Below are 461,373 nucleotides of genomic sequence, written 5' to 3'. Positions count from 1 at the left end.
ACATTCACTCAAACGCTCTGCTCACAAAGTGACTTTTGGCGTCGCCATACAAAAGGATGCTTGGGGCTATCACATTGGCAAAGAGCTTTTAGCCGCTTCTATTGACTGGGCTGATCAGCAAGGCATCCAGAAGATGTCACTTCAAGTGCTGGAAACGAACCAAAAAGCCATTCGGTTATATGAGCACCATGGCTTTCTGATTGAAGGGGTATTAAAAAAGGATAAACGTCTGGCAGATGGACTTTATTACAATACTGTTGTGATGGGCAGGCAGCGGCCAAGCTTCTGACTACTTACATCACATAGCCCCATACCATTGAAATCGCACTGTATATTAGAAGCAGCCCCATGACATACTGGAACGGTCTTTCATAAGCAGTCAAAAAGCGCTTATACAAAGAACCAAATAAGCTCCAGCTAAATGTACCGAGAAATCCAATAAGTGCGAGAATCAGCGTCCATATGACATACTGCATATTCGATTGTCCATATGGCAAAACAAATGTTGAAATCACAGTCAATCCATACAAGATCGCTTTTGGGTTGATAAATTGCAGCATCATACCAGGGATAAAATGATTGTAGCGATCAAGTGTTTCGTCATCCCCGCCTTTACTTTTCATGATTTTGACCGCTAAATAAATCATGTATGCAGCTCCGATGAACGCCATGACCCAGCCTATTTTCGGCATCACTTGATAGAGAATGATATTAAAGAAGCAACTCAAACACAAAATAACGAGAAATCCGATACCCACACCTAAACAAAATCGAAATGTTTGCTTGACCCCATATTTATTCGTAAAAACCATGGCCATGATGTTGTTTGGCCCTGGGGTAAAGCTGCTCACAAAAGCATAGATCAACATAGAAAGAATCATAGTTGCCGCCTCCCTTGTACGTTATTAAGACTTTAATTACTTTATTGCGTATGTTACGCTTTATTGTAACGTTTGGTCTTTATAAAGTAAATAGAGAAAGGAGTTTTTTTCATGGAAGATGTACAATCGATTATTTCTAAAAATGTGAGGCTTCTTAGAGACCAAAAGAAATTAAGCCTCGAAAAGATGGCAGAATTAACTGGTGTCAGCAAAACCATGATTGGACAAATTGAAAGAGGAGAATCAACCCCTACCATCACGACTTTATGGAAAATCGCCAACGGATTAAAGGTATCTTTTAGTGAGCTCATTCACGCACCACAGCCTGAAATCAAAGTAGTACGCAATGAAGATGCACAGATTTTAACGGAAGATGATGGGCGATATCGCGTATATACGACTTTTCCTTTTGATGACCGGGGGAAATTTGAAGTGTACAGAGTAGAAATTGATCCTGGCGGGTCGCTGCATGCAAATGAACACATTGGCGGGACAGAGGAATTGATCACTGTTTTTGAGGGGACGCTTAATGTATCCATTGGTGATGAGCAATACAGCTTAAAAGTCGGCGACTCCATTCGTTTTAAAGCGGACCGTACGCATGCATATAAACAAACCGGAGAACAAATGGTCCGGCTGCAAATGATTCTTTATTATCCTCATGAAAAAAGCTGACAGGCTTGTCCACCTGTCAGCTTTGCATTTTATTTAATTAAATCCTGGATCGCGTACCACTGTTCCAGTAAATGTGACACTATATTTTCCTAATCCTAATTCTTTAATAGAGGTTTGTTTTAAAATACCGACCCAGCCATCCTCTGCATATACAATACTTTCTGGGATGTTTGATGTCGTATATGTTCTTGTTACTGAAACAGTTCGACTGGCCTGAGCCGTTATTTCACTGTTTGTTTGCTCCTTTGCTTCCACTGGAGTAGTTGTGACCCCAGCACCCGTTAAGACAATTGCTCCAACCAAAACAGAAGACATGACCTTTTTCATAAAAAAATCCCTCCCTTTTTTTGTAGAACATAATAACCATACCATAATTCAGTACTTATATAAGATATTTTTTCATTTTTTTGAAAATTATGATATGATTGTCTTATGTTGGATAGAGAGTGTTTTATACTTCTGTGCTTTTATCCTCATCTCATTCCGTCAAACAATTGTGAACGGAGGTGATTTCATGAAAAAATGGCTCATCTGTTTTCAACTTGTTTTCCTCTTCACCTTGACGACCACACCACTTGCTTCTGCTGCTTCATGCCCTACAGTGAAACCTTGTGTCATTGATCCTTAAGCATCAAAAAGGTCGATCAAGCCTATTCACTTGATCGACCTTTTTCGTTATGCTTGCTCTGCTTCCCAGCGGGCAACCTCTTCTCTTACTTTAGGAGCGACTTCTTTTCCAAATAACTCAATGGCTTTTAATACTTGATCATGCGGCATTGAACCAACCGGTACATGAAGCATAAAACGCGTGATTCCTACATTTTTTCTAAGGTGAATCACTTTCTCTGCCACGGTATCTGGATCTCCTACATACAGCGCACCTTCTAACGTTCTCGCTGCATCAAATGTAGAACGAGTATATGGTCCCCAGCCTCGCTCTCTTGCTAATGTGTTCATCACATGCTGTGTGGAAGGGAAGAATTGGTCTGCTGCCAGTTCTGTTTCTGCCGCAACAAATCCATGCGAATGTGATGCCACGGTTAATTTCTCTGGGTCATGTCCTGCGTGCACTGCCGCTTGCTTGTACAGCTGTACAAGCGGTGCGAATTGTCTAGGACTTCCGCCAATGATAGCAAGTACTAAAGGCAGTCCCAATAATCCAGCACGTACGACAGATTCACGGTTTCCTCCACTGCCGATCCAGATTGGAAGCGGATCTTGAACAGGTCTTGGGTATACCCCAACATCCTGGATAGCTGGGCGATGCTTTCCGCTCCATGTAACACGCTCAGACTGCTGTAATTTGAGCAACAAATCGAGCTTTTCTTCAAATAATTCTTCATAGTCATCAAGGTCATAGCCAAAGAGCGGGAATGATTCAATAAATGAACCACGACCTGCCATAATTTCTGCACGCCCGTTTGATAGTCCATCTAGCGTTGCAAAATCCTGAAAGACACGAACAGGATCTGCTGATGAAAGGACTGTCACTGCACTTGTCAGGCGGATATTCTTTGTCTGTGTTGCTGCAGCCGCTAAGACAACAGCGGGATTCGATGCAGCGAAATCTTGTCGATGATGCTCACCTACGCCAAATACATCGAGACCGACTTGATCTGCTAAAATAATTTCTTCTACTACTTCTCGAATACGCTGTGCGTGACTGACTGTTTTTCCTGTTTGAAAATCAGGTGTTGTTTCTACAAATGTACTAATTCCTAGTTCCATGAATGGAACCCCCTATCTTATAAATATGTCACAAATTCAGAGACAGGCTTTCGGTAGCCTCTCGGTTGTCTGCTCTCTACTTTTTCTTTTCCTAGTGTGATCATTAACACAGGAACTAAATCCGAATCGATGTTGAGCACCTTTTTCATTGCTTCAGGGTCAAAGCCGATCATTGGGCACGTGTCCCAGCCCTTGTTTTTGGCGGCGAGCATAAACAGCATCGCAGATAATGAAGCATTGCGGATTGCCTCTTCTTTCTGAAAATCTGCTCCTCTCTGTTCATAAAAGCTCATCGTCTCTCTGACCATTTCTTCGTATTGCTGCGTGTTTAAAATGCCAAGCATTTTCAGACCTTCATAAATGTTCGCCGCTTGCTGATAAGCCTTTGGGTCTCCCAGTACAATGATCGCTGCTGAGGCGGAATGCACTTTATATTGTCCAAATGCGGCTTCTCTTACTTGTTCTTTGAGACCTTCTGTTTGGACGACGACATATTGTGTGTGCTGTAAGTTAAAAGCAGATGGTGCCATTTTGACCTCTTCAAAAATGCTGTTAAGCTCTTCTCTTGAAATCGAGATATTTGGCAAAAAATTTGATGCGGATCGTCTTTCACGAACCAATGTATCAAAGCTGAGAGTCATCTTGTTTCCCCTTTTCGTGAAGTTGTTCTGCACCTAAACCAATTTTTTTTAGTAATTCAATGAGCTGTTCTTTTTCTTCTTTTTCAATAAAGGATAGGTTTTGTGAAATGACATCAGTGTGTTTAGGAAAAATGTCGTCAAACAATTGTTTTCCTTTTTCCGTCAGTAATACATGAAATACACGTTTATCAGAGGGCGCACATTGCCTTTTCACGAGCTCTTGTTTTTCTAGTTTGTTCACGACATATGTCATGCTTCCACTTGGGATTGACAGGATGTCGCTGATCTTTTGGACGGGATGCGGCCCCTTACTATAGAGCAATTCAAGGATCTGAAAGTTTTCAAATCCGATATCATAACGTTCAATGTCTGTTTGGATATTTGTAAAAAGGGCTTGATAGGCTTTCATCCACACGCGGAATAGCCTTAAGTCTAATTCATGTTCATGCTGCACCATGGCAACTACTCCTTTTTCAATAAATCCTAAAACTAGGATAGATTTATCCTAACACTAGGATATATGATTGTCAACGAGTTTGTTTCATAAAAAAAAGACCACCTCAGGTCAGTGATCCTCTTCTTTTAAGACAAAATGCAATTCAGCTATCTGCTTGTATTGTTTGACTTCTTTTAATGAAAACTTGGATTCTATATCCGCTGGGGAAAACAGAGGAATGCCTCTTCCAATCATGACAGGAGCGATTTGAAGGTAAAGCTCATCAACCAATCCTGCTTTGATAAAAAACTGAAGCAGTTCCCCGCCGCCGACAATCCAGATATGCTGACCTGTTTCATTTTTTAATTTTTCCACAAATGATAAGATATCTTCACGAATGATGTGAGTTCCTTTCAGACTGTCTTGTAAAGTACGTGACATGATATAACATGTCTTTCCTTCATAAGGAAACTCATCTGGTGACAGCTGTAGAACCTGCTCATATGTATTTCGCCCCATGATCAGCGTATCAACTGACGCATAAAAGTCATCATAGTTCGTATCTTCTTCGCCCTCTGTTCCTATTAACCAATCGAGCCTGTGATCCTCTCTCGCTAAATAGCCATCGATACTCATTGCCCCATAAAAAAGCAGCTTCCTTTTCTGACTCAATCTCATCACTCCTTAGCCTATATAAGAACATACATTCTATTTTAATTGTATCAGAAAGGAAAGACAAAGTATACATGGATTTTTCATCATCCGTTTTCATGTCTTCAACACCGTGATTCAATAAGGTATCCTCTTCAGGTAATGATATAATAAAATCAGTTCAATCAATGATCATACTTGGAGGAGAGACTGATGATACGACGACTTGATCATATCGTGTTGACTGTACAACATATGGAGGACACCATTCGCTTTTATACAAACGTATTAGGAATGAAGGAAGAAACCTTTGGAGAAGGCCGTAAAGCGCTTCGTTTTGGTTTACAGAAGATCAATCTTCATGAAGCTGGTCATGAAGATGAGCGGGCAGCGGCTCACCCACTTCCAGGCTCTAGTGATTTGTGCTTTATCACCGATTTAGATATGGACAGTTTGCTGCTACACCTTCGCAAGCAAGTCGTTCCTATTGAAGAGGGACCAGTCAGGCGCACAGGCACATTAGGTCCGGTTGAATCTGTTTATATCCGTGATCCTGATCTGAATTTAATTGAAATATCTCGATATATAGAGGAGGGTGATCCGTCATGACCCGCTTATTTTTGAGACCGATTGAAGAACAGGATTATCCGGGGATTCAAAAAGGATGCCAGCATGCAGAAACACTTTACATGACTGGCACACGCAAAACGTTCACACTAGAAGAAATTCGTTCAGCCTACACCCGATTTTTACAAGATGACAGCAGACGAGATTTCGCCATTTGTCTGTTAGACACGAAAGAAATGATTGGGGATGCAGCGATAGTGGATATTGATTTAATCAATCATACAGCAAGCTTCCGCATTGCGCTTCATGGACCAGAACATTTCCAAAAAGGCTATGGCACTGAAGCTGTCCGAATGGTTCAAGCATTCGCCTTTGAGACGTTAGAACTCAATCGCCTTGAGCTCGAAGTCTTTTCCCACAATCCGAGAGCCTTCAGAAGCTATGAGAAAGCCGGATTTCAATATGAAGGAAAAAGGCGTCAAGCGCTTTATTTCAATGGTACCTACTCAGATGTGATCATCATGGGCATCCTTCGTGAAGAATACAATCAGATGAACAGTGGAGATGCCCCTGCTTAAGAAGGGACATCTTTTTTTAAAAATTGAATCGCTGTGACGATGATCAAACAAATCATGGAAGAGAGAACGATAGAGACGCTTGATATACTAAGTGCCAAGCCTTCCCATCTGCCAATGAAGAAACTGGCTATCAATAAAACCAATCCAAATAGAATGAAGCATATAGGGAGGATCAGCCCCGCATGACGGTTTCTGCCTCTTTTCCCTGCCCACCATGAGAGACACAATACAACAATTGTAAAAATAGCGGTTTGCAGCCAAAACATGTTGTTTCAACTCACTTTCTCTTTTTTTATTTTATGACGATGGAGGTACTTCCAATGAACATGAGACCCATTGAGCAAAAAGACAACCCGTATATCGCAGCGATTATCCGCCAGTCACTAGAATCGGCGAATCTGGCGATTGAAGGAACCGCCTACACTGATCCCCACCTTGACCAGCTGTTCGAATACTATCAATCATTGACTCATGCAGCCTATTGGATTGCTGAAGAGAATGGCGATATTATGGGCGGCGTTGGCATTGCTCCATTTACTAACGAAATATGTGAATTACAAAAGCTTTATCTGAGTCCAAAGGCACAAGGAAAAGGTGCGGGCAAAAAACTGATGGATACGGCGCTGCAATATGCCTCTACATACTATGCAGCATGTTATTTAGAAACTCGCCGAGAATTAACTGCGGCTACTGGCCTTTATCAGCGATATGGCTTTTCTCTTCTTTCAGAGCCGCTTGAAGGCTCTGAGCATTCTGCAATGGATGCTTGGTATCTCAAAACCTTTTCATCATGAACAATAAAACAATCGATAGGTTTTTGTCCGCTGAAAGCCTAACTTTTCTGCCAGTTTGATCGAAGTTAGGTGATGGACATCGCAATCCCAATGCGGTGTCCTCTTATTTTCAAGACAACTCTTGATCATCTGCTGACCTGCCAGCTGCGCTAAACCTTTCCCCCGGCAGGCTTCCTCTGTCCAAATATCTATCTCCACACGATCTTCACTTGAAAAAATGGAGACACATTCACTCACCACGTTCTCACCATCTAAGATAGCAACTCCGATTCCTTTTGATAGGAAGCGCGCCGCTCTCCCCCAATAGGCTTCGTAATAGCTAGGAGGAAAAGCCCTGCTTGCCTTGATCACCTGTTCATTTGTCCGCTCTACTCTGTAGCCTGAATGAGTCGCAAGAACATAAGATTTTGCTTGCGAAAAAACGTACGCATGTCTTTCCATCTCATTCAGATGTGACCCAAGACATTTTTTCATCATCACATCTGTTGATTGATTCGCTGAAAATACGGTAAACCGGCCATTTTGTCTTCTCAGCCTTTCGTAAACATCCACAATGAACGCCGAGCAGTGTGACAACTCCTCCTCTCTCTTCCCTGCAACATAATAAATGCCGCATGCTGTTTCGAGAAAATAAATACGAGGGTGCACTGCATCATCTACATAAAGATCCCCTTGTATGAAACCATCCATGACCGCATCTACAAACACTGGATATGCCGGATCGATCTGGCGAATTCCTTCTTTTATCGATGCTGTCCTTTGCTTTTCCAAAAGATGCATGGCGCCCCCTTTTCCAAACATGTTCTTTTTTTCCATTATATATAAAAAAATGCGCGAATGCAGTGACTCTTTGCAACAAGAATTGTTATGCATCAAAATCAAAAAATGGCACAGGCATTGAATCGTCTGAAGCCACAGTCATAAAAAAAAGAGACCTCACTCAAGGTCTCTTTTCTGTTATTCTGCCGCAGGCTCTTCTGCCTTCCCCTTCCAAATAAGGGTTAAGCCTAATCCGAGAAATAAGACGACACCTGCGAATAGAAATGGGAAATGTATATTTTGATCGAATAAAATCCCGCCAAGGGCTGGGCCGAAAATCGTACCTAGGCTTGTGTAGGTAGAGTTCATCCCTGCGACAAATCCTTGTTGATTGCCAGCGATTTTTGATAAGAAGGTCGTTAATGCTGGACGCAATAAATCAAACGCTAAGAAAATCACACATGTGACAATGAGGACTACCATAAAGCCTGAGACGACAGTTGAAACAAAAGCGAGCACCGCTCCGACAATCAAGCATAGCTGAATGACTCTTTTTTCCCCAAGGGTATTTACGAGTTTCCCAAACACCAGCACTTGGATGATGACCGCCACAATCGAGCTGACCGTAATAATCACCGCAATATCTTTTGGACCAAATCCAAACTTATGATTTGTAAACAGGCTGAAGACCGTTTCATACGCAGACAGTCCAAACGCGAGGACAAACACAATGATAAAAGCGATGAGATAGCTTGGATGGATCGATTTTTTCAAATCCTTAAAGAAGGTGGATTCCTTCACTTGATCCATCTGCTTCGCTCGCTCTTCTTTTGTTAATGGCTCCTTTAGTAAAAGCATAGACGAAATGACAGCTATAAAGGCAATCCCTGCTGCAAAGAAGAATGGCAGGCGTACGCCGTATTCTGCGATAAAGCCACCAATTCCCGGACCAATAATAAAACCGGTACTAATGGCCGCTGACACATATCCCATTGCCTTTGATCTTTCTTGAACGGTCGTGATATCTGCGACATAAGCAGTGACAGCAGGCATGATAAATGCCGCACTAATACCGCCTAGCAGCCTTGCAAAATACAGCACATACACGTGTGTCCCAAGACCAAAGACAAGTTCTGATAACGCAAATAGAAATAGTCCTGACACAATCATAATCTTTCTTCCATAACGGTCTACCCATCTCCCTGCAATAGGTGATGCAATGAGCTGAGCCACAGCAAACGCCGCCACAAGGTATCCCATCGTACTCCCTGTTAGATGCATCACATTCATGAATAGCGGCATGACAGGAATAATAAGACCAATGCCTAAAAACGCAATAAATATGTTACTTAATAAAATAACGAGTACAGCTTTTTGCTCACGAATCGGTTTTTGCATGATGTTTGTTTCCCCTTTATTGATTCAATTGTTACTCATGATGGTTGATTCCGTGAATAATCAATGAGATCGCTTGTTTTTGTAATTCTTTTTTCTCTTCGATTGGATCATTTTTATACAACACGTCTAATCCGTAAAAAACGGATAATAATATTTTCACCGTTGACTCGACATGCTGGATCGACCAGCTGCCATCTTTGTTACCTTTAAGTATGATGTCTCTCATCACATCATCAAAGTCGACATCAATCTTGTTCAGCCGTTCCATGACCTCGTCTGATGTAAAGGCACTTGCACAAAATTCCTCACTTGCTCTCATTAATGGGTAGTTAATGCCCATTTGACTGAGCAGCTCTGCAAATCCTGCGAGCTGATCAATGGCCTGGTGCATCGTTTGTTTTTCCTGATGCCACGTCTCCATCATCAAGAGGTGATCCTCTTCCATGATATGAAGGAACAAAAACTCTTTTCCTTTAAAATGGTGATAAAGATTGCCTTTACTAACTTCAGCCGCCTCTAGAATATCTCGCACAGATGTTTCTGAATATCCCTTTTTTGCAAATAAATCACGTGAAGCGGTGACGATTTTTTGCTTCGTCTTCTCGCTCTTTTCAGCCCCGCTTTGTGTACTTGTCATCTTTCACAATCCCTTCTATCTTGCTTTTCTTCATCAGGACAATTCAAAACCGACCAGTTGGTTTATTTTTTTATTATAAATGGATCTTATTCAAAATACAATGAAAAAGTCATCGAAACAATCACTTATGCCATCTCTTCATTTAAATCATCTTAATATTTAACTTCACTTAACTATAAATATTGCCTATAATGGAATAGAGGTGATGTCATTGGATGCAGAAATCATTCATTACAGTAAAAAAATCATTGAATACTCGAATGCACTAGGCTCCATCTATGTAGAAGAGTATCAACGATTTTTAAAACATGAATATGCAGATTTATCAGCCAAACAAGAGCTGACACTTGAATTATTACGGACAAAAACAAGAACAATCAACGAACTAGCTGATTACTTTTCAATTTCGGCAAGTGCCGCTAGCCAGCTTGTATCAAAGCTTGAACAACTTGGCTATGTCAAACGAGAAATTAATCCACATAACCGACGGGAAATCATTGTTGATTTTGCTCAAAAGGGTCATGACTTTCACAAGAATACAGAAGAAATTCAATTGCACCTCATTCAAAAATATTATGCAAAGCTTCCAAAAGAAGATTTAAAAACATTATTGTCTCTATACGAAAAAATCTATCAGATTGCGAAAGAAGCGCCTTAATACGGTGTTTCTTTCTCCAACATTTAAGTTAGATAAACTATTAAGGAGATGAAAATATGGATAGCATTCTTTTAAAAGATGGTCGTCATATTGGTTTGTGTGAATACGGGGATCTTGAAGGGTTTCCAGTATTCTTTTTTCATGGAACTCCTGGATCAAGAGTGATGTTTTTAGATGATGACCCCATTTCTAAAGAGCTCGGTGTTCGTCTCATCTGTTTAGACAGACCAGGATTTGGTTTATCTACCCCTCAACCTGACCGTACGATTTTAGATTGGGCAAAAGATGTGTTGGAAGTAGCAGATCATCTCGGCGTTCACCATTTTTCAGTGATGGGTGTATCTGGAGGCGGCGCATTCGCTGCTGGCTGTGCTTATCAATTGCCGAATCGAGTCCTTTCAGCCGCTCTGATTTCAAGTACAACGCCATTTCAAAACGGAAAACCGCCTAAAAGTATGCTCAAAGAAAACAAATTGGCTTTTTTCCTCAGTAAGAAGTTTCCTTGGCTATTAAGAGCAAGCTATCGTTCCCAGAAGAAAATGATTGAGAACAAACCAGAGAAATTTAAGAAGCTGGCTAAAAACGGGAACAAGCATTTACATCCGTGGGACCGTCAATTCCTTCAAACCGATGAGCAGTTAGAGATGATGATGACACATTTACACGAAGCCACTCGTCAATCGGTGGATGAATGTATTCATGAACCAGATTTACTCTCGCGTCCGTGGGCATTCGATATGAAAGATATTCAAATCCCAGTTGATGTATGGCATGGAAAAGAAGATTCCATGGCTCCGTTTGTCGAAATAGAAAAAATGGCTCCTAACATTCCAAACGTCAAAACCTATTATATCGATGAAGCGGGACATTTTCTTACGGATGTAGACGATATTTGGCGAGATATTTTACTCTCTTTAAAAACACGTGCAGAAGAGCATCATCAGGAGCACGTATAAAAAAAGACCCGAAGCTTCGGGTCCCTTTCTTCATTAATACTTTTCATAATATGCCTGCACTTTACTTGGATCTTTTGTCTTCGTTAGAGCGAGCATAAGCAGAATGCGTGCTTTTTGTGGATTCAATGAATCCGATGAGACAAAGTGATGTTCATCATCCATTTTTTCATGGGTCACAATCCCATTTCCTGCACGGCTTGATCTCACGAGGACCACGTCTTTCTTCACGGCATCTGTTGCCCCTTTGATGGCTTCTGTTGACATCGTTCCATTTCCGGCTGCGGCAACGACAATGCCTTTCGCTCCTGCTTTTACTGCTGCATCATACATGTATTTTTGATCATTTTGATAGCCGTATAAAATATCGACTTGTGGTAATTCTTTTATGTTTGATACATCAAATTCACTTTCAGACGTATGTTTTCTTGTTGGTTCGTTATAAAAGGAAACCACTTCACCAGCAATTTCTCCAATGTAGCCTTGCTCAAGAGACTTGAAGGAATCGGTTGTGGTCGTGTTTGTCTTTGTAATAAATCGAGCTGATGCAATTCGGTCATTTAATGTGACCATGACCCCTTTGCCTTTGGCTTCTTTTGTGGATGCAATTTTCACAGCATGATACAAGTTCAGCGGGCCATCCGCACTGATAGCAGACGCTGGTCTCATTGAGCCAACGACCACAACTGGCTTATCACTTTTGACAACCAAATGTAAAAAGTAAGCGGTTTCTTCAAGTGTATCTGTTCCATGTGTGATGACAATCCCATCGACTTGATCATCGTTTAAGAGTTTATTGACTCGTTTGGCTAATTTTAAAAGAAGAGCATCATCCACATTTTCACTGCCTACGTTCGCCACCTGCTCACCTGTTACGTTTGCAATATCCTTGAGCTGAGGAACTGAAGCAATGACTTTATCGATGCCAAGTGAACCAGATTTATACCCTGTCGTATCTGTATCACTGTCTGAACTGCCAGCAATCGTCCCGCCTGTCGCTAATACCTTAATATTAGACAAGGACTTATTACCTGTTTCTACGGCTGTCGTTTTGTCTTTTGATTCCTTAGATGCTGTTTCGTTTTCGCTTTGATTTTTCTCTTGGGTACTTGTATTGGCACAAGCTGCTGTCGACATTAATAAAACAGAAAGAAGGACAGCACCTAACCATTTTGTTACGTTCATTCGATCATCTCTTTTCTTAAATGTGATGGATTCAAAGCTATATCTCTTTCTATAGGGTTTACTTTATACCAATCCTTCATTCATCAGCATGAGGCGAAAGTTACAGAACCAAATAAAGGCAAAAAGGTCATTATCACAATCATTTCTTTACATCTAAATACCTAACTTTTTTTAAAAAAGATAATATTGAGGTTGTTCAATTATTAACAGTAAACGATGCTAGATCATCAATTTATGATAAAATATAGTAAATTTTACAAAAAGGAGTATACATATTGCAAAAGCTTCAATCATTTCACAAAATCCTAATAACACTATTCCTTAGTTCGATTTTACTCAGTCTGTTCGTATGCTTCTATCCACCGATTCAGGGTGAGCCTACGTTTATGGTATTTTACGTTCCCATCTTTTTTGTTTATTATTTCGTCTTTGCGGTTCCTTTGCAGTTGTTGTTTTCTTTGCAACCAAAGGCTTTCCATCCACTTTATCTAGCTGCTTATTTACTGATTGCAATGGTTGTCATGCTTTTTGTGATTGATGGAATTGGGAGTTCAGTATCTATACCTATCGTCATCATGAGCAGTCTCATCTACTGGATCTTTGATTCTTTGCTTTATCAAAGAACATATGAAAAAAACACCTAATGTGAAGGTGTTTTTAGCTGCTCGAGTATATGCTCACAATGATCCAAGTACGCTTGGCTCAGTAGGAAATCTTTCGGTGCGGCGATCGATGCTAATGTGATCAGGGCATTGGAATGATGAATGAGCGGATTCAGCATTGAATGCTCTACGTCTCTTATTGTTTGAATATGCAACCATTGAGGTGCTACTTCTTTCTCGTAGATCCTTTTTGTTTCAGCGGAATCTACGTTTCGGTCATTTTGTGCCAAAACCAAATAGATCGGTGATTGGATGCGCTTGATATCTGAAGTGGCATCGGCTTTCATGTTCTTTTGAATGAATTCATAACGATCTTTTGTCATCTCTTGATCGTCCGTTTTCTTTTGATATGTGCGAAATGCCGCGCCTTCTTCTAATAATTTGTTTTGCTCATCTTCTTTTTCGATTGTTTTTTGAATTTGTTCTTGAGATGCATTCGTTTCTTTTAATGTTTGAAGTGTATTGTACCTTCCCTGTCTCATCCAATTGATAGCAGGACCGACAAGGATGGAGGCTGTGATATCGGTTCGATCTGTCATTACTTTTGGGATCACCCAGCCCGCTTGGCTTGCTCCCCATAAGATGATTTGTTTTGATTGAAGATTATGCTCTTTCTTCGCCCATTTGATCACATACTCTACTTCCTTTGCACGATCATCCATGGATTGATGCAGCCAGTTTCCTTCTGATTGACCCACCCCGGGCTTATCCCATGATATAGACGCATAGCCTTGCTTTGCAAAGCGTTCCATTAAAGGTCTGTATCCTCCGTCATATGTGGCATTTTGTGGACCATCTCCGTGTACAAAAAGGACAATTCCTTTTATTGACTCCTCCTTCTTAGGTGTTGTGACGATACCTGATAATGTCCCATCCGCAGTCTCCATGACAACTTCCTTTTCATTCATAGCAAAGCTGTTTTCATAAAATACAAATGCTGTGATAAAAATGAATGCCGATGCAGCGATGATCAGCCAAATCCTTTTTTTCAAGTTCTATTCCCCGCTCTCTGTTCAACTGTATACACCATGGAATCTTGGTACGTGACAGAGACTGGTACATTCTCATATAAGATCATATAAGAAGGCTGGTCAAACGGAGCTTCGTGTAGAAAAGCCTCAATTTCTTCAATGACTTTCTCTTCATCTTCGGCTAAAAAACTTTTAACCGCGTAAGAACCTGCATCCAGTCTCACATCGTAATCCTGTTCATTTGATACATAATAAGAAATGGTTGAGTCATCTTGCAGATTGATCACATAATATCTCTCCTCAAAAAGAGACAGATCCAGATCCTTTTGTTGAACGATTTGTTTAAAATCGAGCTCTGTTTCAGTCTTTAGAAGATGATCTGGGATCTGTTTTAAATAACGAATTGGCCGATCTTGAGTGGTTGTTTGATGAAGCTGAAGGTTGTTTTGAATCGACAGCATATGCTCCAGACGCTGTTTCACTTCGCTCAATTCCTGTAATTGCTTCTCGACCTGATCCAGCATACCTTGATAGGACAGAGTCATACCGGGTTCTTTCGAAAAGCTCTCGCTGATATCTTTTAAAGAAAACCCCGCCTTTTTTAAGAAGAGGATTTGATAAAGGGTGTAAATTTCTTTTTCATCAAATAATTGGTACCCATTTTGAGCGACCTTCGCAGGGCGGACGAGATCCTGTTCTATATAATGACGAAGCGTATACTTTGTGATGTTTAATAGCTTACATACTTCTCCACTTGTTACATACGTCACTAGATTCCCTCCTTGTGTACACATTCTAAACCATGTGGTTACCACACAGTCAATCATGCCATAAAAAAATCACCGAGGACATCTTCCCTCAGTGATGTATCATTTCTATTTCATACTTGGACCAGCATGTGAAAAAATCGGATCTTTCAATTCAAAATCAAATGTCTTGCCGTCAACAATACCGACTGTTTTATCATGGTCATAAAGCTCAAGCAGACAAGCTGCCATTTCTTTTGATGTATGATATTTCTTGATATTGCCTTCATATTCGAATTGATCTACATCTAATGAACGCTTTGCAAATTCTGATTCTGTTGCAGAAGGTGCTAATATTTTGGCCTGTAACTTAGCTCCCTTTTCTTTCAACTCTAGTGCCAATCCTTCTGTAAAGGCGCTCACGTAAAACTTCGTGGCCGAATAGGTGACGGCATTGCCGACGACTGTATAGCCCGCTCTTGAAGAAATGTTGATCAGCTGAGCCCCTTCTACTTGCTCATAATCACGAACAAATAAAGTGGATAAAATCGTTAAGGCTTCGATATTCAGATGAAGCATATCTCCAATTTTACTTACATCCTGTTCTCCTATCGAGCCGAAATGGCCGAATCCTGCATTATTAATGAAGGTGTCGAGCTCATATTCAGCCAATGATTCATAAAATGAATACACTTGCTCCATGTCGGTTAAATCGACAGACTGTATATTTACTTTGATATCGGGATATTGATCAAGAATCTCCTTCTTCAGTTCTTGGAGTTTCTCGAGCCGGCGTGCAGCTAAAATAAGGTTTTTGCCTCGTGCTGCAAAGGCCAGTGCCGCCTCATATCCAATACCTGAACTTGCTCCTGTAATGACTGTATAGTTCATTTTATATCCCCCTATGAACGTCTTCTAACTAGTTAAATTATAACGACAGCACTTTGCTCTAGTCAATTTTGAAGAGAATCACAGGGGTGACTTGTCTAGCTTCATTCATCATGTTGGAGGATGTCATGTTGAGATTTTTTTGTTAATTTGTGAAAAACCAATTGGTAGGAATGTTCGATTAACTCCTCTACAAATGAAGCTGGAATGTCTGCATCAAGGTAAATGGAATTCCAATGAGTCTTATTCATATAATAGCCCGGAATAATCCCCTCATGCATCTCTCTTAGTTCTTCAGCACGTTGAGGGTCACATTTTAAAGTGATAACAGGCTTTCGATTCGCATCTCCGCCCATCATAGCAAACATCTTTCCACCAATATGATATCGATCTGCCTGCCATTCTGGCTGATAATCATGGGTGACTCCTTTTAAAGAAAGACAAAATGCCTGTAGATTCTCTTTTTCCATTAGATTCGCTCCTTTTTTAAGTCTACTATTCTTTCTATTATATCGACTATAAAGGCATATATCTGATCTTTTTCATTCACTTCACAACAATAAAGCACAGGCCCGCTAGGTTCTGTGCTTTTCTATCAATGCTTCTTTCTTATTCAAACGCCTTCTTCAATTGATCACTCATGAGATGCCAAGCCTCTTCAGCTATTTCTAAATCTCCGGCATGCGTGAAGGCGTGGGGAACTCCTTTAAACTGTCTGTACGTGACGTCTATCCCTGCTTCTTTTAACTTCTCCGCATATTGTTCGGCTTCTTGAGCTAGCGAATCTCTTTCAGCTGTGATAACGAGAGCTGGTGGCATTTGTGCCAAGGATGAACGATCGGCAAAGATTGGAGAAACGAGCGGATTGCGCGGATCTTGGCCTTGCAGATAGAAGGCATTAAAGAGCCTCGCCATTTCAACTGGGATCGCTTCTTCAAACGCTGGCTTTTGTGCTGGATCAGTGGCTAAATCAAGTGGCGGATAATCAAGCACTTGATAGACAATCGGGAGTTGGTTCCCTTTTTGAATATTTAAGAGACAAGCAGCCGTTGCCAAGTTTCCTCCTGCGCTATGTCCGCCAATGGCTATTGCTTTGGGATCTATTTGAAGCTCATCAGGGTGTTCATACAGCCACTTCAGCACATCATAGCATTCATGAAGAGCGGCTGGGAAAGGGTGCTCTGGAGCAAGCTGATACTCGACATTGACGACGATACATTGGGCTCGGTCTGCAATGACCGGACACCAGTGGTTATCCATTTCAGCACTGCCTAGAATAAATCCTCCGCCATGTAAATTCACAAAAACAGGAAGCGGCTGCTTTGATGTGTTGACCGGCTTAAATACCCATACCTTTGTTTCGCCAGCACTTGTTGGAATGTCATATTCCATTTTGTTCACTTCAGGTGGATGGACTGGTTTTAGTTCCGATTGACTCGGTAATGAACCTTCAGATGGTTGACGTAATGACTCAGCGATTTTGATTTGTTCTTGTAAGTTCATGATCTCAGTCTCCTATCTTATTCATTTCTTCTTAACTCATTCGTTCCTTTTTCCTCTTTTCCTTCTACTGAATCAGCACCACCTTACTGAATTCATCAAAATAAAAAAGATAATCCCGCTTTTTTAGTTGGTTTCGAAGGAATTGACGAAGAAGACATTGAAGATGGTATACGTTTATTAGCTAAACTAATCAATAAAGCTAAGTAACACACTGAATATAACACACGATACTAAGAAAATAAAAAATTAGAAAACGAGTTTTCCATGTTTATTGTAAACGTGAAAAACTCGTTTTTATATTACTCTATATCACAGCAGAAAACCTATAAAAATAAATAATGTTTAAGAAAAAACGATCAATCTGTAACTGCAAACCAAGTGTCTTTGAGCAATTCAGAGAAAGATTGAACGGTTGGTCCTTCTGAACGACTTTTTAAAAATACTACAGATGTTTCAATTGGTTTTTCACAGTAATGCAAAGGGAGAAGAATACCCTCTGCTAATTCTTCTTTAATCATATTTTCTCCAAGCAAGGCGATTCCGGTTTTATTTAAAACTGCCCGTCTAATCGTTTCATCGCTTCCCCCGCATTCAATGATAGAAGATGGACGGGTGTTAATTTCAGAAAAACACTGCTCTGTAATTGAGCTAAAACCGCAATGTTCATGATATGCGAGAAACGGAAAGGATTCTATAACCTCTTCTTTAGAACGGTTTTTGGCAAGGTCGGCGGAGACAACCAACACCGCCTTTTCCCTTTCTAAAACAAACTTTTCTAATTCTGAGGAATCAACTTCCCCTGCAACAATCCCAATATCTGCTTCATTATTTAAAATTTTATCGACAGCTATAAGGCTGTTCGCTGGCATAAGGCGTAGCTTCACTTTTTTATGCAATTTTGTATAAGAACTAAGTAGTAAGGATAGGTGATTCGTACAATAATATTCTGAAGCTGTAACAGTTAGACTTCCGGAAGGACCATTTAACTCTTCCATGTCTCTTTCCATATATTCCATTAATTCAAATAATCTATCTGTATGTTGCTTTAATTTTTTTCCAGCAGGTGTCAAAAACGTTTTTTTCCCAATACGGGTGAATAGAGAATGATTTATTTCCCTTTCTAATACTTGAATTTGTAAAGTAATAGTGGGTTGAGTATATTTTAAGATCTTTGCAGCTTTGGTCATATTCAATTCATTGGCTACTACTTGAAAAGTTTTTAGATTTCTGAGTTCCATTTAACCTTCATCTCACTATCTATATTTTTTATAGCCTACAAAAACTACTAACCAAAAGTATAAAAAAATCATCTGATATAAGGTGAACCATATAACCCCATAGACAAGATGCACTGAAAAGAATAGCATTCAAAACATTATATCAAAAATGTTAACGATGTAGGAAAGCAGTTTATCGAATGTATATAAAACAAAAATGGATTAGCTTCTATAAAATACCAATAAAAATCAAATCTTCTCCTTACTCTTAAAGTTATAATATATCGCTAAAGTTTTCTAATACATACTATTAAATTAATTAATTTTTAGCTTTTTTCATCCTGTGATAGATTGGATAAAGAGCAGAACGAGGTAAGGGAAAGGAAGGTTATTATGTATCCATTTAAAGTATTAAATCATGAAGATATCAAAGTTATTCTTGATATGCAAAATGTAATTGATATCGTAGAAAAAGCTTACGTGTTAAAAGAAAATAAAGAAGCTTCTTTATTCCCAATGGTATTTCACGAGTTCGAACCTGGTAAAGCGGACATGGATATTAAATCAGGAGAATTGTCAGGAGTAGGCATTTTCGGTTTAAAGCTTGTTTCCTGGTTCGGGGATAACCCTTCTAAAGATCTTCCTGCTGTTGTTGGTACTGTCTTAGTTCTTGACAGCCATACAGGTCTTCCGATCGGCATCTTGAGCGGTGAGTATATGACCATGATGCGCACCGGAGCAGCTGGTGGAATTGGAGCTAAATATTTAGCAAGAAAAGATTCAGAAGAATTGCTGATGGTAGGATCAGGTCATGTTGCGGCTTATCAAATCTTAGCTGTTTTAATGACAATGAATCATATCAAAAGAGTTCGAGTGTATAATGCCCATTCATTTGACAAGGCTGGTCAGTTTTGTGCAGACATCAAAGGCAAGTTAAAAGAGCTGTTAGCTCAAACTAAAGAGCAAAACCCGGAAGTTTATGAAGAAATGCTTCAAAAGATAGAGATTGAGTATACGCCAGTTAATGATATTGAAACAGCTACGAGAAATGCAGATATTATTATTACGGCTACTCCAGCACGCCAACCAATTATTCAAAAAGAATGGGTAATGCCGGGTACTCACTTTTCATGTGTGGGTGCAGACATGGCAGGAAAACAGGAAATTGATGAAAATATTTTAACTGATTCTCGCATATTCGTTGATGACCTTGAACAGTCTGTTACGGTAGGAGAATTTGAAACTGCATTCAAAAAAGGCATCATTACAAAAAATAGCATCGTTTCGGAAATTGGAGGGGTGATTACAAATCAAGCACCAGGACGCATTTCTCCAGAAGACATCACTGTTTTTGACAGTACAGGCATTTCTCTTCAAGATCTATTGACAGCGAACTATGTTCTAGAACAAGCAGAAGAAAAACAAATTGGGATGTCGACAAAGCTGTAATGAATCGATAACTTTTTAAATAAGCAGATTTAGAAAGTATTCTTTACAAAGGAGTTAATAGGATGAATATTAAAACATTTGCTGTAGAACATTGGATGAATTTATACGAGCAAGAGGCCGTTTATAATATCGCGGAAACATGTGTTGAATCTTTCACTGTAAATGAGTTGATTGGAATGGATGGCACAAATCCAGCTGACTTTTTCAATGAAGTCGGAAAGAAAAAATTAACATACGGACATATTGAAGGATCTCCAGAGTTTAAAAGCTTAGTATCTGGCCTGTATGAGACAGTTGAAGCTGATAATGTGCTTGTCATGAATGGAGCAATCGGTGCAAACTTCTTAGTGCTCTATTCTCTTATTGAGCCAGGAGATCATGTAATTGCTGTACACCCAACATACCAGCAATTATATGATGTGCCGGCTTCATTTGGCGCGGATGTAGATCTGCTGCCATTGAGACCAGAAAATAACTTCCTGCCGGATCTAAACGAATTAAAGTCTCTGATTAACGAAAAAACAAAATTGATTATTATCAACAATCCGAATAATCCTTCAGGTGCTATTATTGAGAGAGAAATGCTTGAAGAGATTGTAGACATTGCACGCTCATGTGATGCTTACTTGCTGAGCGATGAAGTATACAGAAACCTATTACAGGAAGATAACCTTGTAGTGCCATCTGTTGCTGATTTATATGAAAAAGGAATCAGTACATCAAGTATGTCAAAAGTATTTTCATTAGCCGGCTTGCGCCTTGGCTGGATTGCAGGTCCAAGTGATGTGATCGCTGAATGCATAAAACACCGTGATTACACAACCATCAGTTGTGGTGTGCTTGACGATATGTTAGCCGTTCATGCTCTTAAAAATTATGACAAAGTCCTGGGGAGAAGCCGCAAAATTATCAAAGATAACCTGGCTATTTTAGATGAGTGGGTTCAAAACGAACCTTCAATCTCCTACGTAAAGCCACGCGCAGGCACAACATCTATGCTGAAATACGATTACCCTGTTTCATCAGAAGAATTTTGCGTTGACCTATTTAAAACGAATGGCACATTCTTAACGCCCGGTTCTTGCTTTGATATGGAAGGATATGTTCGTATCGGTTACGCATGTTCAACAGATGTATTAAAAGCAGGTCTTGAAAAATTCTCTGAATATCTGCGTACCCTTAAAGTAAACAGCTGATGAACAACCATTAAGATAGATATTTGGAAAATCTAATCGTACAAAAAACCGAACTGCCAAATGGTTAGTTCGTTTTTTTGTAAAGTTAATCAGGATATTTAACCCCCTAAAGACATTGCAATATCTTGTCGGATTATCTTACATCATTCATTTCAATAGTTACCATAAAGAAGTTCAAATTTTGAGTTCATTATTTTCGTGTTATTCTACATCTGCAACAGATGAAAGAGGAAAGGTAGAGGTGGAATGTAACAAGCTTAAACAATACTCAAGAAGATGGGAGAGGTAAGATTTTATGAGTAACAGCTGGAGTTCCTTAGTTGAGAACATGGGTGATTATTTAGCACCTAGCATGGCAAAAGATCATCCAAACTTACCTGTAGTAAAAGCAGAAGGTTGTTATTACTACGGGCTAGATGGGAAAACCTATTTAGACTTTACTTCCGGGATTGCAGTAGCTAATACAGGACATCGCCATCCTAAAATTGTACAAAGTATCAAGGATGCAGCAGATCAATTAATGCATGGCCCTTCGGGAGTCATTATGTATGAATCCATTTTAAAACTGGCCAAATCTCTAGGTGAAATTCTGCCAGGAGATTTAAATTGTTTTTTCTTTGCCAATAGCGGCGCTGAAGCAATTGAAGGAGCTTTAAAATTGGCTAAATATGCTACAAAGAGACCTTATGCTATTTCTTTTACGGGGTGCTTTCATGGTCGTTCTTTAGGTGCTTTAAGCGTATCGACATCAAAAAGTAAATATAGAAAATATGTAAATCCTTCTCACCTGACTTATCATCTGCCTTACGCTAATATGCAGGCGTGCCCCGAAGGTAAAGACCCAGAAACTTTCTGCATCAACGAATTAGAAAAACATTTTGAAGAATTATTTAAACACCAAGTGACACCTGAAGAAGTAGCCTGCGTCATATTAGAACCTGTATTGGGAGAAGGCGGCTACATCATCCCTCCTAAAGGGTGGCTGAAAAAGATCCGCGACATATGCGATCAGCATGGTATACTGCTTATTTTTGATGAAGTACAAACTGGCTTTGGACGCACAGGAGAGTGGTTTGCTACTCAGACATTTGAAGTCACTCCAGACATTATGGCGATTGCTAAAGGAATAGCTTCTGGTCTACCTTTAAGTGCCACAGTAGCTTCAAAAGAACTGATGAGCAAATGGCCTGCTGGAAGTCATGGAACAACGTTCGGTGGAAATCCAATTGCCTGTTCGGTAGCGTTAACCACTCTCGAAATCATGAAAGAAGAAAGGTTACTAGATAATGCAAAAGTGGTTGGTCAATATGCTACTGAAAAACTAAAAAAAATGAAAAAAAATCACCCGATCATTGGAGAGATACGCTCAGTAGGCTTAATGATTGGAATTGAAATGTTAAACCCAAAAACAAAAAAACCGGACGGGAACGCTGTCATGAAGATTTTAGATTATGCCCTTGAGCAGGGAGTTCTCTTTTACTTATGCGGTAACGAAGGAGAAGTGATTAGAATGATCCCTCCTCTGACAGTCACAAAAGAACAGATTGACGATGGACTTTCAAAATTAGAAAAGGCACTACACCAATTTGAGAAAGAATTTAAAATAGAAGCCGTTTCGAATATTTAAGAATATATCATCTTGTGTTTTGCTCCAAGAGGATAGGCACCGTGTTCTTTTGTTTTGTTTTAAAATGCAGATTCATAGATCTTTAAAAAACTAATAAAGTAGATCAACTTGAGCTGGTATCCCATTTAATTTGATCTACTTTATTGAAAAAAGCACTGCGGCGCTAAGTCCTCAGTGCTTTTCATCTGTTTTATGAAACTTGCTGTTCTACCTTCACTCGTTTAATAAAGAAAGCGATGATCAAACCAATGACGGTCACGATCACAGCAAAGATAAATGCATGCTGGACGCCATTTGTAAAGGCGAGCAGCTTGTTCATCGGATTTGCAGGATCAGCCACATTTTCCATAAAGCTGCGGGTTCCTGATGAAAGGATCGAAATACCAACCGCAGTACCAATGGCTCCTGACACCTGCTGCAATGTATTCATAATCGCTGTACCATGCGGATATAGCTCTGGCGGCAGCTGATTTAATCCATTTGTTTGTGCAGGCATCATGATCATCGCGATGCCGACCATTAATGTAATATGAAGGGTCACAATGTATCCAATCGATGTATTCACACTTAGATTGGTAAAACCTAACATCGTCACTACGACGATCGCAAGCCCTGGAATCACAAGCCATTTCGGTCCAAACTTATCAAATAAACCACCCATGATTGGAGACAGCAGACCGTTGATAATTCCACCTGGCAATAGCATTAAACCTGCTGTAAAGGTCGTTAGTGCCAAGGATGTTTGCAGATACAATGGCAAAATCATCATAGCAGACAGCATGACCATCATACAAACTAAGATCAGCAGTAACCCAATGACAAACATCGGATATTTAAACGGGCTTAAGTTCAGCATCGGTTCCTTCATATTCAACTGTCTGAGAGAGAATACAAGAATCCCAATGACACCTACTACAATTGCCACGATCACATGCATACTGCTCCAGCCGCCGCCTTCACCGGCACTACTAAAGCCATACACAATTCCTCCGAAACCAATGGTTGAAAGCACAATGGATAAGATGTCGATTTTTGGTCTTGTTGGTTCTGTAATATTTTGCATAAAGATAAAACCAAAGACGAGTGCAGCTATTAATAGCGGAAGTGAAATCCAGAAAATCCAATGCCACGTCAGCGATTTCAAAATAAGACCAGAGACTGTTGGACCAACAGCTGGTGCAAACATGATCACAAGACCTATAATCCCCATAGATCTGCCTCGTTTATGAGGCGGGATGATTACCAAAATCGTATTGAACATCAATGGAAGAAGCAATGCTGTCCCGACTGCCTGTACGACACGTGCCACCATTAAAATACTAAAGACTGGTGCAACTGCTGCGATAAAAGTTCCAATGATCGAAAAGACGAGCGACGTCATGAAAAGCTGTCTTGTTGTAAACCATTGAAGAATGAGTCCTGAAATTGGTACGAGAATACCAAGTGTTAATAAATATCCTGTTGTCAGCCACTGAGCTGTCGTCGCTTCAATTCCAAAGTCTAACGTTAAGCTTCTCAGCGCCATATTTAGTGCCGTTTCACTGAACAAGCCAATAAAACCAGCTGTAATAAATGAGATAATAATGGGCAGCGTTCGAATATGAGAAGCTACTGCTTGCTGTTTGTTCATAGTAGGTTGGCTCCTTTTCTTTTTCAATTTAAATCAATCATAGGAAGTGAGGACGGTCAGAAATGAGCCACTTCAATGTCTATTGAAAACAGATAAAATCTGTTTTTCTGCAGCGAATTGAGCGATTTTTTCGATTGTATAACCAGATTCATGAATATAAAACATCATTTCAGGCGTCATCGGAGAGGACATACAAAGTGTCGTCAGTTCAATATCCTGTATATTCGCTTCACCTTTTTCATCTGCTTCTTCTAGCAAATCACGAATCATTTGCCTAAGCGATTGACTGTAATGACAGTCATACACTTTGCTTGTCTGCTCTAAATTCCCAGATATCGTAAGCATCCGAATCCAGTCTAAATGATGACCGACAATGAGATGAATTTCTTCGAGCACATAACGCAAACGTTCACGAACCGGCTGGTCACTGATTTTGCTCAAGTAAAGATGCAAAGCAGGGATCAGCTGTTCAAATTTTTCTCCAAGGATCGAAAGGCACAAATCACTTTTATTGGCATAACGGCGATAAAGAGTACCCTGCCCAACACCAGCTGTTTTGGCAATTTTATGCATGCTGACATTTTCCACGCCAAATTCCTGAAACAAAGTAAAAGCGACCTCTTCAATTTCCTTCCCAATATCCTTTTCCATGATGCTTCACCTTCTTTACCTTCATCCATATTGCACTTCTCTCTATGTGTTCAATCAAAACTTTTTGGTTTTCATTAGGACAATTGTACCGGTATTATCTTACGGACAACTGTCCGCTTTGTCAATCATTCTTTAGTAAATAGCCTGAAAAAGATCATTTTCTTTCGTAACTTCCTATGAAATAAGAGAAAAATCTAGTAAAAAATCCTCTTTAATATCATATATTAGACCGATTTTCCATTTCGAGAGAATCATGTATGATCAATTAAGAAAGCGCTTTCAAAACAAGAGAGGGGAATGCCTACATGTCTTACCGTGTGAAACGAATGTTGATGCTGCTTGTCACTGGAATAGTATTGAGTTTATCCACATTTACTGCGGGTGCCTCGGCCCAAACAGGCGGATCGTTTTATGAGCCTTTTAACAACTATAATACGGGGTTATGGCAAAAAGCCAATGGGTACTCGAATGGAAACATGTTTAACTGTACGTGGCGTGCAAACAATGTCTCCATGACGTCGTTAGGGGAAATGCGATTATCGCTCACAAGTCCTTCCTATAATAAGTTTGACTGCGGAGAAAACCGTTCCACTCAAACATATGGCTACGGGCTTTATGAAGTCAGTATGAAACCAGCCAAAAATGTTGGGATCGTGTCTTCGTTCTTTACTTATACAGGACCGACTGATGGTACGCCTTGGGATGAAATTGACATCGAATTTCTTGGAAAAGATACGACAAAGGTTCAGTTTAACTACTATACCAATGGTGTAGGAAATCATGAAAAGATCGTCAACCTTGGTTTTGATGCAGCAAACTCTTATCACACGTATGCATTTGACTGGCAGCCCAACTCGATCAAATGGTATGTGGACGGACAATTAAAACATACTGCCACTACTCAAATCCCTCAAACTCCAGGAAAGATTATGATGAACCTCTGGAATGGTGCAGGTGTCGATGAATGGCTCGGCTCCTATAACGGTGTTACACCACTCCACGCGCATTATAACTGGGTGCGTTACACAAAAAGATAACCACACCACAAAACCTGTGACAAGTCACAGGTTTTTCTTCATTTAAATAGAGCTGGTTTTTAGTTGATGAACTAGCTTTTGTTCATAACTGTGGATAATATCTTCATAACTTTCTATCTTGTAATCTAATCGCTTAATCGTCTCTTCGATTTCCTTTTGCTTTTCTACAAGTCTTTCTCTCTCATTCACCAAAATACTTTTTCGCGAGGACAGGGTATGATCCTCGCCCTCGATAAATAAAGCAGTATATTCTCGAAGTGCATCAATTGAGAGACCCGCATTTCTCATACATTTGATAAATTCAATCCACTGAATATCCTCTTCTGCATAATCACGAACACCGTTTTCATCACGACGGATCGGTCGAATTAAACCAATATTCTCGTAGTATCTGAGCGTAGCAGTAGATAAATTGAGCTGCTTGGCGGCTTGTGCTATTTTCATTGTTTTCACCCTTCTCTTCTTCTTCTCTCACCTTATGAAAAATGAAATTCCTTCTTCTCATCATCTCCAATTTGATAGAGAACGCAAGATGCTTTTGGCTCAATTCTTTATTTAAGGATGTTGAAAAGCCTGAAGAGGGTTCTCTATTGACTTAGAGTTCACTTTAAGACGTACAGTATAGAAGTAGAACAGAATCTTACTTTTGAAAGGATGATTTAGAATGTGTCAGACGCACCAATCAAACGTTTTAAGTGTTTCACATGCAAAAGCGAACTTTGAACGGACAACCATTGAACGAAGAGCGCTTCGTCCACATGATATTTTAATTGATATTCAATTTAGCGGGATCTGTCATTCAGATATCCACAGCGCCTTTGATGAATGGGGCGGCGGTATTTTCCCAATGGTTCCGGGTCATGAGATTACTGGAGTCGTGGCCGATACCGGCGATGATGTGACGAAGTTTCAGATCGGAGACCGCGTAGGTGTTGGCTGTTTTGTTGATTCCTGCGGCACCTGTGAATATTGCCAAAATGGAGACGAGCAATATTGCAAGAAAGGAGTCGTCCAAACCTATAATAACCTCGATTATGACGGGGAACCAACTTACGGCGGCTATAGTCAGAAGATTGTCGTGACAGAGCGCTTTGTCGTCAGCATTCCAGATCAACTATCCCTTGATGTCGCAAGTCCTCTTCTCTGCGCTGGCATTACCACTTATTCTCCGTTAAAGCACTGGAAGGCAGGTCCTGGCAAAAAAGTCGCCATCGTCGGGATGGGCGGACTCGGTCATGTGGCCATTCAATTCGCACGTGCACTTGGCGCTGAAGTCACAGTATTGAGCCGCTCTATGAATAAAAAAGAAGAAGCACTGTCATTTGGTGCAAAAGACTATTTTGCTACAAGTGATCCTAATACCTTTCAGACACTAGCCGGACAATATGACCTCATTCTCAATACGGTCTCTGCTAATATCAATGTAGACGCCTATTTGTCCTTACTTCGAGTGGACGGAACCTTGGTGAATGTCGGTGCACCACCTGAGCCAGATCAATTCCATGTCTTTTCATTAATCACCGGGCGCCGCAGCATTGCTGGTTCACTCGTTGGCGGCATCCAAGAAACACAAGAAATGCTCGATTTCGCAGCTGCTCACCATATCGCACCACAAATTGAAGTGATCAACGCAAGTCAAGTTGATGAAGCGTATGAACGTGTGCTGAAAAGTGATGTGCGTTATCGGTTTGTCATTGATATTTCGACATTATGATCGGATTCTATCTGGAAAGACCAGCTCAATGGCTGGTCTTTTTTAATGGTGGATATCCTGTTTTTCTTGTAATGAGATTCTAGAGGATATATTCAAAAATCATCCAACATTTTCATGAAATAATCTCTTTTTTTTAGAACTAAATTTATTGACAAAAAATAAATAAACATGTTATTATTAAAAATTTGATTATTTTACCCCTAAGTGTGGTACCCTTAAAGTAGATACATGATATGGAGGCGGATGATATGTTTCAAATTGGTGATAACATTGTTTATCCAATGCACGGAGCAGGTATAATTGAAGCCATAGAAGAAAAAGAATTTTCTGATGAAAAACAACAGTATTATGTGATTAATATGTCAATCAGTCATATGAAAGTGATGATTCCAACACGGAAAATATCGGGTTCACGCATTAGACCTGTTACAGATATACTGGCATTAAACAATGTGATGGACATTTTCCAGCATGGCGAATCAGTTCAAATACCGACATGGAAAGAACGGCATACAATTAATACAAACAAAATAAAAACGGGTAGCATCCAAGACGGTGCTGAAGTTGTACGTGACCTGATGCGTATGAAAAAAGAGAAAGCACTAAATGCAAGTGAAAAGAAAATGCTAGATGATGCCCATGAATTTTTGCTAAGTGAATTAGAGGTCATCGAAGGGATTACAGAAAAACAAATCAAAAGTTTCTGTTAAGAACTCTGCCGCTCTTTTGGGCATCCCTCACCATTTTTGAATTCAAGTTCTCTGATCCACCCTTCAATTAATGAAAGAAAAAAGAATTTATTTAGGCAAATTCCGCATATTGTAAATCCAATATGCTATACTGTTGATAAACCTTTGAAGCATGAATTTTTTTACGATTACCTTGTAACATCTCCCTACTTGTACGCTGAGTAGGGTTTTTTATTGAAGAAATAAATGAAAGCACAAAAAAAAACAGGCTCTCTACAGAGAACCTGTTTTATAAAAATGAAGATTAAGCAGTTTTTTGAACGTTAGCAGCTTGAGCTCCACGAGAACCTTGCTCTACGTCAAAAGTTACTTTTTGACCTTCGTCTAAAGATTTGAATCCGTCACCTTGGATAGCTGAGAAATGTACGAATACATCGTCGCCTTCTTCACGTTCGATAAATCCAAAACCTTTTTCTGCGTTAAACCATTTTACTGTACCTTGTTCCATGTTTGTTGCCTCCTAGTGCGTTATCACACAATGTATTATACTATCCTTGCCCAAAGTATCCTCAAGACGAAAAGTCTTTCTTCATGCTATCCTTTACGCCGAACAAAAATAATTAATCTTATTGTAACATGATTCGGAAATAATTGCAATTTAGATTTAAAAGAGCACAAAATGTGCTATGGTAACACAAATAAGACAGGGATTTAATGATGAAACGTTCATTTAGCTATGTTCAATCATTTGCGCATAAAATATGTTATTTTCAGCACGAAAAGCAACCTTTATCTAAATTCTCTCTAAAATCGACTGAACAAAGTTAGTTTTTCCCTCGGCATATTTGTGTTTGTCTTTTTTATTTAAACTTGATAGGTTCAGTTTGAGCTGCTCGTACTCATTTCTCACTAATTCGTTACTTCTTAAATAATCCCTGAAATTTAACTGTTCAAGTAAATACCTATTGCCTGTTTGATACATATGGATTTGGTGTGTACGTGGTTCTCCTTTGTTGAAATAGTGTCTTTCAGGTAATACATTGATTCCTCTATATGAATAACCAAGCTCTTGCAAAGCTGTTACACACTGTTTCCCGTCAAGAAAACAATCTATTTCAATCGCAATATCTATAATGGGTTTCGCACTCAAACCATTTACTGCTGTACTTCCAATATGATGCACATTCACCGTGTACTGCCCAATGACCTCTACTATTCGTTTCTTTTCCCTTTCAAATTCTTTGCCCCATTCAGCAGACCAAGGAACTAAAAAAACTTCCCCTCTTGGTAATCCAAGCATAAGCTCCACCCCTCCTTATTATTTCGTTGTTTAGTTGGAAATTTCAGCACAACCTAATTGAAGCCTTTCGATCCATTAGAACGACTTATTATAAGATAACTCAAACAAAAAGCCCACTTACTTAAGTTGAGTGGACTTTTTCGTTTAGAAACTATAAAAATCATTAATACAGCCATGAACCCGAATCAAGAAAACTTCTATTTATACAAAGGTGTACAACTACACATTTTCTGACTCAAGTCTGATTAACCAGTTATGAACTAATGAGTTAAATACATCGGGTTGTTCGATTTGCAAGTTGTGGCCAGCCATATCAAGCACTCCAAAGGTTGCCCTTGGATAGTCTTCGATCAGCCGCCACGCATCGTGATATCCAACTACATTGTCTTGACGCCCTGTGATAATGAGCGTGGGATACTGAAATTCAGATGAAATGTCGAAGGTATAGCCATATCCATTTTGAAGAATGTTATTGATGAATTCATGATTTGTTTGTTTTGAAGGAAGGTAAATTTCATCTCGAAACCTCTCCCATTCCGGTTTTCCTTGCACAACTGCCATGGAGCAAAATTCATCCGTCTCCTCTGGAGAGAGTTGTGATATCAAGCTGCTGTCACTTTTTAGAACGGTCTTCTCTGGCACGACTCTTTGATCGAATACAGGTATAGTCATTGGGGCCACAAGTAGTAATCCACGAACGGTTTCTAGGCGTGAATGAACAATACCTCTAGCTATGTACCCTCCATACGAATAACCACAAACAATAAACTGTTCATCAGGGATCATTTCGTCCAAAAGACGCAATACCGCTTCTAACATATCATCAGAATTCTGAATAGATGGATGCGGCTCGGAACGTCCCATACCCGGTAAGTCTATGTATATTCTCTTCCAACCGCTTTGTTTTTCAAATACCGGTTCAAATGCATATAACATCACTTGATGGTCAAGTGTCCAACCATGTAATATAACGATCGGATATCCTTCTCCAATGACTTTATGGTAAATTGACATGTATTTGCATCCCCTTTTCTAGCGCTTCCCTAGTAATCTCAAGATTTTTTGTTGTTTTTCTTCATCATAGCTTAAAGTGAATAAAATCTTTGTTAGGAAGCTATGCTATGATTCCCCAACGAACTTCTCACGTAGATGGATTTTATTATGACTTTGATTTTTCTAATTGGTTTTCGCCCCATAAAAGAAGTTGTTCAAATATAGGGATCAGCTCTAGTCCTGCCCCAGTCAATGAATATTCTACTCTTGATGGAACTTCATTATACTGAACTCGTTGAACAATTCCGTTTTCAATCAGGTCCTTTAATGATTGATTGAGCATTGTTCCTGTAATTCCATACACTTTACGCTTTAACTCATTATATCGAATCTCCTTGTAACTACATAGTACAGCTAAGATTTTCAAATTCCATTTTCCCGCTAATATATTTAATGCATAACTCGCTGGAGCTATCGCTTTATTCAGCTCACTTTCAGTCATATTTTATCCACCCCTTAGTCAGTTTTTCCTTCCTTAAGCAGTTTATATTGCGTACTTGTTAAATCAATTCCATTTATTATAATCAAATATGTAAACCGTGTCATCCATGTAATAGAGAGCAAAATTGATTATAATACCCTTCAAGTTAATACTTTTTCAAGGAGATGGAGTGAGTAAATGAAAAATGAACAGATGCGTGCTGCACAATATTCTAAATATGGATCACCGAATGTTCTTTTTGAAGATTCTATATCAAAACCTGTTATAGAATCTGGAGAAGTACTCATTCGTGTACATGGGTCTAGTGTAAACTCTATGGATACACTGTTTCGATCAGGTAAGTTAAAACTATTAACGGGTAATCAATTCCCTAAAGGGACAGGAGCAGATTTTTCTGGAGAGGTTGTTGAAGTAGGATCGAACGTAAAAAGTTATCAATTAGGTGATAAAGTGTGGGGGGTTCTTCCTATGAATCTCAGGAGCCAAAATGGTAGTGCCGCTGAATATGTAGCTATATCACCTGAGAAAATATCTAAAACTCCTACAAAGATTGATCTCATACAAGCCGCGGCATTGCCTGGCGTAGGTGCTACTGCAATTATTGCCTTAAAATATCAAGCTAAACTTAGAAGAGGCGAAAATTTACTTGTACGTGGTGCAAGTGGAGGAGTCGGAAGCATTGCGATTCAAATTGGAAAAATGTTAGGTGCTCATGTAACTGCTCTTGCAAACGAAAAACATCTCACTTTTCTTCAAGAGCTAGGTGCAGACGAAGTACTTGATTATAAAAAGACGTATCCTACTGATCTTAAAAAGTTTGATGTAGTCATGGACACAGTTGGAACTGACCTCAAACATTATAGGCGCCTGCTTACAAAGAACGGAAGAATGGTTACTATTGGATTTCCTAGTTTTTCGTCTTTCATATATATATTAGCTTCAACTACTTTCGGTTCTCGTAGAGTTCGCACATTCAGCGCAAACCCCAAAAATGAACTTTTAAAAGAATTAGCATCTTATGTAGATTCCAACAAGGTCAGACCAGTTGTTGATAGCATTTATCTTTTATCTGATGTTGCCAAAGCTCATCATTCCTTAGAAACTGGAGGTGGACGAGGAAAACGTATCATAAATTTACTTGATAACAAATAAACCATCAAATGACATGACATTATTCAATTTTTCTGTTGTAAGAGGTACATGCTTGGTAGCCATTTCAAATCTTCCAGCTCTTCTAAAGTATTCAGCTGCTTCTAATGCAAAGTCTTCAATATCACTATACATTTTCCTACTTTTTAAGAACCCAAAACATCGGTCTAACAAATGCTTATCTTCTTTTAAATACAGACCTTGAAGAATGTTAAATTTCGAAATATACTCGACATCCATACAATTCAAATATTTTACATGTTATGATGAATTTGTAATAAAACCAAACTGAGGGGGAAGTATTATGAATAAACTTTACAAGGGATTAATTGTTTCAGTATTATCAATTTCTTCATTAGCTCTTCCAGCTTTAACAAATCAAGCTTCTGCGCAAGAACCTGCAAAAATTCACAATATAGCAAAGCCTACAAATGAAATTGGAACGGTCGATTTCCATATGCTAAGAAACTCAAACGTTGGATTGCTGTATGGCTATTCAAGATGGGAAATCATCTCTGGCAGTCACCTTATTAGCATTAGTTCTAGTGGTGTCGTATCTTCTTACTCATCACTGGGCACGGCGTTGGTTTATGCCTATGATATAAACGATAATTACGTCATTTTTAAGATTACAGTTGAACCTCGATAATTAAAAAAGTCCACTTACTTAAGGTAAATGGACAAATTCATTTAAAAGTGATAAAAAATTAAAAAAACCAAAGGTCTACCACCTTTGGTTTTTTAGATGCGGCCGAGAGGACTTGAACCTCCACGGGTTATTCACCCACTAGGCCCTCAACCTAGCGCGTCTGCCATTCCGCCACGACCGCGTGTATGATGTGCTCATATATTCATAAGTGCACTGTTTGAAAAAACAATGCGGGTGAAGGGACTTGAACCCCCACGTCATAAAGACACTAGATCCTAAGTCTAGCGCGTCTGCCAATTCCGCCACACCCGCGTGACAATGGTGAGCCATGAAGGACTCGAACCTTCGACCCTCTGATTAAAAGTCAGATGCTCTACCAACTGAGCTAATGGCTCATCTGCTATGCAGAAAAACATATAAAAAAATGGCTGGGCTAGCTGGATTCGAACCAACGCATGACGGAGTCAAAGTCCGTTGCCTTACCGCTTGGCTATAGCCCAACGAATCAAAAAACAAAACATGACCCGTACGGGATTCGAACCCGTGTTACCGCCGTGAAAGGGCGGTGTCTTAACCGCTTGACCAACGGGCCATAAAATAATGGCGGAGAAGGAGGGATTTGAACCCTCGCGCCGCTCGCGCGACCTACACCCTTAGCAGGGGCGCCTCTTCAGCCACTTGAGTACTTCTCCATTATGGCTCCGCAGGTAGGACTCGAACCTACGACCGATCGGTTAACAGCCGATAGCTCTACCACTGAGCTACTGCGGAATAATAAGACATGTTTCATTATATATATGCCAGAAAAATGTGTCAAGAATTTTTAAGCGTTTCATCCCTGCTTCATTTGCGACGGCTTTTATAATTTAACATATACTAATATAACAGTCAAGCCTTTTTCCATGCCATTTGTTTACTTGGCATAAAGCCCCCGACCTCTTCACGTAGACCAAGGGCCTTGATGCAGCCTTCCATGAGATTAAGACAGATGAAACTTTCTCATCCATTTATAAAAAGTACTTCTTGGCACTCCTGCTAACCTCGCTGCTTCTGACACATGACCTTTTGTTTTATGCAGTGCTTCTATCACTGTTTGCTTTTGAATGCGTTCCCTGAATGTGAGTTCTTTTGGAGTTTCAGTACACTCTGCTGGATGCAGCTTCTGCTTTTTCTGATCAATCGCCTCTAATACTGAAGCATATTGCGATTCACCAATCCATCCGCCTTGCGGAAAGAGGACCCTTAGATGTTCAAATAGGTTAAAAAGCTCTCGTATGTTTCCTGGCCAATGATACTCCTGTAATTTCTGGAAAAATGATTCAGGAAACGCCGCATGCCAGTGGTGCTTCTTTTGATAATAGCGATATAAATCATGAATGTCTTCTTTTCTTTCTCTAAGCGGCGGGATATTGATCGGATAGACATGAAGACGGTAATATAAGTCTTCTCGTATTTTTCCTTCCTTCAGCAGTTCGTTCATATTACGGTGAGTCGCTGTAATGATTCGAATATCCAAAGGGATTTCGTGTGTCCCGCCAAGCGGTACGACTACCCTTTCTTCTATCACCCTAAGAAGCGCTACTTGCATCGCATATGGGATTTCGCCAATTTCGTCTAAAAAGAGTGTTCCTTTATGAGCTTGTTCAAATTTCCCTTTAGCTCCGTGACGTTTTGCCCCTGTAAAAGCCCCTTCAGCATAGCCAAATAATTCGCTTTCTAAAAGGCTTTCAGGAATGGCTCCGCAATTAACAGCAATAAACGGCCCTCTATGCCTTTCACTGGCTGAGTGAATAGCTCTAGCGGCCAGTTCCTTTCCTGTACCTGTTTCTCCCCAAATATATACATTTGCATCTGTTTGTGCCGCTCGTTTCACTTCGCTGAGCGTCTGTTGAAATACCTTACTTGTTCCGGATTCCCCGGGAAATTGAGCAAAAGAAACGGTTATGCTGCTTTTCGCTGCTTCTTCAAGGGAAAGGGATATGCCTAGCATCTTTCCATCTTGCTCTGATTGAATGATCTGCTTTCCTCTGATAACAAATGGATGATCCTTAAGCCGCTCGACATCCATTCCATACCAGTCTGAAAATCGTTCTCTAATCGACCTGCTGGCAGAAACAATTTGCTTTTTTTCATTACAGACCACATACGGTTCGTCTGCTTCCACCTGCTGGAGACAGTGAGTGATTAGCTCCATCTCCCTCCTTTTTTGCTGGACTTGAATTTCTCTCTCGATGGCATAAGCAACCGTTGAAGCCATTCCAAGCATAAAAGGGTGCTTGTTATCCGTCATACAGGAGATGTCAATCACCCCTATGATTGTACCGTCTGCATCGCGAATAGGAGCGGCTGAACAACTCCAATGGTGAGAGGCGATAGAAAAATGCTCAGTTCCATTGATCGTCACCGCTTCTCCGATGACGAGTGCCGTTCCGATCGCGTTTGTCCCTACATCTGTTTCGGTCCAGCGCGAACCCTCCATAAAATTAATTCTTCTTGCTTCCACCATCGTTCTTTCGCTTCCTGTCAGACTTAGCACATAACCGTCTGCATCGATGAGTAAGGCCAGCATGTCAGATTCTTTTAATTGCTGACTGATTTTATTTAAGTAAGGGAGAGCCGCATTTAGGAATAATGAATATTTCTTTTTTTGGGCACTGAATCTTTCCTTTTCTAACAACGACTGTCCTTTATCTAAATACGGATTCACATTTGCCTGTTTACACCTGTGCCATGATTCCACCACTCTCTTATTCAGACGAGACTGATCAAGCAAACCTTCACGAACAAAACGTTTCCACGTATTTAAATAACAAGGCGTCGGATTCATTCCATCCTCTCCTCTAGGGGCTTTTTATTCATTATAGATAATTATAAAAGCGCTTTCAATTATCAGTAGCTAACCCAAGAAGTCAATCGGATAGAAAAGGTGCCTTTTTCAGCAGTGCACCGCTCGTCCAATGGTTTGCAGCAAGGCTTCGTGTATCGCCTCTGAAAGTGTCGGATGTGCCGCAATAAACTGCTCTAAAGTATCAGCGGTCAGCTCTGTATGCATCATCACCGCCGCTTGTCCAATCAGTTCTGTTGCATGAGCAAGCTGGACCCCACCTGTTACATCACCGCACGCATAGATATGCGGGTGATTGGTTTGCATATGTTCATTGACGTAGATGCCGTTTCTATCAAAATCAATACCAACCTGATCAAGATTCAATTCTCCAAGCTGCGGATTTCTGCCAATGGCCACTAAGCAAAGATCCGACTGGATTTCACACCGCTCTCCTTGATTATTCTCCACCACTACTTTTCTTGAAGAGGAATCAAGCTGTTTGACTGCGGCGGACGTCAAAATGTCTACACCCGTTTCTTCGAGCTCATCGTGAAGACATTGTGCTGTATCACGATCTTCTTCAGGTAAAATGTGCACTGCCCGTTCAACCATGACAACCTTTGATCCCATTCTGCTAAAGATGCTCGCAAACTCACAGCCGATCACCCCGCCCCCAATGATGCAAAGCGAATCTGGTATCGAAGAAAGTGACATGGCATCCTTGCTGTGAATGATCCATTCGCCATCAAAAGGTGCAAAAGGTAAAGCAGCAGGCGCTGCCCCTGATGCAATAATGATTTGTTTTGCTTGAATGATGTCAGACTTCCCTTCACTTTCTATCAATAGCTCATGTGCTGATAGAAATGAAGCCTTCCCATTCACCACGGTAACTTTGTTTTTATTCATCAAGTAGCGAACACCATCAGTGAGCTGCTTGACGACAGATTGCTTCCGTTTTTGGACAGCATTCCATTGGATGATAGGCTCATGTTCTGGAAGCTCAATTCCAAAATGTCCAGCCGATTTCACATGCTCATACATATCGGCGCTTTGCAAAAGTGCTTTGGTCGGAATACAGCCTTCATTGAGGCAGGTCCCCCCCAGCTGACCTTGATCAATTAACACAACCTCCCTGCCGAAACGGGCGGCTGTTATGGCCGCCACATAACCTGCTGGTCCGCCTCCTATAATGACCAGTGTCATGGTACGTTCACCTCCTTCCTATAAAAGAGTGGATATTGGTTCTTCTAAATGTGCTTTGACCGTTGATAAAAATGCGGACGCCGGCGCTCCGTCCAGCACGCGGTGATCAAACGTAAGACTGAGAGGCAGGATGGTCCCTTTGCACAATTCATCATCTCGATAAACCGGGGTGTCATACATTGTTCCGACGCCCAGGATACCCGCTTCCGGCGGATTCAAAATTGGTGTGAAATGCTCTACACCATAGGCTCCAAGATTGGTCAATGTAAAGGTCGAACCTTGGATTTCATCATGGAGAAGCTTTCCTTCACGTGCTTTTTGGCCATAAAATTTAATGCTCTTCGCTAGCTCTATCAGCGTTAACCGCTCCGCATGCTGAATGACCGGTACAGCCAATCCGTTATCTAACGCAGCAGCAATCCCAAGATGAACATTCTCAAAGGTTTCCACAACTCCGTTATGATATTGACTGTTCATCGCAGGATGTTCTAACAACGAAAGGATCGCTGCTTTGGCTACAAAATCGGTGATGGTCAACTTTGTATCGTAACGTGCTATGGCTGTTCCATTTAGCTGTTGTTGTAAGTTTGTAAGTTGTGTCACGTCCGCTTTCATCGTAATGGTTAATTGTGCACTTGTTTGCAGGCTCTCCATCATTCTTGAGGCAATTGTTTTCCGCATCATGTTAATAGGCTGATGCTCTGTCTCATTTTGTTTTTTCTCTTCTTGTTTTTTCTCTTCCCGTTCAGGAAGCGCATGAAGCACATCCTCTTTCGTAATTCTTCCACCTGGTCCTGTCCCCACGAGCGTATCAATGTCTAGGTTTGCGCTATTCGCCATTTTACGGGCAACAGGTGAGATTTTCTTTCTCTCTTTCTTTGGTTTTGACTGGTTGTCTCTAGCTTTCTTTTCCTCCACTTGTTCATTTCCTTCACCGATATAGCAGATGACCGTGCCAGGCGGTACACCTTCTCCCTCTGACACTTTTATATCCAATATGGTTCCTTCAGCAGGTGATTCGATCTCCATTTCAATTTTTTCGGAGTTGATGCTTGCAATGCTTTCTCCTTTATTTACGGTCTCACCAACCTCCTTATTCCAGACAGATACCGTTCCTTCTTTCATCGACATGCCCAATTTAGGCATCACAACTTCGACAGCCATCTCCCTCTCTCCTTTCTTTAGTTCAAGATCTTCTCATGACTCTTGCCAATCATCTCTAATACAGTGTTCACAACTTTATCAGGTGTTGGCAGATATATATCTTCAAGAGGTGGTGAAAATGGTACCGGTGTATGAGGAGCCGTCACTTTTTTGATTGGAGCATCAAGTAAATCAAATCCTTTATCTGCAATCAAAGAAGAGATATCTGCGGCAATTCCGCACCTTGGATTTGCTTCATCGACAATGACAAGTCGATTTGTTTTTTCTACTGAAGTCAGAAGGGCCTCTTCATCGAGCGGCGACAAGCTTCTTGGATCAATCACTTCCGCTTCAATACCTTGAGCAGCTAACTCTTCTGCTGCTTCGAGTGCTGTATGCACTTGTTTGCCTACTGCAAAGATTGTTACATCAGATCCTTCTCTCTTCACATCTGCTTTACCAAGCGGCAGTGTGTAATACCTCTCCGGCACATCTCCTGTGATATTGTAAAGCGTCTTGTCTTCAAAAAAGATGACAGGGTCCTGATCCTCGATGGCTGCCAGCAGCAGCCCTTTGGCATCATATGGTGAAGAAGGCACAACTACTTTCAAACCAGGGATGCTTGTAAATAGTGCATACAAACTTTGCGAATGCTGGGCCGCTGCTCTAAAACCCGCCCCATGTGTCGTTCTAATTGTGATTGGCACCTCTGCTTTTCCGCCAAACATGTATCGAAATTTTGCGCCTTGATTCAGGACTTGGTCCAGACAAGTACCGATAAAATCATTAAACATAAGCTCCGCAATTGGTCTTAGCCCTGTTGACGCAGCTGCCATAGCCGCACCAACATATCCAGCTTCACTAATCGGTGTGTCAAGGACACGCTCACGTCCAAATTCCTGTACGATTCCTTTCGTTACACCAAGAACACCGCCCCATGCTTCATCATCCTGTAAGTGATCTACATGAGCGCCTCCCGCAACATCTTCTCCCATTAAAATGACATCTTCGTCTCTTCTCATCGCCAGTTTAATCGCTTCATTCAAAGCACTAGACATGCTGATTTCTCTTGTCATTTCCCTCTCCCCTTTCTGATTTATTGATACGAAACATACACGTCGGTCAATAATTCGGATTGATCTGGATATTCACTTTCTTCACTGAATCTAACCGCTTCATCTATCGCTTCTGCTACAGCCGCTTCAATACTTGATATCTCTTGATCCGTCAGCAGCTGCTCCTTTAATAATTCATTTTTAAAAAGCGTGATGGCATCTTTCTCTTCTTGGTGTTCTGTTTTTTCTTGGTTTGTTTTGTAGCGCTGGGCGTCTCCTTCAAAATGACCATAATTCCGATATGTCATGCATTCAATCAATGTCGGACCTTCTCCATTTTTTGCTCGTTCTATCGCTTGTTCTGCTGCTTGATAAACGGCTGTCACATCTTTTCCATCTACTTGAATACCCGGAATACCATAACTGGCGGCTCGATCCACAATCGATTTGCAGCTTGAAGCATAGGAAAATGGCGTCGCTTCCCCGTAACCATTGTTTTCTGCGATGAAAATGACTGGCAGTTTCCAGATAGCGGCGAGGTTGATTCCTTCGTGAAAAGTCCCTTGATTGTTTGCACCATCCCCAAAAAAGCAAACGCTTACATTATCTGTCTTTTTATATTTAGCTGTGAGGGCTGCCCCGCACGCAAGTGGAAAGCCGCCTCCAACAATTCCGTTGGCACCGAGCATTCCTTTATCAAAATCTGCAATGTGCATAGATCCACCTTTTCCTTTACAAAGGCCTGTGGCTTTTCCATAGATTTCTGCCATCATTCCTTTTAGATCACAGCCCTTAGCGATACAATGACCGTGGCCACGGTGAGTACTTGTAATACTGTCTTGTTCATTCAGATGAGCGCAGACTCCGACAGCAACAGCTTCTTCACCAGCATAAAGATGGACAAAACCTGGCAAGATCCCTTTTGTAAAAAGCGTGTGTACTTGATCTTCAAATTGGCGGATTTCCTGCATTTTTTGATACATCCAAACGTCTTTTTCTTTTGTGAGTGCCATTTCCATGATAAAACCTCCTATCTTTTTTGCTTGCACTTCTATACAAGCAAAAAGCGTGCCAACATCATGGCGCTTGAAAGCCTAGGCTTTGAGCGATTCACATCGATCAAAAAAGAGACAAAATGAGACTTGCGTCTCTATTTGTCTCAATGTGTCTACTTCATCTCACAAAAAAAGCATCCCTAAAGGAATGCTTATCACTCTGAACCGATTGTACGCTTCCATTTTAATTTTCCTTTGCAGACGCCGCACACATAACGAGAGGTATCAAACCGTCTTTTCCTGATAAAATACTGACCGCATCCTGTGCAGACATATTCATGCCGTTTCTGTACACGCCGTTTATTTTGTACGGTCTTTAGCGGTGTACAAAAACGCGGGGCTCCTACTTGTTTTAATAACTCTTTAAAGGAACGGTCACGATGCTGATAGCCTTTCCCCTCAAGATGCAGATGATAATGACACAGCTCATGCTTAATGATCCCGATTAATTCTTCTCGTCCATGTTCCTCTAGGTATCGGCGGTTCAGTTCGATATTGTGTGTACCAAGTAAATATCGCCCGCCTGTCGTTTTGAGACGGTCATTAAAAACAGCCTGATGGCGGAATGCCTTACCAAAGAAATGCTCAGAAATATGCTCTGTTAACTGCTGTAACTCGCTCTCCTTCAATCAAGATCGTTCCTTTCTATAAAAACATCGAACAGGACAATTTCCCCTTTGCATACATTGAAGGTACACCCACTGTTTTGATCAAAGGAGGAATGGGCGATGCCCAACTGGCTGAAAAATCAGATGCAGAAGGCTTTTTTCGAAAAAAATCATTACCAAATCAAGTTGCTGAATCAATGCTGGTACTTCTACAGAAAAAAAAATTCAGTCACATCAAGGCACACCCCATCCTAAGGTGCGCCTCGTTTTTTGTTTACTCTGGTTTCAGCATGGAGAGGGCAACGCGGCCTTTTACCTGATCAACGGAGTCCACCCATACAGTCACAATGTCACCAACTGATACAACGTCAAGCGGATGCTTCACAAAACGGCTGCTGAGCTTAGAAATATGGACAAGCCCGTCCTGTTTTACACCAATATCAACGAATGCGCCGAAGTCTACGACGTTTCTTACCGTTCCTTGCAGCTCCATTCCTTGCTTCAAGTCCTCCAATTTCAACACATCTGTTTTTAAAAGAGGTTTTGGTACTTCATCGCGCGGATCACGCTCGGGTCTTGTCAGCTGATCGATGATGTCCTGAAGTGTAATGATACCAATATCAAGCTGCTCTGCTGCTTCATCCAGTTTGACCTCTGCGATTTTCTCCTTTAATTGCTCTGTGCCAAGATCATTTGGTGTCATCTTGATCATGCGTAAGAACTGTTTTGTTTCTTTATAGCTCTCTGGGTGAATACCTGTCCGATCAAGTGGATCTTGTCCATCTGCGATGCGCAGGAAACCGATACACTGCTCATAAGTCTTTGCCCCAAGTCTTGGAATGTCCTTTAGCTCTTTTCTGCTTGTGAATCTCCCAATCTCTTCGCGGCGCTTGATGATATTCCCTGCGACGGCTTTTGAAAGACCTGACACATATTGCAGCAGCGCCTGTGAGGCCGTATTGACGTTCACACCGACTTGGTTGACGACCGTCTCTACCACGAAGGTTAACGAGCTGTTTAATTGCTTTTGGCTCACGTCATGCTGGTATTGGCCCACTCCGACAGACTTCGGATCAATTTTCACGAGCTCTGCTAAAGGATCTTGTAATCTTCGAGCAATGGATATGGCGCTTCGTTCTTCGACTTGCAGGTCTGGAAACTCTTCTCGCGCCAGTGCAGACGCAGAGTATACGCTTGCTCCTGCTTCATTCACGATCAAATAGGAGACCGGCTGATCCAACTCTTGAATGAGGTCTGCAATGAATTGTTCAGTCTCTCTTGAGGCTGTTCCGTTTCCAATCGCAATGACTTCAATATTTGACGATTGAATGATCTCTTTCACTTTTTGTTTGGCTTCCGCTTTTTTCTGCACAGGCGGATGCGGGTAAATGACGCCGATATGATGGACTTTGCCCGTATCATCCACGACAGCTAATTTACAGCCTGTACGAAACGCAGGGTCCACTCCAAGTACACGTTTCCCTTTCATCGGCGGCTGAAGTAGTAGTTTTCTTAAGTTTTCAGCAAAAATATGAATCGCTTGTTCTTCTGCTTTTTCTGTCAGCTCTTTGCGTATTTCTCGTTCGATGGAAGGCTGAATGAGGCGTTTATACGCATCGTCAATTGCCGCTTCGATAAACGGTCTCGCCGTCGTCTGTTTGCCTTTTATGACTTGTTTGTCGAGATAGAAACGAATATTTTCAGCAGGTGGCTCGATGGCTGCCTTTAAGATGCCTTCTTTCTCTCCACGATTAACCGCTAGTACACGGTGAGGCACTATCTTTTTGATGGGCTCTTGATAATCGTAATACATTTCATAGACATTTTTTTCATCGCTTTCGATGTCTTTTCCTGATGTGACTAGACTGCCCTTTTGGTACGTTTCGCTGCGAATCCATTTCCGCATATCAGGATCATCTGCCAGCTGTTCAGCAATGATGTGCTGCGCGCCTTCCAGTGCCTCTTCTACACTTGTTACTTCCTTTTCTTCGTTGATAAAAGAAGCGGCCTTCTTCTCGATCTCATCGTTTGGTAGCGTGAGTACATATTCAGCCAGCGGCTCGAGCCCTTTTGCTTTGGCTACATTTGCTTTTGTTTTACGTTTTTGTTTGAATGGCCGGTATAAATCTTCGACCTCTTGCAGTTTATGAGCCTGCTCAATTTTTTGTTTTAATTCATCCGTCAGTTTGTCTTGTTCTGCGATTAATCGGATGACTTCTTCTTTTCGGTTCATGACATTTTGGATATATGTATAGCGCTCTGAAATGGTTTGAATTTGCACCTCATCCAGTGAGCCTGTCTGCTCTTTCCGGTAACGGGCAATAAACGGGACGGTGTTGCCATCCTCTAAGAGCTTGATGACACTTTCAATTTGTTTTGTTGAAAGCTTTAATTCTGTTGCAATTTGTTTCAATAAAAAGTCAGATGTCTTCATACTTTGCATCCCCTCACTGTGTCTTCTCTTTTAGTGTATCAAAAAAACCGGCAAAACAGAAAAAAGGTCAGCTATTTTACGTGAGCTGACCAAGTACATAGGTGAGATCGTCCTTCTTGTCTTGTGTGTATGTTTCAAGTTGTTTGGCAATGTCTGCAACTGAATGACTATGCTTTAAACACATTCTCATGTTTGGCACATTCAATCCGTCTGAATACATAATGAATGTTGATCCTTTTTCGTAGGAATAGGTGTATGTTTTATATTTTCTAGGTTTCCCTGATAAGTATCCTGATGTCGGAAGTGGATAAATATAGTCGCCAGAAGGGGCATTCAAGATGAACCGAATATTACCAACCGAACAATAGGTAAATTGCTGCTGGGAAAAATTCACCTTTAAGATCGCAACTGTGGCTCCGCGTTTATTTTTCATCGCCTGATTGCATCTTTCGATGAGGGTCGTCATATCCTCATGTCCATATTCTTCGACAATTTCGCTGACTAAAGAAGATGATTCATTGGCGAACTGACCGCTGCCTAATCCGTCTGCCACAGCACAAATTAGTTCTTCATCATCTGCTTTAATAAAAAAACTGTCCCCGCAGCATGATTTCCCTTCTTTATTCGATTGATAGATAATGGCATTCACATGCTCGTGCTGTTCAATCTGCTTCATTACCCTAGCTCCATAGACGCATCTTCTGATAATGCATCTCGTAGCTTTTTAACTGCCTTCCGTTGCAGTCTCGATACATGCATTTGGGATATCCCTAGTAAATCGCCTGTTTCTTTTTGACTCTTATTTTGCAAATAAGTCAGGTTGATAATCTCTTTTTCTCGATCTGTCAGAACATGAAGCACACTCTCAAGCATCATTTTTTGGTTTACACGTTCGTAGCCCTCTTCTTGTGAGCCGACAACGTCTAAAATGGTGACTGTACTTCCTTCAGAATCAGCCTCTACGCCTTGGTCAACAGACAGTGCTTGATAGCTTTTGCCCATCTCCATGGTTTCCAGTACTTCTTCCTCTGTAACATCTAGATATTCTGCAATGTCTTGAACTTTAGGTGACTTTTGCGTCTCCGTTGTCAGATGATCAACTGCCATCTTGATTCTTGGTCCAAGCTCTTTGATTCGCCTTGGTACATGGACACTCCATGTTTTATCTCGTAAAAAGCGTTTGATTTCCCCGATAATAGTTGGAATAGCAAAGGCTTCAAATGATTTACCGACGAGTGGGTCATATCGCTTAATAGCGCCAAGTAAACCAATCATTCCAACTTGTCTGAGATCCTCATGAAAGCTTTTTCCTTTTGAATATTTTTTTGCCAACATATCGACCAAGTTTGTATAGCATTCGACCAGCGTGAGCTGCGCCTGCTCATCTTGATTGGATTGATAGCTTTGGATAAGGCGATCCACTTCATCTTTAGTTAGTTTCATAGTTTTGGATGGTTGTGTCATGGTCAACTCGCTCCCTGTTTAAAAACTTTGTCATCGCAACGGTAACTCCGGAGTTTGCTTGCACCTCGACTTCATCCATCAATGTTTGCATTAAGTATAAACCAAGACCTCCTTCTGCCAATTGATCCACCGTATGAGCAGATGTGTAAGGCCCTAATCCTTCCTGCTTTTGCTTAAAGTCAAAGCTACCGCCTTTGTCCGCGACAATGATTTCTAGACGATCCTCGTAGACAAGAAAGCGAACAGCTACCTCTCCATCTTCGCCGTGTTCACCTTTGTAGGCATGCTGAACTGCATTTGTACAGGCCTCACTGACGGCAATTTTTAAGTCTTCAATCTCTTCGTAAACATAGCCCATTCGGCTTGCTACGCCTGAAAGAGTCAGGCGGATGATGCCTACGTATTCTGGTTTCGCTGGGATTTTCATCTCGATTAGATCTACTGATTCGTTCATTGTACCCCACCCTCTGTCTTTGCAGAAATGTCAATGATGTCCTTTAGTCCAGTAATTTCAAACAACCTTACAAGCCGTTCTGACAAGTTCTCAAGCTTTAGTGTTCCACCTGCTTTTTGAGCCGCTTTAAACAGCCCAACAAATACACCTAATCCTGTACTATCCATATACGTAACATCCTTCAAACAAATTTCAAGATGCTCTCCCGCCTCGGCTTTAGGCATGAGTGTTTCTCTTAGCTGAGGAGCTGAGTACACATCGATTTCTCCGCTGACACTAATTTTCGTTTTTTGATCTATTTGATGCTCTTTCACTGTCATATTCATTATGCATTCACCTCGAAATTCTTGTTTCCTAGAATTTTATATACCCGCATCTTCACTTTCTAAACCTTTCTTTTGAGCACAAGTAAAGTGAAGTCATCGTGAAGCTGAAAATCTTGTAGCTTGAGTAAGCTGGCATAGATAGCATCGACCATTTCCTGAGCTGAGTAGGATAGGTGCTCTGCTATAAGCGCTTTGATATCCTCCCGCTCTAAAAAGCCGTCCTCCGACTTAGATTCTGTGACACCATCAGAGAATAAGATCACCATATCTCCTACGTCCAAATGCTTCTCATACTGCTTATAATCAAAATCTGGTGCGATTCCAAGTACAAGCCCTTTTGCATCTAAATCGTAAAATTGGTTCTCTTTATTGCAATAGAAAAAGCCCGGCTCATGACCAGCCGATGCATATTTAAATTCATGCGTTTCTTTATTATAACTGCCATAAAACATGGTGATAAACATACTTGGGTCTACGTTTTGCTCGACAACACGATTAAGGGTTTTCAGCACTTTAGTTGGGCCGCTCCCTGACTCAGGCAAGGAATCCATCGCATATTTAATCATCGACATACAAAGCGCAGCTGGGATTCCCTTTCCAATGACATCTGCGATCGCAATATTAATCGTATCGTGATCCGTCACAAAATGGTAATAATCTCCACTCATCTGTTTTGCCGGTACACTGATCGCCCCAATATCGAACGTATCTCCTTCTGGAATTTTCGTTTCCAGAAGGGTTTGCTGAACATTTGCAGCAATTTCAATTTCAGATTTAATTTCTTGCTGGATGCCTCTAAGTGTTAAATGTTCCTGATAGGCAAGTCCGTACCCAATCATGACTTCAATTAAGAAGTCTAGTGAATGAAAAACATCTTCCGGCAAATCAGGGTAAAGCTCCTGAATCACTTTTCGGTGAACACTCACTATTTCTTCAGGAGGTATTTGATGCTCAATGGTTTTACGGCTAAATTTTTGAGCTTGATAAAGCGATGTTTCAGTTAAATCACTGATATAACGACTGAGCAGCTGATGGTACCGCTGCTCCATTACCTCCTTAAAATCCATGGTTTCCCTCCTAGCGAAGCCACTTAACAGCTTGTATCTCCGTTCCTTGTTCTGGTGCAGAATCTAATTTAAATTCATCCATCAGTCTTCTGACGCCCGGCAAGCCTGCTCCGAGTCCGCCTGATGTAGAAAATCCGTCTTCCATCACTTTACGTATATCCATGATGCCAGGCCCCTCATCGGCTGCGATGACCTTGAGTCCACGCTTTCCGCGCTCCATCACTTCTTCTATACAAATCTGACCTTTACCAGCGTATAAATAGATGTTTCGAGCTAATTCTGAAATGGCCGTCGTAATTCTTGCTTGGTCAACTGTTCCAAAACCAAGTTCTTTTGCAACATTGCGCCCCAATTGTCTTGCTGCGACTATATCCCATTCCGTCAATATTTTCACACAGGATTGGTCTTTCATATCTATTCCCCCAATTCCCGCTTCAGTGTCTCAAGCCCTTGTTCAAGATCTAGTGCTGTCTGAATTTCTTCCAGTGATATACCAAGTTCAATAAGCGTCACAGCGACTGCCGGCTGTATTCCTGTTAATACAACTTTTGCCCCCATGAGCTTGGACATGGTGATCACATCACCTAATACCTTTGCGATAAATGAATCAATCATATCGACAGATGTTAAATCAATGACAACACCGTTTGCTCCTGTTTCATGAATTTTATTCAGTAAGTCTTCTTGAAAGTGAAGAGCTGTTTGATCATCAAGCTCCCACTGTATTGAAATCAGAAGACAGTTATATAGTTTTAAGATTGGAATCTTCGGGTGATTTCTCAATTGGTTATCCCTCCAATGAAACAATTTTTCGATTTGTCATTTCCAAAGCAGTTTGAATTCCTTTTTGAAGGGTATTCTTTGTTGTAACCTGTGATAAATCAATTCCAAGGTTAACGATCGTTTGGGCTATTTCTGGGCGAATACCGACAAGTAAACACTTCGCTCCTACTAATCTCACAGCCTCTGACGCTTGAATGATATGGTGGGCCACCATTGTGTCCACGACAGGTACACCCGTGATATCAATTAAGACGACCTGTGAGCGATGTTTGACAACACCATTGAGCAGGTTCTCCATAATTTTTTTCGCACGATCTGTATCAATTGTTCCAACAAGTGGCATGACGGTGATGTGCTCAAATACAGGAATTAGCGGGGCAGAAAGTTCCTGCAGCGCCATTTTTTGAAGGCTGACGGTTTTTTCCCATGAGATGGAGTACTGGTTTAAGATCTCGTTATGGATGGGTGTGATGAATCGATCGATTTGCCAAATGAGGTCATGACTTTCTTGTGTTGTATCTTTGTCATCGTTCATTTTTTCATATAAATGTGTACGGATTTCCGTTAGACCGTTTGCCAGTAACTTAAGTGATATACCCATTTGAACAATTTTTAAAGCAAAATTTTGCACTTTTTCTTCAAAATCCTCACTATCCCCCTCTGAAAGAGATGTAATGATTAGTTGAACATATTCCGAACAGATGGTTTCATACATTTTGTCGTTCAGCATCATGTCCGTTTCTTTTTCTCCGAGTCGTTTTAAAATGTCCGTCCACTCTTTTTCTAATTCCTTTTGATGCTTTCTTGCAAAAGCTAACACGATATGATTCGACATGTTTTACCCCCTACTTACATTTAAAGCTCTTCTTTAGTCTTTCTTCATTATAACGTTAATAAAAATTGAACACAAAAAAAAGTTGCTCCAGTAGAGCAACCATATCTCACCATATTAAAAATCAATAAGAGCCAAACTAACTTGTAAGGCTTCATCAACCTTCTCCATCATCTCATCATCAAGATGTGTGATTTTATCTGTCAATCTTTGTTTATCGATTGTACGAATCTGTTCCAAAAGAATGACAGAATCTCGTTCAAAGCCGTAGCGCTTTGCATTAATTTCGACGTGAGTCGGTAATTTCGCTTTTTGTATTTGGGCTGTTATGGCTGCAACGATAGCAGTCGGGCTAAAGCGATTTCCAATGTCATTTTGAATCACCAATACCGGGCGAACCCCGCCCTGCTCGGAGCCAACAACAGGAGATAAATCAGCAAAGTAAACATCACCGCGTTTAACAATCAAATGTTTAACCCCCGCTGACTAATCGCTCAACTGTATTCTCAGCCTCAAACTCTGCGTATTGTGCCTCTGAAGAGATATTCAGATTAATTTTCGCCATCTCCATGTAGCCGCGTCTCATCGATTCACGATTTTGTCGAATATTACGTTCACGAATATACGTTTTTGTCGCTCGGTAGATCAATTCATTTCTTGTTACCTTATCCTGCTCTGCTACTCGTTCGATCTCAGACATTAAAGCCTCCGGCAGTCGAATCTTCATTTCATTTGTTGCGCTGGATTCAGACAAAAAACATACACCTCCACAAAACTTACGGATACCGTATCGATCCATTCCAAGACTAATCATACCATTATTCAATGCACAAGCAAAGCTGTTTCATGATTTCTTTTTTAGATGATGATATTGCGTTCGGCCACCCGTAAATCAAGATGATAATGGAGTTCCTCTTTCCCATTATACGCTTTTTTCCGAAAATCATACGGTATTTCCAAAATCTCTAAAAAAGGGAGAATGTTTACCCTACTTTTGTCGAATAAAAAAGAACGAAGTCAGTTTGACTATCGTTCTTTTGAATGTTGTTTATAAAAAACTTGGCCCGCCTTGAAGGAGCGGATTCCGCACATGCACTCTTTCGCCGTCCTCTATATATACTCTTGGGACGCGGTGGCCAATCGAGCAAGTGACTTCATAGTTAATGGTTTCAAGCCTTTTGGCGATTTCATCGACTGATACCATGTCTTCTCCTTGCTGACCAATCAAAACGACCGGCTCCCCTACTGGAAGCTTGTCTTTCAGTTCAATCATGAATTGATCCATACAAACCCTTCCTGCGATCTTCCGGCGCTTTCCGCCAACAAGTACTTCCGTTCCTGCCAGCTTCCTGATCCATCCATCTGCATAGCCGACTGGAACCGTGCCGATCCACGTATCTTGATTGGCTGTATACGTCGCCCCATAGCTGACACTCTCACCCTTTTGAATATGCTTTACATGGGCAAGCTTTGTATGAAGAGACATGGCTTCTTCGAGCTTGAAAGGCAATTCATCTTTGATTTCTTCAGACGGTGACAGCCCGTACATACTGATGCCGAAGCGAACCATATTAAACAAAACGTCTTTAAACCTTAAAGCTGCAGCACTGTTGGCGCAATGAACGAGCAGCTTGTCCGTATGAAGCGGCTCAAGCAGTGTTTGAAAGGTGTCGACCTGCCGATCAAAGTAGGCTTCATCCTTTTCATCTGCTGTCGCAAAGTGAGTAAATACGCCTTCCAGCTGTAAATAAGAGTGCTCGCTGACAAGCTTTTTCACTTCGTTCACTTGCTCGATCGTTTTCACACCTAATCGGTTCATTCCGCTGTCTATTTTCAAATGAAAACGTATCGGTTGTCCCATCTGCCCTTTCACCATTTTGGTGACGTCTCTCAGCCAATCGATGGAGTAAGCGGTCATGATGACATTGTATCGAACGGCTGCTTTGACATATTCCGGCGGTACAGCGCCGAGTACAAGTATTTTTGCTGTGATGCCTTTATTTCTTAAAGAAACGGCCTCATCTAAAAAGGCGACGGCTAATACGTCTGCTCCTGCTTTGAGAGCAGCTCTTGCCACTTCTATATCTCCATGTCCATATGCATTGGCTTTCACCACAGCCATCAGTTGAACACTTTGACCGATATGATCTTTCATATGTGAAACATTATGCTTGATTGCTGATAAATTAATTTCTGCCCATGTGTCTCTATAAAAGGCATTTGTGTCCATCCGTCACACTTCCCTATTGAATGATTCAATCCTCTCATATGATACTAAAAATCAAGAATAAAGTGAAACAAATCAAAGAAAATCAGCCCTTGCATAGGGCTGATTTTTCATTTCTAAGGCTTTCGCCTGAGGTATTTATTTAGCTGACTGACCTTCTACACTCTTTGCAACCATCAACAGCTCTTCATTCGATAGATCACTTGAAGAAATCAAGTAGTCCACTCCGTCAGATGTCCATGAAAGGGATTGATCTGTAAGAACCCCAACTGTCATGCCAAGGTCGACTGGCTCGCCGTTCATTGTCACAGGCGTAGACGCTTCAGCGACTCTCGCTTTTTCCTGAATAAGTGTGAAGGATTTCTTTCCGCCATACGTCATGACATAACGCTTCCCGGCATCTGTCATCATTTCTTTCTCTTCCATCTTCTTCACACCCTCTGGCATGTCAACTGGCGTTTTCACCGCAAAGCTGTCAGATGGGTCTGCACTTGTGGCAACATCCATTTGAGAGAGTGTCATGTTTTTCTTCTCATCAAATGCATCTTTGCCAAAGGATTTATTGAATTCAAAGTGAGAGAATTCCACTTTCACCATTGGCTTTTTGTCACTATCCAGCACTTTCACACTGGCAGGCGCCATCGTTTTTTTATGAAAGGTAATCTCTTGGGTAGGCAGCATTTGGTTATGCTGATAATTGGTTTTGGTTTCAAACACATACTTTGAATCTTTCGCTTTGAACTGAGCGGCACTGTCATTTTTAATGTCCTTCACGAGTGACTCAAATAAGTAGACCTGACTGCTATTATTCGGCCAATCACTGTGGAAACGGAAGCTCTTGTTCAATGAAGGTGTCAGCACAAACACACCATTGCCATTTCTTAAAATGACTTGACTCTGATCCTTTTTCGGATTTTCTAAATAGACACGGTAAAGTTCCGGCTTCTTGTACCAAATTTCTACTTGATACTCCTGCGGGTCATTTCCTGTCTCAATGGTCATTTTTGCTTTGGCTTTGTATGATGTCATTTCCTCTGCCTTTTTGTTTAAATCTCCAACGATATCCTGCTGAGATTTTTGACCGCATGCGGAGAGAATCAGTACAAAAAGGATTCCCGTTACAAGCAAAACAAAGCTTTTTCTCACCCTTTTCAACCCCTTCGTTAATTGTGTTAAAAGGAAGAAACCGCTTGTTTGACTTTAACAGTACGCCTCAAGAGTTAACTGCGTACCGCGAACCATCAAAGCCTGTTAGCAACACGCCCTTCCTTATCGCACTACCCAATATATGAAGGAGGGACAAACAATATGCAGACTAGCTTGACAACCTTTCAATTAAAACTTGTGCAGCAGCATATTCGTTCGTGTGAGTGATGGACACATGAACCTGGTCACCCTTCGTCTTTTCGCTTTTGATGAAGGGTTTTCCAAGTTCGTCTTTATGGATTTCCATATCATGAAAGCTTAAATGCCGGCCGATTCCCGTTCCGTATGCTTTAGCGAAAGCTTCCTTTGCTGCAAAACGTCCTGCCAAAAATTCCAGCTGCCTCTTTTCACTGAGTGTGTGAAAGATGTCTTGTTCACTTATCGTTAAAATTCGTTCTGGTAAACGAGGCTGTCTGCTAAGCACTCGCGCGAGCCGGTTGATCTCTACTATATCAATACCTATTCCTTTGATCATGAGGTACCTCCTATGATACTCGTACTAATTTGGATGTTCTCTTCATAAACGTGTTACTATAAACTTACCATTATCTAGTCAAAAGGGGTTTGTTATGTTTATTCGAACGGAGAGCTTTCAACAATTTATTAGATCGTATCCAATCGTCACAACGATCCTTGCTTTGCAATTTGGTCTATGGCTTATATTTGCGCTTCCTATCCCTCTTATACAGCTTGGTCACGACCATCTCGTCGGTTTCAATTATGGTGTAGCTACTGGAGAATGGTGGCGGCTCGTCACACCTGTTTTCCTTCACGGAAGTCTGACCCATATTTTGTTCAATTCTATGTCTTTGTTCTTATTCGCTCCACCGCTTGAGCATTTGCTTGGGAAGGTTCGATTTCTCATTATCTATCTTGGTGCAGGATTCATTGGCAATCTCGGAACCTATTGGGTGGAGCCTTTAGAGTATGTACATGTCGGAGCGTCCGGTGCGATCTTCGGTTTGTTTGGCGTTTATTTATACCTTGTTCTATTTAAACCGCATATGATGGACCGCGGCAATTCTCAGGTGATCTTAACGATTCTTGCAGTCTCTGTCATCATGACGTTCGTCAACTCAAACATTAATATCATGGCTCACTTATTTGGATTAATCGGCGGCATGCTCCTAGCACCTCTTACGCTATTTTTCCATTCAAAAAAAAGACGCTATTAACCTCATAAAAAATGTCGATCACTCCTATGAACAGGAAGCAGATCGACATTTTTTGTTTAAGAAGATTTATTTTTTTCATACGAATACCAATCCATTACACGTGTTGCATCTTCTTCCTCAAGGTGATGCACACCAAAGGAATCAAGCAGTGCAGAGGATTTCACAAAGGTGTGAATACTCGCCACTCGGCCTTTCTTTTGGAAGAAAGATTGCGTCATCGTATAGTTTTGCATTCGTTTTCTCAAGACAATGCCGGTGGTTTTGCCAATGCCTCTTGATGTCAGTTGAATCAATGGATCTTTGATCGTATAGCCTGATTGTTTATAAGCTAAATAGCCAAAAACCAAAGCAATAGGAAGCGGAATGAGTGCCAAATACCCCCATGGCGGGAAACGGACAGATAGGATCACGCCGACAAGTAATGGTACAAAGCCGAAAGAGATCAGATAGCGCTTGAGTGAACGCTTTGGCACCTTTTTCAGTTCAGCTTCTGGCTCCAAATGATAATCATCTGTGAATTGAGAGAGCAGTTCGTTGATTTTTTTCTTCCGAATCAGTGGAAATAAGACGGAAGAGGTTTCTTTTTCTGCAATAGAACCTCCTGCACTCACAAGCATCACCGTCGCAAAGCCAAAGGGTTCACGGAGAATATTTTCTTTGATTTTCACTGCTTGAATTCTCGCAAGTGGAATGGTCATTTGATGCCTCTCAATGAGCCCTCTTGTGATGATGATGTCTTTCCCTTTTCGTTTTGCGGTAAAATTTGCATATTGAAGGGCTGTTACCCCAACACTAAGAATCCACGCAATCAATACGGCAATAAATATGAGAATCGCATAAATCTCAACACTCGCATGACTTAAAAAAGAAAACCGCTTGAAGAATCCGTCCAAAGGAAGAATTTCATCTATTTGTGTGTAAATGGCGAGACACCCAGAAATAATGACTCCGATCCCGCTTGAAGTGGTCGCAGCCAAAAGCAGCTCTGGTATACCCATTCGGTAGGAAACATTGATTTCTTTTTCTACAGGTTGCTGCGCTGTCAGAGGATCATGCGGGACATCCCCATTTTCATCCACCATTTCTTCTTGCTGCAAGCTTTTCTTCCGGTTGAAAATCGATTGCTTTAATTGTTCCGCTTCTGCTTTTGTAATTGCCGTCAGACTCACTTCCGGTCCGTCTGTTCCGCCAGCTGTTTCGATTTGAACCCGCACCAAACCAAAAATCCGCTGGAAGATACCTTCACTTGTATTCACCGTTTGAATTCGTTCTAACGAAATATATTTTTTCTTTTTTGTGATGACGCCCGATTCCACGCGAAATTCATCCTCTTCCATTCGGTAGGTAAATCGTCTCCATGCTAAAACGGTTGAAACAGCTTTCCATAAAAGAAGCACACCAAGAATGATAAATGCATAAAAACGAATGCTCGAGTTCGAGTTCACAAAAATAAGCACGAAAAAAGGGATAATGAAGTTTTTGACCATGGATACGGCATCTGATATAAAATCAATGAACATCGAGATTGGATGTACACGTTTTGGTTCAGACATCATCTTCCGTCACCCTTGCTAAACGAGATATGTAATCACGAAGCTCATCTGCTTCTTCTAATTCTAGCGCCGGTATATCATGAACTGTGGCAGCAGTCGATATTTGAACAGATGCCAAACGGTAGCGCCTTAAAAGCGGCCCTTGTGATGTATCGACATGCTGGACACGAACCATGGGTACAATCACACGTGTAACGCGAATGAGTCCATGCTGAATTTCAATTTCATTTTCGAATACTTCGTAGCGCCAGATGCGATGACGGATTTTCGGTATAAGCCAAATGCCAAAAATGACCTGTAAGACCCATAAACCGGTGAGGATGGCGCCAATCCAATATGGCCATTGAAGATAATAACTAGCAACAAATACCCCAATGATGATGAGTAAGAAAATCAATGAGATAATTCCATTTTGAAGACGCCATACCTTTAAACCATTTAAACTAATTTGACGTTGCGGCTGTTTTCTCACATTCTTCCCCCATTCTCTTACTTTTCTATCAATATATTACGAAACAAATCCTAAAAAGTTTCAGCAAACCTGTTAAAAAAAGCGAACCCTGCAAAGGATTCGCTTTAGATTGTTGACAAAGTGCTAAAATGATGTTTATTTTAGCACTTTGTCTTCTTTTCAGCGTGATAGAAAACCTTTGCAGTCTAGGAAGGGCGAGCACTGGCGCGGAGCGAATTGAACATTCGTGAGCACCAGCGCGCAGACCTGACAACGAATGCGAGGGTTTGTCTACACGCTGAAGCGAATCCTGCAAAGGATTCGCTTTTGAATTAGCTATTATAAGATTTCTTTTGACGACGATCGCTAGAAGAACGATTGCGGTCATTTGAAGAGCGCTTTTTATCACCGTAAGATGAGCGGCTTTTCCCGCGATAGCCGCCGCCACCGTCTCTACGTTTAGAAGAGCTGCGGTTGTTACGATTGTGTTTTGAAATCATTGGTGCTTCATCTGTCAAACGAACAGGAGTTGCATCTGGCTCTTTTGTCATCATTTTGATGGCAGCCGCAACCACTGTGACAGAATCATGATCTTCTAGCAATTCAGCAGCAGCTGTCATGTAGAAGTTTAAGTTGTTTTCACTGATGATTGTGCGCAGACGATCAATGGTTACTTGCTGTTGACCTTCAATTGCTTCATCTAGAGTTGGTTCTTTCATACGTTCCATTTTACGGTTAGTCGTTTTCTCAATCGCACGAAGCATATCTTTTTCACGCGGTGTGATGAATGTCACCGCCATACCTGTACGTCCAGCACGGCCTGTACGTCCAATACGGTGGACGTAGCTCTCTGGATCTTGTGGTACGTCAAAGTTATACACGTGTGTTACGCCTGAGATATCAAGTCCACGTGCTGCAACGTCTGTTGCTACAAGCACATCGATTGAACCTTCTTTGAATTTGCGAAGCGCAACCATACGTTTCGCTTGAGTTAGGTCACCATGAATCCCTTCAGCTGTATAACCTCTAAGGTTAAGCGCTTCTGACAATTCGTCAACACGGCGTTTCGTACGACCGAAGACAATTGAAAGCTCAGGTGATTGAATGTCAAGAAGACGTGTCAATGTATCAAACTTCTTACGTTCGTGAATATCCAAGTAGAACTGTTGGATGTTAGAGACAGTCATTTCTTTCGCTTTTACTTTTACGTGTTCTGGGTTGGTCATGAAACGTTCCGCAATGCGCTTAATTGGTGCAGGCATTGTCGCAGAGAATAAAAGGGTTTGGTGTTCACTTGGTACATTTGAAAGGATCGATTCAATGTCTTCGATAAAACCCATGTTTAGCATTTCGTCTGCTTCATCAAGCACAACAGTCTCAACATTTTGAAGACGCATTGTACGACGGTTAATGTGATCGAGTAAACGTCCTGGAGTCCCTACGATGATATGAGGATTTTTCTTGAGCGAACGGATTTGGCGGCTGATATCTTGTCCACCGTAAATCGGAAGTACGCGCGCACGCTTGTCTTGGCCAATTTTGTATAGCTCTTCAGATACTTGAATCGCTAATTCTCTTGTTGGCGCAATGATAATCGCTTGGATATTTGGAGACGCTGGGTCGATTTTTTCTACAAGAGGAATACCAAATGCTGCAGTTTTTCCTGTTCCTGTTTGTGCTTGTCCAATGACATCTTTATTCTGAAGACCGAGAGGAATTGTTTCCGCTTGAATCGGTGTCGCTTCTTCAAATCCCATGCGGTTAATAGCTTTCATGAGACTTTCGCTTAATTGAAAATCTTGAAACGTTATAGTCAAATTATTCAAACTCCTTCTAATTGCTGTTTCAGTAATCTCGTGAATGATCATTAAAAACTGCCCTTACCCGAAAGGACAGGTCCATTATATACAAAGCCCGAATTACCCTACCTTATATCTTACCATTACATTATTTGTTTTTCAACAAGACAGAAATGGATATATCTACTGTTCCACAATGACAGATTCACCATCACTTTGATCTCCATCCATCCATTTCCACTTTTCGAACAGTTGAATTTTTCCGTTATCCAACTGCTTAGGTGTAGAATTGCAAGACCCGCTTCTCATGCTACCGTCTTTGCTGACATGGTGGTACCTAAAATGAAGTGTTCCATCCTCATTTACAGTTCCTACAAGTACACCAGATACAATACTGCCGCCTTGATATGTGCCCGTTAATATATTCCCGTCCTGACGATATTGAAATATGGTGCCTGCCGATACTTCTCCGTTACTCGAATTAGACTGCGGGACAAAGGTTTTTCCGTCATATTGAAACAACCGAATCAGCCACCTTTTCTTTCCTATTGTACCATAGGCTTGTCACTCATTCGACAAAAATGATGCAATTTTTAACAAGTGGGATTCAATTTATATTAGTTTAGCCACATTTTCGCTTTTCTATAGATTAAATTGTTTTTTTTAGAAATTGCTCTACTTTTTCAAACAATTGCTGTGCACACGGCTCGTGACAAACATGGTGTTTACAGTCAGGTAAATAAAATATTTCTTTCTGTCGAGACGGGATTTTATGATCAATAAATTGTGCACTTGAAGCTGGCACAATCCCATCGCTTTCCCCTTGAACAATTAACACAGGGAGGTGAAGCTTCTCAAGGGAGCTCTTCGTTTGCTTCACCAGCTTCATAAATTCTACAGCAGCTGACAGCGGTGTGCTCGTTAGCTTATGACGGTATCTATCATACAAAGGATTCGTATCAATCAATCCAGACAATGATTGCTTCACCATCTGCCTTGTGTCTTGAATCATTTGTTTTGGATTCACATATTTCGCCGCAGCACTTAAAAGGACGAGACGAGCAACTGGATACTTCGCTGCAAGATAAGAAGCAATCATTCCTCCCATAGAAAACCCAATCAAAAAAATGGTATCACATGTTCGGTAAAGAGAAAGAAGTTCTAATTCAGCTGTCGCAATCCATTCTTGATAGAGAATGCCTTTTAGTTGAAGTTCATCTCCATGCCCCGGAAGCGTGACAGACTGAACGTTCCAATCTGTCTTCTGCTTTAAATATTGCGCTAGCGGTTCCACTTCATAGGGGGCGCCAGTGAATCCATGTATACATAGACAGCCAATCATTCTGTCACCTTCTTTGCCGCTCTCTTTTTATAGTGCAGTAATGACTTCTTCTAATCTCATGCCGCGAGAGGCTTTGACGAGAACAACATCGTCAGGACCTGCTACGTCAGCAAGTTTTTTTTTCAGTTCCTCTTTGTCCATAAATGAGAACACGCGCGCGTCACCGAATGATTTCTTTGCTCCTTCAGCGATGAATTCACCTAGGCGGCCATACGTCATCACATGATCAATAAATTCAGGCTTGATATAGCGGCCTAGTTCATAATGATACGTTTCTTCTTCGCTGCCCATCTCAAGCATGTCTCCAAGGACAAGAATGCGATTTGCGAAGCCGTCCATATCTCCTACAAGATCAATGGCAGCCTTCATGGAAGTAGGGCTTGCATTATACGCATCATTGATAACAGTGATTCCTTTTTCTGTTTTAAACAGTTCAAGACGCATTCCTGTTAACTTTGTTTGCATGAGTCCTTGGGCGATTTGTCTTTCATTCAGTCCGAAATGCTGGCCTATGGCAATGGCAGCAAGGGCATTCTTTACATTATGTTTCCCTAATACAGGAATGAGAAACCCCTGGGCATACCCTTCGACCTGAAATTCAGTTCCTTCTGCAAGCTGGTTGATATGCGTTACCTTGATATCACAGTCCTCTGCTTCTCCAAAGGTTTTCACTTGCTGCGAAAGTAGAGTCGCTCTCTCGCGGATCAAAGGTTCATCTCCTAAATAATAAAAGGTGCCATCCTCTTTTAGCCCTTTTGTGATCTCACATTTTGCATCAGCAATGGCTTCTCTTGATCCTAAATCTTGCATATGAGATTCTCCGATATTAGTGATGACTGCTGCATCAGGCTCAGCTAGGTTTGACAAGAACTCGATCTCGCCTTTTGCACTCATGCCCATCTCCAATACAGCTATCTCTGTACCTTCTGGCATCGCAAGAATGGTGAGCGGAAGACCGATATGATTATTAAAGTTACCGTCTGTTTTATGAACTTGATACGTTGTTTGTAAGACGGAATGAATCATATCTTTCGTTGTCGTTTTCCCATTACTTCCTGTAATACCGACAACACGAGGGTTTTCTTCTTTTAAATATGATTTTGCCAATTGCTGAAGTGCTGCCAGAGTATCGTCGACAAGAATGACAGGTACACCGAACGGTGGATTGGCTTCTTTTTGATTCCAAAGAACGGCTGCGGCTCCAAGCTCCACTGCTTTAGAAGCAAATGTGTGACCGTTAAAATGTTCTCCAATTAAGGGGATAAACAATGCACCTTTTGATACTTTTCGTGTATCTGTCGTCACTCCGTAAATTTGCTCTTCGCCAAAAGCTTGATTAGATAGTGTCCCACCAGCCATTTGGGCGATTTGATTCACTGTACGTTTGATCATGATTTTTTCGCCTCTCTTTCTCATTTCACGTTTGAAGGAAAAGAGACACTACCTAAGGATAGTGTCTGCTTGTTGCTCACATTAAAAAGTCGTTTTAATGGTTTGTTTTTCTTGATGGCGTTCAATTGCGAGTGACACTAGCTTTTCAATTAGCTCTGGATACTCTACACCAGTGTGCTTCCAAAGCAGCGGGAACATACTGAATGGTGTGAATCCAGGCATTGTATTCACTTCATTGATCAACACTTCGCCTTTTTCTGTGAGGAAGAAGTCTGCACGTACAAGACCAGAACCGTCTAGGGATTTAAATGCCTTAATCGCCATATCATGAATCGTCTTGTATTCATCTTCTGACACACTCGCAGGAATGATCAAATCTGTATCGCCATCTTCATATTTTGCTTTGTAGTCATAAAAATCTGTTTTAGGTGCAATTTCACCAACGACAGAGCATTTCGGCTCGTCATTTCCTAATACACCAATCTCGATTTCTCTTCCTACAACGCCTTCTTCTACGACCACACGACGATCATATTGGAAAGCCAAGTCGAATGCGGTTTGCAGCTCTTCTTTGCTGCGGCATTTGCTTATTCCAACACTTGATCCCATGTTGGCAGGTTTCACAAAGCATGGATAGCCAAGTACTTGTTCCACCTGTTCTAAGCTGTCTGCCGTGGCTTTCTCATAGTCTTTTTTATTGAAGGAAAGGTGCTTTGCTTGTGCAAGTCCTGCTTGAGCAAAAACATCTTTCATCATGACTTTATCCATACCCGCGGCAGAAGCAAGAACGCCGTTGCCGACATACGGGATATTTAGCAGTTCAAGTAATCCTTGCATCGTTCCATCTTCACCATTTGGCCCGTGCAATAATGGGAAGACAACATCAATCTTCTCATCAGCGGATGCAGGCTGTGGAAACATGCTCTCATTTAAAGAAGTTGGTAAAAACGTCTTTGCGCTCTGTTCAAATTGAAGCATTCTGACGTTTGATACTGGTTCAGTGAGTTTTTCTCCTCTTAGCCATTCGCCCTCTTCTGTAATATAAATTGGATGTATATCGAACTTCTCAGTGTTAAGTGCTTTTGTAACTGCAAGGGCTGTTTGCAGTGATACATTATGTTCGGCTGACTTTCCGCCGTAAATCAATCCTAAACTTATTTTCAATGGATACTCCCCCCACTAAAATTCATCTTTACTATCTTATCACTTTCAAGCAAAAATGCTCTAATTAATTTTTGTTGTTACGGAATTGAAATGATTTGTAAAGTTGTAAGCGCCTCCCGAGCATTTGTATGTCATTCGCCTTTATTTTATATTAAAATGACATTGAAAAGGAGTTGTGACAAATTGAAAAAAATCACAAGTACTGAACAATTCAATGAAATCATTCAATCTGACAAAGAAGTCATCGTTAAATTCTTTGCAACATGGTGTCCTGACTGTACAAGAATGGACATGTTCATTCCAGACATCTTAGAGGCGTATGCTCACCATGAATGGTTTGAAATAAACAAAGATGATTTCCCTGAATTAGCAGAAACGTATCAGGTCATGGGTATTCCAAGCCTGTTAATTTTCAAAAATGGCGAAAAAACAGGTCATTTACACAGTGCAAACGCAAAATCACCTGAAGAAGTGACAGAGTTTCTTCAAGGGCACGTTTCTTAAATCGTGAAACGAAGGACATCAGCAAACACTTGCTGGTGTCTTTTTTTCTCCATCTCTTACATCAAATCTCTTGATAAGACGAATTGTTCAGTCAAAACGTTTCAATGAGCGAAAGAATGTTTTATATAGATGCTTCTCTTACGACATGAAATGACAGGAATTATTTCCTGGGAAAGAATGAGCGTCGACTAGGCTTCGAATTTGTCGATTACGTGAATTTTCTGAATATAATCTTTACTTCAGGCATCGCGCTTTGTATAATAGAGGTGCTAATTGAAAATGATTATCAATTTCATTTATGTGGAATCCTATAGACGTTTATTCTTATAAAGGAGCGATGAGTCACATGTCTAAGAAGAAAATCAAAACGTATCAGCAATTGATTGAAGAAAACAAGAAAGCCATCATGCGCGATCCTAAAATGATGGAAAGTATATACGAAACCATCGACAAAAAGCATCAGAAGCAGCTTGCAGTTGCTGGACGTGAATCATAAACATAAGGGGGAGCAGTCAAAGCTGGCTGCCCCTCTCTTTTGTCTTTTTCAACAAAAAAAGCCGATAAAATCTATGCTGTGATTTTATCGGCTTTTGTTTTAATGTGATTTCGCTACACGGTCCTGCTTCATTCCTAAATAAATGAGCATATATGTGAGATAACCCATGGTCATTGTTAAACCACCGAAGAAGAACTGAGAAAAGACAGGCTCCTCAAATGTTGTGACAGCAGCAAGAATGATCCAGCTCGCATATAAATAAACCATGAACCATTTCATGTTTCTTTTAAGTGTATACAGAAAGAAAAGACCCGCTAACGAAAAGATTCCCAGCGCTAGTCTGAAATAAATAAGATGATCAAACTGGAAGGCAAAAGACACAAACGAAAACGACAGCAGCAACAAAATGGGTAAAGCCGTAATGAAATTTTTCACGATAGTGCCACCTCCAAGACTCCCTCTTATTATAAGACAAAATCAGCCGGTTATCGTGAAATGCAGATTCGTTTTCACAAAGATGTCACGAATTTTTCTTGTTATTTGACACAATTTTTACACATTTACATCACGCTTCCAAAAAAGAACCCAAGCCGTGCCAACAAAGAAAACAAAATGCGCCCCTACCATAAATAGAGAAAACAAAGGGCTCATGCCTTGGAAGGGCGGCGGTCCTTGAAAGCTGTACTGAGTAAAGTCCGTATTAGCAAAAAGCAGAATTTTCCCCCACTGATTTTCTAAAAGAGACATAATAGGCACAAGTGATTTAGCCGCATATAAAACAAAAAACGAGGTCACAAGCGCAACGAGGCTGTTCCTAAACAAGCTGGAACACATAATAGCGAAACTTGCCATCATGATCACTTCCACCCATTGAGATCCGATCACAGCAAATGTATGCTGAAATAATCGTCCCGTACTTTCATCAAATGCAGTACCAAAGAAAATAAGGCCAAATAGGAAAGCAACTACATAATAAAAAACAAACAAATATATGACCGTCAGCACAAGGGTGATGTATTTTGACAGGAAAATTTGCAGCCTTGTTTTGGGCCGTATCAATAAAAACTTGATCGTCCTTTTTTGAAATTCTGTTGAGATCAAGGTCGCGCCAATGACAACTGCGAGCACCTGTAAAATAAACACGACATTCGTGGAATAAGCAAAATAGTTGGCGACAGTGTCTTGTCCACCAAAGCTGGAAATGACTCGTTTCAACGCTAAAGCCATCGCCAATTGAAACACAACGATCAATCCAAGTGCAATGAACGTGATCTTTTTCCTCATCATTTTCTTATGCTCATTCTGGATGAGTTGAAGCATCTGCCGTCCCGCCTTCCGTCCATTTCATAAATGCCTCTTCAATTGATGGCTTTTGAGGCGTCATTTCAAGTACATCAAATCCAGCCAGAACAAGCTGTTTGTTCAGCTCAGGCACTTGGTCTTTGTTCAATTGAAGTAATACATGCGCTCCGTTTCGTTCATATGTATAGGCATGTGTATCGAGCCACGAAACCGCCTTTTCCACTGGCTGAATATTCATGAGCATCTGTTCTTTCCCCTCTATGTCTCGAAGCATGGCACTAGCTTTGATCTGTCCTTTTTGAATGATGATCATGCGGTCACATAACTCTTCAACCTCATGCAATAAATGTGTGGCGAATAATACGGACGTTCCTTCTTCTCTTACTAGTGTTTGCAAGTGCTCCCTGAATTCCTTCATACCTGCAGGATCAAGTCCATTTGTCGGTTCGTCTAAAATGAGCAGGTTCGGCTGATGTAATATGGCTTGTGCAATCCCAAGCCTTTGTTTCATCCCCAGTGAATATGTCTTCACCTTTTGATGAATGGCGTGCTCCAGACGAACTCTTTTCACCACTTCCTGCATTCGTTCCTCCGTCACTCCATCGTGCATCGCCGCATACAGTTCAAGGTTTTCAAAGCCTGTTAAATAAGAATAAAATTCGGGATTTTCTATGATTGCACCAACAGATGACATCGCATGTAGGAAATCCTCATCCTGTGAATATCCATTGATCATGATTCGGCCATTGTTTTTTTTCATCAAGCCAACGATCAAACGAATCAAGGTTGTTTTTCCAGACCCATTTGGTCCTAGTAAGCCGACAATTTCCCCCTTCCCTATTTCTATAGATATATCTTGTAAGATCATTTTCCGGCCAATTCGTTTATCGACTTTCTCTACTTTTAGAACAGCAGACTCCAACGTGGCTCCTCCTTCTGATGTAAAACCTTTGGCGGCAAATAAGACCGCTCATTCTGTTAAAAGTATATCACGCAAGACAAGGGACTCCATGAAAAAAAGGCTGATCGAGTCAGCCCTTCTTTTACATTACATGGATAGGTTCGGTGATGCTGCGTCTTTCTCGTGTTTTTTTTCCGTTTCTGTCACAATCACCGCACATGCGGCGTCACCTGTAATATTGACAACGGTTCTTGCCATATCTAATAAGCGGTCTATGCCAAGGATGAGCGCAATGCCTTCAACCGGCAGATTCACAGAGTTCAGTACCATAGCGAGCATGATGAGCCCAACTCCTGGCACACCCGCTGTACCGATACTTGCTAAGACAGCCGTTAAGACAACCGTCAGCATTTGGACAAGCGTCAGTTCAACTCCATACACTTGCGCGATAAAAATAGTCGCGACCCCTTGCATAATCGCTGTACCATCCATATTAATGGTTGCACCAAGCGGCTGTACAAAGCTTGAAATCGGCTCTGGTACCTTCAAGCGTTTCTGGGCTGTTTCCATCGAGACTGGGAGGACTGCGTTACTGCTTGACGTACTAAATGCGACAACCATTGCTGGAGAAAAACCTTTGAAAAATGCCATCGGATTTCGTTTCGCTAAGATGGCGACAGTTGACCCATAAGTCAGGAAGAAATGCAGCACGAGCGCAACTAACACGACCGAGAAATAGAGGCCCATCGCTTTCATCGCATCAAATCCCTGGCTGCCAATGGCAGTTGCGATCAAACCGAATGTTCCGTACGGTGCGAACTTCATCACTATGCCGACAAGGTACATCATTAATTCATTTCCTTGTTCAAACAGCTTCAGCAAACCTTCCGTCTTCTTTCCAAGCATGGCAATGCCAAGACCTAAAAATACACAAAAGACGATGATTTGAAGCATGTTTCCTTCAACTAAAGATTGGACTGGATTGGTTGGAATGATGTTGAGTAGTGTTTCTGCCATTGATGGGGCTTCCTCTGCGGAATAATCAGCCGCTTTCGTATCAAAATGACCGATTGCTCCCGGCTTGATTAATAAGGCTAATGAAATGCCAATGATGATGGCAAAAGTAGTAGTAAGCAGGAAATAAGTAATGGTTTTTGTGCCGATTCTGCCAAGCTTTTTCGGATCACCTAGACCTGCTACACCTAGTGTGATGGAAAAGAATACGATCGGCACCACTAACATTTTGATCAGATTTAAGAAGATTTGACCTAGAGGCGTAAATAGATAAGGGTCTAACACTTTGAATACATTTGGAGCAAAAATGTTAAGCAATAGTCCTGTGATTGCACCTACAAACAAGGCAATAATAATTTTCGTCGCTAGCTTCAATAAACTCTCCCCTTCCTCATCAAAAAAGACCCACAAGAGAGTTTTCTCGTGGGTCTTTGTTTCCATACACGTACCACTGTTTACTCTCTTCACGCCGATGAGGTTAGCTGACGGGTTAGGACGAAGAGATGTCCTTTTTTCTCACAGAGAAAAATTCACCCCAAAAACATGGGTCCACCATTCCTTTAGAAGGATTAAGCGTGTGGTAATATGATATTTTCATACTATTTATACCTTATTTTCAGAAAATTGTAAACAGGTTCATATGAACTTTTTAATTACTTTCTTCCTTATTCGTGACCTCCAAAATATCTAAAATGAACACAAAGATCGGGATACCAATAATCAGTCCCCAAATGCCGATGTAGTGTTCAGAGAAGATCAGCACAATAAATGTGAAGAAAATAGGGAGTTCTGTTTTTGCTGACATGAGCTTTGGGTTTAAGAAGTAGGCTTCAATCGCATGGATGATGACGATCACAAGCACGATATACAGGACATACATGCCGCCTCCAAGCGTATACGCAATGATGCTAAGTGGAATAAGTGAGATGACCACACCTGCCACTGGGATTAAGCCTAGCAAAAAGACCATGACCGCTAATCCAAATAATTGCGGGAATCCCATAATGCCTAGCGCAATGGTTGTTAAGACACAGTTAACAGTTGCAATAATAAACTGTGCTTCGAGTACCTTTCCAAACGTTCTGGAGAATTTACGTCCAAAGAAGGCGATTTCATGGTAGAACACAGAGATTTTACTCGTTTTGAACTTGTTCATGAATTGAATAAGGCGTTCCTTTTCGAACAGGAAGAACATGCTTAATATTAAGGACATAATGACCTGGATACTGAACGTACTGAAATCAGTTAAGTATGTATAGAGGAAATTAAACCCTTTCTCAAAGTAAGCTGATATTTTAAAATCTCCGAATACGTTCGTGATGACATCAAAGAAGGGTAAATCTTGTGGATGATCTGCAATTTTCTTTCCTAAATGAAATAGCTGTTCCACCTGCTTGGCGATGATTGGCACAAACACGAATCCACCAAACGTCAATCCACCAGCCAAAAGAATATACAAAAGGGTAATAACCGATTTCTGCCCTATTTTCAGGAAGCGACTTAAAAAGCCTCTAATGACCTCTTCTAACCGATTCATCAAAAAGGTCAATATGAAGGTCAAGAGAATTAAATTCATCATTCCTCTTAATAGATATAAGGCTGTCGCTAATACTACAAATACAGAAAACCGCTTAACACCGGGTTTTTCGAACAATTTTAAAAATGCCGCCATTACGTTACACACCTGCCAGGACTAAAGTCTATTTTTATCGGATCTGATATACATTATATCGGATCTTTCTGTAAATTATATAATAAAAGGTCAATGAGGTCTTACGATTCGCCCTAAATTTATCAAGCTTTAATGTTTTTTCTTTTCAGCACAAGAAAAAACCGAACCCCATGTAGACATAAGGTTTCGGTTTTTGGTTGTTTTTATACTATACAGCTTGCTTCATATTTCGCATTTCTTGAAGGGCTGTTTTGCTCTTCGCTTCGTCAAATTCCCCTTCACTTTTCGCCACAACAATTGTCGCGATTCCATTTCCAATGAGATTTGTGATAGCTCTTCCTTCGCTCATGAATCGATCTACTCCAAGCAGAAGTGCAAGCCCCTCTAGCGGAATGACCTGTAGTGCAGCGAGTGTAGAAGCCAGCACGATAAATCCGCTTCCTGTCACCCCAGCCGCTCCCTTTGATGTGAGCATTAGAACAAGGATAATGGTGATCTGCTGACCGATAGACAAGTCTACACCAAACACTTGCGCTAAGAAGACCACAGCCATCGATAAGTAGATCGAGGTTCCATCTAAGTTAAAGGAATACCCTGTTGGGATGACAAGACCCACAACAGACTTAGAGCACCCGTAGCGTTCCATTTTATCCATCATTCTTGGCAGTACGGATTCTGATGAGCTTGTGCCAAGAACAATTAATATTTCATCCTTGATAAATCGCAAGTAACCAAACAGGCTGAAGCCATACATTTTACAAATGATATTCAGCACAACGAAGATGAACAGGAACATGGTCATATAAACGGAGAGCATCAGACTTGCGAGCGGTTTAATCGATGCCAAACCAAAGTGTCCGATTGTATAGGCCATTGCCCCAAATGCACCGAGCGGCGCAGCACGCATAATATATCCAATGATTTTAAAGAAAACAAGTGACAGCTTATCAAGCCACTCAATGATTCCTTTCCCCTTCTCGCCAAGTGCAGCCAGCGCAACACCGAATAAAATAGAGAAGAATAAGACCTGTAAAATATCACCCTTTGCAAAAGCATCTACCATGTTAGATGGCACGATGTGTGTGACAAATTCCATCCAGTCGATACCCTGTCCTCCATTTTGGGTATACTGTGAAACATCCCCTTTTTCAAGCTTGCTATAGTCCAGACCTGCACCTGGCTTCATAATATTTACGACAAAAAGTCCGATGACCAAAGCAAGCGTCGTGACGACTTCAAAATAAATAAATGCTTTTCCCCCAACTTTTCCAACCTTTTTCATATCCCCCATCTTGGCAATACCAAGAACAATGGTTAAGAAAATAATTGGTGCGATGACCATTTTAACGGCATTGATGAAGGTGTCACCAAGCGGCTTCATTTCTTTTCCGACGTTTGGCCAAACCATCCCGACAATGATTCCGATAATGACAGCTGCAATCACCTGAAATGTCAGGTTCTTCAAAAGCCTCTTCATAAAAAATCAACTCCCTCACCCTTTGATGTAAACGCTTAACTATTATCTGTAGCTAAATGATAGCGGTTTCACCAAAGGCTGTGAAGCTTATGAACATATCGTACATTTTGGTCTTTTTGGTCTCTTAGTCAGAATGTACGATATATTTATTGACAGGCCGGCCTACCCCGCCATATTGCATATCTAATTTCAGCTCGCCTTCTTTCACTAAGAAGTCTAAATACCGGCGTGCCGTGACACGGGCAATGCCGAGTGCATTGGCAACTTCTTCTGCAGACTGCGGGCCTTCCTGCAAGCCCATATAGGCTTTAATTTCATTCATCGTATGCACATTCAGCCCCTTAGGGAGCCAAGTATCCTCCAGCTTAACAGCAGGCTTTCGTATGATATCATCCAGCATCTCTTGAGAAAATTCTGCTGCTGTACGAATTTTAGATTTAAACGCTTTATAGCTTTCAAGTGATTCTTTCATACGTTCGAATTTAAACGGCTTGATGATATAATCTCGTGCGCCATTTTGAAGCATGATGCCAATGGTCTCTTTGTCCTTTGCCGCAGAAATAACGATCACATCCACCTGTATCTTTTGCTTTCTAATGTCTTGAAGCGTCTTCACGCCATCTTTTTTTGGCATATACACATCGAGGACAACAAGGTCTGGATGAATTTCTTTGATGAGCTGGATGCCCTGCTCCCCATTACCTGCGACTGCCGCCACTTGAAAGCCAGGAACACTCTTAATGAACTCTTTATTCACTTCTTGCACCATCGGATCATCTTCAATTAATAGCACCTTAATCTGAGTCATCTGTCTCTCTCCTCTATGATCATTGGGAATTCGATTGAGAAGGTGGTACCAATGCCGATGCTTGATGTAACTTCTACATTTCCCATCCCTTTGTCGATAATCGTTTTTACAATATACAGGCCATAGCCTGTTCCGCCTTCTTTGCCATGTGTGAAGCCTTTATCGAAAATATAAGGAATCATTTCCTCTTCAATCCCGGAGCCGTTGTCTTCAATTAAAATCGCGAGGACATCCTCGGTTTGATCAATACTAATAGAAATGCGTTTTGTGTCTCTTTCTACAGTATCATAGGAGGCAAAGGCATTCTCGATCAGGTTGCCAAGCAGCTTCGTCATATCATGTTGATCTAGACGCTCAGGGAAATCACGTAGACAGCTATGTTCGTCTACTTCGACCTTTATGCCTAGCTCCTTGCCCCTTCTGATTTTACTCATCAATAATCCCGCAACGGCATCATGCTGAATGACGCGGTGAAGAAAGTCCATCACATGTTCTTGCTCTTCCGTCGTTTGAAAGGCTAGATCGAGTGCCTGATCGGGTTTACCAAGCTGAATCAGCCCGGCAATCGTATGAAGCTTATTCATATGCTCATGATTTTGCACCCGCAGACCGTCTACAAAGTTCTTAACACCGGTTAGCTCCTCTGCTAATTTTGCCGCTTCTGTCCGGTCCTGAAAAATGGCGACCGCTCCAATAATTTTCTTTTTCATGACAATCGGAATCCGGCTGCTCATAATCCGCTTTCCGCTCATATGAATTTCTTCATTGTAGACGGGTTCTGCGCGATCAATGATCTCTGGAAGTCTTGTGTCAGACAGCACATCCCAAATATTCCGGCCTACGACATCCCCTATCACGCCAAAGATTTGCTTCGCCTTTTCATTAAAAATGGTGATCATGTGCTGATTATCAATGGCGATGACCCCTTCATTAATAGAGTGAAAGGTTGCGGTGCGCTCCTCTAGCATTCTGACAATCTCATGCGGCTCCAGCTTAAACATTTGCTGTTTAATATGACGAGCAAGCAAAAATGAACCTACAAGCCCAAAGCTGAGCGTTAGCAAAAGGATCATGAGGATATCCCGCTTCATTTCTCCTAATATATCGATCATACTTGGCAGTGTTCTCCCTACAAGGACGACCCCTGTTTGATTAAATTGATCATCCTTCACTGGATAAAAGGCTCTGATGGCGGTCCCAAGCTCTCCCTCTGCTTCTGAGAAATAAATATGCTCGGCAAAAGCAGGCTCTTCATCTGTCCCCTCCGAGCGCTGGCCAATCCTTGCTTTCACTGGATGCGTTAATCTCAAATGATCCATATCCATGACGACAATGTAGTCAGCGTCTTGAATAATCCGAATCTCTTCGATGGCATGCTGTAATCGGTCACGTTCCTTTGTTTGATCAGCTAACGCCTGCTTTACCTCATTCATCTCGGCAACTGTTCTCGCCGTGTTCATGAGCCTTTTTCGAAGCTCTCGTTCCTCTGTTTGCTGGATTCCCCCAACAAGGACAATTCCTCCGATTAAAAGGGCGAAAATGACAACGAAATATGTGAGGATGGTGAGCTTCCATCTAATAGATAATTGTTGTAATTTCAATCGATTTCTCATCATTTTTTTCACCTGTATCTTTACGAATTCTTCCTCGGTCAAGTATGCTTGATTTAAGGGGGATCGGACGCATGAAGAATTTACTCGCCTATACACTATTGCTCTTGATCGGTTTTGTAACCGCTTTATACTTTGGTTTTTATCATATGATGCCAAAAGCAGCGACGACCTTTGACGATGAACAGACAGAGCTGAAGGATCAACTTGTGTTCAAATTTAGCCATGTCGTGGCAGATAATACACCAAAAGGACTTGCCGCAAAGAAATTTGCTGAGCTTGTGCACGAAAAATCCGATGGGAAGATCACCATTCAAACTTTCTCCAACGGAAGTCTTTATTCTGATATAGAAGAAATTAATGCACTCAAAGAGAATCAAGTTCAATTTATCGCACCATCTACCTCGAAGCTCGGCATGCTATCCTCTGAGTGGCTGGCACTTGACCTTCCCTTTGCTTTTTCTAATTATGATGCGGTTCAAGAAGGCTTGCACGGTGCAATTGGACAAAGATTATTTGGCACCCTGCAAAAAGACGGGCTAAAGGGAATGGCGTATTGGACAAATGGCTTTAAGCAAATCACCTCTAATAAAGGTCCGATCAAACAGCCTAGTGATTTAAAAAACCAATCTCTCCGCATTATGCAAAGCGACATGATTGAAAAACAATTCAAACTCCTTGGCGCAAAGCCCTATCAGGAATCGTTTAATTCGACGTTTCAGCTATTAGAAACAAAAAAAGTAGATGGTGAAGAAAATACCATTTCAAATATTTATTCAAAAAAATTCTATCATATACAAGACTATATGACGATTAGTAATCACGGGTATTTGGGCTATGTGGTCTTAACAGATCAATCCTTCTTTGATCGCCAGACACCTGAAACGAAACGAATTTTACTTGAAGCTATGGAAGAAACAACAGCTTGGAATGAAAAACATGCAGAACAGATGAACAAAGATCAACTGGAGGACATTAAACGGGAATCGCCAATTGCCATTCATGAATTGACGCCAGCAGAAAGACAAAAATGGATGAAAGCCCTCGATCCTTTGTATGAGGAAGCCGAAAAAACCATTGGTTCCACCCTAATCAAACAGATTCGTGAGTTGCGTGCGCGTTATGAACATTCTCCAATCCATGCTTTTCAAGAAGAGGATAAGACCAAATAAAAAATCCCTTTGAGTAAGGGGATTTCAGATTGTTGACAAAGGGCTAAAATGATCTTGATTTTAGCCCTTTGTCTTCTTTTCAGCGTGATAGAAAACCTTTGCAGCCCTAGGAAGGACGGCTACTTTTGCGGAGCGAATTTGACATTCGTGAGCACCAGCGCGCAGGACTGACAACGAATGCGAGGGTTTGTCTACACGCTGTTTTATGCACCAGATTCACTCTGTTCTTGCTGCGTGAGCTCTTCTAGTCTTGAGACAATTCTTCGCTTTCGGTATTGCATCATGCCTGTTTCGGCAATACTTTTTAGTTGTGAGCGGTTGGAAACTGCGCCAAATAAAATCCCTGCTACGGGAACAAGCTGAAATAGTTTCTTCCAGCCAAATGAATCTCGGTAATTATAGACTACCTCACGCCATCCTTGGATTTGTGAGAACATGTTTTCGTGTTTCCCTTCGGAAGCATGATAGCTCCTGAGTTCTTTTAATATCGATTTCTTCCCAACCACATCAGCAGAGGTCAGCTGCAAGCATTTTATGATGAAGACCCGCTCTTCTTTGTTTTTAGGATCATAGCCATAGGTGACAGCAATATCCTGTAATGTTTTAAGGGAGAGACCAAGTACCGCAGGAATATCTGCAGCCAGTGTAAACATACCACCGACACCCGTTGTCGCCCCTTGTACCGTGGCGAGATTCGTCCTATTTTTCCCCATATGTTCACTAATGGCATCCATGATTTCAATTGGAGCTTTTTCTATATCTTCTATACGCTGAATCGATTCGTCGGCACATTTCTTTTGAAATTGATGGATGATGCCTTTTTCTGATGTCAAATAGGCACCGCCTGATTGAATGTAATGCCCCATTTCATCTAGCAGCACACCGATTTTTTTTTGGATAAAGGCAGGCGTCAGCTTGTCCAGCATTTGAAATGGCAGGCGGCTGAGTTTCTCCCAAAACCATACCTTTTGCTGATCTTTCTCCCACTGTTCAATCTGCTTTAATTGTGCTTTTAGCCACTCTCTTTCCTCCATGCCTTTTTCCTCCTTAGATGCTGCTGAAGTATTTGTTTGTTATTATACACAATCCTTTTCCATCATACGTATAGAACATTGAATCGGTTTCGAAAGGTTTGAAACTTTTTCAAAACGGTTATTGCTTAATACACAAACAAAAAGAGGAGTGATCAACATGTTAGGATTTCTGATTTCATTAGTTGTGGCGATTGTCATCGGCCTTATTGGCAGTGCACTCGCTGGAGGTAGTGTACCAGGAGGATGGATCGGTTCAATGATTGCAGGACTTGCAGGTGCTTGGATTGGTCATGGATTACTTGGAACGTGGGGTCCTAGTTTGGCAGGCTTTGCGATCATTCCAGCAATCTTAGGTGCAGCGATCTTTGTCATCATCTTAAGCCTGATCTTCCGTAGTGTGGGATCAAGGGTATCTTAAAAAAACAAATAACAGAGGAAGCAGTAGGGACACCGTCTATAAAGGCGGTGTTTTTATGTGTTGGATTGACAAGGTATCTATTTTTTTCACTTACATATGATAAACAAACCTATTAGTTCAGATAGTTGACTTTTCATGAAGATGGGCATATGATGATTAAAAATTGCATCAAGGAAACATTTTGTGCCCAAGCAAAACTTTGTAGAATCTAGGTGATGACATATGACAAACAAATACATCGAGGCACAGGCACACATGTCAGAGGCAGCTGAGCGTGCACTTGAAGGAAAAGTCAAGGGATTTAGAAGACTCCTTCCTTTTCTCGGTCCTGCTTTTATCGCAGCCATTGCTTATATTGATCCAGGAAATTTCGCCACCAACATTGCGGCTGGCTCCAAATATGGATATCTCCTTTTATGGGTCATTCTCATATCAAATCTCATGGCTTTGCTCATCCAGTCTTTATCCGCAAAGCTTGGAATTGCGACAGGCAAAAACTTACCTGAAATCGCACGTGAAGAGTTTCCAAAGCCCGTTTCGATCGGTTTATGGATTCAGGGAGAGCTCGTCATTATTGCCACGGATTTAGCTGAGTTTATCGGGGCGGCACTTGGTTTATACTTGCTCTTTCGAATCCCGCTGCTTGAAGCATCCATTATCGCGGCTATCGGTTCATTTGCGATATTGGAGCTGCAAAGACGAGGGTATCGAGCATTAGAAGCAGGTATTACAGGCATGTTGTTCGTTGTCGTGATCGCTTTCGCTGTACAAACCTTTGTCGCCAAACCAGATATCGCAAGTGTCGCTGGCGGACTGTTCATTCCAAAATTTGATGGCGCAGACAGCGTGCTGCTTGCAGCTGGAATTTTAGGTGCTACTGTAATGCCTCACGCAATCTACTTACATTCAGCTTTAACCCAAAGAAGAGTCGTCGGCAGAACGGAAAAGGAGAAAAAGCAAATTTTTCGCTTTGAGTTTTTAGATATCCTCATTGCGATGATCGTCGCCGGGGCCATCAATGCCAGCATGTTGATTGTGGCAGCCGCTTTATTTTATAAAAATGGCCTCTTTGTTGAAGATTTAGATGTTGCGTTTCAGCATTTTGGTACACTCGCAGGGTCTGTATCAGCCATCTTATTTGGTGTAGGTCTGCTTGTAGCCGGACTATCCAGCTCTTCTGTCGGTACATTGTCAGGCGATATCATTATGCAGGGCTTTATTCAATACCGGATCCCGCTGTATGTTCGCCGGCTGATTACCATCATTCCTCCTATTGCGATTATTGCATCTGGAGTGAATCCGACCTCTGCGCTTGTGATGAGTCAGGTCGTCTTATCGTTTGGGATTGCTTTTGCTTTAATTCCGCTCATTTTATTTACAAGTAAAAAACGAATTATGGGTGAATTAACGAATGCCCGCTGGGTGACAGGAATATCTTGGGTGATAGCAGCTCTTGTTGTAGCACTTAATCTCTTCTTAATTGTAGATACGTTTATGTAAAAGACAGTGTTGAGCTGTCTTTTTCTTTCCATTTGGTTATGGTAGAATTCCCCTGAGAGGATGTGGGTACATGTTTGTTTATCAGGATCAAGAGATATCCATGCGGCTGCTTGAGCCACGAGACGCAAGAAGTCTGTATTTGCTCATCCAGCGGTCGAGAGAGCATTTACGTGAATGGATGCTTTGGGTGGATTCAACGCAGACAGAGGAAGACAGTATGGCGTTTATCCAAGGTGCGATGCAGCAAGCGATGCAGAACAACGGTTTTCAAGCGGGCATTTGGTCACATGGAGAGCTCGTCGGCATCATTGGCACCCATCAAATTCATTGGATCAATAGAACCGTTTCAATCGGCTATTGGCTCGGAGAAGGCTATCAAGGAAAAGGCATCATGACAAAAGCATGCCAAGCGGTCATTCACTATTTATTTGAAGAGTGCGGGCTGCACCGTATTGAGATTAGGGCTGCTGTCGATAACCAGAAAAGCAGACGCATCCCAGAGCGATTATCCTTTTCGCTTGAGGGAATTTTAAGACAATGTGAATGGCTGGGCAATCGCTTTACCGATCATTGTGTGTACGCCCTTTTACAGCCTGAATATATGAAACAAAAAACGCATTCGATGAATCAGCCCACTTAATTGTGTCGATTGCATGAATTATTTTACAAAGTGAAGCTTTGTAGTATCCGTTGTGATCGGCATCTGATAAAATAGAAGGAAAAATCGAGGTATGATGTATGTCTCTTATTATTTTATTTTACTTATGGATTGTCCCTTTAGTATTTGGTATTTTCTTCTCATTCCTAACAAAGAAAGCCACCTACAAACGCCGCTTTGTCCCATCCTATAGCATGATAGGACTCAGCATCGTTTTTCTCATTTTGGCACTCGTCTTTTCAGCCAGCCATTTTCTATTTATTTGCGGTATGTTCCTATTTGCCACCACCCTTGTTGGCACAGGCATCCCCTTATTCTTAGCCTTTGGAAAAACACCATCCTAAACAAAAACCACCTTTTCGCGATGGAAAGGTGGTTTCTTTTTTATTGAAGCGGCATTCGGTATGTCATTGTGGCATTTGGATGTTCTTCAATCGTCTTCATCATGTCTTGAAGGATCTCGGCTGCGCGATCATTTGAGTCATACTTGCCGAGCATCTTTGCCCAAGAAGTACTCCCCAAGATCATCCCTTCAATTTTTTTGCCGCTTACTGAGACTTCTTGGACATGAATGATAGTTTGTTGGTTTTGTGTGAGGATCAGTAGCATGGGTTTTTCTCCTTTTTCAATTTGTAATGATTTCTATTCATTTTAAGCTTTTTTAACTGATAATTCATTTGACCATTGATCAGTCATTGAATTTTTCAGCATATATTAAATCTGATTCATTAGGTTCTTCCTTAAACTCTTTCACATTACCCTCTTTATCATATTTTATGTAAGTCATCTCTCGGCCAGCAATACATTCACATTCATACTTTTTATTTCCATTCTCAAAAAACTCCACCTGATATCCCTCTGTAGTGTTCTTCCTCATATATCCTATTTTTTTCACACTGCCATTTGGATAAAATTCCACATACTTTCCCTGTTTAATACCTTTCTCTACATAGAAGTAATTTTCAAGATGTCCGTTTTCGTACATATCATAGGCTAGTCCCGTAAATAGTTTTTCTTTCCCTCCTTGAGTATATTCTACAATCGCTAGTTCATAGGGCCCCCCATACTCTAGAGATTTTTCAAACTCAACACCACTTTCTACAACTAACTTCTTTGTCAATATATCATTCAATATTTAAAAACCCTTTCCGTTTCTAAGTTTGAAAAACAAAAAACAGTTGCAAATAATTATATAATCCGTTTTCATTTGGTGAATTGGCTTCTAGCTCTTTCTTGATAATTAAAAATTCCTTCACCATATTCATCAGTATCAAATAATTTTCTAAACTCCGATCAAGACAAGAAACCTTAAAAGACATTTAGCCATCAAGGTTTTTATTTCATAATACTCTAGTTCAATGCATCTTCTAATGTTTTCTTTTCATGTTCTAACATACCACTTATGAAAATACCACATACTACTTTTTCTTTATCCAAAGCAAATCCTACTGTATCATTTTGCAAAATAGATACTGCATCATTTTCTGAGAATGAAATGAATACCTTATCCCTCCCAATATACACGTTTAATTTACCTTTTTCGTCTATATAGGTATTATCATTAGATTCTTCTATCTGAAAACTCGGTACACCTTTAACCATATTTAATTCTTCCATATCTAATTTCAAACTGTCCATTTTATGTACATTTTCACTTAACGTTAGTGTAATTGAACGAATATTACCTGTATATTTCCCTAAACCTATTTCAATTAAAGATTTTTTGAAATCTCCAGTTCTCCAATATATCGTTGACTCTTTTGATATATTCCAACTACCAAATTCTATATTAATCGGTGTATAAAGATCATACTCAATGTTTATAGGTTGACTGTCTTTATATTCTATTACTTTTAACATCATCATTTCTCCTTTTAAGGCATATACACAGCATGCTTTATTACTGGTAGTAATCCGTCTCCGCGAGGTTTACTAAATATTAATTCCCAATTACCTACCTTCATAATTTCTTCATATTTAATTCCTTGCTTAGCAGCATTGTTAACAGAGCTTTGGAAACTCGACAATAAAGTTTGACTATTTATCGGCATACCATGTGTAGTTGCATCTCTAGTTATATACTCAACCATATGTTTTGTTCCGTTAGGGTGCACCCAGAACTTTCCATCAACTGTTGCTAATTCAAAAGATTTTGGGATTTTAGTACCTTCATAAAGTGGTTGAGTAACTTTTATATCCTTCCACACTGTACCATTGGCTACATTCTTAACAGTACCACCTTTAACCCCCATTTTCCCATGAAACCCCTTCGCCCCAAACGGCAAAAGCATTCCCAGCGCCGCATTCATACTCGCTTCCTGCTGTTCTTTCGAGATCTTATTTCCAAACATATCTCGCCCCGTAATCGCTTCGCTGAAGCCGTTTGTGGCGGTGAGGCCATATAAGCCTTTTTGAGATGATTTTAAGGCGTCAAAGGATTTTTGCGAGGTCTTGTAGATGTCGACTGCTCGTACTGCGGCTGAGGTGGCTTGGGTGGTTTTGTAGACGGCTTTTCCACCTTTGAAAATGCGTCCTGCCCATCCGACGATTGGGATATAACCCGCTGCTGCCATGCCGCCTGCGGCGACGCGCTGTCCTGCGGTAAGTTCTTCCCCTGTGATTGGGTCAAAACCTGTAGCGGCGCGTTTTGCATCGTTCACGCCTGTCAATTCATTGACGATATTTCCGCCATAATCGAGTGCTTTTTCATACCAAGGACGGTTGGCGAGTGCTTCTTGTTCCTTTGCGATCTCGCGGGCTTCCTGTTGTTCTTTTTTAATGTTGAGATATTCGGAAGTTTGCTTCTCAATATCGCTTTTTGCCTTGTAGATTTCGCTATTTTGATACGCTTTCTTGTCAAAATTCATCGGAGAAATCGCTTTTCCGTCATTTGTGGCATTCATCATTTCTGCGTACAATGCCATTGTAGCTTGCTGCTCCGTTTCTGACAAAGCATATTCATCTTTTAAATTTTGATCAAGCTCTCTTAGGTCTTTCACTGTCTTTTTTCGCTCGTCTTCCGCATCTGCAATTTTTTCATCAAAGGTTTGACTATCAAATACCTCTAGAGAAATGAGGTCGTCGATGTCTTGAAAAATCGTTTTAAGCGCCTTTTTTTGATCCTTCACAATGCTTTTGGCATTTTTGACGCCCATATGTACAGCGTTGTCTAAAAAGTGTTCTTCTACAAAGGTGTCGCCGCCAAAGTTTGTATCATCTAGTGTCCCAGAAACACCTTCATGAAAGGCTTTTTGCTTATCAATGAAGCTGATAAACATATCTACATTTCCAGCCAGTTCTTTATAAAAGCTTTTAATGTTATCGGCACCTTTTCCAGTGAAATCATCACCAAGATTAGAAACACCTTGTAATGCTTTTTTTAAATCTACCAATTGTTCGCGGAGTTCCTGGTAGTGTTTTGCCCTTGCATCCATGGCACTTGTTAGTGCTTTTGCATCAAGTATCTTACCCAGAAGAAGTCACTCCCTCCATTATTGATCATAAAGTCTATTTTACCTTTCTCAGCGAATTGGAAAAATAGGCTTTAAGTTACAAAAATAATTTCCAAATATTTTAATAGAGACGAAGGCAAGTGACAATTGAAATGATTTCCCTAATCATCACAAAAAAAAGTCAGCCTTCTTTTCAGAAGACCGACTACTTTGTGTTTAGAAAAAGCGTTTGAGGCTTTTCTTGAGTGGAGGGATATCCAGCTCACCTTTTTCAAAGAATTTTTTCAATAAATATTTACTGAAGCCTGCTGCTTGGGTGTAAGTGATTTTCCCAGGTAACGGAGGTTCATTGTCTACAGCGACATCAATAATGACTGGTTTATCGGATTGAAGGGCTGTATCAAAGGCTGGAGCTAATTCTTCATGTGATGACACGGAGATTCCTTTTCCACCACATGCTTCTGCAAACTTAGCAAAATCAATATCCTCCAGCTCTATACCATAATTCATGTTTCCTTTTACCTGTTGTTCATATTCAATCATTCCTAAATTGTTGTTGTTTAAGATAACGACAACGATCGGCAGCTTATATTTTACAGCTGTCACAAAGTCTTGCATGACCATTGTGAAGCCTCCATCACCACAGACGGCAATGGCTTGTCGGTTCGGTTCATTCAATTTAGCTGAAATCGCACCAGGTAAACCGCAACCCATTGTGGCAAGCCAGCTGGAGATAATGAAATCCTGCTGTTTCATTTCAAAATGACGCGCCATCCATACCGTCACATTACCAACATCAACTGAAAGAATGGCGTCGTCCTCGACTGCTTCTTCTAGTCTAGCAATGACTTGCTGTGGTTTAATCGGTGAAGTAGCAACAGATTTTTCTTTATCCATTTCTTCTCGCCACTTCATCATATGCTCTGTACAAGCTTCAAGAAAGCCACGCTGCTCTTTATATTCAATGTAGGAAGTCAGTTCATGCAAACCACTCTTGCTGTCGCTCACAATTCCCACATCTACCGGATACCTTTTACCGATTTGATCTGGTTTAATATCTAGTTGAATGGCTGGCGTGTCCTCTGGTAAGTAGTCTCTATATGGAAAGGAGGTGCCAAGCATAATTAAGAGATCACATTCTTCCATCGCTTCATATGCCGGCTTCGTTCCAATTTGACCTAAGTTACCTAAAAAGTATGGATGCCTGTCTGGCACAACCCCTTTTGCGGGGAGCGTGATGACGATAGGAGCAGCTGCCTTTTCTGCAAATGAAAGAAGCTCTTCTTTTGCATGTCTTAATCCTTTACCTGCTAAGATGACTGGCTTCTTCGCATTGTTAATCAGCTGAGCTGCCTTTAGCAATTGATCTTTCTTTGGCCGTACTTCTCCCTCAACATAAAGAGGAGATGTATAGACGGGTTTACGCTTTATTTTTTGAGAAAATAAGTCATCCGATACAGTGAGAACTGCCACACCTTTATGGGTATAAGCTGCTTTGATGGCTTGATTCAATAAGTCAGGCAGTGCCTCTGCTGTCTGTACCTGCTGATTAAAGACAGCGACATCGTCAAACATCCGCTCCAATTTGATTTCTTGGAATGCGTCTCTGCCTACTTCAGCCGAAGCAACCTGGCCTGCAATTGCTAAAACTGGTGCACCATCTGCTTTTGCATCATACAGTCCATTTAATAAGTGGACAGCACCCGGCCCAGCGATTGATAAGCAGACACCCAGTTTACCCGTTAGTTTGGCATCAGCCGCCGCTGAAAGTGCTGCCACTTCTTCATGTCTCGTTTGGATAAATTTTATTTGGCTTGATTCATGCCTAAGTTCTTCAATCAATTCGTTTATGCTGTCGCCGGGCATTCCATAAATATGTTTCACGCCCCACTCTTCCAGTAGCGCTGTTACTTCTTTTCCTGCGGTTCTTTGCGGCATGTGAGAAAACTCCTTTTTTCTTACTCCATACCACCGCATCCTTTTGATCAAACGTTTCAACTTGCTTCTGCTACTTTTTAAAATGATAGGGCAGGGTTGCCACCACAATATCCCGCTTCCATAATAGGCGGAATCTTAATAAAAAGGCAGATTGATTATGCAAAATGGTGTGCCATCTTTTTTTCGGTATAAATTGTGGCACAAGCACCATCACTTTAAATTGATGAGCATTTGCTTTTGTCTCAACTGTCTCAAGAAATTTATCTAGCGGGTGAATGAGGCTTCGATAGGACGAATGCAGCATCACAAGCCGTACACCGCTATTGAGTTTTTCCCAATCTTCTTCAATTTTCTTATCCTTTTCTTTATCAAAGGATACATGAACCGCTATGACTTGATCTGACAAAGACTTTGCATATTGAACAGATTGTTCGACAACACGTGTGACTCCTGCTATCGGTACGATGACCACATTTCCTTTAATCTCAACAGGCTCTGTTTCATTCAATAAACGCAGTTGTTCTCCAACAGACAAATAATGCTTTTTAATGGAATGAAAGATAAATAAAACAATAGGCAGGAAAACAAATATTGGCCATACGAGATGGAACTTGGTCAAAATGAGAATCATAAAAACTGTAAAAGAAATCAGTGCTCCGACGATATTGATTGGCATTTTCGTTTTCCAGCCCTGCGGTTTTTCACGAATCCACTTCACACACATGCCGGTCTGCGACAGGGTAAATGGAATGAACACACCGACAGCATATAGCGGGATGAGGTGTTCTGTCTTCCCATCAAACAACCAGATGAGCAGCATAGAAGCTACGCCTAAAAAGATAATGCCATTAGAGTAACCAAGCCGGTCTCCTCTTACCGTAAACATACGCGGCATATATTTATCCTTTGCTAAATTGACAGCCAATAACGGAAAGGCTGAAAAGCCGGTATTTGCCGCTAATATTAGGATTAGCGCTGTGACTGCCTGAATCACGTAATAGAAAAACGTACGTCCAAAAGTGTCTGATGCAATTTGTGATACAACCGTTTCTTCTGGCTTTGGCGAGATGCCGAAACCAAATGCAAGCAATGTGACTCCCACAAATAAAACAGCTAGCAATCCACCCATCATCAACAATGTTCTCGCTGCGTTTTGTGCAGCTGGTTTTTTAAAGGATGGAATCGTATTTGAAATGGCTTCTACTCCAGTCAGAGCAGAACAGCCAGATGAAAAAGCTTTTAATAACAAAAATAATGTAATGCCTTGTACGTGTGTGCCTACCGCTGTATGTTCAGGTGCTGGCGGTACGCCGCCTGTTAATAATTTGAAACCGCCTACTCCAATTAATATCAGGAGTGAAAATACAAACAAGTATACAGGATAAGCCAGAATAGATGCCGATTCTGTTAATCCACGGAGGTTGAGCACCATAATCACGATGACCAATGCAATTGAGATCAAGACATGATATGGATATAGTGTTGGAAAAGCCGATGTGACGGCATCGGTCCCCGCTGAAATGCTCACTGCTACAGTCAAAATATAGTCTACAAGCAATGATCCGCCAGCGATCAATCCCGGTTTTTCACCTAGGTTTCTGCTAGAGACGACATATGCCCCGCCGCCTTCTGGATAAGCATAAATGATCTGGCGGTAAGATAGAATTAACGCCATTAAAAGAATTAATACACAACCTGCAATCGGGAGTGAGTACCAAAATGCTGCTGCACTAACGACAGAAAGAACAATTAAGATTTGTTCTGTACCATATGCAACTGATGACAATGCGTCTGATGACAATAATGCCAACGCTTTGATTTTTGATAGTTTTTGTTCTCCTGCTGCCTGTGATTTTAATGGTTTACCAATTAAAATACGCTTCATCAAACTGTACATGTGATGCCCGCTCCTTTAGTGTCAAACGATTTAAGTTGCAAAAGATGGATCGCCAAAAAGACACAGAGGCAATAGAATGCCCCTGTGCCTATTGTTTAGATCACAGGTTGGTCTTTGCTCTCTTTAACGCTTACGAGGTTAGCTGACGGATTCGGGCGCATGAGACTTTGCCCTACCTTAAAAGGATTCACCCCACATGGTGTTTTATACCACCAAAATTGGTTCCCCCGCTCATCGAAATGATTCAGCGATTGGTCTTTTATAAAAGAGATCATACTCCCGTTTGACACCAAAGTAAAGAGATTTTTTCGAGGTCTTTTGACCGTTTATTAATCAGTCTTTTTGCGGTTTTTTCGTACGAAATAAACAATCATCACAACGACAAAAATGATCAGTACAGCGATACAAGCAAAGTAAATCCAAGAATCACCGACGCCTTGCTTTTCACCTTTTTTAAGATCATTTTTTGCATTGCTGACTGTTTGGTGATTAGAGAATACATCTTTGTTTTTACTTTCTATTGCAACTGTTGCGGTCTCCGTATTTGTTTGAAGGAAACGTATCACTTCATTTGATATATCAGCGTCAGCTGCCGTCATTCCTGAAAAAACGGTCAGGGCTTGGTCTTTATTCCATACAGATGGCTGCGTCCATACAATACGAGCTGTTGTCTCGTTGATCATGCCAAATGAGGATACATCATATTGACCCTTTTTCGCTGGAACGATGAGATCGTCTGCTTTTTCTTTTAAAAGAGAGAATGTCTGGATACCCCCGATGAAAATGAGAGAGTTCTTTTTCAATTGTTCATCTGTCACATTCGATGCTTTGATCAAATGATAGTGAGCAGCTTCCGGTTGACTAAATGATTCGGTCAGCATAGCCATTTGATTGATTGAGGCTTGATTGATTTGATCTGGCATAATGATCAATGTGTTTCCTTGCTCCGTTTCTGAAGTGTAAGGAAGCGGCCATGCGGCTAAGTCCGGTGTATCATTAGTTGTTCCTTCTGGTATTTGAAGAGAGCTGTTCTTATCAATGTAAATCCAGCCTTCTTCATCTGTATGTCTACAAGATTCCATGTTTTTAAAACCTGTTGTGACAAACTGTAAGTCCACATATTCGTTCTTTTGAAGCACTTGTGAATCTACTGGAATCGACACATGGTAGAACCCATTCTCATCTTTGTTTCCTAGTTTTGTTAACGGTACGTCGTGCGGTTCGTTATTGATCATCACTGTTAGACGCTCTGCTTTGTTCGCTGGATCTGATTTTTTAAATGATAGATTTAGTTTTGCACCTGATTTTTGTTGAGCCATTAATGCTTTCGGATAATAGTAATGATCAGATGCTGTCTTTTTGGTTCCAACTTTGACATCATCTGCGCCAAAATCTATTAAACGAATATGATGAGATGGCTTAGAATCATTAGCTGTCACCTTTTGCAACAGCAAGTCGGTTCCAGTGAGCTGACCTGTCAGTTCTGGCTGAGTCAAGACATTGATTTTTTCAGCAATTGTCTTTGGCTGCTTCGCAGTGACAAATAAAATGGGCTGTTCTTTTTTCTTTGCTGTCAGGGTTCTCACCGCTAACGTAAGTTGATCACCTTCTGTTTTAATTCCAGCCGCTTGCTCGAGCGATTTCATTCGTCCATTCCAGCTTCCTTTTGCTCCAACAGCAATAGTTGGGTGCGCAATTTGCTCGACGTCCTTTTCTTGAACGAGTTTGAGGTCTGCTAGACGGTCTTTGTTTTTCAACGTACGATATACTTTCATAGCCGCTTCTAATTCAGCCGCTTCTGGTTTATTTGGAATCACAATATCTGTTTGTTCTTCCTGATCACCTGATGGAATAAATGGCGAAGGGAAGCTGTCTAACGTCACGTCTTTCGTTTGAACTCCTTTGAACGCCAGCTCACTTTCAGGATATACTTTCAGCCAATTGGCAGGCGTCTCTTGGTTGATACACACACCTTCTTTTAACACACCATAAAATGCGAGCTGAATTTGATGAGATCCTTTTTTCAATTGCGCTTTGTTCAATTTGATTTGAATCGATTTTTTTGAGTTTTTTCCTGATACAGGGATCGTCTTTTCAATCTCTCCATCGATCATCACTGTGAAAGACGATGGCGATATTAGTAATGGTGAAGCCTCTATATTTAATGTAAGAGTGCTAGACTCTACTTTTTCTTTCTCCATTTGATAGGAAAGATCAATGCGGTCTTCTTGACCATACAAGGTCACCACATCTTCTGATAAATGCTGCGTTTCTGTTTGATTTCCTTTTGATGAGTGAACCCAATCGTCTTTCACTTGTACTCGATTGGATTGCGCCATTGCTTGACTTGCCATGAAAAAAGGCTGAATGGCAAGGGATAGCGCTAATATTAAAAACATCCATTTGACCGATTTCAATTTGTCACCCGCTTTTCTTTTGTTGTTGATCGTAACGCTCTGTTTTGTACCATTTCACTTCTTGTTTCAATAATCGGCTCTTCACCTCTACACATAAGGAGTACACGACAAGCGCAATCCATACTTGAGAATAGGTGAAGTACATGAGAACCACAATGAGAATATTTTGTTTGGTGAGCTCTGTTTTCTCAATACTTAATGTAATCATCACTTCTGTTAGAAAGAGGAAGAAGGCTAATCCCCACAGGATCAGTGCGACAGCCCCTACAGATAAGTGAAGGTCAACAAATAGGTTTACAATAAAGATGCCATTTGAGAGCAGAACACCGAAGAAGAATAAGAAATACGTAAAGAAGAAATAAAACAAATCGAAAATCATTCGTTTTCGTTTCAGCTTCATAAACTGCCTTAAAAATTTAAGGACAACATATTGATTTCCTCTAGCCCAGCGCGTTCTTTGCCGCCACCAGACCTTCCATGTCTCAGGCTCTTGTTCCCATGTGATTGCAGCTGGGAAAAATCGAATCACATATCCTAGGTTATACACACGGATCGTTAATTCGGTGTCCTCAGCCAAAGCTTGGGCATCCCAGCCGCCGAGCTCTTCTAAAATGTGCCGGCGGATGGCGAAGTTGGTACCTGGTATTGTCGCAATACCAAACCATTTCCATCTCCCGCCCTGCGCCATCCATTGGAAACAGATGGTCTCAATATTAATAAATTTGGTCAGCAAATTTTTGGCTGCATTGATCACCCTGAATTTCCCGACAACAGCGCCTGCTTTTGGGTCATTTAATAACCCAAGAACCAAATAATAGACAGCCTTTGGTTCAGGCATGTTATCTGCATCGTATACGCAAATCACTTCTCCTGTTGAAGCCTTCAAACCTTCATTCAGTGCAGTGGATTTTCCCTTCCCTGCAAATGGCGGCTTCGTTTCAATCATATGGACATGATCATATTGCTCACTGAATGATTGCACAATCTCTCCTGTGCGATCAGAGGAATTGTCATTAATCACAATGATTTCAAGGAGGTGTTTAGGATATGATAACTGAACCATCGCTTTTAACGTCTGCCGAATGACGACCTCTTCATTATGAGCAGGAATCAGAATACTGACGGTCGGCAGCTCTTTCCCTTGTTTTGTCCATTTAGGCAGCACTTTTTCATAGGTGAGGTAATGTTGAAAGCCGCCCTGCATGAGAAACATGTGGTATAGGAGCATGATCCAAATGAGCATTAATGAAAGATAAAATAAGACATCAGCCACCTAATTTTCTCTCCTTAAAAATTCGTTTTTTCATTGTCAGTCTTAAATACAATGTGTATAAAGCAAATGCCGCAATAAACAGCATGACCACAACTGTGAGAATTCGCAGCATATTTTCCATGCCACTTCGTTTGACTTTTTTTGTTTCGGAAATGTTGGATTGCTCTACTTGAATATGTCCATTCCCTGATGTTTGGATTTTTACATGTGCAGTTTGGACCGTCTGTTTTGTTTTCTTTACATCCAGCCATTCGCTAGAAGGAATTGCCTCCATCTGTGTGATTAACTCCTGTAACCCTGCAATCCCTAACTCCACGTCATAGGACAGCCCAATTGCGGCTGATTGCAAATGCTGCACGGATTGAATCGTCTGTTCAGTTAAAACATTTGAACCTTCTTTGTCAGACACTTGCTCAACTTGCTGCTGAGGATATAAGGTCATGCCGTGTAACATGGCAGGAGACGTCACGAGCGGCGATGCACCGGCTGTTTTCCAAGTGCGGTCTGATAACTGCACCTGTCCAAATAGGCTGGATACATGCTTTGAAATTACTTCATAACCTTTTTGTGATATCGCATCATGCGGCACCTCGAACGCAAGAGGATATAAGCCTTGCCTAGCAAGAAGCTCAATGCCCTTTGTCAGTTTTTCTTCTGTATAGGCGACTTCTTGCTGCTGATACGATTTGGTATACGTATGAAAGTCTTTTTCATTTGGGAATTGGCTTTTACTTCGTTTCTTCTCTGCATTTTTTGGATCATTTGTCGTGATGGGCTGATCATATTTTGCATCCCAGAACTCAAATCCCTGACCAGATTCCGCCGTTCGATACGTACGGTTAAAGCCATGAAGAATGATACTCGCTCCATTGCCTTGCAATTGTTTTAACACACTCACAAGTTTCGGGCGGTCACTCAGTGTGACTTCATCACCTGTTGCTCGATCTATCCAAACAGGGGTCACTGCAATTTGATAAGGAATATGCTGTGCGGATACGTATTGTCCAAGTTCAAGCAGCTTCTTCTCGTCACTTGCTGGACTGATGTTCCCGAGCATTACGTATTTTGTCTTCATTTGCACAGAAGATGGCATGTATTTTTCTAGCACTTCTGCAAGAAGCTTGTTGTGCTGCACGACATCTAAGATACCGATATATGCCGCACCTTCTTTTGTTTGAGTCACAAATGGCAGATCAGATTGACGTTTCTTCACTAGAAATTCATTTTCCAAGTCTGCCCCTCGAACCGTTAACACATTGATCCTTCTCTCTAGCTGACGGTATGTTTGATCATGTGTATGTTTCAATTGACTGATATGATCTTGTTTGTGAAAAGTAAGCTTGGAGAATGAGCGAAGCTGTTCCGCATTGTATCCAATGGCGATGAATTGCTGTGATTCGTTCATCGCACGAATGGTTTGTTTTGACAAGGTTCTCTTTATTTCACCAAGATAAATGACTTGCTGAAATTCATTGATCCTCTTTTCAGCCAAATGTTCATCAGATACAATCGTCGTCTGTTTGGAAAAATGACCGGCGAGTAGATCCAGCATATGAACAGCTGGAGTCACTTCCCCCGATGGTGTGGAATAAATGATCAGTGTATTTGGCTGCGTGACAAGCGCCTCGGCTGAAGCAATGTGTTTAAACGAAAGAATCGAAAAAAGCGTGATCATCAAACAACATTTCATCAAAGAATTAAAGTTCATTCATCATCATCTCTTTTTCTAGTTCTTCTAAAAACTGCTCTGGCGTACGATAATCCGAGCTGCTTGTTAAATGACAGACATGAAATGTCAAGGTCACTTCACGACCGTTTAATAGGACATGCGTTTGCAGTTTATCCTTTAGTTTATCAAGGACAACTGACACATTTTCTTCTGGTGTATGGGTTAGCAGCAAGCCCATTCGTTCTTCAGATAACCGAAATTTCTTATCGGTTTCTCTTATGCTTTCGCGTATCTTGAGACTTAATTGCTGAAATAGGTGCTGCATTTCTTTTTCTCCATATAACGATTTGAATTCCGCTGCGTAATTCATATGAAGAAGGATAAAGACAAATGGCTGTTTGTACCGTTCTGCCCGTTTCATTTCCTCGGACAATTCGAGCTTCATCCGCTCAGCATTGTCAAACCCTGTTGTCGAGTCAATCGCCACAAATTGTTTGATGGCCTGCTTTTGTTGTTCAATGGTGTGACGCAGCGTATTGATCCGTTCATGCAAGCTTCCCGCTGAAATAGCGAAAAAAAGAAGTGCTACGCCCCAAATTACTACATCTTGTAATGTTTGATTTGAAAAAAGGGGATTTTCATGGCCAAGCTCTGTAAAGAACATGACACTTCCTATAAAGAACAAAATCAGTAAGGTGAAAATTAATGCTGGTAGGATACCAAATAAAATACCACAGCCTAACACGACAAATGTCAGTGCGATGATCATAAAGCTCTCCGCATCTTGTACGTTAAGGTAGCCCATAAACAAAATAAGGCCTGCAAACGTGAGGAGCAGAGAATAGTACAAGCGATACGTGTTACTGAACAACCGATTCATTTAGAAGCTCCCTTTCTGCAATTAGAGGCAATAAGTTATCAAATGAGTGTGTCTCTTTTTCGTTCATGTATCCTCCGTAATAAGGCTTGAGAGGATCTTGGGTTTGTAATTCTTTCATGCGGTGATAGACAGCCTTTGCAAATTTCAGCTCGTTTTGTTTAAGGGCATACAAAATGACGAGCGCATATACCGAAGGCGATTCATATGTGACAGATGGCTGCAGTGTACTCAGTTTGTATCTTCCGTACAGTTTTCCTTCTTGTTTAAACGACGTTTTAAGCCATTTCATGATCGCGGACGTATTCACTTTTGCATGATGTGCATGTAAAGCTGTATAAAGTTGATCGATCATATTGATTTCTTGATCGAATGAATAGGTTTTTTTCTTTATGTCATAGGATTTAGGAAAGAATCCTTTTTTTCTCGGTGCTTGTTTTAGAATGGCTAATTGGTTACTGGTCATTTGTTTCGTGAATATTTGGAGGGATTCCAATTCTTTGATTGCTTTTGGGTCTATATAAGAGAGTGTGATTGTATGTGAAGTTCGATTGGTTGATGCATCATAATAATCGGACAATATGCCTTTGAACATGTTTTTTTCTTTTAACGCTTGAGCGATTTCTTTTGCTGTCGTTTGATACGCTGACTTCTTCCACAAACGATTTGCCTTTTGAAGTGCCGCCACTACACGTAAATCATCAACTAAAGCATTGGCCTTACTTTTTTGATCAGATTCAATTTGCCAGCTGAGAAGATGGTGGTCTATTAAAAATTGATCTTGCAGAACATCAAATTGTTGGTCAAATGAATTTTGATCTTTTTTTCGAACAAGATAATCCATCCAAAGTCCAAGTGATTCAGATAAGTAGATGTGCTGCTCTGCAAAAGAGGTGCGAATTAAGCCTTGATCTGTCATTAAGTGGTGAGTGATAAAATATTCTCCAGGTAAAACGGGCTGAGGTGATACTGGATCAGCTGATTCTTTCTGCTGTTCCCAGGTACATCCGCCTAGTAGAATGACAATGAGTAAAACAATTGCTGTACGATATATGCGTGTATGCATTCGTGTCCCCTTTCAATTCCGCGTTCTCTAAGCATCTAACGATTTATTATAGAGCGTTTTTGTTTAAATTTAAATGAATATTTTATGCCAATTTACGAGCCTTTTCGCATATTTATTCCCATTTTCAGAAAAACAATATGTCGATATACTTGATAACACTGAAAAACCCATGCGTTTCCGCACGGGTTTTTATAGAACTATTGATCTAATTTTAATTTCTTTAATTGTTCAGCTAGTGCATTATTAATTGGTTCTTCCACTTTCTTTTGTTTCTTCATATATTTAGACACATCGTGCTTACTGGCTTTCTTTTGATTGGATTGAGATTTGCGTTTTTCGAAGACAGACAGCTTTTCTCTATGGCCGCATACACAAGCAAAGATTTTGCCATCACCTTCTCCGCGCAGCTCGAGCTTTTTATGACAGTTCGGGCAGCGTGCGTTTGTTTTCTTCGCCACATTTTTACGATGGCCGCATTCCCGGTCCTGACAGACGAGCATCGTGCCATGTTTTCCATTCACTTTCAGCATGAGTTTACCGCAGTCTGGACAATGGGTGCCAGTGACATTGTCATGCTTAAAGGTTTGGTCCGTCTGTTTGATTTCAGATACGGCTTGTTTGGCATACGATTTCATTTCACTCATGAATTGAGAAGCTTTCAATTGCCCTTTGGCGATTTTAGAAAGTTTTTGTTCCCATTCCGCTGTTAATGCAGGAGACTTTAAGTCTTCAGGCACTAACGAGAGCAGCTGCTTCCCTTTCGATGTGATGAAAATGTCTTTGCCCTTTTTCTCGATTAAGAAGCTATTGAACAGCTTTTCAATAATATCCGCTCTTGTTGCTACAGTTCCTAGACCACCTGTTTCACCAATGGTTTTCACTAAGTCCTTTTCCTCGTTCTGCATAAATGCCGCTGGGTTTTCCATAGCAGATAATAGGGTCGCTTCATTAAAACGTGCAGGAGGTTTCGTTTCTCCTCTTGTCTCTTTCAGCTGTCGTACATCTAGTGACTGTCCTTCTGAAAGCAGCGGCAAATGTTGATCTGCCTCGGCTGATTCCTCTTCTTCATATGAGTCATCGTACACGGCTTTCCAGCCAGCTGCTTGCACGGTTTTCCCTTTTGCTGTGAACGTTTCACTGCCTATTTTGGTGATGACCGTTGTTTCCTCATACTCGAAAGGATTCATAAGTACAGCAAGGAATCGTTTGGCAATGAGGTCATATAATTTACGCTCTTTATCGCTTAATACTCCTGGGTACAGCTCTTCCTCGGTTGGAATAATCGCATGGTGATCTGACACCTTGGCATCATTGACGAAGCCTTTGTGCGCTTTCACACCTGATTGTAAAATCCGGTTCACATGCTGCGCGTACGGTCTGACATTCATTCCTTTTAAACGATCTTTTAATGTAGGAACGATATCCGCTGAAATAAATCGTGAATCTGTACGTGGATATGTGACGAGCTTATGCTGCTCATACAATCGCTGAAGCGTAGATAATGTTTCTTTGGCTGAAAAACCATAGCGTTTATGTGCATCACGCTGCAATTCAGTCAGATCGTACAGTCCCGGCGCAAAAGCTTTTTTCGCTGTTTTTTTCAACGCATCAACCACTGCTGGTTTTCCTTCGCAGGCTGCCAAGCGATCTTTGATCACATTCTCTTGGAATGTCCGGTTTTGCTTTGTTTTGGCATCCTGCCAGGTCAAAGTCAGTCCATCTACTTGTGCAGTCAATCCATAGAACGGCTTCGGCTGAAATTGCTGAATGTCTTCTTCTCGTTTTGCGATCATGGCGATCGTTGGTGTTTGCACCCGTCCGCAGGAAAGCTGTGCATTGAACTTTGTTGTCAGCGCTCTTGTTGCATTGATGCCGACAATCCAATCTGCCTCTGCACGCGCAACGGCTGAGCGATACAGGTTATCGTATTCTTTGCCGTCTTTTAATCGTTTGAAGCCTTCTTGAATGGCTTTGTCCGTGACAGATGAGATCCATAGTCGTTTCAAAGGCTTTTTCACATGCGCTTTTTCAAGAATCCATCGAGCAACAAGCTCCCCTTCACGTCCTGCATCTGTTGCGATGACAATGTCTTTGACATCTTTTCTCGCAAGCTGCGCTTTCACTGCTTGGAATTGTTTGCCTGTCTTTTTCATCACCACAAGCTTAAGCGGTTCGGGAATGATTGGTAAATCCTCTAAACGCCAGGATTGAAACTCTTTTCCGTAGCCTTCAGGATCAGCCAGTGTGACCAAATGGCCAAGCGCCCACGTCACAATGTATTGATCTCCTTCTAAAAAGCCATTTCCTTTTTTATGACACTTCAGCACACGTGCAAGATCACGTCCGACTGAAGGTTTCTCTGCTAATACAACTGTTTTTGACACTAGATTTCACATCTCTTTCTTCTATCCATTCTTTTATTATAGCAGACGTAGAGATGCGGTTCTAATGACGGATTATTTCTTCAATCGTGTGATGATTTCGTTTGTGACTTCTTGAGTTTGATAAACGCCGCCGATGTCTGCCGTTAAAAAGCCATCTGCTGTGACTGATTCGATGGTTTCGAGCAGATGTGTGCCCAGTTCTTCCTCTCCGAAATGATCAAGCATGAGTTTAGCGGTCCAGATTTGACCGATTGGGTTGGCGATTCCTTTTCCCGCAATGTCTGGAGCTGATCCGTGTACAGGCTCAAACATGGATGGGTATTTGCCATTTACATTGATGTTGGCGGCAGGCGCTATGCCAATACTTCCCATAATGGCTGCCCCAAGGTCTGTCAAAATATCACCAAACAAATTACTGGCAACAATCACATCGAATTTTTCTGGTCTTGTTACAAAGAAGGCTGAGAGCGCGTCAATGTGCTGTGAGTCTGCTGTCACCTCTGGATAATCCTTTGCTACGTCTTGAAACACTTCATCCCAAAAAGGCATGGTATGAACGATCCCATTCGATTTGGTTGCACTCGTCACATGCTTTCGCCTTTTTTCTGCTAATTGAAAGGCAAAACGCATCGCACGCTCTGTCCCTTTTCTTGAGAATACCGCATTTTGAACAGCAAGCTGATCTTCCCCTTGATAAATACGGCCTCCAATTTCACTATATTCACCTTCACCGTTTTCTCTGACAACTAGAAGATCGAAATCCTTTGGCTGAGCAAGCGATGAGCGAATGCCGCTCAGCTGTTTTGCAGGTCTGACGTTTATCACCTGTTCAAATTCCCGCCTAATCTTAATAAGCAGTCCCCAAAGTGATATGTGATCCGGCACTAAATTGGCATCTCCGACTGCTCCTAAGAAAATGCTGTCAAAGGCTTTCAATTGATGTAATCCATCCTTTGGCATCATCTCACCATGCTCTAAATAATATTCACAGCTCCACGGAAAATCCCGAAAGGTAAAGGACAGACCGCCATGCACTTCTGATACCGCTTTCAATACTCGTATGGCTTCAGGTACAACTTCCTTCCCAACCCCGTCACCTGGTATCGCCGCAATTGAAACATGCTTCATTTATTTCTCCCCCTTTATTATCAGTCGACCGTCGACCGTTTAAATTTGAGTTTACTAGAGAGTACATGTTCTTTCAATGGATAAAGGCACTTTTTTGATCAAAGCGCCTTTTTATTCTGCAAAAGCATCGAGGGTTTCTCCTTCTTCCTCCCCGTACCTTTTTTATCTGAAAGGAGCAGTCCGCCTAAGGTCAGTGCCGTTCCGAGTATCGACATGAGGGTCAATCTCTCATGAAGAACGATCATTGAAATGACCATCGTAATAATAGGAACGCCATAAATATACACACTCGCTTTCACCACACCGAGCGTTTTCACTGAAAAGCTCCATGTTAGAAAACAAATGGCAGATGCGAACAGGCCTAAAAACAATAAGTGAAAGGCAAACGACGGGTTCGACAATCGCTCCCAGTCTATACGAATTTTAAAATGCCAGATCAGGGGAAGCATCCAGAGTAAGCCGTAAAAAAAGACACGTCTCGTCACTTGAATGATATGGTATCCATATTGGTTGATGATTTTCGATAAAATAGAATAGAAGGCCCAGACAATGGTCGCCGTTAATGCTAGCGCATCACCGATTGGATTCAATTGGAACGTCGTCATTCCATTAAAGCTAATCAGTACAATTCCTGTCATCGCGATGAAAAAGCCTATGAAAAACCGGCGATGCAAAGGCTCATCTTTCAATAAAAAATAAGCCAATAAAAATGAGAAGAATGGCACAACCGAGCTGATGACTCCTGCATTCGAAGCGAACGTATAGGTGAGAGCGACATTTTCTGAAAAATAGTATAAGACCACACCACATAACCCTGCGAGCGCAAACATCGCTTCATGCTTTTTACGGTGCACCTTCATAGTGACTGGGTATATCAACATCAGAGCGAGATATCCAAGAAAAAAGCGGAAAAATAATATTTCTGTTGGAGAAAAAGCCGTTAACAATATTTTGGTTGAGATAAAGGTCGATCCCCATAGAAAAATGGTGAATATGGCCGCTAGATGACCAAGAAGCTGGTTATTTTTCATCTACTGTTACCTGCTTTGCAAAAATGTGCTGATATTGCCCTGGTGTGAGCCCAATAAATTCTGAAAAGAAATGACTTAAATGACTTTGATCTGAAAAACCGGCGGAGACTGCCGCATCTACAGGCTTTACTCCTCGTGAGAGAAGCTCCTTCGCATAATTCACTCTCACTGTCTGTAAATAACGATACGGCGTGATCCCTCTGTACTTTGTAAAAGCACGCAGAAGTGAGTATTTGTTCATGGAGACAAGCTCTCCTAAGTCGTCTAACGATATATTTTCCGTAAGGTGTGTTTCAATATATTGCTGTGCGTCTTGAACTTTCTGTTCGGCAGCATGCGCTGCTGATGCTTTTTCCTCTGATGTATCAGCATAGGCTTCAATCAGCTGCTTCATAAAGAAATAAAACGTTTCCTGTTTATTCAAAGCTGGGGCTTCTTCTGTCATCATTTGATGAAGATCATATAATGGCTTTGTCAGTTCACTTTGTGAAAACACAGGGGCTTTAAAGTGTGGCTTGTGCTGAAACATCTTCTCTATCACATCTGCTTCTATATTTAAACAACGATAATCTAGTGTCCTGTGATCAATCTGCTCGCATGCGTGATTGTCATATGGATTGAAAAGAAGAATGTCTCCCTTTTCAATGATGTATTCTTTATTTTGGCAGATCAAACGTCTTTGACCATCCTCAATAAATCCAATTACATAGTATGTATGAAAATGATTCAGGAACTTTTGCATGATGCCATGAAAGCGATACGCCTCTATTTGCAAGTCCTGATCAAAATGTACCGTTCGTTCTTCTTGTGTTTTCATGTCGATCCCCTCTTTCACTGAACTGATCATTAGTGTAGCACACCCTTTTTCTCTTGAATTGTACGATATTGACTTTTCCGATGTAGGCTTGCCTAGAGGGAAAAACTTGGATAACATGAGACAAAAGATGATGTGTAAATGAGGGAATGACAGGATGAATTCATTCGAGATGGAAAGACCAGCACCATACCATATGCAATTTTATGAACAGCTGAAGCAAATGATATTTGATGGACAGTTTCAGCCGGGGGAACGTATCAATGAGACACAGCTTGCCAAACAATTTGGTGTAAGCCGATCACCAGTGAGAGAGGCGATGAGGCTTTTAGAAAAAGATGAGCTCTTGATCGCTGATCATCGGTCAGGCTACTCTGTCTATACGTTAACGGAAAAAGATGTCGAGGAGCTTTATCAAATTCGGATCGCCCTAGAAACGCTTGCTGTTGAGCTTGCATGCAAGGAAGCCGCGCAAAGAGAGCTGGAGGAAATTGGGCATGTTCTCACGCAGGCAGACGAAGCAATCAAGCAGCAGCTGGCATCTAAAGACATCGTCCAGTTACATGAAGCCTTTCATCAAAAAATCATTCTAGCTAGTCACAATCACCGCTTATGTAAACAATTGAATCATGTGAATGCACTCATTCATTTTTGCCGCATCTTTCATTTTAGCGGCGGGGCGCGTGCTGAGACGATTCAAACAGAGCATGCTGCCATTTATTCTGAAATGAAAGAGCGCCGCTCCACAGAAGCCGTTCAAGCGATGACGAATCATTTGTTACATGATGTGATGCACTTAAAGCAAGTACTCTCTGAAACAAACACGGATTAAGTGATTTTTCTTTTTTCCCATTTTTTAAGCATTACATGAACATATTTTGAATTTTTCGTAGATTTTAGCATGTCCGGACAATCTTTCGTTTATATTAGAAGATGAGAAACTAGGTTTTATACAGGAGGATTTGTCTATGCATACAAGTATTAGCCGTCTTCGTAAGGCGGGTTTTATTGAGGGTATGTCTCTTTTAACCCTACTTTTAATTGCCATGCCTCTGAAATATTTTGCGGATATTCCGATGGCAGTCACCATTGTAGGCTCTCTTCATGGCGCATTGTTTGTCATCTATATGCTTATTTTGGCATATGTGACCTTTAAAGTTCGCTGGCATTTGAAATGGTCGATCGCTGGTTTTTTTGCGGCGTTCATTCCTTTCGGCAACTTCGCCTATGATAAGGTGCTCCGCCAGTATGATACAAAAGCTTAATCAAAAAGGGCTAAAACGAAATTCGTTTTAGCCCTTTTTCTCCTTTTCAGCGTGATAGAAAACCTTTGCAGCCCTAGGAAGGGCGGTTACTTTTGCGGAGCGAATTTGACATTCGTGAGCACCAGCACGCAGGACTGACACCGAATGCGAGGGTTTGTCTACACGCTGAAGTATTTTTTAAATCGATGCATATTTCACAATGGCTGCTTGACGCGTCATTTCGTGATATGCCACCCATAATTCATCACCCGGCAGTACGCTAGTGATTGGATCGATTGGCTGTTTCACTTCATACATCATGCCATCTCGCTCAATCTGAATGATCGCTAGCGGCTGGTTGCCGATGACACCAGCAAATGCGACATGGGTCACTTTTGCACTTCCTTGTTTCTCTTGCATGAGACTGATTTCTTTATCCAGCTCTTCTTTTTTTGTCTGCATCGTGATTTGAGTTCCTGGCGCGACCTCCATATGATCAGGGATGAATTGACTGACCGTTTTTGTGATGGACTGATCTCCGCTAGAAACTGTCACATCTAGCATGATAGGTTTCTGACCATGAATCGTGACTGGATATTGCTTCACCCGCTGGATGGTTCCTGTTAATGTCACGTCTTTCCCCGACCGATTCCGCACTTCATGGCCATAGGCTGCCATTTTCAACTGACCGCTGATGTCGACGAGGTCGGCTTTTTCTCCTGTTCTAAATTCAAAACTAGCGGCTTGAATCATCGGAATGGTATAACTTTTCTGATCTGCTTCAAATGTAAGCGATAAGACAGTGCCTCGTCCTACGGTTCCATATGATTCTATATTTCTTAAAACAGCGCCTTTGATGAACTTTGGTTCACTTGTCTGTGAGAAGTCCCCCTCTTTTAAGAGCATCGCCTTTTTCTTCTTCGGATTGTAGAGAATGGCGATACGCTGACCCGGCTGTGGTATCTGGGTATAGGATACAACCGTTTTAACTGTCTTCTCGATGTTTTCCCCATCATATTGAAATTGCAGCTGCATTTTGACAAGCGGCTGTTCGTTGATGTAGGTACCCGTTTCTTTGACAGATACTATATTGGCTTCTAATGTGACACTGTCCTTGATCTTGTTCTTTCTCACCAGTCTCAAAATCGGCGGCAGGAAGATGGCTAGCACAAATAACAGCAGTGGAATAAACAGCCATATCGCCCAGTTGAGAATGAGCGGTCCGCCTTTCATGACATATTGCATAAAGGTGTCAACAGACGTTTGGTGAGCAGGACTGGCGTTTTCGATTGAGATCATTTTTTTCAAAGGAAATTCCTTTAGCTCTTTGCTCTTCGTCTCAAATGCACCCGTTAATTGATTGTCGATTGAATAATAGATCCAATCGCTTTTCACATTTTTATTGAAAGAGAGTCCTTCTCTTTGTAACGTTTCATATGAAAACGACTGCAAAAGCTTGCTGACAGACGTCGTCTTATTCGTGCGGTGGTTATAAATATAACCAGTCAGCTTGCCTTTTGCTTCGTCCTTTGCTGTAGAGCCTGCAAGAAGAACTTCTTCCTCATTAAGCTGGTAGATAAGGGTTTGATAAATCGGTTTTGGTGTTGGGACGACTTCCCCAAGCCTTCCCTCTGCATTCACTTTCCTTGGTCTTTTTGGATAGTTAGATTCGACAGCGACTGCAACATTTTGGGATGTTCCTATCGTTTTTTCCAGCTGCTGCTCCACTTTATCTTCAATGAGGCTAAACGGTTCAGCGTTTTTGGAGACATAGACCCCGAGCTGATGCTTATCGTTTGAGACTCCGCTGACATACGCCTTCTGGTCATTTTTCAAAGTCAATTCAAATATAGGAATAGGCGTCTGTCCTCTAAAGGAATTCATGACGACATCCATAGAAACTGGCCTTGCTGGCAGCTTTAGCTCGTTGAGATTGTGCACATGAAACTGACCATCCTTTAGCTCACCGAGGACCGCAGCGGCGCCTTCCATTTCTCCCGTAAACACAAGCCGTCCATTCCATTGATATGTATTCGTTTTTAAAAACGAGGGTATCTGTAGATTTTGCTTAACGAGCTCTTTCTTTTCTCCGCTTGGCGTTAGTTTCTCGATCAACAGCTGCCCGTCTTTATTTTTTAAAGCAAGTAAGAGATTGTTATCTTGAAAGGATGGCAGCATTTCATTAAACGAATCGCTTGCTGTGGTCCATTCACTGATTCTTTTTCCTGCTTGAGGATCATACATGGCAAAATGGAGCTGCTGGTTTTTTGATACAGCACTCACCACTCGTTTTCCTTCATCAAATGTAAACATTCGTTTGACGTCATATTCCGTCACTTTCCCTGCTGACAAATCCTCTTGGTAATGGTTCCACACCAAGACACTAAGAATGATCGTTGGAATAAAGAAGACAATATATCGTAAAAAAATCACTGGTATTCTTTTCACTTGATCGCTTCCTTTCATGAGGTTCCTTTATCTTATACGTCAGTGCAGCGAGAATGTTTCAAGCGCTAGAAGAATACCATTCTAACCCCTAAAATCCATATTTTACAAACTTGGTTATTTGCGATAAAATCCAATCATATTCAAAAAAGGAGTTATCTCATTGGATAAGCTATCATCTATCATTCTAACAGCTTGGCTGCGTGTTCCCCGTTGGCTCAAACAATGGGTGCTCGTATCCATTACCATTTTCTTTTTTTATATGTGCTTTGTAAAGGGGCTGACTAGCTGGCATACCTTGCCGCCCATCACTTTACTATCATGTATCATCGGTTCCTTCTTCATTTGGCTGTTATGGCTAAAAGGTCAAAAAAATAAGTGAAATGGGGAAAATCATGAAAGAATCCATCAGTTATTTTGCTATCTCTTTTGTTCTGCAATTGGTTTGGTTTGGCATTGTGCACCCAAATAGAGGCGTGACACTCTTGGACATGTTCATTTTTTCTATTTTGTTTGCGGTGATGTTCTTTTTTATTCAGAAGATTTGGCGGTATCAGAAGAAAGGTCGAAGTGAGTGATCATGAAATGAACTCAATGAAAAAGGCTGCCAAATAGATGGCAGCCTTTTCCTTGCTTTTTTCATGCAAATAAATAATCAATGTGTGATCTCCGTTAAGGAGTGTATGAATTAAGATTCGATCATATCAGTGTGTCATATGTGTTCCGAGTGAACCTACGTTTGAAAGTAAACGCCATGGAAGTTCTGGATAACAAGACAACGAAAGCCCTACCTCTCATTCGTCCTTACGGCTCCGAAGCCGTGCCAGTGTGAATTGTAAATCAAAACGTCTTTTTTCCACTCTTCCGCTTTTATAGGGGGCGGGTGCAGAAGGAAAAGAATAAGTTTGTTCGCTTTAACAGCGTCTCGTTCTTATCAAGTAGAAGCTCTATTGCTTCTCATTATGTCATAGAAAAAAGAAAGTTTACTTTCTTTATTTATTTGCTTATTTCAACACTTAATATAAAACTATAACACACCCCCCCATCTTACGCAAGTGTTAAAGTGATAATTCAGCTGGAGTACGGTTTCCTTCATTCATGTAACGAATGGAGGTTGGATCAATCTTCAGAATCACTAGGTTCGGATCATCTTTTCCTTTAAACCATTTCTCCATCTCCTCAGACCAAAGGCGGTCGATCAGTTCTGGATCATCGGTTAATGTAGCGGTACCTGCGATTTCTGCATACGTGTCACCGAATCCTTCACCTGAATAACCAATGAGAATATGGACATTCGGGTTTTTTTCAATTTCGTCTGCTTTATGTGTTTCTTTGCTCGTTGGTGTATATAATGTCAGCCCTTCATGGAAAAAAGTCATGTAGCGGGTATGCGGCTTATCCTGTTCAACGGTCGCCAGTGTTCCGACCTTTTGTTCATCTAATAGGTTGAGTACCTTTTGTTTTAATTCTTCTTGTGACATATCGTTTCACTCCTTCAAATTTCATCCGTACTCTTAGGTTTCCACGACAATCCATTCATTAAACAAAGAAATGTGTTTTTCATAAAAAGAGATCTTCTGGCTGATGCTATAGAAAACAGGCTCAATGAAGGGAGAAGTTGAACATGCATCATGAAACGATGTTCCATTTAAGTTCACTTGTCATTGCGGCAGTTGTTGTGGGCATTATCGTATGGTCTGTCTCATCTGTGCAGAAGAATCGCAAGAAATACTAAACACACCGCCCAATCAGGTGGGCGGTGCGCTATTGATCATGTATTCATAAAGGAACCGCCGTTGACGTGAAGTGTTTGTCCTGTCATATAAGACGATTCGTCAGAAGCAAGCAGCACATAGCAACCGACATGCTCTACAGGCTGTCCTGGTCTTCCCATTGGGGTTTCTGCCCCGAAGCTTTCCACACTATCCTCATCAAATGTAGATGGAATGAGCGGCGTCCAAATTGGACCTGGCGCTACACCGTTCACCCGAATCCCATCCTTCACAAGCGACTGTGCCATAGAACGCGTAAAGCCATTGATGGCGCCTTTTGTCGCCGTATAATCAATCAGCACTTTGTTGCCTCGATATGGGTTAATGGATGTTGTATTAATAATTGTACTTCCCGGTTTTAAGTAATCCAGTGCTTTCTTCGTAAAATAAAAATAGGAATAGAAGTTGGTTCTAAAGGTTTGGTGAAGCTGTTCACTAGATATATCCTGAATCCGTTCTTTCGGATGCTGTTCAGCCGCATTATTCACTAAAATATCTAATTGCCCAAAGGCTTCAACTGTTTTTTCTACCGCTTTCTCGCAAAAGGCTTCGTCACCGACATCTCCTGCAATCGTTAAACATTTGACGCCTTCCTGTTCTACGCGCTTTTGCGTATCCTTTGCATCCTCATGTTCATTTAAGTACACAATGGCGACGTGTGCCCCTTCTTTTGCATAGGCAACAGATACAGCACGTCCAATTCCACTATCTCCGCCTGTAATCAGTGCGACTTTCCCTTTGAGCTTGCCAGACCCTTGATATGATTCATCCTCAAAGATCGGCGCAGGATTCATTTCCCTTTCACTGCCTGGCTGCTGATCTTGTGTTTGGCGCGGAATGCCATTTGTTAAATATTCACGTAAATCCATGTGTAAGCTCCTCCTTGATTTATTGATGTATCCTTTCATTACCACCTCATTTTTCCACTCAAACATCCCTGTGCGGCACAGATGCGTTTTGAAAATCAGTATGTTTCAATATGGATAAAATCGGTTACTTGATCATTAAAAAGGAGCGTTCTCACATGCTGTCAACCATTTCGAAAACCTTTAGCAAACCAAAAGGCTGGCTCGGAAGCATCGCAGGCTTCATTATGGCAAAAGAAAATAAAGCATTGAATCAGTGGGCCATCCAGCACTTAGATCTGACAGATGGTGAAAACATTTTGGAAATCGGCTATGGACCTGGCTACAGCATCAAACATATGCTTAAGCATTATGAAGATCTTCACATTGATGGGCTGGATGCCTCCTCCACCATGCAGGAGCAAGCACAGTCCCGCGTCAGCAAACGGTCAAAAGACAAACAGGTCCGGCTGTATGTAGGAAAAATCGAGAAAACACGTTTGCCGGGAGAGCAGTATGACAAAGTACTGTCTGTGAACAACTTTACGATTTGGGATGATCCAAAGACTGGTCTACTCAACCTTTATCACACGTTGAAACCCGGTGGAAAACTCGTCATTGTGATGCAGCCAAGAGAAAAAGGTGCTGATGCGAGCCGGACAAAAGAGATGGGTGAAAACATATTGAATGATTTACAGTTTGCGGGGTTTGACCATTTTTCTGTTGAGTATGAGGAAATTCGTCCAACGCTTGCTGTCTGTGTCACAGCCAAAAAGCCGAGAAGCGAATAAGCTCTAGGCCCAGCGTGTAGACAAACCCTCGCATTCTTTGTCAAATCTGCGCTTCGGTGCTCACGAATGTCAAATTCGCTCCGCTCCGGTGCTCGCCCTTCCTAAACTGCAAAGGTTTTCTACTACGCTGAAAAGAAGACAAAGGGCTAAAATAAAAATCATTTTAGCCCTTTGTCTACAATCTGAACCGAGAAGCGAATAAGCTCTCGGCTTTTTTTCTTACCACTTTGCCTCTTTGACAAATTGATAGAACAACTGATGTAATTTCTGTTCAATGTCTCCCTCTGATCCATGACCATAAAGCGTCATGCTTTCCTCACTTTCAATGATGGATGAACTGATCAGACTAAACATTTCAGACCCTTCCTTGCCAAGCTCTTGCGGCGCCAGCATCATGAGCATTCGTGACATTTGCTGCTGCCCGCCGTCCATGCTTTTGACCTCGTATGCCTGATCAAGATCATAAATATGAAAGATTGGTTCCTTGATGAATGTATGCTTTAAATGAAAAAGAGCAAATTCTGTACTAGGAATCCCTAAACCACCTTGCTGTTCACGTTCTAGTAAACCATTTGCTACCTCATCCGCATGTATGATAAATCTTTCCTCTTCAAGCTGACGAAGCAGCTGCCTGATTGTTGCCTCATGCTGCGGCATCGCCTTTCTATTTTCAATGGTGAAATGGGACAAGATACTGCGAATCACAGACATGTAATTCGTCACCCGCTCTGCAACCACCATCATATTAACGGATTCTTGTACCGATTCTTTGGCAGCTTCTTTCATCCTTTTTTTCTCAATCATATAAGGGATCTTTCGTTTAATATGAGCCTTCACACGCATAGCATCATCCTCGTTTAAGAGCGGACTGACCATGATGTAATCGATATGCTCATATGGGATAGGAACGGTCGAGACAATCATGTCATAGCTTGATGCATCGATTTCTTTTAGTTCCATCAAGGAAGACAGATCGAATTCGGCGATCTCTGGCAATTCTTTTTTTAACCGAGATGCGAGCATTTTAGAGGAACCGATCCCGCTTGAGCACACGACCAATGCATGAATGTTTGTTTCTTCTTTTTTGATTTCAAGCACTGAGCCAAAGTGAAGCACAATAAAGGCGATTTCATCCTCTGGAAATTCGATCTCTGGAAAGAAACGCTCGACTCCTTCTTCAATTGCCATGAAAAGCAAAAAGTAGTCCTTTTTAATTTGTTGTGTAAGTGGATTATAGATTCTCATCTTTTCCTTTAAACGGTTCATGGCAGGTTCGAGATGAGACACGAGTCCCTCATACAATGAATCATTCTCATTTAAATAATAGCCGGTTTTATTAGAAATAAAATCAATGAGCTTCTTCGTTCTGATCGCGATATCCAGCTCGATTTCATCAAGACGGTATTCTTTCTGAAAGCTACGATTGGCACTGCGCAGATGGATCGTCATATATCCGACCTCTGCTTCAGGAATCTCCACATTAAACATGCGTTCAAGCGCTCTTGCAATTCGCAGTGATGATTCAAATTCTTTCGTCCGCTTTAGTTCAAGCAGCTCTTCCTCTTCCATTCGAATGGTTTCGCCAAGCTGAATCCGTTCGATAGCATAGGTTAAGTGAACGACAAGCGCAATATAGGCACTATCCGATAAAGAGAGTGACAGGCGATTTTTCAAATGAAAGAGAAGTCTTTCTACCTTGAGCAGCTGCCCTCTGCTGACAACGCCAAACACTTTTTCCGTCGCTTTCGTTCGATGCTTGATATTCATTTCAATCGTTTCTAAAAATAATTGAATATCGAGCCGGTCTACAATGAGGTTGCCGACAATCTTTCGTTTTGCTTCCTCCGGTCCTTTTAATTCAATGCCATACCCACGTTTTCGGATCAGCTGCAAACCGTATGGCGCGATCCACTCCGTCAGTTCATCTAAGTCATAGCTGATGGTCGCATTTGTAACCTGCAAATCGGAAGCGAGTGTATATAATTTCACCGGTTCCTTTGCTTCAAGCAGCGCACATAGGATTAAGAGCTTCCGTTCGTCAGAGCTATATTCAATTTGATCCTCATTTGATATATGAGCAAGAAGCCGCTGTTTATCCTCCTGTTCACCGACTGCCTTCAAGCCTTTCCCCGGCTGTTTATCTAGTGAAAGATCATAATTCTTTAATATGGGTTTAATCGATTTTAGTTCTCTATGAATCGTCCTTGTACTCACCTGAACAGAATCGGCTATCTCACGAATGGTGACATAACGATTTTGCTGAATGATGTATTTGATGATCTTCTGTTCTCGTGCCGTTATGTACATGAAATGCCTCCTTCTGCAAAAATAGGTCTATTGTCGCACCTTAATATAAAACGCTTTCAACAATGATGCAATCTTAAGTTGATCTGACTTTGGCACATAGGCTGTGACAAAATTAAATACAACGTCTGATCATACATTTCTCCAAAATGACGGTCCATAATCCTTTTGATGAAATTGAACCTTTTGTTCATGAAAAGGCAGTGAACCCCCAGCTTTTAAAGAATACGTCGGATTGTATATTGGAGAGCCAAAGCAATAATCCATCGTTCCTTCTTCCGGGCGGAAGATGACGGTTCGCATTGTTCCAAACAGCTCCTCATAATTGTGTACAGCCAGACCATCAGGATATTCTGTCTGAAACAGCTTAACAAGAGAATCACTTGTTTGTTGTTCTTTTAAAGCCTCTATTAGCATGTCATACCTGACAACAGAATGATGTTTCGTCACCCCTTTTGCTGTTTGATCAGCAATCGGATGATTTGTGGCTGCAATATAACCTTCCTCCGGTCTTCTCACCATTTTGCGGCCATCAATGATTTCAATCACAGCCGCTTCTCCTTTTCGATCGGCAAGCATGAGGTGAACATTTGAGGCAACGGGCATTTCCTGAATAGAGCGAATGGCTTCCTCAACCGTTCTACAGTTTTCCAGAACAGATCGAATCACATGATACACTTGCAAGCCGGCAACTGCTGGAGGCTTTAAACCGGGTTCATTTCCAACCGGCGGACCACAAGCAGAGAATGTGACAGAAAGACCATGCTCATTCATCCCATCAGATCTGCCAAACAAGAGCAGCGACGAGCCTGTATGATATGCCAAGCCCTTCACATGTGTCGTCACAAGACGCATATCATCAAATATCGGGGAGAAATCATAGTTACGCAGCATGACCGTTTGTTGACCTGCCGCCTTATTTCCCTGCCTCACACAGTGGGAACAGCCTGGCTGTAGATGAGATGAATAGAAAAAGGTCAAATAGCGCTCATCTAATTGCAGTTCATCACAAAATCCAGCAATCTCTTCTTCTAATTGGGGAAGATATGGGCGCATCAGCTGCTTCGTTTCTTTCACAGCCTCTTTTGCAAGCGGTTCTGTTCGAATGTATTGTGTCTGTAGCCATTGCTTCTTCTTCATCCAGACAGCCTGCTGTTTTCCCACTTCATAAGCGGTTCCTGTCATTTCTTGAAAATATGCACTGATTTCCTCCATGCCTGCACACCTCTTTCGCTTTCGTTTCTTTTATCATATCGAAACCCTCCTTCATTTAAAAGGACGAAAAAAACTGCAATCCCAATGGATTACAGCTGGTTACAGGATTGTTGAAGCAATGTTTTTGCCATTGTTTCATATCCTTTATAGTTCGGATGAAATTGATCAATCGATAAGTACTCATTTTCATGTCCTTCAAACGCCCGATACACATCCACAACCTCTACATGCGGATTTGCAGCAAGCGAGCGAAGCTGATGATTGTATTGCTGAAGCCACCGCCCGGCTATTGGTATTTGCGGAAAAGGATTATATAAATTCATGAGATACACGCAATAGGGCTGCTTTTGCCCTCTTTTGATCTGAGCGATTTCTTGAATCATTTTGCTGAAATTTGCTTGGCAATGCAGCGTCGCTTGCAGCAGTTTCTTTTCATCTTCACCCTTTTCATACTGCTGAATCGCTTGAACAAGGTCATTCCCACAGCCTGTAATGGTGATGATGTCAGCTGCTGCAATAGCACGCCTCACATCAGATCGTTTGAACAGCTGAAAAATCTGATCCGTCGTTAACCCTGACTTTGCAAATACAGACAGCTCGACTGACGCATGTGCCTTTTTTTCAAGCATCCACTGATACCGCTCAGCAAATCCCCCGCCAAATAAACGTGCCCCCACCCCAACTGTTAAGGAATCTCCAATCGCAACATAGGATCGTCCCACTCTTATCCCTCACTCTCTCCTGCCTTCTCTTATATATACGAAATCGGAGAACAGATGCTTGTAGCAGATGACTTAGAGGCATTCATCTTTTTTTCATGAGACGTCTTTACAAACTCTTTACTTGCGAGATCGACTGATTTTTTGTTCAATAAGAATAGGGTTTTTATGGTGAAATCCGTATCTCCAGCGTTTCAGAAAAGTTGACAAACTTTTTATCTCGATTTCAAGACTTTATACCTTGACTTCAAACTACATTGTGATTACAATAAAAATATCAGTTTTTATGTAACTGTGCTTGTTACATCTTTAATCATAGCATTCCACTATGATTAAAGATGCCACATATTCAGTGTATCTTTGGGATACGCTAAAAAAACCACTGAAACAGAAAGGATTGAATAAACATGGCAAAAGTTTTATACATCACTGCACATCCGCATGATGAAACAGTTTCTTACAGTATGGCTACTGCTAAAGCATTTATCGAATCTTATAAGGAAGCAAATCCAAGTGACGAGGTTGTACATATCGATTTGTACAAAGAAAACATCCCTCACATTGATGCAGATGTATTCGCTGGCTGGGGCAAGCTGCAATCAGGTGCTGGTTTCGATACACTTTCAGCTGAAGAGCAAGCGAAAGTTGCTCGCCTAAACGAATTAAGCGATCAATTCGTTTCTGCTGACAAATATGTATTTGTTTCACCACTTTGGAACTTCTCATTCCCACCAGTTCTTAAAGCATACATCGACTCTGTTGCTGTAGCTGGTAAAACATTCAAATACACGGAGCAAGGTCCTGTTGGATTATTAACAGACAAAAAAGCTCTACACATCCAAGCACGTGGCGGATATTACACTGAAGGTCCTGCTGCTGAACTTGAAGCAGGTCACCGTTACCTTGGTACAATCGCGAGCTTCTTCGGAATTCCTTCTTTCGAAGGTCTTATCGTTGAAGGTCACAATGCTGAACCTGCGAAAGCAGAGCAAATTAAAGCAGATGCGATCGAACGTGCAAAAGCTTTAGGTAAAACTTTCTAATAAACTGAACGCGAAAAGCCAATGATCTTAACGGTCATTGGCTTTTTATTTATCTAGATGAAAGCCTAATTCTCTGGAGATACCGCTCGCGGCTTTTTTGACTTGTTCAATTAAGTATGGAAGACGTTCCTTTTGATAACCTGCTTCAAACCCTGCAATGCTAATACCTGCTGTGACTTCTCCAAGGTGATTGAATATAGGAGCTCCAACCGCAGCTGTATAGTTTTCAAGCTCCGAATAACTTAACGTATAGCCCCGCTCATTTGATTCTTCCAGTATGTTTCGAAGAACCTCTTTATCTGTAATGGTTCCGATTCCGATTTTCCCTAGCTCAATCGAATCGATATAGGCGATTCTCTCGTTCTCTGGTAAAAAGGAGAGAATACTTCTCGCGCAGGCTCCTGCATACAGGGGAGAGCGCCTGCCGACGGCGGTGTAGAGACGAACAGGCTGCGTCCCTTCAATTTTATCCACGTAAATGGCTTCGTCTCCTTCACGAACGATGAGCTGTACAGCTTCTCCCACTTCATCCCGCAAGCCTTCCATAAATGGTCTTGCAAGTCTCCGAATATCAAGACGATCCGCCACAAGCTGACCGTATTCTAGAAACATCAGTCCTAACCGATAAGCACCTGAATCTTTCTTTTCTAATAATCCCATATCGCTTAACGAGCTCGCCATCCGGTGCACAGACGTTTTCGGCATGCCGGAAAGCTCAATCATTTCATTCAATGTTAATTGGTCACGTGTGATAAACAGCCGCAAAATCTCCATTGATTTCACGACGGTTTTATTTGTGTTCTGCATGTCCATCCCCTTTTTCTAAACGAAGGCTTCCAGCTTGATTCTGGCACCCAGCTCCTTCAGTTCTGCTTCTTGCTTAAATAGCGCCTGCTCTGCGTCCTGATGATCGATTCGCTTAAAATACAAATTCGCCCCAGGCATCGCTTGTGCAATGAGCGGCAGATCGACCGTCGCAACTTCTCCAATCCGCGGGTATCCGCCTGTTGTTTGCCGATCTGCCAGCAGAATAATCGGCTGACCGTCAGGAGGAATTTGAATAGAACCAAAGGCAACCGCCTCAGAAATCAATTCAAGCTTTTCTTTTAAATGAACCGGCTCCCCCTTCAAACGGCAGCCCATGCGATCTGATTGAGGTGTGACCTGAAAAGGCTGTTCGAAAAAGGTGCTTTGAGATGATTCTTGAAAAAAAGAAAGGTGTCTCCCTGGCAGCACCCGAATCACGGGCGATTTCCGCAGCGGTAAAAAATGCGTATAACTTACAGTCCAATCGGGTGCGCTGTACGCCGCCTGTTTCAGATTGCTTTTGAGTCTATCAGACAATCGATTTGCTACGAGTGATGGCTTTCCAATGGACAGGACGTCTCCTTTTTCAAGCGGACGTCCGTTCAGTCCACCGATTCCTGCTCTCACATAGGTGCTTTTGCTCTCCATGACCGGCTCCACATCGAATCCACCCGCCACAGCAAGATAAGAGCGGCAGCCCCTCTTACAAGGACCAAAGGTGAGCGTGCTTCCTGATCGAACAAAGAGCGGTTTCCATAAAGGGGCTGGCTCTCCATCGATGTCGATCTCTACATCAGCGCCAGTCACTGCAATAAGCGCATCCTTTTGACACGTCAACACAGGACCCGGCCCCATTAATGTGATTTCCAGTACGGCTTCGCTTTCCTCGTTGCCTGTGAGAATGTTGGCAATTCTAAGCGAGAGCGCATCCATGCCGCCGCTCGTTAAGACGCCATACTTTTGATAGCCTTTCCGCCCTTTATCTTGAATGGTTGTGAACATTCCTGGCTTGATGACATGAATACTCAACGTTCTGCCTCCTTCATGCTGAAAAATTCCTTTTCAGACATTTGGACAAATCTGACCTCGTTCCCTGCTCTCAATAGACTTGGGACTTTCTCGTCTGGTCGAAAGAGTGGCAGCGGTGTTTGTCCAATGAGCTGCCAGCCGCCAGGTGTGGAAATGGGGTAAACGCCGGTCTGCTTTCCCGCAATGCCGACAGATCCTTTTGGAATGGACATTCTCGGTGTTTCCCTGCGCGGGGCTGCGATCTTTTCAGAAAGCCCGCCTAAAAACGGAAACCCTGGTGCAAATCCAATCATATAGACAAGATACGTCCCTGCGGTGTGAATACGCACGACTTCTTCTGGTGTTAAATGATTGATCCGGGCGACTTCTTCTAAATCAGGACCCAGCTCTCCCCCGTAGCAGACCGGTATGTCGATGGTGCGGCGCTTAGCCTGAACCCCCTCCTGCCATTTCTCTTCAAGGAGTGTTTCAATATAGCTTTTCACCCATTCATAGGGGGACAAATCTTGTTGTTGAAGATGGGCAGATTGATAAACGGTGTACGGCTCGTAAAAAACAGTCACGTTTGTAAAGGCTTGAACAGCTTCCACATATCCGGCAAATGGATGCTGTTCAATACACGAAAACAAATGCACAACACGCTCATGAATTTCTTCACATATGTCTGTTCCTGCTTGAATCACGATCGCTGCATCTCCTAGCGGGTGGAAGGTGATAGAATTTTTTATCGTTGAAAATGCCACTTGAAGACCCCTCTCTTTCTAAAGCACACCGAGCTGTTGATCTCGTTGATCTGTGATGAACATATGCCCAGGTGCATGGGTAATCGCAATGTCTGGTTTTGTATGCATGACAATGGCTTGCGGCGTCACACCACATGCCCAAAACACCGGGACCTCTCCTTCTTTGATCACGGATGGTTCTCCAAAGTCCGGCTGATCCACATTGGCAATTCCGATCATCGCTGGGTCACCTATATGAATGGGGCCACCATGAACTGACGGGAACCTAGACGTCACTTGTACACTTCTTGTGATCTGATGCGCCGGAATGGGTCTCATGCTGACGACCATCGGGCCATGAAATACCCCTGCCCTTTCACAAGTGATATTCGTTTGATACATCGGAACGTTATGACCGTTTTCAATATGGCGAACAGGGATATCATTCAGCATGAGCGCATGCTCAAACGTAAAACTGCAGCCGATGAGAAAGGCAACCATATCATCCTCCCAATAAGCAGAGATATCTGACACCTCTTCTTGAAGAATCCCTTTTCTGTAAATACGGTATTTAGGAAAGTCCGTACGAATATCCGCTTGGGGTGCTGACCGTCTCGGCACTGGATCACCCGGCTCCAGTACATCAAGCAAGGGGCATGCAGCGGGATTGCGCTGACAAAACAACAGAAAATCAAAGGCAAGTTCTTTTTTGACGATCATTAAATTGGCTTGAGCATATCCCTCTGCTAGACCAGCCGTTGGTCCTGTGATTTCTTTTTTACGAATCAACTCTCTGATCTGTGAAGGCTCATATGTTTGATAGATATTCATTCGATTCAGCTCCATAGTTTTGGAATTTCATTGATGATGGTATACCCGCCCATCATTGCCATGATGACAACTACAAATGCGCCTGATACTGTCAAAAAGAATGGATGTCGATAATCCCCGACAATGTCTTTCTTATAAGCCGCTACCAGCAAGGTGCCAAGCGCGAGCGGTAAGATCAATGCATTGATTGCCCCAACTAATATCAATATGTTCACAGGTCTTCCGATCGTAATAAAACAAATGGTCGAGAGGGCAATAAAGCCGATGATAATGCCGCGTTGATTTTGCTCAATTTTTGGTGAGAAGGTTTTAAAGAAGGAAACTGATGTATATGCTGCTCCAATGACGGACGTAATCGCCGCAGCCCACATAATAATCCCGAACATTTTATATCCGATATTTCCTGAAGCTAGTTGAAATACAGAGGCAGGCGGGTTGGATGGATCAATCTGCAAGCCTTTTGCGACAACTCCTAATGTAGCAAGAAAGAGTGCTACACGCATGATGGACGTAATGAGGACACCGAAAATAGAGCTTTTCGTCACTTGGGGCAATGCTTCCTTCCCCTTAATACCTGCATCCAGCAAGCGGTGTCCGCCGGCAAAGACGATATAGCCGCCTACTGTTCCGCCTACAAGTGTCACAATGGATAAAATATCAATTTTCTCTGGGACAAATGTTCTCACTGCCGCTTCTCCAACTGGCGGTGCTGTTGAAATCGCCACATACAGCATCAGGCCAATCATGACAAAGCCCGCTATCTGCGTGAAACGGTCCATCGCTTTTCCAGCCTCTTTGATCACAAAGATCAGAATAGCAATAACAGCACTGACCCCTGCACCGATTCGTGGATCGACTCCGAAGATGACCTGAAAACCGAGACCAGCACCAGCGATATTTCCGATGTTAAAGGCAAGTCCCCCAATGACAATCAAAACGGCCAGGACATACCCAAGACCCGGCAGAACCATATTTGCAATATCCTGTCCTCGTTTTTCTGACACGGCGATGATGCGCCATACATTGGTTTGCGCAAAAATATCTAACAAAATAGAGATGAGAATGACAAACCCAAAGCTAGCCGCAAGCTGCTGTGTAAAGACAGTCGTTTGTGTTAAAAATCCCGGTCCGATGGCGGACGTCGCCATTAAAAAGGCTGCGCCCATCAGCATAGACCGGTTCCCCTTTGGTGCCTTCGTGTGCTTGACTTCCTCTTTTTTCATGCTGTTTCCCCCTTTGATGACGATTTTTATTGAAAGGCTTTGAGATGAATGCTCGCTTCTTTTAGCTTTGATGTAATGGTTTTGGCAAATTGGAGCGCATGGATGCCATCTCCGTGAATACAGACCGTATCTGCTTTAAGCGAAATGTCTTCTCCTTGAACGGTACGAACCTTCCCTTCTCTCACCATACGAACGACCTGCTGAACGGCCAGTTCATCGTCTTCGATGAGTGCATGCGGTTCGCGGCGGGATGTCAGCGTCCCGTCTGCTTGATAGGTCCGATCAGAAAATACTTCATGCGCCACTTGAAGACCCATTCTCTCACCTGCTAACGCAAGTTCACTGCCTGAAAGCCCGTATAATACAAGACTTGGATCGACATGATACACAGCTTTCGCAATTGATTCAGATAATTCAGTATTCTTAGCCGCCATGTTGTACAGGGCGCCGTGTGGCTTGACATGCTGCATGGTGCCGCCTTCTGCCTTGAGGAAGGCTGAGAGAGCGCCAATTTGATAGATAACGAGATCATAGGCTTCCTCTGCTGAAATCGCCATTGGACGTCTGCCAAATCCGACTAAATCTTGCAGACCCGGATGCGCACCAATTTGTACCCCTTTATCTAGTGCCATTCTAACGGTTTTTCTCATCACCGTTGGATCTCCTGCATGAAAACCGCAAGCGATGTTGGCTGAGGTGACATATTCTAAAATTTGTTCATCTGAACCGATTGTATATTGACCGAAGCTTTCTCCCAAATCACAGTTGATATCTACTTGATACATAGGATCCCTCCTTGTTGTTCCGAATAACGGAATCTAAAGTCCGAATATTCGAATTTATATTGATTATATCAATTTTGGATAGATTGCACATGACATTGTCAGAAAACATAACAATAGAACTAGGAGACATAAAAAAGCGAGAGGATATCGCCTCTCGCTTTTTCATCATGTTCTTTATTTAGACAGCACCCAATGCTGGATCGCTTTTGCTACCCCGTGTTCTGTGTTAGGAGCTGTAATCCAATCAGCGGCTTCTTTTACCACTTCTTGCGCATTTCCCATCGCAATGCCTAATCCGGCTTCTTGGATCATGGCCATATCATTTAGGCTGTCGCCAAGCGACATGACATTGTCCATCGTACAGCCAATGCGTTCTGCTACCTTTGCAAGAGCTGCCGCTTTGTTAATGCCAGCTGCATTGACTTCGATATTGGTTGGACTTGAATTTGTAATCTCTAGATGACCATTTGTTTTCAGTGTATTGAGCACTTCCTCACGAACGTCATCGTCATGAATTTCAAAGCCGAATTTCAGCCATTCGTGGTCATGAATTCGTTCTGGGAATTCACCTCTCCACACCTTCTCCACAGTGGAAGCCCAGTAATCGGTTTCGTACCTATTTTTTAGATCCCACATCATTTGGACATGATCAGGATGCAATAGATCTCGTTCGATCAGCTGGAAGTTTGAATCCCAGATTTCACTTCCGTTTGCTGTCACAAGGTAAGAAGACAGCTTAAGCGGCTCAACCAGCTCTCGGCATGTCATCAGCGTCCGCCCTGTGCTAATCACCACATGGACCCCTTTTGCTTCAGCATCTTTAATGGCTTGTTTATTTTCCTCTGGAATGACATGTTCACTGTTTAACAGCGTGCCATCCATATCAATAGCAATCAATCGGATGTCTTTCTTATCAGCTTGTATGGACAAATTGAGTACCCCACTTTGTATCATTTTTTGTAACTATCTTTATTTTAATATAAAGAGGGAGATGGCACAAAGGGACGAGTTTGATCCCATAGAAAAAAGACCTTGTTACAGGTCTCTTCGCATTGACTTAGCGTTCACATGCAATCCCGTCTTTATCACGGTCAAGTCGCTTATTTTTTTGGTAAAGTGCTTTTGACACATACGGCTTGTACTTTGTTTTGCCGCCTTTGTTTTTCGTGTTTTTGCTTTTCGCTACGCCGCCTTTATAGACTTTGTTCAGCGCTTTGCAGTTTTTGTAGGACTTGACTGTTTTTGCATCTGCAGTGTGGGTGTCGACTTGTGTAACGCTTAGTAAAAGACCTAAGGACAAGACAGCCACCATGATTTTTTTCAACATGTAGAATCCCCCTATTTTTTCTATTTTTACATTTTTATCATATGTCACCACTTTTTGTTTTTCAAGACTATTGAGCTAAATATATTGATTTTTTTGGAATAAAACATGCTTTATATCCTATGTGGTACACTGAGTGGGAAACCTTTCCGGTTTTGACACGTATATGAAGAGAGGAGTTTTTCACATGAAAATGAAATATACCATTCTATATGTAAACGATGTTGAGGCAAGTATTCATTTCTATCAACATGTACTTGGCTTTCCTATGAAACTTAGGGTTGAATCCTATGTTGAGTTTGATACTGGAGATGTGACCTTATCAATTAACTCACGTCAGGATGTCAAAGATGCACTTGGATTGCCTGTCCCTGAAGCAAATCAATCCTCTCAAACGTTTGAGATTGGGTTTGTTGTGGATGATGTGGAACAAACCATTGCATCAATGAAGGAAAAAGGGGTTTCGATCATCAAAGAACCTGCAAAAAAACCATGGGGTCAAACCGTCGCTTATGTCGCTGATCCTGATGGTCATTTCATTGAAATATGTGATGCCGTCTCCTAATCCTCTTTAAAGGAGTGAACCAGTATGAGAAAAAAACATGCCTTTATCGCCGGTGTTTGTTCGATGATTGTGATTTGCAGTGCAGCTATTATTTTGCAGCACCATGAGTGGATAGGATGGGTCAGTGGTGGAATCTCTATTATTGGCGTCATGATGTCTGGACTTCTAATGGGGGCTTGGACAAGCGGAGAAGAGACGCGAGCAACCTATCATTCTGAAACAAAAGAGCATCGCATGTGGCGTCTTGATACGGCCTTTCTCATGATGATCTTTGCACTTCCGCACATGGCAGTGTCGATCTTTTATGTTTTGATGTAAACACTTGCTAAAAGGAGTTAGTCATATGGCTGTTTTTATCTTATTCGTTGTATTTGGCTTCCCTATTATTTCTGTGCTGATTGGCATTTTTGGCACAATGCTTTTGAAGAATGTTTGGATGCCGACTTTGATTGTCCTGTTAGCCAGCGTCATTCTCATGTACTCATACATTGGCGGGGATGAATCCTTTTTCATTTGGGTCATCATCTACACCGTCTTTACGTTGATCGCTGCATGGATGACAAAGCGGTTTCGGTTCAAGTAAAAAAGAACAGTTTGCACTGTTCTTTTTTTGATCAAATATCGGCGCACCATAGCTCAATTTCAATTTTCAGCTCAGGCCATCCTAAAGCTGATACATAAGCAACCGTCATTGATGGGTAAGCTGTTTTGAAGATTGTATCCCACTGAGGATATAGATGATCCCAGTCGATTTCTTCTGTTGCCCATATATTGACCTTGATGACATGCTCTTCATTCAATCCTTCTGATTCAAGGATTTTTTTGATATTTTCAAACGTATTGGTTACCTGGTCGTTTAAACTTGATGGTACCTGTCCATCGATATCTGTTCCGACTTGACCGGATGTAACAAATAATCCCGCGCCCTTTGGTACTCTTGTGATATGACTATAGCTGCCAACGGGCTTCGGCATACTTTCTGGGTTTTTTCTCGTGATTTTTTCCATATGATGTCCCTCACTCACTTTGATTTTTCTGCTAGATTTCTCTTCATGTAGACAGACTTCACCAATTTCTATCTATCCTAAAAGAAAACAGCAGTGGAGTATCCATAGCCACAAGGTAAGAACATCAATATTTTCTTTTTCATGACCGGAACACTCCTTTTGATTGCGTGAGCAAGGTTTTGATTAACTATATAGTACCTGAAAAGAGACGTTCAGTCAAAATGGTTTATAGACGATAACGCGCAATGTCTTGATTCAATCGTATGCTTAGTTCATTGAGCCTTTCTGCTGCTTTTGCCACATTGGATATGGCTGTCACTTGTTCGTCTGTGGATGCGGTGATCTCTTCAATCGCAGCGGCATTTTCTTGAGAAATATGGGCTGCGCCTTGCATAGCTTTTGTGATGAGGTCGTTTTGCTCTAGTAATGCATTCAGCTCTTTTGCCATTGCGTCTGTTTCAACGATGGTTTGTGCAATCGACGTAGAGATGGCATTGAATTCATGTTCTGTTGCATGTACCGCGTCATCTAACTCAGCGAAACGATCCATTGTGTTTGACATCATGCCGGCTGTTGCCGTCGTTTCTTCTTTAATGCCTTGTACCATTTGCTGAATTTGCACTGCTGATTGTTTTGTCTGCTCAGCTAAATTCCGCACTTCACTCGCCACAACCGAGAAGCCCTTGCCGTGCTCTCCTGCGCGTGCTGCTTCAATGCTGGCATTCAACGCAAGTAAATTCGTCTCATTTGAAATATTTTCAATCGTATCTGTAATTTTAGAGATATCCTGTACTTTTGTACTTAATTGCTCAATGCCTGCTCTAATGCCTTGAGACGCTTGAATGGATTGTTCATTTGATTGTTTTAATTGCTGAACAATTTGCTGGCCCTGCTGAGAAGATTGATTCGATTGGTCAGAGATTCGTTTAATTTGGTCACTTTGTTCTTTGACGTTCTCAATCGATTGATTGAACTGGGTCATTTGTTGATTGGCTACATCAAGGTCAGATGCCTGATGAAGCGTTCCAGTCGAAATGTCACCAATCGCTCGGCCAATCTCTTCACTGCTAGCTGAGGTTTCTTCAGATATTGCTGATAAATCTGTGGCTGATTCGACGAGTTGACTGCTCGTTTCCTGTAGACCGCTTACAAGTGTCCGGAGTTCTCCTGACATATGATTAAAGCCTTTTGCCAGCTGTCCAATCTCATCTGTTGTTTCTTTTAAACTCGTGCGTTCAAGATTCCCCGCCGCAATTTCTTTTGAAGCAGCAGTGACTTGCTTGAGCAGTCTGACCTTTCCTCGAGCAGCTAAATAAAAGACGCCAAGACTGAGAAGAGCGACACCTGCTGTAATGAGCATGATATAGAGCTTCATCTGCTCTAATTCTTTATAAAATTCATCCTGGAAGACGGCGATGCCGATACTCCAATTCCAGGGCGTGAACTGGCTCATATAGGCAAGCTTTTGCTTTTCTTCCCCAGTGGCATCGTCCTTATCTAAATAGGTCACATAGTGTGCATCCTCGCCTTCTGATTTGGCTCCAGCGACCATTTTTTCACGATTGGTCGTGTTATCTGGAATGACGCCAATGTCATTGACAGGATGGACTTGAGAGGAATAATCTGCTCCATATGCGACAAGATAGCCTTTATTTTTATAGATAAAATCTGATTTTTGAAATTGGTACCCTTTCCCGTTGTCATTTTTTGGCCCGCTCAAGTAAATACGGGCTTGTTCCTGTGCCTGTTCAAGCGTCAGTTCTTTTTTCTCTACACGATCATTCAACTGTTCAAGTGTAGCCATTGCTCCGCTGACGATGTGCTTTAAATCTGCTTTCCCCGCATCAATTAAGACATGTTTCGCTAACAAATACCCCGTTGTCCCAACAAGTCCGCCGGTTAAGATCGTGATGACGATAATGGCAGACATTAATTGAAAAAAGACACTTCTTGACGCAAACATTTTCCTTTTCATATACAAATTCCCCCTTACTTCATATATCGACAAACGGGGTAAAGTATTAAAAAGTCATCAAAAAATCCCTTTCACTCGTTGGAAAGGGATTTTCTAATTATCGAGCTGTTTCTTTAAGAATGGCTTGATAGAGATCATCTGTTGGCGTGAGGCCACATACTTCTTCCAGCACACCTTCAATGCCTTTTTCTTTTCTTAATTCCTGCAAACGAACCGCTTCTTCGTCTTCGGCAAAGTCATAAGCGAGAGCTGCAGCAATGCCTTTGATTAAGTACACTGGCTGCTTGATCTTTTTCGCCGGACCGATTAAACGGTCATCTGCTCCTAGCTTTCTAAGAGGAGAGCGTGCGACACGAGTGACTTCGTCGGAGATAAAAACATTTTCGAATCGTTTGATGATTTTTTGAATATACGCATCATGTTCTTCTTTTTCAAAGCCATATGTGTCAATTAAATAACTGCCCGTTTCGTGCAGTGCCCCTTCAACCACCTGGCGAATCTCTGGTGTATCGACGGCTTCTTTAATCGTTTGAACGCCTTGCTGATACCCGACATAAGCCGCTAGTGCATGTCCTGTATTGACAGTAAAGAGCTTGCGTTCAATATACGGCGTCAAATCTTGTACAAAGGTCGCTCCGTCAATCTGAGGAACATCTCCAATAAAGCCAGTCTTATCAATGACCCACTCGAAAAAAGGCTCGACTGATACTTTTAGAATGTCCTCATGGTGCTGAATCGGCACAATGCGGTCCACAGCAGCGTTTGGAAAACCAACTGTTTTTGATAACGCTTCTTGTTCCTCTTCTGTTAGATGAGAGAAAACAGCTTCTTTTAAATGAGAGCTGCCTCCAATCATATTTTCACATGCCACGATATTGATGATATGGTCAGGCTTTTTCTGTTTCAATCCTTCAGCAATGGATGAAGCAATGATCTTCAAAACGGTTGGTCCAACAGCTGTTGTAATCAAATCAGCTGATGCCACTGCCTCTGTTAATGCCACTGGGTTTTGTGCAGAATTGATCGCTGTCACTGGGCCTACTACTTCTTGCTTCTGACCTGGTGCTGCGAGTTCAACCGTGTATTCTCCTCTTTCATTCAGCTCGTTGATGACCGCTTCATTTACATCAGTGAAGACAAGCTCAAAGCCTGATGTTTTTAACAAAGAACCGATAAACCCTCTGCCAATATTCCCTGCTCCAAAATGAAGTGCCTTCATGTTAGTTCACCTCGTTAAAGATGGCGATCAATTCATCCTGATCCTTTGCATGAATGATGCGCTCTACATTTTCCTCTTCTGAACAGACAATCGCAATTTGAGAAAGAATATCGAGGTGTTCATTGTTTTTACCTGCGATGCCAAAGACGACTTTGGCGATATTTCCTTCGCCGTATTCAACGCCATCTGGAATTTGAATGATGGAAATCCCAGAATGAAGGACAGCTGCTTTCGCATCTTCTGTTCCATGAGGAATCGCAATCCCGTTGCCCATAAATGTAGACGAAATATTTTCTCTTTCAAACATTTTGTCAACATAATCACTTGTGACATAGCCATTTGCCACTAGGACTTCGCCTGCTTTTTTAATGGCTTCTTCTTTCGAGCCTGCTTGTTCGTTTAGAAAAATATTGTCTTTTGATAGTACTTGTTTCATGAATGATCACACCTTTTCTTAGAATGGAAAATCAGGAAAACAACCAAAACGGGGAGTTCAATGAAGAAAAATTGAACTCAACCCGTTTCGCCATGCTATTTTTTCAATTTCTCAATCAGCTCATCGTATTTCGGGCTGTTTAAGAAATTATCAACTGAGATATGCACAGCGCCTGGCAGTTTTGCCTTGGCTCTGTCTGTTAAATCTTTATGAGTGAAGACCACATCGGCATCATTTGGAATGTTGCTGATGGATGTGTTTGTCACATCAATATCAAGCTCTGCCTTTTTGACTTTATTCTTTAAGATGGATGCGCCCATCGCACTTGAGCCCATTCCTGCATCACAGGCAAAGATGATTTTGTTCACATCATCTGGATTGACATCACTTGGAGAAGCTGCTTGTTCATTTGCTTCAGCACCTTCCTTTTGTGCTGTAAGAGCAGAGGCGGCTGCGCTTTTCTTCCCTTTCATGTCTTGCATTTTTTCTGTTGCTGCTGTTAAGTCTTCGTCAACTGCTTTTGATGCTTTTAAAATCACAGAAGCGACAAGGAATGATACGACGGTTGCCACGACAACACCTGCTAGAACAGCAAGATGTCCGCCTTTTGGTGACATCAGCATGAGAGCGATAATACTTCCTGGTGACGGCACAGCCTTTAAGCCTGCATTTAACAAGGTAAAGGTCAGAACGCCGCTCGCTCCCCCTGCAATAACCGCCAAAATGAGCTTTGGTTTCATTAAGATGTACGGGAAGTAAATCTCATGAATTCCTCCTAAAAATTGAATGACAATCGCACCCGGTGCAGACTGCTTTGCATTCCCTCTTCCGAAGAACATGTATGCAAGTAGAACACCTAAACCTGGCCCTGGGTTTGTTTCAAGTAAGAACAGAACGGACTGTCCTGTCTTCGCCGCTTGCTCTACCCCTAAAGGACCTAAGATCCCTTGGTTAATCGCATTGTTTAAGAACAAAACTTTCGCTGGTTCAATGAAAATACTTGCCAGCGGAAGCAGATGTGCATTCACAATGATATCTACACCTGCCGCAAGGGCTTTATTTAGACCAAGTACCACTGGTCCGATGGCGTAGAAGGCAATCGCGACAAGAATGGCACCTAGAATTCCTGCCGTAAAGTTATTCACAAGCATTTCAAAGCCCGATTTGATTCGATCTTTGAAGAGCTGATCAATTTTCTTAATCAAGTAACCGCCAAGTGGTCCCATGATCATGGCACCTAAAAACATTGGAATGTCCGAACCGACTATGACCCCAATCGTCGCGGTTGCACCGAGTACCCCGCCTCGATGGTCGTATACGAGTTTACCGCCTGTGTAACCGATTAAGAGCGGCAGTAAGTAGTTGATCATTGGGCCAACAAGTGAAGCTAACTGTTCATTTGGCAAATAGCCACTCGGAATGAATAATGCCGTAATGAGTCCCCAAGCGATAAATGCTCCAATATTAGGCATAATCATACCGCTTAAATAGCTTCCAAAGCGCTGTACTTTTACGCGGAATCCGCTTTTTTCCTGCATCTATGAAAACTCCTTTCTTCTTTCCCTTTATTTAGGGCTTTATAGGTCAAAAGATATAAGAACAAGTGTCAGTGAAGCCCTTAACCTTATCGTAAAACGCTTTCACTTTCCCTTCAATTGAAACTAAAAGTCACTTTGTCACTTAGTGTGTGACAAAATTGAAATATGATGTGAATTCTCTGTCAGAGCAAAGGACAAATGGGTTAAAAAGATTGACGTGCCGTGGTTTTGACGCAAAATTCATTGGAATTTCACAACTTTCAAATCGTCACTTCTTGTTTCCTCTTCTTAAATCGAATAGGCTTATACATGATCAAACCTATTCAATCAAGAAATGTCTGCGCAGACATGACACAGAAAAAGTGAACCATTTTGCTGTTTGTTTCGTTTACCTTTTAGAGTGAGCGGCACAATAGGAGGAGCGGTTTTTTCTGTGACTCACAGTTTACTGCCGCTTTCTTTCTGATACATGAGACATTTTCATAGGTAGAAAGGCGGTTATTCACTTGTTGAAACATAGTAAGTGGCTTCTGCTCCTTATCGTCACGTTCGCTTTTTTCATTCCAAAGGAAGCATTTGCTCATGCATACGTCGTCAGCTCGAATCCAGCGGCAAATGAAGAGCTGGAGAAGCAGCCTCCTTCGGTCTCTATCACATTTAGTGAAGGAATCGAAAGTGGATTTCATGCCATTAAGGTGCTAAATGCAAAAGGTGATCGTGTGGATCAAGGAGATACGGTCATTAAAGATCAAAAAATCATGGAAGCTGCTTTAAAAAAGGATTTACCAAAAGGAATTTATACCATTCAATGGAATGCGGTATCAGCAGACGGGCACTCTGTCTCTGGCATGATCCCGTTTAGTATTGGCAAAGCGGATGGCGGTTTTGACCAATTAGATCAAGGTCAAACGAATGAATCTATTGATGTTGCCTCGACCATTGACAAAGCCTTTCTTTATACGTCGTTTAGCTTATTTCTCGGGACCATTTTGTTTGGACTGTTTTGGTTTAAAACAGCCATTTCACCTGTATTAGCGAAACGAATGAAATGGCTTTTGACATTGTCACTGGTCATGATGGGCGGAGCACTCGTGTTCCAGCTGCCGATTCAAACAAAATCAGCAGCAGACGTGTCCTTTTTGGGAGCATTTCAGCCATCGCTTTTACAAGAAACCATTGCGTCGACTTCTGGCGGTAGTTTGTGGATGATGCTCATGGTGTCATTTGTTCTTCTGACCATTTGGAGCATTGTTGCGATGAAAAAAGGGGATTTTACTTCTTTTCGGGTATGGTTGTTTCCACTTCTCCTATTCGCAGTGCTTCTCTGGCTGAAGGCGCAAATCGGACATCCAGCAGCAACCGATAATAAAATACTGACAACGTCACTTGATTTCATCCATCTCGTTTCTGCATCGATCTGGGTCGGTGGTTTAACAGCCATTGTGCTTTTATTGTTGAAGAAGCTGCCAAATGAAGATCAACCGCTCATACGAAATACGTTAACGGCGTTTCATCCTTGGGCACTGCTCTCTGTTGGACTCATTGTGTTTTCAGGATTTGTAAATGCGATCTTTATTTTGCAATCGTTTGATGCTCTTTTCGAATCAGCATACGGACGAACCTTTTTAATCAAGCTTGGTTTATTTATCTTGATGGGCCTTCTTGGGCTTGTCCATTACTTGATGCTAAGATGGGAAAAGAAACAGAAACAAAACGTTTCGTTACGAGCTGAGTGGATCATCGGAATCGCTATATTGTTATTAACAGCTGTATTCACCAACATTCCGAGCCCTCCTCCGCCTGCACCTGAGCCGTTCTTCGGTGCAAACCAAGTCGAGCATCGTGACATTGTGTCCATGAGCATTACCCCGAATGCCCCGGGCAAAAACACATTCGAGGTCGCATTTACGAAGAAGGATGGACAAACGATTACTGATATTCAATCTGTGTCAGCCAAGATCCATAAAGTCGCCTTATTCGGTGAAGAGAAACCGAGTGAATTTCAGCTGAAACGATTAAAAAATGGTCATTACTCTGCTGAAAACCTCTTGTTAAATGAAAAAGGTACTTGGAAAATTGAAATCCATGCGTTAACTGGTTCTTTTGAAAATATCGATACCACATTTATTAGAAGAAACTAAAAGGAGTTCATACCATATGAAAAAATACGTTAAAGCTTTATTACCAATGCTTCTCGCTTCATTTTTATTGGCGATTCCTGTGAGTGCTCACGTCACAGTCAAACCTGATACGTCTGCGACAAATGCGTGGGAAACCTATACGTTAAAAGTTCCTTCTGAGAGTGACAGTCCAACGACTAAGGTTGTCGTGACAATACCTAAAGGCGTAGAATTCCAACAATACGAGCCTGTCCCTGGATGGAAAACATCAACTGAAGAAAAAGATGGCAAGGTGACAAGAGTGACTTGGGAAGCAACTGGTAAAGGCGTGCTTGCCGGACAGTTCCAGCAATTCGTTTTTGTAGCGAAAAACCCTGAAAAAGCAGGGGAAGCTGCATGGGATGCGTATCAATATTATAAGGATGGAACGGTCGTTGAATGGACTGGCGATAAAGATGCTGATAAGCCGCATTCGATCACAAACATTGTGGCATCTAATACGGTAACGGATTCCCATGGTCAAGAAAAACCAAAGGAAGAAAAGGCATCTGAAACAGCCTCCAATTCTCCTTCACCACTTGTGCTAGGGTTGTCCATTGCTGCTCTAGTCGTAGCACTGATTGCGCTTGTGCTTGTTTTTAGAAAGAAATAATTGATTCGTAAGCGATCGTTTTCACGGGAACGATCGCTTTCATTTCTTTCCACCTTATTTGAACACGAGATGCAAGGCTTTGCCTGCAAGCTAGGAAGATCAACCCCCATTTTCCCAACCTATTATTACCAATATAGGATTGAATAGGATGATGACGCATGCCATAATGAGACACATGACCACCTAGGAGGCTATAAGATGAACCATCTAATTATATTTGCTCATCCCCAGCAAAGCTTAAATCAAACCTTATTAGATCTTGTTGTCAGCACTCTTTTGAACAATGGTCATAAAGTGACTGTTCGTGATGTTTATGCTCTTGGTTTTTCGCCAGAACTAAGCATCTTGGAAAAGGCTGCGATCAAACGGGGTGATCTCCCAATTGCCATTCAAACTGAGCAGAAGCTGATTCAGCAAGCAGATGTCCTAACGTTTATTTTCCCCATTTGGTGGACAGGCTTACCCGCTATGCTAAAGGGCTATGTAGAACGCGTTTTTTCTGAGGGCTTCGCTTATCAAATCAATGAGTATGGGGCTATTGAAAACCTGCTTCGGCACAAAAAAGGTGTCATTATCAACACGCACGATGCTCCAAGGACCTTTCTTGACTCTAACCGGATCGTTTCCGCTTCCCACCGCATGACAGCAGATACAGAAGTCTTCAATTTTATTGGGGTTGAGCCTGTTGAACGGCTTTTGTTCAGCAGCATGGAGCAGGCATCAGCAGATTACATCCACGAAATTCTGAAAGAAACAAAAGAAACGGTGGAGCAGCTTTTCCCGCCGGCTGTTTAACATAAAAAAGACTGCCGAGATTCCTTATTCGGACAGTCTTTTTCACGTTTATTCGTCTAAACCAATGGATACATATTTGGTTTCTAAATAGGGTTCGATCCCTTCGATGCCGCCTTCACGGCCAATTCCGCTCTCTTTCATTCCTCCAAATGGTGCTTGAACAGCCGATGGTCCGCCATCATTCCAGCCAATAATTCCGTAATCAAGATTCTCTGAGATGTAGAGGCCGTTTCGATAATTCTCTGTAAAGAAATAAGCTGCAAGACCAAAAGGTGTATCGTTGGCTAATTCAATCGCTTCATCTAGCGTTTTAAATGTCGTAATCGGTGCCACTGGTCCAAAGGTTTCTTCATGCATGATGTTCATGGAAGGGTCCACATGTGTGAGAACCGTTGGCTGGACAAAATAATACGACTTTTCATCATCGAAATGCGTATCGCCGCCGACAAGAATTTTCGCCCCTTTATCGACTGCATCTTGAATTTGGCTGACAATTTTATCAAAGCCGCGCTTGTTGATAATTGGGCCGATGGATGTGCCTTCTTCAAAGCCATTTCCCACTTTCAGCTTTTCTACCTCTTTGCTAAAGCCATGAGCAAATGCTTCATGAATGTCTTCATGCACAATTAAGCGGTTGGCACAGACACAGGTTTGTCCTGCATTACGGAACTTAGATGCCACTGCTTGTTTGACAGCTAGTTCAAGATTGGCATCTTTGTCTACGATGAGCGGGGCATGACCGCCAAGCTCCATGGATACGTGCTTGACTGTGCTGGCACTGTTTTTGATCAGATGCTTTCCGACTGGCGTTGAGCCTGTAAACGTGATTTTGCGAATCAATGGACTATCTGTGAAAATTTCACCGACTTCTTTTCCATCTCCAACCACCCATTGCAGGGCATCCTCAGGTATTCCGGCTTCGTGGCCTAATTTTACAAGTTCAATAGCCGTCAGCGGCGTGTCTTCAGCAGGCTTCACAATAAAGGTACAGCCCGCCGCAAGTGCTGGTGCTGCCTTTCTCGTGATCATGGCTGCTGGGAAATTCCACGGTGTAATGGCCGCAACAGGACCAACTGGCTGCTTTGTGACGAAAAGGCGTTTGTTCGTCGTATGTGACGGAATGGTTCTGCCGTAGATTCGTTTAGCTTCCTCTGCGTACCATTCAATATATCCAGCCGCATAAACGATTTCGCCTAATGCTTCTTGATACGGCTTCCCGTTTTCTTCCGTGATGATTTTTGCGAGCCTTTCTTTCTGTTCAATCATGAGATCAAACCACTTGCGAATGATATTGGCACGTTCATGCGCTGACGTTTTTGCCCATACTTTGAATGCTTTATGTGAGCGCGAAATGGCGTCTTCGATCTGTTCTTTTGTATGCTGAGCAACTGAAGCAATTGCTTCTCCTGTTGCAGGATTATACACTTTGAGTTCGTTTGTCATGCTCTACCGTCTCCTTCGTTCTTGGATTCATTACATATAGTATATACCCAATGAGTGCCCAACCTAAAAGCAATATCCATTCAGCTGGCCATGATAAGGAAGCCGGCATCCCTGGAAAATAAAATGAAAGAAAAAGGAGACTTAGCCCGATGGCTAAAACGCCTGTCGTCCGCCAATATTTAATGCGGTATGGACGCTCAAGCTCTGGTTCCACTTTGCGAAGTCTCATAAAGGCAATGGACACAATTAAGTACCCGACGATGATCCCGACACCACCTGCATTGACAATCCATACGAGGGCAGGGCGCCCTAATAATGGAGCGAAAAAAGCCAAAGCACCAAGAAATAAAATGGCATTTGTCGGCGTTTTATACTTTGGATGAATATACGCAAACCATTTGGAAATCATGCCTCTTTCCGCCATCGCGTATAGAATACGGCTGGCACCGATAATAAAAGCATTCCAGCTCGTCACAATCCCTGCTACACCGCCAATGACAAGCACTGTCCCAAATGCTTGATGACCGAGAAGCTGCACCATGGCATCTGCTGTCGCCAATGAAGAGGTTTCAAGCTGTCCTTTTGATAGCCCCGCAGCTACCCCAAAGACAATAAGCAGATAAAATACGACCGCACTCACGATGGAAATAATTAAAATTCTCCCAATGATTTTCTTTGGCGCATTAATCTCTGCTGCTACTTGCGGAATCACATCAAACCCAACGAATAAAAAAGGAATCATGACTAATACGGCCATAAGACCGCCAACCCCGCCTTGAAACATTGGCTCAAGGTTTGCAAAATCCCCATTAAATGTCGCGCCGCCTAAAAGGAGAAAACCTGTCAGAATAATCGCTACTGTGAACACAGACTGAAAAATGGCCGCAGGCTTTGCCCCAATGTAATTCAGTGCTGTTAAAAACAATGCACCGCCCGATCCAATCAATACCCATGTGAAATAAACGTCCCATCCCCCTATATTCCATAGGAAGCCAACATGCTGTGTTGGAATCACATAATCAATAACTGTTGGCAAGGCAACAGCCTCAAACGTAATGACGGACACATAACCAAACAATACGCCCCATGCTGAGATGAACGCTGATTTCATCCCAAATGCCCGCTGGACAAAGACGAGCCCTCCGCCTGTCTCTGGAATCGCAGACGAAAGCTCAGCATACGTCAGTCCAATAAAGATGACGAGAATACCTCCTATAACGAAGGCAATCACGCTGCCTAAAAATCCAGCTGTTAAAATCCAATCTCCCGAAAGTACAACCCAGCCCCATCCAAGCATTGCACCAATGGATAAAAACAGTACGTCAGACTGCGACATGGTTTTTGCCATTTGTTGTTTTTGCATACAACCATCCCCCTTTGTTGTTTAGCGTGCTTTGAAGGCGTCCTCGATGATCCCTAGTCCTTCGTGAAGCAGCTCATCTGTGATGACAAGTGGTGTTAAGAAGCGAATAATATTCCCATTAATCCCCGCCGTTAATAAGAGCAGCCCATGCTCATTTGCATATGCTGCAATCGCTGCGGCTGTTTTCTTATCTGGTGTACGCGTAGTTTGATCTTCCACAATTTCAATTGCCGCCATTGCCCCTAACCGGCGGACTTCCCCAATGAATGGATACGTAGTTCTCCAATCATTTGCTTTCTCCTCAATGACTTGTCCGATGTGCTCAGATCGTTGATTCAGTTGTTCTGTTTCAATAATATCAAGAACCGCTAGTGCTGCCACACAGCCTAATGGACTTCCTGCATACGTTCCCCCTAATTCCCCTGGATCTGCCGCATCAAGCAGTTCTTTTCTGCCGACGACACCGCTTAGCGGCAACCCAGCAGCAAGAGATTTTGACACCGTGATTAAGTCAGGCACCACATCAAAGTGCTCAATCGCAAAATATTTTCCTGTTCTTGCAAAACCTGTTTGGATTTCATCTGCTACAAAGACAATCCCGTGCTGCTGACAGAATGAAGCGACATGCTGAACAAAACGTTTCGATGGTACAATGAACCCGCCCTCCCCTTGGACTGGCTCCATGACCACACACGCAACGGTTTCTGGTGCAACGGTAGCGACGAAGAATTGGTTGAATTGATCAATGATGTACTCATCGTAGGCTGCATCGCTTAATCCTTCTGGCTTCTGATAGTAATACGGGTATGGCGCTTGATACACCTCTGACGCAAATGGTCCGAACCCAAATTTATATGGCTTGACCTTGCTCGTCATGCTCATCGTCATATTCGTTCTGCCGTGGAAGCCTCTTGTAAACGAGACAACGGCCTGTCTTTTCGTATATTTACGTGCAATTTTCACCGCATTTTCAACAGCTTCTGCACCTGAATTAAGGAAAATGGCTTTCTTGTCATGGTCGCCTGGTGTGAGGCGGCATAGCTTCTCTGCCAATTCGATATACGATTCGTACATCATCACGTTGAATCCTGGGTGGATCAGACTGTCTGCCTGTGCTTTGACGGCTTCCACAACCTTTGGATGTGAATGCCCTACATTTAACGTACCAATTGCGCCAGCAAAATCGATAAAACGTTTCCCATCGATATCGAACAGCTCGGCCCCCTTCCCCTTTGCTGCAATATGACGGTTGCCATTACTCACGCCTCTTGCGACGTATTGATCTCTTTTCCCCTGCCATTCCTCTGTTGAAAAACGGTTTGTTGTCGTTTGACTCATTGTCATCCATCCCCTTTATGTCTTTTTTATTATTCTGAATATTTTTTGGTATGATAGAAAGTACCAATATCATTTTTTTCATGGTACCAGAGAGGAAGGAATGACGAGATGCTGACAATTCAACTAGATCAAACAGGGGCAAACGGATATATTTATCATCAAATTTATACGAAAATTAAAGGTGAAATTTTAAATCGAAACCTTCAGCCGCACGATCAATTACCATCCAAACGAGAATTAGCCGATGCATTAAACGTCAGCGTGAATTCAGTGAATGGCGCGTATCAGCAGCTGCTTGCCGAGGGATATTTATATTCGGTTGAACGGAAAGGATTTTTTGTGGAGTCACTAGAAACGTTTCATGAATCAGGTCAGCTGAAACCCTCTTCCCTTCCAGCAGATTTAAAGGAAGAGCCGATTGCACGAGACGATTGGTATTCCTTTTCACATATCTCAGTCGATACCACTCATTTTCCCTTTAAAAGCTGGTTGAAAAGTGAACAAAAGGCGATCAGCCTCCACCAAGAAGCGTTTGGCGAGCTTCCGCATCCACAAGGTGTGTACGAGCTTCGGGAAACGATTGCCCGGTTAATCGGGCTGGCAAGAGGCGTCAAATGCTATCCAGAACAGCTCATTTTAAGTGCAGGCACGCAGTCACTTATCCATTCGTTATCAAGCATTCTTCCAGCCGATCAAGTATACGGGTTAGAAAACCCTGGCTATCGCCGGCTCTATCAAATGCTAAAAAACAATCATCACCGAATTGAAACGATTGGCATTGATCAAAAAGGAGTGCGGATGAGTGACATTCAGAAGAAAGAGCCGAATGTGTTGATCATTACCCCTTCACATCAATTCCCAACAGGGGTGATTATGCCAATTTCCCGGCGAATTCAGCTCTTAAACTGGGCAGCCGATGAGCATGACCGTTATATCATTGAGGATGATTATGACAGTGAATTCAAGTATGGGACTGACAGCATTCCAGCGCTGCAAAGTTTGGATCGATATGACAAAGTCATTTATATGGGGACCTTTTCAAAATCATTGCTGCCAGGCTTAAGGCTAAGCTACATGGTGCTCCCGCAGCATTTATTGAGACGCTATAAGGAAGAACAGCACTTCTTCATTCAAACGGCCAACCTTTTTACACAATACACCCTTCTTCATTTTATAAAGGATGGGGCGTATCAGCGGCATATTAAAAGAATGAATGGTTTATATGAGGAAAAGCGGAAGCAGCTCATTGAAGAGCTCGACACGGTTTTTGCTGACAATGTACGGATTATTGGGGAAAATGCTGGACTTCATTTTATCGCAGAGTTCCGCTCAAACCGCACGCAGCATGAGATTTTACAGCGTGCCAAAGAAAAAAAGCTGAAAATGTATGGGATGGACCGTTTTACCCTTGATGAGCAATTACCGGGGCATCAGGAAGGCTTTGTTCCGCTCGTCCTCGGCTTCTCTCATATGCGGCCAGAGGATATTGAGCCGACGGTAAAACGACTGTATGAGTCGATTTATGGAAAATAAAACAGCCAGCTGCTTTACTAGACAGCTGGCTTACCACCGCTCTTTATCTACGGCTAAAATGGATGACACGAGTCCAGGAAAAGCGGTTTCGATGTCTTCTGTTCTTAAAGAATAGTAGCGGTGTTTTCCGTCAATTCTCACTTTCACGATGCCTGCCTCCCTCAGCACTTTGAAGTGATGAGAAAGCGTGGATTTGGCAATATTCATTTCATACGTGCCACATGTCCTCTCGCCTGCTTCTGCTAAGCAGCGGACAATTTCTAACCGGATTGGATCGGCCAATGCGTGCATCACAGAAATCAGTCTCATGTCTTCTTGGGTTGGATGGATTGGATTATTCATACGATAAATGTATCGTATTTTGTGCCAACATACAATCTCCTTACTCGCCTCAAAAAGTAACGATACATCCTTCGGAAACGACTATGACCATATAATAGCTTTCTTGAAGGGAAGGACCTCATTTGACACGAAAGATCTGGACTTACTTATGTATGATGTTACTCGCCATTTGCTTATGTGGATGCCAATCCGTTCGGTATGCCGATTCTAAACCACCTAGTGCAGAAGAGTTATTAGCTCTCGATGAACAGGCAGATTTATTTCAATGGGAAGAAACTGTCTATGAAGCAAATGTAGATTGGACCTATCAACTAACCGTCACTAAAGATCAGCAATTAGGTGTGATTCAGAAAACAGCTGCCGAACATTTTAATCACGGCACAGCTTCCCAGCTGAAAAAAGGGACAGCGATTTACTCTGTAAAGGAGCGAAAAGACCTTTTGATCGCCGAACTTAACGGTCAAATCATCATATATGCCGCACATGCGGAAGGATAAAACACCTGTCATAAGATAGGTGTTTTTTAAGTTTCTTTTCTTGTCATAGGTCATTGGTTTTGTTATCATTGCAAAAGTGACCACTCGGTTTCCATTGTGACCATATGGTTTTGCCGAATCGGAAAGGACTTATGAAGATGAACGAAAAGCAAGAAGAGATTTTGCGAGTTTCAAAGAAATTATTCTCTCAAAAAGGCTATATGAGTGTCTCCATGCAGTCAATTGCCGATGCCTGTAAAATATCAAAAGCGTCTATTTATAAACTGTTTGATTCAAAGGAAGCTCTTCTATTAGAACTGATTAAATACAATCAGTGCAAAATGAGAGAGATTTCTCAAATCATTCATTCAGAAACAACGCTGTCCAAAAAGGAAAAATTCACAAAGAAGATCAAGCTTGAGCTTGAAGAGTTTAAAGAGAATCATAAATTTTTGAATATGCTGTCCTTTGAAGCTTTTTCACAGCATTCACCCATTGTGATTAAGCATTTACGTGAGACACGCTCCATTATCATGCAGCGGCACAGAGACATTATTTTAAGCACATATGGTGAATCTGTTGCGCCTTACGTCTGGGATCTTGTGATTGTTCTCAACGGATTAATGAGAGAATTCATCTTAATGCTGGCCATCGAGCGCAAGAACATCCAATTAGAAAATGCCGCAGAAATGATTATCGGCGTGATGGACCGTGTGTCGAAAAAGCCTTGCTCTATTGAGCCTGTGCTAACAGATCAGCTGATGGACTCTTATTTGCTTTCCACACAGGACGAATATGATGAAGAAAAGCTTGTCATCTCGTACTTAACAAAGATCAAACAAGAGCTTCACACACTGTCAAACGGGGAAGAAAAGGACGATCTCCTCTCTGCGTTTGAACTGCTAAGTGAAGAATTATCAAAGGACCAACCGAGAACCTTTTTAATCAGTTCACTACTCGATTATTTAGGCAAAAGCAGCGTTTTATCACAAAACGTGTCACAGCTGAAAAGCATCATCTTATAGATAAAGAAGGGATAACATGAACCAATCTACAACATCGTATAATCGATCTGTGATTGTGGGGATTTTCCTCGTTGGGGCATTCGTCGCGATTTTAAACCAAACGCTACTCATTCCAGCGATCCCACATATCATGGAGGAATTCAATATTGATGTCAGCAAAGGACAGTGGCTCACAACTGCCTTTATGCTGACAAACGGGATTCTCATCCCGATCACGGCTTTCTTAATTGAGAAATTTTCAAGCCGTTCTTTAGTTTTAACAGCGCTTAGTATCTTTACAGCCGGTACCATTCTTGCTTCATTCGCAACGAATTTCCCTGTATTACTTGCAGCGCGTATTGTGCAGGCAGCTGGCGCAGGGATTTTAATGCCGCTGATGCAAACGATCTTTTTAACCATTTTCCCGAAAGAAAAACGGGGTCAGGCAATGGGCATGGTCGGACTTGTCATATCTTTCGCACCAGCTCTTGGACCGACACTTGGCGGCTGGATTGTTGATTCCTTCAGCTGGAAGTTCTTGTTCTATATTGTTCTGCCAATCGGTATCATTGATCTTATTCTTGCTTTCTTCTTAATGAAAAATGTAACGCAACAAAGAGAGGCACGTATTGATGTTTTATCTGTCATCTTGTCGTCCTTCGGTTTCGGCGGGCTGCTTTACGGATTTTCTAGTGTTGGCACATATGGCTGGACGAGTGCCACCGTCCTCATATCACTGATTGTCGGCGCTGTGAGCTTGTTCTTCTTTATTCTACGCCAGTCGAATTTGACAAGACCGATGCTTGAATTTGGTGTCTTTAAGTTTGCGATCTTTAGCTTAACGACCTTCCTTGGGATGCTTGTCTTTGCTTTATTGATTGGGACAGAGACGATTCTGCCGCTCTATACGCAGAATGTTAGAGGATTGTCTGCTCTTGATACAGGGCTTATCTTACTGCCAGGTGCTCTCTTTATGGGACTCCTCTCACCAATTATTGGACGGATTTTTGATAAAGTCGGCGGAAAAGGGCTGGCATTAGGCGGGTTTACGATACTTACCGTGACAACCTTGCCATTTATGCTGCTCACCCTTGATTCATCCATCGCCCTCATTACGGTCGCTTACACACTGCGCTTAATTGGGGTTGGGATGATCATGATGCCGCTGACAACAGCAGGTATTAACTCTTTACCGCCTCATTTGATCCCGCATGGGACAGCGATGAATAACACGATGAGACAAGTGGGTGGTTCCATTGGGACGGCAGTGCTTGTCTCCATCATGAGCAGCTCTGCTGCAAATGCAGATTTGGCCAGTCCATTAAAATCAGCCGTTCACGGCATGAACACATCATTTATCGTGTCTGGTTTGATTGCGGTCCTTGGGCTTGTCCTCTCCTTTTTCTTAAAGGAAAAACGCGAGAATAAAGTGATGAAACAGGAGCTATCTTCCTCCTCATCTTCTTCATAAGAATAAGAGTCGGCATATGGCCGGCTCTTTTTTCATATACTCGCGCTATATCGTCCTCCCCTAAAATACATTTGTATTTCTAGTGAAGAAAAACCTTGATAATTTGAAGAAAAGAGTTGATAATAGGAACTATTCAATTTGTGAGAAAATTTTCACTATAGGAGATGTATGCTTTGAAGGTCGTTAAATTTGGTGGCAGTTCACTTGCATCTGGCAAGCAGCTGCAAAAGGTATTTGACATTGTAACAGCAGATCCAGCTCGAAAAGCAGTCGTTGTTTCCGCACCAGGAAAACGGCATTCAACGGATACGAAGGTCACCGATCTATTAATTAGCTGTGGTGAGCAATATTTACGTTTAGGCGAAGCACACGATTTACAGGAAGCCGTCATTGAACGGTATGCCTCTATTGCGGATGAACTTGGATTAAGTCATGACGTGATTGACACCATCCGGCAAGATCTAGATGCCCTCTTACAGGCTGATACGTCTCATCCTGAGCGATATCTTGATGCCATCAAGGCAAGCGGTGAAGACAATAACGCAAAGCTCATTGCCGCCTATTTCCGCTATCAAGGTGTCGAAGCCCACTATGTAAACCCAAAAGAAGCCGGTTTATTTGTGAGCGATGAGCCTGGTCAAGCGCAAGTCCTTCCGGAGTCATACGATCATTTGTATAAATTAAGAGAGCGCTCTGGCATCATCATCTTCCCTGGCTTTTTTGGCTTTAATCTATCGGGAGATATCGTCACCTTTTCTCGCAGCGGCTCCGATATTACCGGCTCGATTTTGGCAAATGGTTTGAAGGCAGATGTGTATGAAAACTTTACAGATGTGGATGCTGTCTATGCTGTCAATCCAACGATCGTTCATGAGCCGAAGGAGATTACAGAGCTAACGTACCGGGAAATGCGCGAGCTATCCTATGCTGGTTTTTCCGTGTTCCATGATGAAGCACTCATTCCGGCCTTCCGTGCAGGCATTCCAGTACAGATTAAGAACACCAATAATCCCTCGGCAAAAGGCACAAAAATTGTGAACCAGCGGGATCATACAAATGGACCCGTTGTCGGAATCGCTTCAGATAGCGGATTTTGCAGCATTTATATTAGCAAATATTTGATGAACCGAGAAGTCGGTTTTGGGCGTAAGGTGCTGCAAACGCTAGAGGAATATGGGCTTACGTATGAGCACGTCCCTTCTGGCATTGATGATATGAACATTATTTTAAGGCAGGATCAACTGGAGGAGCAGCATATTGAACAAGAGCTACTCGATCGCTTAAAGCTTGTGCTTGATGCAGATGAGGTCGTATTAGAGCCGAATCTCTCCCTCATTATGGTTGTAGGAGAAGCGATGCGTCACAATGTTGGCACCACAGCAAGAGCAGCAAAGGCGCTGTCAAAAGCGAAGGTCAATATTGAAATGATCAATCAAGGTTCTTCCGAGGTCAGCATGATGTTTGGCGTCAAAGCGGCTCAAGAAAAAGAAGCCGTTCAAGCGTTGTATGAGGAATTTTTCTCTATGTCTACTGTCCCTGTCTCTCTTTAATCAGCAGGCTGCCAGATCTCAGGATCGGCAGTCTTTTTTGTTCTCACCCGATTCACATATTAAAGTATATCTATTTCTCGTTTGATTTTGTATGATAGAGACAAACCAACTATTGTTCCGGCCTATGATCGGAGCTACAAGGAGTCCTAAAACAATGCCTCGTCAACAACTATTAAAACAGTTTCGCAATTTTCATGATGCTTCTACGAGTATTTTAAATATGATGAGTCAATTCACTGATGTAAATACACTGTTTATTGCTAAAAACGATCAAACCACCAATCAGATTGTCAAGGTGCTAAATCATAATGAGCAGCTTCTTGAAGAAGGAGAAGAAATTCCTTACGAGAAGACATTTTGCAAACTGGCGGTCGATCATCAGGATACGCTTGTGATTCCTGATATATCATTGGATGATCGTTCTAAATACTTAGAAGTCACGAAACGTCTTCAAGGCGGATCATTCATCGGAGTGCCGATTAATTTTACAGATGGCACAAACTACGGAACGATTTGCGGGCTTGATCTAAGACCACAGCAATTCACAGAAGAGCATGTGCATATGTTTGAAACGATGGCTTCTCTATTAAGCTACGTCCTGGAACTAGACCGTGCCAACCGGCAGATTCAGCAATTATCTGTACCGATCGTCCCAGTTGTTGACGGTGTTGCCGTGCTTCCTCTCCTAGGTGATATCGAAGAGACACGTGCTCAGCATATATTAGAAACCATTTTACAGGAAAGCTATAGGCTGTCGCTCTCTCATTTGGTCATTGATGTATCGGGAACAAAACGCCTGAATGAACAGAGCATTCAATATTTGGTCAGCTATGCACAAACGCTGAGACTTTTAGGGATTTCAGCTGTTCTAACAGGGATTAAGCAAGACCTTGCTTTAAGTGCGATTCAATCGAATATTTCATTTAAAGACATCACCATTCGGAAGGACTTGCCGCAGGCACTTGCTCATATTGGCTTGACGTTTACCAAAATGGAATAAGAAATGATACTCAAAAAGGGCTAAATAAATTTTAGCCCTTTTTCTTCTTTTTAAATCATGCCAACTGCTGCAAATAAGAAGAATCGTTCCCGTCTTCAATAACTTGTGAAACCTTCTGTGCATGTGATGCGTCTGTGACACTGTTTAATTTTTGCATGATGTCTTCTTTCGATAGTGCATGGCCTGGTGCTCCGCGCGGAATATCGACTCGTTTGCTGATGATGGTGCCATCAGATAAGGTAAGCTTCACAATCGTAAAGCGACCTTTCGGGACAGCGTCTGGATGGGGTTCTATCGTTTGATCATATTCTCTAATCACCCGCTTCATCCATGTGCGCATGTGTGATGGAATGGTTTTTTTCGTAAAGTGATCCAGCGTTAGCGTCTGTCCATACACGGCAAGTGCGATCACATATTCAACACTGAATCGTCCTTCTTCTCCAGTCGAAGGTGCCCGCTCAATAAGCGCTGCATCTCCGCCAGGCGGGAATAGGACATCTACTTGTTTCACCTGCTCCGGTAAGAAAGTACGCTCTTTCATTAATGCTAGGATCGCATCGGCTGCATGATGCGCAGCTGAACAGAACGGGTATACTTTGAACCATAGCCCTGGCGAGACAATACGCCACGTTGTACCATACCCCTCTAGTAAACGACTTTCCGCACGCTCCTGATCTCCATAGAGAGAAAAGAAACCGAGCGCACCATCAAGAACCGATTCATTCCCGCCAAAACCTGAACAAGCTAAGTCCATAGACCAGACGGCTGTTCTAGCCGCTAAGCCGGCTTGTAATGGTTTCATATCAGAGCCGAATTGCTTTCGCATTCCAGCAGATTGCGCTCCAGCAAAGCCGATTGCCTTCATCAGCTCTTCCTGCGAAACCTTTTTTAAATACCCAATGGCACATACTGCCGCAATGGCTCCGAGGGTTCCGGTATTATGCCAGCCCCGTTCATAATGCGCCTTGCCGATGGATTCGCCAAGCCTTGCCATCACTTCAACGCCTGTGATGTAGGCTGCTAAAAATCGATCGCCATACCCTTGACCGTCTGTCAGCTGTGAAAGCAATGCTGGGATGATCACCGCACTCGGATGCCCTCTCACATCTGAATGCACATCATCATAATCAAGGGCGTGGATCAGGTAGCCGTTCAGCATGGCTGCGGATTGACGGCTGACCTTCTTCCCTTGTCCAATGACAGGAATTTGAGCTGCTCCGCCTTCTTGTTCCACCAGTGCCATGAGCTTTTGAATTCCTTCATCCTCTTTCGCAGCAAGCGCTGCTGCCGCAGCATCTAACAGACCATTTCTAGCCATTTCTACCGCCCGCTGATCTTGAAGTGGATGAGCAGACAGTACAGCCTCTGCCAGTTGTTTTGTTAGTTCCATGATCGTGACTCCAATGCCCGAACAGCAAGCTCGGCAAAGAAGGCAGCGGCAACAGGGAGTGCGCCTTCATTTAACGTAAAGGCAGGGTGATGCCATTCCTCCGTACCGCTTGTCCCCATCCATACGAAAAAGCCTGGAATGTGTTCTTGATAAAGGGCAAAATCTTCTCCGCCCGGTGACTGCTCTGCCTGAACTACTGTGAGATCCAGCGCACCTGCCGCTTCTTCGACCACCTTTGTCAAACGATCGTCATTTAACACAGAAGGCAAATACGGATGCCATCTCACATCACCTTTCGCCCCAAATCCCTCGGCAATCCCACTCACGATTTGTTTCATGAGATCGGGAATCATCGCTCTCACTTCAGGCTCAAACGTCCGAACGGTTCCTTCCATCTCAACACGATCAGGAATCACATTCCATGATGTACCGCCTTGAATGCGTGTGATACTGACGACTGCATGATGCAATGAGCTGATGCGGCGGCTGACAATTTGCTGAAGAGCACTTGTGATCTGCCCGCTGATGGCAATCGGGTCCACCGTATGATTCGGAATACCTGCATGACCACCCGTTCCTTTAATATTGATTTCAAACCGGTCTACACTTGCCATCAACGCTTTTTCTCTAATGCCTATAGTGCCAACTGGCAGGTCAGGTTTGTTGTGCATACCAAAAATCGCATCCACTCCATCTAAAACGCCTGCCTCTATGACATGTTTCGCTCCTTGCGCGACTTCCTCAGCCGGCTGGAACAAAATGCGGACCGTTCCTTTGATCTCGTGTTTCCGTTCTTTTAATAAAAGAGCCGCTCCAAAGATAGAAGCTGTATGAAAATCATGACCGCAAGCATGCATTTTCCCCGGTACCTTTGAGGAAAATGGTTCGCCAGATGCTTCTTCAATCGGAAGTGCATCAATATCAGCCCTCAGGGCAATCGTTGGCCCCTCTTGTTCTCCTTTGATTTCACAGACAACACCTGTTTGAAGAGCTGGAAAATCGAGTACGGTAATTCCTTCTTCTTCTAACCAGCCGCGCAGTTTTTTAGTCGTTTCATGTTCTTCAAATGCCAGCTCTGGATGCTCATGAAGCGCTCGGCGAATGTTAATTAAACGTTTGTTTAAAGCATCATTTCCTAATGATTTCACTGATACTCACCCCTCTAAAGAGTAAAAAGCAGCTTATGCTTCTTCAGCCGCTGCTTCTTTTTGAATAAATCGTTTTGTCCGTTCATTCTTCGTTTCATCAAATAGCTCAGTTGGTGTGCCCTGTTCAATAATATGACCATCCGCCATGAAAATCACATGGTCTGCCACTTCTCTAGCAAACGTCATTTCGTGTGTGACGATGATCATCGTTGTTTCTTGAATCGCAATGGACTTAATGACTTGAAGCACACCTGAGACAAGCTCTGGATCAAGCGCTGACGTTGGTTCATCGAGTAAAATCGCATGTGGATCAACCGCTAATGCGCGGGCAATCCCGATTCGCTGCTGCTGTCCGCCAGATAACGTGACTGGATAGCTGTCAGCCTTTTGCTCTAATCCTACCTGCTTCAGCAGCTTCATTCCTATCTCATTTGCCTGCTGCTTCGTCATTTTTTTCGTCACAAGCAGTGATTCTGTGATATTTTGCAGTGCTGTCTTGTTTTTAAATAAATTATAGTTTTGAAACACCATGGCCGTTTGTTGACGCAGGTGATGGGCTTCTTTTCGTGTATATTTAGACGCATCGAGCTTCGCATCGCCAATTTCAATCGTGCCTTCATCTGGTATTTCTAATAAATTTAAGCAGCGCAGCAAGGTGGATTTACCGGAGCCAGAAGGTCCGATAATGGCCACAACCTGCCCTTTTTGCACATCGAGATTGATTCCGTCTAAGACGACAAGGTCGCCGAATGATTTCTTCAAATTGGTGAGCTTGATCATGTCCACACCTCCTTAATTCCGGTAAGGTTTGCTAATTTTTCGTTCAAATAGGTCTTGAAGGAAGCTATAAATGATGGTCATCACCCAATACACAATCCCTACAGCTAAATAGGTTTCAAAGTATTTATAGTTCGCCGACGCAATCATCTTCCCTTGTGCAAACATTTCTGCCACACCAATCGTAAAGGCAAGAGATGTTTCTTTTAAAAGACCGATAAAGGTATTTCCCGTTGCTGGAATGGCATTTCTAATTGCCTGCGGGAAAATAATTCTCACGTAAGACTGCCATCTTGTCATGCCGACAGATAGACAAGCTTCCAGTTGCCCTTCATCTACAGAATTAAGGGCCGCTCTGAAAATTTCTGCTAAGTATGCTGAGTTTTTAATACTTAATCCGATAATGACCGCTGTTAGGGCATCCATTGAGGTCATCGCAGGGAATAGCTGCGGAAGACCAAAATAAATGAGAAAGAGCTGAACCAAGGTTGGAACCGCTCTGAAAAAAGAAATATACAGCTTGGCAAATTGGTATAAAACAGGTATCCGGTTTTTCGTAATGAGAGCGAATACCACACCAATGATAATGGCAAATACCATGGAGACAATCGCCATGAAGATCGTTATCGGCAAGTATTGGATCAATGTCGGAAAAACCGTCACCATATACTGCCAATCAATTTTGTTCATGTCTGCTCTTCACCGCCGCTGTCGTTATTTTTTAATTGGCACTGTGACATCGTCTTTGAAATACTTCTCAGACAATTTCTTAAGTGTCCCGTCTTCTCTTAATTCTTTGATCGCTTTGTTAAATTCTTCTCTTAGCTTGTCATGCTTTTTATCTTTGGCAAATGGGTAGCCTACTTCTTCATACACAATTGGGTTGCCAACGATTTTGAGAGGCAGACCTGTTTTTTCAATTTGAGCAAGTAATACACTGCGTCCGTTGACATAAGCATCTACACGGCCATTTGCCACTTCATTTAAGACACCGTCTTGCGTTTCATATGTTTTAATATTGATTTTTTTGTCCGGATCTTTGCTCTCTAAGTTTTTGGCGTGGTTAGAGCCAAGAACCGCGGCCACTGTTTTTCCTTTTAAATCATCAAGACCTTTGATGTCGTTGTTGTCCTTTTTCACGATGATTTGTGTTCCTGCGTAAGCGTACGTATCAGTAAAGTTAAACGTTTGTTTACGCTCATCTGTGACTGCGACTTGGTTTGACACTGTATCCAGCTTACCAGATGTCAGCTGCCCCATGAGTCCGCTGAATTCACTCAGCTGCCAGTCTAGTTTGTAGCCTAGTTTTTTTGCGATGGCTTCAGTTACTTCGACATCGAAGCCAACAAGCTTGCCATTGTCTTTATAAGCAAACGGATAGCTTTGCCCTGTGGCACCTACTTTCAACACTTTTTCGTCTTTGCCTTCACTCTGATTGTTACCGCCGCAAGCTGCTAAAACTGCCAACATTGCTGCAAATAGAACGACTAGCCACTTTTTGTTTTTCATGATCGTATACCCTTCTTTCCTCTTATGGTTGTGTGATATCTGACCTTAGTTGTTTTTTAAAATAAACCGTGATGTGACCCTTGCCTAAATCCTTTTCTCCTGCTCTGACGTAGCCTTTGCGCTCATACATGTCTATGAGCCACGGATGCTTATCAGCTGTACCAAGAGATACGTATGGCACCTTCAAGGTATCTCTTAACACTTCGGTTTCCACCCATTCCAGCAAGACAGAGCCTGTCCCTTTTTTGGCGGATGGTTCTGAGGCAAACCACCAAATATGAGGGACGCCGAACGGGCCTGGCTGTTCTCCCCAAGGCATACGGAGCGTCAAGGTAGATAGAAGCTCTCCGTTTTCTTCCATCACATAGCAAAGATTCTTTTGTACATTTTTTTGAACGAGAGCGAAATCAGCATGTGCTGCTTGGAACTGGATGCCGAGCTCACGAATTGGCTCATAGGCTCTTGTTGTCAGTTCAAGCAGCGCCTCTATATCTGCCTCTGTTGCCAGACGAAACGTGTATCCCAACGTTAGTCACCTCACCCTTATGTCGTGTAGCGATTTTTTGGCTGTGTTAATCCTAGATTTTCTCGTAAGGTTTGTCCTGTGTATTCTGTTTTGAATAAGCCTCTTTCCTGAAGGATTGGGACGACGCGGTCTACGAACATGTCCAGCCCTTCTGGCAATAGCGGCGGCATGACGTTAAAGCCGTCTGCTGCTTCTTCATTGATCCATGTTTCCATCACATCTGCGAGCTGCTGAGGTGTACCAATGAAAATATTATGACCACGAGAGCCGGCAACCGATTGATAGAGCTGGCGAATGGTCAGGTGATCCTTTCTCGCCATATTCATCACGAGATCAAAACGGCTTTTCACCGCATTTGACGTGCTTGGATCAATCTCTGGAAGCGGTCCGTCTAAAGGATACTGAGACAGATCAATCCCACCTAAGTAGTTTTGCAGAATGCTCAGCCCAATCTCAGGAACAATCAGCTCCTGTAATTCTTCATATTTCGCTTTGGCTTCTTCCTCTGTATCAGCAATAATCGGGAAGATCCCCGGCATGATGCTGACGTCCTCTCTAGCACGACCAGCAGCCTCTACTTTCTCCTTTAAGCTTTGATAAAATTCCTTCGCTTTTTCGAGATCGTTTTGTGCAGTGAAAATGAGTTCAGCTGTTTTCGCTGCAAGCTTTTGACCATCTTCGGATGATCCTGCTTGAATGATCACTGGCTGCCCTTGAGGCGTGCGTGATACGTTGAGAGGACCCCTTACTGAGAAGAACTCCCCTTTATGCTGGAGCTCATGAAGCTTACTAGATTCAAAGAATTCTCCCGTTTCCTTGTTTCTGACAAGGGAGTCTTCCTCCCAAGAATCCCAAAGACCTTTGACGACTTCAACGAACTCTTCTGCTCGCTCGTATCGTTTATGGTGTGCTAAATGCTCTTCGCCGCTAAAGTTTTTCGCTGTTTCTTCAATAGAAGATGTGACCACATTCCATGCCGCTCTTCCGCCTGATAAATGATCAAGGGAGGCAAACTGTCTTGCAATATGGAAAGGTTCACTGTATGTAGTGGATGCTGTTGCTGCTAAACCAATTGATGAAGTAGACTCAGCAATGGATGAAAGCAGGGTGAGCGGTTCAAATCTCGTGAGTACATTCGGATGAGAGGTTTGGTTAATGGATAAGCTGTCAGCTAAAAAGAGTAAATCCAGCTTTCCTTCCTCTGCTTTTTTCGCTAATTGTTTAAAATAATCAAGGTTCATGGCTGCATCTGATACGGCGTTCGGATGTCTCCAAGAGGCAACATGATGTCCAGTTCCTGCAATGAATACGCCTAGCTTGAGCTTCCTTTTCGGCTGTGACACTTGTTCTTCATCCTTTCTATATCCTGCTGTATCAAACTGAAGTCCTCAGAAGATACATTTTTCTGATTGAATTAATCGGTTTTATCAATAAAAAAAGGGCAAATGTTGCGAAAAATGAAAAATAATTATTACTATATGCCCTTTTTACAGGATTGTCAACCGCCTTCTGAACCTCCAAAATCAGAAATTTAACTCGTTCATCACGGTGTATCGATTTCAATATTTCCGATGAGCCGGTCTGTGGTATGTGTCACCAATTGACTGCGTTCAAGCATGTTATGGGCGATCACGGAATGAGTGGAAGAAATGGTGCGGACGGCAATCGCTTTTTGAGGAGACAAATTAATGATGTTATTCCGCAGCACACGGGCTGAGGCGGCTTGATCAATAAAGATCGCCGTCGGCTGTCCGAACGAACGATTTAAATAAAAGCGGTTATCTCCGATTTGTGGTGAACCGTTTTTAATATACATCACGACATATAAAGATGATTCTTCAAAGGAATTGTCTTTGATTTCTAATGGCCCCGTCGTGCTACTGTATACGGCGTAGTTTTGGTAGTGCTTAAAGCGATTATGCCAAATGAAAGCCTTTGCATTTCCAGTGACACTGATCGTATACGAAGACGCAAGCTCTGGGTGTCCCTCTTGAATAAAGTGATTGCCGTTGATTCCAGCTTCTCCATCCTGCACCCAGATCCCTCTGCTGAAATCTTTGAATTGATTGTGCTGGATCAGGATATTCGTTCCTCTCACCATCGCCCCATCGATCACCGAATAGATGGTATTGTTTGAAAAGACGACGCTATCCGATTGATAGATACGCAGTGCTGCGCTTCTTTGCCCTGTATTCGTCCCCGATTCAATATGATTTCCTTCTATTAGAATACGATTCGCCATATAAACGGACAAAGCCGCATCTTCAAATAGACTGATCTTATTCCCTGTAATGTGAACACTGTCGCCCCTCACATCAATCCCTTTTTCAAACCCTTCAATCATATTACCGATAATTATCACATTGTTTTCCGATTGATCAAGAGAGACACCTAAGCTCGTAATTCCTGCTTTTGTTACGCCTCCTCCTACTGCACGGATCAAATTGTTTGCAATGATTGTTTCGGTGGCAAAGCCATAGGAGATGCTACTGTCTGTATGATTGCCTTCGATGATGACACCATAGCCATTGAAGTTATAAATGGAGCTTGCGGCACCACCTCTTACAATGTTATTTCGAATTTGAATATTCAGTGGTTCCTCCATATTAACCGCGTTTTCTCCGTAGCCTTCAATATCAATGCCCATTCTTGGCTCGACTCCGTTTACTCCTGCTCTCTCCAGCAGACAGTCCTCCACAATGACCCCGTCACAGCCTGTAATCGAGATATTGTTTCGTCTTGAATCTGTGATGTGGCAGCCGGAAATATGAATAGATGAAGCAGGCGAGTATGATTCAGCTTGTGATAATAAACCGTGGGGACTGACAATAATGCCGTCTCCCGTACAATTCTTGATTTGCACACGGTTCACTTCCACATTAGAGGCCCCTTCAATACATATCCCAAAACCCCACTCATGGGTTTTTCGTTCAGGGGGAAGCAAGTTGTACACATGCTCATGGCGATCTCCTTCGATTCGCCCGCCCCGGATGGTCACATGCTGAACCTTTCCTATATAAAAGGCCGCATACCCCCATGAATTATTTGGTTTTACCTTAATCACGGCATCCGGCGCCATCTCAATGGTCATATGACTTGGCACACGTATACCCGCACCTCGGAAAGGAAAAAATCGATCCCCTCTGTACACTGCATCGATGACATACGTTCCGCTCGGCAGCCAGACGTGAGAATACCCCTGTGCTTTCGTCCATTGTAAGCATTCATTGAGCTTCGCTGTACAGTCCGTTTTCCCATCCGCCAGCACACCAAAATCTTGTACATTGACAACAGGCTTTTTTAGATCAGATTCATTCAATTCCCCCAACCTAAACCCCTCCTATTCACACATGTCCTCTTGTCATCCTATGCATGTGTAAAAGGTTTGCTTGTACAATCCTTCAAATTTTAAATAAATTCTTCCAATATAACTTTCTGACCATTCTTACTTGAAAGAATTTTTCGTTTTTTGAGTCTTTACGCCTATTTAACTAACATTTTCCTGTTTTAGAATAGTTTTATATTGACACAAGAACTATACAAGAATATCATTTTTCTCATATCTCTTTTTTTAAGAAAGGATCTATGCCATGTCTACAATTGACCACGATAAAATTGTTAAAAGTGTTCCTCAAAAAGGGTTTTTTGGACATCCTAAAGGACTTTACACACTGTTTTTCACTGAATTTTGGGAGCGTTTCTCTTATTACGGCATGCGTGCACTGCTTATTTACTATATGTACACAGAGGTGACAAAGGGCGGTCTTGGTTTTGATCAGACGACAGCCAATTCGATCATGTCTGTCTACGGTGCGCTTGTCTATATGTCAGGCATTATTGGCGGATGGCTCGCCGACCGGGTATTCGGTTCGTCCAGTACGGTCTTTTATGGCGGGGTGTTCATTATGCTTGGACATGTCATTTTGGCTTTGCCAAGCGGAGCAACAGCGCTCTTTATTAGTATGGGACTGATTATTATTGGGACAGGTCTTCTGAAGCCGAACGTTTCAAACATTGTTGGCGACCTGTATTCCAAAACAGACCCACGCAGGGATTCTGGCTTTAGTATTTTCTACATGGGGATCAACATGGGCGGTTTTATTGCCCCATTAATTGTCGGAACACTCGGTCAAAAAGTGAACTTCCACCTCGGATTCTCACTTGCTGCCGTTGGGATGCTTGTTGGACTGATTACATTTGTGATCACGAAAAAACCGAATCTTGGTCTTGCCGGTACTTTTGTAACAAATCCGTTATCAGCTACTGAACGCAAGAACTTCAAAATTTTCGGAACATTAATTGCCATTGTGCTCGCTGTTTTTGTCGTCATTGGCATTCAAACTGGCGCTCTTACGATTAATCTATTCACTTGGTTTGTCAGTGTTCTTGGGGTGCTTATTCCGATTGTGTATTTCATCGTCATGTATTTCAGTAAAAAGACGAGCCCAGTGGAGCAATCCAGGGTTCTCGCTTATATTCCATTGTTCCTTGCTGCGGTGATGTTCTGGGCGATTCAAGAACAAGGCTCAAACATTCTAGCCACATATGCAGATCAACGAACAAACTTGAATTTCCTTGGGATGACACTTGCCTCTTCATGGTTCCAATCATTGAACCCAATTTTCATTGTGCTCTTGTCTCCTGTGTTTGCTTGGTTGTGGATTAGACTAGGGAAAAAACAGCCATCTACCCCGATTAAGTTCTCACTTGGCCTTCTGTTTGCAGGATTATCCTTCATCATCATGATCATTCCTGCCTACATGTCTGGCCCGAATACACTTGTAAGTCCATTATGGCTCGTTCTGAGCTTCTTCCTTGTCGTGATCGGAGAGCTCTGCCTATCACCAGTTGGGCTGTCAGCGACAACAAAGCTTGCACCTGCTGCCTTCTCAGCGCAAACGATGAGCCTTTGGTTCCTTTCAAATGCGATGGCACAGGCGATCAATGCGCAAGTGGTCAAACTGTTTGATAAAGTGCCAGAAACCGTCTATTTCGGTATCATCGGATTGCTTGCCATCGTTTTATGCGGTGTGATGCTATTACTTACACCAGTGATTAAGAAAGCGATGAAAGGCGTTCATTAATAAAAAACTGGACATGAGTACATCATGTCCAGTTTTTTACTTTATTTATGATCAGTCTTCATTTAACCTAAAAAAATGTATTGCGTTTCTAAGTCATTGAATAATATCAATGACTATTTAACAAAAGAACTTAAATCAATCTGTTAATAAAAGTAATATCTTACTGTATTATTAATTCGTTTTCATTGGTACTGTCTCTCATTTATTTCAATGTTAAAATAATTCACGGCATTGTTATAACAAATATCTTTGACTATTTTTCCTATAAATTCGTAATCCCTTGGAAGCTCACCATTTTCTATCCAAGTCCCAAATAAATTACATAAAATTCTTCTGAAATATTCATGGCGAGGGAACGATAAAAAGCTTCTTGAGTCTGTAAGCATACCTACGAAAGTGCTAAGCAAACCTATATTAGATAATGTTTTCATTTGATCTAGCATGCCGTCTTTTTGATCATTAAACCACCACCCGGATCCAAATTGAATTTTTGCTCTGGTATCAGAAGACTGAAAATTCCCTATAGTAGAGGCCACAATAGCATTATGAACGGGATTTAAATTATAGATAATGGTTTTAGGTAAAAGGTTATCTTTGTCTAAGTCATTCAAAAAACCATTTAAATGTCTTGCTAGGTGGAAGTCAGACATAGAGTCGTACCCACTATCTTTTCCCGTTAACTTGAACATTCGTGTGTTATTATTCCTTAAAGCACCTATGTGTAATTGCATGGTCCAATGAAGAGAATGATATTTTTTACTCAGGTGAATAAGAGTGTTTGTTTTAAATTTATTTATATCCTCTTGGGATAGTGTTTTTCCTTGCAGCGCACGTACAAATATAGAAGACACTTCTTGTTCAGTAGCTGGTGAAAATGGAAATATTTCAAAACCATGATCAGAAATTCTGCATCCATTCGCGTGAAAATAATCAATTCGTGAATGTAATGAAGCGATAAAGTTTTCATATGTTAAAACAACGCCGTTGATTGACTCACCTAATTTTTCTATATAATTCACAAAATTTGATTGTTCAATATTTAAAGCATGATCCGGTCTAAATGTAGGTAGGACCCTAGTTGTAATTCCTACATCTTTACGTATGATTTGATGAATTTCTAAAGTATCGATTGGATCATCAGTAGTACATACAACTTTCACATTAAATTTTTCTAAAATTCCATTTGTGGACATGTTACTTTCATTTAATCTCTCATTACAGATATCCCAAACTTTATGTGCATTTTTTTCTGAGAACAACTCATTTATATTGAAATAACGACTTAATTCTAAATGTGACCAATGATAAAGAGGGTTTCCTATTGTATATGGAACAGTTTGGGCCCAAGCTAAGAATTTTTCCTTGTCACTTGCATTCCCCGTGATAAATCTTTCTTCTACGCCTAACCATCGCATAGCCCTCCATTTATAGTGATCTCCATTAAGCCAAATATCAGTCATATTTTCATATTTTTTGTTAATAGCAATGTCATCAGCCATTAAATGCGTATGAAAATCATAGATTGGCATATTTTTCGCGTAATCATGATAAAGAACTTTTGAACTTTCGTGATTAAGCATCATATCTTCGCTTAGGAATGTAGACAATATAGTCACCTCTATACTTATGTTTAGAAAATCTCAATTAAATGAAATAAGGTGTTATTAACAAAAATAACACCTCACTTTTTTAGATCTTACTTAATTCAAACTCCGTATTTACGTAGATTGCGTCTCGTTGTGCAATTAAGCATAGTTCTGCGGCTTTAAAAGTATGTTCTTGAGTCATAGCATTTTCAGTATCGTTTAAACAATCTAAAATAAGTTCACTAAAGTAAGGGAATCCTACTTCTCCATTTAGAGAAAAATGTTGCTCTGTATGTTGATTTACTAAGTATAAATGGTCTCCTATTTTATCCCTTGCTATGTCTACGTATTTGCGAATTTCAATATACCCATCTGTTCCAAGAATGAATGTGCGCCCATCCCCCCAAGTGCTAAGGCCATCAGGAGTCAGCCAGTCTACTCTAAAGTAGTTTGTAGCCCCATTATCAGCAATCAAAGTAGCATCGCCGAAGTCTTCCAATTCTGGATATTGATGATGTTTGTAATTGCCCACTTTACTATGTACAACTTTTGCATCTTTTGCGCCAGAATAGTAAAGGAATTGTTCAATTTGGTGACTACCAATATCACATAGAATACCTCCGTAATACTCCTTTTCAAAAAACCAGCTTGGTCTGCTTTCTACATTACTACGATGTGGGCCAGTTCCAAGAACTTGTACCACTTTTCCAATTGCTCCTTGTTCAATCAATTGACCAGCAAATACGGCACTCTCCACGTGCAAACGTTCACTATAATAAACAGCCCATTTAAGCCCCGTTTCAGCTGTTTTTTTGCGAGCAAGCTCCAATTGTTCTAACGTTGTAAATGGTGATTTATCCGTAAAGTAATGCTTACCACGATCTAAAACACGCAGTCCTAAATCACAGCGTTTAGATGTAATGGCTGCGCCTGCCACGAGCCTTACATCTGGATCTTCGAGAATTTCTTTCTCACTTTTGGCTACCTGTACCTCCGGATATGCTTTACAAAATTCTTGTACTTTTTTCTGATCATTATCATAAACCCATTTTAATGTAGCCCCAGCCTCGGTTAATCCATTGCACATTGCATAGATGTGTCCATGATCAAGACCTATAGCTGCTATTACGAATTGTCCTTCTGTAACGACAGGGGCACTTTTTCCCTTAGGAGCATAATTCATTCCATCACTTTTCTGCATGATTGTTCCTCCTCTAGCTAGCTTCCAGTTTATTTTTAATAATTTAATAACGTTAGACTCATAGTTTCTCGTAATTTCCTCCAACGGTTATCGTATCGTCTGAAAAATTTTCTACACTGCTTTGTTTTTCATAAAAATGCTTAACGTTCGCGAGCATGCCTTCACGTGTGTAAAAAGGATCGTCTGCTAAAAGTGGAAGCTTCACATTAACACCTAGGTTTTCAGATTTATAGATGGCTGTAATAAGTTCTAGTGTATTTCTTCCTTCTGTTCCATCAATCAGAAGCTTCTGGTTACCCTTGATAGCCATTAAAAAATTATTTATTTGTCCTTTATGCCCTTCAAATAGTAATTCCGGATATTGATTAAAAGCTTCCTGAATACGATTTTCTAAATCCTCATCATTTTTCTCTTGAGGAAACCCATTTTCTTTAGCTATTTGAGCATTTACTTTCCACGGGACAGATACTCTAGCTTTTTCACCTTGAAAAATCAGTTGTTGTTCTTCTCCATGATGGACAACAGAACTGGTTACTTGTGCTAAGCTACCATTTCCATAGCGAAGTACAGCAATAGAAAGGTCTTCAACCTCTGCATTATCATGCAGGGTATTACTAGTTGCTGCAAAAATGTCAGTCGGCAATCCTAACATCCATTGCAACATATCAATATGATGGACAGCATGATTAAGTGTACAACCTCCACCTTCTTTTTCCCATGTACCGCGCCACCATAAATCATAATAACTATGACCACGCCACCAAAAAGAATCCACTTGAGTATGAGCGATTTTTCCAATTAGGTTTTGATCAAGGACATGTTTTAATCTCATAATGGGAGTCATAAACCTGTTTTGAGCAACAACGGATAAAAGCTTCTGGCTTTCAATAGATGCTTTTATCATTTCGTCACATTCTTTTAGAGAAGAAGCCATAGGTTTTTCTACTAAGACATGTTTGCCTGCTTTAAGAAAATCGATAGCAATGGTTGCGTGCATATAAGGAGGTGTACAAATGGAAACGGCATCAATAGTAGGATCATTCAATAACTCTTGGTAGTTAGCGACAACTCGTGCTTCTAGGTTATATTTTGTTGCTGCAGACATTGCTTTTTCAGGATAAATATCAGCTAAAGCTACAATTTTACTGACTTCATGCATTGCAAGATAAGCCTCAATATGGGCAGTTGCAATAGATCCAGTTCCTATAATTGCGATGTTGGACATATCAATCTTTCCCTTCTGCAAGAAGATAAATTTTCACTTCTAATAATGAGATAGCGCTTTCAAAAAACTTAATGATTCACCTAACTGATAGATCAGAGTACCGTTCGTTTTATTAATATTCTAGTTATACTAGTATGGTAGATCAAAAACATTATAACTCAATCTTTTTGAATTTTGTATAGTTTTTTGAATTTTCTTTTTAATCTCCCACACTTTTATTATTGATCATGGCTTACATAGTTGGAATCATCAAGAGTTATAAATACTCACAGGACAAATAATCAGAAAAATTAAATTAGTGTCTACCATTCTAATGCACTTGTATGGTAGTATGTTAGAGAAAGGAGATTAGAATAATGAATATCGATTTTAAAAACCAAAACCTCTCTACGAGGGAACAAGTTTACAATATGCTAAAAGATCAAATATTAAGCCTGAAGCTTCCACCTGGGACAAATATTTCTGAAAAAGAAATATCCGTTCAATTTAATGTTAGTCGAACTCCTGTAAGAGAAAGCTTTTTAAAATTATCTCAAGAAGGATTATTAAGTATCTATCCTCAACGAGGTACATTTGTTTCTTTAATTGATTTGAACCTTGTGGAGGAAGCACGGTTTATGCGAGAACATCTCGAGAAGGCAGTGATTAGACTAGCCTGCCAGGAACCTTCTGAAGAGTTGATTATTGATTTAGATATGAATTTAAGTATGCAAAAAATTTGCGTTAAGAAAAAAGACTATAAAAAAATGTTTGAATTAGATGAGGAGTTTCATAGAACTATTTTCAAACGGTGTAAAAAAGAAAAAACATGGTTAGTTATTCAACAGATGAATGTACACTTTAATAGGAGTCGCATGTTAAGACTAGTAACAGATTATAATTGGGATAATATTTTTTCTCAACATGTAAATATCTTCAAAGCTATACAAGATCAAGATGCTGATAAAGCTGAAAAAATCATGGAAGAGCATTTGAAAATTGCACTTGTTGATAAAGAATTATTGAAGAAAGAATATCCAAATTATTTTAAATAAAAATAGGTTGTTACTTATATTTTTAGGGGTGATGGTAGATGAGGATGACATTTAGATGGTTTGGAGAAGGAAACGACACTATAACACTGGAACAAATAAACCAGATTCCAGGAGTGGAAGGAATTGTTTGGGCACTGCATGATGTGCCCGCAGGAGAAGAGTGGCCAATAGAAAGAATTGTAGAAATGAAAAAATTAGCTGATAAACATAACCTTCATATTGAAGTGGTTGAAAGCGTGAATGTTCATGAAGACATTAAGCTCGGACTTCCAACTAGAGATCGATACATAGAAAATTATAAGAAAACAATTCAGAAGCTAGCAAAGGTGGGTGTTAAAGTCATATGTTATAACTTTATGCCTGTATTTGATTGGATCCGTACAGACTTAAATAAAACACTTCCTGATGGCTCTACAGCTCTATTTTATGAACATAGTCGAATTAAAGATATTGATCCGAAAGACTTAGTAAATAAAATTAGTGAGAACTCCAGTTTAACCATGCCAGGTTGGGAACCAGAGCGGTTAAATCACCTCCACCAACTTTTTGAAGCCTACAAAAATATAACAGAAGATGATTTATGGGCCAACTTGAAATATTTTTTAGATCAGGTTATTCCAATTGCAGAACTTCATGATATTAAAATGGCTATTCATCCTGACGATCCACCTTGGCCTGTCTTTGGTCTACCGCGAATAGTAACTAACCAAAAAAACATCAGAAAAATTTTACAACTAAATAGTAGCCAATATCATTGTATAACGCTCTGTACAGGATCTTTAGGAGCAAACTTAGAAAATGATTTAGTTTCTATGATTCACGAATTTATTGATAGGATACCATTTACTCATATAAGAAATGTACGTGTATATGATAACGGGGACTTTGTTGAAACATCGCATCGATCAAAAGATGGATCAGTAGATGTTTCAGCCATTATACATGCTTATTATGAAAGCGGATTCAAAGGTTATTGTAGACCCGATCATGGAAGACACATTTGGGGTGAACAATGTAGGCCTGGATATGGTCTTTATGATAGAGCACTTGGAATTATGTATTTGTGGGGAGCTTGGGATGCATTAAAAAATAAACATTCTGTACTAAAAGAAGCAAAGGAGGAAGCTACATGGTAAACATACAAGAAAATAAAAATTTAGCTGGTAAAGTAGCTGCCATAACAGGAGGAAGTGGAGTACTTTGCAGCGCCATGGCAAAGGAACTTGCTAGACATGGCGTGTCTGTGGCTATTTTAAATAGAACAGTCGAAAAGGGTGAAAAGGTAGCCGAAGAAATTAACCTTATGGGCGGGAAAGCGATTGCGATTAAATGTGATGTTCTGAATAAAGATAGTGTTGAACAAGCCGAGAAGATTGTAACAGAGGAATTAGGCATGTGTACAATATTGATAAATGGAGCTGGTGGTAACCACTCCAGTGCAAATACAACCAACGAAATATTTCAAACAGAAGACCTTACTAATCCTAAGATAAATACTTTTTTTCATTTAAGTACAGATAGTGTGCAAAATGTATTTGATTTAAATTTTATGGGGACTTTCATTCCTACACAAATTTTCACTAAAAATATGGTTCATCAAAAGGGAGCAGTTGTCATCAACATGTCATCTATGAGTGCCCCTTCTCCAATGACCAAAGTGCCTGCTTATAGCGCGGCAAAAGCAGCAATTGAAAATTTCACCAAATGGTTAGCTGTTCATATGGCTGAGGCAGGAATTAGAGTAAATGCTATTGCACCGGGCTTCTTTTTAACCTCACAAAATAAAAACCTTCTCTTAAATGAAGAAGGAGATTATACAGAGAGGTCTCATAAGATTATTTCGAACACACCAATGAGAAGGTTTGGTACGCCAGAAGATCTTCTTGGTACCCTATTATGGCTTGTTGATGATCATATGTCAGCATTTGTTACCGGAGTGACAATTCCTGTTGATGGAGGTTTTATGGCGTATTCAGGTGTTTAATATTTTTATTTTTTTCCTTGTCATACATCTTTATTTTATATATTTTTTTAAATTTATAAGTAGGCTTGGAAAGGAGAAATAAGAATGCAGACTGAGAACAGGAAACTAACACTCAAAAATTATATTGGTTATGGAACAATGGATTTATTTGGAGGGGGAGCATTCGCTATAATAGGCGCATGGATGTTATATTTTTTCATTACATACTGTGGTCTTACCCCTGTTGAAGCAGGATCTATTATTGCAATTGCTCGTATTATTGATGCTATAGCAAGCCCAATTATGGGCCATATCACTGACAATTTTGGTCGTACAAAACTTGGGAAGAAATTTGGAAGACGCAGGTTCTTTTTACTAGTTGGAAGCCCTTTGATGGTTATTTATTCCCTTCTTTGGATTTCTGATATGAATTACTGGTACTATTTAACGGTTTATATTTTGTTAGAATTCCTTGCAGCAATGGTATTAATTCCATTTGAAACACTTGGAGCTGAAATGACTAATGATTTTAATGCACGGACCAAGCTCTCAACAATAAGATTAATCTATTCAGGACTAGGAACATTTTTAGCTACCTTTATTCCAGGCAGATTATTCGAAATATTCGGAAAAGATTCACCTCAAGTTTTTCTTTACAATGGGATTATCTTCACCTTTATTTTTATGGCTGCATTATTAATTACACATAGAACAACATGGGAACGTAAAATAGAAGAAGACATGATAGAACCTTATGGTGTAGAAAAAGTACCTGCTATAGAATCCATAAAAAAATTCATCATTGACTTAACATCTACTTTTAGAATTAGAAGTTTCCGTCAGCACATCACTATGTATATTTGTTCGTTTACTGCCATGGATATTTTAAACGCTGTCTTTGTCTACTTTATTGTGTTTTCTTTAAATAAAGATGCAGTGTTGGCATCAGATTTGTTATCTATTGGTTCATTACTTCAAATGTTATGTACATTATTGTTTGGTTGGCTCGTGATTAAAATAGGTCCTGCGCCATCTTTGAAAATATCTTATATTGCTATTATTACATGTATAAGCGGTTATATATTTTTATACTTCACACAACCAACTTATATGATTATAGCGCTATATGCTTTCTCTGTTATCTTAGGCATCGGAAAGAGTGGATTATATTATATACCATGGAATATTTACACTTTCATTCCTGATGTAGATGAAATGGTAACTCGTAAAAGAAGAGAAGGTATATTTGCAGGTATTATGACTTTTACACGCAAGAGTACTACAGCTTTAGCCACATTCTTGGTAGGAGTTATTTTACAGGAAAGTGGATTCGTTGCAAGCGCGACGACACAGTCTACTACAGCAATAAATGGGATTGTAGGTATTCTGTTTTTCGGAACTGTAGGGCTAGTCGGTATTAGTTTAGTTATTTCATTTAAATTTAAACTATCTAAGAAAACTCATTCCATTATGATTAATGAAATTAATAGGTTAAAGAATAATGGTTCAATGGAACAGGCTGATGATGAAACAAGAAGTGTTTTGAAAGCGCTAACAGGATGGGATTACGAGAACCTTTGGGGTAATAATAACGTAGGATATCAGAATAAGCTCCAAAATTTTGAACAACAAGATTTTAAACAGCAGGATATGAACTAACTTTTGTTGTTAGTTGAGAACTGCAGCTCAGTTAAATAGTACTTCTATTGATATGAGCAGTTCCAGAATCACTTCAAGAAAAAAACACCTTCAGATTTATATCAGAGGTGTTTTTAAATATCTTAAATTTAGTGTTTTTTGATTTTAAAACCGGATCTCATCATCTCCATGAATTTGCAGCTTAAGCGGTTCACTTTTCGCTTGATGCTTTTTCACATAGCGGTGATAGACGACATACCCAATGATCATGAGAGGGACGCCGACATATAACCCGATGCGCTGCTCCTGATCAAAGGCAAGGCTGATCAACACAATGGTGTTGAGAGTAATCGCAATAATCGGCAGCACCGGATAGAGAGGGGTTTTAAATTTTAAGTTTTCCAACTTTCCGCCTGCTTTAAGATATCTTCTGCGGAAAAGCATCTGTGATAATGTAATGGTGATCCAGCCAGTCTGGGCACTCATGCCGGCAATGGACACGATCCAGGCAAAAACTGTTTTCTCTGCAAAGAAACCGGATAATAGCGAAATCCCTGTAAACAGGAATGTGAGCAGTAAGGCATTCATCGGAATACCGCGCTGATTCACGCGTCTAAATGCTTTTCCTGCCATTCCTTCTTTCGATAAGGAATAGAGCATTCTCGTCGATGCATACAAGCCAGAGTTGGCAACAGATAATAAAGCGATGATAATGACAAAGTTCATGATATCTGCCGCAAAAGGAATGCCCGTTCTCTCAAATACAGTAACAAACGGACTTTGCAGCACACTCGCTTCCTTCCAAGGCACCATACCTGCTAAGACAAAGATAGATAATACGAAAAAGACGAGTGTACGCCAAACAGTTTGATGAATGGAGCGAGGAACGGTTTTCTCAGGGTTTTCACTTTCTCCTGCCGCAATCCCGATCAGCTCTGTTCCTTGGAATGAAAAGTTCACGGTAATCATCGTGACCACAACGGCGAGCAATCCATTTGGAAACAGCCCATCACTCACAAAATGACTGAAGTAAGGGGCAGGTTCACCGCTCGTTGTTTCAATAAAACCAAACATCGCCGCTCCGCCTACACCTATAAAGAGTAAAATCGCAATGATCTTAATGGTTGAAAAGAAAAACTCCGACTCCCCGAACGCTTTCGCCGACCGGGCATTTAATAAGAAAAGACACAGTCCAAATATGAGACACCAAATCCACACATCCACTTGCGGGAGCCAGCGCCTCATCAGCTGTCCTGCTGATAAAAATTCAAGGGCGACCGTTGCTGCCCAGCCAAGCCAATAAATCCAGCCGACCGCAAAACCCGATGCAGGGCTGACAAATTTCGTCGCATACGTATGAAACGACCCGGACACAGGAAGTGCAACCGACAGCTCTCCAAGACACAGCATGGTTAAATACATAATCAATCCGCCCACAATATAAGAAAGAACGGCTCCAACTGGCCCTGCTTGTCCAATCGTATAGCCCGTTCCCAAGAAAAAGCCTGTCCCAATGACACCGCCAAGTGAAATCATAAATAAATGACGGGAGGTCATCGCCCTTTTCAATTGCTCGGGCTGATTTTGTCCAACATCCACAATGATGCCCTCCTTCTTCTAAGATGATAACTTATCAAAACATGTCTCCATGTGATTCATTCCATTTTCAAAACAACCTACTAATTATACATCTTTTATAATAAATATGCTTCCTTCTATGGTCACTGTCTCAAAGTCTTTATTTTAATAATGTTCGCACAAATAAAAGATGAAAGGCTTTGTAGACGTGAGAGGTTTGAAAGAAACGGGTTGCGGGCATAAAGTTGGTGAGATTCGCTCAAGCTAGTTTCAAATGCTTTACTTTTAGGTTGCTTCTCTGTAAGATCATATGTTGTAAATACCAACAAGAAAAGTGGGGAATAAAATGAAAAAAATGTTCTTTGCCATTATGTTAGGCGCTTGTGTTGCATTGATCACGGCATGTGGATCTGGTGCAAGCGACAACGCGAATAAACAATCTGGGTCTAAGGAATCAGGTGACCTTTGGAAATCCATTCAGGATAAAGGTGTTCTGACGATCGGAACAGAGGGTACTTATGCTCCTTTCACATTCCATGACAAAAAGACAGATAAATTAACTGGCTACGATGTCGAAGTCATCACAGAAGTAGCAAAACGTCTTGACTTAAAACCCGAATTCAAAGAAACACAATGGGACAGCATGTTTGCTGGACTGAATTCAAAACGTTTTGACGTGGTAGCGAACCAAGTTGGTAAAACTGGACGTGAAAATCAATACGAGTTCTCTGATAAATACACAACGTCTCAAGCCATTGTTGTGACAAAATCAGATAACAACGACATCAAGAAACTATCTGATGTAAAAGGCAAAAAAGCAGCACAATCATTAACAAGTAACTACAATAAACTAGCTACAGATGCTGGCGCTAAAATTGAAGGCGTTGAAGGTCTTGCACAATCGATTCAATTGATTCAGCAAGGACGTGCTGATCTGACGTTCAATGACAAGCTGGCTGTATTGAATTACTTGAAAACAAGCGGGAACAAAAACCTAAAAGTTGCATTTGAAACAGGAGATCCTCAAGAAACTTACTTTGCATTCAGAAAAGGCAGCGGCGAAGTCGTTGACAAAGTGAATGGCGCATTAAAAGAAATGAAAAAAGACGGTACACTTGCTAAGATTTCTAAGAAATGGTTTGGTGAAGATGTTACAAAGTAGTACCCTAGGAGTCGTCATTCCTTGGGATCTTCTTCAGCAATCTTTTTGGCCAATGGTGATGCAGGGGATTTATTATACAATCCCCCTCGCCATCATTGCCTTTATTATTGGTATTTTTATCGCGCTTGTGACAGCTCTTGCTAGAATGTCTAAAATCAAAGCCCTCAGATGGATTTTTTCCATCTATGTGTCGGCCGTTCGTGGAACGCCGCTTTTTGTGCAATTGTTTATTATTTTCTATTTCTTTCCGACATTTAATATCACACTGGATCCATATCCAAGTGCCATTATCGCTTTTTCATTAAACGTAGGTGCGTATGCGTCTGAAATTATCCGTGCATCCGTCCTATCTGTTCCTAAAGGACAATGGGAAGCTGGTTATTCAATTGGGATGACGCATCGTAAAACGCTTGTCCGCGTGATTTTACCGCAGGCAGTACGTGTTTCGATTCCGCCGCTATCTAATTCATTCATTAGTTTGGTGAAGGATACATCTCTTGCCTCCCAAATCCTCGTAGCAGAGCTTTTCCGTAAGTCTCAGGAAATTGCTGCGGCGAACTTAGATCAGATCTTGTTCATTTATATGGAAGCAGCCCTAATCTATTGGGTATTCTGCTTCATTCTATCGCTCGTTCAGCACCAAATTGAAAAACGACTTGATCGATATGTCGCAAGGTAAGGAGGGAACGACATGCTAACAGTCAAAGGTCTTAAGAAATCCTTCGGTGAAAATGAGATTTTAAAGTCAATAGATTTTACGATCAACAAAGGGCAGGTTATCGCCATCCTTGGCCCATCAGGTTCAGGAAAAACAACGATGCTTCGCTGTTTAAATGCACTTGAAACACCAAATGGCGGCTCCTTAACCTTCGATGATTTCTCGATTGATTTTTCGAAAAAGAATAAATCAGCTGATCTGCTAAAGCTACGCCGGAAATCGGGAATGGTGTTTCAAGATTATCACCTGTTTCCACACCGCACTGTGCTTGAAAATGTGATGGAAGGTCCTGTCCAAGTGCAGCGCCGTCCAAAGGAAACAGTTCGAAAAGAAGCCATCCAGCTCTTGCAAAAGGTCGGTCTGGAAGATAAAAAGGATCTGTATCCATTCCAGCTTTCAGGCGGCCAAAAGCAGCGTGTCGGGATTGCCCGTGCACTTGCCATTCAGCCAGAGCTCATGCTTTTTGATGAGCCCACCTCTGCACTTGACCCTGAGCTTGTCGGGGAAGTCTTAAAGGTCATGAAGGATTTAGCGAAAGAAGGCTGGACGATGGCAGTTGTCACACATGAAATCAAGTTTGCCCAAGAAGTGGCGGACGAAGTGATTTTTATTGATGGCGGCGTCATCGTCGAACAAGGTCCTCCCGAAGAAATCTTCAAACGACCGAAGGAAGAACGAACAAAACAATTCTTAAACCGGATTTTGAATCCAGTATGATGAAAAAAGGCTGTTCTCACGTGATGAGAACAGCCTTTTTTCATATTTCTTTTTGCAGGCGAAGCGCCAGTAAATCTTGCAAGAGCAATCTCGCTCCCTCTGGACTGATAACGACTCCACCCGATAGCACTTTGTTGGAGCCTGTTACTTCCCCTGTAACGATACAAGGTTTATCCTGCCAATACGGCTTCATGACAATTTGGTCTTCTTCTCGATAAATCTCCATAAAATCGCGAGGATGAATTTTCAACCGTTTTCTTATATCTGTCGGAAGAACAATTCTTCCAAAGTTATCTATATATCTTACATAGTCTTGATTTAACAAATTGACCCCCTCCTGCATCTCTATAGATATAGGCGATTCCCTTTTTATCAAGGAATGAAGCGCTCTAATCGGTTAGTGAAAGGATAAGTTGCAGGCTGATCCAGTGGCTAAACACGCTTCCCATATATGATATATCTGTTTGGTGCAGGACCAATGAAAGAAAAAGGATAACATGTGGTGAGGATAAGTTCTTCCTTTCCCTGTTGCAATGTAATAATACTTTGATCATCTTTTTTCACAATCTTTGTTTTCTCAATTTCATAGGTAAATCGTCCATATGAAAGTTCAATGACGAGTTGATCCCCTTTCACCAGTTCTCCTGTTCGTCTAAACACAGTATCACGATGCCCAGATAAAACGATTTGTCCTTGTTCATTAGGTAAATAGCTTTCGTGATAATGACCAACGCCCTTTGCTAAATCCTCCGCTTCTGTTCCTTCTACAATTGGTAACTCAGCATTTAGCTTTGGAATGTGCAAGAGCCCAATGGTTTCACCAGCCTTCGGGACAAGAGGGGAATCTGTTTGCCCCTTTTGCTGGATGGCTGCTTGGGCAGACTGGAAAGATTGATCTACTTGCCTTTGCCCATCAACAATCCTCATATATCCTATAATCACAAGACAAATACCTGCTGAAATCAATAGCGTTGAGATGATTTTTTGAAACATGGACAATTATTCGTTTCTTTTTCTTCTTTTCCATACAATAAGGGATGCACCTATTAGCACAAGTGCAAATCCTGCTAGTAAAAGGTTGTACATCGCTGTTGCTGTATTCGGCAGGTGATGTCCGGGTGTGTCCGGGTTTGACCCAGAAGGCTGCTCTGGATGTTCAGGCACCTCTGGCACATGCGGCGGTTCTACCGTTGTGGAGTTTTCGGGTTTGTCTGGTTCGTCAACATTCTCACCCTTCACAACTGCGATATTTTGAATGGTTTTACCTTCATATCCTTTAGCGACCTTCGCTTCAAAAGTAATCGTATGCCAGTCCGTATCTTTGATATCGCCAAATTGACCGGTTACTGTGCCTTTTGTGTAGTCTCCGTTGTCGTCATCTTTTGCATCTGTGACGGCTTGCCCATCTACTTTTAATGACCCTTCGACATACTCAAGACCTTCTGGCAATTGATCTGCGATGACTAAATCTTTGATAACACTGTCTTCTACACTATTTTTTGTTTTGATGGTGTAAAGAAGGGTGTCGCCTACCTGAACTTGTTTTTCATCTTTATTTCCTTCTGCTTTTTGAGAGATCTCAGATGTTTTTTCCGATTCAAGCTTTGGATCTCTTGGATCAATTTTTGTTTCGGTTGTCGGCTCATCTGGTGGTGTGTTTTCGCCTGTTACTTTCGCTGTATTTTGAATACTTTTATCCGCTTGGCCTTTAGCGACCTTCGCTTCAAAAGTAATCGTATGCCAGTCCGTGTCTTTGATATCGCCAAATTGACCGGTTACTGTGCCTTTTGTGTAGTCTCCGTTGTCGTCATCTTTTGCATCTGTGACGGCTTGGTCATCTACTTTTAATGATCCTTCGACATATTCAAGACCTTCTGGCAGTTGATCTGCGATCACTAAATCTTTAATAACACTGTCTTCTACACTATTTTTTGCTTTGATCGTGTAAAGAAGGGTGTCGCCTACTTGAACTAGTTTTTCATCTTTATTGCCTTCTGCTTTTTGAGAGATTTCAGATGTTTTTTCCGATTCAAGCTTTGGATCTCTTGGATCAATTTTTGTTTCGGTTGTCGGCTCATCTGGCGGTGTGTTTTCGCCTGTTACTTTCGCTGTATTTTGAATACTTTTATCCGCTTGTCCTTTAGCGACCTTCGCTTCAAAAGTAATCGTATGCCAGTCCGTGTCTTTGATATCGCCAAATTGACCGGTTACTGTGCCTTTTGTGTAGTCTCCGTTGTCGTCATCTTTTGCATCTGTGACAGCTTGTCCATCTACTTTTAATGATCCTTCGACATATTCAAGACCTTCTGGCAGTTGATCTGCGATGACTAAATTTTTGACGATGCTGTCTTCTTCAAGATTCTTTGTTTTGATCGTATAAAGAAGGGTATCTCCTACCTGTGGTGTCTTTTCATCTGTGTTTCCTTCTGCTTTTTTCTGAATGCTCGCTGCCTTTTCTGATGATAGTTTTGGTTCACGTGGGTAAATTTCTGTTTTCGTAGTTGGATCATCTGGCGGCGTGTTTTCACCTGTTACTTCGGCAGTGTTTTGAATGTCTTGACCAGACTGTCCCTTTTCAACTGTGACTTCAAACGTCACGGTATGCCAGTCCGTGTCCTTCACATCACCAAAATAACCCGTGACCTTTCCATCTGTGTAGTCACCGCTATCGTCGTCTTTCACATCTGTGACGGATTCTCCATCAATTTCAAGAGACCCAGCAACATACTCCAGCCCTTTTGGCAATTGATCTGAGATGACTAGATTTTCAATAAGGCTGTCTTCTATCGTGTTTTTTGTTTTAATCGTATAAAGCAGGGTATCGCCTACTTCTGGATGCTTCTCATCTTTGTTACCTTCTGCTTTTTTCTGCAAGACGGCTGATTTTTCTGATTCAAGCTTTGGATCACGCGGATAAATTTCTGTCTTCGTTGTCGGTTCATTTGGTGGGGTGTTGCCGCCTGTGACGTTGGCTGTATTTTGAATGTCTTTACCTGATTGTCCTTTTTCAACCGTCACTTCAAACGTCACTGTATGCCAATCTGTATCCTGAATGTCACCGAATTGTCCTGAGATGGTTCTATTTGTGACATCACCATTGTCTTGATCTTGCTCATCTGTCACCGCTTGTCCGTCTACCTCAAGTGAATTGGGCACATATGCTAATCCTTCTGGCAGTTCATCTGAGATCACTAAGTTTTTAACGAGACTGTCTTCTATCGTATTCTTTGTTTTAATCGTATAAAGAAGTGTATCACCGACCTCTGGATGCTTCTCATCTGTATTACCATCTGCTTTTTTCTGCAAGACGGCTGATTTTTCAGAAGTCAGCTTCGGGTCACGAGGATAGATTTCTACATTCGTTGTCGGCTCGTCTGGCGGTGTGTTGCCGCTTGTGACATTGGCTGTATTTTGAATGTCTTTGCCTGCCTGACCTTTTTCAACTGTGACTTCAAATGTCACGGTATGCCATTTCGCATCTTTCACGTCACCGAACGTTCCAGTGACAGTTCCACCTGTCATATCACCGTTATCATCATCTTTTGCATCTGTGACTGGATTTCCATCTACCTGAAGTGAATTTGGTAAATATGATAACCCTTGAGGTAACTTGTCAGAAATCACAAGATCTTCAATGAAGCTGTCTTCAACAGTGTTACGGGTTTGAATGGTATACAGCAATGTGTCGCCTACTTCTGGGTGCTTCTCATCTGTATTACCATCTGCTTTTTTCTGTAAGACCGCTGATTTTTCTGATTCAAGCTTTGGATCACGAGGATAAATTTCTATGTTTGTTGTTGGTTTGTCTGGCGGTGTGTTTTCCCCTTTGACATTGGCTGTATTTTGAATATCTTTGCCAGCTTGACCTTTTGCTACTTTCGCTTCAAATGTCACGGTGTGCCATTCGGTGTCTTTCACATCACCTATTTGACCTGTAACAGTGCCGTTTGTATAATCACCTTTGTCTTGATCCTTTGCATCTGTTACGCCTGCGCCATCCACCTTAAGTGAGCCTGGAATATAGGCTAAGCTGCTCGGAAGGTTATCTGATATGATCAGATTTTTAAGAATGCCGAATTGCACCGTATTTTTGGCTCTAATTGTATAAAGCAACGTGTCTCCTACTTCTGGATGCTTCTCATCAGTGTTTCCTTCTGCTTTTTTCTGTAAAGTAACAGACTTTTCTGATTCAAGGTTAGGTGGGAATGGATCAAATTCTGGCTTTACCCGTGATGCTAAGTCGTAAGATAATGAATTACCTGCAATGCCAATATATTTTGTACTTAATGATTTTGCATCAAGTGTAAAAAGAGTAGAATGGCCTATAGATGCATCTTTACCTGATTGTAATAGCATTTGTCCATTTGGCAAAAAGCTAATTCCTCGTACGCCTCCCTCAATAGGTTTACCATCTGCATTTGTGATTGGAATCACTCGAATTACTTCAGCTGTATCAGGATTCATTTGTGCAATGGCGCCACTTCCATTTGATGCGAACCAAAGATAGCCATCCTTATCGACTACAAGGTCTCCGCCAACGCCAGAGCCGATGTCATAGCCGACAATTTTTTTAGACGTTTTTTGACCGGTCGTTAAATCGTATGATCCAAGGAAGTATTCACCACCCGAAGCATAAGAATGCAAATATTTACCTTTGTAGATGACAGCATTCGACGCAGCATACGAACCTCCAGCTAATACGCCTACACTCTGAGCTTGTCCTGTCGTCGGATCTATTTTATAAAGAACAGGTTCTCCAGTTGCTGTCGTCGTTGCATACACAAAATTTTGCTGATCATTAACTGCAACACCGTTGACTAAAGTGCTCGGAATCCCCTTCACCGGCACACTAGCCTTTACGCTGGTTGGATTATTCCCATCAAGTTGATAAAGGGTCATTGGAAGACCTTGGCCACTTTGGCCAATCATGTAGGAATCTGTGTTATTGACAACCACCGTCCCAGCGGCTTTTGTAACAGCTGGTGAGACTGTTAATAAATTTCCAGAAATCAGCACCAATATAAGAAATAATTGACTCGTTCTTTTTAATATGTTCATTCTTTGACATCCCCTTTCCATGCTTCAGATCATAATGGTATGTACCAGTTCACCTCCCACACTTTGGTAAAGAATATCAATAATATTTCAAAAGCCTCAACATGACTAAATGACTATTTTCGACAAAAATAGACATTTAGAACTATATACCTCTCAACGATTGATTCGCTTATGTCTTTCCAATAAATTAACCTTTTTCCATCTCAAATTTCATCATCTATCTATCTTTACAAACAGGTCTTATGATGCGAATCACATACAATCCTTTCTATTTAAAGATAAATATTCTTTTATTGGGTGACGATTAATTTTTTGTTAATATATATTGAATTTTTTTCTTTTTTTATTAAAAAAAGGGAATGATTGGTTCACTTTGTTAAAAAAAACAAGCCGAAAGTCTTGCTGCTTGTTTTGATGTTTTGACTTTTACGATGCGAAAAAATTCTTTTTATAAGTAAGCGATTACAATTGAGCAAAGCCATTTAAAGGGGCGTGGGAGTATGTTACGATTGAATTCGAGTGTTTAAGAAAGAAGGGAAAGCTTTTGAAGCGGGAACATCTTTTACGTTGGTTTTTTTATTTTGTTGGATTAATCGTATTAGCTTTTGGACTATCGCTTACAGTGAAAGGAAAGATTCTTGGGATTGGTCCTTGGGACGCTTTCCACTACGGACTGTTTCAGCACTTTGGACTTACGATTGGACAATGGTCCATCATTATTGGTGCACTGATTGTGACACTAACATCTGTTTTTACGAAATCATTTCCAAAGATCGGCGCATTACTGAACATGGTGCTGATTGGTATGTTTATAGATTTCTTTAATGCGGTATTGCCTGCACCACATGGGTATTTACCCGCTTTATATGTGTTTATTACGGGCGTTGTGGTTTCAGGGTATGGTGTAGGCATTTATGTCTCAGCAAATCTTGGCGCTGGGCCAAGGGATTCACTAATGCTGCTCATCTCAGCGAAAACAGGGTTGAACGTGCAGTGGGTGCGAAATGGCATTGAGTTAACAGTGCTTTTATTTGCATGGATGCTCGGCGGACCGATTGGCGTTGGCACGATTCTGACGGCTATTTTCACAGGCCTCGTCCTTCGATTCTCCTTGCCACAATCAACACGGCTCCTGCAACTGCTTATTACAAAAACAGCAGAGAAACCTGTTCAGACGCTTATCCGATAAGAACAAGCCATTCTATAAAAAGAATGGCTTTTCTTGTGTTAAAAAGAATAAACGGAATATTCTATTATTGGAGATGAGACCTCATGCAGCTTTTCAACTATCATTACTGGACACCATTTGTTGAAGAGCCCGAGCAGACGTATCGCTTGTTAGGCTTTGAAGTAAAGGCGCGTTTCACAAAGGATGGCTCCTTTCATCCGCCGCTCACATGGGATGATGTTAGAGAAGAGCAGCCGACCTTTCGAATCGTCGAAATGAGAAAGGGACAAATGAATATCACATTCGGTTAAAGTAAAAAAGTCCTTTCTGATCATACAGGCTTAGAATGCAGCGTGGCTTGCTGTCACTTTGTGCTTTGATTGTATAGGATTTCCCTTTTGTACGGCGCTCTCCAATGGTACAATCAATGTAAAAAATTAGAGGTTCATTATGAAGATTTTCGCTATCCAATTACAACATTTAGATGACATCCATGCACGAGAACAAATCGATCAATTGAAACCCTTTGTTTCAGCTGAAAAGCGTGCTGCGGCTGAGCGTTTTCGCTTTTTGGTCGATGCAAGAAGGACTTTGTTAGGTGAGGTGCTGGTTCGTCAAATGATCCATAGTATGTACGATCTGCCTATTGATCAGATCGTTTTTCAAACAGAGGGCAATGGCAAGCCTGTCGTCCGGCACATTCCTTCTTTTCATTTTAATCTTTCTCACTCTGGTGATTGGGTCGTATGCGCAATAGATGATGCACCCGTTGGTATTGATATTGAGGAGATCAAACCGATTGATCTAGCGATTGCTAAACGATTTTTTTCAGCAGATGAGTATGAAGATTTACTTTCACAACCGGCAGAACGGCAGGAAGCCTACTTCTTTCATTTATGGTCAATGAAGGAGGCCTTTATCAAGCTGACTGGAAAGGGATTATCTTATGGTCTTTCGTCCTTTACAGCCCACCTGTCAGAGGATGGACAGGCGACGCTTGCATTACCTGATCATGAAGCGCCCTGCTTTGTTCAAACATACTCACTCGATCCTGCCTACCAAATGGCGGTGTGTACACGAAAGCCTTCTGCGGCTGAACGTGTAGAGATACTCTCTTGCCGTGATGTGCTGTCTCGTCTTTAATATCGCCCAATTTGCTGAAATGCTGTCTTTAACAAATCGACTCCACGTGTGATTTGTTCTTCTTTCACATGCCAAATGTTCAACTGAAGAATAGAGTCTTTTTGAAAGGTCGACAGATAATGGCGGTCGATTGACTGAATGGAAACAGATGCCTTTTTCAGCTGCTGAATGAGCTGGTTCGTCGGAATTGACCGATCGAGACGTACATGTGTATGAGTAGCTGGCTCCTCTTCTCCTAGTTGATAAGCGATTTGATCGCTTTTCAGGCATGTCACTAGTTGTTTGGATCGGTGGCGATAGGTTGTCTGCATTCTGTCTCGATGCCGTTCAAACATCCCGCTTTTTAAATATATTTCTAAGGCTGCCTGTGACAGCATGGAGCTGTCGATGTCAATGAGCCGTTTGTGTTCGCTAAAAGGTCTAATCAGTTCCTCAGGTAAGACGACCGCTCCTGTTCGAAGTCCTGGAAAGATGATCTTGGAGAAGCTTTTTAAATAAATGACCTTACCCGCCTGATCGTACGAATAGATCGGGTCTCTTTTTGCATCGAATTCTAAATCGGCTATATAATCATCTTCAACGATATAGACATCATATTTCTCGGCAAGAGCTGCAATCGCTCTTTTCTCCAGTTTTGACAAGCTCGTTCCAAGCGGGTTTTGAAATCTTGGCATCGTATAGAAAAAACGAATCTCCTCTTCTCGAAAGATACGCTCCAATTCCTGAAGGTCAATTCCCTTTTCCGTCCGCTGAATCCCCATCACAGGCAGTTGATTTTTTTCTAAATATTGAAGGTATAGGTGATAGCCTGGCTGTTCGACTAGTATGGTCTGTTTGCCATTCGGAAAAGGGATGGTGCTTAAAATAGATAACGCCAGTTGAATACCAGAAGTCATAACGATCTGTTCTGGATTTGCAAACACTTGATAATCCATTAATCGCTGAGAAATGACTGGTAGCAGCGAGGGTAATCCGTTGGCTGTGCCGTATATAAACAAGTCATTTTGATACAAATCGATCGCTTGGTTAATGCAGTGCTGGAAATCAACATATGGAAACACGACGGGATCAGGTGCAGATGAAGCAAAATCAATCCATGTGCTATCCTGTTTCCCCGCTGACTGCTTCGTTTTCACGACATAATAGCCGCTTCTTTCTACAGAATAAAGCAGATGTTCATGTTCCAATGTGTCTAGTGCTTTGATGACAGTGCTTTTACTCACTACATATTGAGCCGCCAAACGGCGAATGGAAGGGATCTTCATGCCAGCATTGTATTCACCAGACGTCATCTTCTCTTTTAAGCTGAGAACAAGCTGATCATATTTCCTCACACCACTTCCTCCTTGTACCGGTACAGATATCATGTTCTCTTATTGTACACCTTAGATGATCCGATTACGATAGAAGAACAGAACCGGTCAATTCATCCGAAGCATGCATGCTCGTATAAGGAGTCAAATTGTGGACATTTCAAAACAGAAAGCGTATGCTGCCGCGATAGGCTACGCCACGATCATTGGTTTTTCATTTTTGTTTGTCAAAATTGCATTAGAATCAGCAAACCCGATCGATTTATTGGCACACCGCTTTACAGTTTCTTTTGCAGCCGCACTATTGCTGTATCCATTTTTACGAAAGAAAATCCGCCTCTCCATTCAATGGCGAGATCTTCTCTACATCGTACCGTTTTCCTTGCTTTATCCTGTGTTGTTTTTTGCTTTTCAAGTATGGGGGCTGATGTATACCTCTTCGTCAGAGGCTGGTATTATTCAGGCAACGATTCCTATTCTGACAATGGTGCTTGCCGCGTGGTTTTTAAAGGAACGCGCGACATGGATACAAGTGCTGTTTACCATTCTTTCTGTGTGCGGGGTGATGCTTCTCTTTGTCATGAAGGGAATTGATGTGAAGCATTCACACATGATCGGCTATGGACTGATATTGCTTTCTGCCTTATCATCCAGTGCATACAGTGTATTTGCCCGGGTGATTACACGGCGCTTCCATGTGATTGAACTCACCTTCGTGATGACATTCTTTGGATTTGTCTTCTTCAATGCCACTGCGCTCATCCGGCATTCAGTAAACGGGACAATGCCGCAATTTTTCAGCCCATTTACACAACCATCCTTTGTATGGTCAATGCTCTTTTTAGGCATTCTTTCTTCACTTCTCACGGCATATTTATCAAACTATGCCCTCTCTCAGCTTGAAGCGGCAAAGGTCAGCATCTTTAACAATTTATCTGCTTTTATTACAGTCGCCGCTGGGGTCCTCATTTTACATGAAACAATCGATTGGTATCATCTCATCGGAGGTGTACTGGTCATTGGCGGAGTGATTGGCGGGAATGTGGTGAAAAAGCGGAATTCATAAGAAAAAGCGGTCCCTTTAAGGAGGACCGCTTTCTTTTAAAGTTTCATTAATTGTTGTTTAGCTGCAAGGTCGATCACATGTCTCATCTGTTCTGCGAAGGGCTCGAGGTGTGTGTTGATATACATGTGCCCTCCTTCGAAATTGGTGCGTTCGATGGTTTTTGCCCATGGCAGCCAGCCGTTTGCATCTTGCATGCATTTTTCATCTTGTGTTCCATTGAATAAATAAACAGGTGTTTCGATGATGGATTGATCTTTGTGTTGGAAGGTTTCCAGCGCCTGATAGTCTGCACGTAAGGACGGCGTAAAGTAATCCATCATTGGTTTGTTCTCTAATAATTCCTTTGGAATCCCGCCCATTTCGGCAATATGCTGAACAAATGCTTCATTCGATAAATGGGTCAGGATCTGTCGTTTTGTTTGCGGCGGCTGAATGGCTGAGATCACGACTGCTGCAGGATCAATTCCTTCCTTTTCTAACAGCTGCGTCAGTCTATACACAACAAGTCCTCCCATAGAATGTCCGAACAGGATAAACGGGCGGTTCAAGTTGCCCGAGAGCCCTTCTTTGTATAGCTCAGCCAATCGGTCAATGCTCGTTTCGAGCGGCATGAGATTGGTTCCATGCCCTGGGGGCTCTGCTGCTGTTACTTCGGCAGTGCCTTTTAGCTGTTCAAAAAGCGGGCGGTACGAGGCGGAATAACCGCCTGCAAAAGGAAAACAAATAAGTTGAATAAGATCTGATTTTTTTTCAAAGGTTTTAAATAAATGATTCATACGTTCTTACCCCTTTATCATCGTTTGAAGAATTCGTGCCAGTTCATCCGCCTGCGGCCTTTTCATCATGGTGACATGGTCTCCTTTGATGTGATAATACGAGCACGATCCTTTCGTATAAGCCTCCCAGTCTGAGAACTTCTTCTGGAAATCAATGGCGTGATCACTGCTTTGTACAATATAAAACGGCACACCGAATGGTTCTTTTTCTAATTCAATGGCTTGTGACATGATTGTATTGTGCGTTTGCATTTGCAAATATTTATCTAAATACTGATCATTCATAAATTGATGAACCACTTCATCCTTTTCTGCCTCTTTGAGTATTTTTTGCTTCACTTCTTGGAAGCTCAGCCCTTGTAATGCTTCTGGCTGAATGCCGACGAGATTCCCCATTCCAAGGACAAGCGCAAGCATTTTCACTTCTTCTTCGTTCATATCCGCATGGAGCGCCTGATCTGCCTCATCTCTTAACACCGGGACCGTATCTAAAATGATGAGTCCTTTCGGCGCTTTTCCTGCATGGCAGAGCCGCTGATTCATTCCGTAGGCAAGGTGCCCGCCCATTGAATGCCCTGCTAGATAGTCAACACCAGGTCGATAGAAGGTCTCAATGGCTTCAACAAATATGGACACAAGCTCTGTGTAATGGAGGAATTGCGGTTCTTCATCCTCATATAAGCCAGGAGACTGCAAGGCGTACACAGCGCCTTGATGTGTCATCAGCTTAGCCACATCGATATAGCCCATTACCGTTCCACCGGCAGGCGGTGCAAAGAAAATCCTCGGCTCGGCTGGATCGCCTTTTTTCAGCTCAATCACGTAGTCCTTTGGAGACCTTTCGACGTGCTCCCCGGCCTCTGGCATTGCATCCACATGTGCGGCTAGCTGAGCCGGTGCTGGATGCATGAAAATCCATTTCGGATCCACACGAATCCCCTGTTCTTTTAATTTGGCAACGGCTTGGATACTCATAATTGAATCACCGCCTAAATCAAAAAATGAGTCATGTATGCCTACTTGTTTGACACCAAGCACGTCCTTGAAAGCTGTGACAATCAACTGCTGTGTTTCGGTGACTGGTTTGTCATCTCCTTGAGAAAGAGAGATCGTTTCTGCCGGGTCTGGCAGTGCTTTTTGATCAACCTTTCCGTTTGTTGTAACTGGCATTTCGTCCAGAACGATAAAGTAACTTGGAATCATGTAGCCTGGCAGGCTTTCCTGTAAAAATGCTTTCCAGCCTGGAACAGGATTCGCTCCGTCTGTGACAAGGTAGGCCGCCAGCCGTTTTGAGCTGCCATACGTTTTGGCGATGACTGTACATTCTTTTACTTGTGGATGCTTGAGGAGAGCTGTCTCTATTTCTCCACATTCAATCCGGTAGCCTCTAATTTTCACGAGGTTGTCTTTTCGGCCGAGATATTCAATGGTGCCATCTGAACGCCATGTACCAAGATCACCTGAACGATACAGCCTGTCTCCCCCTAGTTCAGGGAATGGATTGTCTATAAACCGTTCATGCGTCCGCTCTGGATCATGAAGGTAGCCTTTTGCGAGCCCTGTGCCGCCGATATAAATTTCTCCTTTGACGCCTGCTGGCACTGGGTTGAGCGCATCATCTAGTATGACGACAGTTGAATTCGATACTGGGACACCAATCGGAACTGACCTTGCTCCCTCTGGCATGTGCGTGACTTGATGTGTTGTGGCTAAGGTCGTGTTTTCTGTTGGGCCGTAAGCATTGATGAGTACACCCTCCATATGCGGCAATGCCTTTCGTGCATGCTCACTAGACATCGCTTCTCCGCCAACGAGTAATGTGCGGTAGCCTGCTACACTTTTTGGATCGTGCTCCACCAGCCGATTGAATAAAGCGGTTGGCAGACAGTTGGCTGTCACTTGATGCACTTTGATCAGCCGTGATAATTCATCCATATTCAGTGCGGCATATTTCGGAATCAGAATGAGCTGACCGCCATTCAGCAGCATGCCCCACAACTCAAATGTAAAGGCATCAAAAGCATAGTTTGAGAGCTGAAGCATCTTATCATCTGGACCTAGTTTCATATAGTTTGTTTCTCGAACCAGACGGACGACTCCTGCATGGGGGAGCATGACGCCTTTTGGTGTACCTGTTGAGCCTGATGTATAGTTGACATAGGCTAACTGTTCTTCTCCAATGATTGATTGTTCTCTTTGATACACTGCATCTGTTACTGGTAATGGCTTGTCCATCTCAATCTTTGTACCTGTAAAGTCTACTAGACGCTCTATTAAATGAGACTGAGTGATGATCACATCACTTTGCGTATCGCGAACAATGAGGCGGATTCGCGCATCTGGATATTCTGGTGACATTGGAACATATGCAGCACCAGATTTGATGACGCCAAGCACTGAGACAATCATGTCAAAGGAACGATCAAAAAGCATCGGTACAAGTGAACCTAGTCCAACTCCTTTTGACTGCAAGTAAGCAGCAAGCTGTGTTGCCTTCTCATCCAACTCTTGATACGTCATGTGCTCTTCCAAATAAGACAAGGCAATGCGGTGCGGATCACGCTGTACCTGTTCTTCAAACAGCTCTTGAATGGTCCGTTTTGGATATGGCGTAACCGTTTGGTTTTTCCCTATGATCATCGCAGCCTGTTCCGCTTTGTCCATTAAGCAATAATTAGAAAATGTACGTTCAGGCTGAGCCGTCATACCATCTAGCAGATGAAGATAATAATTCATATAACGATGAATGGTCTCTTGATCAAATAAATCTGTATTGTATTCCACATGGATCGACAGCTGATCCCCCTGTTCAAATACATGCAGGGTGAGATCAAATTTAGACACTGTATGATGGACCATCACATGTTCACTTGTCAGCCCTTTGAGATTGACATGGAGTGAATCTGTTACATAACCCATCGCCACTTGGAAAATAGGCGATCGACTTAAATCTCTATCTAACGAAAGATCATTGACAAGCTTGTCAAATGGATAACGCTGATGCTCGAAGGCTTTTAACGTCATCTCTTTCACGTTTTCCATGACATCAGCAAACGTATCTGCTGTGGAGATATCCTGTCTCAGCGCGAGTGTATTCACAAACATTCCAACAAGCTTCTCTGATTGCTTGGCACCTCGCCCTGCGATCGGCGAACCAATGATGATATCTGTCTGTCCTGACAGCTTGTGAAGCAGGACGTAGTACGCCGACAGCATCGTCATGAACAGCGTTGTGCCCTGCTGCTTGGACAAAGCCTGCAAACGGCGGATAAGCGTATCTTCCAAGACAATTTGCTCTGTAGCGCCGTTAAATGTTTGAACTGGCGGACGAGGACGGTCAAACGGCAGCTCTAACACCGGAAGATCACCTTGTAAATGATCGAACCAATAGGCTTGGTCTACTTGATGATGCATTACTTGCTCATTTTCCCAATGAACATAATCTGTCCACTCAATTTCCAGCGCTGGGAGCTGCGGCGCTTCATCTGCAAGCAGCCCGTCATATGCCACTTCTAACTCCTGAATGAGCAGACTGAGCGACCATGCATCTGAAATGATATGGTGCTGCGCGCAAAGAAGATAAAATTCTTCATTGCCCATATCCACAATCGTCCACTGCGCAAGAGGCCCTCTTTCTAAATCATAAATGCGGTTCGCTTCTTGCTGAATAAGCTGATTGAGTCTTCTCGTTCTTGTTTTTTCATTAAATAATGAGAAGTTCGCAACTGTGACGGATGGCGGTAGGTCTTCACGTATCAGTTGAACCGGCTTGCCGCCAAGCGATTGAAAAGTTGCACGCAGTGCTTCATGACGTTTCGTTAAGAGACCAATCGCTTTTGTTAACGCTTGAATGTGCAGTTGTCCTGTCAGCTTCCAAGCACCTAATATATTGTAATGATGGCTCTTTTCTAATGTGGATAAGAACCAAATACGCTTCTGAGCATGTGACAGCTCATAGCTTGTTCGCTTTTCCAGCTTTGGAATATTGGCTTCCTGAACAGCCGGTGCCTCTTTGATGTCATCCACCATTTGCGCCAAATGTGCCAGATGCTTGCTTTCAAATAATATTTTTAAAGGCGCCTTGATTGAAAACTCATGATTGATCCGAGAAATGGTTTGAGTCGCCTTTAATGAATGTCCGCCAAGGTCAAAGAATTGATCCTCTTTGTACACACGATCAACGTCTAAAATGTCCTCCCATATGGAAGCAAGCATTTGCTCTGTTTTCGTTTCAGGCAATTGTTTTTCAAGAGGTTTTCCATTTTTGTGATGATTCAGCTTAAGGGCTTCATGATCAATAGAGCCATCTAGTTTTTTCGGTATTTCCTGTACTTGCTGAATATCCCAATCACCTTTTGTTCCACCTGCAATATCTTCAACATGCACTTCTTTGCCAGACCGAACCGTGTAAAAAAGCTTTTTCTCAAAAGTCGGTATTGGCGCTGGCTGAAGATACGCTGCGATTTCTGGATTGGCTCCGTCTAGGCCGATAAATAGATGCGCTTCATTCAGCCTAGCACCTAGACAGAATGAATGGAGACCTTGCTTCTTTCCAATCAATTGAAATCCCTTGCGAACGGTAAGGGCTGCGCCGGTATGTCCCTTAGACAAACCAAGATTATCCCACATGCTAAAGTTTAAAGAAATCGCCCGTCTTCCTTCTTGAAAGGTGAGCGTGTGCGCAAGCCCATCTAAAAAGCTGTTGGCCGCAGAGTAAGCTCCGAATGTTGTACCGCCAAAAAAGCCATTTACTGATCCAAAAAAGACGAGTGGTACTGCCGGGTCATGCTTGAAGGCTTCCTGCAGGACAAACGCTCCATCTGCTTTCCCTGACAGTTCCTTTGTAAAATCCTCTTCTGACGTATGCGCCAATGAATACTTATCTGTATGCTGAAAATGCTCAGACACATTGCCAGCACCGGCTAAATGCAGCACACCCCGGATGGTTTGACCAAAATGTTTTTCTGCTTTGTAAATCGCCTGCTCTACATCAGCTAAATCGGTCACATCCGCTTGTACATAGATGACGTCACCAAGGTCTTTTAGCTGTGAGAACGCTTCTTTCTTTTCCAAACTGTCTTCCAAAGAAGTCCTTCCAATCAATACAAGCTTTAGGCCAAATTGAAGCATCTGCTTAGATAGTTCAAATCCAATACCGCCGAGTCCTCCGGTCAGCAAATAAAGACCTTCATATTCTAAAAACCCTTCTGTTTGAGGTGCTTTCATCATATCGACTTTTTCCAGCTTTGGTACGAGCCTGTGCCCTTTTCGGTATGCCACCTCTGCTTTTATATGAATCGCCGACAGCTCATTAGCAATGTGCTTTGCATCCTGTTCCACTTGCTCCGCTTCAATATCAATATGGGACACCTCTGCTCCTTCCCATTCTTGCGGGATTGTTTTTAATAAGCCAACGAGCGACGTTTTCTCCACATGAAGATCGTCTTCAGCATTCACAAATTGACCACCCTTTGTCACCACAACAAGCCGGACTGGCTCTTTGTTTTCTTGCCTCCATGCTTGATACAAGTACAAAATCGATTGATTGGACCTCGCGTGCATTTCTGTGAACTGCGCAGGCTCAACAATGGCTTCTTTGTCTGTCACATTCCACAAATGGAGTATGCACCCTGTCTTTAATTCATCTGCTTCAAGTGCTGCAGCGAGCCTGACATAATCCCCCTTGATTCTCGGGTTCATCTGGTACATCCCTTTGGACAGACGCAAAAATTCATGTCCTTTTTTCACAGAAACATAGGGCTGATTTCTTTGTTCCAATTGGGCGTAAAGTGATTGGTAAAGCCCTTTTTCATCCTCGAAAACGAGTACATGATCAGCAGCAGGCTGAGACAGACCAATATGTTCCTTTGCCCAAGTGCGTTTGAAAAACCAATCTGGTAGTGTTTGTTCATTTTCAGAAGCAAGATCCAGTGCCCTTTCAATGTCACGGAATACCCCTTCTTTTAGCGCCGCGCCTAACTGAGCACGTTGGATCTTTCCACTTTCTGTTTTCGGAAATTGGTCTTTTTTCACTGGAATGATGTGATCGGGCTCTATGCCAATTTTACGAATAATGGCCTCTCTAATCTGCTGAATCATCGTGATTTGTTCTTCTAGCGATTCCTTTTGTGTGACAAAGAAGACGGCAAGCGTGTCGTTGCTTGATTCGGGATTGTAGATGCCGTACGCAGCGGCAAAGGTGACTTCCACCCCGTATACCTCTTCCACAACTGCTTCAATTTCGTAATTCAAATAGTTGGCTCCGTTGATGACGATGATGTCCTTTTCCCGGCCCGTCAGAACAAGACGCCCTTCGTGGATAAATCCTAAATCCCCCGTGTGAAACCAGCCATTTTCCGCAAATACCTCTTGATTGGCTTCCTCATTTTGATGATACCCCATCATAATCGTCGGACTCTTCACCTGTAAGCGGCCGACCTGATCTTCTGGCAGCACATGATGATGCTCGTCTACAATCCGAATCCATACAGACGGAATCGGTGCGCCGACTTCTGTAAACGTCATTTTGTGCGGATGATCTTGCGCCACGTATTGAATGTCACCTGTTAACGAGGTCTGATCAATCGTCAGTTGTCCATCCTGATCACCATGCCGCATGAATTTCTTTGATTGAACAATGGCTGAGGATGTTTCAGACATGCCGTACGCCGGCACCATCGCATGATGGCTTAATCCGTGCTGACCCATCATATGCATGAAGCGCTGCGTCACTTTTGGCACAACCGCTTCGGCTGCATTCATGATATAAGTCAGTGTGGAGAGATCCCAGCTCCCCTTGCGAATGTCGTCCTCATATTCATTCATCATCGCAAAAGCAAAATTCGGTGCCCATGTCCTTGTGACGCCGTATGTTTCAACCCAATCCAGCCACACCATCGGCCGCTCGATAAATTGATCGATGGATGGACTAATCTGCTGGCAGCCAAGGTAGACATCATGCACATGAAACATGACAATGCCTCCTACATGATCAAGCGGCATCCAGTTAAGCGACACATCCTCATGCGTAAAGCCATTTGTCTGCTCAAAGGAGATGATTCGAGATAAAATACTTTGATGGTTGTGACGAATACACTTTGGCACACCCGTACTTCCTGAAGAGAGCAGCTGAAGCACAGGCTCATCTGGCTCTGGCTCATAATGCTGTTCATCCGGTTCACACGCAAGCAATGTTTCTACTGTTAAAATAGGTATTTCTTTTGCCTCAAATGTCTCACGCAGCCCAGCAATGTCCTCAGCACTTGCTTCATTCGTAATAATGAACGGTTCATTTTGCAGCTGAAACACGCCCTTGAGCTTGTTCACTCCTTGATTCATCTCATCATAAACAGGCGGCACAGAGACTGGGGTCGGAATGATGCCACCGAGAATACAGCCCCAAAACACAGTGATGAAATCGTGATGATCTTTCAATTGAAGTAACACTTGATCGCCGTTTGTCAGCCCTGCTTTCCTTAAACCAGACAGAACCCGTTCTGCGTTTGTGAGTAACTCAGGATAGGTTTGGGTCAACGTGCGCCCGCCTTCTTTGATATAGATCACCCCGCGGTCAGGTGACATAAAGGCTGATCGAATCAACACCTCTGTCAGTGTGACAGGTGTGCCTGTTTTTTTGATGACATCCCCGCCATACACAAGTGCAGGCGTCTTTTCATGAGCGGATGCTTGCTTTGTTTCGCCCTCTTCATCCTTCGAGATCGATACGTTCCCTTGCGCACGCTGCCGATTAGGAAACAGATCATCTAGGTGATAAGGCGTTTGTTTTTCTGTCTGACTTTCAATGAGAGCAGCCACTTCCTCTACTCCATCTATAGCTTTCGTACGATCTTCTATCTTTCTCAAACTCTCTTCATCAATGATGTCAATCGAAAGCAGTGCTTCTGTATCGACCGCTCCACTTTCTGCCCTTGGCAAGGAAGGCAATAAGACGAGAGCGGCTGGCACTTCATCAGGGTGAAGCGCGCCTGTCATCAGATCCTCTCTTGTTAGCGAAGGGACCTTCGCCTGTGCAAATAGCACAAGCGAGAGGCTTCCTTCTTCATTTTTCTTCGGGATGAGTGCACATTCCTTTAGCGGAAAATGAAGCATCATGACCTGTTCTAATGCTTTGAGATCGATTCGTTTTCCGTTGATTCTGACGATATGATTTGCTGCATGTCCTTTTTTTCTACTCATTAACATCGTTCTTCTCCTCCTACACCCAATCCAAAATTTGAATCTTGTTTTTTTCAGTCCAAACGCCGACATCACCTGTCGGATAGAGGTATTCGCCTGTTTGATGTTTGAATGGATGCGGAATTTTATGCGTCTCCATCCAATCGGCAAGCTCTCCGCAAAGTGCCTTGATATCCTCTGCACCGATAAAAATATCTCCAGGAAACTCTACCGGCATGAGCTGATGCTCTTCGCTCAGGACATAGATTTCTGTCTCACACGAAGGATCATGCACACCTGAGTAGACCTCTTCTTGATCTGGGTACAGCACGCTGACTTGTGCGTTTTTCGCCCAATCGGTGATCATCCACTCTTTTTCTTTATTTGTCACGATCGTGAAGGAAGAGAGTGGTGTCTCCACTTGTTCTGTCATGGCTTCAAGTGTGTGGACCAGCTGCTGCATCAGCGATTGTATTTGTTTTTCTTTATATTGATTGAAGCGGTATGTGACCCGAAGCTCCAGCGTATCTCCCGGGACAGCCACAAGGGTCAGGTCATAGTTTGTTTCTTCATGACTGGCTATGTCTAAGATCCGTACACCATACGGCTCTACAGATTCAATCGGGTAGTTTTCAAACACGACAATGCTGTTAAACAATGATTCTCCATTCGGAATTTGGGTCATCTGCTGAATATCTGGCAGTACGGTATACTCGAATTCTCGCATGTGAAAAACCGTTTCCTGCGTCTGCGTAAGCAGCTCGGCAATGGTCCTGTCTGGTGTGATCGGCAAACGGAGCGGCAAGGTGTTAATAAAGAGACCTGTCATGCTTTCAACCTCTGGTAAGTCCGCCGGCCGGCCAGATACTGTGACACCGAACACAACATCCTCTGAGCCTGAATGAAGGTGCAAGAGCAGACCCCATGCCGCCTGAATCAGTGTGCTCATCGTGACCTTCTGTGTCCCTGTCATTTTCTCCAGCTTTTCCTGCATTTCAGGCGTCAGTTTGATACTAATTTGATCAATACCTGCTCCTTCATCCGAAGCTTGCTCTCCGTCTCCTGGAAGTGGTGTGACTTCCTCTACTCCTGACATATAATGTTTCCAGAACTCTTGCGCCTTCTCTTGATCCTGCTTTTGCAGCCACTCGATAAAATCTTTATATGGACGTACAGCAGGAAGGTTCATCTCTCGTTCATCCACAAGCGAGCGATATATTGAAAAGGATTCCTCAATCAAGCCGAACAGGCTCCAGCCATCAATTAAAATATGATGAAAGCTAAAAACAAACGTGCAAGTTTTCTCATCACGATGGAATAAAGCAATACGAATGAGCGGTTCAGCCGCATCTTCTAATTCAAAATCCTTTGAACGATCGGTTTGTAAATACTGCTCAATGGTTTTCTTCTGATCCATTTCACTCAGGTGGCGCACATCGTGCTGAGTGAGGTGAATGCTTCCTTCTGATTGAATCAATTGGACAGGCTCCTTTAGCCCCTCCCAAGCAAATCTTGTCCGTAAAATCGAATGACGTTCCACAAGCAGATTCCATGCTTTTTCATAGGCTTCGCCGTCCGTTAAGCCTTCGAGTGTCATATGCACCTGACCAAAATACGCCTGTGATGCTTGATCTAACAGTGCATGAAACAGCATCCCTTGCTGCATCGGAGATAGTGGATACACATCTACCACATTGTCTGGAAGCTCATCTATTTGCTTTTGCGTAAGCTGGATCATTGGAAAGTCAGATGGTGTAAAGCCGCCTTTTGTCTCTACACAATGCGTCAAAATGTCCTCCATTTTTTCTTTAAATCGTTCGGGTAACTGACGCACTTCTTCCTCCTGAAGCAGTTCACGATTGATCATAAAATTCATCTGAAGCTGACCACTGACAACGTATCCGTACACATCGATCAAATGCTGTCTTTCTGCTTTTGGGTCATGTACATGTCCATTTCGCTCATCTGCAATATACAGATTTGCCTCACCATCTATTTGATCTAACTGTCCAAGGTAATTAAAGCTCACCTGCGGCGCTGCCGTTTTAAGTAAACGAGATGCTGTCATGTATTGAAGTAAGCCATAGCCGATCCCCTTTTGCGGCACAGCTCTTAAGGTTTCTTTGACATCTTTAATTTGTCTCTCAACATCGGTTTGAATAAAAGGAATAAAAATAGGATAAGAGCTTGTAAACCAGCCGACTGTCCGTGACAAATCCATCTGTTCAAATAAATCCTCGCGTCCGTGCCCTTCTAACGTAATCAGTATTGGCTTTCCAACAGCTTGCGCAAGTGCTGACAGGAGTAAATCGTTGACCTCTGTTCGGTACGCTTGTGATGCGTGCCTTAGTAAAATGTCTGTTTGATCCTTCGTCAATTGAACAGTCAGGATCTCTGCATGTTCTTCTATATTGAAAAGCGCAGGTGGTTGAAAAGGAGAACCTTCTTCCTCTTGATTCATGATCTTTTCCCAAAAAGGAACCTGCTCTTGTAATTGATCGGTTTGTGCATATTCATAGAGTGCCTCTGCCCACTGCTGATAGGAAGCGGTTTTCTTTGCAAGCGTGATCTCCTGCCCTGCCGCAGCCTGCTTCAACCCATTTAATACATCTTCCTGTATGATGCGCCACGATATTCCATCCATCACAAGATGGTGGGCTGCGATAAAGAGTTCAGACGTACGATCACTTGTCTGAAAAAGAATGGCTTTGATCACTTCTCCCCGCTCTAATGACAGTGTTCCTTGACAAGCGCTTGTCTCCAAGCGGATTTGATCCAGCGCTTCCTCATGAGAAACATTCGTCAAATCAAAGAATGTGACACAAGGGGTGATGCCAGGCGCACGAATGGTTTGAATCCATGTGCCGTCTGCTGCTTTTGTATAAATCGCTCTCAGCATATCGTGATGATCGACAAGCTTTGAAAGAACTTGTGATAACTGCTCGGGTTGTATAGATTGCTTGAATTCAATATGAGCTGATAGATTCCAATAATCTTGGTTTGTCATCGATTGCTCAAGGAACCAAGATTGGATTGGAAGCAGACGAACATCTCCTGTAACAGGTGATTGATCATAAGACACAGATACATCTGCTTTTTTCATAGCACGTGCCAGCTGTGAAATGGTCTGTTTTTCAAATACATCTCTCGGCTGTATGATGTAGCCTTCCTGTGCAAGGCGTGCCACCATTTGTATGACAATAATAGAATCTCCGCCAAGCTCAAAGTAGTTATCATGAACACCAATTGAAGGAGTGCCAAGAAGCTGAGTCCACACTTTTTCCAGCACTCGTTCTTCCTCACTGAGTGCCTGTTCTGCTGGTTTGTCTGCTTCTTCCTGTCTCCACACTGGCGGCGGGAGACGCTTTTGATCTACCTTGCCGTTTGGCGTGAGCGGCAGTTCCTCGAGCTCTATGAATAGGCTCGGTACCATATAATCTGGCAGTCTATCATTTAATTTGCGGCGAAGGTCTTGCTGGGTCCATGCACCTTTTTGGACAAAGTAACCGATGAGGCGCTTATGACCACTCCCGTGCTGATGCGGAATGACCGCACATTCTATGATGTCTTCAACACTCAGCATAGCGACTTCAATTTCTCCACATTCGACGCGATGTCCGCGTATTTTCACTTGATGATCGATTCTTCCAAGGCAGTCGATGATGCCATTTGGGAGCCAGCGGCCCATATCACCTGTTTTATATAAACGCTCTCCTTTATGGAAAGGATGCGGGATAAATGATTGCGATGTTTTTTCTTCATCTCCAAGGTAACCTAGTGCCAGCCCTGTTCCTCCAACATAAATCTCTCCAATGACACCTTGCGGAACCGGCTGCAGCTGGTCGTCTAATACATAGGCTTGTGAATAAGCAATTGGCTGACCGATAGGGACGGTCGTCTGCCCTTCGTCTAATGAGTGAATGTGATGCACACAAGAGAACGTCGTGTTTTCAGTTGGTCCATAGCCGTTTAAAAGCCCTTCAGGTAAATACGGAAGTGCCATACGAATATGAGCAGCTGAAAGCGCATCACCACCGACCAATAATGCATCGAATCCAGATAAAGCTTCTGGATGTTCCTCTGTCAATCGGTTGAACAGCGGCACTGTCAGAAATCCTGTTGTGATCTTGTATGATGTCAGCGTGTCAGCCAGTGTATCCATTGATAAAACCGTATTTCGATCGGTGAGAATCAGCCTTCCCCCGTTTAGAAGAGCACCCCATATTTCATACGTAAAGGCATCAAAGGAGAAGCTGGCAATTTGTAAAATGCGCGTATGTTCATCAAGGGTGACATAATCCGTTTCACAGACAAGCCGGATGACTGCTTGATGCGGGATCAAAACCCCTTTTGGCTGTCCAGTTGATCCTGAAGTGTAATTGATATAAGCGAGTCCATCAGGTTTTAAGGCAGCAGGTATGAGTTCTGCTTCTGTTAAAAATTCTTCATATCCCTCATCAAGACAAATGAGTTCGGTTTGACTGATAGACACCTTTTTCAGCCATTTATTTTTTGTCAGTAACAGCTGAATACCTGTATCCCTCAGCATATAATCAATGCGTGCATCTGGATATTCAGGATCAATCGGCACATAGGCGCCTCCTGCTTTCACAATCGCCAGCACCCCAAGAATCATTTCAGGCGACCTATCGATGAGCAGCCCTAATGGTTCATGCGGTGTCACACCTCGCTGCTGAAGAGAAGCCGCAAGCCGGTCGACTTTCTCTTGTAACACGCGATACGTCCACTGCTCTTCCCCGAATTCGAGAGCGATGGCATCGGGTGACTTTCTCACCTGGGCTTCAAACCGTTCCGTGATGAGAAGCGGGCCTGCATGCTGATCTGTTTTGCCGCTCCATTCATAGAGCAGCTGATGCTTCTCTTTTTCTGACAGGTAATTCATTTGTCTAATCGGCTGTGCTGGATTTTCACAAATACGCTCAAGCAGATGCTCGTAGTACCGAAGGAACCGATCCATCGTATCGTCAGAAAATAAGTCCACATCATACTCCAGTTTTAATTGAAGACCCTCCGCTCCTTCAAAAACAAACAGAGATAGATCGAATTTGGCGGTATCGTTATCTTCAATGGCTAAAACAGATGTCGCCTCTCCCATCGGAGAAGCCTCAAGCGGCAGATTTTGCAAAACGAACATGACCTGAAACAGCGGCTGTCTGCCAGCCTCACGTACAATATTCAGCTCATCTACGACCATTTCAAACGGCACATCCTGATGCGCATAGGCGCCCATTGTTGTTTCTTTCACCCGTTCTAATAGGTCAGTGAAAGCAGGATTCCCGCTATGATCGATCCGAAGTGCCAGCGTATTGACGAAAAATCCGATGAGCTGCTCCATCTCCGTCCGATTTCTCCCAGCAATGACTGACCCAATCACAAACTCATCCTGTGAAGACAAACGGTGCAGCAATGTAGAAAAAGCGGTCAGTAGCGTCATATAAAGGGTACTGTCAGTTTTTTTAGAAAGCTCAGCCAGCTGATCTGATAGCGACTTCGACAGGTGGTATTTTTTCGTTTTTCCCTTGTAGGATTGAACGGCTGGCCGCGGGTAGTCATACGGCAAAACCAAATCTTCTACAGGGACTGCAAATTGCTCCTTCCAATAGGAAACCTGCTTTTGAAGCGTCTCTCCAGTCAAATACTCCTTCTGCCATAGGGTGTAATCCGCATATTGAATCGGCAGTGGTGAAAGATCAGGTTCTCGGCGGTCAATCATCGCTGTATACCATTCAGACAGCTCTCTTGCGGCAATCCCAACCGACCAGCCATCTGACACAATGTGGTGAATGGACATTAGCAGCAAATGATCTGTTTCCGACAGACGAATCAGTTTTACCCGAAAGAGCGGATCACGCTCTAAGTGAAAAGGTGTGCTCGCCTCACTTTTTGCCCATTCAGCCGCTTTTTGTTCTTTTTCTTCCTGTGACGTCAGATCTGATAGATCCACCACTTCAAGCTCTGGAAGGGTCATATGCTCATGGATGATCTGCACCGGTTCATCGCCGCTCATGGTAAAGGAAGTTCTAAGCGACTCATGCCTTTGCACCATTTGCTGAAGACTGCGCTGAAGCACCTTCACATCTAAAGGGCCATTCATCCGAAAGGAAATTGAATTATTGTAAAAAGGCAGATCAGGCTGTAATTGATAGAGAAACCACTGTCTTTGCTGGGCATAAGACATCGGAATCTCCTGACCCTTTGCCATTTTCCGCACCTGTACCGCTTCATCCACTTTTGCATGCGAATCGATCCATGCCGCTAATTCCCCAAGTCTCGTATGCTCAAAAAGAACAGCGAGCGGCACGTCAAATCCCATTCTTTGTCTCACCGCAGACAGCATTTGCGTTGCCTTGAGCGAATGACCCCCGAGTAGAAAGAAATGATCACCACAACTGACATTTGAGACATCAAGCAACTCGGACCAAATGCTTGCCAACAGTTTCTCCGTCTCCGTTTGAGGCGCTCTGTCCTCGGCTTCCTGGCCACTTTCCTCAATGAGTGCTTTGAAATGCGCTTCATCCGGCATGCCATCCTCGAATTCTTTCCAGTATTCCTCAGGAAATAGATGGACGGAATATTCACCAGATAGATGAGTCTGCAAACACGTATAAATGGACTGATACAGCCGTTCTTCAATGGCTTTTGTTTTGTCGGTTTTGAAAAAGACATACACGGCTTTCTCTGTTCGACTCTCCGCATGAAGCAGTTCTTGAATGTCCTGCTTCGACCGATCTAATCCCATATAAATGAGAGGTGCATCTGTCATCAAACATGCCAGTATCGTCTGCAAGCCCGCCCGCTTCGGAATCGGAAGATAGCCTCTTTCTTTTAAGATGCCTTTGATCATCGAACCCTCGCTCATGCCGATCTCATCCCACATGCTAAAGCTAAAGCAGTACGGCTTCACGGTAGATGTCAGCCTCTGATAATGAGCAAATTGTTCAACGAACTCATTGGCAGCGCAATAAGCGCCTACGGTCATCCCGCCCTTTAATGTTCGTGCTGATGAGCTAGAAAGAAATAAGACGTTCTGCCGTTTAGAAGCCGCTTCATGAAGCGCAATCGTGCCATATACCTTTGCTTCGTACATCGCATGTAAGGACACAGACGTCATGTCAGCAAGCAGCTCTTCTTGAATGATGCCAGCGAAATGAATCACGCCATGCAGCCTTTTGCCCCGAGCCACCTCTTGTCTCGAGATAAGGGCTTCAAGGGCTTTTGCATCCGTCAAGTCCACTTCTTCATAATGAACAGTGCCGCCGCGTTTTTCCGCTTGTTTCTCAAGTGAGGTCAATACGTCTTGCTGCTCCGCAGATAAAGCTTCTCGTGCCTTTCTTCCAAGCAGCACAAGATGCGCTTGATAGGATGTTAGAAGATGCTCACTTAGCATCCGTCCTATTCCGCCAAGCCCGCCTGTCATCACGTAAAGCCCCGATGATTCAAATGGCGGTTTTTTCCTCTTTTGTTCCCTTTCCAGATGAAGCGGCGCTATAAGAGGAATATAACGAACACCTTCGCGATAAGCAGCGACATGATGACTTGTGCCATGTATGAGCTCTGTCATGATCGCCGATACATGAGAATGACCAACCGATTCTGTTAGAGAAAAATCAAGACATCGCACCTTGATAAACGGCCATTCATGCTGAACAGCTGTCATCAATCCCGCTGTTGTTGCTTTTTCCACATGATGTACTTTGTCTTCTGGCAAATTCATCGCATGAGCGGAGACAAAGGTCATCTCTACAGGTTCCTCATAGGCGGCGATCGCTTTTGTTACATACAATGCACTCATGCTGCCAGCTTTCTGTGCTTCCTTCGCTATTTCCGCCTGTAATGTGTCTTTTTTGTTTGTGTAGTTCCAAAGGTGAATGATTTGTTTCACCGAAACGCCATACGAACGGAGCGTCTCAAAGAGTTGTTCGTAGTCTGACGGCCGATTCGGGTGGATGATGAAGTGAGTGGGTGTGAGTTGTGTGAATGCTTGACCCGGCTCAACCGTGATATAGGTTTGTTCATGGTTTGAGAGGAATTTCAATTGATCTGCAAGCCCTAACTCATCTGCAAAGATCACCATGTCCCCTGCTGTTTGCTTTTCGGTTTCATGAAGCGGAGCGGGTGTCCACTTCTTTTGATAACTCCAATCAGGCAAGGTGTGTTCATTTTCAAGTCTGATGTCCAGTTCCTTGATGATTTCGTCGAATTCACCTTCCTGCCACCTTGTCTTGAGCTGTGCCCTTTCTATTTTTCCAGAGCTTGTTTTCGGAAAGGCATGCTTCTGGACCGGAATAATCCTTGATGCATTAAGACCCATTTTTGTTGCAATATGGGTTTTGATATGCTGGCTAGCCCTCATGATATAAGCAGGCTCATACAGCTTCGGTGTAAAAAAGAGAATCAGTTCATCGGATGCAGATGCCTCCATCCGAACGGAGCAAGCTGCCACAAAGCTTGTTTCTACGCCGGGTACTTCCTCTGCCATGGCTTCAATTTCATAGTTGTGATAATTTTTCCCGTTGATGATGATCATGTCTTTTTCTCTACCGGTTAATGTCAGCCTTCCTTCATGCAGAAAGCCTAAATCACCCGTGTGGAACCAGCCCTCTGTTTGAAAAACCTCTCGATTCGCTTCGTCATTCTTGTAATAGCCCTTCATTGTCGTCGGCCCTTTGATTTGCACGCTGCCAATATGATCTTCGGGAAGAAGCTCATGCTCATGGTTGACGATACGAATCGTGATACCCGGAATCGGTTTCCCGAGCTCTGTAAAGCTGACGGTTCCTGTCTCACGTGCCTTCGCTGGTCTTAGCTGCTCTGTCAGCGATGTTTCTTCAAAGGTCAGCACCCCGCTGTTTTCATCTCCCCGCTCAATCGCAAAAGAGAAGACAACAGCTGATGAGATTTCTGACATGCCAAATGCCGGTCTGATGACGTCTCCTTTTAAGCCGTGCGGAGCGAGCAGGTGTAAAAACCGGTGGATCGTCTTCGGTACAACCGCTTCTGCCCCATTGATCATACAAGTCATAGCAGAAAGATCCCAAGACCCTGAAGAGATTTCTTTCTCATAATCATTGATCATCGCAAATGCGAAGTTAGGTGCCCATGTCTTCGTTGCACGATAGCGGTCCATCCAGTCAAGCCAGCGCAGCGGATGAGCGATGAAGTCATCTGTTCTTGCTCGAATTTGCTCACAGCCTGTGTACACATTGACAAGATGGAACATGACAATGCCGCCAATATGATCTAATGGCATCCAGTCTAACGAGACATCTTCTTGTGTAAACCCATTGGCTGCCACTGTTCCTTTGACATTTGCCAGCACACTTCTATGAGAATGCTCTACGCATTTGGGCATCCCTGTACTTCCAGACGTTAAGATAAAAAAGACGGAATCATCGGGCGTGACTGGGTGTGCTTCTAGATCTCTTTCTAAAGTAAGCATTGGTTCAACGGCTGCAACACGTAATTGATCTGTATGCCACAGTAAAGCTAATCCTTGCACCTCATCAATCAGCGAGTCATCCGTGAGAATGAGCGGATGCTCCAGCAGGTTCCAAGCGTGATGAAGCTTCTTCACTGAGGCGTTCATTTCACGATAGGTCGGGGCTGCTGATACAAGTGTTGGGACAAATCCGCCTAATACACATGCCCAAAAGGCCGTGACCATCGCATGATTCGATGAAAATTGAAAGAACACAGGATCTCCAGGCTCAAGGCCTAGTGCCTTTAAACCCGTCAGAACTCGCTCGGCATCCTCCTTTAACTGCGCGTAGGATTGCGTGAGCTCGTTTTCACTATTGATGATATAAGTCAGCCCGTTTGTTGTTTTGGCTGCCTCAGTTAGAGCGTCCTGCAAGGTTTGAGCTCCTGCACGAACATCTATATCCCCTCCATAGGAAATGGCAGGGGGCATGTCCGCTAAAGCAGGTGAAGCCATTTGCGTTTGTATCCATTCAGCTGCGGCCTCCTGCTCCATGTGATGGTCTAGAAATAAATGAGAGAGGTGATATGGCCGAGGTCGAATGGTTTTTTCACGAGAAAAAACAGCGAAGCGTTCGATTTCGTTGGTTTGTAAAATGGTATTCTGTACATCTTGTAAAATCGTATCCATTGATTCATGTACATTCGATTGATTAATGATTGATGGTTTCATATGAGTTCCTTCCCTTTTTTGTCAGGCAGGGCTGCCAGTGTGCACCCCTGCCTCATCTAAAGTTTACAAGACTATTTCTTTATTTTTATGATGGACTATTTCTTTAATTAGCTGTGCATTTCGGGCGGCACATTCTTTGTTTTTGAACATGTCCGCGTGCTGACCATAGCCTTGATATTGGCGATAAGCACCGGTCGTCGCAGCTTCCCAACTTTCCATCCAGTCTGGTATCGCGATGTGCTCTTCGGATTGGATAAAATCAATGTCTGCTTGTATCTCTCCCTGGTTCACCCCCTTAACAAAAGTTTCATAGTAAGCCCTCGTTTTTTGAGCAAGCTCGTCTTGAATGAGCTCCGCTTGGGCAAGTTCACTTTGCTTCGACTGATGGACGATCGCTGCGATATCGTCATCAATGGATCGTCCTTCTAAATCACTTTCTCCTATTTTCTTATAGGAATCGATCATGATGACTTTTTCGACGGTCCGCCCTGCTTGTTCGAGCGATTGAACAAGCTCAAAGGCTAGGTAGCACCCGCCAGAGTAACCCATCAAAGTCAGCGGCCCTTCAGGCTGAAGGTGCTGGATATGCTGAACGTATTGCGTGATTCGGTGATCAGCTTCAATAAAGTCAAAGGCGATCAAACGAACACCATCGAGCGTTTTTGCGGCTTCCTGATAGATAAAGCCATAGCCTGGTAATGGCGGTAGAGCAAAGACTGTTGGCGTTTGAGATTCATTGAATACAAGATAGCCGGCGGCTTCCTGATCCTGCTGTTGAATATAACGGCTGATTGCTTCAATGGTAGGCGTCTCAAACAGCAAGTGAATGGGCACCTGAACATCGAATTCCTTTGACACCTTGGATAAAAGCGACATCGCTTTTAATGAATGCCCGCCAAGCTCAAAGAAATGGTCATCTGTGCTGATATCTTCTCGTTCAAGCACTTCCCGCCACATCACAAGTAGCTTTTGTTCTACCTCATTTATCGGAAGCTTCACATGACGGTTTCCTTGAGACACCTCTGGCTTTGGCAGCTGACGTTTATCAACCTTTCCATTTGGCGTAAGTGGCATTTTCTCAAGTCTGATCAGGTCATGAGGCTGCATGTAAGCCGGAAGTTTCCCCTTCAGCCCTGATTTGATCACATCCAGTTTATCCTTCCACTCCTCCTCACACGTCATATAGGCGAGCAGCCTTGTATGCTGCGTGTTATGCTGATCAGCTATAAGGGCCACTTGTTTTACACCTGGATGCATGAGAAGGTGGGCTTCAATTTCTGTCAGCTCAATTCGGTGACCGCGAATTTTCACCTGATCATCCACTCTGCCTGCATACTCAATCAAACCGTCCGTTCGAAAATAAGCCAAGTCTCCTGTACGATACAGCCTTTCTCCCGTAGCGAATGGATGCGCGATAAAGGCTTGTTTTGTCAGATCAGGACGATTCAAATACCCCTTCGCAAGCCCTTTGCCGCTCAGACAAAGCTCTCCGACCATTCCAATCGGCTGAAGCTGCCTGTGCTGACTCAATATATAAGCACCCGTCTGGTTGAGCGGCTTTCCGATTGGAATCGAACGGGCTTCCATCGGCAGAGCCTCATCGACTGGATAATAAGTGGCGAATACTGTTGATTCGGTTGGGCCATAGACATTGATGAGTCTGCCTTTCCCCATGACAGCAAAGGCTTTCCTCACATGCTGTACCGATGCCCGCTCTCCGCCGAATAGCACCTTGCGCACACTGCGCATCCAGTCGGTTTCTTCATCAACAAGGAGATTAAATAATGCCGTTGGAACAAACATGACAGAAATGTTTTCCCTTTTAATCAATCCCGTCAGCTCGCCCATGTTTAAAATGGTCTCTTTTTTCGGCAAGACAAGCTTCGCTCCGTTTAAAAGTGCGCCATACACATCAAATGTAAAGCCATCAAATACGCTGTTGGATAATGACAGCAGTGTATCTGTTTCTGAAATGGTTAAGTAGTTTGTATTTTTGACCACCCGGGCAATATTCGAATGGGTCGTCATGATGCCTTTTGGCTGACCTGTTGTACCAGACGTATACATGATGTAAGCCGTATCGTGTAAACCTGCTTCAAGCGGCAGATTCTCTGAGCTCATCAGTGAAATTTCTTGATCATCTGCAAACAGATACTTTCCATCAAACGCAAGTGCCTTCACTTGACCGATAAAGGATGAGTGAGTCAGAACATGCGTTGCCCCGCTGTCTTTAAGCATGTATTGAATGCGGCTTTCGGGATAATCGGGATCAATAGGCACATAGATTGCACCTGCTTTTAAGACAGCCAGCAGGCTGACAATCAGTTCAGGCGTGCGGCCGGCTAAAATGGCGATGACCGTTTGATGCGTGACCCCATTTTTTTGCAAATGTCTTGCCAATCGGTTAGCTTGTTCATTCAGCTCCGCATATGTCATCGTGTGCTCACCTGCTGATAATGCGACCGCATTCGGCTGTTTGCGGACATTATGCTCAAACCATTTCGACAAATATAGCTGGTCATGCTCAAGCTCGGGCGCATTCCATTCCTCAAGAATCAGCTGCTTTTCCTGTTTCATGACAAGTGTAAGTGTATGAACCGATTGATCAGGATGCTTGATCGCCTCGCTCATCAATAAACTCAGCTGCTCCTTTAACCGTTGAACAAATTGAGGATCAAATGCTTTTTTGTTAAAGGCCAGCTTCAATTGCAATTGTTCTCCTGGTGATGCCAGCAAATTGAGATCATAGTTCGATTTTTCATACACATTCATGTTTTCCACAGTAAACCCTAACCGCGCCTCTTGCTCGTCCTTCTTTGCGGCTGGGACATTTTCAAACACGACAATATGATCAATGAGTGGCTGATGACCTGTCTTTGCCTGAATATCATAAATCGGAATATATTGATGCGGCTCAGCCGCAAGAGACTGCTGCTGCGTTTCTGACAGAAGAGAACGGAATGTCATGTCATCTGTCAGCTGAATTCTTCTTGGGATGACATTGATGAACAAGCCAACCATTCTGTCAACACCAGCCAAATCTGCCGGACGCCCCGACACAACCGTGCCAAACAGCACATCATTTGAACGCTGATATCTGCTCAGCAGAATTGACCAGACCGATTGCAGCACACTGCTTAACGTTGCATTTTGCTGGAACGCTAACTCTGATAAAGCAGCCGTTTCTGCCTTACTCATCGACCATTCCAATTCGCCTAATTCATGTTCATTCGTTTGCTTTCTCTGTTCTTTAAAGGTAGATTGCCCATCAAACCCGGCTAATGATTGCTGCCAATATTGAAGTGATGCTTGTTTATCTTGTTTTTCAAGCCATTGAATATATTCTTTGTACGGTTTAACCGGTTCCAGCTTGTAAGGGATGTCATGTAAAAGGGCATGATAAATCGCAAATAACTCCTGCACCACAAGCCCAAAGCACCAGCCATCAAGAAGGATATGATGATAGCTCCATATCCAGCGATAGCTGGCAGGGCCCGTTTGGAAAACAGTTGCCCGCATGAGAGCATCCTTCGAAAGGTCAAATCCTCTCAGGCGATCCTGTTGTTTAAATGTCTCAAGACGTACAAGCTGTTCGTCTTCAGAAAGATTCTGCATGTCCACCACATCAAGCGTAAAAGGACGTTTCTTCAGCACAACTTGGACAGGGCGCTTCACTTTTTCGTGGAGAAATACGGTACGAAAAATATCGTATCGCTCCACGATGACATTCATGCTTTTCTCAAGTAAGTCATGACGCAGTGTACCCTTTACGTTCATATCCATTTGCTCTACATAAAAGCCCTTTTCTTGGTGATGGAGGGTATGAAACAGCATGCCTTCTTGCATCGGTGACAGATAATACATGTCTTGAACTTGATCCCTTTTAAATGAACTCATCTATTTCATCCTCCCTTCCCGTTTTTATGACTGATCTCATGTTGTTAGGTCAATTTCTCCTCAAGCATGTCAAATATATCGTCCATTTCATCCATATCAAGGTCACCAGCAGAGAAATCACTTGGCGTAAATTCTCGTTCGTGCTGCGCTAAACAATGAGTCATGATGGATTGTATTTTTTCTTTTAGCAATGCCATGAACCGCTGTATCGTCTGTTCTTCATATTCATCTGAACAATATGAACAAGACAACATGAATCGATTGTGTTGAACAAGACCACTGAGGTTCAGCTTATAGACAGCTTCTGAATCAGGGCTTGCTTGTCGTCCCATATCATAGGTGGATGGTCCAAAGAGTTCTGTCGTCACTTCCTGATCAATCTGCCCAAGATAATTCAAGCTGATTTCAGGTTGTACATGTTTTCCTGACGACTCAGTGAGATATTTTAAAATCCCGTAGCCGATCCCTTTATTCGGGACACGCCGCAGCATTTCTTTCGTTCCTTTAATCTCCTCAGCTATGCTCTGATCCGGCTTTGCTTTCAGTACGACTGGATACATACTCGTAAACCAGCCAACCGTGCGGGAGACATCCAGTCCTGATAAAATATCCTCTCTTCCATGACCTTCAAGCTGCACATGTACATGGGACTCACCTGTCCACTCCTGAACGGCAAGACCGAGCGCACATAGAAGAATATCGTTCATTTCCGTTGTGTACGGTAGATGAATGTCGGTCAAAAGATGCTCGGTTTCAGACTCTGAAAGCTGCATCTGTACTGCTTTTGTTTGAGCAACTTTTCTTTTCGTTACTTTATGATCAACAGGTAAAGTGGTGATTGGGGTCCTGTCAATCTCATTCCAGTACTCACTTTGGCTTTTTAACGGTTTGGACTGTGCGTATCGTTCGATCGCCTCTGCCCATTCTTTAAAGGAGTGGGTTTTGTGCGGCAGGACGAGCGTTTGTCCTTGAGCTGCCTGTTGATAAAGAGACATAAAGTCCTCTAGTAAAATTCGGCATGAGACACCATCAATCACAAGATGGTGTGTCAAGATAAGTAAGTGATCGCCATCTTTTGCACGGAAACAGATCACTTTCATGAGCGGACCTGTTTCGAGGTTCAGCTGACGCTGATACTCGTTGGCATAGGTGGAAATGGCTTTTTTCATGTCGTGCTCTTTAGAGACATCATGAGAAATAACCGCAATTGGTTCAGTGAGCTCGCGCTGATTGTATTGCAGGATGCTGCCATCCTCTTGCCTGTATACCATGCGCAGTGCATCATGATGTGAAAGTAATTTCTGCATCACTTGTTCTGTCATCAAAAGGTCAAATCCATTTGGCGCATGAAGCATCATCGAGAGATTCCAATGATGCTGGTCAGTGAATGTTCGTTCAAAGAACCAGCGTTGAATTGGAGTCAACATGACTTCTCCTTCGACAGGTGATTGGTCAGCTGTCAGTTGATCAGCTTCTTCGATATATGGGCGTAGCTCCGCAATCGTTGGGTACTGGAATAGTAGTTTCATATCAAGCTTCCAGCCCGCTTGTGTGAGCCTGCTTGCCATTTGAATGCCTTTAATCGAGTCTCCGCCAAGGAAGAAGAAGTGATCGTGAATGCCGACTTGGCTGACGCCAAGCACGTCTTCCCAAATGCCGCATAGAAGTGTTTCGACTTCGTCTCTTGGCGCTTCGTATGCTGTTTGGTTGGCTTCCATATCTGGTGCTGGCAATGCTTTCAGATCGACTTTGCCATTTGCCGTCATCGGCAGTTTGTCTAGCTTGATGATCCATGAAGGGACCATATAGTCTGGCAACGTGCGTTTTAGACTTTCTTTTAGGTCGGTCGTTTCTTCAGCTGTGATGACGTAAGCGGCAAGGGCATCTTGTTCGCTGGCATCTTTCACCGTTGTCACAACTGCTTCTTTGACTGAATTCAATTCAAGAAGCTGAGCTTCAATTTCTGACAGCTCAATCCGGAAGCCACGAATGTTGACCTGATGGTCTTTTCTGCCGAGATAGATCAGTTCGCCATCCTCTGTCCATTTCACTAAGTCGCCTGTCAGGTACATGCGCTCATCTGGATAAAATGGATCTGGGACAAATCGTTTGTTGGTTTCTTCTGGAAGATTCCAGTACCCTCTTGCCAGTCCTTTTCCTGCGATCACAAGCTCACCCGGTACGCCTGGCGGCGAGAGATCATATAACGAACCCATAATGTAAAAACGAGTATTAGCAATCGCTGTTCCAATCGGAAGCGTGCCTTGATCTGGATTGATGATCCCACTTGTCGCCACGACGGTGTTTTCTGTTGGACCGTAGTTATTCACGAGTTGATAAGGAACTGGTTTTACCTGTTTCAGCTTGTCTCCGCCTGTTAGTAAGTAACGCAAGGAGTGATTGTCCATTGACATAAACTGCTCGCATAGCTGGGTCGGCAGGAATGCAATGGTGATATTTTCGTCATTGAAATACGCATTGAGCTTGATCATATCGAGACGAATCGCTTCATCGATGATGTGTAGCTCTGCGCCGGCAATCCATGTCGGGAACATTTCCCAAATAGAGGCGTCAAAGCCAAAGCCGGCATATTTGGCGGTTCGGTCCGCATTTGTCACTTGGAAGGTATCATTGTGCCAGAACGCAAGATTCACAAGGGACTGGTGCTCGACCATGACACCTTTCGGCTGTCCTGTCGTTCCAGACGTGTAAATCATATAGGCGAGATCTGTTGGTTTGACATGAATCTGAATTTCTTGTGCTTCGCCTTCTACCGCATCTTCTATGAACAGGACATGACCTGTGAATGAAGATGGTGCAGTCAGTCCTTTTTGCATGAGAAGAACCTCTGCCCCGCAGTCATTCAGCATGTAGGCAATACGCTGATCCGGATAATCCGCATCAATTGGAACGAATGTCGCACCTGACTTCAGGACGCCAAGGACGGTTGCCGCCATATCAAGCGATGGGCGAGTCAGAATACCGACACGGTCTCCTCGTTTTATGCCGTTTGAGATGAGTCTTGAAGCGACTGTATTTGAACGGCTGTTCAGTTCCTCATACGTCCAGCTTGTTCCGCAGAAGGTCGCCGCTTTTTGTTTCGGTGCTTCAAATGCTTTAGCCTCAATCAGTGCATGAACGGTTTGATCTGACGGAACGTTTAGGACAGGACCTGACCATTCATTGATCAGCTCTTGTTTTTCCTCTTCTGTTAAGATCGAAAGCGATGAAATTGGTTCATTTAGCTTCACCAGCATCTCGTCTATAATTTGTTCATAATATCGACTCCAACGCTGAATGGTCTTCTTTTTAAACAGCGCTGTTGCATACTCAAAGCGTAAGCCCACTTGGTCCTTTTCTTCGAATACACCGAGCGTTACATCAAATTTTGCATGAACTGTCTCTTGCTGTTTTTGCGAAAGCTTGAGTCCATTTAGATTCGGTAACGTCATATCACGGTCATCCGTTGTCAGCATGACACTAAACAATGGGTTGCGGCTCGTGTCTTTCGGCAGATCTAACTGTGCCACCAATTCCTCAAACGGAAATTCTTGATGTTCATAGGCTGATAGACTTCGATCTTTCATTTTTTCAAGTAATTGTGCTGTCGTTTCCTCGAGCTGCACTTCATGTCGAAGAGCCAGTGTATTCACAAACATGCCTGGAACCCGTTCGATTGAAGCATGTGTACGTCCTGCTGTGACAGCGCCTATCACGATATCTGTCTGCCCAGTTAATTTGGAAAGGAAAATAGCAAATGCCGTTTGCATGACCATGTTCATGCTCACACCTTTTTCAGCCATGAGTGCTTTAATGGTCTGCACCTTTTCAGAAGATAACCATCTATCGACTCGGTCTCCTTCAAATGACTGTACATGAGGGCGCGGAAAATCAAGTGGCAGTGCCAAATCTTCAGGTGGCTCTGCGTATTGCTCCAGCCAATATTGACGCTGTTTCTCGAGCAGCGCTTGCTGCTTTTCTTCCTGCTGCCATACTGCATAATCCTTGTAGTGCAGCTGAACTGGCGGTAACGTCTTTTTCTCATACAACTTTGCCAATTCTTGAATGAGCAGACTGCGTGTGACACCATCTGCGATGATATGGTGCATATCCATCATGAACACATATTTTTCTTCAGAAAGCTTCGCCACCTTTGCCCTCATTAATGGTGCTTGATGTAATGAGAATGGGGTGATGAATGCGTCTATGACAGGTTGCTCATGACCTTTCTCTACTTCAACAACCTCTAACGTAAACGGCACTCGGCGATACACTTTTTGAACGGGTACGCCATCAATTTCTACAAAGGCTGTCCGCAATGATTCATGTCGTTCGATCAAGGCTTGCAGCGCTTCTTCTAGCTGCTTTACATCTAGACTGCCTTCCATCATCAATACGGCAGGCATATGGTAAGTCACTGCTTCTGGATGCAGCTGCTGCAACACATACATCCGCTTTTGAGCAGAAGAGACAGGATAGAAATCTTGCTTCTCCGCCGGCTGAATGGATGTCATGTCCGAGGAACCCACTTCTTCTAAATAAGCTGCCATCGCACGTATCGTTGGCTTTTCAAAAAGGACTTTGAGCGGCACATGCTTGTTCAGCTTGGCTTGCATTTTTGAAATGAGCACCATGCCTTTGAGGGAATGACCTCCCAATTCAAAGAAGTGATCATGCACACCTATTTGTTCAACCGCAAGTACTTCTGACCAAATATCGCAAAGCGTCTGCTCAAGTGCCGTTTCTGGTGCTACATGCACCGCGCGATTCATATGCACCTCGTGCGGAAGCGGCAGAGATTTCGCATCTACCTTTCCGTTTTGCGTGAGCGGGATGTGGTCGACTTTGACAAAGTACGTTGGGATCATATAATCCGGCAGTGTCTCCGCAAGCTTTTCTCTAAACGTCAGTGTTCCAATCGGTTCAGGCGACGTGTAATAAAGTGCAAGCTCTGGTAAACGGGACATATGAAGTACTTTCACATACACCTCTTGAATGGATAATCGTGCACGTGCGGCATGCTCAATTTCCTGCTTCTCAATACGATAGCCGCGGACTTTCACTTGATCATCTATTCTTCCGAGAAACTCAATGTCTCCATTTGCATGCTGTCTGACCAAATCTCCTGTACGATACATCCGCTCTTCAGAAAAATACGGATTTTCTAGAAAACGCTCTGCCGTTAATTCAGGCTGATTCAAATACCCTCTCGATACACCTTCCCCTGATATATAAAGCTCTCCAGGTGCACCATACGGGACGAGGCGCTGCTGACGATTGAGTGCGAGCGCTCTTGTGTGAGCAATTGGCTGTCCGATCACAGAGCGATCCTTGAGTGTGCCTAGCTCTTGCTTTGTGATCAGCTTGGTCACAGTTCCAATGGTTGTCTCTGTCGGGCCGTAGTGGTTCATCACAGCCACACATGGATGCTGTTCCATAAATATCTCAACGTCCTCAGAGACAATCGGTTCTCCTCCAAGTATAACAAGGCGTAAAGCGTTAAATGCATGATCTTTCGAATCTGCCATCATATGAAATAAGGATGGTGTCATTTTGATATAAGTCAGCTCTTGTTCATCAATTAAACGCATGAGTCGTACCGGGTCTGTATACACATCTTCACGAGGCACATACAGGGTTCCTCCTGCCTTTAAGACAGGGAAAATGCTTGTGTAACCAAGATCATATGCATAAGAAGAAAGAAGTGCCGTCCGATCGCATTCTTGCAATGTCACCTCATTTGTCAGCCAGTTAACGTAGTGTGATAGATTACGATGCGTGAGCTGAACACCCTTCGGTTTTCCTGTTGTCCCAGATGTGTAAATCACATACGCAAGTTGATCGGCTGATGCTTCCGGCAAATCTAGCGTGCGGCTTTGTAGTACTGCTTTTTCAATCTGCACGACCTGAATCGACTTGTGATGTTGATAGGACCCTGCAAGAGACTCATTTGTTACGATCACTTGTGCACCTGAATCTTCTAATGTGTAGTTGATACGTTCCGCAGGGAAGGCCGGATCAATTGGTACAAATGCACCTCCTGCTTTCATCACACCAAGCATTGAAACGATGACATAGACAGAGCGATCAAGAATCAGCGCTACAGTCTTTTCTTTCTCGACGCCTCGTATCTTCAGTTCACTGCCAATTGCATTTGACATGTCTTCCAGCTCGCGGTAAGTGAGCTTCCGTTGATCATCCATCACCGCAATGGCATCTGGTGTTTCCTTTGCCTGACGTGAAAGTTGGACGTGGAAAGGCTCATGATGATTTGTTTGCACTTCGTCTTTTTTCTCCAACCGCTCTATTTGCTCATGCTGTTCAAGAATAGGGAGCAAGCCGATCTGTTCCTCCGGGTGTTGGACCGCTTCATGAATAATCGCAAGAAGATGAGTTCCGAATCTACGGACCGTCTCTTCTTTAAATAACGCCGCTGCATAGTCAAAGCTCAGCTTTAATGCTCCTTCTCGTTCAAATGCTTCTAGAGACAAGTCAAATTTGACTGAGTGATGCTGTATGGCATAAGGCGAAATGTGCAGGTCGCCGAGCTTTAGTGCGGGAACCTCCATGTTCTGCATGTTAAATGACACGCTAAAGAGCGGGCTTCGGGTTGTATCACGATCTAACGTAAGACGTGCAATTAACTCTTCAAGCGGATAGCTTTGATGAGCAAAAGCATCAACACTCGTTTCTTTTATTTCTTCAAGCAGCTGTAAAAATGTTTTCGTTTGCTCTGGTTTTCCGCGTATCGCAACGGTGTTGATAAACATCCCTGGCATGTCCTGTATATCAGGATGTGTCCGTCCTGCAACAGGGGAACCAACGATGATATCTTCCTGACCGCTATAGGTGGCAAGCAGCACCTGAAAAGCAGATAACAAGAACATGTACATGGTCGTATCTGTTTTCTGAAGCAGGTCATGAATCCGCTGAGTCGTCGCTTGATCACAGCCAAACATGAATCGTTCTCCTGAAAAATCACGTTCCGCTGGACGCGAATAATCCGTTGGCAGCTCTAATACTGGCAAGTCTCCTTCGAATTGCTTCAGCCAATAGGCTTCATGCTCCTTCTGTTTCTCCGTCTCTTCTTCACTTAACTGCCAGACAGCGTAATCTTTATAATGAATGGTTCTTTCTGCAAGAGCTTCGCCATCATAGGCCTTCGCCAAATCTTGTATGAACGTCTTCATGGAGCTGCCATCTGTAATGAGATGATGCGCTTCCAAGACGAGAAGATGACGGTTTTCACTGATCTTCAACAACTGGGCTCGTAATAAAGGCGCAGCTGTTAAATCAAATGGTGATTGATGTTCAGAAAGAAATGCCTCCGCCTCTTCTTCCTTGATATCATGAACAGGAAGGTCAAATCCCGTCCATTCATTCACTCTTTGAACAATATCTTCTCCATTCATATGAAAACTCGTTCTTAGGATTTCGTGCGTTTGGATCAACTGATCGAACGCCGATTTGAGCCGCTGATATTCGAGCGTTCCTTCAAGCGTTAAGACGATTGGAATATGATAATTCGTGCTGTCTGGTTCAAGTGTCTGCAAAATGTATAAACGGCGCTGAGCTGGTGATACCGGATACTCGTCCGCCTGCTCTGCTGGTAAAATCGGATGCCCCATTTCTTCTTGACCATCCTGATCGATATATGCCGCTAATGAACGAATCGTCGGCTTCTCAAAAATCACTTGAATCGGCATTTCCTTTTGAAGCACCTCTTGAATCTTCGCGGACATCATCATCGCTTTGAGAGAGTGCCCGCCAGCCATGAAGAAATGTTCATCTACTCCGACCGTTTTTCCAAGCAGCTCCTCCCAAATTTGAGCGAGTGCCTTTTCTGTCTCCGTCTTAGGCGGAATGATTTCCTTTTTCTCCTGATGCGCTTCGTCCGGCTTTGGTAAAGCTTTTCGATCTACCTTGCCGTTCGATGTGAGCGTAAAAGCATCCAGCTTCATCACATGGTGCGGCACCATATAAGCTGGGAGCTCTTGATTAAATAAATCTCGCACTTCTTCTTCTGTCATTGTCCCTGTGAAGTAAGCGGTGATTTCCTTTTCATCTGAGGAAAACGAATGGACAAGCACAACCGCATCATCTATGCCCGCTTTTTGCTGAAGCACTGATTCAATTTCACCAAGCTCAATACGGAAGCCTCGAATTTTCACCTGATCATCTGTCCGGCCGAGGAATTCGATTTGGCCATCCGCGCCATACCGAGCCAAATCCCCTGTTCGATACAAACGGCCTGACGGCTTAAAAGGATTTGCCATGAATACTTGATTGGTCAAATCTGGACGATGGAGATACCCTCTTGCGACACCATCCCCGCCAACATACAGCTCTCCTGGCGCTCCAATTGGCTGCAATCGTTGATCATCATCTAAAATATAAGCCGACGAATGGTTAATCGGCTGACCAATTGGAATCGGACCCGTTTCATCTCCTCTTACTTCGTAAATGGTCGAGATGGTTGTATTTTCTGTTGGACCATAGGCATTCAGCAAGACAAGTGCTGGATGATGCTGTTTCACAAGCTCCGCACTCTTCACATTGATCACGTCACCGCCTGTAATTAATGTGGTTAACCCTTTGAACATTTGCGGCCGCTGCTGAGCGAGCTGATTAAATAACCCAGTCGTTAAAAAGAGCGTCGTGATCTGATGTGTTTGGATAAATTGTTCAAATCGATGAATATCCAATAAAGTATCGCGGTCAACAGGATACAGCGTCGCCCCACCCAGCAGCGTGGTAAAGATTTCAAAGGTAATGGCGTCAAAGCTGACCGCTCCTGTATGCGCCATACGATCCGACTTATTCAAGCCTAATTTCTCCTGAGAGCAAGCCAATCTCACAATGTGCTGATGCTCAATTTGAACCCCTTTTGGCTGTCCAGTTGATCCCGATGTATACATGATATACGCCAAGTGAGATGGAGACGTCCTGACTGATACATCCATGTGTGAGTGATGAGGCTTACTCGTCACATGTACAGCCTTGATCTGTTCATCAACTGGCGACGGACTATCAGCATGAAGCAAAATGGATGCGCCACTGTCCTCAAGCATAAATCGGATTCTTTCTTCAGGCTGCGAAGGATCAATCGGCACATAAGCTGCCCCTGCGTGTAGAACTGCTAAGATGGCGATCACCGCATCAGCTGATCGGTTCATATACACCGCCACAGCATCCCCGGGCTGTACGCCTTTCTCAATAAGACTGCCAGCCAAACGACGGATTTCTTGTCCAAGCTCTTCGTACGTGAATGTTCGGTCGCCTTCAACTAATGCCAGATGGTCAGGCTGCGCCTTCATACGTTCTTTGAGCAGCTCAGGAATAGACAGATGCTTCGGATAATCTCGCTCCGTCTGATTCCACGCTTTGATCTGCTGCTTCTCCTCTTCCGTGATACACGTCACGTCCTGAAGGCGTACTTCAGGGTTTTGGATGATTTGCTTCATGAGATTGGTTAGATGTTTCGATATGTTTTCAATGACCTTTTCTTCAAAAGCTATGGCGTTGTATTTGATTTTCAATGTCCACGTTTCACCGGGATACACAAGGACATTTAGGTCAAAATTCGTTTGTTCAAATCCGTCCTTTACATCAATGGAAAAACCAAGACGCGCAGACATGGTGTCACCAGACAGCTCCTGATCTAAAGGATAGTTTTCAAACCCAACCAAATGATCAAAGAGCTGCCCTCCAGCAGCTGTTTTCTGCTGAATGTCATAAAGCGGCATAAAATCATAGTTTTCCGCTTCCAATGCATGCTGCTGTACCTTTTGAAACAACTGTTTGAACGTCTGCTTCTGACCCAATGTCACTCGAACGGGTATCGTATTGATAAACAGCCCTGCCATGCGCTCAATTCCAGATACACTTGGAGGTCTGCCCGATACAACGGTGCCGAATGTGACATCATCAGCTGCATGATAGGTGCCTAAAAGAACAGACCAGACCGCCTGAAACAGGTTCGGGGCTGTCACTTGGCATTGTCTTGCTACATTTTGAATGGCTTGTACCGTTTGAGCATCCCATGTAAATGTCCATTCCTGATGGTCGTATTGTCCGTTCGCTTCTTTTTGCTGCAGCAGCCCTTGATGCTGAACCGCTCCATCTAGACGCTCCTGCCAATAGCTTTCCGCTTCTTGTTTATTTTGCTTTCCAAGCCACTGGATATAATCTGCATAAGGCTTACCCTGTGAGCGATCCGGCGTTCGACCGTTCCGAAAAGATTCATAGTAATGAAACAGTTTTTTCATTAAAACACCCATGGACCAACCATCCATGATGATGTGATGGTTGCTCCAAATGAGATGCCAATTTGTTTCATTTAGTTGAAAAACAGCGACTTTCAATAACAGATCATTTGTTAAATGAAATCCTTGCTTTCTCACTTGTTTTTTATATTGATCCAATACCTTTTGCTGCTCTTGATGATTCAGATGTGATAGATCCTCTCGATACACATCGAGATGACGTTCAGCCAGTACAACCTGACGAGGCTTTTGTAATTGTTGATAAACAAAGGCTGTACGGAGAATGTCATATGTCCGTATGAGCTCATTGAGACTTTTTTCAAAAAGAGCGTGATCAAATTCTCCGCTTATTCCAAGCTCAAGCTGTGTGAAATAAGAGGAGGAATTAGGGTCTAGCATGGCATGATAGAGCATGCCCTCCTGCATGGGTGTTAAAGGATATACCTTTTGAATCTTCTGCTTGCTCATATGTCCACCTCTTCGTTTGCTTAAAATATATCCATTAGCTTTTCAAGTTCATCCATCGTGAGATCTTCATCCCCCACATCACTAGGTGTCATCTGGGTTTCCTCCTGTGATACGCAATGTGAGATCAGCGCCTTCACATTCTTTTCAAGAAGGTCCTTGAATTGTTCCATCGTACGTTCTTCAAATTCAAGATGATGATAAGAAATCGTCACATGGAGCATGGCTTGTTCGACGAAACCAACAATATCAAGTGCATGAGGTTTCTCTGATTCAGGACTCAGCGATTGGCCTGCATCCCACGTTGAGCGGCTTAACTCACCGATGATCTGTTCATCAAACTGACCAAGATAGTTAAAGCTGATATGTGGCACGAGATCAAATGAGATATCGTCCTTCATCTTGTCAGGGGTTAAATATTTTAATATGCCATAGCCGATTCCCTTGTTCGGGATGTGCCTGAGTTCCTCTTTTAAATGCTTGATCTGATAAGAAAGATCGTCTGCATGCGACATATCCAGTAACACAGGATACATACTTGTAAACCAGCCAATCGTCCGTGATACATTGACCGCAGGGAGGATGTTCTCTCTCCCGTGTCCTTCAAGATGTATAAAGTGTCTATCTTCACCTGTCCACTCTTTCATGGACAATCCGAGTGCTGTCAGCAAAATATCATTGATGTCTGTTTGATATGCTTCATGTACATCTGTCAGCAGACTGCGTGTTTCCTCCTCAGACAATGTAAAACGAATGGTCTGTGTATGAAGCATCCGCTGATCCTCCGTCACATGATCCTTTTGAAGCGGCGTAACGGAATGCGCAAGTACCTTTTTCCAATAAGCTCTTTCCGAAAGCAACTCATCTGACATCGCGTATTCCGTCAGCTTCTGGGCATATTCTTGGAAAGAGTGTGTTTTTTCAGGAAGTGTCAGGATTTCCCCGCGCTTCGACTGTTCATAAAGAGCCATAAAATCTTCAAGGAAAATACGCCATGACACACCATCGATGACAAGATGATGTACAGCGAGCAGTAAATGATCCCCTTGATCCGTTCGGAAAATGGCTGGCTTTACTAAAGGTCCTTCCGCTAGCGATATACTCGCCTGCACTTCATTTGCCAGCTTTTCTACCTGCTGGATTTGCTGCGACAGTTCCCCTTGTACTTCTACCACATCAACAGCCACCAAGTTTTCTTCGATTTTTCGATGACGCTGGATCACGCGTCCTTCTTCAAGCGGATACACCATTCGCAAGGCATCGTGATGGATCATGAGCTGCTCCAACACTTGCTGAACGATGGTTTCATCCAAGCCATTTGGCGCTTGGAGCATAACTGATTGGTTCCAATGGTGCTGACTCGTAAAGTTTCGTTCAAAGAACCAGCGCTGAATCGGTGTGAAAATGACTTCTCCTTCGACAGGTGATTGGTCAGCTGTCAGTTGATCGGCTTCTTCGATATATGGGCGTAGCTCCGCAATCGTTGGGTACTGGAATAGTAGTTTCATATCAAGCTTCCAGCCCGCTTGTGTGAGCCTGCTTGCCATTTGAATGCCTTTAATCGAGTCTCCGCCAAGGAAGAAGAAGTGATCATGAATGCCGACTTGGCTGACGCCAAGCACGTCTTTCCAAATGCCGCATAGAAGCGTTTCGACTTCGTCTCTTGGCGCTTCGTATGCCGTTTGGTTGGCTTCCATATCTGGTGCTGGCAATGCTTTCAGATCGACTTTTCCATTTGCCGTCATCGGCAGGTGGTCTAGCTTGATGATCCATGAAGGCACCATATAGTCTGGCAACGTGCGTTTTAGACTTTCTTTCAGGTCGGCCGTTTCTTCAGCTGTGATGACGTAAGCGGCAAGCGCATCCTGTTCGCTGGCATCTTTGACCGTTGTCACAACTGCTTCTTTGACTTCTGCCAGCGCAAGGAGCTGCGCCTCAATTTCTGACAGCTCAATCCGGAAGCCACGAATGTTGACCTGATGGTCTTTTCTGCCGAGATAGATCAGTTCGCCATCCTCTGTCCATTTCACCAAATCACCTGTACGGTACATGCGCTCACCTGGATAAAATGGATCTGGGACAAAGCTTTTCTCTGTTTCCTCTGGAAGATTCCAGTACCCTCTTGCCAGTCCTTTTCCTGCGATCACAAGCTCACCCGGTACGCCTGGCGGCGAGAGATCATATAACGAACCCATAATGTAAAAACGAGTATTAGCAATCGCTGTTCCAATCGGAAGCGTGCCTTGATCTGGATTGATGATCCCACTTGTCGCCACGACGGTGTTTTCTGTTGGACCGTAGTTATTCACGAGTTGATATGGAACAGGCTTTACCTGTTTCAGCTTGTCTCCGCCTGTTAGTAAGTAACGCAAGGAGTGATTGTCCATTGACATAAACTGTTCGCATAGCTGAGTTGGCAAGAACGCAATGGTGATATTTTCGTCATTGAAATACGTATTGAGCTTGATCATATCGAGACGAATCGCTTCATCAATGATGTGCAGCTCTGCGCCGGCAATCCATGTCGGGAACATTTCCCAAATAGAGGCGTCAAAGCCAAAGCCGGCATATTTGGCGGTTCGGTCCGCGTTTGTCACTTGGAAGGCATCATTGTGCCAGAACGCTAGATTGACAAGGGACTGGTGCTCGACCATGACACCTTTCGGCTGTCCTGTCGTTCCAGACGTGTAAATCATATAGGCGAGATCTGTTGGTTTGACATGAACCTGAACATCGTGAGCTTCACCTTCTACGGCATCTTCTATGAACAGGACATGACCTGTGAATGAAGATGGTGCAGTCAGTCCTTTTTGCATGAGAAGCACCTCTGCCCCGCAGTCATTCAGCATGTAGGCAATACGCTGATCCGGATAATCCGCATCAATTGGAACGAATGTCGCACCTGCCTTGAGGACACCAAGGACGGCTGCCGCCATATCAAGCGATGGGCGAGTCAGAATACCGACACGATCTCCTCGTTTTATGCCGTTTGAAATGAGTCTTGAAGCGACTGTTTTTGCCCGATTGTTTAGTTCCTCATACGTCCAGCTCGTTCCACGGAAGGTTGCCGCTTTTTGATGAGGTGTCTGGTATGCTTTAGCCTCAATCAGTGCATGAACGGTTTGATCTGACGGAACGTTTAGGACAGGGCCTGACCATTCACTGAGCAGTTTTTGCTGCTGCTTCGGTGATAATAGCTGCATTTGATCTAGCGATTGATCTGGCGCTGATACCATTTGTTCCAATAAATGAAGGAAAAACTCCTTCCACTTTTCGATCGACGACTGTTGAAAGATAGAAGAATTAAAATCGAACACAAGCTCAATGTGATCAGCCGATTCGTTTCCAGTTAAGGTCAAATCAAATTTGGCGATATTCTCTTCGAATGGCTCTGGAACAATGTGAAGTCCATCCATCGTTAAATCACGGATATCCGCATTTTCCATTGAGAACACCACATCAAAGATTGGATGACGGCTAGTGTCTCGAACCGTTTGTACTTGGTCTACCAATTCTTCAAATGGGTACAACTGATGCTCATTTGCCTCTAACACAAGCTGATGAACATTTGACGCAAATTCCGCAGCTGTCAGATGTCCTGCTGGCTTTGTTCTAAGTGCCAGCGTGTTCACAAACATACCAATGACAGATTGAATATCCGGATGAGTTCTGCCCACAATCGGCGAACCGATGATGATATCTTCTTGTCTTGATAGCTTGCTTAAAAGGGTACTGTAGCAAGTGAGCAGGACTGTATACGTCGTACTGTTGAGCGCTCTGACCAGCTCATCCAATTTGGCTTTAAGCGGCCCATTGATTGTAAATGAGACGCGATCTCCTGCGAATGTTTGCACTTTTGGTCTTGGCAGGTCTTCAGGCAGTGCCAGTACAGGCAGGTCTCCTTGTAATTGCTTCAGCCAAAACGCCTCTTCAGCTTCTATTTGTGCAGCAAACGTCTCGCTTTTTGACCAAACCGCATAATCCTTATATTGAACAGGTAATTTCTCTAATTTGTCTCCTCGATACAAGGCTGAAAGCTCCTCAATTAAAATGCCCACAGATGCACCATCTGAAATGATATGATGCATATCAATCAGCAAATAATGGACATTTACGGAAGCAGAAACTAGACCTACTCTGAGTAGAGGCGCCTTTTCTATATCAAATGGACGGATAAAGTCATTCATCAATTCCTGTATGTCTCTTCCGTTCCCTTCGATTGTCTCAATGTCTACGGAGATGTTTGGTTCAATCCGTTGAACAGGTTCATTCTGAACAAAATCAAAGCTCGTTCGGAATGCTTCATGACGATGGGCAAGCTGTTCAATCGCTTTTTTAAATCGTTTTTCATCAAAAGCACCTTCTAGCTTTAAAGCAGCCGGCATATGATAGCTTTGCTCCGCGTCGGTCATTTTCTCCAATACAAACAGCCGTTTCTGAGCAGATGTCACTGGATAATAGGCCGCTTCTTCTGCAACCTCCACCCGCTTGATCTCCGTTTGATCCGCTTGATCAACCGCAAAGGCAAACGCCTCTAATATTGGGGATTCAAATAAAGACTTTAAAGTGAGCTCCACGTGCATCTCTTCATACAGCTTGTTCAGCATTTTCATGCCGCGCAGCGAATGACCACCGCATTCAAAGAAATGATCGTGCCTGCCGATTCGCGGCACTTCAAGAACTTCTTCCCAAATGCGCGCCACGAGACGCTCCGTTTCTGTTTGAGGAGGGATGTACTCATTTACCCCTTGCTCACTTAGGTCAGGCACCGGTAGCGCGCGCCTATCTACCTTGCTGTTATTCGTCAGCGGAAGCTCGTCTAATTGCATGAAGAATGACGGCATCATATACACAGGCAGTTCACGCCCTGCTTGCTCGCGTAAATCAGTTAATGAGACAGACCCTTCGGCTGTAAAATACGCACATAATGTGTCATTTGGAGCTGCAATGACGACGGCTTCCTTTAATTGCGGATGGCGCAGCAGCTGATGCTCAATTTCTCCAAGTTCAATACGCTGACCTCGAATCTTCACTTGATGATCGATTCGTCCAATGAATTCAATCTCTCCATTTGAAAGCCAGCGTGCAAGATCACCCGTTTTGTACATGACCTCACCAGGGCGGAAAGGATTTTCCACGAATTTTTCACTTGTGAGTTTTGGCTGCCCATAATATCCTTTTACCAGTCCATCACCAGCGACACATAGCTCTCCTGCTACACCTGGCGGTTGCAGCTGTCCAAATTCATCTACAATATAAACAGCCGTTTGACTCACTGGCTTTCCGATTGGAATGGATAACGCCTGCTCCTCAATGTGATTCACTGGATAATACGTAGTGAAAATCGTACTTTCAGAAGGACCGTACATATGAACAAGTTTGCCTTCCCCTACCGTTTCAAGTGCAGTCATGACATGAGGCACGGAAGCACGTTCTCCGCCAAATAGAACTTTTCTAACGTTCTTCAGGCTGTCTTTTTTCATATCGATAAGTAAGTGAAAAAGAGCTGTCGTGATCATTAAAATACTGACTTTCTCCTTCTCAATCGCTCCAGAAAGCTCATTCATGTTTAAGATATGATCCTTTGGCAGAACAATCAGTTTCGCACCGTTTAATAAAGCACCAAACACATCAAACATAAAAGCATCAAATACATAGTTTGATAGGCTCATCACCGTGTCTTCATGATGAATGGTCAGATAATTTGATTGCTTCACCGTTCTCAAAATATTCCGGTGTGTCACCATATTTCCTTTAGGTTTTCCTGTTGTACCAGATGTATAGGTCAAATTCGCCAAATCCTCTGGCAATACACGAATGTCTATATTGCTGTCTGATTGCTGAACAATTGCCCGATCTTCTGTTTCGATGATGGTTCCTTCGAAAGAAGCAAGTACCGAACGATGGCGCAGCACTTGATGTGTCAATAAGAATTGCGCACCGCTGTCTGTTAAAAAGTGCTTCACGCGTTCATCAGGGAAATCAGGATCAATTGGTACATAGACGCCGCCCGCCTTAAGTACAGCTAGAACAGAGAGTACCATCTCATTAGACCGTTCAAAGAATAAGGCTGCTTTCATCCCTCTTTCAAACCCATGTTCACGTAAATAATGAGCCAGCTGATTCACACGGTCATTTAGTTCTTGGTAAGAAAGAATCACACCTTCACATTGGAGGGCAGACTCATGACCGTGCGCCTTCACCTGTGCTTCAAACTGCGTCACAATGGTTTCTTCTGACGGATAAGGCGTCGTTAACGGATTCCACAGATTCAGTTGAGCTTCTGCTTCTTGTTCAGAGAGTAATCGATAAGATCGAATCGCCTCCTCCGGCGCTTGAACCATCTGCTTCAGCAAATACATATAATGATGCAGCATCTGCTCGGCTGTACTTCGTTTAAATAGCGCCGTACTGTAATCGAGGACAAAGGATAACCCTTGATCTGACTCCATCGCTTGCAGCGTTAAATCAAACTTTGCAATATGGAAATTGGTTTCTTCGATTTCAACTTGCATTTCTCCTATATGCTGGGCTGATCCATGATCTGGCATGAGTGTAAAAACGGTATCGAATAATGGATGACGGCTAAAATCCCTTGGCACATTCAGTTTTTCAAGCAGTCGTTCAAATGGATATTGCTGATGCTCAAATGCATGCATCGTCTTTTCCTTCACTTGCTCGATCAACTGCGACATGGTTCCATTCGGATCAACCTCGGACCGCAAAGCAAGTGTCTGGACAAACATGCCAATCATGTCATCCAAATCTGCATGCACTCGCCCTGCCGCCGGTGTTCCAACCACGAATTCCTTTTGACCCGTGTACTTCGCAAGCAATGTATAGTAAGCAGAAAGCAGAACCGTATACAGTGTCGTGTGGTGTTTTGCCGCAAGCTCCTGCAATTGCACCTTTAACGTTTCATTGATTTCTTTGATCACACGATCCCCTACAAACGACTGGACTGCTGGGCGCTGATAATCGGTCAGCAGCTGTAAAGCAGGAAGATCACCCGAAAATTCCTGCAGCCAGAATGCCTCTTCTTTTTGAAAACCTTGTTGTTCTTGCCAAACAGCATAGTCCTGATATTGAAGCTTCAATGGGTCTTTGACCGATCCCTCGTAAGCATCTGACAGCTCACGCAGCATCAAATCAATCGAAAGACCATCTGAGATCAGGTGATGCATATCGAAAAAGAGCAGGTGCTCCTGGTCATGTAATGACTTCAAGCCAATACGAAGAAGTGGTGCACACTCAAGGTTAAAGGGTCTGACAAATCGCTTCATATTTTCTTCCATCGTGCCGCCTGTTAGCTGTTCGATTTGAAATGGCACGGATGGAGCTATCCGCTGACGAGGAATACCTTTCAACGTATGAAAAGACGTACGCAGCATATCATGACGTATGATGAGTTTTTCAAAGGCTTCCGTCAGCTTCTCTTGGTGCAGTGTTCCTTTTAACCTCACAACAGCTGGCATATGGTATGCAGTGCTTTGCTCCAATTGGCTCACCATATAAACGCGCTGCTGTGGAGGTGACAATGGATAATGGTCTAAGGCAGGTGCTTTAGGTATCACCGTTTCAGAGGATGTTTCCGCTTGCTCAATGTAGGCAGCCAAAGCGGCAATGGTCTGCTGTTCAAATAAAATGGACAGCGGCACCTCCACCTGAAAATCTCGCTGCACATGTGTGAGTACAGTCATTGCTTTCAGCGAATGCCCCCCTCGTTCGAAGAAGGAATCATATATACCAATCTTCTCTTGACCAAGGATTTTTCCCCACAAACGCACAAGCTTCGTTTCGATCTCGTTTCTAGGCGCAGCATAAACAGCTTGAACGGCTTTATCACCTTTTAAGGCAGCAAGTGCACGACGATCGACTTTGCCGCTGACTGTGAGTGGAAATGCATCGAGCTCTTTGAAATAGAGCGGCATCATGTAAGCTGGTAGCTGATGTTTGATAGCAGCTTGCAGCATGTCAACTGACACATTTTCATGACGAGCTTGATAGTAAGCACTTAACACCTTTTCCCCGTCTGCTTCTTCGACAACAAGTACAATAGCTTGATCCACTCCATCTACCTGCTCCATCACTGCTTCAATTTCGCCTGTTTCTATGCGGTAACCCCTTATTTTCACTTGATCATCCATTCTGCCAAGATAATCAATTGTGCCATCCGGAAGCCATCTGACTAGATCTCCTGTTCGATACATCCGCTCATCTGGAGAAAATGGATCTGCCGTAAATACTTTCTCCGTCAATTCAGGCTGATTCACATAGCCTCGTCCAACACCTATCCCTGCAATGCACAGTTCTCCAGCAGCCCCCTGTACCTGTAATTGATCATGGTCATTTAAAATGTAAAGACGGTGATGACCGAGCGGCTTTCCGATCGACACATAACGCTGCTGTTCAGAGGATTCGCGCAGCTCACTTAGTTCTAGGCGATGAACCGCCGCATCGACACACGTCTCAGTCGGACCATACACATTCCACAAATTAAAATCAGGCTCACTCATCCGAACCGCTTCGATAAGAGAATATGCTGCTTTCGCAGGCAATGCTTCTCCCCCAACTAACATATGCCTCAAGGACAGCCCATCTAATTCCGCTGCAAGTAAAAGCTGCACATGCGCCGGTGTTCCGTCCGCTGCTTCAATTTGATGTTTTCTATAATAAGCCGCTAATTGAACACCATTTCTCGTTGTTTCTCGCGGGATGATATGAAGCGTATGCCCAAATAATAGTGCAGCAAAGATTTGTTTCACCGATGCATCAAAATGGAATGGTGCAAGAAGCGCCATTTGAAGCTCACTCGCCTCTTCATAAACCTCATGATGCAAGGCATGGACCAAATGATGTAGCTGAAGATGCTCAATCATGACGCCCTTCGGCTTTCCAGTCGTCCCCGATGTATAAATCATATATGCCAAATCCTCTGGTACCGACTGATCTACAAGCTGTGGTAACAGTTCATCATCTAATGCGATTTGCTGCTGCACGACCATTTTTTCCGAGAGGACACGGTATGTTGAAACGAACGATTCCTCAGTTAACACAATGGAAGCACCAGAGTCCTCCACAATATATTGAATACGCTCCTCAGGTAATGCTGGATCAATCGGTACATACGCCCCGCCAGCCTTTAATATGCCGAAGATCGCCACCATAGCCTCTGCCTTCCGATCCATTAGGACAGCAACAGGCACATCACGCGAGACACCTTTCATTTGTAAAAAACGCGCCAGCTTTTCTGCCTTTTGAAACAGCTCTCCATAAGTAAATGCTCCATTTTCTGCTACAACAGCTGTCCGCTCTGCATACTTATTGGCTGTCTCATCAAACAAGTGGTGAACCGGCTTTTCAGCTGGCTTTTCAAACGGTTTTCTCTCAGATAATTGAAGCAGTTCCTTTTGTTCATCTGGTGGAAGTAAAGGGAGTTTCCCGATCAGCTGGTCAGGCTGGGAGACCGCCGCTTCTAGTATGATCAAGAATCGATCAAACATCTTACTGATTTCTTCTTCGGTGAATACATCTGTACGGTAGTCCAAATCAATGGTCAATGTATCTGTATCCCAGCGGTCCTTTACATGAATGGAAATATCATTCATTCCGCTCCCGCTAAAGATCGGTTCAGTAATAAAAGACAGATTCTCTTTTTTCTGCCACTGCATGACCTGGTATTCTAAAGAAATATCAAAAAGGCGTCCTGTAAACCCTTCTCTTTCACGTAAATCATTCATGAGGAGATTGTAAGGGTACTTTTGGTGACGCAAGATCTTCATTTGATCCGCCATGACCTGTTTGACGAAATCAAGAAATGATTGCGACCCTTGAACAGATGCACGCATCGGAATGGTGGAAACAAACATACCAATCATCTTTTTTTCTTTGGCATTCGTTCGGTTGCCCATAAAGGTTCCAAGGACAACATCCTCCATACCGCTAAAACGATGCAAATACATATAAACAGTAGACATGAACATCGAGAGCATACTGACTTTCTGCTCTTCACAAAACGTACGAAGTTTCTCCTTCAAAGAATCTGGAATATCCCCTGAAAATCGCTCCGCATGTAAACTCATCTCGTATCCCTTATGCGGTTTTAAAGAAGCGAAATCTGGAATATTGGCAAATTGTTCATTCCAAAAAGCTTGGTCTTTTTGAAATCGTTTAGAAGTTTCATAGCTTTGCTCACTCATGATGTGGTCAACGAAGGAAATCTCCTCAACCGGTGAGATGTCTACCCCCTGCAGCATGTCCTGGTACAAGTCGATGATGCGATTTCCCATTAAGATAATGGAGATACCATCCGCCACAATATGATGTGCTTTACAAAACAGCCAGCACTCTTGATCACTGATTTGAAAGACCGTAAATTCAATCAAGAGGCTGTCAATCAACGGCATCGGCTCACGGATTTGTTCATTCGCCCAAGCCCTCACTTCTTCTTCACTCCAGCCCTTCTCCATGCGAATCGGCTGTTCTTCATAAGGCTTGATATATTGAACAGGCTCCTCCTGCTCATGCCGATACACCAGCCTCAACCGAAGGGAGTCAGTTTGGCGAATGTACGCTTGAAGCACGTCAACGACCAAAGATGGATCTAAACCTGATACCGATCTCAATCTGGCGAATCCACCCAAATTAGAAATACTTGTACCTGGATAAAATCTTTCCGTGTAGAATACTCGCTTTTGCGCATGTGTTAAGGGGTAATAAACTGTATTCATTTTCATCCTCCGCCTCTTCTGTGTTTTCTCCACCAATGTGACAACCCTGCACCCTCTATATCAAAAGAACCAAGTCTATTCCATTAAAATAGACAGAATACGGAAAGAAGCCCACCCCGAATAAAACGGAGGGACTCCCATTTTGATTCGGTAACCTGCCGACCATAGTAAAAAAGCAACATTTACCTTAGGACATGGCTTTGCGTCTCTACGTTTCCATAGATTTGCCTTTTTCTTCTTTTCTTTTTAAATATTTTCTATTTACGTCCACTTTATATGAAGTTATTGTTTTTTTCACCGAAAAATGGGTGTAAAGATTCATGCGTTATGCCGAATGAATCACATAATAATTTACGATATTTACCGAAAATAACTAATAATAGTTGCGCTCAACCGAAAATAATCGACTAAATACCGCAAAAATTTCATCTTTCCCCTTAATTTTTGCAAATATGACCGAAAATGTAGGATAGAGGTCTCCGTCCACCCTTCACAATTTCTTAAATCTTAAGAACTATATTTCCTAAAAAATTGAAAATATTTACCGTAAAAACAACACAAAAAGAGCTGCCATTTCAAATGACAGCTCCCTTGTTTCTTCATTATATTTACATCACCTTAGACAGGCCAATTGTTTTTTCAATAATGAGCAACGCAATGATAGAAATGATAATAAATATGACAGATATCGCATTGACACTCGGATCAAAGGTTTGCTCAATGTAATTAAATGTCCTGACGGGAATCGTAATCGTTTGGGGAGAGGAAACGAACAAACTGATCGATATTTCCCCAAATGACGTCACGGCTGAAAATACCCCGCCTGCAATAATTCCTGGCTTTATCAAAGGCAGCGTCACTCGAAAGAATGTGCGAATGGGTCCTGCGCCAAGATTCATTGAAGCCAGCTCAAGCCGCGGGTCCAAATTCGAGACACTGACGCCTACTGTTCGAACCACATAGGGAAAACCAATGATGACGTGACCTATGACAAGCGCCCACAAAGATCCTGTAAACCCCATAGCCGTAAACAAATAAAGCATGGCAATCCCTAACACTACTTGAGGAATCATAAGAGGTGACAAAATGAAGGCTTGAATCGCCTCCTTTCCCTTAAAGGAAAGCCTTGCTAAAGCATACGAAGCCATCGTGCCTAAAAGAACCGTAAGAGGCGTTACGATGAATAGCAAAATCACACTGATACGCAGAGATTCCATCCATTCTGGATTCGACACGACCTCTTGAAACCAACGAACAGAGAACGAAGTCGGCGGAAATTCAGGGAAGGCATTTAGACTAAAAGCAGATAAGACGATGACAAGAACAGGTATGGTCAAAAAGAGATAAACCAATGACCCAGCAGTCCAAATCAGGATTGAAAGCAAGCGATCACCAAATGATTTTTTACGCATGCATCCTCGCCTCCCAACGCTTCAATAGATAGCTTAATAAACTGACCACCACAAGCACACAAACCAATAACGTAAAGGACATCGCTGCAGCAAGAGGCAAGTTATACACCTGCATGACCTGCTGATAAATAGACAGAGGCAGCAGCGGCTGCATTCTTCCGCCGACTAAGAGCGGAGTGATATAGCTCCCAGCTGCCAGCGAAAAGACAATGATAGCCCCTGTCACCATCCCTGGAATGGTCAATGGAAAGGTCACATGAAAGAAGGTTCGAATTCGTCCAGCTCCTAGACTCATAGAAGCCGGTCGTAAATGACGATCCATATCGGTTAAGCTCGTCGCAATAGGCAGCACTGCAAAAGGCAGCATGACCTGAACATAAGCAATAATCACCGCATTCATATTCCACAACATAGAGAGCGGCTTCTCAACCACATGTAAATCTAATAACATGCCATTGATCAGACCATTTTGTGAAAGAAGGACAATCCATGCAAACGTCCGAATCACAACACTTGTCAAAAGCGGCGAGACAAGTAAGATATAGAAAAATGCCCGCAGACGCGGATCAGGTGCCTTGACGAGCACGTATGCTGCAGGGTATGCCATTAATAAACAAATCACCGTTGTCTGTAAGGCTACCCACACTGTACTTCCAATCGCCTTCACATACGCATCTGTCGTGAACACATGAATATATTGAGAAAAACTATACGTTTGTAATGTGTTCATCATTGAATCCACATCGCGAAAACTGAGGACGAACATCATCACAAGCGGCGCTAGAAGAAATACAACAAGGAACAAACACGCCGGCAGCAGCATGAACCAATGAAATCGCTGATTCTTTTTCTTGATACGCATCACGTATGCACCTTCGAATCTAGGAAAACGATATCTTCAGGCTGCCAATTGATATGAATAGCTTCTCCAGCTTTCGGCAGTTCAGGAAATGCTGCATCGGAAGCATGGACAATCATTTCACCGCTATCGAGCTCTACCACCAAACGTAATGAGTGACCAATATAACTGACATCTGCCAGCACGCCTGATACATGGTTAGACTGAACGTCTTCCCGCTCAGAAGATATGTTGATTCTTTCTGGACGGAGCATGAGTAACTGATTTTCCTTCTTCTCTTGGTGTGCCGCTGCCTTTAACTGAACTTCCTGCCCGTTTGACTGGATTAAATGAGGAACGATAAATATAGCTTTCGCTTCATCATAGACTGCCTCGAATAGGTTCACTTGTCCGATAAATTCAGCAACAAATCGATTGTTTGGCTGGCGGTACACCTCTAAAGGCGTTCCAATCTGCTGGATTTTCCCCTCTCCTAAAATCCCAACCCGATCAGAAAGACTTAATGCTTCCTCTTGATCATGGGTCACAAGAATGGTGGTAATTCCGACATTCCTTTGAATATTTCGAAGCTCCGTCTGCATATTTTTTCTTAGTTTTGCATCTAGGTTGCTGAGCGGTTCATCAAGAAGAAGAACAGATGGCTGAATCGCAAGCGCCCTTGCAATCGCTACCCGCTGCTGCTGTCCACCACTTAATTGATGCGGCATACGTTTCGCAAACGCTTCTAATTGCACAAGAGATAAACTCTCCATTACCTTCTCTTTGATTTCAGCCTTCTTTTTCTTTTGAACCTTTAACCCATACGCCACATTATCAAATACGGTCAGATGCGGAAAGAGTGCATAGCTTTGAAAAACCATACCCGTTTTTCTTTGATAAGGCGGTAAATTCGTCACATTCTGATCACCAATATAGACGACACCTTTTGTTGGTTCTAAAAAACCGCCAATGATGTTTAATAACGTTGATTTCCCGCAGCCGCTAGGACCAAGAAGGGAGAAAAACTCTCCCTCTTTCACCGTAAGACTGACATCGTTAAGAGCAATCTGCTCGCCGAAATGCTGGCTGATATGTTCTAAATGGATTCCACTCATACGATCACCTATTTTCCTCCGCCTAATACTTCGTTCCATCGATTTGTCCAATTGCCCAGCTCCGAAGTTGCTGTTTCGTAATCTACCCAAGTCAGCTTGCTATAATAATTCTCTCCAACCTTGACCTTCCCCTTAATCTTGTCACCGTATTTCACATCAGAATTCGACATACCATAATAAGATTTTTCCGAGAAAGCTTCCTGAGCTTCTTTTCCACTTAAATAGTTTAATAGTTTGTAAGCTGCTTCCTCATGCTGACTTCCCTTCGTTAAAGCCCAGCTCGCAACTGCTGCAACAGCGCCTTCTTTCGGATATGAAAAACCAATACTCATTCCTTCTTCTTCAAGTGCAAATGCTCGTCCATCCCAATATGGAACTGCTACGACATCACCACGTTCTAACAAGGTTTGAATAGACCCTGAATTATCTGGAAAAGCAGCAACATGCCCTTTTAATTGCGAAAGGCTTTTAAAGGCTTTATCAATATCCTTAGGATTTGATTCTGTCCCCCCTTGAGCATGGACAAGCGCAGAGAAAAATTGCAGCCCGGCTGAATAAGTAGGAGATGAAATGGCTACCTTCCCTTTTAGCTGACTGCTCCATAGGTCTGTCCAGTTGTTTGGTTCCTGCTTTACGAGGTCTTTTCGATAAGCAATTCCAAGCTGACCCATACTAAAGCCTGCTGCATATTGTTTTCCATCAACAGTGAGCTTCTTTTGGACAGAACGGTAAAGTTTTTTGACATTCGGTGCTTGATCTTCATCGATAGGTGCAAGAACGTTTGCTGCAATGCCTCTTTGAATCGTATCAGGCTGTAAAATAAGCAGGTCATACGGTGGATTTTTACCATTTGACGCTTTTAATTTTGTAAACCATTCAGAATCCGCACCAGAGACGGTTTGGACTTTAATTCCCGTATCTTTTTCAAACTTTTCGAGGATCGGTTTGATATTCTTTTCCCAATCGCCCCCGTATACGCCAACGATCACAGTCTGCTGCTGTTTACCTTGATCCTGTCCATTCCAACCGCAAGCTGTCAGCAGTAAAATCATTGACAGAACACCTGCAAAAATAGTGATTAATCTTCTTTTCATGATTCATTTCCCCCTTTTTGTCCATCCATATGACGAAGTGCTTGAATAATATCTTTCTTTGTTAACGGCTCATTTCTATGACTGAAATATTGATGAACTGCATGTTTATAATGTGTACGTTCATTGGCTGGGTAGGAACGCAGCCGCACAGCAAGCTCGCTACTGGCTTCATCCGTCCATACTTTCTCATAAGCTTCTCTGTGTTCTCCGACATCCCACATGATATTAGCAGGATGATTACCCTTTTCACGAAGCAGATTCGTTTGCTCCTCATCAATCTTCCATTCATTTTGGTCTAGATACACTTTAACGCCATATTGCTGCAGCGCTCTTTCTTCACTTAATAAACCTGCTTCCACTTCATGAAGGACTTTTTCTTTCTCTCTTGCAAATGGATTTCCCCAACCGCCTCCACTTGGTGATATCAATTGCACAATATCGCCTTTTTCAAGACGCAGAACATCTATTTTCGGCTGGTCTTGTTTTTCACCTTTTGCTGTGACTAGCTTGACCTCACCGATAGCTCCCGCTCGTCCGCCCATTAGCCCCCAAGGCTGAAACTTCATACGTTCCATACCTCGTGCGGTCACCATGGATTCAGGCTTGATCATTTCAAATTCCAAACCAATCGCATGTCCGCCTCTGTTTTCTCCTGCTCCGCCTGTGTTTGGCAAAATCTCATATCGGTGAACATGAATATCAATATGCTGTTCTAAACTCTCAATAGGTGTATTCTTCAAAAAGCCAGACGAATGATCAATACCATCTACTCCGTCCGTTCCATTTTGAGCACCACCGCCTCCGCCTAATGGTTCGACAACAGACATTTTCCTGCCGCCTGTTTGATTATCAGGAACAGAGAGAACAACAATAGCTGATTGACCTGCACCTGCTGCCGGCACTGCTTCAGGTAACAGCTTACCAATGGCGCCTAGCACGACATTGAACAGCCGCATCGTAATTGAATGCCGAATACCAACAGAAGCCGGGTATTCTGGATGCACTAGCGTCCCTTTAGGGGAAATCACTTCAATCGGATATGTGATTCCGCCATTAATCGGTATAAAGGGATCTTTACTAATAATGTAATTAATCAATCCTTGATATAGGAAGGAATGCTTCTGACCATTAGTAACAAGGTTAAAAGCTGTTTTCACTTGCGGGTCACACTCAGAAAAATCAAGCGTTAGCCGCTTTCCTTTGACCGTTAACTTAATTTTCAACCGTATCGGCACATCCGAGATCATATCATCATCTAAATAATCAGCGAATTCACTCGTTCCATCCGGAATGGCTTCAATGACCTTTCCTGCACGAACCTCAGATTGTTTCAGGAGGTCCATCATTCCTTGTTTCACTTCATTTATTCCAAATTTCCCGATCATTTCTTTTAAGCGAATTTCTGCTGTATTTACTGCAGCAATCATTGCATTGATATCCCCATCATTTAAATGACTGGCTCGGCTGTTGGCTCTTAAAAAAGTACGTACGACCTGATTCTCTTTTCCGCCTTCATAAATTTTCACTGGCGGTATTCTTAATCCTTCTTGATGAACATCGGTCGCTGTCGGCGAAATACTCGAGGGCACAAGTCCGCCCACATCACTTACATGAACAAAAGACCAAGCATAGCTGACAATTTCACCATCTACGAAGATCGGCTTAATGATATGGACATCCGGCAGGTGAGTCGCTAAACCATCTGTCGTATAAGGATCATTTGTGATGATAATATCTCCTGGCTGCATCGGTCCGCTCTCTTCAATCGCTTTTTTAAGACTCAGCCCTAAAAAGATCGTGACACCCACTGTCTTCGGATAAACAAAGAAATCTCCAGAAGGCGTGGCTAACGCTGTCGCAAAGTCAGCTGATTCTTTGACGAAAGTCGTAAAAGACGTCCGCTCAATGACATGTCCCATGCCAGATGCAATTGCATTAAAATAACTGCGCATCATCTCAAGCTTTGCTGGATCAGTTCTCATATAAAGCCGCCTCCCTTGAAATCACCAAGTTCCCTGATTGATCAATGCTACCTGCCCAATTTGGCAGAATCAATGTTGTCGTATCATCCTGCTCAATGATGGCAGGTCCATTAATGACAGAGCCTACTGACAAAGTATCTCTGTAATAAATAGCTGCTTCATATTCTTTTTCTTCTATAAAGATTCGCCTGTATTCATGTGGCTTCAAAGATTGTCCGCTGCTTTCATGAACAGGTGTGAAAGGCAGTGGCGGCGTCTCGCCTATGACTCGAACTCGTAAATGAGTAAACTCGATGTTCGCCTGATCATCTCTATGCCCATATTGACGCTGATGTAGCTTGTGAAAGGCTTCAATGAGTTGATGGATATCTTGTTCTTGCTTCAGCCATTCAGCTGATAATGGTAATTCAATCTCAAAGGCTTGTCCTTGATAACGTGCATCTGCCAATAATAGTATGGATGTCTGTTTAATATGCTGAATGTTCTGCTGACTGAACCAATCAGTCGCTTTTCGAGAAAGCATCTCATAATCTTGTTTTAGTTGATCTATCGAGTAGTCTTGTAAACATATTTTCTTCGACAGTACCGCATCATGAATAAAATCAGCGTTCAAGGCACCTAATGCACATAATGTTCCTGGACTTGGAGGAACGACCACGTTTTTCGCATGAATTTCTCTCGCAAGGAAATTCGCTACAACCGGTCCTGCTCCGCCAAACGCTAGTAAACTAAAATCTCTTGGGTCAAACCCTTGCTGCTCCATGACATTGCTTAATTCTGTGTACATATTGGCGACAGCTACTTGAATCAGCTGGTCAGCCGCTTCTTCTACCGTTTTGTTGAGCTGGTCAGCAATTGGCTGAAAGGCCTTTTCCGCCGCGAACAGCTGTAGTTGTAAATGTCCTCCGGCAAAACGCTCTTGATTGAGATAACCACATATGAGGAACGCGTCAGTTAAGGCGGCTTTCATTCCCTTTCCATACGAAGCTGGTCCCGGCTGTGAGCCAACTGATTCTGGTCCTGCTTTGAGAAGCCCGCCCTGATCAATCCATGCAACCGAACCCCCGCCTGCCCCTATTGAATACATCGCAACAGATGGAAGAATGATCGGAAAACCTGAAAGCTGATTTGACTGAGCCATTGTAGGCTGTCCATTTTGAATAATGGAGATATCTGCACTCGTCCCCCCAACATCAAACGTGATCAGATTGGATTCGTTTGCAGCGGCTGCAATTCTTGCCGCACCAATGACACCAGCTGCCGGACCAGAAAAAAGTGTTTTAACAGGTGAAGTTGCTGCACTTTCTGCATCCATTAAACCACCATTTGATTGTGTAATGTATGGAGAAATTGGTACACCTTCTTCTTTCAAACGGCTTTTCAATGTTTGTAAATACTGTTTCACCTTTGGTTGGATATACAAATTGACAACAGACATCACAGTACGCTCGTATTCTCTCATTTGGGGCCATAATTCAGATGAAGTAAGGACTTCTAATTGCGGATAATGGTGTTTGATATAGGCTTTTGCCTGTAATTCATGAACTGGATTTTGATAGCTATGTAAAAAAGAAATGACAATACCTGCTAGTCCTTTAGACATAACCTGCTGGACAGCATGATCTAATTGCTGCAGATGGAGAGGTTTTTTGATCGTACCATCGTGTATCAACCTTTCAGAGATTGGATATACATGCTTTCGTGGTATCAATGGTTCTGGCAAACGAGAATTGAAGTCATAAGGAATGGGTAATCGTAAACGCTGTAGTGACAATATGTCTTGAAAGCCTTCCGTCACAAAAAGGGCCAAATCTGCTCCTTTTCTCTGCAATAATGTATTAAGACCGATTGTCATGCCATGTACGAGATATTGGATTTTAGATAAATCAACACCTCTGTCTTTTAGAAGTTTTAGCCCATTGATAATTCCCTGAGCTGGGTCGTCAGTCACTGTGGGTGTTTTGAGTTCAGTTAGCGCCCCTGTTGCTTCATTCATCAGCGATAAGTCAGTAAATGTTCCGCCTATGTCTATGCCAAGCCGATAAGAGACATCCGCCATTTGTACTTCCCTCCTACAATGTAAATAGAATGATATTTTGATAAATTACGACATTTTTTGATATTTGACTCCATATTATTAAAGCATATCGGTCTAGTCAATTTTATTTTTTCAAAATTTCTGTGTGTTAAATTCTTGAAATTAGCCCAAAAAGCAGTGATAAAGCCATTTTGATAAAGCATAATCTTTTTATGAACTGAAAAATTAAAATTTTTATGAATTTTTACAAATGTGAAAAGCAAGAAAATGGATAAAAACCGTTTTTCGAACTTTAAAAGGCGTTTTTTCAAAACCAGGAGAAATTGGTAAGTAATTCTGCTATACTTCTGTTTACAAAATACGCAAACAAGAAAGAGAGCTAGCATCTATGAAACTTCTTAAAATCATTCTCTTGCTTTTACTGATCGTCGTTGGTGTAGCAACAGGCTATATTCAGCTGGAGCAAAGTAAACAAGAGACGACGAATTCATCTTATGACAAAACGATTCACTTCCCATCAGATCGTTACCCCGAAACCGCTAAGCACATAGAAGAGGCCATTGATGAAGGCCATTCATCCGTATGTACGATTGACCGTAAACATAGCGATGAACAAAGAGAACAATCACTTCATGGCATCCCAACAAAGCGCGGGTATGATCGGGACGAATGGCCGATGGCGATGTGTAAGGAAGGAGGAACAGGAGCTTCAGTCAAATATATTAATCCTTCAGATAATAGAGGAGCAGGCTCATGGGTCGGTCATCAATTATCGGATGATCCTGACGGCACAAGAATACAATTTATCATCGATTAACGCCATTTCCCTTTTCTATCTAAAAAAATTTCCTCGTAACTGCATTCAGGTATTTCAAACATTTTTTTCATGCCGATAATCCTTAAGGAGGTTTACCCTACCTTATACCTAAAGGAGTCAAAAAGCATGAAGAACAAGGGGAAACTGAGGCTTGGTGCCAAAATTTTGCTGATCTTTTTAAGTGTCATCATCATCTTTTCAGAAATTTTGGTTATGTGGTGAATCGTGAAATGACAGAAAACATCAAGCACATGGCCACTGAAAAAGCAAAAGGTGATGTAAAGCTAGGCTATGCCTACTTGCTCAAAACGCAGCAATTGAAGCAGCACGAGCAGGCGAGCATGGGAAAGGATTTGCGGTTGTCGCAGACGAAGTGAGAAAGCTCGCTGAGGAATCACAAGCATCATCAAATTTGATTTCCCATCTCATTTCTGAAATCCAAAAAGAGATGACTCATTCAACAAATGCGATCAAACGAGTAAGAGAGGAAGCGGCTCTAGGGACTGTACTTATTTCTCATAAAGAAGAATCATTTATTGATATTCAACAGTCAATGAGAGAAATGGCGGATGGCATCAAGCATTTATCTAGTGCATCACAAAAAATCGCAGCTTATACAAACGATGCGAAACGATCCTTTGCCACTATTACAGAAGGGGTTAAACTAACGAGTGAACATTCACAGCAAGTAGCCGGTTTACCAGAAGAACAATTTGCCGCAACGGAAGAAGTAACTGCTTCATCAGAAGCTCTTGCTCATTTAGCAGGAGATTTAAAAACAATGGTTTCACAATTTCACATCTAGATTCCTCATATAGAAGCGCAAGACGGCGACAATCGTCTTGCTGCCTAACATTCTCTTCAAGAATCATTCTTTCAACCATTCACATTCCAATGAAAATCTTTGTATAAAGGAGTTTTTTAAATGAATAACTTAAACCAAGCCTATTCCCTATCTATCTCCTATCACCAAATCACCGTATACACCGGAAGCAAAACACCACCTGTGATTGACTGGTCAGATGATGACATTCTTCAAGGATTCGCCATGGGAGATCACGGTGTATCCTTTGAAGGGGTCAACAACGGAAAAGCATCTGTTACCGTAACTTTAAATAGCAATATGCCCCCAGCTTCGGCTGATAGAACGGTCACAGTGCCTTTTACGCATGCAAGCGATCAAGTTTATATCACAAGCGTCATGGCTCAGGTGCTGTCTTTCCCTATTCCAAAGGGAGACTATCAGCTCACCTGCTATACTTCTCAGCAGCCTGATCAAGACCTTTATCATATGAATTTCCAAACGGTGTAGGTCACGACTGATCGTACAAATCAAGCCACTTTTCCGCAAAGTCTACCGATTCTCTCACCGGTAATAAATATGAACTGGCAAGCCCGATTTGACCGTGATGATGAGTGCCTCCTGATAGAAGAAAGTCACGGCCGATCTGCTCAAATAGTTCTTCTCTTGTGATAATATCTTGGTACTCTTTCCATACCCTCCATCCATTTTCTAAGATGGGAGCTCCTCTTGTCATGAAGTCTTGCTGAGGGATGCGATATTCAGCCAGATGGAAAGCTGTCAGACTTTCAAAAGACGTACCAATCAGCAGCACCTGAGCCTGAAGATCATACATGCGGGCTAGAGGCGAATGTTCCCCTAATCCAAAAGAAAGTGCGTGGTGTTTCAGAAGCTCATGTTTCTTTTTCCCCCAGGCCGTGAATGAAAAATGAGGATGATTGCTTCTCGCCACGCCCGGGTATTTCCAAAACGTTTCCGCTACCTTTCCCATTGCTGTTGGCATCGAGTAAGCTGGATCAAATGCAGGCATCGTGTCTTTGATCGATTTCCACCATGAAAAAGGAACAGGCGGATCGATCCAATCAGCGGGATCAGAAATCTCTAACGTTTGTGCCGGCATGATCAGTGTCCCCTCTTCTGTTAAGGTTTCCATCAATGCTTGTATGAGGGCAACAGCGCCTCCGTTTACCCAGCCGATAGATGATAAGGATGAGTGAACACATAAAATCATGCCTTTTTTCACACCAAGTTGAACCAAGTCTGCTTTGATTTTTTCCTTTGTCACCGGTTCAGCTTGATTTTCGATTAATTTTTTCATCGTTCTTTTTCCTCCTGCGTCTCTTTTCTTACTGATGAATGAGACGCTTAACCGCAATAGACAGTTTATAATTTGCGTAATTTGTCAGCTCCGTTAAAAACAGATCCAGTTCATCATGACTGAAGAAATGGCCTTCAGCCATATAGCAGCCCTCACCACTTATTTTAAATAAATTCTTGATCTCTTCCTGTCGGTCGAGAAATGACAGAAGTGGTTCGTGATGATGACTGCGAGTATAGAGCTGCATAAATGTTTGGATGGTCTTTTGCGTCCGCCAGTCAATCGAAATGGTATATGCTTCAATCACACCCTCTTCTTCAAGCTTTAACACACGATTTGCAACAGCTTGACCCGTTAAATGAACTTTTTCACCTAGCGCTTTCATAGTTAATCGACTGTTTTTTGAGAGCTCTTTTAAAATATCCATATCGGTTTGGTCTAACATTGGCTCACCTCTTTCAAAAATCAAGTCCTTCTGATGAAAGACTTTCACAACCCTCTGTCACATGGAACTCTTTTAATATACTGTAAACTTAATCAGAAAAAAAGGAGGCCTTTTCATGAAAATCACGCTCATTCGGAATGCTACTTTCTACCTTGAATATGGTCAGGCAACTTTCTTCATTGATCCCTTTTTAGCAGCAAAAGGAACATATCCACCGTTTCCTCATACAGCCAATCAACATTTGAACAATCCGATTGTTGATCTGCCTGTAAACATTGACTTAGACAACATGCTACACCCAGATGCTGTCTTACTCACTCATTTGCACGTGGATCACTTTGATGACGAGGCGAAACAAAAATTAGCCCAAGACCAACCCATTTATACGCAATCGGATAATGACAAAAAAGAAGTTGAAGAGGCCGGTTTCCAGCATGTCACATGCATTGAAGATGAAATAGACATTTATGGTGTTCATATTCAGCGGACAGGTGGACAGCATGGGACAGGAGAAATTGCAAAGCGGATGGGACAGGTCAGCGGTTTTGTTTTCTTTCACCCTGATGAACCTACCCTTTACATTGCAGGTGATACCATTTGGTGTGATGAGCCGAAGGAGGTTATCAATACTTGCAAGCCAGATGTCATTGTGGTCAATAGCGGAGCTGCTCAATTTTTAGAAGGCGATCCAATTACGATGACGAAGGAAGACATTTTAGACGTTCACCGTTCTCATCCAACAGCACAAATTGTCGCTACTCACCTTGAGGCAGTGAATCATTGCTTACTAACAAGAGCCTCTTTACAAGCTTACATTCAAGAGCATCAAGCAGCACAAGCCATTTTTGTCCCTAAAGATGGTGAAAGTCTCTCCTTCTGAATAGATTGATAAACAATAAAAAACCGGCACCTCGCTGCCGGTTTCATCCTTATGGTCAATGGTGCTGTGGTTTTTTCAGCAATGGCACAAATCCGTTGTTTTTCAAATGATTGTAATGTTCATCCATTCGTTTCGTAATATGTGTACCTTGTTCCTTTGTTAACACACCATATTGGACGTACTTCTCAATCACTTCTTTTCGTTTAGAAAGAATTTGCTGCTCAAGCGTTTCAATTTGTTTTTGTTGTTCTGTCGTTAGTTTTACTTGATGCGTTACTGGACGCTTTTCCATTTGGGGTGTTTCTCCATGAGCTGTTTCCATATAAAAACCAGACAACAGCATCACCGATAATATGATCAAGCCACTTATTTTTTTCATCATTTTCTTCCCTCCTTTATTCGCATTTATTTTGTACGCACTTTCCTTTTTTATACATTATCTCACGTTGCAAATTGCACATAATATTCTTATTTTTTCGCTTTTCTTCTGAAAACGTTGTCCTAACAGAAAAAGCGTGCTATGTTTTGTTTTGTATAAAAAATAGAGGAGGATTCTTAAATGAGTCGTTTTTATCATAGAAAATCGATCTGGGTAATGCTTGTTGTGTCTGCTTTCATACTTGTCTTGTCTGCTTGCAGTCAATCAGGCTCTTCTCAGTCTGGAGATTCAAAGTGGGATGAGATTCAAAAGAAAGGGAAAATCGTGGTTGCTACTTCAGGAACCCTTTATCCAACGTCATATCATGATACCGCTAATGGCAAGGATCAATTGACTGGTTATGAAGTGGAAGTGGTCAAAGAAGCATTTAAACGCCTGGATGTGAAAGTAGAATTTAAAGAAATGGGCTATGATGGCATGCTGAGCGCCATTAATTCTGGTCAAGTGGATGCCGCTGCAAATGACATTGACATCACAGATGACAGAAAAGATAAGTTCGCCTTTTCAACTCCTTATAAATATTCTTATGGCACAGCGATCGTAAGAAAAGATGATTTGTCTGGCATTAAAACGTTAAAAGATTTAAAAGGAAAGAAAGCAGCTGGTGCTGCCACAACGATTTATATGGATGTCGCTCGCAAGTACGGTGCGAAGGAAGTCATTTATGATAATGCGACAAACGAGCAATACTTAAAGGATGTCGCTAACGGTCGTACAGATGTCATTCTAAATGATTATTACTTGCAGACACTAGCTCTAGCTGCATTCCCAAAATTAAATATTACGATTCACCCTGACTTAAAATACATGCCAAACGAACAAGGTTTTGTGATGAAGAAGGACAACACAGAGCTTCAAAAAGAATTAAATCGTGTCTTAAAAGAAATGAAAAAAGACGGAACCATGAAAAAGATTTCCGAAAAATTCTTTAATCATGCAGACGTCTCAAAGAAAATAGATGCTGATGTCGAAGATGTCGACATTTCTAAATAAGGAGCCGCAAGCGTGGGAGATATTCATTTAGAATATATATTTAATCCTGCACTGGCAAAGGCGTCATTTCCATTTGTCATGAAAGGCATCTGGCTGACGCTGCTCATTTCCTTTGTGAGCATGTTTTTTGGCACCATTCTTGGCTTTTTTATTGCGCTTGCCAGAATGGCGAATACGTGGATGCTTTGGCTGCCTGCACGGCTGTATATCTCATTCATGCGTGGCGTGCCCATTCTGGTGATTTTGTTTATTCTTTATTTTGGATTTCCTTATATCGGCATTGAGTTTACAGCGGTCACTGCTGCCATTATTGGATTCAGCTTCAATAGCGCTGCCTATATTGCAGAAATCAATCGGGCGGCCCTCTCATCTGTGCCGAGTGGACAGGTGGAAGCTGCCAAATCACTAGGTCTCAACTATTGGCAAACGATGCGCGGTGTCATTTTGCCTCAATCCGTCCGCATCGCACTGCCACCATTGACCAATGTCATGCTCGATTTAATCAAAGCCTCCTCACTAGCTGCGATGATTACTGTCCCCGAGCTATTCCAGCAAGCAAAGATCGTAGGTGGGCGCGAATTCGATTATATGACCATGTATATTTTGGTCGCCCTCATTTACTGGGGCATTTGCAGCGTAGTCTCATTACTTCAGGACTTTTTAGAAAAACGCTATGCAAAATATCTGTAACAAAAAAGAGCAGATCCAAGCGACCTGCTCTTTTTTATATTCAGCTTTAATGTATTAGCCATAACCACGCATATAACCCCAATAAAGTAAGGATCAAGGTTGGGATGGTCAGGATGATTCCGGCTTTCATGTATGCACCCCAAGAGATATGGACGCCCTTTTTCTTAAGAACATGAAGCCACAGCAATGTCGCCAATGAGCCGATAGGGGTCATTTTCGGACCAAGGTTAGAGCCGATGACATTGGCATAAATCAATCCGTCTCTCATGACGCCTGCTGTATCTGTATGACCGATCGCAATCGCATCAATTAACACAGTAGGCAGATTGTTCATGACAGAGGACAGCACTGCGGCAAGCACACCCATAAACATCGTTCCCGCAAGCAAGCCATGCGATGCTCCTTGTTCGATCCATGCCGCCAATATTTCTGTGAGACCGACATTCTTCAGTCCATATACGACGACATACATGCCGATTGAGAAAAAGACAATGGACCACGGTGCTTCTTTTACGACACGTTTTGTCGCCACTTGGGGACTTCTTCTTGCCAGCCACAAGAAGACAAGGGCAATACCGCCCACAATGATGGAGACCGGAACCCCAATGAGTTCCCCTGCAAAATAACCGACAAGCAGACAGCCAAGCACGTACCAAGACAAGCGGAACATGCGGATATCCCGGATAGCTGATGCCGGTTCCTTCGCCTGTGATACATCGTATGTTTTTGGGATAAGCTTTCGGTAAAACACATAAAGCACTAACATGCTTGCTCCAAGTGACACAAGGTTTGGCACGAACATGTTTGCTGTATATTCTAGAAACCCAATATGAAAATAGTCGGCTGATACGATATTGACCAAGTTACTAATGACAAATGGCAAGGAGGTTGTATCTGCAATAAAGCCGCTCGCCATCACAAAAGGCAGGATCATCCGCTCATCCAGCTTTAACGCTCTCACCACAGACAAGACGATCGGGGTCAAAATCAGTGCCGCTCCATCATTCGCAAAAAAAGCAGCCACGACAGCGCCGAGCAATGTTAAATAAATAAACATGCGGACACCGTTCCCTTTTGCGGCTTTTGCCATATGCAGTGCAGCCCATTCGAAAAAACCGATTTCATCTAAAATTAACGAAATAATAATGATGCCAATAAACGCAAATGTTGCGTTCCATACTATTTGCGTCACTTCCCACACATCGCCCAGATGAACGACACCAAAGGCAAGTGCAAGAATGGCGCCTCCACATGCTGACCATCCAATGGTTAAACGTCCTGGCTGCCAAATGACAAGGACGAGGGTCAGGATGAAAATCAAAATGGCCAAGGTGACTGCTCCCAAAGGTGGCCCCCCTTTCATAAAATCCTTATCTATCATACAACGAAACACAGCCGTTGTATGCCATTTTCACATGAAAACCCGCAGGTGATCCCGGGCACCTGCGGATTCGATGACTATTGATCTTTTTTCATCAGCATCAATTCAATAAATAACTCACATCGCTGGCTGAAGTGACTTAAATCGATTGAGGTCATATCAAAGATTTGTTTCATTCGATAATTTAATGTATTTTGATGAATAAACAACTGCTCCGCGGCTGGCTTTAGCTTGCAGTTATTCAATAAGTAGACTTCAAGCGTTTTTAAAAATGAGGTTTGGCTGTCACGGTCTTTTTCTTTCAAACGTAATAAATCTGGATTGAAGTCATTTTTCTTTTTTTGATGACTGTAAATTGAGTCTAAGAACCGGAAAACCCCCAGATTCTCGTAATCATATGGAATCAGCTCTTGTCCTCCCACAATTTTCACAGCCTTCACGACCTCTATCGCTTCAAATCGACTTGTGCTCATTTTCATGACATCTCGATACTCTCTTCCCATTCCAATATACAATGGAGAAGGATGGGCATGCGCTTTCGATTGCAGGTGAGCGATGACGTCAGCCGCAGTCGCTTTCGGTGAGTGCCGGTCTGACAAGCTGCCCAATATGACGACAATGTCGGCTTGAACGGAGTATACGTGATTCACCTTATCTTCTAGCTGCAAATACGTTCGAATGACATCTTTTACATCTTCTGCCGTCTCACTTTTGTTATCGGCAGCGTGTACGACCATGACAGTAAATACCGCTGGCAGCGGGATGCTTAAATTCTCAGCCTCCCACTTCAGTTCTTCTTCTGTATAAAAATGATCATCCATGACCTTTTTGAAAAATTCTTCAATCTTGCCTTCTTTTTTCTCCAGCTGTTTCTTATTCTTATAAATCACTTTTCCCACTTGAAAGGAAGCTTCGTGCAAAAATTGCAGCTCCTCCTGAGAGAGAGAATCCTCAATGTCCTGCACCCAAATAAAGCCCACAACCTCTTGTTTATGCTTGGCGCTCACAGCCACCCGCCGGTTAAACCCGAGCTCGTCATGACCGCTCACATAAAAAGGCTTTGACTCCTTGTGAAGCCGCTCGATGACCCCTGTTTTCTTTAACCAATCGACTACAGACCCCGGACATTCTTTTGAGAAAATCGTTTGCTGATTGACTGGGTCAAACTGCTGAATGCTGTAAGAATTATAAGCAAGGAGCTGACACTCTGTGCTTTCTAAAATGACTGGTTTTTTTAAATACCCGCTAATAAATGCAATTAACTTATCGACATCAAAAAATGTATGAAGCTTTTCTAATATCTCTTCCATCCCGATTGCTCCCTGATTAAGTAATACATTTATCATACTTCTTTCCGGACAGATTTGCATAGAAACAAGTCGTAGACAAGCAAAAAAAAAGCATGAACCCGTGTGCACAGGTTCATGCTTTTCCAACTTAAAACATTTCACTAATCGTTTTTGCCTGCATGTGTAGAGCTAGGTAATCTGGACCGCCTGCTTTTGAATCGGTTCCTGACATTTTGAATCCGCCGAATGGGTGATATCCTACGATGGCTCCTGTGCAGTTACGGTTAAAGTAGAGGTTCCCTACATGGAACTCCTGCTTCGCACGGTTGATATGATCACGATTATTGGTAATGACAGCACCTGTCAAACCATATTCCGTGTTGTTGGCTACTTCAAGTGCCTCATCAAAGCTAGATACTTTCGAGAAGGCCAAGACAGGTCCAAAGATTTCTTCTTGCATCAAGCGAGATGTTGGCTCAAGATCTGCAAAAATGGTTGGGTGAATGAAGTATCCTTCTGAATCATCACTCGTTCCGCCAGTGACTAAGCGGCCTTCCTGTTTGCCCACCTCGATATAATCCGTGATCTTGTCAAAGGACGCTTGATCAATGACAGGTCCCATGTAGACATCCGCAGAAAGAGGGTTCGCTGTTGTTTTCGTTTCTGTGATTTCCTTCACTCGCTCGATCACTTGGTCATACAGCTTCTCGTGGACGACAGCCCGAGATCCAGCTGAACATTTCTGACCTGAAAAACCGAAGGCTGATGTGAAAATGGCATTAGCCGCTAATTCGACGTCTGCATCCTCATCTACAACCACTGTATCCTTACCACCCATTTCAGCAATGACACGCTTTAAATGCTGCTGACCTGGCTGTACTTTTGCCGCGCGTTCAAAGATACGTGTCCCTACTTCTCTTGAGCCAGTGAATGTAATCAGGCTTGTTTTCGGGTGATCGACTAAGTAATCTCCAACCTCTGCTCCGCTTCCTGGTACAAAGTTCACCACACCCTTTGGAAGACCTGCTTGCTCAAGCTCTTCCACAAAACGTGCCGCAATGACAGGAGTTGCACTTGCAGGTTTTAAGACAACTGTGTTCCCTGTAACGATTGGTGCTACTGTTGTTCCTGCCATAATGGCAAACAAGAAGTTCCACGGCGGAATGACGAGCGTCACGCCAGTTGGTGTGTATACGTATTGATTGTGTTCCCCTTCGCGGCTGTTCACTGGTTTGCCTTTCGCCAGCTCCAGCATTTGACGAGCGTAATATTCAAGGAAGTCGATCGCTTCTGCTGTATCTGCGTCCGCTTCATTCCAAGGCTTACCTGCTTCTTTGACAAGAAGGGCTGAATACTCATGCTTTTTACGGCGAATGCTTGCCGCAGCACGGAATATGACGCTGGCTCTTTCTTCTGGAGACGTATAGCGCCAAGTTTCAAATGCTTTCGCCGCAGCCTGAACCGCTTGTTCTGCCTCTTCTTTTCCGGCCTTTGATACGGTTCCAACAACTTCATCCTTTTTCGCTGGATTGATCGAGACAATTTGATCTTTCGTTTCGATTCTTTCTCCATTAATCACGAGCGGATAGGTTTGACCCAGTGATTCTGTTACCTTTGCTAATGCTTGTTCAAACGCTTTGCGATTTTCTTCCTGGCTAAAATCCGTGAATGGTTCATGTTTGTAAGGTGTTGTCATCTTTGTCACGCTCCCGTTTCAAATTATTTTCTCGTCATCCCTTTTAAAGCAAAGGCAATGTTTGCCGGCCGTTCTGCAAGACGTCTCATGTAGTAGCCATACCACTCTCGTCCATATGGGGTATAGACCCTCATTTGATAGCCCTCTTTCACAAGTGCCTGCTGCGTTTCTGACCTCATGCCATACAGCATTTGAAATTCGAACTGACTTGTCGGTATATTGTGTTTTTTCACAATATTTTTCGTAAACTCGATCATTTGATCGTCATGTGTCGCAATGGCTGTATAGTTCCCTGTGAGTAATTGCTTTTCGATCAGTTTCTTGTAATTCTGATCAACGTCTTTTTTGTTTGGATACGCCACTTCGGCGGATTCCTTATAGGCACCCTTTACAAGTCGTAAAAATGGTTGCAGCTCATTGAGGTCATCAAGATCCTTTTCTGTTCTGTACAAATACGCCTGCAGGACCGTACTGACATACTCATATTGAGATTTCATTTCTTTAAAAATGTCCAGCGTTTTTTGACAGCGCTGTTCATCCTCCATATCGATTGTCACCATGATACGGTGTTTTTCTGCCGTATCTAAAATACGTTTCATATTGCGATACACAAGGTCATCGTCAATATCCAGGCCGAGTGATGTCATTTTGAGTGACACGTGGGAATTGAGTCCCGCCTCAGCAATCCGCTGAATGGTTTGAATACACTCATCCGTCCGCTCATTTGCAATCTCTGCCTTAGTGACAAACTCACCAAGGTGATCGACTGTTACAGCCATTCCTTGATCATTTAATCGTTTAATGACAGAGATAGCGCTCTCAAAATCTTTCCCACCGATGATTTTCTTAGATGCAACAGCACTTCCCCAATTACGAGCAATATGGTTCAAGAGACTGCTTTTTGACAAAAACAAGAAGAAATTTCTTGTGACCGACTCCATAAAGGGCACCTCCCACTCTTTGTAAGCTATGTCTTTATTGTAAGGCTCATAAGCTGTCCGCTACAATATTTGAAGATGACAAAAATTCTGACTTTTTTTGTGGTTTTATCACAATAAGAGATAAAAAAGAGCCTGCCGCTATCCGGCTGGCTCTTCCCTCCTACGCCCACACCTCATCAAGGGTAGACTGCAGCAGCTCATTTAATTCTTGTATCAGATTGTCTTTCGGCTGATTGTAGCTTTTCACCAATTCATCAAAACGCGCCAGTTCTTTATCAATAAATGGATGGACATGAGCGAGACCGTTCTCTACATCCATTTCTTCTCCATCCATTTTACGTTTGAGCAGTTCGTGAATTTCTGCTAAAAGCGGGCCTTCCTCCACTAGCTCCTTGAGCAATTCATGAAAGTCCATTGGTGGAACTGTTCGGTAACGTTCAATCCACTGACAGGCAAGAAGCGGACGAAGCACATAGAAATACTTCTTGATTCGCACCTGCTCTCCTCGTAAATGCCGACTCTCATTCCGCTTCGCCATATTGAGGTAATGATACATCAAAGCCGCAGGGTAAAACGCTCGATCCTTTAATTCTCTTAGCTGCTTTGCCAAAGAGAAAGATTCAGCATAGATAATATCAGAAGACAGCCATTCCATAATGGATGGATTTGATTTATTGAATAAGCGAAGTGCCTTTCTAAGCTCCCAGCCGCTGATATCAAGCACGTCATCAATCGGTCGTTCAATGACATCACGATGCTCTTCCATCGCCCAATACCATTCTTTCCGGGGAACATATAAAAAACGAACATCATAATCACTATCGGTCGAGGGAAATCCCCATGCCCTACTGCCTGATTCGACGGCAAGACAAATCTTTACGTCATACGTTTCTTCGATGATTTTCAGCTCTTCCTTAATTCTCTCTCTCAAGCGTTCATCAACTCTTTCTATAGAATTCTGCATGACTTCTTCACGTTTTGGGAAAATACGAATAAGACATATATGAAAAAGGAGTTGGATCTGATGTCTATATCTCGCATTATGAAATGGATCACTGGGATTTTTGAAGCTTGCCTTGCCATCCCTGTGATCGGAGGTCTATTCGTTATCAGCAATGGCTATTCACCGCTTATGGTCATGCTTATTCTGCATATTATCACACTCGTCTTATCGAGGCGAGACCAGGGACCAATGATTGGAAGTATCATCGGAATTGTCACATCCTGCCTTGCTTGGATTCCGATTCTCGGATTTATTCTTCATATCATCACTGCCCTTGCCCTCATTATCACCGCGTTAGTGCCTGATGAAAAAACGAGACAGAATACGAGCTATTAAAAAAGAGGCCCTCCTAGAGAGGCCTCTTCAGCGTATAGACAAACCCTCGCATTCGTTGTCAGGTCTGCGCGCTGGTGCTCACGAATGTTCAATTCGCTCCGCGCCAGTGCTCGCCCTTCCTAGACTTCAAAGGTTTTCTATCACGCTGAAAAAAGAAGACAAAGTGCTAAAATAAACATCATTTTAGCACTTTGTCAACAATCTAAAGAGGCCCTCCTAGAGAGGCCTCTTTGTTCTGTTAAGTCGTTAAATGCTTTTGTAAAAAGGCAAGCTTCTCTGTTTGAAAAGCCGGGATGTACTCGTGTCCAAAGTAGCGATACACCTTTAAATCTTTATCTGTTTCTAAATGGTTATATACCGCAAACACAGTAGATGGTGGGGTGATTTGATCGATCAAACCGATGGCCATCAATGTGGGCTGTTTCACCCATCCGGCTAAATTGATCAAATCAAAATAGCTTAACGTCTCAAATACCTTTTCTTCCGCTTCTGGATCGCTGTTTCTGCGAAAGTATGAATTGATTTCTAAATAAGGCTGCTCCAATGCCACATCTACTGCACGTTCAAAATTCGATAAGTACGGATAATCTGCCACGACGACCTTCGGAATGTCTGAAAGTGCTGCAGCTGCAACCGCTAATGCACCACCCTGGCTCCCGCCCACCACGCCGACCCGGTGTTCATCCACTTCCGGGAAGGACTGAATCACGGTGAGCGCTCGAACCGCATCTAAATAAACACCCCGATAATAGTAGGTCTCTTTCGATAAAATGCCTTTTGTCATCCACCCCAAAGCCTGTGCGCCTGGTGTCACTGTCTTATCTTCACTGCCGCCTTGACCGCGGACGAGCATACCAAATGTCGCATAGCCATGCAGTGCCCAGTTGACGATGTCATGAATGCCGCCGTCATAGCTGGCATTATAGCCATGAAAATGAACGAGTGCTGGATGTGGACCTGTTTGATCTGGTACTGCATACCAGCCTTCAATTCGAGAATGATCAAAGCTTTGATACGTCAGACGGTACACCTTCACCCCCTTTACTGGATAATCATAAGGTTCAAGTGCTGGCTCTGCCTCCACTTGGTTCAGTTCTTCAAGCGATGCCTTCCAAAAGTCTGAGAAATCAGGACGTGCTGTTTTCTTCGGTTTATACTTTTTTAGCTCATCTAATGGTAAATCAAACAATTGCATATCCTACTATCCCCCTTTGTTTTATTAGTTGTGTGTATCATATCACTGTTTTCTTGACGAAGAAAGCCATTTTCTATACAAAAGACAAAACCTTCTGACATTTCTATTGGCAAAGAAGTTTGAAACCTTTATGATAAAGAAACTGGCTTGAAAACTAGAGATTCTCAGACAAAAAAATCGATCGATCCATTCATGGATTTCATATTTGCAATCATCGAATAAAGGAGGAACCTGTATGAAAATCGCCCTTGTCCAGATGGACGTACAAATTGGAGAACCTGATGTGAACTTTCAAAAAGCAGAAGCATTTTTAGAAGAAGCGATCAGCGAGCAGCCCGATCTGATCATTTTACCCGAAATGTGGAATACCGGTTACGCTCTTGAACAAGCCGATCAGCTTGCAGATGTAAATGGTGAACGCACAAAACAGCTTTTCTCTTCCTTTGCCCGTAAGCACCAAGTAGTTCTCATTGCAGGAAGTGTATTGAACAAGCGCTCAGAAAGTGACAACATCACCAACACGATGTATGTCTTTAACCGCCAAGGTGAGCTTTTAGTCGATTATGATAAAATTCATTTATTCCGCTTAATGGATGAGCACAACTATTTAACCGCTGGTGATCAGCTTGGTTTATTTGACTATGATGAGGATGTGAAGATCGGGGCCATGATCTGCTATGACCTTCGCTTTCCGCAGCTTTCCAGAACACTTGTCAACAAAGGGGCGAAGGTGCTTATCAATACGGCGCAATGGCCTTCAGCAAGAGTGGATCATTGGCGCAGCTTGCTCATCGCAAGAGCAATTGAAAATCAGTCATTTATGATTGCTGTTAACAGAACAGGCACAAGTAGAGACACTGAATTCCCTGGCCACTCCATGGTGATTGATCCACTTGGCCGTATTTTACTTGAAACAAACCATGAGGAAGATATTTATTATGCGGACATTGATCTTGAGCTAGTGGATGAAGTGAGACAGCAGATTCCTGTGATGACAGATCAGCGGCTGGATATTTATTAAAAAGCAGGGTGCTCCCTGCTTTTTGCATTTAATTAAACGTTTGTTTAAGCTTTTTCTTGATTTTGATAAAGGTCCATTAGGGCTTGAGCGGCTTTCGTTAAATACCTTTCTTCCACATATGTAAACACAAGTGTGCGGGTTGGACTTGAATCAATTTTCAAATAAGCGACTTCGTTCCTTTCCTCTTGTGCCACCATTTTCGGCACAACTGTCACACCTAGCCCATTTTTGACCAATGCCTGCGCTGTTTGAATATGACTTGTTTCAAAGGTTATCTTCGGCTGAAAACTATGATGATGACAGAGTTCTGTGACCACTTGCCGAAAGCCATATCCCTCTTTCAGCATAATAAATGCGGCAGCTTCCAGAAGGCGAAACGGAACAGTCCCTTTCTGATCTGCTTGATTGATGATATCGTTCAATTCCGCCTGTAACCAAGGTTGAGCAGATGGCGGAACTGCAAGAAGAAGCGGCTCTGTCAGCATGTGTTTCGTTTTCAATGATTCATGCTCGACCGGCATAGATAAAATAGCCAAATCCAGCTGACCAGCCAATAGAAGTTTTTCTAGCTCACGAGGTGATTCTTCTATTAGTTGAACGTGAACATGAGGATACGTTTGACAAAAGGTTTTTAATAAACCGGGTAAGACATATCCCCCTGTGACGGCTGGCGCTCCAACGTTCAGCTCTTTCCCCACCTCATAAGCTGCTTCTCCCATTTCACGCAGCAAATCATCTCTTTCCTTAAAAATGTTCTCAGCCCTTTTAATGAACCGACTCCCTTGAGGTGTGGGTGTGACTTGTCCATACTTTCGAATAAATAGGGGGGTGTCTAATTCCTCTTCCAGCTTCTTTATTTGTTGGCTTAAAGAAGGCTGTGCAATGTGAAGCTGATCCGCTGCTTTTGTAAAACTTTTCTGCCGGTACACTTCCATGACATATTCCATCATCCGTATATCCACTTTCATCACCTCATAGGTTTTAACTATTCAAGTCATATCTTTTATGTCTTAGACAAATAACAAAAGGAATTCTACGATAAAGAGACAACAAAAGGAGGAGAAGAAATGAATCCATATACGAAAGCTGAAAACCAATTCTCACAAAATGCTGAGAACTATCGCGATTCACCTATATTTGCAGCCGGAGAAGAGTTGGAATGGGTAAAAGCGGCAGCAAATACGAAGGGTCACGAGTATTTACTTGATATCGGTTGCGGAGCTGGACATACCGTTTTTTCCTTTTCAGACATCATTTCTAAAGGAATCGGCATTGATGTCACGCAAAAAATGATCGAGGTTGCAGCAGCACTTGCGGAAGAACGCCAGCTGAAACATATTACTTTCGAACGGGCAGCCGCAGAAGCTTTGCCATTCGCTGATGAATCATTTGACATCGTGACGTGCCGCTTTGCCGCTCACCACTTTCCAAACCTTCCCGCAGCCATGTCTGAAATCAGCCGTGTCTTAAAAAAAGGCGGCACATTCCTGCTCGTCGATCATTATGCACCTGAGAATGCTGCACAGGATGCATTTATTAATCACTTAAATAGACTTAGAGATCCTTCTCATGTGCGAGAAAGCTCTTTATCAGAATGGGAAGAGCTTTTCACTGCCAAACAACTGACTCAAAAAGAGATTCGTTACTGGGATCTGCAAATTGATTATCAAGACTGGATCACACGTGGACGCACACCAGAGAATGTTCAAAAGGAGATCGTTTCCCATCTTCAAGCCGCAGACCCTGATACAAAACAACTCTTTCAGCTTCAATTCGATGCACAGCAGCAGCCTATTTCCTTCTGCTTAAAAGCTGCATTCATTCAAGGAATCAAGAATTGAATTTATAGAAAAAGTCTACCTTCATCGGTAGACTTTTTATTTCGTATATACATCTTCACTGTCTCTCAGGTATTGCTTTTCATGTTCGTGATCATGTTACTATTATATGATAAATGAACGGAGATAGGTTAGGCATTTTAAAAATTGTACATAGATCCTCTGAATAAAAAAAGAACCTACCCTCTTTAGAATAAGTTCTTCACTGCGTGCGTCAATCACGGTGCAATATCCTCTAATACTTTCTCGCGCGTTTCGATCATTTTAAAAGCAAGAATTGCTCCCACTACAGTCACACTTGCAAAAAGAATAAAAATAGTTGAAACACCGCTTACCTCTAAAATAAAGCCTATCATAATAGGAGCGATCGCTGAGGCCAGCCTAAGCCACGCTGTAGCAAATGCCGTTCCAATCACCCTCATACGTGTTGGATAAATTTCAGGTGTATATAGATAGAGAAGAACTGTAATCGTCCCCATCATTCCGTAAGCAGCGGACCCTAAATATATCACACTTTCTGGAGAACTCGCTCCGCTGATCCATAAAGCAGTTAATAAAGCACCTGTTACGATAAATGCAATGGTTGCCCAGCGCTTTCGTCCTACTTTATCAATTAAAAATGCACAAGCGAATACCCCTATGGTCTGTAAAATATTTGTGAGAGAGGCTGCCCTTAATGAATCTCCAACTGGCAAATTGTAAACCGTATTATAAAGACTTGGTAACCAGTTATTTAAACCATTTGATACAAAGTAGGCAGAAAACCATAGTCCCCATACAATCAGTGTTCTTTTACGGTAGAAAGTTGAAAAAAGCTCTTTCCAGTCGCCCTTTTCAGTACTGCTAAATACTTGCTTTGCTACAGGCATTCGTTTGTCGGTACTAGCTTCAATTTCTTCAATAATTCTTTCGGCCTCATCTAACCTGCCTTTCGAAATAAGCCACCTTGGAGATTCACGTAACATAAAAAAGAATACAAAGACGATTAAACCTCCAATGCCTCCAATCAAAAACATCCACTTCCACCCAAAGCTAGGTACAACAAATGCGCCGATTTGAGCTGAGATCATTAAACCTAAAGGAAAAATCATCTCATAAAGCATAAAAAATCTGCCTCTCCCTTGAGCCCGGGACAGCTCATTGATATATGAAGCCGCTACCGGCACCTCTCCTCCTACCCCAATCCCTTGTATAAAACGAAAAATAAACAGTGCCATAAAATTACCTGAAAACACACATGCAATACTCATGACGGACATGAGGAGTATAGTCCACTTTGCACTAAAAACACGGCCACGCCTTTCTGCTAACCATCCAAAGAAAATGGCACCAATCGCTTGTCCTATATAACCAGACCCAATAAGAAGACCAATTTGAGCAGGTGATAAACTCCACATGCCGATGAGAACTGGGAGAACAAACGCTAAAGACAGAGCATCAAAAGCATCAAAAAAGGTGGCAGATCCCATAATGATACGAGGCTTTAAATGCCATCTAGAAAAAGGTACACTTTCCATTCTCGTCAATAGTTGTGAAGCTCTATCAACAACTTGCCCATCATGAGAATTTGAATTTCCGCTGACTTCTAACGTCATGATATCTCCTCCTTATTAGAGGAAATGATGCAAAAGTACATGCCGAAGAGCGCTAAAGAAATCGCTTACATTTCAAATCAAGAGACATTCTAAAGCGTTCATACGAGTTTTCAGCATCTATCATTTCTTTTTTGGCGTTCCCGTGGTGCCCCGATCTATGTAGTACATAGGGAAGATATGTTCCATCGCCTCTAACTGTTCTCCTTCTAATACCTGTGTTAATAAAGAAACAGCTTTTCTCCCCATTCCAACTAAATCTACATGAACTGAAGATAAAGAAGGGGTTAGAAAACTTGCAATGGGCACATCATCGGCACCAACGACTGACAAGTCATGAGGAATGGACACATTTGCGTGATCTGCAGCTTTCATGACCCCCATCGCCAAAAAATCTGAAGAGCAAACAACTCCAGTCATGTGCTGGTTTCCTTGGAGAAATTGAGAAACCACTTCTACTACTTTTCCCCCATCAAATTCATCTAACTCAAACACAAGTTCTTTGTTCATTGTTAACCCTAAATTTTTAAGTGTGCGCTCATATCCCTTGTAATACCTCACACTATGCATCGAACTCATTGGACCATTGACCAGCCCAATGGTTCGATGACCTTTCTCAAATAAGGCCGTTACGGATTGACACACACCTTCTTCATCATCTGGCCTGACACATGGGAAAGGAGAATCCTCTAAGTAACTTCCAACAACAATAATGGGTATAGCTAAACTTTTTAACCAATCCATACTCAATTCTTCATTTCTTGGAGAAAATAAAATGGCACCATCTACAGCTTGCGTTTCAAGTAATCGCTGCTGCTGTATAGATGTAAATGACATCAACATATTGAATTCAGTCTCATCTAATTCCTTCGCTATACCATCTAAAATCGTCGAAAAAAATGGATTATTCAAAATATATGAACCACGCGGAACCACGACAGCTATATTCCCAGTCTTTCTTTTAACGAGCCCTCTAGCTCCTAAATTAGGACGATACCCTAACTCATCAATCACTTGTTTGATTCTTTCAGCCGTTTGAGCACCTACTCCTGGTTTACCACTTAATACTCGGGAAACAGAGGCGATAGACACTCCAGCTTTCAATGCGACATCTTTAATACTTACTGACACATTTCATACCTCCGGGAGTCTGTTGTTTTATACACTATTATAACCTGACTCACCTTCATCATGAAATCAATGGTCTGTTATCTACCGACGTTTTCCTTAAGCAAACCAACACTTTGAAGTCCCTGACGAATTTCTTCTTTTTCCTCATCAGTTAAAGGTAGTACCGGCTTCCTAGCAAGCGAACTACTGATCAAACCTCGCTGATACATCGCTTCCTTCATGCGCAGATGAGAAGTAGATGAAGGTTCATCCATTTTATACACAGCATGCTTTAATTCGAATATTCTATCGTAAACTTTATTAGCCGCTATAAGGTCTTTTTCTTCCACACATTTCACAAGTTCAGCGATCAAATCAGGCACGAAACAGCCGAAACCTACAAGTGCTCCATCAATCCCTTGAACCAATGTTGGCAATAAATATTCATCGTGACATGTGAGTAACGATACATCTGGTGCATGTTTTTTCAATGCCCGCACATCGACCTCGTATTGTGCCATGTCTCTTTGACCAATTTTAAACGAAACAACATTCTCAATTTCCGACATTTCTAGTAATTGACTGGTTGTATATGAGGTTTTTGTCCATGTTGGATATTGATGAACGATGATTGAAATATCAATCGCTTCTGCAACATCTTTGAAGAATTGGACAGGTGACTCAGGCTGCATACCGAATCTTAGCCATGAATGTGGCGGCATGAGAAGTATACCTTCACCACCAGCTTCTTCAGCGGCTTTTGCATGCTGGATCGCTTCAATTGTCCCTTCAGCAGAAACACCAGAAATGACAGGTACTTCCCCTTTTAATTCGTCGGTTGCAATGCGCACAGCCTCAGCTCGTTCATGTGGCAGTAAGGTCATAATCTCGCCAGTATGTCCATTGACAACGATCCCGTTAATCCCTTTGTGATCCGCCACCCATCGGACAAGCTTACGAAAAGCAGGTTCATCAATTGAATAGTCATCTTTAAAAGGAATTAAGACAGCCGGGAATACACCGCTCCATTTTTCTTTATTTTTCATAAACAAATTCCTCCCCATTCGGTTATAGTAAACGTTTACGGTAAGCGTTTACGTAAACAATCATAGAATGATATTGTGAATGATGTCAACATTATTTTTTAATAATTACAATAATTCAAAAAACTCTTGTTGAATTTTAGATACTATTTTATTTTTCCAAAAAAGAAAATGAGGGATATATTTTGTGTACCACATCAACCAAAAAACCTCATCTTCGTGAACTGGTTGAAGTATGATACCTCTTTTTCCAAACGGCAACATACCAAAAAAAGGATAAATAAATTTTTATTGTCAAAACATCATCATATCTACGAAGGAAAAGGCATCAATAAAAAAAAGTCTACCCTAAACGGTAGACTTAGATTGTTGACAAAGTGCTAAAATGATGTTTATTTTAGCACTTTGTCTTCTTTTCAGCGTGATAGAAAACCTTTGAAGTCTAGGAAGGGCAGCTACTTTTGCGGAGCGAATTGAACATTCGTGAGCACCAACGCGCAGACCTGCGGGCGAATGCGAGGGTTTGTCTACACGCTGAGTCTACCCTAAACGGTAGACTTTTTTTATTTCGAATATAAATCCCAGCCAAGCTTGAGTGTGTCCACAATATAATTGGCGACTTCCTCAGCCTCTAAATGATCTGTTTCCACTCTGGAGTTATGAAGAGAATAAATCTCCCGGCGTTCTTCAAACAGCTCTTTCATTTCATCAAGCGACCGGTTGTGAAGAACAGGACGGTTTTCAATTAAAATATCAAGTCGCTGCTTCCAATTCTCCCAAGATAGGTCAAGGAAAAGAACCGTACAATGCTTCAAGCAGGCACGTTTGATTTCTTCCTGTTTGAAAGCACCGCCTCCAAGTGAGACGATCTTGAGCTGTGTATGTTCACATAAATCGACGATATAATCCTTTTCAGCCTGCCTGAAGAATGCTTCTCCTTTATGCTGAAACATCTCTGGAATCGTCATGTTGTATTTTTTCTCAATCTCCTGATCGACATCAATAAAATCTCGATATAGCTTTTTGGCAACCAGCTGCCCAATGGTTGTTTTCCCAACACCCATAAAGCCAATGAGAACAATATTCCGCTGTCTTACAGGGATTTCTCTATTGATTTTCATGATCGTGACACGTCCTCCTTACGACAAGGAATGCTACATAATGTTTCTATTATATGATAAATGGAGCGCGAAAAGATAGGCAATCTTAAAAATTGTGTTTGACGACGTAGCCGAGCTGTTCAGAAAGCCTCTGTGCCTGTTCTTTCACTTTTTGCTGCAGCTGGGGAATGACTTCTTCAGTAAACCGGTGGGTTGGACCAGATATGGATAAACAAGCCTTCACTTCCCCATGAATGTTAAAGACTGGTGCCGCTACTGCCGCAGATCCTACCTCTCGTTCATCGATGCTGCAAGAAGTATACGTGTCAAGAATATGTTTACATTCCTTTTGCCAGTCATCTCTCATCACATGATCAGCCTCAGACGCTAATACTTTTTGTTGAAATTCTTCACTTTGAAATGCCAATAATACCTTTCCGCCTGCACCTGCGTATAACGGCAGCTTCTCACCAACCTTGACAAGATGTCGAATCGATTGCAGCCCTTCCGCTTGTTCAATACAGACCCTGCTTGTTGCATCCAGTACATACAGGTTGACGGTTTCTTTTGTTTCATCACGAAGTGCGTACATGAGTGGTTTAGCCAGTTCTCTCAATTGAATGGACTTCCCTGCAATGTATCCAAGGAGATAAAGTCTTTGACCCAATCGGTATTTCATTGTGTCTGGATTCTTTTCCACAAAATGATTCATTTCAAGTGCCTTGAGCAGTCTCGTTGTAGTAGACATTGCTAAATTCATCTCTTTTGAAATATCCGTTAGCGTCAGCTCTTGACGTTCTTCACTAAAACAATAAAGAATATCCAAAGCGCGCTGAACTGTGCGCAGTCCTGATTCTTCTTTTGACTTCTTATCAGCCATGTTCAGTTTCTCCTTTTCCCCTTTGATTTCTTATCGACATAAACGATCGATTTTGCTATAATCCATTTTAAACGTTCCACTAAAAGAAAACAAATTCCACCAGTCGGAATAAAAACGATTGGAGAGGTTTGATGGAGGAGATATTTGAATGTACCTGCTCGTTTTTACACTTCTTATTAGCCTATATATTGTTCATCAACTATTTCCCGCTCCCATACTCTCCTATTTTGTTGGTCTGCTGGCCGCTGCATCGCTCATCATTTCTTTTAAGAAAGCAAGTGGCCTTTATTTGAAAACAGGTGGTATGTTTCTCATGATTGGCTTGATCTTATTCTTCTTATCCGACGAGCCATTGCACACGTTTTTTCTTCACTTTCATTCCATGCTAGGCTTGCTTTCTCTATTTTTCATGCTGCCTTTTATTCATTCTCTCATACATGTTGGACATTTCGATACACAATTAAATAAACTGCTCACACTGCATACAACGAGCACAAACCAGCTTTATCGCAAGAGTTCATTTGTCACTCATATTCTTGGCATGTTTTTAAATATCGCGACGATCCCCTTACTATATACATCGATCAAACCGTCGCTGGATTCCCTAAAAGAACAAGTGAGACAACATCTTTATACACGCAACCTTTTAAGGTCATATGCATTATGTTTAAGCTGGAGCCCTGTTGAAGTGCTCGTAAGCGTCACCATTGATGCAACCAAACTCAAATATTATCACATCGCACCCGTTACTTTTGGTTTAATGGTCATCGTGCTGGCGACAGATTGGATGCTCTTTTCTCGTCAAAGCAAACGACACCCAAACATCATTCAGTCCGCAGAAACAAACTCCAATCCTCGTCGAATTAAGCGAAAAACCCTTCAGCTTGCTTTCATGCTGCTGAGTTTTATGACAGCCGTCTCACTTGTCGATGCATGGATTGGGAAAGGCTATTTATTCGCTGTTGTGCTGACAATTATTCCATTTGCTCTATTATTCTCTTCTGTCATCAAAAAAAGAAAACAATATATAGCCGTCTCTGTCCCTCATTGGAAAGAAAGAACCCGTCAGCTCTCCAACTATATGTGTCTATTTTTAAGTGCTGGCTTCTTTGTCGATATGCTGCTTGCCACAAACAGTATGCAGCCGATTCAAGCATTTATTGTCAGTATATCAGAACATGCCATTTTGGTTTATTGTGTCATTGGGTTATATTTTCTGATCACCGCTCTTTGCGGTTTTCACCCGCTCGTCTCGCTTGCTTTGTTAGTTAGCCTGATGGCACCTGTCATCCAAGAACTTCCTGCTCTTCCCATTGCCATCATGCTTATCGTTGCTGGAACATCAACTGTCATGTTTAGTCCTTTTAATGTTTCTGTCTCCCTGTTAGCTGATTTGATGAAGGTCAACCCTTACCGTATCACTCGCTGGAATATATGGTTTGCTGGCTTTTATATCGGCATGGGTATCGCATGTGCAACGATCATCACCGTTATCTTTTATTCATAAAAAAGAGAACTCATCTTGGTTTGAGTTCTCTTTTGCTTCGCTTTCTCACTCTGGTTTTAATTGAATACGTTCAATTTTCCCTACGATAAAAATGTACGACAATGCCCCGCCTAATGCGACTAAACTGACGAACAAAATCCCCCCGTTGTAAGAGCCTGTCGCCGACACGATGAATCCGATAATAAGCGGAGTGATGATCCCAGCTAAATTAGCAAAAAAGTTAAATACACCGCCAGCCAGCCCAACCATTTCCCTTGGTGCCACTTCAGACAGCATCGTCCAAGAGATATTAGACAGTCCTTGTGCAAATGAAGCGATGGATAAAATGGTCAGCACAAGCGGAATATTCGTTGTAAAGTTCGCTAAAACAATGGTACTCGTCAGAAGCAAGCCAACCACTACCGGCAGCTTCCTCGCTACATTAACGGATACGCCCTTTTTAAGCAGCCAATCAGACACATAACCTCCAAACAATACCCCAAAGAATGCAGCAATATAAGGAAGAGAAGCCGCAAAACCTACCTTAAGAAACGCCATATTTTTCGCCTCTGCCAAATAGGTCGGAAACCATGTTAAAAAGAAAAAAAGTGTAGACGCAACAGAGAATTGGCCAATATAGAGCCCGATCAATTTACGATATTTTAGAAGGGCTGCAAAATCTGCCCATTTCAGCTTCTCCTGTGATGCGACTGTCAGCCCTTCACCTTGCCGGATTAATTCTAACTCCTCTTCATTCATCTTCGGATGCTCTTTCGGTTCGTGATAATACTTGTACCAAAAGAAAGCAAATATGATACCGAGCGCACCTGCCGTAATAAAGACGGTTCTCCAATCGAATGTCGCCATGATCCAAAAAAGAAGAGGTGTCGCAAATGCAAGACCCACATACTCTCCAGCAGTATAAACACCTGTTGCAAAAGCCCGTTCCCGCCTTGGAAACCATGTGGTGACAATTCGGTTATTCGCAGGAAATGCGGGAGATTCTGTAATCCCAATAAACAAACGACAGCCGAATAAAAAGGCAAAGCTGTTCGCAAACGCCTGCATGCCTGTGAAAATAGACCAAGTAATGAGTGATATCCCATACGTTACCTTTGAGCCAAATTTATCGAGAATAAAACCGCCTGGTATTTGCATCGCTGTATATGTCCAGCTAAATGCTGAAAAAATGAGACCTAATAAGGCAGGATTTAATTGCAATGAAGATTGAATAGCAGGTGCAACAATGGATACACTGGCTCGATCAATATAATTAATGGCGGTAATAAAAAACAACAGAATCAATATGCCAAAACGGGCTTTCGTTGGCTTTATATAAGCGGGCCGCAATTCATTCCCCTTCAGTTCTGAATGCACTTTCATAACCATCCTCCTTTGTTTCCGCAGCGTGCGATTCGGTTGAGTGTCTTAAATAACCCCTTTTTCTTCCAATCGTTTACACTCTTCTTCTGTTAAGCCAAGCATATTTGTTAAAATCTCATAATTATGTTCGCCTAAATCAGGTGCAATGTGACGGATATTTCCGGGTGTTTTTTCAAATTTCGGAATGATCCCGGGCACCTTTACTTTTCCAAGACGGGGGTGATGCACCTCGACGATATTCTCTCGTGCTTTAAATTGCGGATGCTCAAAAATATCCTGAATACTTAAAATTGGGCTCACAGGAACGCCATGAGTATCTAGAATTTCTAATACGTCATCCCTTGTTTTCGACGCGATCCATTGAGAGACGATCGCATCCATCTCTTTGTTATGCTTCAGCCTAGATGCATTGACCGCGAATTTTTCATTCTCTAATAAATCTAAGCGATTCATCGCCTCTGCCAATCGATTGAAGGTCGAATCCGTACTCGTCACAAGAACCAAATAATGCCCATCCTTTGTCTCATAGGTGCCGGCAGGGCTTGAATGACCGCTTAACCCCGGTGAACGCTCACGCACCTTCCCAAGCTTGTCATATTCAGCAACCAAAAATTCTAACATACGAAAGACAGATTCATAGAGGCCCAAATCCACCATTTGCCCAGTTCCTTCTGGATGTGTATCTCTGTAATACATCGCTGTCACAGTAGCAAACGCCACATATATGCCTGCAATATAATCAGTTAAAGAAAAGGAAGGACTGACTGGATGCCGGTCTGGAAACCCTTGAATATATGTAAAGCCGCTAAACGCTGTCGCAGGTGTTCCAAATCCGGCCTTGTCCTTAAACGGACCCGTTTGTCCATAACCCGATACACGAATCATAATTAATTGAGGGTTAATTTCTTTTAATACGTCGTACCCTACGCCCCATTTTTCGAGTGTTCCAGGGCGGAAATTTTCAATCAACACATCGACCTGACCTGCAAGCTTTTTAAAAATGTCTTTTGCTTCGTCTTTGTGCAGATCCAGTGTTAGAGATTTCTTATTCCGTGAGAGACCTGACCATCTAAGTGGTTCACCTTCTGCAAAAGGGCCAACATGCCGCAGCGTATCGCCTTTACCAGGAATCTCGACTTTGATGACCTCTGCACCAAAATCCCCTAGAAGCACCGCGCCATAGGGTGCAGCGATCATTGTAGAGACGTCTAATATTTTCATTCCTTCGAGCGGTGTATTCATATTCATTGCCTGACTCCCTTTCATTCAAGTGATGAAGGGCTAAATAACTTTCTATTTTAGCCCTTTTCATCTTTCAGATTGACTCGGAAGACCCTGATGATTCAAAAGGAGGGCTTACCGGAGCAGTTTGTTAATCCTTCGGAAGCTGCCCTTGCGGTGTGTAAAGCCAAATGAGCCATAAAGGTTCATCTCCTGTATTTACATGCTGGTGCGAGACACCGTCTGGAATGAACATGAAATCATTTTGTTTAAAGGACTGCCTTTCTCCATCACAAATGACTTCGCCAGATCCTTTAATCACATAATCAAATTCCTCTGAACCCGGGTGATTGTGCACTGAACTTGCTTCCCCAGGTTCAAAAATGGTGAGACCCGCCATCATATGCTCTGACCCAACAGTATCTGGTGTAATAGTTTGAAATACCTTTCGAATCATTTGCTCCTCTGGATGATCTAAACCTAACCATAATGGGTTCCCATCTTGAAACGGATTCAATACTTTAATTTTCATTGTTCATTCCTCCTCGTTATGTTTAATTCACGCTGACATGTGAGCGTTTTGAATTTGGTGAATAAATATCATTAATATTCCAATGTCCATCCGTAGGGACAGGATCATTTTTCATTGCTACATCGATGACGCAAGGCTCTTGAGATTTAATGGCTTCAGCTAAAGCTTCTTTGAATTCAGAAGCAGAGGTGATTTTAATCCCCTTCATCCCATAACCTCTTGCAATGGCAGCAAAATCCGGAGAATAGCTTTCTCCACCTTTTCTGAAAACAGTACCGTACGTCGTTTCATAGTGCGCCATTTGCAAGCCAGCTATTGTTCCAAATGCACTGTTATTCATCACAATCCACACAACAGGAATGTTCTCTTCAACGGCTGTTGCGAGAACGGATGGATTTTGACCGAATCCGCCGTCCCCAACGAGTGACACAACGACACGTTCAGGCTGGGCAATCTTTGCCCCAAGTGCGGCAGGGGCTCCAAATCCCATCGTTGCAAAGCCGCCTGGTGTTAGAATGGTCCCTGGCGTGAGCACAGGAAATTGCTGTCCGACCCCATTTTTATTCCAGCCAACATCAGTTGTAATAAAGGCATCTGGCGGTAATATTTCCCGCACTTCCTGCAAAATACGCTGCGGCTTCATTGGGAAGGATTCATCTTGAATGTTCGTCAGATTGCTCGCCTGAAAATCCTTACGATATGCCGCAATTTCCTTTTTCAATTCAGGTCGATTCAGCCCTTCTGGCAATCTTTCTCTCGCCACTCGATTGAGCACACTCAAGGCCTGCTTAAGATCGGCTACTGCTCCTATGTCAACAGGATAGTTACGTCCAATTTCATTCGGATCAATGTCAATATGAATGAGCTTGGTTGACGGGAAACGGAACGTAAATTCTGATTCCCACGAACTCGCATCAGCTTCAGCAAAACGGGTGCCTAAAGCCAATATATAGTCCGCCGCTTTGCACTGATCATTGATAAATTTTGTCCCCCAAAATCCTGTCATTCCAAGGGTCATTGGGTGATCATCTGGCATGGCTCCTTTCCCCATCAAAGAATGGGCGACAGGGATACTTAGATGATCAGAGAATGCCTTTAATTCTTCAGCTGCATCAGCTAGTAAAATGCCTCCCCCTACATATAAAAGCGGCCTTTCTGCCTGCAGCAATCGATCTAATATCCGATTGGCCGTTTGATCATCAATTGAAGGTTTTTCAATGGTCTGTGTATGATGGTTGATTTGTTCAAACAAGGACACATCTAGGTCTTTTGAGAACACATCCATTGGAACAGATATCAGCACTGGGCCAGGACGGCCGCTTTCAGCTAACTGAAATGCTTTTGATAAAATCTCTGGAAATAATTCTGGAATATCGACTCGCCATGCTCTCTTCACAAACGGCCGGTAAATTTCGTATTGAGAGGCATCGGAATGAAGATTGATCTCTTGATGTGGGTGCTTTCCGTAGTAATGACTCGGGACATCTCCTGCAATGACAACCATTGGAATGGAATCAAGTGCTGCATTCGCTACCCCTGTTGCCGCATTGGTGAGTCCAGGACCTAGATGACTGAGAACAACAGCTGTCTGTTTCTTTGCTCGCGCATAACCATCTGCTGCATGTGCCGCTATCTGTTCATGTCTGACATTTACAAATTGAATCGAGCTTTTTTCAAGCGCTGATAAAAAAGCAATATTCGTATGACCGCAGAGACCAAAAATATGCTCGACTCCCCGATTCTCTAAATACTGAATAACCTGTGTAGAAATATTCTTCTTCATGTTTCTCTCCTCTCACGGTGCAGCTATGAATCTGCTACTCACTTATTCTTTGAAAAACAATAGATAGAACGCTGTTCAAATCCTGTATCGCCACTTGCCCGGGAGCTGAGCTTTCTTTCCCTACAGCAAAGGTCATGACAGATCCAAAAAGTCCACCAACCATTCTTGTAAAAGCCCCATATTCCCCCATTGCCATCGAAATAACGGGAATCGACAGCTGCTTGTTCGCATGGCTGGTCGCCGAGAGCAGTGTTAATGCATCCTCATAGGAATGCGGCATCACTGCAATCTTTGCGATGTCGGCGCCGACTGATTCTGCATTGACGAATAGCTGCATGAGACGATCCAACTCAGGGGTGCGCTGGAAATCGTGATACGACACAATCAAGGTGACCCCATTACTTTTAGCCGCCTGACTGACTTGCTGTAAATGTGTCACATCATGCATCAATTCATAATCAACGGCGTCCACAAGCTGTGTGGAACAAAGCTCGACAAGCAGAGAAACCTTCTCATTTTCTGAGAGTGATATACTTTCGCCGCCCTCCTTTTCAGAGCGGATGGTGAATAAAAATGGTATGCCCTTTGCCTTTTCTACCATTCCCTTAAGGGTTTCTATGACTTGTTCCTTGTCATGAAGGTGATGAAAAAAATCCGCCCGCCACTCTATCACATCAGGCTTCTTCTCAGTTAATACCTCGACCTCATGAAACAATTCTTCCTTTGTTTGCCCGATGAGCGGCGTACAAATCATTGGCTGACCGCCTGTCTGCACACTTTTTACCTTTTTCTGAAATGCATTCACATCCATACGCCCCTTTCACAGACCATTTGGAAGCACGATCATTTTGGTTTCGGTCATCTCCTCAATAGCGAAACGCGGACCTTCTCTTCCAAGACCACTTCGCTTAATTCCTCCATAAGGCCAATGATCCAGTCTAAAATTTGATGTCCCATTGATGACAACACCGCCAGTTTCAAGCTCTTTTGCTGCGTGTAACGCAACATCCAGCTGATTCGTAAAGATCCCTGCCTGCAATCCATATCGACTATCATTTGCTTCTTTAATTGCCTCCTCCAGCTCCGCATAAGGGAGAATGCTGACAACTGGGCCAAACACTTCCTCACAGACGACCTTAGCCTGTTTCGGAGGGTTCAGCAAAATAGCCGGTGTGATGCTCGCTCCATTTCTTTTTCCCCCACATAAAAGCTGTGCCCCCATACTCTCTGCCTCTTGTATCCATGTCTCAACTCGCTGCGCGGCCTGTACATCGACCATACAGCCGATATCACTCTCACTGGACAGCGGATCTCCAACGACAAGCTGCTCTACTTTTTGTTTTAATACCTCAGTAAACGACGGCATAATTTCCTGGTGGACATAAATTCTTTGGACAGAAATACAGCTTTGACCAGAATTACTAAAGCCTGTCTTGGCACAGAGGGATGCGGCTTGTTCAATATCAGCATCGTGATGAACAATCGTCGCGCCATTCCCTCCGAGTTCGAGCAATACTTTTTTTAATCCCGCAGAAGTTGTAATATGCTCTCCTCCGGCAGCCCCGCCGGTAAAAGAGATGAGATTTGTTCTTTCATCAGTGACTAACTGTTTCCCAGCGTCGACCCCGCCAATCACAAGCTGCAAACTTGCCTCAGGAAACCCTGCTTCGAGAAGGAGTTTGACAAACGCTGAGGCAACAGCTGATGTTTGCGGTGCAGGCTTCAAAATAATGACATTCCCTCCCGCAAAAGCTGGACCAACTTTGTGACAAATTAAGTTGAGCGGTGCATTAAAAGGGGTAATCGCCAGCACAACTCCGACTGGTACTTTAAATGTCATGGCCATTGCTCCCTGCCCACGCGATGATACATTGCCTGGAATGGTCTCACCTACTAATCGATTCGCTTCTTCCGCCGACTGCGCCAGCGTCTCGATTGATCGTGAGACTTCATCTCTTGTATTTTTAAGCGGTTTGCCTAATTCTAACGAAATCAGTTTTGCGAAATGGTCTTTTTGTTCTTCAAGCAAGGTGGCTGCTTTTGTTAGAATCTTTGAGCGTTCGATTGCCGATATTCCCGCTATTTGTTTTTTAGCATGCTGCGCAATAGAAAGTGCCTGTTCTATGTCTTCTGATGAGGCGAGATATGATGTACCGATCCTTTCTCCTGAGTAAGGATTGATGATATCTGTTTTCACACGATCGGTATCCATCCACTCGCCGTTTATATGTGATAACGCTTTCAAACTACTCAAATTTTCTCTCCCTCCTTTAGGTGCCGCGTTCCATGTCCTGCATAACGAACCAATCTTTCTTCGTTCGGACAAGGTCCCTTCACGAGGGCTCCCTTTGTCAGCTCCTCATATGCATGCGCCACGATGCCCATTCCTCTGGATAAGGAAAAAATGCCTTTTGCTGCTTCTGCTGGAATGTTTAATTCACATTGGATTGCAGCAGATACACCGTCTATATTCATCGTGATTTTCTTCCCTTTCAGGTGTTCAAGCTCATGTCTAATCGCTTCGGCTAACCGTAAATATATCCCACTGATAAGGCCTTTCTGGACATATGTGTGACTCAGCTCATATAGACGTCTAACCCTCGGATCATCATCATGAAGCTGATGGCCGATCCCCGGGATTTTTTCCTTGCGAGTTAACCATGTGTGACATACTTGCTTGGCCGCAGACTGTATATCCTTTTGATCATCGTAGATCGCTTTGGCTTCGTATAACATACGCATGGCCTTCTCTCCGGCTCCGCCATGAATATCACCTAATAAATTCACCCCTGTTGCAACAGAGGAATTAAACGAAATACCGCAAGTCATCGCCATTCTGGCTGCTGCAATAGATGGCGCTCTTGGTCCATGGTCCGCACCTGCGACAAGAACACTTTCAAAAAGAGCTGCTTTTGAATCATCCAATAATTCACCAACAAGCAGTAAATAAAGCATTTGTGGATACGACAGTTCGCCAATAAGTTCTTCAATCGGATAACCTCGAAGTTCAATTGAATTTTTTTGAATATGACTAATCTCAGTTTCCCACCAAGCGCCTCCCTCTTTGTAAATTTCCAGTGCACTTCGATTTTTCATTGTGTCAATCATTCCTTTAGCTTCTTATTTGGAGGTGAACCACTCCTTTTTATTCCATTCAGTGGAATCTAATTTCACTTTTCGGAATGTGGTTTCATTGTAAGCGCATTCTTTTTCTTCGTCAATCATTTTTTCTGAAAATACTGTAAATAGTAGTGAAATTAAGTGAATCGAACTAATTATGCTTGCTTTTTTTGATCAAAAAAATCTTTATTTAGTTAAATGGACTTAAGTAGATCGTTCTACTAATTTAATGAATTTTTGGTTATTTTGTCAAACCCACTTAAAAATTCAACATAAAAAAACCTCTCCGTCTTCTGGAGAGGTCTCTGATTGTTGACAAAGGGCTAAAATGATGTTTATTTTAGCCCTTTGTCTTTTTTTCAGCGTGATAGAAAACCTTTGCAGTCTAGGAAGGGCGAGCACTGGAGCGCAGACCTGACAACGAATGCGAGGGTTTGTCTACACGCTGAAACCTCTCCATCTTCTGGAGAGGTCGCTTTTTTATTTCCACCAGTCATCAAACATGGAAGCGGGTACTTGGCGTTTATGCTCTGATTGAACATAGCGCTTTTCAATCGCTTCTGCTGCTTGTTCTGACACGGGCTTACCTTCTAAGTAATCATCAATTTCATTGTACGTAATGCCTAGTTCTGTTTCATCCGTTTGCTGAGGTTTGTCATCAAGCAGATCAGCTGTCGGTTTCTTTAAATATAAGCGCTCTGGTGCTTGCAGCGCTTCTAGCAGCGCCCGGCCTTGGCGTTTCGTGAGACCTGTGAGCGGGAGAACGTCTGCACCGCCGTCACCATACTTCGTGAAGAACCCAGTGACTGCTTCGGCTGCATGATCTGTACCAATGACAAGTAATCCTTCTTCTCCTCCGACAGCATATTGCGCGATCATTCTCATACGTGCTTTGACATTCCCTTTATTAAAGTCAGACAACGGTCCGCCTGTGTCTTTTTGATATTGTTCACTGAATGCCGTCACGGCAGGCGCAATATCATATTTCCACGACTTGTCCGGCTGAATAAATGATAAAGCGAGCTGTGCATCATCTTCATCCTGCTGTACACCATGCGGGAGACGCACCGCAATAAAGACTGCCTCTTCCTTTCCTTCTTGACGCAGTTCAGATGCAGCGAGCTGTGCAAGACGGCCAGCGAGCGTTGAATCCTGTCCGCCGCTAATGCCGAGAACGAATCCTTTCGCGCCGGTTTTTTTCAAGTAGTCCTTTAAAAATCCAACCCGTTTTTCAATCTCCTGCTTCGGGTCAATTGAGGGCTGCACATGCAACTCTTGGCTGATTTTTTTCTGCAAACTCATACACTTTTCCTCCTAAGCATCCTCTACATGAAGAGAACAGGTTTTACTCTGAATTCATTGATTTGACAACGTTTTTTGAATCTTCATTATACCATGTTTTCAGGAAGAACATTTTGTATGACGTTCCCCTATTTCATCAATAATCAAACATTCACAAGTGAAAAAGACCATGTCTATACGGACTGGCCCTTTTTTTCAATCAATTTCTACCCGTATAGATGTACAGCTTGCGCCATTACACTTCCCAATATCAGCAGGGCATGCGGATACGGCCACAATGAGGTCCATTTCGGCTCGCAGACGAATGTAATCACCGGGAAGAGATTTTGGCAGCTCCACAGACAGCTTTCCTTTTTCATCAATGACTGTATTCATAAAGGCATTAAAAGGATAGTACATATCCTCCTTCGGAATCCCAAATGGTTCAAAGGCAGTCCTTAAATTATCGTAGCATGTATGCATGACCTCTAAATGCGTCCGTCCGTATAAAAGCTGGTACATTTCTTGCCGGCAAGCGGGCATATATAAATCATGGCATTCGACTGTGTCTTCAATGACCGTAAACATCGGTTTGTATAAGTTAGAATAGAGCTTATCGTCTTTTTTCACTTTTGACGAAAATAGGCTGTCCATTGTCGCGCCTTGGTCAAATTTTTCATAAAAATCCTTTTCGTGATAGGCCATGACATCTGCTACTTGCTGGCCTTCAACATCAACCACCCGCATACATTGGCCTTTTCCTAAACGAAAGCCCAGTCTGCCCTTTGGTAAAATGACATATTCTCCGTTCATCACATACACTCCTTTCCTTGACAGTATGCCCAAAACGTCCTCTTGATCATGTATAAAAAAAAAGAGGCGGTCACAAGCTAATGTCATTGAAACAGAAAGGTGTTGCGCATGCATTGAAAGAAGAACAAACTTTATCTTGGTGGCAGCTTTCTCTCATCGGAGTCGGCTGTACGATTGGCACTGGTTTCTTCCTTGGTTCCAGCATTGCCATTACAAAGTCCGGTTTTTCCGTCTGCATTTCTTTTTTACTTGCTGCGGTTGGAACCTATCTCGTCTTTAAACATTTGGCTGCGATGACAGCCGATAATCCTGATAAAGGGTCATTTTGTTCCTATGCTCGTAAAGCATATGGACGCTGGGCAGGGTTTAGCAATGGCTGGGTGTATTGGTTCGCAGAAATGCTGATTACAGGAAGTCAGTTAACAGCGATTTCTCTTTTTACCCGCCACTGGTTTCCATCTGTGCCGCTCTGGGTGTTTTCTGCAATTTATTCCGCTCTTGCCCTGCTCGTGATTATCATAGGGCTCTCTTCTTTTCAAAAGACAGAAAATGTCCTTGCGGTACTGAAGACAGCTGCGATTTTTCTGTTTATGATCCTGGCGGCGCTTGTGTTATTCGGCATTCTGACAGATCATAAACCGACCCTGCATCTCCCAAACAAAGATCACGAATGGATGCCGCTCGGTCCGCTTGGTCTTTGGAATGGATTGATTTATGCGTTTTATGCATTTGGGGGAATAGAAGTCATGGGGCTGATGGCGGTTCATTTAAAGGACCCGAAGGATGCAGCAAAGTCTGGACGCGTCATGCTGATGATTCTAGCGGTCATCTATATCGTCTCAATTGGACTTGCTCTCTTGCTTGTCCCAGTGACAGCCTTTAATGAGAACAGCAGTCCATTTATTACATCATTAGAGCCATTTCATTTATCAATCTTTCTTCATATCTTTAATGGCATTTTCATTATTGCCGGCTTTTCGACATTGGTTGCCTCACTCTATGCAGTCACGACGCTGCTTGGCACGATGTCGGAGCATCAAGATGCACCTGCTTGTTTTAAACAAAAAGACCCATCTCATGTCGGATGGCCTTCGATTATTTTAACTGCTGCTGGATTAATTGTCTCGATTTTGCTTGCACTCTTTTTGTCCAAACACATCTACGAGCATCTCACAACAGCAGCCGGTCTTACCCTTCTGTACACGTGGGTCTTCATTCTGTTCTCAAGTAAAAAGCTATCAAAGCCATCCACTCGCCAAACGTGCGAAATGTTTCTTGCACTTCTCCTGATTGGAGCCGCCATTTCAGGCACTTTAACAGAGGCAAGCGGACGACCTGGCTTTTTTATCAGCCTTGGGATCATTGCAGTGATTGCCATCATGGTGCTATTTATGAGGAAAAAGTGGAAGCAGCAGGATCAGACCGCATCATAATTTCATCATGTTTCTTAATGCAGTAAAAGGACATTTGGCGGAGGCTGGTTTCTCCGCCTCTTCATCTGGGAGAAAGTATTGCTTCCATTCATGATTGGTCGGATCACCGTACCATTTTAATGATGGATGAACGCCGACCTCATCATACGCTTTGAGCCGCTTGCGAACGAGCTGGCTCATTTTTTGACCAAACTTGGTCGATCCATTCAATTTCTCAAACACCCATCTAGGCTGAAATGCCATTAAGACATAAGGAAAGTGGCGGCTTTTTCTGAGCTTATGAGCCGGTGTGGAGCATAAAATAAAATACGCTTCCCCGTGAAAGCAATACTCCCACTCATGATGATGAGCATCTAGCGGAATATCCTCAGGCCATGGCACTTCATCTTTCTGGTGCAGTCGTTGAAGCAATGACCAAAACTGCTGCTCAAGCTCTTCAAGCGAACTTTCCTTTAAATCCTGCGGTGTTTCAAAAAAGCATATAAATGAAGCATATTGACCCGTTTCTTTCGCACAGCTTTGATATTCTCTCAGTAGCTGCGCTAATTCCTCAACAGCTTCCTCTTTTCTCGGATCACCCACAAACCCATAGCGTAAATGATCGAGAAAAAACCCCTGTCTTCCTGGTACACAAGGGAATGTATCTGCCTCATCTCCTACCATCTCTCCAAATAGCGTAAAAGCATCCTGCTTCCATTCTTCTAGTGATCGTAGATTTTGATCAAGGCAACTTTTTGCATACAACTGGGCCATTTCCTTCCACCTCGTTTTAGCGTCTTCTCCATAGCCTATGAGAAAAAAAGGATGTGGTGACTGTCCCTAAGCGACTTTCCTTGCGCATTCCAGAGGTGGATGTTCTCGTTCAAATTCAGCATGTATGTGCGTCTTTCACTCCATGCTGCTTCTTTTAATAGAGCGCTTTTGTATCTTCCCTATGATCGGTTCTTCATCAAAAAGACAGAATCGAGCACCCAATAAATGAGGGCTGAGCAAAAGCTAAACAGATAGACTTTGTAGCTAATGAACACAACCAGTCCATAATCAATCCATAACGCTAACGCAGAGCAAATCACCCACGCCGCAAGAAAATAAACAAGTAAGTCACGGCCTCGAAACCTTCTAGGATGCCTGTGTAAAACAAGCTGAATCGGTGCAGCAAACACTACATAAGCGATTAAAATCAGCAGACTTGTCATCTCCACATAACCAAAGCCTGATTCAGTCGGGATAAATAGCATGGTATATACGATTGTTGCTGTGATGACTGATAAGATCAGCATGCACAAATAGTTGAATACTGGAAGAAAAATACGCATGGCAAAGCTCCTTGAATCCATTTTATATCTCAACATTATTCAAGAATGTGTTATGTCTGTCAATCCTTACAAAAAAGCAGACTGACATGAGTCTGCTTTTCTACCCAATCAACGCCATGATCCCTTGATACCCAAAATAAGCGCCGAAACCAAGTAAAGATAAGCCTGCAAGCACGGATAAGCCATGTAAGACACGTTCACTTAAATAGCGCCTAAACGAACTAGCAAGCAGTGCCATGCTGAAATCCCAGATCAACATGCCGATAAAAATAGCCAAGCTGTACATCAGCATTTGAGATGCCCCATACTTTTCGATCGTATTGGCCAAAATACTGCCGTAGATACCAAGCCAAAATAAAATACTGAGCGGATTGGAAAGAGAAATGAAAAACCCCGTCATAAATGACTGACCCATCGAAGTGTTTCCAACATCCTTTTTCGGGCTCTCCTGCAAATTGATTTTACGTAGGCTCTCAATGCCGGTATAGGTCAAAACAAAAAAGCCGAATAGCCACAAAAAGGTTTTCACAAGAGGTGCGGTCAAAAGCTGGGCGACACCAAAATAGATGAGGAGCATATAGACAATATCCGCAGCCATTGCCCCCACACCAAAAATCCACGCGTGCCAAAATCCACTTTTAATCCCTCTGTCGATTTGAGCTGCATTGACTGGCCCAACAGGCGCTGAAAGTGACAACCCTAAAAAGATATAACCAAAAAACACCGCCACATAGACGTCCTCCTTTTGATGCTGACTTGTACATATTATTCAAACGTTCTATGGTTTAGTACAAGTCCTTTGCCATCTTTTCAGGTGGACTCAAGGAGACATTGGATATTGCTTAACGATCGGCTTTCAGCGCCGATTGTTGCGGCAAGACCGTTTCCTTTTTCGTAGCACGTTTCATTTGAATCGCAGCTGCAAACAGAAGAACAGCTAAGAAGGCGAAAACAAAGACGGCACTTGCTGCTCCTGCCCATTCAAGACTAAAGCCGATCAAGAAGGACAAGCAGGCTCCGCCTAAACTTGCGGCTGCAATAAAGTAGCTTGTGGCCTCGTCGATGGCATTTTCAATCATTAATGCAGATGCAGTCAGTGCGATTGGGAACATACCAGCTGCGCACAAGCCGATGAAAAAGATGAGAAGCAGCTGGGCGGCAATGTGGGTTGTCATGGCAAAGACCACGAGCAGCAGAATCATGAGTGCTGCACTTAGCTTTAAAAAACGCAGCGGGTGCAGCTGATCTGCTTTTCTCGCAATGACAGTTCTGCCGATGACAATTGCTGTCCAGAAAGTGGAGACTGCAAAGAGACCCCAATTGTCTCCCCCCTTCTCCAGCATGATCGACGGCAAAAAATTCGCAAAGTTCGTTTCAATCCCTGCGTAGAAAAAGGCAAAGCAAATCATGATCACCACAATGATTCGATTGTTTCGATCAACAAGTAAGGACGGTTTTCTCACCCCATTGGAGGAAGAAGTCATCTGTCCACGAGGCAATTTGTTCATAAAGGCAAGCCAGAGCATCAGGAAGAAAGTCAGTGCACCGACTTGAAATAAAAACACATAGTGCCACGTCTGTTCATTGACAGTCAGTAAAATCACAAGTGGAAACAGCAGCGCTCCTAACCCAAAGAAGACCTCCATGATACTGATTCGCTTCGCACTGTTTGCCATCGAAATCACATACGCTCCGGCTGTTGTCTCAAGACTGCCTGCCCCGTTCCCAAGAAAAAAACCTGCCAGCACAAGTGTTGACCAGCCAGGAACCAAAAGCCCAAGCAGAAGTGATCCGATCATCAGCAAAAGACCCATAGTCAGAACAGCGCCATAGCCTTTTTTCCTCACAAGGATGGGTGATAACAGAACCCCTGTCAAAAAACCAATAAACTGAAAAAAGATTAAAGAAGATAATTCCCCAGGACCCTTATCGTAACTAGACAGTAAATAAGGAGTTAAGCTGCCAAAAAACACATGAATGGTCCCAATAAAAAAATAAAAGACACAGCCAAAATAAAATATTTTTTTCATCTTTTCACTTCCTCTAAAAAGGAGCGGAGTTTTGACATCCTCCGCTCCACCTCTTTAATATGCCCGGGCAGACTCGACAGCCTCTTCCCTCTCGAAGCATGTATTAAGCGCAGCCTGTGCGCGATACCCGTCTACAAAATCAGCAACTTTCATATGAGATGGATATGGATCTGTATTCACCCAGTGCATCAGCTGATCACGGAACGTATCAGACCATCCGTAAAATTCATTTGGCGGATCTGTCAGCAAGGTTTGCGGCATTTGATGACGCTCCACACACAAGCCATCGCTGATCTCATATTCGTTTTGCATGTTCGTATGGTATTTGAATACCTTGTCATGACCAACGACTTCTACACTAAATCCGCATTCCTCAGGCTGCGTGCTTTTGGATGTGACCAAGTGAAAGAACACTTGATTCTCCATCTGACCGAAAATTTCGGTATGATCATCCACCTGTACCTTTTTCTCTTCCTTTTCCTTTACATGCGTCAGCATCTTGGTATTAAGTGATTCTTTCTTCATTTCACTGCCAAATAAGTACCACAGCATATCAATTAAATGAATGCCCAGATCCCCTAATGCACCGCTCGTACGCAGACTCTCACCGCTGTCTCTCCATGAAAATGTCTTTCTTCTGAGGGCACTGTTTTTCTTAAAATGAGTCCTGACAGTCAAAATCCGGCCTAATTCACCATTGGCAATCAAGTTCTTCAAAATATTCACAAAGGATAAGTAACGATAGTTAAAGCCCATACTGGCTTGAACCTGGAACTGTTTGGCTGTCTCCACCATTTCCTTCGCTTCCTTCAGCGACACAGCCATTGGCTTTTCACATAAAATGGGCTGTCCTGCTCTTAGTGCCTGAAGGGCATGGTCTTTGTGACAAAAATTCGGGGAGGCAATGATCAACCCATCAGATGCATCTGCTAAAGTTTCGATACTTGAATACACGCGTCCGCCATACTGTTTAATGAATCCCTGTGCAACTGACTCGTGTAAATCATAGACACCGGATAACTCTGCACCTTTGATCGTTGATAATGCTCTTGCATGTGCTTCTGCAATATTCCCTGCTCCAACAATTCCAATTTTCTTCATGAATGTGCCTCCTCATGTTTATACATCACTGTTTTCAGTGTTTCATAGATTCCTTTTGCATACCCATGATGACAAATTTGATGATGGTGCCGCTTGGCTTCGGCCGTCGCATTTTGGACGAGGAAACCGTGCGTGACGGATTGAAGCATCCGCAAATCGTTCCCACTATCTCCAAAGGCAAAGCCTTGATCTTTCGATAAATCATATTGGTTCAGCATAAAGCGGACAATTTCATCCTTCCCTGTGCCGACTGGTAAAAAATCAACATCATAGCAATCAGCAGGGTCTCCTGCAAGCGGATTGCATTTGTTGATGTTGACCGCCACCCCGCGCTCTTTGGCAAGTGTTTGGATAAATGATAGATGATGAAGATCTGTCCGTTCATCCTGCTCCTGATAATAGAAATTCTTCTTATACCCTGAGCTGCCCAGCTGCGTTTGCGGTCTGAGATGAATTCCCTTTTCACGTATAGTTTCGAGGATGTCTTCAATTTTTTCATCTGAGAAGCCCTGCGCATCCAGCCGCTTCATCCACTCCGCATCTGGCTGTCCAAAATGAGCATCGGATGTATACACAATCTCAGTCCCTAAGTTCGACGCAATGAAATGCGGGAATTGATGAAAACCGCCTGTTTCCATTTTACTTGTCACAGAATCGAGGCTGCTTCCCGTGACCCAGCCAAGCATGAGCTGTCCTGCTTCACTCTTTTCTGCCACAAAGGCTTCCAGCCGCTTTACATCCTCTCTCTGCTCATCGGTCATTCCGTGAGAATAATAGGTTTCATCAAAGTCACAGAAGACGATCCACTTCGGATTTTTCGGCTGATTCAGCAGCTTTTTATTGAATGGAAGACTTGATAACATGATGAACCCCCTCGATGACCTTCTCCTGATCTTGCAGCGGCATGCCTGGATACAGCGGCAAGTGAAGTAATTCCTGTGCTGCTTTTTCCGTTTGTGGAAGTGTCGTTTGTTTATACTTTTGAGAAACAAGATTTGTTTGATGCTGATGCGATAGAATCGGGTAATAAACATCCGTTTCTATGCCCATTTTCAGCAATTTCGTTGCAAGCTTATCTCGTTCTCCCTTCAGCACTCTGATCGGGAACAGATGCCAGACATGATCATCCGTCAGCTTCGGAAGCTTCAAGTATCCTTCATCCTCAAGCGTTTGCAGCTGGTCAATGTATCGCTTTGCTAAGTAAAAGCGTTTAAAGTTTTGTAATCCTAAATACTTCATGCGTTCGAGTCCGATCGCTGCCTGCAAATTATCAATTTTCGAATTAAAGCCGTAGTCACTGCGTTTGACATTTTTCTTTCCTACTTCAAAGCCGTGATAGCTGATCTCCATGCATTTTTCTGCTAAGGCTTCATCATTTGTCGCGATGGCTCCTGCCTTGCCGCAGACACCAAGATTTTTGTATGGATTAAAGCTGAGAACAAGCCCATCTCCATATGCTCCAAGGTCAGTGCTACCGATCGCCTGACAGCCATCTTCAATGATTTTCAGCCCATGCTTTTTCGCAATCGCCGAAATGGCCTTCATATCCGCTTGTTTTCCATATAAATGAACCGGAAGAATGCATGCCGTTTGATCTGTGATATGCTTCTCTATTTCACTCGGTGCCAAGCAGTAAGTATCTGGATCAATATCGGCATAGACAGGAACAGCCCCAATCGCAAGCACTGCATTTTCTGTTGCAGCAAAGCTATTCGCTGGCAAAATGACCTCATCTCCTGGAGTGACGCCTGCTGATATAAGGCTGATCATTAGAGCATCTGTTCCACTTGACGTGGCAATGACATATTTCTTCCCTAAGTACTCAGCGAGCTGCTTTTCAAACGCCGGGATATATGGCCCTGAAGTAAAACGGCCAGAACTCAATACTTCTTTCAACACCTGCATAATATCATCGATTTCATCCTCTGAAATCAGTCTATCAACTGGCAGAAACGGTATCTTTTTTTCCTTATTTTGTTTATAATGGAAGAGAATTTTTTCCAATCCTGTGTGCCCTATATCTTGCTCGAGGAACGTCACCAGCTTTTCATTTGCTAGGTGCTTCTCAACTGAATCAGACTTTACTTGAACACCTTGATTGATCATATCCAGCAAAGGTAGATAATCCTTGCTTTTACCTGATATCTTCGTCAATATTTGCATTCCATTCCCTCCAATTAATCAATTCCATTTGTTAATATTTAACTTGTTTCACATTGTAAATGATGTTATCGATTTCAGAACAATAACTTTGTGTAAAGGATTTGTTAATATGTGTACAATTTATGAAATTGCCAAACGCTGCGGGGTTTCAACCACCACCGTTTCCAGAGTGCTGAATCATCATCCATATGTGTCAGAGGAAAAGCGCCAGCTCATTTTACAGGTGATGAAAGAAATGGAATATACACCGAGTTCAGCGGCTCGCACCCTTCGTTCACATCAGACAAAAACCATTGCTGTGTCTGTCCCGGCTGTGGACCATCCTTTTTTTGCACAATTCATTAAAGGAATTTCAAAAGAAGCACTGGATCAAGGCTATAAAGCCATCGTGCTTCAGACGTTTTATCAGGAATCATTAGAGCTTGAAGGGCTTCAATTATTAAAAAGAAGAGAAGTAGATGGGGTCATATTAGGGGCATTAGAAAATCCGTGGGGAAAGATCGAGCCATTTTTAACGAACGGCCCTATTGTCATGGCGAATGAATATCATCAAACAGCAGACATCCCGATTATTGGATACGACGAGCGGGAAGCTGCCTATAAAGCAGTTGACTACTTGATTCAGTCGGGGCGGAAATCGATCGGGTTTTGCTTTGATACAGAAAGCAGTGAAGCACAGAAACAAAGGAAACAGGGCTATCTCGACGCTCTTTCTGCACACGGCTTGCCGCTGCATGACGATTGGCTGTTCGGCGAGGCCTTCACCATTGAAGACGGTTTTCGCTTAATGGATGTCATCCATGACATGAAGAATGCACCTGATGCCATTTTCACCGGTAATGACCAAGTCGCAGCAGGGCTCATTAAACAGGCCATTTCATATGGTTATCAAATTCCTAAGGATCTAGCGGTGATTGGCTATGACAATCAAGACATTTGCGAGGTGACGGCTCCAACGATCACCACAATCGACATCCCGATCGTAGAGCTTGGCCAGCGGTCTGTGCAGCAAATAATCGAGATCCTGCAAGACCAAAAACCATTACAGCGTGAACATATCCAGCTGCCTACCCGGCTCGTAACAAGGGAATCGACATAAACAAAAAAAGACTGAGAGCTGTCCAGTCTTTTTTTAAACCTATATAAATTGAGCAAGAATGAATGTCCATACACACACTATGCCGAGCAGGATGAAGCTGTACTTCACAGTCTTTTGGAAGAGCTCAGATTCTTTACCTGTTTCTCCAACTGCTGCTGTAGCAATGGCGATAGATTGTGGAGAAATTAATTTCGCCATGACCCCGCCTGTTGTATTTGCTCCGATTAACAAACCTGCTTGTGAGCCGATTTGAGAAGCAGTGACCGCTTGAAGGTTACCGAATAAGGCGTTGTTACTCACGACAGATCCTGTAATAAACACCCCGATCCAGCCAAGCACTGGGCTGACAAGCGGGAACAAATCGCCTGTTTTGGCAAGTGCAAGCCCAATGGCTGAACTTAGTCCAGCGAAGTTCGCCAAGTTGGCAAAGCCCATGACAAAACAAATGGTGAGAACTGGTACCCAAAGCTCTTTCACTGATGCTTTTAAGCAGGCAGCGCCTTCTGTTAATGTAATATGTCTGCTAAACAAACCTGTCAGCATCACCGCAATCAGAATGGCAGTACCCGTTGCACTGATCACATCAATTTTAAAGATCGCATCAATAGGTGTTGCTGTTTGTGCAATTGGTGGTAATTTCACAATTTGCTGATGCAAAAATGGCATTTTCACTAAAATGGTTGTCCAGTTGAGCGGGCCTCCTACAGCAAACAATGCTTTAAATGCTGGCAGACTCCATACCGTAATCACGGCAGTTAAAATATAGAACGGAGACCATGCTTTCAGCACTTCAACGCCGCGATACGTTTGTTTCTGTTCAATGGCTGGTGCTCCTTCTTCACGATAAATATGTTTCGGCTGCCATTTTCGAAGAAATAAAGCCAAAATCCCCATACTTGCTAAAGCTGAAATAATATTGGCAAGCTCAGGACCCATTGTCACCATTGTGACAGCTTGCAAAATGGCATAGCTTCCACTCACAACAAGCAAGGCAGGGAGCGTTTCTTTAATCCCTTTGAATCCGTCCACAATGAGAATGAGTAGGAACGGAATACAGAATGAAATAAATGGAATCGTAAACACAAGGGTTTGAGATAACGCAAGCGGCGTCATATTGCCCATTTGCGCCCCTGTAATGACTGGGATACCCACAGCACCAAATGCGCCAGACGCAGCATTGGCAATTAAGCAGAGCATCGCAGCTTTCAGCGGTTTAAACCCAAGCTCTGTTAAGAGAGCGGCACTAATCGCAATCGGTACACCAAACCCAGCGGCTCCCTCTAAAAATGCGTTAAAACTAAAACCAATTAATAAGAGCTGAAGACGTTGATCTTGAGAGATTCCTGCAATACTAGAACGAATAACATCGAATTTACCAGATTTCACAGCAATTTTATAGAGCCACACCGCCATGATGACGATATATCCAATCGGCCACAGCCCATTAGATATACCGAGCAGCACAGCAGATAATGCTTTTTCAATTGGCATATGAAAGAAGAAAACCGCTGTTACAAAGCTGACGATTAAGGTAAAACAAGCGGCTAAAACACCTTTTAACTTAAATACGGTTAATGCAAGTAGGAAAAACAAAATTGGAAGCATTGCTACCAACGCACTCACGAATTCATTACCAAACGGATTATATATTTGCTGCCACATAGTGATTCATCCTTTTCTGCTCAGATAGGTTGCTTTTGATTAAAAATGAGGAGCCAAAATCTCTTTTAACACATTCACACTGTGCGCGAATTGTTCTTTTTCTGTATCATTCAGTGCAAGCTCTATCACTTCTGTTGCGCCATTTCGATTCACAAGGGCAGGTACACCAATGTAGACATCTTCTGCTCCGTACTCTCCATCTAAGTAAGTGCTGACAGTCAAAATACTGTTTTCATTGTGCAGAATCGCTCTTGTTATGCGGGCCAAACTCATCGCTACGCCGTAGTATGTAGCGCCTTTTTTCTCAATGATTTGATAAGCGGCATGACGGACATTTTCCATCATCTCATCTAAATCTTCTTGTTTGTATTGATCATTTTTCTTCATTAATTCTGTAATCGGTACACTTCCGATATTCGCATGACTCCAAACAGCAAGCTCTGTATCGCCATGCTCTCCAATGATGTACGCATGCACATTGTGTGCCGCTGCGTCAAAGTACTCACTAAGCATGTATCTAAACCTTGCAGTATCAAGTGTAGTTCCGCTGCCGATCACTCGTTCTTTTGGCAGTCCACTGAATTTCCAAGTCGCATATGTTAAAATATCAACAGGGTTTGTGGCGACTAAGAAAATACCATCGAATCCACTTTTCATCACATTGTCTACAATGCCTTTAAATATATTTAAGTTTTTTTCAACAAGGTCAAGTCTCGTTTCACCTGGCTTTTGGTTCGCTCCAGCACAGATACACACAATGTCCGCATCCTTACAATCCTCATAATCTCCATACCATGTGTTCACCGGATGCGGAGCAAATGCTTTCCCGTGGTTTAAATCCATGACGTCACCCATTGCTTTATCTTGATTCAAATCGATGACAACCAATTCATCTGTGATCACTTGATTTATTAATGTAAAGGCATAACTGCTACCTACAAAACCTGCTCCAATAAGTGCTACTTTGTTTACTTTTTCGTTTGTCATTTATCTCATCCTCCTGAGTAAAACTAGGTTGTTTTTCTTATGTGAAGTATTTCACATTCTTATTGTGCAATACTTCACAAACTTTTGCAAGGGGGTTTCGGAAAAAAATATGTAGCGAATTTGTGAACACACTTATTGTGCTTTCAAAGAGCTGTATACATGCATATTTCTACAAGAAAAAAGCTGCCAAGCCATTGTCAGCAGCTTTATACATGTTAATAAGGTCCCCAATTGATCATCACGCCGATACAAATAAAGACAAGGCCAATGACAAACCAAATGAGCGCAAGCGGCACCATAAAACGAAGCCACTTCACATAAGGAATACCACTTGCAGCAAGCACAGCCATGAGCACACCTGACGTCGGATTGATACAGTTAACCACCCCTTCGCCAAGCATCACCGCTTCTACAGCGACCTGTCTTGTGATGCCCATTAAATCAGCCAGCGGCGCAAGAATTGGAATAAAGACAACCGCTTCTCCTGAACCTGATGAAATCAAAAAGTGAAGAAGTGCACTCGCAATATACATCCCGATCGCACCAGCAATTGGACTAAATCCTGTCAGCATACTCGCCAAGCCATTAACCACGGTATCAAGCAGCTTACCATTTTCCAAAATGACAGAAATACAGCGTGCCATTCCAACAATGAGTGCGCCGTAAACAAGGCTTTGACAGCCGAAGATAAACGTTTTCGCAATATCATTGGCTGCTAATCCGCCAAGCAATCCAGCAACAATCGCCATGAAAATGAAGACTCCTGCCATTTCCTTATCGGTCCAGCCAAGCTGAAGCGCGCCATATAAGAAGCCCCCAAGAGACAATCCACACACTGCTAAAATCAGCTTATGTCTGCCCGTAAATGCAGGCTTGTCCACAGATTCTGCATCAGATCCGCCAAGCCCCTTCGCAGGAAACCATTGATCACCAAGAAGACTTCCCTTTTCTTTATTCTTTAGGCGTCTTGTATATAAATAGATGTACACAATACTAGATATAAGAAAACAAAGATAAATAATGACACGCAGGCCAATGCCAGAAAAAATCGGCAGCTCTGCAATCGTCTGAGATAACCCCAGTGGAGATGGAGACAATATGGTTGCGTTAAACCCGGCATAACAGCCGATGTAAATCACCGCCGCTCCTGCCACAGCATCCCATTTCAAGGATCTTGCCACAATGATCCCGATTGGAATAAATCCTATAACAGAGTTCACGACAATTCCGGTCGTTCCAAGCACTGAAAATAATCCTCCAACGATACAAATAAACAATAATTGCTTTGTTTGAAACCTGCTGATGACATGGTGAATCATTCCGTTAATGGCACCTGTTTTCTCCAAAATGGCTATGGTTCCACCAGTAAATAGAATGAGAAAAATAATAGAAGAAGACCCTACCATCCCTTCCTGAATGGCTGTAAAAAAGCCCACTGGACTTACGGGTGATTGATCAATGCGATGATAGCTGCCAGGAACAGCTGTTGTAATTTCCCCTGACGTCTTTCGGTCAAATTCACCTGCTGGCACAAAATACGTTGCAACGGTACAAATGAGCGCAATGATAAATAAGAGAACATACGCATCTGGCATTTGAAGTTTTCTTTTTTGTTTCTCTGGTGGTAATACTGCTGCTGTTTTCATGTGTCAAAACCCCTTTGTCCCGATCGAGATTTCACTTAATTTTCTGAATAATCAAATGATGTGTTATATTATAAACACTGATGATATTTAAGATCAATATTATTTCACTAAAAGAATATTTTGACAGATTTTCTGTCAGCAAGGAGGCTATTCATGACAACTTTGACAAACGACATGCAGCAAACGGTGAAAGACATCTTTGATCACCTGCACGCCCACCCTGAAATCAGCTGGGAAGAAACGAATACGACGGCTTATCTTGAGGACTTATTAAAGAAAATGGGCTGTCAAACTCGAACATTTGACGACTGTACAGGAGTGATCGGTGAAATGGGAGAAGGTTCACCAGTGGTCGCTGTAAGAGCCGATATTGATGCACTTTGGCAGGAAGTAGATGGCGAGTTTCAAGCCAATCATTCATGTGGTCATGATGCACACATGACAATGGCTCTCGGCACCTTCATGGCATTAAAAGAAAAGGAGCTCCCAAACGGCACCATCCGGTTCATTTTTCAGCCTGCTGAGGAAAAAGGCGGCGGTGCGCTGAAAATGATTGAAAAAGGTGTGCTAGCAGACGTTGATTACTTATACGGAGTGCATGTGCGCCCAATTCAAGAAACATTAAACGGACGCTGTGCACCTGCGATCTTGCATGGATCGAGTAATCATTACATCGGCACAATTATTGGTGAGGAAGCCCACGGTGCACGCCCGCACCTAGGGGTCAACGTCATTGAAGTGGCTTCTACCCTCGTGCAAAGACTCGCGCATATTCATGTCGACCCAAGAGTTGCACATTCTGTGAAAATGACCAACCTACATGCTGGCGGAGGCAGTTCAAACATCATCCCTGGCAAAGCTTCTTTTACATTAGATGTCAGAGCACAAACAAATGAAGTGATGGATGAACTAGAAAAAGAAATTGAAAGAGCCGTACATGCTGTAGCGGATGCCTTTGGTGCTTCCATTACACTTTCAACAGATCATCGTCTGCCTGCCGCCACCTTAAATGAAGAAGCCGTTCAGATGATGTCTCAAGCCATTGAAAAGGTTTTAGGCAAAGAGCAGCTCGATCCTCCGCTCGTAACGACAGGTGGAGAGGATTTTCACTTTTATGCAGCAAAGGTTCCGCATATCAAATCGACGATGCTTGGTTTAGGCTGTGACTTAAAGCCCGGTCTACATCATCCGTATATGACATTCGACCGCTCTGCTATTTTTACCGGCATTGAGATTTTGACTGAAGCTGTTTATCAAACGCTTCAGCAGCATTCATCATAAAATCAAAAAACCACCCGTTTTTTCTTTAAACGGGTGGTCTGATTGTATTACGCATTCAAATCTGTCATTGCTGGGACGTTGATTTCTTTTACACAGGATACCCTTGATAAATGAATCACACATCTCGCAAGTTCTACTATATCCTGTACAGGAATTCTCGTTTCATCATATAGAGCGATGGCTTTTTCGGCACCATCTTCATATGGTACCTCCGCTGCCAGCTCTCCTGGATTGATACAGGTGACAGATATTTTATCTTTTCTCACATGCTCTCTTAGTGCATTCACAATTCCGCGCAGGCCAAATTTAGATGCAACAAAAGAAACTTGCGGTAGGTTTGTATGATCGAGTCCCGCCGTTGAACCAATCACGATGATTTTTCCATTCTCCGATTTTCTTACGTGCGGAAGCAGTGCTTGGATGTAAGTAATCGTAGACGTGACATTCACATTGATTAAATGAGCGATATCCTCTGGCTGATCGTGATCAAATGAATAATCATCTTCAAAGCCTCGTTTTTCCCATAAGCCGACGTTATAGATGAGGACATCAATGGTTTTGTCCCCCAATGCTTCGATCATGTATGGGATATGAGATTGGCTTGATAAATCAATTTTCAGCCAAATTCTATGTACACCGTCATCTAATTTCAAACTGCTCGGTTCACTTCGAGACACAATCCAAACTGTATCTCCGCTTGAAGGAAGACCTTTAACAAAAGCATCCCCTAATCCTTGACTTGCACCGAATATGATATAGTTTTTACTCATAGCTCCTCCTTCTACGTCTCATGAGCTTTCAGTCAGACAGTAGCTCATCTGTAAGCGTTTTATACCTCTATCATATAGGTTCTAAGATTTGGCTGCCTCTTTTATGCCTGTCTTTACTTTCAGTTACTTGATTTCCTTTAATTCCACTGGTAATGTGCGTTCCTCTATAAAGCATTGAACCATATCCATAAACAGTTCTTTCTTTTCAAACGTAAATGTATGTCCAATAGCGGGAACGACGACACCTGCTGCCTGCGGATGTGAATTCGTTATTTTCTTTGCTGACCGTTTCATGATGCCTTTTTCCTTTTCCCCCACTGTGACAAGAATTCGTGCCTTCGCTTGTTGAAACGTGTCTGGGAGCTTGTAATGGAGATTTTCTTGAAACATCGTCAGAAGGGTTTTCTTCTGCAAATTCTTCGAATCCGCCACATAGTGATTGAGTACATCGTTTGGAAGCCCCATTTTTTCAGCTTGGAGCTCGATAAACCAATCTTTCTTTAATAATGGATACGTAAGAGGTAAAAGAGGTCTCACCATCAAGTAAAGCCATGGCAGCGGCATCACAAGAGCGCTATTGATGACGGCTATGTCTACGATGTCAGGCTCTTTTGATAACACCTCAACGGCAACCTGTGCACCTAGAGAGAAGCCAACGAGTATTACTTTATGTCCGTGCGCATGCTGCTTGATCCATGAGATGACTTCAAGAGCACTTTCTCGCATGGAAAAGGACTGTTCATCTGCTCTAGTCCCGTGACCAATGAGGTCAGGCGTATAGCATTCATACGCTTCCTTGAATGTTTTTATCTGCTCCTGCCACATCCAGCTACTTACTCCTCCACCATGCAGGAAAATCATGATTGGCTTAACCATCATCGACAACTCGTCCACCTTCCTTATATATAAGAAAAAAAGCAGCCGCTTTTTGAGCAGACTGCTTTTTCATATGCTCCCTTCTATTATAAGGGAATCTCATCATAATTGGCTATTTTTTCAAATCCTCAATCGAGTTGACGTTCTTCATATATGTCGGAACAACTAGACCCATGCGAAGACCTTTCATACTTGTGCCTAGATCATCATATTTCCCTTTAAACTTCGCTGCATACGTTTTATGCGTATTTGGCAGCCAAGCAGATAACGAGGCATCCGCACTTCCAGTTGCAATTGCTGTCCACATTGGACCTGCTTCCACCTGAGTCAAGGTTACTTTAAATCCGAGCTCACGCAGTACTTCTGCAGCAACATTGGTACTTGCAATCTCACTATCCCACGCAACGTAGGCAAGATTGACTTTGTCACCATTCGACTTTTTCACGCCTTTTGTCCATTTCGCTACTTGGTCTTTATGTTTCTTCACATATTTAACGGCGGCATCCTTTGGATTGATACCATCTTGGATATCCATCATGACTTCGCCCATGTCATCTTGAGACCATTTAAACTGACCAAGCATTTTGGCTGCATCCGGCTGATCCTTTGCAAACCCTTTACGTGAAATCGTATGAATCTCTTCCGCTTCACCGTAAGATTTCTTTGGATCATCTAAATATTTTAAATCATAGCGAGAAAACATCCAGTGTGGATTCCAGCCAGTGATGATGATTGGCTTTTTACGGTCGTAAGATTTTTTGAGAGTTGCAGTCATGGCTGCACTTGATGCAGACACAACCGTCCAATCCTCTAAGCCGTAATCCTTTTTCGCTTGATCCGTTAGCGCCATAATTCCTGAACCGGGATCAATGCCGATAATGGTTTTATTCACCTGCTGTGCTGCACTCGCATTTGAGTCCGACTTTGCGCCACAAGCGGCTAGTAAAAAGACAAGCAGGGCGGTCATCCCAATGTAGAGAGACTTTTTCCACATTAAGCATTCCCCCTGGTTTTTTTCGTTTTAATGTTTTGTGTAATACGGTCAAGTGTAATTGCCACAATGACAATGGCAATACCTGCTTCAAATCCAATTCCTGTTTTCAGCTGCGTTACCGCACTATATACTTCTGAACCAAGTCCTGGTGCACCTACCATTGCCGCAATGACGACCATTGATAGAGCAAGCATGATACTTTGGTTAATACCAGCTAGGATGGTTTTTGTTGCAAGTGGAAGCTGAACTTTGAACAAACGCTGGAATGTCGTTGAACCAAATGCTTCTGTTGCTTCAATTAAATCAGCTGGTACTTGTTTAATACCGAGAATCGTCATACGAATCGTTGGCGGCATAGAGAAAATAACCGATGCCACAACTCCAGGCACAACGCCAATGTTAAAGAAGAAGATGGCTGGTAATAGATAAACGAATGCAGGCATTGTCTGCATTAAATCTAAGATAGGTGTCACAATTTTACGCACAGTTTCCTTCTGTGATGCCCAAATACCGATCGGAACCCCGATTACGATGGAAATGACCACAGCTGTTAAAACGAGCGCAAGTGTTTGAAGCATTGGATGCCAGTAGCCTAAATAGTCAATCAGCAAGAATCCAATAAGTGTAAAAAGAGCAATTCCTCTTGTACTGATCCACCAAGCAATGCCTGCAAAAATAAGGGTTAAAATAATGGATGGAATCACACCAAGTACTGCCACAATTCCATTTACTGTACCTGCTAATCCATTTGTGATCCCATCAAAGAAACCACCAAAGGTTAATGTTAACCAGTCAACAAATCGATCGATATAATCCGCGAACGGAATTCTAGGTAAATCACTCATACTAAACATCTTATTCTACCTCCTGTGCAGAAGGCTCTTGTGTTTTAATTTCCTCAAGCTTGTTAGAAGACATGTTGATATACTCATCATTACCTGATAACGCACCAATTAATGCACCTCTGACCACAATACCCTTCATTCTGTTTTTCTCATCGACAACGGCAATTGGAATGTTTGCCGCATCAGACACCGCATCAAAGATTTCTGTCAAATACGTTGATTCCAATACTGTCGTGAATTCTTTATCAAGAACAGTTTCAAGCGATGCTCCCATTTCTGCCGCCTTTTTCGCTGCTTGTGCAGAAATAACACCTAATAAATGCTTTTTCTTATCGACTGCATAGATTGACGAAATTCCAAGGTTTTTCATGAGCGTAAGTGCAACACGAGCCCCTTTGTCGATCTGAACTGTTTCTGCACGTTTCATAATATGACCAGCGGTTAATACTTTAGAAAGGTCGACATCTTCAACGAAACGTTCAACATATTCATTCGATGGGTTCATCAAAATTTCTTCTGGTGTTCCGATTTGGACGATATTCCCGTCCTTCATGAGCACAATGCGGTCGCCAATCCGAAGCGCCTCATCTAAATCATGGGTAATGAAAATGATCGTTTTTCCTACAGATGTGTGAAGCTCAAGCAATTCATCCTGCATGTCTTTACGAATTAATGGATCGAGTGCGCTGAATGCTTCATCCATTAATAAGATGTCAGGGTCATTTGCTAATGCACGTGCCAATCCAACACGCTGCTGCATCCCACCACTTAATTGGTTTGGATATTGCTCTTCAAAGCCTTCAAGTCCAACAAGCTTTAAAGATTCAAGCGCTTTTGAGTGGCGCTCTTCTTTGTCTACACCTTGTAATTCAAGACCATACTCTGTGTTCTCAAGAATGGTGCGGTGCGGGAACAATGCGAAGTTTTGGAAGACCATGCTGATCTTTTTCCGTCTGACTTCACGCAATTGATCCTTTGACATATTTGTTATCATATCCCCATCAATATATATTTCGCCGGAGGTTGGTTCGATTAACCTGTTTAGCAGCCGCACAAGTGTGGACTTTCCGCTCCCTGATAGCCCCATGATGACAAATATCTCGCCGTCATACACATCAAAATTTGCTCGATTGACACCAACTGTTGCGCCGGTCTCTTTTAGGATCTCTCTTTTTGTTTTCCCTTTTTCAAGCATTTGAGTTGCTTTTTTAGCATTTTTACCGAAAATTTTAGATACATTATTTATCTTGATTTTGATATTTCTCTCTTCAGAATTCATATTTTCCCTCCAAATTAGCATCTTTATAACCGTAACATAAGCGTTATGATGCGAACAATCTTTAGAATTCGCTTATTTCTGCACAATATGTATGAATTCCCTATAAGAGGTCTGGTGATTAGAGTTTATACGCCGTATTACTCGTAAATCCTATAGAATGCTTCATAAACAACATAATTTACGGGGTATTTCCTCTCATCAGACAATATTTTACTGGAAATTCCTAATTGTGCTAAAAAATAACTCAAATCCTCACCATAGCGAACTTTTTCAAACATGGGTGAACCATTCCTCTGAACAGGATTTACCCGAAAATGGTCACATAGAAACCTTTTTCATTCAAATTTTAATTAAAATATTAAAAAACTGCCTGCAACTTTAGTTACAGACAGCTTATTTTTTTAGGACTCTAGGGCAGCTCGCTTAATATTATCTTGCAATTCAAGCATACGCTTTGTTCCATCTTCGCGTAATCGTTTGTTTTCTTCTTCGATCTGTTTTGTCTCTTTCATCCCTTGTACAATCGTATTAAAGGAAGATTCGATCGTTTCAATGTCGATACTTGGACGTCCAGACAATTTGGCAATCTCCACACTTTGGCTTGAGATGTTTTCAGCATTTCGTTTCAGCATTTCATTTGTTCTTCTATCCAGCTCACTCATTGAATCAGCCACAAGCTTTTGTCTTTTCGCTGTCACAGCTTGAATGATGCCATTTTTAAAGATCGGAATCGTGATAATGAACGCTGAGTTGATTTTACCGATTAGTTTCGTATTCCCACGCTGCAGCAAACGAATTTGCGGTGCTGTTTGAAGAGCCACCATCCGTGCCATATCAAGGTCATATACACGCTCTTCCAACGCTTGAATGCCGTTACGAAGTGTATCAAGCTCCATTTGTGCGAGCTGGTTTCCACTAGCTGCTTTTTCTTCATAAGAAGGAACCAATTGCTTTAATTCCTCGATTTTCATTTGACCTGCAACGACATACTTTTCAAGCTCCATATAGTATTGAATGTTATGCTCATACATTTCTTCAAGCGTCACAGTCGATTTGGTCATTTCGTCTTTATATTTACTGATTTCCACATTAATTTTTTCAATCTCTGCACCGAGCGTTTGATATTTACTGAAAATCTTTTCAATCATGCTGCCGCCGCGTTTAAAGATTTTTGACAGTAAACCACCCTTTGGCTCGTCAAAATCATTTTTATCAAAACGATCCATAATTTTTCCAAGCTGCGTCAGCATCGTTCCTGAGTCAGTGACACTAGTTGAACGCATCATCGAAAGAATACGATCAGAGAACTTAGAGATTTCAACGGCCGGCTGTTTTCCGTATTCAAGCAGATCCAGCTGATTTTTCGCATCGATCTGTCTTGCAATATTTTGCACTTCTGGTTCATTTCGAAGCTGAACGCGAATATCGTCTGCCTTCTCAATGGAAATTTCCTCTTTATCAATTGAAATGATGTCATTTCCGTTTGTATTTGTCATAAGCTTTGATCTCCTTATCGGTTTTTAATGGATTGAAATAATTTTCTTACGATGGACGGCTCTTTAAACTCCTGGTTCATAACCATCTCATCAAGCCAATGGGTATCAAATAATTGGTCATCTATATACCGCTCGATACACTGGTATCCCGCCGGATGATACACGAAGAGATCCACACCCATTTCATTTAGGAAAATGAGGGCAGCCGCATCAGAACGAGTCAGCTCACCATTATATTCCGTATGATATAAAATCACTTTCGGTACAGTTTGTGCATAATCAAAGGTTTGAATGAGTTCAATGAGCTCCTGGCCGATATGCAGTACCTGTTTGAATAAATAAATACGGACATCTAATTCAGTCTCATTGCCTTCTTTTAATAGCTTCGGATGCTGACAGATTCGAGATATCGCCTCTGCTATCGCACGCTGCGTCCCCTCATATAGATGAGAAAACTGCCACACGTTGCTTTTCATTAATAATTCAGGATCAATCTCTCCAGCAGAAGAAAGGGCATGCTGATAATGAAATTGATAATTCGAAGACACTTCTTTCGTAAAAGGAAAATGGCGAATGGTCTTCGTCTCTTTCCATTCCATTAACGTGTGGATACGATCCCAGTATTCACGCTTGTCTCGAGTGACCCCCATCATTTTCGCAAAGAGATTCGGGATCTGTATCGTGTCGCGGTCTGCTTGAAAATTAGGGCGGATAAAGGAACGTTCCTTTGCAATTAAAAACAACTCATCATACGTTGTCTTCAGCGTAATAGAATGAGGAGTATGATCTCTGAATTGCCAAGGCTTATACAGCATTGAATCTTCCGTGTGGAGCACCTCTTCAAGCTCTCTTGTCGAGCGGTACGCCACCGTTGACTTCCTCTCAGGCTTTTCAGTAGGGAACGGTTCCAGCTTTGAAGTCCCCGGATACTGATCAATAAAAGTCAGCTTTTCTTCTGGATCTAGTTCGCGGAACGAATCCTCGCCCTCTGGATGAAATAGCACAACATCACAGCCAATCAGCATGACATAGTAAAGAAAATAAAGCTGACTTTTATTCGCCTCTCCATACCAAATGACAGCCGGCATTTTTTCTTCTATATTGACTTCCTTCAGCCATGGACCTAGATGATTATTTGAGAACTTTACTACATCCAGCAAAACCCGGCGGAAATCGGAATGCTGAAATCCCCCTTCATGCAGCTGTTTGAAATGCTCAAACACCTTGATCAATGAAAGGCGGATATGCCGGTTCATTATAGGGTTTGGATGGCGTACAATCAGCTGTTCACCATCTAAGAAAGCCACAAAGCGATTCACAGATAATCCTTTTTCTTCTTGGTTAATCAAATGAATGCGTTGAAGCGCTTGAAAATGCTCCGGCTCAATATGACGATTGAGCGTTTCACTTAAAATATGAATGCCATCTGTTTCATATAATTCATGTAAATAAATAAAATAATCGGTTGCATCATGCGGAGTTCCAAGGACCCGGGCGGCGAGACGCGGCAAGGACAATGTATGCTCGTCCTTGACATAACCGTCTCTTTCAGGGAGCGGCTTTTTCAGCACGTTTTTCCAGGCTTCCTGCTCCGCCCGTGTTTGGTTAACATTGATTTCTTTATAACTCACGCCGCTCCTTCCTTTCTCCTATATTTTCTCGAAAGCTACTACTATCATATCATTCACCCTTCTACTTCTGCTATCGAATCGAAGGCTTTTTTGCGGTCGTCATCTGCTTCATGACACAAGCGGTGATTTCATCTGCTGCTGCCATGCCAGATGCTGCTGTCGGCTCAAGTAATGAATCAAAGTCGAGCACTTCTCCATGCCTTGGGGCAAAGCCCATATCTGCCTGACGAATGAGACCTGCATCTAAGAGGGAATCACCCGCACCGTATACATATTCAAGCTCCAGCCGTTCCTTTAGAAAAGCAACAGCATCCCACTTATTGAGCGGTTCCGGAATAAAGTAAAGCTTCCGTCCTTGTAGAGACACCTGCCAGCCTCTCTCCTCGCCCCACTGCTTCAATTCAGCAAGTGGAATGCGAGACAGATACTCATCTTTCATAATCAAATAAAGAAATCTTCCCTCGGCTGTCCGGGTACGCTTCACCCATGCCGCAACCGGAAGTTCGGAGATGGCTCTTAGCATCTCTCTGACTGACATACACGCTTTGAGCCTCTCATCAACGATGACCTGCCAATCCTCAAGCGGCTTGCCGCGATGAAGGATACAGCCCCCATTTGTCGTGATAGCATACTCCGGTTTGAGCTCTTGCTGAAAGAAGGTGATCCGTTCATACTGAGCGGTCGTTCTTGTCGTCACTGGAATGAACCAGCCCAATTGATGAATCGTCTGCAAAGACTTCTTCGTTTCAACCGACATATAGGAAAGCGGACGTTCATCCAGCATTTCAACTAAAGCATAATCTCCTTCATACGCATACTGATCCAGCACTCGATGTGAGTAAATCAGTGTCCGGTCTAAATCACTGGCAAACGCACTTGTCTTCATGACGTCTGCTCCAGCGGACGAATGAGTCCACAGCACGTATAGGACATATTGGCATATTCAATGACAGGAACGCCTCTGTCCTCTGCCAGAAGCAAAATATGCTTTAGCTTCTCCTGAGACCCAGGCTGTATCAAGATTTTCCAAGGGATTCTTCTCAGCAGCACACGGGTCGTCTCACCAACACCCGGCTTAATCAAATGGGTATTTTCAATTTGAAACTCCTCACCGATCGCTTCAATGGACGCCATTCCCCGCCAATCCGCAGGCATTCCTTGCGCGAGGATGGTCTCTGCTTTCTCTTCTACATTTGGTTCGAGGCTAGAAAATGCTTCTTCGATTGTATCCACATACAGATTGGACACATCCTCTTCAAGTAGCTCTTCATAATATTTTGCCCCATGGAAATCATCGGCATTGATCCAGCGGTTGTTTAGTACCGTACGACTAACAAGTCCAGATACAGTCGAATTCAGGCAAGCACTTGGAATGAGAAAGTCCTCTCTCGTTCCGTAGACATGTGTACAATAGCCAGGATCAGCGAGTACAGCTAGTTCACTAGAAAGACGAATACCGTATTTTCTTTCAAAATCAATCACCGCTTTTTGGAGCTCACTCGAAATCGCACCTTTTCCGGTCCATCCATCAATAAAGGCAATCTCATAGCCCGGATGTTCCTTGAGCATATAATGTAGCGCATTCTCATCTATTCCTCGATCACGAATAATCGAGATGCTGTAATGAGGCAGTTCAAGACCATATGTCTTTCGAATATATCGTTTGATGAGTACCCCGATCGGCGTTCCCGCTCTAGCCAAACTGCAAAGCACCGTTTGGAAGCCTCGCTTTTTCACAATCTGTTCTGCTACAACAGCTACCGCTTCTGCTACCTTCTCCTTACTTTCTTTCAGAGATTCATAGAATAAATCCATATAAGATTCGGTTGGTTTATATTCAATCGGCAGCATTTCTGAATAATGCGCACCACTCTGAATCGAACGCTCCCGCTCCTCTGTACTTTTCTCCATCTCAATGGATGATAAATCTTTGAGTAAGAAGGTTACATCCTGCTCTGGATAGCTTCCCATCTTTGTATACACATTAGCCATTCACCTTCACCTCGTCTGATAAAGTCACAATATGCACATGCTTCACATGCCGCTCGGCAAATAAATGAACAAGCGGAAGCAATGCCTCCTGAGAGACCTTTTTCTCAAAGAAGAGAAATACATCATCGTATTGACCTTTTGGTATGTTGTACACGTAGTGCTGAATTCGAGCATCCTCTGGACTCACAAAGGTGAACCCATTTTGAACAGCGTATCCATCCTTTTCAACGGGATGAATTGGGCTTCTCGTCGTTGAATGAAAGAGAACACCTTCTCCCATATGTGCAGCCACTCTCATCGGTACATACATCAGTTCACCTGTTCCTAAACAAAGTGTCTGCTTTCCTTTGCGTTCCTTCTTCAGTTTCAGTCCAGCCTCTGCAGCTGCTTGGTCGATGGCTGCCGTATCTGCTGCGTTTAAACCAAAACGACCCGTTTCATGTATATATGGCGAATGACCAGCCGAATTGGTTGCATGAGAACGTGCATACGGCTTTTGCTGAAAGAAGGATTGAAGGGAGTGAACAGAGAGACTTGGCAGATCCTTTTGCTCAGCTATCTTATACGAATAAGCTGGTTCATCCAGCGTTTTGCCTCGAAAGACCATTTGCCCTTTTAATAAAGACAATGAGGTGATGTGAATACCAAGCTCCTTTTCAAGCTCACACATGGCTTTCTCGTGCTCCTCTGTCCGCCAGTCTAAAATAGAAAGAATCGTGTAAGAATGCCGTGGGTGCTTTGCATGAAGGTCCCGAATGATATTGATATTCGTACGGCCTGTCGTGACTTCATCATCTACTAGCACGATGGGACGGTCTGTGCGAAGTAATGCTTCGTCTGCATAACAAAGCTGATCCGTTGCATGCGAATGCTCTTCTTCAAATACCAATGAAGGATCAAGATCCAGCAGCTGTTCACGTGTCGTATGAATGTAAGATGCTCCTTCTAATACGTCATACACACCGTGACCAAGAGCTGTGGCTGTTTCTGCAAAGCCGATCACGATCGGCTGTTTTCCTATTGAAAGCTTCTCTTTTTTGAGCGCTTCGTAGGCTTTAGTTAATACCGTGTGGTCATCCGTCTTGAGTGCTTCTACTAAAAGCTCTTGATGCGGAAACGTCTTGCCTGTTTGCTCTTTGGCATACGCCATGGCTAAAAGACCCGAGACAAGGAGCGGTTTTACTGGATGAACAGGAATGTGCTTACCGAGCACCTTACTAACGAATAAAAAGGCTCTTTTTTTGTTCACCCTTGCTGCCATGTCAAAGAGATGCTCTTTTTCTAGCTGAAGCGCACCTTCTTTGAGAACAAGCTCAACTTCCATATGTTCCAAGATGCTCAGCGTATGCGGCTTCTGCTTCTGTGAGTATGTCGATATAGCTTCTATTTTCATGAAACACCCCGTAAATATCTGACTTCATTATAATGTGCTCTGCCCATCTGTAATGGGGCTTCGTTTCATTCATTTTATTAGAGAAGGTACTCTTCATTACGCCAACTGTGCCGTCTGCATGTTCAAGAATGCTTAATGCATCCATATACTCTTCCTTCGTTACAACATACATGCTTTGAACCGGCTTGAGATGTGTTGGATGAATGACCGTCTTTCCATGAATGCCGTTAGCCACATCGAGTTTTGTCTCCTTGAGTAAACCTTGTACGTCATCAAATTCAGATGAAGACGATTCACCACTCTTATGAGAAAGTGCCCGGATGAATGGCTTTTGTTCCTTTCGTGCAGGGCCAAAATGCTCCCACACAGCACCTGATACCACAAAGGAACGGCCAAAATAATTGGTGATATCTGTGATCAAATCAGCAATCAAATTAATCTCATAAATGGTCGTGTTACGATCACGGCGAATTCCGTACAAACCGCAAAGATCCGTTGCCCCAATGCGAATATTCAAAATATATTCTTCGTCATTCAGCAAGATTTGCTTTAACTCTGACAACACCGTATATCTTGTTTCTTTTTCTAGTAAATCGGGTGTTTCCAAAATGGGCATCCCATAAAGTGTTGTCTGCGTTTGGGACGATGCCTGTTTCAGACTGTCCAAATAATCCTTCGCATTATGAACCGAGTACTTCGGGAACACAAAACCGGTAAGTAATTGAAGAGAGGAACCGAGCAAGTCTGCCATTTTGAGCAGCTGTTTCGGCGAACGAACGCGAATAAATATAAGAGGCAAATGTTCAGCCGTTTCAGGCGCATGCGTGACTTTCTCTTTGAGACTGGCCAATTGTGCCACTAGATTCTGTTCAGCCATGTCCACTTCTTGATCACCGATGGCATCCTCCAAGCAAAATACAACAGAGCAAAGCGCTTCATATTTCTGCGACAGCAGCATATCTGCTATATCTTGTCTTGTCGCAGGCATATACAAAGTAGCACCTAATGCATGCGCAAGTACATGCCTCGGTGTCAGTGAATGCATCGCCCCCGGCCGCTTGAAAAAAAGATCGTGCTGCATCGCCTCTGATAAAAATCGAAAATACCGCATGCTGTGCCACCTCCTGTTGTTTAGAGAACATAAATAAATGACCTGATGATTCAAAAAAGGATGGAGCCGCTAGTCAACTCCATTCCTTTTTGATCGTCCTATTCTTCTTTTGAAGCCGCAGCTTCGTTTGTCACATCTTGATGTTTCTTCTTATTGATTTTATGAACAATAAACGTCCCGATAAATGCTAGGATAATAATCGCAAAGAATGCGACATGCGGAATTTCAATATGAGCAGCACTTAAGCCCATTTTGATGGCAATAATTCCAATGAGAATAAACGCTGTATTCTCAAGCTCTGGAACACGGTCAATGAGGACAAGGAATAACTGTGCCACTGTACGCATCATGAGAATTCCAAGCATTCCGCCTAATAGCAGAATCCATACTTCCTCAGATACAGCGAATGCCGCAAGAATACTGTCCACCGAGAAAGCAAGGTCCATAATTTCCACAGAAATAACGGTTGCCCAGAACACGCCAAATACACGAATCATCCAGCCTTCTTTTTTCAATTCCTTCGCTTCGTCATCGCCGTCACCTAACCAGAAGTGCTTAATGACAAGCCATGCTAAATATGCAGCTCCGAGAACCTTAATCCACCAAAACTTAATAAGCAGCATCCCTACGCCAATGAATAGAAAACGGAAGAAATAAGCGCCAATTAATCCGTAGGTTAATGCCTTTTTACGCTGCTTTTCTGGTAAATGTTTCACCATGACAGCTAATACAAGTGCGTTATCTGCTGATAACAATCCTTCAAGCACAACAAGGGTCCCAATAAGCCCCCAAGAGACAGGGTTTGTTAATACCTCTGCCCACATATGCCAATCAAAAAACGAGGCATACGTGTCCAACATATGTTTCAAAATATCCAACTGGTTTTCCTCCTATAAGTGTAGAAGCATCAGCAGGCTTTCGCCTGCTGTTATTCTTGATCGCTGTTTCTTTCTCACTTTGGAAAAGGCCCTCATATGAGTCATTGGCAGCGCCTCTTGAATTTTGTTTCTCTCGTTTATACTTCTAACCCATAATTTTGACAAAGAGCTGCAAGTCCGCCAGAGAATCCGCTTCCGATCGCGTTAAACTTCCAATCGCTTTCGTGTCGGTACAATTCACACACTACGACAGCCGTTTCAATTGAGAAGTCTTCCCCTAAATCAAAGCGAATCAATTCTTCCCCGCCCTCTTCATTTACAACACGAACAAATGCATTCGAGACTTGTCCAAAATTCTGGTTGCGCGTCTCTGCATCATGAATCGTCACTGTAATTCCGATACGATCAATGTTAGCAGGAATTTTTGAGAAATCAACGAGAATTTGCTCGTCATCTCCATCTCCTTCACCGGTCCGGTTATCACCTGTATGAGTGACACTGCCGCTTGGGTGCTGAAGGTTATTATAGAAAACAAAATCTGTGTCTTGCTGACAACGATTGTTTGCATCCACTAAGAATGCCGAAGCGTCCAAATCAAATTCGGCTCCGCCAGAATATTTATTCGTATCCCAGCCAAGACCAATCATCACTTTCGTCAGCCCTGGGTTGGTTTTTGTTAAATCGACACGTTGTCCTTTTGAAAGCTGAATCGCCATATTCGTCCCTCTCCTGTCTCCTGAAAATATAAAACTAGCCGTTACCCGATATCTAAACCGAAGTCCGTTGCAATGCGGGCAAGTCCGCCTTGATAACCCGATCCGACAGCTGAGAATTTCCATTCCCCGCCATGACGGTATAATTCACCTACAATAATCGCTGTCTCGATGGAGAAGTCCTCTGCCAAATCGTAGCGAATCAGTTCTTCATTTGATGCCGCATTTAAAATACGCACATATGCGTTCGTGACTTGTCCGAAATTTTGACTGCGCGCTTCCGCATCATGAATCGTAATGACAAATGAAATCTTCTCAATGCTCGCTGGTACAGCTGATAAGTCGATATTGACCTGCTCGTCATCTCCGTCGCCTTCACCAGTGCGGTTATCGCCTGTATGTACGACACTGCCGCCTCCGCCAGTTGTTTGATTGTAAAAGACAAAATCCGATGGAGAGCTTGCCTTACCTGCCGCATCTAAAAGAAATACACTTGCGTCTAGATCAAAGTCATGTCCGCCGTCATACTTATTGACGTCCCAGCCAAGACCGACGACCACTTTTGTTAAACCTGGATTTGTTTTTGTTAAATCAATTTTTTGACCTTTCGCTAAAGAAATTCCCACTAGGAACCTCTCCCTTCTAATTAAATGTAGTTTCTCGTAATATCGGCTAGCTTCGCATCATTTGTACCGTCCCCAACAGCCGCAAACTTCCACTCATTCTCGTGACGATAAAGCTCTCCGACGATTAATGATGTTTTCCCTGCATACTCATCTTTTAAATTATACTTCACTAATTCTTGATTGTTTGAACGATCAACGATGCGAATGTACGCATTTTGAATCATACCAAAATGCTGATTTCTTCTAAGTGCATCATAGATGTTCACAACAAACACCAATTTATTCACATTGCCCGGCACCTTGCTCAAGTTGACGAGGACTTGTTCATCATCTCCGTCTCCTTCACCAGTCAGGTTGTCACCTGTATGCTCGACACTGCCGCATTTGCTTTTCAAGTTGCCAAAATAAATCAAATCTTTATTTTCCGTAAATTTATCATTTTTCAGCATGAGCACTGAAGCATCACAATCAATATCAGCGCCGCCTCCGCCGCCAAACAGCTTTCCTAAAAATCCGCCGCCTTGTGATACAGGGTCCCAGCCAAGTCCAACAAGAATATTCGTTAGCCCTGCTTTGCCTTTTGTTAAATCAATACGTTGACCTTTTTCTAATGTAATCGCCAAATCAATCACTCCTCCAGCATAATAAAAATCTATTTATTAAGCGATGGACCCTATTAAAATCATCATACATGAAAATTCGACAAAATTCATGAAATGACATTGGAGCCTCTTACTCTTTTTTCTATTTACTAGTATATACGATCTACGTTCAAGATAGGTTTCAAACAGATGATATTTTTTTAACGAAAGATCCATGTTGAAAATGGTTCATGTCGTAAATGAAGTGTTTCATGTGAAACATTGTCGAAAATTCTCGTCCACAGCTCTTGCTGATAAATAACGTATTGATGTGTTTTCGTATGTTGATATAGAAAAGATAAAGCATGAAATCAAAGGATAAACCCTTTCATTTCCTTCTATTCAAGGATTTCTTTATACTGAAATGAAGAACATTGACCGTGTAAATGAAAGGATGTTGATGATGCCATCACTTCACATATTAGATCAAGTCGCTATTCCTAAAGGTCAGACAGCGCAAAAGACATTGATTCACACAACACAGCTGGCTCAACTTGCGGAAACTCTTGGGTATGAGCGTTATTGGTTTGCTGAACACCACAGCACAAGAGGGCTCGCTAGTACAGCACCTGAAATATTAATGGCACATATCGCCGCTCATACATCGACCTTACGTACCGGGTCTGGCGGCATTTTACTTCCGCAGTACAGCCCCTTTAAAGTAGCAGAGGTCACGCGGCAGCTTGAGGCTCTGTATCCTGGACGAATAGAAATCGGTGTAGGCAAATCTCCGGGCGGGATTGAAAGGACGAGACTTGCTTTGACAGACGGCGTGCATAAAGATCTATCTCAGTTTGACCGCCAGCTGAAGGATCTTCTATTTTACTTATCAGACAGCCTGCCTTCTAGGCACCCGCATGCAGGAGTCAAAGCTTCTCCGCTTGTTGATGCTCATCCGCCGGTTTGGCTACTTGGTCTCGGAGAAAATAGTGCCGTGCAGGCAGCGGAACTTGGGATCAACTATATTTTTGGTCACTTTATCCACCCTGCACGCGGCAAACAAGCATTTGAGACGTATCGGTCTCACTTTTCTCCATCTGTCTTTTCCACCCAGCCGCACGCTATGTTTGCCGTGTTTGTCATTTGTGGTGAAACCGATGAAGAGGCCGAACGGATCGCCAGCAGTACAGATTTATGGCTGCTGCGTGTTGAAAAAGGACTGGACAGCCGCGTCCCTTCTATAGAAGAAGCCAGTACCTATCACTACACCACGCAGGAAAAGAAAAAAGTGTTACAAAACCGCCAGCGGATGATTGTCGGCTCAAAGGCAACGGTGAAAGAGCAATTACTTAGCTTGATGGACCGCTACCAAACGGATGACATCATGATTCTAAACAATTCATTTGATCCGATAGAAAAACAGCGCTCCTTCAAACGAATCGCCGAATTATTTTGAAGCCAATTCCCTTGGCTTCTTTTTTTACATTGTCATAAAAAATGGGAAATGTAACATCAAGATGTCAAAATCCTTCCGCCTGTCATCTGATCGCAACTGTGTCTTCTAATCGTTAGCGAACTGTAAACGCATAAGGGGTGTACCTTTTATATAGTAGAGGTACATATGAAAGACCCGTTTACGACGCTAGAAGGAAGGAGATGACAGGCCATGAATAAGAGACTCGAATGGGTCGATGCGGCTAAAGGGATCGGTATTCTGCTCGTGGTCATGGCGCATGTGCCCATTCCAGATTCGTTAAAGCAATTCATTTACTCTTTTCATATGCCGCTTTTCTTTTTACTATCCGGCATGATGTTTCGATCATCCTCACTCCCTGCTCTGTCATTTATTCAGAAGAAAGCCAAGAGCTTACTCTTGCCCTATCTCTATTTCTCCATCATTACGTATGTTTTTTGGTTCACCGTTACTCGTTTTTTTGCCTTTAAGGGACAAACGGATATTGACCCTTTCGTTCCGTTTACAGGTATTTTTATATCCAATGCAGATGAAGCTAGACTCACGCATAACCCAGCCATCTGGTTTTTAACGACACTCTTTTTAGTGGAAATGATCTTTTTCTTTATGCACCGTCTGACAAAAGAGAAACCTGCTGTCTTGATCTTACTGACCGTCCTTTGCGGAGGTGCTGGATATGCCTCTACCTTGCTTTTAGACCAAAGTCTACCGTGGAATGCCAATGTCGCCTTGACGGCTGTTGTGTTTTATTCAATTGGCTTTTTGGCAAAGCAATGGTTTGTGGAATTAAAGACAGACCCAACCCTTCTTCTATGTACAGGTCTGCTTGTACTGACGGCTTACATGCAAAGCTTTAATTCACGAATCGATATGCGCGTGAATGACTATGGTGATCTTTTTCTTTTCTATGCATGTGCACTGCTCGGTTCAGCTGCCGTGATTTATTTAAGTTTTAAATTCAAAACGTCCCCTATTTTGACGTATCTCGGTCGAAATTCCATTGTGATTCTCGTCTTGCAGTTTGCCGGCATCGATATCATGAAAGCACTTGTTTATTATGGACTTGGCATCAATATTGCAGATACAGCGCAGCTTTCTTGGACTCTCTTTTACACGATCGGAACATTGCTGCTCATGGTGCCATGTATCTCCTTCCTAAGCAAATACCCGATGCTACTCGGCAAACCAGCTAAAGCCGCACACCGCTACGAACAAAAAACATCCGCCGGCTGATTGGGCGGATGTTTTTTGGATTAATCATTGATTTGAGAAGGGTAAAGCGTCATTCCTCCATCTACAAATAAAATGGTGCCTGTGATATACGAAGCTTCCTTAGATACGAGGAATGCAGCGGCTGACCCAATCTCCTTCGGTTCACCAAATGCTCTCATCGGAATCTTTTCAAGCTGCTTTTGTTTTTTCTGTTCATCCTGCAAATCATCATTCGATTCGGTCGCCATTGTACCTGGTGCAATCGCATTGATCCGAATACCTGCTTCCGCATAATCAAGAGCCAGCGTTTTTGTCATCATGTTCATTCCGCCTTTGGAAGTGGAATAGTGAACATTGAACGGGCGCGGTATTTCCTGATGGACACTGGATATATTTAAAATAGACCCTTTGATGTCATGCTCCATCATATAGGCGATTGCAGCCTTTGCCCCTAAAAAGGCGCCTGTAATATTCACATCAATGACTTTTTGCCATTGCTCGAGCGTCATCTCATGCGGCATCGCTTCTTCGCCGTTAAAGCCTGAATTGTTGACGAATACATCGACTGTTCCGAAATGCTCCAGTGCTGTATCCATGATGGATTGAATTCCTTCCTCTTCGGAGACATCTGCGTATACTTTCACCGCCCTACCTCCGCGCTGCTGAATGGCTTGGACCGTTTCTTCAGCACCCTCTTCATCACCTTTATAGTTCACAACCACATTCATCTGCTCTTCTCCAAATCGTAATGCGATGGCTTGTCCGATTCCTTTTGAAGAACCTGTGACAATGGCTGTTTTTCCTTTTAAATCTTGATACATCTTTATTTCCTCCTATCACGTGCTTCATCTAGTTGATACACAATGGTTACCCATTTTGAAAAAAAGAAAAACACAATCCTCTGCAATCGTTGACTAAGAGGATTGTGCTGTTCATCAAACTAAAAGGTGTTATAGACATTTTCACATGTTTCAGCGGTTGGTTGATAAAAGCAATGAGACTTATACCTTGCCACAAACGGCTGATTGTACCAAGTCGGTGGACAATTACCAGGCGGCTTAAAATACCAAAGGCTAAATTTTGCTGGCCAAAATCGTTCTCCGTTAATATTCCTCCGTGCAAGTGTTTTTTCTGTTTCTCGTGCTCGTTGATAAAAATAACCATGCGTGACTGCTTCAAATGCATGCTCTTGATAAATCATTTGTGGAATCGTACGCAGCCCTTTAAAGTCAGAGCAGTTGGCACGCAACCGGTTGATGCCCACATTTCCTACGAGCAGCATCCCTTGCTTTCCTTCTCCTTCTGCCTCCGCTCTCAGCAGTCTGGCCATGAGGTCAATATCAGAGCTTGTCGCTCTTACCACTGCCATACATCCACCTCCATTCGTTTCTCTTTTATTTTATGTAGGGTTTCTGTGTAGATGACTGCCATTTTGACGGGAAAACTCACATTCAGTGTCGAGAGCCTGTCTAAATACCTCAACATTTTGCTGGACATGTGTCTCTCTGGCAACAACACACAAACCAAGTGATCATGCACATAACAGGAAAAAATATTCATTACTATAGACTCATTTACAAGTCATAAAAATCCTTCTAATTGCGACACCATTATCAAAAACAGTCATTTGAACCTATTCAACAATCCGACTCAAAACCTTAAAATATAAAATGTTGAGTTTTTATAGGAGACATCAAATCATAAATTTACAAATTTCTCCTCTCAACTTAGTGTCATTTTTACTACTTGAAGCTGTGCAAACTTAGAAACGCACTGAAGTATTGACAGTACTTTCGCTTCATTCTACAGTAAAAAACACACAGTATTTTTCTTTTTGTGCAAAAAGAACGATATGAACTAAAGCTTTCCAATGAAATTCATCATAAACCCGAGGAGGAAAACACGTCATGTTTAAAAAGAAATTATCCCTGTTTCTTCTGATCTTGTGTGTCACTGTTGTCGCTGCTGCTTGTAGTGGTGGAAAAGAAAAGTCAGCTACGAAGGAAAAAGATACAAAATCTCTTGATGCAGCAGAGGTAAAGGTAGAAAGTGCTGAGTACACTTTACCACCTCAATACGATACATCTGTACAGGATGATCAGTATGTACTAAAAGTGAACGTATCTGTAAAAAATATCAGCAAAGAGCCTCTAAACGTTGATAAAAGCAACTTCACTCTTTACCAAGATGACTCACAGGTGTCTACGATCTCTCCAGATGACTACAACGAAGTATTATCTTCAAGCTCTCTAAATGCAGACAAAGTATCAAAAGGCGGTCTTTTCTTTGTTGTTGACAAAGAAAAAGACTATCAGCTTGTGTACACAGAGCCAGGTAGTGGTTCTAAAAAAGATGACAAAACACTAGAATTCGATATCAAAGGTAAAGACTTAATGAAAAAAGCAGATACACTTCAAGCATCTGCAAAAGCCCTTTCTTCTTATATTGATGTCATGATTTTTGGTAAGAATAACGACGAATTCGAAAAACTAACAGGTGATAACAAATCAACTGTTGTCAACCAATTTGATAAATCATTCAAACAAGGCTACATCACGTCATCAGGTATTTCTTCTAGCTCAGCGAAGGACGAAAACCTTGATAAGCTTCTAAAAGCTGTAAAAGAAACATTAGCTGAAAAATCAAAAGTATCAACAAAAACAAAAGCCATCAGTGGTGATAAAGCCGTTGTGACTGTAACTCTTACACCAATTGATGCAAGCCCGCTTGTCGATCGTTTAAAAGAAAAAGCGACTGAGTTCTACAGCAAAAACCGTACTGCGTCTTATGATGAAGCACAAAAATATTTACTCTCGATCTACCCAGAAGAGTTCAAAAAATTAGGACCTTCCTCTTCTGAAGAAACAGTAGAAGTCAACATGAAGAAAAATGACATCGACCAATGGAAACTTGATTTGAACGATTACAAAACAAGCTCATTAGTTGAAAAGTTCATCAAGAACTAATAAAAAAACCCCCGATGCCGGGGGTTTTTTCTTATCGTTTTTTGTTTGATCCCTATATTTAATTCCGAATTACAGCCAAGAAAGTAAGATACGGTCTATTATGAAGGAGTTTCTTTTACAGCTTCATACTCTTTTATCACCTCAACCGGATCAACCGCATCCTCATCTTGTACGTATTCCTCTACATAAGGATCCATTAATTTCTCAAACTTTTGTTCGTCGTCTACTAAAGCAACATACGTTTCATATCCTTCAAAATCAGATGGATATAAATGTGCAACGGAACTACCCGTTTCTAATGCCTCATCTATCGCTTTTCTTAATTCCAATAATCCTTTCCTGTTCCCCAAAATAAACGCTTCAAAATGGTGTGTTTGTTGAGCATATATATTACATAGCTCTAGCACATCATCGTCTACTGTTTGATAAGACATACACGAATCACCTCATTAATCGAATTGGGATAATAATGTAATTTCTCCCTTCCATTATGCCATTCCTTTCACCCGATAGTGAATCTCTTTTATATAAATCTCTGGATATAAAAAAACTTGCAGATAAAATCTACAAGGGAACTGACCCCATAAGATGAGACAAATAAAAAACACCTTCAAGTTTGAAAATGGATCGTTGTGATCCGAAATAAAACATGGAGGTGTTTTTTCTATGGGGACAAGAGTGAGTTATCCGGTTGAAGTCAAACAGAAGGCTGTAGAAATGAGATTGGCAGGCGTACCTATGAAAGAGATCATGCAGAAATTGAATATCAAGAATAAGACGCAGGTTCAGACATGGGTGAGGTGGCATAAGGCTGGGGATACACACCGGTTCGAACAGCCTGTTGGAAAACAATATACCTATGGAAAGGGTCCCGAGTACTCTTCCGAATTAGAGAGACTGCAGGCAGAAAATCTCTATTTGAGTCAACAGAATGAAGTCTTAAAAAAGTACAACGAATTGGAAAGGAAGTTGATAAGGAAACGTCAATCAAACTGGTAGAAGAATTTCACAAAACGATGACGGTACTGGACATCTGTGTCCATTTAGGCGTCTCACGCGCTTCGTATTATAGATGGAAAAAGAATCTGACTCAGAATCATTCTAAAAGACAACTAGAGAAACAGATCGGCACGTTGTGCCGAAAGCACAAATATTGATATGGTTATCGAAAAATCACAGCCATACTAAAAAGGAGAATGCATATTAACCATAAAACTGTTCAACGTATCATGCAGAAAAACCAGTGGCAATGCCGGATTAAAATGAAAAAGCGTAAGAAGAATGGGCAGCCCTATGCCGTGGCCGGTAATATACTGGATCGGAACTTTCAGTCTGATCGCCCTCTTGAAAAACTAGTAACGGACATCACGTATTTGCCTTATGGACAGAAACAATTGTACCTTTCCAGTATATTGGATTTATATAATGGAGAAGTGATTGCTTTTACGATTGGTGATAAGCAGGACACAGACTTTATCTTAAACACACTTAATCAGCTCCCAGCACTGCCTGAGAATTGCGTGTTACATAGCGATCAAGGTTCTGTGTATACATCTTACGAGTATCAGAAAGCTGTTCATATAAAAGGCATTACCATGAGCATGTCCCGTAAAGGGACGCCCGCTGATAATGCCTCCATCGAATCGTTTCATTCCTCACTAAAGTCTGAAACGTTCTATCTTAACAGGATTGACCGCACTACGACCAGCATCGTAGAACGCACTGTCAAAGAATACATTTATTATTATAACAACATTCGTATTCAAACGAAACTAAACAACCAATCACCGATAAACTATCGGCAATTGGCTGTATAAAGGTGTTTTGATCCCTGTCTCAAAAACGGGGGTCAGTCCCAAGTTTTTAGCTTTTTTATTTCGCAAGCATTCACTTTTCTTTCATAAACAAACTTCTCACGATGACAAACATCAATTACTTACATAGTACGTGAATATTAAGAATGGGATAGCAAAGTAATACGTATCTAGCTGCGTAGCTCCTGCTCTCATGGTATTATTATCACTGGCATCCCTATAAAAGAACTCCAAAAGCTCATTCATTCTACGGAGGTCCTGTTAAATAATTAATAGAGGTGAATCATGTATAATTACGAAAAGCTATATAAACAGTATTTATATAAAAAAGATCAATTGATTTTTACTAAAGAACGAGTCGCTGAGATTATAACGTCTAAATTTAAAGCTAGAGAATTTTCAAAAACAAAAATTTTAGATTTAGTAAATGATGATCACTTTGAATATACTAAGATATATAAATGTTTTGTCATTGATGATCCAAGTATATTGATTCAATTGTTTTCAAATGAGGAAAAAAAGAATCATCGTGAAGAAATACTTGATAATCGTGAACATCCCTTAAACCCCAAGAGAGTCAAAGAATGGGAGTATAATCACTTATTGCTTGATGAACAAGAAGGTAGAAGAATTGATATCATTTTAGAAAGTAAAGATGGATTATATATTTCAGAATCTCAAGTAAGAGCTAGCTGCGAAAAGCTTGATAGGTATATGAATGCTTTAATTGTATGTGCAATTATTGAAAATGAGTTAGAAGAATATCCAGTTGATATTCATAACGAGCATTTTCAATTTTATTTAGAGAACTTGGATCAATTCGGTTTCTTAAACTGAAAAATACGGTGATCGGTATTCACTTGAAAACGCCCTCTATCAATGAGGGCGTTTCTTTATTTCGCAAGCATCCATTTCTCTTTCATAAACAAGCTTCTCACGATGACAAACAAGATGACGACTGCGAGGGCTGAGGAGCCGAGTGTCAGAGTGACGGCCATCGGATCGATGATGCCAAACATCAATTGCTTACAGAGCGCATGAATATTGAGGAATGGGATTGCAAAGTAATACGTATCTAGCTGCGTAGCACCTGCTCTCATGGTAAAGAACATTGGAAGCACACCTAGTGTAATGATCATCGACATGTACGACTGTGCCTCTTTGACTGAGCCCGAAATGACGCTGAGCAGCAATTCAATCATAGATACCATGAAGGAGAAGATGATAAGCGCCGCAAACATGACGGCGATAATGCTCCACATTTGATCACCAAAGTTCAGTGCTTGTTTTAGCTTTTCTGTAAAGAGCAGCGTGGATAAAAGCAGCATGCCGATCGCCACAATTCCACTTAAAATCCCGAACATGGAGACAGCCAGCCATTTTCCGATAAGAATTTGGAGTCTGCTGGCAGGTGTCAGGAACAACGCTTCAATGGATTTTCGGTCTTTTTCACCCGCTACAATATCAAGCGCAGCTGGCAAAGCACCTGAGATGACGGAGGTCACCAAAATCATTGGAAGAAGAATCGACAAAAGCATAGAGGTCATGCCATTTTCTCCTTCTTCGCCCTCTTCTACATCAACAGCCTGCACCTGAAATGGGTGAACAACAGACGTATTGATTTGATCAGCGGCTAAACGCTTTTCTACGACTTGGTTTTGATACTGCTCCAGTAAGGATTGCAGCATTTGAACCGCGATGACCGAATCATCATCTGTTGTATACCCATGAATTTTAATTGCAAATGATTGTTGATGCTGAAGCATGTCGTCTGCCTCTTTCGGCATTTCCAGGTAAGCATTCGCCTTTCCATCTTTGACAGCTTGCTGCGGGTCATCAAATGTTTCAAGTGTGAGGTTTTTGACCTCTTTGATCATTTGATTCATTTCAGTTGGAAGCGGTTCATTCACTGCGACCGTATAGGTTTCATCTCCTGGATCTGCAATCATGCTTTCATAAAAGAACACCAATCCAAGCATCGTCAAAAGAGGAATCAGCACTGTTAAGAGTAGCGTTTTTCGGTCTCTTAGCGCATCTGTCATTTCTTTTAAAAATACGGTTTTCCACATTATGAAATCCCCCTAGCGAGCTTCGACATAAAGATATAGTTCAAGTCATCACTTTGTTCCTGTGTATATAATTCTGGAAGTGTCCCTTTATACACAAGCTCTCCTTGATGAATCATCATGACACTGTCACAAAGCTGGCTGACTTCTTCCATGATGTGGCTTGAAAAAAGGATGGTTTTATTTTGCTGCTTGAGCTGATGAATAAAGTCTCTGAAAATATTACTTGATGTAATATCCAAGCCTGTTGTCGGCTCATCAAATAAAATAATGTCAGGATCATGAATCAAGGTTCTGGCAATCGCCACCTTTTGTTTCATTCCTCTTGAGAATCCTTTCACCTTTCGATCCATATATTGTCTCATCCCAAAACGCTTTGCCAAATCCTCTATTCTTGCTTTGATTTCATGCTGATCTAAGCCATACAATTTGCCAAAGTATTCAAGGTTTTCTCGTGCCGTCAAACGATCGTAAAGTCCCGTCTCACCGCCAAACAAGACACCAATTCGCTTTTTCACTTCTGTTGATTCTTTCACCGTATCAAAGCCTGCGACAGTGACTGATCCGTGCGTAGGTTCTAACAATGTGGCTACGGCGCGTAACAATGTGGTTTTCCCTGCACCATTTTCTCCTAGGATGCCAACGACTTCCCCTTCCTTCACGGAGAACGTCATATGTTTCATCGCTTTTACGACCTTTTTCTTATCTTTAAACCAGCAGCTGCAATCGCTGAGAGTAATCATTTGGTTCGCCCCTTTCGACTTCCTAAGTCTATGATAGAAAAAATAACGCTTGCCTGACATAAAAATGTCGCGAAACGTCCTTTTTCTGTCTTGAAATGATCTATTTTAAAAAAACAAATGGTAAAATAGACAAATAATAAGAAGAGTCATAGGTGATTTTTATGATAAAAGTAGGTCTCGTTGATGATTACCGAGTAGATTTAGAAAAGCTGCACGCCATTGTAGGCAGAATGGAGGCTGTTGACATTGTCTTTGTCACGCAGTCAGCAGAGGATGCCTATGAGAAGGTCAAACAAGGAGGCATTGATCTGTTGTTTGCAGACATTGAAATGCCCGGAATGTCAGGTTATGAACTAGCGGACCTCATTCACTCTCACGCACTGAATGTCGATGTTGTATTTGTGACAGGAAACAGCGGATATGCTGTCCATGCGTTTGATTTGAATGTACATGATTATATTATGAAGCCCTACCATGCCGATCGAATCGCCAAATCCTTAGAGCGCTACAAGTCAACCAAGCAGGAGAAAAGCATTCATGGACGGCTTCTCATTAAGCAGCAGTCAGATATTCATGTGCTGCAAAAGAAGGATGTCATTTTTGTTGAGCGAACAGGCAGGTCAACCACCATTGTCACAACAACAGGAGATATCCAGACATATCAGACATTAAACGAGTTAAAGGGCGATCTAGCTGAAAAAGATTTTATCCGCTCTCACCGATCGTTTATCATCAATATTCATTACATTAAGAACTTCTCGGCGTATGCTAAAAATTCATTTATCGTATCTTTTGAAGGTACAGATAAAAAAGCCATGATGACCAAGCAGCAATTAGAATACTTTAAGAAATATTATTTTTAAGGAGAACGAACGTGAACGCTTTCTATCTTGGATTCCGCATGTATGCTCTCATATGGCTAGGTCTTGCGTTTCATGCAGCTGCTGAAGCTATTCTGCCGCTATCATCAGGAGTGCTGTGGCTCCTCACTTTTTGTGTGATTTGTCTTTATACATTTTTCATATACAAAAGGTTTTTGCCTCATGTGAGTGGTTATGTGATGTTGGGCGCTTTTGTGCTCTTTACCTGTGCAGGTCTTTCCCTTTTTCTGACGCAAGGAAATGGATGGAGCTCTCTTTTGGCTTTTGTGATCATCATGACAACAGATATCCTTGCATTGAAGATGATGCATACGGAGAGACGATTAAACGGGCGGCTTCAAGAGCTGATCAACGCAGAATCAAGAACCAATGAATTGCTGCTTGAGCTGCGCAGTAAACATCATGAAACAGCTAGACATTTAAATGCCTTTTCCGCGTCAAACGAAGAGCATGAGATCAAGGATTTGATTCAGCAATACGTGAAACATTTCCCTTGGATGAAAGGAGAAAATGCTTATTTGGCCTCAACTCTGCATTCCTTTTTCCAACGGGCTGAAAAAGAGGACATTGCCCTTTCTCTAGACCTTCAAGCACCTTTTTCATCGCTTCCCTTTTCTAAGGCGGATCAGGTTAGTTTCACTGGCAACTTGCTTGATAATGCCTTAGACGCAGCGATTGAAGCGAAGCAAGCCGGAAAAGAGGGCAGCATCTCGATTGCGACCTCTATTCGGAGCGGGCTCTTTTTAATCCATTGTGAAAACAGCACAAAAGGAATGGAAAAACACGTGTTAGACCATTTGTTCAAAAACTTTGGCCGCTCGACAAAAGGCGGAGATCATCAAGGAATGGGGACGTATATCATTCATCAGCTTGTTGAAAAGGCAGACGGTGTTCTTGATTTCACATACCGTTCTCCACATTTGCGGCTTGTCATCAAAATCCCCCTCACGATGTCATAAAAAAAAGGTGCAGCTAAGCACCTTTTTTTATTAAGAGAAAATGTGGTCAATTTGATTGATTTCCTCTTTTGTTAATTGAACTTCGTTTGTTTTTAAGTTTTGCTGAACTTGCTCAGCTCGTTTTGCACCTGGAATAATGGCGTCGATGCCGTCCTGTGCTAAAAGCCAAGCGAGTGCGACGTGTGCCGTTTCGGCGTTCTTTGATTGTGCAATTGCCTTTAGCTTGTCTACTTTTTCGAGGTTTTGAAGGAACGCCTCGCCTTGGAAAAGCGGATCTTTTGCTCGAATATCATCAAATGTCGCATCCTTCGTAAATTTCCCAGTCAACAAGCCTGATGCCAATGGGAAATACGGAATAAAGGAAATACGATGCTCGACGCAGTATGGGAGAAGATCCTTCTCTGCCTCACGTTTCAGCAAAGAATACTCCGACTGAAGCACATCTAAGTAGCCGTCTCGATTAAAGGCTTGAAGTTGTTCAAAATCAAGGTTAGATGCACCAATGGCCCTAATTTTCCCTTCATCCTTCAATTCCTTTAATGTACCTGCTACTTCTTCCAGCGGCGTCCGGCCGTCTGGGAAATGCATATAGTATAAATCAATATAATCTGTTTGCAGTCGTTTCAGGCTATGTTCGACCTGCTCTCTTAAAAAGTCCCGGCTGTTATCCAGCTCAATTTGTCCGTTTACTTCTTTATGAGCCCCCTTTGTCGCAAGGACGAGGTTCTCTCTACCGCCTCTTTTGGCAATAATCTCACCGATCAATTCCTCAGAACGGCCCAGCCCATAAATAAAAGCAGAATCTAAGAAATTGACACCTTGATCAAGAGCTGTCTCCACAAGCTCTCGTCCGGCATCTTCACTCAGGTTGGGGAACAAATTATGTCCACCTACCGCATTCGTACCAAGCCCTATCGGATTCACCTGTAAATTAGTTCGTCCAAGCGTTACCTTTTTCAAAAGCTCATCTCCCTTATCTGCTTAATCATCCTTATTTTCCCATGAAACCTTTTCAACATTCAAGTATCCTGCTCTCTGAAGCACAAACACCCTCACTTCATGATTTTTACGTAAAAAACATTTAAAACCGATAATAGATCTACAAATTAATTCTTATTGACCGGTATATTAGACTCACAAATTTCCTTTTATTATTGATTTTTGTGTAAATTTCTTTCAAAGATAGGGACTAAAACCTATTCCTCATCATGATCGAATTTCGATAGAATGAAAAGTACACATCGTCATAAGGAGATTTTCCCCTGTAACACCCGAATATACCATTCTATCTGTTTCTTTTTTCATAGTCAGATAGCGGGAATGAAATGACGAAAGAAAAGCAAAGGAGCATCAACTGTGAATCTTAAAAAAATAAGCGCACTCCTCATGATTTCATTCGTGATGATCATCTCTGCAGCTTGCCAGAGCTCAGCCAAATCAAGCAACGCTGATCAAAAATCAACAAAAACAGCAGAGGTAAAAGTCGATAGCTACGAATATACGTTACCAGAAGACTCAACAACTACGCTTAGAGACAATGAATTGGTGCTAAAAGTCAACCTGACGATTACAAATAAAGGTGACAAAGCTCTATCATTATATAGCTCTGACTTCTCCCTTTATCAGGATGATGCCAAAGTATCTGATTTAAAATTTTACGGCAGTAAAGACCGTCTTGACCTCGGTTCATTGAACAAAGGCAAATCTCAATCAGGTGCTCTTTATTTCCTTGTAGACAAAGGGAAAAAATATCAGTTCGTTTACCAAGACAGCATCAAGAAAAACAGTGATTCGATCCAAATCGACCTAGATGGAAACAAAATACTTGATACAGCGAAAAAGCTGGATAACCCTGCAAAGGCGCTTTCCGCTTATACTGATATCATTGTCTTTGACAAAAAGAACGATCAATTTGCAGATTTAACGGGCGACAACCAATCCGATGTCGTGAATAAATACCACGACATGTTCGTAAAAGACTTCAAAAGGAGCGCCGGAATGTACGGCAATGAAGTAAGTGACCGTGATATTCTGTCTATGTACAAACGGATTCAAGACACCATGAAGGATAAAACCAAAGTAGAAACAAGTGTAAAAACCATCTCTAATGACGAGGCGAAGGTTGTCGCTCAAGTAACAGGCATTGATGCTTCTAACTTAAAAGACAAGCTAGACAAGCAAAGAGATGAGTTTTACAACGGCAAGATCCGCTCTAAAGAAGAATTGTATAAGAAAAGCTTAAACTTGTACGCATCTGAATTCGAGAAGCTTCCTCCAGTCTCCAGCCCGGCTGAATACGAAGTGAAAATGAAACGTAATGGGGATGGTCAGTGGAAAATTGACCTTAACGATTACAATACATCGCAGTACATGAGCGGTTTTATTAAAACAAGATAATCATGAACTAAAAAAGACGCTGGCCCAATGAAGGTGCCGCGTCTTTTCTTATACTATACAGTCGCCTCTTGCTCTTCTTTCACCGCTTTTTCAATATCTTTAAAACGGCTCGATACAGTAGACGCACTAATGCCATACTTTTTCGCTATTTGCGCTTGAGAAAGCGGGGCATCGCTTGCAAGTGAATGAATGTAATATTCGATTCCCGCAGCAAATGATGCTGCTTTACGAATCACAGGTGATTTCTGATCACAATAGGCTTTCCACACAGTTAAAGCGCCATCAGTCAAGCTTTGGTCCCCGTGTTCCTTCATTCCGTCTTCAATCAGCTTAGCTGTTTCCAGTTGAACGTCATTTGCCCAGTCCATGCGATCTGCTGTTAAGCCTGTATCGCCTTCTGTTTGAGCAGATGTTTCTGATTCTTCTACTTCTTGCTTTGCAAACAAGCACTCCAACACGTCAGGGAATGATTCTCTCATAAATGTGCTGCGCGTTCCTCCATTTGCCTCATATGCTTCAACAAGCTGACGAACTTGAAGAAGAAGCGTATCTGTAAACTCCTTCGCAAACATCGTATATTGAATGAAAAACTCTGCTTTTTCTTCAAATTGAACAGGGAATCCAAGCACGAGACTTCCCTTTTCAGGCAGCACTGTTTGATCCGGTTTTACATCTACTTCAACCTTTTCAGCTGTCACCATATTCTCAAAGTAAAGAGACTCGTCCGTTTTTTCATTTAATAAAAGCAAAGAAGGCTCCATGTCTGTCCATGATTGAACCACTTGTTTTGTTTTCGGACGGGTAATATCCTCCGCTTTCTTTGTCAGGAATTCTTGGAAGATGGTTTCTTTCTGATCCGTTAATGGACGGAAGAAGATGCCCCATACACTCAAATGAAAGACTGAGATTTGTTGCGTTTCTTTATCCATATCTGCAAGAAAAGAAAACTCATTAATGAATTGATTGATGGCTCTCTGATGTTTAGAGAATGCGTAATTCATTAAATCCTTTTGAACTTGTACAGCTTCCTTAAACACAAGCTCAGACGTTTGTTCTCCGCCTGACTTTTGACCACAGCAATGTTTATATTTTTTTCCGCTCCCACAAGGGCAGAGCGCATTTCGTTTAATTTTTCCCAAAATAAAACCTCCGACATTCTAGTCTAACCTCACTATTTTAACAAACGATTGCACAAGAGAGTTTTATTTTCAAGAAAAAAGAAAAATCAGAATGATCAGTTAAATAATAAAGATACTTGAAGATCACGACAGATCATAGGAATAGCGGTCTTTTTCTGTTTATTTTCTCCAATCATTCCAAGAGATTTTCTTCAGCTCATTCCCTCAAATAACTGCTTTGCCTCAAAATAAAAGATTTGAACAAACTTCTTCGTATTGACTCTGCCCGTTGATCCTGCGGATGATGAGGTCTTCTGCATTTCTTTCATTCTTTGGCTGACATCGGTAAAGTCAAAAAACTTCGACGCATAGTGCTCAAACTTAGGATTCGAGAAATCTGTTAATCCTAGTGAAGCAAAATGATTCAAGGAATGATGAATAGCGCGTCTAATCCGCTGTTCTGCCGCTTTCACTTCCCTCATCACTTCGACATCGGTTGCCCCATGATCCAGCTTCCTCTCCGCTGTTTTGATAAAGAGCTGCTTTAGCGGTGGGAAATTAACCTCATGAGAATTGGCTGACTGTGTTTCATGTAAGTAGATCAGTATCTCAAGTAAATCCTTAGAACCGCTCTCTCCGACAATTCCTAGTTCTGATAAGAGAAATTCCCCCGCCTCTTTCATCGTCCTTTTCTTCAATCCATTGCCCGTTGTATTATGAGAAATCACAGGCTCTAACGGCAGCACATGGCGAAGGGAAGCTTGAATATCGTAAATCGATTTCTCGAGTTTGATCCGCTCTATGACTTTTCGAATCACACTGACGATCTCAATTCGATTGACAGGTTTATGAATATAATATTCGATCCCTAATTCATAGGCTTCTGCCATCATCTCTTTCGCCTCTACTTGGGAAATCATCATGATTTTACCTTTGAATTCAGGGTGAATATGACGAATGGTTTGAATGCCATCTCTAGCAGGCATCAAAAGGTCAATCAGAAGGATGTCTATTTTTTTTAGATTCAATGAATGGGCTTCTAATCCAACACCGTCATCGGCTTCATCCACGACCTCTCCCAAATCTTCATCCTCAATGATTTGTCCTAAAATCGAGCGTATTGCACGATCATCATCTGCAATGAAAAATCGCATACACTCACCCTCTCTGTATTAAATTTTGTATAGGAAGGAGTAGCTGAAAAGCTGTTCCCTTTGTTTCTCTTTGTTCGATTTTAATTGTACCGCCAAGCTCTTTAACCAGCTCTTTCACATAGGATAAGCCAATCCCAGTTGATGGTGTTCCATATGCATCAAATTTAGAAGTATAGCCTGGATCAAATACTATTTCTCTCATTTTTTCAGGAATCCCCGGGCCATCATCTTCAATCCGAATCTCTATTTTATCATGACTTCCTTTCAATACGAGTGAGATCATTCCGTTATCCTTTATGGCTTCAACCGCATTTGCCATTAAATTATTAATGAGCGATAAAAAAATGAACACATGATAATCATGCAAATGAATGCCTCTTATATCAGATATAAAGGAGATGTTTTTCCCTAGAGAGAGCGCATACTTTTCTTGAATGCGGAGTACAATTTGAACGAGTTCTTCTGCCTTCATATAGTCTTGCATATTTTCCTTAGAAATTAGCTTCGAAAGCCCAGCATATATACGCTGATTATCCTTTTTCACTTCATGGATTTCTCCTGCAAGCTTCAATAGCTCCTGACTCACTTTCTTCCCTGCTTCGTGTTCATGCAAGAGACGATAAAGCCTGTATGATTCTTGCGTAATGTGCTCTGTATGTTTTAACGTTTTCTTTAAATGAACCGTTTCTTCGTATAAATTTGAAATGACCATCATCATATGCTCATTTTGTTTCATGATTTGCTTCTCTCTTGATTGTGCCTCATATAGCTTCATCATATTAAAAAAGCTGATTACGACAAAGCTGTGAGCAAACGCAATGAGAAACATATCACTCAGCTTTGATAGCGTCATCGTCGTATCAAACACTAAAAATTGTACAAAGAGCTCAACAAAATCAGCCACTAATTCAATCATGAGACCAATGATGCCAATAAAAATAGAGCGCTGTTTAAAACGTCCCGTACGGACGGCAAAGAACAGGAATGCATATGTAAAATAGAAAAAGAAACTTGGGAATTGCTGATAAAATGATGCAGCGAGATCAGCATGATGCTGCATCAGATCTAAACCTACTCGAAAAAGCACAATGGCTGCGCCTGTTAAAAACCCGGGCAAGAACGGTCTAGATTTCCTTAAGAGTAATAAACAAAAGAAAAACGCAGGTGCCCCAAAGCTGATCCGGAACGTCTCATTCACAGGATAAAACTTCAGTTCTCCTGCAAGCGGCACAATCACCACCATAAAAATTAATATGAATGCGTCTTTTTTAACAAGCTGGTTTAAACTCAAATGACTGACATCCCTTCCCCTTTTTGCATAGCCACAGTATACAAGGAGACTCTTTTCTTCACAACGTACAAAAAAATAATTTTCACAGCTCCTTCTTTCCTCAAAATCCTTTTTTATGACTATTCACCGAGACGGCATGGTGACCTTTCAGCTATTCAGCATTTTGGATATTGTCTACAATAATGGGAATTGTTTAGACAATAAGCGACAAACCGATTTTTTATTTGTAAGTTTTTCTGTAGATTTTCGTCAGATTGTGTAGTTTCCAAGATAAATTGAATGAACAATTTTAGTGAAACTATATGTAAGCGTTTTCTGAATTTTCACTAAAAACCCTTTTTGTTTTTTCGCCGCCAAAGCCTTCATTTGAACATATATTTAGGTGTAAAGGAGTGGTACAAGCAGCGCATGACAAGTTCTTTGAAGATGTGTAACATGTTTTCGTGCCTATTTGATCGCATTTTTTGTCATCCGCCAATTCAATAGGGTACTTTTTGATTTTTGATTGGAGGAATCGTATGAAAACAGCAATTTCTAATAATACACAACACGCATGCCAGTCTTCTGTTGATCAATGGGCAGAAGAAATTCGTCCGTATTACAAAAATGGACAAAACGCTGGCTATATTCCAGCACTCGGAAAAGTGAATTCCTCTCAACTTGGTATCAGCGTGATAGGCCCAGATGGATCATCTGTACGATATGGTGATTGGGACGTTCCCTTTACCCTGCAAAGTATCTCAAAAGTCATCAGCTTTATAGCTGCCTGTTTAGGAAGAGGCGTTCCTTACGTCTTGGACCGGGTAGATGTAGAGCCAACTGGTGATGCATTTAATTCCATCTATCGTCTTGAGATGCATAAACCAGGGAAGCCCTTTAATCCAATGATTAATGCTGGAGCTATTACCGTATCCTCCATCCTTCCCGGAAAGACTTCTACAGAAAAGCTAGCATATATTTTCGATTTAATCGAAAACTTAATAGGAAAGCGTCCATCTGTCAATGAAGAGGTTTATCAATCAGAATGGGCAACTGCGCACCGCAACCGTGCTCTTGCTTATTACTTAAAAGAAACCAATTATTTAGAATCAGATGTCGAGGACACATTAGAAGTGTACTTAAAGCAATGTTCCATCGAGGTTACAACAGAGGACATCGCCTTGATTGGGCTGATTATATCAAGTGATGGCTATCATCCCTTTAAACAGGTCCAAGTCATTCCAAAAGATATCGCAAGACTAACAAAGGCATTGATGCTGACATGCGGCATGTATAATGCGTCTGGTAATTTTGCTGCTTTCGTAGGCGTTCCAGCCAAAAGTGGTGTGTCTGGAGGAATTATGGCTTGCGTTCCGCCAAGCGCAAGAAGAGAATTTCCATTTCAGACAGGCTGCGGAATCGGTATTTATGGTCCCGCCATTGACGATTGCGGAAATAGTATTACCGGTGTCATGATGCTGAAAAAGCTCGCAAAAGAGTGGGATCTCAGTATTTTTTAAAATGAACAGTCATGAATTCGAAGAGGTGATGTTATGAACGAAAAAGCTTTGCTATCTTATTTAACACATACAAATGATTTTATTTGGACTTATATTGTCATTGCTCTGTTACTTGGAGTTGGGGTCTACTTCACATATAGAACACGCTTCCTGCAAGTGAGAATGATTAAAGAAATGGTGCGTGTCCTGAAAGAAGGAAGAAAAGAAAAAGAAGGGATATCACCGTTCCAAGCATTTGCCATCAGTATGGCGGCACGTGTAGGAACAGGAAATATCACAGGGATTGCCATCGCCATTGCAATTGGTGGACCTGGGGCAATCTTTTGGATGTGGATCGTAGCGATTATCGGTTCTGCCTCAAGCTTTGTTGAAAGTACGTTAGCCCAAGTGTATAAAGTGAAAGATAAAACAGGATTCCGCGGTGGACCTGCTTATTACATGGAAAAAGGGTTAAACAAGCGCTGGATGGGAATTTTATTTGCGATTCTGATTACAATTTCTTTTGGAATCGTCTTTAATGCGGTGCAATCAAATACAATCACTGTCGCTTTTGAAAACTCCTTTGGATTAGACCGTTTAACAGTCGGTATTGTGATGGCTGTTATTTTTGCAGCAATTATTTTCAAGGGAATCCAAGCCATTGCAAAAGCTTCTGAATACATTGTCGTTGTGCTGGCTCTAGCTTATATCGGAATTGCATTCTTTGTTATTGTGACAAATATCACTGAACTTCCTGGTGTCATCAGTACGATTGTGAAACACGCCTTCGGGTTTGAACAGTTCGCTGGTGGAACATTAGGCGGCGCATTATTACAAGGGATTAAACGCGGTCTTTTCTCGAATGAGGCTGGTATGGGTAGTGCACCTAACGCAGCAGCAACAGCTGTGACAAGTCACCCTGTAAAACAAGGATTAATCCAGGCGTTTGGCGTGTTAACAGATACATTAATTATTTGTACAAGCACAGCCTTCCTTGTCCTGTTCTCTGATGCATACAAAACAACGAACCTGCAAGGAATTGAATTAACACAGGCTTCACTCAGTCAGCACATTGGACCATGGGCCTCTGGATTCCTTGCTATCATGATTTTCCTATTCGCCTTTAGTACATTAATCGGTAACTATTACTACGGTGAAACGAACATTGAATTCCTTGGAGCCAACAAAGTTTGGCTTAACATCTATCGAATTGCCGTTATTGGAATGGTTCTTTTCGGTGCAGTTGCTACTGTTCCTCTCGTGTGGGGTCTAGCCGATCTCTTCATGGGACTCATGGTCATCGTCAACCTCATCGCCATTACCATGCTGTCTAAGGTCGCCTTTGCAGCATTGAAGGATTATACGAGACAGAAAAAAGAAGGCAAGGATCCTGTCTTCTATAAAAATGCCGTTCCAAACAATGAGAAAATTGAATGCTGGGACGACGAACCTGCTTCCTTGAAAAAGAATCATATTGGGTAAATCACAAAAGCTCTGGTCCTCTGACCAGAGCTTTTTTCTTTAGTTCAAAAATTCGAGTATGAGTTTGATCACCACTTCTGGTTTTTCATGATTGATCCAATGAGAGGCATCATCGACAAAAATCAGCTGACCATTTGGGCAAATCTTCATCGTTTCCTTCGCCAGCTTTCTGCTTAAAAACTTGTCCTCCATCCCCCAGATCATGCGAACAGGTACTAGAATGCGCTTTGATATCGGCTTTTCAAAGCCACCCTTTTTGATGGCGCGGTACCAATTCAGCATTGAGGTCATGGCCCCTGGCTGCGTCCAAGCCAGCTTATAGCTTAATATATCTTCCTTCGTGAACAAATGGGGTCTTGCAGTCAGCCCAATGGCTTCATCCAGTTTTTGAAAGTGATTTTCCTGGAGAGCTGCCTCTGGCACATTCGGGAGCTGAAAGAATGCGATATAGGAGCTCTTCTTCCACTGCGGGGGATAAAATGGAAGAACCTTCATCATCACCCGCGGATGCGGCATGTTGACAATGATTAGTTTCTCTACATATTGAGAACGTGTGGATGCCAAATGCCATGCAACTGCCCCGCCCCAATCATGACCACCCACAATCGCCTTTTGATTCGGACTAAGCGTCTTAATCAGCCCTACGATATCATCTCTCAGTTGATCTAATACATAGGATTCGATTCCTTCTGGCTTATCACTTAGATGGTAGCCTCTTTGATCAGGAACGACGACACGATAGCCTGCCTCAGCCAGGGGCATAATTTGGTTCTTCCAGCCGTACCAGAACTCAGGAAATCCATGCAGCAGTATAAGTAGCGGGCCATCCTCAGGTCCAGCCATTGCTGTGTGAAGTGTTACACCATTTGTTTGGATTGATTGAAATTCAATTTGCTCCATCCCTTTGCCACCTTTCTCCTTGTTCTTTTATTCTTCCAACATAGCATATTTTCCATTTTTCAGAAAATAAAAGCACTCCCAAAAAAACCTTCACAATGGTGAAGGTCTTCGTCTATTTCATATAATTCAGCACCCAGATCAACCCATTTTTGCGGTCCTGTACTTGTCCGTGAAGTGCCCCAAAGAACGTATCCTGTAATTCGACCAGTACATCTCCATCAGCTTCTAGCGCTTCATATACAGCCTTTAGTTCTTCTTCATTGTCAAACTGCATAATCAATCTGAGATGTTCAGGCTTTGGTGTGTGGTCAAACGTATCTGAAAAGTGAAGCAGCGATTCTCCAAGGTGCAGTTCTGCATGCAGCACACGGTCTTGATGTTCATTTAAAATATGAATATCACCGCCAAAAATCCCTTGATAATATTGAAGAGATTCCTTCACATCGTCTACCACAATATAAGGACTAACACTAATCATACCCCTCATCCTCCTCTTATTCCGTCCATCTTCTCTTTTATAGCTTATCCCAAATCGTATGAAAAAAGGCACAAACCGTCAACGGATTTGCACCTTTTTCTCATGAAGATTTCGCTAATTCACTATGTTTGTTTGAATACGCTGCGTACATGACGACACCGATTAACAGCCAAACGCCAAAGTAAAGCCACGTCCGGCCTGGTAAGTTGAGCATAAGGAACAAGCAGCAGCCCATTGAAATAATAGGTAAGACCGGCACAAATGGAACCCGGAATCCCCTCTCAAGCTGCTGATGTGTCTTTCTCAAAATGAGCACAGATAAACTCACCATTGCAAACGTCAATAAAGCACCGATATTCGCTAAATTGGACAAGTCCTTTAAATCAATAAACCCTGAAATAACAGCTGTCATGCCGCCAATCATCCATATGCTTGCAACAGGCGTATCGCTTTTGTTTATTTTCGAAAACACTTTCGGCAAAAGACCATCTCGTCCCATCGCATAGGCAATTCGAGTTGCTGCATAATTATTGGCGAAAATCACAGCCATCAATCCAATGACCGCACCGACAGAAATAATACCGGCTACGCTATTTTGATGTACACTTTGCAAGACATAGGACATAGCCTCTGTGACATTCAGTTTTGTATAGTGCACCATACCTGTCATAATCAAACAAACGACAATGTAAATGATCGTGCAAATGAGTAATGAGCCAATAATGCCAATTGGCAGGTTCCGCTGCGGATTTTTCACCTCTTCTGCAGAAGCAGAAATCGCATCAAATCCTAAGAAGGCAAAAAACACAGCAGCAGCACCGGCAATGACGCCTTCTGCACCAAACGGCATGAACGGCTGCCAATTGGATGGCTGTACATAAAACCCGCCTACTACAATGAAAAGAACAATAATACCGAGTTTCACAAACACCATGATATTATTGAATTTTTTACTTTCTTTCGTTCCTCTTGATAAGATCCACGCAATCAGTAAGGCAATGATAATAGCTGGCAGATTCATATATCCACCTTGTTCCGGTCCCGCTAAAAATTGATGGGGGATTGAAATCCCAAACCCCTCAAGCAAGCTGTTGAAATAGCTCGACCAGCCACTGGCGACAGCTGAAGCAGTCAGCATATAAACGGACAATAACGTCCATCCCATTAGATGCCCGACAAGCTCACCCATCGTTGTATATGAATAAATGTACGCACTGCCGAATACAGGCAGCGCTGAAGCCATTTCTGCATAGCAAAGTGCTGCCAAACTGCACACAATCGCTGCGATAGCAAAGGAAAAAATGACAGCCGGCCCTGCATCCTTAGCCGCTGTAATTCCGGTTAACACCATGACCCCCGTGCCGATCACTGCCCCTATACCAAGGAGCGTGAGATCGAGCCCGCCCAGCGTTTTCTTTACCTTTTGCTGCCTGCTCTGTTCTAACAAATCGTGAATGTGTTTCTTACGTAGAATATGTCGCAAACCCTTTCCCTCCAAAACGTTAGAAAAACAGAAAATCATTCAAATTTCATTATAGCAGAATAGGCACTACGCATTCACAACCAATTCACGTAAATCTTTCTTCATGATTTTACCAAGCTTATTCTTTGGCAGCTCCTGTATGAAATGGATGGAGGGCACTTTGTAATCTGCCAAACGTTCCTGGCAATAGTTCACAACATCTTTTTCGCAAAAATCGACGGAATCGTCTTTTACGATATACGCACTTGGCACTTCACCATATAATTCGTCCGGTACCCCAATGACAGCTGATTCAATCACACCTGGAATTTGATCAATGACTTCTTCTACTTGGTCAGGATAGATATTATCCCCGCCGTACAGAATCACATCTTTGTATCTCCCTGTGATGAAAAGAAAACCGTCTTCATCTAGATACCCTGCATCCCCCATATGGAACCAGCCATCTTTCAGCACCTTCTCTGTAGCGTCAGGCTGATGATAGTAGCCTAGGAAATAAAATGGGCTTCTCATAACGACTTCGCCAATCTCTCCAGCTGGCAATGTCTCCTCTGTCTCAGGGTGCATGATTTTCACTTCTACATCCGGATCCACTTTACCTGCAGAGCCCATTTTATCCTCGCCCATCGCTGGATGCCACGCACTCACAACCCATGCTTCGGTACTTCCATAGCCATGCATCATCTGAATGCCTACTTCTTTGTAATCTTTAATTAAGCGTACCGGCACCTTCGTACCGCCAGAAATCGCAATTTCAAAAGATGAGAGATCGTACGAACCGCGTTTCATTTCTTCTAGCATGTACGTGTAAGCTGATGGGAAAGCCATCATGAACGTAATTCTTTCTTTCTCAATCGTTTCTAAAATACGCTTCGGTGTTGCATCATGTAAGAAGACGAGCGTATACCCTTCAATCGCAGCTGCGATCAGGTGATTAATCGAACTCATATGATACAGAGGGTGACTCGCCAAGTACCGTTTTCCTTTCAGATCGAAACCTCGATTCCCATGTCTTGTTAAAAATTGATAGATTCGTCCATGTCCGACCATACAGCCCTTTGGATTCCCCGTTGTACCAGAGGTGAATAAAATCATCGCTAGATCCTCTTCTGATACCTCTTCAGCAAGGTTACTTCCATCATTTGAAGCCAAAATGTCTTCAAACAGCTGTGTTGTTTTCGCATTGACACCGGATTCCACCATCAGGCAATCTTCTAAAGACACATTCACTGCCGCAATGATGTCACGGAATTCACGGTCAAATAATAAAGCCTTTGGCTCTGCTTTTTTCAAAATACCTTCCAGCTCAAAGGAAGTAAGCTGCCAGCTAAGCGGAACTGCGACTGCACCTGCTTTAATGGCTGCCAGCATAATCGTTGAAAAGTGATGATGGTTTTGACAAATAAAGCAAACACGATCCCCTTTTCGAATCCCCTTTTGATGTAAGTAATGAGCGAGCTGGTCAATGCGTTTTGCATATTCTTCAAATGTATAAGACACACCCCCGCCAGTTACCGCTTCAATTTGTGAAGAGCGTTCCATTCTGTCGTTAAGTAATGCCTGTAATGTATTCAATATCTTCATCTCCAAACGTTTGATTTACAAAAGCCAATTTCCAGTGAATGGATTGGCAGATTTTATCTCATTCACATTCTAAAATAAAACCAGCTGAAAGTAAAATCATTTCAATTTGGAATTATTCTTTATATTAATTGATAATATAGGTAATTTTATAGCCGTCTTCCATTTTGGTTTAAATGATGATAACTATTATGATAAGATAGACCTAGTAATTGATCGGAAAATGCGAATGCAATAGGAAAAGAGGTATGGAGAATGCAACATTTCGAGCTAGAGGCAAGTTTATTAGACCATGCGCTGACAAAGTATTTAAAGGCGACGAAACAAATAGATGAAGAGAACATCCCGAAAAACGTCACGAATGTGAAAGGGTTTATTTTACGCATCATTTATCGTCATCAATCATGTACTGTGAAAAATATTCTGCAGGAAGTTTCATTATCTCCCTCTGCAACAACAACCGCTCTCAATCACTTAGAAGATGAAGGGCTGATTATCCGCTCTCGAAATAATAATGACCGCCGTACTGTGTGGATTGAACTCTCTAAATCTGGTGAACAAATTGCAAAACAAATGATCGACAACCGCCAGCTGCTTGTCAATCAGCTGTTCGACCACCTTTCAGAAGAAGATAAAAAAACATTTTTTGAATTAATCGAAAAAATGATGGACGAGCACACATTAAAGGCTTAGGAAAATTCCTAAGCCTTTGTCCTCTTTTCAGCGTGATAGAAAACCTTTGCAGTCTAGGAAGGACGAGTACCGGAGCGGAGCGAATTTAGATTCGTGAGCACCGGAACGCAGACCTGACACCGAATGCGAGGGTTTGTCTACACGCTGAGGCTTAGGGATAAACCTAAGCCTTCTTTTTTATGGCTTTAAAATGACCTTTATACAATCATCCTTCTTATCATTAAATATGTGATACGCATGAGCGGCATCATCTAACGGCAATTGATGTGTGATGATTGCTCTAGGATCAATTTCACCGGTTGTCACTTTTTGATAAAGCTTTGACATGTACCCTCTTGCTGGGGCCTGCCCCATTTTCAGCGTGACGTTTCTTGCGAAAAAAGCGCCTAATGGAAACATATTGTACAGCCCCCCATACACACCAGTCAGCTGAACCGTTCCACATTTCCGAACAGCTTTTGTAGCAATTTGAATCGGTCCAATTGTTCCGCCTTGCAGCTTGAGTTTCTGCTCAATTTTTTCAAGCGGCGATTTCATCCCGTCCATTCCCACACAATCGATCACAACATCGGCTCCACCCTTGGTGAGCTCCTTTAACGTTTCTCCCATGTCTGGGTCTTCTGTAAAATCAAATACTTCTACGCCGCTCATCCGCTTTGCATGTCGCAGACGGTAATCAATGTAATCGACCGCAATCACACGTTCTGCCCCTTTTTGCCATGCAAATTGCTGTGCCATTAACCCAACAGGTCCACAGCCTAACACAATGACCGTATCACCTTTTTTCACACCGGCGTGCTCCACGCTCCAATAAGCAGTTGGAAGAACATCCGATAAGAACAGCAGTTGTTCATCCTCAAGCTCACAATCACCTGGAATCTTAAACGGGGTGTAATTTCCAAAAGGCACGCGTAAATATTCTGCCTGTCCTCCAGGGTAGTTCCCATATTTCTCACTATATCCAAAAAGTCCACCCGAATCGTAGTGCGGGTTTGAGTTGTCGCATTGGCTTTCTAAGTGGTGATGACAATATTGGCATTGACCACATGCAACGGTAAATGGGATAACGACACGGTCTCCCTTTTTCACTGCCGTGACATCCGGTCCAACTTCCTCCACAATCCCCATTGGCTCATGCCCAATCACATAGCCGATTGGAAGCGGGAAATTACCCTGATACAAATGTAAATCAGATCCACAAATTGCTGTTGATGTCATTCGGATGATCACATCTTCCCGATCTTGAATAGATGGCGCATCTACTTTCTTCACTGCAATGCTATTTTTCCCCTGATAAGTAACAGCTCTCACATGCATTTCCTCCTTTAGCGAAAATCATCTGTACATAGCTTTACCTTGAATGGATGGTTCATTCATCAGATCAGGATTATTAAAAAACAAAAAAGCCTGTCGATCGGTTCGACAGGCGCTTATTCAATCATGTGTAACGCGTTACATATTTATCCTTTTTCGATAAAGACCAAATCATATTGAGAGGAAGTCTCTCGATCAATCATCAAGTTCCCTTCTTGAATAAAATAAGGACATATACTCGGGCTTTGTGATTCTTCAAATTGCTCATACAACTGCTCAATCTTTCCAGGGAGCAGTAAAAGCAAAAATTTATTAGAATGGGACACGAATTCATAAGAGTGAATTGTATCCGGCGGTATATAGGCAAAGTCACCCGGCATCAGGCATATATCCTCTCCGTTCAATTGAAGATTCATTTTTCCCTCAACGCAATAGAGTGCTTCTGTATGTACTTGATGATAATGCGGAGGAAAATACTTTCCTTTCGCGCCTTCAATCACAAAATGACTGAATCCGCCTCCAGTTGTTTCTGTTGTTGCGATCAGCTCATGAAGCTGACCATCAATAATGTATTGCTTCCCTTCACCAGCCTCTAATACGTAGGGCTGCACCGCCTGAGGGAGCTGACTATGAAATAATACGGAGGGCTTAGTTGTATTTGACAGCTGCCTGATACCATGCATCAATATGAGATCGCTTTCTTTTTCAGCTTGTTCAAAGCTGTCTGCATCGAAAGCATGATCGGTCATCGGCCATTCGTTCCGCTGAAGCCTTTTCCCAATTTGCTGATAGACATCTGTCATTTGTCCGCCCAACGTATATGAAATAAATCTTGTTTTGTGACTATGCATTCTGTAGCCATGGATCGTTTTGGGCGGGATATGAATATAATCGAAGGCTGTGACCATATATTTTTTACCGTCCAAGATCACTTCAAGCTTTCCTTCCAGCACAAAAATGGTTTCAAATAAGTGCTCATGACAGTGAAGTGGAAAATAAGCTCCTTTCCCACCTGTGATTAAGACAAGCTCAAACAGCTCATTCGTTTGATTTGCTTCTGCCAGCACATGAACAAGCTGATTTTCCAGCCCATACAGCTTCCCTGAACCAGACACGGTATAAAAAGAGGTTCCTTCGGATTGCTTGATCGATTGCGGTTGCTCCGACATCCCATCACTCCTCATGACTAATTGACTATCTTTATTATATAGACCAATTGATATAATAGATAGACAATATGCGAGAGATTTTACTCTTCTCGCATAAATAAGTGTCTAAGGTAACATTTCACATGTTCTAACGGGGTCGTTTGTTTGAGTGCGGTGGTCATCGATAGACCCCCAATCACCATTGAATGAAGGAGAGAAGCCAGCTCATCCGCTTTGTTTTCTTCATATCCGCTGTTCATGAGCTTTTCTTTCACAAGCTTTTGCCAGCGGATCATTTCTTGTTTACATGCAGTATGAAGCTGCGTATGTTCTGGCTTGGATTCTGCCGCCAGCAAGACAATCGGAATGCCTCTTTCATTTTCTTGCTCCGTAAATCCCCGAATGATATTTGTCATAAAGCGGTCGATGGCGATATAAGGATCATCCGAATAGGCAAAGCTTTCTTCAATTCGATCGATGACCTTTTGACTAATATATTCAACGGCTGCTATGGCTAGCTCTTCTTTTCCGTTTGGAAAATAATAATAAAGAGATCCTTTAGGCGTGCCGCTCTCTCTAATGATTTGATTCAATCCTGTCGCATGATACCCCTGTTTTCGTAAAAGAAGTGCGGCCGTTTGAATAATTCTATCCTTCGTACTCACGTGTGACACTCCTTTCCCTCCAATAGACAAATGTCGTTTCAACGTATGAGTTGATTTGTTCCTTTCCAAATCGAAGATGTCTCCATTTCTGCTGCAAGCCGAAGAAGCCAATCCTCTTTCCCCTTAGGTGCTGTTACCTGTACCCCTAAAGGCATGCCCGCCTTAGTGAGATGAACAGGAACGCTCATAGAAGGCTGACCCGTTAAGTTGGCAAGCTGTGTAAATGGTGTGTAGGTCAGACTCTTTAAGAACATGTCATAAATGAGATCCTGCTGCGCTTGCATTGAGAGAGATGACACACGTAAAAGTTCAGTGATTTCTTCTTTCGAATGCATCAACTCACCAACCTTAGGAGCAGAATAGGCAGTCGCTGGTGTCACAAAGAGATCATAGGTTTGATGAAATGACGCCATTTGTGCAGCTGCCATATCCCATGCATCAAGACTTTCTGTGTAAGCAGCTGCGGTTACATTTTTGCCAGCCTCCGCCAACACCCATGCCACGATGTCTGTTTCCTCCGGATTGACTGGACGTCCTAATGAACGATTCAAGGACGTGAATAATGCAGACATTTCTCCGCTGTTCATGACGTAGTATTGCTGCATCAGATGAATCCCATCGATTGCAGGCCCTGCTTCTTCTACTTGGTGCCCTTGATCACTCAGCCATTTCACTGTTTGCTGCACCGCCTGCTTCGCTTCCTCACTGACCTTCGTACCTACTGGTGATTCTACACTGTAAGCAATTCGCATAGAAGATGTACGTTTCACTAGATCTTCTTGATAGCTGCCGTCGTATAATGGCGTTTGGAAAGCTGCTTCAGGCTGAATGACTTGAAGCAGATCAAGAAGAGCTGCACTGTCCCTCACTGTCTTTGTTAGTGTAAAGTCAATGGATGCCCCTTGCCACTGCCTTCCTGCGCCTGGTCCTACCGGCGTTCTTCCTCTTGTTGGCTTGAGACCGAACAAACCTGTAAAGGATGCTGGAATCCGAATGGAACCTCCACCATCACTTGCTCCACCAGCAGGTACGATGCCGCTTGCAACAGCTGCTGCCGTCCCGCCGCTTGAACCGCCAGGGGAATAGTCAGGATGCCAAGGGTTCCTCGTTGGACCATGTAAAGCAGGTTCTGTTACATTCCTTAATCCAAATTCTGGTGTGTTTGTATGTCCCATCATGAGAAATCCAGCCTGCTTCAATCGCTGGACAAAGTGGGAGTCCGTTTTTGCCTTTACATCCTTTAACAATGCAGCACCTGCTGTCAGCGGTTCATTTTCCAGTCCTTGCGATATATTTTTCAGTACAAATGGAACGCCCCCAAACGGCTGATTCGTATGTAATGTCTTGATTTCTTTTAATACTTGATCTTGTCTTGTCTGAATCACCGCATTTAGTTCAGGATTGACCTCATTCAATCTAGCAAATGCAGCTTGTACAAGCTCGTCTGGCGTTACCTGCTTATTCCGTACAAGTGCTGCCAAGCCTGTCGCATCATATGTCATATACTCTTTTACGTCCATCAGCATATCCTACTTTCTCTTATTATGATCTCTCTATTGTCTACTAGATTTGTATGAATTTCAATTTCAGGTTACTTGTAAAAAAACTTTCTGACAAACAATATGATTCTTCTAACCATCCTTCTCATTTCTCCGATATAATAGAGAAAAAAAGACGGAGGTCATCGTATGCAAGGGGCTATCGCCTTGAAAAAGAAAATCGTCGTAGTCATCGCGTTTCTTCTTGCGTTGACAACTGCCTTGCCTTACCATTCGCAGGCAGCTGTACCGCCAAAAGAAACAGATGTCATCATCGTCTATAAAAACCAAAAAGGAAAGCAAACAGCTATTGAAGAAAGTGAAAAAGTGAACGCACAGTACATACATCTTCCCGCTGTCGCTGTGACAGCAGATGAACAAGCGGTCACGTCACTCAAAAAAGATCCAAACATCGCGTATGTCTCAAAAAACATAAAGGTCAAACTCGCTTCTTCTACGATGAAAAAAACCGCTGCCTCTACGAATCAGGATGCATTGGTTCAAAAATCTTACAACCTGCAAAAGCTGAATGTAAAGCAAGCGATAAAAGAAGGCGTCACGGGGAAAAATGTGAAGGTAGCTGTTTTAGATACTGGAATTTCTCCACATGAGGATTTAAAGATATCCGGCGGTAAATCATTTGTGAAGTACACAACTTCCTATAAAGATGATCAAGGGCATGGCACACATGTAGCAGGCACGATTGGTGCGCTCAATAACGATTATGGCACAGTCGGCGTCGCTTCTGGTGCGAAGCTATATGCTGTAAAAGTGTTAGATAAAAAGGGAGAAGGCGACTTGTACAGCCTGCTTCGAGGAATCGATTGGGCCATTAGCAACAAGATGGATATTATGAATTTAAGTCTAGGTTTTGAAGACAATATCCCTATTTTGCGTTCAGCAGTGGATGAAGCATACAAAAGAGGACTGCTTGTGGTCGCTGCAAGCGGGAATGATGGGAAGAAGAATCATATCAGCTACCCAGCCGCGTACAATAGCGTCATTGCCGTTTCTGCAACGACGGACAAAGACAAACTCGCGTCTATCTCAAATACAGGGAAAGGTATTGAATTTTCTGCCCCTGGTCAGAACGTCATCAGCACTTATTTAAAAAATGAATATTGGTATGCAACAGGTACATCACAAGCTGCACCGCATGTCACAGGCATGCTGGCACTGTTGAAGCAGCTTCACCCGAAGAAAACAAATGTTCAGCTTCGCACCTTATTACGCAGCTATACAGTGGATCTTGGCGCAAAAGGAAAGGATCCACAATTCGGCTATGGCCGCGTGCAATATATAGCACAATCAAGCTTTTTGAAGGCTGCGACTAGCGCTGTCAAAACAGCCGAAACTTCTAAAAAGCAGGCAGATGTCAATCAAGCCAAAACGAGAATTGGCCGACTCACTGCAAGTAAACAAAAAACAGCACTCACTGAACGGGTGAAAAAGGTACAAGGAACCATTGATATCCGCTTGGCACGTGCAAAGGTTCAAACAGCCGAAAAAAGCAAAACACAAGGCGCCATTAAAAGCGCACAAGCGGCCATCAAAAAGTTAAACAAAGGCAAAGAAAAAACAAGCCTGCAAAATCGGCTCGACAAAGTCAAAAAACAGGTCGCCTATCAAAAGAAAGTGACAGACGCCAAACAAAAGGTCAAAAAAGCGGAAACCAAACGAACGAAGAAAACAAAAGCAGCAGCGCAAACCGCTGTCAAACAGCTAAAAGCTTCTAAAACGAAAACCAGTTTACAAAAACGATTAAACCGTATCAAGGTGTAACAGAAAAAACGATTCCTCGCTGAAAGGAATCGTTTTTTCTATTTCAAAAGCGGCGCAAACAAGCTGTGATGATATTTCCCTTCGACATCTGCCCTCACTTGATCGAGTATGCTTTCTAACGAAGCCATCACACCCTCTAATGCCCGGCGCACTGAACCTTGTTCAAAATCCGCTAAAATCTCCGGCAACTCATCTTCATCCAATACAAAAAAATCACCATTCGGAAGAACGAGAAGATCAACAATAAGGTCTTCAAACATGACCAGCTGGCCGTTGAACCATGTATTCCCTACAATATTAAAATAAGACCCAAGTTCCTTCCCTTGATCATCCCTCCAGAAGTAAATATTGTAAGGTCGATCCTTCCAATAATAGGCGGTCGTATAGCTCCCTTTTGGAATGGTCAGACTACCATCGCCTGCCCTCATCGTAAACGTGTCTTCAATCTTGTGAAAAAGTACAGCCTGCTGTCCCTGAACATCTAACAGCTGACACGTATGTTCCACAACCTTCTGATCGTATTTGATTTTTCTCTCGATTACTTCATCCCACCGATCCGCATGTAGCGAAAACACCATGTCACAACTCCCTCTTGCATCTAGTTTCTCTCTTTCCAGTATACACCGATTTTTTTTGAAAAAATAAAGGGTTGCTGCATTCACATATGGAAGACCTATGATGAGGTGAAATAAATGAACGGAATCTCGATTCTTGAGAACCTTACACAGCTTGGACAAATCATCCTCATTTTTTGTGGCTATGCCCTTTATTGGCGGCTGGTGAAAACAAAGAGAGAACGAAAGCTATCTCCTTATGAGCACATGTTAAAATTCTTTGTTATGTTCGGTTTAATCTCGTGGTTGGTATCATATTGGGCGCTTGTAATGTGGGCGTAAATTGAAAAAAGGAAGAGCTGTCCATTGGGGACGTGCTCTTCCTTTTATTACGCGTGATGTGATGAACCAGCCGGCTGTTTTTTTTGGATGACATATTGATAGCTTTTGACATGCGTCCCATTTTGATTCACAAATTCTTTATCTAGTGCACGCTCAAAGCCCATTCTTTCATATAGACGAATGGCAGCCTGCATTTTATCAGATGTATGAAGGTACAGAACATTTTCGCCCCATGATTGCGTGAGTTCAATACTTTTACGTAACAATGACTCTGCAATTCCTTTTCCCCTGACATCGGGATCTACCCCTAAAAACCGGACGATGGCTGATGTAATGCCCATTTCGGGTTTGTCATACGCTTGCTCTGATGACCGGAACATTTGAAGCGTCCCCACGACCTTACCTTCAAGCTCCGCCACAAGCATCAGCTCCATGTTCGGATTATCTACAGCTGCTGCAAGCGCAGCAGAATAATTTTGCCAGCCTTCCTCTGTAAATTGAGGTTCATATTGCGAATAGGACTTGATTAGTACTTGTCTGATCGCTTCATGATCTTCTTTGACTGCTTGACGAATGATCAGCTCTTGCTGCTCCATGTCAGCACCTCCTGCTCTCTATTGCTAGATATACGTATCATGCAAATACTGCATGTCGATGACCTTGTTCTTTTCTCTACTCATTCAATGTAAAGAGTCTCATTCGAAAGATCAATCATTTTGCACGGAATCCTCTTTGAAAATTTCCATTGAAAAGGAGCGCTTGATTCATTATGCTGTTTTGAGGAAGTATACGAGGAGTGTAATGATCATATGAATTCTTTATCTTATCCCCAAGAATCGAAAAAAAACCGATTTCTCCTTGCTGCATTGCTTGGGTCTTTAACAGCCCTTGCACCGCTTGCAATGGATATGTATTTACCTGCCTTACCTAATATTGCACGTGATTTTGAAGCGAGCACGGCTTTGTCCCAATTAAGTCTGATGGCTTGTCTGATTGGACTGGCGCTTGGACAGCTGATTGCAGGCCCTATCAGTGATACGATCGGCAGAAGAAAACCGCTGATGATCGGCTTAATCATTTTTATCGCCGCATCCCTTTTATGTACGGTGGTCACGTCGATTTGGACGTTCATCCTCTTAAGATTGATTCAAGGGCTCGCTGGTTCAGCAGGCATTGTCATTGCACGAGCCATTGTGCGTGATCATTATGAAGGCTCAGAAATGACGAAATTCTTTGCACTGCTCATGTTGGTCAACGGGGTTGCTCCGGCAGCTGCACCTATCGTGGGCGGACAGATGTTACGCTTTACCACATGGCAGGGTGTATTTGTTCTATTAGGAATTCTCGGGGCCTTGATGCTGCTGAGATCCATTTTTTCACTTCAAGAAAGTTTACCTGCGGAGCGCAGACAGACAGGAGGCTTTCAACAGATTGTTGGTGCCATGAAGATTTTAGCGAGTGATCGTCTCTTTGTTGGGTATGCCCTCTCCCAAGGTCTTGTATTCGCAGCGATGTTTGCTTATATTTCTGGCTCACCATTTGTGCTTCAGGAGCTTTTTCACCTTTCTCCACAAGGATTCAGTGCTGCCTTTGCGGTGAATAGTCTCGGGATCATCACGGCTGGACAAGTATTTGCCCGCGTCGCTGCTAAAATCGGCGAAGAGAAGGTTCTTCGCATTGGATTGCTGATAGCTGCCTTAGGCGGCGTCACCTTATTTTTGATGATCTCCATTGATGCAGGGTTGTATGGTATTCTCATTCCGCTCTTTTTTGTGGTCTCAAGCGTTGGAATTGTCGGCACCTCTGCCCCGTCTCTTGCGATGCAGCATCACGGCGCACATGCAGGAAGTGCAGCCGCACTCATTGGTGTGGCACAAATGCTGCTAGGCGCCTGCATGACGCCTCTTGTCGGACTAGCCGGAAGCCAAACAGCCTTTCCAATGGGTCTGATTATTATGCTTTGTGAACTAGGTGCACTTTGCTGTTATTTCTTCTTTGTGATTCGAGCGAAAAAAAGACCCGCATAAGCGGGTCTCAGATTGTTGACAAAGGGCTAAAATGATCTTGATTTTAGCCCTTTGTCTTCTTTTTATGGCTTGCTCCAATTGATGGTGCGGAACACATTGTTCTGGTCATTGTTGTGATATGCATCTAGGTCAAAGCCTGATAGTCCAAAACCAATTACCATTACAATTCCCCCGACAACGGTGAAGATGATCCCCCATTTGATGCATTGCTTTTTTAAATCATTCACATTCATATTCTCACGACCTTCTTTTTAAACATTCCCATGAATGCCTTAGTGGTTTGAACAGTCATTTGAACAAATAGCTTTGTCAAATACACCGTGGCCATGCCGCATAATAATCCGACACCTAATAGAAGAATACCAACGCCAATCTGCGTCACTACCACATGCAAACCGTCCTGAAAGATAAATGGAGAACCAATGATGCTCCAAAAACCTCCGAGCAGACCAACTAGCGTCATTGTACCTGTCACGAGCGGAATGCACCAAATCACCATATACACAGAAAGAATCAGCAGGAAGACTGTTGCTAGAATACTACCCCATAACGGAAAGCCTAAAATGAGGATGGAGAGCCTTGTGGCTTTTTCTCCAAACGTCGGCACCTGAACGGTTTTGATTCCTTGTTCCTTCAAAATCCCTTCAGCGATGATGGTAGGCTGCCCGACTTGATCGACCGCTTCCTGTTCACTGTATCCATCTTCCTGATAATCCTCGATCATTTCATCGTAATACTCGATGAACCGATCACTTTCTTTTTCGCCTAGACGATGCAGGTGCTTCTCTAAGCTGGCTAAAAATTCTTTTTTATTCATTGCCCTGTCCTCCAGAAATAAAGTCGTAAATCGCCATCACTTGATCCCATTCCGCTAAAAACTGCGCCATATGCTCACGGCCGCTTTTTGTCATCCGGTAGTATTTTCTTAATCGACTATTGTGTTCTTGGGAATAGGTCTCTACATAATTGTTTTGTTCTAACCGTTTTAATATCGGATATAATGTCGATTCTGAAATCTCAATACAATGGGACATATCTTTAATCATTTGATAACCATAGGAATCGCCTTTCTTTAATACCGCCAGTACACAGAATTCCAGCAACCCTTTTTTTAATTGTGCATTCATGATTACAACTCCTAACCATTTATACTATACATTACATAGTATCATGTGACAAGGGGTATCAAGTATAAAAAAAAGACCCTAATGGAATGGGGTCTTCTCGTTTTTATATATTCACAAATCCTTCTCCGAACACATCACGCACGTCATGGACAACAACGAATGCATCCCGATCAATTTTCTTGATGATTTTCTTTAGGCGCATAAGCTCTTGCTTTTGAATGACTGCATAGAGAATTTCCTTCGATTCCTTTGAATAATGACCGCGGCCGTTTAAAATCGTCACGCCTCGATCCAAGGTGTGATTGATTTCTTCGGCAATATCATCTTTGCATGAAGAAATAATCGTTACTGCCTTTTTCGTGTTAAGCCCTTCTATCACGAAGTCCATCACCTTTGTTGCCACGTACAGCATCACAATCGTGAACATTAATTTTTCCGCACCAATAATAAAGTAGGAAGCAAATACGACGATCAGATCAAAGAACAAGATGGCGTAGCTCACGTTCCAGTCTAAATACTTGTTGGCAATTCTCCCGAGTATGGCAGAACCCGCCGTTGTACCGCCTGCTCTTAGCACAAGACCAATCCCAATTCCGATAATGATTCCTGCGAAAATGGCTCCAATGATCAATTCGTGAACATTCACGACCCATGTTGTGGTCAGGTGTAAAAATAGGGAGTTACTCGCGACGGCAACCACAGTATAAATCGTCGTCTTCTTGTCCAAATATTTATACCCCACAAGCAGCAGGATGGCATTAAACACTAGGTTCGTCAGCCATGGTGCAATTTCAAACAAATAATAGAAAATGATGGACAGCCCCGTTACACCGCCTTCACCAAATTCAAGCGGAATGACAAACATGTTCACTGCGGCGGCAAATAAAAAAGAACCAATTAGAATCATTGCGATATCTTTTACACATTTTTTCAATTTCTTCTTTCCTCCTTTTTTAAGCATATAAAAAACCCTCTTTCTGCACGAAAGAAGACAGTCGTTGAACAAAAAAAATCAAAAGACAGCGCCTTTTGACGAAGCTTTCTGAAATGAACCTTTCCATAATATATATCTCTTTTTAGAGGCTGTCAATGACTTGGTTTTCTATTATTTTGACTGCATGTTTATGCATGTAAACCCGCATGTTTTCAGGGTTTTTCCGCGGTCACATGCTTTTTCCTCTCCTTGACAAAAACACTTTAGTCATTTAAACTACTGCCTCATATCATATCCATCATTTCCGACTAAAAAGGAGGGTGTTCAATTCGATGAATCCTATTCAAAGCCGTTTACAGGCTCACGCACCTTTAATTTTAGACGGTGCACTTGCAACAGAGCTTGAACGAAAGGGCTGCAATTTAAACGACAGTTTATGGTCAGCCAAAATACTTATTGAACAGCCAGAATTGATTCAGCAAGTACACTTGGATTACTTCCAAGCCGGAGCTGACTGTGCCACAACAGCGAGCTACCAAACAACGATTGATGGCTTCGCTGAAAAAGGCTATTCAAAAGAAGAAGCCATTGAACTAATGAAACGATCTGTCACTTTAGCAAAAGAGGCACGCGATCTTTTTTGGCAAGATGAAGCGCGTCGTAAAGGGCGGACAAAACCATTTGTCGCAGGATCTGTGGGGCCATTCGGCGCTTATTTGTCTGATGGTTCAGAATATAAAGGAAATTACGGACTCACAGAGCAGGCACTCATTGATTTTCATAGACCAAGGATTCAAGCATTAGTAGAAGCTGGTGCAGATATTCTTGCGTGTGAAACGATCCCTTGTCTCATTGAAGCAACGGCCATTGCAAAGCTGCTGCAAGATGAATTCAGTGGTGTATCTGCTTGGATTACATTCAGCGCGAAGGACGACCTTCATATTAGTGAAGGAGATTTGCTCAGAGAATGTGTACAAGCACTGGAACCTTATGAACAGATCGCTGCTGTTGGTGTAAACTGTACGCCGCCGCAATTTATCTCTTCTCTCATTCAAGAGATGAAAAAGGGGACGAGCAAGCCGATTGTCGTGTATCCAAACTCAGGAGAATTATATGATCCTGAAGAAAAGGTATGGAGCGGAGATACGCCTCAGCATACATTCGGTGAATGTGCGCATCAATGGTATCAAGACGGCGCGCATATCATCGGCGGCTGCTGCAGGACAACCCCAGAAGATATTACGGACATCTTAAAACTAACCACATCATAGCATCATGAATCATCACACATACTTTTAAGCAAAAGGGCGGGAAGACATGGAACAAGCAAAAGATGAGTCACAACAATATCAACGAAAAATGACGAGCCGCCACCTGTTCATGCTTTCGCTAGGCGGCGTCATTGGAACAGGGCTCTTTTTAAGCTCTGGGTATACCATCAGTCAGGCCGGGCCTGCGGGAACGATTCTTGCCTATCTTGTCGGGGCATTAATTGTGTACCTCGTGATGCTCTGTTTAGGTGAGCTGTCTGTTGCAATGCCGGTTACAGGGGCATTTCATACGTATGCAACAAAATATATTGGACCCGGCACAGGCTACACAATTGCTTGGCTGTACTGGCTGACATGGACAGTCGCACTCGGATCGGAATTTACAGCGGCAGGGCTTTTAATGCAGCGCTGGTTCCCGGACACATCGGTTTGGATGTGGAGCGGCGTCTTTGCTCTTCTTATCTTTTTACTCAATGCGTTTACAGTTAAGTTTTTTGCAGAATCAGAGTTTTGGTTTTCCAGCATTAAAGTAATGGCTATTATTCTCTTTATTATTCTTGGCGGAGCTGCGATGTTTGGCTTGATTCCGTTAAAGGGCGGTGAGGCCGCTCCATTCTTTTCTAACTTCACCGGGGAAGGTGGACTTTTCCCAAACGGCTTTTTACCAATTTTAATGACGATGCTGGCCGTCAATTTCGCTTTTTCAGGTACGGAGTTAATTGGGATTGCTGCGGGTGAAAGCGTCAATCCTGACGAGACCATTCCAAGAGCGATTCGCACTACCGTACTGCGTCTTGTCTTGTTTTTCGTTGGAACAATCGTGGTCTTAGCCGGCTTGATCCCAGTGGAAGAAGCCGGGGTGATCAAAAGTCCATTTGTTGTGGTGTTTGATCACATCGGGATCCCATATGCCGCAGATTTCATGAATTTTGTCATTTTGACAGCGATCTTATCTGCCGCAAACTCTGGACTATACGCTTCATCCCGTATGCTCTGGTCACTTTCTGAGGAACGGACACTGCCTAAAAAACTGGCGAAGCTAACATCAAAAGGAATTCCTTTGAATGCACTGATTTTAAGTATGATCGGCGGGATTCTTTCTTTGTTATCAAGTGTCATCGCACCAGAAACGGTATACCTTGTCCTTGTTTCGATCTCAGGACTGGCCGTTGTGATCGTGTGGATGGGGATTGCTGCCTCACAATTTATGTTTCGGAAACGTTTTTTACAAGAAGGCGGACAGCTCCATGATCTTTCCTTTCGAACCCCGCTCTATCCAGTGGTTCCGATTGCTGCCTTCTTCCTGTGTCTTGCCTCTGTGATCGGCATTGCCTTTGATCCAAATCAGCGGATTGCCCTTATCTGCGGCATCCCTTTCATCGCGCTCTGCTATGCTGCCTATTATGTGACAACTTGGATTCAGAAAAAGCGTGAAGAACCTGGTGTATAACGCCAGGTTTTTTTCTATCAAAAACAGTTTGACAAAAAAGGATATCGCTAGTAAAAGAAGCACACTTTGGTATATGATAGGAATCTATGATTTTCAGGATGAACCAAGGGAGTTGTCACTAATATGGAAATGACCATTACAAGAGCATTAAGTGAACTGAAAATGTTAGACAAGAGAATCAACCGAACCGTTGATGAAGCCGTACTTGGTGGATTGATGATCGGGAAACATATACAGCACGGGTTTCAACATCAAGAAGACATCGAAAAGAAGGCGAAGGCTGATGACCAATCGATTCAAGCATTAATCAAACGCCGGAATGCCATCAAATCAGCCATCGTTGTGTCTAATGCGACGACAACGATTGATGTTGCGGGTGTCAGCATGACGGTGGCAGAAGCGATTGAACGGAAGACGTCGATAGAATACGATATTCGTTATTTACGGAAATTGAAAAAGGTGTACACAGAGCTAGTAGACAAAGCAGAACAAACCAATGAAGATGTGAAGAAGAGGCTCGACCAGCATTTAGAAACCTTGTTTGGAAAAGACGGAAAAACACAAGCGGCTGCCAACCAAGAGATCGTCAAGTCGTTCCTCGCTGAAAATGAGGCGATGATCATCGATCCGCTTCGTCTTCGAGTGAAGATTGAAAAGCTTTCGACCGAGATTGAGGATTTTCAAATGGAAGTTGATTTTTCCTTGTCAGAAAGCAATACACTAACGAAAATACAGATCGATTAATCAATTTTGTTAGTGAGCCGAAAATCGATAGAACTAAACACCTCCGAGGGAAAGGTCATTCCCTCCTCATCTGATCATCTCTGGATGATCCTTGATAAAAGCTCAAAGCTGAAGGTTCAAGGATCAACGTTCAAGTGTAAAAGTTCTTATCCATCAAAGCTCAGAACTAAAAGGTAAACGCTCGATCGAATCTGGGAGTCACGGCTCATGAGTGTTTGTTTATCGACTCTTTCGGTTGCCGCCCAGCAGGTTTGCTAACAAAAAGAAAGGGATGTCACATGATGACATCCTTTTTTCTATGAAAAAAACGACAAGGCTTCAGCCAAGTCGTCTCCCCCAGCAGATTAGTTACGTAATGTATATGCCAAATGGTAAACACTTGTGACATTTGATGATAGCTTGATGTCATTTGAAGTGAACGTCACTGGAACGATATCATAGTAATGTGTAGACCAGCCTGCATTATTGTATGTAAGGTAGCCTGCACCTGAAGGAACTTGAATCGTTAGTGAAAATTGTCCATTTACGTCTGTTGTGCCTGTCGCTGTTTGAGCATATGATTTAATTGCTGCTTCAAAATAAAGCTGGATCGGCTGATTGGGCATGAGATTTCCACTTGTATCTTTTAGTGTTCCTTTAAAAGTAGCTGGATAATAAGAACCCACGCGATATTTACTGCCATAGCCGTAATTCACTAATCCACTATCGGCTGCTGTGACACTTGTTACTTGAACGGAAGCTGGTACTGCCCCTGTTTCCTCTGCATGTGCAAATGTTGGGAATACGAGAAGCAATGATAGAAAGAAAGCAAACATGATTTTTTTCATCGATAAATCCTCCTTTTTTTTCCTGCTATATTACTATCGACATTAATTGGTATTTTTCCAGTAACAAGCAAAAAAACTTCCCTTTTTTAGAAAGGGAAGTTCCAGATTGTTGACAAAGGGCTAAAATGATCTTGATTTTAGCCCTTTGTCTTCTTTTCAGCGTGATAGAAAACCTTTGTAGTCTAGGAAGGGCGAGCACAGGAGCGGAGCGAATTTGACATTCGTGAGCACCGGAGCACAGTCCTGACAACGAATGCGAGGGTTTGTCTACACGCTGAAACTTCCCTTCTTTAGAAAGGGAAGCTCTCCTCTTACTTTTTCACAACAACGACCTTCACCGCTTTGCTTTCTCTTTTTCTCACATCTGAAGCGGTCACATACAAGACCGTTTTGGCTTTTTGCGGTTTTATTTGGGCAGTAAATGCGCCCTTGTTATTTGTTTTTACCGTTTTGATGACTTTCTTTGATTTGTTTTTCACTTTAATGGTCAATCCTGCACCCGCAGTCCCTTTGACCGTTTTACTTTTGACCGTTACTTTGCCCACTTTCGGCTTAGCTGGTGCTTTGCCTTTTTTGACGACTGTTTTGAGCGTTGTAGCGGCCTTTCCTTTTGAAATCTTAATGTGAAGGACTTTGTTTTTGTTCTGATGCTTGATCTTCACACTAAAGGTTCCATTTTTGCCTGCTGTGCCTTTTCCAAGCAAGGTTTTGCCTCTATACACAGAAATAGCAGCGCCTGCCTTTGCTTTACCTGTCACCTTTTGATGCTGATCCTCCACTTTGCTGACAGATGCATTCAGTTCGACAGCACTTAAAGCAGCAAATGCATTCAGTCTGCCATGTCCTGTCATCCAATCGATCCCTGGAATTTTCGGATCGACAATTGGCTCATCGTTTTCATCATAGAAAACGTCATCTGTTCCATCAACAGACGTAAAAGAGATATTATCTGATGTGCTTTGCAAGATATTCCTTACTTGATTCGGCTTTAAGGTTGGATTTTTAGAAAGCAGTAATCCTGCTGCTGCTGCCACATATGGTGTCGCCATTGATGTCCCGCTCAGGTATGAGACATTCCCATCTGGCATTAAGCTTGGAATATCAGATCCTGGTGCAGACATGCTCAGTCCTTTACCATAGCTTGAGAATTCAGCGGCAATATCCATACGGTTGCTTGCACCAATGGCCATTGCGTACTTTGATGTCGCAGGATAGCCCATTTCTGGAACGCCATCATTTCCACTCGCAACGACCACTAGTACATTTCTTTGAGCCGCGTAGTTCATTGCATATTCAATTACCCGGCTGTAGTAGCCGCCAAGACTCATGTTGATGACCTTTGCGCCTTTATCCACTGCATGCTTGATTCCAAGTGCAATATGCTCTGTATCTCCAAAACCATAGGCATCCAGCACCTTCACCGGAATGATGCCCGTATGTTGGTTGAGACCTGCCATCGAGTAATAATTATCGGCTTTTGCGGCAATGATGCCAGCTACGTGCGTACCATGTCCATTGTCATCAATCGCATCTTTGTTTCGTCCAATGAGATTCGCACCTAAGTCCGTACGAACAGTCCCGCTTAAATCAGTCAAACGACTGTCTACACCTGTATCCACAACAGCAATCAATGTTTGCTTCATTTTGCTTGTACCAATCAGTGTGTTCATTTGTTCAAACTTCACATCAGCGCCTTTTTTCCCGCTGTTTTGCGCACTGTTTTTCAGGGGCCACTGGTATCCATACTGCACATCATTGCTCAGTGCACGATAGGTTTGAACAGGCTCCGCGAATTCAACATTCGGCATGCTGGACAGCTTTCTCGCAGTGCTTTTGATCACAGCTTTGCCTGCTTTTAAAGTCTTTCCAGCTGATTCTTGCCCTGCTGGCACATCATAGACATACATTCCTTTAAACAAAGGACTTACTGACTGCGATGTCACACGGTTTTCTTGGATTCCATAGCTTTTCATCTTCTTTTTCGCAGATTGAAGCGTTTGGCCATCCTTTAATTTAAAAATGATCTTATTCGTCTTCACTTTCTCTTCTTTTACAAGCTTTTGCTTCTCTAATACATAACCGATCGATTTTCCTTCAAGCTGATCGATTCCGATAAGTTGACTCACTGCTTCTAATTCCTTTTTTAAATAGGCAGGACTTGCCCCTTTGAGCATATCAAAAAGGGAACGGATCGCCTGTTGTTCTTTCTTTGTTACAATATGACCGCTAAATGCACCATTTTTCTCTACGTCATTTAGCAGTGACTTTAATGTCAGCAGATGATTGTATACCTTTTGCTGCTCATTTTTTTGTTTGATGAGTTTCGATTTGAGAAATGGCTTTGTTTTTTGAAGCACACGGCTCAGCTTCTGACCATTTGGTGTTTCATTAAAACGTTTATCTTCGATTGTACGAATCGATTGGAGAATTTCTCGCCCGTACTTTTTCTCAATAATAATGATACCAGGCTCATCGTCTTCAGGGAAAACGGGTTCAGAAGGCGGAAGGTTAGCTCCTTTATACCCGATTGTATAGGCCGCATCCTCTTCCTCATCACGGCTGTCTTCCTGCGACCCTAAGTAGAGCACTTTGACAAAGTAAGGACCTGACCATGCATGCGGGAAATCTACCTCTGTCTCTCCACTTGCAGTATCCACACGATATCTCGAATAAGTGTCATCCTTCATCGCTCTGTCTTTACTTGGATAGACCGATACGGATAATACTTGTTTACTTTTGACAGAAATTTTCATATGTGTATGTTTTGCCACCTCTTGTGCTGATGGCGTGATTTGGTACCATGACTCTTCCATTTCATTCTGTAATGTACCTGAGATGACTTCACCATTTTTTAACCCAATGGCTTCATTGACATTTGTTCCTTTACTGGCAGCTGCTGCCTCGTATCCAGGTAATGCCGCCATACAGAGAATGATGGCCATGAGTACGACCACACAAGATTTGACCTGCTTTTTGAACATGAAAAGACCCCCTTATCTTTTGTAATACCTTGGAAGAATATCACAGAAATGCATTTAGTAGAATCTGTTTTTTGCATAATTAAACTCGTTTTAAGCTAGGATTTGAGATAACAGACAGCAAGACGAATAGCTTCATAAACTTTTTGCCATTTCAAACGGAAAATGATGCTATTTAACCATGTCGAAAAGTACATTACAATCAACTTGTAAGCGCTTAACAAACAAGAGAGAAGGGATCAGCTTGTTCCAAAAAGATCATGTTTTCACACAGGTAAACGGACGATCAAAGAATGAGATTTTACAATACATTGCCGAGAAAGCTGAAGACCTTCAGATTACAAACGATCAGGCGGGGTTATTATCAGATTTGTTGATTCGCGAAGACGAAGTCTCAACAGGACTTCAACAAGGCTTCGCCATTCCTCATACAAAAAGCTCCGCTGTACAAACGGCTTCACTTCTTTTTTTAGAGCTAGAACAACCGATTGAATGGGGCAGCTTTGACGATTTACCCACAAGTTATTTATTTACACTGCTCGTTCCATTAGAAGAAGCAAATGTCACACACTTGAAATTACTGTCAGGGATTGCGACAAGCCTCATGGAACCGGCTTTCATCGAAAAAATACAACCAGGTCAAACCGCTGATTATTATTACGAAGTCATTGAACAACAATTGAAAGAGGGGATTACACAATGAAAATTGTCGGTGTCACTTCATGTCCAGCAGGGTTAGCTCATACACCAATGGCAGCAAAGGCGTTAGAAAATGCGGGTAAACAGCTCGGTCACGAGATCAAAATCGAGCAGCAAGGGATTATGGGACAGGTAAATGGCATTACCGCAGAGGAAGCAAAGCAGGCAGACCTCTGCATCATTGCCTCCAACCAGCACATCAACGATGCGGAACGTTTCTCAGCCATTCCCACAGTACGTGTCGAGATTGGACGCGCATTAAAAAATGCCGAGCAAATCATCACAAAAGCTGTAGCACTTGTTGAAAAGAAAAAATCTGAATCTCAATAAACGTGAGCAATGCCATATAGAAAGGAGCAAAGCAAAATGAAAGCAAAATTAAAAGTCATTGAAGGCCATCTCATGACCGGTATTTCTTATATTCTTCCTGTAATCATTGGCGCCTCCCTTATCGTTGGTTTAGCCAAACTAGTCGGATTAGGATTTGGTGTTTCAGATTTAAACGCCTATAAGGATGCTGGCGGCATTTTACACGGCGCCTATTTAATGGAGCAGGTTGGCTGGACAGGGATTGGGTTAATGAACGTCCTGCTCGCTGGATTTATCGCCTATTCGATTGCGGATAAATCAGGCCTTGCAGCCGGCTTCATCGGCGGTGCCCTTGCCAGCTCAACGAATGCTGGATTTATCGGTGCCGTTATTGCAGGCTTCTTCGCAGGATATGTCGCTCTTTTTGTGAAACGGAAAATTCAAATTAAAGGCTCCGCAGCCGGACTTGTTCCTCTGCTCATCTTACCGCTTATTACCGTTGGCTTAACTGGACTTCTCATGTCCGTTCTGCTGGGCGGGCCTTTAGGCGCTTTGAACACGGCATTAATTGAATGGATCAAAGGTATGGTCGCTAACGGGACAAGCACACTCGCACTCGCTCTCATTTTAGGTGCGATGATTGGCTTTGATCTTGGCGGACCAGTGAATAAATCTGCTTGGATGGCCGGTAACGCGCTCTTCCTATCAGGCGTCTACCTCCCTGCCATTCTCGTCAATATTGCGATTGTCATTCCGCCGCTTGGATACGGGCTTGCAACACTGATTCGAAAACGCAACTTCTCTCCAACCTTTAGAGAAGCCGGACGTGGCGGCCTTGTCATGGGCATTATCGGTATTACAGAAGGAGCGATCCCTTTTACCCTTGTCAATCCTTTGAAATTGATTCCGCTGAATGTCGTCGCTTGTGCTGCTGGAAGCGGGGTCGCTGCATTATTAGGTGTTCATGACATCATGCCGCCAATTGGTGGACTATATGGCTTCTTCTCAGTTGGAAACTGGTGGGCTTATTTAATCGGTGCCCTTACTGGCGCACTCGTCATCGGTATTGGTGCCAACCTGCTTGTGAATTTCTCTGAGAAAAAAGAACCAAAAACACCTGAGCATGATCAGAAGCAGAAAGAAGAAGACGATTTTGACCTTGTACTAGAAGGATAATTTGCACATAGAAAGGTGTCGTTGATCAATGACTGTCAATGTACATGTGATTCCACATACTCACTGGGACCGGGAATGGTATTTCACCACCTCCCGCTCCCGTATCTACTTAATGAAAAGCGTAATGGACATTTTAGACACCCTTGAAACAGATGACAGGTTCCATTACTTCATGCTCGATGCTCAGGCATCCTTATTGGATGATTACTTGAAATGGCGTCCTGAGGATGAGAGTCGAATCAAAAAGCTCGTCACAGCCAAACGTCTCATCATCGGCCCATGGTATACCCAAACCGACCAGCTCGTCATTTCAGGTGAATCGATTGTACGGAACCTGCAATACGGGATTGAACGCTGTCAGCAGTTCGGTCATGTGATGAAAGTCGGCTATGTCCCTGATTCCTTCGGTCAATCCGCGCAAATGCCTCAAATTTACCGAGGATTCGGCATTGTGGATACAGCTTTTTGGCGCGGCGTTTCAGACCATATGACGAATCACACTGAATTCAATTGGCAAGGTGCTGACGGCAGTGAAGTCTTTGCGGTAAACCTGCCATTTGGCTACTACTACGGTGGAAATATTCCTGAAAAGGATGAGGACTTACAAGCCTTTTTATCTGAAAAAATCGGTGCGCTGCAAGCAAAGGCAACCACAAAGAATGTCTATTTCCCAAATGGCTTTGATCAGGCACCGATCCGCAAAAACCTGCCTGACTTATTAGAAAAAGCCAATGAACTTGACGAGCACCACTATCAAATCAGCAGTTTAGAAGATTACATTGCAGCAGTGAAAAAAGAGCGAACGTCTTTTGAAACTTTAGAAGGAGAGCTCATTCATGCGAAGCATATGCGGATTCACAAATCTATTTTTTCAACACGAGCTGATTTAAAAATCTTAAACAATCAAATTGAAAACTATCTCGTCAATGTGATGGAGCCTATCCTCACGATCAGCTATTCACTCGGACACGACTATCCGCATGATACGGTTCGTGATATTTGGTACCTCATGTTTGAAAATGCAGCGCATGACAGCATTGGCGGATGTAATAGTGATACGACGAATCAAGATGTCTTCTTCCGCTACAAACAGGCAAAGGAAATCGCCGAGAATCTTGTGGACTTACACATGCGCCTCATCGCTATTCGACTGCAAACTGAGCAAGACATCACACTTACGTTATTTAATACATTGCCTTCAAAGCGTTCTGAAGTCATTGAAGTCGAAACCTTTATCACGGAACGTCCATTTACGCTAAAAGATGCACATGGGAGAACGCTTCAGTACACAGTGAAAAACAAAACCGATGTCACAGATTATGTGCTGGCACAGCAAATTTCTCTTAACCCAAGTAAAGAAGTGTACATGCCAAAACAAGTATGGAAAGCCGTTTTACTAATCGAAGCCACCAGCTTACCATCCGTTGGTTATACACAAGTCAGCATGGTTTTCGATGAATCAAGCGAATCTGCATGGGAACAAACAGAAGGACGCGCGATTGAAAATACGTATTACCGCATTACGGCAAATGACAACGGATCACTGGAGATCACAGATAAACAAACAGGCCGGACATTCTCTGAGCAAATGATCTTTGAAGACAATGGAGACGACGGGGATTCCTACAATTATTCACCACCGCGTGAGGATCTGTATGTGTCATCCAAGGATCTTTCTTCGGCAGACATCAAAGTGTCTAAAAGCGGCTTGCAAGAAGAGCTCACCGTCCAGCTTACTCTTACTATCCCTTATGACTTAGAAGAGCGCTCTCAGCAATCAGTCACGACTTCACTCCCAATCACAGCGAAGATAGCATTAAACAAAGATGAGCCTGTCATCCGTTTTCATGTCGATGTCGACAATCATGCGTTAGACCATCGTCTGCGTGTCCTCTTTGATACAGGCATCGCATCAAAGGTATCACTGAGCGATCAGCAGTTTGGAACCATCGAACGCCCAACAGAGCTCACGCAAGAACTTGAATGGTGGAGCAATGAACATTGGGAAGAAAAACCGATCACCATTGAACCGATGCAATCCTTTACTGCACTTCGTGATGAAGCATACGGTGTCGCTCTGTTGACGGACTGCGTGAGAGAATATCAGATCACAGGAGAAGGCTACACAACGATTGCGTATACGCTTTTCCGTTGTTTCGGAAAAATGGGGAAAGAAAATCTTCTTTACCGTCCAGGACGCGCATCTGGCGAAAAAATTGTTGAGACACCTGACGCTCAGCTACAAGGTGCACTGTCGTTCTCATTTGGCATGCACTATAGCAAGGATGCTGTCAGCGAGGGGCACTTAGCGCAGCTTGCCAAGCGGTATACAACCCCAGTTCAATGCTACGAACGGGCAGACTTTTTAAACGGTCGTTTAATTTTCTCTTTCCGAGATGAAAAAGAAGACTTACAATCTACTTATAGCCTGCTTGACATTGAGACAGACGGAGCCATTCTAAGCGCTCTGAAAAAAGAAGAGCATGGAACAGGCATTGTCATCCGTCTCTTCAATCCATATTTAACGCGTCAAACAGCCGCTTCAATCAATAGTTCATCTCTACAGCACGGAGAAACAGCGAATTTAGGCGAAACACCTGAAGGACATATACTCAAAGCACAACATGGATCATTACACATTGAACCGCTCACACCTTGTCAGGTACAAACCTACATTGTAAAGAAAAAATGAACATGTAGGGGCGGGGTCCATTTGGATTCCGCCCCTCTTTAATGGAGGGCATTGATCATGAGAATTGGAGGCATTGAAGCAGGCGGAACAAAATTTGTCTGCGGCTACGGAACAACAGATGGAACGATTGAACACATGACTTCCTTTGCAACAGGAAACCCAATTGAAACATGCCGGCAAGTGATCGATTACTTTACAAAGCATCCTGTCGATGCCATTGGCATTGGGGCATTCGGGCCTGTCGATGTAAAAGAACAAAGTCCAAGCTATGGGACGATTTTAGAGACACCCAAAACAGCCTGGCGCCAATTCCCTTTCCTTTCTACTTTAAAACAAGCCCTTGGGCTCCCGATGAAGCTTGATACCGATGTGAACTGTGCAGCACTCGGAGAAGCCCGCTTTTCAGTTGAAGCAGAAAAACCGGCATCTTTGGTCTATATCACTGTTGGAACTGGAATAGGCGGCGGTGCCTATATTGAACACCGCCTCATTCACGGGTTGCTGCATCCAGAAATGGGTCATATCACAGTGCAGCGGCACCCTCATGATTCCTTTGGTGGCTGCTGCCCTATACATCATGATTGTTTAGAGGGGCTGGCATCTGGACCTGCCATAGAAGGACGCTATCATACACTGGCACCCATGCTGCCAGAGGATCATCCTGCCTGGTCACTTCATGCCTACTATCTCGGGCAGATGACCGCCAATTTATTACTCACCCTTTCGCCAGAGCGCATCATTCTCGGCGGAGGTGTGATGAAACAGCCCGCTATGCTGCCGCTCATTCTTGATGAAACAGAAAAACGGCTTCATGGGTATTTGCAACTGCCAAAGCCTTTAAATGAAATTATCACCAAGCCATCCTTTGATGGATTATCAGGTTTAATGGGCGCTATCGCTCTTGGTAATGATGCCTTACAGGCGCAAGGAGCCGCGCAATGATGATGACGGCAGATCCTCGAACCTATCAGCTGATTCAGCGGCTATTTGAAACGAAAGGGTTCGTGAAGCTGGAGGAGCTTACTGCCTCTTTTCGCTTATCTGACCGCTCCATCCGCAATTTAATTAAAGAAGCAAATGAGCAGTTAAAGGAAGCTGGAGCCAAGATTAAAACGATCCGCGGAAAGGGATACACCCTATTAACGAGTGATCAAGACGCCTTCCTGCTTTGGCTTCATCAACAAAAGCTTCCTGCCCGCTCTCTCGTCCCCGTCATGCCAGAAGAGCGTGTACGATTTATGATGAGAAAGCTATTGCTTCAACCGAATTACTTAAAAATTGACCAGCTGGCTGAAGAACTGTTTATCAGCCGCATGACGGTCAGCAGTGATTTAAAAAAAGGACGAGAGCTGTTAGCCCGTTACGGTATGACCCTTGTGTCAAAGCCTGGATTTGGCTTGAAAATTGAGGGAGACGAGTTGCAAAAAAGAACATGCTATGCAGACTTACTCCTTGAAGAAGAGCCCGCACTTTCTCATATCACCGAGCGGGAGCAGCTCCATTTTCCCGATATTTCTCTTGAAACCATTCGATCTATTGTCCTGACGAACCTGCATCAAGAGTCATTGCTCATTAAAGACATTGCTTTAAAGAACTTAGTCATTCACTTAGCAATTGCGATTCAGCAAACACGAAAAAACCAGCGAATATCGGCGAGTACCACTCGTACACAACGATCACCCGTCTTGATGAGAATTGCCCAAAAGATCATACAGCAGGTGAGTGACACCTTTCATGTCACCTTATCAGAGGATGAAACAGATTACTTAGTCATGCATCTATTGGCAAATCAAACGTGGAAAGAAACCGCCCAGCATCAGACGACAGTGGAAGTTCAGCAGGCGGTTGCGGTCTTTCTACAGCACATTGAGAAAATGAGCGGACATCGATTTGCTGATGACAACATCCTGCAGCAAGACTTGATGCTTCATATGAAGCCATTATTAAATCGAATCCAATATGGCGTATCCTTACAAAATCCGCTTTTGCATGAGATCAAAGCGTCCTATCCATACCCGTTTGATTTGGCTGTCAGCGGGCTGAATGCCTTACAGCTGGTGCGGACGCCAAATGAAGATGAGGCAGCATATGTTGCCCTGCATATCGCCGCTTCATTTGAAAGAAGTCAACTCGATACCTCGCAAAAAAAGAAAGCCATTATCGTGTGCGGGTCTGGATTAGGGACGGCAAGACTACTTGAAATTAAATTAAAGGCAGCCTTTCAGCACGAGCTGGACATCGTCGAGCTTTATTCCTATCAGGATTATCTCATGAGCACCACCCTGCCCTGTGATGTCATCATTACAACCGTCCCACTCGCATCAAAGGGAAAACCAGTGATACAGGTCAGCGCCTTTTTTGAACATCATGATGTACAGCGGGTGAATGAAGTCATTCATTTATTAAATGGACACGGGACTCCCTCGAAAGAACTGATGGCGTTTTTTCAAGAACGATTGACCTTATTGAACGCTGACCTATCCAGTAAGGACGAGGTATTAGACACACTATGCAGCCGTTTAGAAACGTATCAGCTAGTATCGTCATCTTTTCGGTCCTCGGTGCTTGAGCGGGAGCAAATGTCGTCTACCTATCTTGGAAGAGGAATTGCCATGCCGCACCCGCTCATCACAAATGAAGGCACATCCTGCGTAGCCATCGCACACTTAAAACAGCCAATTGACTGGCAAGGAGACCAAGTATCACTTGTCTTTTTATTAGCCATTCATAAAGATGACGCAGCCTGCATGAATCAATTCTTTGAACAGGCCGTCGATTTACTGGACAATCCAAACCGCATTCACTCCCTGAATCAATCGAAAACATATGATGAGCTGATGGATGCGTTGTTTCAATAAGATCAAACAAAAGACCGCCCAGCTATTGATGAGGCGGCCTTCGTGTGATTGAGAATCATCAATCGTATATGACATTTTTTCCTTCTTCACTTAATTTCTTTAAAGAGCTCAGCATATGATCGATTTCTTCATCGGAATGTCTTTCCCATGAACCTAATTCTGCGACGATTTTCAAAGGGGATTTCGACCGATAAGAACGTGTGGGGTTACCCGGAAATTTTTTGTCAGTCAAATTCGGATCATTTTCAAACTCGCCTAACGGTTCTACAACATAAATTCTCTCTTTCGCATCAGATCTTGCTAATTCAGCACCCCATTTGGCTGCGTTTAATGTTCCGGTGAAATAGATATGGTTTGATTTTTGATCTTGATAATTCGATAAATACTGCGGTTCAAGCAGATCTCCAATCTTCAATTCCGCTTCGTCCCATGAAAAAACGGGCCAGGATCTAAAACTTGTTGCTTGTCATTCATATAGCCGCACCCCTTATCGTTTTTGACTTGCGTATAACAGTATACGGCCTGATCTGGGCGGAAAACAGTCTATAAATGAGATTACATTCGGGGTATAATGATAGTAGAGAGTAAGAAGTGATTCGATCTAAAAAAACGGAAACTTCTCATTAACACCAACAATGACAAAAACGAGAATCCCTTCCACAGCTGACAGAGTCACAATCACGCCATGGTTCATTGGGTATTCCCTCGCAATCAATTTCTGACCTATATAATTCAAAGCATAAAAAATGAAAAACAATAAAAAAAACAGAAAAAGAATCGTCATCATATAAACAAATCCTCCCTTACAATGGATATTCAACCATTTTTTACAATATATCATCAGACTATCATTTTAGAACAACTCGAACAATATCATCTTGCCATTAGAGTGAACGAAAAAAAGCCAACCACCCGCATAAGGTGATTGGCTTTTTTATTTGTTACTCCCCGATGTTCTCTCCATTTTGCTGAATCAAGGTTTCATACCAGTAAGAGCTCTTTTTACGAATTCTCTTCAGGTCTTTTAGGTCAAATTCATCGCGGTTGACGTAGATGAATCCGTAGCGCTTGGAGCACCCTTGGTGTGTGCTGATTAAGTCGATAGTGGACCACGGGCAGTATCCGAAGACCTCGACGCCGTCTGTGATCGCCCATTTGATTTGTTCGATATGCTTTTCTAAATAGTCAATTCGATAATCATCTTGAATCGATCCATCTTCCTCTAATTTGTCGAAAGCACCCAATCCGTTTTCCGTGATAATAAGAGGCAGCTGATAACGGTCGTAAATCTCACGCATCGTTGATCGGAAGCCGACAGGGTCAATCTCCCAGCCAAACGCATTTTTACTTAGGAACGGGTTGTTGCCACCTTTGTATACACCGTCTTCACCAGATTTCAAATGCTGATCTCCGCCGCGTGCAAATTCATCCTTGCCATCTCCTTTACTCGCTTCAACCGTTTGAGAGGTGTAGTAGTTAAAGGCAATGAAGTCCGGCTTCGCACTTTTCAAAATATCCATATCTCCCTCTTCGATGACAGGAAGAATGTCTTTTTCCTTCATGTATGCCCACGCAAGGTTGTTATAACGGCCGAAGACTGCCATATCAAGATAAAGCCAGTTGCGGATCGCATTGTAATTCGCCGCAGCAAGCACATCCTCAGGCTTTGGAGAAGCCGGATAAATGAGCGCGATGTTTGGCGCTGGTCCAATTTTCGCTTCGGGCAACATTTGATGACAAAGCGTCATGGCTTTCGCCTGAGCGACGAGCATATGATGGTTCTGCTGATACAGTTCTTTTTTCGGATTTTCTAAATTTGGATCAAGTGTACCGAGCGCTGATCCATGTAAGATCATCATGTTTTGTTCATTAATGGTCAGCCAATATTTCACCTTCTGACCATACTCCTGAAATAGAACCTTTGCATACCGTACAAACGCATCTACTGTCGCACGATTTGACCAACCGCCTTTTACTTGAAGTGCATGAGGCAGATCAAAATGATACATCGTCACGATTGGTTCAATATCATAGCGGCGCAGTTCATCGATGAGAGAATGATAGAATTCAATCCCCTTTTGATTGATCTCCCCATCTCCATTTGGAATGATCCGCGTCCATGCAATAGAGAAGCGATAAGCCTTCAAACCCATTTCTGCAAACATCTTCACATCCTCTTTATAGCGGTGATAGTGATCGCTTGCGACTTTAAAATCTGTTGTTCCTTCAGGGTAACTTGCTCTCATATCAATGACAGATGGTCCTTTGCCATCCTCGTTCCACGCACCTTCTACTTGATAGGCGGATGTAGATCCGCCCCAGAAAAAGTCCTTTGGAAATGGTGCTAGTGTTGAATATCTCATAATTTCTTCCTCCTCTTGATTAAACGAGATGTAAAAATGATTGTCCTGGTGTGATTTGTTTTTCTTCTGTTTCTATGATATCGCTAAACTCACCTGAATTGGTAATAATCACTGGTGTCGTGACGGACAGGCCGGAAGCTTGGATGGCTTCAATATCAAACTCCGCAAGCAATTCGCCCTCAGTGATGGTTTGCCCCTGTACGACCTTCGGGGTAAAATGCTGACCGCCTAATTGTACGGTATCAAGTCCAATGTGAATGAGCACTTCTGCTCCGCTTTCAGAAGTAAGACCGTACGCATGTCCTGTTGGGAACACCGTTGTCACAACTCCTGATACTGGTGCAAACAGCTTGCCTTCTGATGGAATGATGGCTGCGCCCTTTCCTAGTGCACCAGATGAGAATGCCTTATCCTGTACTTCCTCTAGCTTGATCACCTCACCCTTTAAAGGACTTTTCACATGAGCTGCTTTGACCCCATGTTCGTTTTCCAATGTTGGTGCGGCAACCGGTGCTGGCGTTTCATCTTCATCTACTGGATCCTTAAATCCAATCAAGTAAGTCAAGACGATGGATAGAACAAACGAGACCGAGATTCCGATGATGAACCCTGTAAACCCTTGTCCGTAGAAAATCGGAAGTGTCAGTAAACTTGGAAGTCCTGACGCAATCGCAATACTTTGTGAATAACCGATGATCGCACCGCCGACCCCAGCAGAGATAACGGCTGCAATAAATGGTTTTTTCAAACGAAGTGTGACCCCGTATACAGCTGGCTCTGTGATCCCAAACACGGCAGAAACCGCTGTTGATCCAGCCAATGATTTCAGCTTTTTATTCTTTGTTTTCAGCATAACACCGATGGAAGCACCGGCTTGTGAAAATACAGCTGGCGCAGTCGCCGGCTTGATATGATCTTTTCCATGGACGGCAATATTATTTAAAATCACTGGCACTAGACCCCAGTGGATACCGAAGATCACAAGAACCTGCCATGCCATCGCAATTAAAGCACCTGCAAGTGTAGGACTAAAGGAGAATACTTTCAGCAAGACAGCGGCAATGCCGTTCCCTGCATACACACCAAATGGTCCGAATACAATGAGTGTCAGTGGAACAACCGTGACAAGTAAAATCAGTGGAGTAATAAAGTTTTTGACACTTTCATGAATGACTTTGTTAAAGAAACGTTCGATATATCCCATGACAAACACTGCCAAAATGATTGGAATAACCGTTGATGTATAAGACATTAAGACGACCGGAATACCGAAGAAGGTCACATCTCCGCCGCCTTTTGACAATTCTTGAATGGTTGGGTAAATGAGTGCACCAGCAATCGTAACAGCGACAAATGGATTCGCTTTAAACTTCCTCGCCGAAGTGAATGCGAGCAGTAATGGCAGGAAGTAGAACAAGCTGTCAGACGCAGCAAATAAAATTTGATACGACGTATCTTCAGGTGATAACCATTTTGCATTGATACAGATCCCTAATAGACCTTTTAAAATACCAGCACCTGCCATGACACCGAGAAGTGGTGTGAAAATACCAGAGACAATGTCGACGAATTTTCCGAAAAGACTCGTGCTCTCTCCACCTGATTTTGCAGATGAAGAAGTGGACTCCTCTAATAGATTTGTAAACTCCCCAATCTCTCGATAAACCTCTGGTACAGTATTGCCAATGACTACTTGAAATTGGCCGCCGCTTTCCATAACAGTTACAACGCCATTTAATTTTTCAATGGCTGCTTTGTCTGCTTTTGATCGGTCATTTAATGTGAAGCGAAGTCTTGTAGCGCAATGGACCAGTGAATGAACGTTTTTCTCTGTGCCAATGAGTTTGATAATGTCTTCTGCTAATTGACGATAACTCATACAAAAACCCCCTTTTTTTCAAAAAAATACGTTTTTGGGCAAAATAAAAACCTAAACGGGCACCAAAAATAGTCGCAACTGCTATTGCGCTTTTTCAGTGAACGTTTAGGTTTTGCCTGCCGAACAGTCACAATCCTCTAAGACGATCATTGTGAAACCGTATTCTTTTATGTTTATGAGCAAATAGTACCACTCTGCTTTTCTTATGTCAACGCTTTCTTTTAAAACTACCTTTATTTTTCTCGTTTGATCAATCGATTCAAATGAATAGATAGATACAGCATCTCCTCTGATGTGAGATCTCGGTGATAGGTTTGATAGACATATTCTGCGATTTTCTTTGCACATTCGTATGCCTTCGGATATTTTACCTTGATTAGCTGATACAAGTCATGATCTTCGCTGACAAGCATTGTTTCGTTCATCAGACGCTGGACGAAAAAGCGTAAATGCGTGAGAAAACGATAAAAGTTGAGCGAATCTTCATCAAATTCCATATTGAGATGATATTTCACAATGGTGAGAATGGCGTTTACTTCTTTTGTGATATTGACCGTTGTATTCATGTCCTCATTGAGCTCTGCATTAATGATATGCATAGCAATAAAGCCTGCTTCATCCTCAGGCAATTCAATATGTAGACGCTCTTCAATCATCTCAAGGCAGTCCTTTGCCACAAGAAATTCATCTTTGTATAAGCGTTTAATCTCCCAAATGAGCGAATTCTCAATGAGGTGATTTTTCTTCAATCGTTCGATGGCGTAATGAATATGGTCTGCGAGTGATACATGCAGACTTTCGTTTAATCTTCGGTTCAGCTTTGTATGTGCATATTGAATCATTTCTTCGGTCACCTTGACCACATCATACGGAACTTCCAGAAGCAGCATTTTCATCCGCTCATGAACGGAATGATCCTCTAGTCGAAAGACTTTATCGATTAACGATTCGTCTACCGGGTCCCCGGGTCGCCGCTGGAACGCGATACCTCTCCCCATGACGACGATTTCTTTTCCTTGTTCATCTATCACACTAATGACATTATTGTTTAGAACTTTTTGTATCTGCAACCCCAAACACCTCCGTCTATGAACCACAATCTTCACTCAAAATATGCTCTCATCTTAACACAACTGTCAAATCACTTGGTGTTTTTATCTGACTTTTGCAATAGATTTCACCATCATTCTCCCCCGTCATAGCTGGTCTGATCCTTCAATTGCCTGCATACAATACTCCGAGGAGGTGACCTTCAGTGAAGGCTTTTTTCTGGTCTGCATCATTTCTTTTCATGCTTGTATTCACACTCGTTTTTCTAGGAATCGTGTTTTGGCTTAGTGGACAAGGCATGAATCAGCTTTGGAAGTATGTGCTCATCTCATTTGTCACAGCAGCCGTTTTGCGCGGTGTCACCACTTGGCTGAGGCAGCATGTGATGCATCATTTATCAAAATAAAACGGCTGCCCGTAATATTCAGGCAGCCGTTCCTTTATTCTTTGGATGATGCGGCTTCTTGCGAAGAAGTACGCAGCTCATCATTGATTTTTTTCGCATCCTCTAGAAATTCTGTTTCAAATCCACTTTTGAGTGCCCACATATAAAATAGCAGAGCAACCACTGTAATAAGAGCCATGTCCCAGCCATAATGAATGACGTTATAGCCGCCGAATTTGTCACTGCCAAGGCAGGAAATCGTCATCATCACAAGTAAGTACACGACCATCCAAGCACCCGCCTTGAAGTTGCGGCCGAAGCCTTTCCACTTCGCTTTTGCTTGATAGTAAAAATAGATCGGAAGACCGATGAGAATAATGAATAGCACCTGACCTGTTAACGGCCATCTCGCCCAATACAGCGTCAATGACGCAAAGACAAAACCGAGAGGAGCAATAATGCTGAGTCCTTTTATTCGAAGGGGACGATATAAATCTGTCCCTGTCTTTCTCAGTGTCATGACAGTTACTGGGCCTGTCAAATAAGAAATAAGTGTCGCAACAGAAATGATTTCCGCAAGTACACCCCAGCCTCTAAATAAAAACAGAAAGATAAACGATACGGCTAAGTTAAAAAACATCGCTGGACGAGGCACGCCATAAATAGGGTGCAGACGACCAAGTACACTTGGCATGTATTTGTTTTTTTCCATTCCATAAATCATACGGGATGTCGTCGCCGTATACGTAATGCCTGTACCAGAAGGTGATACAAACGCATCTGCATATAAAATCAGAACCAGCCAGTTAATCCCAAGCGCAATGGCAAGGTCAGCAAATGGCGAGTTAAAATTCAAATGTCCCCATCCATTCACAATCATGGACGGATCGACAGCACCGATAAAGGCGATTTGTAAAAGAACATAAATCACAGTCGCAATCAAAATGGATCCAACAATAGCAATCGGAATTGATCGGCCTGGATTTTTCGCCTCACCCGCCATATTAATCGGGCTTTGGAAGCCATTGAAGGCAAACACAATTCCTGATGTCGCAACAGCTGTCAGCACACTCGCCCAGCCGTTAGGGGCAATACTTGTTCCAGAAGTAAAATTCTCACTATGAAAACCTACGAATAAGAGCGCACCAATTGTTAATCCTGGAATGACAATTTTAAACACGGTAATGAATGTATTGGCTTTTGAAAATAACCCTACTGTCCAATAATTGAGCAGAAAGTAAATCACAAGAAGCACACTGGCGACCATGAGCCCTTCTGTCGTCAACACCCCTTTTGTGACCAAATGGCTTGTCCACTTTGCCCATTCCCAAGGCCATGAACTCATATACTGGACAGAAGCCACCGCCTCAACCGGAATGACGGAGACAATTGCGATCCAGTTTGCCCAAGCGGCAATAAACCCGATAAAAGAGCCGTGTGAATATTGCGTATATTTCACCATTCCCCCTGCCTCTGGAAACATCGATCCGAGTTCACTATAAGACAAAGCGATAAATAAAATCACAACCATCCCAATCAACCAGGATAAAATAGCAGCAGGACCTGCAATTTGAGCGGCACGCCAAGCACCGAATAGCCATCCTGAACCAATGATTGAGCCAAGACCTACCATCATTAAAGCGAAAGTTCCCATTCTACGATGTAAATGATTCATGTTCATAACACCTTTCGATTAAATTACAAAGCATGTGCCCAAGTAAGCACCTTTCTTTCATTGCAGCTCACTTTTCATTCAATTGACAAATATTTCTTCAACTAAATCTTTACCCTTGTTCATTTTTTCGCCTGTTTTATTATCTCTCAATTCTCCATTTTCTGAAATAGTCGAACATGCTTATTTCTTAAGAAAGCGCTTTTTCAATGCTTCAATCTATTAGACTGAATAACTACCTTTACCCTTATTTTGAAAAAAACAAAACAAAAAAGAAAGAGGAAATGAACCCCTCTTTCTTCTGAGCCCTATCATGTATAGAAAAAAGGATAAAGGGGGTTTCCCTCTATCCTTGTGAGATTGCTTGTTCTTGTTCAATCACAGCTAGTCTTTCTTGCACTTCTTCTTCAGACAGGTTGTGCTGTTTCACATAAAGGTTACGTTCACTCGTACGACATTCATGGCTGCAGCTGCGCATATACTTATGCTCGCTTTCTTCTGTTGCAATCATTTTACGGTTACATGCAGGGTTTGCACAGTTCACATAACGCTCGCAAGGCTCACCAGTGAAGAAATCTTTTCCGACAACCACATGCTCTGTTTGATTCACGGGCACTGTTAAGCGAGTATCAAACACATAGCATTGACCATCCCAAAGCTTCCCTTGAACTTCTGGATCTTTTCCATACGTGACTATTCCGCCGTCAAGCTGAGAGACATCTTCAAAGCCTTCACGCTTTAACCAGCCAGAGAATTTCTCACAGCGTACGCCGCCTGTGCAATACGTCAGGATTTTTTTCCCTTCAAGAATCTCTTTATTGTCACGAATCCACTCCGGTAATTCGCGGAATGTCTCAATATCAGGACGAACTGCCCCTCTAAAGTGGCCGACATCAAACTCGTAATCATTACGTGCATCTATCACAACGGTATCAGGTGATTGCATTTGCTCGTAAAACTCAACCGGGCTAAGATGTTTACCTGTTAGTTCTAACGGATTCACGTCATCTTCAAGGCTCAGATTCACTAGTTCATTCCGATGGCGGACGTGCATTTTTTTAAACGCATGACCATCTGTTTCATCAATTTTGATCGGCATAGACGCAAAGCGCGGATCTTCTTTTAATGCTTGCATGTACTTGTCCGTTTGCTCAAGAGTTCCTGAAACCGTTCCGTTTATACCTTCTGATGAAACAAGGATACGGCCTAACAAACCAAGCTCCTTACAGAATGCTAGATGCTCTGCTGTAAACGTCTCTGGATCCTCAATGGGGACATATTGATAGTAAAGTAAGACACGATATTGTTTTTCCATATATATAAACACCTCTTAAATTTAATGAGAACATACCGTTCTTTATCATACAGGAAATACATACCTAAAGGCAATGACAGCGGCTCAATTCCATAAAACGGAAGGGTCTTTCTTCTCATATTTGACAGAACTTTCAGTAAAATGAGATGATTTATGAAATATGATGTTGTAAAGGAGCAGAACGCAATGATCCAGCCAGAAGATATCGTCAGAAGCGGTCCAAACCAATTTATTTCTCAAAAAGGCATTTATCATGAACTCGATTCACTTGTTTCTCCATCCTTCCAGTCGCCCGCTGTCGTGACGGGATATGATTCATTTCATGCTTTTTCACAGTACACAAAGCTTCCATCTCATTGGCCTGTTGTTCAGCACAAAGGATACAGTTCACCCAATGCAATCACTCGAATTGCAGAAGAACTGAAAGAGGCAGATGTGGTGATTGGGATTGGAGGCGGCACGATTTTAGACACCGCCAAGTCAGTAGCTGAAGCTCTTCAAATTGAAGTGATCATGGTTCCAACCATCCCGGGGACATGTGCTGCATCTACACCGCTTAGCGTCATTTATGATGACAAGGGAAATTTCATGAGAGTCGATTACCATAAACGGTCCAGCTACCTCACGCTCATTGATCATACATTTTTGCTCTCGTCTCCTCTTTCCTACCTTCAAAGTGGGATTGGAGATACGCTGGCCAAATGGTATGAAGCGGAAGCCATTATTCGAAATGCAAAGGATTCCTTGCCGCTCATGGTGCATGCAGCACTAAAACAGGCGGTATACGTGAGGGATATTCTTGTTTCCCATAGCGAAGAAGCTATCCACAGCTTGCAAACGGGTCAGCTTTCGCAAGCATTTGCAGATGTAACGGATACCATTATTACATTAGCTGGCACGGTCGGCGGCTACGGAGGACGCTACGGAAGAATGGCAGGAGCCCACGCCATCCATAACGGATTGACGTTTATTGAGGAAACGCACCATATGTTACATGGTCAAAAAGTGGCCTATGGCATTCTTGTTCAGCTTGCCGCAGAAAATCGAATGAGCGAAGTAGAAGAATTACTTGAGCTTTATGAAACACTCGGATTACCTAGAAATATGCGTGAGCTTGGCATCACAGCTCAGCTGGAAGAAGCCGCAGAAACAGTGGCAAGCCATGCTGCACGTGCAGACGAAACCTTTTGCCTGATTGGAGAGTATTCCAAAGAGCAAATTGTCGGCGCCATTCAAGTCATTGAAAACGTATCAGCCTCATAAAATCGTTCAATAAGAAAAGCACAGGCATCCCACCTGTGCTTTCCTTTCGATTAAAAATCAAAGTTATCTGGATCTGGACCTGTGCGCTCATCTTCATTGAGCTGATCGATGACTTCCATCTCATGTGCGGACAGCTCGAAATCGAAGACTTGTGTGTTTTCGATGATTCGACTCTTCGTCACAGATTTTGGAATGGTGATAATACCATGCTGCAAGTCCCAGCGAAGAATGACTTGAGCCACGGATTTGTCATGTTTTTTCGCAATATCCTGAAGAACAGGATGGTTCAGCAGCTTCCCGCTGCCTAATGGTGACCACGCTTCTACATGAATCCCTTTCTCCTTGCAGTAGTCTCGTAAAGGCTCCTGCGTCAGCTTGGGATGCAGCTCGATTTGATTAACCATTGGCACAACTTCTGCTTCTTCTAATAGATCATCTAGATGGTGCTGATGGAAGTTACACACACCGATGGCTCGAACGCGTCCATCCTTATACAGCTTCTCTAGTGCTTTCCAAGTATCTTTATATTTACCTTCAACTGGCCAATGAATTAAATAAAGGTCTAATACATCTAACCCTAGCTTGTTCATACTTGTTTCAAAGGCTTCAAGTGTTGATTCATAGCCTTGATCACGATTCCACACCTTTGTCGTAATAAACAGCTCATCGCGAGAGATGCCTGATTGCTGAATGGCTTTGCCTACCCCTTCTTCATTTTGATAGGCAGCTGCTGTATCAATGCTGCGGTAGCCCGCTTCAAGAGCGTCTGTGACTGCATTTACAGCCTCATCCCCATCTTTTACTTGCCATACACCGAAGCCTAGCTTCGGCATTTTTACTCCGTTTGCTAATGTGACTGTATCTGTTAATCCACTCATCAAACAAACCTCCGCTTCATTTTTGCTTACCAAGGACTATACCCAAATTTTTGATTGATCATGCATGAATTTTCGCTGGTGTTATTTGATCTATTGTCCTATATCGACTTGATTGGCGTCAACGATTTGGTATTCGCTTGTTTGATCTTTCTTTTTAGAAAAATCATATGTCATTAAAAATGCCTGATCATAGAAAGTCAGACCGTATGTTTCCTTCTTATTCTCATACACCCTGATCCAATAAGACTCTTTTGTGGCTTTTGTGGCTTCATTGGTTTTTTTTAATGTCACATCTGAAAGTTCCTTCAACAGCTTTTGAATGTCTTCTTTCTTGTCCAAAACAACACGTTTATCATCATGCTCAATTTGAATCGAAGTCACCTTATTTTGATCAATCGAGACCACATCATCGAATGAGTATGTTTTGGCATTGATCATAAAATAAATACCAATTCCTATTAAAACTACTACAACTACACCAATGATCCACTTTTTCAACCTAACTCCTCCTTCTATTCGCCACACCTATTGAAACAACGACATCCAATCCTCCTCCTCAGAGAACACTTCAATCCCGTGCTGTTTCAGCAAGGCGGACGTCACACCATCTCCCGCTTTTGTCTTACCGTTAAACTCTCCCAGATAAATCATCCGACTCCCGCAAGAAGGGCTGTACTCTTTTAGCACAACCGCTGTTGCTTTCAGAGACTGAACCTGTTCCAGCGTCGCTTTCGCACCTTTGACATACATCTCTGTGACATCAGTTCCATGCACATCAACAACAGCAGCCTGCCCCCGTAAAACATCATGTCCATCTCCGTCAATGATTTCTGCGGGAGGTCTAGGCGTAGAGAAGCCGCCAAGCAGTTCAGGACAAACTGCCACAGCCTTTCCTTCCTGCACAAGCTCTTCGATTCGCTGATCTAATCGATGGCTGCCATTATACCGGACCTTCAACCCAGCAAGACAAGAGCTGACCACAATCATGAATGTTCCTCATTTTTATGGATTGAACGTTTTTTACTAACTTTAAAATAAATACATACAGGCAGATAGAAGATCGTGTACCCTAAAAAGGGCAAGGCACAATACAAAGCAGACGCCCAAACAGGTTCTTCAACTCCTGTGATGCCAAAAAAGTAAACAAATAATAGCAAGCTGACAAACAATCCCACGAACGGCATGATGGTTGCGGACTTTTTAAAATTTTCCATCATTTCTTTCCCCAAAGAAACTCCCTCCCTTTCAACAAAACCACGAATAACGTCAATATATGTTAATTTTACCATATAAAAAACCGAAATCATCTCATTTTCTACGATGGTTTCGGTTTTTTAAATCTATATTTTTTCTTTCCATGCCTTCAAAAAGCGCTCAATCACTTGTAATTCATCTTCATGAAACTGCTGGAGAAATTCTAAGTAGGACGCGACAGCTTTCTCATGTAATTCATCATGCAGTGCCGCCAATTGCGTACCTTTCTCTGTCAATGAATAGTAGACAGATTTTTTATCCCCTTGCCGGTGGCAATAGTCCACCATGCCTTTATCGATTAGTTTTTTCACAGCTTTTGTAATAGCGGGCTTTGATAGTTTCAGTTGTTGAGAAAGAAATGTATTATTTGATTCGTTTGGATTGGCTTGAATCATTGATAAAATGTGAAGCTGTGTGAGTGTCCAATCTTGCTTGAGTGTATCAGTCGTGGTAATCAGTGGATCTGTTGGATCATTCCTTCTCTTTTCTCTATGAACCATCAGATCTTGAATCGCTTTTAATACAATCTGCTCTTTAGTCTCCATCTGAACCTCCACTCTTAACTGGTTAATAAAATGGTACTAATAATTAAGATAGGAGTCAAAAGAAATGTCAGTGTGATAAAAAGAACAGGCCATCAGACCTGAAAATGGTGTATGTACTTTTCTACTAGATGACCTATGATGTCCCATCTCCTCTTTCTTTTATTTGCTATCATTCATAGGGGATGTCATCCAATTTTTGATGAAAAAGGTGAGCTAATGAAAACCGAACAAAAAATCGCCATTCGCCAGTTAGAAGAAAAAATACGCCTGTTTTCTTCAGCTGTGAACGGAACCTTCCTCGCAACGGACGATTTCGTACTATCCAATACTCACATATCGACAGACACATTCAATTTGCTATTACCGACATCAGCGCAAATCAAAGATCCGCAAAAAGTAAAAACGACCATCGAACACTTGCAATCACAGAAACAATCATTCAGTACGTGGGTGGATCACCGCTTACTTCATCCTGATTGGACTGATTTACTAAAGGAATATCAGCTTGAAGAGGTTGAACGTAATACCATCATGATGCTTGAGCAGACAGAAGACATGGACCCATTCACACCTTCATCGCTTACAATCAAAGAAGTATTCGATGAGCAGACACTACTTGATTACAAAAATATCTTTATCGAGCTATTCAAAGAGTCACCGGAGGCCATCGCCTTAGATAACTATTTCCAGCGTTCTTCGCTTGAAGCTATACACTCACGCGCTCGCATGTTCGTCGGATATGCAGACCACAAGCCGGTCACAACAGGCTTATTACTCGAAGCAACCGATAGCTACGGTATTTATGATGTCATCACAAGGGCAGAGCACCGCGGAAAGGGACTTGGCAGTGACATGTTTCATTATCTTCTGACACAGACAGAGAACAAACAAAAATGCGTCCTGTTACAAGCATCAGCTGACGTCAAAAATATTTACCAACGTGCCGGCTTTCAACCAATCGGCGAAATGGTTGTTTTTGAATAGAACATAAAAAAAGCTGCCTATCATAGGCAGCTTCATAGGCAGCTATTCAGCACGATGCTGACGATCCATATAAAGTGGTGGTCTTTTCAACGAAATCACCGCACAGCTAAACGCAATCAGCACAAACACTGCACCGAACTTCGCCAGATCAACAGATGAACCGGTCATCGTAAATAGGACACCGCCAACCGCTGATCCAATTGAGATACCAATTTGCAAGGCCGATGTATTTAAGCTTTGCTGAATATCAGACGTCACAGGATCTGTTTGAATCAAATAGCTCTGCAAGGCAGGCGTTAATGCCCAGCTAAGCGCTCCCCATAGGACAACCATGATCATAAAGAGGACAAACACACCCGCTGTATAAGGAATGATAAACAACACAACCGCAAACGCGATTGTCACCAGCAAAATGGCTTTCCCTGAACCCAGCTTGTCACTAAGCCAGCCGCCTAACCCATTCCCGCCAATAGATGCAAGCCCGAAGACCAAATAACAAATACTAATCCAGAACGGGGTCATATGCAGAACTTCCATTAAAAACGGAGTGAAATAAGAATAAAGCATATAATGACCTGCAAGCATAAACAAACTGATCAAATGTGCACTAAAAATTTTCGGATGCCCTAAAGCACGAATTTGCTCTCTAAGAGGTGTCACTTTTTCAACAGGCATTTTCTCCAATAGGAAATAAATTAGCACCATCGATATCGCTGATAAAATACTGATTCCTAAAAACATCACTCTCCAGCCAAAGCTCTCTGTAATAAAAATACCGATCGGTACACCGAGAACAAGTGAAGAACTAATCCCAATAAAAATCAGCCCTAATGCCTTCGCACGATGCGCTGGTTCCACCAACTTAGCAGTGATCGTCAGTGACAACACCACCACTAGCGCTGTACTCATTGCGATCAATACCCTAGAGATCATGACAAGGGCAAAGGTCGAACTAAAATATGTGAATACATTCCCTATTGTAAACACCAATAACGCGATTAAATAAAGACGCTTTCGTTCAATTTTAGCTGTGGCAGTCAGCAGCACAGGTGCTGAAATGGCATACACAATGGCAAATACGGTGATAAGCTGCCCAGCTGTCGCAAGAGATACATTCAAATCCTCTGCAAGGCTTGGCAAAATGCCTCCGACCACAAGCTCAACTAATCCAACCGCAAAAGTAGAAACGGCTAATAAATATACTCTCCAGTTCATGTCTAACATCCCTTCTCTATATCATCGCTTTCACTTTTGATACAGGGTGAAGACAAACAAAAAAACCCTGATTACAAAAAAGGAAAGCACGCTTTTGTAATCAGGATTTATCGGATCCTGGTAGAAACCCTCAAACCATATTATTGAGGTTATACAAGTCTATTTTTTCTTCAAATATAGTAGCATATGCTTACATAACTGGCAAGCTATAAAAATAGGAAATGACTGCAAATTCACGATCAAACAAAGCACTCAGAACAGCATGAAAAGAAACCCCAGTACAACTTGCTTTCTCCTGCATTTACAGGTAAACTGATGAAAAATCAACGAACATTGATCAACGTAGATCTGGAATAGTAGCTTGAATTGACCTTTAACAGAGAGGGAACGGTGCTGAGAAGTTCCTACTGACATCTTCAAGTGAACCTGCCGATTTAGTTCTGTTTCATACAGCGGTTCATACCGTTATCATGGTCGAGTGTAAAGCTGTGCTTTAAATTAGGGTGGTACCACCAGGAATGGTCCCTAACTTAAAGCACAGCTTTTTTGTTTTTTAAAAGGAGGAATATGCAATGTCAAAGAAACAATTTGTTGAAAAAATCACAAGCATGGAAGACGACTTTGCCCAGTGGTATACAGATGTTGTCACAAAGGCGCGCCTCGTCGATTATTCAAGCGTCAGAGGCAGTATGATCATTCAGCCATACGGCTTTAAAATTTGGGAGAATATTCGGGACGAACTGGACCGCCAAATCAAAGAAACAGGGCATGAGAATGTGTATATGCCGCTCTTTATCCCAGAAAGTCTGCTGCAGCAGGAAAAAGACCATATCGAAGGCTTCGCTCCTGAAGTGGCGTGGGTCACACATGGCGGTGAATCCGAATTACAGGAAAGGCTCTGCGTCAGACCGACCTCTGAAGTACTGTTCGCTGAGCATTACAAAAACATCATTCATTCCTACCGTGATTTACCGAAGCTTTATAACCAATGGGCGAATGTCGTCCGCTGGGAAAAGACCACACGTCCATTCCTTAGAACGCTTGAATTCCTATGGCAGGAAGGACACACATGCCATGAGACGGAGCAAGAAGCGATTGAGGAGACAGAAAGAATGCTTCACATCTACGCTTCTCTTTGCGAAGAGCTCCTTGCCATTCCTGTCATTAAAGGGAGAAAAACAGAGAAGGAAAAATTCGCTGGTGCCCGCTTCACCTATACGGTTGAAAGCCTGATGCATGATGGAAAAGCGCTGCAAACGGCCACTTCTCACTTCTTTGGAAACGGATTTGCGAAGGCATTTGGCATCGAATTCTTAAACCGCGAAGGAAAGCTAGAGCATGTCCAGCAAACCTCTTGGGGCTTCACCACAAGAATCATCGGTGCCATGATCATGGTGCACGGCGATGACAGAGGACTCGTCCTTCCACCAAACATTGCGCCAACCCAAGTGCGAATCGTGCCAATCGCCTCTCATAAAGAAGGTGTGCTCGATCATGCCTACGAGTTGAAAGATCGACTCACCCGCATCGCACGTGCTGACATTGATGCAAGCGATAAACAGCCAGGCTGGAAGTTCAACGAATGTGAAATGCAGGGCATCCCTCTACGTGTCGAAGTAGGACCAAAGGACATCGAAAAAGGACAGGTGATGCTCGCAAGACGAGACACTGGTGAAAAGCAAGCTGTCACATTAGATGCACTTGAACAAACCATCACATCCACGCTTGAAGATATTCAACGGACGATGTACGAAAAGGCGAAAGAGCGATTACATGAAAAAACATCAAAAGCTCACACCATAGAAGACATTGAGCACATTCTTTCAGAAGAAAACCGATTGATTAAAGCCATGTGGTGTGGTGACGAAGCCTGTGAGAACGACATTAAAGAAAGAACAGGGGCGACCTCACGCTGTATCCCATTTGAACAGGAATCTGTTTCAGACACATGTGTCTGCTGCGGAAAACCTGCATCTGATATGGTTTTCTGGGCAAAAGCTTATTGAGAATAGAAACGAAAGAGAAGCATCCTTCACGATGCTTCCTTTTTGTTAAAAAGACCCAAACACCCATTGACCTCACCAGCACGATCCCCTATAATTCATATTAATATAATCGGTTTTTAAGACTTTAACTGGAGTGGTGATCTATGAAGCGCTGGCCCTCACTATTTGTCGAACGTTGCCCAAAATGTAAAACAGCATTAGAAGTCTCTAAGTCCAATGCCCTGCAAGGCAAAGTCGTGAAAACATGCCCCAACCTTCATTATCAAAAAGAGTACCACCCAGCACTTGAAACGTATATCGAGCACGATGACGTCAAATAAAAAAGACCAACACGTGTGAAGCAGCTGCTGCTTTCTCTGTTGGTTTTTTCTTCAAAATAGATCCAGCCAAATTTTTATCGCTGTCGCTGTAATCATCACGGCAAGTAGCCATTGCAAGTAGACGGCATTGATTTTCTGACCGACCTTTGCACCAATCGGAGCGGCAATCAAACTTGCCGCCATTAACACAACAGCAGGAAGGAGCATGACTTGACCCGTCAATACCTTTCCAGTAGATGCACCGATGGCAGAAAGAAACGTAATCGCAAGTGACGACGCAATGGTCATCCGTACAGGAATTTTTAAAATAGACAGCATCACCGGCACCAAGATAAATGCTCCTCCTGCGCCTAAAACCCCTGAAACACTGCCGATCACAAAGGCAATACCAGCGGCCAGCCCTTTATGAAAAGTCACTTCTCCCTCTGCGTCTGCACGCTGCCCTTTTTTCGGAATCAGCATGAGGATAACGGCTACAATGGCGAGCAATCCATAGACGAGATTCATCCCTTTCTCCGGCATGAAGTGTGATATATAACTGCCTAATAAGCTGCCTGCCAATATACTGCTTCCCATATATAAAATCAACGAGCGATGTAAATACCCGCTTTTTCGGTAGGCCAATACCCCACCGAGCGTCGAAAAAAGCACTTGAATGGCGCCAATTCCTGATACCTCATGTGCCGATAGTGCCATCACACCGACCAGTGGCGGGATATAAAGCAGCATAGGATAGTTGATCACAGATCCCCCGATCCCCACCATTCCTGATAAGAAGGAACCAATACATCCGATGATAAAAAGTGTAATCAAAAACGCAAAATCCACGCTGGTCTCCTCCTTTGCAAAAGGAAAAGGGGATCTTCAGCAGATACCCCCTACATCCTTTAGGACCCTTTTCTCACCCAGAACTTCAGCACATCTCCTTCATCCGTCTGCGTGATCAATTCATGTCCGCTTGACTTCGCCCATGCTGCTAAGTCAGCTTTAGCCCCTTTATCTGTTGCATGTATTTCTAACACTTGACCCTCCGTCAAGTCATTCATTTTTTTCTTCGTCCGAATAATCGGCATTGGGCATGCAAGCCCTGTGACGTCTAATATTTGATCTGATGTCATTTGATTGTTCCTCTCTTCTTATTTTATTGGACATTACCGAATCGCACAACGGTTTGGACCAATTTCCATTTCACGCTGCGCTTCATCATCTGGACTCAGCTTCCCCATATTGGTTTGACGAATGTCTTGATAGGCGTTTGGCAGTGCAGGCAGATTCTTCGTGACCATTTGTCTAAATACGTCATCATCTTCAATATTCAGTCCATGATTTTCTTCAAATAGAACGCCTAGCTCCTTCCAAACGCTTCCGTCTTCATTGACTTCATCCATGATCATGAAATGCGCTGGCAAAACAATGAATTCTTTCGAAAGTGCTCTATATCGGTCATAGAGTGTTTCTCTCAAATCACCTACCCAGTCCTCCGCCATTCCAGCGAGGTCAGGTCTTCCAATCGAATCAACGAACAAAATATCACCTGAAAGAAGATATTGATGATCCACGATAAAGGATGTTGACCCAATCGTATGCCCCGGTGAGTAAAGGGGATGAATGTCAATGGTAGCCGCTCCTATCGTGATGCGCTGCCCTTCTTCAAGTCGGTGATACTCAAAGATCACTTCTTCTGCATCTTTTGGCGGCAGCCAGTAGTTGGCACCAGTCTGTTCAGCCAGTTTTTTCCCGCCAGAAATATGATCTGCATGAAGATGAGTATCCAACACTTGCGTTATAGAGACATGATGCTTTTTAGCAAAACGAATATAAACATCCGTCATTCTAGCTGCATCTACAATTGCGGCTTCTCCATTCGACATGATCATATAAGACAGACATCCCTTGCCCATTCGCACAAATTGATACAGCCCTCCACCGCCGCTTAAATCACCGATCTTCACTGGCTCTAGATGCTCACTCCACGCCTTCATGCCGCCTTCTAAATAATGGACCGTTCTACCCGCCTCTGACAGCATTTCCGCGACCATGATAGAGGAGCCTTCCTTGGCACAAACCACCAACACTTCACGATCATGAGGAATGTCATGCAAAATGCCCTCTACTCCTTCAAGGAGATCAAAATAAGGCACATTCATATGAACGATTGCTTCCCCTTCGATCTTCCAATCCTGAACATCCGTTTGATTTCGCACATCTAGCAAAAAGAGCGGTTCCTTGCTCACGATCTTTTTTGTTAACTGCTCTGCGTTCATCGCTGTTACCGTCATGTTTCATTCAGCTCCTATTTTTCAATCGCTCCTGTCCAGCTATTCATGCCTGGCACGATATTCATCAATTGATGAAATCCTTTTTCTTTTAACTTTTGCGCAGCTAATTCACTTCTTCTGCCTGAATGACAGATCAGGTAAATGTCCGTCTCTCGGCTCAATTCCTCTGCACGTTGTTCAACCTCACCAAGAGGAATATGAACAGCTCCTGGAATATGCCCCGCCTCGTATTCATCAAGCTCTCGCACATCTAAAATAAACAAAGATGGATCTTCTTTTACTTTCTGTTGAAAAGTCTCCAAAGACATTTCCGAAATCATGGACTTCCCTTCTTTCTCTTGTTCTCCGCCCTTACGAATCAAATGATGAAGCACCTGACCTTCTACTGTTGTTCCTAAAAATTCGTGACCGGCACTTTTTGACCATGCCGCTAGATCCGCTGCTGATCCTTTATCGGTAGCTTGCACTTCCAGTACGTCTCCTGGTAAAAGCTCATTCATTTGTTTTTTTGTTTTCACAATCGGCATCGGGCATGCCAATCCTTTTGCATCTAAAATGACAGTTGGTTGCTGCATGTCTTATCCTCCTTCATATAGGGATGGGGGTATATTTTATTGCGCATTTAATGCCAAGTATTCATGCCACCCTTGATGTTTGTAATCTGAGTAAATCCTTGCTTCTTCAATATTTTCGCCGCCTGCATACTTCTCATCCCGCTTTGACATATCACATAGACCTCTTCATTTTTCTCAAGCTGAGAAGCTCGTTTCTTCAAATGAGACAACGGGATGTTTTGAAAGCCTTTGATATGATTTGTTTGAAATTCACTGGGAGAGCGCACATCAATGAGCTGTTGACCTTTGCTTTTCAGCTTCTTTTTCATATGAGCTGCATCCATTTGCTTCACACCTCGAACCGGCAGAAAGCGGCTCACGAGTAATCCAATTACGATGATGAGTAAAATCGTCTGCACCATCCTGCTTCACCTCACTAGATAAATAAATTCACACGTCCGATTTCAGCCTCTGCTAAATATGCCGCTACACCGGCATATTGAATGTCATCTAATAGTTCTTTCTCCTGTAATCCTAAAAGATCCATCGTCATTGTACATGCCACGAGGTTAATATCCTGCTCCTTTGCCATCTCAATGAGCTGCGGCAAGGTCATGGCGTTGTGCTTTTTGATCACATGCTTGATCATTTTCGGCCCCATTCCTGCAAAGTTCATCTTGGACAGCCCCATACGATCAGCCCCGCGCGGCATCATTTTGCCGAACATTTTTTCTAAAAATCCTTTTTTCATCGGTACCATCTCATCCTTACGTAAGGCGTTCAGCCCCCAAAACGTATGGAAAATGGTCACCTCATGATCATAGGCTGCTGCACCATTGGCAATAATGTAAGCTGCCATCGCTTTATCATAATCTCCACTAAATAACACAATCGTCGTGCGTTTTTTCTGTTCTTCCATTCTGCTCCTCCTTCAACAATTACCTATGGGGGTATATAGAAAATAAAAAATATATACATATACCGGTAAGGGTATATTACATCAAGTAAAAAAATCCGTCAACCTCCAAAGGCTGAGGAATTTCTTACCGGCTTTTCACCAATAGCTCAACTGCCTCTTTCACAAGACCCTCCGTATCCTTGCCTTGTTCAAGACTTTCACGAACACATTGCTCAAGATTTGTACTCACAATCACACCCATTGCCCGATCAATGGCATTACGTGATGCAGACAGCTGCGTGACCACCTCACGGCAATCCTTGCCCTGCTCCATCATCGCAAGAACCCCTTTAATCTGCCCTTCAATCCGACGAAGACGATTCTTCATCTGCTGATTATATTCCATGTATAAGCACTCCTTTCTATTCTTTCTATGACAGATAGTATACCCTTAGAGGTATTTAGTCAAACATGGTGATTGAGTATAAAAAAGCTACTTAGATAAATGTCACAGTAACTCCTGCTCTTTATACACTTGCTCCTTCCTAGAGCACATATTCCCTTGATAAACAGAATAAGGAGCGAAACACAACTAAAATGAAATAAAAATGGAATTAAGGTTCATGTTACTGCTATAAATCTATAAAATGAGTAGTTAAAATACGCTTTTGTGGTATTATTTTACTCTAACAGGATGAATAAAAAGGCGCAACAAAATGGATACCCGTAAAAGGTATATAATGTTTGCTTATATGTAAATAGCTTTTTCTTTCCAAAAAAGAAATATAAGATAATTAACAAGAACAGGTGATGTTATGGATAATTTTTTCGAACAATTAGATCTTAAAACAATTATAACAATCTTTGCAGGATTTGGTGCTGCTTCTACAGCCCAATTATTTTCGCATCATTTCTCCCGAAAAAGGGAAGATATAAAATATAATAAAGAGTCTCTTCAGAATTTATACTCGCCTGTAATTTTTGAAATAGAGAACTATATAATTGGGGAGTTTGTACATGCTAGAAATATTGAGATAAAACCTTTAGAGTTTTCATGGTTGTCCAAGAATCCAAAAAAGATTTTCAGAATGATATTAGAAAAAATTGGTTCTAATTTACAGTATGCAAAACCAGAATTAATAATGGATTATTTCAAGCTGATTAATAAAGAACCTGATACTATCTCTAAAAAGAGAATTGATAAAGAGATAGCTCTTTGCAATACGTTGTTATTGGATTATGTTCAGCTTTGCAAAAAACTTAAAATTAATTCTTATAAAGTAGACGAGTACATACAAGGACCCCTTATATTTACTCAACTATATCAACTATTAGGGCATACAGATCATTTTTATGCACAAGAATTACTTATAAAACATTATTTTGAAATTAAAGGTTTAGGATATGTTTATTTCAAAAAAATTATTAGGCTTAATCATCAATTCAAAAAAAATTTCACAATAGATAACTATTATAATGCAAAAAATAAATCGAACGAACTATATACACAAATAGGTCTAAAACTTGGTTCAGAATCGAATTGGTGGTTCACTGCAATCTCTAATCCATATGGATTTTCAGATGATATATAATGATAAAAAGTAGATACCAGTTTAAAATGTGAAGTGTTTTTTGTTTCTTGAGTATTAAATTTAGATCTGATCTTGAATCTATAAATTTTGACATGCTTCAAAAGGAGAATGTCTCGTTTTCAATAGTAAAATTTTACGTATATTTTGAATAAACGCTTTCCAATTCTTTCTTTGAATAAAATAATAGTTAGAAAGAAGGTGACCCATGCCAAACAACCAAACACCCAACCCACTCATCACTGAAAAATCACCATACCTCCTTCAGCACGCTCACAACCCAGTTCACTGGTACCCGTGGGGGCAAGAAGCCTTTGACAAAGCCAAGCGTGAAAATAAGCCAGTGCTTGTCAGCATCGGTTACGCCACTTGTCACTGGTGCCATGTCATGGCACACGAAAGCTTTGAAGATCAGCAAGTCGCTGACATCTTAAATGAGCATTTCATTTCGATCAAAGTCGATCGTGAGGAGCGTCCAGATATCGACTCGATGTATATGTCTGTTTGTCAGATGATGACGGGGCAAGGCGGCTGGCCGTTGAATGTGTTTGTCACGCCTGATCAAAAGCCTTTTTATGCGGGGACGTATTTTCCAAAGAGAAGTGCTTACGGGCGTCCTGGCTTCATCGAGGCACTGACACAGTTGCGGGACGCATATCACAACGACCGCGATCATATCGAATCATTGGCAGAGAAGGCGACAAATAATCTGCGAATCAAAGCAGCAGGGCAGACAGAAAGTACGCTCACTCAAGAGGCGATCCACAAAGCCTATTATCAGCTCATGAGCAGCTTTGATACGCTGCACGGCGGATTCGGCTCCGCGCCAAAATTTCCTGCACCTCATATGCTTTCATTCTTGATGCGCTATTACGAATGGACTGGGCAGGAAAATGCGCTATATGCAGTCATGAAAACGTTAGATGGAATGGCAAATGGCGGTATATACGACCATGTCGGTTCAGGTTTTTCTCGTTATTCAACAGACGAAAAATGGCTTGTGCCTCATTTTGAAAAAATGCTGTATGATAACGCCTTGCTGATGGAAGCTTACACTGAAGCGTATCAGCTCACTCAACAACCTGAATATGAAAAGCTTGTCCACCGCCTGATCCACTTTATCAAGCGAGATATGATGAATCCGGGCGGCTCCTTTTATTCAGCGATAGATGCAGATTCTGAAGGGAAAGAAGGACAATATTACGTTTGGTCAAAAGATGAGATCATGACTCATTTAGACGAGGACCTCGGCGCATTATTCTGCGCTGTCTATCACATCACAGAAGAGGGGAACTTTGAAGGGGCGAACATCCCTCATACCATTTCCACCTCTTTTGATGACATCAAAGCCTCTTTTTCGATTGATGACCATGCGCTTCAGTCTAAGCTGCAAGAGGCTCGGCACATTTTACAATCTGTCAGACAGCAGCGACCCGCACCGCTTGTCGATGACAAGGTACTCACATCATGGAATGCACTGATGATCTCATCTCTCGCCAAAGCAGGAAGGGTATTTGGTGCAGAGGAAGCCATCCGTATGGCGAAACAGGCGATGTCTTTTCTAGAAACACACCTCGTCCAACATGATCGTCTCATGGTCCGATATAGAGAAGGTGACGTAAAGCACCTAGGCTTTATCGAGGATTATGCTCATATGCTAAAAGCGTATATGTCTTTATACGAAGCGACCTTTGAATTAGCATGGCTGGAAAAAGCGACAGCCATTGCCAAGAACATGTTTGAGCTGTTTTGGGACAAGGAAAAAGGGGGCTTTTTCTTCTCAGGATCAGATGCGGAAGCGCTCATCGTTCGAGAAAAAGAAGTGTACGACGGCGCCATGCCTTCTGGTAACAGCACCGCACTCAAGCAGCTTCTCATGCTAAGCAGACTGACCGGACGTCAGGATTGGCTGGACACATTAGAGCAGATGTTCAAAGCCTTTTATGTCGATGTCTCTTCCTATCCAAGCGGGCACACAGCGTTTCTGCAAGGGCTCCTCGCTCAATATGCAACGAAAAGAGAAATCATCATTCTCGGAAAAAACGGCGACCCTCAAAAAGAACAGCTTTTACAGGCGCTTCAAAAACGCTTCATGCCATTTGATATCATATTGACTGCCGAAACAGGGGAGGAATTAGCAAAACTCGCGCCCTTTACAAAAGATTACAAAACGATCGATGGCAAAACCACCGTGTATATTTGTGAAAACTACAGCTGCCGCCAGCCAATCACCAATATCGACGAAGCGATGGAACAATTATTCCACGATTGAGTCTGTCACAAGATGACTATGAGAAGACAAAATGAGGACAAACAGATAAAAAACATGTCAATCCGCTAACAAATTGTCTGTACGGTTTTATTTTTCCTAAAAAACGGTTAGAATGCGCACTAGATGTTCTCATACCGAAGGGAGAGAAAATGATGAAAAAGGTATCATACACACTCATCGCTTGTTTGTTATCTGTTGGGCTTGCAGCCTGCTCGTCAAACGATGCCAAACAAGATAAGCAAAACGATTCAGCCAAAAGCAAGGAGACAACACAGGCTGACCAAAAAGAACAGCAAAAGCAAATGGAAGAGATGCAAAAGAAATTAGACGCACAAAAAATCGATGATCAAAAGGTCGTTGCGACCGTCAACCAAGACAAAATCACAGGTAATGAATATAATAGCGCTTTATCGACTATTCAAGGACAGCTTCAGCAATCTGGTCAGGATCCAACATCTAAAGAAGGCGCAAAAGCAGTCAAGAAACAAACCATTGATGCGCTCGTAGGTCAAGAGCTCATTCTGCAAGATGCTGAGAAGAAGGGCATCAAAGCCTCTGACAAGCAGGTAGATAAACAGCTAAAAGAAGAAAAGAAACAATTCAAAGACAACGCTCAATTTGAAGAAGCCCTTAAGAAAAGCGGACTCACCATGGATCAGCTGAAAAGTGACATTGCCGACAGCATCAAATACAGCCAGTATGTCGACAAAGAAATCAAATCAGCCTCCGTCTCTGAAAAGGATGTCAAAGCGTACTATGATCAATACGCGGATGAAATGAAAAAACAAAAGCAAAAAGCACCAGAGTACAAAGAGGTTAAATCACAAATTAAAAAACAGCTAGAATCCCAAGAAAAGCAGAAAGAAGTACAAAAAGAAATTGAAAAACTAAAGAAATCTGCGAAAATTAATGTGTCTCTGTAACAGCTAAGAAAAATCCGCCATTGTGCGGATTTTTTTTTCGTTACTTGATGAACTATTTTTCCAAAATAATGACAAAAGCCTCATCATAAACGTCTCTTCCATCCGATATGATGGGAGTACAAAAGAAAGCGTTATCAATTCTTTTGTCTCTTAAAAAGTACAAGATCAAACGCTGATCTCGTACTTTTGCTTCAGTCAATCGGACAACGACAAGAGGAGGATCTTTATGTTCAAATGGTTTAAACCCGCTCCGCATATCGACAGGCTCGATGATGCCAAGACAGATGAGACGTATAAGCGGCTGCGGCTGCAAGTCTTTTTAGGCATCTTTATCGGGTATGCGGGCTACTATTTGCTACGAAAAAATTTCGCTTTTGCTATTCCTTATCTACAGGAAGAAGGGTTCACGAAAAGTGAATTAGGCTTTGTACTCGCAGCTGTCTCTATCGCCTATGGCTTTAGTAAATTCATCATGGGGATGATCTCAGACCGCTGTAACCCAAGATACTTTTTAGCCACCGGACTCTTTCTATCAGCCCTTATCAATATCCTATTTGTCTCATTTCCATGGGTGACGTCAAGTGTATGGATCATGTTCTTATTCATGTTTTTAAACGGCTGGTTCCAGGGCATGGGATGGCCGCCATGCGGACGGACGATGGCGCATTGGTTTTCGGTTAGTGAACGCGGAACGAAAATGTCCATATGGAACGTCGCTCACAATATTGGCGGGGGAATTCTTGCACCGCTCATCACCTTAGGGATCGTGCTGTTTGCGACGTGGAAAAGTATCTTTTTCTTCCCTGCCATCATTGCTATTATAGTCTCCTTCGTGATCATTCTTCTCGTCCGGGATACCCCGCAATCCGCTGGTCTTCCGCCAATTGAGGAATATCGCAATGACTATCCGGCACAGCAGTATGAAGATCAAGAAAAAGAATTAACAGTGAAAGAGATTTTATTTAAGTATGTACTCAACAATAAATTCCTTTGGTATATCGCCATTGCCAACGTCTTTGTGTACTTCGTCCGTTACGGTGTCGTGGACTGGGCGCCGACCTACTTAACAGAAGCAAAGGGCTTTTCACCAGAGCATTCACGCTGGTCATATTTTCTTTATGAATATGCAGGCATTCCTGGCACATTATTGTGCGGCTGGATCAGCGACCGCTTCTTTAGAAGCCGCCGTGCACCAGCAGGCGTCCTCTTTATGGCTGGGGTGTTAATTGCGGTGCTTGTTTACTGGTTAAACCCTGCTGGCAATCCAATGGTCGATAACATTGCCCTCATCAGCATCGGCTTTTTAATTTACGGACCTGTCATGCTCATTGGACTTCAAGCCATTGACCTCGCTCCTAAAAAAGCGGCTGGCACTGCGGCTGGACTCACAGGCTTCTTCGGTTATATTGGCGGCTCTGCCTTCGCCAATGCGATGATGGGCGTCGTCGTGGATCATTACGACTGGACAGGAGGCTTCATTTTATTGGTTGGTTCTTGTGTGCTTGCAATTGTCTTCCTAGCGATGACTTGGAATACAGGGAAGCGCGTAGAGCAAGCTTAATGAAAATCACATAAAAGATTCATATCCGCCCAACATGCCCTTTACATCTATTTCTTATGATGGAGGCAGTTACCGTAAAAGGAGGATAAAATATGAAGAAAAGTAGATTACTTGCTTTCGTGTTGCTCTCTTTTGCTTTACTGTCTATTGCTTGGGTGCCGACCACCGTATCAGCACATGAACATCTTTTATCTCCAGATCGTATTCTAACCGTTGCACATCGCGGAGCATCAGGGTATGCACCAGAGCATACCCTGGCTTCTTACAAACTCGCCACAAAGATGAATGCGGATTACCTCGAACTCGACCTTCAAATGACAAAGGATGGACATCTCATCGTCATGCACGATGAAACCGTTGACCGCACCACAAACGGAACGGGCTGGATCAAAGACCTCACACTTGCCGAAATCAAACAGCTTGATGCTGGTACTTGGTTTAATGAAGTCAATCCCGACAGACAAAACGCCAACTATATCGGACAGCGAGTCCTCACATTAGATGAAGTGCTGCGCTATTTCGGTAAACGAGAAAATTATTATATTGAAACAAAAAAACCAGACATCTATCCGCAAATGGAAGAAAAACTATTGGCGACCCTAAAAAAACATCATCTTCTCGGGAAACACACAAGAAAAGGGCAGGTCATTATCCAATCCTTTAGTCAAGACAGCCTGCTAAAACTACAGAAATTAGATCCACGCCTTCCAAAAGTACAGCTATTAGACAGAACTCAAATGACGTCCATCACAGATGATCAGCTCGATTTCATCAAATCTTATGCAGTGGGTGTCGGACCGAATTTTAGAGCATTGACACTTGAAAACGTACAGCAGGTCAGAAGTCACGGACTCCTCCTCCACCCATATACGGTAAATAGCGAAGCAGATATGACCCGTCTACTGCAATACGGCGTCACCGGTCTTTTCACCAACTTTCCAGATGTCTTTAACCGTGTAAAAGCTTCACTCTAAACAAAAAAAGCCTTGCGGTCCCATCCCGCAAGGCCTTTGATTATTTTACCGTTTGATCAGAAGAAGCTGTTTCGATCGGCTTCCGTTTCCCGATCCCAAAGACATAGAAGCTAAGCGCTACTACAATTAAGAACCCAATTGCCACAATCAGAGAAATACGCGTATCCTGATTAATGAACATAAATACAAGCACCATTAGTAAGAAACCAATTGTAAGATAATTAGAAAACGGCGCTAGCGGCATTTTGAATGGATGCTGATCAAGCGCAGATCCCTTCGCCTTTCTAAAGCCGATATGACTAATCAAAATCACAAACCATGGCACCATACCAGGAAGTACACTCGCACTATACACATAGACGAAAATGTTTGGTGGCGCAACATAATTGAGGACAACTCCTACCGCTAGACCAATCAGCACAGCGAATGTCCCAAAATACGGCACACCATTCTTTGAAATTTTGGTGAAGAAAGCAGGCGCCTGTCCATTCACACCTAATGTATAAAGCATACGTCCCGCACTGAAAATCCCACTATTACAGCCGGACATCGCTGCTGTAATGACGACAAAGTTAATAATACCAGCGGCTGCTGTAATCCCAATTTTCGCAAACGTCGCCACAAATGGACTGCCAAGGGTATTCAGCTGATCCCAAGGATACACTGTCACAATGACAAAGATCGCACCGATATAGAAAATCAAAATACGCCAGATGATACTTTTGATGGCATTGGTCAGCGTCTTTTCTGGATTTTGCGCTTCACCTGCTGTAATCCCAATCAGCTCTACACCCTGATAGGCAGCAATGACGAGCGACAATGCAAACAAGAATCCGGTAAATCCACCTGTAAAGAACCCGCCGTGCGCCCACAGATTAGACAAGCCAATAGGCGTCCCGCCATTTCCAAATCCAAAGAAAATAATGCCTAGACCTGCAATGATCATTAAAATAATCGTCACAATCTTGATCATTGCAAACCAAAATTCGAACTCACCGAACGATTTAACCGAAATCAAGTTGGCCGCTCCCAAAATAATCATCGCAATTAATCCTGGAATCCACGCTGGCAGCTCCGGAAACCAATATTTCATATAAGCGCCTACGGCAATAATTTCCGACATCCCGACAATGACCCACTGGAACCAGTTACTCCAAGCTGTCATATACCCCGCAAGCGGATGAATATATTGATGACCAAATGTAGCAAATGAACCTGTACTCGGTTCAACGTATAACATTTCTCCCATCGCACGCATAATAAAAAAGATAAAGATACCACATACTGCGTACGCGAGAAGAACCGATGGACCTGTCCATTGAATGGCCTTGGCTGACCCCATAAATAAGCCAACACCAATCGTGCCGCCAAGTGCGATCATTTGAATATGGCGGGCACTTAACCCTCTCTTTAATTCCTTTTGAGCCACTTTTCTTCCCCCTCATCAACAAACAACATAAAAAATAAAAATCAGAATGTTCATTCTGATTGAGAAACATCAATCTTTCGATGTATATTATCATAATAAATCTACCCTTAAAATACAATTGTTTTTTTGAGGGAAACACTATTATCAAAATATTCCGACATAAAGAGATGCTCAAATTGTTTTATATTGATATATTGAACCAAGGGGTGAAAGTCACTTCAAAGCTGATGACTTAATAAGAACTGACCGCCTCTTATATCAACCTCAAAGAATCGCAGTCCATTTTTATGCACCATTTTGTCCTTCTCTCGATGACAAGAAAAGTCATTCCGGAAAGCGCCGGATCTTTTCTTTACATAACAAGTAAATCCATCATTTTCCGGTATCGCCACTTTGACATTTGCTCCGGTTGAAGTAGATTTAAGTGAATTTAGCATGTTTGTAGAATGAATCTGCATCCTTCTACCTGTTACATGCAGATCAACGTCCGAAAAGGCACCCGTTAACTCAACTTTTGACGATGTGGCGTGCAGTAATAATCTTTGTGCGGTCAGTTGCCGACTAGAAATAAGCCCACCTACTGTCTCTAAATGGAGATGCTTGATGTCACCTGATAGCATCGTTTTACCGGAAGTTAAATGACAAGAGACATTTTCCGCCTTCAGTCTCTCTGCCTGAAGATTTGCTCCTTTACAACGAATGGAAATGGACTGTAATTGTCGTTTAGGGAGAAAAATAGCGACATCAGTTTTATAAAGTTGAAGCCCTAAGCTGAGTATTTTTTTCCGTCTATCTTTAATGAACAATCGCCCATCCTTTACCTGATGACTCATCAAATAACGATTTGGAAACACTTGATTGGCCGTTTGACGAATGATGAGATAAGGACGGTCATGGTGTTGAATACACACCTCTCCGAGCAACCAATCCAACGATAATTCTACGACCGATTGCTCAATTTGAATCGTATGCTCCATATGTCTCCCTCCTTGTATACTCGCTTATCTCGCTTGAAGCCGGGTCATGCGGCCCCATAATTCCAAGATCACAATGAGGACAGCTATCATCATGACTCCTGACAAAATGAAATTCATTTGATCATTTCCATAAACAGCGATTAATACGTTTCCTAAAACAGCACATAGAACAATCGCAGTCAGAATGGTCATGAAAGTAGACCTCTTCATTACCCCCACTCTCATCGCAATCATGCCAATACCATTGATACAACAAGTAAACACTAGGTACGTTTTGATCACAGTGAACATCACATCAGCTGTCAGTGCATCTTGAACAATAGGGAAGAATGTTTCAGTGACACTAAACACAACAAATGACGGAATGATACTACACAGCATGACAATTGTAGAAAAGCAAAGCATCCAAACCATTCTCGAAAGGAGGGATGACTTCATACTGGATGAATGAGGTTCATGTTCTTTCAATGCAGTCACTATTACTCGACAATACATCATGGCTGTGACGATCGAAAAAAAGATCATCCATACTATACTGGTCAACAAATAGATATTCTGATATTGCTGAAAACCTATTTCCTGTTCAACCTGTGCAACAAACGCGACAAAATAAATAAACACCAGCAGTACAATACTGACAATCATACTAGCTTGAATATAATGTTTCATATGGCTTTTTCTTAGCTCAAGTTTTACGAAGTGAAGCATAAGGCATCCTCCTATGAAATGAATTTTGCTTTTGACTCTTTTCTGACCATTTAGGTTCTTGGCTGATCATAACCACCAATCCCAGCATAATGCGCTGTGACCTTTTGAATAAATAGATCACTCACCACATCCACTCCGAGACCTTTCATCATCTGTTGTAAAAACAGTAAACGCTGGCTAGTTTCCTGCTCATCACGAGCAAATAGCGTTGGGTTCAGCCATATATTGACGAGAAGCATAAACACTTCTGCCACTTCACCAGGAAATGCAGTCTTTATCGAACCATCCTCAATTCCTTCAAGAATAAGATGTTTGATTTTTAGCGCATCCTGATTTACGCCTGCTTTCATTCCCTCAACCACAAATTGCGGATTTTTGATCTGGTCAACCAAGATCCCATCAATCGAATGAGATTTTGAATCTGCCACTAGCTGCTCTAAAATACGCTGTAACTTCTCTTTTGCATGCGCTGCCTCTGTATGCTTAATCAGATCTTCAAGCTTCTCAGTCGCATGACGAAATTGCCTCTCCATCACGGCACGTAATATTTCTTCCTTCGATTTAAAATGATGATAAATAGCCCCTTTAGACATGTTCAATTCTTGGATGATATCCTGCAAACTCGTCTTTTCGAATCCTTTTTCCTGAAACAGCTTCGTCGACACATCTAAAATTTGCTTGATTGTCTTTTCTGGATATTTATTTCTGGCCAAATAAAACGCCCCCTTTTACATACCGACCGTTGGTATGTATATTTGTATTTTTCATTATAAACTGTTCTTAAAGATTTGTATAGAATAAAAAAAAGACCGCTCACACGGTCTCTTCAAGTTCAAATTGTAAATTTTTTAACACCAGAAAATGAAAATATTGTTCAATAAACTTGGGTAACTAGATGATGCGGGGAAGGTATATTACTAACGGTGACTCTCGATGTTAGATAAAAATTCTCTAAAATCAGCTGCGAGTTCCTTCGATTTCGTATGATGCAAATAATGGCCGCCTTTGAAAGTAACTACTTTTCCGTGATCTACATTTTTCAGTAGATCTTCATGCATTGGTTTCCAGCTTGGTGTTTCTTTCTCCGTTTGATCCGCTAGATAGAAAACAACGGGGAGATTCTTAGGGAAATGTAATCGTTGAGCGTTTTTAAAATTGTTTCTAAAGTTTTCTGCCTCACTAGCTTGGCTTTCATTCAAGAAATTTTGAAAGGTCAGCATTTTGATCTGATCTTTCGTTTGATCATCCACTTTAGGCATCAACAGTTGATCTGGATTCACTTTCACTATCAATCTGTAAAAGCCGGATTGATGAAGCAGCTGTAAGCTGGAGACTGGCAATTCATCTGCATCCTCCTGCTTAGGAACACTGCTGTCAATTCCAACAAACGCTTGGACTTCTTTTTCATATTGATTCACATATTCTAATCCATAAATGCCAGAGATCGAATGACCCATCAACGTATACTTTTTAATGTTAAGCTTCTGCAAACATTCATGAATCTCATCTACAATGTTTTGACTTGTCCGTACTTTATCTGTATCGTCACTTAAACCATATCCAAATGGTTCAATCACTACGACTCTATAATAAGGTGATAATTCATCTACTAGAGGCTTAAAATCTAGCACTGGTGAAGCAGTTCCATAGCCTGGGAGAAGTACAATCGTTTCTTTCCCATCGCCTTGAATGAGCACATTCATTTGCTTCCCATCCACCAAGACCTTTTGCCCATAAGCTTCTATTTTCCCCTTCTCCCGTTCATTACTAATGAGGTTTACAAAATAAACAGTAGCTAGAAAAACAACCATGACCGTGATAATGGTGCCTATGGAGATCAGCATGATTCTCAATATTTTTTTCATTGGTTTTCTCTTCCCTTCATGATGAAGAACTCTAGCCTACATCCCTCGATGAAAATTAATATTTTCTTTCACAATAGATGATGCCGATTGTATTTGCGCAAACACTTGATACATACATAAAAGTAATCGCTATATAAAACCATTCTGTTGGAGATGAAAATTGATGGACTAAAGATTGAATGATAACAACTAATAGATAAGCTAAAGCAACACCTACAATAGAAAAACTTCCTGCTTTCGCTAGAATAAATTGACCTCGTTCATCATGTTTATATTCACGGTTTTTCTTAAATTGAAAGGCCGTGCTTAAAATAGAAAGGATAATCAAAGAATAAAGAATGATCGTCGTCATCATTGTGGTTCCTCCTTGTCGACCTCTTGAAATACGTCATACAAATCAACTTCAAATGTCCTAGCAATTTGAAAGGCTAATTTTAAAGACAAAGAATATTTACCATTTTCAATCGCTGCCACAGTTTGACGAGTCACACCTAACTTCTCTGCCAAATCCTTTTGTGTCCAGTCTCTTTCTGCCCGTAATACCTTAATTCGATTTTTAATCTCCATTTGAAATCCCTTTCTTAAAGGATGATTTATTTAACAATATGTTAAAAATTATTAACATTATGTTAATTAATAATAACCTCTTTTCTTCTGTATGTCAATTTCACCAGATGCAAAAAAATAAGAATCATCCATTTTGAAAGTCTTACCTCAAAATGAATGATTCTCTAAAAATGATGTGATCATCTGAATTAGAACACTTTCCTCTGGTAAATCGCAGTAGAAAGTCCCCAAGACAGCAAGTAGATGAGCATAATCAGCACAGTTGATCCCGTATATAAAATAGGGATCGATAAATTCATCATAAAATCAGTGACCCCACTGAATTGCTCTGCTAAATAGAGAACAACTGGCGGTCCCATAGCAGATAATAGGATAAAGCCAATGAGCACTGCCGTTGTGATATAACCAGGCTTTAAGATATAAAACAATGGAAACGTACACGCCGCGAACAATAAAAACAACCCGCTGCCAAGAGCAATATCCGTCATCGAAAACAGCTTCCCAAAACTAAATAAAGCAACACTTGTCAGCCCGATCGCAATGACCATATAAAAAACGGCACCAAGATAACGAGATGCAATAATTTCATTCCGTGTATAAGGCAAAGAATTTAATAGAATATTCGTTTCTGCCTTCTCATCATAAGCGTATGTGTTAAATGGAATGAAGACACTAGCGACTAGAAACGTCAATACTGGATGGACATCCATGAAAATAAAAAATAAGATAAACGGAATAAAAATAAGTAACTGCTTCTTTTGCAAAATCACATCACGCTTAATTAAATGATACATGCGCAACCCCGCCTTTCAAATAAAACATGATATCCTCAAGCGACGCCGGTTCAATCACAACAGCATCCCCAAAAATAAGTTTCACCTCATCAATCCGATCTGTTAATGCTTCAAATCCGGCTGCCGTACGCTGAATATGGATAAACGCCTTTTCTGTGTCTCGATCCAATAAATCCAGGCTCCCCTTCACCAGCGCATAATTCTCCGCCACCTCATGAATCGACTGTTGAAAGACCAATCTTCCATTTTGTATAAACGCAATATAATCCGCAATGCGATCTAAATCAGTCGTCATATGCGTCGAGAAAAAGATCGTTCGATTTCCATCAATCATCAATTCTTGTAACGTGCCGAGCAGCTCTCTTCTAAAGACCGGATCCAACCCAGCAGTTGGTTCATCCATGATAATCAGCTCGGCATGATGCGACAGCGCAATCGCAAGTGACGCCTTCATCTGCATCCCTTTTGAAAATGTTTTGATCGCTTTATTCAACGGCAGACCAAACTGTTCAATATATTGATAAAAAAGCTGGTCATCCCAGCGTTTATAGGCAGGTGCCACAATTCGTTTAATGTCCTTTAAATTCAATCCTGGGAAAAAAACGTTAGCATCGTAAACAAAGCCGATTCGTTCCTTAATCTCTTTTTCATGGGTGCGGTAATCTAATCCGAAGATTTTAATCTCACCCGAATCTGGTTTTAATAAATTCATAATCATTTTAATCGTAGTCGACTTACCAGCGCCATTTTCTCCAATAAACCCTGTAACAAAGCCTTTTTTGACCTGTAAATCAAGATTCTGAACAGAAAAGTCCTTGAATCGTTTTGATACTCCTTTGAATTCAATCACGTGCTCCACTCATCTCACTCCTCATACAAGAACTTTAATAACTGCTGCAATTCATCAAAAGATAAGCCTAATTCCTTGCCGTTTGTAACAACTGCTCCAAGCTGTTCCTCAATCACCTTCAATTTCTTCTCTCTCATGACCTCTAGGTTTTGCTCGGCAACAAACGATCCCTTACCGACAATCGAATAAATAAATCCTGCCTTCTCTAACTCTTCATATGCCCGCTTTGTTGTGATGACGCTGATTTGCAAATCCTTCGCCAGCTTTCGAATAGACGGTAGTGCCGCGCCTTCCGCCAGCTCACCCGTTAAAATCATCGATTTAATTTGATTCGTAATTTGCTCATAGATGGGCTCCTTAGAGTGGTTTGAAATCGTAATTTGCATATAAAAACCTCTTTTTTTCTGTACTAGTGTTTGGAACGAAATATTGTATATACACTATATATACATTATATACACATTGAAAGAATAATCAACCATTTTTTGATTGCAACTCAACTAAAAAACCGCACAGCTTTTCAGCTATGCGGCCTTCCCCAACAAAATTTTTCTCCAATACACCCATTTTCCCATCATCCACTCCACCGGACCTCTTCTCCATTTTTTCAAATAGAGATAGCTGATGAACAGCTGTGCTGTATACAGTCCGACAGCGAGCAGCAGTCCAAACATTGATCCCATTTGTCCAAATAGACCAAGTCCATAAGAATAGAAAATCGTTGTACAAATGATCGACTGCGCCAAATAATTTGAAAGGGACAAACGGCCAAGCCCTGCAAGCAGACGTTTCAACCCTTGAGCAGCCTTTGAATAGTAAAAAACAATAAAGGCTTGAATATAACCGATCGTCAGAACATAGGCACCTAACGTCATCACCATTTCACTCCAAGGAGCATCAATGAACGTCGCACATTTTAAGGCGAGCCCGATGATAATCATCCCAACCCAGCCTTTACGATAAGCCATGCCTCGATCTACTTCTGTCAAATGACCTTTTTTCCCAATAGCCATGCCAAGCAGTGCAAATGGACCCACCATGATCGTACCGAATAGAAAACCTAGGATTGGCATCAGCGTAATGGTCACGATCGCCATAATAATGGTCACAATCATCATATCGTCTTCAATCGTAATCCGGCTCAATAAAATATCACCGTATGCACCCTTCGCATACACATCAGTTAACAAATCATCATTTCCATAAACAAAGGTCATCAGATATGGCAAAACCACCAATGACAATGCACCTAACACACCCGACCAAATCAGCATTGTTTTGATCCGGCTGCTCATAAACATCATCAAGAAAAGCATACAAGCTCCATAATAAAGAAGAATGTCACCATTCCAAATAAAGATGTAATGCAGCATTCCAAGCACAATCAGACCAAAACCTCGGCGGACGACAATGGCATTCGTATTTAGTCCCTTAGCTTTCGTAGATTCAATCAGCTTGATAAAAGAATATCCAAACAAAAAGGAGAAAATCGGATAAAACGAGCCCTGGAACAAAATTTCCGTTACATAAACGCCAAATTCCTGCCCCCAAAAACTCGAATCAAACATTTTCTCAAAATCATAATCATATTGAAAATTAAGCATATTCACGATCAAAATACCTAATAAACTAAAACCACGCAAACTATCAATTAACTCAACCCTAGACCCCTTCAACACGACAGCTCCTTCGGAAAATATAAAAGCATATTTATCCTACCACACTTTTAAAAAATTGGTCTCTACACCCATGTAAAAACATGCGTTTTAAGGTAAATTTAATAAAAAAACCTAGAATATACATTCTAGGTTTCATACGAATGAATTGATGAATGATGACTTTCTTCTTTCCGCGTCACACGTTTCAAATAAAACAAAATCCCCAATCCCCAAAAAATCAACGTCAGCTCCCAGTCTGCAGAAATCGAAAACCATTTCAATATCATTAAAATCAACAAAACCGCTCCAACACCGGCGAAAAAAACCGTGTTTCTTTTTAATTCTTTGTTTGATAGAAACAACACTCTCTCCTCCCTGATACTTACTAACTAATTGAATGTTTTTCTAACTTTCTCAATATTTTTTCCAAGCCGCTATCTCCCATTTTTCGATCTATTAAATTTCCCTCTTCATCTATAAGGCAAAAGCTAGGTAACCCTTGAATCTTATACTTTGCAACAATCTCATAATCCTGATCCAACACAATAGGAGCGGTCATATTTTTTTCCTCTGCATATTCTGAAACAACATCTGCCGACTTTTCATCTTCTGTATATGGAACATGGACACAGGTTAAATGAATACCCAACTGATTTACACGATGTAGAATGTGGTCGGTTAATTCTTCACAATGCGGACAGTTGACTGACCAAAAGTATAGAAGCTGCTGTCCCTCAGATAAACTCCTTTGATCTGAAGGAAAAATCCAAGGGAGGTGCTCAGGTCAATTGAGTTTTTGCGTTTCCACTATTCATCCCCCTTTTCCTTTAGCTGAAAAGCAATAATCTTCCCTAATGCTTCCTCTGCAGCAAAAGAAGTGACGCTGCCTGTTGGATTTTCTTGTTCTTGTTTTAAGCACTCGTACATGTTTTTTTCAATTTTTGATGGATCAATCCAAGAGATACACCATGATGCCCAGAAACAAGTAGGTCCCTCATAACGTTTAGCCAGTGCCAGAAGGAATGGCAAGCTAGGCTGTCCAATCCTCATGAGTGACATGGCAGCGGCCATTCTTGTATCCTCTTCTTCACTTTCTAATAGCTGTGCTAGTGGCTCAGCTGCTTCTCCCGCATCTGCTCCAAATTCACCAAGTACAGCTGCTGCAATGTTCCGCAGAGATCCTTTTTCTTTTAAAGCCTCAACAAGGACGGGTACTGCATCTTTTCCGAACTTTCTCAATTCCCCTATTGCTTGAACGATCGTTACTTCATTTGTATTTGCCAATTGTTGAACTGATTGAGACAGCTTATTTTCTGGTTTCATTGACAATCAACTCCTCTGTTTAATGAACCGCACGGTATCGATAACAAAGCACATAAAATCCTGCTCCAGCCACTAGGGATACAATTGTTGTCAACAAGCCATCAGTGATTAGATGAATGCTAATCATAACCATAGCACTGATCACAGACGCAAATAGCAATGATCGATAATAGGCGGCCAAAGCAAAACTCCTTTCTCTTCTCAGAGGCTGCATAAAGGCAAAGAGCCGTATGGCCAAAAACCATATATAAACTCCTCCACCAAATAAGGTCCAATACAATACATCCTGAATCTCAATTAAATAAAGAGAAATCAAGTAGAACGCATACAGCCAAAAGGTTTGAAACACTTCTAACAGAATGATTTTTTGATATAAAGCACCTGGAAAAAGATAGAGCACTCCTGTTTGTGCGTGTCTTACAATCCCAGCATAATATGAACTAAAAAGAACGGATGAAGCGATGACGATTAAGAATAGATTCAGCCAATCAGAAAAATAAGTAAGGACGACATAGTAAGTACCAATTAACAGCATGGTAGATAACAAATGAAAGGCAGCATACTTTTTTACCAGCAATAATTCAATCCAAAGAAAAGCCCAGCTACCCGTTAATGACGATAGCCCCCACCACGTCTTGACCTTTTTTTGAACAATTGGACTTGATTGAATATGTTTCCCCTCAAATTCTTCCCAAAATACTGCCTCTTTGACTAAAGACTCCTTCATCTCTAAACGATGACTAGCCCTATACATCATGATGAAAGATAGGAACATTACTCCAATAAAGATGAAGAAAGAAAGAATGGAGAACTCTTCGATCATACGTCCAGCTTGAAACATCAAAGAATCAGCAATGTTCATCAAGAAGGGCTGTTTCATCATGAATTGATTCAAAACCAGCAGTGCAAAGAAGCCAAACATCAATACAAAACCGAGTATGAGCAGGCATATACTCGAATGGTTCTAGCACAAGACATCGCAATCATCCAAGTTTCAGCCAAACATAACAGCCCTGTCAGGATGAGTGATTTTCCAAGCAGAAACGGGTACTGCTGCGTCATAAAAAACAGAAGTAGATCCGCAGCCACAGCAGAAACAATGAGAAGAGCCCCTCGCCAAAAAATGTGATATAACCATACACTGATGACAACTGTCCATAGAGAAGCGCCATTTCCATATAACCAAATGATATCGTTCATTTGACTAGGCAGCCGATTTGTAAACAAGCCAAACCCCGTATAGAGAACAAACAAACAGGCAATGATCCACCCAGCTGCAACGGCATTCCAATCACCCATACTTGAAACTGCGCTTAGCTGAAAACCAATAGCCGCAATGAAAAGAAGTAAGATCAGAAAAGGCATTTTCTTTTCTTGATTTTTACTGATCAAGCGTCTTTGAGATTTCATCCATAAAAGGGAGAGTGTGTTATTCACTTGACCACTCCCCCAGAAGTTGAATGACTTCTGCCCTCCACTCACTCTGTTCTTCCTTTAATTGAGGAACATCCATATTTTTCATGATGGCGCCGTCTCGTATCAATACCACCCTACTGGCCGTATCGAGAACGAACTCCAGACTATGAGTCGACACAAAGACCGACCCACCTTGACTGCTTTTTTGTCTCAGCCAATCCGCCAGCCACTGTTTTGACGGAATATCTAACCCGACAGTCGGTTCATCTAATATAAAAAGGGAGGCATCTTGAACAATGGCCCCTGCTAAGACGACACGCTGCTTTTGGCCTCTTGACAGCCTTCCGCACAGTTCGTTCATCTTTTTTTCCATATGTACTTCTTTCAACGCTCCATATACCTTTTCCTTGATCTGTTTTAAACCTTTATGATATCCACGAGCACGGAATTGAACATGTTCAGCAGCCGTTAAGTCTGGATACAAATACGGCTGATCAGGAATAAGAGCTACTTGTTTTTGGACATGGGGATGACCAGGCGGGAAACCCTCAATGAGAATCTCCCCTCCATCTGGTTTATATAGCCCCGTTAAACACCGAATCGTTGTCGTCTTCCCGGCACCATTAGGCCCGAGCAGCGCCACAACCTCACCTGCTTCGATGGAAAACGACAGACCCTCTATCCCATCACCATTGCTGTATCGTTTGCTTATATTCTGAACCTCCATGAATGGCATCAAATCTCTCCCTTACTATTAGAGTGATGTATGCTTATCAATGGTGTTTTTTACGATGACATGTAAATGTAATTAGACCCACTCAATATTTACCCTGATATTACCATACAGACAATAACAAGATAAGGGTATAGAGGTAATTTCTTAAAATTTCACAAAACAAAAAAGATTGAGCATCAATCACCCAATCTTTTACCGATTAAATCTCCTGACACGCCCAAGCATCCACCTCTACCTTAAGATCAGGTGAAGCCAATGCCACCACATAAATCATCGTCATACAAGGTAGATGCTCGCCTAAAAACTGCCCCATGATTCGTTTTCTGCTCTCCGCATCGAACTCTCCTACGAGATAAAATACTAATTTCGTTATGTCTTCTACCGCCATGTCTGCCGCTTCTATGTTTCGCTTCACATTCTCTAATGCTAGTTGGAGCTGCTCTAATGGACTCTCTGGAATTGTTCCATCCGTCTCCATCCCTACTTGACCTGATAGGGTTAACCACCGCTGTGGTCCTGTTGTTTCTATTTGATGAGTATATGGTGCAACTGGCGGGTGAATGGTCTCCGGATTACGTGATGTTCTCATTGATAAAAACCCCTTTTCTGAAAATACAATCAATTTATATCCATCATATCAAACTTTCTTTCTCACTCAGATTGATATGCTTCTAGTGACGCTAACAAAAAAGCCTTCCAAATAAAAAGTCTCCTATAAAATAGACCCTTTAGATCTTCATATCCAAAGGGTCCTCCAACCTATAATTCTTGTTTTCTAAAAAGAAACCATCCGATGAGAAAAAAGAAACCAATCAATACCGATACACCTAGAAAACTTGTAAGCGCCTGATCCGAATAAGTCCCTCTATGAATCATCTCCTCGGCCGCACTTGTCACGCCTTTAGGCGCAAACTTCCCTAATGTATCCTCATAAAATGAAGGAACGGTAAATAGAATAAGGTTGATCAAAAGCGATACACCGCCAGCTGTGACGGAACGTGTAAAGAATGCCGAAGCACAAATGGTCGATACCACAATCAGCAATAAATTGGGGTAATAAAGAAGCGTTCCTTTTACCACATTGACCCAATCCACATGCCCAAATTGGATGTCCACATAATAAACGGAGGCAAGCACTGCCACTACCAAACTAAACAAGGTCAAACAAGCATAGGCGCATATTTTCGAGACATAATAACTCATTCGACTGATTGGTTTCACCATGATCATCGCCGTCACCCCAGAGGCACGCTCTCCTGCGATCGTCCCCATCACAATCATAATGAGAATAAAAACGCCAAGCGAATCGAACTTACTCAATGCACTCGCTAAAGCCTCACCAGCGCTAGGCTCTGGTATATAAAATGTGGACCCTTCAGGTAGATTCGCTGATTTCGACAAAAGATCTGGCAGCATTTTAAGCGTAATAGGCTGTGTGATCATTAAAATCGTAAAAATAATCGGCACAAATAACATTTTATAACTAGTGAATAACTCCCTAAATTCCTTTTTAAACATCATCACGCCGTCACAACCTTCATGAAAATATCTTCAAGCGTCAGCTTAGATAGTCGATAATGGAGGAGAACACCGCCAGCTTCAGTGATGAGACGAGGCAGCTCCTTCAATGCCATTTGTTGATCGTTGACTCGCACCTGATAAGCGTCTCCTGTTTCAATGCATTCCTCCACCCAATCCCGCTCCTTTAACAAAGCCACTAGTTTCGTATTCTGTTGTTCTAATTGAAATTCAATCACTGGCTGGATATAGTCTTCTTTGATCTGTTTCATCGAAGAGGACATCTCAATTTTTCCACTGTTGATCATGATAATATGATCCGCCACTCGTTCAATGTCGTCTAAAATATGGGTCGACATAAAGATCAACATCTCATGCTTTAGACGCTCAATCAAAGTCAGGACATCTTTCCTTCCCATTGGATCAAGTGCAGACACAGGCTCATCCAGGATGAGAACCTTCGGGCTGTTGATAAGTGCCTGCGCAATGGCAAGCCTTTGCTTCATCCCTCCGCTATAGCTGCCAATGGCACGATCCTTCGCCTCATATATCCGACAAAGCTTCAACAGCTCCTCTGTTTTGGAACGAATGATGTTTTTCTCTAATTGAAATAACCCGCCAACCCAATGCATCCACTCCTGCCCCGTCATGTCCTGATAAAATGCAGGCTGCTGCGGACAATAGCCAATCACATGACTAATGTCATCCATGTCCTTTGTCACATCCATACCCGCCACCTTCACGACACCAGTCGTAGGACGAGCAAGCCCCGTCAAAATCCGAATCGTCGTTGTCTTCCCCGCACCATTGGCTCCTAAAAAGCCGACACATCCAACCTCCCCAACAGAAAACGAAACATTTTTTAAAACTTCATTCGGGCCATACGATTTCGTCAGCCCATGACACTCCAGCATATTCAAGCGAATTCCCCCTTTTAAGATTGTTTACGGCCAAAAATGAAATACGCAATAGGACCGGCACTCGCCACAAACACAATCACCAAAGCCCAAATCCACTTCACTTCTCCTCTGATCCTCGATGGATCTCTTTTCAGCAAATCAAACAAACCAATCACCATTAAAATGGCTTGTAGCAAAATAAGAGGTAAAATCATCTTCATGTCCATCCACACCACTCCTTTTTCATACACCAATTTTTTTGATATCACTTCTTTTGACGACATGAAGAGGGAATTCGTTCAAATGGGTTTTATTTTTATTGGTCAAATGGTCTATATAAAAAAAGCCCAGTGAAGGTTATTCACTGGACTTGCTTGTTATGGTCATGAAGAACACCGCAAAATCTTTTCCATCGCCTTTTCTTTTGCTAACTCATCAATCAGCTTATCTAGATACCGAATGTTTTTCATGGTTTCTTCCTCAATGTCTTCTACTCGAACACCACAGATGACTCCTTTGATTAAACTACGGAAAGGATGCAGCTCAGGGGCCTCAACAAAGAAGTTTTCAACATCTATCTGTTGATTCACCCGTTCCTGCAACTCTTCCGGACTGTGCCCCGTCAACCAACAAATGATCGTATCAACTTCAGCTTTCGTTCGTCCTTTTCTCTCTGCCTTTGCGATATAGAGAGGATAGACTTTTGCAAAGCTCATTGTATAGATTTTAGGTTTGGTCATGTGTTTTTCTCTCTTTCTTTTTAAAATATTCAAGCTGTATGGTCTTCTCTACATGCTGCTCTCTTAGTATGCCTATTCTCTTTTTATTACCTGCATCTTTTTTGAAAGATCTATATTTATGAAATTGAACGAAACAGAATCCTAGAAATACACAAATCGGTCCTTCGACGGTAGCAGGACCGCCAATCAACAAATAAGAGCTTATAAACAATGCGATATAAACGATGAAGAAAAAAATAATTCCCCTTTTCTCCTTTTTTAAATATTCACTCATAATGATTCTGCTCCCTTGAACATGTACGATCTTATCGAATCTATCTTTCATTTTATTTAGTTCTTTAGACACAAAAATACCCCTTTAGACAATTATATCTAAAGGGGTATCAAAAATCCGATTTTATTTAACTCTACTCCACCGTCACACTCTTCGCAAGGTTACGTGGTTTATCCACATCACACCCGCGGTGAAGGGCTGCGTAGTAAGCGATTAGCTGTAATGGGACAACAGATGCAAGTGGTGCAAGTGCTGGGTGTACAGCTGGAAGGACGAAACGGTCGCCTTCGTCTTCTAGGCCTTTTAGTGAGATGACACATGGGTTTGCGCCACGTGCAACGACTTCTTTGACGTTACCACGAATGCTGAGGTTCACGTGCTCTTGCGTTGCAAGGGCAATGACCGGTGTGCCTTCTTCAATTAAAGCAATGGTGCCGTGTTTGAGTTCTCCGCCAGCAAATCCTTCTGCTTGGATGTAAGAGATCTCTTTTAGTTTTAGTGAACCTTCAAGGCACACATAGTAATCAAGTCCTCTTCCGATAAAGAATGCGTTACGTGTCACTGTGAAGAAGTCACGAGCGATTTGTTCCATTTCATCCTTTTGATCGACAAGGGCTTCCATTGCGTTTGCTACAATCCCAAGCTCTTTCACAAGGTCGAAGTCAAGAGATTGACCATTTAATTCAGCTGCAACGGATGCAAGGATCGCAAGAACAGCGATTTGCGCTGTGTAAGCTTTTGTTGAAGCCACTGCGATTTCTGGTCCTGCATGAAGAAGCAATGTGAAGTCCGCTTCACGAGAAAGCGTAGATCCTGGTACGTTTGTGATCGTTAATGCTTTATGACCAAGTTCTTTGACTTGAACAAGTACAGCACGGCTGTCCGCAGTCTCCCCAGATTGAGAAAGGAAGATGAACAACGGTTTTTTCGATAGAAGCGGCATGTTGTAAGAGAATTCACTTGCTACATGGACTTCTACAGGTACTTTCGCCCAGTCTTCAATGTATTGTTTACCGACAAGTCCAGCATGGTAGCTCGTTCCACAAGCCACAATGTAAATGCGGTCTGCTTCTGCTACTGCGCTTGCGATATCGCCAGCGACTGACAGCTTGCCGTTTTCGTCTTGATATTCTTGGATGATTTTGCGCATAACAAGCGGCTGCTCATCCGTTTCTTTTAACATGTAGTGAGGATATGTGCCTTTCTCGATGTCGCTTGCGTCTAGCTCAGCGATATAAGAAGGACGTGTCATGATATCACCGTCAAGGTTTTTGATGATCACCTCGTCTTTTGTGACAATGACCATTTCTTTATCCATTAATTCCGCATATTCGTTTGTTACTTGAAGCATCGCCATTGCGTCAGAAGCTACAACGTTGAAATCTTCTCCGAAACCAACCAATAATGGGCTTTTGTTTTTCGCCACATAGATTGTTTCTTTGTTTTCGTTATCGAAAAGGGCAATTGCGTAAGAGCCTTTTAGTTGAAGAAGCGTTTGACGGAAAGCTTCCTCTGTATCAAGACCTCTGCTTACAAATTGTTCGATGACTTGAACAACAACCTCTGTATCTGTGTCGCTTTTTAGTGGGACGTCTTGTAAATATTCGCGTGTCAATTGTACATAGTTCTCGATGACACCGTTATGAACAAGCGTAAAACGGCCAGAAGCACTTTGATGCGGATGCGCATTTAGATGGCTTGGTACACCGTGTGTTGCCCAACGTGTATGTCCGATTCCAGCTGAAGATGCTACGTTTGCATCAACAACTTCACGAAGCTCAGCGATACGTCCTTTTTCTTTGAACACATGCACGCCTTCTTCGTTTGCCACAGCGATACCTGCTGAGTCATACCCACGGTACTCAAGCTTCTCTAAACCTTTTAATAAGATTTCCTTCGCATCATTCTGACCAATATAACCTACGATTCCACACATAAATATTCTTCCTCCCGATCATGTGAAAGGGACAAAGAAAGCCTACTAAAATAGAAGGGACATTTCTTCGTCCCTCTCTACATGTTTAATTTGGGAGATCATGTGTATTCCCTTTGTACAAAGAGTCACCTCTTTGCTTTAAAGAAACACTTACGGCTGTGATCTCTTTTCTGATCAGCCGGGAGGCATCCGCCGAAAATTCGATAACCTCCATCCTCGTCAACTAAGCATCTTTCGTCCGATCGCTTAGTTCGGGCGCTATAATTATAAGAGAGTTGCTGAACATCTACCCTGCCTTTCCTGATAGAATAAAAATCCAGTAACACAAGGATGATTGTACTATAAGGTCTGACCTCCGTCAATCACAATGTAGCGGGTGATCCCTTCCTTTTAGAAAGTAAGACCTCCATACACTATATGCGATGTGGCTTGTCACGTTCTACCTTTGATGTGCTCTCTTATGTATGAAGACAACAGGAAATTGCCCTCGCCTATAAGATTCGTACAAATCCATCCATTTATGACGTTTATTCGAAAAAAAAGCAAACCGCTACTAGCGATTTGCTTTCATCTATTACTCAATACCCATTTCCTCTTTCACAACAGCGGTAATTCGAGTCACATATTCATCACATAGCTCTTTTGTTTTCGCCTCTGCCATGACACGTACAAGCGGCTCTGTTCCAGATGGACGAACAAGAATGCGGCCGTCACCGTTCATCTCTTTTTCAACCTCTTGAATCACTGCTTTTACTTTTTCATTTTCTTCTACTTTATATTTATCAGACACTTTCACATTCACTAGAAGCTGCGGGAATTTTTCCATTTCAGCGGCAAGCTCTGACAATGTTTTTCCTGTTGCTTTGAGTGTATTGACAAGCATGATTGCAGAAAGCATGCCATCACCTGTCGTATTGTAATCAAGGAAAATCAAGTGGCCTGATTGCTCACCGCCGACATTATACCCATCCTTTTTCATCGCTTCAACCACATAGCGGTCACCAACAGCGGTTTGGATGCTCTTAATGCCTTGTTTCTCAAGCGCTTTATAGAAACCTAGGTTACTCATGACCGTGGAGACGACCGTGTCATCCTTTAATCGGCCTTCGCCCTTCAAATAACGTGCACATATGTACATAATTTGATCGCCGTCTACAATATCACCTTTTTCATCGACAGCAATCAGACGGTCACCGTCACCATCAAACGCAAGACCAATATCTGCACCCTTCTCCTTCATAAAAGCAGAAAGTGCCTCTGGATGAGTTGAGCCTACACCATCATTGATATTCAATCCGTTTGGTGATGTTCCCATTGTGGACACATCTGCATCTAAATCCGCAAATAAATGTGTCGCTAGAGAAGAGGTTGCACCGTGTGCACAGTCAAGCGCCACGTGAATACCTGTGAAATCCTCGTCTGCTGTCTGCTTTAAGAATTGCAAGTATTTCTGACCGCCTTCAAAGTAGTCATTTACCGTTCCAAGATCCGCTCCAACTGGGCGTGGCAATTGATCGACCGGCTGATCCATCAGCTGCTCAATTTCATTCTCCTGTTCATCAGACAGCTTAAAGCCGTCACCGCCGAAGAATTTAATTCCGTTATCTTGAACTGGGTTGTGAGAAGCAGAGATCATGACACCCGCTTCTGCGTCCATTGCTTTCGTTAAATAAGACACTCCAGGTGTTGAAATCACACCTAAACGCATCACTTCAGCCCCAATTGAAAGTAAGCCTGCAACGAGCGCTCCTTCTAACATATGACCGGATACACGTGTGTCTCGCCCAACGAGTACCTTTGGACGTTCTTTATCCTTCGTGAGCACATAGCCGCCAAATCTCCCAATTTTAAATGCGAGCTCTGGCGTTAATTCGCTATTCGCCACACCCCTTACACCATCAGTTCCAAAGTACTTGCCCATGTTTCAATCGCTCCTTTTTTACCATTCAAGAGGACGCTTCGTCCTCTTTTTTATCTTCTTTGATCCGCTGTCTTTGACTTGATTCTTTCTTTGCTTTATCTTGCGTGGATTCTTCTTTACTCTTCTCTTCCTGATCATCGTCATCAGAAGATGGCTTCTTCTGATCATTTGTAGACGCTGGCTGATCTTCTGTCTCAGTAGAAGTCAGTTTCACTTTGACCTTTGAACTCGATAACGTCCACGTCACATTTTGAGGACCGTTCACTTGAATTGTGACCTCATGTGTTCCTTCGTTCAAGTCCCCAACATTGATATAGGCTTCAACATCTGAAGCCTTTAGTTTATCAATCGCACTTTTTGATCCCTTTGCTGTTAACGTGAGTCGTCCAGAAGATGGGCTCACAAAATCAGAGGTGAGATCCTTGCTCAGACCTACGACAGAAATTGGTACATTATCGATCTTTTTTTCTTGCGCTGTTGCAACCTTCACTTTGATCTTCACCGTTTCGGGCGATACCTTTTTCACACCATCTGGTAGGGGAATGTCGGCATCAATCTCCGTATCATCTTTGATCTTGCTTAGGTCCAACTTGACACCATCAATAAAATCAAGCGAATCCAGCACTTTTTGAGAACCGTACACTGTGACCTCACTCGGGCTTGTCTCAATGCTTGAGATACTGATCCCATCCGGCAAACTGCCAGTCCGCTCTATTTTAAACGGAACCTTTTTGCTTGGACTTGAGATGGGAACTGTAATATTCACCACAGACGGACTCAATTCGACTGGCAGCTCATTCCCGCTACTATCATACACAGTGAGCTTCGCTTCCTTTTCAATTTGCTGATCGACATCCTCTAGGTTCACAAATGCTTTAATGACAGAAATTTTGTCGATCACGTCCTTAGAACCTGTGACTGTAACTTTTTTCGGATTCACAATAGGCTGTTCAGGTGAATAGCCGTCTTTGATTTTATTTTGATTATAAAATTCGGTTTCCACAGGAAATTCTGCTGTTGTTTTTTCTTGTATCGTCACCGTCGTCACAGATGGATTGATCGATAGTGTGAGTCCTTTTGATACATCTCTTGCCTTCAGCTCCACTTTATGAGTACCTGTGGATAAATTCTGCATATCTGCATATATTTCAAAGTTCTTTGTTTGTCTTGCTGTTTTCACAGCACTCGTTGACCCTTTAATCGTCACATTAACTGTTTGCGGCACACCAGTAACGACGTACTTCTCGTCATCATAATACGCTTTAACAGGAATGTCAGTTAGGGTTGCTTCATCTGTCGTCGATGTTGGGAAAAAGGATTCACCGATTTTTTTCGGCGTGGGCGCTTGCGCTGAATTGACTGCACCATACAGCAATAAAGCGAAGACCAATGCAAAAAGCTTTACGGCCCAGCGATTATTCAAAATCTTATCCATTTTTCTTGCCCCTCCAATACCATTTGGTCGAGGAAGCATCTTTGCTGTTCTTACTAAATTCAGCAATCAGCATTTCTTCAAGCGCTTCTTCTGTCAATTCTCGGTGGAGATCACCATTTCTCGCGACAGAAATGCCGCCTGTCTCCTCAGAAACGATGACGGTCAAGCTGTCTGTCACTTCGCTAATTCCGACTGCCGCCCGGTGACGCGTCCCAAGTTCCTTAGAGATAAAAGGACTTTCTGACAGCGGTAAATAACAAGCCGCAGCTGCAATCTCATCACGCTTCATAATGACAGCCCCGTCATGAAGCGGTGTATTTGGAATGAAAATATTAATGAGCAGCTCTGAACTCACCTTTGCATTCAAAGGAATTCCAGTCTCTATGTAATCATTCATCCCAGTATCACGCTCAATTGTCAGCAGCGCGCCGATTCTGCGTTTTGCCATATAGTTAATTGCTTTTGTAATTGCCTCGATCGTTTTCTGCTGCTGTTCCTCTACAGGTGTCCCGCTTCTTGAGAAGAAACGGCCGCGCCCAAGCTGCTCAAGCGCTCTCCTTAGCTCTGGCTGAAAAATAATAATGATCGCAAGGAATCCCCACGTAATCGCTTGATCCATCAGCCATTGAAGTGTGTTAAGACCGAGATACGCACTTCCCATCCTGACGAGAACAATGACCACAATTCCCTTTAAAAGCTGAACCGCTTTTGTTCCGCGGATGACCATCATTAATTTATATATCACATACCAAACAACGAGAATATCAACAGCATTACCGAGGTACTGCAAAATAGGAATATCCCCTAAAGCCATTTCCTCGTCCTCCAGAATTTTCAGTTATTCTTCGTTTGATGCATTTTTGATAAAAAAAGAGCCTATGTGTAAATACATAGCGTGGCTATTATATCACATTTTGTTTCAGCAAGGAAAACAGTTGCCATATATGGCTAGCGTGCTAGCTCGTATACATTCTGACCTATAATATAGAAAAAGAGCAGCCCCTAAAGAGACTGCTCTCGACCCGTATAATTACTTTTGCTCCTCTGGTCCAATGACCCGCATCACATTTTGTGCTGTAGATTTCATTTTGTACCAGATCCAATCAAACACTTCATTAATTTCATTAATTTGACCAGTGACTTGTCCGGCAGAAGCAGTCAGCTGTTCCCCATTGACGACGGTGACATTTCCATCAACCTTGCCTTCTACAATCAGCTTGCCATTTTTGACAGTGACATCACCTTTTACGGTTTCCCCTTTAGGTACGGTCACTGTATCATTTACAACGACGAGATTTGGCTGCTTTGACACACTGAAATTATGATCGGTATTCCAGCTTGTAAACAGACTGCCTCCCATCAAAATGAGAAAGAGGGCAGCGGCCACCATCAGCGGATGAGCTTTGATCCATCTTTGAACCGACACACGCTTTTTTTCCTTCGGAAGACCTGCCATCACCTTTGCAGTGAAATCAGTTGGTGCTTCTATATGAGATGTACTCTGCACAAGCGCGATGGATTTCTCAATTTGTTGAAAATGAGTACGGCACTCCTCACACGATTGCAGATGGCTTTTTAATTCTTTTTCGTCTTGGGGCTCAATGTCCCCGTCTAAATACTGATGCATAAGCAGGACGATTTTTTCCTGACAGCTCATCAAAATCACCTCACTCAAAGGTCTCTCAACTGTTTCCGGAGAGCCTCTCTACCCCTGTGTATTCTCGTTTTCACCGTACCAACGGGTATATTTAGAATCTCACTAATTTCTTTTAACGAGAGTTCATCAATATACTTTAATACGATGACCGAACGATATTTATCGGGTAATCTTAGAATTTTTTGCTGAATGGTACTCGATAATTCAAGAGACACCACCTCTTCCTCTGGCAAAATGCCATCAGCAGCAATTTGAGAATACATATTCAATCCTTCTGTTCCTGCCACCTCTGCATCTAAATAATAATCCGGCTTTTTTTTGCGAATACGATCGATGGTCAGGTTGGTTGCAATGCGGTACAGCCACGTAGAAAACTTACGATTCACATCAAAGCTTTCAATATTCACATAGGCACGAATAAACGCCTCCTGTGCAATATCCTCTGCTTCGTGTGCATTCCCAAGCATACGGTAGCACAGCTGATAAATTTTGTCTTTATACAGGTCTACGATGTCTGCAAATGCGTTCTGGTCGCCTTTTTTCAATTGCTTAATTCTCTTTTTAATCATTGTGTCCATAGTATATTCAACCTCTGCCTTCACCGGTCTTTATGTATACGAACCTCTTTCCAAAAGGTTTCATTCTCCTCTAAAAAATAGTGTAACAAATTTTTGACAGCGTGTTACGCATATCTACCAGTAAAAACCTTAATATATCCTTAAATTTATCCAAAACAAAAAAGAACGGGAACAAGTCCCGCTCTACAATAGCTTTTCGCCCATTAACGATCCAATTAATGCAACAGCTGCTTCGGCTGTTTTATTTTTTTCATCCAAAACCGGATTCACCTCAACAAATTCAGCTGAAGTCAAAATACCGGCTTCTTCTAAAAGCTCCATAGCAAGATGACTCTCCCGGTAGCTAATGCCGCCTGCCACAGGAGTTCCTACACCAGGACACTCGGCTGGATCTAATCCATCTAAATCAAGCGACAGGTGGACACCATCTGTTCTTTCCTTTAAATATGCAATCGCTTCCTCCATCACTCTTGTCATCCCTAAACGATCTATTTCATGCATCGTATACACTTTAATGCCTTTCTCTCTAATCAATGCCCGCTCTCCTTCATCTAAGGATCGAGCACCAATTAAAACAACATTCTCAGGCTTCAATTTTGGAGAATAACCGCCAATGTTCGTCAAATCAGCATGCCCAAGGCCAAGACTGACTGCAAGCGGCATACCATGTATATTTCCAGAAGGAGAAGTTTCCTCTGTATTTAAATCACCGTGAGCATCATACCAAATGACACCTAAGTTTTCATAATGCTTGGATACACCAGCAAGTGTGCCAATGGCAATGCTGTGATCACCGCCTAAAATGAGCGGGAATGAGCCTGATTGCACTATACTGTCAACCTTCTCTGCCAGCAGCTGATTCGCACCAGCATTCTCCGTTAAATTTTTTAGCTTTTCACTTGTATATAAACCTTTTTCATCATCTCTTTGTTCAACCGGAATATCCCCGAGATCCTCCACATCAAATGAAAGCGATTCCAATTTTTCTTTTACGCCTGCACACCGAATCGCACTCGGTCCCATATCGACGCCCCTTCTCATTTGACCCAAATCCATCGGAACCCCGACAAGCGTGACCTTCTTTTGATCTCCCATATGTACATCCCCTTTCCCTTCATGCTTATATTTTACTTTCTCGGTGCCTTCTGACTCAACTCAACAATATTTTGAATAGTTATACATTCCGCCTGCCAGCATAAAAAAAGACACCTTTTTGAAAAAGGTGTCTTAACTGGGCTAGCTGGATTCGAACCAACGCATGACGGAGTCAAAGTCCGTTGCCTTACCGCTTGGCTATAGCCCAAAAATGGTGGAGGGGGGCGGATTCGAACCGCCGAACCCGGAGGGAGCGGATTTACAGTCCGCCGCGTTTAGCCACTTCGCTACCCCTCCACATATGGAATTGATAAAGAAAAAACAGTGCCGGCAAGAGGACTTGAACCCCCAACCTACTGATTACAAGTCAGTTGCTCTACCAGTTGAGCTACACCGGCATATGGTGGAGGATGACGGGCTCGAACCGCCGACCCTCTGCTTGTAAGGCAGATGCTCTCCCAGCTGAGCTAATCCTCCACATCAATGGTGACCCGTACGGGATTCGAACCCGTGTTACCGCCGTGAAAGGGCGGTGTCTTAACCGCTTGACCAACGGGCCAATTTGTCAAGTTTGACTGTTTCCGTGAAGCTGACAAAAATTATTATATACAGGTTGTCCCCCTTTTGTAAAGGGGATTTTTATTTTTTTTATTTTCTAACTATTCACCTTCAATTAGCACCACTTTTTGATTGAAATATAATTTCAATATTTAAATATAATGTTGAAATTTCATATCATACTGAATATACTGAAAATGAAGAAATAAGGAGGAATGTCGCATGCAGCCATCTCAATTGCGTTCTTTGACAACAGAATCAAGAAATCCTAACACAATGGGAATATCACAAGCAAATCCACTCGAAATGCTCCAAATGATTAATGAAGAAGATATGAAGGTCGCTCAAGCAGTCAACCGTGTCCTACCACATGTCAAAACAGCAAGTGACTTCGCCTATGAATCCATCTCAAATGGGGGCAGACTCGTTTATTTAGGAGCCGGGACAAGCGGCAGACTTGGCGTGATGGATGCTGTCGAATGTCCCCCTACCTATAGCGTCTCACCTGATGTGATTGTCGGCATCATGGCAGGCGGAGACTCTGCTTTTTCACATGCTGCCGAAGATGTGGAAGACAGTGAAGAAGCCGGCAAACAGGATTTAGTACACATTCACCTGACATCAAAAGATACAATCGTCGGTATCGCCGCCAGCGGTAGGACACCCTACATCATCGGCGCTTTAAACTACGCTAAATCCATCGGCGCAAAAACAGTAGCCCTCAGCTGTAATGAACAAGCAAAAATTAGCGAACTGGCAGACTGCGCCATTGAAGTCATTGTAGGACCAGAAGCCATCACAGGGTCAACACGAATGAAAGCCGCATCCGCTCATAAAATGATTTTAAATATGCTTTCCACCTCTGTCATGATCAGACAAGGGAAAGTATATGAAAACCTGATGGTTGATGTAAAAGTCAGCAATCATAAATTAAAAGAACGCGCCATCACCATCATTCAACATGTGACAAACGCTCCCTACGAACAAGCCGTGAAAACGCTTGAAGCGGCAGACTTAGAAGTCAAAACCGCCATCGTCATGCTTCAAACAAACACAGACAAGAAAACAGCCAAGGATTTACTCAACAAAACGAATGGTCATATCGACAAAGCCATCGCACATCATCAATCCTAAAGGAGGCAGTGCTCATGTCAGCAGGTGGACTCACCCTACTACACACAATGAAAGCAAAGCTCCCCCAATCTGAAAAAATCATTGCAGACTATATCCTTGCCCATCCTGACAAAGTCATTAAGAGCACAGTACACGAAATCAGTCAGGCAGCCGGTGCAAGCAGCTCTGCAGTCATCCGCCTTTGTAAATCTCTCGGGCTAGATGGCTATCACGATTTAAAAATGCGAATCGCTGGAGACTTGATGTATAGCGATAAACAAGGCTACCGTGATATCGAACAAGATGAACCGCTTCAATCCATTATTCAAAAAACAGCAGGAAACTCGATTCAATCGATTAAGGACACCGCTTCTATTTTAAATGCAGAGGCATTAGAAAAAGCTGTTCAATTACTGCTGCGTGCAAATCAAATCCATTTCATCGGCGTCGGTGCATCTGGCATCGTCGCAGCGGATGCCCAGCAGAAATTTCTCAGAATCAATTATGCAGCGACTGCCTTCACTGACATGCACATCGCATCAACGGTCATCGCAAATGCAGGAAAGAATGACATCGTGTTCGGTATTTCCTTTTCAGGAGAAACGTTAGATATCATTCAAGCCCTTCAGCTCGCAAAAGACAATCAAGTGAAGACCATTGCTTTGACGCATCCAGGTCAAACAAGCGTTTCTGCCTTATGTGATGTTCACCTATCGACGTCCGGTTCCAATGAAGCACCTTTTCGCAGTGCAGCCACTTCCTCTAGAATGGCACAGCTCTACTTAATTGATGTCTTGTTCCTCAGCTTAGCTTCCCGTCAATATGAAGAGACGGCGCAATATATTGACAAAACAAGACATGCCATCCGCTCCATGAAACGAAAATCAAAGGGGGATTCAACATGAGTCATCAAACGAAATATCAGCAGTTGGCGAAAGACATTCTTTCTCTCTGTGGTGGTTCTGAAAACATCTCTTCCCATACACATTGTATGACGCGTCTCCGAATTACACCAATTGACAATGAACAAGTTCAGCTCAATGCAATCAAAGAACTCGATGGTGTCATTGGTGTCGTTGAGGCAGAAACGCTGCAAATTATCTTAGGTACTGGTGTTGTCAACCAAGTATCAAGTGCGTTTGAACAACTGCTAAATGCCTCTGACTCGTATGATTTAAACAACGAAGCACAAAAAAACAAGCAAGCCATTTCACAAAAGAACCGCACACCGTTCAAACTGTTCTTACGACGCATTGCCAGCATTTTTATTCCTATCATTCCAGCACTCGTTGCATCAGGTCTTATTACAGGGATTACAAAAGCAATCGTGCAAGCGGGCTGGCTTGATGGAAAGTCTCAAGCAGCGATCATTTTAACCGTTATTGGTTCAGGCTTGTTCGCATATCTCGGTATATTAGTCGGAACAAATGCTGCAAAGGAGTTTGGGGGCTCTCCTGCATTAGGCGCATTAGCTGGTATCCTCATTATTAACCCAGCCTCCGCAGACATTATGCTATTTGGCACAAATATTCTACCAGGCAGAGGCGGGCTTATTGGTGTTCTTCTAGCTGCCATCTTTATGGCGCTTGTGGAAACAAGAATCAGACGATTCGTCCCGCAATCACTTGATATCATCGTCACACCAACCATCACACTACTCATTACAGGCATTTTTACGTACGTTGTCTTCATGCCAGTCGGCGGATTTATATCTGATGCCATTACCTCAGGATTAACTTATCTATTAAATATGGGCGGGATCTTCGCTGGATTTGTTCTTGGTGCGACCTTCCTTCCACTTGTTGTAACAGGACTTCACCAAGGACTGACACCGATTCATATGGAACTCATTAATTCCATAGGAGATGACCCGCTTTTGCCGATTCTCGCTATGGGCGGTGCAGGACAGGTAGGTGCGGCATTCGCCATTTATATGAAAACAAAAAAGAAAAAACTCAAAAGGGCCATCGCGGGTGGACTTCCTTCAGGGATGCTTGGCATTGGTGAACCACTCATTTTCGGTGTCACACTCCCGCTGGGACGACCATTTCTCACCGCTTGTCTTGGCGCTGGAATCGGCGGTGCATTTCAAGCCTACTTCCAAATTGCAACGAAGGCGATTGGTGTATCAGGTCTCCCATTAACCTTTATTGTTCACGCACATCAAATGCTTCTTTACTTAATCGGACTCTTTATTGCATATGTCGCTGGATTTATTTTCACATACTTATTTGGTTTTCATGATGATATGGCTGTTGAATTTGAGGAAAAATAAGCAATAGGAGGGCTAACTCTTGAAGAAATACTTTCTCTTAATGACAAGTCTGCTCATGCTCCTTGGATTACCAGCACAAACATTTGCAACTAGCTCCCATCCTGTATCGTCTTTGTCTAAAACAGCACCTGAAGAATATCCCGTCTTAAAAAAGGCAAAACGACCGGAACAAGTTGGTTTTTCTTCTAGGCAGCTTAGGAAGGTTGATCACATGATTCAAAACGATATCAAAGCAGGATTTCCAGGAGCCGCACTCATCATTATCAAAGACGGAAAAATCGTCCATCAAAAAGCCTATGGCTACAGGCAAAAATACGAAGGCACAACCGAACTCAAATCCTATAAGAAAATGAAAAAGAATACACTGTTCGACTTAGCATCCAACACCAAAATGTATGCGACGAACTATGCCCTGCAAAAGCTTGTCTACGAGAAAAAACTGGATGTGAACGAAAAAATACAAGCCATTCTGCCAGATTTTAAAGATGAACCAGATGCAAAGGTAACCGGCAAAGATCAGCTCCATGTAAGAGATCTTCTGACCCATTCTGCCGGACTCCCTTCCAGTGTCTTATTTTATAGCAAAGAAGCAGCCGGCACCTTTTATTCTCAAGATAGAAAGACAACGATGAAATGGTTGCCGAAGGTGCCTCTGCAATACAAACCAGGCACCCAGCACATTTATAGTGACATTGATTACATGCTGTTAGGCATGATCATTGAGAAAAAAACAGGTATGCCTCTTGATCAATATGTAGAGTCGACAATCTATCGGCCGCTAGGTCTCAAACACACAATGTTCAATCCACTGCAAAAAGGATTTAAGCCGAAGCATTTTGCAGCAACCGAACGTTTAGGTAATTCGCGAGATGGTGTCATTGATTTTGAAAACATTCGCAGGTACACCCTGCTAGGCGAAGTCCATGATGAAAAAGCATTTTACTCAATGGCAGGAATCTCTGGTCATGCTGGACTTTTCTCTAACATATCAGACATGGCCGTGCTGCTCCAGCTCATGCTGAACAAAGGAGGCTATGGAAAAACCACCATCTTTGATCAAGCTTCTATCGATCTCTTTACAGCCTCTTCTGATACAAACCCAACATACGGGCTAGGCTGGCGTAAAAACGGTCATACTGACATGGAATGGATGTTTGGAAAACATGCAAGTAACGAAGCCTATGGACATACCGGCTGGACCGGAACCATGACAATGATTGATCCAAAACATAATCTAGGTATCGTCTTGCTGACAAATAAGAAACATTCGCCTGTCGTTTCACCTGAAACCAACCCAAATCAATTTGAAGGTGACCTTTTCCCAACTGGCACTTATGGAAGCATCATGACCGCCATCTACGAATCTTTTAAGTAAAAGGAGGAATTCGATGTTAAAAGCACTTTTCCCCGCTGCTTTGGTTTTAGCTCTGCTAACCCCTTCCATTCCAACGGAAAAGGTTAGCTCTGCCCCTCTTCCAACCGCAAAACAAATGGTACAAAACATGTCTTTGGATGAAAAGATAGGTCAAATGCTTATGCCAGACTTTCGTAATTGGCAAACAAAAGATGAATCCGCACCTACAGGCTTAACAAAGATGAATAAAGAAGTATCCCATCTTGTAGAAAAATATCATCTAGGCGGTGTCATCTTATTTGCGGAGAATGTCGTTGATACGAAACAAACCGTCAAACTCACCCATGAATTTCAAAAAGCATCACCAAAGATTCCATTACTCATTTCAATTGATCAAGAAGGTGGAATCGTCACAAGATTACAAAAGGGAACACATTTCCCAGGAAATATGTCGATTGGTGCCTCTAGAAGCAAGAAAAATGCATACGACACAGGCAAAATCATCGGCAAAGAATTAAACGCACTAGGGATCAATACAAACTTCTCTCCTGTGCTAGATGTGAATAATAACCCAAACAACCCCGTCATTGGCGTCCGTTCCTTTAGCTCTGATCCTGCTCTTGTCACTAGGCTTGGCCTTCAAACCATGAAGGGACTTCAAAAGGAGAAGACTATTTCGACACTCAAGCATTTCCCGGGACATGGTGATACAGCCGTCGATAGTCACTACGGCTTGCCGCTCGTAGAACATGACCTAGATCGTCTTAAAAAGGTGGAGCTGTATCCGTTTCAACAAGCGATCAACGCTGGTGCGGATATGGTCATGACCGCTCATGTTCAATTTCCTGCCATTGATGATACAACATATAAAAGCAAAAAAGATGGCGAGGACATTATGGTTCCAGCAACCTTATCGAAAAAAGTCATCACACACTTATTAAAAGAAGAGATGGGCTTTCAAGGAGTTGTCGTAACAGACGCCCTAAACATGAAAGCGATTGCAGATAACTTCGGACAGGAAGAAGCCGTAGTGATGGCCATTAAGGCTGGCGTCGACATCGCCCTCATGCCAGCACCAGTCACCTCTCTTAAAACTGAGAAAAACCTTGAGAATGTGTTCAATGCTGTAAAACAGGCAATTGTAAAGAAAGAAATTCCGATGTCTCAAATCAACGAATCTGTTGAAAAAATTCTTCAATTGAAGATCAAACGAGGCATCATTTCTTCCAAAAAACCTATCACCCTTGAGAAAAAAATCAAAAAAGCCACTCAAATCGTTGGGAAAAAATCGCACCGGAACGCAGAACAAAAAATGGCGCGTGAAGGGATCACCCTGCTTAAAAACAACGATAAGACCCTACCCTTCAAGCCTAAAAAGAATGATAAAATCTTGGTCATGGCACCTTACGAAGATCAAACAAAAGCCATGTCTGTCACAATTGATTCTCTGATCAAACAAAAAAAGATCAAACCTGTACGTATCCAATCATATGCTTTTGCGGATAAGACCTTCACCAAAGAAACAGCCAAAATGCTTCAAGATGCTGACTATGTGATTACCGGCTCTTACGTTGTCCAAAATGACCCAGCTGTGAATGATGGTGTGATTGATGACAATGTACAGGACCCGAAAAAATGGGCGACTGCCTTCCCACGTGCTGTCATGAAAGAAGCTGCAGCACAAAAGAAAAAAATGGTCATCATGAGCCTAAGAAACCCTTACGATGCGGCAAATTTTGAAGAGGCGGATGCCTTACTAGCTGTTTACGGTTTTAAGGGCTACTCAAACGGACAATTCAACCAGCCAAATATTCCTGCTGGGTTAGAAGTCATATTTGGCACTGCATTACCTAAAGGCAAACTGCCTGTAGATATCCCATCTGTCACTCATCCAAATCAAACCCTGTATCCATTCGGCTATGGACTCAACTTGAAAGGGAAACAGATCAAATAGGAGGGATTCTCTTGAAAAAAACAGCAAGCTTAATACTCGCAAGCATTCTCATTATGAGCACATTGACCGCCGCCTCCCCCGCAAACCAAGAACGAACAGATACAAAAGGAAAAAAAGCAACAGTCAAAACTGGGATCGAAACACTACTCTCAGGCAATCTTTCATGGTTAAAAGGGAAAAGGGTCGGCCTCATTACGAACCCAACTGGTATTGATGCAAATATGAAAAGCAGTGTCGATCTCCTATTTGAGCATCCAAATATCAAGCTTACTGCTCTATATGGACCTGAACATGGTGTGCGCGGCGATGCACAGGCAGGAGAAGGCGTCGAATCCTATACCGATGAAAAAACAGGTCTTCCTGTTTACTCTCTCTATGGAAAAACAAGAAAACCAACCCCTGACATGCTCAAAAATGTAGATGTCTTGCTGTTTGATATTCAAGATGTTGGCGCTCGTTATTACACCTATATTTACACGATGGCCTATGCGATGGAGGCTGCGAAAGAAAACAACATTCCCTTTGTTGTCCTAGACCGTCCAAACCCCATTGGCGGACTAAAAGTAGAAGGCCCTGTCTTAGAACCTGAGCACGCTTCATTTGTAGGGCTCTATCCAATACCATTAAGACATGGGATGACCACTGGTGAACTAGCAAAATTCTTTAACAAAGAGTTTCATATCAATGCTGATGTCACAGTCATCAAAATGAAAAATTGGAAGCGTTCCATGACGTTTGATGACACGAAGCTGCCATTCGTCCTTCCTTCACCTAACATGCCAACAGTGGATAGTACCTTTGTATATCCCGCCACAGGATTAATTGAAGGCACAAATGTCTCTGAAGGCAGAGGAACAACAAAACCGTTCGAGCTCATTGGCGCTCCGTATATCAATAGCAATGAGCTAGCAGATTATTTAAATCAATTAAAACTAAAGGGTGTGAAATTTAGACCCGTATCATTCACCCCCACTTTTTCTAAACATGCAGGGAAGCTATCACACGGTGTGCAGCTATACGTCACAGACCGCTCTTCATTCGAAGCGGTAAAAACAGGGTTATCCATCATCAAAGCCATACATGATTTATATCCAAAAGACTTTCAGTTTCTTCAAACAGGTAGCTTTGATAAACTCATCGGAAATGGTTGGATCAAAGAAGAAATCAATCAAGGTACTTCCGTCAAACACATCATGAAGCGCTATCATCACGACCTCAAATCATTTGAAAAGAAACGGAAGAAATATCTCATCTATTAATTCGCAAAAAGACCTCCATCTCATAAAATGGAGGTCTTTTCATGATAAAGATTTAGTCACAGCAGGCGCTTTCAGCTCAAAACGATTGAGTAAGAAACCAAACAAGGCAGCAAGTACTTGCTGAAACAGCATACCAATCACAACAGGGACAGCAACAGCAGGCGGAAAAAAGCTAATAGCAAGCACAGCTCCGGCACTAATATTTCTCATGCCGCCCGTATACACAATGGCCACAATTTCCCCTTGAGTACATTTCATTACCTTTCCAATCAACCATGCAAAAGCATACCCACTCATCGCAATGAAAAAGACAGTCGCTGCTTTGCTAAAAAATGCAGCATCCAGTTCACGCAAATATGGGGCGACAACAGAACTGTTAATCGATACGACAACAAACAAGCCTAATTTTGAAAAAGGAGCCAAGGTCTGACTAATTGTTTTCGTCACAGATGGCTTTGCATACTGACGAACGAGCATTCCTAAAATAGAGGGCAGCACCACCATACCAAACAGCCCTTTCATGATCGCAACCATGTCCATATGGACCTGTGTACCGACGAAGAGTGACAAGCTTACTGGCACAATCAATGGCGAAAGCAATGTATCAATTAAAATGATAGATAACGTTAACCCGACATTCCCTTTATACATCGCCGCCCATATTAAACTAGACACACCTGTTGGAATCACCATCGCAAGAGTCAAACCGGTGATCGTCATAGAATCGCCCGCAAATATCAAATGCCCCGCTGACCAAGCATAAAGAGGCATCAGCACATGCAAAATCATAAACGATAAAATCAAAGGCAATGGATGCATCACCGTATGCTTTAAAGCTGAAAAAGTAGATGACAAGCTCCCTGAAAATGTCATAATGGCAAATACCCAAGGCACCATAAACGTAAAATCTTTTAAATAGGCCGCCAATAAAACACCAAGTAGCACACTAATAGGCGTAATAAGCGGCATCATCCGGCCGAGCACTTGGTTCAAACGCACAAGCATGCCGGCCACCTCCATCCTTCACTTTCTACCCTTTCTATTGTAACAAACAGAAAAAACTTATGAAGAACCATTCACCTGTTTCACAAGATTTCGACTTGATGTATCCATTCCAACTACGTCTACTTGTACGCCAGCTGCTTGATACTTTTCCTTTACACGTTCTATCGCTGCCACACCCGATTCATCCCATATACGCGCTTCAGATAGATCAATCACAATGGCTTGGAGATCTTTTCCCTGACGGAACGCTTGGATGAAATCAGTCACAGAAGCAAAGAAAATTTGCCCTTTAATTCGATAAATCCAAGTACCTGCTTGGCTTTCTGTAGAGGAAATATGGAGCTTCGATATTTTTGCTACAAAGAATACCGCACTTAGCAGCACACCTGCAAAAACACCTTTTGATAAATCATGAGTTAACAATACCGTCACGACCGTGACAATCATCACAATAGAATCTGTTATCGGATTCTTTCGTAACTGCTGAAAGGAACTCCAATCAAATGTCCCAACGGAGACCATAATCATGACAGCTACAAGAGCAGCCATCGGAATCTGAACAACAACATCACCAAGTACAAAAATGAGAACCATTAAAAAGGCACCCGCTACAAAGGTAGAAAGACGGCCACGCCCGCCTGCCTTCGTATTAATCACTGATTGACCAATCATCGCACAACCAGCCATACCACCAAAGAACCCTGCAACCACATTGGCAATCCCTTGACCTCTCGCTTCCTTGTTCTTACGACTAGACGTCTCCGTCATATCATCAACAATCTGTGCAGTTAAAAGAGACTCAAGTAAACCTACCATCGCTAGCGCTAAAGAATAAGGAAAAATAATAGCAAGTGTCTCCCAGCTAAACGGAACTTGAGGAATCAGAAAAGCAGGCAAAGTACTAGGAAGCTCTCCCATGTCTCCAACTTTTCTCACATCAATATGTCCAAATACAGCAATGATCGTCATGACAATAATCGCAATGAGAGGGGATGGTATCACCTTTACCACCATCGGCAATAAATAAATGATCAGCAAAGCGCCGCCTGTCATTGTATACATGGCCAACGATTCCCCTACGAAATGTGGAAGCTGAGCCATGAAGATCATAATAGCCAACGCATTCACAAAACCAACCATTACGGATTTCGGAATAAACTTCATCAGACGAGACACTCGGCAAAATCCAAACACAATTTGAATCAGACCTGTTAAAATCGTAGCCGCAAACAAGTACTGCAATCCATGATCGGCTACCAAATCAACCATAACCAGAGCCATAGCCCCTGTAGCAGCCGAAATCATACCTGGCCGTCCACCAACAAACGAAATGACAATGGCAATACAAAACGAAGCATACAATCCAATCTTCGGATCAACGCCCGCAATAATCGAAAATGCAATCGCCTCAGGAATTAAAGCCAGAGCCACTAAAATACCCGCCAGCACATCCTGACGCACATGTCCAAACCATTCTTGCTTTACAAATAAATCTTTCAAACCATCTACTCCTTTTTATACACATACCGCACACAGAAAAGAAGATCAATCAAACCTGGAGATGAAGAAAGGAAAATAAACAATGCTTCACTTTCGGGGAAAAAGAGGAACGTACAGAGTCTTTTGTTAGAGAGGATAACCATCACTTTAGTAAGAATATAAGAAAGGAACTAAGGAATCAAGCACAAAAAGAAGGAATGTGTAGAAAATTGATACAAAGCTTCCTTATCAATCGATTTATTCCATTTTCATGATTCTATTTGTCACTGAGCAAGTCCAACATTTTAAAACAAACAAAAAAAGCCCCTATATAAATGGGGCTTTTGGTTTATTAACGTAATAATTGAAGTACGTTTTGTGGCTGTTGATTCGCTTGTGCAAGCATAGCTTGAGACGCTTGAGAAAGAATGTTGTTCTTAGTGAACTCACTCATTTCTTTTGCCATGTCAACGTCACGGATACGAGACTCAGCAGCTGTTAAGTTTTCAGCAGATGCACCCAAGTTGTTAATAGTGTGCTCTAAACGGTTTTGTACTGCACCAAGTTTTCCACGTTGAGCAGATACTTGGTTAATAGCTGCATCAACAATACTTAGTTGAGTATCAAAACCAACATCATCTGCTTTTGCATCATTGTCAGCAAATTTTCTTACATCGATGTTTTTAACGGCTTGATTGGCTACAACATTCCCATCACCATCTTTAACTCCTAATGCATCAGTACTCATTTTATCAATATTAACTGAAATTTGTTGAGTTGCGTTAGCACCGATTTGGAACACTAAAGCATTACCACTTGCTGGGACTGCAGGTGTACCTGTATCTGGATCATCTGGATCTGTCGGCGGAATTGCTGGTGTTCCTGGGATTCCTTTAAAAGTACCATCTAATAATTTTTTACCGTTAAACTCTGTACGATTTGAAATTCCATCAACTTCTTCTTGTAAAGCTTCAATCTCATCTTGAATAGATTGAAGATCTGTGTTTTTATCTTGTGTACCAGTGTTTCCAGCTTGAACCACTAATTCACGTACACGTTGAAGGATTGAGTGAGTTTCAGTCAATGCACCCTCAGCTGTTTGGATAAGAGAGATACCGTCCTGTGCGTTTTTAGATGCCATTTCTAATCCGCGGATTTGTCCACGCATTTTCTCAGAGATTGCAAGACCAGCTGCATCATCTCCTGCACGGTTGATTTTAAGACCAGAAGAAAGCTTCTCCATGTTCTTTTGGCTCGCACCGTTGTTTGCAGACAGACGGTTTAAAGTGTTAAGCGCTGCGATATTGTGGTTAATTCTCATTTCGTATTACCTCCGTGTAATTTTTTTCGAGCTTATCTGTCAAGTCCATTTGGATGAGAAGCTCTTCCTTAGAATTTTCGATTTCTAAGGCATGTGTATAGTAGTAACGCAGAGCACCTTTTGGCTCTCTAACTTTACTACCATATGTAACACCAGTTATGGCAATAATCATGAAATCTCCTTCTTTTAATGCTCACCATAACAATGAGTATTGTGTTACCTACTATAGACAGACCTACCATATATTTTAGTTTGTGGAAATTCTTAATTTCATAAATTCGACACATTTAAAAAGCACATAGGGATGATAAAATTCAATCAACTGCGTTTTGTGGAATATTAAGTAAAATAAAAATGACATTTTACGAAAACAGGGGAGAAACATGATTAGTGTAAAACCGTGTGGAAACAACACTTTTTCACATACCCTAAAAACACTCGATAAAGTAACAGAGAAAAGAAAAAGGATTTTGAGAGAAGGATTCACTTCAAAAGAAGAACAATGAAAGTTGCAAATGCAAAAGAATTGCAGCTTCACGCATTTTCAAACGATGAAAAATAAACATCAAAAAAGCCCCTGTTCTCTATGGTCAGGGGCTTTACTTTTTTCATTTTTTCAATGCTTTTTGAAGAGCTGCTTTTGTCTTCGGTCCGTTCCATCTCTTATGTGGAACAACGTTGGCCAATGGAATGCCTTGCTCTGTCGTCAGCTGACGAATTAACATTGTACGTTCTCAACTACCTTTTCAAATTTAAATACATGGTGGGAGCGATTCGCAAAAAGGCTCGATATAAGAAAATTCATTTGCATGATATGCGTCATACTCATGCTACTATATCAAATCAGCTAAATACATGGGTTTAATATTAAATCTGTCTCTCAGCGTTTAGGTCATGCGGATGTTAAAACAACTCTTGATACGTATACACATACGGTCTAGTGGCGGATGCTTTAACAAACTTATTGCAAATTCGATAATTGGTCCCAATTTGTCCCCAAGTAAATAAAAAAGGACATAAAAAAAAAGCCTTCTCATCATCGAGAAACCCTGTCAGATCAACATTTAGAGGAAAGCTTCCAAGCGGGCTCGAACCGCTGACCTCTTCCTTACCATGGAAGTGCTCTACCTACTGAGCTATGGAAGCATGGCTCCGCAGGTAGGACTCGAACCTACGACCGATCGGTTAACAGCCGATAGCTCTACCACTGAGCTACTGCGGAATGATAAAGTAACTTCTTCCATTGGAAGGATATAAACAAAAAGCTTGGCGGCGTCCTACTCTCACAGGGGGAGACCCCCAACTACCATCGGCGCTGAAGAGCTTAACTTCCGTGTTCGGTATGGGAACGGGTGTGACCTCTTCGCTATCGCCACCAAACCTGATGGAGAGAATGTTCTCTCAAAACTAGATAACAATGTTCAAGCTTCACATTAGAATATAGGTTAAGTCCTCGATCTATTAGTATCTGTCAGCTCCACGTGTCACCACGCTTCCACCTCAGACCTATCAACCTGATCATCTTTCAGGGATCTTACTTCCTTGCGGAATGGGAAATCTCATCTTGAGGGGGGCTTCATGCTTAGATGCTTTCAGCACTTATCCCGTCCGCACATAGCTACCCAGCGATGCCCTTGGCAGAACAACTGGTACACCAGCGGTGCGTCCATCCCGGTCCTCTCGTACTAAGGACAGCTCCTCTCAAATTTCCTGCGCCCGCGACGGATAGGGACCGAACTGTCTCACGACGTTCTGAACCCAGCTCGCGTACCGCTTTAATGGGCGAACAGCCCAACCCTTGGGACCGACTACAGCCCCAGGATGCGATGAGCCGACATCGAGGTGCCAAACCTCCCCGTCGATGTGGACTCTTGGGGGAGATAAGCCTGTTATCCCCGGGGTAGCTTTTATCCGTTGAGCGATGGCCCTTCCATGCGGAACCACCGGATCACTAAGCCCGACTTTCGTCCCTGCTCGACTTGTAGGTCTCGCAGTCAAGCTCCCTTGTGCCTTTACACTCTGCGAATGATTTCCAACCATTCTGAGGGAACCTTTGGGCGCCTCCGTTACATTTTAGGAGGCGACCGCCCCAGTCAAACTGCCCACCTGACACTGTCTCCCTGCCCGATAAGGGCAGCGGGTTAGAAGGTCAATACAGCCAGGGTAGTATCCCACCGATGCCTCCACCGAAGCTAGCGCTCCGGTTTCCAAGGCTCCTACCTATCCTGTACAAGCTGTACCAACATTCAATATCAGGCTGCAGTAAAGCTCCACGGGGTCTTTCCGTCCTGTCGCGGGTAACCTGCATCTTCACAGGTACTATAATTTCACCGAGTCTCTCGTTGAGACAGTGCCCAGATCGTTGCGCCTTTCGTGCGGGTCGGAACTTACCCGACAAGGAATTTCGCTACCTTAGGACCGTTATAGTTACGGCCGCCGTTTACTGGGGCTTCAATTCGCACCTTCGCTTACGCTAAGCGCTCCTCTTAACCTTCCAGCACCGGGCAGGCGTCAGCCCCTATACTTCGCCTTACGGCTTCGCAGAGACCTGTGTTTTTGCTAAACAGTCGCCTGGGCCTATTCACTGCGGCTTCTCGGGGCTTTAACACCCTAAGAAGCACCCCTTCTCCCGAAGTTACGGGGTCATTTTGCCGAGTTCCTTAACGAGAGTTCTCTCGATCACCTTAGGATTCTCTCCTCGCCTACCTGTGTCGGTTTGCGGTACGGGCACCTCTCACCTCGCTAGAGGCTTTTCTTGGCAGTGTGGAATCAGGAACTTCGCTACTAAATTTCGCTCGCCATCACAGCTCAGCCTTCACGGGAAACGGATTTGCCTATTTCCCAGCCTAACTGCTTGGACGCGGATATCCAATACCGCGCTTACCCTATCCTCCTGCGTCCCCCCATTGCTCAAATGGTGAGGAGGTGGTACAGGAATATCAACCTGTTGTCCATCGCCTACGCCTTTCGGCCTCGGCTTAGGTCCCGACTAACCCTGAGCGGACGAGCCTTCCTCAGGAAACCTTAGGCATTCGGTGGACGGGATTCTCACCCGTCTTTCGCTACTCATACCGGCATTCTCACTTCTAAGCGCTCCACCAGTCCTTCCGGTCTGACTTCACAGCACTTAGAACGCTCTCCTACCACTGTTCGTAAGAACAGTCCGCAGCTTCGGTGATACGTTTAGCCCCGGTACATTTTCGGCGCAGAGTCACTCGACCAGTGAGCTATTACGCACTCTTTAAATGGTGGCTGCTTCTAAGCCAACATCCTGGTTGTCTAAGCAACTCCACATCCTTTTCCACTTAACGTATACTTTGGGACCTTAGCTGGCGGTCTGGGCTGTTTCCCTTTCGACTACGGATCTTATCACTCGCAGTCTGACTCCCAAGGATAAGTCATCGGCATTCGGAGTTTGACTGAATTCGGTAACCCGGTAGGGGCCCCTAGTCCAATCAGTGCTCTACCTCCGAGACTCTTACCTTGAGGCTAGCCCTAAAGCTATTTCGGAGAGAACCAGCTATCTCCAGGTTCGATTGGCATTTCACCCCTACCCACACCTCATCCCCGCACTTTTCAACGTGCGTGGGTTCGGGCCTCCATTCAGTGTTACCTGAACTTCACCCTGGACATGGGTAGATCACCTGGTTTCGGGTCTACGACCACGTACTCATGCGCCCTATTCAGACTCGCTTTCGCTGCGGCTCCGCATCTTCTGCTTAACCTTGCACGGGATCGTAACTCGCCGGTTCATTCTACAAAAGGCACGCCATCACCCTTTAACGGGCTCTGACTACTTGTAGGCACACGGTTTCAGGATCTATTTCACTCCCCTTCCGGGGTGCTTTTCACCTTTCCCTCACGGTACTGGTTCACTATCGGTCACTAGGGAGTATTTAGCCTTGGGAGATGGTCCTCCCGGATTCCGACGGAATTTCACGTGTTCCGCCGTACTCAGGATCCACTCTGGAGAGAACAACATTTCAGTTACAGGGCTGTTACCTTCTTTGGCGGGCCTTTCCAGACCTCTTCGCTTATATCGTTCCTTTGTAACTCCGTATAGAGTGTCCTACAACCCCAAGAGGCAAGCCTCTTGGTTTGGGCTGTTCCCGTTTCGCTCGCCGCTACTCAGGGAATCGCATTTGCTTTCTCTTCCTCCGGGTACTTAGATGTTTCAGTTCCCCGGGTATGCCTTCTCATACTCTATGTATTCAAGTATGGATACTACTCCATTACGAGCAGTGGGTTTCCCCATTCGGAAATCTCCGGATCAAAGCTTGCTTACAGCTCCCCGAAGCATATCGGTGTTCGTCCCGTCCTTCATCGGCTCCTAGTGCCAAGGCATCCACCGTGCGCCCTTTCTAACTTAACCATTTCTTACTTTAGAAAGAATCACTATGTGTGATGAACTTTGCATTGCATTCAATGTGAATGTATTACTTATTGTTATCTAGTTTTCAAAGAACAATCCTGTCTCGCTAGAGACATGTTTTGAAGGAATGATCCTTCAAAACTAAACAAGACGAAAACGCACGCTGCTCCATATATCCTTAGAAAGGAGGTGATCCAGCCGCACCTTCCGATACGGCTACCTTGTTACGACTTCACCCCAATCATCTGTCCCACCTTCGGCGGCTGGCTCCATAAAGGTTACCTCACCGACTTCGGGTGTTACAAACTCTCGTGGTGTGACGGGCGGTGTGTACAAGGCCCGGGAACGTATTCACCGCGGCATGCTGATCCGCGATTACTAGCGATTCCAGCTTCACGCAGTCGAGTTGCAGACTGCGATCCGAACTGAGAACAGATTTATGGGATTGGCTAAACCTTGCGGTCTCGCAGCCCTTTGTTCTGTCCATTGTAGCACGTGTGTAGCCCAGGTCATAAGGGGCATGATGATTTGACGTCATCCCCACCTTCCTCCGGTTTGTCACCGGCAGTCACCTTAGAGTGCCCAACTAAATGCTGGCAACTAAGATCAAGGGTTGCGCTCGTTGCGGGACTTAACCCAACATCTCACGACACGAGCTGACGACAACCATGCACCACCTGTCACTCTGTCCCCGAAGGGAAAGCCCTATCTCTAGGGTTGTCAGAGGATGTCAAGACCTGGTAAGGTTCTTCGCGTTGCTTCGAATTAAACCACATGCTCCACCGCTTGTGCGGGCCCCCGTCAATTCCTTTGAGTTTCAGTCTTGCGACCGTACTCCCCAGGCGGAGTGCTTAATGCGTTAGCTGCAGCACTAAGGGGCGGAAACCCCCTAACACTTAGCACTCATCGTTTACGGCGTGGACTACCAGGGTATCTAATCCTGTTCGCTCCCCACGCTTTCGCTCCTCAGCGTCAGTTACAGACCAGAGAGTCGCCTTCGCCACTGGTGTTCCTCCACATCTCTACGCATTTCACCGCTACACGTGGAATTCCACTCTCCTCTTCTGCACTCAAGTTTCCCAGTTTCCAATGACCCTCCCCGGTTGAGCCGGGGGCTTTCACATCAGACTTAAGAAACCGCCTGCGAGCCCTTTACGCCCAATAATTCCGGACAACGCTTGCCACCTACGTATTACCGCGGCTGCTGGCACGTAGTTAGCCGTGGCTTTCTGGTTAGGTACCGTCAAGGTGCGAGCAGTTACTCTCGCACTTGTTCTTCCCTAACAACAGAGCTTTACGATCCGAAAACCTTCATCACTCACGCGGCGTTGCTCCGTCAGACTTTCGTCCATTGCGGAAGATTCCCTACTGCTGCCTCCCGTAGGAGTCTGGGCCGTGTCTCAGTCCCAGTGTGGCCGATCACCCTCTCAGGTCGGCTACGCATCGTCGCCTTGGTGAGCCATTACCCCACCAACTAGCTAATGCGCCGCGGGTCCATCTGTAAGTGACAGCCGAAACCGTCTTTCATCCTTGAACCATGCGGTTCAAGGAACTATCCGGTATTAGCTCCGGTTTCCCGGAGTTATCCCAGTCTTACAGGCAGGTTACCCACGTGTTACTCACCCGTCCGCCGCTAACATCCGGGAGCAAGCTCCCTTCTGTTCGCTCGACTTGCATGTATTAGGCACGCCGCCAGCGTTCGTCCTGAGCCAGGATCAAACTCTCCGAAAAAGTACAAAACCGAAGTTTTGTTTTTCGTCAGCGTTTGACTGACTACCTATGATGTTTCATAGGATTTTTTTATAAAACTCGAATTAACAGGTACGTTTTGTCTTGTTTAGTTTTCAAAGATCATCTTCGCCGTTCTTAGCGGCTTTAATAATGTAACATTTCGCTTCATCTTATGTCAACAACTTTTTTAAAGTTTATTTCCCGAAGCGTTTTGTCTTTGTCACCGTGTGTCAGCGACGATTAATAATATATCACGAAAACTTTCTATTGGTCAACGCCTTTTCAAAACTTTTTTTGAAATAGTTTTATTGTGCATCTCAAATCCTTGTCCTGCATACAATCAAGTAACAATCTCGGACAAGGCAGGAGTGTTTGAATTGAGTCGATTATATGTGTTGCCTATTAAACGGCTGAAGCAAGTTGTCATTATTCTTGTAGCAGCCCTTGCAGCTGCAACCTTTTTTTATGTACAAAAGGCACCGCCGCTGTCGGTATTTAAAACAGAACATGGACCCCGAGCCATTTATAAAGGCGAGACTTCCTCAAAACATGTCTCCCTCACATTTAATATCGGCTGGGGAGATGAGAAGGCTGTTCCTATTTTAAATGTCCTTCGAGAGTACGATATAAAGAACGCTACTTTTTTTCTGTCTGCTTCTTGGGCTGAGCGTCATCCTGATATCGTCAAACAAATTAGAGAGGACGGTCACCAAATCGGCAGCCTTGGCTATGCTTATAAAAATTATAGCCAGCTTGAAGATAGTGAAATCAAGCAAGATCTTGTCCGGGCACAAAATTCATTTCAAAAGCTTGGACTAGATGACATTCAACTATTAAGACCGCCAACTGGGCAATTTAACGAAAAAGCATTGAAAATTGCCACACAGTACGGTTATACAGTTGTCCATTACAGCGTCAATTCACAGGATTGGCTGAATCCGGGCGTCGATCAGATTGTTCAGAATGTAAATGATCGAATGAAAAGTGGAGACATTGTTCTCCTCCATGCCTCAGATTCAGCAACCCAAACCGCTCAAGCCTTACCAGCTATTTTGAAACAAATTAAAGAAAAGAATTTAAAAAATGTGACGGTTGGCGAACTGATCTCCAATACCAAAACAAAGTCATCGGAAGTTAAGTAGCTTTCGCCTTTGAAAAACGCGGCATAGCTAATAACTGAAACGCATTACAGCCTAATAGCGGGAATAGCATTAAATACAGCCAGTTCTCTTCGTTGACTCTGAGCGCCGGGAACCATTCTAGCGACGTGATGACGACCATGAGAAACATTGCGGAAACAAATGTTTTCTTAGAGGACTGCTGCTGTTTAAAGTAAGCCACGATCAATGCGAACACACCGATAAAGACAGGCAGCCATAGGTATGGAAAAAATGATTCATTCTCCCCGAAAAACAAAAATCGCAAGTAAGCTAAATCAAACAGCACAAAGATCACCAGAAACAGCTGAATGGTATTCCATAAAGAATGTGATCTGAATATCTCTAAAGCAAACCGGTGCACCGTCAAAAATACAACAAACCCCATCTGACTAATGACACTAAAAATCATCCCCACACCAATGAACCAAAATAACACAGATGCGATTTCTAGTATTTCAAATGATATAAAAAGCTTCTGATATTTCCCCCACTCCAGCGCAAAGCCTACCACGCTTGTCATGACCGCTCCAACAGCTAGCACAGAGAAGAAAAAACGAACTAAATCCCGACTTTTCATTGAATTGACCCAACCCCTATTTTTGTTATGTATAAATTTACGTGAAACATTCATATTAAAAGTAAGACATGTAACGAAAGGAGCCACAGTATGTCAAAAGGCATCTTGCGTATAATGAGCTGTTTTCTCCTTTTATCTCTAACAGCTTGTGCTCCCAAAACCCAATCCTCATCTAATATGGACTATGACGAAACAAAGAAAATGGTCGTCGATATATTGAAGACAGATGACGGTAAAAAGGCCATTCAACAGTTATTAAATGACGAGGCAATGAATGAAGCTTTGGTAATGGATGAACAAACTGTGAAAAAAACGATAGAGAAAACACTGACTTCTGATAAAGGCAAAGAGTTCTGGAAGAAGGTCTTTGAGGATTCTAAATTTGCCGAGACTTTCGCAAAATCCATGCAGCAACAGCATGAAAAGATGTTAAAACAGTTAATGAAGGACCCTGACTATCAGCAATTGATGATGGATATTCTCAAGGATCCTGAAATGGAAAAGAAATACGGTGAACTGGTGAAAAGCAAAGAGTTCAGAAAGCACTTAGAAAAAGTTATTACGGAAACATTAAGCAGTCCTCTTTATAAGAAGAAATTCGAAGATGAGCTTAAAAAAGCAGCATCTGAAAGCAGTGATTCCGGATCAAAAGGCAGCGAAGAAAGCGGCAGTTAAACATCACCCGAGTGAACATACATCCACTCGGGCTTTCATTATGCTTTTACTGCTAATTGTTCAATGACTTTATTCGCAATGTATTGATACACTTCTCCCGTTGGATGACTCGCATCATAGACAGATGGAGCAAAATCATCTTCATTCCAATCAGGCTGCCTTAAAGGAATTTGACCAAGGACCGATACTCGCAGCTCTTCTGCCAGCTTGTCCCCGCCCCCTTTTCCAAAGACATATTCTTTCTCACCTGTTTTTTTGCTTTCATAATAGCTCATATTCTCAACGACCCCTAGCACCTCGTGATCTGTTTGCAGTGCCATTGCGCCTGCTCTAGCAGCAACGAAGGCAGCTGTAGGATGCGGTGTTGTGACAATGATTTCTTTACAGCTTGGAAGCATTGTATGAATATCAAGCGCCACATCTCCCGTTCCAGGCGGAAGGTCTAATAGTAAGTAATCTAATTCTCCCCACTCGACTTCGTGGAAGAAGTTATTTAGCATTTTACCAAGCATCGGTCCTCTCCATATGACCGGTGCATTTTCTTCAACAAAAAAGCCCATTGAAATCACTTTGACACCAAAGCGTTCCACAGGTATGATTTTTTCCCCTTTAACCGTTGGTCTGACGGTGATTCCCATCATATCCGGTACACTAAAGCCATAAATATCTGCATCAATCAGTCCGACTTTTTTTCCTAGACGAGCCAGTGCTACAGCAAGGTTCACAGACACGGTAGATTTCCCAACGCCTCCCTTTCCGCTCGCAATCGCTAAGAACTCAGGCGGATTTTTAGAGTTGAGCAAATTTTCTTCCTCATCTTGTGACGGCATAAACCTTTCAAGTGTTTCTTGAGGTAGTTCTTCAAAACGAAGACCTACTGTGTTAGCACCCTCTGCTTTCAAGGCTTTTACGATGTCTTGCTGAAGCTTCATCTGCTCAGCAGTGCCCGTTTTGGCAATAGCCACCTTTAAGCTCACATGTTCTTTTTCAGGCTTTAGGCTGATTTCCTTGATGGCATCCAGCTCACCAAGCGGTATATGAAGGAAAGGTTCGTCCATCTTCCCAACTAGTTTTCTCACATCATCTTGTCCGATCATAGCAGAACCTCACCCTTTATTGAATTCGTTTACAATCCAAGTATATCATACATATCCTTACAATGTCTGTCCTGTTTGCCTGCGTTCAAAAGGAAAAAGCCCCTTATTCAGGCGGCTCTTTTTGCTCTGTTAAATATCTTAAAATGCCTTTATAAATGGATGCGGCTATTTGATCTTGATATTTAGGTGTTGCCAGCTGACCGGCCTCTTTCGGATTGGAGAGAAACCCAATCTCCACAAGAGCTCCTGGTTTTGTCACATTTTGCATTAAATAAATGCCATTGATCCGCTTTGCCTTTCGATCTGTGTTTTCAAGATTATTGCGTAATTCATCTTGTATGAACTTCGCTGCCTTTTCATTTTCTTCATACCTTCCGTAAAAAAACGTCTGTGCGCCGCTCCATTTGTTCGATGGGATCGCATTTAAATGAATACTTAAATAGAGATCGGCTTCAGACTCATTGATGGCTTTTACACGGTTTCTTAAATCCTCTGCTTTCTTCCGGGCATATCCCTTTGTGTTCTTTGATGATAAATCAGAATCATCCTCGCGGGTCATAAGAACAAGCGCTCCCTGCTCCTGTAAATAGTCACGTATCTTCATGGATACATCCAGTGCAATCTCTTTTTCAAGCAGCTCTCCTCCTACAGCCCCGCCATCTGGACCGCCATGACCCGGATCTAAATAGATGATCTTGCCGCTCAGAGGCAAGTTCCACGATTTCCACGAATCATCATTTAGAAATTGAAACCTGAATAAGAATAAGAGGACAATAAACCCGATTAAAAACCCTGTCCATTTCAGCTTTCTTTTCATCCCTGTCCCTCCCATACACCATTATTTTATAGATATGGGACAAGGGCTGGAAATATGCTTAGTGCAGTCGAAGCTTATGCCTTTTTTCTGATTCTCGAAAGCCTTCCTGCCACCACATGCTTAAAAACTCCTTCGCAAATGGATACAGACACGACATCCTCCGCTCCATTCGGAACATATTCCCCCACGATTGCAAACACCCTGCTAGCTCCTCAACTAGCTCATCTTCTTCATGAACTGACCGCTTCTTTATATCATCGAACGATTCACCGTACTTGCTCGACTCACCGTATCTCCCACCTGCTAAAAAAGCTTCAATGGCGAAATCGATGCAGCCATCACTCATAATCCCAGCTGGATCGTCTGCAAATGGGAACAGCTTCTTCGTGAATTTCTCGGAAGCGACCGTCACCTGTTGAAGAGACAATGTACGCAACAGCTTCTTTTCAAGCGTGACATCTCGTTTTGTTTTCAATTGATAAAATGAAAGAACTTCTGCCATGGACTGAACTCCTTTTTTTCTTTGTATTGTTCGTTGGTTTGAACAAAACATGCAGTTCAGTAAATGGAAATCAATGAGCTAATGGATTGGAAAATTGTGATAAGATGAACATTTATATATAGAAAGAATGGAAAAGGGGCAAAATCAATGAAGAAATGGATGTATATCCTGCTGCTACTAACAGTCGTCTTATCTGGATGCAGCAGTCAAGCGACCAAGCAGAAGAGCGACATAAAAGGAATAGAAGACATATCCTTAAAACAGCTTTCCAGGCACAAAAATTCTTACATTGGAGACAACGGAGCAATCGGCGCTATTTTATCAGATCTTCCAGGTAACGTGATTCGTGAGTATGAAATCGTAGATGAAAAAGCGCTAAAAGTGACATATGGCGTGAAGGAAAATGCCACTTATACAGAAGAACAATTTGATGCATTTTGGTTTGATAAGAAGGATACCATTGAAAAAAACTACTTATATAATGCATTGGCACTTTTTATTCTTATCGATAACGTAAAGCAAGTAACACTTAATATGAGCTCTAAAGACGAGCCGTCCGTCACGTTTAAAAGAAAACAGCTAGAAAAAAAGCTCCCTCACTCTTTTAAAGTTTACAAAGACGATACAGCGCTTTGGCAAAAGGAACTGATTGATGGAGTTGTGAAGTCAAAAGAGAAACGTCAAGATGTATACAAAGCGTTTCCCATCAAGAAATAATAAAAACAGAGGGGCGTCACCCTCTGTTTTTTTGATGATTATGTAGTAAAAGCCTTAATTAAACGTTGTCTAAAGTTTTGATCCACTGCTGCAGTAAGCATAAATTCATTGAATACTCCCTCAATCCAGTGAGAATTGTTCGCTTTCGGATCATTGATAAAAAGAGAGATGGATATAGAGGATGTATCTGTTCTTCGATATAAAGCACCTGTGAAAACAAACAATGTTGCTCCGCCTTTATACCAAAGGTATTGATCTGTTTCCGTCTTCAATGTTTCCCCCAGTACAATTTGGCTAAAAAGACGCTTTTCTTCTGTTGTTAACAACTCATCCTGTAAACGTTTCATAAAATGTGCATATTGATTAGTTGTAGACTTTGTCATCTTTTGCGTCAGTAATGATTGAATACGCAAGCTTAACAAGTTCTTTTTCATTATTTTATCTTCTAACGCCTTTTTTTGCTCTGGGTTATTTTTCATGATATTAAAAATCTCAATCATCAGAGATTTGTATTGCTCATCAGTTACACCGCTCATTTTCTTTAATGCATCCCGCCGATGATTAGATACATAGGCTGGCCACAACAGCTTGGGTGTCAGCGGCATGAGTTCATCATGTTCTGTAAGACCCGCTTGTTTCATCCGATCATTGATCTTATCTAAGCCGAGCCGGTCAATCAAATAATCAGTACAAGCATTCGAACTGACTTGCATCATCCCTTTGGCAACATCTAATAAAGTTGCATGCTCAGAAAAATCGTTGACCTCCAGCCAGTATGTGTGAGCACCGCCATCTGTTCTATCAATATAAAACCGCTCTATGTCCGCCAATGCCACTTTTTCATCTAGCTTGATGTCACCGCTAGAGACGGTTTTAACAAAATGAAACAAAACCATTAATTTCATCGTACTTGCAAGTGGTGTTTTTTGATTACCATTCCAATCTAATACCACATCTTCATTTTCAATAATTGTCGCTGATACGTCCTTTTTGTTTTTCGTGACAAATGTCAAAAGATCTTCCTTTGTTTTCTTCATATCTCTTTTATACAACAGTACATCAACCACCAAGTAAAGTATGACCACACCTAAGACAACTAGACCGATTTTGAGTAACATGTTTCTCCTTTCCAAATAACTAAGGATTTATATATTTAATATAACAAATATTTCAAATAAAGTCATAAAAAAGCAAAGGCAAGTGAACCCTTCGCTTCTTGGTGTTCTTATTCATGGGGAGAGATGCAGCTTCATTCCTTCATGCGTGGCTTCAAACCCTAATTTTTCATAAAAACGGCGTGCATCCGGCCTCTGTTTGTCTGTTGTTAGCTGAACCATATGACAGCCTCGGTCGCTAGCGCGTTGAATCGCCCATTTTATGAGCAGCGTGCCAACTCCTTTTCCTCTATGAGTAGAAGCCGTACGAACTCCTTCTATTGATGCTCTCCATCCTCCTTGATGTGTAAGAAATGGCGTCATGGTTAATTGGAGAACACCTACAGCTTCTTCCTGATCACACGCAACAATGAGTTCAATATTTGGATCAGCATCTATTGAATGAAAGGCTTCGATATAGCTTTCTAATAATGGTTGCGTGTAACGCTCTCTTTTTTGACCTAACATATCATCCGCGAGCATGAAGACGATTTTGTCGAGATCATCCAGCTTGGCTTCTCTGAACGTCAGTTGACTGAACCCCATTGAACACACCTCCTATGAAATGAAGTGGAACTTATTGACCAAAATACCATTGATGCGCGTTCTTATATAAGATGTGGTCAGCTGCTTTTTCCTCAAATAGCTGTTGAATCAACTCAACATCACCGTATTCAAATGGGCGCTTTGCTCTTGTGGATGGAAGGTCTGTACCAAACATCAGTGCATCAGGATTCGTTTGATAAATTGATGTCAATGCATGTTCAACGTTTAAATCGACTCGTCCAAAACCAGTTGCTTTTACCCGAACTCCTTTATCAACCAGCTTGAGCAAATGCGGCAAGCCTTCTTCCGATAAGCCTAAATGATCAATCGAAACGGCCGGCAGCTGTTCAAGCGTAGATGAGATGTCAGGGAGATGCTTAGCGTCTATGTAGAGCTCACTATGCCATCCCGCCAGCTCATACACCCTTCTCGCAAAATAATCGAGCTTCGAAATATCCTCCGAACCGCCCCGCTTCACATTAAAACGTAAAGCTTTCACTCCATGTTGATCCAAATGAACAATTTCATCATCAGTTACTGTAAAAGGTAATTGAGTCACACCGCAAAAAGCTGAGCCCAGTTCATCTAGCGCTTTCAACAAATAGCCTTGATCAAAGCCTTGAAATGACCCTGAGACGATTGCTCCACCTAAAATCCCTAGATCAGCCGTCTCTCTCTTATAATCATCCACCACATAACTAGGCGGTGTATACCCTTGGTTTTCCTGGATGGGAAAATTAAAATCAATGATATGAAAATGTGCATCAAAGATCCTCATGCGCGCGCCCCTCTTCTGCTTATTTGATCTGATTATATCAATAGCGAAAGCCAAGGGATATTTGGAATGACGAATTACTTCATATCATGAAAACTTATCAAGTTTTCCATTCCTCTCGCAAGATGGCATAATAAAACTCATCCCACCACTCACTTTCCTGTGGTATACACTTTTTAAAATAACCCTCTTTTCTCATCCCCATTTTCTCCATCACTCTCCACGATGGCACATTTTCAGGCTGACAAGTGGCAATGATCCGATGTAAATTCATTGTGTGAAAGCCATGATGCAGTACAGCATACGCCGCTTCAGAAGCATAGCCTTTGTTTTGATATGCAGGATTGAAGACCCAGCCAATTTCATACGTGTGATCACCAAAGTAAGGATGAAATGCGATATGCCCGATGCATGTATGATCTTCTTTTAATACAACAGCGACATACTTAGCATCTTCATGACGATTATTTTTGACAAATTCCTTCGCATCTTCTTTAGAAAATACATCTTCCGGAATATACTTCATCACTACCGGATCAGATGTATATGAATAGACATCCTGCCAATCATCATCCGTAAATGGTCGAATGAGACATCTTTCTGTCGTTAGATTCATAGGACAACCTCCATCTTTTTTAACAGAAAACTTCTATACTCATATTTTATACGTATCCAAGAGGAAGAGACCAGTCATGATCTATCACATAAAACGCACAAAAAAAAGCACCAGCACGAGGCTGATGCTTTTTTTATAAGGTTTGTTTGTAACAAACCTTTGTAAAACGTCCATACAATATAAAATTGATTAACGTTTTGAGAACTGAGGTGCGCGACGCGCGCCTTTAAGACCGTATTTCTTACGCTCTTTCATACGAGGGTCACGAGTAAGAAGTCCAGCACGTTTAAGTGATGTACGGTACTCAGGATCTACTTCTAGAAGAGCACGAGAGATACCGTGACGAATTGCTCCAGCTTGACCAGAGAATCCACCACCGTGAACAGTTACAAGAACATCGTAGCTGTTAGCTGTTTCTGTGATGTTCAAAGGCTGTTTCACGTCTTCGATTAAAGCAGCGAATGGAATGTATTCAGTAATTTCACGATTATTAACGACGATACGGCCTTCACCTGGAACTAAGCGAACGCGCGCTACAGAACTTTTACGACGACCTGTACCGTAATATTGAACCTGTGCCAAATTGTTAACCTCCCTTATAATTAACCGCGAAGTTCGTAAACTTCAGGTTGTTGTGCTTGATGTGGATGCTCAGAACCACGGTACACATTTAATTTTTTGAACATTTGACGGCCTAATGGACCCTTTGGAAGCATACCTTTGATAGCAAGCTCCAACATTTTTTCAGGGTAGTTTGTACGCATCTCAAGAGCAGTTCTTTGTTTCAAACCACCTGGGTGCATAGTGTGACGGTAGTAAATTTTGTCCGTCAATTTCTTACCTGTTAATTCGATTTTCTCAGCATTGATGATGATGACGTGATCACCTGTATCAACGTGTGGTGTATAAGTTGGTTTGTGCTTACCGCGCAAAAGTGATGCTACTTCAGTAGAAAGACGACCTAGAGTCTTGCCTGCCGCATCAACAACTAGCCATTTGCGCTCAATTGTGCTTGCGTTCGCCATTGGTGTTGTACGCATGAGTTTCCCTCCTAAATAAATCAATAATTTTTCCTTGAATCAAATGCTACGTTCTATTTCAAAACACAAGATAAGTCTTCCGGGGCTTATTTGTGGGGTTGAAATACATACCATATGATATCTTATAACTTTCTGCTTCCTGTGTCAAGAACATGTTACACCTGGTTTAGTTGTCATAGAAAACTTCCCATAAATACAGTCCGTGACTAGGCGCAGTCTTGCCTGCCGCTTCGCGATTTCGGGCGGCAAGCATGGCTTTTATCTCATCAGGGTGAAATTTACCAGATCCGATTTCAAGTAACGTTCCAGCGATAATTCGCACCATGTTGTATAAAAAGCCATTTCCTTTCACACGCATTTCAAGCCCGTCTGAGACGTTTTTCCACTCGAGGGTGTAAATATCCCTCACCTTGTCCTGAACCTCTGTATTGGCCGCACAAAAGCTTGTGAAGTCGTGTGTGCCAATGAGGTGTCCAGCAGCTTCTCTCATTTTGTCTGCATCTAGCCGGTAAGGAAAGTGGCAGGCATACTGTCTCGTGAACACATTTTGGTGCGTTTCCGTTGAGACCTTATAACGGTACTCCTTCGAAACGACACTAAAACGTGCATGAAACGACTCATCCACTTCCTCAGCCTTTAGAACCCGGATGTCATCCGGCAGGAGACTATTGAGGGCAAAAGGCCATCTTTCCATCGGAATCGAAAGCGGCGTGTCGAAATGGATGACCTGCCCCTTCGCGTGGACGCCGCTGTCCGTCCGGCCAGAAGCTACAATCGGAATCAGTTCATCCTGTTTGTGCATTCTTGCAAGAGCCGACTCGATCTCCGTCTGAACTGTCCTCTGCCCAGGCTGCACCTGATAGCCTTTAAAATGTGTCCCATCATAGGATACGGTACATTTGACCTTCATCTAGGAATCACCTAATTTCTCAGAAGCACAAGGAGTGCTGTTAACAGGATGAACAGGAGCAGTGTGAACGTGTCTTTCATGCCCCAGACAAGCTGACGGTATTTCGTCCGCCCTTCTCCTCCGCGGTAGCCTCTCGCTTCCATAGCGGTCGCCAGTTCCTCTGCACGCTTAAACGCACTGACGAAAAGCGGGACAAGTAAAGGAACGATGGCTTTCATGCGATCTTTAAGAGGTCCGCTTGTAAAATCAACACCTCTTGCCATTTGCGCCTTCATGATTTTGTCTGTCTCTTCTAGTAAAGTTGGAATAAACCGAAGAGAGATGGACATCATGAGAGCAAGCTCATGAACGGGCAGTTTGATTTTACGAAATGGGTGAAGCAGCTTTTCCATACCGTCTGTCACTTCTATAGGCGTTGTGGTTAACGTCAGAAGTGTCGTCATCATGATGAGATAGACAAAACGGAGAGAAATGAAAATCCCCTGCTTTAGACCTTCTTCATAAATATTTAAAAAACCAAAGTGAAATAGCAAGGCGCCATCCTTTGTCATAAAAATATGCAGAATGAAGGTAAACAGAACAATCCACAGGATCGGCTTCATTCCTTTGAGAATAAAGTATAGCGGCACCTGAGAAACCATCACCACAAGAAGGGTAAAGACACCTAAAAGCCCGTAAGTGGTGTAATTATTAGCAAAAAAGACAATAAAGACAAAAAAGAAAATTGATAACAGCTTTGTCCTTGGATCAAGACGATGGACAAAGGATGAACCTGGCACATATTTGCCGATAATCATACTATCCATCATAATGTCGTGTCCTCCTGATAAAGAGCTGTTAAAGCTTCTGCCATTTCATCCATGGTCAGAAGCGGTCTTGGAAACGTAATGCCCAGCTTTTCTTCTACAGTCTGCTGGAATTTAATCGTTTCTGGGAGGTCAAGACCAAACGAAGACATATCTGTACGATTGGCAAACAATTCTCTCGGCGTACCTGTCGCCTTCACCGTTCCTTTATGCATCACAATCATTTGATCCGCATAATGAGCGGCGTCCTCCATACTGTGTGTAACCAGAATCGTGGTGAGGTTTGCCTTTTGATGAAGCTCATAGAACATGTCCATGATTTCCTTTCGTCCGCGTGGATCTAACCCTGCAGTCGGCTCATCCAGCACAAGCACTTCTGGCTCCATCGCTAGAACACCTGCAATCGCCACACGTCTCATTTGACCGCCGCTTAGTTCAAAGGGAGATCGAGATAATAGGGATTCAGGAAGACCAACTAGCTTCAGCATTTCCTTCGCCTTTGCTTCTGCCTTTTCCGGAGGAACACCGAAATTCATCGGACCAAAGCAGATATCCTTAAGGATCGTTTCTTCAAAGAGCTGATGCTCAGGAAACTGAAACACGATGCCTACTTTTTTCCGGAGGGACTTTAAATCCTTCTGCTTTTTATTGGCTTGTAAGACGGTATCTCCAAGCGCAATGCTCCCCTTCGTTGGTTTGAGCAAGCCATTTAAATGCTGCAACAACGTGGACTTGCCAGAGCCCGTATGACCAATGACAGCGACATAGCTGCCCTCTTGGATGGAAGCATTGACATCATACAAAGCGAGACGCTCAAACGGCGTTTTCATTTGATAACGATGCTCTAATTCTTTGATCGTAATGTCCATAGCTCTTTCACCAATCCTTCTTGTGTCAAATGGGCATTTGCAAGCGGTACACCTTGCTGCTTCAATTGTTTGCTCAACCGATAGGAGAATGGCAGATCAAGTCCAATTTGAACTAGCTGTTCGTCTAGTTCAAATACTTCCTCTGGGGTTCCCTCGGCAAATTTTTTCCCGTCATTCATGACAATGACCCGGTCTGCCTTGGCGGCCTCGTCTAAATCATGTGTGATAGAAATGACTGTGACCGTCCCTTGTTCCTTCAATAGTCTAACAGTCTCTAACACTTCTTCACGGCCAATCGGATCAAGCATCGATGTTGCTTCATCCAAGATCATGATGTCAGGGCTTGCGGCAAGTACACCTGCAATGGCGACTCTCTGCTTTTGCCCGCCTGATAGATGGTGCGGCTCTTGATCAAGAAACTCCTGCATATTGACCTGTTTGACAGCCCAATCTACACGTTCTATCATCAATTCCCGCTCAACCCCGTTATTTTCTAAACCAAAAGCCACATCATCACGAACCGTTGAGCCAACGAATTGGTTATCTGGGTTTTGAAAGACCATTCCGACCTTTTTGCGAATATCCCAGACACTCTCTTCTTTCAGTTCAATCTCTCCAACCTTGACCGTTCCAGCATCCGGTAAAATGAGCCCATTCAGTACACGGGCAAGTGTGGATTTACCTGAACCGTTATGACCAACAATGGCGAGCCATTCATTTTGATTCACATGCAATGACACTTGATCTAAAGCGGGCTTGTCCGCATCCTTGTGATAACGAAATACAATGTCCTTTACGTCAATTAATGTCTTCCCCATCTCTACCGGACCTCCTCTCAGCTCAACCTCTTCTTTGCTTATTGTTAAAAAGCCGTAGTATCTAAAAAAGGGCATAGATCCAGTTATGAACTGTCCCGCCCTTTCTTAGATACACGCTATGTGATTAAACTAATTCAATGACAGCCATTGGTGCGCCATCGCCGCGACGAGGTCCAAGCTTCATGATACGAGTGTATCCACCTTGGCGATCTTCGTAGCGAGTTGCAACGTCAGCGAATAATTTTTGAAGTGCATCTTGGTTTGTTTCAGCGTTAGCTACTTCATTACGAATGTAAGCTGCAGCTTGACGGCGAGCATGAAGATCTCCGCGTTTGCCAAGAGTGATCATTTTTTCAACTACAGAGCGAAGTTCTTTCGCACGTGTTTCAGTTGTTTCGATGCGTTCGTTGATGATCAAATCAGTCGTTAGGTCACGAAGCATTGCTTTACGTTGTGCACTAGTGCGTCCTAGCTTTCTGTATGCCATGTGATGTCCCCTCCTTAGTTAGAGAATGCTGTATGAATAAAAAACACACGAAAATCCTAGTTCACAATGAAACTAGTCAATCGTCTTTACGAAGACCCAGTCCAAGTTCTTCTAGTTTCGCTTTTACTTCTTCAAGAGATTTACGTCCAAGGTTACGCACTTTCATCATATCCTCTTCTGTCTTGTTAGCAAGCTCTTGAACAGTGTTAATACCTGCACGCTTCAAACAGTTGTAAGAACGAACAGAAAGATCAAGCTCTTCAATTGTCATTTCAAGCACTTTTTCTTTTTGGTCTTCTTCTTTCTCAACCATGATTTCAGCATGCTGAGCTTCGTCAGTTAACCCAACGAAAATATTCAGGTGTTCAGTTAAAATCTTAGAACCTAGAGCGATCGCTTCTTTCGGTCCTGTGCTTCCATCAGTCCATACATCTAGTGTTAATTTATCATAGTTTGTGATTTGCCCAACACGGGTGTTCTCCACTTGATAAGTCACACGAGATACAGGTGTATAGATTGAGTCGATCGGAATCACACCGATTGGCTGATCGTCTCTTTTGTTTGCATCAGCAGGATTATACCCGCGACCTCTTTGTGCAGTTAAGCGAACACGGAAGCTCGCATTCTTGCCAAGAGTTGCGATGTGGAGATCTGGATTTAAGATTTCAATATCGCTGTCGTGTGTAATATCAGCAGCTGTTACAGTACCTTCATCTTGTACATCAATTTCAAGCGTCTTCTCTTCTTCAGAGTAGATTTTGAGTGCAAGCTTTTTAATGTTTAAGATAATCGTTGTAACATCTTCAACCACGCCTTCGATCGTTGAGAATTCGTGTAAGACACCATCTATCTGGATCGATGTTACAGCTGCACCAGGAAGTGAGGATAAAAGGATACGACGAAGGGAGTTCCCTAAAGTGGTACCATATCCACGCTCAAGTGGCTCTACGACAAACTTGCCATACTTGGCATCGTCGCTGATTTCAACCGTTTCGATTTTTGGTTTTTCAATTTCGATCATCTAATAAAACCCTCCTTCAAAACGTCGAAACCTCGAATAGAATCATATGAGATTCCATCCGAAATTCCTCATTGTTTAGTCCCGTATGTGCTCAGGCAACGAGTCGTGTATTCGTCTCATAAATAACTGTATCATAACCCATTATTGACAGGGACACAAAATCTATACAAACAAATTACACGCGGCGACGTTTTGGTGGACGGCATCCGTTATGAGGAACTGGAGTTACGTCTCTGATTGCAGTAACTTCAAGACCTGCAGCTTGAAGTGCACGAATTGCAGCTTCACGACCAGAACCAGGACCTTTAACAGTTACTTCAAGTGTTTTAAGACCATGTTCGATAGAACCTTTAGCAGCAGTTTCAGCAGCCATTTGTGCAGCGAAAGGAGTAGATTTACGAGAACCTCTGAATCCTAATGCACCAGCACTTGACCAAGAAATTGCGTTTCCATGAACATCAGTAATCGTTACAATCGTGTTGTTGAAAGTGGAACGAATATGAGCGATTCCAGCTTCAATATTCTTTTTCACGCGACGTTTACGCGTATTTTGTTTACGAGCAGCAGCCATTCTTTAACTACCTCCTTTACTTATTTTTTCTTGTTAGCTACAGTACGACGCGGACCTTTACGAGTACGCGCGTTGTTTTTTGTGTTTTGTCCACGAACAGGAAGTCCTCTACGATGACGGATTCCGCGGTAGCTTCCGATTTCAATTAGACGCTTAATGTTAAGTGAAACTTCACGACGAAGGTCACCTTCTACTTTAAGTTTGTCAATGATATCACGGATTTTACCAAGTTCGTCTTCAGTTAGATCGCGAACGCGAGTGTCTTCAGAAACACCTGCTTCTTTAAGGACTTGTTGCGCAGTCGTACGACCAATTCCAAAAACATATGTTAAAGAAATGACAACACGTTTATCACGTGGAATATCTACACCAGCAATACGAGCCATGATTTGGGCACCTCCTTGTTATTAGCCTTGTTTTTGTTTATGTTTTGGGTTTTCACAGATCACCATTACTTTTCCTTTTCTGCGAATAACTTTACATTTTTCACAGATAGGTTTAACAGATGGTCTCACTTTCATGTGTTTCCAACCTCCTTCTTCCGGAGTTGCTTTATTTGTAACGGTACGTAATTCTACCACGAGTTAAGTCATATGGAGATAATTCTACCGTAACTTTGTCTCCAGGTAAAATGCGAATGAAGTGCATACGGATTTTTCCTGATACATGAGCCAAAACTGTATGACCATTCTCTAGTTCAACTTTGAACATTGCATTTGGCAAAGTTTCTGCTACAGTACCTTCCACTTCAATTACATCGTCTTTCGCCATTCAAGTGTTCTCCCTTCTTCAAATCAGTAACTTGCTCTCTGACAAATGTCCAAATGAGTTCATCTCAATTGTCCATCTATCACCCGACCTGTTTTGAATATACTGTTCTGAACTTCCGGAGATACGCAACCATAAAAGGTTATATGATTGATATTTTTTCTTAGGAGAATGAAATTTACGCTTTTCTCCGTCTGCGATTAGTACATGGTCAACACCGAACATGCCGATGACACCTGTATACTGATCTTGTTCTTTCCTTTGGACTATACAGACAACCTGCCCGATTTGGGCCTGAAAGGCTTCAGTGAAGACCTAAATCTTAGTCAGTATATCAAAACCTGTATCTGTAATCGCAATCGTATGCTCAAAGTGAGCACACTTTTTCCCATCAACCGTTACAACCGTCCAGTTATCAGCCAATGTTTTCACATATCGGCTGCCTGCGTTCACCATCGGTTCGATGGCCAACACCATTCCAGGTTTTAGCCGCGGGCCTTTGTTGGGCGGACCATAATGAGGAATTTGAGGGTCCTCATGAAGATCCTGTCCGACCCCATGTCCAACATATTCTCTAACAACTGAGAAATTCTCGTTTTCTACATACGTTTGTATGGCATGGGAAATGTTCGACAGACGTTCGCCTGGCTTTGCTTCCTGTAAGCCTTTATATAGAGATTCCTCTGTGACTTCCAGTAGTTTGCGGTCTTCATCACTGATTACCCCAACTGGATAAGTCCAAGCAGAGTCACCATGATAGCCATTTAACTTTGCGCCAATATCGATACTAATGATGTCACCATCACGTAAAACCCGTTTACCAGGAATACCGTGAACGAGTTCTTCATTCACCGAAACGCAAATGCTCCCGCGAAAACCATTATACCCTTTAAAAGATGGGATTGCACCCTGCTTTGTAATAAAACGTTCGGCAATTTGATCCAATTCTTTTGTCGAAATACCTGGTTTTATATGTTTCTTCAGCTCTTCATGAGTCAGTGCGACAATGCGTCCAGCTTCTCTCATAATCTCAAGCTCGCGAGGAGTTTTACAGATAATCATTTATTTAATCCCCCAAGCAGGTCCTTGATATCTGCATATACATCGTTAATGTGTTTTGCACCATCAATGTTTGCAAGATATCCTTTTTCTGAATAGAAGTTCAGTAAAGGTTCAGTCTGCTTTAAGTTTACTTCAAGTCTAGTCGAAACGGTTTCTGCATTATCATCTGCACGTTGATAAAGCTCGCCTCCACACTTATCGCAAACATTTTCTTTCGCAGGTGGATTGAATACTAAATGATAGGTTGCTCCGCAATTTTTGCAAATTCTTCGGCCAGTCAGACGCTCCATCAAAGCATCTTTATCGACTTTAATATTAATGACATAATCAATCGTTCTGCCAAGGTCCTTTAGAATGTCTTCTAAAGCTTCAGCCTGAGCGACTGTTCGCGGAAATCCGTCCAGAAGAAAACCTTGTTCACAATCTTTTTTGCCAAGTCTTTCTCTAACAATACCGATTGTGACCTCATCAGGAACAAGCTCTCCTTTATCGATAAAGGATTTTGCTTCGAGCCCAAGTTGTGTCTCCTCTTTCATAGCAGCGCGGAACATATCTCCTGTTGAGATATGAGGGATCCCATAATCATCAACAATTCGTTCTGCCTGAGTGCCTTTACCAGCACCCGGAAGCCCCATTAAGACTAAGTTCATTTCGGATTTCCCCTTCCTTACTTAGAGAGGTTGGGCAGGAGCCCAGCCCTCTGTTTTATTTCATAAATCCACGGTAGTTTCGTTTCACTAATTGGCTTTCAAGCTGTTTCATTGTTTCAAGTGCAACACCTACAACAATGAGAAGACTTGTGCCACCAATTTGTGCAGCGGAAGGTAATCCAGCGAATTGAATGAAAAAGATAGGAAGTATTGAAATCACGGCTAAGAAAATGGCGCCCACGAACGTGAGTCGGTACAAAATGCTCGTAATTCTATCTTGAGTCATTTTCCCTGGACGAACTCCCGGGATATAGCCACCCTGCTTTTGCAGATTTTCAGCCATTTGTTCAGGATTCACTTGGACAAAGGCATAAAAATATGTGAAAGCAACAATCAGTGCTACATAAATCGTCATACCGATTGGCTTAGTATAGTCAAAGTTGTTGGTTATCCAAGTTGTCACATTATTGGTTCCGAAGAACGATGCGACCGTCTGCGGAGTAATAATGAAAGAAACGGCAAAGATGACTGGAATCACCCCTGCTGGATTCACTTTCAATGGAAGGTGCGTTGCTTGACTAGCAGACATTTGTGCACGGCCAGTTCCTTTTGAATATTGAATCGCAATTTTTCTCACTGCCATTTGAATGTAAATAACACCGACAACAATGACAAGAATAGCAATGACAATAAGGGCAATTTTCAGGATTTGCATGAACAGCTGTCCATCTCCACCTACAAATTGCTGAGCGTACACTTGTTTTAATGTTTGAGGGATACCTGCGATGATACCGGCAAAGATAATAATCGAAATACCGTTACCAACACCGTGAGCAGTAATCTGCTCTCCCAGCCACATTAAAAATGCTGTTCCCGCAGTGAGTACGACCGCAATTAAGAGGTACGTTGAAACACCTGGGTTTTCAATCAGCATGCCTCCTGCCATATTGTTGAATCCATATGACATTCCTAACGCCTGGATAAAACCTAGAACAATTGTAAAATACCTTGTGAATTGTGCTAATTTTCGGCGGCCAACCTCTCCTTGCTTTGACCACTCAGTGAACTTCGGAACAACATCCATCTGCAAGAGCTGAATGATGATCGAAGCAGTGATATACGGCATAATCCCCATTGCAAGAATGGAGAATTGGAAAAGTGCCCCGCCCCCAAACGTGTTGAGGATCCCGAAAACACTCATTTGATCCTGTGCCTGGAGAACTTCGGCGTTCACATTAGGCACAGGGATGAAAGCACCTATACGAAAGACGATTAACATTAAAAGAGTGAATATAATCTTATTCCGTATATCTTTCACGCGCATAAAATTGGAGATTGTCTTAAACAAGTTAGATCACCTCGGCTGTACCGCCAGCAGCTTCAATCGCTTCTTTAGCAGAAGCAGAGAATTTATTGGCTTTTACAGTTAATTTTTTTTCTAATTTACCGTTGCCAAGAATTTTTACTCCTGCTTTTAACTTGCTTATTGCACCAGTCTCTAGAAGAAGTTCAGGAGTTACTTCCGTTCCTTCGTCAAAACTGTTTAATCTGTCTAAGTTGATTACCGCGTAATCTTTACGGTTGATGTTTGTAAAACCACGTTTTGGAAGACGTTGGAATAAAGGCATCTGACCACCTTCGAAACCAGGGCGTACACCGCCGCCAGAACGAGCGTTTTGACCTTTATGACCTTTACCAGAAGTTTTACCGTTACCTGATCCAATACCACGACCAACACGGTTGCGTACTTTACGTGAACCTTCTGAAGGCTTCAATTCATGAAGTTTCATTTGGGCACCTCCTTATCGATTAAAAATGTTTTATTGTTCTTTAACAGAAACTAAATGAGACACCTTGTTAATCATGCCGCGGATCGCTGCATTGTCTTCATGTACGACTGTTTGGTTTGTTTTCTTAAGACCAAGAGTACGAACAGTGACACGCTGATCTTCTGGGCGACCGATTACACTGCGTTTGAGGGTAATTTCTAATTTATTTGCCATTAATGTTCCCTCCTTATCCTAACAGGTCTTCTACAGATTTTCCACGAAGCTTCGCAACGTCTTCAGCACGTTTAAGTTCACTTAAACCCTGAAGTGTTGCGCGGATCATGTTGATCGGTGTATTAGAACCTAGAGATTTAGAAAGGATATCAGCTAGACCAGCAAGCTCAAGAACCGCACGCACTGGGCCTCCAGCGATAACTCCTGTACCTTCTGAAGCAGGCTTCAATAGAACGTTTCCTGCACCGAATCGACCGATGATTTCATGTGGAATTGTAGTTCCAACCATTGGTACTTCAATTAAATTCTTTTTCGCATCTTCAACAGCTTTGCGGATCGCTTCTGGTACTTCTTGTGCTTTACCAGTACCGAAACCTACATGACCGTTTTTGTCACCGACAACAACTAAAGCTGCAAAACGGAAACGACGTCCACCTTTAACAACTTTCGCTACGCGGTTAACCGTAACTAAGCGTTCTTCTAACTCTAATTTGCTTTGGTCAATACGACTCATTCGGATGTGTCCCTCCTTCTTTTATTAAAATTTAAGTCCAGCCTCACGAGCAGCTTCAGCTAGAGCTTTTACACGTCCATGATATAAGTATCCTCCGCGGTCAAATACCACGTTAGAGATTCCTTTTTCAACAGCACGTTTTGCAACAAGTTCGCCAACTTTAGTAGCAGCTGCAGCGTCAGAACTATTCTCGATCTTTAAATCTTTATCAAGAGTAGAAGCACTTACAAGTGTTACACCGTTAACATCATCAATTACTTGAGCGTAGATGTTCTTGTTAGAACGGAAAACGTTAAGGCGAGGTCTTTCAGCAGTACCTGAAAGTTTCGCACGAACACGAGCGTGTCTTTTAAGACGAGTAGCGTTTTTACTAGTTTTCGTAATCATCCGAGTCACTCCTTTCTTCACATTAAGCGATCTTACTTACCAGTTTTTCCTTCTTTACGGCGAACGAATTCACCTTCGTAACGAATTCCTTTACCTTTGTAAGGCTCTGGAGAACGGACAGCGCGGATGTTAGAAGCTAGAGCTCCCACACGCTCTTTATCGATACCTTTAATGACTACTTTCGTTTGAGATGGAACTTCGACTTCAACTCCAGCCTCAGGAACGATTTCAACTGGATGAGAGTATCCAACGTTAAGAACAAGTTTGTTTCCAGATTTAGCTGCACGGTAACCGACACCGATAAGTTCTAAACCTCTTTCGAAACCTTTAGATACACCTTCAACCATGTTTGCAATTAAGCTACGTGTTGTACCATGTAATGCACGGTGTTCTTTATGATCAGACGGACGGCTTACAGTTAAGACGCTGTCCTCAATTTTAATTTCCATATCAGGGTGAAATGTACGAGTTAGTTCACCTTTTGGTCCCTTTACTGTCACTGTGTTATCGTTGTTTGTCACAGTAACTCCTGAAGGGATCTCGATTAGTTTTTTACCTATACGAGACATACCAAGCACCTCCATTCATCTTAAACTTTTTTTACCATACGTAAGCAAGTACTTCTCCACCAGCTTGTTTAGCACGGGCTTCTTTGTCCGATAAAACACCTTGTGATGTAGAAATAATTGCGATTCCAAGTCCGTTAAGTACACGTGGTACTTCATTTGATTTCGCATATACACGTAAACCAGGTTTACTGATTCTTTTTAGACCAGTGATAACACGTTCGTTGTTTTGGCCATATTTAAGGAACATACGGATAATTCCTTGTTTGCTGTCTTCAATATATTCAACGTCACGGATAAAACCTTCACGCTTTAAGATTTCAGCAATTTCTCTTTTGATTTTGGAAGCCGGTACTTCTAGCTTCTCATGACGTACCATGTTCGCATTGCGAATACGAGTCAGCAAATCTGCAATCGGATCTGTCATAACCATTATTTAATAACCTCCTTCCCATTTATGGGGATTACCAGCTGGCTTTTTTAACGCCAGGAATTTGTCCTTTATATGCAAGTTCGCGGAAACAAATACGGCAAAGTTTAAACTTGCGAATTACTGAATGTGGACGTCCACAACGTTCGCAGCGCGTATACTCTTGAACTTTAAACTTTTGTTTGCGTTGTTGTTTCGCAATCATAGACTTTTTAGCCACGATTTCGCCTCCCTTTCATTGATTATTTCTGGAACGGCATACCTACTTGAGTTAATAACTCACGTGCTTCTTCGTCCGTATTGGCAGTCGTAACGATAACGATATCCATACCGCGGACTTTTGTTACTTTATCGTAATCAATTTCTGGGAAGATTAACTGTTCTTTAATACCAAGCGTGTAGTTTCCACGACCGTCGAAAGATTTCTTAGAAATCCCGCGGAAGTCACGTACACGTGGTAAAGAAACAGAAATAAGTTTATCAAGGAAATCGTACATGCGCTCTCCGCGAAGTGTTACTTTCGCACCGATTGGCATTCCTTCACGTAGACGGAATCCAGCAATAGACTTCTTCGCACGAGTAACGACAGGTTTTTGACCAGCGATAAACGTTAATTCTTCAACAGCAGTATCGATTGCTTTAGCGTTTTGAACGGCGTCACCAACACCCATGTTGATCACGATTTTTTCGATTTTTGGCACTTGCATTACTGATTTGTATTCAAACTTAGAAACTAATGCAGGTGTAATTTCTTTTACATACTTTTCTTTAAGGCGGTTCATGAGAAAGACCTCCCTTCCTTATTTACTATTTATCTAGAACTTGCCCAGATTTTTTCGCTACACGGACTTTCTTTCCGTCCTCAACTTTATACCCAACACGTGTCACTTCACCCGTTTTAGGATCAAGCGGCATTACGTTTGATACGTGGATCGGCGCTTCTTGTTCAGAAATTCCGCCCTGAGGGTTAGCTTGGGTTGGTTTAGAGTGTTTTTTCACAAGGTTAATACCTTCTACTAAAACACGGTCATTCTTAGGGAAAGCAGCAAGGATGACTCCTTGTTTACCTTTATCTTTACCAGAGATAACCACTACTTTATCGCCCTTTTTAACATGCATTTAATCGCACCTCCTTGAGTCGCGGATTGTATTCATTAAAGTACTTCTGGTGCTAGAGAAACAATTTTCATATAGTTGTTTTCACGAAGTTCACGTGCTACTGGTCCGAAGATACGAGTTCCACGTGGGCTCTTGTCGTCACGGATAATGACACATGCATTTTCATCGAAGCTGATGTAAGATCCATCGTTTCTGCGAGCTCCGCTCTTTGTACGAACGATAACTGCTTTCACAACTTCACCTTTTTTGACAACGCCTCCTGGTGTTGCTTGTTTAACCGTACAAACAATGACATCACCGATGTTAGCCGTCTTACGTCCAGAGCCACCAAGAACTTTAATCGTTAGTACTTCGCGTGCGCCAGAGTTGTCAGCTACTTTTAAACGAGTCTCCTGTTGAATCATTAATGTTACCTCCTTTCGGAAAAAGAAATCCGAACTTTATTAGATAATAACGGCTTCTTCGACAACTTCAACTAGACGAAAGCGTTTAGTCGCAGATAAAGGACGAGTTTCCATGACCTTTACGATGTCTCCGATTTTTGCTTGGTTGTTTTCATCATGTGCTTTGAACTTCTTAGAGTATCTTACACGTTTGCCATAAAGTGAATGCTTTTTGTATGTTTCAACTACAACAGTGATGGTTTTATCCATTTTGTCAGAAACAACACGACCTTGATACACTTTACGTTGGTTACGTTCGCTCATGTTTGCGGGGCCTCCCCTCTAATTATTATTTATTAGCAGCGATTTCTCTTTGACGAATCACAGTTTTCATGCGTGCGATTGATTTACGCACTTCACGAATGCGAGCAGTGTTTTCAAGCTGCCCAGTCGCTAATTGGAAACGAAGATTGAAAAGTTCTTCTTTAAGAGACTTTACTTTTTGTTCAATTTCAGCAGTGGTAAGGTCACGAATTTCATTAGCTTTCATTTGATTCACCACCAATTTCTTCACGTTTTACGAACTTCGTTTTAATTGGCAATTTATGAGATGCAAGACGAAGAGCTTCACGAGCAACTTCTTCAGACACACCAGAAATTTCAAATAAAACTTTGCCTGGTTTTACTACAGCTACCCATCCTTCTGGAGCACCTTTACCGGAACCCATGCGGACCTCTAGAGGTTTAGCTGTGTATGGCTTAGAAGGGAAAATTTTAATCCAAACTTTACCGCCACGTTTCATGTAACGAGTCATAGCAATACGAGCAGCTTCGATTTGGCGGTTCGTGATCCAAGAAGCTTCTTGAGCTTGGATACCGTACTCACCGAAATGTACTTCAGTACCACCTTTTGCACGACCACGCATTTTTCCACGATGTTCTCTGCGATACTTCACGCGTTTTGGCAATAACATATTATTTTCCTCCTTCCGCAGTATTCTTCTTAGTTGGAAGGACTTCTCCACGATAGATCCATACTTTTACGCCAAGCTTACCATAAGTAGTGTCAGCTTCAGCAGTAGCATAGTCGATGTCAGCACGAAGTGTGTGCAACGGAACAGTACCTTCACTGTAATATTCAGAACGAGCAATATCTGCACCGCCAAGACGACCAGAAACCATTGTTTTGATTCCTTGTGCTCCAGCACGCATTGTGCGTTGGATTGTTTGTTTTTGTGCACGACGGAATGAAATACGATTTTCAAGTTGACGAGCGATGTTTTCAGCAACTAGCTGAGCATCAAGATCTGCTCTTTTGATTTCAAGGATGTTGATGTGTACACGTTTGCCAGTTAGGCTGTTAAGAGCTTTACGAAGTGCTTCAACTTCAGATCCGCCTTTACCAATTACCATACCTGGTTTAGCCGTGTGGATTGTGATATTTACGCGGTTTGCAGCACGTTCGATTTCTACTTTAGAAACAGACGCGTCAGACAAACGCTTGCTGATGAATTCACGGATTTTCAAGTCTTCATGTAAGAAGTCAGCGTAATCTTTTCCTGCGAACCATTTAGATTCCCAATCACGAATGACGCCAATACGAAGACCTACTGGATTTACCTTTTGACCCACGGATTATCCCTCCTTCTTTTCTGATACAACGATTGTAATGTGGCTAGTACGTTTGTTAATTGCGCTCGCACGACCCATAGCACGTGGACGGAATCTCTTAAGTGTTGGACCTTCGTCAACGAATGCTTGAGTAATCACTAGGCTGTTAGCGTCCAACTCGTAGTTGTGCTCAGCATTTGCGATAGCAGATTTTAATACTTTTTCAATAATTGGTGAAGCAGCCTTAGGTGTAAGGTTTAAGATAGAAACTGCTTCTCCTACTTGCTTACCTCGGATCAGGTCCATTACTAGACGTGCTTTACGAGGAGCAATACGGACTGTTCTTGCGACAGCTTTAGCTTGCATTTAAAAGCCTCCTCTCATTAGCGTCTTGTTTTTTTATCGTCACTAGCATGACCTTTGTAAGTACGGCTTGGTGCGAATTCGCCCAATTTGTGACCTACCATATCTTCAGAAATGAAAACAGGTACATGTTTGCGTCCGTCATAGACAGCGATTGTGTGACCGATGAATTGTGGGAAAATTGTAGAACGACGAGACCAAGTTTTTACGACTTGCTTTTTGTCAGTTTCATTCAATTTCTCGACTTTAGCCATCAAATGATCATCAACAAATGGTCCTTTTTTTAAGCTGCGAGCCATTGTGGAACCTCCCTTCGTGATTGAACTACGGTCCTAAATGAACCGTAGACAACCCCGTTACTTGTTTTTACGACGACGTACAATGAATTTATCAGACTTGTTGGTTTTCTTACGAGTCTTGAATCCAAGAGTCGGTTTGCCCCATGGAGACATTGGTGATTTACGTCCGATTGGAGCGCGTCCTTCACCACCACCGTGTGGGTGATCGTTAGGGTTCATTACAGAACCACGAACTGTTGGGCGTACGCCTTTCCAGCGTGAACGTCCAGCTTTACCGATGTTAATTAATTCGTGTTGCTCGTTTCCAACTTGACCGATAGTCGCACGGCAAGCAGAAAGAATCATACGAACTTCTCCTGAGTTCAAACGTACAAGAACGTATTTACCTTCTTTACCAAGAACTTGAGCAGAAGTACCAGCAGAACGAACTAATTGTCCACCTTTACCTGGTTTTAATTCAATGTTATGCACAACTGTACCAACTGGGATGTTGATAAGTGGAAGAGCATTACCTGGTTTGATGTCAGATTCTGGTCCAGAAGTAACTTCAGTACCAACTTGGATTCCTTTAGGAGCAAGAATGTAACGTTTCTCACCATCTGCATAGTTTACAAGAGCGATGTTCGCTGAACGGTTTGGATCATACTCGATTGTAGCAACGCGTCCAGGTATACCGTCTTTATCACGTTTAAAGTCAATGATACGGTATTGACGTTTATGACCGCCACCTTGATGACGAACAGTCATTCTACCTTGGTTGTTACGTCCGCCTTTTCTGTGAAGCGGCGCAAGCAACGATTTTTCTGGTTTGTCAGTCGTGATTTCAGCAAAATCTGAAGTAGTCATGCCACGACGACCATTACTGGTTGGTTTATACTTTTTAATCGCCATTTTGAATTTCCCTCCTTCTTTTTAAGATTTACGCTTCAAAAATTTCGATTTCTTTGCTGTCAGCAGTTAATTTCACGATCGCTTTTCTGCGACGGCTAGTCATACCAGTGTAGCGTCCAACGCGTTTAGATTTTCCTTTGTAATTTTGAACGTTGACTTTCTCAACTTTCACTCCAAAGATTTCTTCAACAGCGTCTTTCACTTCTGTTTTGTTAGCTCTGACATCAACTTCGAACGTATACTTCTTCTCTGTCATTAGATCAGCAGAACGTTCAGTAATGATAGGGCGCTTTAGAACATCACGAGGATCTTTCATTATGCAAGTCCCTCCTCTACTTTTTCAACCGCTGCTTTAGTGATCAGAAGTTTCTCGTGGTTGACAACGTCAAGAACGTTGATACCGTTAGCTTCAACAACTGTTACTCCAGGGATGTTACGAGCAGATAAAGCAACTGTTTCGTTTGCATCCGCAGTGACGATCAACGCTTTCTTCTCGACAGATAATCCTTTAAGGATGCCTGCGAATTCTTTCGTTTTCACTGCATCAAGAGTCAGATCTTCAAGAACGATGATGTTGTTGTCGATTACTTTAGAAGACAATACTGACTTGATAGCCAAGCGGCGAACTTTTTTAGGTAATTTATATGAATAGCTGCGTGGTGTTGGACCGAATACGATACCGCCTCCGCGCCATTGTGGTGAACGGATAGAACCTTGACGAGCACGACCAGTACCCTTCTGTCTCCAAGGCTTACGACCTCCGCCACGTACTTCAGAACGAGTTTTTACTTTGTGAGTTCCTTGACGTAAGGAAGCTCTTTGCATAAGAATAGCATCGAATACTACGCTTTCGTTTGGCTCAATTCCAAACACAGAAGCGTTTAATTCGATTTCACCGTTAGTAGAACCGTTTTGGTTAAATAATGCTACTTTTGGCATGACTTGTTTCCTCCTTTCCTAAGAGAGTTATTTAGATTTAACTGCACTCTTTACAGTTACTAGAGATTTTTTAGCTCCTGGTACATTTCCTTTGATCAATAGAAGATTGCGTTCCGCATCAACTTTAACGATCTCAAGGTTTTGGACAGTGATTTGCTCTCCGCCCATACGACCCGGAAGAAGTTTACCTTTGAACACTCGGTTTGGATCAACAGGTCCCATTGAACCAGGACGACGGTGGTAACGTGAACCGTGAGTCATTGGTCCGCGTGATTGTCCGTGGCGCTTGATAGCCCCTTGGAATCCTTTACCTTTTGATGTTCCTGTTACATCTACGATATCTCCATTTGCGAAAATATCAACTTTGACTTCCTGACCAACTTCATACGCATCTAACTCCGCACCGCGTAATTCTTTTACGAAGCGCTTAGGAGCAGTTTCCGCTTTAGCAACGTGGCCCTTCTCTGGTTTGTTAGAAAGCTTTTCACGTTTGTCGTCAAAACCGATTTGGATTGCTTCATAGCCATCCGTGTCAGCAGTCTTCTTTTGAAGAACAACGTTAGCAGCAGCCTCAACAACAGTTACAGGGATAAGATCACCGTTTTCTGCGAATACTTGCGTCATACCAATTTTTCTACCTAAGATTCCTTTGGTCATTAGTCACACCTCCTATAATATGTGTTTTCTATTTGAATTAAAGTTTGATTTCGATATCTACACCAGATGGTAAATCTAAACGCATAAGTGCATCAACTGTTTGTGGAGTTGGATTCACGATGTCGATTAGACGTTTGTGAGTACGCATCTCAAATTGCTCACGAGAATCTTTGTACTTATGCACCGCACGAAGGATTGTGTAAACTGATTTTTCAGTTGGAAGCGGGATTGGACCAGATACACTAGCACCAGAACGCTTAGCCGTTTCAACAATCTTCTCAGCAGATTGATCAAGAATTCTATGATCATATGCTTTTAAACGAATACGAATTTTTTGTTTTGCCATTATTTTCCCTCCTTTTCGCCTACTTACGTTAGACAGTTCTCCGTGAGAAAAACCTGATCACCTTGCCATGGCAAAGCGGCCGGGTGTGTCAGCAACCTCTCACTTCATCGCAGTCAAAGACCAACATGCACTATTGTACCAAATTGGCCTGCGTGTTGCAATAATAAATCGGATAAATTTATGATTTGCACACTTTTCATATTATACAGGGGTTCAGCCTATAAATCAAGCTTTCCCTGAAGATGATGTACAGCCGTCTTTTTTATGGTACGGATAAATTCTTCTGGCTCTTCTAGATGCGGGGAATGTGCAGATTCTTTAAAGGTGAACCATTCTTTGACTGGTGCTGTTAATTGCTCAACATAAGGTTTTGATACAGCAGCTGGTGTAATCATGTCATATTCACCAATGATAAAGTAACAAGGTATTAATATAGTAGAAACTCGGTATTCAATGCTCTCATTCATCAATTCATCCCATAGAATGTCCTGACTAAGCATCTGTCCTTTAAGGAAATTCCACTTATCTTTGAGCTGATATTCCTTACTAAAAAGAAACCCGCGCAGCATTTGAATAAGAGGCTTCCACCTATGTGTGAGACCTACGCTTCCGAGCTCTTTATATAGAGAGAACAGTGCATGAGCTGATATTCGTTTCCACGGAGGAGGCGTCAGTAATCGCAGGCACCAAGTAAACAACCGATTTCTTTCGTATTTCTCCAAAAGAAGCTCGTACGACACACTATCTTCTTTTATTACATCTACTACCTGACTAATTCCATAATAAGCATGATATAGATCTGGGCGCTTATGTACTGCTTGTATGGCGATTAATGACCCCCACGAATATCCGGCGATGTACAATTTTGATTGACCTAGATATGAAAGGACTTTCTCTGTCAGTTCAATCGTATCTTCAATAAATTGCCGAATGGTCATGGAAGTATCGGAGGGATTCTTTTGATAGGAGAGTCCCGCGCCACGCTGATCCCAATGAACAACTGTGAAATCGTGATTAAGTTCCTCATGAAATGAGTCGATATAGCTGATTTGAGCGGAACCGGGCCCACCGTGTAAAAATAAAAGAACAGGCTTCGCTTCACTAGTGTGATCTTCTTTGATCATAATCCATTGGTCAACCCCGCCGATTAACCATTTCTTCAAATATGTCTTCGCCATTCCAGTGATCCTCTCGGTTCCATTTAGATTCTATAGCTTATAGTAGCCGTTCTGATCTGGAAAAGCAAAAAAAGAGACCCTTTTGCAAGGAGTCTCTTTTATATGTTTATTACTTAATGATATTTGAAACGACGCCAGAACCTACAGTACGTCCACCCTCACGGATAGAGAAACGAGTTCCTTCTTCGATAGCGATAGTAGAGATAAGTTCAACTTCCATCTCAGTGTTATCGCCAGGCATTACCATTTCAGTACCTTCTGGAAGATGTACGATACCAGTTACGTCAGTTGTACGGAAGTAGAACTGCGGACGGTAGTTAGCGAAGAATGGAGTATGACGTCCACCCTCTTCTTTAGAAAGTACATAAACTTCAGCTTTGAAACGGCTATGTGGAGTGATTGTACCTGGTTTAGCAAGTACTTGACCACGTTGGATATCTTCACGAGATACACCACGAAGTAGTGCACCGATGTTGTCACCAGCTTCAGCATAGTCAAGAAGCTTACGGAACATTTCAACACCTGTAACAGTTGTTTTACCATTGTCTTCTTGAAGACCGATGATTTCAACTTCGTCACCGACTTTAACTTGTCCACGCTCAACACGACCAGTAGCAACAGTTCCACGACCAGTGATTGAGAATACATCCTCAACTGGCATCATGAATGGCTTCTCAGTGTCACGCTCTGGAGTTGGGATGTACTCATCAACCGCATCCATAAGTTCAAAGATTTTTGCTTCGTAATCAGCATCTCCTTCAAGAGCTTTAAGAGCAGAACCTTTGATAACTGGTACATCATCACCAGGGAAGTCATAGTCAGAAAGAAGGTCACGAACTTCCATTTCAACAAGTTCAAGTAACTCTTCATCGTCAACCATGTCACATTTGTTAAGGAATACTACGATGTATGGAACACCTACGTTACGAGAAAGTAGGATGTGCTCACGTGTTTGTGGCATTGGACCATCAGCAGCAGATACTACTAAGATCGCGCCGTCCATTTGAGCAGCACCAGTGATCATGTTTTTAACGTAGTCAGCGTGTCCTGGGCAGTCTACGTGTGCATAGTGACGAGTGTCTGTTTCATACTCGACGTGTGAAGTTGAGATTGTGATTCCACGCTCGCGCTCTTCTGGAGCACCATCGATTTGGTCATATCCCATAGCTGATCCTTTACCAGACTTCTTATGAAGAACTGTTGAGATAGCAGCAGTTAGAGTTGTTTTACCATGGTCAACGTGTCCAATTGTACCAATGTTAGCATGCGATTTGGAACGGTCGAATTTTTCTTTAGCCATTCTAAAAATCCTCCTTAAAGGTTCATTGTATTTGGTATAGAGTGATAGAAAGTGAAGAGTTATCTCTCACTTTCTGATCTTCAATAGTAGTTATACTTTAGTTTAAAGGCAAAATCAATTATTCACCTTTATTTTTTTTGATGATTTCTTCACTGATGCTCTTAGGCACTTCTTCGTAGTGATCCATATGCATAGTGAAAGTACCGCGTCCTTGTGTGTTAGAACGGAGTGAAGTTGCATATCCGAACATTTCAGAAAGTGGAACCATTGCGCGAACAACTTGAGCGTTACCGCGAGCTTCCATACCTTCTACACGTCCACGACGAGATGTGATATCACCCATGATGTCTCCCATGTATTCTTCAGGGATAACGACTTCCACTTTCATCATTGGCTCAAGTAGAACTGGGTTACATTTGCTGACAGCATTTTTCAATGCCATAGATGCAGCAATTTTAAACGCCATTTCGTTCGAGTCAACATCGTGGTAAGATCCATCAAATAATTTTGCTTTGATGTCGATTAATGGGAATCCAGCTAATACACCATTTTCAAGTGAATCTTCAAGACCTGCTTGAATTGCTGGAATGTATTCACGTGGAACAACCCCACCGACGATTGCATTTTGGAATTCGAAGCCTGCGCCTTCTTCGTTTGGTTCGAATTCGATCCAAACGTGTCCGAACTGACCACGTCCACCAGACTGACGTACGAATTTACCTTCAACTTTTGCACCAGAACGGAATGTTTCACGGTACGCAACTTGAGGAGCACCTACGTTAGCTTCCACCTTGAACTCACGCTTCATACGGTCAACAATGATATCAAGGTGAAGCTCACCCATACCAGAGATGATCGTTTGACCAGTTTCAGGGTTTGTTTGTGTACGGAATGTTGGATCCTCTTCAGCTAGTTTAGCTAAAGCGATACCCATTTTATCTTGGTCAGCCTTTGATTTAGGCTCGATGGCTACATCGATAACTGGCTCTGGGAATTCCATAGACTCAAGGATAACAGTATCTTTCTCGTCACAAAGAGTGTCACCAGTAGATGTATCTTTAAGACCAACAGCTGCTGCGATATCCCCTGCATATACAGTAGAGATTTCTTCACGGCTGTTTGCGTGCATTTGAAGGATACGTCCAACACGCTCACGCTTGTTCTTAGAAGAGTTCTTCACGTATGAACCTGAAGCAAGTGTTCCAGAGTATACGCGGAAGAAAGTTAGTTTCCCAACATAAGGGTCAGTCATAACTTTAAATGCAAGAGCTGAGAATGGTGCGTCATCAGTAGACTCACGAACAACCTCTTCATTTGAATCTGGCAGGATACCTTTGATTGCAGCAACATCAGTTGGTGCAGGAAGGTAATCAAGCACAGCATCAAGTACAAGCTGAACACCTTTGTTTTTGAAAGCAGATCCAACAAGAACTGGGTAGAATTCAACATTCAACGTTCCTTTACGGATTGCAGCTTTCAATTCAGGAATTGTAATTTCTTCACCCTCAAGGTATTTTTCCATAAGCTCTTCATCAAGCTCAGCGACAGCTTCAATAAGGCTGTTGCGAAGCTCTTCAGCTTTGTCTTTATACTCAGCAGGGATTTCTTGTGCATCAGAGCGAGTTCCAAGGTCATCTTCGTAGAAGTATGCTACGTTATCTACAAGGTCGATGATTCCTTCGAATTGATCTTCAGCGCCGATCGGCAATTGAATTGCATGAGCGTTCGCTTGAAGACGATCTCTTAATGTGCTTACAGAGTAAAGGAAGTCCGCACCGGTTTTATCCATTTTGTTAACGAATACGATACGAGGTACTCCGTAAGTTGTTGCTTGGCGCCAAACTGTTTCAGTTTGTGGCTCTACACCTGATTGTGCATCAAGAACCGCTACCGCACCGTCAAGTACACGTAAAGAACGTTCAACTTCAACAGTGAAGTCTACGTGTCCTGGTGTATCGATGATGTTTACACGGTAACCTTTCCATTGTGCTGTAGTAGCAGCAGAAGTGATTGTAATACCACGTTCTTGCTCCTGCTCCATCCAGTCCATTTGGGAAGCTCCTTCGTGAGTTTCACCAATTTTATGGATACGACCAGTGTAGTATAAGATACGCTCAGTCGTTGTCGTTTTACCAGCATCGATGTGAGCCATGATACCAATATTACGAGTTTTGTCTAAGGAGAACTCTCTTGCCATTGGGTAATTTCTCCTTCCTTATTAGGGAATAGTTTTTTTAGTTTGGTATAAATCCTACCAGCGGTAGTGAGCGAATGCTTTGTTCGCTTCTGCCATTTTGTGTGTATCTTCACGTTTCTTAACAGCAGCACCAGTGTTGTTAGCTGCGTCAAGGATTTCGTTAGCAAGACGCTCTTCCATCGTTTTTTCTCCACGAAGACGAGCGTAGTTTACTAACCAGCGAAGACCTAAAGTAGTACGACGGTCTGGGCGAACTTCTACAGGAACTTGGTAGTTAGCTCCACCTACACGACGTGCTTTAACTTCAAGAACTGGCATGATGTTTTTCAAGGCTTGTTCGAAAACCTCCATCGCTTCATTACCAGTACGTTCTTTGATGATATCAAATGACTTGTAGAGAATTGTTTGTGACTTTCCTCTTTTACCGTCGATCATCATTTTGTTGATCAAACGAGATACAAGTTTAGAATTGTAAATTGGATCTGGCAATACGTCTCTTTTTGCTACAGGACCTTTACGTGGCATCTGATAGCCTCCCTTCTCATTTAAAAGGATTTCTATCTGTCTCTCATCTCAATATCATTGTCAGTTGCCTGACTCCACTGATCTGATATCAACTTCTAAAAACCCTTATGTTTGTTTGTATTATTTACTTTGTTTAGGGCGTTTTGTTCCGTATTTAGAACGTCCTTGCATACGACCGTCAACTCCGGCAGTATCAAGCGCACCACGAACGATGTGGTAACGTACACCCGGTAAGTCTTTTACACGTCCGCCACGGATAAGTACTACACTGTGCTCTTGTAGATTATGTCCGATACCAGGAATGTAAGCTGTTACCTCAATCAGGTTAGACAAACGTACACGAGCATATTTACGTAGTGCTGAGTTTGGTTTTTTCGGTGTCATTGTGCCGACACGAGTACAAACCCCGCGCTTCTGTGGAGATGTTACGTTAGTGTGCTCTTTTTTGAAACTGTTGTATCCTTTGTTAAGTGCAGGAGACTTTGAGTTTTCAACTTTACTCACGCGTCCTTTGCGTATTAGCTGATTAATTGTAGGCATGTTGTTATTCCTCCCTTCGTTGCTTTTTTTATAACCCACATACCCAGGTGGTTCATTAAAAGGCAAAAAACAATGCTTTTGCATTTACACATGCAAAAACAAAACAAGTACGCTATAACATAATGGCAACAGCTGCTGCCCCAACTTCAATTCCGCAGGCTTTGCCGAGCTTTTTCATGGAATCTACCACTAAAATGTCTACACCCTTCTCTTGCGCTAGTTTTGTTACACTAGCTGTTAAAGCAGGATCAGCATCTTTCGCTACGACGATTTCCTTTACTGAATCTCGTTTCAGAGCTTTTACTGTTTGCTTCGTACCAATAATAATGGATTGGGCCTGTGATACTTTATCATAAGACATCGAATATCCTCCAAAGTAACAGGTTTTATTTTGAGCACCTTGGTTATATTATCATCATGGCAGAAGGATGTCAATATCATATGACAGATTATCTTGACATCCTTCACCATTTTTTGATGATTTTATAGGAATCTCACGAGAAAGATTACTCTACTGGAACCATATCGTCAGACGGCTGCACTTGTGAAACCGGCTTAACTTTACGGTAGTTTGGCATTCCTGTTCCAGCTGGAACAAGTTTACCGATGATAACATTCTCTTTCAAGCCAAGCAGTTCATCACGTTTTCCTTTGATCGCCGCATCTGTTAGGACACGAGTCGTTTCTTGGAAGGATGCCGCAGACAAGAATGAGTCTGTTTCAAGCGATGCTTTTGTAATACCAAGAAGAACTGGGCGGCCTGTTGCAGGACGCTTGCCTTCGAATAGTACTTTTTTGTTCGCTTCAGTGAATTGATGTACATCAAGAAGTGTGCCTGGTAATACATCTGTATCCCCTGCATCAGCGACACGCACTTTACGAAGCATTTGGCGAACCATTACCTCAACGTGCTTATCTCCGATCTCTACCCCTTGCATACGGTATACTTTTTGTACTTCATGAAGCAGATATTCTTGAACAGCTGTCATATCAGTCACTTTAAGAAGTTCTTTCGGATCGATCGAACCTTCTGTCAGTACTTGACCACGAGTGACTTTGTCACCTTCAACAACTTTCAGACGTGCATTGTAAGGAGCTGTGTAAGAACGAGTTTCAACGTCGCCTTGAACCACAATTTCCTGCTGCTTGTCACGAACATCGTTAATTTCAGCAACGACACCATCAATTTCAGAAATCGTCGCTTGCCCTTTCGGATTACGCGCTTCAAATAGCTCTTGGATACGAGGTAAACCTTGTGTGATATCGTCTCCTGCTACCCCACCGGTGTGGAACGTACGCATTGTAAGCTGTGTTCCTGGCTCACCGATTGATTGAGCAGCGATGATTCCAACTGCTTCACCGACTTCAACGTCAGTGCCAGTTGCAAGGTTACGGCCGTAGCATCGTTTACATACACCATGAGGCGTGTTACATGTAAATGCAGAACGGATCCATACTTCCTCAATCCCTGCTTCGACTACTTCAAGTGCTTTATCTTCATCAATTAGCTCGTTTTCGTCGACCATGACTTCGCCCGTTTCAGGATGAACAATTGGTTTTCTTGCAAAACGTCCGATAAGACGTTCTTCAAGTTTCTCAATAATTTCATTTCCTTCTCTAATGGACTTCGCCAAGATTCCACGGTCTGTACCGCAATCTGTTTCACGGATGATGACATCCTGTGCAACGTCAACGAGACGACGCGTGAGGTAACCTGAGTCAGCTGTTTTAAGGGCTGTATCGGCAAGACCTTTACGCGCTCCGTGAGTGGAAATAAAGTATTCTAATACGGTTAAACCTTCACGGAAACTAGATTTGATCGGAAGTTCAATGATACGTCCAGCCGGGTTGGCCATCAGACCACGCATACCAGCCAGCTGAGTGAAGTTAGATGCGTTACCACGCGCTCCAGAGTCACTCATCATGTAGATTGGGTTGACTTCATCAAGGGACTTCATCAGTTTACCTTGGATGACATCTTTAGAAGAACTCCAGATCGAAATGACTCTCTCGTAACGCTCTTCTTCAGTAATCAAACCACGTCTGAATTGCTTCATGACGTTATCTACTTTTGCTTGCGCTTCTTCAAGGATCTTCTGTTTATCATCTAATACGACGATATCAGACACCCCAACCGTAATACCCGCTTTAGTAGAGTATTTGAAACCAAGATTTTTCATGCGGTCAAGCATTTTAGATGTCTCAGTGATATGGAATCTCTTAAAGATTTCCGCAATGATTTTACCTAAAATACCTTTTTTGAACGGCGCATTAATTTCTTGTTTCTCAATCGCAGCTTTGACATCTTCACCTTTTTCAAGGAAGAAGCGGTCAGGCGTTTTTTCTTCAATATTGCTCTTTGTCGGCTCATTCATGTAAGGGAATGATTCCGGTAAGATTTCGTTAAAGATTAGTTTTCCAACTGTTGTAATCAACAATTTAGAACGCTGTTCATCAGTGAATGTCACATTCTTCAACGAGTTAGCTGCAACAGCTACACGTGTATGAAGATGCACATACCCATTTTGATAAGCTATAAGGGCTTCGTTAGTATCTTTGAAGACCATACCTTCTCCGATAGCACCTTTACGCTCAAGTGTAAGGTAGTAGTTACCAAGCACCATATCCTGAGATGGCGTAACAACAGGTTTTCCATCTTTCGGGTTCAAAATGTTTTGAGCAGCAAGCATTAAGATACGAGCTTCAGCTTGAGCCTCAGCAGATAATGGTACGTGAACCGCCATTTGGTCACCGTCAAAGTCAGCGTTGTAGGCTGTACATACAAGTGGATGCAGACGAATTGCGCGTCCTTCCACAAGTGTAGGTTCAAACGCTTGAATACCAAGTCTGTGAAGAGTCGGTGCACGGTTTAGTAAGACTGGGTGCTCGCGAATCACTGATTCTAAAACATCCCATACTTCCGGCTGCACGCGCTCAATTTTACGCTTCGCACTCTTGATGTTGTGAGCTAAACCTTTTTCAACAAGCTCCTTCATCACGAATGGTTTGAATAATTCAAGAGCCATTTCTTTCGGAAGTCCACACTGATACATTTTCAAATGTGGTCCTACGACGATAACGGAACGTCCAGAATAGTCAACACGTTTACCAAGCAAGTTTTGACGGAAACGCCCTTGTTTCCCTTTCAGCATATGAGAAAGAGATTTCAATGGTCTGTTTCCTGGTCCTGTTACTGGTCGGCCTCTACGTCCATTATCAATCAAGGCATCGACAGCTTCTTGAAGCATACGCTTCTCGTTCTGAACGATGATGCTTGGCGCGCCAAGATCTAATAAACGTTTCAGACGATTGTTACGGTTGATGACACGACGATAAAGGTCGTTTAAGTCAGAAGTAGCAAAACGTCCACCATCAAGCTGAACCATTGGACGTAATTCTGGCGGAATAACCGGAAGTACATCAAGAATCATCCATGATGGTTTGTTTCCTGAGTTACGGAAGGCTTCTAGCACTTCAAGGCGTTTAATCGCACGTGTACGACGCTGTCCTTGAGCAGTTTTCAGCTCTTCTTTCAGTGCATCTACTTCTTTTACAAGATCGATATCTTGAAGAAGTTTATTGATTGCTTCTGCACCCATAGCTGCTTGGAATGTATTACCGTATTTATCTAAATAAGCACGGAATTCCTTCTCGGAAAGAAGTTGTTTCTTCTCAAGCGGTGTGTTGCCCGGATCTGTCACAACGTATGAAGCGAAGTAAATCACTTCTTCTAATGCACGTGGTGACATATCAAGAACAAGACCCATACGGCTTGGGATACCTTTGAAATACCAAATGTGGGAAACTGGGGCAGCCAGTTCGATATGCCCCATTCTCTCACGACGGACTTTTGCCCGTGTTACTTCTACACCACAACGGTCACATACAACACCCTTATAACGAACGCGTTTATACTTTCCACAATGACATTCCCAGTCTTTTTGCGGTCCGAAGATACGTTCACAAAAGAGACCATCTTTTTCAGGTTTCAGTGTACGATAGTTAATCGTTTCAGGCTTTTTCACTTCACCAAAAGACCAAGAACGGATTTTATCAGGTGATGCGAGACCGATGTTCATATACTCAAAATTGTTCACATCTAGCAAGGGGCCTACCTCCCTTTTAATCTTCGGGTTATACCCTAGTCACTTGCTCTAATCGTTTCTGCTATTCTTTTGTGACTGCGTCACGTTCAAGATCGACAGGTGCGAGGTCTGCAGCATCTTCGTCATTAGATAACGCTAATCCGTCTGCTTTCTTCGTTTCCTCATCGTCTTCTAAATCTCTCATTTCTATCTCTTCTTCATCGCCAGATAGGATTTTGACATCCATACCTAAACTTTGAAGTTCTTTGATTAACACTTTGAATGATTCAGGGACACCTGGTTCAGGGACGTTATCCCCTTTGACGATGGCTTCGTATGTTTTCACACGACCCACCACGTCATCCGATTTAACTGTTAAGATCTCTTGAAGTGTGTATGCTGCACCGTAAGCTTCAAGTGCCCATACTTCCATCTCTCCGAAACGCTGACCACCAAACTGTGCTTTACCGCCAAGTGGCTGCTGCGTAACAAGTGAGTATGGTCCAGTTGAACGAGCGTGAAGTTTGTCGTCAACCATGTGAGCCAGTTTGATCATGTACATGATTCCGACTGATACACGGTTATCGAATGGTTCACCAGTTCGACCGTCATAAAGGACTGTTTTCGCATCACGGGACATACCTGCTTCTTCAAGCGTTTCCCAAACATCTTCCTCACGCGCACCATCAAATACTGGTGACGCAATGTGGATGCCAAGGTAACGTGCAGCCATACCCATATGAAGCTCAAGTACCTGACCGATGTTCATACGAGATGGTACCCCTAGAGGGTTTAACATGATATCAATCGGTGTTCCATCTGGAAGATACGGCATATCTTCTTCTGGAAGGATTTTAGAGATAACCCCTTTGTTACCATGTCGTCCAGCCATTTTGTCACCTTCAGAAATTTTACGCTTCTGAACGATGTATACGCGGACTAACTGGTTAACACCTGGAGGTAATTCATCTCCGTCTTCACGGTTAAAGACTTTGACGTCGTGGATAATTCCGCCGCCGCCGTGTGGAACACGTAGAGATGTATCACGTACTTCACGAGCCTTTTCACCGAAGATTGCATGTAATAGACGTTCTTCAGCTGTTAGTTCTGTTACACCTTTAGGCGTTACTTTCCCTACAAGAAGGTCTCCGTCTTTTACTTCTGCACCAATACGGATGATTCCACGCTCGTCAAGGTTGCGCAAAGCATCTTCCCCAACGTTTGGAATATCACGAGTGATTTCTTCCGGTCCAAGCTTTGTATCACGAGCTTCTGATTCATATTCTTCAATATGAATAGATGTGTAGACGTCATCTTTTACAAGGCGCTCACTCATGATGATCGCATCCTCGTAGTTATAACCGTCCCAAGTCATGAAGCCGACCATGACGTTACGTCCTAGAGCCAATTCACCTTTTTCCATTGAAGGACCGTCTGCAAGGATTTCTCCTTTTACGACTTCATCTCCAACACTTACGATTGGACGCTGGTTGTAGCAAGTCCCTTGGTTAGAGCGGACAAATTTCAGCAAGCTGTATTTGTCTAGGTTTCCTTTGACTTGTTGTCCGTCGACATCTTCATAGCGGCGAACCCAAATATTTTTTGCTTCAACACGTTCTACAACACCTGGGTAACGGCAGATGACAGCAGCACCAGAGTCTTTACCTGATACATACTCCATACCTGTACCAACAATCGGTGATTCTGGCTGCATCAAAGGCACAGCCTGACGTTGCATGTTCGCTCCCATTAGAGCACGGTTAGAGTCATCGTTTTCTAAGAATGGGATACATGCTGTCGCTGCAGAAACAACCTGCTTTGGCGAAACGTCCATGTAGTCAACACGGTTTCGAGGAACAACGGTGTTTTCCCCTCTGAAACGAGCAATGATATTATCATCGATAAACGAACCATCTTCACCTAATATAGCATTCGCTTGTGCTACAACGTAGTTATCCTCTTCATCAGCAGTTAAGTAATCGATTCTCGGTGTCACTTTACCTGTTTCAGGATCAACCCGGCGGTAAGGTGTTTCAATAAAGCCGAAACGATTCACTTTTGCAAATGAAGATAGAGAGTTGATCAAACCAATGTTTGGACCCTCTGGTGTTTCAATCGGACACATACGGCCATAGTGAGAGTAGTGAACGTCACGAACTTCCATTCCTGCACGCTCACGTGTCAAACCACCAGGCCCAAGCGCTGACAGACGACGTTTGTGCGTCAATTCAGCAAGCGGGTTTGTTTGATCCATGAACTGAGAAAGCTGAGAGCTACCAAAGAACTCTTTGATAGAAGCGATCACAGGACGGATGTTGATCAGTTGCTGAGGTGTGATCGTGTTTGTGTCTTGGATCGACATTCTTTCACGAACAACACGCTCCATTCTGCTTAAACCAATACGGAATTGGTTTTGCAGAAGCTCACCTACAGAACGCAGGCGACGGTTACCAAGGTGATCGATATCATCTGTGTCACCTACACCATGAAGAAGGTTGAAGAAGTAACTGATCGATGCAATGATGTCAGAAGGCGTGATGTTTTTCACAGCTTCCTCTACGTATGCATTCCCGATCACGTTGATCACTTGCTCGCCTTCTTGATCAGACGGTGCATAAATCTTAATAGATTGAAGTTCTACTTCATCTTCTACTACGCCACCATTTGGATAAAGCTTTCTAAATCCGATGCCGTTTTCTAAGTATGGAAGAACTTTATCAAGAACTCTTCTGTCTAAAATTTGACCTTTTTCTGCTAGAATTTCACCTGTTTCAGGGTCAACTAACGTTTCAGCCAATTTTTGATTGAACAGTCTATTTTTAATATGAAGCTTTTTATTAATCTTGTAGCGTCCAACATTTGCTAGGTCATATCTCTTCGGATCGAAGAAGCGAGAGTCTAGCAGGCTTTTCGCATTTTCAACAGTTGGCGGCTCTCCAGGACGGAGGCGCTCGTAGATTTCGAGAAGTGCTTTATCCGCATTCTCTGTATTGTCTTTTTCCAGCGTGTTGCGTAAGTATTCATTCTCGCCAATGAGGTCAAGAATCTCTTGATCAGAGCTGAAGCCGAGAGCACGCAAAAGAACCGTAACCGGCAACTTACGTGTGCGATCGATGCGTACATAGACTACATCCTTCGCATCAGTTTCGTATTCTAACCATGCGCCACGGTTTGGAATGACAGTCGCAGTAAAACCTTTTTTACCGTTTTTGTCTACTTTACCACTGAAATATACACTTGGAGAACGTACTAACTGAGAAACGATTACACGTTCCGCACCGTTAATGATAAAAGTACCTGTGTCTGTCATGATTGGGAAATCACCCATGAACACATCTTGGTCTTTTACTTCTCCAGTTTCTTTGTTAATTAAACGAACTTTCACTCTTAGTGGAGCAGAGTAAGTTACATCACGTTCTTTTGATTCTGCTACAGGATACTTAGGATCCCCTAGGCTGTAATCAATGAATTCAAGAGAAAGGTTACCAGTAAAATCCTCAATTGGGGATATATCTTGAAACATCTCTCTAAGACCCTCATCAAGAAACCACTGATAAGAAGAGGTTTGAATTTCAATGAGATTTGGTAATTCTAACACTTCGCTTATGCGTGCGTAGCTTCTGCGCTGGCGGTGTCGTCCATACTGAACTAGTTGACCTGTCAACTGATTCACCCCTCAAATCATGCGTATTATATGTGTAAAAAGTATTTCAGCCTTTCAAATGTCAGTAAAGAAATACTTTTACAAGACAAAAGAAAAAAGGGTTTCTAAAATAAGAAAACCACATCCAAAAACAAATACCGATTTTATTAGTTTTCCCAAATATGCATAATTTATACAAAATAGTTGTTTTTTAAGCCTATCAAGCAAAATATACACATTGGCATTTTATAATGTTAACACAGCTAGGAAACTGCGTCAAACTTTTTTAGCTTTGATAATATAGTAGCCCTTTTTTTTCAATACAACTTCGACTTCTCCAAAAAGCTGTTCTAATTTCTCAATCGCAGATGGTCCGCCCTGCTTTTTCTGAATAACCACCCACAACTCACCTTCCGGCAATAAATGATCAGCACTTTTTTCAAAGATCGCATGTACAACTTTCTTCCCTGCCCGTATTGGGGGATTGGTCAGTATAGAGGCAAAAGCAGCTGATGAATGAACATTCGAGAACAAATCACTTTGATAGATGCGGACATTATCAATGCGATTATGTTTAGCGTTTTCCTTTGAAAGTTCGACTGCTCTTTCGTTCACATCAATCATATGAATGGTGCGGCTCGTCATTTCGTTTGCTAACGATAAGCCAATCGGTCCATAACCGCAACCGACATCTAAGACATCGCCATCCACGTCAGGTTCTTCAAAAGCTTCAATTAAAAGCCTCGAACCAAAGTCGACTTCTTTCTTAGAAAACACTCCACTGTCACTTGTAAAAGTAAAGGTACGGTTTCTCAAGGTGAAGTCCCATGTCTGTTTATTGCTTTTCACTGATGGCTTTTCCGTATAATAGTGGTCACTCATGGTGAATGGACCTCCTCTGGATTCAATCGTTTCAGGAGAATAGAAAAGAAAAAGCTCGCCAGTAAAAGCGAGCTTTCCCAAAAGATTAGGCGAAGATTACTTAACTTCTACAGAAGCGCCAACTTCTTCAAGCTTAGCTTTAAGTTCTTCAGCTTCTTCTTTAGCAATACCTTCTTTAAGTGGTTTTGGAGTGTTGTCAACAAGTTCTTTAGCTTCTTTCAAGCCAAGACCAGTGATTTCACGAACCACTTTGATAACTTTGATTTTTTGGTCTCCAGCACCAGCAAGTACTAGATCAAAATCAGTTTTCTCTTCAGCAGCGGCACCACCAGCTGCAGCTACAGCTACAGGAGCAGCAGCAGTTACGCCAAATTCTTCTTCGATTGCTTTTACTAAGTCGTTTAACTCAAGTACAGTTGCTTCTTTAACTGAAGCAATGATTTCTTCGATATTTAAAGCCATTTGTAATTCCTCCATTTTAAGTTTTTTACGTTAAGTACGCATTAAGCGCCTTGTTCTTCTTTTTGATCTGCAACTGCTTTAGTAGCAAGAGCAAGGTTACGAACTGGAGCTTGAAGAACGCTAAGCAACATAGATAGTAAGCCTTCGCGAGACGGAAGTTCCGCAAGAGCCTTCACTTCTTCTACAGTCGCTACGTTTCCTTCGATGACACCAGCTTTGATTTCTAAAGCTTCGTGGCTTTTCGCAAATTCGTTGATGATTTTCGCAGGTGCGATAACATCTTCGTTACTGAATGCGATAGCGTTTGGACCTGTTAAGAAATCGTTTAAACCTGTTAGTTCAACTTGTTCAACTGCACGGCGAGTCAAAGTGTTTTTGTAAACTTTGAATTCTACGCCAGCGTCACGAAGCTGTTTACGAAGTTCAGTCACTTCAGAAACTGAAAGACCGCGGTAATCTACAATTACAGTAGACATACTATCTTTAAATTTAGAAGTAATTTCATCAACGACAACTTTTTTTGTATCGATTGCATTGCTCATGGTTACACCTCCTGTACATTGTTTGTGTAACACTTATACCGATCAGGCCATCACGTTCCTAACGAACGGTTCTCCATATAAAAAGCCTCCATTAAGACATGGAGGCTGTATATACAAGCATACGTTAACGTAAGACTGTGACATATACACCTCGGCGGGTTAATTAAGCCATAAGGCCCCTGCTGTCTACGGTATAAATGGACATATTCTATTTTACAACATTTTGATATTATCAAAATGTTTGTGATAAGTCAAGATTTATTTTGCAGAGAAAGAAGATGGATCCACTTTCACGCCAGGGCCCATAGTAGATGTAACAGAAACGTTTTTCACGTATACACCTTTAGCCGCTGCAGGTTTTGCTTTAAGGATTGTGTCATAGATTGTTGCAAAGTTCTCAACAAGCTTTTCGTCCTCGAAAGAAACCTTTCCGATTGGCGCGTGGATGTTACCAGCTTTATCAACGCGGTATTCTACTTTACCAGCTTTGATTTCATTGATTGCTTTTTCTACTTCGAATGTAACAGTTCCTGTTTTAGGGTTTGGCATAAGACCTTTTGGTCCAAGTACACGACCGATCTTACCAACTTCACCCATCATGTCAGGTGTTGCAACGATTACATCGAAATCGAACCAGCCTTGTTGGATTTTAGCGATGTAATCAGAATCTCCAACATAGTCTGCTCCAGCAGCTTCTGCTTCTTTTGCTTTTTCGCCTTTAGCGAACACAAGAACGCGTTGAGTTTTACCAGTTCCGTTAGGAAGTACAACTGCACCGCGGATTTGTTGGTCGTTTTTACGAGGGTCTACGCCCAAACGAAAAGCAACTTCTACAGTCGCATCAAATTTCGCTGTATTTGCTTTTTTTGTAAGAGAAACAGCTTCAGCTACATCATACGCTTTAGTACGTTCGATTAGCTTAGCAGCTTCTACATACTTTTTACCTTTTTTAGCCATTATAAAAATCCTCCTTATGTGGTTTTAGCGGAATAACCTCCCACGAATAAGGGTTGCGAACTTGTCAAAACCAAACTCGCAACCCAACAAGACAATAAATTAATCTTCGATGACAATACCCATACTGCGTGCAGTACCTTCAACCATGCGCATAGCTGATTCAACGCTAGCAGCGTTTAAGTCAGGCATTTTTGTTTCCGCGATTTCGCGTACTTTATCACGCTTAACAGTTGCCACTTTATTACGGTTAGGTTCACCAGAACCAGACTCAATACCAGCTGCTTTTTTAAGTAAAACTGCAGCAGGTGGAGTTTTAGTAATAAATGTAAATGAACGGTCTTCAAAAACCGAAATTTCAACAGGAATGATAAGACCAGCTTGGTCAGCTGTACGAGCATTAAACTCCTTACAGAATCCCATGATATTAACACCGGCTTGACCTAGTGCAGGTCCAACTGGTGGAGCTGGGTTAGCTTTTCCAGCAGGAATTTGCAATTTAACAACTTTAACTACTTTTTTAGCCACGAGACACACCTCCTTAAAGTCCGTGATGTGGTAATAGGGGAATCCCCCTCCCACTCAACAACTTCATTCTTTATATGAATGACGAAATAACTAGCTAGCGATCTTGAGCGAACTCAAGACGTACCTTTGCTATATTACCACTTCTATACACTCATTTCAAGCTCTTTTGAATTACAATTTATCGATCTGCGTGAACTCAAGTTCCACGGGTGTTTCTCTACCAAACATATTAACGAATACTTTGACTTTGCTTTTATCGTAATCAATCTCTTCGATAGAACCTGTGAAGTTCGCAAATGGTCCGTCGATGACCTTGACTGTTTCTTTCAATTCAAAGTCGATTTCTGTTTTGCGTTCTTCAAGACCCATTCTTTTTAGAATGGTTTCAGCTTCGCCTGGCAAAAGCGCAGTCGGCTTTGAGCCTGATCCAGCTGATCCAACGAATCCTGTGACACCTGGTGTATTACGAACAACATACCAAGAGTCGTCTGTCATCACGATTTCCACTAGGACATAGCCAGGGAACACTTTCTTTTTAACAACTTTTTTCTTACCATTTTTAATATCTGTTTCTTCTTCTTCTGGTACGACGACGCGGAAGATCTTATCTTGCATGCCCATTGATTCAACACGCTTTTCCAAGTTCGCTTTTACTTTATTTTCATAGCCAGAGTACGTATGCACAACATACCAATTCTTTTCCATTTCGTTCAGGACTATTTAGTCCTTCCCTCCCCACATTTCGTAATGTCTATTTGACGAATCTCGAGTACCGGTAAATATTTTCAAGCAATTGAAAAAACCCGTAAAACGGGTTTTTTGGCAAGTCATATTATGATCTATTATAGCACGTTCAGCAGACCATTATTCAAGTATTAATGAATTAATTCGATTAATTGTGAGATTCCTATATCAAGAAAAGAGAAAAAGATTGCAAAGAATACGACTGTTAAAATAACAGTGATTGTGTAACGAATCATTTCGTTTTTCTTTGGCCAGCTGACCTTCTTCATTTCTTTCCCGACACTTTTTAAGAAACTGATAATACGCATTGTAAAAGACCTCCACAGATTAAAGAACGCAAATCTTACTTCGTTTCTAAATGTGTTTTATGTGAATTACAAGTCTTGCAATATTTCTTAACTTCTAATCTTTCAGCTGCTGAAGCATCACTTTTCATTGTCGTATAATTGCGGCTTCCGCAGTCTTTACAGGCTAGAGTGATCTTTTTCCTCATATTTACACCTATTTTCTCGACATCATTTCCTTAGTACCTTATCACAGTGTCGAAAAAGCTGTCAATATAGGTTTGATTAGAGACTAATCTCGCGAAGCTCTAAATATTTCTCTAATTTTCTCTTTACTCTTTGGAGTGCGTTATCAATTGATTTCACATGACGGTTTAAATCTTCAGAAATCTCTTGATAGGATCTGCCATCAAGGTAAAGCACAAGAACCTTTCTTTCCAGCTCGCTTAGTAGTTCACCCATCTTCATTTCGATATCATCAAATTCTTCTTTGCTAATGATTAAATCTTCTGGGTTAAGCGCTTTAGCACCGGAAATGACGTCCAACAATGTTCTGTCTGATTCTTCATCATATATTGGCTTATCTAATGATACATAGGAATTTAACGGGATATGTTTTTGGCGAGTAGCTGTTTTAATTGCGGTGATAATTTGGCGGGTAATACATAATTCTGCAAAAGCCTTAAATGAAGTAAGCTTGTCCTCTCTGAAATCGCGGATAGACTTATAAAGTCCGATCATCCCCTCTTGGACAATGTCCTCTCGATCCGCTCCAATCAAGAAATAAGATCTTGCTTTTGCACGTACAAAATTGCGGTATTTTGTTATTAAGTAATCTAGCGCATCACTATCTCCGACATGAACCCTTTCAATGACTTGTTCATCTTCCAACTGGCAAAATTGCTCTCTGATGGATTTATCCTTGCTGTTGTTTAGATTCACTTCGATCCCCCCGACCGCACCTAGATAGAAATATTATACATTAATGGTTGAAATATCGTCAAGCTATTCTAGATTCCCACGCCGCCATTTTTCAAACGTTTTCAATACATCTTCTGACAATTCAATCTTAGATGCTGGTTTATCAGAAGTAATCTTTTTGACTCTCGTTTCAATCTTTCGTTCGATCACTTCAATCTCTCTTAAAAGCTCTCGAGCCGACTTTCGAAGAGCTCCTTGTCCAAAGATTGCCCATTGTTCTGTAAAGTCTGAGGTCGCCACATGAATCTGCGTCCGAATATTATTCAAATCCTGGGCAAGCTTTTCAATCCGCTCATCAGCTGTTTCATTCTCTCTTGTAAAGATGACCTCTACTCGGTGATTGATCCGCTTTTTTTCGATTCCTTTGACCATATGGGCATCGAATACGACAATGACTCGATACCCTGTGTATGCTTGATATTCTGCTAAATGTTGAATCAGTATGTCTCTGGCTTCTTCAAAGCTGTTTTCCTTTAAGTGCTGCAGCCGTGGCCAAGCACCTATCATGTTGTATCCATCGACTAAGAGGATGTCCATCTCTATTCTCCTAACGGATAACGTTTTCGATACACTTCATACATCAATAGACTAGCGGCAACTGATGCGTTTAACGAAGTGACCTTTCCGGCCATAGGCAGCTTAATCAGAAAATCACACTTTTCTTTGATCAATCGGCCAATCCCTTTTCCTTCACTGCCAATCACGAGAGCAAGTGGCATCGTGCCATCAAATTGTCTATAATCCTGTTTGGCAGACGCATCTGTTCCTGCGACCCAGATTCCTCTTTCTTTCATCTCATCAAGAGCTCTTGAAAGATTGGTGACTTTGGCAACAGGAATATGTTCAATTGCCCCAGTGGATGCTTTGGCAACGGTTGTCGTTAAGCCGACCGCTCTCCTTTTCGGAATCACAATCCCGTGTGCACCTACAGCATCTGCTGTACGCATAATGGAACCTAAATTATGCGGGTCTTCAATTTCATCTAAGATAAGAAAAAATGGCTGTTCATTCCGCTGTTCAGCGATTTGATATAGATCGTCCAATTCTGCATATTCATATGCTGCTACTTGTGCAACGATTCCCTGGTGCTGACCTGTGACCATTTGATCAAGCTTTTTCCTCGGAACATACTGAATGGTGATATTTTGTTTTTTTGCGAGTTCAATGACCTGCTGGGCTTGTCCTTTTACAGTGTTTTCTGCCATCCAGAGCTTGTATAACTCCCGATCTGACTTCAGTGTTTCAATCACTGCATTTTTCCCAATCACATAATCATGTTGCTGACTCATTTGTCTTCCTCCCTGACGTTCCGATTTCAATCGCCTGACTAATCAGCTCTTCTAAGCGTTCGTCCTGCTTTTCAATAAATAAATAACCCATGAGCGCTTCAAACGCCGTGCTATAACGATACGTTTGCACGTCTGTGTTTTTAGGCACTGTGCCTGATTTTGCATTTCTTCCTCTTTTCAGCACCGCTTCTTCTGCTTCAGTGAAAAAGCCTTGCTGCTGAAGCGTAAATAAAATAGCTGCCTGAGATTTAGCTGAAACAATTTTGCTTGCTCGTTTGTGCAACTCATTTGGTTTTGTCGCCCCCGTTTGGAGGAGGTGATGCCTCACGTAGACTTCAAAAATGGCATCACCCATATAAGCAAGCGCAAGTCCATTCAACTGTTTACCGTCTTTCAGCTTTTCAAAATTCAACATGACCTATTCTCCTCTTTTCCAGCGAGTACCTTGAGGAGTGTCCTCCAATACAATATTCATGCTCTTTAACTGGTCACGAATTTGATCAGATAGCGCAAAATCACGATTTCTTCTAGCCTCATTGCGTTTTTCAATTAACGCTTCTACTTCTTCGTCAAGCGTATGCTTTTCTTCTAATGAGAAGCCAAGAACAGACGTGATTTCTTGGAACAAGCCGATAAATGCCTTGATCACTTCCTCCGAAGTATGATCATTTTCCATATAATAATTCGCCTGTTTCGCAAGTTCGAATAAAACAGAGATCGCATTTGCCGTATTGAAGTCATCATTCATTTCAGAAATAAATGTCGCTCGCTGCTCTTCCACCTTCGCCAGCCATTCAGCATTGTCTTCTGTCATATTCGTGCTGCTTTCAAGGCGATGATGTAAATTAGCATACGACGTTTTGAGTCGGTTAAACGCACTCTTTGTGCTCTCTAGTAAGTCCATTGAATAGTTAATTGGATGTCGGTAGTGAACCGACAACATAAAGAATCGAAGTACATCAGGATCTTGTTCTTTCACAATGTCGTGCACGAGCACAAAGTTGCCAAGTGATTTTGACATTTTTTCATTCTCAATATTAATATATCCGTTATGCATCCAATACTTTGCAAAAGGTTTCCCTGTCAAAGCCTCAGATTGAGCGATTTCATTTTCATGGTGAGGGAAGGTTAAATCCTGTCCGCCTGCATGGATATCGATCGTATCACCTAAATATTTTTTAACCATGGCCGAGCATTCGATGTGCCAGCCTGGGCGTCCTTCGCCCCACGGGCTATCCCATGAGATTTCTTGGTCCTTTGCAGCCTTCCATAAAGCAAAGTCCAGCGCATCTCGTTTCTTCTCACCTACACGAATACGGGCACCTGTCTTCAGTTCATCAATCGACTGGTGAGAAAGCTTTCCGTAGCCTTCAAATGAGCGTGTGCTGTAATACACGTCACCATCTGCTTCATATGCGTAGCCTTTTTCAATCAATGTCGCAATAAATGCAATGATATCATCCATATTTTCCGTCACTCGCGGGTGAAGGTCAGCTTTTTTGCAGCCTAGTGCACTGACGTCTTCAAAGTAGGCTTGAATAAAACGGTCAGCAATCGTCGGGACATCTTCCCCGAGTTCATTGGCTGCTTTGATGAGTTTATCATCCACATCTGTAAAGTTTGAGACAAAGTTCACATCATAGCCGCTGTATTCTAAATACTTACGTACAGTGTCATAAACAATAGCAGGCCTTGCATTCCCGATATGAATGTAGTTATAAACGGTTGGTCCGCACACATACATTTTGACCTTTCCTGGCTCAAGCGGGACAAATTCTTCCTTCTTACGTGTCAATGTATTATAAATATTGATTGTCATGATTGTTCTTCCTTTCTGCTCAATGAAGCCAGCTCACCTTTTAGCTTTTCCATTTCTCGTTCCAATTCTTTGAAACGATCGGAAATTGGATCTGGCAAATCTTGATGATTGAGATCACGATTGATTTTCTTACCATTTTGAACGACGACTCGCCCAGGTATACCGACAACGGTGGAATGGTCGGGTACGTCCTTTAACACGACCGATCCCGCTCCAATCTTGGCTCCTTTTCCGACTGTAATGGAACCAAGCACCTTTGCACCTGTCGCAATGAGCGCATCGTCTAAAATGGTCGGGTGCCGCTTTCCCTTTTCTTTTCCTGTTCCCCCTAATGTCACGCCTTGGAAAACAGTGACGTTGTCTCCAATTTCACATGTTTCCCCAATCACCACTCCCATGCCGTGGTCAATGAAGAAGCGCCTGCCAATGGTTGCCGCAGGGTGAATTTCCACCCCTGTGAAAAACCGGCTGACCTGAGAAATGATCCGCGCAAGAAAGTACAGCTTCCGCTTATAAAATGCATGCGCGATACGATGAGCCCAAATCGCATGAAGCCCTGAATAGGTTAGCACTACTTCAATATAGCTTCTAGCAGCAGGATCTTGATCAAACACAGTATCAATATCTTCTTTCAGCATTTTGAAAAACACATGCTCCCCCCGTTCTTCCCCATCAATCTCTCTTCGGACTTGCTCTCTTTTTTGGACAAATAAAAAACGCCTCTGCCATATGACAGAGACGTTTTGAAAACGCGGTTCCACTCTGTTTAGAAAGCCCTCATTTCGCAGCCTTCTCAACTTAATCCCATAACGGAGGGTACCGCCCTTGCATACTAACGTACTCGTGTTCCTCAAGGGTCTTGAGGGTGCATTTCCAACATCTGCCCATAAGTCTCTTTCAGCCAGTGAAGACTCTTTCTGTGATGGACGAAAACATTGTACTTCTCCCTCGCAACGATTTCTTTATATTTGTTTAATGCGGTTTAATACCGTTTCTTTACCTAGTAGTTCAATACTTTGCGGAAGTTCTGGGCCATGCGTTTGTCCTGTGACAGCCACACGAATTGGCATGAATAGTTTCTTGCCTTTATGCCCTGTTTCTTTTTGTACCGCTTTAATAGCAGCCTTGATTTCATCAGGTGTGAAAGATTCAAGTCGTTCAAGCTGACCAGCAAAAGATGCCATGACTTCTGGTACTTGCTCCTCTGCTAGAACTTCCTTTGCCTCTTGATTATACTCAATTTGCTCCTTAAAGAACAACTCTGTTAACTCAACAATTTCTGCTCCAT

The 461,373-nt window shown here is 42.5% G+C and carries 426 protein-coding genes, 14 tRNA genes, 3 rRNA genes, 5 pseudogenes, 4 riboswitches and 2 other annotated features (2 of these 454 only partly in view); of the genes and pseudogenes, 111 read left to right on the top strand and 337 right to left on the bottom strand.

Going from position 1 to position 461,373, the window contains the following annotated elements; all coding sequences use genetic code 11:
- Positions 1-289 carry the 3' portion of a GNAT family N-acetyltransferase gene (locus tag MKY83_RS02850; RefSeq protein WP_113768743.1) on the top strand. 263 nt of this gene lie to the left of the window's left edge, so 289 of the gene's 552 nt are visible here — the last part of the coding sequence; its start codon lies beyond the left edge, outside the window; its stop codon occupies positions 287-289.
- A 4-nt stretch (positions 290-293) separates the two neighbouring features.
- On the opposite strand, the gene MKY83_RS02845 is transcribed toward MKY83_RS02850, so the two are convergent.
- Complete coding sequence (locus MKY83_RS02845; protein WP_065097486.1) at positions 294-881, bottom strand: LysE family transporter; 588 nt, start codon at positions 879-881, stop codon at positions 294-296.
- Between the two features lie 111 nt (positions 882-992).
- Between MKY83_RS02845 and MKY83_RS02840 the strand changes: the two genes are divergently transcribed.
- Positions 993-1,556 carry an XRE family transcriptional regulator gene (locus MKY83_RS02840; protein ID WP_065097487.1) on the top strand — a complete coding sequence of 188 codons (564 nt, stop codon included), beginning with the start codon at positions 993-995 and terminating at the stop codon, positions 1,554-1,556.
- A 33-nt stretch (positions 1,557-1,589) separates the two neighbouring features.
- Here MKY83_RS02840 and MKY83_RS02835 read toward each other — a convergent pair whose 3' ends face one another.
- From MKY83_RS02835 to MKY83_RS02815, 5 genes are all read right to left on the bottom strand, one after another.
- A complete protein-coding gene (locus MKY83_RS02835) occupies positions 1,590-1,883 on the bottom strand; it encodes a hypothetical protein (RefSeq protein WP_044140610.1) in 294 nt (97 codons plus the stop codon).
- 348 nt (positions 1,884-2,231) lie between these two features.
- Positions 2,232-3,284, bottom strand: a complete 1,053-nt coding sequence (locus MKY83_RS02830) for an LLM class flavin-dependent oxidoreductase (protein ID WP_265209094.1) — start codon at positions 3,282-3,284, stop codon at positions 2,232-2,234.
- Between the two features lie 17 nt (positions 3,285-3,301).
- The gene (locus MKY83_RS02825; RefSeq protein WP_003214133.1) at positions 3,302-3,925 is read right to left on the bottom strand and encodes a nitroreductase family protein; all 624 of its coding nucleotides are present in this window, start codon (positions 3,923-3,925) and stop codon (positions 3,302-3,304) included.
- Positions 3,909-4,382, bottom strand: a complete 474-nt coding sequence (locus tag MKY83_RS02820) for a MarR family transcriptional regulator (RefSeq protein ID WP_044140608.1) — start codon at positions 4,380-4,382, stop codon at positions 3,909-3,911. The genes MKY83_RS02825 and MKY83_RS02820 overlap by 17 nt, the downstream gene beginning before the upstream one ends.
- A gap of 108 nt (positions 4,383-4,490) precedes the next feature.
- Positions 4,491-5,039 (bottom strand): dihydrofolate reductase family protein, encoded by a 549-nt coding sequence (locus MKY83_RS02815; protein WP_278177970.1) that lies wholly within the window; start codon positions 5,037-5,039, stop codon positions 4,491-4,493.
- 186 nt (positions 5,040-5,225) lie between these two features.
- On the opposite strand from MKY83_RS02815, the gene MKY83_RS02810 reads away from it, so the two are divergent.
- Positions 5,226-5,621, top strand: a complete 396-nt coding sequence (locus MKY83_RS02810) for a VOC family protein (RefSeq protein ID WP_126741622.1) — start codon at positions 5,226-5,228, stop codon at positions 5,619-5,621.
- On the top strand, positions 5,618-6,157 hold the full coding sequence (locus MKY83_RS02805) for a GNAT family protein (RefSeq protein ID WP_113768737.1): 540 nt from the start codon (positions 5,618-5,620) through the stop codon (positions 6,155-6,157). The genes MKY83_RS02810 and MKY83_RS02805 overlap by 4 nt, the downstream gene beginning before the upstream one ends.
- Here MKY83_RS02805 and MKY83_RS02800 read toward each other — a convergent pair.
- Complete coding sequence (locus MKY83_RS02800; protein WP_185108425.1) at positions 6,154-6,423, bottom strand: YesK-like family protein; 270 nt, start codon at positions 6,421-6,423, stop codon at positions 6,154-6,156. The two genes, MKY83_RS02805 and MKY83_RS02800, sit on opposite strands and share 4 nt — an antisense overlap.
- Positions 6,424-6,477: 54 nt before the next feature.
- Here MKY83_RS02800 and MKY83_RS02795 point away from each other — a divergent pair, with 54 nt between their 5' ends.
- Complete coding sequence (locus MKY83_RS02795; protein ID WP_268454498.1) at positions 6,478-6,951, top strand: GNAT family N-acetyltransferase; 474 nt, start codon at positions 6,478-6,480, stop codon at positions 6,949-6,951.
- Here MKY83_RS02795 and MKY83_RS02790 read toward each other — a convergent pair.
- The 3 genes from MKY83_RS02790 to MKY83_RS02780 all read right to left on the bottom strand — a co-directional run bounded on the left by MKY83_RS02790 (position 6,946) and on the right by MKY83_RS02780 (position 9,745).
- The gene (locus MKY83_RS02790) at positions 6,946-7,731 is read right to left on the bottom strand and encodes a GNAT family N-acetyltransferase (protein ID WP_342488641.1); all 786 of its coding nucleotides are present in this window, start codon (positions 7,729-7,731) and stop codon (positions 6,946-6,948) included. The genes MKY83_RS02795 and MKY83_RS02790 overlap by 6 nt on opposite strands.
- 177 nt (positions 7,732-7,908) lie before the next feature.
- Positions 7,909-9,108, bottom strand: a complete 1,200-nt coding sequence (locus MKY83_RS02785; RefSeq protein WP_044140601.1) for an MFS transporter — start codon at positions 9,106-9,108, stop codon at positions 7,909-7,911.
- A 31-nt stretch (positions 9,109-9,139) separates the two neighbouring features.
- A complete protein-coding gene (locus MKY83_RS02780; protein WP_003213833.1) occupies positions 9,140-9,745 on the bottom strand; it encodes a TetR/AcrR family transcriptional regulator in 606 nt (201 codons plus the stop codon).
- A gap of 205 nt (positions 9,746-9,950) precedes the next feature.
- Between MKY83_RS02780 and MKY83_RS02775 the strand changes: the two genes are divergently transcribed.
- Together MKY83_RS02775 and MKY83_RS02770 are read left to right on the top strand one after the other, a co-directional pair.
- Positions 9,951-10,403: a MarR family transcriptional regulator gene (locus MKY83_RS02775; RefSeq protein WP_065097490.1), complete on the top strand. Its 453-nt coding sequence runs from the start codon at positions 9,951-9,953 to the stop codon at positions 10,401-10,403.
- A gap of 56 nt (positions 10,404-10,459) precedes the next feature.
- Positions 10,460-11,359, top strand: coding sequence for an alpha/beta hydrolase (locus MKY83_RS02770; RefSeq protein WP_003214294.1), 900 nt, complete (start codon positions 10,460-10,462; stop codon positions 11,357-11,359).
- Positions 11,360-11,392: 33 nt separating this feature from the next.
- On the opposite strand, the gene MKY83_RS02765 is transcribed toward MKY83_RS02770, so the two are convergent.
- Positions 11,393-12,541: a type II asparaginase gene (locus tag MKY83_RS02765; protein WP_003214267.1), complete on the bottom strand. Its 1,149-nt coding sequence runs from the start codon at positions 12,539-12,541 to the stop codon at positions 11,393-11,395.
- A 275-nt stretch (positions 12,542-12,816) separates the two neighbouring features.
- On the opposite strand from MKY83_RS02765, the gene MKY83_RS02760 reads away from it, so the two are divergent.
- Positions 12,817-13,185 carry a UPF0715 family protein gene (locus MKY83_RS02760; protein WP_080772982.1) on the top strand — a complete coding sequence of 123 codons (369 nt, stop codon included), beginning with the start codon at positions 12,817-12,819 and terminating at the stop codon, positions 13,183-13,185.
- Here MKY83_RS02760 and MKY83_RS02755 read toward each other — a convergent pair.
- From MKY83_RS02755 to MKY83_RS02730, 6 genes are all read right to left on the bottom strand, one after another.
- Entirely contained in the window at positions 13,182-14,195 is a 1,014-nt protein-coding gene (locus MKY83_RS02755; RefSeq protein WP_268507543.1) for an alpha/beta hydrolase, read from the bottom strand. The two genes, MKY83_RS02760 and MKY83_RS02755, sit on opposite strands and share 4 nt — an antisense overlap.
- The gene (locus MKY83_RS02750) at positions 14,192-14,944 is read right to left on the bottom strand and encodes a MerR family transcriptional regulator (RefSeq protein WP_185847337.1); all 753 of its coding nucleotides are present in this window, start codon (positions 14,942-14,944) and stop codon (positions 14,192-14,194) included. Before MKY83_RS02750 ends, MKY83_RS02755 begins: the two co-directional genes overlap by 4 nt.
- Before the next feature lie 105 nt (positions 14,945-15,049).
- Positions 15,050-15,811, bottom strand: coding sequence for an SDR family NAD(P)-dependent oxidoreductase (locus MKY83_RS02745; RefSeq protein ID WP_342488109.1), 762 nt, complete (start codon positions 15,809-15,811; stop codon positions 15,050-15,052).
- A gap of 101 nt (positions 15,812-15,912) precedes the next feature.
- Positions 15,913-16,278 carry an MmcQ/YjbR family DNA-binding protein gene (locus MKY83_RS02740; protein ID WP_003213869.1) on the bottom strand — a complete coding sequence of 122 codons (366 nt, stop codon included), beginning with the start codon at positions 16,276-16,278 and terminating at the stop codon, positions 15,913-15,915.
- Positions 16,279-16,417: 139 nt separating this feature from the next.
- Positions 16,418-17,311: an alpha/beta hydrolase gene (locus MKY83_RS02735; protein ID WP_342488108.1), complete on the bottom strand. Its 894-nt coding sequence runs from the start codon at positions 17,309-17,311 to the stop codon at positions 16,418-16,420.
- 356 nt (positions 17,312-17,667) lie between these two features.
- On the bottom strand, positions 17,668-18,549 hold the full coding sequence (locus MKY83_RS02730) for a LysR family transcriptional regulator (RefSeq protein WP_034620212.1): 882 nt from the start codon (positions 18,547-18,549) through the stop codon (positions 17,668-17,670).
- Between the two features lie 372 nt (positions 18,550-18,921).
- On the opposite strand from MKY83_RS02730, the gene MKY83_RS02725 reads away from it, so the two are divergent.
- The 3 genes from MKY83_RS02725 (at position 18,922) to MKY83_RS02715 (ending at position 22,800) form a co-directional block, all read left to right on the top strand.
- Positions 18,922-19,977 (top strand): ornithine cyclodeaminase family protein, encoded by a 1,056-nt coding sequence (locus MKY83_RS02725; protein ID WP_106033104.1) that lies wholly within the window; start codon positions 18,922-18,924, stop codon positions 19,975-19,977.
- Between the two features lie 62 nt (positions 19,978-20,039).
- Positions 20,040-21,173, top strand: a complete 1,134-nt coding sequence (locus MKY83_RS02720) for an aminotransferase (RefSeq protein ID WP_003214003.1) — start codon at positions 20,040-20,042, stop codon at positions 21,171-21,173.
- 295 nt (positions 21,174-21,468) lie between these two features.
- Positions 21,469-22,800 (top strand): aspartate aminotransferase family protein, encoded by a 1,332-nt coding sequence (locus tag MKY83_RS02715; RefSeq protein WP_003214463.1) that lies wholly within the window; start codon positions 21,469-21,471, stop codon positions 22,798-22,800.
- 190 nt (positions 22,801-22,990) lie between these two features.
- Here the strand turns inward: MKY83_RS02715 and MKY83_RS02710 are convergent, their stop codons facing one another.
- Positions 22,991-24,430 (bottom strand): DHA2 family efflux MFS transporter permease subunit, encoded by a 1,440-nt coding sequence (locus MKY83_RS02710; protein ID WP_342488107.1) that lies wholly within the window; start codon positions 24,428-24,430, stop codon positions 22,991-22,993.
- A 72-nt stretch (positions 24,431-24,502) separates the two neighbouring features.
- The gene (locus tag MKY83_RS02705) at positions 24,503-25,081 is read right to left on the bottom strand and encodes a TetR/AcrR family transcriptional regulator (protein ID WP_065097496.1); all 579 of its coding nucleotides are present in this window, start codon (positions 25,079-25,081) and stop codon (positions 24,503-24,505) included.
- 305 nt (positions 25,082-25,386) lie between these two features.
- Between MKY83_RS02705 and MKY83_RS02700 the strand changes: the two genes are divergently transcribed.
- Positions 25,387-26,118 carry a glycoside hydrolase family 16 protein gene (locus MKY83_RS02700; protein WP_065097497.1) on the top strand — a complete coding sequence of 244 codons (732 nt, stop codon included), beginning with the start codon at positions 25,387-25,389 and terminating at the stop codon, positions 26,116-26,118.
- Between the two features lie 42 nt (positions 26,119-26,160).
- On the opposite strand, the gene MKY83_RS02695 is transcribed toward MKY83_RS02700, so the two are convergent.
- Entirely contained in the window at positions 26,161-26,562 is a 402-nt protein-coding gene (locus MKY83_RS02695) for a MerR family transcriptional regulator (RefSeq protein ID WP_044140590.1), read from the bottom strand.
- Positions 26,563-26,782: 220 nt separating this feature from the next.
- Here MKY83_RS02695 and MKY83_RS02690 point away from each other — a divergent pair, with 220 nt between their 5' ends.
- Complete coding sequence (locus tag MKY83_RS02690; RefSeq protein WP_342488106.1) at positions 26,783-27,832, top strand: NAD(P)-dependent alcohol dehydrogenase; 1,050 nt, start codon at positions 26,783-26,785, stop codon at positions 27,830-27,832.
- 248 nt (positions 27,833-28,080) lie between these two features.
- Entirely contained in the window at positions 28,081-28,542 is a 462-nt protein-coding gene (locus MKY83_RS02685) for a CarD family transcriptional regulator (protein WP_044140588.1), read from the top strand.
- 283 nt (positions 28,543-28,825) lie between these two features.
- Here MKY83_RS02685 and MKY83_RS02680 read toward each other — a convergent pair whose 3' ends face one another.
- From MKY83_RS02680 to MKY83_RS02665, 4 genes are all read right to left on the bottom strand, one after another.
- The gene (locus MKY83_RS02680) at positions 28,826-29,029 is read right to left on the bottom strand and encodes a cold-shock protein (protein ID WP_003214229.1); all 204 of its coding nucleotides are present in this window, start codon (positions 29,027-29,029) and stop codon (positions 28,826-28,828) included.
- Between the two features lie 285 nt (positions 29,030-29,314).
- A complete protein-coding gene (locus tag MKY83_RS02675; RefSeq protein ID WP_044140587.1) occupies positions 29,315-29,821 on the bottom strand; it encodes a GrpB family protein in 507 nt (168 codons plus the stop codon).
- A gap of 219 nt (positions 29,822-30,040) precedes the next feature.
- Positions 30,041-30,835 carry an alpha/beta hydrolase gene (locus MKY83_RS02670; RefSeq protein WP_342488105.1) on the bottom strand — a complete coding sequence of 265 codons (795 nt, stop codon included), beginning with the start codon at positions 30,833-30,835 and terminating at the stop codon, positions 30,041-30,043.
- Positions 30,836-30,980: 145 nt separating this feature from the next.
- Positions 30,981-31,316 (bottom strand): helix-turn-helix domain-containing protein, encoded by a 336-nt coding sequence (locus MKY83_RS02665; RefSeq protein WP_034666063.1) that lies wholly within the window; start codon positions 31,314-31,316, stop codon positions 30,981-30,983.
- 177 nt (positions 31,317-31,493) lie between these two features.
- Here MKY83_RS02665 and MKY83_RS02660 point away from each other — a divergent pair, with 177 nt between their 5' ends.
- Positions 31,494-32,468: an NAD(P)-dependent alcohol dehydrogenase gene (locus MKY83_RS02660; protein ID WP_342488104.1), complete on the top strand. Its 975-nt coding sequence runs from the start codon at positions 31,494-31,496 to the stop codon at positions 32,466-32,468.
- A gap of 301 nt (positions 32,469-32,769) precedes the next feature.
- Positions 32,770-33,114, top strand: coding sequence for a hypothetical protein (locus tag MKY83_RS02655; RefSeq protein WP_342488103.1), 345 nt, complete (start codon positions 32,770-32,772; stop codon positions 33,112-33,114).
- A gap of 97 nt (positions 33,115-33,211) precedes the next feature.
- On the opposite strand, the gene MKY83_RS02650 is transcribed toward MKY83_RS02655, so the two are convergent.
- The 13 genes from MKY83_RS02650 to MKY83_RS02590 form a co-directional block, all read right to left on the bottom strand.
- A tRNA-Leu gene (locus tag MKY83_RS02650) sits at positions 33,212-33,295 on the bottom strand.
- A 48-nt stretch (positions 33,296-33,343) separates the two neighbouring features.
- Positions 33,344-33,426 (bottom strand) — tRNA-Leu (locus MKY83_RS02645).
- A gap of 7 nt (positions 33,427-33,433) precedes the next feature.
- A tRNA-Lys gene (locus MKY83_RS02640) sits at positions 33,434-33,509 on the bottom strand.
- A gap of 30 nt (positions 33,510-33,539) precedes the next feature.
- Positions 33,540-33,614 (bottom strand) — tRNA-Gln (locus MKY83_RS02635).
- Positions 33,615-33,634: 20 nt separating this feature from the next.
- Positions 33,635-33,706: transfer RNA gene (locus MKY83_RS02630), tRNA-Glu, on the bottom strand.
- Positions 33,707-33,715: 9 nt separating this feature from the next.
- A tRNA-Ser gene (locus MKY83_RS02625) sits at positions 33,716-33,806 on the bottom strand.
- Positions 33,807-33,810: 4 nt separating this feature from the next.
- A tRNA-Asn gene (locus MKY83_RS02620) sits at positions 33,811-33,885 on the bottom strand.
- 208 nt (positions 33,886-34,093) lie between these two features.
- Positions 34,094-35,941, bottom strand: coding sequence for a sigma-54-dependent Fis family transcriptional regulator (locus MKY83_RS02615; protein WP_342488102.1), 1,848 nt, complete (start codon positions 35,939-35,941; stop codon positions 34,094-34,096).
- 108 nt (positions 35,942-36,049) lie between these two features.
- The gene (locus MKY83_RS02610; protein WP_342488101.1) at positions 36,050-37,144 is read right to left on the bottom strand and encodes an FAD-dependent oxidoreductase; all 1,095 of its coding nucleotides are present in this window, start codon (positions 37,142-37,144) and stop codon (positions 36,050-36,052) included.
- 18 nt (positions 37,145-37,162) lie between these two features.
- Positions 37,163-38,308: a dihydrolipoamide acetyltransferase family protein gene (locus tag MKY83_RS02605; RefSeq protein ID WP_185108390.1), complete on the bottom strand. Its 1,146-nt coding sequence runs from the start codon at positions 38,306-38,308 to the stop codon at positions 37,163-37,165.
- 17 nt (positions 38,309-38,325) lie between these two features.
- Entirely contained in the window at positions 38,326-39,363 is a 1,038-nt protein-coding gene (locus tag MKY83_RS02600; RefSeq protein WP_185108388.1) for an alpha-ketoacid dehydrogenase subunit beta, read from the bottom strand.
- A gap of 20 nt (positions 39,364-39,383) precedes the next feature.
- Positions 39,384-40,361, bottom strand: coding sequence for a thiamine pyrophosphate-dependent dehydrogenase E1 component subunit alpha (locus MKY83_RS02595; protein ID WP_342488100.1), 978 nt, complete (start codon positions 40,359-40,361; stop codon positions 39,384-39,386).
- 191 nt (positions 40,362-40,552) lie between these two features.
- Positions 40,553-41,026: a SprT family protein gene (locus MKY83_RS02590; RefSeq protein WP_065097540.1), complete on the bottom strand. Its 474-nt coding sequence runs from the start codon at positions 41,024-41,026 to the stop codon at positions 40,553-40,555.
- A gap of 99 nt (positions 41,027-41,125) precedes the next feature.
- Between MKY83_RS02590 and cmpA the strand changes: the two genes are divergently transcribed.
- A complete protein-coding gene (gene cmpA, locus MKY83_RS02585; protein WP_113768720.1) occupies positions 41,126-41,260 on the top strand; it encodes a cortex morphogenetic protein CmpA in 135 nt (44 codons plus the stop codon).
- 19 nt (positions 41,261-41,279) lie between these two features.
- Here cmpA and MKY83_RS02580 read toward each other — a convergent pair whose 3' ends face one another.
- The 14 genes from MKY83_RS02580 to acpS form a co-directional block, all read right to left on the bottom strand.
- A complete protein-coding gene (locus MKY83_RS02580; RefSeq protein WP_044140575.1) occupies positions 41,280-43,439 on the bottom strand; it encodes a Tex family protein in 2,160 nt (719 codons plus the stop codon).
- 76 nt (positions 43,440-43,515) lie between these two features.
- Entirely contained in the window at positions 43,516-44,115 is a 600-nt protein-coding gene (locus MKY83_RS02575) for a PP2C family serine/threonine-protein phosphatase (RefSeq protein WP_044140574.1), read from the bottom strand.
- The gene (gene sigB / locus MKY83_RS02570) at positions 44,115-44,903 is read right to left on the bottom strand and encodes an RNA polymerase sigma factor SigB (protein WP_319610760.1); all 789 of its coding nucleotides are present in this window, start codon (positions 44,901-44,903) and stop codon (positions 44,115-44,117) included. Before sigB ends, MKY83_RS02575 begins: the two co-directional genes overlap by 1 nt.
- Complete coding sequence (rsbW, locus tag MKY83_RS02565) at positions 44,869-45,357, bottom strand: anti-sigma B factor RsbW (protein WP_044140573.1); 489 nt, start codon at positions 45,355-45,357, stop codon at positions 44,869-44,871. Before rsbW ends, sigB begins: the two co-directional genes overlap by 35 nt.
- Positions 45,354-45,683 (bottom strand): anti-sigma factor antagonist, encoded by a 330-nt coding sequence (locus MKY83_RS02560; protein WP_044140572.1) that lies wholly within the window; start codon positions 45,681-45,683, stop codon positions 45,354-45,356. Before MKY83_RS02560 ends, rsbW begins: the two co-directional genes overlap by 4 nt.
- 59 nt (positions 45,684-45,742) lie before the next feature.
- Positions 45,743-46,750, bottom strand: coding sequence for a PP2C family protein-serine/threonine phosphatase (locus MKY83_RS02555; RefSeq protein ID WP_065097543.1), 1,008 nt, complete (start codon positions 46,748-46,750; stop codon positions 45,743-45,745).
- A gap of 10 nt (positions 46,751-46,760) precedes the next feature.
- The gene (locus MKY83_RS02550; protein ID WP_003214085.1) at positions 46,761-47,162 is read right to left on the bottom strand and encodes an anti-sigma regulatory factor; all 402 of its coding nucleotides are present in this window, start codon (positions 47,160-47,162) and stop codon (positions 46,761-46,763) included.
- Between the two features lie 2 nt (positions 47,163-47,164).
- Positions 47,165-47,533 (bottom strand): RsbT antagonist protein RsbS, encoded by a 369-nt coding sequence (rsbS, locus tag MKY83_RS02545; protein ID WP_003214235.1) that lies wholly within the window; start codon positions 47,531-47,533, stop codon positions 47,165-47,167.
- A 4-nt stretch (positions 47,534-47,537) separates the two neighbouring features.
- Positions 47,538-48,368, bottom strand: coding sequence for an RsbT co-antagonist protein RsbRA (locus MKY83_RS02540; protein WP_342488098.1), 831 nt, complete (start codon positions 48,366-48,368; stop codon positions 47,538-47,540).
- Between the two features lie 114 nt (positions 48,369-48,482).
- A complete protein-coding gene (ndoA, locus tag MKY83_RS02535) occupies positions 48,483-48,833 on the bottom strand; it encodes a type II toxin-antitoxin system endoribonuclease NdoA (protein WP_003214169.1) in 351 nt (116 codons plus the stop codon).
- Between the two features lie 4 nt (positions 48,834-48,837).
- Positions 48,838-49,119: a hypothetical protein gene (locus MKY83_RS02530; protein ID WP_003214273.1), complete on the bottom strand. Its 282-nt coding sequence runs from the start codon at positions 49,117-49,119 to the stop codon at positions 48,838-48,840.
- 294 nt (positions 49,120-49,413) lie between these two features.
- Positions 49,414-50,595 carry an alanine racemase gene (gene alr / locus MKY83_RS02525; RefSeq protein WP_113768718.1) on the bottom strand — a complete coding sequence of 394 codons (1,182 nt, stop codon included), beginning with the start codon at positions 50,593-50,595 and terminating at the stop codon, positions 49,414-49,416.
- A 135-nt stretch (positions 50,596-50,730) separates the two neighbouring features.
- Complete coding sequence (locus tag MKY83_RS02520) at positions 50,731-51,747, bottom strand: outer membrane lipoprotein carrier protein LolA (protein WP_342488087.1); 1,017 nt, start codon at positions 51,745-51,747, stop codon at positions 50,731-50,733.
- 160 nt (positions 51,748-51,907) lie between these two features.
- Positions 51,908-52,273 carry a holo-ACP synthase gene (gene acpS, locus MKY83_RS02515; protein WP_044140566.1) on the bottom strand — a complete coding sequence of 122 codons (366 nt, stop codon included), beginning with the start codon at positions 52,271-52,273 and terminating at the stop codon, positions 51,908-51,910.
- A gap of 94 nt (positions 52,274-52,367) precedes the next feature.
- Between acpS and MKY83_RS02510 the strand changes: the two genes are divergently transcribed.
- A complete protein-coding gene (locus tag MKY83_RS02510; protein WP_065097546.1) occupies positions 52,368-52,973 on the top strand; it encodes a rhomboid family intramembrane serine protease in 606 nt (201 codons plus the stop codon).
- Between the two features lie 56 nt (positions 52,974-53,029).
- Here MKY83_RS02510 and MKY83_RS02505 read toward each other — a convergent pair whose 3' ends face one another.
- From MKY83_RS02505 to MKY83_RS02475, 7 genes are all read right to left on the bottom strand, one after another.
- A complete protein-coding gene (locus MKY83_RS02505) occupies positions 53,030-54,529 on the bottom strand; it encodes a PH domain-containing protein (protein ID WP_185108377.1) in 1,500 nt (499 codons plus the stop codon).
- Positions 54,519-54,998: a PH domain-containing protein gene (locus MKY83_RS02500; protein ID WP_044140563.1), complete on the bottom strand. Its 480-nt coding sequence runs from the start codon at positions 54,996-54,998 to the stop codon at positions 54,519-54,521. The genes MKY83_RS02505 and MKY83_RS02500 overlap by 11 nt, the downstream gene beginning before the upstream one ends.
- Positions 54,999-55,309: 311 nt before the next feature.
- Positions 55,310-56,794 carry a DEAD/DEAH box helicase gene (locus MKY83_RS02495; RefSeq protein ID WP_342488085.1) on the bottom strand — a complete coding sequence of 495 codons (1,485 nt, stop codon included), beginning with the start codon at positions 56,792-56,794 and terminating at the stop codon, positions 55,310-55,312.
- A 165-nt stretch (positions 56,795-56,959) separates the two neighbouring features.
- A complete protein-coding gene (locus tag MKY83_RS02490) occupies positions 56,960-57,298 on the bottom strand; it encodes a hypothetical protein (protein ID WP_003213982.1) in 339 nt (112 codons plus the stop codon).
- 127 nt (positions 57,299-57,425) lie between these two features.
- Positions 57,426-58,118 carry an alpha/beta fold hydrolase gene (locus tag MKY83_RS02485; protein ID WP_113768715.1) on the bottom strand — a complete coding sequence of 231 codons (693 nt, stop codon included), beginning with the start codon at positions 58,116-58,118 and terminating at the stop codon, positions 57,426-57,428.
- A 27-nt stretch (positions 58,119-58,145) separates the two neighbouring features.
- Positions 58,146-59,510, bottom strand: a complete 1,365-nt coding sequence (gene murF / locus MKY83_RS02480) for a UDP-N-acetylmuramoyl-tripeptide--D-alanyl-D-alanine ligase (protein WP_278177902.1) — start codon at positions 59,508-59,510, stop codon at positions 58,146-58,148.
- Positions 59,511-59,591: 81 nt separating this feature from the next.
- Positions 59,592-60,674, bottom strand: coding sequence for a D-alanine--D-alanine ligase (locus tag MKY83_RS02475; protein WP_044140559.1), 1,083 nt, complete (start codon positions 60,672-60,674; stop codon positions 59,592-59,594).
- Between the two features lie 183 nt (positions 60,675-60,857).
- Between MKY83_RS02475 and MKY83_RS02470 the strand changes: the two genes are divergently transcribed.
- The gene (locus MKY83_RS02470) at positions 60,858-61,178 is read left to right on the top strand and encodes a thioredoxin family protein (RefSeq protein WP_034663973.1); all 321 of its coding nucleotides are present in this window, start codon (positions 60,858-60,860) and stop codon (positions 61,176-61,178) included.
- 346 nt (positions 61,179-61,524) lie between these two features.
- On the top strand, positions 61,525-61,674 hold the full coding sequence (gene fbpB / locus MKY83_RS02465; RefSeq protein WP_065097549.1) for a Fur-regulated basic protein FbpB: 150 nt from the start codon (positions 61,525-61,527) through the stop codon (positions 61,672-61,674).
- Between the two features lie 99 nt (positions 61,675-61,773).
- Here the strand turns inward: fbpB and MKY83_RS02460 are convergent, their stop codons facing one another.
- The 8 genes from MKY83_RS02460 to MKY83_RS02425 form a co-directional block, all read right to left on the bottom strand.
- Positions 61,774-62,109 (bottom strand): hypothetical protein, encoded by a 336-nt coding sequence (locus MKY83_RS02460; RefSeq protein WP_003214381.1) that lies wholly within the window; start codon positions 62,107-62,109, stop codon positions 61,774-61,776.
- A gap of 117 nt (positions 62,110-62,226) precedes the next feature.
- Positions 62,227-62,994, bottom strand: coding sequence for an ABC transporter permease (locus tag MKY83_RS02455; RefSeq protein WP_126741647.1), 768 nt, complete (start codon positions 62,992-62,994; stop codon positions 62,227-62,229).
- A complete protein-coding gene (locus tag MKY83_RS02450; protein WP_217013199.1) occupies positions 62,972-63,898 on the bottom strand; it encodes an ABC transporter ATP-binding protein in 927 nt (308 codons plus the stop codon). Before MKY83_RS02450 ends, MKY83_RS02455 begins: the two co-directional genes overlap by 23 nt.
- 126 nt (positions 63,899-64,024) lie before the next feature.
- The gene (locus MKY83_RS02445) at positions 64,025-65,266 is read right to left on the bottom strand and encodes a dicarboxylate/amino acid:cation symporter (protein ID WP_342488081.1); all 1,242 of its coding nucleotides are present in this window, start codon (positions 65,264-65,266) and stop codon (positions 64,025-64,027) included.
- A gap of 78 nt (positions 65,267-65,344) precedes the next feature.
- Positions 65,345-65,477, bottom strand: a riboswitch (cyclic di-AMP (ydaO/yuaA leader).
- 63 nt (positions 65,478-65,540) lie between these two features.
- Positions 65,541-66,563, bottom strand: coding sequence for an AI-2E family transporter (locus MKY83_RS02440; RefSeq protein WP_342488080.1), 1,023 nt, complete (start codon positions 66,561-66,563; stop codon positions 65,541-65,543).
- Positions 66,564-66,771: 208 nt separating this feature from the next.
- Complete coding sequence (dctP, locus tag MKY83_RS02435) at positions 66,772-68,040, bottom strand: C4-dicarboxylate transporter DctP (RefSeq protein ID WP_034666695.1); 1,269 nt, start codon at positions 68,038-68,040, stop codon at positions 66,772-66,774.
- Between the two features lie 124 nt (positions 68,041-68,164).
- Positions 68,165-68,848: a response regulator gene (locus MKY83_RS02430; RefSeq protein WP_044140554.1), complete on the bottom strand. Its 684-nt coding sequence runs from the start codon at positions 68,846-68,848 to the stop codon at positions 68,165-68,167.
- Positions 68,845-70,449, bottom strand: coding sequence for a sensor histidine kinase (locus MKY83_RS02425; RefSeq protein WP_185108437.1), 1,605 nt, complete (start codon positions 70,447-70,449; stop codon positions 68,845-68,847). Before MKY83_RS02425 ends, MKY83_RS02430 begins: the two co-directional genes overlap by 4 nt.
- Before the next feature lie 83 nt (positions 70,450-70,532).
- Between MKY83_RS02425 and MKY83_RS02420 the strand changes: the two genes are divergently transcribed.
- Positions 70,533-71,630 carry a DctP family TRAP transporter solute-binding subunit gene (locus MKY83_RS02420; RefSeq protein ID WP_342488076.1) on the top strand — a complete coding sequence of 366 codons (1,098 nt, stop codon included), beginning with the start codon at positions 70,533-70,535 and terminating at the stop codon, positions 71,628-71,630.
- Positions 71,631-71,833: 203 nt separating this feature from the next.
- Here MKY83_RS02420 and MKY83_RS02415 read toward each other — a convergent pair whose 3' ends face one another.
- Entirely contained in the window at positions 71,834-72,664 is an 831-nt protein-coding gene (locus MKY83_RS02415; protein WP_126741652.1) for an EcsC family protein, read from the bottom strand.
- Positions 72,665-72,821: 157 nt separating this feature from the next.
- Between MKY83_RS02415 and MKY83_RS02410 the strand changes: the two genes are divergently transcribed.
- From MKY83_RS02410 to MKY83_RS02395, 4 genes are all read left to right on the top strand, one after another.
- Entirely contained in the window at positions 72,822-73,082 is a 261-nt protein-coding gene (locus MKY83_RS02410; protein ID WP_003214275.1) for a GlsB/YeaQ/YmgE family stress response membrane protein, read from the top strand.
- A gap of 222 nt (positions 73,083-73,304) precedes the next feature.
- A complete protein-coding gene (locus MKY83_RS02405; RefSeq protein WP_342488059.1) occupies positions 73,305-74,582 on the top strand; it encodes an Nramp family divalent metal transporter in 1,278 nt (425 codons plus the stop codon).
- 70 nt (positions 74,583-74,652) lie between these two features.
- Positions 74,653-75,222 (top strand): GNAT family protein, encoded by a 570-nt coding sequence (locus tag MKY83_RS02400; RefSeq protein ID WP_217013197.1) that lies wholly within the window; start codon positions 74,653-74,655, stop codon positions 75,220-75,222.
- A 98-nt stretch (positions 75,223-75,320) separates the two neighbouring features.
- Positions 75,321-75,584 carry a hypothetical protein gene (locus MKY83_RS02395; RefSeq protein ID WP_012008971.1) on the top strand — a complete coding sequence of 88 codons (264 nt, stop codon included), beginning with the start codon at positions 75,321-75,323 and terminating at the stop codon, positions 75,582-75,584.
- A 40-nt stretch (positions 75,585-75,624) separates the two neighbouring features.
- Here MKY83_RS02395 and MKY83_RS02390 read toward each other — a convergent pair whose 3' ends face one another.
- The 15 genes from MKY83_RS02390 to MKY83_RS02320 all read right to left on the bottom strand — a co-directional run bounded on the left by MKY83_RS02390 (position 75,625) and on the right by MKY83_RS02320 (position 95,189).
- Positions 75,625-75,849 carry a hypothetical protein gene (locus MKY83_RS02390; RefSeq protein ID WP_065097559.1) on the bottom strand — a complete coding sequence of 75 codons (225 nt, stop codon included), beginning with the start codon at positions 75,847-75,849 and terminating at the stop codon, positions 75,625-75,627.
- Positions 75,850-75,928: 79 nt separating this feature from the next.
- The gene (locus tag MKY83_RS02385; RefSeq protein WP_113768709.1) at positions 75,929-76,375 is read right to left on the bottom strand and encodes a hypothetical protein; all 447 of its coding nucleotides are present in this window, start codon (positions 76,373-76,375) and stop codon (positions 75,929-75,931) included.
- A gap of 215 nt (positions 76,376-76,590) precedes the next feature.
- Positions 76,591-77,100 (bottom strand): hypothetical protein, encoded by a 510-nt coding sequence (locus MKY83_RS02380; RefSeq protein WP_111913338.1) that lies wholly within the window; start codon positions 77,098-77,100, stop codon positions 76,591-76,593.
- Positions 77,101-77,114: 14 nt separating this feature from the next.
- Positions 77,115-78,713 carry a T7SS effector LXG polymorphic toxin gene (locus MKY83_RS02375; protein ID WP_342488639.1) on the bottom strand — a complete coding sequence of 533 codons (1,599 nt, stop codon included), beginning with the start codon at positions 78,711-78,713 and terminating at the stop codon, positions 77,115-77,117.
- Between the two features lie 195 nt (positions 78,714-78,908).
- Complete coding sequence (locus MKY83_RS02370) at positions 78,909-80,630, bottom strand: pyruvate oxidase (RefSeq protein WP_113768594.1); 1,722 nt, start codon at positions 80,628-80,630, stop codon at positions 78,909-78,911.
- Between the two features lie 70 nt (positions 80,631-80,700).
- On the bottom strand, positions 80,701-82,527 hold the full coding sequence (locus tag MKY83_RS02365; protein ID WP_342488052.1) for an APC family permease: 1,827 nt from the start codon (positions 82,525-82,527) through the stop codon (positions 80,701-80,703).
- A gap of 112 nt (positions 82,528-82,639) precedes the next feature.
- A riboswitch (cyclic di-AMP (ydaO/yuaA leader) is annotated at positions 82,640-82,787 on the bottom strand.
- A gap of 69 nt (positions 82,788-82,856) precedes the next feature.
- The gene (locus MKY83_RS02360; RefSeq protein ID WP_342488050.1) at positions 82,857-84,944 is read right to left on the bottom strand and encodes a cellulose biosynthesis cyclic di-GMP-binding regulatory protein BcsB; all 2,088 of its coding nucleotides are present in this window, start codon (positions 84,942-84,944) and stop codon (positions 82,857-82,859) included.
- A gap of 4 nt (positions 84,945-84,948) precedes the next feature.
- Complete coding sequence (locus tag MKY83_RS02355; RefSeq protein WP_113768591.1) at positions 84,949-86,217, bottom strand: glycosyltransferase; 1,269 nt, start codon at positions 86,215-86,217, stop codon at positions 84,949-84,951.
- A complete protein-coding gene (locus MKY83_RS02350; protein ID WP_113768590.1) occupies positions 86,210-87,925 on the bottom strand; it encodes a DUF2334 domain-containing protein in 1,716 nt (571 codons plus the stop codon). Before MKY83_RS02350 ends, MKY83_RS02355 begins: the two co-directional genes overlap by 8 nt.
- On the bottom strand, positions 87,915-88,766 hold the full coding sequence (locus MKY83_RS02345) for a GGDEF domain-containing protein (RefSeq protein ID WP_065098827.1): 852 nt from the start codon (positions 88,764-88,766) through the stop codon (positions 87,915-87,917). Before MKY83_RS02345 ends, MKY83_RS02350 begins: the two co-directional genes overlap by 11 nt.
- Positions 88,747-89,829, bottom strand: a complete 1,083-nt coding sequence (locus tag MKY83_RS02340) for a glycosyl hydrolase family 8 (protein WP_268453333.1) — start codon at positions 89,827-89,829, stop codon at positions 88,747-88,749. Before MKY83_RS02340 ends, MKY83_RS02345 begins: the two co-directional genes overlap by 20 nt.
- 197 nt (positions 89,830-90,026) lie before the next feature.
- Positions 90,027-92,213 (bottom strand): DNA topoisomerase III, encoded by a 2,187-nt coding sequence (locus MKY83_RS02335; protein ID WP_268453334.1) that lies wholly within the window; start codon positions 92,211-92,213, stop codon positions 90,027-90,029.
- Positions 92,214-92,285: 72 nt separating this feature from the next.
- Positions 92,286-93,341 carry a tartrate dehydrogenase gene (locus tag MKY83_RS02330; RefSeq protein ID WP_268453336.1) on the bottom strand — a complete coding sequence of 352 codons (1,056 nt, stop codon included), beginning with the start codon at positions 93,339-93,341 and terminating at the stop codon, positions 92,286-92,288.
- Between the two features lie 98 nt (positions 93,342-93,439).
- On the bottom strand, positions 93,440-94,372 hold the full coding sequence (locus MKY83_RS02325; protein ID WP_342490542.1) for a DMT family transporter: 933 nt from the start codon (positions 94,370-94,372) through the stop codon (positions 93,440-93,442).
- Positions 94,362-95,189: an AraC family transcriptional regulator gene (locus MKY83_RS02320; protein ID WP_342488040.1), complete on the bottom strand. Its 828-nt coding sequence runs from the start codon at positions 95,187-95,189 to the stop codon at positions 94,362-94,364. The genes MKY83_RS02325 and MKY83_RS02320 overlap by 11 nt, the downstream gene beginning before the upstream one ends.
- Positions 95,190-95,343: 154 nt before the next feature.
- On the opposite strand from MKY83_RS02320, the gene MKY83_RS02315 reads away from it, so the two are divergent.
- Both MKY83_RS02315 and MKY83_RS02310 read left to right on the top strand, forming a co-directional pair.
- Positions 95,344-96,018, top strand: a complete 675-nt coding sequence (locus MKY83_RS02315; protein ID WP_065098821.1) for a GntR family transcriptional regulator — start codon at positions 95,344-95,346, stop codon at positions 96,016-96,018.
- A 136-nt stretch (positions 96,019-96,154) separates the two neighbouring features.
- On the top strand, positions 96,155-96,451 hold the full coding sequence (locus MKY83_RS02310) for a DUF3817 domain-containing protein (RefSeq protein ID WP_003214125.1): 297 nt from the start codon (positions 96,155-96,157) through the stop codon (positions 96,449-96,451).
- Between the two features lie 177 nt (positions 96,452-96,628).
- On the opposite strand, the gene MKY83_RS02305 is transcribed toward MKY83_RS02310, so the two are convergent.
- Complete coding sequence (locus MKY83_RS02305; RefSeq protein ID WP_278177855.1) at positions 96,629-98,878, bottom strand: hypothetical protein; 2,250 nt, start codon at positions 98,876-98,878, stop codon at positions 96,629-96,631.
- A 160-nt stretch (positions 98,879-99,038) separates the two neighbouring features.
- Here MKY83_RS02305 and MKY83_RS02300 point away from each other — a divergent pair, with 160 nt between their 5' ends.
- Complete coding sequence (locus MKY83_RS02300; protein ID WP_044140533.1) at positions 99,039-99,257, top strand: hypothetical protein; 219 nt, start codon at positions 99,039-99,041, stop codon at positions 99,255-99,257.
- A 676-nt stretch (positions 99,258-99,933) separates the two neighbouring features.
- Here MKY83_RS02300 and MKY83_RS02295 read toward each other — a convergent pair.
- A complete protein-coding gene (locus MKY83_RS02295) occupies positions 99,934-100,356 on the bottom strand; it encodes a pyridoxamine 5'-phosphate oxidase family protein (RefSeq protein WP_003213986.1) in 423 nt (140 codons plus the stop codon).
- Between the two features lie 290 nt (positions 100,357-100,646).
- Positions 100,647-101,516: an SDR family oxidoreductase gene (locus MKY83_RS02290; RefSeq protein WP_034664026.1), complete on the bottom strand. Its 870-nt coding sequence runs from the start codon at positions 101,514-101,516 to the stop codon at positions 100,647-100,649.
- A 155-nt stretch (positions 101,517-101,671) separates the two neighbouring features.
- On the opposite strand from MKY83_RS02290, the gene MKY83_RS02285 reads away from it, so the two are divergent.
- Complete coding sequence (locus tag MKY83_RS02285; RefSeq protein WP_126741432.1) at positions 101,672-102,283, top strand: class I SAM-dependent methyltransferase; 612 nt, start codon at positions 101,672-101,674, stop codon at positions 102,281-102,283.
- A 219-nt stretch (positions 102,284-102,502) separates the two neighbouring features.
- Here MKY83_RS02285 and MKY83_RS02280 read toward each other — a convergent pair whose 3' ends face one another.
- The 3 genes from MKY83_RS02280 to MKY83_RS02270 form a co-directional block, all read right to left on the bottom strand.
- The gene (locus MKY83_RS02280) at positions 102,503-104,590 is read right to left on the bottom strand and encodes a transcription antiterminator (RefSeq protein WP_342488039.1); all 2,088 of its coding nucleotides are present in this window, start codon (positions 104,588-104,590) and stop codon (positions 102,503-102,505) included.
- A gap of 129 nt (positions 104,591-104,719) precedes the next feature.
- Complete coding sequence (locus MKY83_RS02275; RefSeq protein ID WP_113768582.1) at positions 104,720-105,802, bottom strand: C45 family peptidase; 1,083 nt, start codon at positions 105,800-105,802, stop codon at positions 104,720-104,722.
- Positions 105,803-105,891: 89 nt separating this feature from the next.
- Complete coding sequence (locus tag MKY83_RS02270; RefSeq protein WP_126741434.1) at positions 105,892-106,524, bottom strand: GDSL-type esterase/lipase family protein; 633 nt, start codon at positions 106,522-106,524, stop codon at positions 105,892-105,894.
- Positions 106,525-106,928: 404 nt separating this feature from the next.
- Here MKY83_RS02270 and MKY83_RS02265 point away from each other — a divergent pair, with 404 nt between their 5' ends.
- Entirely contained in the window at positions 106,929-107,564 is a 636-nt protein-coding gene (locus tag MKY83_RS02265; RefSeq protein ID WP_003214444.1) for an FMN-dependent NADH-azoreductase, read from the top strand.
- Positions 107,565-107,609: 45 nt separating this feature from the next.
- Here the strand turns inward: MKY83_RS02265 and MKY83_RS02260 are convergent, their stop codons facing one another.
- From MKY83_RS02260 to MKY83_RS02225, 8 genes are all read right to left on the bottom strand, one after another.
- Positions 107,610-108,371, bottom strand: coding sequence for an IclR family transcriptional regulator (locus MKY83_RS02260; RefSeq protein WP_217012716.1), 762 nt, complete (start codon positions 108,369-108,371; stop codon positions 107,610-107,612).
- Between the two features lie 15 nt (positions 108,372-108,386).
- Entirely contained in the window at positions 108,387-109,400 is a 1,014-nt protein-coding gene (locus tag MKY83_RS02255) for a biotin-dependent carboxyltransferase family protein (RefSeq protein WP_113768578.1), read from the bottom strand.
- Positions 109,397-110,143, bottom strand: a complete 747-nt coding sequence (gene pxpB, locus MKY83_RS02250) for a 5-oxoprolinase subunit PxpB (RefSeq protein ID WP_065098814.1) — start codon at positions 110,141-110,143, stop codon at positions 109,397-109,399. The genes MKY83_RS02255 and pxpB overlap by 4 nt, the downstream gene beginning before the upstream one ends.
- An 18-nt stretch (positions 110,144-110,161) precedes the next feature.
- Complete coding sequence (locus MKY83_RS02245; protein WP_126741437.1) at positions 110,162-110,953, bottom strand: putative hydro-lyase; 792 nt, start codon at positions 110,951-110,953, stop codon at positions 110,162-110,164.
- A 5-nt stretch (positions 110,954-110,958) separates the two neighbouring features.
- Positions 110,959-112,176, bottom strand: a complete 1,218-nt coding sequence (locus MKY83_RS02240) for an NRAMP family divalent metal transporter (RefSeq protein ID WP_065098812.1) — start codon at positions 112,174-112,176, stop codon at positions 110,959-110,961.
- Positions 112,177-112,202: 26 nt separating this feature from the next.
- The gene (locus MKY83_RS02235; RefSeq protein ID WP_126741438.1) at positions 112,203-112,961 is read right to left on the bottom strand and encodes a 5-oxoprolinase subunit PxpA; all 759 of its coding nucleotides are present in this window, start codon (positions 112,959-112,961) and stop codon (positions 112,203-112,205) included.
- Positions 112,962-113,135: 174 nt separating this feature from the next.
- Positions 113,136-113,891: a Cof-type HAD-IIB family hydrolase gene (locus MKY83_RS02230; RefSeq protein ID WP_003214460.1), complete on the bottom strand. Its 756-nt coding sequence runs from the start codon at positions 113,889-113,891 to the stop codon at positions 113,136-113,138.
- Positions 113,892-114,018: 127 nt separating this feature from the next.
- Positions 114,019-114,288: an excalibur calcium-binding domain-containing protein gene (locus MKY83_RS02225; protein WP_003214076.1), complete on the bottom strand. Its 270-nt coding sequence runs from the start codon at positions 114,286-114,288 to the stop codon at positions 114,019-114,021.
- A 184-nt stretch (positions 114,289-114,472) separates the two neighbouring features.
- Between MKY83_RS02225 and MKY83_RS02220 the strand changes: the two genes are divergently transcribed.
- From MKY83_RS02220 to MKY83_RS02210, 3 genes are read left to right on the top strand one after another with little or no spacing between them, the layout of a single operon-like run.
- Complete coding sequence (locus tag MKY83_RS02220; protein WP_003214168.1) at positions 114,473-114,850, top strand: VOC family protein; 378 nt, start codon at positions 114,473-114,475, stop codon at positions 114,848-114,850.
- 24 nt (positions 114,851-114,874) lie between these two features.
- The gene (locus MKY83_RS02215) at positions 114,875-115,168 is read left to right on the top strand and encodes a DUF5316 family protein (protein ID WP_185108343.1); all 294 of its coding nucleotides are present in this window, start codon (positions 114,875-114,877) and stop codon (positions 115,166-115,168) included.
- 25 nt (positions 115,169-115,193) lie between these two features.
- Positions 115,194-115,433: a DUF2651 family protein gene (locus tag MKY83_RS02210; protein WP_065098809.1), complete on the top strand. Its 240-nt coding sequence runs from the start codon at positions 115,194-115,196 to the stop codon at positions 115,431-115,433.
- A 31-nt stretch (positions 115,434-115,464) separates the two neighbouring features.
- Here the strand turns inward: MKY83_RS02210 and MKY83_RS02205 are convergent, their stop codons facing one another.
- The 5 genes from MKY83_RS02205 to MKY83_RS02185 all read right to left on the bottom strand — a co-directional run bounded on the left by MKY83_RS02205 (position 115,465) and on the right by MKY83_RS02185 (position 121,025).
- Positions 115,465-115,857 (bottom strand): RidA family protein, encoded by a 393-nt coding sequence (locus MKY83_RS02205; RefSeq protein ID WP_034664057.1) that lies wholly within the window; start codon positions 115,855-115,857, stop codon positions 115,465-115,467.
- Positions 115,858-116,083: 226 nt separating this feature from the next.
- On the bottom strand, positions 116,084-117,832 hold the full coding sequence (locus MKY83_RS02200) for a methyl-accepting chemotaxis protein (protein WP_342488034.1): 1,749 nt from the start codon (positions 117,830-117,832) through the stop codon (positions 116,084-116,086).
- Positions 117,833-117,929: 97 nt separating this feature from the next.
- Positions 117,930-119,051 (bottom strand): mannitol-1-phosphate 5-dehydrogenase, encoded by a 1,122-nt coding sequence (locus MKY83_RS02195; protein ID WP_342488032.1) that lies wholly within the window; start codon positions 119,049-119,051, stop codon positions 117,930-117,932.
- Between the two features lies 1 nt (position 119,052).
- Entirely contained in the window at positions 119,053-119,487 is a 435-nt protein-coding gene (locus MKY83_RS02190; RefSeq protein ID WP_012008933.1) for a PTS sugar transporter subunit IIA, read from the bottom strand.
- Positions 119,488-119,582: 95 nt separating this feature from the next.
- Entirely contained in the window at positions 119,583-121,025 is a 1,443-nt protein-coding gene (locus MKY83_RS02185) for a PTS mannitol transporter subunit IICB (protein WP_106066468.1), read from the bottom strand.
- 506 nt (positions 121,026-121,531) lie between these two features.
- Between MKY83_RS02185 and MKY83_RS02180 the strand changes: the two genes are divergently transcribed.
- The 3 genes from MKY83_RS02180 to MKY83_RS02170 all read left to right on the top strand — a co-directional run bounded on the left by MKY83_RS02180 (position 121,532) and on the right by MKY83_RS02170 (position 124,592).
- Positions 121,532-123,166 (top strand): copper resistance CopC/CopD family protein, encoded by a 1,635-nt coding sequence (locus MKY83_RS02180; protein ID WP_268507489.1) that lies wholly within the window; start codon positions 121,532-121,534, stop codon positions 123,164-123,166.
- Positions 123,167-123,182: 16 nt separating this feature from the next.
- Entirely contained in the window at positions 123,183-123,797 is a 615-nt protein-coding gene (locus MKY83_RS02175; protein ID WP_113768569.1) for a DUF1775 domain-containing protein, read from the top strand.
- 198 nt (positions 123,798-123,995) lie between these two features.
- Positions 123,996-124,592 carry an NAD(P)H-dependent oxidoreductase gene (locus MKY83_RS02170; RefSeq protein WP_113768568.1) on the top strand — a complete coding sequence of 199 codons (597 nt, stop codon included), beginning with the start codon at positions 123,996-123,998 and terminating at the stop codon, positions 124,590-124,592.
- A gap of 48 nt (positions 124,593-124,640) precedes the next feature.
- Here the strand turns inward: MKY83_RS02170 and MKY83_RS02165 are convergent, their stop codons facing one another.
- Genes MKY83_RS02165 through gabT form a run of 3 tightly spaced genes read right to left on the bottom strand, consistent with a single transcriptional unit; the run spans position 124,641 to position 128,736 of the window.
- Positions 124,641-126,035 (bottom strand): NAD-dependent succinate-semialdehyde dehydrogenase, encoded by a 1,395-nt coding sequence (locus MKY83_RS02165; RefSeq protein ID WP_283924154.1) that lies wholly within the window; start codon positions 126,033-126,035, stop codon positions 124,641-124,643.
- Entirely contained in the window at positions 126,010-127,398 is a 1,389-nt protein-coding gene (locus tag MKY83_RS02160; protein WP_113768565.1) for an APC family permease, read from the bottom strand. Before MKY83_RS02160 ends, MKY83_RS02165 begins: the two co-directional genes overlap by 26 nt.
- Before the next feature lie 21 nt (positions 127,399-127,419).
- Positions 127,420-128,736: a 4-aminobutyrate--2-oxoglutarate transaminase gene (gene gabT / locus MKY83_RS02155; protein WP_185108331.1), complete on the bottom strand. Its 1,317-nt coding sequence runs from the start codon at positions 128,734-128,736 to the stop codon at positions 127,420-127,422.
- A 108-nt stretch (positions 128,737-128,844) separates the two neighbouring features.
- Between gabT and MKY83_RS02150 the strand changes: the two genes are divergently transcribed.
- Complete coding sequence (locus MKY83_RS02150; protein WP_185108329.1) at positions 128,845-130,269, top strand: PLP-dependent aminotransferase family protein; 1,425 nt, start codon at positions 128,845-128,847, stop codon at positions 130,267-130,269.
- Between the two features lie 30 nt (positions 130,270-130,299).
- Here MKY83_RS02150 and MKY83_RS02145 read toward each other — a convergent pair whose 3' ends face one another.
- A complete protein-coding gene (locus tag MKY83_RS02145) occupies positions 130,300-130,611 on the bottom strand; it encodes a metalloregulator ArsR/SmtB family transcription factor (RefSeq protein WP_185108327.1) in 312 nt (103 codons plus the stop codon).
- 122 nt (positions 130,612-130,733) lie between these two features.
- Between MKY83_RS02145 and MKY83_RS02140 the strand changes: the two genes are divergently transcribed.
- From MKY83_RS02140 to MKY83_RS02120, 5 genes are all read left to right on the top strand, one after another.
- A complete protein-coding gene (locus MKY83_RS02140) occupies positions 130,734-131,108 on the top strand; it encodes a hypothetical protein (protein ID WP_185108325.1) in 375 nt (124 codons plus the stop codon).
- Positions 131,109-131,245: 137 nt separating this feature from the next.
- The gene (locus MKY83_RS02135; protein WP_254110916.1) at positions 131,246-132,112 is read left to right on the top strand and encodes a TetR/AcrR family transcriptional regulator; all 867 of its coding nucleotides are present in this window, start codon (positions 131,246-131,248) and stop codon (positions 132,110-132,112) included.
- A gap of 16 nt (positions 132,113-132,128) precedes the next feature.
- Positions 132,129-133,562, top strand: coding sequence for an MDR family MFS transporter (locus tag MKY83_RS02130; RefSeq protein WP_185108321.1), 1,434 nt, complete (start codon positions 132,129-132,131; stop codon positions 133,560-133,562).
- A gap of 173 nt (positions 133,563-133,735) precedes the next feature.
- A complete protein-coding gene (locus tag MKY83_RS02125; protein ID WP_185108319.1) occupies positions 133,736-135,112 on the top strand; it encodes an aspartate kinase in 1,377 nt (458 codons plus the stop codon).
- A gap of 154 nt (positions 135,113-135,266) precedes the next feature.
- Positions 135,267-136,112: a GAF domain-containing protein gene (locus MKY83_RS02120; protein ID WP_340908865.1), complete on the top strand. Its 846-nt coding sequence runs from the start codon at positions 135,267-135,269 to the stop codon at positions 136,110-136,112.
- Between the two features lie 55 nt (positions 136,113-136,167).
- Here the strand turns inward: MKY83_RS02120 and MKY83_RS02115 are convergent, their stop codons facing one another.
- The 8 genes from MKY83_RS02115 to MKY83_RS02080 form a co-directional block, all read right to left on the bottom strand.
- Positions 136,168-137,502, bottom strand: a complete 1,335-nt coding sequence (locus MKY83_RS02115; RefSeq protein WP_185108317.1) for an MmgE/PrpD family protein — start codon at positions 137,500-137,502, stop codon at positions 136,168-136,170.
- Positions 137,493-138,650 carry an amidohydrolase gene (locus MKY83_RS02110; RefSeq protein WP_185108315.1) on the bottom strand — a complete coding sequence of 386 codons (1,158 nt, stop codon included), beginning with the start codon at positions 138,648-138,650 and terminating at the stop codon, positions 137,493-137,495. The genes MKY83_RS02115 and MKY83_RS02110 overlap by 10 nt, the downstream gene beginning before the upstream one ends.
- Positions 138,651-138,683: 33 nt before the next feature.
- Positions 138,684-139,430 carry an amino acid ABC transporter ATP-binding protein gene (locus MKY83_RS02105; RefSeq protein WP_044140499.1) on the bottom strand — a complete coding sequence of 249 codons (747 nt, stop codon included), beginning with the start codon at positions 139,428-139,430 and terminating at the stop codon, positions 138,684-138,686.
- Positions 139,431-139,442: 12 nt separating this feature from the next.
- A complete protein-coding gene (locus MKY83_RS02100; protein WP_003214174.1) occupies positions 139,443-140,117 on the bottom strand; it encodes an amino acid ABC transporter permease in 675 nt (224 codons plus the stop codon).
- 24 nt (positions 140,118-140,141) lie between these two features.
- On the bottom strand, positions 140,142-140,936 hold the full coding sequence (locus MKY83_RS02095) for an amino acid ABC transporter substrate-binding protein (RefSeq protein WP_113768556.1): 795 nt from the start codon (positions 140,934-140,936) through the stop codon (positions 140,142-140,144).
- Between the two features lie 22 nt (positions 140,937-140,958).
- The gene (locus MKY83_RS02090; protein WP_340908855.1) at positions 140,959-141,462 is read right to left on the bottom strand and encodes a GNAT family N-acetyltransferase; all 504 of its coding nucleotides are present in this window, start codon (positions 141,460-141,462) and stop codon (positions 140,959-140,961) included.
- A 17-nt stretch (positions 141,463-141,479) separates the two neighbouring features.
- Entirely contained in the window at positions 141,480-142,805 is a 1,326-nt protein-coding gene (locus tag MKY83_RS02085; protein ID WP_342490541.1) for an LLM class flavin-dependent oxidoreductase, read from the bottom strand.
- Between the two features lie 200 nt (positions 142,806-143,005).
- Positions 143,006-144,790, bottom strand: a complete 1,785-nt coding sequence (locus MKY83_RS02080) for a right-handed parallel beta-helix repeat-containing protein (protein WP_342488026.1) — start codon at positions 144,788-144,790, stop codon at positions 143,006-143,008.
- Between the two features lie 262 nt (positions 144,791-145,052).
- On the opposite strand from MKY83_RS02080, the gene MKY83_RS02075 reads away from it, so the two are divergent.
- Entirely contained in the window at positions 145,053-146,546 is a 1,494-nt protein-coding gene (locus MKY83_RS02075) for a peptide MFS transporter (RefSeq protein ID WP_113768554.1), read from the top strand.
- Positions 146,547-146,728: 182 nt separating this feature from the next.
- Here the strand turns inward: MKY83_RS02075 and uxaC are convergent, their stop codons facing one another.
- From uxaC to MKY83_RS02060, 3 genes are all read right to left on the bottom strand, one after another.
- Positions 146,729-148,153 (bottom strand): glucuronate isomerase, encoded by a 1,425-nt coding sequence (gene uxaC / locus MKY83_RS02070; protein WP_106066483.1) that lies wholly within the window; start codon positions 148,151-148,153, stop codon positions 146,729-146,731.
- A gap of 82 nt (positions 148,154-148,235) precedes the next feature.
- Positions 148,236-149,333 (bottom strand): Gfo/Idh/MocA family oxidoreductase, encoded by a 1,098-nt coding sequence (locus MKY83_RS02065; protein ID WP_106066484.1) that lies wholly within the window; start codon positions 149,331-149,333, stop codon positions 148,236-148,238.
- A gap of 58 nt (positions 149,334-149,391) precedes the next feature.
- Entirely contained in the window at positions 149,392-150,558 is a 1,167-nt protein-coding gene (locus tag MKY83_RS02060; RefSeq protein WP_217012728.1) for a Gfo/Idh/MocA family oxidoreductase, read from the bottom strand.
- 356 nt (positions 150,559-150,914) lie between these two features.
- Here MKY83_RS02060 and MKY83_RS02055 point away from each other — a divergent pair, with 356 nt between their 5' ends.
- The 4 genes from MKY83_RS02055 to MKY83_RS02040 all read left to right on the top strand — a co-directional run bounded on the left by MKY83_RS02055 (position 150,915) and on the right by MKY83_RS02040 (position 155,214).
- Positions 150,915-151,592, top strand: coding sequence for a GntR family transcriptional regulator (locus tag MKY83_RS02055; RefSeq protein ID WP_113386708.1), 678 nt, complete (start codon positions 150,915-150,917; stop codon positions 151,590-151,592).
- A 38-nt stretch (positions 151,593-151,630) separates the two neighbouring features.
- Entirely contained in the window at positions 151,631-152,728 is a 1,098-nt protein-coding gene (gene uxuA, locus MKY83_RS02050; RefSeq protein WP_106066487.1) for a mannonate dehydratase, read from the top strand.
- On the top strand, positions 152,722-153,576 hold the full coding sequence (locus MKY83_RS02045; RefSeq protein ID WP_106066488.1) for an SDR family oxidoreductase: 855 nt from the start codon (positions 152,722-152,724) through the stop codon (positions 153,574-153,576). The genes uxuA and MKY83_RS02045 overlap by 7 nt, the downstream gene beginning before the upstream one ends.
- Before the next feature lie 84 nt (positions 153,577-153,660).
- A complete protein-coding gene (locus tag MKY83_RS02040; RefSeq protein WP_342488025.1) occupies positions 153,661-155,214 on the top strand; it encodes an MFS transporter in 1,554 nt (517 codons plus the stop codon).
- Between the two features lie 144 nt (positions 155,215-155,358).
- Here MKY83_RS02040 and MKY83_RS02035 read toward each other — a convergent pair whose 3' ends face one another.
- Positions 155,359-156,750 carry an amino acid permease gene (locus MKY83_RS02035; RefSeq protein ID WP_260564561.1) on the bottom strand — a complete coding sequence of 464 codons (1,392 nt, stop codon included), beginning with the start codon at positions 156,748-156,750 and terminating at the stop codon, positions 155,359-155,361.
- 367 nt (positions 156,751-157,117) lie between these two features.
- On the opposite strand from MKY83_RS02035, the gene tcyA reads away from it, so the two are divergent.
- The 3 genes from tcyA to MKY83_RS02020 are packed head-to-tail and all read left to right on the top strand — an operon-like array spanning position 157,118 to position 159,368.
- Positions 157,118-157,933: a cystine ABC transporter substrate-binding lipoprotein TcyA gene (gene tcyA / locus MKY83_RS02030; protein ID WP_003213831.1), complete on the top strand. Its 816-nt coding sequence runs from the start codon at positions 157,118-157,120 to the stop codon at positions 157,931-157,933.
- A complete protein-coding gene (locus tag MKY83_RS02025) occupies positions 157,920-158,612 on the top strand; it encodes an amino acid ABC transporter permease (RefSeq protein ID WP_217012765.1) in 693 nt (230 codons plus the stop codon). Before tcyA ends, MKY83_RS02025 begins: the two co-directional genes overlap by 14 nt.
- A gap of 12 nt (positions 158,613-158,624) precedes the next feature.
- Positions 158,625-159,368 (top strand): amino acid ABC transporter ATP-binding protein, encoded by a 744-nt coding sequence (locus MKY83_RS02020; protein WP_034325164.1) that lies wholly within the window; start codon positions 158,625-158,627, stop codon positions 159,366-159,368.
- Positions 159,369-159,408: 40 nt separating this feature from the next.
- Here the strand turns inward: MKY83_RS02020 and MKY83_RS02015 are convergent, their stop codons facing one another.
- The 3 genes from MKY83_RS02015 to MKY83_RS02005 form a co-directional block, all read right to left on the bottom strand.
- Positions 159,409-159,693: an AbrB/MazE/SpoVT family DNA-binding domain-containing protein gene (locus MKY83_RS02015; RefSeq protein WP_050945487.1), complete on the bottom strand. Its 285-nt coding sequence runs from the start codon at positions 159,691-159,693 to the stop codon at positions 159,409-159,411.
- 107 nt (positions 159,694-159,800) lie between these two features.
- On the bottom strand, positions 159,801-160,361 hold the full coding sequence (locus MKY83_RS02010; protein WP_340962281.1) for a class D sortase: 561 nt from the start codon (positions 160,359-160,361) through the stop codon (positions 159,801-159,803).
- 6 nt (positions 160,362-160,367) lie between these two features.
- Entirely contained in the window at positions 160,368-164,426 is a 4,059-nt protein-coding gene (locus tag MKY83_RS02005; RefSeq protein ID WP_342488024.1) for an isopeptide-forming domain-containing fimbrial protein, read from the bottom strand.
- 544 nt (positions 164,427-164,970) lie between these two features.
- Between MKY83_RS02005 and MKY83_RS02000 the strand changes: the two genes are divergently transcribed.
- The 3 genes from MKY83_RS02000 (at position 164,971) to MKY83_RS01990 (ending at position 166,737) form a co-directional block, all read left to right on the top strand.
- The gene (locus MKY83_RS02000; RefSeq protein ID WP_044140485.1) at positions 164,971-165,615 is read left to right on the top strand and encodes a YitT family protein; all 645 of its coding nucleotides are present in this window, start codon (positions 164,971-164,973) and stop codon (positions 165,613-165,615) included.
- 83 nt (positions 165,616-165,698) lie between these two features.
- Positions 165,699-165,905, top strand: a complete 207-nt coding sequence (locus tag MKY83_RS01995; protein ID WP_342488023.1) for a hypothetical protein — start codon at positions 165,699-165,701, stop codon at positions 165,903-165,905.
- Positions 165,906-166,044: 139 nt separating this feature from the next.
- Positions 166,045-166,737, top strand: a complete 693-nt coding sequence (locus MKY83_RS01990) for a 4'-phosphopantetheinyl transferase superfamily protein (RefSeq protein WP_113768546.1) — start codon at positions 166,045-166,047, stop codon at positions 166,735-166,737.
- On the opposite strand, the gene MKY83_RS01985 is transcribed toward MKY83_RS01990, so the two are convergent.
- Positions 166,734-168,071 carry a PLP-dependent aminotransferase family protein gene (locus MKY83_RS01985; RefSeq protein ID WP_342488022.1) on the bottom strand — a complete coding sequence of 446 codons (1,338 nt, stop codon included), beginning with the start codon at positions 168,069-168,071 and terminating at the stop codon, positions 166,734-166,736. The genes MKY83_RS01990 and MKY83_RS01985 overlap by 4 nt on opposite strands.
- Positions 168,072-168,174: 103 nt before the next feature.
- Here MKY83_RS01985 and MKY83_RS01980 point away from each other — a divergent pair, with 103 nt between their 5' ends.
- The gene (locus tag MKY83_RS01980; RefSeq protein WP_221450748.1) at positions 168,175-169,116 is read left to right on the top strand and encodes a DMT family transporter; all 942 of its coding nucleotides are present in this window, start codon (positions 168,175-168,177) and stop codon (positions 169,114-169,116) included.
- A 35-nt stretch (positions 169,117-169,151) separates the two neighbouring features.
- Here MKY83_RS01980 and MKY83_RS01975 read toward each other — a convergent pair whose 3' ends face one another.
- The 12 genes from MKY83_RS01975 to MKY83_RS01920 form a co-directional block, all read right to left on the bottom strand.
- Positions 169,152-169,892, bottom strand: coding sequence for an alpha/beta fold hydrolase (locus MKY83_RS01975; protein ID WP_065098784.1), 741 nt, complete (start codon positions 169,890-169,892; stop codon positions 169,152-169,154).
- Positions 169,893-169,898: 6 nt separating this feature from the next.
- Positions 169,899-178,094, bottom strand: a complete 8,196-nt coding sequence (locus MKY83_RS01970; protein ID WP_342488021.1) for an amino acid adenylation domain-containing protein — start codon at positions 178,092-178,094, stop codon at positions 169,899-169,901.
- A gap of 13 nt (positions 178,095-178,107) precedes the next feature.
- Positions 178,108-188,238 (bottom strand): amino acid adenylation domain-containing protein, encoded by a 10,131-nt coding sequence (locus tag MKY83_RS01965; RefSeq protein WP_342488020.1) that lies wholly within the window; start codon positions 188,236-188,238, stop codon positions 178,108-178,110.
- Positions 188,239-188,301: 63 nt separating this feature from the next.
- Positions 188,302-192,135, bottom strand: a complete 3,834-nt coding sequence (locus MKY83_RS01960) for an amino acid adenylation domain-containing protein (protein ID WP_342488018.1) — start codon at positions 192,133-192,135, stop codon at positions 188,302-188,304.
- Between the two features lie 44 nt (positions 192,136-192,179).
- Entirely contained in the window at positions 192,180-202,868 is a 10,689-nt protein-coding gene (locus MKY83_RS01955; RefSeq protein WP_342488017.1) for an amino acid adenylation domain-containing protein, read from the bottom strand.
- A gap of 20 nt (positions 202,869-202,888) precedes the next feature.
- Positions 202,889-213,595, bottom strand: coding sequence for an amino acid adenylation domain-containing protein (locus tag MKY83_RS01950; protein ID WP_342488015.1), 10,707 nt, complete (start codon positions 213,593-213,595; stop codon positions 202,889-202,891).
- Between the two features lie 146 nt (positions 213,596-213,741).
- A riboswitch (cyclic di-GMP riboswitch) is annotated at positions 213,742-213,834 on the bottom strand.
- A 369-nt stretch (positions 213,835-214,203) separates the two neighbouring features.
- Complete coding sequence (locus MKY83_RS01945) at positions 214,204-215,007, bottom strand: ABC transporter permease (RefSeq protein ID WP_342488014.1); 804 nt, start codon at positions 215,005-215,007, stop codon at positions 214,204-214,206.
- Entirely contained in the window at positions 215,000-215,869 is an 870-nt protein-coding gene (locus MKY83_RS01940; protein ID WP_065098778.1) for an ABC transporter permease, read from the bottom strand. The genes MKY83_RS01945 and MKY83_RS01940 overlap by 8 nt, the downstream gene beginning before the upstream one ends.
- Positions 215,869-216,960 carry an ABC transporter ATP-binding protein gene (locus tag MKY83_RS01935; protein ID WP_065098777.1) on the bottom strand — a complete coding sequence of 364 codons (1,092 nt, stop codon included), beginning with the start codon at positions 216,958-216,960 and terminating at the stop codon, positions 215,869-215,871. The genes MKY83_RS01940 and MKY83_RS01935 overlap by 1 nt, the downstream gene beginning before the upstream one ends.
- An 8-nt stretch (positions 216,961-216,968) precedes the next feature.
- On the bottom strand, positions 216,969-218,054 hold the full coding sequence (locus MKY83_RS01930; protein WP_113768530.1) for an ABC transporter substrate-binding protein: 1,086 nt from the start codon (positions 218,052-218,054) through the stop codon (positions 216,969-216,971).
- Entirely contained in the window at positions 218,051-220,036 is a 1,986-nt protein-coding gene (locus tag MKY83_RS01925; RefSeq protein ID WP_342488013.1) for a hydantoinase B/oxoprolinase family protein, read from the bottom strand. Before MKY83_RS01925 ends, MKY83_RS01930 begins: the two co-directional genes overlap by 4 nt.
- A complete protein-coding gene (locus tag MKY83_RS01920) occupies positions 220,026-222,095 on the bottom strand; it encodes a hydantoinase/oxoprolinase family protein (RefSeq protein WP_126741562.1) in 2,070 nt (689 codons plus the stop codon). The genes MKY83_RS01925 and MKY83_RS01920 overlap by 11 nt, the downstream gene beginning before the upstream one ends.
- A 367-nt stretch (positions 222,096-222,462) precedes the next feature.
- Here MKY83_RS01920 and MKY83_RS01915 point away from each other — a divergent pair, with 367 nt between their 5' ends.
- The 4 genes from MKY83_RS01915 (at position 222,463) to MKY83_RS01900 (ending at position 224,203) form a co-directional block, all read left to right on the top strand.
- Complete coding sequence (locus MKY83_RS01915) at positions 222,463-222,891, top strand: NucA/NucB deoxyribonuclease domain-containing protein (protein WP_044140469.1); 429 nt, start codon at positions 222,463-222,465, stop codon at positions 222,889-222,891.
- A 230-nt stretch (positions 222,892-223,121) separates the two neighbouring features.
- A complete protein-coding gene (locus tag MKY83_RS01910) occupies positions 223,122-223,268 on the top strand; it encodes a hypothetical protein (RefSeq protein WP_231129527.1) in 147 nt (48 codons plus the stop codon).
- Entirely contained in the window at positions 223,208-223,696 is a 489-nt protein-coding gene (locus tag MKY83_RS01905; protein ID WP_231129532.1) for a methyl-accepting chemotaxis protein, read from the top strand. Before MKY83_RS01910 ends, MKY83_RS01905 begins: the two co-directional genes overlap by 61 nt.
- A gap of 120 nt (positions 223,697-223,816) precedes the next feature.
- On the top strand, positions 223,817-224,203 hold the full coding sequence (locus tag MKY83_RS01900) for a competence protein ComJ (RefSeq protein WP_113768527.1): 387 nt from the start codon (positions 223,817-223,819) through the stop codon (positions 224,201-224,203).
- 1 nt (position 224,204) lies between these two features.
- Here MKY83_RS01900 and MKY83_RS01895 read toward each other — a convergent pair whose 3' ends face one another.
- Together MKY83_RS01895 and MKY83_RS01890 are read right to left on the bottom strand one after the other, a co-directional pair.
- A complete protein-coding gene (locus MKY83_RS01895) occupies positions 224,205-225,011 on the bottom strand; it encodes an AAC(3) family N-acetyltransferase (RefSeq protein ID WP_065098771.1) in 807 nt (268 codons plus the stop codon).
- 28 nt (positions 225,012-225,039) lie between these two features.
- Positions 225,040-225,456, bottom strand: a complete 417-nt coding sequence (locus tag MKY83_RS01890; RefSeq protein ID WP_044140465.1) for an Lrp/AsnC family transcriptional regulator — start codon at positions 225,454-225,456, stop codon at positions 225,040-225,042.
- 115 nt (positions 225,457-225,571) lie between these two features.
- Here MKY83_RS01890 and MKY83_RS01885 point away from each other — a divergent pair, with 115 nt between their 5' ends.
- The gene (locus tag MKY83_RS01885; RefSeq protein ID WP_044140464.1) at positions 225,572-226,336 is read left to right on the top strand and encodes an MBL fold metallo-hydrolase; all 765 of its coding nucleotides are present in this window, start codon (positions 225,572-225,574) and stop codon (positions 226,334-226,336) included.
- A gap of 55 nt (positions 226,337-226,391) precedes the next feature.
- Here MKY83_RS01885 and MKY83_RS01880 read toward each other — a convergent pair whose 3' ends face one another.
- Positions 226,392-226,715, bottom strand: coding sequence for a YckD family protein (locus MKY83_RS01880; protein WP_044140620.1), 324 nt, complete (start codon positions 226,713-226,715; stop codon positions 226,392-226,394).
- A gap of 180 nt (positions 226,716-226,895) precedes the next feature.
- On the opposite strand from MKY83_RS01880, the gene MKY83_RS01875 reads away from it, so the two are divergent.
- Both MKY83_RS01875 and MKY83_RS01870 read left to right on the top strand, forming a co-directional pair.
- Positions 226,896-227,768, top strand: coding sequence for a transporter substrate-binding domain-containing protein (locus MKY83_RS01875; protein ID WP_003214277.1), 873 nt, complete (start codon positions 226,896-226,898; stop codon positions 227,766-227,768).
- A 12-nt stretch (positions 227,769-227,780) separates the two neighbouring features.
- The gene (locus MKY83_RS01870; RefSeq protein WP_065098770.1) at positions 227,781-228,458 is read left to right on the top strand and encodes an amino acid ABC transporter permease; all 678 of its coding nucleotides are present in this window, start codon (positions 227,781-227,783) and stop codon (positions 228,456-228,458) included.
- Positions 228,459-228,504: 46 nt separating this feature from the next.
- Here the strand turns inward: MKY83_RS01870 and MKY83_RS01865 are convergent, their stop codons facing one another.
- From MKY83_RS01865 to MKY83_RS01845, 5 genes are all read right to left on the bottom strand, one after another.
- Positions 228,505-229,803 (bottom strand): arsenic transporter, encoded by a 1,299-nt coding sequence (locus MKY83_RS01865; RefSeq protein WP_065098769.1) that lies wholly within the window; start codon positions 229,801-229,803, stop codon positions 228,505-228,507.
- A 113-nt stretch (positions 229,804-229,916) separates the two neighbouring features.
- The gene (locus MKY83_RS01860) at positions 229,917-231,149 is read right to left on the bottom strand and encodes a helix-turn-helix domain-containing protein (protein WP_044140461.1); all 1,233 of its coding nucleotides are present in this window, start codon (positions 231,147-231,149) and stop codon (positions 229,917-229,919) included.
- A gap of 127 nt (positions 231,150-231,276) precedes the next feature.
- Positions 231,277-232,824 (bottom strand): L-glutamate gamma-semialdehyde dehydrogenase, encoded by a 1,548-nt coding sequence (pruA, locus tag MKY83_RS01855; protein WP_058015278.1) that lies wholly within the window; start codon positions 232,822-232,824, stop codon positions 231,277-231,279.
- A 23-nt stretch (positions 232,825-232,847) separates the two neighbouring features.
- Positions 232,848-233,765, bottom strand: coding sequence for a proline dehydrogenase (locus tag MKY83_RS01850; protein WP_065098768.1), 918 nt, complete (start codon positions 233,763-233,765; stop codon positions 232,848-232,850).
- Between the two features lie 160 nt (positions 233,766-233,925).
- Positions 233,926-234,729 (bottom strand): nucleotidyltransferase domain-containing protein, encoded by an 804-nt coding sequence (locus tag MKY83_RS01845; protein WP_342488011.1) that lies wholly within the window; start codon positions 234,727-234,729, stop codon positions 233,926-233,928.
- Between the two features lie 60 nt (positions 234,730-234,789).
- Here MKY83_RS01845 and MKY83_RS01840 point away from each other — a divergent pair, with 60 nt between their 5' ends.
- Complete coding sequence (locus tag MKY83_RS01840; RefSeq protein ID WP_044140457.1) at positions 234,790-235,104, top strand: hypothetical protein; 315 nt, start codon at positions 234,790-234,792, stop codon at positions 235,102-235,104.
- 238 nt (positions 235,105-235,342) lie between these two features.
- On the opposite strand, the gene MKY83_RS01835 is transcribed toward MKY83_RS01840, so the two are convergent.
- Entirely contained in the window at positions 235,343-236,299 is a 957-nt protein-coding gene (locus MKY83_RS01835; RefSeq protein WP_217012744.1) for an acetylxylan esterase, read from the bottom strand.
- A 235-nt stretch (positions 236,300-236,534) separates the two neighbouring features.
- Here MKY83_RS01835 and MKY83_RS01830 point away from each other — a divergent pair, with 235 nt between their 5' ends.
- Positions 236,535-237,320, top strand: a complete 786-nt coding sequence (locus tag MKY83_RS01830) for a carbon-nitrogen family hydrolase (RefSeq protein WP_113768519.1) — start codon at positions 236,535-236,537, stop codon at positions 237,318-237,320.
- 44 nt (positions 237,321-237,364) lie between these two features.
- On the opposite strand, the gene MKY83_RS01825 is transcribed toward MKY83_RS01830, so the two are convergent.
- Positions 237,365-238,270, bottom strand: a complete 906-nt coding sequence (locus MKY83_RS01825) for a LysR substrate-binding domain-containing protein (RefSeq protein WP_342488009.1) — start codon at positions 238,268-238,270, stop codon at positions 237,365-237,367.
- A 117-nt stretch (positions 238,271-238,387) separates the two neighbouring features.
- On the opposite strand from MKY83_RS01825, the gene MKY83_RS01820 reads away from it, so the two are divergent.
- Entirely contained in the window at positions 238,388-239,161 is a 774-nt protein-coding gene (locus tag MKY83_RS01820; RefSeq protein WP_113768517.1) for a class I SAM-dependent methyltransferase, read from the top strand.
- A 215-nt stretch (positions 239,162-239,376) separates the two neighbouring features.
- On the opposite strand, the gene MKY83_RS01815 is transcribed toward MKY83_RS01820, so the two are convergent.
- From MKY83_RS01815 to MKY83_RS01795, 5 genes are all read right to left on the bottom strand, one after another.
- Positions 239,377-240,753 (bottom strand): MFS transporter, encoded by a 1,377-nt coding sequence (locus MKY83_RS01815; protein ID WP_113768516.1) that lies wholly within the window; start codon positions 240,751-240,753, stop codon positions 239,377-239,379.
- A 120-nt stretch (positions 240,754-240,873) separates the two neighbouring features.
- Positions 240,874-241,881, bottom strand: a complete 1,008-nt coding sequence (locus tag MKY83_RS01810) for a LacI family DNA-binding transcriptional regulator (protein WP_003213988.1) — start codon at positions 241,879-241,881, stop codon at positions 240,874-240,876.
- A gap of 77 nt (positions 241,882-241,958) precedes the next feature.
- Positions 241,959-242,906 carry a dihydrodipicolinate synthase family protein gene (locus MKY83_RS01805; protein WP_342488005.1) on the bottom strand — a complete coding sequence of 316 codons (948 nt, stop codon included), beginning with the start codon at positions 242,904-242,906 and terminating at the stop codon, positions 241,959-241,961.
- A 560-nt stretch (positions 242,907-243,466) separates the two neighbouring features.
- On the bottom strand, positions 243,467-244,024 hold the full coding sequence (locus tag MKY83_RS01800; RefSeq protein ID WP_044139273.1) for a shikimate kinase: 558 nt from the start codon (positions 244,022-244,024) through the stop codon (positions 243,467-243,469).
- An 85-nt stretch (positions 244,025-244,109) separates the two neighbouring features.
- On the bottom strand, positions 244,110-244,883 hold the full coding sequence (locus tag MKY83_RS01795) for an IclR family transcriptional regulator (RefSeq protein WP_065098761.1): 774 nt from the start codon (positions 244,881-244,883) through the stop codon (positions 244,110-244,112).
- 148 nt (positions 244,884-245,031) lie between these two features.
- Here MKY83_RS01795 and MKY83_RS01790 point away from each other — a divergent pair, with 148 nt between their 5' ends.
- On the top strand, positions 245,032-246,390 hold the full coding sequence (locus tag MKY83_RS01790) for a hypothetical protein (protein ID WP_340908748.1): 1,359 nt from the start codon (positions 245,032-245,034) through the stop codon (positions 246,388-246,390).
- Positions 246,391-246,435: 45 nt separating this feature from the next.
- Here the strand turns inward: MKY83_RS01790 and MKY83_RS01785 are convergent, their stop codons facing one another.
- From MKY83_RS01785 to MKY83_RS01745, 9 genes are all read right to left on the bottom strand, one after another.
- Positions 246,436-247,752 (bottom strand): MFS transporter, encoded by a 1,317-nt coding sequence (locus MKY83_RS01785; RefSeq protein ID WP_268454233.1) that lies wholly within the window; start codon positions 247,750-247,752, stop codon positions 246,436-246,438.
- A gap of 45 nt (positions 247,753-247,797) precedes the next feature.
- Positions 247,798-249,000 (bottom strand): CoA transferase, encoded by a 1,203-nt coding sequence (locus MKY83_RS01780; protein WP_268454231.1) that lies wholly within the window; start codon positions 248,998-249,000, stop codon positions 247,798-247,800.
- 124 nt (positions 249,001-249,124) lie between these two features.
- On the bottom strand, positions 249,125-249,505 hold the full coding sequence (locus MKY83_RS01775; RefSeq protein WP_003216877.1) for a cupin domain-containing protein: 381 nt from the start codon (positions 249,503-249,505) through the stop codon (positions 249,125-249,127).
- A 22-nt stretch (positions 249,506-249,527) separates the two neighbouring features.
- Positions 249,528-251,288, bottom strand: coding sequence for a thiamine pyrophosphate-binding protein (locus tag MKY83_RS01770; protein WP_113768511.1), 1,761 nt, complete (start codon positions 251,286-251,288; stop codon positions 249,528-249,530).
- Positions 251,289-251,322: 34 nt separating this feature from the next.
- The gene (gene aroD / locus MKY83_RS01765) at positions 251,323-252,099 is read right to left on the bottom strand and encodes a type I 3-dehydroquinate dehydratase (protein ID WP_265208790.1); all 777 of its coding nucleotides are present in this window, start codon (positions 252,097-252,099) and stop codon (positions 251,323-251,325) included.
- Between the two features lie 9 nt (positions 252,100-252,108).
- Positions 252,109-253,542 (bottom strand): aldehyde dehydrogenase family protein, encoded by a 1,434-nt coding sequence (locus MKY83_RS01760; RefSeq protein WP_265208791.1) that lies wholly within the window; start codon positions 253,540-253,542, stop codon positions 252,109-252,111.
- Complete coding sequence (locus MKY83_RS01755) at positions 253,539-254,396, bottom strand: citryl-CoA lyase (RefSeq protein ID WP_265208792.1); 858 nt, start codon at positions 254,394-254,396, stop codon at positions 253,539-253,541. Before MKY83_RS01755 ends, MKY83_RS01760 begins: the two co-directional genes overlap by 4 nt.
- 492 nt (positions 254,397-254,888) lie before the next feature.
- Entirely contained in the window at positions 254,889-255,710 is an 822-nt protein-coding gene (gene nadE / locus MKY83_RS01750; protein ID WP_065098754.1) for an ammonia-dependent NAD(+) synthetase, read from the bottom strand.
- A gap of 195 nt (positions 255,711-255,905) precedes the next feature.
- A complete protein-coding gene (locus MKY83_RS01745) occupies positions 255,906-256,502 on the bottom strand; it encodes an urea carboxylase-associated family protein (protein ID WP_113768667.1) in 597 nt (198 codons plus the stop codon).
- A gap of 80 nt (positions 256,503-256,582) precedes the next feature.
- Here MKY83_RS01745 and MKY83_RS01740 point away from each other — a divergent pair, with 80 nt between their 5' ends.
- Positions 256,583-257,935, top strand: coding sequence for an amino acid permease (locus MKY83_RS01740; RefSeq protein WP_113768666.1), 1,353 nt, complete (start codon positions 256,583-256,585; stop codon positions 257,933-257,935).
- Here the strand turns inward: MKY83_RS01740 and MKY83_RS01735 are convergent.
- The 7 genes from MKY83_RS01735 to MKY83_RS01705 form a co-directional block, all read right to left on the bottom strand.
- Complete coding sequence (locus MKY83_RS01735) at positions 257,930-258,688, bottom strand: YqcI/YcgG family protein (RefSeq protein WP_003216950.1); 759 nt, start codon at positions 258,686-258,688, stop codon at positions 257,930-257,932. The genes MKY83_RS01740 and MKY83_RS01735 overlap by 6 nt on opposite strands.
- 179 nt (positions 258,689-258,867) lie before the next feature.
- On the bottom strand, positions 258,868-259,251 hold the full coding sequence (locus MKY83_RS01730) for a UPF0715 family protein (RefSeq protein WP_217012749.1): 384 nt from the start codon (positions 259,249-259,251) through the stop codon (positions 258,868-258,870).
- Positions 259,252-259,351: 100 nt separating this feature from the next.
- Positions 259,352-259,981 carry a LysE family translocator gene (locus MKY83_RS01725; protein WP_003217164.1) on the bottom strand — a complete coding sequence of 210 codons (630 nt, stop codon included), beginning with the start codon at positions 259,979-259,981 and terminating at the stop codon, positions 259,352-259,354.
- A gap of 112 nt (positions 259,982-260,093) precedes the next feature.
- Positions 260,094-261,281, bottom strand: coding sequence for an MFS transporter (locus MKY83_RS01720; protein WP_065098751.1), 1,188 nt, complete (start codon positions 261,279-261,281; stop codon positions 260,094-260,096).
- Between the two features lie 54 nt (positions 261,282-261,335).
- Positions 261,336-262,382, bottom strand: a complete 1,047-nt coding sequence (locus MKY83_RS01715; RefSeq protein WP_126741576.1) for a Gfo/Idh/MocA family oxidoreductase — start codon at positions 262,380-262,382, stop codon at positions 261,336-261,338.
- On the bottom strand, positions 262,379-263,245 hold the full coding sequence (locus tag MKY83_RS01710) for an HAD-IIB family hydrolase (protein WP_340908717.1): 867 nt from the start codon (positions 263,243-263,245) through the stop codon (positions 262,379-262,381). The genes MKY83_RS01715 and MKY83_RS01710 overlap by 4 nt, the downstream gene beginning before the upstream one ends.
- A complete protein-coding gene (locus MKY83_RS01705; protein ID WP_113768664.1) occupies positions 263,220-264,545 on the bottom strand; it encodes a DegT/DnrJ/EryC1/StrS family aminotransferase in 1,326 nt (441 codons plus the stop codon). Before MKY83_RS01705 ends, MKY83_RS01710 begins: the two co-directional genes overlap by 26 nt.
- A gap of 109 nt (positions 264,546-264,654) precedes the next feature.
- Here MKY83_RS01705 and MKY83_RS01700 point away from each other — a divergent pair, with 109 nt between their 5' ends.
- Positions 264,655-265,644 (top strand): LacI family DNA-binding transcriptional regulator, encoded by a 990-nt coding sequence (locus MKY83_RS01700; protein ID WP_065098747.1) that lies wholly within the window; start codon positions 264,655-264,657, stop codon positions 265,642-265,644.
- A gap of 39 nt (positions 265,645-265,683) precedes the next feature.
- On the opposite strand, the gene MKY83_RS01695 is transcribed toward MKY83_RS01700, so the two are convergent.
- From MKY83_RS01695 to MKY83_RS01685, 3 genes are all read right to left on the bottom strand, one after another.
- Positions 265,684-267,306, bottom strand: coding sequence for an L-lactate permease (locus tag MKY83_RS01695; protein ID WP_065098746.1), 1,623 nt, complete (start codon positions 267,304-267,306; stop codon positions 265,684-265,686).
- Positions 267,307-267,345: 39 nt separating this feature from the next.
- Complete coding sequence (locus tag MKY83_RS01690) at positions 267,346-268,293, bottom strand: L-lactate dehydrogenase (protein WP_003217251.1); 948 nt, start codon at positions 268,291-268,293, stop codon at positions 267,346-267,348.
- 215 nt (positions 268,294-268,508) lie between these two features.
- Positions 268,509-269,939: a YfcC family protein gene (locus tag MKY83_RS01685; RefSeq protein WP_065098745.1), complete on the bottom strand. Its 1,431-nt coding sequence runs from the start codon at positions 269,937-269,939 to the stop codon at positions 268,509-268,511.
- 153 nt (positions 269,940-270,092) lie between these two features.
- Between MKY83_RS01685 and MKY83_RS01680 the strand changes: the two genes are divergently transcribed.
- Positions 270,093-271,220 (top strand): M20 peptidase aminoacylase family protein, encoded by a 1,128-nt coding sequence (locus MKY83_RS01680; RefSeq protein ID WP_065098744.1) that lies wholly within the window; start codon positions 270,093-270,095, stop codon positions 271,218-271,220.
- A gap of 47 nt (positions 271,221-271,267) precedes the next feature.
- Here the strand turns inward: MKY83_RS01680 and MKY83_RS01675 are convergent, their stop codons facing one another.
- The 15 genes from MKY83_RS01675 to MKY83_RS01605 all read right to left on the bottom strand — a co-directional run bounded on the left by MKY83_RS01675 (position 271,268) and on the right by MKY83_RS01605 (position 286,447).
- Complete coding sequence (locus MKY83_RS01675) at positions 271,268-271,990, bottom strand: SDR family oxidoreductase (protein WP_050943293.1); 723 nt, start codon at positions 271,988-271,990, stop codon at positions 271,268-271,270.
- Positions 271,991-272,113: 123 nt separating this feature from the next.
- Positions 272,114-272,869: an alpha/beta hydrolase gene (locus tag MKY83_RS01670; protein ID WP_221450747.1), complete on the bottom strand. Its 756-nt coding sequence runs from the start codon at positions 272,867-272,869 to the stop codon at positions 272,114-272,116.
- Between the two features lie 109 nt (positions 272,870-272,978).
- A complete protein-coding gene (locus MKY83_RS01665; protein WP_185108268.1) occupies positions 272,979-273,860 on the bottom strand; it encodes a glycine betaine ABC transporter substrate-binding protein in 882 nt (293 codons plus the stop codon).
- Positions 273,860-274,705 carry a glycine/proline betaine ABC transporter permease subunit OpuAB gene (gene opuAB / locus MKY83_RS01660; RefSeq protein ID WP_044139281.1) on the bottom strand — a complete coding sequence of 282 codons (846 nt, stop codon included), beginning with the start codon at positions 274,703-274,705 and terminating at the stop codon, positions 273,860-273,862. The genes MKY83_RS01665 and opuAB overlap by 1 nt, the downstream gene beginning before the upstream one ends.
- A 10-nt stretch (positions 274,706-274,715) precedes the next feature.
- The gene (opuAA, locus tag MKY83_RS01655; RefSeq protein ID WP_044139249.1) at positions 274,716-275,984 is read right to left on the bottom strand and encodes a glycine/proline betaine ABC transporter ATP-binding protein OpuAA; all 1,269 of its coding nucleotides are present in this window, start codon (positions 275,982-275,984) and stop codon (positions 274,716-274,718) included.
- Positions 275,985-276,385: 401 nt separating this feature from the next.
- Positions 276,386-277,480, bottom strand: a complete 1,095-nt coding sequence (locus MKY83_RS01650) for a toxic anion resistance protein (protein WP_044139248.1) — start codon at positions 277,478-277,480, stop codon at positions 276,386-276,388.
- A gap of 14 nt (positions 277,481-277,494) precedes the next feature.
- Entirely contained in the window at positions 277,495-279,111 is a 1,617-nt protein-coding gene (locus MKY83_RS01645; RefSeq protein ID WP_185108266.1) for a YceG family protein, read from the bottom strand.
- Positions 279,112-279,181: 70 nt separating this feature from the next.
- Positions 279,182-279,997 (bottom strand): HAD family hydrolase, encoded by an 816-nt coding sequence (locus MKY83_RS01640; RefSeq protein ID WP_065098740.1) that lies wholly within the window; start codon positions 279,995-279,997, stop codon positions 279,182-279,184.
- Positions 279,994-281,103 (bottom strand): cysteine protease StiP family protein, encoded by a 1,110-nt coding sequence (locus MKY83_RS01635; RefSeq protein WP_185108264.1) that lies wholly within the window; start codon positions 281,101-281,103, stop codon positions 279,994-279,996. Before MKY83_RS01635 ends, MKY83_RS01640 begins: the two co-directional genes overlap by 4 nt.
- Positions 281,096-282,427 carry a phosphoribosyltransferase family protein gene (locus MKY83_RS01630; protein ID WP_113768657.1) on the bottom strand — a complete coding sequence of 444 codons (1,332 nt, stop codon included), beginning with the start codon at positions 282,425-282,427 and terminating at the stop codon, positions 281,096-281,098. The genes MKY83_RS01635 and MKY83_RS01630 overlap by 8 nt, the downstream gene beginning before the upstream one ends.
- On the bottom strand, positions 282,417-283,607 hold the full coding sequence (locus MKY83_RS01625) for an HpcH/HpaI aldolase/citrate lyase family protein (protein ID WP_342488001.1): 1,191 nt from the start codon (positions 283,605-283,607) through the stop codon (positions 282,417-282,419). The genes MKY83_RS01630 and MKY83_RS01625 overlap by 11 nt, the downstream gene beginning before the upstream one ends.
- Positions 283,608-283,705: 98 nt before the next feature.
- Complete coding sequence (locus tag MKY83_RS01620; RefSeq protein ID WP_044139241.1) at positions 283,706-284,485, bottom strand: TerC family protein; 780 nt, start codon at positions 284,483-284,485, stop codon at positions 283,706-283,708.
- A 137-nt stretch (positions 284,486-284,622) separates the two neighbouring features.
- Positions 284,623-285,201 carry a TerD family protein gene (locus tag MKY83_RS01615; protein WP_342488000.1) on the bottom strand — a complete coding sequence of 193 codons (579 nt, stop codon included), beginning with the start codon at positions 285,199-285,201 and terminating at the stop codon, positions 284,623-284,625.
- Positions 285,202-285,242: 41 nt separating this feature from the next.
- Positions 285,243-285,824: a TerD family protein gene (locus tag MKY83_RS01610; RefSeq protein ID WP_034664247.1), complete on the bottom strand. Its 582-nt coding sequence runs from the start codon at positions 285,822-285,824 to the stop codon at positions 285,243-285,245.
- 20 nt (positions 285,825-285,844) lie between these two features.
- Positions 285,845-286,447 carry a TerD family protein gene (locus tag MKY83_RS01605; protein ID WP_044139240.1) on the bottom strand — a complete coding sequence of 201 codons (603 nt, stop codon included), beginning with the start codon at positions 286,445-286,447 and terminating at the stop codon, positions 285,845-285,847.
- Between the two features lie 421 nt (positions 286,448-286,868).
- Between MKY83_RS01605 and MKY83_RS01600 the strand changes: the two genes are divergently transcribed.
- Together MKY83_RS01600 and MKY83_RS01595 are read left to right on the top strand one after the other, a co-directional pair.
- Positions 286,869-287,861: an LLM class flavin-dependent oxidoreductase gene (locus MKY83_RS01600; protein ID WP_065098735.1), complete on the top strand. Its 993-nt coding sequence runs from the start codon at positions 286,869-286,871 to the stop codon at positions 287,859-287,861.
- 210 nt (positions 287,862-288,071) lie between these two features.
- On the top strand, positions 288,072-289,112 hold the full coding sequence (locus tag MKY83_RS01595) for an acyltransferase family protein (RefSeq protein WP_342487999.1): 1,041 nt from the start codon (positions 288,072-288,074) through the stop codon (positions 289,110-289,112).
- Positions 289,113-289,132: 20 nt separating this feature from the next.
- Here the strand turns inward: MKY83_RS01595 and MKY83_RS01590 are convergent, their stop codons facing one another.
- Both MKY83_RS01590 and MKY83_RS01585 read right to left on the bottom strand, forming a co-directional pair.
- Positions 289,133-289,912, bottom strand: coding sequence for a glucose 1-dehydrogenase (locus MKY83_RS01590; RefSeq protein ID WP_342487998.1), 780 nt, complete (start codon positions 289,910-289,912; stop codon positions 289,133-289,135).
- Between the two features lie 119 nt (positions 289,913-290,031).
- Positions 290,032-290,460, bottom strand: a complete 429-nt coding sequence (locus MKY83_RS01585; protein ID WP_003217242.1) for a cell wall hydrolase — start codon at positions 290,458-290,460, stop codon at positions 290,032-290,034.
- Positions 290,461-290,998: 538 nt separating this feature from the next.
- On the opposite strand from MKY83_RS01585, the gene MKY83_RS01580 reads away from it, so the two are divergent.
- Positions 290,999-292,057, top strand: a complete 1,059-nt coding sequence (locus MKY83_RS01580; protein WP_185108256.1) for a DUF4352 domain-containing protein — start codon at positions 290,999-291,001, stop codon at positions 292,055-292,057.
- Between the two features lie 98 nt (positions 292,058-292,155).
- Here MKY83_RS01580 and MKY83_RS01575 read toward each other — a convergent pair whose 3' ends face one another.
- Positions 292,156-292,491, bottom strand: coding sequence for a hypothetical protein (locus MKY83_RS01575; RefSeq protein WP_065098732.1), 336 nt, complete (start codon positions 292,489-292,491; stop codon positions 292,156-292,158).
- A gap of 232 nt (positions 292,492-292,723) precedes the next feature.
- Between MKY83_RS01575 and MKY83_RS01570 the strand changes: the two are divergent.
- Together MKY83_RS01570 and MKY83_RS01565 are read left to right on the top strand one after the other, a co-directional pair.
- A pseudogene (locus tag MKY83_RS01570) lies at positions 292,724-293,874 on the top strand (IS3 family transposase).
- A gap of 282 nt (positions 293,875-294,156) precedes the next feature.
- Complete coding sequence (locus tag MKY83_RS01565; RefSeq protein ID WP_265209032.1) at positions 294,157-294,708, top strand: hypothetical protein; 552 nt, start codon at positions 294,157-294,159, stop codon at positions 294,706-294,708.
- A gap of 56 nt (positions 294,709-294,764) precedes the next feature.
- On the opposite strand, the gene MKY83_RS01560 is transcribed toward MKY83_RS01565, so the two are convergent.
- Both MKY83_RS01560 and MKY83_RS01555 read right to left on the bottom strand, forming a co-directional pair.
- A complete protein-coding gene (locus tag MKY83_RS01560; protein WP_113768654.1) occupies positions 294,765-295,940 on the bottom strand; it encodes an ABC transporter permease in 1,176 nt (391 codons plus the stop codon).
- Complete coding sequence (locus MKY83_RS01555; RefSeq protein ID WP_003217123.1) at positions 295,940-296,680, bottom strand: ATP-binding cassette domain-containing protein; 741 nt, start codon at positions 296,678-296,680, stop codon at positions 295,940-295,942. Before MKY83_RS01555 ends, MKY83_RS01560 begins: the two co-directional genes overlap by 1 nt.
- A gap of 161 nt (positions 296,681-296,841) precedes the next feature.
- Between MKY83_RS01555 and MKY83_RS01550 the strand changes: the two genes are divergently transcribed.
- Together MKY83_RS01550 and MKY83_RS01545 are read left to right on the top strand one after the other, a co-directional pair.
- Positions 296,842-297,543 (top strand): LytTR family DNA-binding domain-containing protein, encoded by a 702-nt coding sequence (locus tag MKY83_RS01550; RefSeq protein ID WP_113768653.1) that lies wholly within the window; start codon positions 296,842-296,844, stop codon positions 297,541-297,543.
- Between the two features lie 11 nt (positions 297,544-297,554).
- Positions 297,555-298,520, top strand: a complete 966-nt coding sequence (locus tag MKY83_RS01545) for a GHKL domain-containing protein (protein ID WP_126741888.1) — start codon at positions 297,555-297,557, stop codon at positions 298,518-298,520.
- 30 nt (positions 298,521-298,550) lie between these two features.
- Here the strand turns inward: MKY83_RS01545 and MKY83_RS01540 are convergent, their stop codons facing one another.
- Entirely contained in the window at positions 298,551-299,480 is a 930-nt protein-coding gene (locus MKY83_RS01540; protein WP_113768651.1) for an aldo/keto reductase, read from the bottom strand.
- A 396-nt stretch (positions 299,481-299,876) separates the two neighbouring features.
- Between MKY83_RS01540 and MKY83_RS01535 the strand changes: the two genes are divergently transcribed.
- The gene (locus tag MKY83_RS01535) at positions 299,877-300,917 is read left to right on the top strand and encodes a DUF4352 domain-containing protein (protein WP_126741889.1); all 1,041 of its coding nucleotides are present in this window, start codon (positions 299,877-299,879) and stop codon (positions 300,915-300,917) included.
- A 53-nt stretch (positions 300,918-300,970) separates the two neighbouring features.
- On the opposite strand, the gene MKY83_RS01530 is transcribed toward MKY83_RS01535, so the two are convergent.
- The 3 genes from MKY83_RS01530 to MKY83_RS01520 all read right to left on the bottom strand — a co-directional run bounded on the left by MKY83_RS01530 (position 300,971) and on the right by MKY83_RS01520 (position 304,480).
- Positions 300,971-302,056, bottom strand: coding sequence for an SEC-C metal-binding domain-containing protein (locus MKY83_RS01530; RefSeq protein ID WP_126741890.1), 1,086 nt, complete (start codon positions 302,054-302,056; stop codon positions 300,971-300,973).
- Between the two features lie 191 nt (positions 302,057-302,247).
- Positions 302,248-303,189 carry a response regulator gene (locus tag MKY83_RS01525; protein ID WP_126741891.1) on the bottom strand — a complete coding sequence of 314 codons (942 nt, stop codon included), beginning with the start codon at positions 303,187-303,189 and terminating at the stop codon, positions 302,248-302,250.
- Between the two features lie 4 nt (positions 303,190-303,193).
- Complete coding sequence (locus tag MKY83_RS01520; RefSeq protein ID WP_126741892.1) at positions 303,194-304,480, bottom strand: sensor histidine kinase; 1,287 nt, start codon at positions 304,478-304,480, stop codon at positions 303,194-303,196.
- Positions 304,481-304,998: 518 nt separating this feature from the next.
- On the opposite strand from MKY83_RS01520, the gene MKY83_RS01515 reads away from it, so the two are divergent.
- Both MKY83_RS01515 and MKY83_RS01510 read left to right on the top strand, forming a co-directional pair.
- Positions 304,999-305,979: a glutaminase gene (locus MKY83_RS01515; protein ID WP_008342152.1), complete on the top strand. Its 981-nt coding sequence runs from the start codon at positions 304,999-305,001 to the stop codon at positions 305,977-305,979.
- A 33-nt stretch (positions 305,980-306,012) separates the two neighbouring features.
- Positions 306,013-307,440: an alanine/glycine:cation symporter family protein gene (locus tag MKY83_RS01510; protein ID WP_065098724.1), complete on the top strand. Its 1,428-nt coding sequence runs from the start codon at positions 306,013-306,015 to the stop codon at positions 307,438-307,440.
- A 39-nt stretch (positions 307,441-307,479) separates the two neighbouring features.
- Here MKY83_RS01510 and MKY83_RS01505 read toward each other — a convergent pair whose 3' ends face one another.
- The 4 genes from MKY83_RS01505 to MKY83_RS01490 all read right to left on the bottom strand — a co-directional run bounded on the left by MKY83_RS01505 (position 307,480) and on the right by MKY83_RS01490 (position 311,876).
- Entirely contained in the window at positions 307,480-308,340 is an 861-nt protein-coding gene (locus MKY83_RS01505; RefSeq protein ID WP_126741893.1) for an alpha/beta hydrolase, read from the bottom strand.
- A gap of 112 nt (positions 308,341-308,452) precedes the next feature.
- Complete coding sequence (locus tag MKY83_RS01500) at positions 308,453-308,818, bottom strand: VOC family protein (protein ID WP_044139223.1); 366 nt, start codon at positions 308,816-308,818, stop codon at positions 308,453-308,455.
- A 100-nt stretch (positions 308,819-308,918) separates the two neighbouring features.
- Positions 308,919-310,301: an amino acid permease gene (locus tag MKY83_RS01495; RefSeq protein WP_113768644.1), complete on the bottom strand. Its 1,383-nt coding sequence runs from the start codon at positions 310,299-310,301 to the stop codon at positions 308,919-308,921.
- Between the two features lie 66 nt (positions 310,302-310,367).
- Entirely contained in the window at positions 310,368-311,876 is a 1,509-nt protein-coding gene (locus tag MKY83_RS01490) for an AMP-binding protein (protein ID WP_113768643.1), read from the bottom strand.
- 261 nt (positions 311,877-312,137) lie between these two features.
- Here MKY83_RS01490 and MKY83_RS01485 point away from each other — a divergent pair, with 261 nt between their 5' ends.
- Positions 312,138-312,575 (top strand): MarR family transcriptional regulator, encoded by a 438-nt coding sequence (locus MKY83_RS01485; protein ID WP_126741896.1) that lies wholly within the window; start codon positions 312,138-312,140, stop codon positions 312,573-312,575.
- Positions 312,576-312,752: 177 nt separating this feature from the next.
- On the opposite strand, the gene MKY83_RS01480 is transcribed toward MKY83_RS01485, so the two are convergent.
- The 4 genes from MKY83_RS01480 to MKY83_RS01465 form a co-directional block, all read right to left on the bottom strand.
- Positions 312,753-313,886 (bottom strand): zinc-dependent alcohol dehydrogenase, encoded by a 1,134-nt coding sequence (locus MKY83_RS01480; RefSeq protein WP_126741897.1) that lies wholly within the window; start codon positions 313,884-313,886, stop codon positions 312,753-312,755.
- Positions 313,887-314,035: 149 nt separating this feature from the next.
- Positions 314,036-315,058, bottom strand: a complete 1,023-nt coding sequence (locus tag MKY83_RS01475; RefSeq protein ID WP_065098719.1) for a quercetin 2,3-dioxygenase — start codon at positions 315,056-315,058, stop codon at positions 314,036-314,038.
- A gap of 80 nt (positions 315,059-315,138) precedes the next feature.
- Positions 315,139-315,702, bottom strand: coding sequence for a TetR/AcrR family transcriptional regulator (locus tag MKY83_RS01470; protein ID WP_065098837.1), 564 nt, complete (start codon positions 315,700-315,702; stop codon positions 315,139-315,141).
- Positions 315,703-315,740: 38 nt separating this feature from the next.
- Positions 315,741-317,222 carry an amidase gene (locus MKY83_RS01465; RefSeq protein WP_185108598.1) on the bottom strand — a complete coding sequence of 494 codons (1,482 nt, stop codon included), beginning with the start codon at positions 317,220-317,222 and terminating at the stop codon, positions 315,741-315,743.
- Between the two features lie 186 nt (positions 317,223-317,408).
- Between MKY83_RS01465 and MKY83_RS01460 the strand changes: the two genes are divergently transcribed.
- Positions 317,409-319,022 (top strand): S8 family serine peptidase, encoded by a 1,614-nt coding sequence (locus tag MKY83_RS01460; RefSeq protein ID WP_260564610.1) that lies wholly within the window; start codon positions 317,409-317,411, stop codon positions 319,020-319,022.
- A gap of 38 nt (positions 319,023-319,060) precedes the next feature.
- Here MKY83_RS01460 and MKY83_RS01455 read toward each other — a convergent pair whose 3' ends face one another.
- A complete protein-coding gene (locus MKY83_RS01455) occupies positions 319,061-319,600 on the bottom strand; it encodes a DUF402 domain-containing protein (protein WP_185847344.1) in 540 nt (179 codons plus the stop codon).
- Positions 319,601-319,714: 114 nt separating this feature from the next.
- Here MKY83_RS01455 and MKY83_RS01450 point away from each other — a divergent pair, with 114 nt between their 5' ends.
- Complete coding sequence (locus MKY83_RS01450) at positions 319,715-319,918, top strand: hypothetical protein (RefSeq protein WP_106066558.1); 204 nt, start codon at positions 319,715-319,717, stop codon at positions 319,916-319,918.
- A gap of 47 nt (positions 319,919-319,965) precedes the next feature.
- Here MKY83_RS01450 and MKY83_RS01445 read toward each other — a convergent pair whose 3' ends face one another.
- Entirely contained in the window at positions 319,966-320,514 is a 549-nt protein-coding gene (locus MKY83_RS01445) for a GNAT family N-acetyltransferase (protein WP_126741900.1), read from the bottom strand.
- A 213-nt stretch (positions 320,515-320,727) separates the two neighbouring features.
- Between MKY83_RS01445 and MKY83_RS01440 the strand changes: the two genes are divergently transcribed.
- Positions 320,728-321,945 carry a multidrug effflux MFS transporter gene (locus MKY83_RS01440; protein ID WP_044139214.1) on the top strand — a complete coding sequence of 406 codons (1,218 nt, stop codon included), beginning with the start codon at positions 320,728-320,730 and terminating at the stop codon, positions 321,943-321,945.
- Between the two features lie 62 nt (positions 321,946-322,007).
- Here the strand turns inward: MKY83_RS01440 and MKY83_RS01435 are convergent, their stop codons facing one another.
- The 4 genes from MKY83_RS01435 to MKY83_RS01420 form a co-directional block, all read right to left on the bottom strand.
- The gene (locus MKY83_RS01435; protein WP_181462024.1) at positions 322,008-322,178 is read right to left on the bottom strand and encodes a hypothetical protein; all 171 of its coding nucleotides are present in this window, start codon (positions 322,176-322,178) and stop codon (positions 322,008-322,010) included.
- The gene (locus tag MKY83_RS01430) at positions 322,175-322,762 is read right to left on the bottom strand and encodes a DUF1700 domain-containing protein (RefSeq protein ID WP_044139213.1); all 588 of its coding nucleotides are present in this window, start codon (positions 322,760-322,762) and stop codon (positions 322,175-322,177) included. The genes MKY83_RS01435 and MKY83_RS01430 overlap by 4 nt, the downstream gene beginning before the upstream one ends.
- A complete protein-coding gene (locus MKY83_RS01425) occupies positions 322,755-323,072 on the bottom strand; it encodes a PadR family transcriptional regulator (protein WP_003217253.1) in 318 nt (105 codons plus the stop codon). Before MKY83_RS01425 ends, MKY83_RS01430 begins: the two co-directional genes overlap by 8 nt.
- Positions 323,073-323,175: 103 nt before the next feature.
- Entirely contained in the window at positions 323,176-324,006 is an 831-nt protein-coding gene (locus MKY83_RS01420) for a YitT family protein (RefSeq protein ID WP_034320763.1), read from the bottom strand.
- A gap of 332 nt (positions 324,007-324,338) precedes the next feature.
- On the opposite strand from MKY83_RS01420, the gene mmuM reads away from it, so the two are divergent.
- From mmuM to MKY83_RS01405, 3 genes are all read left to right on the top strand, one after another.
- Positions 324,339-325,277: a homocysteine S-methyltransferase gene (mmuM, locus tag MKY83_RS01415; RefSeq protein WP_044139212.1), complete on the top strand. Its 939-nt coding sequence runs from the start codon at positions 324,339-324,341 to the stop codon at positions 325,275-325,277.
- Positions 325,278-325,323: 46 nt separating this feature from the next.
- A complete protein-coding gene (gene mmuP / locus MKY83_RS01410; protein WP_065098714.1) occupies positions 325,324-326,727 on the top strand; it encodes an S-methylmethionine permease in 1,404 nt (467 codons plus the stop codon).
- Positions 326,728-326,850: 123 nt separating this feature from the next.
- Positions 326,851-327,471: a hypothetical protein gene (locus tag MKY83_RS01405; protein WP_342487993.1), complete on the top strand. Its 621-nt coding sequence runs from the start codon at positions 326,851-326,853 to the stop codon at positions 327,469-327,471.
- A gap of 344 nt (positions 327,472-327,815) precedes the next feature.
- Here the strand turns inward: MKY83_RS01405 and MKY83_RS01400 are convergent, their stop codons facing one another.
- Positions 327,816-328,298, bottom strand: a complete 483-nt coding sequence (locus MKY83_RS01400; protein ID WP_044139209.1) for a hypothetical protein — start codon at positions 328,296-328,298, stop codon at positions 327,816-327,818.
- A gap of 311 nt (positions 328,299-328,609) precedes the next feature.
- The gene (locus MKY83_RS01395) at positions 328,610-331,279 is read right to left on the bottom strand and encodes a S8 family serine peptidase (protein ID WP_342487990.1); all 2,670 of its coding nucleotides are present in this window, start codon (positions 331,277-331,279) and stop codon (positions 328,610-328,612) included.
- Positions 331,280-331,457: 178 nt separating this feature from the next.
- On the opposite strand from MKY83_RS01395, the gene MKY83_RS01390 reads away from it, so the two are divergent.
- From MKY83_RS01390 to MKY83_RS01365, 6 genes are read left to right on the top strand one after another with little or no spacing between them, the layout of a single operon-like run.
- Entirely contained in the window at positions 331,458-331,979 is a 522-nt protein-coding gene (locus tag MKY83_RS01390; RefSeq protein ID WP_342487988.1) for a PTS sugar transporter subunit IIA, read from the top strand.
- Positions 331,976-332,305 carry a fructose PTS transporter subunit IIB gene (locus tag MKY83_RS01385; protein ID WP_185108604.1) on the top strand — a complete coding sequence of 110 codons (330 nt, stop codon included), beginning with the start codon at positions 331,976-331,978 and terminating at the stop codon, positions 332,303-332,305. Before MKY83_RS01390 ends, MKY83_RS01385 begins: the two co-directional genes overlap by 4 nt.
- Positions 332,306-332,341: 36 nt before the next feature.
- On the top strand, positions 332,342-333,460 hold the full coding sequence (locus MKY83_RS01380; RefSeq protein ID WP_065098710.1) for a PTS fructose transporter subunit IIC: 1,119 nt from the start codon (positions 332,342-332,344) through the stop codon (positions 333,458-333,460).
- Positions 333,461-333,488: 28 nt separating this feature from the next.
- Positions 333,489-336,152: a mannosylglycerate hydrolase gene (gene mngB, locus MKY83_RS01375; RefSeq protein ID WP_342487986.1), complete on the top strand. Its 2,664-nt coding sequence runs from the start codon at positions 333,489-333,491 to the stop codon at positions 336,150-336,152.
- Between the two features lie 57 nt (positions 336,153-336,209).
- The gene (locus MKY83_RS01370) at positions 336,210-337,094 is read left to right on the top strand and encodes an ROK family protein (RefSeq protein WP_283924110.1); all 885 of its coding nucleotides are present in this window, start codon (positions 336,210-336,212) and stop codon (positions 337,092-337,094) included.
- Positions 337,091-339,010 carry a BglG family transcription antiterminator gene (locus MKY83_RS01365; RefSeq protein WP_265209016.1) on the top strand — a complete coding sequence of 640 codons (1,920 nt, stop codon included), beginning with the start codon at positions 337,091-337,093 and terminating at the stop codon, positions 339,008-339,010. The genes MKY83_RS01370 and MKY83_RS01365 overlap by 4 nt, the downstream gene beginning before the upstream one ends.
- Positions 339,011-339,068: 58 nt before the next feature.
- Here the strand turns inward: MKY83_RS01365 and arr are convergent.
- The 4 genes and pseudogenes from arr to MKY83_RS01345 form a co-directional block, all read right to left on the bottom strand.
- Positions 339,069-339,484 (bottom strand): annotated as a pseudogene (arr, locus tag MKY83_RS01360) (NAD(+)--rifampin ADP-ribosyltransferase).
- A 467-nt stretch (positions 339,485-339,951) separates the two neighbouring features.
- Positions 339,952-341,373: a glycoside hydrolase family 1 protein gene (locus MKY83_RS01355; protein WP_113768632.1), complete on the bottom strand. Its 1,422-nt coding sequence runs from the start codon at positions 341,371-341,373 to the stop codon at positions 339,952-339,954.
- Between the two features lie 19 nt (positions 341,374-341,392).
- Positions 341,393-343,252 carry a beta-glucoside-specific PTS transporter subunit IIABC gene (locus MKY83_RS01350; protein ID WP_065098703.1) on the bottom strand — a complete coding sequence of 620 codons (1,860 nt, stop codon included), beginning with the start codon at positions 343,250-343,252 and terminating at the stop codon, positions 341,393-341,395.
- Between the two features lie 233 nt (positions 343,253-343,485).
- Positions 343,486-344,322: a PRD domain-containing protein gene (locus MKY83_RS01345; protein WP_106066567.1), complete on the bottom strand. Its 837-nt coding sequence runs from the start codon at positions 344,320-344,322 to the stop codon at positions 343,486-343,488.
- 185 nt (positions 344,323-344,507) lie between these two features.
- Here MKY83_RS01345 and MKY83_RS01340 point away from each other — a divergent pair, with 185 nt between their 5' ends.
- Positions 344,508-344,708, top strand: coding sequence for a hypothetical protein (locus tag MKY83_RS01340; RefSeq protein ID WP_113768630.1), 201 nt, complete (start codon positions 344,508-344,510; stop codon positions 344,706-344,708).
- A gap of 34 nt (positions 344,709-344,742) precedes the next feature.
- Here the strand turns inward: MKY83_RS01340 and MKY83_RS01335 are convergent, their stop codons facing one another.
- Together MKY83_RS01335 and MKY83_RS01330 are read right to left on the bottom strand one after the other, a co-directional pair.
- Positions 344,743-346,362, bottom strand: coding sequence for an APC family permease (locus tag MKY83_RS01335; protein ID WP_106066569.1), 1,620 nt, complete (start codon positions 346,360-346,362; stop codon positions 344,743-344,745).
- Positions 346,363-346,705: 343 nt separating this feature from the next.
- The gene (locus MKY83_RS01330; RefSeq protein WP_044139195.1) at positions 346,706-347,674 is read right to left on the bottom strand and encodes a rhodanese-related sulfurtransferase; all 969 of its coding nucleotides are present in this window, start codon (positions 347,672-347,674) and stop codon (positions 346,706-346,708) included.
- 189 nt (positions 347,675-347,863) lie between these two features.
- Here MKY83_RS01330 and MKY83_RS01325 point away from each other — a divergent pair, with 189 nt between their 5' ends.
- Entirely contained in the window at positions 347,864-348,937 is a 1,074-nt protein-coding gene (locus MKY83_RS01325; RefSeq protein ID WP_268508200.1) for an iron-containing alcohol dehydrogenase family protein, read from the top strand.
- A gap of 50 nt (positions 348,938-348,987) precedes the next feature.
- Here the strand turns inward: MKY83_RS01325 and MKY83_RS01320 are convergent, their stop codons facing one another.
- From MKY83_RS01320 to MKY83_RS01300, 5 genes are all read right to left on the bottom strand, one after another.
- On the bottom strand, positions 348,988-349,815 hold the full coding sequence (locus MKY83_RS01320; RefSeq protein ID WP_341026583.1) for an aldo/keto reductase: 828 nt from the start codon (positions 349,813-349,815) through the stop codon (positions 348,988-348,990).
- A gap of 90 nt (positions 349,816-349,905) precedes the next feature.
- The gene (locus MKY83_RS01315) at positions 349,906-350,313 is read right to left on the bottom strand and encodes a DUF5301 domain-containing protein (RefSeq protein ID WP_217013226.1); all 408 of its coding nucleotides are present in this window, start codon (positions 350,311-350,313) and stop codon (positions 349,906-349,908) included.
- A 27-nt stretch (positions 350,314-350,340) separates the two neighbouring features.
- Complete coding sequence (locus MKY83_RS01310; RefSeq protein ID WP_217013225.1) at positions 350,341-350,802, bottom strand: DUF523 domain-containing protein; 462 nt, start codon at positions 350,800-350,802, stop codon at positions 350,341-350,343.
- Complete coding sequence (locus tag MKY83_RS01305; RefSeq protein WP_217013224.1) at positions 350,799-351,044, bottom strand: hypothetical protein; 246 nt, start codon at positions 351,042-351,044, stop codon at positions 350,799-350,801. The genes MKY83_RS01310 and MKY83_RS01305 overlap by 4 nt, the downstream gene beginning before the upstream one ends.
- A gap of 111 nt (positions 351,045-351,155) precedes the next feature.
- A complete protein-coding gene (locus MKY83_RS01300) occupies positions 351,156-351,614 on the bottom strand; it encodes a MarR family transcriptional regulator (RefSeq protein ID WP_268454148.1) in 459 nt (152 codons plus the stop codon).
- A gap of 216 nt (positions 351,615-351,830) precedes the next feature.
- Between MKY83_RS01300 and MKY83_RS01295 the strand changes: the two genes are divergently transcribed.
- Positions 351,831-352,598: a GNAT family N-acetyltransferase gene (locus MKY83_RS01295; RefSeq protein ID WP_268454146.1), complete on the top strand. Its 768-nt coding sequence runs from the start codon at positions 351,831-351,833 to the stop codon at positions 352,596-352,598.
- Between the two features lie 42 nt (positions 352,599-352,640).
- Here MKY83_RS01295 and MKY83_RS01290 read toward each other — a convergent pair whose 3' ends face one another.
- Positions 352,641-353,813: an MFS transporter gene (locus MKY83_RS01290; RefSeq protein WP_003217034.1), complete on the bottom strand. Its 1,173-nt coding sequence runs from the start codon at positions 353,811-353,813 to the stop codon at positions 352,641-352,643.
- A 77-nt stretch (positions 353,814-353,890) separates the two neighbouring features.
- Positions 353,891-353,990, bottom strand: a riboswitch (purine riboswitch).
- Between the two features lie 395 nt (positions 353,991-354,385).
- Between MKY83_RS01290 and proS the strand changes: the two genes are divergently transcribed.
- Together proS and MKY83_RS01280 are read left to right on the top strand one after the other, a co-directional pair.
- Entirely contained in the window at positions 354,386-355,819 is a 1,434-nt protein-coding gene (proS, locus tag MKY83_RS01285; protein WP_113768624.1) for a proline--tRNA ligase, read from the top strand.
- A 143-nt stretch (positions 355,820-355,962) separates the two neighbouring features.
- Positions 355,963-356,139, top strand: coding sequence for a hypothetical protein (locus MKY83_RS01280; protein WP_268454142.1), 177 nt, complete (start codon positions 355,963-355,965; stop codon positions 356,137-356,139).
- A gap of 51 nt (positions 356,140-356,190) precedes the next feature.
- Here MKY83_RS01280 and MKY83_RS01275 read toward each other — a convergent pair whose 3' ends face one another.
- From MKY83_RS01275 to MKY83_RS01245, 7 genes are all read right to left on the bottom strand, one after another.
- Positions 356,191-356,967 (bottom strand): sulfite exporter TauE/SafE family protein, encoded by a 777-nt coding sequence (locus tag MKY83_RS01275; RefSeq protein ID WP_185108626.1) that lies wholly within the window; start codon positions 356,965-356,967, stop codon positions 356,191-356,193.
- Positions 356,968-357,026: 59 nt separating this feature from the next.
- The gene (locus tag MKY83_RS01270) at positions 357,027-357,257 is read right to left on the bottom strand and encodes a sulfurtransferase TusA family protein (RefSeq protein WP_003216954.1); all 231 of its coding nucleotides are present in this window, start codon (positions 357,255-357,257) and stop codon (positions 357,027-357,029) included.
- 33 nt (positions 357,258-357,290) lie between these two features.
- Positions 357,291-358,418 (bottom strand): MBL fold metallo-hydrolase, encoded by a 1,128-nt coding sequence (locus MKY83_RS01265; RefSeq protein ID WP_003217038.1) that lies wholly within the window; start codon positions 358,416-358,418, stop codon positions 357,291-357,293.
- A gap of 14 nt (positions 358,419-358,432) precedes the next feature.
- Positions 358,433-358,993, bottom strand: a complete 561-nt coding sequence (locus tag MKY83_RS01260; RefSeq protein WP_113768621.1) for a sulfurtransferase TusA family protein — start codon at positions 358,991-358,993, stop codon at positions 358,433-358,435.
- Between the two features lie 47 nt (positions 358,994-359,040).
- Positions 359,041-359,394, bottom strand: coding sequence for a rhodanese-like domain-containing protein (locus tag MKY83_RS01255; RefSeq protein WP_034620735.1), 354 nt, complete (start codon positions 359,392-359,394; stop codon positions 359,041-359,043).
- Positions 359,395-359,408: 14 nt separating this feature from the next.
- Complete coding sequence (locus tag MKY83_RS01250; protein WP_003216959.1) at positions 359,409-359,891, bottom strand: DsrE/DsrF/DrsH-like family protein; 483 nt, start codon at positions 359,889-359,891, stop codon at positions 359,409-359,411.
- A 124-nt stretch (positions 359,892-360,015) separates the two neighbouring features.
- Positions 360,016-360,276: a metal-sensitive transcriptional regulator gene (locus MKY83_RS01245; RefSeq protein WP_003217059.1), complete on the bottom strand. Its 261-nt coding sequence runs from the start codon at positions 360,274-360,276 to the stop codon at positions 360,016-360,018.
- 409 nt (positions 360,277-360,685) lie between these two features.
- On the opposite strand from MKY83_RS01245, the gene MKY83_RS01240 reads away from it, so the two are divergent.
- From MKY83_RS01240 to MKY83_RS01215, 6 genes and pseudogenes are all read left to right on the top strand, one after another.
- Positions 360,686-361,462 carry a hypothetical protein gene (locus MKY83_RS01240; RefSeq protein ID WP_113386658.1) on the top strand — a complete coding sequence of 259 codons (777 nt, stop codon included), beginning with the start codon at positions 360,686-360,688 and terminating at the stop codon, positions 361,460-361,462.
- A 205-nt stretch (positions 361,463-361,667) separates the two neighbouring features.
- Positions 361,668-362,159, top strand: a pseudogene (locus tag MKY83_RS01235) (thioredoxin domain-containing protein); the annotation flags it as partial.
- 84 nt (positions 362,160-362,243) lie between these two features.
- Entirely contained in the window at positions 362,244-363,731 is a 1,488-nt protein-coding gene (locus MKY83_RS01230) for a thioredoxin domain-containing protein (RefSeq protein ID WP_326848231.1), read from the top strand.
- Positions 363,732-363,883: 152 nt separating this feature from the next.
- Positions 363,884-364,654, top strand: coding sequence for a SurA N-terminal domain-containing protein (locus tag MKY83_RS01225; RefSeq protein ID WP_106038474.1), 771 nt, complete (start codon positions 363,884-363,886; stop codon positions 364,652-364,654).
- Between the two features lie 226 nt (positions 364,655-364,880).
- The gene (gene glpT, locus MKY83_RS01220; protein WP_050943401.1) at positions 364,881-366,215 is read left to right on the top strand and encodes a glycerol-3-phosphate transporter; all 1,335 of its coding nucleotides are present in this window, start codon (positions 364,881-364,883) and stop codon (positions 366,213-366,215) included.
- Positions 366,216-366,307: 92 nt separating this feature from the next.
- Positions 366,308-367,189, top strand: a complete 882-nt coding sequence (locus MKY83_RS01215; RefSeq protein WP_268454125.1) for a glycerophosphodiester phosphodiesterase — start codon at positions 366,308-366,310, stop codon at positions 367,187-367,189.
- Positions 367,190-367,229: 40 nt separating this feature from the next.
- On the opposite strand, the gene MKY83_RS01210 is transcribed toward MKY83_RS01215, so the two are convergent.
- The 34 genes and pseudogenes from MKY83_RS01210 to MKY83_RS01045 form a co-directional block, all read right to left on the bottom strand.
- A complete protein-coding gene (locus MKY83_RS01210) occupies positions 367,230-368,618 on the bottom strand; it encodes an amino acid permease (RefSeq protein WP_268454124.1) in 1,389 nt (462 codons plus the stop codon).
- A gap of 218 nt (positions 368,619-368,836) precedes the next feature.
- Positions 368,837-369,595: a DUF4097 family beta strand repeat-containing protein gene (locus MKY83_RS01205; RefSeq protein WP_342487955.1), complete on the bottom strand. Its 759-nt coding sequence runs from the start codon at positions 369,593-369,595 to the stop codon at positions 368,837-368,839.
- Between the two features lie 24 nt (positions 369,596-369,619).
- Positions 369,620-370,303 (bottom strand): bacitracin ABC transporter permease, encoded by a 684-nt coding sequence (locus MKY83_RS01200; protein WP_268483256.1) that lies wholly within the window; start codon positions 370,301-370,303, stop codon positions 369,620-369,622.
- A 50-nt stretch (positions 370,304-370,353) separates the two neighbouring features.
- Positions 370,354-371,016: a TetR/AcrR family transcriptional regulator gene (locus MKY83_RS01195; protein ID WP_221450775.1), complete on the bottom strand. Its 663-nt coding sequence runs from the start codon at positions 371,014-371,016 to the stop codon at positions 370,354-370,356.
- A 204-nt stretch (positions 371,017-371,220) separates the two neighbouring features.
- On the bottom strand, positions 371,221-372,168 hold the full coding sequence (locus tag MKY83_RS01190; RefSeq protein WP_342487954.1) for an alpha/beta hydrolase: 948 nt from the start codon (positions 372,166-372,168) through the stop codon (positions 371,221-371,223).
- A 55-nt stretch (positions 372,169-372,223) separates the two neighbouring features.
- The gene (locus MKY83_RS01185; protein ID WP_003217102.1) at positions 372,224-372,523 is read right to left on the bottom strand and encodes a hypothetical protein; all 300 of its coding nucleotides are present in this window, start codon (positions 372,521-372,523) and stop codon (positions 372,224-372,226) included.
- On the bottom strand, positions 372,520-372,735 hold the full coding sequence (locus MKY83_RS01180) for a helix-turn-helix transcriptional regulator (protein ID WP_003217221.1): 216 nt from the start codon (positions 372,733-372,735) through the stop codon (positions 372,520-372,522). The genes MKY83_RS01185 and MKY83_RS01180 overlap by 4 nt, the downstream gene beginning before the upstream one ends.
- Positions 372,736-372,923: 188 nt before the next feature.
- Positions 372,924-373,529, bottom strand: coding sequence for an ABC-2 transporter permease (locus tag MKY83_RS01175; protein ID WP_003216994.1), 606 nt, complete (start codon positions 373,527-373,529; stop codon positions 372,924-372,926).
- Complete coding sequence (locus MKY83_RS01170; RefSeq protein WP_003216953.1) at positions 373,513-374,388, bottom strand: ABC transporter ATP-binding protein; 876 nt, start codon at positions 374,386-374,388, stop codon at positions 373,513-373,515. Before MKY83_RS01170 ends, MKY83_RS01175 begins: the two co-directional genes overlap by 17 nt.
- Before the next feature lie 5 nt (positions 374,389-374,393).
- Positions 374,394-374,765 carry a GntR family transcriptional regulator gene (locus MKY83_RS01165; protein WP_003217079.1) on the bottom strand — a complete coding sequence of 124 codons (372 nt, stop codon included), beginning with the start codon at positions 374,763-374,765 and terminating at the stop codon, positions 374,394-374,396.
- A gap of 138 nt (positions 374,766-374,903) precedes the next feature.
- On the bottom strand, positions 374,904-376,055 hold the full coding sequence (locus MKY83_RS01160; RefSeq protein WP_321160737.1) for a DUF418 domain-containing protein: 1,152 nt from the start codon (positions 376,053-376,055) through the stop codon (positions 374,904-374,906).
- A 128-nt stretch (positions 376,056-376,183) separates the two neighbouring features.
- On the bottom strand, positions 376,184-376,399 hold the full coding sequence (locus MKY83_RS01155; protein WP_283924102.1) for a hypothetical protein: 216 nt from the start codon (positions 376,397-376,399) through the stop codon (positions 376,184-376,186).
- 23 nt (positions 376,400-376,422) lie between these two features.
- Entirely contained in the window at positions 376,423-376,803 is a 381-nt protein-coding gene (locus MKY83_RS01150) for a TlpA disulfide reductase family protein (protein WP_283924514.1), read from the bottom strand.
- A gap of 41 nt (positions 376,804-376,844) precedes the next feature.
- The gene (locus MKY83_RS01145) at positions 376,845-377,360 is read right to left on the bottom strand and encodes a HEAT repeat domain-containing protein (protein ID WP_283924101.1); all 516 of its coding nucleotides are present in this window, start codon (positions 377,358-377,360) and stop codon (positions 376,845-376,847) included.
- Positions 377,361-377,379: 19 nt separating this feature from the next.
- Positions 377,380-378,770, bottom strand: a pseudogene (skfF, locus tag MKY83_RS01140) (sporulation killing factor system integral membrane protein).
- Between the two features lie 19 nt (positions 378,771-378,789).
- Complete coding sequence (locus tag MKY83_RS01135; protein WP_283924100.1) at positions 378,790-379,512, bottom strand: ABC transporter ATP-binding protein; 723 nt, start codon at positions 379,510-379,512, stop codon at positions 378,790-378,792.
- A gap of 199 nt (positions 379,513-379,711) precedes the next feature.
- Positions 379,712-380,101, bottom strand: coding sequence for a RidA family protein (locus tag MKY83_RS01130; RefSeq protein ID WP_044139161.1), 390 nt, complete (start codon positions 380,099-380,101; stop codon positions 379,712-379,714).
- Between the two features lie 170 nt (positions 380,102-380,271).
- Positions 380,272-381,036 (bottom strand): ABC transporter permease subunit, encoded by a 765-nt coding sequence (locus tag MKY83_RS01125; RefSeq protein ID WP_126741714.1) that lies wholly within the window; start codon positions 381,034-381,036, stop codon positions 380,272-380,274.
- Positions 381,033-381,950 (bottom strand): ABC transporter ATP-binding protein, encoded by a 918-nt coding sequence (locus tag MKY83_RS01120; RefSeq protein ID WP_326480573.1) that lies wholly within the window; start codon positions 381,948-381,950, stop codon positions 381,033-381,035. The genes MKY83_RS01125 and MKY83_RS01120 overlap by 4 nt, the downstream gene beginning before the upstream one ends.
- A 14-nt stretch (positions 381,951-381,964) precedes the next feature.
- Positions 381,965-382,156 carry a PLD nuclease N-terminal domain-containing protein gene (locus MKY83_RS01115; protein ID WP_113768606.1) on the bottom strand — a complete coding sequence of 64 codons (192 nt, stop codon included), beginning with the start codon at positions 382,154-382,156 and terminating at the stop codon, positions 381,965-381,967.
- 156 nt (positions 382,157-382,312) lie between these two features.
- Complete coding sequence (locus MKY83_RS01110) at positions 382,313-382,669, bottom strand: DUF2200 domain-containing protein (RefSeq protein ID WP_342488634.1); 357 nt, start codon at positions 382,667-382,669, stop codon at positions 382,313-382,315.
- Entirely contained in the window at positions 382,656-383,015 is a 360-nt protein-coding gene (locus MKY83_RS01105; protein WP_065097734.1) for a hypothetical protein, read from the bottom strand. Before MKY83_RS01105 ends, MKY83_RS01110 begins: the two co-directional genes overlap by 14 nt.
- A gap of 61 nt (positions 383,016-383,076) precedes the next feature.
- Positions 383,077-384,879 carry a glutamine--fructose-6-phosphate transaminase (isomerizing) gene (gene glmS / locus MKY83_RS01100; protein ID WP_044139155.1) on the bottom strand — a complete coding sequence of 601 codons (1,803 nt, stop codon included), beginning with the start codon at positions 384,877-384,879 and terminating at the stop codon, positions 383,077-383,079.
- Between the two features lie 574 nt (positions 384,880-385,453).
- Positions 385,454-386,800 (bottom strand): phosphoglucosamine mutase, encoded by a 1,347-nt coding sequence (gene glmM, locus MKY83_RS01095; protein WP_044139154.1) that lies wholly within the window; start codon positions 386,798-386,800, stop codon positions 385,454-385,456.
- A gap of 25 nt (positions 386,801-386,825) precedes the next feature.
- A complete protein-coding gene (locus tag MKY83_RS01090; protein WP_065097736.1) occupies positions 386,826-388,235 on the bottom strand; it encodes a YbbR-like domain-containing protein in 1,410 nt (469 codons plus the stop codon).
- Positions 388,228-389,049 carry a diadenylate cyclase CdaA gene (gene cdaA / locus MKY83_RS01085; protein WP_003217057.1) on the bottom strand — a complete coding sequence of 274 codons (822 nt, stop codon included), beginning with the start codon at positions 389,047-389,049 and terminating at the stop codon, positions 388,228-388,230. The genes MKY83_RS01090 and cdaA overlap by 8 nt, the downstream gene beginning before the upstream one ends.
- 216 nt (positions 389,050-389,265) lie before the next feature.
- The gene (gene rsiW, locus MKY83_RS01080; RefSeq protein ID WP_034664492.1) at positions 389,266-389,892 is read right to left on the bottom strand and encodes an anti-sigma-W factor RsiW; all 627 of its coding nucleotides are present in this window, start codon (positions 389,890-389,892) and stop codon (positions 389,266-389,268) included.
- Positions 389,893-389,906: 14 nt separating this feature from the next.
- On the bottom strand, positions 389,907-390,470 hold the full coding sequence (gene sigW / locus MKY83_RS01075; protein ID WP_003217112.1) for an RNA polymerase sigma factor SigW: 564 nt from the start codon (positions 390,468-390,470) through the stop codon (positions 389,907-389,909).
- Between the two features lie 183 nt (positions 390,471-390,653).
- Entirely contained in the window at positions 390,654-391,565 is a 912-nt protein-coding gene (rocF, locus tag MKY83_RS01070) for an arginase (protein WP_065097737.1), read from the bottom strand.
- Between the two features lie 136 nt (positions 391,566-391,701).
- Positions 391,702-391,773, bottom strand: a tRNA-Gln gene (locus tag MKY83_RS01065).
- Between the two features lie 4 nt (positions 391,774-391,777).
- A tRNA-Tyr gene (locus tag MKY83_RS01060) sits at positions 391,778-391,862 on the bottom strand.
- 28 nt (positions 391,863-391,890) lie between these two features.
- Positions 391,891-391,963, bottom strand: a tRNA-Thr gene (locus MKY83_RS01055).
- 3 nt (positions 391,964-391,966) lie between these two features.
- Positions 391,967-392,042, bottom strand: a tRNA-Val gene (locus tag MKY83_RS01050).
- 7 nt (positions 392,043-392,049) lie between these two features.
- Positions 392,050-392,124, bottom strand: a tRNA-Glu gene (locus tag MKY83_RS01045).
- A 221-nt stretch (positions 392,125-392,345) separates the two neighbouring features.
- On the opposite strand from MKY83_RS01045, the gene murQ reads away from it, so the two are divergent.
- Genes murQ through MKY83_RS01015 form a run of 6 tightly spaced genes read left to right on the top strand, consistent with a single transcriptional unit; the run spans position 392,346 to position 400,078 of the window.
- Positions 392,346-393,257, top strand: a complete 912-nt coding sequence (murQ, locus tag MKY83_RS01040) for an N-acetylmuramic acid 6-phosphate etherase (RefSeq protein WP_065097738.1) — start codon at positions 392,346-392,348, stop codon at positions 393,255-393,257.
- Positions 393,258-393,271: 14 nt separating this feature from the next.
- Entirely contained in the window at positions 393,272-394,141 is an 870-nt protein-coding gene (locus MKY83_RS01035; RefSeq protein WP_065097739.1) for a MurR/RpiR family transcriptional regulator, read from the top strand.
- Positions 394,138-395,511: a PTS transporter subunit EIIC gene (locus MKY83_RS01030; protein WP_126741710.1), complete on the top strand. Its 1,374-nt coding sequence runs from the start codon at positions 394,138-394,140 to the stop codon at positions 395,509-395,511. Before MKY83_RS01035 ends, MKY83_RS01030 begins: the two co-directional genes overlap by 4 nt.
- A 19-nt stretch (positions 395,512-395,530) precedes the next feature.
- A complete protein-coding gene (gene pbp4b, locus MKY83_RS01025; RefSeq protein ID WP_268483216.1) occupies positions 395,531-396,886 on the top strand; it encodes a penicillin binding protein PBP4B in 1,356 nt (451 codons plus the stop codon).
- Positions 396,887-396,899: 13 nt separating this feature from the next.
- Positions 396,900-398,819, top strand: a complete 1,920-nt coding sequence (locus MKY83_RS01020; protein WP_342487943.1) for a glycoside hydrolase family 3 protein — start codon at positions 396,900-396,902, stop codon at positions 398,817-398,819.
- Between the two features lie 11 nt (positions 398,820-398,830).
- Positions 398,831-400,078, top strand: coding sequence for a DUF1343 domain-containing protein (locus MKY83_RS01015; RefSeq protein WP_217013160.1), 1,248 nt, complete (start codon positions 398,831-398,833; stop codon positions 400,076-400,078).
- Between the two features lie 39 nt (positions 400,079-400,117).
- Here MKY83_RS01015 and MKY83_RS01010 read toward each other — a convergent pair whose 3' ends face one another.
- From MKY83_RS01010 to MKY83_RS00970, 9 genes are all read right to left on the bottom strand, one after another.
- Positions 400,118-401,083: a bile acid:sodium symporter family protein gene (locus MKY83_RS01010; RefSeq protein WP_044139145.1), complete on the bottom strand. Its 966-nt coding sequence runs from the start codon at positions 401,081-401,083 to the stop codon at positions 400,118-400,120.
- A 57-nt stretch (positions 401,084-401,140) separates the two neighbouring features.
- Entirely contained in the window at positions 401,141-402,583 is a 1,443-nt protein-coding gene (locus MKY83_RS01005) for a SulP family inorganic anion transporter (protein WP_268508167.1), read from the bottom strand.
- Positions 402,584-402,914: 331 nt separating this feature from the next.
- Positions 402,915-403,883 (bottom strand): flagellin Hag, encoded by a 969-nt coding sequence (gene hag / locus MKY83_RS01000; protein WP_065097745.1) that lies wholly within the window; start codon positions 403,881-403,883, stop codon positions 402,915-402,917.
- Positions 403,873-404,055 (bottom strand): hypothetical protein, encoded by a 183-nt coding sequence (locus tag MKY83_RS00995; protein ID WP_065097746.1) that lies wholly within the window; start codon positions 404,053-404,055, stop codon positions 403,873-403,875. The genes hag and MKY83_RS00995 overlap by 11 nt, the downstream gene beginning before the upstream one ends.
- 901 nt (positions 404,056-404,956) lie before the next feature.
- A tRNA-Thr gene (locus tag MKY83_RS00990) sits at positions 404,957-405,029 on the bottom strand.
- Position 405,030: 1 nt separating this feature from the next.
- Positions 405,031-405,105, bottom strand: a tRNA-Asn gene (locus tag MKY83_RS00985).
- A 42-nt stretch (positions 405,106-405,147) separates the two neighbouring features.
- A 5S ribosomal RNA gene (gene rrf, locus MKY83_RS00980) occupies positions 405,148-405,263 on the bottom strand.
- 61 nt (positions 405,264-405,324) lie between these two features.
- Positions 405,325-408,255, bottom strand: a 23S ribosomal RNA gene (locus MKY83_RS00975).
- A gap of 182 nt (positions 408,256-408,437) precedes the next feature.
- A 16S ribosomal RNA gene (locus tag MKY83_RS00970) occupies positions 408,438-409,986 on the bottom strand.
- Together the 16S, 23S and 5S rRNA genes with 2 tRNA genes alongside form the textbook arrangement of a ribosomal RNA operon.
- Positions 409,987-410,363: 377 nt before the next feature.
- Here MKY83_RS00970 and pdaB point away from each other — a divergent pair.
- Entirely contained in the window at positions 410,364-411,128 is a 765-nt protein-coding gene (pdaB, locus tag MKY83_RS00965; protein WP_106066808.1) for a polysaccharide deacetylase family sporulation protein PdaB, read from the top strand.
- Here pdaB and MKY83_RS00960 read toward each other — a convergent pair.
- Positions 411,121-411,723, bottom strand: a complete 603-nt coding sequence (locus MKY83_RS00960) for a KinB-signaling pathway activation protein (protein WP_342487941.1) — start codon at positions 411,721-411,723, stop codon at positions 411,121-411,123. The genes pdaB and MKY83_RS00960 overlap by 8 nt on opposite strands.
- Positions 411,724-411,813: 90 nt before the next feature.
- Here MKY83_RS00960 and gerD point away from each other — a divergent pair, with 90 nt between their 5' ends.
- Positions 411,814-412,398 (top strand): spore germination lipoprotein GerD, encoded by a 585-nt coding sequence (gerD, locus tag MKY83_RS00955; protein ID WP_003217144.1) that lies wholly within the window; start codon positions 411,814-411,816, stop codon positions 412,396-412,398.
- Positions 412,399-412,436: 38 nt separating this feature from the next.
- On the opposite strand, the gene MKY83_RS00950 is transcribed toward gerD, so the two are convergent.
- The 3 genes from MKY83_RS00950 to MKY83_RS00940 all read right to left on the bottom strand — a co-directional run bounded on the left by MKY83_RS00950 (position 412,437) and on the right by MKY83_RS00940 (position 414,814).
- On the bottom strand, positions 412,437-413,495 hold the full coding sequence (locus tag MKY83_RS00950) for an Mrp/NBP35 family ATP-binding protein (RefSeq protein WP_065097628.1): 1,059 nt from the start codon (positions 413,493-413,495) through the stop codon (positions 412,437-412,439).
- Positions 413,496-413,598: 103 nt separating this feature from the next.
- The gene (gene cwlD, locus MKY83_RS00945) at positions 413,599-414,312 is read right to left on the bottom strand and encodes an N-acetylmuramoyl-L-alanine amidase CwlD (protein ID WP_065097629.1); all 714 of its coding nucleotides are present in this window, start codon (positions 414,310-414,312) and stop codon (positions 413,599-413,601) included.
- Positions 414,313-414,370: 58 nt separating this feature from the next.
- Positions 414,371-414,814: a YbaK family protein gene (locus tag MKY83_RS00940; RefSeq protein WP_319610839.1), complete on the bottom strand. Its 444-nt coding sequence runs from the start codon at positions 414,812-414,814 to the stop codon at positions 414,371-414,373.
- Positions 414,815-414,961: 147 nt separating this feature from the next.
- Here MKY83_RS00940 and MKY83_RS00935 point away from each other — a divergent pair, with 147 nt between their 5' ends.
- Positions 414,962-415,531 carry a DUF4825 domain-containing protein gene (locus MKY83_RS00935; RefSeq protein ID WP_106067681.1) on the top strand — a complete coding sequence of 190 codons (570 nt, stop codon included), beginning with the start codon at positions 414,962-414,964 and terminating at the stop codon, positions 415,529-415,531.
- A gap of 38 nt (positions 415,532-415,569) precedes the next feature.
- On the opposite strand, the gene MKY83_RS00930 is transcribed toward MKY83_RS00935, so the two are convergent.
- The 64 genes and pseudogenes from MKY83_RS00930 to gltX all read right to left on the bottom strand — a co-directional run.
- On the bottom strand, positions 415,570-416,649 hold the full coding sequence (locus tag MKY83_RS00930; protein ID WP_238153615.1) for a serine hydrolase: 1,080 nt from the start codon (positions 416,647-416,649) through the stop codon (positions 415,570-415,572).
- A gap of 111 nt (positions 416,650-416,760) precedes the next feature.
- A complete protein-coding gene (locus MKY83_RS00925) occupies positions 416,761-417,231 on the bottom strand; it encodes a GNAT family N-acetyltransferase (RefSeq protein WP_113768755.1) in 471 nt (156 codons plus the stop codon).
- A 31-nt stretch (positions 417,232-417,262) separates the two neighbouring features.
- Positions 417,263-418,009: an amidohydrolase family protein gene (locus MKY83_RS00920; RefSeq protein WP_106067679.1), complete on the bottom strand. Its 747-nt coding sequence runs from the start codon at positions 418,007-418,009 to the stop codon at positions 417,263-417,265.
- 97 nt (positions 418,010-418,106) lie between these two features.
- Positions 418,107-418,622 carry a GNAT family protein gene (locus MKY83_RS00915; protein ID WP_342487938.1) on the bottom strand — a complete coding sequence of 172 codons (516 nt, stop codon included), beginning with the start codon at positions 418,620-418,622 and terminating at the stop codon, positions 418,107-418,109.
- A gap of 189 nt (positions 418,623-418,811) precedes the next feature.
- A complete protein-coding gene (gene rpsI / locus MKY83_RS00910) occupies positions 418,812-419,204 on the bottom strand; it encodes a 30S ribosomal protein S9 (protein WP_003217273.1) in 393 nt (130 codons plus the stop codon).
- A 20-nt stretch (positions 419,205-419,224) separates the two neighbouring features.
- The gene (rplM, locus tag MKY83_RS00905; RefSeq protein ID WP_003217042.1) at positions 419,225-419,662 is read right to left on the bottom strand and encodes a 50S ribosomal protein L13; all 438 of its coding nucleotides are present in this window, start codon (positions 419,660-419,662) and stop codon (positions 419,225-419,227) included.
- Between the two features lie 166 nt (positions 419,663-419,828).
- Complete coding sequence (gene truA / locus MKY83_RS00900) at positions 419,829-420,572, bottom strand: tRNA pseudouridine(38-40) synthase TruA (protein WP_113768753.1); 744 nt, start codon at positions 420,570-420,572, stop codon at positions 419,829-419,831.
- A gap of 11 nt (positions 420,573-420,583) precedes the next feature.
- Positions 420,584-421,381 (bottom strand): energy-coupling factor transporter transmembrane protein EcfT, encoded by a 798-nt coding sequence (locus MKY83_RS00895; RefSeq protein ID WP_126741736.1) that lies wholly within the window; start codon positions 421,379-421,381, stop codon positions 420,584-420,586.
- Positions 421,378-422,247, bottom strand: coding sequence for an energy-coupling factor ABC transporter ATP-binding protein (locus MKY83_RS00890; protein ID WP_126741735.1), 870 nt, complete (start codon positions 422,245-422,247; stop codon positions 421,378-421,380). The genes MKY83_RS00895 and MKY83_RS00890 overlap by 4 nt, the downstream gene beginning before the upstream one ends.
- Positions 422,223-423,065: an energy-coupling factor ABC transporter ATP-binding protein gene (locus MKY83_RS00885; protein WP_044139649.1), complete on the bottom strand. Its 843-nt coding sequence runs from the start codon at positions 423,063-423,065 to the stop codon at positions 422,223-422,225. Before MKY83_RS00885 ends, MKY83_RS00890 begins: the two co-directional genes overlap by 25 nt.
- Positions 423,066-423,189: 124 nt before the next feature.
- Positions 423,190-423,552: a 50S ribosomal protein L17 gene (rplQ, locus tag MKY83_RS00880; protein WP_003216944.1), complete on the bottom strand. Its 363-nt coding sequence runs from the start codon at positions 423,550-423,552 to the stop codon at positions 423,190-423,192.
- A 76-nt stretch (positions 423,553-423,628) separates the two neighbouring features.
- Positions 423,629-424,573, bottom strand: a complete 945-nt coding sequence (locus MKY83_RS00875) for a DNA-directed RNA polymerase subunit alpha (protein WP_003217009.1) — start codon at positions 424,571-424,573, stop codon at positions 423,629-423,631.
- 175 nt (positions 424,574-424,748) lie between these two features.
- Positions 424,749-425,144, bottom strand: a complete 396-nt coding sequence (gene rpsK, locus MKY83_RS00870) for a 30S ribosomal protein S11 (protein ID WP_003217231.1) — start codon at positions 425,142-425,144, stop codon at positions 424,749-424,751.
- A gap of 20 nt (positions 425,145-425,164) precedes the next feature.
- Positions 425,165-425,530 (bottom strand): 30S ribosomal protein S13, encoded by a 366-nt coding sequence (rpsM, locus tag MKY83_RS00865; protein ID WP_003217023.1) that lies wholly within the window; start codon positions 425,528-425,530, stop codon positions 425,165-425,167.
- A gap of 21 nt (positions 425,531-425,551) precedes the next feature.
- Complete coding sequence (gene rpmJ, locus MKY83_RS00860) at positions 425,552-425,665, bottom strand: 50S ribosomal protein L36 (protein ID WP_003156543.1); 114 nt, start codon at positions 425,663-425,665, stop codon at positions 425,552-425,554.
- 31 nt (positions 425,666-425,696) lie between these two features.
- Entirely contained in the window at positions 425,697-425,915 is a 219-nt protein-coding gene (gene infA, locus MKY83_RS00855; RefSeq protein WP_003217190.1) for a translation initiation factor IF-1, read from the bottom strand.
- Positions 425,893-426,200: pseudogene (locus MKY83_RS00850) on the bottom strand (RNA-binding protein). The gene infA and the pseudogene MKY83_RS00850 overlap by 23 nt, the downstream one beginning before the upstream one ends.
- 27 nt (positions 426,201-426,227) lie before the next feature.
- On the bottom strand, positions 426,228-426,974 hold the full coding sequence (gene map, locus MKY83_RS00845; RefSeq protein WP_003217210.1) for a type I methionyl aminopeptidase: 747 nt from the start codon (positions 426,972-426,974) through the stop codon (positions 426,228-426,230).
- Complete coding sequence (locus MKY83_RS00840; RefSeq protein ID WP_342487899.1) at positions 426,971-427,624, bottom strand: adenylate kinase; 654 nt, start codon at positions 427,622-427,624, stop codon at positions 426,971-426,973. The genes map and MKY83_RS00840 overlap by 4 nt, the downstream gene beginning before the upstream one ends.
- 55 nt (positions 427,625-427,679) lie before the next feature.
- The gene (secY, locus tag MKY83_RS00835) at positions 427,680-428,972 is read right to left on the bottom strand and encodes a preprotein translocase subunit SecY (RefSeq protein ID WP_044139651.1); all 1,293 of its coding nucleotides are present in this window, start codon (positions 428,970-428,972) and stop codon (positions 427,680-427,682) included.
- A gap of 1 nt (position 428,973) precedes the next feature.
- Positions 428,974-429,414, bottom strand: coding sequence for a 50S ribosomal protein L15 (rplO, locus tag MKY83_RS00830; protein ID WP_003216888.1), 441 nt, complete (start codon positions 429,412-429,414; stop codon positions 428,974-428,976).
- 30 nt (positions 429,415-429,444) lie between these two features.
- A complete protein-coding gene (rpmD, locus tag MKY83_RS00825; RefSeq protein WP_003217067.1) occupies positions 429,445-429,627 on the bottom strand; it encodes a 50S ribosomal protein L30 in 183 nt (60 codons plus the stop codon).
- Positions 429,628-429,640: 13 nt separating this feature from the next.
- Positions 429,641-430,141, bottom strand: a complete 501-nt coding sequence (gene rpsE / locus MKY83_RS00820; protein ID WP_003217179.1) for a 30S ribosomal protein S5 — start codon at positions 430,139-430,141, stop codon at positions 429,641-429,643.
- Between the two features lie 24 nt (positions 430,142-430,165).
- Positions 430,166-430,528: a 50S ribosomal protein L18 gene (gene rplR, locus MKY83_RS00815; RefSeq protein ID WP_012008708.1), complete on the bottom strand. Its 363-nt coding sequence runs from the start codon at positions 430,526-430,528 to the stop codon at positions 430,166-430,168.
- A 32-nt stretch (positions 430,529-430,560) separates the two neighbouring features.
- Entirely contained in the window at positions 430,561-431,097 is a 537-nt protein-coding gene (gene rplF, locus MKY83_RS00810; protein WP_003217186.1) for a 50S ribosomal protein L6, read from the bottom strand.
- Between the two features lie 31 nt (positions 431,098-431,128).
- Entirely contained in the window at positions 431,129-431,527 is a 399-nt protein-coding gene (gene rpsH, locus MKY83_RS00805; protein ID WP_113768751.1) for a 30S ribosomal protein S8, read from the bottom strand.
- Between the two features lie 31 nt (positions 431,528-431,558).
- Positions 431,559-431,744, bottom strand: coding sequence for a 30S ribosomal protein S14 (rpsN, locus tag MKY83_RS00800; RefSeq protein WP_008356542.1), 186 nt, complete (start codon positions 431,742-431,744; stop codon positions 431,559-431,561).
- 22 nt (positions 431,745-431,766) lie between these two features.
- Positions 431,767-432,306: a 50S ribosomal protein L5 gene (gene rplE, locus MKY83_RS00795; protein ID WP_003217159.1), complete on the bottom strand. Its 540-nt coding sequence runs from the start codon at positions 432,304-432,306 to the stop codon at positions 431,767-431,769.
- 25 nt (positions 432,307-432,331) lie between these two features.
- Positions 432,332-432,643, bottom strand: a complete 312-nt coding sequence (rplX, locus tag MKY83_RS00790) for a 50S ribosomal protein L24 (RefSeq protein WP_003217151.1) — start codon at positions 432,641-432,643, stop codon at positions 432,332-432,334.
- Positions 432,644-432,678: 35 nt separating this feature from the next.
- Entirely contained in the window at positions 432,679-433,047 is a 369-nt protein-coding gene (rplN, locus tag MKY83_RS00785; RefSeq protein ID WP_003216882.1) for a 50S ribosomal protein L14, read from the bottom strand.
- Positions 433,048-433,086: 39 nt separating this feature from the next.
- On the bottom strand, positions 433,087-433,350 hold the full coding sequence (rpsQ, locus tag MKY83_RS00780; protein WP_003216906.1) for a 30S ribosomal protein S17: 264 nt from the start codon (positions 433,348-433,350) through the stop codon (positions 433,087-433,089).
- 25 nt (positions 433,351-433,375) lie between these two features.
- Positions 433,376-433,576, bottom strand: a complete 201-nt coding sequence (gene rpmC, locus MKY83_RS00775; RefSeq protein WP_003217155.1) for a 50S ribosomal protein L29 — start codon at positions 433,574-433,576, stop codon at positions 433,376-433,378.
- A complete protein-coding gene (rplP, locus tag MKY83_RS00770) occupies positions 433,566-434,000 on the bottom strand; it encodes a 50S ribosomal protein L16 (RefSeq protein WP_003217039.1) in 435 nt (144 codons plus the stop codon). The genes rpmC and rplP overlap by 11 nt, the downstream gene beginning before the upstream one ends.
- 1 nt (position 434,001) lies before the next feature.
- Positions 434,002-434,658, bottom strand: a complete 657-nt coding sequence (rpsC, locus tag MKY83_RS00765; protein ID WP_003217241.1) for a 30S ribosomal protein S3 — start codon at positions 434,656-434,658, stop codon at positions 434,002-434,004.
- A gap of 3 nt (positions 434,659-434,661) precedes the next feature.
- Complete coding sequence (rplV, locus tag MKY83_RS00760; protein ID WP_007496316.1) at positions 434,662-435,003, bottom strand: 50S ribosomal protein L22; 342 nt, start codon at positions 435,001-435,003, stop codon at positions 434,662-434,664.
- Positions 435,004-435,020: 17 nt separating this feature from the next.
- Entirely contained in the window at positions 435,021-435,299 is a 279-nt protein-coding gene (rpsS, locus tag MKY83_RS00755; RefSeq protein ID WP_003216920.1) for a 30S ribosomal protein S19, read from the bottom strand.
- Between the two features lie 57 nt (positions 435,300-435,356).
- Positions 435,357-436,190: a 50S ribosomal protein L2 gene (gene rplB / locus MKY83_RS00750; protein ID WP_003217065.1), complete on the bottom strand. Its 834-nt coding sequence runs from the start codon at positions 436,188-436,190 to the stop codon at positions 435,357-435,359.
- Between the two features lie 28 nt (positions 436,191-436,218).
- A complete protein-coding gene (rplW, locus tag MKY83_RS00745; RefSeq protein WP_003217016.1) occupies positions 436,219-436,506 on the bottom strand; it encodes a 50S ribosomal protein L23 in 288 nt (95 codons plus the stop codon).
- A complete protein-coding gene (rplD, locus tag MKY83_RS00740; RefSeq protein WP_003217216.1) occupies positions 436,506-437,129 on the bottom strand; it encodes a 50S ribosomal protein L4 in 624 nt (207 codons plus the stop codon). Before rplD ends, rplW begins: the two co-directional genes overlap by 1 nt.
- A gap of 27 nt (positions 437,130-437,156) precedes the next feature.
- A complete protein-coding gene (gene rplC, locus MKY83_RS00735; protein WP_003217069.1) occupies positions 437,157-437,786 on the bottom strand; it encodes a 50S ribosomal protein L3 in 630 nt (209 codons plus the stop codon).
- Between the two features lie 37 nt (positions 437,787-437,823).
- Entirely contained in the window at positions 437,824-438,132 is a 309-nt protein-coding gene (gene rpsJ / locus MKY83_RS00730; protein ID WP_003156464.1) for a 30S ribosomal protein S10, read from the bottom strand.
- 218 nt (positions 438,133-438,350) lie between these two features.
- Complete coding sequence (locus MKY83_RS00725; RefSeq protein ID WP_044139652.1) at positions 438,351-439,310, bottom strand: alpha/beta hydrolase; 960 nt, start codon at positions 439,308-439,310, stop codon at positions 438,351-438,353.
- A 109-nt stretch (positions 439,311-439,419) separates the two neighbouring features.
- On the bottom strand, positions 439,420-440,610 hold the full coding sequence (tuf, locus tag MKY83_RS00720; protein ID WP_044139653.1) for an elongation factor Tu: 1,191 nt from the start codon (positions 440,608-440,610) through the stop codon (positions 439,420-439,422).
- Positions 440,611-440,728: 118 nt separating this feature from the next.
- On the bottom strand, positions 440,729-442,807 hold the full coding sequence (fusA, locus tag MKY83_RS00715; RefSeq protein ID WP_044139654.1) for an elongation factor G: 2,079 nt from the start codon (positions 442,805-442,807) through the stop codon (positions 440,729-440,731).
- A 54-nt stretch (positions 442,808-442,861) separates the two neighbouring features.
- Positions 442,862-443,332, bottom strand: coding sequence for a 30S ribosomal protein S7 (rpsG, locus tag MKY83_RS00710; RefSeq protein ID WP_003216884.1), 471 nt, complete (start codon positions 443,330-443,332; stop codon positions 442,862-442,864).
- A gap of 120 nt (positions 443,333-443,452) precedes the next feature.
- Positions 443,453-443,872 (bottom strand): 30S ribosomal protein S12, encoded by a 420-nt coding sequence (gene rpsL, locus MKY83_RS00705; protein ID WP_003216962.1) that lies wholly within the window; start codon positions 443,870-443,872, stop codon positions 443,453-443,455.
- Between the two features lie 112 nt (positions 443,873-443,984).
- Positions 443,985-444,233, bottom strand: a complete 249-nt coding sequence (locus MKY83_RS00700) for a 50S ribosomal protein L7ae-like protein (protein ID WP_003216985.1) — start codon at positions 444,231-444,233, stop codon at positions 443,985-443,987.
- A gap of 145 nt (positions 444,234-444,378) precedes the next feature.
- The gene (gene rpoC / locus MKY83_RS00695) at positions 444,379-447,978 is read right to left on the bottom strand and encodes a DNA-directed RNA polymerase subunit beta' (protein WP_065097640.1); all 3,600 of its coding nucleotides are present in this window, start codon (positions 447,976-447,978) and stop codon (positions 444,379-444,381) included.
- Positions 447,979-448,039: 61 nt separating this feature from the next.
- Positions 448,040-451,621 carry a DNA-directed RNA polymerase subunit beta gene (gene rpoB / locus MKY83_RS00690; RefSeq protein WP_003217223.1) on the bottom strand — a complete coding sequence of 1,194 codons (3,582 nt, stop codon included), beginning with the start codon at positions 451,619-451,621 and terminating at the stop codon, positions 448,040-448,042.
- 255 nt (positions 451,622-451,876) lie between these two features.
- Complete coding sequence (locus tag MKY83_RS00685) at positions 451,877-452,482, bottom strand: class I SAM-dependent methyltransferase (RefSeq protein ID WP_044139657.1); 606 nt, start codon at positions 452,480-452,482, stop codon at positions 451,877-451,879.
- Between the two features lie 96 nt (positions 452,483-452,578).
- Positions 452,579-452,944: a 50S ribosomal protein L7/L12 gene (gene rplL / locus MKY83_RS00680; RefSeq protein WP_003216952.1), complete on the bottom strand. Its 366-nt coding sequence runs from the start codon at positions 452,942-452,944 to the stop codon at positions 452,579-452,581.
- A gap of 41 nt (positions 452,945-452,985) precedes the next feature.
- Positions 452,986-453,486 (bottom strand): 50S ribosomal protein L10, encoded by a 501-nt coding sequence (gene rplJ, locus MKY83_RS00675; RefSeq protein WP_003217048.1) that lies wholly within the window; start codon positions 453,484-453,486, stop codon positions 452,986-452,988.
- Positions 453,487-453,555: 69 nt separating this feature from the next.
- Positions 453,556-453,696, bottom strand: a sequence feature (ribosomal protein L10 leader region).
- Positions 453,697-453,744: 48 nt separating this feature from the next.
- Complete coding sequence (gene rplA, locus MKY83_RS00670; RefSeq protein ID WP_065097642.1) at positions 453,745-454,443, bottom strand: 50S ribosomal protein L1; 699 nt, start codon at positions 454,441-454,443, stop codon at positions 453,745-453,747.
- Between the two features lie 99 nt (positions 454,444-454,542).
- Complete coding sequence (rplK, locus tag MKY83_RS00665) at positions 454,543-454,968, bottom strand: 50S ribosomal protein L11 (protein WP_003216956.1); 426 nt, start codon at positions 454,966-454,968, stop codon at positions 454,543-454,545.
- 171 nt (positions 454,969-455,139) lie between these two features.
- Positions 455,140-455,673: a transcription termination/antitermination protein NusG gene (gene nusG / locus MKY83_RS00660; RefSeq protein ID WP_003217197.1), complete on the bottom strand. Its 534-nt coding sequence runs from the start codon at positions 455,671-455,673 to the stop codon at positions 455,140-455,142.
- 170 nt (positions 455,674-455,843) lie between these two features.
- Positions 455,844-456,020, bottom strand: coding sequence for a preprotein translocase subunit SecE (gene secE / locus MKY83_RS00655; protein WP_003216942.1), 177 nt, complete (start codon positions 456,018-456,020; stop codon positions 455,844-455,846).
- 35 nt (positions 456,021-456,055) lie between these two features.
- A complete protein-coding gene (gene rpmG, locus MKY83_RS00650) occupies positions 456,056-456,205 on the bottom strand; it encodes a 50S ribosomal protein L33 (RefSeq protein ID WP_012008694.1) in 150 nt (49 codons plus the stop codon).
- Between the two features lie 76 nt (positions 456,206-456,281).
- Positions 456,282-456,938, bottom strand: coding sequence for an RNA polymerase sporulation sigma factor SigH (gene sigH / locus MKY83_RS00645; protein WP_003217132.1), 657 nt, complete (start codon positions 456,936-456,938; stop codon positions 456,282-456,284).
- 63 nt (positions 456,939-457,001) lie between these two features.
- A complete protein-coding gene (gene rae1 / locus MKY83_RS00640) occupies positions 457,002-457,514 on the bottom strand; it encodes a ribosome-dependent mRNA decay endonuclease Rae1/YacP (protein WP_044139659.1) in 513 nt (170 codons plus the stop codon).
- Between the two features lie 2 nt (positions 457,515-457,516).
- On the bottom strand, positions 457,517-458,266 hold the full coding sequence (gene rlmB, locus MKY83_RS00635; RefSeq protein WP_003217141.1) for a 23S rRNA (guanosine(2251)-2'-O)-methyltransferase RlmB: 750 nt from the start codon (positions 458,264-458,266) through the stop codon (positions 457,517-457,519).
- Positions 458,250-458,681, bottom strand: coding sequence for a Mini-ribonuclease 3 (locus MKY83_RS00630; protein WP_003217007.1), 432 nt, complete (start codon positions 458,679-458,681; stop codon positions 458,250-458,252). The genes rlmB and MKY83_RS00630 overlap by 17 nt, the downstream gene beginning before the upstream one ends.
- Before the next feature lie 3 nt (positions 458,682-458,684).
- The gene (cysS, locus tag MKY83_RS00625) at positions 458,685-460,085 is read right to left on the bottom strand and encodes a cysteine--tRNA ligase (RefSeq protein WP_065097643.1); all 1,401 of its coding nucleotides are present in this window, start codon (positions 460,083-460,085) and stop codon (positions 458,685-458,687) included.
- Positions 460,082-460,735, bottom strand: coding sequence for a serine O-acetyltransferase (gene cysE, locus MKY83_RS00620; RefSeq protein ID WP_012008691.1), 654 nt, complete (start codon positions 460,733-460,735; stop codon positions 460,082-460,084). Before cysE ends, cysS begins: the two co-directional genes overlap by 4 nt.
- Before the next feature lie 81 nt (positions 460,736-460,816).
- Positions 460,817-461,048, bottom strand: a binding site (T-box leader).
- Positions 461,048-461,373 carry the 3' portion of a glutamate--tRNA ligase gene (gltX, locus tag MKY83_RS00615; RefSeq protein WP_044139661.1) on the bottom strand. 1,126 nt of this gene lie beyond the right edge of the window, so only the last 326 of its 1,452 coding nucleotides appear in the window; the start codon falls outside the window, past its right edge; its stop codon occupies positions 461,048-461,050. (Overlaps the previous feature by 1 nt.)

Origin of the sequence: Bacillus sp. FSL M8-0266, from assembly GCF_038613425.1 — a bacterium.
In the GTDB taxonomy this organism is placed as follows: Bacteria; Bacillota; Bacilli; order Bacillales; family Bacillaceae; genus Bacillus; species Bacillus pumilus.
This window is presented reverse-complemented; position numbering and strand designations above follow the sequence as displayed.

Bases quoted from the DNA above. Each gene is read 5' to 3' on its own strand.
- MKY83_RS01355 (WP_113768632.1), bottom strand. From the start codon at position 341,373: ATGAGATATTCAACACTAGCACCATTTCCAAAGGACTTTTTCTGGGGC.
- MKY83_RS01790 (WP_340908748.1), top strand. From the start codon at position 245,032: ATGTACCTGCTCGTTTTTACACTTCTTATTAGCCTATATATTGTTCAT.
- rpsH (WP_113768751.1), bottom strand. From the start codon at position 431,527: ATGGTTATGACAGATCCGATTGCAGATTTGCTGACTCGTATTCGCAAT.
- MKY83_RS01435 (WP_181462024.1), bottom strand. From the start codon at position 322,178: ATGAATGTGAATGATTTAAAAAAGCAATGCATCAAATGGGGGATCATC.
- MKY83_RS02600 (WP_185108388.1), bottom strand. From the start codon at position 39,363: ATGACAAGAGAAATCAGCATGTCTAGTGCTTTGAATGAAGCGATTAAA.
- MKY83_RS01630 (WP_113768657.1), bottom strand. From the start codon at position 282,427: ATGGAAGTTGAGCTTGTTCTCAAAGAAGGTGCGCTTCAGCTAGAAAAA.
- MKY83_RS01780 (WP_268454231.1), bottom strand. From the start codon at position 249,000: ATGAATATGAATACACCGCTCGAAGGAATGAAAATATTAGACGTCTCT.
- MKY83_RS00685 (WP_044139657.1), bottom strand. From the start codon at position 452,482: ATGAGTGACCACTATTATACGGAAAAGCCATCAGTGAAAAGCAATAAA.
- MKY83_RS02580 (WP_044140575.1), bottom strand. From the start codon at position 43,439: ATGAAGACATCTGACTTTTTATTGAAACAAATTGCAACAGAATTAAAG.
- cmpA (WP_113768720.1), top strand. From the start codon at position 41,126: ATGCCCAACTGGCTGAAAAATCAGATGCAGAAGGCTTTTTTCGAAAAA.
- MKY83_RS02805 (WP_113768737.1), top strand. From the start codon at position 5,618: ATGACCCGCTTATTTTTGAGACCGATTGAAGAACAGGATTATCCGGGG.
- MKY83_RS01130 (WP_044139161.1), bottom strand. From the start codon at position 380,101: ATGAGAACATCACGTAATCCGGAGACCATTCACCCGCCAGTTGCACCA.
- MKY83_RS01390 (WP_342487988.1), top strand. From the start codon at position 331,458: ATGTCGAAAAGTACATTACAATCAACTTGTAAGCGCTTAACAAACAAG.
- opuAB (WP_044139281.1), bottom strand. From the start codon at position 274,705: ATGAGTGATTTACCTAGAATTCCGTTCGCGGATTATATCGATCGATTT.
- MKY83_RS02575 (WP_044140574.1), bottom strand. From the start codon at position 44,115: ATGAAGCAGATTGAACAGCACGAGCATGTGAATGCCATTATCTATCAA.
- MKY83_RS01400 (WP_044139209.1), bottom strand. From the start codon at position 328,298: ATGAAAAAAATCATGTTTGCTTTCTTTCTATCATTGCTTCTCGTATTC.
- secE (WP_003216942.1), bottom strand. From the start codon at position 456,020: ATGCGTATTATCAGTTTCTTAAAAAGTGTCGGGAAAGAAATGAAGAAG.
- MKY83_RS01485 (WP_126741896.1), top strand. From the start codon at position 312,138: ATGCAACATTTCGAGCTAGAGGCAAGTTTATTAGACCATGCGCTGACA.
- MKY83_RS02165 (WP_283924154.1), bottom strand. From the start codon at position 126,035: ATGACAAACGAACTCAAAGTGTATAATCCTGCAACAGGAGAAGCAATT.
- MKY83_RS00725 (WP_044139652.1), bottom strand. From the start codon at position 439,310: ATGGCGAAGACATATTTGAAGAAATGGTTAATCGGCGGGGTTGACCAA.
- MKY83_RS00935 (WP_106067681.1), top strand. From the start codon at position 414,962: ATGAAGAAATGGATGTATATCCTGCTGCTACTAACAGTCGTCTTATCT.
- MKY83_RS02145 (WP_185108327.1), bottom strand. From the start codon at position 130,611: ATGAATAATCCAATCCATCCAACCCAAGAAGACATGAGACTGATTTCT.
- MKY83_RS01880 (WP_044140620.1), bottom strand. From the start codon at position 226,715: ATGAAAAAAATAAGTGGCTTGATCATATTATCGGTGATGCTGTTGTCT.
- MKY83_RS02825 (WP_003214133.1), bottom strand. From the start codon at position 3,925: ATGACTCTCAGCTTTGATACATTGGTTCGTGAAAGACGATCCGCATCA.
- MKY83_RS00930 (WP_238153615.1), bottom strand. From the start codon at position 416,649: ATGTTACTCAAAATCGGTCTAGTTGTCTTAGGTGTGGTCATACTTTAC.
- rocF (WP_065097737.1), bottom strand. From the start codon at position 391,565: ATGGGAGATCAAAAGAAGGTCACGCTTGTCGGGGTTCCGATGGATTTG.
- rplC (WP_003217069.1), bottom strand. From the start codon at position 437,786: ATGACCAAAGGAATCTTAGGTAGAAAAATTGGTATGACGCAAGTATTC.
- MKY83_RS01505 (WP_126741893.1), bottom strand. From the start codon at position 308,340: ATGGAGCAAATTGAATTTCAATCAATCCAAACAAATGGTGTAACACTT.
- MKY83_RS01320 (WP_341026583.1), bottom strand. From the start codon at position 349,815: ATGAGTGGATTAACAGATACAGTCACATTAGCAAACGGAGTAAAAATG.
- MKY83_RS01245 (WP_003217059.1), bottom strand. From the start codon at position 360,276: ATGGAATATAATCAGCAGATGAAGAATCGTCTTCGTCGGATTGAAGGG.
- MKY83_RS00915 (WP_342487938.1), bottom strand. From the start codon at position 418,622: ATGAATCTAACGACAGAAAGATGTCTCATTCGACCATTTACGGATGAT.
- MKY83_RS02815 (WP_278177970.1), bottom strand. From the start codon at position 5,039: ATGAGATTGAGTCAGAAAAGGAAGCTGCTTTTTTATGGGGCAATGAGT.
- MKY83_RS02800 (WP_185108425.1), bottom strand. From the start codon at position 6,423: ATGTTTTGGCTGCAAACCGCTATTTTTACAATTGTTGTATTGTGTCTC.
- MKY83_RS02735 (WP_342488108.1), bottom strand. From the start codon at position 17,311: ATGAACTTACAAGAACAAATCAAAATCGCTGAGTCATTACGTCAACCA.
- MKY83_RS01515 (WP_008342152.1), top strand. From the start codon at position 304,999: ATGAAAACAGCAATTTCTAATAATACACAACACGCATGCCAGTCTTCT.
- glmS (WP_044139155.1), bottom strand. From the start codon at position 384,879: ATGTGTGGAATCGTAGGTTATATTGGTCAGAATGATGCGAAGGAAATC.
- MKY83_RS01675 (WP_050943293.1), bottom strand. From the start codon at position 271,990: ATGAGTAAAAACTATATCATATTCGGTGCAAGTCAAGGATTAGGGGAT.
- MKY83_RS01940 (WP_065098778.1), bottom strand. From the start codon at position 215,869: ATGCGTATCAAGAAAAAGAATCAGCGATTTCATTGGTTCATGCTGCTG.
- MKY83_RS02210 (WP_065098809.1), top strand. From the start codon at position 115,194: ATGGCTGTTTTTATCTTATTCGTTGTATTTGGCTTCCCTATTATTTCT.
- MKY83_RS02560 (WP_044140572.1), bottom strand. From the start codon at position 45,683: ATGAATATGACAGTGAAAGAGCATCAAATAGATCAAAAAACGAAAATT.
- MKY83_RS01450 (WP_106066558.1), top strand. From the start codon at position 319,715: ATGAACGGAATCTCGATTCTTGAGAACCTTACACAGCTTGGACAAATC.
- murQ (WP_065097738.1), top strand. From the start codon at position 392,346: ATGCAGCCATCTCAATTGCGTTCTTTGACAACAGAATCAAGAAATCCT.
- MKY83_RS02670 (WP_342488105.1), bottom strand. From the start codon at position 30,835: ATGTCAATTTACCATAAAGTCATTGGAGAAGGATATCCGATCGTTATA.
- MKY83_RS02200 (WP_342488034.1), bottom strand. From the start codon at position 117,832: ATGAAAAGGAAAATGTTTGCGTCAAGAAGTGTCTTTTTTCAATTAATG.
- mngB (WP_342487986.1), top strand. From the start codon at position 333,489: ATGACTGTCAATGTACATGTGATTCCACATACTCACTGGGACCGGGAA.
- MKY83_RS01665 (WP_185108268.1), bottom strand. From the start codon at position 273,860: ATGTGGAAAAAGTCTCTCTACATTGGGATGACCGCCCTGCTTGTCTTT.
- gabT (WP_185108331.1), bottom strand. From the start codon at position 128,736: ATGAGTCAAACGACAACAAACCGTTTTTCAACAGAGGAATGGCAGGGG.
- MKY83_RS01820 (WP_113768517.1), top strand. From the start codon at position 238,388: ATGAATCCATATACGAAAGCTGAAAACCAATTCTCACAAAATGCTGAG.
- MKY83_RS01110 (WP_342488634.1), bottom strand. From the start codon at position 382,669: ATGACCAAACCTAAAATCTATACAATGAGCTTTGCAAAAGTCTATCCT.
- MKY83_RS02540 (WP_342488098.1), bottom strand. From the start codon at position 48,368: ATGTCGAATCATATCGTGTTAGCTTTTGCAAGAAAGCATCAAAAGGAA.
- MKY83_RS02215 (WP_185108343.1), top strand. From the start codon at position 114,875: ATGAGAAAAAAACATGCCTTTATCGCCGGTGTTTGTTCGATGATTGTG.
- rplN (WP_003216882.1), bottom strand. From the start codon at position 433,047: ATGATTCAACAGGAGACTCGTTTAAAAGTAGCTGACAACTCTGGCGCA.
- MKY83_RS02105 (WP_044140499.1), bottom strand. From the start codon at position 139,430: ATGATCAAGCTCACCAATTTGAAGAAATCATTCGGCGACCTTGTCGTC.
- MKY83_RS02770 (WP_003214294.1), top strand. From the start codon at position 10,460: ATGGATAGCATTCTTTTAAAAGATGGTCGTCATATTGGTTTGTGTGAA.
- MKY83_RS01800 (WP_044139273.1), bottom strand. From the start codon at position 244,024: ATGAAAATCAATAGAGAAATCCCTGTAAGACAGCGGAATATTGTTCTC.
- MKY83_RS01030 (WP_126741710.1), top strand. From the start codon at position 394,138: ATGAGTCATCAAACGAAATATCAGCAGTTGGCGAAAGACATTCTTTCT.
- MKY83_RS00700 (WP_003216985.1), bottom strand. From the start codon at position 444,233: ATGTCTTATGATAAAGTATCACAGGCCCAATCCATTATTATTGGTACG.
- MKY83_RS01835 (WP_217012744.1), bottom strand. From the start codon at position 236,299: ATGCAATTGTTTGATTTACCATTAGATGAGCTAAAAAAGTATAAACCG.
- MKY83_RS02075 (WP_113768554.1), top strand. From the start codon at position 145,053: ATGTCTACAATTGACCACGATAAAATTGTTAAAAGTGTTCCTCAAAAA.
- MKY83_RS02115 (WP_185108317.1), bottom strand. From the start codon at position 137,502: ATGGAACTAACAAAACAACTGGCAGAGGCTGTACTGTCTGCTCATCCA.
- MKY83_RS01695 (WP_065098746.1), bottom strand. From the start codon at position 267,306: ATGTGGCAGCAAATATATAATCCGTTTGGTAATGAATTCGTGAGTGCG.
- aroD (WP_265208790.1), bottom strand. From the start codon at position 252,099: ATGGATGTGAATGCATTTCAGAAAAAGGTAAAAAGTGTGCAGACAGGC.
- MKY83_RS01980 (WP_221450748.1), top strand. From the start codon at position 168,175: ATGCATGCTCGTATAAGGAGTCAAATTGTGGACATTTCAAAACAGAAA.
- pruA (WP_058015278.1), bottom strand. From the start codon at position 232,824: ATGACAACACCTTACAAACATGAACCATTCACGGATTTTAGCCAGGAA.
- uxuA (WP_106066487.1), top strand. From the start codon at position 151,631: ATGAGGATGACATTTAGATGGTTTGGAGAAGGAAACGACACTATAACA.
- MKY83_RS01650 (WP_044139248.1), bottom strand. From the start codon at position 277,480: ATGACAAATACAAACGGAAATGACATCATTTCAATTGATAAAGAGGAA.
- MKY83_RS02785 (WP_044140601.1), bottom strand. From the start codon at position 9,108: ATGCAAAAACCGATTCGTGAGCAAAAAGCTGTACTCGTTATTTTATTA.
- MKY83_RS01500 (WP_044139223.1), bottom strand. From the start codon at position 308,818: ATGATTAGTGTTAGTCCTTATATTGTGGTAGACGATGTGAAGGAATCT.
- MKY83_RS01440 (WP_044139214.1), top strand. From the start codon at position 320,728: ATGAATTCTTTATCTTATCCCCAAGAATCGAAAAAAAACCGATTTCTC.
- MKY83_RS01690 (WP_003217251.1), bottom strand. From the start codon at position 268,293: ATGACAAACGAAAAAGTAAACAAAGTAGCACTTATTGGAGCAGGTTTT.
- MKY83_RS01295 (WP_268454146.1), top strand. From the start codon at position 351,831: ATGAAAACCGAACAAAAAATCGCCATTCGCCAGTTAGAAGAAAAAATA.
- MKY83_RS02395 (WP_012008971.1), top strand. From the start codon at position 75,321: ATGTCTCTTATTATTTTATTTTACTTATGGATTGTCCCTTTAGTATTT.
- MKY83_RS01330 (WP_044139195.1), bottom strand. From the start codon at position 347,674: ATGGAAAAACAATATCGTGTCTTACTTTACTATCAATATGTCCCCATT.
- MKY83_RS01670 (WP_221450747.1), bottom strand. From the start codon at position 272,869: ATGATGGTTAAGCCAATCATGATTTTCCTGCATGGTGGAGGAGTAAGT.
- mmuP (WP_065098714.1), top strand. From the start codon at position 325,324: ATGGAACAAGCAAAAGATGAGTCACAACAATATCAACGAAAAATGACG.
- rplP (WP_003217039.1), bottom strand. From the start codon at position 434,000: ATGTTATTGCCAAAACGCGTGAAGTATCGCAGAGAACATCGTGGAAAA.
- rsbW (WP_044140573.1), bottom strand. From the start codon at position 45,357: ATGAACGAATCAGTAGATCTAATCGAGATGAAAATCCCAGCGAAACCA.
- MKY83_RS01890 (WP_044140465.1), bottom strand. From the start codon at position 225,456: ATGTTAGACCAAACCGATATGGATATTTTAAAAGAGCTCTCAAAAAAC.
- MKY83_RS01710 (WP_340908717.1), bottom strand. From the start codon at position 263,245: ATGTTATCAAGTCTTCCATTCAATAAAAAGCTGCTGAATCAGCCGAAA.
- MKY83_RS01280 (WP_268454142.1), top strand. From the start codon at position 355,963: ATGAAGCGCTGGCCCTCACTATTTGTCGAACGTTGCCCAAAATGTAAA.
- MKY83_RS01190 (WP_342487954.1), bottom strand. From the start codon at position 372,168: ATGAAAAAAATATTGAGAATCATGCTGATCTCCATAGGCACCATTATC.
- glmM (WP_044139154.1), bottom strand. From the start codon at position 386,800: ATGGGCAAGTACTTTGGAACTGATGGTGTAAGGGGTGTGGCGAATAGC.
- MKY83_RS02330 (WP_268453336.1), bottom strand. From the start codon at position 93,341: ATGAAGCATGTTTCAATTGCGGCGATACCAGGTGACGGGGTTGGGAAG.
- MKY83_RS02260 (WP_217012716.1), bottom strand. From the start codon at position 108,371: ATGCAGAACACAAATAAAACCGTCGTGAAATCAATGGAGATTTTGCGG.
- MKY83_RS02605 (WP_185108390.1), bottom strand. From the start codon at position 38,308: ATGGCTGTCGAAGTTGTGATGCCTAAATTGGGCATGTCGATGAAAGAA.
- MKY83_RS02555 (WP_065097543.1), bottom strand. From the start codon at position 46,750: ATGGATTTTAAGGAGGTAATGGAGCAGCGGTACCATCAGCTGCTCAGT.
- MKY83_RS02340 (WP_268453333.1), bottom strand. From the start codon at position 89,829: ATGCATACACGCATATATCGTACAGCAATTGTTTTACTCATTGTCATT.
- MKY83_RS02195 (WP_342488032.1), bottom strand. From the start codon at position 119,051: ATGAAGGCACTTCATTTTGGAGCAGGGAATATTGGCAGAGGGTTTATC.
- rpsE (WP_003217179.1), bottom strand. From the start codon at position 430,141: ATGAGTCGTATTGACCAAAGCAAATTAGAGTTAGAAGAACGCTTAGTT.
- MKY83_RS02830 (WP_265209094.1), bottom strand. From the start codon at position 3,284: ATGGAACTAGGAATTAGTACATTTGTAGAAACAACACCTGATTTTCAA.
- MKY83_RS02455 (WP_126741647.1), bottom strand. From the start codon at position 62,994: ATGCTTCAACTCATCCAGAATGAGCATAAGAAAATGATGAGGAAAAAG.
- alr (WP_113768718.1), bottom strand. From the start codon at position 50,595: ATGGACACAAATGCCTTTTATAGAGACACATGGGCAGAAATTAATTTA.
- MKY83_RS01555 (WP_003217123.1), bottom strand. From the start codon at position 296,680: ATGATTACTCTCAGCGATTGCAGCTGCTGGTTTAAAGATAAGAAAAAG.
- rplL (WP_003216952.1), bottom strand. From the start codon at position 452,944: ATGGCTTTAAATATCGAAGAAATCATTGCTTCAGTTAAAGAAGCAACT.
- MKY83_RS02130 (WP_185108321.1), top strand. From the start codon at position 132,129: ATGAACCAATCTACAACATCGTATAATCGATCTGTGATTGTGGGGATT.
- MKY83_RS00920 (WP_106067679.1), bottom strand. From the start codon at position 418,009: ATGAGGATCTTTGATGCACATTTTCATATCATTGATTTTAATTTTCCC.
- rplD (WP_003217216.1), bottom strand. From the start codon at position 437,129: ATGCCAAAAGTAGCATTATTTAACCAAAACGGTTCTACTAACGGTGAA.
- MKY83_RS02510 (WP_065097546.1), top strand. From the start codon at position 52,368: ATGTTTATTCGAACGGAGAGCTTTCAACAATTTATTAGATCGTATCCA.
- MKY83_RS02190 (WP_012008933.1), bottom strand. From the start codon at position 119,487: ATGAAACAAGTACTATCAAAAGACAATATTTTTCTAAACGAACAAGCA.
- MKY83_RS02185 (WP_106066468.1), bottom strand. From the start codon at position 121,025: ATGCAGGAAAAAAGCGGATTCCGCGTAAAAGTACAGCGCTTTGGAAGC.
- MKY83_RS01685 (WP_065098745.1), bottom strand. From the start codon at position 269,939: ATGAAAACAGCAGCAGTATTACCACCAGAGAAACAAAAAAGAAAACTT.
- MKY83_RS01720 (WP_065098751.1), bottom strand. From the start codon at position 261,281: ATGAAAAAAATATTTTATTTTGGCTGTGTCTTTTATTTTTTTATTGGG.
- rpmC (WP_003217155.1), bottom strand. From the start codon at position 433,576: ATGAAAGCTAATGAAATTCGTGACCTTACCACTGCTGAAATTGAACAA.
- MKY83_RS02290 (WP_034664026.1), bottom strand. From the start codon at position 101,516: ATGGATTTACGTGAATATTTAACAAATGGCATTCCGCGCCAAACACAA.
- MKY83_RS01845 (WP_342488011.1), bottom strand. From the start codon at position 234,729: ATGCAGAATTCTATAGAAAGAGTTGATGAACGCTTGAGAGAGAGAATT.
- MKY83_RS00960 (WP_342487941.1), bottom strand. From the start codon at position 411,723: ATGAAAAGTCGGGATTTAGTTCGTTTTTTCTTCTCTGTGCTAGCTGTT.
- MKY83_RS02380 (WP_111913338.1), bottom strand. From the start codon at position 77,100: ATGTTAAAAGTAATAGAATATAAAGACAGTCAACCTATAAACATTGAG.
- MKY83_RS01215 (WP_268454125.1), top strand. From the start codon at position 366,308: ATGAAGAAAAGTAGATTACTTGCTTTCGTGTTGCTCTCTTTTGCTTTA.
- MKY83_RS02420 (WP_342488076.1), top strand. From the start codon at position 70,533: ATGAAGAATTTACTCGCCTATACACTATTGCTCTTGATCGGTTTTGTA.
- MKY83_RS02780 (WP_003213833.1), bottom strand. From the start codon at position 9,745: ATGACAAGTACACAAAGCGGGGCTGAAAAGAGCGAGAAGACGAAGCAA.
- MKY83_RS02205 (WP_034664057.1), bottom strand. From the start codon at position 115,857: ATGGAAAAAATCACGAGAAAAAACCCAGAAAGTATGCCGAAGCCCGTT.
- MKY83_RS01585 (WP_003217242.1), bottom strand. From the start codon at position 290,460: ATGGCAGTGGTAAGAGCGACAAGCTCTGATATTGACCTCATGGCCAGA.
- rplM (WP_003217042.1), bottom strand. From the start codon at position 419,662: ATGCGTACAACACCAATGGCGAACGCAAGCACAATTGAGCGCAAATGG.
- MKY83_RS02220 (WP_003214168.1), top strand. From the start codon at position 114,473: ATGAAAATGAAATATACCATTCTATATGTAAACGATGTTGAGGCAAGT.
- MKY83_RS01550 (WP_113768653.1), top strand. From the start codon at position 296,842: ATGATAAAAGTAGGTCTCGTTGATGATTACCGAGTAGATTTAGAAAAG.
- MKY83_RS02045 (WP_106066488.1), top strand. From the start codon at position 152,722: ATGGTAAACATACAAGAAAATAAAAATTTAGCTGGTAAAGTAGCTGCC.
- cysS (WP_065097643.1), bottom strand. From the start codon at position 460,085: ATGACAATCAATATTTATAATACATTGACACGTAAGAAGGAAGAATTT.
- MKY83_RS02410 (WP_003214275.1), top strand. From the start codon at position 72,822: ATGTTAGGATTTCTGATTTCATTAGTTGTGGCGATTGTCATCGGCCTT.
- MKY83_RS01020 (WP_342487943.1), top strand. From the start codon at position 396,900: ATGTTAAAAGCACTTTTCCCCGCTGCTTTGGTTTTAGCTCTGCTAACC.
- mmuM (WP_044139212.1), top strand. From the start codon at position 324,339: ATGAATCCTATTCAAAGCCGTTTACAGGCTCACGCACCTTTAATTTTA.
- MKY83_RS01240 (WP_113386658.1), top strand. From the start codon at position 360,686: ATGGATAATTTTTTCGAACAATTAGATCTTAAAACAATTATAACAATC.
- rpsK (WP_003217231.1), bottom strand. From the start codon at position 425,144: ATGGCTGCTGCTCGTAAACAAAATACGCGTAAACGTCGCGTGAAAAAG.
- MKY83_RS02765 (WP_003214267.1), bottom strand. From the start codon at position 12,541: ATGAACGTAACAAAATGGTTAGGTGCTGTCCTTCTTTCTGTTTTATTA.
- MKY83_RS01290 (WP_003217034.1), bottom strand. From the start codon at position 353,813: ATGAACTGGAGAGTATATTTATTAGCCGTTTCTACTTTTGCGGTTGGA.
- MKY83_RS02790 (WP_342488641.1), bottom strand. From the start codon at position 7,731: ATGCATCTTTTGGAAAAGCAAAGGACAGCATCGATAAAAGAAGGAATT.
- MKY83_RS01350 (WP_065098703.1), bottom strand. From the start codon at position 343,252: ATGAGTTATCGTCAATTAGCAGAAGACATTATCAAACTCATTGGCACA.
- MKY83_RS01945 (WP_342488014.1), bottom strand. From the start codon at position 215,007: ATGCGTAAAAAATCATTTGGTGATCGCTTGCTTTCAATCCTGATTTGG.
- MKY83_RS00925 (WP_113768755.1), bottom strand. From the start codon at position 417,231: ATGGGGTTCAGTCAACTGACGTTCAGAGAAGCCAAGCTGGATGATCTC.
- MKY83_RS02235 (WP_126741438.1), bottom strand. From the start codon at position 112,961: ATGTATCAAGTAGATATCAACTGTGATTTGGGAGAAAGCTTCGGTCAA.
- MKY83_RS00995 (WP_065097746.1), bottom strand. From the start codon at position 404,055: ATGATTATTGCCATAACTGGTGTTACATATGGTAGTAAAGTTAGAGAG.
- MKY83_RS01425 (WP_003217253.1), bottom strand. From the start codon at position 323,072: ATGAATGCACAATTAAAAAAAGGGTTGCTGGAATTCTGTGTACTGGCG.
- MKY83_RS02730 (WP_034620212.1), bottom strand. From the start codon at position 18,549: ATGGAACTCAGAAATCTAAAAACTTTTCAAGTAGTAGCCAATGAATTG.
- MKY83_RS01445 (WP_126741900.1), bottom strand. From the start codon at position 320,514: ATGGAGCAGCAAGAGCTGATCATTCGTCAAGCAGTCAAAGAAGATCAT.
- tcyA (WP_003213831.1), top strand. From the start codon at position 157,118: ATGAAAAAAATGTTCTTTGCCATTATGTTAGGCGCTTGTGTTGCATTG.
- rplV (WP_007496316.1), bottom strand. From the start codon at position 435,003: ATGCAAGCTAAAGCTGTCGCAAGAACAGTCCGTATTGCTCCTCGTAAA.
- MKY83_RS01225 (WP_106038474.1), top strand. From the start codon at position 363,884: ATGAAAAAGGTATCATACACACTCATCGCTTGTTTGTTATCTGTTGGG.
- MKY83_RS01560 (WP_113768654.1), bottom strand. From the start codon at position 295,940: ATGTGGAAAACCGTATTTTTAAAAGAAATGACAGATGCGCTAAGAGAC.
- MKY83_RS01115 (WP_113768606.1), bottom strand. From the start codon at position 382,156: ATGGACATGAAGATGATTTTACCTCTTATTTTGCTACAAGCCATTTTA.
- dctP (WP_034666695.1), bottom strand. From the start codon at position 68,040: ATGAAGAGGCTTTTGAAGAACCTGACATTTCAGGTGATTGCAGCTGTC.
- MKY83_RS02055 (WP_113386708.1), top strand. From the start codon at position 150,915: ATGAATATCGATTTTAAAAACCAAAACCTCTCTACGAGGGAACAAGTT.
- rpsQ (WP_003216906.1), bottom strand. From the start codon at position 433,350: ATGAGCGAACGTAACCAACGTAAAGTGTATCAAGGTCGTGTTGTTTCT.
- MKY83_RS01625 (WP_342488001.1), bottom strand. From the start codon at position 283,607: ATGCGGTATTTTCGATTTTTATCAGAGGCGATGCAGCACGATCTTTTT.
- MKY83_RS01525 (WP_126741891.1), bottom strand. From the start codon at position 303,189: ATGCGATTTTTCATTGCAGATGATGATCGTGCAATACGCTCGATTTTA.
- MKY83_RS00875 (WP_003217009.1), bottom strand. From the start codon at position 424,573: ATGATCGAAATTGAAAAACCAAAAATCGAAACGGTTGAAATCAGCGAC.
- MKY83_RS01990 (WP_113768546.1), top strand. From the start codon at position 166,045: ATGAAGATTTTCGCTATCCAATTACAACATTTAGATGACATCCATGCA.
- MKY83_RS00950 (WP_065097628.1), bottom strand. From the start codon at position 413,495: ATGATCGGACAAGATGATGTGAGAAAACTAGTTGGGAAGATGGACGAA.
- MKY83_RS02675 (WP_044140587.1), bottom strand. From the start codon at position 29,821: ATGCTTGGATTACCAAGAGGGGAAGTTTTTTTAGTTCCTTGGTCTGCT.
- MKY83_RS02010 (WP_340962281.1), bottom strand. From the start codon at position 160,361: ATGTTTCAAAAAATCATCTCAACGCTATTGATTTCAGCAGGTATTTGT.
- MKY83_RS01565 (WP_265209032.1), top strand. From the start codon at position 294,157: ATGTATAATTACGAAAAGCTATATAAACAGTATTTATATAAAAAAGAT.
- opuAA (WP_044139249.1), bottom strand. From the start codon at position 275,984: ATGAATTCTGAAGAGAGAAATATCAAAATCAAGATAAATAATGTATCT.
- tuf (WP_044139653.1), bottom strand. From the start codon at position 440,610: ATGGCTAAAGAAAAATTCGACCGTTCCAAATCGCATGCTAACATTGGT.
- MKY83_RS02740 (WP_003213869.1), bottom strand. From the start codon at position 16,278: ATGGAAAAAGAGAATCTACAGGCATTTTGTCTTTCTTTAAAAGGAGTC.
- MKY83_RS02725 (WP_106033104.1), top strand. From the start codon at position 18,922: ATGTATCCATTTAAAGTATTAAATCATGAAGATATCAAAGTTATTCTT.
- MKY83_RS01830 (WP_113768519.1), top strand. From the start codon at position 236,535: ATGAAAATCGCCCTTGTCCAGATGGACGTACAAATTGGAGAACCTGAT.
- cwlD (WP_065097629.1), bottom strand. From the start codon at position 414,312: ATGAAAAGAAAGCTGAAATGGACAGGGTTTTTAATCGGGTTTATTGTC.
- MKY83_RS00840 (WP_342487899.1), bottom strand. From the start codon at position 427,624: ATGAACTTAGTCTTAATGGGGCTTCCGGGTGCTGGTAAAGGCACTCAG.
- infA (WP_003217190.1), bottom strand. From the start codon at position 425,915: ATGGCGAAAGACGATGTAATTGAAGTGGAAGGTACTGTAGCAGAAACT.
- MKY83_RS01935 (WP_065098777.1), bottom strand. From the start codon at position 216,960: ATGAGTGGAATCCATTTAGAACATATCAGCCAGCATTTCGGCGAGCAG.
- rpsG (WP_003216884.1), bottom strand. From the start codon at position 443,332: ATGCCACGTAAAGGTCCTGTAGCAAAAAGAGACGTATTGCCAGATCCA.
- MKY83_RS01465 (WP_185108598.1), bottom strand. From the start codon at position 317,222: ATGGACGTAAAAGAGTATATGACATATGATGCGACAGGCTTGGCAGCA.
- MKY83_RS02040 (WP_342488025.1), top strand. From the start codon at position 153,661: ATGCAGACTGAGAACAGGAAACTAACACTCAAAAATTATATTGGTTAT.
- MKY83_RS02240 (WP_065098812.1), bottom strand. From the start codon at position 112,176: ATGAAAAAAGAGGAAGTCAAGCACACGAAGGCACCAAAGGGGAACCGG.
- MKY83_RS01270 (WP_003216954.1), bottom strand. From the start codon at position 357,257: ATGACATCAGATCAAATATTAGACGTCACAGGGCTTGCATGCCCAATG.
- MKY83_RS01700 (WP_065098747.1), top strand. From the start codon at position 264,655: ATGTGTACAATTTATGAAATTGCCAAACGCTGCGGGGTTTCAACCACC.
- MKY83_RS02550 (WP_003214085.1), bottom strand. From the start codon at position 47,162: ATGAAAGACCAATCCTGTGTGAAAATATTGACGGAATGGGATATAGTC.
- MKY83_RS02035 (WP_260564561.1), bottom strand. From the start codon at position 156,750: ATGACCTCCCGTCATTTATTTATGATTTCACTTGGCGGTGTCATTGGG.
- MKY83_RS01395 (WP_342487990.1), bottom strand. From the start codon at position 331,279: ATGTTCAAAAAGCAGGTCAAATCTTGTGTGGTCGTACTCATGGCCATC.
- MKY83_RS02845 (WP_065097486.1), bottom strand. From the start codon at position 881: ATGATTCTTTCTATGTTGATCTATGCTTTTGTGAGCAGCTTTACCCCA.
- MKY83_RS01475 (WP_065098719.1), bottom strand. From the start codon at position 315,058: ATGTCGGAGCAACCGCAATCGATCAAGCAATCCGAAGGAACCTCTTTT.
- MKY83_RS01895 (WP_065098771.1), bottom strand. From the start codon at position 225,011: ATGAAAAAATTAATCGAAAATCAAGCTGAACCGGTGACAAAGGAAAAA.
- MKY83_RS01405 (WP_342487993.1), top strand. From the start codon at position 326,851: ATGGAAATGACCATTACAAGAGCATTAAGTGAACTGAAAATGTTAGAC.
- MKY83_RS02795 (WP_268454498.1), top strand. From the start codon at position 6,478: ATGAACATGAGACCCATTGAGCAAAAAGACAACCCGTATATCGCAGCG.
- MKY83_RS02020 (WP_034325164.1), top strand. From the start codon at position 158,625: ATGCTAACAGTCAAAGGTCTTAAGAAATCCTTCGGTGAAAATGAGATT.
- glpT (WP_050943401.1), top strand. From the start codon at position 364,881: ATGTTCAAATGGTTTAAACCCGCTCCGCATATCGACAGGCTCGATGAT.
- MKY83_RS01975 (WP_065098784.1), bottom strand. From the start codon at position 169,892: ATGAATCATTTATTTAAAACCTTTGAAAAAAAATCAGATCTTATTCAA.
- MKY83_RS02405 (WP_342488059.1), top strand. From the start codon at position 73,305: ATGACAAACAAATACATCGAGGCACAGGCACACATGTCAGAGGCAGCT.
- MKY83_RS01230 (WP_326848231.1), top strand. From the start codon at position 362,244: ATGAGCAGCTTTGATACGCTGCACGGCGGATTCGGCTCCGCGCCAAAA.
- MKY83_RS01805 (WP_342488005.1), bottom strand. From the start codon at position 242,906: ATGAAAAATAAAGAAAAATGGAGCGGTGTATTCCCGGCTGTCTTAATT.
- MKY83_RS02505 (WP_185108377.1), bottom strand. From the start codon at position 54,529: ATGATGTCTGAACCAAAACGTGTACATCCAATCTCGATGTTCATTGAT.
- MKY83_RS02225 (WP_003214076.1), bottom strand. From the start codon at position 114,288: ATGTTGAAAAAAATCATGGTGGCTGTCTTGTCCTTAGGTCTTTTACTA.
- MKY83_RS01010 (WP_044139145.1), bottom strand. From the start codon at position 401,083: ATGCTTGTGCGTTTGAACCAAGTGCTCGGCCGGATGATGCCGCTTATT.
- MKY83_RS02705 (WP_065097496.1), bottom strand. From the start codon at position 25,081: ATGGAAAAGGATATTGGGAAGGAAATTGAAGAGGTCGCTTTTACTTTG.
- MKY83_RS01580 (WP_185108256.1), top strand. From the start codon at position 290,999: ATGTTTAAAAAGAAATTATCCCTGTTTCTTCTGATCTTGTGTGTCACT.
- MKY83_RS01165 (WP_003217079.1), bottom strand. From the start codon at position 374,765: ATGCAAATTACGATTTCAAACCACTCTAAGGAGCCCATCTATGAGCAA.
- MKY83_RS02720 (WP_003214003.1), top strand. From the start codon at position 20,040: ATGAATATTAAAACATTTGCTGTAGAACATTGGATGAATTTATACGAG.
- MKY83_RS02440 (WP_342488080.1), bottom strand. From the start codon at position 66,563: ATGGCGGCATTTTTAAAATTGTTCGAAAAACCCGGTGTTAAGCGGTTT.
- MKY83_RS01770 (WP_113768511.1), bottom strand. From the start codon at position 251,288: ATGAAGAAGAATATTTCTACACAGGTTATTCAGTATTTAGAGAATCGG.
- MKY83_RS01915 (WP_044140469.1), top strand. From the start codon at position 222,463: ATGAAACTTCTTAAAATCATTCTCTTGCTTTTACTGATCGTCGTTGGT.
- MKY83_RS01300 (WP_268454148.1), bottom strand. From the start codon at position 351,614: ATGGAGACTAAAGAGCAGATTGTATTAAAAGCGATTCAAGATCTGATG.
- rpmD (WP_003217067.1), bottom strand. From the start codon at position 429,627: ATGGCAAATAAATTAGAAATTACCCTCAAACGCAGTGTAATCGGTCGC.
- rpsJ (WP_003156464.1), bottom strand. From the start codon at position 438,132: ATGGCAAAACAAAAAATTCGTATTCGTTTAAAAGCATATGATCATAGA.
- MKY83_RS01640 (WP_065098740.1), bottom strand. From the start codon at position 279,997: ATGAAGACAAGTGCGTTTGCCAGTGATTTAGACCGGACACTGATTTAC.
- MKY83_RS01715 (WP_126741576.1), bottom strand. From the start codon at position 262,382: ATGAAGAAAATTGGAATTGTTGGAGCAGGGAATATTGCAGAAGCACAT.
- rplA (WP_065097642.1), bottom strand. From the start codon at position 454,443: ATGGCTAAAAAAGGTAAAAAGTATGTAGAAGCTGCTAAGCTAATCGAA.
- MKY83_RS01185 (WP_003217102.1), bottom strand. From the start codon at position 372,523: ATGATGACGACGATCATTCTTTATTCTTTGATTATCCTTTCTATTTTA.
- fusA (WP_044139654.1), bottom strand. From the start codon at position 442,807: ATGGCAAGAGAGTTCTCCTTAGACAAAACTCGTAATATTGGTATCATG.
- MKY83_RS01740 (WP_113768666.1), top strand. From the start codon at position 256,583: ATGTCATTGAAACAGAAAGGTGTTGCGCATGCATTGAAAGAAGAACAA.
- MKY83_RS00940 (WP_319610839.1), bottom strand. From the start codon at position 414,814: ATGGCAGAAGTTCTTTCATTTTATCAATTGAAAACAAAACGAGATGTC.
- rplO (WP_003216888.1), bottom strand. From the start codon at position 429,414: ATGAAACTTCATGAATTGAAGCCTTCAGAAGGTTCACGTAAAGTACGC.
- MKY83_RS02430 (WP_044140554.1), bottom strand. From the start codon at position 68,848: ATGACTCAGATTAAGGTGCTATTAATTGAAGATGATCCGATGGTGCAA.
- MKY83_RS01510 (WP_065098724.1), top strand. From the start codon at position 306,013: ATGAACGAAAAAGCTTTGCTATCTTATTTAACACATACAAATGATTTT.
- acpS (WP_044140566.1), bottom strand. From the start codon at position 52,273: ATGATCAAAGGAATAGGTATTGATATAGTAGAGATCAACCGGCTCGCG.
- MKY83_RS01825 (WP_342488009.1), bottom strand. From the start codon at position 238,270: ATGATGGAATATGTCATGGAAGTGTACCGGCAGAAAAGTTTTACAAAA.
- MKY83_RS02615 (WP_342488102.1), bottom strand. From the start codon at position 35,941: ATGAATCCGACGCCTTGTTATTTAAATACGTGGAAACGTTTTGTTCGT.
- rplR (WP_012008708.1), bottom strand. From the start codon at position 430,528: ATGATTACGAAAACTAGTAAAAACGCTACTCGTCTTAAAAGACACGCT.
- MKY83_RS02275 (WP_113768582.1), bottom strand. From the start codon at position 105,802: ATGGAGGAAATCAGTGCATATTTTCAAGAAATGACAGGAACCGCTTAT.
- MKY83_RS02065 (WP_106066484.1), bottom strand. From the start codon at position 149,333: ATGCAGAAAAGTGATGGAATGAATTATGCTCCTAAGGGAAAAAGTGCC.
- MKY83_RS02175 (WP_113768569.1), top strand. From the start codon at position 123,183: ATGAAAAAATACGTTAAAGCTTTATTACCAATGCTTCTCGCTTCATTT.
- MKY83_RS01200 (WP_268483256.1), bottom strand. From the start codon at position 370,303: ATGCTTCACTTCGTAAAACTTGAGCTAAGAAAAAGCCATATGAAACAT.
- MKY83_RS01785 (WP_268454233.1), bottom strand. From the start codon at position 247,752: ATGAAAGTGCATTCAGAACTGAAGGGGAATGAATTGCGGCCCGCTTAT.
- rpsM (WP_003217023.1), bottom strand. From the start codon at position 425,530: ATGGCTCGTATTGCTGGTGTAGATATTCCACGTGATAAACGTGTTGTC.
- MKY83_RS01680 (WP_065098744.1), top strand. From the start codon at position 270,093: ATGACAACTTTGACAAACGACATGCAGCAAACGGTGAAAGACATCTTT.
- hag (WP_065097745.1), bottom strand. From the start codon at position 403,883: ATGAGAATTAACCACAATATCGCAGCGCTTAACACTTTAAACCGTCTG.
- nadE (WP_065098754.1), bottom strand. From the start codon at position 255,710: ATGAGTTTGCAGAAAAAAATCAGCCAAGAGTTGCATGTGCAGCCCTCA.
- fbpB (WP_065097549.1), top strand. From the start codon at position 61,525: ATGTCTAAGAAGAAAATCAAAACGTATCAGCAATTGATTGAAGAAAAC.
- rsiW (WP_034664492.1), bottom strand. From the start codon at position 389,892: ATGAGCTGTCAGGAAAAAATCGTCCTGCTTATGCATCAGTATTTAGAC.
- rpmJ (WP_003156543.1), bottom strand. From the start codon at position 425,665: ATGAAAGTGAGACCATCTGTTAAACCTATCTGTGAAAAATGTAAAGTT.
- MKY83_RS02245 (WP_126741437.1), bottom strand. From the start codon at position 110,953: ATGAATATCTATCAAACATATGAGCCTTCACAGATCAGAGAGTTGATT.
- rplX (WP_003217151.1), bottom strand. From the start codon at position 432,643: ATGCATGTTAAAAAGGGCGATAAAGTAGTGGTTATCTCTGGTAAAGAT.
- MKY83_RS01035 (WP_065097739.1), top strand. From the start codon at position 393,272: ATGTCAGCAGGTGGACTCACCCTACTACACACAATGAAAGCAAAGCTC.
- MKY83_RS01925 (WP_342488013.1), bottom strand. From the start codon at position 220,036: ATGAGAACTGATCCAGCAAAGCTTGAGATGATGCGCAGTTATTTTAAT.
- MKY83_RS02685 (WP_044140588.1), top strand. From the start codon at position 28,081: ATGTTTCAAATTGGTGATAACATTGTTTATCCAATGCACGGAGCAGGT.
- MKY83_RS02690 (WP_342488106.1), top strand. From the start codon at position 26,783: ATGTGTCAGACGCACCAATCAAACGTTTTAAGTGTTTCACATGCAAAA.
- MKY83_RS01920 (WP_126741562.1), bottom strand. From the start codon at position 222,095: ATGGCGGATGTCTCTTATCGGCTTGGCATAGACATAGGCGGAACATTT.
- MKY83_RS02135 (WP_254110916.1), top strand. From the start codon at position 131,246: ATGAACGAAAAGCAAGAAGAGATTTTGCGAGTTTCAAAGAAATTATTC.
- MKY83_RS01815 (WP_113768516.1), bottom strand. From the start codon at position 240,753: ATGACGTTAGAAGTCAGCGGAAATTCAAATTCTCATGATGGGCAAGTT.
- MKY83_RS02365 (WP_342488052.1), bottom strand. From the start codon at position 82,527: ATGTACAGTTTGATGAAGCGTATTTTAATTGGTAAACCATTAAAATCA.
- gerD (WP_003217144.1), top strand. From the start codon at position 411,814: ATGTCAAAAGGCATCTTGCGTATAATGAGCTGTTTTCTCCTTTTATCT.
- MKY83_RS01265 (WP_003217038.1), bottom strand. From the start codon at position 358,418: ATGACGGTAACAGCGATGAACGCAGAGCAGTTAACAAAAAAGATCGTG.
- MKY83_RS02610 (WP_342488101.1), bottom strand. From the start codon at position 37,144: ATGACACTGGTCATTATAGGAGGCGGACCAGCAGGTTATGTGGCGGCC.
- MKY83_RS02665 (WP_034666063.1), bottom strand. From the start codon at position 31,316: ATGACTGAAAGTGAGCTGAATAAAGCGATAGCTCCAGCGAGTTATGCA.
- MKY83_RS02120 (WP_340908865.1), top strand. From the start codon at position 135,267: ATGCCTCGTCAACAACTATTAAAACAGTTTCGCAATTTTCATGATGCT.
- MKY83_RS02315 (WP_065098821.1), top strand. From the start codon at position 95,344: ATGAATTCATTCGAGATGGAAAGACCAGCACCATACCATATGCAATTT.
- nusG (WP_003217197.1), bottom strand. From the start codon at position 455,673: ATGGAAAAGAATTGGTATGTTGTGCATACGTACTCTGGCTATGAAAAT.
- MKY83_RS02320 (WP_342488040.1), bottom strand. From the start codon at position 95,189: ATGAAAACACAAGAAGAACGAACGGTACATTTTGATCAGGACTTGCAA.
- MKY83_RS01250 (WP_003216959.1), bottom strand. From the start codon at position 359,891: ATGGAAGAACAGAAAAAACGCACGACGATTGTGTTATTTAGTGGAGAT.
- MKY83_RS02280 (WP_342488039.1), bottom strand. From the start codon at position 104,590: ATGTACATAACGGCACGAGAACAGAAGATCATCAAATACATCATTCAG.
- MKY83_RS01090 (WP_065097736.1), bottom strand. From the start codon at position 388,235: ATGGATAAGATTTTGAATAATCGCTGGGCCGTAAAGCTTTTTGCATTG.
- MKY83_RS01455 (WP_185847344.1), bottom strand. From the start codon at position 319,600: ATGGTGTTTTCGCTACATGCGGATCGGTGGGATGAAGTAATCGAGAGA.
- MKY83_RS02820 (WP_044140608.1), bottom strand. From the start codon at position 4,382: ATGGTGCAGCATGAACATGAATTAGACTTAAGGCTATTCCGCGTGTGG.
- MKY83_RS01965 (WP_342488020.1), bottom strand. From the start codon at position 188,238: ATGAAACCATCAATCATTAATCAATCGAATGTACATGAATCAATGGAT.
- MKY83_RS02710 (WP_342488107.1), bottom strand. From the start codon at position 24,430: ATGAACAAACAGCAAGCAGTAGCTTCTCATATTCGAACGCTGCCCATT.
- MKY83_RS01860 (WP_044140461.1), bottom strand. From the start codon at position 231,149: ATGGAAGAGATATTAGAAAAGCTTCATACATTTTTTGATGTCGATAAG.
- MKY83_RS00885 (WP_044139649.1), bottom strand. From the start codon at position 423,065: ATGGGGAAGACATTAATTGACGTAAAGGACATTGTATTTCGTTATCAC.
- rplE (WP_003217159.1), bottom strand. From the start codon at position 432,306: ATGAACCGCCTTAAAGAAAAGTATGTAAAAGAAATTACACCTGCATTA.
- MKY83_RS02310 (WP_003214125.1), top strand. From the start codon at position 96,155: ATGCATACAAGTATTAGCCGTCTTCGTAAGGCGGGTTTTATTGAGGGT.
- MKY83_RS01970 (WP_342488021.1), bottom strand. From the start codon at position 178,094: ATGTTAATGAGTAGAAAAAAAGGACATGCAGCAAATCATATCGTCAGA.
- MKY83_RS02835 (WP_044140610.1), bottom strand. From the start codon at position 1,883: ATGAAAAAGGTCATGTCTTCTGTTTTGGTTGGAGCAATTGTCTTAACG.
- MKY83_RS02595 (WP_342488100.1), bottom strand. From the start codon at position 40,361: ATGGAAATGGCACTCACAAAAGAAAAAGACGTTTGGATGTATCAAAAA.
- MKY83_RS01900 (WP_113768527.1), top strand. From the start codon at position 223,817: ATGAATAACTTAAACCAAGCCTATTCCCTATCTATCTCCTATCACCAA.
- MKY83_RS02660 (WP_342488104.1), top strand. From the start codon at position 31,494: ATGAAAAATGAACAGATGCGTGCTGCACAATATTCTAAATATGGATCA.
- MKY83_RS02745 (WP_342488109.1), bottom strand. From the start codon at position 15,811: ATGAACTATACAGTCATTACAGGAGCAAGTTCAGGTATTGGATATGAG.
- MKY83_RS00630 (WP_003217007.1), bottom strand. From the start codon at position 458,681: ATGTTGAATTTTGAAAAGCTGAAAGACGGTAAACAGTTGAATGGACTT.
- MKY83_RS01745 (WP_113768667.1), bottom strand. From the start codon at position 256,502: ATGAACGGAGAATATGTCATTTTACCAAAGGGCAGACTGGGCTTTCGT.
- MKY83_RS02025 (WP_217012765.1), top strand. From the start codon at position 157,920: ATGTTACAAAGTAGTACCCTAGGAGTCGTCATTCCTTGGGATCTTCTT.
- MKY83_RS02100 (WP_003214174.1), bottom strand. From the start codon at position 140,117: ATGAACAAAATTGATTGGCAGTATATGGTGACGGTTTTTCCGACATTG.
- MKY83_RS01705 (WP_113768664.1), bottom strand. From the start codon at position 264,545: ATGCAAATATTGACGAAGATATCAGGTAAAAGCAAGGATTATCTACCT.
- MKY83_RS00895 (WP_126741736.1), bottom strand. From the start codon at position 421,381: ATGATGGATAGTATGATTATCGGCAAATATGTGCCAGGTTCATCCTTT.
- MKY83_RS01595 (WP_342487999.1), top strand. From the start codon at position 288,072: ATGAATAAGAGACTCGAATGGGTCGATGCGGCTAAAGGGATCGGTATT.
- rpmG (WP_012008694.1), bottom strand. From the start codon at position 456,205: ATGAGGAAAAAGATCACTCTAGCCTGTAAAGACTGCGGAAGCCGCAAT.
- MKY83_RS02325 (WP_342490542.1), bottom strand. From the start codon at position 94,372: ATGAAAAATAACCAGCTTCTTGGTCATCTAGCGGCCATATTCACCATT.
- MKY83_RS01850 (WP_065098768.1), bottom strand. From the start codon at position 233,765: ATGGAGTCGGTCACAAGAAATTTCTTCTTGTTTTTGTCAAAAAGCAGT.
- MKY83_RS02695 (WP_044140590.1), bottom strand. From the start codon at position 26,562: ATGAAAATAGCACAAGCCGCCAAGCAGCTCAATTTATCTACTGCTACG.
- rlmB (WP_003217141.1), bottom strand. From the start codon at position 458,266: ATGAGTCAGCAACATGATTATGTGATTGGGAAAAATGCAGTGATTGAA.
- MKY83_RS02160 (WP_113768565.1), bottom strand. From the start codon at position 127,398: ATGCAAAAACAACAAATGGCAAAAACCATGTCGCAGTCTGACGTACTG.
- MKY83_RS02390 (WP_065097559.1), bottom strand. From the start codon at position 75,849: ATGCTACTGATCCTCACACAAAACCAACAAACTATCATTCATGTCCAA.
- MKY83_RS01775 (WP_003216877.1), bottom strand. From the start codon at position 249,505: ATGAAAATTAAAGTATTGAATCCGTTTCAAGATGGGAACCCATTATGG.
- MKY83_RS02095 (WP_113768556.1), bottom strand. From the start codon at position 140,936: ATGAAAAACAAAAAGTGGCTAGTCGTTCTATTTGCAGCAATGTTGGCA.
- MKY83_RS01180 (WP_003217221.1), bottom strand. From the start codon at position 372,735: ATGGAGATTAAAAATCGAATTAAGGTATTACGGGCAGAAAGAGACTGG.
- MKY83_RS01365 (WP_265209016.1), top strand. From the start codon at position 337,091: ATGATGATGACGGCAGATCCTCGAACCTATCAGCTGATTCAGCGGCTA.
- MKY83_RS01205 (WP_342487955.1), bottom strand. From the start codon at position 369,595: ATGGAGCATACGATTCAAATTGAGCAATCGGTCGTAGAATTATCGTTG.
- MKY83_RS02485 (WP_113768715.1), bottom strand. From the start codon at position 58,118: ATGATTGGCTGTCTATGTATACATGGATTCACTGGCGCCCCCTATGAA.
- MKY83_RS02415 (WP_126741652.1), bottom strand. From the start codon at position 72,664: ATGGAGGAAAGAGAGTGGCTAAAAGCACAATTAAAGCAGATTGAACAG.
- MKY83_RS01840 (WP_044140457.1), top strand. From the start codon at position 234,790: ATGTCTATATCTCGCATTATGAAATGGATCACTGGGATTTTTGAAGCT.
- MKY83_RS01575 (WP_065098732.1), bottom strand. From the start codon at position 292,491: ATGTCTTATCAAACAGTAGACGATGATGTGCTAGAGCTATGTAATATA.
- MKY83_RS02400 (WP_217013197.1), top strand. From the start codon at position 74,653: ATGTTTGTTTATCAGGATCAAGAGATATCCATGCGGCTGCTTGAGCCA.
- MKY83_RS01590 (WP_342487998.1), bottom strand. From the start codon at position 289,912: ATGTATCAAGATTTAAAAGGAAAAACAGCCATTGTCACAGGTTCTTCA.
- MKY83_RS02840 (WP_065097487.1), top strand. From the start codon at position 993: ATGGAAGATGTACAATCGATTATTTCTAAAAATGTGAGGCTTCTTAGA.
- MKY83_RS02265 (WP_003214444.1), top strand. From the start codon at position 106,929: ATGGCAAAAGTTTTATACATCACTGCACATCCGCATGATGAAACAGTT.
- MKY83_RS01930 (WP_113768530.1), bottom strand. From the start codon at position 218,054: ATGAAAAGAAGATTAATCACTATTTTTGCAGGTGTTCTGTCAATGATT.
- MKY83_RS01370 (WP_283924110.1), top strand. From the start codon at position 336,210: ATGAGAATTGGAGGCATTGAAGCAGGCGGAACAAAATTTGTCTGCGGC.
- MKY83_RS02150 (WP_185108329.1), top strand. From the start codon at position 128,845: ATGCTGACAATTCAACTAGATCAAACAGGGGCAAACGGATATATTTAT.
- MKY83_RS02345 (WP_065098827.1), bottom strand. From the start codon at position 88,766: ATGAATCGGTTGTTCAGTAACACGTATCGCTTGTACTATTCTCTGCTC.
- MKY83_RS01145 (WP_283924101.1), bottom strand. From the start codon at position 377,360: ATGAAACCAGAAAATAAGCTGTCTCAATCAGTTCAACAATTGGCAAAT.
- MKY83_RS01260 (WP_113768621.1), bottom strand. From the start codon at position 358,993: ATGCAGCAACCAACTGTCATTTTAGATGCAAAAGGATTGGCATGCCCG.
- MKY83_RS01635 (WP_185108264.1), bottom strand. From the start codon at position 281,103: ATGGCTAATGTGTATACAAAGATGGGAAGCTATCCAGAGCAGGATGTA.
- MKY83_RS02005 (WP_342488024.1), bottom strand. From the start codon at position 164,426: ATGAACATATTAAAAAGAACGAGTCAATTATTTCTTATATTGGTGCTG.
- murF (WP_278177902.1), bottom strand. From the start codon at position 59,510: ATGATCAAACGTACAGTGAATCAAATCGCCCAAATGGCTGGTGGGACA.
- rpsL (WP_003216962.1), bottom strand. From the start codon at position 443,872: ATGCCTACAATTAATCAGCTAATACGCAAAGGACGCGTGAGTAAAGTT.
- MKY83_RS01955 (WP_342488017.1), bottom strand. From the start codon at position 202,868: ATGAGCAAGCAGAAGATTCAAAAGGTATATCCTTTAACACCCATGCAG.
- MKY83_RS02370 (WP_113768594.1), bottom strand. From the start codon at position 80,630: ATGCCGCAAAGAACCGCAGGAAAAGAAGTAACAGCGCTACTGGAAGAG.
- map (WP_003217210.1), bottom strand. From the start codon at position 426,974: ATGATTATCTGTAAAACTCCTCGCGAGCTTGAGATTATGAGAGAAGCT.
- MKY83_RS02295 (WP_003213986.1), bottom strand. From the start codon at position 100,356: ATGTCACAAGAAGAATTAAAACAAAAGGTACTCAACCTATTAGATGAA.
- MKY83_RS02680 (WP_003214229.1), bottom strand. From the start codon at position 29,029: ATGGAACAAGGTACAGTAAAATGGTTTAACGCAGAAAAAGGTTTTGGA.
- cdaA (WP_003217057.1), bottom strand. From the start codon at position 389,049: ATGGCTTTAGGGGATATTCCTATTTTGCAGTACCTCGGTAATGCTGTT.
- rplJ (WP_003217048.1), bottom strand. From the start codon at position 453,486: ATGAGCAATGCAATCGATACAAAAAAAGTTGTCGTTGATGAAATTACT.
- MKY83_RS01885 (WP_044140464.1), top strand. From the start codon at position 225,572: ATGAAAATCACGCTCATTCGGAATGCTACTTTCTACCTTGAATATGGT.
- MKY83_RS01135 (WP_283924100.1), bottom strand. From the start codon at position 379,512: ATGCCATTCATGGAGGTTCAGAATATAAGCAAACGATACAGCAATGGT.
- MKY83_RS00890 (WP_126741735.1), bottom strand. From the start codon at position 422,247: ATGGACATTACGATCAAAGAATTAGAGCATCGTTATCAAATGAAAACG.
- MKY83_RS01875 (WP_003214277.1), top strand. From the start codon at position 226,896: ATGAGTCGTTTTTATCATAGAAAATCGATCTGGGTAATGCTTGTTGTG.
- MKY83_RS01380 (WP_065098710.1), top strand. From the start codon at position 332,342: ATGAAAGCAAAATTAAAAGTCATTGAAGGCCATCTCATGACCGGTATT.
- MKY83_RS01795 (WP_065098761.1), bottom strand. From the start codon at position 244,883: ATGGCTGATAAGAAGTCAAAAGAAGAATCAGGACTGCGCACAGTTCAG.
- MKY83_RS01995 (WP_342488023.1), top strand. From the start codon at position 165,699: ATGCAGCTTTTCAACTATCATTACTGGACACCATTTGTTGAAGAGCCC.
- MKY83_RS01950 (WP_342488015.1), bottom strand. From the start codon at position 213,595: ATGAATACAGTTTATTACCCCTTAACACATGCGCAAAAGCGAGTATTC.
- MKY83_RS01255 (WP_034620735.1), bottom strand. From the start codon at position 359,394: ATGGTGCAGACGATTTTACTCATCATCGTAATTGGATTACTCGTGAGC.
- MKY83_RS01335 (WP_106066569.1), bottom strand. From the start codon at position 346,362: ATGAATCATTTACATCGTAGAATGGGAACTTTCGCTTTAATGATGGTA.
- rpsS (WP_003216920.1), bottom strand. From the start codon at position 435,299: ATGGCTCGCAGCTTAAAAAAAGGACCATTTGTTGATGATCATTTGATG.
- proS (WP_113768624.1), top strand. From the start codon at position 354,386: ATGTCAAAGAAACAATTTGTTGAAAAAATCACAAGCATGGAAGACGAC.
- MKY83_RS01175 (WP_003216994.1), bottom strand. From the start codon at position 373,529: ATGTATCATTTAATTAAGCGTGATGTGATTTTGCAAAAGAAGCAGTTA.
- MKY83_RS02810 (WP_126741622.1), top strand. From the start codon at position 5,226: ATGATACGACGACTTGATCATATCGTGTTGACTGTACAACATATGGAG.
- MKY83_RS01385 (WP_185108604.1), top strand. From the start codon at position 331,976: ATGAAAATTGTCGGTGTCACTTCATGTCCAGCAGGGTTAGCTCATACA.
- MKY83_RS02775 (WP_065097490.1), top strand. From the start codon at position 9,951: ATGTCATTGGATGCAGAAATCATTCATTACAGTAAAAAAATCATTGAA.
- MKY83_RS01600 (WP_065098735.1), top strand. From the start codon at position 286,869: ATGCCATCACTTCACATATTAGATCAAGTCGCTATTCCTAAAGGTCAG.
- MKY83_RS01730 (WP_217012749.1), bottom strand. From the start codon at position 259,251: ATGCGTATTTTTCTTCCAGTATTCAACTATTTGTGCATGCTGATCTTA.
- rplW (WP_003217016.1), bottom strand. From the start codon at position 436,506: ATGAAAGATCCTCGTGATGTTCTAAAGCGCCCTATCATTACTGAACGT.
- rplF (WP_003217186.1), bottom strand. From the start codon at position 431,097: ATGTCTCGTATAGGTAAAAAACTAATCGAGATCCCTTCAGGAGTTACT.
- MKY83_RS02350 (WP_113768590.1), bottom strand. From the start codon at position 87,925: ATGAACTTTAATTCTTTGATGAAATGTTGTTTGATGATCACGCTTTTT.
- MKY83_RS02285 (WP_126741432.1), top strand. From the start codon at position 101,672: ATGCTGTCAACCATTTCGAAAACCTTTAGCAAACCAAAAGGCTGGCTC.
- truA (WP_113768753.1), bottom strand. From the start codon at position 420,572: ATGAAGGTCAAATGTACCGTATCCTATGATGGGACACATTTTAAAGGC.
- MKY83_RS01910 (WP_231129527.1), top strand. From the start codon at position 223,122: ATGACAGAAAACATCAAGCACATGGCCACTGAAAAAGCAAAAGGTGAT.
- rae1 (WP_044139659.1), bottom strand. From the start codon at position 457,514: ATGGACATCCTCTTAGTCGATGGATACAACATGATAGGTGCTTGGCCA.
- sigW (WP_003217112.1), bottom strand. From the start codon at position 390,470: ATGGACACAATGATTAAAAAGAGAATTAAGCAATTGAAAAAAGGCGAC.
- MKY83_RS01430 (WP_044139213.1), bottom strand. From the start codon at position 322,762: ATGAATAAAAAAGAATTTTTAGCCAGCTTAGAGAAGCACCTGCATCGT.
- MKY83_RS01755 (WP_265208792.1), bottom strand. From the start codon at position 254,396: ATGATTGACACAATGAAAAATCGAAGTGCACTGGAAATTTACAAAGAG.
- rplQ (WP_003216944.1), bottom strand. From the start codon at position 423,552: ATGGCATACAGAAAGCTAGGACGCACTAGTGCACAACGTAAAGCAATG.
- MKY83_RS01960 (WP_342488018.1), bottom strand. From the start codon at position 192,135: ATGAGTTCATTTAAAAGGGATCAAGTTCAAGACATGTATTATCTGTCA.
- MKY83_RS01615 (WP_342488000.1), bottom strand. From the start codon at position 285,201: ATGGCGATTCAGCTTTCAAAAGGACAACGTGTCGATTTAACAAAAACC.
- MKY83_RS02700 (WP_065097497.1), top strand. From the start codon at position 25,387: ATGTCTTACCGTGTGAAACGAATGTTGATGCTGCTTGTCACTGGAATA.
- MKY83_RS02060 (WP_217012728.1), bottom strand. From the start codon at position 150,558: ATGTCCAACATCGCAATTATAGGAACTGGATCTATTGCAACTGCCCAT.
- rplB (WP_003217065.1), bottom strand. From the start codon at position 436,190: ATGGCGATTAAAAAGTATAAACCAACCAGTAATGGTCGTCGTGGCATG.
- MKY83_RS01735 (WP_003216950.1), bottom strand. From the start codon at position 258,688: ATGGCCCAGTTGTATGCAAAAAGTTGCCTTGATCAAAATCTACGATCA.
- MKY83_RS02655 (WP_342488103.1), top strand. From the start codon at position 32,770: ATGAATAAACTTTACAAGGGATTAATTGTTTCAGTATTATCAATTTCT.
- MKY83_RS02715 (WP_003214463.1), top strand. From the start codon at position 21,469: ATGAGTAACAGCTGGAGTTCCTTAGTTGAGAACATGGGTGATTATTTA.
- sigB (WP_319610760.1), bottom strand. From the start codon at position 44,903: ATGACACAACCATCCAAAACTATGAAACTAACTAAAGATGAAGTGGAT.
- MKY83_RS02170 (WP_113768568.1), top strand. From the start codon at position 123,996: ATGAACCATCTAATTATATTTGCTCATCCCCAGCAAAGCTTAAATCAA.
- MKY83_RS01310 (WP_217013225.1), bottom strand. From the start codon at position 350,802: ATGATTGTGGTCAGCTCTTGTCTTGCTGGGTTGAAGGTCCGGTATAAT.